The sequence below is a fragment of the Parasegetibacter sp. NRK P23 genome (genome assembly GCF_023721715.1).
In the GTDB taxonomy this organism is placed as follows: domain Bacteria; phylum Bacteroidota; class Bacteroidia; order Chitinophagales; family Chitinophagaceae; genus Parasegetibacter.
Genome location: NZ_JAMDLG010000001.1, coordinates 1700797 through 2162169, shown reverse-complemented (window position 1 = coordinate 2162169; position 461373 = coordinate 1700797). Strand labels below are relative to the sequence as shown.

General features: G+C 48.5%; 376 protein-coding genes, 5 tRNA genes and 1 other RNA gene (2 of these 382 cut by a window edge). 175 read left to right on the top strand and 207 right to left on the bottom strand.

The features are described from left to right. A protein-coding gene (locus M4J38_RS08780; RefSeq protein WP_251759179.1) for a YfhO family protein crosses the window boundary here: on the bottom strand, positions 1-701 show its 5' portion. 1846 nt of this gene lie to the left of the window's left edge; only the first 701 of its 2547 coding nucleotides appear in the window; it begins with the start codon at positions 699-701; its stop codon lies off the left edge, out of view. Positions 702-985: 284 nt separating this feature from the next. On the opposite strand from M4J38_RS08780, the gene M4J38_RS08775 reads away from it, so the two are divergent. Genes M4J38_RS08775 through M4J38_RS08765 form a run of 3 tightly spaced genes read left to right on the top strand, consistent with a single transcriptional unit; the run spans position 986 to position 6185 of the window. Further along, complete coding sequence (locus M4J38_RS08775; protein WP_251759178.1) at positions 986-5059, top strand: PKD domain-containing protein; 4074 nt, start codon at positions 986-988, stop codon at positions 5057-5059. A gap of 47 nt (positions 5060-5106) precedes the next feature. Then, positions 5107-5391, top strand: coding sequence for a hypothetical protein (locus tag M4J38_RS08770; protein WP_251759177.1), 285 nt, complete (start codon positions 5107-5109; stop codon positions 5389-5391). Beyond that, on the top strand, positions 5388-6185 hold the full coding sequence (locus M4J38_RS08765; protein WP_251759176.1) for a queuosine precursor transporter: 798 nt from the start codon (positions 5388-5390) through the stop codon (positions 6183-6185). Before M4J38_RS08770 ends, M4J38_RS08765 begins: the two co-directional genes overlap by 4 nt. A 3-nt stretch (positions 6186-6188) precedes the next feature. Here M4J38_RS08765 and M4J38_RS08760 read toward each other — a convergent pair whose 3' ends face one another. Further along, entirely contained in the window at positions 6189-6683 is a 495-nt protein-coding gene (locus M4J38_RS08760) for a GNAT family N-acetyltransferase (RefSeq protein WP_251759175.1), read from the bottom strand. A 79-nt stretch (positions 6684-6762) separates the two neighbouring features. On the opposite strand from M4J38_RS08760, the gene M4J38_RS08755 reads away from it, so the two are divergent. After that, complete coding sequence (locus M4J38_RS08755; protein WP_251759174.1) at positions 6763-9579, top strand: hypothetical protein; 2817 nt, start codon at positions 6763-6765, stop codon at positions 9577-9579. 1 nt (position 9580) lies between these two features. On the opposite strand, the gene M4J38_RS08750 is transcribed toward M4J38_RS08755, so the two are convergent. Together M4J38_RS08750 and M4J38_RS08745 are read right to left on the bottom strand one after the other, a co-directional pair. After that, positions 9581-10819, bottom strand: coding sequence for a DEAD/DEAH box helicase (locus tag M4J38_RS08750; protein WP_251759173.1), 1239 nt, complete (start codon positions 10817-10819; stop codon positions 9581-9583). A gap of 53 nt (positions 10820-10872) precedes the next feature. Further along, positions 10873-11328: a hypothetical protein gene (locus M4J38_RS08745; protein WP_251759172.1), complete on the bottom strand. Its 456-nt coding sequence runs from the start codon at positions 11326-11328 to the stop codon at positions 10873-10875. Positions 11329-11732: 404 nt separating this feature from the next. Here M4J38_RS08745 and M4J38_RS08740 point away from each other — a divergent pair, with 404 nt between their 5' ends. From M4J38_RS08740 to M4J38_RS08720, 5 genes are all read left to right on the top strand, one after another. Continuing rightward, positions 11733-12068: a 2Fe-2S iron-sulfur cluster-binding protein gene (locus tag M4J38_RS08740; protein ID WP_251759171.1), complete on the top strand. Its 336-nt coding sequence runs from the start codon at positions 11733-11735 to the stop codon at positions 12066-12068. Between the two features lie 42 nt (positions 12069-12110). Next, on the top strand, positions 12111-12350 hold the full coding sequence (iscX, locus tag M4J38_RS08735) for a Fe-S cluster assembly protein IscX (RefSeq protein WP_251759170.1): 240 nt from the start codon (positions 12111-12113) through the stop codon (positions 12348-12350). A 3-nt stretch (positions 12351-12353) separates the two neighbouring features. After that, positions 12354-12875 (top strand): HAD family hydrolase, encoded by a 522-nt coding sequence (locus M4J38_RS08730; protein ID WP_251759169.1) that lies wholly within the window; start codon positions 12354-12356, stop codon positions 12873-12875. Between the two features lie 99 nt (positions 12876-12974). Then, positions 12975-13919, top strand: a complete 945-nt coding sequence (locus tag M4J38_RS08725; protein ID WP_251759168.1) for a geranylgeranylglycerol-phosphate geranylgeranyltransferase — start codon at positions 12975-12977, stop codon at positions 13917-13919. Further along, positions 13912-14493: a nucleoside triphosphate pyrophosphatase gene (locus M4J38_RS08720; protein WP_251759167.1), complete on the top strand. Its 582-nt coding sequence runs from the start codon at positions 13912-13914 to the stop codon at positions 14491-14493. Before M4J38_RS08725 ends, M4J38_RS08720 begins: the two co-directional genes overlap by 8 nt. On the opposite strand, the gene ytxJ is transcribed toward M4J38_RS08720, so the two are convergent. After that, positions 14490-14819: a bacillithiol system redox-active protein YtxJ gene (gene ytxJ, locus M4J38_RS08715; RefSeq protein ID WP_251759166.1), complete on the bottom strand. Its 330-nt coding sequence runs from the start codon at positions 14817-14819 to the stop codon at positions 14490-14492. The genes M4J38_RS08720 and ytxJ overlap by 4 nt on opposite strands. Before the next feature lie 200 nt (positions 14820-15019). Here ytxJ and murC point away from each other — a divergent pair, with 200 nt between their 5' ends. Genes murC through M4J38_RS08690 form a run of 5 tightly spaced genes read left to right on the top strand, consistent with a single transcriptional unit; the run spans position 15020 to position 21826 of the window. Next, positions 15020-16387: a UDP-N-acetylmuramate--L-alanine ligase gene (gene murC / locus M4J38_RS08710; RefSeq protein WP_251759165.1), complete on the top strand. Its 1368-nt coding sequence runs from the start codon at positions 15020-15022 to the stop codon at positions 16385-16387. A gap of 12 nt (positions 16388-16399) precedes the next feature. Continuing rightward, a complete protein-coding gene (locus tag M4J38_RS08705; protein ID WP_251759164.1) occupies positions 16400-17170 on the top strand; it encodes a 3'-5' exonuclease in 771 nt (256 codons plus the stop codon). A 9-nt stretch (positions 17171-17179) separates the two neighbouring features. Then, positions 17180-17974, top strand: a complete 795-nt coding sequence (locus M4J38_RS08700) for a polyprenol monophosphomannose synthase (RefSeq protein WP_251759163.1) — start codon at positions 17180-17182, stop codon at positions 17972-17974. Continuing rightward, positions 17974-18846 carry a DMT family transporter gene (locus M4J38_RS08695; RefSeq protein WP_251759162.1) on the top strand — a complete coding sequence of 291 codons (873 nt, stop codon included), beginning with the start codon at positions 17974-17976 and terminating at the stop codon, positions 18844-18846. Before M4J38_RS08700 ends, M4J38_RS08695 begins: the two co-directional genes overlap by 1 nt. Positions 18847-18898: 52 nt before the next feature. Continuing rightward, entirely contained in the window at positions 18899-21826 is a 2928-nt protein-coding gene (locus tag M4J38_RS08690) for a S9 family peptidase (protein ID WP_251759161.1), read from the top strand. An 85-nt stretch (positions 21827-21911) separates the two neighbouring features. Here the strand turns inward: M4J38_RS08690 and M4J38_RS08685 are convergent, their stop codons facing one another. From M4J38_RS08685 to ppk1, 6 genes are all read right to left on the bottom strand, one after another. Then, positions 21912-23597 (bottom strand): S8 family peptidase, encoded by a 1686-nt coding sequence (locus tag M4J38_RS08685; RefSeq protein WP_251759160.1) that lies wholly within the window; start codon positions 23595-23597, stop codon positions 21912-21914. 82 nt (positions 23598-23679) lie between these two features. Next, entirely contained in the window at positions 23680-25176 is a 1497-nt protein-coding gene (locus M4J38_RS08680; RefSeq protein WP_251759159.1) for an OmpA family protein, read from the bottom strand. A 183-nt stretch (positions 25177-25359) separates the two neighbouring features. Then, the gene (locus tag M4J38_RS08675) at positions 25360-26883 is read right to left on the bottom strand and encodes an aldehyde dehydrogenase family protein (protein WP_251759158.1); all 1524 of its coding nucleotides are present in this window, start codon (positions 26881-26883) and stop codon (positions 25360-25362) included. 39 nt (positions 26884-26922) lie between these two features. After that, entirely contained in the window at positions 26923-27738 is an 816-nt protein-coding gene (gene panB / locus M4J38_RS08670; RefSeq protein WP_251759157.1) for a 3-methyl-2-oxobutanoate hydroxymethyltransferase, read from the bottom strand. A gap of 30 nt (positions 27739-27768) precedes the next feature. Next, positions 27769-28659, bottom strand: a complete 891-nt coding sequence (locus M4J38_RS08665; protein ID WP_251759156.1) for an exopolyphosphatase — start codon at positions 28657-28659, stop codon at positions 27769-27771. After that, complete coding sequence (gene ppk1, locus M4J38_RS08660) at positions 28640-30733, bottom strand: polyphosphate kinase 1 (RefSeq protein ID WP_251759155.1); 2094 nt, start codon at positions 30731-30733, stop codon at positions 28640-28642. The genes M4J38_RS08665 and ppk1 overlap by 20 nt, the downstream gene beginning before the upstream one ends. 87 nt (positions 30734-30820) lie before the next feature. Between ppk1 and dacB the strand changes: the two genes are divergently transcribed. Then, positions 30821-32206: a D-alanyl-D-alanine carboxypeptidase/D-alanyl-D-alanine-endopeptidase gene (gene dacB, locus M4J38_RS08655; RefSeq protein WP_251759154.1), complete on the top strand. Its 1386-nt coding sequence runs from the start codon at positions 30821-30823 to the stop codon at positions 32204-32206. 1 nt (position 32207) lies between these two features. Here the strand turns inward: dacB and M4J38_RS08650 are convergent, their stop codons facing one another. Together M4J38_RS08650 and M4J38_RS08645 are read right to left on the bottom strand one after the other, a co-directional pair. Further along, the gene (locus tag M4J38_RS08650; RefSeq protein WP_251759153.1) at positions 32208-32567 is read right to left on the bottom strand and encodes a tRNA-binding protein; all 360 of its coding nucleotides are present in this window, start codon (positions 32565-32567) and stop codon (positions 32208-32210) included. An 80-nt stretch (positions 32568-32647) separates the two neighbouring features. Next, complete coding sequence (locus tag M4J38_RS08645) at positions 32648-33718, bottom strand: serine hydrolase (RefSeq protein ID WP_251759152.1); 1071 nt, start codon at positions 33716-33718, stop codon at positions 32648-32650. A 164-nt stretch (positions 33719-33882) separates the two neighbouring features. Between M4J38_RS08645 and M4J38_RS08640 the strand changes: the two genes are divergently transcribed. Further along, on the top strand, positions 33883-35307 hold the full coding sequence (locus M4J38_RS08640) for a Gfo/Idh/MocA family protein (RefSeq protein WP_251759151.1): 1425 nt from the start codon (positions 33883-33885) through the stop codon (positions 35305-35307). Positions 35308-35756: 449 nt separating this feature from the next. Here M4J38_RS08640 and rocD read toward each other — a convergent pair whose 3' ends face one another. The 5 genes from rocD to M4J38_RS08615 form a co-directional block, all read right to left on the bottom strand. Then, complete coding sequence (gene rocD, locus M4J38_RS08635) at positions 35757-36980, bottom strand: ornithine--oxo-acid transaminase (RefSeq protein ID WP_251759150.1); 1224 nt, start codon at positions 36978-36980, stop codon at positions 35757-35759. 315 nt (positions 36981-37295) lie between these two features. Continuing rightward, complete coding sequence (gene ispE, locus M4J38_RS08630) at positions 37296-38114, bottom strand: 4-(cytidine 5'-diphospho)-2-C-methyl-D-erythritol kinase (protein WP_251759149.1); 819 nt, start codon at positions 38112-38114, stop codon at positions 37296-37298. 5 nt (positions 38115-38119) lie between these two features. Then, entirely contained in the window at positions 38120-38719 is a 600-nt protein-coding gene (locus tag M4J38_RS08625; RefSeq protein WP_251759148.1) for a bifunctional nuclease family protein, read from the bottom strand. A gap of 347 nt (positions 38720-39066) precedes the next feature. Further along, positions 39067-40026: an electron transfer flavoprotein subunit alpha/FixB family protein gene (locus tag M4J38_RS08620; protein ID WP_251759147.1), complete on the bottom strand. Its 960-nt coding sequence runs from the start codon at positions 40024-40026 to the stop codon at positions 39067-39069. Positions 40027-40078: 52 nt separating this feature from the next. Further along, entirely contained in the window at positions 40079-40822 is a 744-nt protein-coding gene (locus M4J38_RS08615) for an electron transfer flavoprotein subunit beta/FixA family protein (protein ID WP_251759146.1), read from the bottom strand. Positions 40823-40924: 102 nt separating this feature from the next. Here M4J38_RS08615 and M4J38_RS08610 point away from each other — a divergent pair, with 102 nt between their 5' ends. The 3 genes from M4J38_RS08610 to tilS all read left to right on the top strand — a co-directional run bounded on the left by M4J38_RS08610 (position 40925) and on the right by tilS (position 44425). Further along, positions 40925-41236, top strand: coding sequence for a tetratricopeptide repeat protein (locus tag M4J38_RS08610; RefSeq protein ID WP_251759145.1), 312 nt, complete (start codon positions 40925-40927; stop codon positions 41234-41236). 40 nt (positions 41237-41276) lie between these two features. After that, entirely contained in the window at positions 41277-42953 is a 1677-nt protein-coding gene (locus M4J38_RS08605; protein ID WP_251759144.1) for a glutamine--tRNA ligase/YqeY domain fusion protein, read from the top strand. A gap of 140 nt (positions 42954-43093) precedes the next feature. Further along, entirely contained in the window at positions 43094-44425 is a 1332-nt protein-coding gene (tilS, locus tag M4J38_RS08600; protein WP_251759143.1) for a tRNA lysidine(34) synthetase TilS, read from the top strand. A gap of 9 nt (positions 44426-44434) precedes the next feature. Here tilS and M4J38_RS08595 read toward each other — a convergent pair whose 3' ends face one another. Then, entirely contained in the window at positions 44435-47185 is a 2751-nt protein-coding gene (locus tag M4J38_RS08595) for a TonB-dependent receptor (RefSeq protein ID WP_251759142.1), read from the bottom strand. Between the two features lie 267 nt (positions 47186-47452). On the opposite strand from M4J38_RS08595, the gene M4J38_RS08590 reads away from it, so the two are divergent. Then, the gene (locus M4J38_RS08590; protein ID WP_251759141.1) at positions 47453-48835 is read left to right on the top strand and encodes an alpha-L-fucosidase; all 1383 of its coding nucleotides are present in this window, start codon (positions 47453-47455) and stop codon (positions 48833-48835) included. A gap of 62 nt (positions 48836-48897) precedes the next feature. After that, positions 48898-49296, top strand: coding sequence for a hypothetical protein (locus tag M4J38_RS08585; protein WP_251759140.1), 399 nt, complete (start codon positions 48898-48900; stop codon positions 49294-49296). Between the two features lie 77 nt (positions 49297-49373). Here M4J38_RS08585 and M4J38_RS08580 read toward each other — a convergent pair whose 3' ends face one another. Genes M4J38_RS08580 through topA form a run of 3 tightly spaced genes read right to left on the bottom strand, consistent with a single transcriptional unit; the run spans position 49374 to position 53464 of the window. Next, positions 49374-49985, bottom strand: coding sequence for a hypothetical protein (locus tag M4J38_RS08580; RefSeq protein ID WP_251759139.1), 612 nt, complete (start codon positions 49983-49985; stop codon positions 49374-49376). Further along, positions 49985-50857, bottom strand: a complete 873-nt coding sequence (locus M4J38_RS08575; RefSeq protein WP_251759138.1) for a transglutaminase-like domain-containing protein — start codon at positions 50855-50857, stop codon at positions 49985-49987. The genes M4J38_RS08580 and M4J38_RS08575 overlap by 1 nt, the downstream gene beginning before the upstream one ends. Positions 50858-50872: 15 nt before the next feature. After that, entirely contained in the window at positions 50873-53464 is a 2592-nt protein-coding gene (topA, locus tag M4J38_RS08570) for a type I DNA topoisomerase (RefSeq protein ID WP_251759137.1), read from the bottom strand. Positions 53465-53582: 118 nt separating this feature from the next. On the opposite strand from topA, the gene pxpB reads away from it, so the two are divergent. Genes pxpB through def form a run of 8 tightly spaced genes read left to right on the top strand, consistent with a single transcriptional unit; the run spans position 53583 to position 59704 of the window. Then, positions 53583-54308, top strand: coding sequence for a 5-oxoprolinase subunit PxpB (gene pxpB, locus M4J38_RS08565; protein WP_251759136.1), 726 nt, complete (start codon positions 53583-53585; stop codon positions 54306-54308). Beyond that, positions 54298-55293: a biotin-dependent carboxyltransferase family protein gene (locus M4J38_RS08560; RefSeq protein WP_251759135.1), complete on the top strand. Its 996-nt coding sequence runs from the start codon at positions 54298-54300 to the stop codon at positions 55291-55293. The genes pxpB and M4J38_RS08560 overlap by 11 nt, the downstream gene beginning before the upstream one ends. Next, on the top strand, positions 55284-56003 hold the full coding sequence (locus tag M4J38_RS08555) for a 5-oxoprolinase subunit PxpA (RefSeq protein ID WP_251759134.1): 720 nt from the start codon (positions 55284-55286) through the stop codon (positions 56001-56003). Before M4J38_RS08560 ends, M4J38_RS08555 begins: the two co-directional genes overlap by 10 nt. Positions 56004-56010: 7 nt before the next feature. Beyond that, entirely contained in the window at positions 56011-57183 is a 1173-nt protein-coding gene (locus tag M4J38_RS08550; RefSeq protein WP_251759133.1) for an NRAMP family divalent metal transporter, read from the top strand. Positions 57184-57201: 18 nt separating this feature from the next. Then, positions 57202-57738, top strand: coding sequence for an RNA methyltransferase (locus M4J38_RS08545; RefSeq protein WP_251759132.1), 537 nt, complete (start codon positions 57202-57204; stop codon positions 57736-57738). Further along, on the top strand, positions 57731-58657 hold the full coding sequence (locus tag M4J38_RS08540) for a UbiA-like polyprenyltransferase (RefSeq protein ID WP_251759131.1): 927 nt from the start codon (positions 57731-57733) through the stop codon (positions 58655-58657). The genes M4J38_RS08545 and M4J38_RS08540 overlap by 8 nt, the downstream gene beginning before the upstream one ends. Positions 58658-58666: 9 nt before the next feature. Next, entirely contained in the window at positions 58667-59077 is a 411-nt protein-coding gene (gene ruvX / locus M4J38_RS08535; RefSeq protein WP_251759130.1) for a Holliday junction resolvase RuvX, read from the top strand. Between the two features lie 48 nt (positions 59078-59125). After that, entirely contained in the window at positions 59126-59704 is a 579-nt protein-coding gene (def, locus tag M4J38_RS08530) for a peptide deformylase (protein ID WP_251759129.1), read from the top strand. A gap of 521 nt (positions 59705-60225) precedes the next feature. Here def and M4J38_RS08525 read toward each other — a convergent pair. Continuing rightward, on the bottom strand, positions 60226-61302 hold the full coding sequence (locus M4J38_RS08525) for an RluA family pseudouridine synthase (protein WP_251759128.1): 1077 nt from the start codon (positions 61300-61302) through the stop codon (positions 60226-60228). A 19-nt stretch (positions 61303-61321) separates the two neighbouring features. Between M4J38_RS08525 and lipB the strand changes: the two genes are divergently transcribed. Then, on the top strand, positions 61322-62053 hold the full coding sequence (gene lipB, locus M4J38_RS08520; RefSeq protein ID WP_251759127.1) for a lipoyl(octanoyl) transferase LipB: 732 nt from the start codon (positions 61322-61324) through the stop codon (positions 62051-62053). Here lipB and M4J38_RS08515 read toward each other — a convergent pair. Further along, positions 62050-62901, bottom strand: a complete 852-nt coding sequence (locus M4J38_RS08515) for a hypothetical protein (RefSeq protein ID WP_251759126.1) — start codon at positions 62899-62901, stop codon at positions 62050-62052. The genes lipB and M4J38_RS08515 overlap by 4 nt on opposite strands. Before the next feature lie 27 nt (positions 62902-62928). Next, entirely contained in the window at positions 62929-63846 is a 918-nt protein-coding gene (locus M4J38_RS08510; RefSeq protein WP_251759125.1) for a 1-aminocyclopropane-1-carboxylate deaminase/D-cysteine desulfhydrase, read from the bottom strand. 160 nt (positions 63847-64006) lie between these two features. On the opposite strand from M4J38_RS08510, the gene M4J38_RS08505 reads away from it, so the two are divergent. Next, the gene (locus M4J38_RS08505) at positions 64007-64906 is read left to right on the top strand and encodes a sugar phosphate nucleotidyltransferase (RefSeq protein ID WP_251759124.1); all 900 of its coding nucleotides are present in this window, start codon (positions 64007-64009) and stop codon (positions 64904-64906) included. Between the two features lie 74 nt (positions 64907-64980). Here the strand turns inward: M4J38_RS08505 and M4J38_RS08500 are convergent, their stop codons facing one another. Further along, a complete protein-coding gene (locus tag M4J38_RS08500; RefSeq protein ID WP_251759123.1) occupies positions 64981-66081 on the bottom strand; it encodes a S1C family serine protease in 1101 nt (366 codons plus the stop codon). Then, positions 66081-66647: an RNA polymerase sigma factor gene (locus tag M4J38_RS08495; RefSeq protein ID WP_251759122.1), complete on the bottom strand. Its 567-nt coding sequence runs from the start codon at positions 66645-66647 to the stop codon at positions 66081-66083. The genes M4J38_RS08500 and M4J38_RS08495 overlap by 1 nt, the downstream gene beginning before the upstream one ends. Before the next feature lie 135 nt (positions 66648-66782). On the opposite strand from M4J38_RS08495, the gene M4J38_RS08490 reads away from it, so the two are divergent. Further along, the gene (locus M4J38_RS08490) at positions 66783-66992 is read left to right on the top strand and encodes a hypothetical protein (protein ID WP_251759121.1); all 210 of its coding nucleotides are present in this window, start codon (positions 66783-66785) and stop codon (positions 66990-66992) included. 322 nt (positions 66993-67314) lie between these two features. On the opposite strand, the gene fbaA is transcribed toward M4J38_RS08490, so the two are convergent. The 4 genes from fbaA to M4J38_RS08470 all read right to left on the bottom strand — a co-directional run bounded on the left by fbaA (position 67315) and on the right by M4J38_RS08470 (position 73134). Further along, on the bottom strand, positions 67315-68382 hold the full coding sequence (fbaA, locus tag M4J38_RS08485; protein WP_251759120.1) for a class II fructose-bisphosphate aldolase: 1068 nt from the start codon (positions 68380-68382) through the stop codon (positions 67315-67317). A 102-nt stretch (positions 68383-68484) separates the two neighbouring features. Beyond that, on the bottom strand, positions 68485-69279 hold the full coding sequence (locus M4J38_RS08480; RefSeq protein WP_251759119.1) for a helical backbone metal receptor: 795 nt from the start codon (positions 69277-69279) through the stop codon (positions 68485-68487). A gap of 1262 nt (positions 69280-70541) precedes the next feature. Further along, positions 70542-71519: a PLP-dependent cysteine synthase family protein gene (locus tag M4J38_RS08475; RefSeq protein WP_251759118.1), complete on the bottom strand. Its 978-nt coding sequence runs from the start codon at positions 71517-71519 to the stop codon at positions 70542-70544. A 25-nt stretch (positions 71520-71544) separates the two neighbouring features. After that, entirely contained in the window at positions 71545-73134 is a 1590-nt protein-coding gene (locus tag M4J38_RS08470) for a S41 family peptidase (RefSeq protein WP_251759117.1), read from the bottom strand. A gap of 65 nt (positions 73135-73199) precedes the next feature. On the opposite strand from M4J38_RS08470, the gene M4J38_RS08465 reads away from it, so the two are divergent. The 11 genes from M4J38_RS08465 (at position 73200) to M4J38_RS08415 (ending at position 84201) form a co-directional block, all read left to right on the top strand. Then, entirely contained in the window at positions 73200-74042 is an 843-nt protein-coding gene (locus M4J38_RS08465; protein WP_251759116.1) for an N-acetylglucosamine kinase, read from the top strand. A gap of 8 nt (positions 74043-74050) precedes the next feature. Further along, entirely contained in the window at positions 74051-74614 is a 564-nt protein-coding gene (locus M4J38_RS08460; protein ID WP_251759115.1) for a hypothetical protein, read from the top strand. A gap of 263 nt (positions 74615-74877) precedes the next feature. After that, positions 74878-75717, top strand: coding sequence for a prephenate dehydratase (locus M4J38_RS08455; protein ID WP_251759114.1), 840 nt, complete (start codon positions 74878-74880; stop codon positions 75715-75717). A 24-nt stretch (positions 75718-75741) separates the two neighbouring features. After that, positions 75742-76902 (top strand): pyridoxal phosphate-dependent aminotransferase, encoded by a 1161-nt coding sequence (locus tag M4J38_RS08450; RefSeq protein ID WP_251759113.1) that lies wholly within the window; start codon positions 75742-75744, stop codon positions 76900-76902. Beyond that, positions 76899-77747, top strand: coding sequence for a prephenate dehydrogenase (locus tag M4J38_RS08445; protein ID WP_251759112.1), 849 nt, complete (start codon positions 76899-76901; stop codon positions 77745-77747). Before M4J38_RS08450 ends, M4J38_RS08445 begins: the two co-directional genes overlap by 4 nt. Positions 77748-77813: 66 nt before the next feature. Continuing rightward, positions 77814-79478 (top strand): DEAD/DEAH box helicase, encoded by a 1665-nt coding sequence (locus M4J38_RS08440; protein ID WP_251759111.1) that lies wholly within the window; start codon positions 77814-77816, stop codon positions 79476-79478. Between the two features lie 18 nt (positions 79479-79496). Next, entirely contained in the window at positions 79497-80582 is a 1086-nt protein-coding gene (locus tag M4J38_RS08435) for a chorismate mutase (protein ID WP_251759110.1), read from the top strand. Positions 80583-80588: 6 nt separating this feature from the next. Next, positions 80589-81608, top strand: coding sequence for a 3-dehydroquinate synthase (aroB, locus tag M4J38_RS08430; protein WP_251759109.1), 1020 nt, complete (start codon positions 80589-80591; stop codon positions 81606-81608). A 12-nt stretch (positions 81609-81620) separates the two neighbouring features. Then, on the top strand, positions 81621-82910 hold the full coding sequence (aroA, locus tag M4J38_RS08425) for a 3-phosphoshikimate 1-carboxyvinyltransferase (RefSeq protein ID WP_251759108.1): 1290 nt from the start codon (positions 81621-81623) through the stop codon (positions 82908-82910). Then, on the top strand, positions 82907-83902 hold the full coding sequence (locus tag M4J38_RS08420; protein ID WP_251759107.1) for a chorismate synthase: 996 nt from the start codon (positions 82907-82909) through the stop codon (positions 83900-83902). The genes aroA and M4J38_RS08420 overlap by 4 nt, the downstream gene beginning before the upstream one ends. Further along, complete coding sequence (locus M4J38_RS08415; protein WP_251759106.1) at positions 83902-84201, top strand: DUF952 domain-containing protein; 300 nt, start codon at positions 83902-83904, stop codon at positions 84199-84201. Before M4J38_RS08420 ends, M4J38_RS08415 begins: the two co-directional genes overlap by 1 nt. A gap of 3 nt (positions 84202-84204) precedes the next feature. On the opposite strand, the gene M4J38_RS08410 is transcribed toward M4J38_RS08415, so the two are convergent. After that, entirely contained in the window at positions 84205-84639 is a 435-nt protein-coding gene (locus tag M4J38_RS08410) for an STAS/SEC14 domain-containing protein (protein ID WP_251759105.1), read from the bottom strand. A gap of 99 nt (positions 84640-84738) precedes the next feature. Next, the gene (locus tag M4J38_RS08405; RefSeq protein ID WP_251759104.1) at positions 84739-85461 is read right to left on the bottom strand and encodes a M15 family metallopeptidase; all 723 of its coding nucleotides are present in this window, start codon (positions 85459-85461) and stop codon (positions 84739-84741) included. A gap of 57 nt (positions 85462-85518) precedes the next feature. On the opposite strand from M4J38_RS08405, the gene M4J38_RS08400 reads away from it, so the two are divergent. Both M4J38_RS08400 and M4J38_RS08395 read left to right on the top strand, forming a co-directional pair. After that, positions 85519-85932, top strand: coding sequence for a septal ring lytic transglycosylase RlpA family protein (locus tag M4J38_RS08400; protein WP_251759103.1), 414 nt, complete (start codon positions 85519-85521; stop codon positions 85930-85932). 76 nt (positions 85933-86008) lie between these two features. Next, positions 86009-87352, top strand: coding sequence for an OmpA family protein (locus M4J38_RS08395; protein ID WP_251759102.1), 1344 nt, complete (start codon positions 86009-86011; stop codon positions 87350-87352). Between the two features lie 249 nt (positions 87353-87601). Here M4J38_RS08395 and M4J38_RS08390 read toward each other — a convergent pair whose 3' ends face one another. From M4J38_RS08390 to M4J38_RS08375, 4 genes are all read right to left on the bottom strand, one after another. Beyond that, positions 87602-88552, bottom strand: coding sequence for a hypothetical protein (locus M4J38_RS08390; RefSeq protein WP_251759101.1), 951 nt, complete (start codon positions 88550-88552; stop codon positions 87602-87604). Positions 88553-88683: 131 nt separating this feature from the next. Next, positions 88684-89118 (bottom strand): SsrA-binding protein SmpB, encoded by a 435-nt coding sequence (smpB, locus tag M4J38_RS08385; protein ID WP_251759100.1) that lies wholly within the window; start codon positions 89116-89118, stop codon positions 88684-88686. Between the two features lie 5 nt (positions 89119-89123). Further along, on the bottom strand, positions 89124-90029 hold the full coding sequence (gene accD / locus M4J38_RS08380; RefSeq protein WP_251759099.1) for an acetyl-CoA carboxylase, carboxyltransferase subunit beta: 906 nt from the start codon (positions 90027-90029) through the stop codon (positions 89124-89126). 77 nt (positions 90030-90106) lie between these two features. After that, positions 90107-90739, bottom strand: a complete 633-nt coding sequence (locus M4J38_RS08375) for a deoxynucleoside kinase (RefSeq protein ID WP_251759098.1) — start codon at positions 90737-90739, stop codon at positions 90107-90109. A gap of 113 nt (positions 90740-90852) precedes the next feature. Here M4J38_RS08375 and M4J38_RS08370 point away from each other — a divergent pair, with 113 nt between their 5' ends. Continuing rightward, positions 90853-91509, top strand: coding sequence for a protein-L-isoaspartate(D-aspartate) O-methyltransferase (locus M4J38_RS08370; protein ID WP_251759097.1), 657 nt, complete (start codon positions 90853-90855; stop codon positions 91507-91509). A 1-nt stretch (position 91510) separates the two neighbouring features. On the opposite strand, the gene M4J38_RS08365 is transcribed toward M4J38_RS08370, so the two are convergent. The 3 genes from M4J38_RS08365 to M4J38_RS08355 all read right to left on the bottom strand — a co-directional run bounded on the left by M4J38_RS08365 (position 91511) and on the right by M4J38_RS08355 (position 95041). Next, positions 91511-94120 (bottom strand): TonB-dependent receptor domain-containing protein, encoded by a 2610-nt coding sequence (locus M4J38_RS08365; RefSeq protein ID WP_251759096.1) that lies wholly within the window; start codon positions 94118-94120, stop codon positions 91511-91513. A gap of 136 nt (positions 94121-94256) precedes the next feature. Beyond that, on the bottom strand, positions 94257-94847 hold the full coding sequence (locus M4J38_RS08360) for a DUF445 domain-containing protein (RefSeq protein WP_251759095.1): 591 nt from the start codon (positions 94845-94847) through the stop codon (positions 94257-94259). Positions 94848-94967: 120 nt separating this feature from the next. After that, a tRNA-His gene (locus M4J38_RS08355) sits at positions 94968-95041 on the bottom strand. Between the two features lie 135 nt (positions 95042-95176). Between M4J38_RS08355 and M4J38_RS08350 the strand changes: the two genes are divergently transcribed. After that, positions 95177-97285: a carboxy terminal-processing peptidase gene (locus tag M4J38_RS08350; RefSeq protein ID WP_251759094.1), complete on the top strand. Its 2109-nt coding sequence runs from the start codon at positions 95177-95179 to the stop codon at positions 97283-97285. A 157-nt stretch (positions 97286-97442) separates the two neighbouring features. Here M4J38_RS08350 and pyk read toward each other — a convergent pair whose 3' ends face one another. Both pyk and pfkA read right to left on the bottom strand, forming a co-directional pair. After that, positions 97443-98930: a pyruvate kinase gene (gene pyk, locus M4J38_RS08345; protein WP_251759093.1), complete on the bottom strand. Its 1488-nt coding sequence runs from the start codon at positions 98928-98930 to the stop codon at positions 97443-97445. Between the two features lie 90 nt (positions 98931-99020). Continuing rightward, a complete protein-coding gene (pfkA, locus tag M4J38_RS08340) occupies positions 99021-100001 on the bottom strand; it encodes a 6-phosphofructokinase (RefSeq protein ID WP_251759092.1) in 981 nt (326 codons plus the stop codon). 201 nt (positions 100002-100202) lie between these two features. On the opposite strand from pfkA, the gene M4J38_RS08335 reads away from it, so the two are divergent. Next, positions 100203-101075 (top strand): SDR family oxidoreductase, encoded by an 873-nt coding sequence (locus M4J38_RS08335; protein WP_251759091.1) that lies wholly within the window; start codon positions 100203-100205, stop codon positions 101073-101075. A gap of 14 nt (positions 101076-101089) precedes the next feature. Next, the gene (locus tag M4J38_RS08330) at positions 101090-102505 is read left to right on the top strand and encodes a phage tail sheath C-terminal domain-containing protein (protein ID WP_251759090.1); all 1416 of its coding nucleotides are present in this window, start codon (positions 101090-101092) and stop codon (positions 102503-102505) included. Between the two features lie 3 nt (positions 102506-102508). Here M4J38_RS08330 and M4J38_RS08325 read toward each other — a convergent pair whose 3' ends face one another. Then, positions 102509-103456 carry an arginase gene (locus M4J38_RS08325; protein ID WP_251759089.1) on the bottom strand — a complete coding sequence of 316 codons (948 nt, stop codon included), beginning with the start codon at positions 103454-103456 and terminating at the stop codon, positions 102509-102511. Between the two features lie 233 nt (positions 103457-103689). Between M4J38_RS08325 and smc the strand changes: the two genes are divergently transcribed. After that, the gene (gene smc, locus M4J38_RS08320; RefSeq protein WP_251759088.1) at positions 103690-107208 is read left to right on the top strand and encodes a chromosome segregation protein SMC; all 3519 of its coding nucleotides are present in this window, start codon (positions 103690-103692) and stop codon (positions 107206-107208) included. 240 nt (positions 107209-107448) lie between these two features. Here the strand turns inward: smc and M4J38_RS08315 are convergent, their stop codons facing one another. Further along, positions 107449-108480, bottom strand: a complete 1032-nt coding sequence (locus M4J38_RS08315; RefSeq protein ID WP_251759087.1) for a YCF48-related protein — start codon at positions 108478-108480, stop codon at positions 107449-107451. 58 nt (positions 108481-108538) lie between these two features. On the opposite strand from M4J38_RS08315, the gene M4J38_RS08310 reads away from it, so the two are divergent. Both M4J38_RS08310 and M4J38_RS08305 read left to right on the top strand, forming a co-directional pair. Beyond that, positions 108539-109273 carry a ThiF family adenylyltransferase gene (locus tag M4J38_RS08310; protein WP_251759086.1) on the top strand — a complete coding sequence of 245 codons (735 nt, stop codon included), beginning with the start codon at positions 108539-108541 and terminating at the stop codon, positions 109271-109273. A gap of 121 nt (positions 109274-109394) precedes the next feature. Further along, positions 109395-110639 carry a GAF domain-containing protein gene (locus tag M4J38_RS08305; protein WP_251759085.1) on the top strand — a complete coding sequence of 415 codons (1245 nt, stop codon included), beginning with the start codon at positions 109395-109397 and terminating at the stop codon, positions 110637-110639. A gap of 5 nt (positions 110640-110644) precedes the next feature. Here M4J38_RS08305 and M4J38_RS08300 read toward each other — a convergent pair whose 3' ends face one another. Continuing rightward, positions 110645-111550: a transglutaminase domain-containing protein gene (locus M4J38_RS08300; RefSeq protein ID WP_251759084.1), complete on the bottom strand. Its 906-nt coding sequence runs from the start codon at positions 111548-111550 to the stop codon at positions 110645-110647. Between the two features lie 46 nt (positions 111551-111596). Further along, positions 111597-111863, bottom strand: a complete 267-nt coding sequence (locus M4J38_RS08295; RefSeq protein ID WP_251759083.1) for a hypothetical protein — start codon at positions 111861-111863, stop codon at positions 111597-111599. A 436-nt stretch (positions 111864-112299) separates the two neighbouring features. On the opposite strand from M4J38_RS08295, the gene M4J38_RS08290 reads away from it, so the two are divergent. The 10 genes from M4J38_RS08290 to M4J38_RS19845 all read left to right on the top strand — a co-directional run bounded on the left by M4J38_RS08290 (position 112300) and on the right by M4J38_RS19845 (position 122669). Continuing rightward, positions 112300-114189 carry a DNA topoisomerase IV subunit B gene (locus M4J38_RS08290; protein WP_251759082.1) on the top strand — a complete coding sequence of 630 codons (1890 nt, stop codon included), beginning with the start codon at positions 112300-112302 and terminating at the stop codon, positions 114187-114189. Between the two features lie 10 nt (positions 114190-114199). Further along, a complete protein-coding gene (locus M4J38_RS08285) occupies positions 114200-115042 on the top strand; it encodes a DUF1835 domain-containing protein (protein WP_251759081.1) in 843 nt (280 codons plus the stop codon). A gap of 55 nt (positions 115043-115097) precedes the next feature. Then, entirely contained in the window at positions 115098-115487 is a 390-nt protein-coding gene (locus M4J38_RS08280; RefSeq protein WP_251759080.1) for a VOC family protein, read from the top strand. Between the two features lie 4 nt (positions 115488-115491). Beyond that, complete coding sequence (locus tag M4J38_RS08275; protein WP_251759079.1) at positions 115492-116982, top strand: AMP-binding protein; 1491 nt, start codon at positions 115492-115494, stop codon at positions 116980-116982. Continuing rightward, entirely contained in the window at positions 116979-117242 is a 264-nt protein-coding gene (locus M4J38_RS08270; RefSeq protein ID WP_251759078.1) for an acyl carrier protein, read from the top strand. The genes M4J38_RS08275 and M4J38_RS08270 overlap by 4 nt, the downstream gene beginning before the upstream one ends. Next, positions 117232-118623, top strand: coding sequence for an MBOAT family protein (locus tag M4J38_RS08265; RefSeq protein ID WP_251759077.1), 1392 nt, complete (start codon positions 117232-117234; stop codon positions 118621-118623). Before M4J38_RS08270 ends, M4J38_RS08265 begins: the two co-directional genes overlap by 11 nt. Position 118624: 1 nt before the next feature. After that, complete coding sequence (locus M4J38_RS08260; RefSeq protein WP_251759076.1) at positions 118625-119593, top strand: hypothetical protein; 969 nt, start codon at positions 118625-118627, stop codon at positions 119591-119593. Positions 119594-119600: 7 nt separating this feature from the next. After that, positions 119601-122120, top strand: a complete 2520-nt coding sequence (locus tag M4J38_RS08255) for a DNA gyrase/topoisomerase IV subunit A (RefSeq protein WP_251759075.1) — start codon at positions 119601-119603, stop codon at positions 122118-122120. A gap of 24 nt (positions 122121-122144) precedes the next feature. Continuing rightward, a tRNA-Pro gene (locus M4J38_RS08250) sits at positions 122145-122218 on the top strand. 346 nt (positions 122219-122564) lie between these two features. Further along, entirely contained in the window at positions 122565-122669 is a 105-nt protein-coding gene (locus M4J38_RS19845; RefSeq protein WP_374662250.1) for a phage integrase SAM-like domain-containing protein, read from the top strand. 108 nt (positions 122670-122777) lie between these two features. Here M4J38_RS19845 and M4J38_RS08245 read toward each other — a convergent pair whose 3' ends face one another. Together M4J38_RS08245 and M4J38_RS08240 are read right to left on the bottom strand one after the other, a co-directional pair. After that, the gene (locus tag M4J38_RS08245; RefSeq protein ID WP_251759074.1) at positions 122778-124139 is read right to left on the bottom strand and encodes an amidohydrolase family protein; all 1362 of its coding nucleotides are present in this window, start codon (positions 124137-124139) and stop codon (positions 122778-122780) included. Between the two features lie 404 nt (positions 124140-124543). Beyond that, positions 124544-124915, bottom strand: coding sequence for a DUF1801 domain-containing protein (locus M4J38_RS08240; protein ID WP_251759073.1), 372 nt, complete (start codon positions 124913-124915; stop codon positions 124544-124546). Between the two features lie 126 nt (positions 124916-125041). On the opposite strand from M4J38_RS08240, the gene M4J38_RS08235 reads away from it, so the two are divergent. Continuing rightward, entirely contained in the window at positions 125042-125278 is a 237-nt protein-coding gene (locus tag M4J38_RS08235; RefSeq protein ID WP_251759072.1) for a hypothetical protein, read from the top strand. A 698-nt stretch (positions 125279-125976) separates the two neighbouring features. Next, positions 125977-127959 (top strand): TlpA disulfide reductase family protein, encoded by a 1983-nt coding sequence (locus M4J38_RS08230; protein WP_251759071.1) that lies wholly within the window; start codon positions 125977-125979, stop codon positions 127957-127959. A 105-nt stretch (positions 127960-128064) separates the two neighbouring features. Here M4J38_RS08230 and M4J38_RS08225 read toward each other — a convergent pair whose 3' ends face one another. The 9 genes from M4J38_RS08225 to M4J38_RS08185 form a co-directional block, all read right to left on the bottom strand. Continuing rightward, the gene (locus M4J38_RS08225) at positions 128065-128421 is read right to left on the bottom strand and encodes a nuclear transport factor 2 family protein (protein ID WP_251759070.1); all 357 of its coding nucleotides are present in this window, start codon (positions 128419-128421) and stop codon (positions 128065-128067) included. A gap of 171 nt (positions 128422-128592) precedes the next feature. Beyond that, positions 128593-129387: a DUF3667 domain-containing protein gene (locus M4J38_RS08220; protein WP_251759069.1), complete on the bottom strand. Its 795-nt coding sequence runs from the start codon at positions 129385-129387 to the stop codon at positions 128593-128595. A gap of 252 nt (positions 129388-129639) precedes the next feature. After that, positions 129640-133956 carry a PAS domain S-box protein gene (locus M4J38_RS08215; protein ID WP_251759068.1) on the bottom strand — a complete coding sequence of 1439 codons (4317 nt, stop codon included), beginning with the start codon at positions 133954-133956 and terminating at the stop codon, positions 129640-129642. A gap of 65 nt (positions 133957-134021) precedes the next feature. Beyond that, positions 134022-135467, bottom strand: a complete 1446-nt coding sequence (locus tag M4J38_RS08210) for an SDR family oxidoreductase (RefSeq protein ID WP_251759067.1) — start codon at positions 135465-135467, stop codon at positions 134022-134024. Between the two features lie 64 nt (positions 135468-135531). Further along, positions 135532-136647, bottom strand: coding sequence for an FAD-binding domain-containing protein (locus M4J38_RS08205; RefSeq protein WP_251759066.1), 1116 nt, complete (start codon positions 136645-136647; stop codon positions 135532-135534). Between the two features lie 22 nt (positions 136648-136669). Beyond that, positions 136670-137278, bottom strand: a complete 609-nt coding sequence (locus M4J38_RS08200) for a flavin reductase family protein (RefSeq protein WP_251759065.1) — start codon at positions 137276-137278, stop codon at positions 136670-136672. Between the two features lie 44 nt (positions 137279-137322). Next, on the bottom strand, positions 137323-137604 hold the full coding sequence (locus tag M4J38_RS08195) for a TIGR03643 family protein (RefSeq protein ID WP_251759064.1): 282 nt from the start codon (positions 137602-137604) through the stop codon (positions 137323-137325). Positions 137605-137668: 64 nt separating this feature from the next. Then, positions 137669-138397, bottom strand: a complete 729-nt coding sequence (gene bla / locus M4J38_RS08190; RefSeq protein ID WP_251759063.1) for a BlaB/IND/MUS family subclass B1 metallo-beta-lactamase — start codon at positions 138395-138397, stop codon at positions 137669-137671. A gap of 98 nt (positions 138398-138495) precedes the next feature. Continuing rightward, on the bottom strand, positions 138496-139413 hold the full coding sequence (locus M4J38_RS08185) for a sterol desaturase family protein (RefSeq protein ID WP_251759062.1): 918 nt from the start codon (positions 139411-139413) through the stop codon (positions 138496-138498). Between the two features lie 197 nt (positions 139414-139610). Here M4J38_RS08185 and M4J38_RS08180 point away from each other — a divergent pair, with 197 nt between their 5' ends. The 4 genes from M4J38_RS08180 (at position 139611) to M4J38_RS08165 (ending at position 144666) form a co-directional block, all read left to right on the top strand. After that, on the top strand, positions 139611-139763 hold the full coding sequence (locus tag M4J38_RS08180) for a hypothetical protein (protein WP_251759061.1): 153 nt from the start codon (positions 139611-139613) through the stop codon (positions 139761-139763). 54 nt (positions 139764-139817) lie between these two features. Continuing rightward, on the top strand, positions 139818-140594 hold the full coding sequence (locus M4J38_RS08175) for an SDR family NAD(P)-dependent oxidoreductase (protein ID WP_251759060.1): 777 nt from the start codon (positions 139818-139820) through the stop codon (positions 140592-140594). Between the two features lie 83 nt (positions 140595-140677). After that, complete coding sequence (locus M4J38_RS08170; protein ID WP_251759059.1) at positions 140678-140857, top strand: hypothetical protein; 180 nt, start codon at positions 140678-140680, stop codon at positions 140855-140857. A 191-nt stretch (positions 140858-141048) separates the two neighbouring features. Then, positions 141049-144666: an alpha-L-rhamnosidase gene (locus M4J38_RS08165; protein ID WP_251759058.1), complete on the top strand. Its 3618-nt coding sequence runs from the start codon at positions 141049-141051 to the stop codon at positions 144664-144666. Positions 144667-144861: 195 nt separating this feature from the next. On the opposite strand, the gene M4J38_RS08160 is transcribed toward M4J38_RS08165, so the two are convergent. The 7 genes from M4J38_RS08160 to M4J38_RS08130 all read right to left on the bottom strand — a co-directional run bounded on the left by M4J38_RS08160 (position 144862) and on the right by M4J38_RS08130 (position 155521). Next, positions 144862-146304, bottom strand: coding sequence for a TlpA disulfide reductase family protein (locus M4J38_RS08160; protein WP_251759057.1), 1443 nt, complete (start codon positions 146302-146304; stop codon positions 144862-144864). 25 nt (positions 146305-146329) lie between these two features. Next, a complete protein-coding gene (locus M4J38_RS08155; RefSeq protein ID WP_251759056.1) occupies positions 146330-147823 on the bottom strand; it encodes a PKD-like family lipoprotein in 1494 nt (497 codons plus the stop codon). A 29-nt stretch (positions 147824-147852) separates the two neighbouring features. Next, on the bottom strand, positions 147853-148608 hold the full coding sequence (locus M4J38_RS08150; RefSeq protein WP_251759055.1) for a DUF4843 domain-containing protein: 756 nt from the start codon (positions 148606-148608) through the stop codon (positions 147853-147855). Between the two features lie 42 nt (positions 148609-148650). Then, positions 148651-150060 carry a RagB/SusD family nutrient uptake outer membrane protein gene (locus tag M4J38_RS08145; protein ID WP_251759054.1) on the bottom strand — a complete coding sequence of 470 codons (1410 nt, stop codon included), beginning with the start codon at positions 150058-150060 and terminating at the stop codon, positions 148651-148653. 19 nt (positions 150061-150079) lie between these two features. Beyond that, positions 150080-153436, bottom strand: a complete 3357-nt coding sequence (locus M4J38_RS08140) for a SusC/RagA family TonB-linked outer membrane protein (RefSeq protein WP_251759053.1) — start codon at positions 153434-153436, stop codon at positions 150080-150082. 257 nt (positions 153437-153693) lie between these two features. Further along, the gene (locus M4J38_RS08135; protein WP_251759052.1) at positions 153694-154893 is read right to left on the bottom strand and encodes a FecR family protein; all 1200 of its coding nucleotides are present in this window, start codon (positions 154891-154893) and stop codon (positions 153694-153696) included. A 52-nt stretch (positions 154894-154945) separates the two neighbouring features. After that, positions 154946-155521, bottom strand: a complete 576-nt coding sequence (locus M4J38_RS08130) for an RNA polymerase sigma factor (protein ID WP_251759051.1) — start codon at positions 155519-155521, stop codon at positions 154946-154948. A gap of 253 nt (positions 155522-155774) precedes the next feature. On the opposite strand from M4J38_RS08130, the gene M4J38_RS08125 reads away from it, so the two are divergent. Together M4J38_RS08125 and M4J38_RS08120 are read left to right on the top strand one after the other, a co-directional pair. Further along, the gene (locus tag M4J38_RS08125; RefSeq protein WP_251759050.1) at positions 155775-158837 is read left to right on the top strand and encodes a beta-L-arabinofuranosidase domain-containing protein; all 3063 of its coding nucleotides are present in this window, start codon (positions 155775-155777) and stop codon (positions 158835-158837) included. Positions 158838-159014: 177 nt separating this feature from the next. Continuing rightward, positions 159015-162854, top strand: a complete 3840-nt coding sequence (locus M4J38_RS08120; protein WP_251759049.1) for a TIM-barrel domain-containing protein — start codon at positions 159015-159017, stop codon at positions 162852-162854. A gap of 11 nt (positions 162855-162865) precedes the next feature. Here the strand turns inward: M4J38_RS08120 and M4J38_RS08115 are convergent, their stop codons facing one another. Both M4J38_RS08115 and M4J38_RS08110 read right to left on the bottom strand, forming a co-directional pair. Continuing rightward, positions 162866-163774, bottom strand: a complete 909-nt coding sequence (locus M4J38_RS08115) for an NAD(P)/FAD-dependent oxidoreductase (protein WP_251759048.1) — start codon at positions 163772-163774, stop codon at positions 162866-162868. A 176-nt stretch (positions 163775-163950) separates the two neighbouring features. Beyond that, on the bottom strand, positions 163951-164976 hold the full coding sequence (locus M4J38_RS08110; RefSeq protein ID WP_251759047.1) for a LacI family DNA-binding transcriptional regulator: 1026 nt from the start codon (positions 164974-164976) through the stop codon (positions 163951-163953). 261 nt (positions 164977-165237) lie between these two features. Between M4J38_RS08110 and M4J38_RS08105 the strand changes: the two genes are divergently transcribed. The 9 genes from M4J38_RS08105 to M4J38_RS08065 all read left to right on the top strand — a co-directional run bounded on the left by M4J38_RS08105 (position 165238) and on the right by M4J38_RS08065 (position 181501). Next, the gene (locus M4J38_RS08105) at positions 165238-166110 is read left to right on the top strand and encodes an inositol oxygenase (RefSeq protein ID WP_251759046.1); all 873 of its coding nucleotides are present in this window, start codon (positions 165238-165240) and stop codon (positions 166108-166110) included. A 61-nt stretch (positions 166111-166171) separates the two neighbouring features. Beyond that, a complete protein-coding gene (locus M4J38_RS08100) occupies positions 166172-169210 on the top strand; it encodes a SusC/RagA family TonB-linked outer membrane protein (RefSeq protein ID WP_251759045.1) in 3039 nt (1012 codons plus the stop codon). A 20-nt stretch (positions 169211-169230) separates the two neighbouring features. Then, complete coding sequence (locus M4J38_RS08095) at positions 169231-170910, top strand: RagB/SusD family nutrient uptake outer membrane protein (protein WP_251759044.1); 1680 nt, start codon at positions 169231-169233, stop codon at positions 170908-170910. 176 nt (positions 170911-171086) lie between these two features. After that, positions 171087-172307, top strand: coding sequence for an acyltransferase family protein (locus tag M4J38_RS08090; RefSeq protein ID WP_251759043.1), 1221 nt, complete (start codon positions 171087-171089; stop codon positions 172305-172307). Between the two features lie 40 nt (positions 172308-172347). Beyond that, positions 172348-173973, top strand: coding sequence for a sodium/solute symporter (locus M4J38_RS08085; RefSeq protein WP_251759042.1), 1626 nt, complete (start codon positions 172348-172350; stop codon positions 173971-173973). 12 nt (positions 173974-173985) lie between these two features. Further along, complete coding sequence (locus tag M4J38_RS08080) at positions 173986-176190, top strand: alpha-N-acetylglucosaminidase (protein WP_251759041.1); 2205 nt, start codon at positions 173986-173988, stop codon at positions 176188-176190. A gap of 19 nt (positions 176191-176209) precedes the next feature. Further along, complete coding sequence (locus M4J38_RS08075) at positions 176210-177793, top strand: glycoside hydrolase family 28 protein (RefSeq protein WP_251759040.1); 1584 nt, start codon at positions 176210-176212, stop codon at positions 177791-177793. Continuing rightward, on the top strand, positions 177786-180056 hold the full coding sequence (locus M4J38_RS08070) for a GH92 family glycosyl hydrolase (protein ID WP_251759039.1): 2271 nt from the start codon (positions 177786-177788) through the stop codon (positions 180054-180056). Before M4J38_RS08075 ends, M4J38_RS08070 begins: the two co-directional genes overlap by 8 nt. Before the next feature lie 11 nt (positions 180057-180067). After that, entirely contained in the window at positions 180068-181501 is a 1434-nt protein-coding gene (locus M4J38_RS08065) for a glycoside hydrolase family 28 protein (protein WP_251759038.1), read from the top strand. A 299-nt stretch (positions 181502-181800) separates the two neighbouring features. On the opposite strand, the gene M4J38_RS08060 is transcribed toward M4J38_RS08065, so the two are convergent. Beyond that, positions 181801-182172, bottom strand: coding sequence for a hypothetical protein (locus M4J38_RS08060; RefSeq protein ID WP_251759037.1), 372 nt, complete (start codon positions 182170-182172; stop codon positions 181801-181803). Between the two features lie 578 nt (positions 182173-182750). Here M4J38_RS08060 and M4J38_RS08055 point away from each other — a divergent pair. After that, complete coding sequence (locus M4J38_RS08055) at positions 182751-183125, top strand: response regulator (RefSeq protein ID WP_251759036.1); 375 nt, start codon at positions 182751-182753, stop codon at positions 183123-183125. A 37-nt stretch (positions 183126-183162) separates the two neighbouring features. Beyond that, positions 183163-185409, top strand: coding sequence for a PAS domain S-box protein (locus tag M4J38_RS08050; protein ID WP_251759035.1), 2247 nt, complete (start codon positions 183163-183165; stop codon positions 185407-185409). 74 nt (positions 185410-185483) lie between these two features. On the opposite strand, the gene M4J38_RS08045 is transcribed toward M4J38_RS08050, so the two are convergent. The 6 genes from M4J38_RS08045 to M4J38_RS08020 form a co-directional block, all read right to left on the bottom strand. Beyond that, the gene (locus M4J38_RS08045) at positions 185484-186470 is read right to left on the bottom strand and encodes a T9SS type A sorting domain-containing protein (protein WP_251759034.1); all 987 of its coding nucleotides are present in this window, start codon (positions 186468-186470) and stop codon (positions 185484-185486) included. Between the two features lie 7 nt (positions 186471-186477). After that, positions 186478-187584, bottom strand: a complete 1107-nt coding sequence (locus M4J38_RS08040) for a tail fiber domain-containing protein (protein WP_251759033.1) — start codon at positions 187582-187584, stop codon at positions 186478-186480. 317 nt (positions 187585-187901) lie between these two features. Next, a complete protein-coding gene (locus tag M4J38_RS08035) occupies positions 187902-188105 on the bottom strand; it encodes a hypothetical protein (RefSeq protein ID WP_251759032.1) in 204 nt (67 codons plus the stop codon). 76 nt (positions 188106-188181) lie between these two features. Continuing rightward, positions 188182-188541 (bottom strand): TfoX/Sxy family protein, encoded by a 360-nt coding sequence (locus tag M4J38_RS08030; protein ID WP_251759031.1) that lies wholly within the window; start codon positions 188539-188541, stop codon positions 188182-188184. A gap of 126 nt (positions 188542-188667) precedes the next feature. After that, positions 188668-190422: a T9SS type A sorting domain-containing protein gene (locus M4J38_RS08025; protein WP_251759030.1), complete on the bottom strand. Its 1755-nt coding sequence runs from the start codon at positions 190420-190422 to the stop codon at positions 188668-188670. A 598-nt stretch (positions 190423-191020) separates the two neighbouring features. Then, positions 191021-191347, bottom strand: a complete 327-nt coding sequence (locus M4J38_RS08020; RefSeq protein WP_251759029.1) for a hypothetical protein — start codon at positions 191345-191347, stop codon at positions 191021-191023. Positions 191348-191395: 48 nt separating this feature from the next. Between M4J38_RS08020 and M4J38_RS08015 the strand changes: the two genes are divergently transcribed. Next, positions 191396-194506: a TonB-dependent receptor gene (locus tag M4J38_RS08015; protein ID WP_251759028.1), complete on the top strand. Its 3111-nt coding sequence runs from the start codon at positions 191396-191398 to the stop codon at positions 194504-194506. Positions 194507-194517: 11 nt separating this feature from the next. Beyond that, entirely contained in the window at positions 194518-196491 is a 1974-nt protein-coding gene (locus tag M4J38_RS08010) for a RagB/SusD family nutrient uptake outer membrane protein (RefSeq protein ID WP_251759027.1), read from the top strand. A 143-nt stretch (positions 196492-196634) separates the two neighbouring features. Here the strand turns inward: M4J38_RS08010 and M4J38_RS08005 are convergent, their stop codons facing one another. The 4 genes from M4J38_RS08005 to M4J38_RS07990 are packed head-to-tail and all read right to left on the bottom strand — an operon-like array spanning position 196635 to position 203455. Then, complete coding sequence (locus M4J38_RS08005) at positions 196635-197795, bottom strand: cytochrome-c peroxidase (protein ID WP_251759026.1); 1161 nt, start codon at positions 197793-197795, stop codon at positions 196635-196637. A gap of 11 nt (positions 197796-197806) precedes the next feature. Next, the gene (locus M4J38_RS08000; protein ID WP_251759025.1) at positions 197807-199354 is read right to left on the bottom strand and encodes a DUF6850 family outer membrane beta-barrel protein; all 1548 of its coding nucleotides are present in this window, start codon (positions 199352-199354) and stop codon (positions 197807-197809) included. Position 199355: 1 nt separating this feature from the next. After that, entirely contained in the window at positions 199356-200681 is a 1326-nt protein-coding gene (locus M4J38_RS07995) for a DUF4876 domain-containing protein (protein ID WP_251759024.1), read from the bottom strand. A gap of 23 nt (positions 200682-200704) precedes the next feature. After that, positions 200705-203455: a TonB-dependent receptor plug domain-containing protein gene (locus M4J38_RS07990; protein WP_251759023.1), complete on the bottom strand. Its 2751-nt coding sequence runs from the start codon at positions 203453-203455 to the stop codon at positions 200705-200707. A 268-nt stretch (positions 203456-203723) separates the two neighbouring features. Here M4J38_RS07990 and M4J38_RS07985 point away from each other — a divergent pair, with 268 nt between their 5' ends. Together M4J38_RS07985 and M4J38_RS07980 are read left to right on the top strand one after the other, a co-directional pair. Beyond that, positions 203724-204524 (top strand): oligogalacturonate lyase family protein, encoded by an 801-nt coding sequence (locus tag M4J38_RS07985; RefSeq protein WP_251759022.1) that lies wholly within the window; start codon positions 203724-203726, stop codon positions 204522-204524. Next, entirely contained in the window at positions 204524-204973 is a 450-nt protein-coding gene (locus tag M4J38_RS07980; protein ID WP_251759021.1) for a hypothetical protein, read from the top strand. Before M4J38_RS07985 ends, M4J38_RS07980 begins: the two co-directional genes overlap by 1 nt. 6 nt (positions 204974-204979) lie before the next feature. Here M4J38_RS07980 and xseB read toward each other — a convergent pair whose 3' ends face one another. After that, positions 204980-205183 carry an exodeoxyribonuclease VII small subunit gene (gene xseB, locus M4J38_RS07975; RefSeq protein WP_251759020.1) on the bottom strand — a complete coding sequence of 68 codons (204 nt, stop codon included), beginning with the start codon at positions 205181-205183 and terminating at the stop codon, positions 204980-204982. Then, positions 205176-206513, bottom strand: coding sequence for an exodeoxyribonuclease VII large subunit (gene xseA, locus M4J38_RS07970; RefSeq protein ID WP_251759019.1), 1338 nt, complete (start codon positions 206511-206513; stop codon positions 205176-205178). The genes xseB and xseA overlap by 8 nt, the downstream gene beginning before the upstream one ends. A gap of 150 nt (positions 206514-206663) precedes the next feature. On the opposite strand from xseA, the gene M4J38_RS07965 reads away from it, so the two are divergent. After that, positions 206664-207956, top strand: coding sequence for a DUF2851 family protein (locus M4J38_RS07965; protein ID WP_251759018.1), 1293 nt, complete (start codon positions 206664-206666; stop codon positions 207954-207956). 1 nt (position 207957) lies between these two features. Here M4J38_RS07965 and M4J38_RS07960 read toward each other — a convergent pair whose 3' ends face one another. From M4J38_RS07960 to dnaE, 3 genes are all read right to left on the bottom strand, one after another. Further along, positions 207958-209250 carry a NupC/NupG family nucleoside CNT transporter gene (locus M4J38_RS07960; RefSeq protein ID WP_251759017.1) on the bottom strand — a complete coding sequence of 431 codons (1293 nt, stop codon included), beginning with the start codon at positions 209248-209250 and terminating at the stop codon, positions 207958-207960. 106 nt (positions 209251-209356) lie between these two features. Continuing rightward, on the bottom strand, positions 209357-209689 hold the full coding sequence (gene trxA / locus M4J38_RS07955; RefSeq protein ID WP_308217824.1) for a thioredoxin: 333 nt from the start codon (positions 209687-209689) through the stop codon (positions 209357-209359). Between the two features lie 76 nt (positions 209690-209765). After that, positions 209766-213410 carry a DNA polymerase III subunit alpha gene (dnaE, locus tag M4J38_RS07950; protein ID WP_251759015.1) on the bottom strand — a complete coding sequence of 1215 codons (3645 nt, stop codon included), beginning with the start codon at positions 213408-213410 and terminating at the stop codon, positions 209766-209768. Positions 213411-213893: 483 nt separating this feature from the next. Between dnaE and M4J38_RS07945 the strand changes: the two genes are divergently transcribed. From M4J38_RS07945 to M4J38_RS07935, 3 genes are all read left to right on the top strand, one after another. Further along, complete coding sequence (locus M4J38_RS07945; RefSeq protein WP_251759014.1) at positions 213894-214565, top strand: C40 family peptidase; 672 nt, start codon at positions 213894-213896, stop codon at positions 214563-214565. Positions 214566-214651: 86 nt separating this feature from the next. Continuing rightward, on the top strand, positions 214652-216070 hold the full coding sequence (locus M4J38_RS07940; protein WP_251759013.1) for a glycogen synthase: 1419 nt from the start codon (positions 214652-214654) through the stop codon (positions 216068-216070). 25 nt (positions 216071-216095) lie between these two features. After that, positions 216096-217373, top strand: coding sequence for a glucose-1-phosphate adenylyltransferase (locus tag M4J38_RS07935; protein ID WP_251759012.1), 1278 nt, complete (start codon positions 216096-216098; stop codon positions 217371-217373). 319 nt (positions 217374-217692) lie between these two features. On the opposite strand, the gene M4J38_RS07930 is transcribed toward M4J38_RS07935, so the two are convergent. Further along, a complete protein-coding gene (locus M4J38_RS07930; protein ID WP_251759011.1) occupies positions 217693-218190 on the bottom strand; it encodes a hypothetical protein in 498 nt (165 codons plus the stop codon). 89 nt (positions 218191-218279) lie between these two features. On the opposite strand from M4J38_RS07930, the gene rimO reads away from it, so the two are divergent. Together rimO and bshC are read left to right on the top strand one after the other, a co-directional pair. Further along, positions 218280-219596 carry a 30S ribosomal protein S12 methylthiotransferase RimO gene (gene rimO, locus M4J38_RS07925; RefSeq protein ID WP_251759010.1) on the top strand — a complete coding sequence of 439 codons (1317 nt, stop codon included), beginning with the start codon at positions 218280-218282 and terminating at the stop codon, positions 219594-219596. 29 nt (positions 219597-219625) lie between these two features. Continuing rightward, on the top strand, positions 219626-221230 hold the full coding sequence (gene bshC, locus M4J38_RS07920; RefSeq protein ID WP_251759009.1) for a bacillithiol biosynthesis cysteine-adding enzyme BshC: 1605 nt from the start codon (positions 219626-219628) through the stop codon (positions 221228-221230). Here the strand turns inward: bshC and recF are convergent. Then, positions 221225-222364 (bottom strand): DNA replication/repair protein RecF, encoded by a 1140-nt coding sequence (gene recF / locus M4J38_RS07915; RefSeq protein WP_251759008.1) that lies wholly within the window; start codon positions 222362-222364, stop codon positions 221225-221227. The genes bshC and recF overlap by 6 nt on opposite strands. A gap of 49 nt (positions 222365-222413) precedes the next feature. Here recF and pdhA point away from each other — a divergent pair, with 49 nt between their 5' ends. From pdhA to M4J38_RS07885, 6 genes are all read left to right on the top strand, one after another. Beyond that, positions 222414-223409 carry a pyruvate dehydrogenase (acetyl-transferring) E1 component subunit alpha gene (pdhA, locus tag M4J38_RS07910; RefSeq protein ID WP_251759007.1) on the top strand — a complete coding sequence of 332 codons (996 nt, stop codon included), beginning with the start codon at positions 222414-222416 and terminating at the stop codon, positions 223407-223409. A gap of 30 nt (positions 223410-223439) precedes the next feature. After that, on the top strand, positions 223440-224129 hold the full coding sequence (locus M4J38_RS07905; RefSeq protein ID WP_251759006.1) for a tetratricopeptide repeat protein: 690 nt from the start codon (positions 223440-223442) through the stop codon (positions 224127-224129). A 12-nt stretch (positions 224130-224141) separates the two neighbouring features. Beyond that, positions 224142-224642, top strand: coding sequence for a 6,7-dimethyl-8-ribityllumazine synthase (gene ribH / locus M4J38_RS07900; protein ID WP_251759005.1), 501 nt, complete (start codon positions 224142-224144; stop codon positions 224640-224642). Positions 224643-224699: 57 nt separating this feature from the next. Continuing rightward, on the top strand, positions 224700-225422 hold the full coding sequence (locus M4J38_RS07895) for a (Fe-S)-binding protein (protein ID WP_251759004.1): 723 nt from the start codon (positions 224700-224702) through the stop codon (positions 225420-225422). A gap of 26 nt (positions 225423-225448) precedes the next feature. Then, positions 225449-225862, top strand: a complete 414-nt coding sequence (locus M4J38_RS07890) for an EVE domain-containing protein (RefSeq protein ID WP_251759003.1) — start codon at positions 225449-225451, stop codon at positions 225860-225862. Positions 225863-225939: 77 nt separating this feature from the next. Beyond that, positions 225940-226632, top strand: coding sequence for a Sir2 family NAD-dependent protein deacetylase (locus tag M4J38_RS07885; protein WP_251759002.1), 693 nt, complete (start codon positions 225940-225942; stop codon positions 226630-226632). Positions 226633-226691: 59 nt separating this feature from the next. Here M4J38_RS07885 and M4J38_RS07880 read toward each other — a convergent pair whose 3' ends face one another. Together M4J38_RS07880 and M4J38_RS07875 are read right to left on the bottom strand one after the other, a co-directional pair. Next, complete coding sequence (locus M4J38_RS07880) at positions 226692-227006, bottom strand: carboxypeptidase regulatory-like domain-containing protein (RefSeq protein WP_251759001.1); 315 nt, start codon at positions 227004-227006, stop codon at positions 226692-226694. A gap of 231 nt (positions 227007-227237) precedes the next feature. Continuing rightward, positions 227238-228770, bottom strand: a complete 1533-nt coding sequence (locus tag M4J38_RS07875; protein ID WP_251759000.1) for a DUF4339 domain-containing protein — start codon at positions 228768-228770, stop codon at positions 227238-227240. A gap of 225 nt (positions 228771-228995) precedes the next feature. On the opposite strand from M4J38_RS07875, the gene gyrA reads away from it, so the two are divergent. Together gyrA and M4J38_RS07865 are read left to right on the top strand one after the other, a co-directional pair. After that, entirely contained in the window at positions 228996-231632 is a 2637-nt protein-coding gene (gene gyrA / locus M4J38_RS07870; protein ID WP_251758999.1) for a DNA gyrase subunit A, read from the top strand. A 30-nt stretch (positions 231633-231662) separates the two neighbouring features. Beyond that, a complete protein-coding gene (locus M4J38_RS07865; RefSeq protein WP_251758998.1) occupies positions 231663-232925 on the top strand; it encodes a hypothetical protein in 1263 nt (420 codons plus the stop codon). 478 nt (positions 232926-233403) lie between these two features. Here M4J38_RS07865 and M4J38_RS07860 read toward each other — a convergent pair whose 3' ends face one another. The 3 genes from M4J38_RS07860 to M4J38_RS07850 all read right to left on the bottom strand — a co-directional run bounded on the left by M4J38_RS07860 (position 233404) and on the right by M4J38_RS07850 (position 235061). Continuing rightward, positions 233404-234357, bottom strand: coding sequence for a glycoside hydrolase family 5 protein (locus M4J38_RS07860; RefSeq protein ID WP_251758997.1), 954 nt, complete (start codon positions 234355-234357; stop codon positions 233404-233406). A gap of 367 nt (positions 234358-234724) precedes the next feature. After that, positions 234725-234955 carry a DUF1348 family protein gene (locus tag M4J38_RS07855; protein ID WP_251758996.1) on the bottom strand — a complete coding sequence of 77 codons (231 nt, stop codon included), beginning with the start codon at positions 234953-234955 and terminating at the stop codon, positions 234725-234727. A 32-nt stretch (positions 234956-234987) separates the two neighbouring features. Then, positions 234988-235061 (bottom strand) — tRNA-Pro (locus tag M4J38_RS07850). Between the two features lie 113 nt (positions 235062-235174). Between M4J38_RS07850 and M4J38_RS07845 the strand changes: the two genes are divergently transcribed. From M4J38_RS07845 to ssrA, 5 genes are all read left to right on the top strand, one after another. Further along, complete coding sequence (locus tag M4J38_RS07845; RefSeq protein WP_251758995.1) at positions 235175-236437, top strand: dihydroorotase; 1263 nt, start codon at positions 235175-235177, stop codon at positions 236435-236437. A 21-nt stretch (positions 236438-236458) separates the two neighbouring features. Beyond that, positions 236459-236971, top strand: a complete 513-nt coding sequence (locus M4J38_RS07840; RefSeq protein ID WP_251758994.1) for a DUF4199 domain-containing protein — start codon at positions 236459-236461, stop codon at positions 236969-236971. A gap of 24 nt (positions 236972-236995) precedes the next feature. Further along, positions 236996-237934 (top strand): glycosyltransferase family 2 protein, encoded by a 939-nt coding sequence (locus M4J38_RS07835; protein WP_251758993.1) that lies wholly within the window; start codon positions 236996-236998, stop codon positions 237932-237934. An 18-nt stretch (positions 237935-237952) separates the two neighbouring features. Further along, positions 237953-239095 (top strand): glycosyltransferase, encoded by a 1143-nt coding sequence (locus tag M4J38_RS07830; protein ID WP_251758992.1) that lies wholly within the window; start codon positions 237953-237955, stop codon positions 239093-239095. Between the two features lie 63 nt (positions 239096-239158). Continuing rightward, positions 239159-239533, top strand: a transfer-messenger RNA (tmRNA) gene (ssrA, locus tag M4J38_RS07825). 102 nt (positions 239534-239635) lie between these two features. On the opposite strand, the gene M4J38_RS07820 is transcribed toward ssrA, so the two are convergent. Next, positions 239636-240034 (bottom strand): GreA/GreB family elongation factor, encoded by a 399-nt coding sequence (locus tag M4J38_RS07820; protein WP_251758991.1) that lies wholly within the window; start codon positions 240032-240034, stop codon positions 239636-239638. Positions 240035-240701: 667 nt separating this feature from the next. Between M4J38_RS07820 and M4J38_RS07815 the strand changes: the two genes are divergently transcribed. From M4J38_RS07815 to M4J38_RS07805, 3 genes are read left to right on the top strand one after another with little or no spacing between them, the layout of a single operon-like run. Continuing rightward, positions 240702-241808 (top strand): TlpA disulfide reductase family protein, encoded by a 1107-nt coding sequence (locus tag M4J38_RS07815; RefSeq protein WP_251758990.1) that lies wholly within the window; start codon positions 240702-240704, stop codon positions 241806-241808. Between the two features lie 2 nt (positions 241809-241810). Next, positions 241811-243445, top strand: coding sequence for a sensor histidine kinase (locus tag M4J38_RS07810; protein WP_251758989.1), 1635 nt, complete (start codon positions 241811-241813; stop codon positions 243443-243445). A 1-nt stretch (position 243446) separates the two neighbouring features. Then, positions 243447-244193, top strand: coding sequence for a LytTR family DNA-binding domain-containing protein (locus M4J38_RS07805; protein ID WP_251758988.1), 747 nt, complete (start codon positions 243447-243449; stop codon positions 244191-244193). 68 nt (positions 244194-244261) lie between these two features. Here the strand turns inward: M4J38_RS07805 and M4J38_RS07800 are convergent, their stop codons facing one another. The 3 genes from M4J38_RS07800 to M4J38_RS07790 form a co-directional block, all read right to left on the bottom strand. Continuing rightward, positions 244262-246370, bottom strand: a complete 2109-nt coding sequence (locus tag M4J38_RS07800) for a T9SS type A sorting domain-containing protein (protein WP_251758987.1) — start codon at positions 246368-246370, stop codon at positions 244262-244264. Between the two features lie 201 nt (positions 246371-246571). After that, positions 246572-247090 (bottom strand): hypothetical protein, encoded by a 519-nt coding sequence (locus tag M4J38_RS07795; protein ID WP_251758986.1) that lies wholly within the window; start codon positions 247088-247090, stop codon positions 246572-246574. Positions 247091-247292: 202 nt separating this feature from the next. Next, the gene (locus M4J38_RS07790) at positions 247293-247928 is read right to left on the bottom strand and encodes a DUF1801 domain-containing protein (RefSeq protein WP_251758985.1); all 636 of its coding nucleotides are present in this window, start codon (positions 247926-247928) and stop codon (positions 247293-247295) included. A 249-nt stretch (positions 247929-248177) separates the two neighbouring features. Here M4J38_RS07790 and M4J38_RS07785 point away from each other — a divergent pair, with 249 nt between their 5' ends. The 3 genes from M4J38_RS07785 to M4J38_RS07775 all read left to right on the top strand — a co-directional run bounded on the left by M4J38_RS07785 (position 248178) and on the right by M4J38_RS07775 (position 254842). After that, positions 248178-249545 carry a hypothetical protein gene (locus tag M4J38_RS07785; protein WP_251758984.1) on the top strand — a complete coding sequence of 456 codons (1368 nt, stop codon included), beginning with the start codon at positions 248178-248180 and terminating at the stop codon, positions 249543-249545. Between the two features lie 11 nt (positions 249546-249556). Further along, positions 249557-252154 (top strand): hypothetical protein, encoded by a 2598-nt coding sequence (locus M4J38_RS07780; protein WP_251758983.1) that lies wholly within the window; start codon positions 249557-249559, stop codon positions 252152-252154. 165 nt (positions 252155-252319) lie between these two features. Next, a complete protein-coding gene (locus M4J38_RS07775) occupies positions 252320-254842 on the top strand; it encodes a cation-translocating P-type ATPase (protein ID WP_251758982.1) in 2523 nt (840 codons plus the stop codon). 8 nt (positions 254843-254850) lie between these two features. Here the strand turns inward: M4J38_RS07775 and M4J38_RS07770 are convergent, their stop codons facing one another. The 4 genes from M4J38_RS07770 to M4J38_RS07755 all read right to left on the bottom strand — a co-directional run bounded on the left by M4J38_RS07770 (position 254851) and on the right by M4J38_RS07755 (position 258331). Then, on the bottom strand, positions 254851-256266 hold the full coding sequence (locus M4J38_RS07770; protein ID WP_251758981.1) for a TlpA disulfide reductase family protein: 1416 nt from the start codon (positions 256264-256266) through the stop codon (positions 254851-254853). Positions 256267-256335: 69 nt separating this feature from the next. Then, on the bottom strand, positions 256336-256608 hold the full coding sequence (locus M4J38_RS07765) for a hypothetical protein (protein ID WP_251758980.1): 273 nt from the start codon (positions 256606-256608) through the stop codon (positions 256336-256338). Between the two features lie 122 nt (positions 256609-256730). Next, positions 256731-257681 (bottom strand): aldo/keto reductase, encoded by a 951-nt coding sequence (locus tag M4J38_RS07760; protein ID WP_251758979.1) that lies wholly within the window; start codon positions 257679-257681, stop codon positions 256731-256733. 80 nt (positions 257682-257761) lie between these two features. After that, positions 257762-258331: a Crp/Fnr family transcriptional regulator gene (locus tag M4J38_RS07755; RefSeq protein ID WP_251758978.1), complete on the bottom strand. Its 570-nt coding sequence runs from the start codon at positions 258329-258331 to the stop codon at positions 257762-257764. A 235-nt stretch (positions 258332-258566) separates the two neighbouring features. Here M4J38_RS07755 and M4J38_RS07750 point away from each other — a divergent pair, with 235 nt between their 5' ends. From M4J38_RS07750 to M4J38_RS07730, 5 genes are all read left to right on the top strand, one after another. Then, entirely contained in the window at positions 258567-259910 is a 1344-nt protein-coding gene (locus tag M4J38_RS07750; protein WP_251758977.1) for a cytochrome ubiquinol oxidase subunit I, read from the top strand. Further along, positions 259907-260911: a cytochrome d ubiquinol oxidase subunit II gene (locus M4J38_RS07745; protein WP_251758976.1), complete on the top strand. Its 1005-nt coding sequence runs from the start codon at positions 259907-259909 to the stop codon at positions 260909-260911. The genes M4J38_RS07750 and M4J38_RS07745 overlap by 4 nt, the downstream gene beginning before the upstream one ends. A 54-nt stretch (positions 260912-260965) precedes the next feature. Next, complete coding sequence (locus M4J38_RS07740) at positions 260966-261544, top strand: Crp/Fnr family transcriptional regulator (protein WP_251758975.1); 579 nt, start codon at positions 260966-260968, stop codon at positions 261542-261544. A gap of 66 nt (positions 261545-261610) precedes the next feature. Then, on the top strand, positions 261611-262351 hold the full coding sequence (locus M4J38_RS07735) for a pirin family protein (RefSeq protein WP_251758974.1): 741 nt from the start codon (positions 261611-261613) through the stop codon (positions 262349-262351). 12 nt (positions 262352-262363) lie between these two features. Continuing rightward, positions 262364-262696 (top strand): Mth938-like domain-containing protein, encoded by a 333-nt coding sequence (locus M4J38_RS07730; RefSeq protein ID WP_251758973.1) that lies wholly within the window; start codon positions 262364-262366, stop codon positions 262694-262696. On the opposite strand, the gene M4J38_RS07725 is transcribed toward M4J38_RS07730, so the two are convergent. The 19 genes from M4J38_RS07725 to murQ all read right to left on the bottom strand — a co-directional run bounded on the left by M4J38_RS07725 (position 262680) and on the right by murQ (position 286876). After that, positions 262680-263684 (bottom strand): Gfo/Idh/MocA family protein, encoded by a 1005-nt coding sequence (locus M4J38_RS07725; protein ID WP_251758972.1) that lies wholly within the window; start codon positions 263682-263684, stop codon positions 262680-262682. The genes M4J38_RS07730 and M4J38_RS07725 overlap by 17 nt on opposite strands. Before the next feature lie 9 nt (positions 263685-263693). Further along, positions 263694-264815 (bottom strand): M20 family metallopeptidase, encoded by a 1122-nt coding sequence (locus tag M4J38_RS07720; RefSeq protein ID WP_251758971.1) that lies wholly within the window; start codon positions 264813-264815, stop codon positions 263694-263696. Next, on the bottom strand, positions 264815-267328 hold the full coding sequence (locus M4J38_RS07715; RefSeq protein ID WP_251758970.1) for a family 20 glycosylhydrolase: 2514 nt from the start codon (positions 267326-267328) through the stop codon (positions 264815-264817). Before M4J38_RS07715 ends, M4J38_RS07720 begins: the two co-directional genes overlap by 1 nt. A 7-nt stretch (positions 267329-267335) precedes the next feature. Further along, positions 267336-269303 (bottom strand): hypothetical protein, encoded by a 1968-nt coding sequence (locus M4J38_RS07710; RefSeq protein ID WP_251758969.1) that lies wholly within the window; start codon positions 269301-269303, stop codon positions 267336-267338. 7 nt (positions 269304-269310) lie between these two features. Next, complete coding sequence (locus M4J38_RS07705; RefSeq protein ID WP_251758968.1) at positions 269311-270375, bottom strand: dihydrodipicolinate synthase family protein; 1065 nt, start codon at positions 270373-270375, stop codon at positions 269311-269313. Positions 270376-270378: 3 nt separating this feature from the next. After that, positions 270379-271398 carry an NAD(P)-dependent oxidoreductase gene (locus tag M4J38_RS07700; RefSeq protein ID WP_251758967.1) on the bottom strand — a complete coding sequence of 340 codons (1020 nt, stop codon included), beginning with the start codon at positions 271396-271398 and terminating at the stop codon, positions 270379-270381. An 11-nt stretch (positions 271399-271409) separates the two neighbouring features. Further along, positions 271410-272615, bottom strand: coding sequence for an Nramp family divalent metal transporter (locus M4J38_RS07695; protein ID WP_251758966.1), 1206 nt, complete (start codon positions 272613-272615; stop codon positions 271410-271412). 3 nt (positions 272616-272618) lie between these two features. Further along, the gene (locus tag M4J38_RS07690; protein WP_251758965.1) at positions 272619-274130 is read right to left on the bottom strand and encodes a PQQ-dependent sugar dehydrogenase; all 1512 of its coding nucleotides are present in this window, start codon (positions 274128-274130) and stop codon (positions 272619-272621) included. Positions 274131-274160: 30 nt separating this feature from the next. Beyond that, positions 274161-275624, bottom strand: a complete 1464-nt coding sequence (locus M4J38_RS07685; RefSeq protein WP_251758964.1) for a BNR-4 repeat-containing protein — start codon at positions 275622-275624, stop codon at positions 274161-274163. Positions 275625-275630: 6 nt separating this feature from the next. Then, positions 275631-277100, bottom strand: coding sequence for a RagB/SusD family nutrient uptake outer membrane protein (locus tag M4J38_RS07680; RefSeq protein ID WP_251758963.1), 1470 nt, complete (start codon positions 277098-277100; stop codon positions 275631-275633). A gap of 17 nt (positions 277101-277117) precedes the next feature. Next, positions 277118-280507, bottom strand: coding sequence for a TonB-dependent receptor (locus tag M4J38_RS07675; RefSeq protein WP_251758962.1), 3390 nt, complete (start codon positions 280505-280507; stop codon positions 277118-277120). A gap of 256 nt (positions 280508-280763) precedes the next feature. Then, on the bottom strand, positions 280764-281921 hold the full coding sequence (locus tag M4J38_RS07670) for a FecR family protein (protein WP_251758961.1): 1158 nt from the start codon (positions 281919-281921) through the stop codon (positions 280764-280766). Between the two features lie 128 nt (positions 281922-282049). Beyond that, positions 282050-282640, bottom strand: coding sequence for an RNA polymerase sigma factor (locus M4J38_RS07665; RefSeq protein WP_251758960.1), 591 nt, complete (start codon positions 282638-282640; stop codon positions 282050-282052). A gap of 31 nt (positions 282641-282671) precedes the next feature. Beyond that, the gene (locus M4J38_RS07660; protein WP_251758959.1) at positions 282672-283913 is read right to left on the bottom strand and encodes a glycoside hydrolase family 88 protein; all 1242 of its coding nucleotides are present in this window, start codon (positions 283911-283913) and stop codon (positions 282672-282674) included. Between the two features lie 75 nt (positions 283914-283988). Beyond that, entirely contained in the window at positions 283989-284393 is a 405-nt protein-coding gene (locus tag M4J38_RS07655) for an OsmC family protein (RefSeq protein WP_251758958.1), read from the bottom strand. A gap of 6 nt (positions 284394-284399) precedes the next feature. Then, positions 284400-284831, bottom strand: coding sequence for a hypothetical protein (locus tag M4J38_RS07650; protein ID WP_251758957.1), 432 nt, complete (start codon positions 284829-284831; stop codon positions 284400-284402). Positions 284832-284870: 39 nt separating this feature from the next. Beyond that, positions 284871-285605 carry an EcsC family protein gene (locus M4J38_RS07645; RefSeq protein ID WP_251758956.1) on the bottom strand — a complete coding sequence of 245 codons (735 nt, stop codon included), beginning with the start codon at positions 285603-285605 and terminating at the stop codon, positions 284871-284873. Between the two features lie 93 nt (positions 285606-285698). Further along, complete coding sequence (locus M4J38_RS07640; protein WP_251758955.1) at positions 285699-285959, bottom strand: hypothetical protein; 261 nt, start codon at positions 285957-285959, stop codon at positions 285699-285701. Between the two features lie 86 nt (positions 285960-286045). Beyond that, positions 286046-286876, bottom strand: a complete 831-nt coding sequence (gene murQ, locus M4J38_RS07635; protein ID WP_251758954.1) for an N-acetylmuramic acid 6-phosphate etherase — start codon at positions 286874-286876, stop codon at positions 286046-286048. Between the two features lie 826 nt (positions 286877-287702). On the opposite strand from murQ, the gene nagB reads away from it, so the two are divergent. Next, positions 287703-289607, top strand: coding sequence for a glucosamine-6-phosphate deaminase (gene nagB, locus M4J38_RS07630; protein ID WP_251758953.1), 1905 nt, complete (start codon positions 287703-287705; stop codon positions 289605-289607). Positions 289608-289703: 96 nt separating this feature from the next. Here nagB and M4J38_RS07625 read toward each other — a convergent pair whose 3' ends face one another. After that, on the bottom strand, positions 289704-290069 hold the full coding sequence (locus M4J38_RS07625) for a DUF1304 domain-containing protein (protein WP_251758952.1): 366 nt from the start codon (positions 290067-290069) through the stop codon (positions 289704-289706). A 162-nt stretch (positions 290070-290231) separates the two neighbouring features. Between M4J38_RS07625 and M4J38_RS07620 the strand changes: the two genes are divergently transcribed. After that, positions 290232-290747, top strand: a complete 516-nt coding sequence (locus M4J38_RS07620) for a biopolymer transporter ExbD (RefSeq protein WP_251758951.1) — start codon at positions 290232-290234, stop codon at positions 290745-290747. Positions 290748-290837: 90 nt separating this feature from the next. Here the strand turns inward: M4J38_RS07620 and M4J38_RS07615 are convergent, their stop codons facing one another. From M4J38_RS07615 to M4J38_RS07595, 5 genes are all read right to left on the bottom strand, one after another. Beyond that, positions 290838-292565: a glycoside hydrolase family 43 protein gene (locus tag M4J38_RS07615; RefSeq protein ID WP_251758950.1), complete on the bottom strand. Its 1728-nt coding sequence runs from the start codon at positions 292563-292565 to the stop codon at positions 290838-290840. A 242-nt stretch (positions 292566-292807) separates the two neighbouring features. Then, positions 292808-296935 (bottom strand): hybrid sensor histidine kinase/response regulator transcription factor, encoded by a 4128-nt coding sequence (locus M4J38_RS07610; RefSeq protein ID WP_251758949.1) that lies wholly within the window; start codon positions 296933-296935, stop codon positions 292808-292810. A 248-nt stretch (positions 296936-297183) separates the two neighbouring features. Beyond that, a complete protein-coding gene (locus M4J38_RS07605; protein WP_251758948.1) occupies positions 297184-298557 on the bottom strand; it encodes a glycoside hydrolase family 43 protein in 1374 nt (457 codons plus the stop codon). Positions 298558-298596: 39 nt separating this feature from the next. Continuing rightward, a complete protein-coding gene (locus tag M4J38_RS07600) occupies positions 298597-301044 on the bottom strand; it encodes a TIM-barrel domain-containing protein (protein ID WP_251758947.1) in 2448 nt (815 codons plus the stop codon). Positions 301045-301356: 312 nt separating this feature from the next. Continuing rightward, positions 301357-303030: a hypothetical protein gene (locus M4J38_RS07595; protein WP_251758946.1), complete on the bottom strand. Its 1674-nt coding sequence runs from the start codon at positions 303028-303030 to the stop codon at positions 301357-301359. 398 nt (positions 303031-303428) lie between these two features. Here M4J38_RS07595 and M4J38_RS07590 point away from each other — a divergent pair, with 398 nt between their 5' ends. From M4J38_RS07590 to M4J38_RS07580, 3 genes are all read left to right on the top strand, one after another. Beyond that, a complete protein-coding gene (locus M4J38_RS07590) occupies positions 303429-304076 on the top strand; it encodes a hypothetical protein (RefSeq protein ID WP_251758945.1) in 648 nt (215 codons plus the stop codon). A gap of 100 nt (positions 304077-304176) precedes the next feature. Next, on the top strand, positions 304177-304425 hold the full coding sequence (locus M4J38_RS07585) for a hypothetical protein (RefSeq protein ID WP_251758944.1): 249 nt from the start codon (positions 304177-304179) through the stop codon (positions 304423-304425). Positions 304426-304679: 254 nt separating this feature from the next. After that, positions 304680-305174: a hypothetical protein gene (locus tag M4J38_RS07580; RefSeq protein ID WP_251758943.1), complete on the top strand. Its 495-nt coding sequence runs from the start codon at positions 304680-304682 to the stop codon at positions 305172-305174. 177 nt (positions 305175-305351) lie between these two features. Here M4J38_RS07580 and M4J38_RS07575 read toward each other — a convergent pair. Both M4J38_RS07575 and M4J38_RS07570 read right to left on the bottom strand, forming a co-directional pair. After that, a tRNA-Arg gene (locus M4J38_RS07575) sits at positions 305352-305428 on the bottom strand. Between the two features lie 123 nt (positions 305429-305551). Beyond that, positions 305552-306082 (bottom strand): YceI family protein, encoded by a 531-nt coding sequence (locus tag M4J38_RS07570; protein ID WP_251758942.1) that lies wholly within the window; start codon positions 306080-306082, stop codon positions 305552-305554. A 132-nt stretch (positions 306083-306214) separates the two neighbouring features. Between M4J38_RS07570 and M4J38_RS07565 the strand changes: the two genes are divergently transcribed. Both M4J38_RS07565 and M4J38_RS07560 read left to right on the top strand, forming a co-directional pair. After that, a complete protein-coding gene (locus tag M4J38_RS07565; RefSeq protein ID WP_251758941.1) occupies positions 306215-306688 on the top strand; it encodes a 23S rRNA (pseudouridine(1915)-N(3))-methyltransferase RlmH in 474 nt (157 codons plus the stop codon). A 43-nt stretch (positions 306689-306731) separates the two neighbouring features. After that, on the top strand, positions 306732-307364 hold the full coding sequence (locus tag M4J38_RS07560) for a rhomboid family intramembrane serine protease (protein ID WP_251758940.1): 633 nt from the start codon (positions 306732-306734) through the stop codon (positions 307362-307364). Positions 307365-307405: 41 nt separating this feature from the next. On the opposite strand, the gene M4J38_RS07555 is transcribed toward M4J38_RS07560, so the two are convergent. The 9 genes from M4J38_RS07555 to M4J38_RS07515 all read right to left on the bottom strand — a co-directional run bounded on the left by M4J38_RS07555 (position 307406) and on the right by M4J38_RS07515 (position 322079). Further along, positions 307406-309343: a beta-N-acetylhexosaminidase gene (locus M4J38_RS07555; protein WP_251758939.1), complete on the bottom strand. Its 1938-nt coding sequence runs from the start codon at positions 309341-309343 to the stop codon at positions 307406-307408. After that, positions 309340-310833: a sialate O-acetylesterase gene (locus M4J38_RS07550; protein WP_251758938.1), complete on the bottom strand. Its 1494-nt coding sequence runs from the start codon at positions 310831-310833 to the stop codon at positions 309340-309342. Before M4J38_RS07550 ends, M4J38_RS07555 begins: the two co-directional genes overlap by 4 nt. Continuing rightward, a complete protein-coding gene (locus M4J38_RS07545) occupies positions 310830-312056 on the bottom strand; it encodes an AGE family epimerase/isomerase (RefSeq protein ID WP_251758937.1) in 1227 nt (408 codons plus the stop codon). The genes M4J38_RS07550 and M4J38_RS07545 overlap by 4 nt, the downstream gene beginning before the upstream one ends. A gap of 77 nt (positions 312057-312133) precedes the next feature. Next, on the bottom strand, positions 312134-313669 hold the full coding sequence (locus tag M4J38_RS07540) for a sialidase family protein (RefSeq protein ID WP_251758936.1): 1536 nt from the start codon (positions 313667-313669) through the stop codon (positions 312134-312136). Positions 313670-313773: 104 nt separating this feature from the next. Next, positions 313774-314994 carry an MFS transporter gene (locus M4J38_RS07535; protein WP_251758935.1) on the bottom strand — a complete coding sequence of 407 codons (1221 nt, stop codon included), beginning with the start codon at positions 314992-314994 and terminating at the stop codon, positions 313774-313776. Beyond that, positions 314991-316133: a hypothetical protein gene (locus M4J38_RS07530; protein WP_251758934.1), complete on the bottom strand. Its 1143-nt coding sequence runs from the start codon at positions 316131-316133 to the stop codon at positions 314991-314993. The genes M4J38_RS07535 and M4J38_RS07530 overlap by 4 nt, the downstream gene beginning before the upstream one ends. A gap of 6 nt (positions 316134-316139) precedes the next feature. Further along, positions 316140-317081: a dihydrodipicolinate synthase family protein gene (locus M4J38_RS07525; protein WP_251758933.1), complete on the bottom strand. Its 942-nt coding sequence runs from the start codon at positions 317079-317081 to the stop codon at positions 316140-316142. A gap of 104 nt (positions 317082-317185) precedes the next feature. Then, positions 317186-318718 carry a RagB/SusD family nutrient uptake outer membrane protein gene (locus tag M4J38_RS07520; RefSeq protein WP_251758932.1) on the bottom strand — a complete coding sequence of 511 codons (1533 nt, stop codon included), beginning with the start codon at positions 318716-318718 and terminating at the stop codon, positions 317186-317188. Positions 318719-318749: 31 nt separating this feature from the next. Then, entirely contained in the window at positions 318750-322079 is a 3330-nt protein-coding gene (locus M4J38_RS07515) for a SusC/RagA family TonB-linked outer membrane protein (protein ID WP_251758931.1), read from the bottom strand. A 174-nt stretch (positions 322080-322253) separates the two neighbouring features. Between M4J38_RS07515 and M4J38_RS07510 the strand changes: the two genes are divergently transcribed. Beyond that, a complete protein-coding gene (locus M4J38_RS07510; protein WP_251758930.1) occupies positions 322254-322964 on the top strand; it encodes a FadR/GntR family transcriptional regulator in 711 nt (236 codons plus the stop codon). A gap of 6 nt (positions 322965-322970) precedes the next feature. On the opposite strand, the gene coaD is transcribed toward M4J38_RS07510, so the two are convergent. The 5 genes from coaD to prfB all read right to left on the bottom strand — a co-directional run bounded on the left by coaD (position 322971) and on the right by prfB (position 327799). Continuing rightward, a complete protein-coding gene (gene coaD, locus M4J38_RS07505; RefSeq protein WP_251758929.1) occupies positions 322971-323438 on the bottom strand; it encodes a pantetheine-phosphate adenylyltransferase in 468 nt (155 codons plus the stop codon). Between the two features lie 20 nt (positions 323439-323458). Next, positions 323459-324391: an aspartate carbamoyltransferase catalytic subunit gene (locus tag M4J38_RS07500; protein WP_251758928.1), complete on the bottom strand. Its 933-nt coding sequence runs from the start codon at positions 324389-324391 to the stop codon at positions 323459-323461. A gap of 48 nt (positions 324392-324439) precedes the next feature. Beyond that, positions 324440-324967: a bifunctional pyr operon transcriptional regulator/uracil phosphoribosyltransferase PyrR gene (gene pyrR, locus M4J38_RS07495; protein WP_251758927.1), complete on the bottom strand. Its 528-nt coding sequence runs from the start codon at positions 324965-324967 to the stop codon at positions 324440-324442. An 82-nt stretch (positions 324968-325049) separates the two neighbouring features. After that, positions 325050-326681, bottom strand: coding sequence for an L-glutamate gamma-semialdehyde dehydrogenase (gene pruA / locus M4J38_RS07490; protein ID WP_251758926.1), 1632 nt, complete (start codon positions 326679-326681; stop codon positions 325050-325052). A gap of 22 nt (positions 326682-326703) precedes the next feature. Further along, positions 326704-327799 (bottom strand): peptide chain release factor 2 gene (gene prfB / locus M4J38_RS07485; RefSeq protein ID WP_251758925.1). Its coding sequence is split into 2 segments (ribosomal slippage): positions 326704-327750 and positions 327752-327799, totalling 1095 coding nucleotides; the frame shifts between segments, so codons are not numbered across the junction. Between the two features lie 133 nt (positions 327800-327932). Between prfB and M4J38_RS07480 the strand changes: the two genes are divergently transcribed. From M4J38_RS07480 to M4J38_RS07470, 3 genes are all read left to right on the top strand, one after another. After that, positions 327933-328955 carry a low specificity L-threonine aldolase gene (locus tag M4J38_RS07480; protein WP_251758924.1) on the top strand — a complete coding sequence of 341 codons (1023 nt, stop codon included), beginning with the start codon at positions 327933-327935 and terminating at the stop codon, positions 328953-328955. A 648-nt stretch (positions 328956-329603) separates the two neighbouring features. Beyond that, positions 329604-331256 (top strand): glucose-6-phosphate isomerase, encoded by a 1653-nt coding sequence (gene pgi / locus M4J38_RS07475; RefSeq protein ID WP_251758923.1) that lies wholly within the window; start codon positions 329604-329606, stop codon positions 331254-331256. Between the two features lie 80 nt (positions 331257-331336). Next, complete coding sequence (locus M4J38_RS07470) at positions 331337-332533, top strand: MFS transporter (protein ID WP_251758922.1); 1197 nt, start codon at positions 331337-331339, stop codon at positions 332531-332533. Here the strand turns inward: M4J38_RS07470 and M4J38_RS07465 are convergent, their stop codons facing one another. Next, entirely contained in the window at positions 332534-333931 is a 1398-nt protein-coding gene (locus tag M4J38_RS07465) for an alpha-L-fucosidase (protein ID WP_251758921.1), read from the bottom strand. Between the two features lie 116 nt (positions 333932-334047). Between M4J38_RS07465 and M4J38_RS07460 the strand changes: the two genes are divergently transcribed. Next, complete coding sequence (locus M4J38_RS07460; RefSeq protein ID WP_251758920.1) at positions 334048-334944, top strand: AraC family transcriptional regulator; 897 nt, start codon at positions 334048-334050, stop codon at positions 334942-334944. Position 334945: 1 nt separating this feature from the next. Here the strand turns inward: M4J38_RS07460 and M4J38_RS07455 are convergent, their stop codons facing one another. The 6 genes from M4J38_RS07455 to hppD all read right to left on the bottom strand — a co-directional run bounded on the left by M4J38_RS07455 (position 334946) and on the right by hppD (position 344775). Further along, on the bottom strand, positions 334946-339262 hold the full coding sequence (locus M4J38_RS07455; protein ID WP_251758919.1) for a hypothetical protein: 4317 nt from the start codon (positions 339260-339262) through the stop codon (positions 334946-334948). A gap of 89 nt (positions 339263-339351) precedes the next feature. Beyond that, positions 339352-339795, bottom strand: coding sequence for a DUF3276 family protein (locus M4J38_RS07450; protein WP_251758918.1), 444 nt, complete (start codon positions 339793-339795; stop codon positions 339352-339354). 123 nt (positions 339796-339918) lie between these two features. Next, positions 339919-341754: an ABC transporter ATP-binding protein gene (locus tag M4J38_RS07445; protein WP_251758917.1), complete on the bottom strand. Its 1836-nt coding sequence runs from the start codon at positions 341752-341754 to the stop codon at positions 339919-339921. A gap of 50 nt (positions 341755-341804) precedes the next feature. Further along, complete coding sequence (locus M4J38_RS07440; protein WP_251758916.1) at positions 341805-342233, bottom strand: CBS domain-containing protein; 429 nt, start codon at positions 342231-342233, stop codon at positions 341805-341807. 67 nt (positions 342234-342300) lie between these two features. Beyond that, complete coding sequence (locus M4J38_RS07435; RefSeq protein ID WP_251758915.1) at positions 342301-343482, bottom strand: L,D-transpeptidase family protein; 1182 nt, start codon at positions 343480-343482, stop codon at positions 342301-342303. A gap of 162 nt (positions 343483-343644) precedes the next feature. Beyond that, entirely contained in the window at positions 343645-344775 is a 1131-nt protein-coding gene (gene hppD, locus M4J38_RS07430) for a 4-hydroxyphenylpyruvate dioxygenase (RefSeq protein ID WP_251758914.1), read from the bottom strand. A 330-nt stretch (positions 344776-345105) separates the two neighbouring features. Here hppD and M4J38_RS07425 point away from each other — a divergent pair, with 330 nt between their 5' ends. Genes M4J38_RS07425 through M4J38_RS07415 form a run of 3 tightly spaced genes read left to right on the top strand, consistent with a single transcriptional unit; the run spans position 345106 to position 347089 of the window. Continuing rightward, positions 345106-346233: a 5-(carboxyamino)imidazole ribonucleotide synthase gene (locus M4J38_RS07425; protein ID WP_251758913.1), complete on the top strand. Its 1128-nt coding sequence runs from the start codon at positions 345106-345108 to the stop codon at positions 346231-346233. 23 nt (positions 346234-346256) lie between these two features. Beyond that, positions 346257-346772 carry a 5-(carboxyamino)imidazole ribonucleotide mutase gene (purE, locus tag M4J38_RS07420; RefSeq protein WP_251758912.1) on the top strand — a complete coding sequence of 172 codons (516 nt, stop codon included), beginning with the start codon at positions 346257-346259 and terminating at the stop codon, positions 346770-346772. A gap of 35 nt (positions 346773-346807) precedes the next feature. Next, positions 346808-347089, top strand: coding sequence for a DUF721 domain-containing protein (locus M4J38_RS07415; RefSeq protein WP_251758911.1), 282 nt, complete (start codon positions 346808-346810; stop codon positions 347087-347089). On the opposite strand, the gene M4J38_RS07410 is transcribed toward M4J38_RS07415, so the two are convergent. The 4 genes from M4J38_RS07410 to M4J38_RS07395 form a co-directional block, all read right to left on the bottom strand. Next, positions 347086-347508 carry a cyclic nucleotide-binding/CBS domain-containing protein gene (locus M4J38_RS07410; protein ID WP_251758910.1) on the bottom strand — a complete coding sequence of 141 codons (423 nt, stop codon included), beginning with the start codon at positions 347506-347508 and terminating at the stop codon, positions 347086-347088. The two genes, M4J38_RS07415 and M4J38_RS07410, sit on opposite strands and share 4 nt — an antisense overlap. A gap of 127 nt (positions 347509-347635) precedes the next feature. After that, complete coding sequence (locus M4J38_RS07405; RefSeq protein ID WP_251758909.1) at positions 347636-348682, bottom strand: ABC transporter permease; 1047 nt, start codon at positions 348680-348682, stop codon at positions 347636-347638. An 8-nt stretch (positions 348683-348690) separates the two neighbouring features. Continuing rightward, positions 348691-349824 (bottom strand): BT_3928 family protein, encoded by a 1134-nt coding sequence (locus tag M4J38_RS07400; protein ID WP_251758908.1) that lies wholly within the window; start codon positions 349822-349824, stop codon positions 348691-348693. 13 nt (positions 349825-349837) lie between these two features. Then, a complete protein-coding gene (locus M4J38_RS07395; protein WP_251758907.1) occupies positions 349838-350401 on the bottom strand; it encodes a DUF1599 domain-containing protein in 564 nt (187 codons plus the stop codon). Between the two features lie 42 nt (positions 350402-350443). Between M4J38_RS07395 and folP the strand changes: the two genes are divergently transcribed. Then, a complete protein-coding gene (gene folP, locus M4J38_RS07390; protein ID WP_251758906.1) occupies positions 350444-351328 on the top strand; it encodes a dihydropteroate synthase in 885 nt (294 codons plus the stop codon). Between the two features lie 299 nt (positions 351329-351627). Here folP and M4J38_RS07385 read toward each other — a convergent pair whose 3' ends face one another. Both M4J38_RS07385 and M4J38_RS07380 read right to left on the bottom strand, forming a co-directional pair. Continuing rightward, on the bottom strand, positions 351628-352494 hold the full coding sequence (locus M4J38_RS07385; protein ID WP_251758905.1) for an FKBP-type peptidyl-prolyl cis-trans isomerase: 867 nt from the start codon (positions 352492-352494) through the stop codon (positions 351628-351630). A gap of 72 nt (positions 352495-352566) precedes the next feature. Continuing rightward, positions 352567-353574: a bifunctional oligoribonuclease/PAP phosphatase NrnA gene (locus tag M4J38_RS07380; protein WP_251758904.1), complete on the bottom strand. Its 1008-nt coding sequence runs from the start codon at positions 353572-353574 to the stop codon at positions 352567-352569. A gap of 63 nt (positions 353575-353637) precedes the next feature. On the opposite strand from M4J38_RS07380, the gene M4J38_RS07375 reads away from it, so the two are divergent. Then, positions 353638-354054 (top strand): nucleoside-diphosphate kinase, encoded by a 417-nt coding sequence (locus tag M4J38_RS07375; protein WP_251758903.1) that lies wholly within the window; start codon positions 353638-353640, stop codon positions 354052-354054. A 91-nt stretch (positions 354055-354145) separates the two neighbouring features. On the opposite strand, the gene M4J38_RS07370 is transcribed toward M4J38_RS07375, so the two are convergent. Further along, positions 354146-355027, bottom strand: a complete 882-nt coding sequence (locus tag M4J38_RS07370; RefSeq protein WP_251758902.1) for a TraB/GumN family protein — start codon at positions 355025-355027, stop codon at positions 354146-354148. 91 nt (positions 355028-355118) lie between these two features. Between M4J38_RS07370 and M4J38_RS07365 the strand changes: the two genes are divergently transcribed. The 3 genes from M4J38_RS07365 to M4J38_RS07355 are packed head-to-tail and all read left to right on the top strand — an operon-like array spanning position 355119 to position 360922. Next, positions 355119-357056, top strand: a complete 1938-nt coding sequence (locus tag M4J38_RS07365) for a DUF3857 domain-containing protein (protein WP_251758901.1) — start codon at positions 355119-355121, stop codon at positions 357054-357056. 1 nt (position 357057) lies between these two features. Next, positions 357058-358974, top strand: coding sequence for a transglutaminase-like domain-containing protein (locus tag M4J38_RS07360; RefSeq protein ID WP_251758900.1), 1917 nt, complete (start codon positions 357058-357060; stop codon positions 358972-358974). A 7-nt stretch (positions 358975-358981) separates the two neighbouring features. Then, positions 358982-360922, top strand: a complete 1941-nt coding sequence (locus M4J38_RS07355; RefSeq protein WP_251758899.1) for a DUF3857 domain-containing protein — start codon at positions 358982-358984, stop codon at positions 360920-360922. On the opposite strand, the gene eutC is transcribed toward M4J38_RS07355, so the two are convergent. The 4 genes from eutC to M4J38_RS07335 form a co-directional block, all read right to left on the bottom strand. Further along, positions 360919-361695, bottom strand: coding sequence for an ethanolamine ammonia-lyase subunit EutC (eutC, locus tag M4J38_RS07350; protein ID WP_251758898.1), 777 nt, complete (start codon positions 361693-361695; stop codon positions 360919-360921). The genes M4J38_RS07355 and eutC overlap by 4 nt on opposite strands. Positions 361696-361706: 11 nt before the next feature. Beyond that, complete coding sequence (locus tag M4J38_RS07345) at positions 361707-363083, bottom strand: ethanolamine ammonia-lyase subunit EutB (protein WP_251758897.1); 1377 nt, start codon at positions 363081-363083, stop codon at positions 361707-361709. Between the two features lies 1 nt (position 363084). After that, entirely contained in the window at positions 363085-364419 is a 1335-nt protein-coding gene (gene eat, locus M4J38_RS07340; RefSeq protein ID WP_251758896.1) for an ethanolamine permease, read from the bottom strand. Between the two features lie 80 nt (positions 364420-364499). Further along, on the bottom strand, positions 364500-365753 hold the full coding sequence (locus M4J38_RS07335; RefSeq protein ID WP_251758895.1) for a nucleoside recognition domain-containing protein: 1254 nt from the start codon (positions 365751-365753) through the stop codon (positions 364500-364502). Between the two features lie 137 nt (positions 365754-365890). Here M4J38_RS07335 and ychF point away from each other — a divergent pair, with 137 nt between their 5' ends. Continuing rightward, positions 365891-366988: a redox-regulated ATPase YchF gene (ychF, locus tag M4J38_RS07330; protein WP_251758894.1), complete on the top strand. Its 1098-nt coding sequence runs from the start codon at positions 365891-365893 to the stop codon at positions 366986-366988. A gap of 110 nt (positions 366989-367098) precedes the next feature. Here ychF and M4J38_RS07325 read toward each other — a convergent pair whose 3' ends face one another. Next, positions 367099-367608: a CAP domain-containing protein gene (locus M4J38_RS07325; RefSeq protein ID WP_251758893.1), complete on the bottom strand. Its 510-nt coding sequence runs from the start codon at positions 367606-367608 to the stop codon at positions 367099-367101. Between the two features lie 55 nt (positions 367609-367663). Then, positions 367664-368671 (bottom strand): class 1 fructose-bisphosphatase, encoded by a 1008-nt coding sequence (gene fbp, locus M4J38_RS07320; protein ID WP_251758892.1) that lies wholly within the window; start codon positions 368669-368671, stop codon positions 367664-367666. A 137-nt stretch (positions 368672-368808) separates the two neighbouring features. Between fbp and M4J38_RS07315 the strand changes: the two genes are divergently transcribed. Then, the gene (locus tag M4J38_RS07315) at positions 368809-370074 is read left to right on the top strand and encodes an aspartate kinase (RefSeq protein WP_251758891.1); all 1266 of its coding nucleotides are present in this window, start codon (positions 368809-368811) and stop codon (positions 370072-370074) included. A 9-nt stretch (positions 370075-370083) separates the two neighbouring features. Here the strand turns inward: M4J38_RS07315 and M4J38_RS07310 are convergent, their stop codons facing one another. Genes M4J38_RS07310 through M4J38_RS07295 form a run of 4 tightly spaced genes read right to left on the bottom strand, consistent with a single transcriptional unit; the run spans position 370084 to position 376977 of the window. Beyond that, a complete protein-coding gene (locus tag M4J38_RS07310) occupies positions 370084-371148 on the bottom strand; it encodes a family 43 glycosylhydrolase (RefSeq protein ID WP_251758890.1) in 1065 nt (354 codons plus the stop codon). 25 nt (positions 371149-371173) lie between these two features. Continuing rightward, entirely contained in the window at positions 371174-372295 is a 1122-nt protein-coding gene (locus tag M4J38_RS07305; RefSeq protein WP_251758889.1) for a cellulase family glycosylhydrolase, read from the bottom strand. 45 nt (positions 372296-372340) lie between these two features. Further along, a complete protein-coding gene (locus tag M4J38_RS07300) occupies positions 372341-373888 on the bottom strand; it encodes a RagB/SusD family nutrient uptake outer membrane protein (RefSeq protein WP_251758888.1) in 1548 nt (515 codons plus the stop codon). A 23-nt stretch (positions 373889-373911) separates the two neighbouring features. Beyond that, positions 373912-376977 (bottom strand): TonB-dependent receptor, encoded by a 3066-nt coding sequence (locus tag M4J38_RS07295; RefSeq protein ID WP_251758887.1) that lies wholly within the window; start codon positions 376975-376977, stop codon positions 373912-373914. A 286-nt stretch (positions 376978-377263) separates the two neighbouring features. On the opposite strand from M4J38_RS07295, the gene M4J38_RS07290 reads away from it, so the two are divergent. The 3 genes from M4J38_RS07290 (at position 377264) to M4J38_RS07280 (ending at position 381879) form a co-directional block, all read left to right on the top strand. Further along, positions 377264-380455 (top strand): two-component regulator propeller domain-containing protein, encoded by a 3192-nt coding sequence (locus M4J38_RS07290; RefSeq protein ID WP_251758886.1) that lies wholly within the window; start codon positions 377264-377266, stop codon positions 380453-380455. Next, the gene (locus tag M4J38_RS07285) at positions 380430-381194 is read left to right on the top strand and encodes a response regulator (RefSeq protein ID WP_251758885.1); all 765 of its coding nucleotides are present in this window, start codon (positions 380430-380432) and stop codon (positions 381192-381194) included. The genes M4J38_RS07290 and M4J38_RS07285 overlap by 26 nt, the downstream gene beginning before the upstream one ends. Positions 381195-381267: 73 nt before the next feature. Further along, positions 381268-381879: a peptidylprolyl isomerase gene (locus tag M4J38_RS07280; RefSeq protein WP_251758884.1), complete on the top strand. Its 612-nt coding sequence runs from the start codon at positions 381268-381270 to the stop codon at positions 381877-381879. 5 nt (positions 381880-381884) lie between these two features. Here the strand turns inward: M4J38_RS07280 and M4J38_RS07275 are convergent, their stop codons facing one another. Beyond that, on the bottom strand, positions 381885-383414 hold the full coding sequence (locus M4J38_RS07275) for a SulP family inorganic anion transporter (protein ID WP_251758883.1): 1530 nt from the start codon (positions 383412-383414) through the stop codon (positions 381885-381887). A gap of 163 nt (positions 383415-383577) precedes the next feature. Then, positions 383578-383979, bottom strand: a complete 402-nt coding sequence (locus M4J38_RS07270) for a hypothetical protein (protein WP_251758882.1) — start codon at positions 383977-383979, stop codon at positions 383578-383580. Positions 383980-384155: 176 nt separating this feature from the next. Here M4J38_RS07270 and M4J38_RS07265 point away from each other — a divergent pair, with 176 nt between their 5' ends. From M4J38_RS07265 to M4J38_RS07255, 3 genes are all read left to right on the top strand, one after another. After that, a complete protein-coding gene (locus M4J38_RS07265; RefSeq protein WP_251758881.1) occupies positions 384156-384497 on the top strand; it encodes a single-stranded DNA-binding protein in 342 nt (113 codons plus the stop codon). An 83-nt stretch (positions 384498-384580) separates the two neighbouring features. Continuing rightward, the gene (locus M4J38_RS07260) at positions 384581-385057 is read left to right on the top strand and encodes a GAF domain-containing protein (protein ID WP_251758880.1); all 477 of its coding nucleotides are present in this window, start codon (positions 384581-384583) and stop codon (positions 385055-385057) included. Between the two features lie 33 nt (positions 385058-385090). After that, on the top strand, positions 385091-385702 hold the full coding sequence (locus tag M4J38_RS07255; protein ID WP_251758879.1) for a DUF1080 domain-containing protein: 612 nt from the start codon (positions 385091-385093) through the stop codon (positions 385700-385702). An 81-nt stretch (positions 385703-385783) separates the two neighbouring features. Here M4J38_RS07255 and M4J38_RS07250 read toward each other — a convergent pair whose 3' ends face one another. From M4J38_RS07250 to M4J38_RS07215, 8 genes are all read right to left on the bottom strand, one after another. Continuing rightward, complete coding sequence (locus M4J38_RS07250) at positions 385784-387250, bottom strand: TolC family protein (RefSeq protein ID WP_251758878.1); 1467 nt, start codon at positions 387248-387250, stop codon at positions 385784-385786. 19 nt (positions 387251-387269) lie between these two features. Beyond that, positions 387270-388622 (bottom strand): ABC transporter permease, encoded by a 1353-nt coding sequence (locus M4J38_RS07245; RefSeq protein ID WP_251758877.1) that lies wholly within the window; start codon positions 388620-388622, stop codon positions 387270-387272. A gap of 17 nt (positions 388623-388639) precedes the next feature. Continuing rightward, positions 388640-390022: an efflux RND transporter periplasmic adaptor subunit gene (locus tag M4J38_RS07240; protein ID WP_251758876.1), complete on the bottom strand. Its 1383-nt coding sequence runs from the start codon at positions 390020-390022 to the stop codon at positions 388640-388642. A gap of 83 nt (positions 390023-390105) precedes the next feature. Then, positions 390106-391533: an L-serine ammonia-lyase gene (locus M4J38_RS07235; RefSeq protein WP_251758875.1), complete on the bottom strand. Its 1428-nt coding sequence runs from the start codon at positions 391531-391533 to the stop codon at positions 390106-390108. 82 nt (positions 391534-391615) lie between these two features. Then, on the bottom strand, positions 391616-392119 hold the full coding sequence (locus M4J38_RS07230; RefSeq protein ID WP_251758874.1) for an FKBP-type peptidyl-prolyl cis-trans isomerase: 504 nt from the start codon (positions 392117-392119) through the stop codon (positions 391616-391618). A gap of 63 nt (positions 392120-392182) precedes the next feature. After that, positions 392183-393634: a M28 family peptidase gene (locus tag M4J38_RS07225; protein ID WP_251758873.1), complete on the bottom strand. Its 1452-nt coding sequence runs from the start codon at positions 393632-393634 to the stop codon at positions 392183-392185. 31 nt (positions 393635-393665) lie between these two features. Further along, positions 393666-394151: a TlpA disulfide reductase family protein gene (locus tag M4J38_RS07220; RefSeq protein WP_251758872.1), complete on the bottom strand. Its 486-nt coding sequence runs from the start codon at positions 394149-394151 to the stop codon at positions 393666-393668. Positions 394152-394167: 16 nt separating this feature from the next. Then, the gene (locus M4J38_RS07215; protein WP_251758871.1) at positions 394168-394767 is read right to left on the bottom strand and encodes an RNA methyltransferase; all 600 of its coding nucleotides are present in this window, start codon (positions 394765-394767) and stop codon (positions 394168-394170) included. Positions 394768-394842: 75 nt separating this feature from the next. Here M4J38_RS07215 and M4J38_RS07210 point away from each other — a divergent pair, with 75 nt between their 5' ends. Further along, positions 394843-397875, top strand: a complete 3033-nt coding sequence (locus M4J38_RS07210) for an AsmA family protein (protein ID WP_251758870.1) — start codon at positions 394843-394845, stop codon at positions 397873-397875. Here M4J38_RS07210 and M4J38_RS07205 read toward each other — a convergent pair whose 3' ends face one another. Next, positions 397876-398796 (bottom strand): alpha/beta hydrolase, encoded by a 921-nt coding sequence (locus M4J38_RS07205; protein ID WP_251758869.1) that lies wholly within the window; start codon positions 398794-398796, stop codon positions 397876-397878. Positions 398797-398945: 149 nt separating this feature from the next. On the opposite strand from M4J38_RS07205, the gene M4J38_RS07200 reads away from it, so the two are divergent. Continuing rightward, the gene (locus M4J38_RS07200) at positions 398946-399791 is read left to right on the top strand and encodes a glucose 1-dehydrogenase (protein ID WP_251758868.1); all 846 of its coding nucleotides are present in this window, start codon (positions 398946-398948) and stop codon (positions 399789-399791) included. 43 nt (positions 399792-399834) lie between these two features. Further along, positions 399835-400059 (top strand): hypothetical protein, encoded by a 225-nt coding sequence (locus M4J38_RS07195; protein ID WP_251758867.1) that lies wholly within the window; start codon positions 399835-399837, stop codon positions 400057-400059. Between the two features lie 67 nt (positions 400060-400126). Here the strand turns inward: M4J38_RS07195 and M4J38_RS07190 are convergent, their stop codons facing one another. From M4J38_RS07190 to M4J38_RS07180, 3 genes are all read right to left on the bottom strand, one after another. After that, positions 400127-401674 (bottom strand): murein L,D-transpeptidase, encoded by a 1548-nt coding sequence (locus M4J38_RS07190; protein ID WP_251758866.1) that lies wholly within the window; start codon positions 401672-401674, stop codon positions 400127-400129. Positions 401675-401761: 87 nt separating this feature from the next. Then, positions 401762-401905 (bottom strand): hypothetical protein, encoded by a 144-nt coding sequence (locus tag M4J38_RS07185; protein WP_251758865.1) that lies wholly within the window; start codon positions 401903-401905, stop codon positions 401762-401764. Between the two features lie 102 nt (positions 401906-402007). After that, positions 402008-403402 (bottom strand): aminopeptidase P family protein, encoded by a 1395-nt coding sequence (locus M4J38_RS07180; RefSeq protein ID WP_251758864.1) that lies wholly within the window; start codon positions 403400-403402, stop codon positions 402008-402010. Positions 403403-403562: 160 nt separating this feature from the next. Here M4J38_RS07180 and M4J38_RS07175 point away from each other — a divergent pair, with 160 nt between their 5' ends. The 3 genes from M4J38_RS07175 to M4J38_RS07165 all read left to right on the top strand — a co-directional run bounded on the left by M4J38_RS07175 (position 403563) and on the right by M4J38_RS07165 (position 405993). After that, positions 403563-404543: a glycoside hydrolase family 43 protein gene (locus M4J38_RS07175; RefSeq protein WP_251758863.1), complete on the top strand. Its 981-nt coding sequence runs from the start codon at positions 403563-403565 to the stop codon at positions 404541-404543. A gap of 296 nt (positions 404544-404839) precedes the next feature. Continuing rightward, complete coding sequence (locus M4J38_RS07170) at positions 404840-405142, top strand: DUF4339 domain-containing protein (protein WP_251758862.1); 303 nt, start codon at positions 404840-404842, stop codon at positions 405140-405142. A gap of 41 nt (positions 405143-405183) precedes the next feature. Further along, positions 405184-405993, top strand: coding sequence for an MBL fold metallo-hydrolase (locus M4J38_RS07165; RefSeq protein WP_251758861.1), 810 nt, complete (start codon positions 405184-405186; stop codon positions 405991-405993). Positions 405994-406016: 23 nt separating this feature from the next. Here the strand turns inward: M4J38_RS07165 and M4J38_RS07160 are convergent, their stop codons facing one another. Further along, a complete protein-coding gene (locus M4J38_RS07160) occupies positions 406017-407228 on the bottom strand; it encodes a DUF6596 domain-containing protein (RefSeq protein WP_251758860.1) in 1212 nt (403 codons plus the stop codon). Then, the gene (locus M4J38_RS07155) at positions 407218-407574 is read right to left on the bottom strand and encodes a YciI family protein (protein WP_251758859.1); all 357 of its coding nucleotides are present in this window, start codon (positions 407572-407574) and stop codon (positions 407218-407220) included. Before M4J38_RS07155 ends, M4J38_RS07160 begins: the two co-directional genes overlap by 11 nt. Positions 407575-408093: 519 nt before the next feature. On the opposite strand from M4J38_RS07155, the gene proB reads away from it, so the two are divergent. The 3 genes from proB to M4J38_RS07140 all read left to right on the top strand — a co-directional run bounded on the left by proB (position 408094) and on the right by M4J38_RS07140 (position 410943). Then, entirely contained in the window at positions 408094-409179 is a 1086-nt protein-coding gene (proB, locus tag M4J38_RS07150; protein WP_251758858.1) for a glutamate 5-kinase, read from the top strand. A 9-nt stretch (positions 409180-409188) separates the two neighbouring features. Continuing rightward, on the top strand, positions 409189-410436 hold the full coding sequence (locus M4J38_RS07145) for a glutamate-5-semialdehyde dehydrogenase (RefSeq protein WP_251758857.1): 1248 nt from the start codon (positions 409189-409191) through the stop codon (positions 410434-410436). 84 nt (positions 410437-410520) lie between these two features. Beyond that, entirely contained in the window at positions 410521-410943 is a 423-nt protein-coding gene (locus M4J38_RS07140) for a hypothetical protein (RefSeq protein ID WP_251758856.1), read from the top strand. A 14-nt stretch (positions 410944-410957) separates the two neighbouring features. On the opposite strand, the gene M4J38_RS07135 is transcribed toward M4J38_RS07140, so the two are convergent. Both M4J38_RS07135 and M4J38_RS07130 read right to left on the bottom strand, forming a co-directional pair. Next, positions 410958-412016 carry a response regulator gene (locus M4J38_RS07135; RefSeq protein WP_251758855.1) on the bottom strand — a complete coding sequence of 353 codons (1059 nt, stop codon included), beginning with the start codon at positions 412014-412016 and terminating at the stop codon, positions 410958-410960. Next, on the bottom strand, positions 412013-413602 hold the full coding sequence (locus M4J38_RS07130) for a PAS domain-containing sensor histidine kinase (protein WP_251758854.1): 1590 nt from the start codon (positions 413600-413602) through the stop codon (positions 412013-412015). The genes M4J38_RS07135 and M4J38_RS07130 overlap by 4 nt, the downstream gene beginning before the upstream one ends. A 77-nt stretch (positions 413603-413679) precedes the next feature. Between M4J38_RS07130 and M4J38_RS07125 the strand changes: the two genes are divergently transcribed. Then, positions 413680-413886: a hypothetical protein gene (locus M4J38_RS07125; RefSeq protein WP_251758853.1), complete on the top strand. Its 207-nt coding sequence runs from the start codon at positions 413680-413682 to the stop codon at positions 413884-413886. 1 nt (position 413887) lies between these two features. On the opposite strand, the gene M4J38_RS07120 is transcribed toward M4J38_RS07125, so the two are convergent. Together M4J38_RS07120 and M4J38_RS07115 are read right to left on the bottom strand one after the other, a co-directional pair. Beyond that, positions 413888-414220 carry a DMT family protein gene (locus M4J38_RS07120; protein WP_251758852.1) on the bottom strand — a complete coding sequence of 111 codons (333 nt, stop codon included), beginning with the start codon at positions 414218-414220 and terminating at the stop codon, positions 413888-413890. Positions 414221-414251: 31 nt separating this feature from the next. Continuing rightward, positions 414252-415712, bottom strand: a complete 1461-nt coding sequence (locus M4J38_RS07115) for a gluconokinase (RefSeq protein WP_251758851.1) — start codon at positions 415710-415712, stop codon at positions 414252-414254. Positions 415713-415776: 64 nt separating this feature from the next. On the opposite strand from M4J38_RS07115, the gene M4J38_RS07110 reads away from it, so the two are divergent. After that, the gene (locus M4J38_RS07110) at positions 415777-416193 is read left to right on the top strand and encodes a secondary thiamine-phosphate synthase enzyme YjbQ (RefSeq protein ID WP_374662835.1); all 417 of its coding nucleotides are present in this window, start codon (positions 415777-415779) and stop codon (positions 416191-416193) included. A gap of 7 nt (positions 416194-416200) precedes the next feature. On the opposite strand, the gene M4J38_RS07105 is transcribed toward M4J38_RS07110, so the two are convergent. From M4J38_RS07105 to M4J38_RS07080, 6 genes are all read right to left on the bottom strand, one after another. After that, the gene (locus tag M4J38_RS07105) at positions 416201-417358 is read right to left on the bottom strand and encodes a glycoside hydrolase family 43 protein (protein WP_251758849.1); all 1158 of its coding nucleotides are present in this window, start codon (positions 417356-417358) and stop codon (positions 416201-416203) included. 126 nt (positions 417359-417484) lie between these two features. Further along, positions 417485-417880: a DUF1398 domain-containing protein gene (locus M4J38_RS07100; RefSeq protein ID WP_251758848.1), complete on the bottom strand. Its 396-nt coding sequence runs from the start codon at positions 417878-417880 to the stop codon at positions 417485-417487. 78 nt (positions 417881-417958) lie between these two features. Continuing rightward, positions 417959-418723 (bottom strand): helix-turn-helix domain-containing protein, encoded by a 765-nt coding sequence (locus M4J38_RS07095; RefSeq protein WP_251758847.1) that lies wholly within the window; start codon positions 418721-418723, stop codon positions 417959-417961. 106 nt (positions 418724-418829) lie between these two features. Next, positions 418830-419600: a DUF1080 domain-containing protein gene (locus M4J38_RS07090; RefSeq protein WP_251758846.1), complete on the bottom strand. Its 771-nt coding sequence runs from the start codon at positions 419598-419600 to the stop codon at positions 418830-418832. 10 nt (positions 419601-419610) lie between these two features. Continuing rightward, positions 419611-420990 carry a Gfo/Idh/MocA family protein gene (locus M4J38_RS07085; RefSeq protein ID WP_251758845.1) on the bottom strand — a complete coding sequence of 460 codons (1380 nt, stop codon included), beginning with the start codon at positions 420988-420990 and terminating at the stop codon, positions 419611-419613. A gap of 99 nt (positions 420991-421089) precedes the next feature. Next, entirely contained in the window at positions 421090-421902 is an 813-nt protein-coding gene (locus M4J38_RS07080; protein ID WP_251758844.1) for an endonuclease/exonuclease/phosphatase family protein, read from the bottom strand. A 426-nt stretch (positions 421903-422328) separates the two neighbouring features. On the opposite strand from M4J38_RS07080, the gene M4J38_RS07075 reads away from it, so the two are divergent. Beyond that, entirely contained in the window at positions 422329-422790 is a 462-nt protein-coding gene (locus M4J38_RS07075) for a low affinity iron permease family protein (RefSeq protein ID WP_251758843.1), read from the top strand. 107 nt (positions 422791-422897) lie between these two features. After that, complete coding sequence (locus tag M4J38_RS07070) at positions 422898-423107, top strand: hypothetical protein (protein WP_251758842.1); 210 nt, start codon at positions 422898-422900, stop codon at positions 423105-423107. Positions 423108-423351: 244 nt separating this feature from the next. Here M4J38_RS07070 and M4J38_RS07065 read toward each other — a convergent pair whose 3' ends face one another. Both M4J38_RS07065 and M4J38_RS07060 read right to left on the bottom strand, forming a co-directional pair. Beyond that, complete coding sequence (locus M4J38_RS07065) at positions 423352-423660, bottom strand: hypothetical protein (protein ID WP_251758841.1); 309 nt, start codon at positions 423658-423660, stop codon at positions 423352-423354. 198 nt (positions 423661-423858) lie between these two features. Beyond that, complete coding sequence (locus M4J38_RS07060; RefSeq protein ID WP_251758840.1) at positions 423859-425526, bottom strand: AraC family transcriptional regulator; 1668 nt, start codon at positions 425524-425526, stop codon at positions 423859-423861. A gap of 103 nt (positions 425527-425629) precedes the next feature. Here M4J38_RS07060 and M4J38_RS07055 point away from each other — a divergent pair, with 103 nt between their 5' ends. Further along, on the top strand, positions 425630-427471 hold the full coding sequence (locus M4J38_RS07055) for a UbiD family decarboxylase (RefSeq protein WP_251758839.1): 1842 nt from the start codon (positions 425630-425632) through the stop codon (positions 427469-427471). A gap of 8 nt (positions 427472-427479) precedes the next feature. Here M4J38_RS07055 and M4J38_RS07050 read toward each other — a convergent pair whose 3' ends face one another. Beyond that, entirely contained in the window at positions 427480-427905 is a 426-nt protein-coding gene (locus tag M4J38_RS07050) for a globin domain-containing protein (protein WP_251758838.1), read from the bottom strand. Positions 427906-428044: 139 nt separating this feature from the next. Between M4J38_RS07050 and M4J38_RS07045 the strand changes: the two genes are divergently transcribed. Further along, positions 428045-428551 carry a hypothetical protein gene (locus M4J38_RS07045; RefSeq protein ID WP_251758837.1) on the top strand — a complete coding sequence of 169 codons (507 nt, stop codon included), beginning with the start codon at positions 428045-428047 and terminating at the stop codon, positions 428549-428551. Between the two features lie 99 nt (positions 428552-428650). Beyond that, positions 428651-429403, top strand: a complete 753-nt coding sequence (locus tag M4J38_RS07040) for an SDR family NAD(P)-dependent oxidoreductase (RefSeq protein WP_251758836.1) — start codon at positions 428651-428653, stop codon at positions 429401-429403. Between the two features lie 126 nt (positions 429404-429529). On the opposite strand, the gene M4J38_RS07035 is transcribed toward M4J38_RS07040, so the two are convergent. From M4J38_RS07035 to M4J38_RS07025, 3 genes are all read right to left on the bottom strand, one after another. Further along, entirely contained in the window at positions 429530-430573 is a 1044-nt protein-coding gene (locus M4J38_RS07035) for a serine hydrolase (RefSeq protein ID WP_251758835.1), read from the bottom strand. 909 nt (positions 430574-431482) lie between these two features. Beyond that, positions 431483-431567 (bottom strand) — tRNA-Ser (locus M4J38_RS07030). Between the two features lie 43 nt (positions 431568-431610). Continuing rightward, positions 431611-433728 (bottom strand): endonuclease MutS2, encoded by a 2118-nt coding sequence (locus M4J38_RS07025; RefSeq protein ID WP_251758834.1) that lies wholly within the window; start codon positions 433726-433728, stop codon positions 431611-431613. Positions 433729-434033: 305 nt separating this feature from the next. Here M4J38_RS07025 and msrA point away from each other — a divergent pair, with 305 nt between their 5' ends. Then, entirely contained in the window at positions 434034-434600 is a 567-nt protein-coding gene (gene msrA / locus M4J38_RS07020) for a peptide-methionine (S)-S-oxide reductase MsrA (protein WP_251758833.1), read from the top strand. 1 nt (position 434601) lies between these two features. Here msrA and M4J38_RS07015 read toward each other — a convergent pair whose 3' ends face one another. Then, positions 434602-436185: an ABC transporter substrate-binding protein gene (locus M4J38_RS07015; protein ID WP_251758832.1), complete on the bottom strand. Its 1584-nt coding sequence runs from the start codon at positions 436183-436185 to the stop codon at positions 434602-434604. Between the two features lie 93 nt (positions 436186-436278). On the opposite strand from M4J38_RS07015, the gene M4J38_RS07010 reads away from it, so the two are divergent. Continuing rightward, positions 436279-437934 carry a M1 family metallopeptidase gene (locus M4J38_RS07010; RefSeq protein ID WP_251758831.1) on the top strand — a complete coding sequence of 552 codons (1656 nt, stop codon included), beginning with the start codon at positions 436279-436281 and terminating at the stop codon, positions 437932-437934. Positions 437935-437939: 5 nt separating this feature from the next. Continuing rightward, complete coding sequence (locus M4J38_RS07005) at positions 437940-439436, top strand: oligosaccharide flippase family protein (protein WP_251758830.1); 1497 nt, start codon at positions 437940-437942, stop codon at positions 439434-439436. Between the two features lie 11 nt (positions 439437-439447). On the opposite strand, the gene M4J38_RS07000 is transcribed toward M4J38_RS07005, so the two are convergent. The 6 genes from M4J38_RS07000 to M4J38_RS06980 form a co-directional block, all read right to left on the bottom strand. Beyond that, positions 439448-440632 (bottom strand): acetyl-CoA C-acyltransferase, encoded by a 1185-nt coding sequence (locus tag M4J38_RS07000; RefSeq protein ID WP_251758829.1) that lies wholly within the window; start codon positions 440630-440632, stop codon positions 439448-439450. Positions 440633-440706: 74 nt separating this feature from the next. Beyond that, a complete protein-coding gene (locus M4J38_RS19840; protein ID WP_374662168.1) occupies positions 440707-441009 on the bottom strand; it encodes a type II toxin-antitoxin system RelE/ParE family toxin in 303 nt (100 codons plus the stop codon). After that, positions 441006-441248, bottom strand: coding sequence for a hypothetical protein (locus M4J38_RS06995; RefSeq protein WP_251758828.1), 243 nt, complete (start codon positions 441246-441248; stop codon positions 441006-441008). Before M4J38_RS06995 ends, M4J38_RS19840 begins: the two co-directional genes overlap by 4 nt. A gap of 41 nt (positions 441249-441289) precedes the next feature. After that, positions 441290-442048: an ABC transporter ATP-binding protein gene (locus M4J38_RS06990; protein WP_251758827.1), complete on the bottom strand. Its 759-nt coding sequence runs from the start codon at positions 442046-442048 to the stop codon at positions 441290-441292. Positions 442049-442097: 49 nt separating this feature from the next. After that, entirely contained in the window at positions 442098-443159 is a 1062-nt protein-coding gene (locus M4J38_RS06985; protein WP_251758826.1) for a hypothetical protein, read from the bottom strand. Between the two features lie 41 nt (positions 443160-443200). After that, on the bottom strand, positions 443201-444238 hold the full coding sequence (locus M4J38_RS06980) for a hypothetical protein (protein WP_251758825.1): 1038 nt from the start codon (positions 444236-444238) through the stop codon (positions 443201-443203). A gap of 83 nt (positions 444239-444321) precedes the next feature. Here M4J38_RS06980 and M4J38_RS06975 point away from each other — a divergent pair, with 83 nt between their 5' ends. From M4J38_RS06975 to M4J38_RS06965, 3 genes are read left to right on the top strand one after another with little or no spacing between them, the layout of a single operon-like run. Then, the gene (locus M4J38_RS06975) at positions 444322-445101 is read left to right on the top strand and encodes a (Fe-S)-binding protein (protein WP_251758824.1); all 780 of its coding nucleotides are present in this window, start codon (positions 444322-444324) and stop codon (positions 445099-445101) included. A gap of 12 nt (positions 445102-445113) precedes the next feature. Beyond that, positions 445114-445632: a hypothetical protein gene (locus M4J38_RS06970; RefSeq protein WP_251758823.1), complete on the top strand. Its 519-nt coding sequence runs from the start codon at positions 445114-445116 to the stop codon at positions 445630-445632. Between the two features lie 25 nt (positions 445633-445657). Then, positions 445658-445861 (top strand): hypothetical protein, encoded by a 204-nt coding sequence (locus tag M4J38_RS06965; RefSeq protein WP_251758822.1) that lies wholly within the window; start codon positions 445658-445660, stop codon positions 445859-445861. Here M4J38_RS06965 and M4J38_RS06960 read toward each other — a convergent pair. Further along, on the bottom strand, positions 445827-448241 hold the full coding sequence (locus tag M4J38_RS06960; RefSeq protein WP_251758821.1) for an outer membrane beta-barrel protein: 2415 nt from the start codon (positions 448239-448241) through the stop codon (positions 445827-445829). The genes M4J38_RS06965 and M4J38_RS06960 overlap by 35 nt on opposite strands. A gap of 125 nt (positions 448242-448366) precedes the next feature. On the opposite strand from M4J38_RS06960, the gene miaB reads away from it, so the two are divergent. From miaB to M4J38_RS06920, 8 genes are all read left to right on the top strand, one after another. Next, positions 448367-449782: a tRNA (N6-isopentenyl adenosine(37)-C2)-methylthiotransferase MiaB gene (miaB, locus tag M4J38_RS06955; protein ID WP_251758820.1), complete on the top strand. Its 1416-nt coding sequence runs from the start codon at positions 448367-448369 to the stop codon at positions 449780-449782. 18 nt (positions 449783-449800) lie between these two features. Beyond that, positions 449801-451060 carry a sigma-54-dependent Fis family transcriptional regulator gene (locus M4J38_RS06950; protein WP_251758819.1) on the top strand — a complete coding sequence of 420 codons (1260 nt, stop codon included), beginning with the start codon at positions 449801-449803 and terminating at the stop codon, positions 451058-451060. Beyond that, entirely contained in the window at positions 451053-451559 is a 507-nt protein-coding gene (lptE, locus tag M4J38_RS06945; RefSeq protein ID WP_251758818.1) for an LPS assembly lipoprotein LptE, read from the top strand. The genes M4J38_RS06950 and lptE overlap by 8 nt, the downstream gene beginning before the upstream one ends. A gap of 18 nt (positions 451560-451577) precedes the next feature. After that, a complete protein-coding gene (locus tag M4J38_RS06940; protein ID WP_251758817.1) occupies positions 451578-452513 on the top strand; it encodes a hypothetical protein in 936 nt (311 codons plus the stop codon). Then, positions 452510-452875: a preprotein translocase subunit SecG gene (secG, locus tag M4J38_RS06935; RefSeq protein ID WP_251758816.1), complete on the top strand. Its 366-nt coding sequence runs from the start codon at positions 452510-452512 to the stop codon at positions 452873-452875. Before M4J38_RS06940 ends, secG begins: the two co-directional genes overlap by 4 nt. Positions 452876-452961: 86 nt before the next feature. Further along, positions 452962-454011 (top strand): endolytic transglycosylase MltG, encoded by a 1050-nt coding sequence (gene mltG / locus M4J38_RS06930; protein ID WP_251758815.1) that lies wholly within the window; start codon positions 452962-452964, stop codon positions 454009-454011. Between the two features lie 2 nt (positions 454012-454013). After that, positions 454014-454976, top strand: a complete 963-nt coding sequence (locus M4J38_RS06925) for a YihY/virulence factor BrkB family protein (protein WP_251758814.1) — start codon at positions 454014-454016, stop codon at positions 454974-454976. Between the two features lie 52 nt (positions 454977-455028). Next, positions 455029-455643 (top strand): thioredoxin family protein, encoded by a 615-nt coding sequence (locus tag M4J38_RS06920; RefSeq protein ID WP_251758813.1) that lies wholly within the window; start codon positions 455029-455031, stop codon positions 455641-455643. A gap of 10 nt (positions 455644-455653) precedes the next feature. On the opposite strand, the gene M4J38_RS06915 is transcribed toward M4J38_RS06920, so the two are convergent. Continuing rightward, positions 455654-455956 (bottom strand): hypothetical protein, encoded by a 303-nt coding sequence (locus M4J38_RS06915; protein WP_251758812.1) that lies wholly within the window; start codon positions 455954-455956, stop codon positions 455654-455656. Positions 455957-456031: 75 nt separating this feature from the next. Here M4J38_RS06915 and M4J38_RS06910 point away from each other — a divergent pair, with 75 nt between their 5' ends. Next, entirely contained in the window at positions 456032-456970 is a 939-nt protein-coding gene (locus M4J38_RS06910; RefSeq protein WP_251758811.1) for a hypothetical protein, read from the top strand. Here M4J38_RS06910 and M4J38_RS06905 read toward each other — a convergent pair. The 4 genes from M4J38_RS06905 to groES form a co-directional block, all read right to left on the bottom strand. Beyond that, the gene (locus tag M4J38_RS06905) at positions 456954-458054 is read right to left on the bottom strand and encodes a mechanosensitive ion channel family protein (RefSeq protein ID WP_251758810.1); all 1101 of its coding nucleotides are present in this window, start codon (positions 458052-458054) and stop codon (positions 456954-456956) included. The two genes, M4J38_RS06910 and M4J38_RS06905, sit on opposite strands and share 17 nt — an antisense overlap. Before the next feature lie 142 nt (positions 458055-458196). Then, positions 458197-458910 carry an SGNH/GDSL hydrolase family protein gene (locus tag M4J38_RS06900; protein ID WP_251758809.1) on the bottom strand — a complete coding sequence of 238 codons (714 nt, stop codon included), beginning with the start codon at positions 458908-458910 and terminating at the stop codon, positions 458197-458199. An 86-nt stretch (positions 458911-458996) separates the two neighbouring features. Further along, positions 458997-460631, bottom strand: a complete 1635-nt coding sequence (gene groL, locus M4J38_RS06895; protein ID WP_251758808.1) for a chaperonin GroEL — start codon at positions 460629-460631, stop codon at positions 458997-458999. 47 nt (positions 460632-460678) lie between these two features. Beyond that, positions 460679-460960, bottom strand: a complete 282-nt coding sequence (gene groES, locus M4J38_RS06890) for a co-chaperone GroES (RefSeq protein WP_251758807.1) — start codon at positions 460958-460960, stop codon at positions 460679-460681. A 362-nt stretch (positions 460961-461322) separates the two neighbouring features. Between groES and nusB the strand changes: the two genes are divergently transcribed. Continuing rightward, positions 461323-461373, top strand: the start of a protein-coding gene (gene nusB / locus M4J38_RS06885; protein WP_251758806.1) for a transcription antitermination factor NusB. 873 nt of this gene lie beyond the right edge of the window; only the first 51 of its 924 coding nucleotides appear in the window; it begins with the start codon at positions 461323-461325; its stop codon lies off the right edge, out of view.

The following is a 461373-nucleotide window of genomic DNA, read 5'->3' as shown; positions in this document are numbered from 1 at the left end:
ATCAGAGTGGAAGCCACCAGTATAATCAGGGGTTTTACTAGTGCTGCACCGGATTTTGCTTTTATAGACCGGATAATAAAAACCAGGCAGAGAATGCCCAATATAATTAGTGTATAATACACTATTTGAAGGTGCTGGGAAGCCACCATAAGCCCGAAAGCTATGATAGTGGTTATTGCTCCTGACCAGTATTTTTTATTGAAAAGTAATATGGCCCCGCCAATCACTGCCGGAGCGTAGGAGATGGCCAGCATTTTTGTGTTGTGCCCAACAGAAAGAATAATAGGATTGTAGGTGGAATATGCATAGGCAATTGAAGCCAAGACGGCTATGGTGGGCCTGATGCCTAACGACATGCACAAAATGTAAAAACAGACGCATGCCAGGAAAAAGTAGCCGGCAGGAACCGGAAGACCAAGCATCAGTATTTCTTGTATATAACCTATATGAAGTGCTGGTCCCTCCATCGCAAATGTATACGCCGGCATCCCTCCGAACATACTGTTGCTCCATAAAGGAAAATGCCCGTATTTTTCCTTGAATTCAAAAGACTGCTGCGCCATTCCTCTCCAACCCGCAGTATCATGCTGATCAAGTACCATTCCCTGCAAGGCTGGGATGCAAAACAAAACCGATACCAGCAGGAAAACCGCAATCGCTGCGAAATGCGGCACTACTTTCTTTTGAAAAAAAGCATTCATACGTTTAAAAATTATGCGTGGCAAAATAAGGTATTTTAGATGAAATGGGCCATAAATCAACAGAATATGCTTATCATTCAATGTTTTGAAATATATTTAAGTTCGATATAGTTTATATGTGTTATTGCCCTAAACCTTTCATTGCAAAACCTGTATTCCTTTTTTTTATTTTACTGCTCTCGGGTGTGCATGTTTTTGCTGTAGAAGATTCTATTAGAAGTAAGAATCAACAGCTTAAAGTTTCCGCTTCGGCGTCTTTGTCCTGCAACAATTGGTTTTATGGTATGAATCCTGGCGATGGTATTAAAGTCGGAGATATCGACGTTTCCGGTAATCAGATGACCGTGGAAGCTGTTTTTACCAGAACCGTGGCTTATACAGGCGGTTATTTATATGCGGGAAATATTGTTTCAAAGCATGATGATCCTTCCAATATTAATTATCTCTTACGTCCCAGTAGCGCTGAAATTACAACCAGCAATGGCTACTTTGCAACACCTCAGGTTTGTGATATTCAACTGAACCGAACGTACCATGTGGCCATGGTGTATGATGGAAGTACATTAAAGTTCTACAGGAACGGTTACCTGATGAGCGAGGTGGCAGCAACCGGGGACCTCTATCAAAATGATTTTATTACTACAATTGGTGAGAAAGCGTTCGGTTCGCCTCCGCTTGCTGAGAATCTTAAAGGCTATATCAATGAGGTCAGAATCTGGAGTGTTGCCAGAACACAACAGCAAATCAGGGATAATATGACCGGATCCCTCGCTAATCCCTCGGCTCAAGCTGGTCTGCGCAGCTATTATACGTTTGATAATCTGTTAAATAAACAGGGGAATACATTGTTTAATGGAACACTTTCAGGCGGAGCCGCCATTAGCAGGACAAATCCCGCATGTAATAATTTTGTGATTGATTCCTGTAATATAATTCCAACACCAACACTTGCCATTCCGGATTTCACAATTCCTTCCTCTGTATGTGCAAACGAACCGGTTACCATAACCAATAATTCCATTGGAGCATCTAAATATTACTGGAATTTCTGCGCTGCAAATCTATCCAGTATCCCTGCGGCTCAGAATCTTGGAAACCTTGGTGGTTACCTGCAAGGCCCGGTATTTATGGATTACGCGCTTGACAATGGTAATTATTATGGTTTTGTCGTTAATAATTTCCCGGGAGGACTTGTACGATTGGATTTTGGTAATAGTTTGTTGAATACTCCGGTAGCGGTGAATCTTGGTGACTTTGGAGGAGCTATTCCGAACAGCGCGGAAGGAATTCAAGTGGTGAAGAATGAAGGGAAGTGGTATGCGATTATAGTAGGGGGCACACAGGCTGCAGGTCAGTCACGCGTGGTGAAAATAAGTTTCGGAACAGCATTGAATAACGCCACGCCAACCGCTACAAACTGGGGGAATAGTTATGGCCTTTCCTTTCCGATTGACCTCCATTTGTTCCAGGATGGCAACAGATGGTATGGGTTTACGATTAATTCTGCAAACAATACCCTTACCCGTTTTGACTTTACAGAGAGTTTTGAAAATACACCAACTGGCTCCACCGTTCCACTTCCATCAGCGTTTGATTACCCAACGGGTATTTACACGATGTTCAGTAATGGAAATTGGTATTCTTTCATCACCAATGAATCCCCTTCAGCCGGAAGTCCAACCCTGATACGGCTTGATTTCGGAAGCTCACTTTTAAATGTTCCGGTTCCGGTGAATTTAGGAAATCCAGGAAATGCGCTTACCCGTCCACGGGACATTTCTGTGTTTAACTACTGCGGCAATGTTTCTGCTTTCGTTGTGAATGCCATCACCAATGAATTGGTAAGAATCGATTTTGGAGATAACCTGCTGAACGCTCCGTCCGGCACCAAAATCGGCAATATCGGAGGATTGAACTTTCCGCATAGCATTTCAAAAATTTTCCGTCAGGGTGGAGATGTGTATTGTTTCACCACCAACGTCAGCAACAACACCATCACCCGTTTCAAATTCGAAGGCTGCAACAACCCCGATCTCCCCGGCACTTCCGATATTACCCCGCAGAATCTCATCTACAATACTCCCGGCACCTACAACATCTCGCTCACCGTGGATGAGGGGCTCCCCACCCAGGCTTCCATCTGTAAACAAATTATCGTAAAACCCGAGGCCGCCCCTGAATTCTCCTTTATCCAGGATGTATGCGACCCTGCGCTCATCCATTTCAAAAACGAATCTTCCAATTACACCACACTTACCTGGGACTTCGGCAACGGCAGAACTGAAACCAATACCGATGCGCCGGATGTTACCTATAACCCCTTCGGAACGTACACCGTACAACTGAAAGCCGATTTACAGAACGGCTGCTCCAAAACGATTTCCAAAGAAGTGCCGGTAGTGCTCTTACGTGATTCACTCATCATTAACCGCGACTCCGTTTATTGCTTCGAAAAACCTGTTCAGCTCAACGCTTTGCCCGCGCTCTCTTACTGCTGGACGCCCGCAACCGGTTTGTCCGATCCCAACATCGCGAATCCTGTGATCAATACGCCGGTACCGCAAACCACTTATTACCTTAATGCGTTGATGCCGATCGGGAACCTGGTGAACAATCCCGGGTTTACGAACGGGAACAATAGCTTCACCTCCGATTATAATTTTAATCCCGGAAGCGGGGTGAATGAAGGGGTGTATACCGTTTCAGCAAATGTGCCTGCCTGGCATCCCAGCTTCGCGAATTGCGGCGATCACACGAACGGCACGGGCAATATGCTGCTGGTAAACGGTTCCGGAACCGCTAATGCGCGGGTATGGTCGCAAACTATTCCTATACAGCCGAATACCAACTATGCTTTTTCAGCCTGGATACAAACACTGGTGCCTTCCAATCCTGCGCAGTTGCAGTTTTCCATCAATGGTGTTCAGTTGGGCACTACCATCAGCGCCAATGCGGCCACCTGCCGGTGGGACCAGTTCTATGCGGTATGGAATTCCGGCAACAGCAGTTCCGCAGTTATTTCTATTGTGAACATCAACCTGAATACAGGTGGGAACGATTTTGCACTTGACGATATTTCTTTTGCGCCGTTACAGATGGTCCGGGATTCCGTGACCATCACCGTCCACGAAACCCCGGATGTGGATTTTAGTTTCAGTGTGCCCTATTGCAAGAGCCCGCAGTTCAAGGCCACAGCGCTCGCGGAACCCAGCCCGATCGGAACCTGGAAATGGGTATTCGATGATGGCACGGAAGGCATTTCATCTGCGGTAACGCACAGCTACGCTAAAGGTGGGGAATACGATGTAAAACTGATCGCCACCGATGGGAACGGCTGCATGGATTCCGTGGTGCACGTCGTGAAGTTGGATACCGCCACTGCTATGGTGAGTGATGGGGCTTTGGTGTGTAAGGGAAGTACGGTATCCTTTCAGGCATCAGGTGGCGTGTCGTACAGTTGGTGGCCCGCGGCCGCCCTCAGTGATGCTGGGTTGCCCGTTCAGCAGGCTGTGGTGGATACTTCCACGCGTTTCGTAGTAACCGTTACCGACGCGCTCTCCTGCACTGATACCGCTTCCGTACTGATGGCCGTGATTCCCAGGCCGGATTTCGTGCGCCCACCCAACCGTGATGTTTGTGCCGATAGCACCGTTACCATGCTGGGCGCGAACGATGATGCGTTTACTTACCAATGGTCGCCTGCATCAGCGTTCAATAACGCATCCCTGAAAGATCCAGTGGTGAAACCAATCGCTTCCACGCAGTATGAAGTGTTGATTACTGAAGGTACATGCGGCTACGATACCAGTTTTACGGTTGGCGTAAGGGTGAACCCGAACCCGACAGTAAAGGCTTCCAGTTCCAATGATATCAATTGCCTGAATACCACCACCTTTCTTTCGGCTGTAAGTGAGGCGGGAACACGGTTTGAATGGAGTCCCGCTTCAGCCGTGGATAACCCTGCCGGCGCCACGAGAGTAGTGGGATCGCTTACACAACCGGGTTATTTTACGGTGAAAAGCACCAACCAGTACGGCTGTTCTGCTTATGATAGTGTATTGGTGAACGTTACCACCGACGGGCCCACGGGTTTCCAGGTGCCCAACGCGTTCACCCCGAACGGCGACGGCATCAACGACTGTATTTCCCTGAACAGGTGGGGGAGCGTACAACTGCACGAGTTCTCCATTTATACACGCTGGGGGGAAAGGGTGTTTTCCTCCAACGATCCGCGACGTTGCTGGGACGGTACTTTTAAAGGAAAAGCGCTGCCGGTTGGGGCTTATGTATATTTTATCCGGGCCAAAGGCTTATGCGGTGATATTACGCGGAAAGGGCAGATCATGCTGGTGCGGTAACCCATACGGGAAACATTCAGTAGCTTCGTACACTTAACGTTTCGCGTATGCGCTGGATTTACTTCTTTTCCAGGGTGGTGTTCATCTGCAACCTGTTCTACCTGCTGGCCCTGTACATCAGGCTGGCGCCGCAGGTTCCCGAAGTATTCCTTACCTCAGGTATCATTATCATGGGCTCCGTAATGGCGCTGTACGGCACGGTATTGATTAATCTGTCTTACGGATGGCTGCTGCTCACGCGGAAAAAGTTGAAGCAATATGTTCCATTATGGCTGGCGCTGGTCAACTTTTTGTTTCTGCTCACCCAGATATTGTTAAGTTTGTTTTTATGATAAAAAATATCATTTCCCACAAACCCACCAAACTTTTCATCCTCCTTGCAGGAATTTTTATCGCCAATGCGCTCATCGCGGAATTTATTGGCGTGAAGATATTTTCACTGGAAGATTCACTGGGCGTACACCAGGCCCACCTGAACCTGTTCGGGATCGATTTTTCCTTCAACCTTACCGCAGGCGTATTGTTGTGGCCGGTGGTGTTTATCATGACCGATATCATCAACGAATACTACGGCCCTAAAGGGGTGAAGTTCCTTTCCTACCTGGCCGCCGGGCTTATAGCATATGCGTTCATCATGTTCTTTTTCGCGATCCGGCTTGCGCCGGCAGGGTGGTGGACGGGCAGTAAATCAACCGCGGGTGTACCTGATATGCAGGTCGCTTACCAGGCTGTTTTCGGACAGGGACTGTGGATCATTGTGGGTTCACTGATCGCCTTCCTGATCGGTCAGCTGATCGATGTATTGGTATTTCACCGCATCAAAAAATTTACCGGGGAAAAAAGCATCTGGCTCCGGGCCACCGGCTCCACGCTGATTTCTCAGCTGATCGACAGCTTCGTGGTATTGTATGTTGCTTTCGTACTGGGGCCATCCATCGATCCTTCTAACGGCGCGCCCTGGAGTACGGAACAATTGCTGGCCGTGGGCACCGGTAATTATATTTATAAGTTCGTGGTGGCGATTGCCCTCACACCTGTTATTTATGGTGTGCACGCCTGGATCGATAAGTATCTTGGTAATAGTCTTGCCGATGAAATGAAAAGCGCCGCGATGGGCAGGCAGTGATCGTTAAAGGTCGATGCCCATAATGTAATCATCCATAACATACCCGTTACCGATATCAATTATTTCTTCCCGAAGTACGCGGAACCCTGTTTTCAGGTAAAAATGATACGCTTTATTTTGTTTGTTCACATTCAGGTAAAGCAGTGTGGCTTTGTGCTTCCTTGACATTTCCACCACTTTTTCAAACAAGGCTTTCCCGATTCCTTTCCCCTGAATATTGTTCAGTACGTACAACTTGTGCAGTTTCACAGCTTGCTGAGCGGTAAAACCGAAGGAGGCGAAGCCGACAGGCATACCTTCTGACACCGCGATCAGGAAGCTGTGCCCGCTATCCATTTGGGTCGTGAGCGCATCTTTGCTGTACATCATTTCCAGCATGTAAGGCACCTGTCCTTCGGGTAGAATGGCGCCGTAAGTAAGTGGCCATACGGCGTTGGCGATGGCTTGAATGGCTGGAATGTCTTCGTGTATGGCAGCGCGTATCTGTATCATTGCCATGAAAATAAAAACTTTTGCGGAGCTGGGAAAAATCTGTTCAAATCTTAATTTCCGTACATTAGTGACCAATTCTTTTCCCATGCAGATGATCCTCCGGACCGGCCTTGTATGCCTGTTTTCCCTAAGTATGTTTGCTGTAATGGCGCAGCGCTTTGGCGGTAACCGTCCGGGTATAAAATGGAAGCAGATCCGGAACGATACCGCACGCATCATATTCCCGGCGGGCCTTGATGTTCAGGCAGCAGAAATAGCTTCACTCATCCGTTTGCTGGCAAAAGAAACAAGCGGAACCATTGGGGAGGAAGTGCGCCAGGTGCCCATCGTCCTGCAATATAGTCCGGTCGTTTCCAACGGATATGTAGGACTGGCTCCTTTTAGAAGCGAATTCTACATGAACCCTCCGGCCGGCAGTTACAGCCTCGGCACTTTGCCCTGGCACCTGCAACTGGCCGCGCATGAATACCGCCACGTGCAGCAATACAATAATTTTAATAAAGGGCTTTCCAAACTGGGCAGTATTGTGTTGGGAGAAGAAGGACAGGCGCTGATGAACGCCGCTTCCATACCTGACTGGTTCTTTGAAGGAGACGCTGTTTTTCAGGAAACCGCGGAATCCGGACAGGGCAGGGGGCGGATCCCTTATTTCTTCAATGAATTCAAAGTGTTGAAGGAATCTGGCGCATCGTTCAGTTATATGCAACTGCGCAACGGATCTTACCGTTACCTGTATCCGGGGCATTATGAACTGGGATATCTCCTGGTGGGATATGGCTATGAGAAATACGGCACTGATTTCTGGCGAAAAGTAACCGATGATGCCGCCCGTTTCAAAGGACTGTTTTATCCGCTTCAGAAAGCGGTGAAAAAACATGCGGGCATTCCGTATCAAAACTTTGTGCAGGATGCGTTGAAATATTACAATCAACAATTTGAAGAAAAGAACACCGGAACGAAAAGAGCGGGTTATGTTTCCAATTGGGCGAACCCGCATCCTGCTGAGAACGGGGTGCTATGGCACAAAAGCAGTTACAGGGATATCCCCGCGTTCTATCTGAAAACAAGCGAAGGTTCCAGAAAAATCATCTCCAGGCAAATAGGGACCGACGATTATTTTTCCGAAAGAAACGGTAAACTCGTGTACACCAGGTACGGCATTCATCCCCGCTGGACCTGGACCGAATACAGTGATGTGGTATTGCTGGACCTTTCTTCCAGGAAAGAAAAAAGAGTTACGAAACGCCAGCGGCTTTTCTCTCCCGACATCAATACGGCAGGTACCACGATAGCGGCCGTGGAAAACAATACCACCGGAAAAAGTACGCTCGTTCTCCTGGATACCACGGGCACCATCACCCGCAGGTTTGATTTCCCCCTTCATCTGTTAAAAAACGTGTCCGGAAACGGTGTATTCACCTACCCGAAATTTGATGGAGATACGGCGTTAGTCACCGTACTCCGTTTTCCAAATGGCACGAACGCGCTTGCTACCATGCAGCTTTCCTCCGGAAATTTCAGGTTGCTCACCTCACCTTCGTTCCAGGTACTTGGCATACCCAATGTAACGGAGCAATATATATATGGAAACGCGGGCCTGCGCTATGAAGACAGGCTCATCAGAATCGATAAGAATACCGGTGCCACAACTTTCTATACCGGCGTAACAAGGGCGTACGCGCCAGCCTTAGCAGGAGACTCCATTGTATTTGGAAAGTTTACCATTAATGGAACACTCCCGGGATCAGTAAAGCATACGGAGGAAAATTGGCAACCGGTGGAACCCGGGGAATGGAACACAACACCGCTCTATCTTCCCAAAACCTTAAAAGAAGTGGAGGATATTACCCGTGCCGCCCGGGACTCCTTCCAGGTATACCCTTACAAAAAAAGCCATCGTTTCATCAATATTCACAGCTGGCGGCCCTTCATCGAGGCTTCGGAACTAAGTTTTTCGGTGTATGGGCAAAACGTGCTTAACACCTTTCAGTCGGAGACCTACTACCGGTACAATATAAACGAAGGAAGCCATGCTGTTGGTGCCGCAGGCGTTTTTGGAGGATGGTTCCCTTATATCCGTGCGGGTATCGACTACAATATGGACCGCAATGCACTGGTAAGTGGGGGCCGCAGGTTGGCCTGGAACGAACTTACAGCCAATATTGGCGCACAGGTGCCCTTACAGTTCAACTCGGGCAGGTTCTACAGAACACTTTCAATGGCCACCAGTTTTAACAACCGCTCCATTCTTTTTAAAGGATTGGCAAAGGACACCCTGCAAAACCGGAAGTTCAATTTCCTGCGCGGTACCATTTCTTATTCCGCCCAGATTCAGCAGGCTACGCAACATATCTTTCCCAGGTTCGCCTATAGCCTATCCGCCGATTTTCAATCTATCGTCAACAATTATACGGGACGGCAATTGTTGCTTACCGCAGGTTTATACCTGCCCGGCTTACACAAAACGCATAACCTAGTATTGACGGGAGCCATTCATCGTCGCGACAGCGCCAACGACTACCGTTTCAGCAATCGTTTCCCGCATGCCCGCGGGTTTACTTCGGAGAATCTTTACAAAATGCAGAAAGCGGCGGTAAACTACCATTTTCCGCTGGCATACCCCGACTGGGGCTTCGGCAACATCGTTTACCTGATGCGCCTGCGCGCAAACCTATTTTACGATCATTCAAGGATCGCAGACAATTTCAGACTATCGAACAACCAGGTACGTTACCTCGAATTCGACCAGCGCTCCACAGGGGTGGAAATTTATTTCGACACGAAATGGTGGAACCAGTTGCCCGTGAGTTTCGGGTTGCGTTACAGCCGTTTACTGGATGATGATATTTTTGGCAGAAGTCCGAACCAGTACGAATTCATCGTTCCCGTGAACCTGTTCTAACTCAGCGTTTTTTCTTTTTCCGTTTTGCTTTTTCTTTGGATTCCTCAAATTCTTTGATGAGAAGTTTGTAGTTGTCGTTGGGGATTTCTTCTGAAAGTGAGATGGTGGAATCATAGTCTTTGGCATCAATCTCCATTACGGTGATCTCTTTGCCGATGTATTGCTGAATGGCTTCCAGCACAGGTTTTTCCTCGGTGCTGCAGAACGAAACAGCCTTTCCTTTCTGCACGCCGCGACCTGTCCGGCCCACGCGGTGCACATAGTTCTCGGGCACTTCGGGCAGGTCGTAATTCACCACATAATCCACATTGGGGATATCGATGCCGCGGGCGCTCACATCGGTGGCGATCAGTAATTTAGCTTCTCCTTTTTTGAATGCATCGAGCACCTGCATTCTGTCGCCCTGTTCCTTTCCGCCGTGCATGGTAATGGAAGCGATGCCAACCCGCTTCATGGCCTCAAACACCCTCTCTGCGCGTACCTTGGTCCTTACAAATACCAGGATTTTTGATTCAGGGAACTCCCGTACCAGTCTTTCCAGGAAGAAACGTTTATCGTCCATTTCCACGTAAGCCACGGAGTGGGTTACGTTTTTGGAAACGGGGTCCTGTGGCGAAACCTGGATCCGGATGGGGTTGGTAACGAGCGAATAAGCGATGTCCTTGATTTCTTTGTTGATGGTGGCGGAGAAGAAAAGCGTCTGGTGCTTCCTGGGAAGCAGGCGCTTTACATCCTGTATATCCTTAATAAAACCCAGGTCCAGCATGTGATCGGCTTCATCCAATACCAGTATTTCCACTTTCCGGAGGTCCAGTTTTTTCTGGTGCACCAGGTCGAACATTCTGCCGGGGGTGGCGATGAGCACGTCTATTCCTTCTTCGATCAGTTCTATCTGCGCTTCCTGTTCCACGCCGCCGTAAAGGCCTACAATATGGAGACCGGTATACTTTCCGATCATGTCAAAGGCTTCCGCGATCTGGATGGCGAGTTCGCGGGTGGGCACCATCACCAGGCTGCGTACCTGGTTGGGGGCGGGATCTTTGCCACGCAGCAGCATCTCCAGCATGGGGATAGCGAAAGCGGCCGTTTTGCCGGTACCAGTTTGCGCGATGGCCAGCACATCTTCTCCTTTCAGGATGGAGGGAATGGCCTTGAACTGGATATCTGTGGGCCGTCTGAAGCCGTTTTCGGCCAGACTTTGTTTGATGTCGGGGGAAATATTGTACTGTTCGAATTTCATAGCCTTCGCCTGGTTAAGCGTGCAAAGGTATGCTATTGGCCGGGCAAAGCAGGTTATTGCACTTTAATTTCCAGCGACGGGGCCAGAAAGCGTTTTCCTTCTTTGTTTTTGATGATGATCTTTTCAAACCAGAGGGTTTCGTCTTTCTTCAGTTTTTCTCTGATTGTATTGCGCCAGAGCTCGGGCAGTAAAGGGCCTTCGGCTTTGTGTTGCACGGTACGGAAGAGGACTTCTCTTTTACCGGTTTCGTCGTTGGTGAACTCGTCTTTTTGCCGGTAAGTGAATTCAAAACTTTCCACTTCGTATTTGTTTCCCTTGTTATCGCTCACCCGCAAGGCGGAATCGATCAGCGCTTTCAGGAAGGACGCGGGTGCCGTTGCGGAGCGGAAATTGCCCCAGGTGGTGGAGAAAACTGTTTTTTGTGCGGGTACGGTTGTCTTTTTCGTGCCGGTTTGGGCGGAAACGACCATCGGTAAAAAGGCGATGCTAACCAGAAAGAGATACTTCATCCGTTTGAAAGATTTAGAAAACTAACGCAAAAATACGGCCTGAAGTATGGTAACCGTGATAAAACGAGGCGATGCGCGGAAAAACACGGTACCCGGTGGCACAGCTATAGCGGTGCCACCGGGTACCGTGTTTTCACCATTTGAAGGCATCAGCCTGCCAAGCAGTTCCTCACATCTGCGAAAAAGAAAGCAGTGATCTCGTGAAACCCTCTCTTAAATCAGCAACGCTTCGCATTTACAAAGAATGAAGCATTGCTCCCTTGAAACCATCACCCCAATCACCAACTCCTTGCGTCTGCGAAGAATGAAGCAGCGCTCCTTTGCGCCTGCGAGGTTGGAAGCAGTGCGTGACCCCCTCCCGGTATTAATTTTTGCCGTAGCTTTGCCCCCAAAATGAAGCTGAGATGTACACGATAACTTTCAAGTTCGAGCAGAAAGGATTGGAGCCGGTCACATTGGAGAACATCGCCCCGGGCGACTCACTGTTGGAAATTGCACTCGATCACAATATAGAATTGCACCACAATTGCGGCGCCGTTTGCGCCTGCAGCACCTGCCATCTTTATGTGGAGAAAGGCGAGGAGTTCTTCCCGGAAATCACCGACAGGGAAGAAGATTTCATCGACAGGGCCATAAACCCACGCCTTAACTCCCGGTTGGGATGCCAGTGTATGCTGGAAAAAGGTTCGGGGGAAGTGGTGGTGACCCTGCCCGACCAAACTCAATTCCTCGGAGAATAACCGCTTCATTAACAACGTTTTTTACGCTATAAATTTCACTTTATGTCTCATTTTGAGCCGCCCATTCACTGGAACGACTACGAAGATATTGCCATGAAACTCTACGAACGTTTCGGCGACGAATTCGGAGAAGGAAGAATATACCGCATCCGTTTTACCGACCTGCTGGAATGGGTTTTACAGATACCCAATTTTGCCGGTACACGCGAACAAAGCAACGAAGGACACCTGGAAATGATCCAGAGCTCCTGGGTGTACGAATGGAGAGACAACCAAAAATAAATTATGAACCTGCTGGAGGTATTCGCCCGGATCCGTTGCTTCGTATTTGACGTGGATGGTGTGCTCACCGATGGCTCCCTTCTTGTACTGGAAGGTGGCCAGATGGCGCGGCGCATGAACATCAGGGACGGATACGCCCTGCAACTGGCCGTTAAGAAAGGCTACGATGTGGTGATTATTTCCGGTGGAATATCGGAACCCGTGCGGGAACGGCTGGGGAAACTCGGGATAACCGAAGTTTTCATGAACGTCAAGGACAAGAAAACATGCCTGGCCGACCTTGTTCTGAGAAAGGAATTGTCCTGGGAAAACGTGCTTTTTATGGGCGATGATATTCCTGACTACCTCCCCATGACCATGGTTGGGTTGCCCTGTTGTCCCGCGGATGCCGCGCCAGAAATCAAATCCATCTCCCGGTATGTGGCCAATACCATTGGTGGAAGCGGTTGCGCCAGGGAAGTGATTGAAAAAGTGCTGAAGCTGAATGGCGACTGGGAGATAGGATCGGATATCGCGGCGAAATGAAATTATAAATTTTGAATGTTGGATTTTGAATTGTTTCCAATGATATAACTTCATGCGGGTACTTTATTCATCATTCAAAAGTCATCCTCAACAGTCTAAATGAAGCTGATAGGTGCATTCCTCCGATTGGTCCGCTGGCCTAACCTGGTGTTCATTGCACTCACGCAACTCCTGTTTTATTATTGCCTGCAACTGCCTTCATTTAACGTTAACGGTGTGGTGTATCCGCACAAACTTTCCTGGCCGCTCTTCGCCTGTATCAGTCTGTCTTCCATACTGATCGCCGCCGCGGGCTATGTAATCAATGATTATTTCGACCTGAATATCGACCGGCTCAATAAACCCGATAAGCTGATCGTAGACAAACTCATTCGTAGAAGATGGGCCATTCTCTGGCACCTGGGCCTTTCCGCCGCCGGTGTATTGCTGGGTGTTTGGGTGGGACTGAAAACCGGCAATCACCTGATAGGCCCCGCCAACCTCATGTGTGTTGCGCTGCTTTGGGTGTATTCCACCAGTCTGAAAAAGAAAATGCTGATCGGCAACATCCTCATTTCATTGCTTACCGCATGGGTGGTGCTTGTAATCTGGTTCTGCGAAATCAGGATCGGGAAAACTTATCCCGGTTTCACCGCCGTTCAAACCAGGATATACAAATTCGGTGTACTGTACGCTTCTTTTGCGTTCATCATTTCATTGATCCGTGAAGTGGTGAAAGATATGGAAGATATGTATGGCGATGAGAAATACGGTTGCAGAACCATGCCCATCGTTTGGGGAATTAATGCGTCTAAGCTTTTTATAGTTACCTGGATGGTGGTACTTACGGCTGCCGTGCTCATCATACAGGTGTATGCGTTCCAGCTAAAATGGTGGTGGTCTTCCATCTATTCCATTCTTTTTATACTGGTGCCGTTGATCCTGCTGTTCCGTCCGCTGATGGCCGCTTCCCAACCCGAGCATTTCCATAAAATCAGCAGCAGGATCAAACTGGTGATGATGACGGGTATTTTATCAATGATCTTTTTTAGTATTTATGGCTGAGTTCAATATTTCTTCAACCGATAGACTGGTGCTGGCCTCTCAGTCGCCGCGCCGAAAGCAGTTGCTGGAATGGGCCGAAGTGCCCTTCGACATCGTGGTGGTGCCCACCGATGAAAGTTTTCCTCCGGAAATTTCCGTTGAAGAAGCGCCCGTACACATCGCGAGACAGAAAGCATTGGCGGTACGTGAAAAAGTAGGGAAAGAAAAAGTGATCCTGGCCGCGGATACCGTAGTGGTACTCGGCGAGGAAATTATCGGAAAGCCCGTGGATAAAGCCGATGCTATTTTTATTCTTGGGAAACTGGCAGGTAACACACATCGTGTGATCACCGGCGTTACGATCTTGCAGGAAGAAAAGGAAACCGCTTTCTACGACATCACCACCGTTCATTTTCATCCGCTCACGCCCGATCAGATTGAGTTTTATGTAGAAAAATACAAACCTTACGACAAAGCCGGTGCTTACGCGATCCAGGAATGGATAGGCGTGGTGGGCATTGCCCGTGTGGAGGGTGATTTCTATAATGTGATGGGCCTGCCTGTGAGCAGGGTAGTGCAATACCTGCGTTACTAATTGACCTGCTCGGCGATGAATTCCATCCGGATGCCGTTGTGGCTCTCGTCGTAAATACATTCACCGTCTTTGATCAGCAGTACCTGCGGCGATTCATGGAAAACATGGAACTGCTCCGCTATGGCGTTGGAAATATCGCGGTACCTGATCAGGTCAAGGTAATAGAAGGTGGTATTGGCCGGCTTTTCCCCTTTTTCCAGTCTTGCTTTCACCATGGTGCTGATGCTGCAACGGGTGCTGTGCTTAAAAATAACCTGGGGCGTATGTTTAGATTGCGCAATAATCTCTTCCAACTGCGCCGCGTCTTTCAATTCAATCCAACTCACTGTATCTTATTTTAATGTTCAACTCCTTAGTAACCACTGTAGCCTGAATTCACCTTGCAACCGGCTTTCCGGGAGGAAGTACAGGAAACCACGCCTGCCGCCAGGGCAAAAAGCAGGAAAATGGCCAAAATTTGTTTGTTCATATCTGAAGGCTTTATCTATAAACGTATTACCTTGCTGTTTCGTTTGCAAAGGTACACATGAATATCCACTTTATTTCCATCGGGGGCAGCGTCATGCACCAACTGGCCATCGCCCTGAAGCGTAAAGGATACCGGGTAACCGGTTCCGACGACGAAATTTTTGAGCCTTCCCGTACTAATCTTGAAAAAGAAAGCATACTTCCGGCTGCAATAGGCTGGGATCCGGAAAGGGTGACCCCCGACCTGGATGCGGTCATACTGGGTATGCATGCCCGTTTGGATAACCCCGAACTGGTTCGTGCGCAGGAACTTGGCTTGCCCGTGTATTCATTCCCCGAATATATTTTCCAGGAAAGCCGGTTCAAAAAACGTGTTGTGGTAGGTGGAAGTCATGGTAAAACCACCACCACTTCCATGATCATGCACGTGTTAAAAACAGCCGGGAAGGACTTCGATTACCTCGTGGGCGCAAGACTGGAAGGATTCGACCAGTCCGTAAAAGTGACCGAAGCCCCGCTGATCGTTTGTGAAGGAGACGAATATCCCGCCAGCGCCGTGGAAAAAAGGCCCAAATTCCATTTCCTTTTCCCCGAGATCGCCGTACTTACCGGGATTGCCTGGGACCATATTAACGTATTTCCCACCTTCGATTTTTACCTGGAACAGTTCAGGATATTCATCGGGATGATCGAAGAAGGTGGAACACTGATCTACAACGAAACCGATCCGGTGCTGAAAGAACTGGTGGAAAGCGCCGGAAGAACGGATATTACACTGAAGCCTTATGGGGTGCCCGCACACAGCATTGAGAAAGGGGGCACCATCCTGAAACTGGGCGGTAGAGATACTTCTCTCGAGGTTTTCGGTGCCCATAACCTGATGAACCTCAACGCGGCCTGGCTGGTGGTGGAAGAACTGGGGCTATCCCTGGAACAATTCCTGGTGGGGATAACCGGTTTTACGGGCGCGGCCAGAAGGCTGGAAAAAATAGGGGAGAAGGAAGGGCTGGTGGTATACAGGGATTTCGCGCACGCACCTTCCAAAGTAAAGGCCACGGTGCAGGCTGTAAGAGCGCAATTCCCGGAACGGCAGTTGCTGGCATTGTTCGAACTGCATACGTACAGCTCTTTGAATGCTGACTTTATGAAGGAGTATGCCGGTGCGCTGGATGGCGCGGATAAAGCCGTCGTGTTCTTTTCCGCCCATGCGCTGGAGATCAAAAAAATGCCGCCACTGGATCCCAATGTGGTGAAAGAAGGCTTCTCCCTGCCCGGACTGGAGGTGATTAACGACCCGCAGGTCCTCGAATCCTGGCTGAAAGCGCAAAATTTTGCCGATACGGTACTTTTATTCATGAGTTCGGGTAATTATGGTGGATTTAATATCCTTACCTTTGCGCAGCAAATAACAGCGCAATCCCAATAGCATACCAATAACATGTCACTGAAGCTTACCAGGCCCCTGGCTTTCATCGATCTTGAAACTACGGGTATCAATCTTAGTACGGACCGGATCGTGGAGATCGCTATCGTAAAGATCACCGTTGAAGGCGAAAAGCAGGTAAAACGGAAGCTCCTGAATCCGGAGATGCCCATCCCGAAAACTTCCAGTGATATCCATGGCATTACCGATGAAATGGTAAAAGATGCCCCTACCTTTAAACAGGTGGGCAACGAAATCAAGCAGTTCCTGGAGCATTGCGACCTCGGAGGATACAATTCCAACCGGTTCGACATTCCATTGCTGATGGAAGAAATGCTGCGCATTGGCCTGGAATTTGACATGAAAGGCAGAAGATTGGTGGATGTCCAAAAGATTTTCCACCTGATGGAACAACGCACACTCAGCGCGGCATACAAGTTCTATTGCAATAAAAACCTTGAAGGGGCGCACGGTGCTGAAGTGGATGCCACCGCAACCTGGGAAGTACTGGAAGCGCAGGTGCAAAGGTACCCGCAATTGGGAGATACTGTTGAATCCATTATCAAGTGCATCGGCGACGACCAGATCGTGGATTTCGCCCGCAGATTTGTGATGGAAAATGGCGTGGAAACATTTAACTTCGGAAAGTACAAAGGTAAACCCGTTGCTGATGTCCTCAAATCCGAACCCCAATACTACGATTGGATGATGAAAGGTGATTTCCCCCTTCACACCAAGCAGAAACTAACCGAGATCCTTAAAAGAACCCTGTTAAAGAAAGGATAAACATTGCCATTGGAAAAGCTAGTTGTCATACCTACCTTCAACGAGAAGGATAACATCGAAAATATTCTCCGGGCCGTTTTCGGATTGAACCAGGATTTTAATGTGCTGGTGATAGACGACAGTTCCCCGGATGGAACAGCTGATATTGTGCGCAGGCTTCAACAGGAGTTTCCCGGTAAACTTTTCCTGGAAGAAAGAAAAGGCAAACTCGGCCTGGGTACCGCATACATCCACGGTTTCAAATGGGCCGTGAACAAAGGCTACGAATACATCTTCGAGATGGATGCCGATTTCTCCCACAATCCAAAGGACCTCCAACGTTTGTACCTCGCCTGTAAAGAAGGTGGTGGACAGGTAGCCATCGGCTCCCGCTACGTGAAGGGTGGAGGTGTGGTGAACTGGCCCTGGGACAGGGTTTTCCTTTCCAGAGGCGGCTCCGTATATACGCAATTGATTACCTGGATGCCCATCAAGGACCCTACCGCCGGGTTCATGTGTTATAAAAGAGAGGTATTGGAAACCATCAACCTCGATGCGATCCGTTTTGTAGGATACGCGTTCCAGATAGAAATGAAGTTCGCCTCCTGGAAACTGGGCTTCCGTATCGTGGAAGTGCCGATCCAGTTCGAGGACAGGAAATTCGGGGTGTCCAAAATGAATAAGGGTATTGTGAAAGAAGGTATCCTTGGGGTGTTGAAACTCCGCTGGCATTCCATCTTCAAAAATTACCGCAAAAGGGTAAAAACGGATCCTGCTAAGTCTACCCGTAGCTTTTTCCAGGAAGAGGCCCTCGATAAAGCCTGATGAAAAAAGCATTCCTCCAGTTACACACTGCCATTTTACTCGCCGGAGTAACGGGTGTATTGGGGCGATTGATTCACCTGAACGAAGCCTGGCTGGTTTTTTACCGCCTATTGTTTACTGTGGCGATCTTATGGGGTTTGTATGCTTTTTCGAAAACGAAGACTCCTTTAAATGGGAGGGCGATACGTACAATGTTGGGCATTGGCGCCGTGGTGGGCCTGCATTGGGTGAGCTTCTATGGCAGCATCAAATACGCGAACGTATCGGTAGCGCTTGTCGCCTTTTCTTCCCTGGGCTTCTTCAGTGCAATTCTGGAACCCTTCCTTCTACGCAAACCACTCTCCTGGATCGAACTTGCGCTCGGATTGCTGGCCGTACTGGGCGTGGCGCTCATCTTTCATTTCGATACCCGTTACGAAAAAGGCATTTTGTTCGGGGGCGTTTCCGCCTTTCTCGGCGCACTCTTCACCGTGCTCAACAAAAAAGTAATGGAACGCCACGATGCCGAAACCGTTACCCGATGGGAAATGACGGGTGGCCTGCTCACGGTTACGCTCATCCTGCCATTCTACCTGCCACTATTCGGATTGGGACTGGAATGGCCCTCTTTCTCCGATATCGGCTGGCTGATCCTGCTCGCCTGGTGCTGCACCGTGTGGGCGTTCAAGCTTTCCCTTCGCGCACTTGAAAAGATTTCTCCTTTTACCGTAAACCTCAGTTATAACCTGGAACCACTTTACGGGATACTGCTCGCCTTTGCCCTTTTCCAGGAAAACAGGGAAGTACAGGGAAGTTTTTACCTCGGTTCCTCCCTCATTCTCCTGGCTATTGTATTGCAGATGGTGAAGGTGTTCGCTGAAAAAAAGCGTTGAGTTCAATCTCACGCATGTTTTATATTTGTTCTTCAACCATTACGTACAACACATGCGAAAAACTATGCTGCTGTTTGCTGGGCTATTCGCCCTTGCGAACTGCGTTTCCGCTCAGAAAAAGCCCCTGGATCATTCTGTTTATGATGGATGGCAAAGCATTGGGGAACGGAAAATATCACCCGATGGCAAATGGGTGGTCTATACCGTGAACCCGCAGGAAGGAGATGGGAAACTGGTGGTCCAATCCGCTAACGGCGTTTATGCCAAAACGATTGACCGCGGGTACAACGCTACCATTGTCGCGGATAATAAATTCCTGGTGTTCCGCGTGAAGCCCTTCTTCAAAGATACCCGGGAAGCAAGAATCAAGAAGAAAAGTCCTGCCGATATGCCGAAGGATACATTGGGCGTATTACTGCTGGGAACCGATTCCATTATTCGTTACACGAAATTCAAAACTTTCCGCACACCCGAAAAGAACAGCGCCTGGCTGGCCGTGCACCTGGATAAAGCGCCAGCCGATACTGCGGGAAGAAAGCGCAACGGCACTGCCGCTAACCCCGCGGTCGATAGCCTTAAAAAAGTGATCGATTCGCTTACCCTGATCATCAACACGCAGGCGGAATCCGGTAAAAAGAAGAAAAGGAACAGAGATGAAGACGCGTTGTTCTCCTTCGCGACGGATTCCACACTTCCCAATAAAAGAATTGAAGAAGGAACGGAGCTGCTGCTCCGCAACCTGTTCACGGGAGAAGAAAAAAAGTTCCCGTTTATCAACGAGTTTCTCTTCGATGAAAAAGGAACCGTCCTGGTAATGGAAGTAACACCCAACAAAAAAGACAGCACGAGTCAACTGCATATCAACTGGCTCGATCTGGCTTCCGGTCAGGCAAAAACGATCTTCTCCAAAGCGAACGACATCAAATCCTACGCTTTCGATAAAGCCGGTAATCAACTGGGTTTCATTGTAGAAAAAGACAGCAGCGCCAAAGCGCTCCAGAAGTTCTACCACTTGTACCATTACACGAAAGGTACCGACTCCGCTGTATTGAGAGCCAACAGGTTCACCACCGGCATTCCTTCAGGCTTCACCATCAGTGAGAACGCCAACATCAATTTCAGTGAGAACGGCCGCAGCATGTTTTTCGGTACCACACCCATCCGTGCGCCAAAAGACACCACACTGGTGGATTTTGAAACCGCCCGCCTCGATGTGTGGCACTATGCCGATGATTACCTTCAACCGCAGCAACTCAAACAAATGAACACGGAACTGAACCGCAGCTACATGGCCGTGCTCTCCAAAGATGCTTCCACTGTGCTGCAACTCGGCTCACCGGAACTCGAGAATGTTATGCTGGTAGATGAAGGAAACGCCCCTTTCGTACTCGCTTCCACCAACAAAGAAGGGCGCATCGCCGCGCAATGGACCGGCCGTTCCATCAGTAAGGCATACCTCGTTTCGCTTAAGGATGGCAGTAAGCAACTGGTGAAAGACAAGCACAAAGGCTTCTTCCAGGTTTCGCCCAAAGGAAAATTCGTGGTATGGTACAACCTGCCCGACAGGCAGTATTATGCTTATGAAACCGCAACCGGCACCACCAGGAACATTTCATCAAAAATCAGTTTCCCCCTCTATGATACCGAAGACGATCATCCCGATGATCCGCCATCTTTCGGGTTGGATGGCTGGTTCGAAGAAGATGCGGCCGTGCTCATCAACGACATGTATGATGTATGGAAAGTGGACCCCACCGGCAAAACCGCGCCGGTCGCCATTACCGGAGGAGTAGGTAGAAAAAACAAAACCATTCTTCGCGTGGTGAACTTCAACAGGGAAGAACGGTTCATTAAAAACAACGCATCGCTTATACTGGAAGCATTCAACCGCACCACCAAATATGGCGGCTTTTATAAACTGTCGCCGAACAGCAAAGCGCCCGAAGAACTGGTGATGGGGCCCTATTCGTTTTCAACACCGCTTAAAGCAGACAGCGCGGAGCAATACATCGTGAGCAGGATGAATATTAAGGAATCTCCCGACGTATTCAGCAGTACCAATCTCGCTTCTTTCACCAAACTAAGCGACCTGAATCCGCAGCAGCAGGATTACAACTGGCTCACCGTGGAACTGGTAAAATGGAAGATGTTTGATGGAAAGACCGCTGAAGGACTCTTGTACAAACCCGAAGATTTTGATCCGAAGAAAAAGTACCCGGTGATCTTCTATTTTTATGAGAAGAACGCCGACGGATTGTACACGTATAAAACGCCCGCGCCAAGTGCCTCTACCGTAAACATCGCTTATTTTGTAAGCAACGGATACATTGTTTTTGACCCGAATATTTATTACAAAACGGGCCAGCCGGGCGAAGATGCTTACAATTCCGTGGTGTCCGCCGCGCAATATCTTGCTACCATGCCGTGGGTGGACGCGAAGAAAATGGCCATTCAGGGACAAAGCTGGGGCGGCTACCAGGTGGCTTACCTGGTAACCCGTACCAATATGTTCGCGGCCGCAGGCGCAGGTGCCCCGGTTGCCAATATGACCAGCGCGTATGGTGGTATCCGTTGGGGAACCGGCCTCAACAGGCAGTTCCAGTATGAACGTACCCAAAGCCGTATCGGCGCCACCTTGTGGGAACGCCCCGATCTATACATTAAAAATTCCCCCCTGTTCACCGCTAACAAAGTGAACACGCCTTTACTAATCATGCACAACGATGAAGATGGCGCCGTTCCCTGGTACCAGGGCATCGAATACTTTACCGCCCTGCGCCGCCTCGGTAAAAAAGTGTGGATGCTGCAATACAACGGCGAAGACCACAACCTCGTGGAGCGCCGTAACAGAAAAGACCTTTCCGTTCGTCTCGGCCAGTTCTTCGACCATTACCTTAAAGGGAAACCCGCTCCCGTATGGATGACCAAAGGTGTGCCCGCCGTAGATAAAGGGAAAACCTGGGGTTTGGAAATAGAATGAGAGAGGGGTTGGCGTGAGGCCCAAAATAAAATAAGCCGTCTCAACACGAGACGGCTTATTCATTATAGCTATATACTACTTAAAACTATTGTTTCTTGCCCGACTTCATCGTAGACTTCGGCAGCGACTTGGATTTACCGTACATGCTATCCGCCAGTTTAATGGCTTCGTAAGCATTTACCAGTCCACCAGTGCGGCTCAGCTCAGAAAGTTCCACTTCACCACCTTTACCAGGTGTTTTCACCTTGATATCCGGTTGAACAGCAGATTTTTCGATGATCTCTTTTACCTGCTGACCCGTCAGTTGGGGATAGTATTGCAGAATAAGTGCGGCCACGCCAGCTACAACAGGCGATGCCATACTTGTACCCTGTGCGTTACCGTAAGTATTGCCGCCGGGAATAGTGGAATAAATTTTCACGCCGGGAGCAAACACATCTACCTGGTCTTTACCATAGTTGGAGAAACTGGCGGTGATGCCACCGGATTTGGGATCGCCACTGGCGCCTACCGTAATGAAGTTGGAAGCGCGGGACTTGGTTACATTGATGTTGGGGTTAGGGAAGTTGTCTTCCACATCCACGTTCTTCGCATCGTTACCAGCGGCGTGCACCAGGAGAACACCTTTTGATTCAGCGTAGCGAACGGCATCGTCTACCCAGAATTTCTCGGGCGAGAAACTTTTGCCGAAGCTCATGTTGATCACGCGTGCGCCATTGTCAACCGCGTAACGGATGGCTAGTGCGATGTCTTTATCATGTTCATCACCATCGGGAACGGCGCGGATGGTCATGATGCGTACGTTATCGGCCACACCATCAATACCTAGGTTGTTGCCTCTTTTTGCACCGATGATGCCTGAAACGTGCGTGCCGTGGAAGGGCGTATTGGCCATGATATCGTTGTTGCCGTAATAACGGTCGTTGAAATCAGCGTAATTGTCTTTTACGATCTCGCCGCGGTAATCGCGTGGCGCTTTGTTGCTGGCTTCAGCTTTCTTTTCTTCACCACTCAGGTAATTGCCGAACTCTTCCAGGAACTTATCGACGGTCATGTCCATCATATCGTTTCCTTTCATGATGCCGAGCAAGGTCTGACGTGCTTTCTTCGCTTCGTCGGTGGTGGCTTCGTATTTCTCGAGATCAGCGCCAGTGTATTGTTGTTTGCCCATGGCCGTTTTCATCACTTCGTCGCTTTTCTTGAAGTTGCTGTAAGCGTTCTTCAGGAAGGCTACCTGCATCTGGCTTTCTTTTCCGCTTCCTTCAATATTTCCGCGTACTTTCTGCCACATGGCGTATTCAGGATCAGATGCCCAGGCGCTGGTATCTTTTCCTTCCGTGCTGCCGAATTTCAGTTTGAGGTTATGGTAAACACGTGCGGCTTCGTAGGAATCTTCTTTTACGTTGCGGCCATCTTTTCCGCCGATGAAGTTCCAGCCATGCACATCGTCGATGTACCCGTTTCCGTCGTCATCTATTCCGTTACCCGGAATTTCTTTGGCGTTCTTCCAGAGAATGGGTTTCAGGTCTTCGTGCAAGGTATCGATACCGGAATCGATCACGGCTACGATCACTGTATTGCTCTTTCTTCCTTTGAGGAGTTCTTTGTAAGCTTTTTCGACGCCGATACCATAGTAGCCGTCGTTTTGTTTATCCAGCAGGTGCCAGCCCTGGGGAACGGTTTCCTTAGCGGCGGCGGTTTGTGCGTAGGTTCCAAATGAGGCAAGCAACATCATTCCGGTGAACCCGGCGTTTCTCAATAGTTTATTCATATTCACATGTATTAAATAGACCCGCAATTTATTGGTTTGGCGCTAATTTGCCTTGCCGCTGGTCAAGTATTTTGTTAAATGTTCAATAGCTGAGTTTAAAGACCACGCGCCTGTTCTTCGCCCTTCCGGCTTCGGTTTCATTGCCGGCCACGGGTTGGTCGGGGCCAAAACCGGTAGCGGTCACGTTTTCCGCCGGGGCTCCTTTGGAAATCAGGTAGTTGCGTATGGCGTCCGCACGTTGTTGCGAAACCAGTCTGTTCCTTTCGGCGCTGCCTTTATTGTCAGTATGTCCTTCAACGGACAGCTTGAGTTGCGCGTCGTTTGCGAGCATTGCCGCGATTTCATTCAGGGTTTTGTGGTATTTCGGATCAATGGTTGTTTTTCCGAAAGCGAATTGAATGGATGCGGCTATTTCAGCGGCTTTCTTCAATGTTTCTTCTTTTACCACGGGGCAACCCCTGTTTTCTTTTGTGCCGGGCTGATCCGGGCAGAGGTCCTCTTCATCATTCACGCCGTCATGGTCACGGTCCGGGATGGGACAACCTTTGAAGCGTGCCACACCAGGTACAGTGGGGCAGGCATCGTCCTCGTCGTTAATGCCATCTTTATCGGTATCAGGAACAGGGCATCCTTTGTATTTGATCAAACCTTTCACATCAGGGCAAAGGTCATCTTTGTCCGGAATACCATCTCCGTCGCGGTCGGGGCAGCCATTGGTTGCTTTACTTCCGGGTTCATCCGGACAGGCATCCTCTGCATCGGGTACGCCGTCGTTGTCCTTGTCGCCGGGTTTTTCAGGGGTAACCACGGGAGGCTTTTGCGAAATCGCTTCTTTTTGTCGGGCGATCCTTATCGAAAGTGATCCGCCTACGGTTTGGTGGTAGAAACTACCGGGAACGGTAGGTTGGTCAAATTCGGATAAGCCTCTTGTGAAGAAGCCGCTCAGCATTACTGGCCCAAAATCGAAGCCGGCAGAGCCTGAAACGCCAAAATAAGCAGATTTGAATTTCCCGGGATCAGTACCGGTTTCACCTTTGGTTTCTTCCGTTCTGATTTCGGTACGTCCAAAATCACCCTGACTTACGGGCGGTGTGTAATAGGATAATTCATCCACTGTTTTCGATGCATAGAATACGGAAATCATCGGGCCACCACTCAGAAAGAAATTTACTTTTTTGGAGAGGGGCAATTTATAAGCCAGTTGAACGGGGATATCGATATAATCGCTCTTATTCGTGGTTTGGCGGTAATAGAAGGGAGAGGCATTTGCACCGGTGGTATCGTATTCCTTCTGAAAAAGACTGCCCTTTCCACTGAAAAATATGCCGGGTTGAAGTGCCCAACGGGATGCGGGTTTGAAAGGAATATCCGCCTGAATGCCAATCCTGGCGCTGGTTCTGCCTTTCAGGAAAGGCTGAACATCGGTGCCATAACCGGCGGTTGTTCCGGATGATTCAACGCTCCCAACTTGCGGGCCACCTGTCAGGAAGAGCCTGACCTGGCTTTGTGCGGCATACTGGCAAAGCAGCAATACAGCCATGCACAAGAAAGAAGTTTTTTTCAAAGCCTGGTTCTTCATCACGGATATTTTGAGTTTGAAGGATATGGAACGATGTTGTATTTCAGTTGATTAAGTAAAAATCCACCCTTAAAAACGTGAGGGCGGGCCTTTTAGTATTTTAAGGGTGAATATCGTATGGTGTTTCAAGGGCTAAACCGTGTTTTCACCATACCCGGTGCCACCGCTATAGCGGTGCCACCGTTACAGGTCGAACCTGATGCCCTGCGCCAAAGGTAACTTCGTGGAATAATTGATGGTATTCGTTTGCCGGCGCATGTAGTTTTTCCAGGCATCGCTTCCGCTTTCCCTGCCGCCGCCGGTTTCTTTTTCACCGCCGAAGGCGCCGCCAATTTCCGCACCGGAGGTGCCGATGTTCACATTCGCGATACCGCAGTCGGATCCCGCCGCTGAAAGGAACAATTCGGCTTCCCGCAGGTTCAGGGTCATGATGGCCGATGACAGTCCTTGCGGAACGCCATTTTGCAAAGCGATCGCTTCTTCTGGCGTATTATATTTCAGTAAATATAAAATAGGCGCAAAGGTTTCCTGTTGCACTACTTCATAATGCGTTTCTGCTTCGGCTATGCATGGCCGTACATAACAGCCGCTTTCATAACCTTCTCCTTCCAGCAATCCGCCTTCCACTACAAAATGACCACCTTCAGCCTTACATTTTTCTATTGCCTGCATGTAATTGTGCACCGCATCTTTATCGATCAATGGCCCGACGTGTACTCCTTCTTTTAAGGGATCACCTATGACCAGCTGTGCATAGGCCTTAACGAGTTTTTCTTTGAAAGCGTCATACACACTGGAATGAATAATCAGTCTGCGGGTGGTGGTGCAACGTTGGCCGGCCGTACCCACGGCGCCAAAAACACAGCCTACCAGCGCAATGTCCAGGTCCGCGTCTTTCGAGATGATGATGGCGTTGTTGCCCCCCAGTTCCAATAATGTTTTGCCTAACCTTGCACCCACGGTGGATGCAACGGCCTTGCCCATCCTCGTGGAGCCGGTTGCGGAAACCAGTGCGATCCGGTGGTCGGCACTCAGCCATTCTCCGGTATCACGGGCGCCGGTTACCAGGCAGCTCACGCCTTCGGGCACGCCGTTCCGGGCGAATACTTCCTGCACAATATGCTGACATGCCACCGCGCAGAGCGGCGTTTTTTCAGATGGCTTCCATACGCATGTATTACCGCAAACCCAGGCCAGCATGCTATTCCAACTCCAAACCGCTACAGGGAAATTGAAGGCGGAAATAATGCCTACCACACCCAAAGGGTGCCATTGCTCATACATACGGTGCCCGGGACGCTCAGAGTGCATGGTGAGTCCGTACAACTGGCGGGAAAGTCCTACGGCAAAATCGCAGATATCAATCATCTCCTGCACTTCGCCCAATCCTTCCTGTAAACTTTTTCCCATTTCATAAGACACGAGTTTACCCAGGGCTTCCTTCTTCTCCCGCAGGGCATCACCCACCTGGCGCACAATCTCGCCTCTTTTCGGAGCCGGCCATAAACGCCACTCCAGGAATGCTTCCGATGCTTTGGCGACTACCTTATCATAAGACTCACGGTCGCAGGAAGCAACAGAGCCGATCCATTCGCCGTCAACGGGAGAGTAGGAGGCGATAATATCGCCCAGGGAAGTAAGCCATTCAGATCCGGTGGAAACGCCGGGATTCTGTTCGTCTATGCGTAGTTGGGAAAGAAAGTCCATGGGATGAAATTTTGAATGTTGAATGATGGATGCACCACCTCAATATTGTTCTTTTTCGTTTGGAAAATCACCTGATTTCACATCAGCGATATACTGTCCTACGGCTGTTTTCACCTGGCTGTACATATCCAGGTACTGGCGCAGGAAACGGGGCTTAAAACCCTGGTTAAGGCCCAGCATATCGTGCATTACCAGCACCTGTCCGTTGCAATGTGGTCCCGCGCCGATGCCTATCGTGGGAATATGCAGACTCTCTGTTACTTCTTTAGCCAATGCGGCAGGAATTTTTTCAAGCACCAGCGCGAAGCATCCTGCTTCCTGCAAAAGTAAGGCGTCTTCTTTCAGTTTCGCGGCTTCCGCTTCTTCTTTGGCACGGACGGTATAGGTGCCGAATTTATAGATAGATTGCGGCGTAAGGCCAAGATGCCCCATTACAGGAACACCCGCTGAAACGATTCTTTTAACGGAATCCACAATTTCCACACCACCTTCCAGTTTAATGGCGTGCGCGCCCGTTTCTTTCATGATGCGTATGGTGGAATTAAGTGCCTCTTTTGTGTTGCCCTGGTAAGCACCAAAGGGCAGGTCCACCACCACCAGGCAACGTTGTGCGCCCCTTACAACGGAGGCCGCGTGGTAAATCATCTGGTCGAGTGTAATGGGAAGCGTGGTTTCATGTCCCGCCATTACATTGGAAGCGGAATCGCCCACCAGGATCACGTCAATACCCGCCGCATCTATTACGGTGGCGAAGGAATAATCATAAGCCGTGAGCATGGAGATGTTTTCGCCCTGCTCCTTCATTTTCTGAAGGGTATGGGTGGTAACACGTTTCACTTCTTTGTTTACCGACATAATAGCTTGTTTAAGGACCTTCCGGCCCGGTTAAAATCTGTAACTGTACACCTGCCTGTACAAATGCTGGATCAATCCATCGGCAAGGCCGATTTTAGGAACGAAGATTTCATCCGCCCCGGCCCAACGCATCACGTTCAGGTAAATCTGGATGGCGGGTACGATCACATCGGCGCGGTCCTCGCGCAGTTTGTATAAACGTATCCTTTGTTCCAGGGAAACGCTGCTGAATTCCTTGTAATAATCTTTGAGTAGTTCCAGGGGAAGGGACTTGCCATCTTTCTTTTTAGAAAGAGAGAATACTTTGTTGATATTGCCCCCGGTTCCAATGGCCACCAGCTTACGGGTGCCTTTGGTTTTTGTTTTGATGTAATCTTTCATCTTGTCCCAGATATCATCTGTTACCTGGTTTTTAAGTAGCCGTATGGTGCCGATGTTGAAAGATTCCTTAAAGACGAGTTTATTGTCGGCGAAGTATGTGAGTTCTGTACTTCCGCCGCCTACATCTATGTATAGATAACCATCATCTTTAGATAGGTTCTCCGCGATATGGTTCTCGTAAATGAACGCGGCTTCGTCCTGCCCGGAGATAATCTTTATTTCGATCCCGGTTTCCAGTTTTACCCGTCGTATGATGTCCGGACCATTGTCCGCGTCCCGCATGGCGGAAGTGGCGCAGGCGATGTGGTGGCGCACATCATACACATCCAGCAGGTATTTGTAGGCTTTGATGGTGCGGATGATCATGTCGGTTTTCATGGGACCGATGTATCCTTTTTCGAACACATCAAATCCCAGCCGCAAAGGCACACGCACCAGGTTCAGCTTATTAAAGGAAACCTCTCCGGTATTATTTTCCGTAACCTCCGAAATCAGCAATCGGGCCGCGTTACTCCCTATATCAATGGCCGCCAGTCTCAATTTTTTTCTGTGTTTTTTGGTGCAGATAATGATAAATCTCTACCTGTGACCTCACCTTTTTTCTACCACCGGAGCGTACATAATCGTTGCTGAGCTCGTTATCCAGCCAGCGGGCCTTAACATTGTCGTTCAGCTGTATCTCCACGATTTTCTTCAGCACCTTCTTAATGTCTTCATCCAAAACCGGACATGTAGCTTCCACGCGGTGATCCAGGTTCCGGACCATCCAGTCCGCCGAAGATATGTAAACTTTTTCTTTACCGCCGTTGTGGAACACAAACAGCCGCGCGTGCTCCAGGTATTCATCCACGATGCTGACCGCCCTTACGGGCTCTTTGAACTTCTTGTTTTCCGAGAACATACAGAATATACCGCGCACCACCATCTGTATCTTCACGCCCGCTTTGGCGGCTTCTTCCAGCCTGGCCACAAGTTTCTCGTCTGAAAGCGAGTTCATTTTTAATGTGATGGCCGCCGGCTTTTTCGCTTCCGCCGCTTTGATCTCTTTTACGATCATTTTATCCAGTTGCGCCCGCAGGCCCGTAGGGCAGGGGATCAGGGTTTTGCAGGCTTTCAGGAATGGCAGGCCGGTCTTGGGCTTTTCGATGAACGTAAAGATCCTGTTGATATCGGCCATGATGTTCCGGTTGGACGTAAGCAGGCAGTAGTCACCATATACACGGGCCGTTTTTTCGTTGAGGTTGCCCGTGCTTACAAAACCATATTGTATGGTCCGGTTCTGTACCCGCTTTTTGATGATACAGAGTTTGGCATGCACTTTCATGTTCGGCAGGCCGATGAGTACGCGCACCCCTTCTTCTTCCAGTTTCTCCTTCCATTCCAGGTTGGCCTCTTCATCAAAGCGGGCGCGCAGTTCCAGCATCACCACCACTTTTTTACCGTTGCGCACCGCGTTGATCAGCGCGTTCACCACCTTTGAATTGCTGGCCAGCCGGTAGGCCGTGATTTTGATCTCCGTCACATGCTGGTCCATGGCCGCTTCACGGAGGAGATCGATCACCGAACTATAATCATGGTATGGGAACACGAGCATCACATCTTTTTTCAGGACCACATCGGTTACCCGGAGTTCTTTCTGAAGCAAAGGATGTTCAAAGCTGGGCCGCCGGGCGCTTTTTACGCTGAAAACCGAGTCGGGGAAGTCCATGAAATGCCTGAAATTGTGAATCCTTCCACCGGGAATGATGTTGTCGCGACGGGCGAGGTTCAGTTTGCGTACCAGGTATTCGAGCAATCCGGGGTTCATTTCACGGTCGTACACGAAACGCACAGGCTTTCCTTTCCTGCGGTTCTTCAGGCCTTTTTCAATCTTCTGGATGAAATTGGTGGCGATGTCATTGTCTATATCAATCTCGGCGTCTTTGGTTACTTTGAACACATGCGCTTCATACTGATCGTAGCCGAAGTAGGAAAATATTTTGGGCAGATTATGGCGGATGATGTCTTCCAGTAAAATAATATGGTGCTCGCCCTGTTTGGCCGGAAGCAGGAAGAAACGACCCATCACTTTGCTGGGCACTTCAATCAGCGCATACTTTTGTTGGTATGCCGATGAGGATGAAGACATCACCACACCGAGGTAGATGGATTTATCGCGGAGATAAGGCAATTCCGGCAACGACTCGATCATCAGCGGGATGATGTTGTTGCTGATGTCGTTCTCGAAGATATCTTCCACGAATTTCTTCTGTTCCTTGTTCAACTGCTTCTCCGTAACCAGGAATATCTTTTCTTTCTTGAGTTCTTTGATGATGCCTTCCCAGATGCGGTTGAATTCATTCTGCTGGTGCAGCACCGTTAACTGGATGTCTTCCAGGATTTGTTCGGGGTTAACTTCCAGGTGCATGTTATTTTTGGCGCCCACCTCGCCCATTCTGCGGAGCGTGGCCACCCTTACACGGAAGAATTCATCGAGGTTATTGGAAAAGATGCCCAGGAACCGGATACGTTCGCGCAGGGGCACACTGGGGTCGGCGGCCTCCTGTAATACACGTGCGTTGAAGGACAGCCAGCTGATGTCTCTTGGGATCGTCTTTCTTTTATTACTCACCATGAAAAACCGGTTTATTACAAATTACTGGAAATGAAGTGAAATATGTATGTTAAGTTTTACAACAGCATCATTTCTTACATTCGTACCATGAAATACTTTTTCATTTTATTGTGCCTGTTTCCGTCCCTGTTAATCGCTCAGTTCAACAATAATGCCGTGGAAAAAGCCTGGCGCGCGTTCAGGGACGATTCCCAGTTAAAACATGCTTCCGCGGCTTTTGAACTGGTGCAGCGCACCGATGGGAAACAGCTATTCGGCGTGAATGAAGACCTGCTGTTGTCGCCGGCCAGTACGCAAAAAGTATTTACGGCCGCTGCGGCGCTGGAGTTGCTGCAACCTTCTTTCCACTTTAATACACGGGTGCTGCTGAAAGGTATGGTTACAGCGGGCAGGCTGAAAGGCGATCTTATTGTAAAAGGCGGTGGCGACCCTACATTGGGAAGTTCCCGCTACGAAAAGGAGGATGCCGGGAAATTCCTTTCTTCCATTACAACCGCCTTGCGGCAGAAAGGTATCCATACCATCGAAGGCGATCTGGTATTGCTTTCCGACAATGAGCGCATCGTTCCCGATGGCTGGATATGGCAGGACCTGGGCAATTATTACGGCGCTGGTGCTTCCGGGTTTAACTGGCGCGAGAACCAGTATGATATGATACTGTCCTCCGGGGCAAACCCAGGTTCCGCCGTAAAACTCGTTCGTACGGAGCCTGAACTTTACCTTGAAACCATTGAACTGGCGGCTAAAGCCGGTGCGGTTGGGAGCGGAGATAACGCTTATATCTACTTCGAACCCGGCAAAGAAAAACTGACCGTGCGCGGCACCATACCACCAGGCAAAACAGCATTCTCCATCTCCGGGGCATTGCCTGATCCTTCCGCGCAATTTCTCTCGGAACTCGCCGGAACAATGATGGCCAATGGCATTGAAGTAACGGGGAAAAACAGGTGGAGCGCGGATGAAGAAGAGGCCCGTAACAGTTTGTTGTTGTTGGAGAAGCCCTCTCCGCCGCTTGAGGTCATTGTATATTGGTTCCTGAACAAAAGTGTGAACCTTTACGGAGAAGCGTTGCTGAAGGAAATCGCTTTCGTTCAGAAGGGTAGAAGGGACACTGAAACCGGTGCTGCACAATTGAAAGCATTCTGGGCTGCGAAAGGAATTTCGCCACTGATGCTGCAAATGCAGGATGGAAGCGGCCTTTCACCACAGAACGGCGTAACTGCCGCGGCGCTCAACAAAGTACTGGTGTACGCGGCGAAGCAAAGCTGGTTTGGCGCCTTTTACAAGGGACTTACCGTGAGTAACGGGTTGCACCTTAAAAGCGGCACCATCGGTGGCGTGAAATGTTATACCGGTTTCCTGGAAGGTAAAGATGGAAAGGAATATTGCTTTTCCATTATGGTGAACCGCTACAACGGAAGTACGGCGGCGCTGAACAAAAAGATATTCGCATTCCTGGAAGCCTGTAAATAAGCTAACCCACACGGCTGCCGTTGGGAACCCGCTGTTCCGGCTGAAGTAAAACCACTTCGTTGGCCGCATCGTAAATACCCATCACCAGGCATTCGCTAAAGAAATTGGCGATTTGTTTACGCGGGAAATTCACCACGGCCATCACCTGTTTTCCAACTAACGCTTCGGGTGCATAATGTGCCGTAATCTGTGCGGAAGATTGTTTGATGCCCAAAGGCCCGAAATCCACTTTGAGCTGGTAGGCTGGCTTCTTTGCTTTGGGAAACGGAACGGCTTCAATGATGGTGCCGATGCGCATCTCTATCTTTTCAAAATCGTTCCATTCGATGGGGGCTTTCAGTTGATCTGCGTTGGATTCCATGCTGTTGTTTTGCCGCTAAGGTAGTGTTTAACGGAAAATGATACATGCCAGCAACTGCGCTTACTTCCAGTAAGCCCATTTTATTGAATCACCGCGTTGATCTTTTGCCAAAGTTCATTGTCGAAACCTGACAAGGCGAAACTTGGATTTGCGGGATCCGAAGCATCTCCCATACGGACCACCACCATTTTTTTGGAAGGGACCACATAGATGCGCTGGTCGCCCGCACCCATAGCGGCATACATATCCATTGGAGCATTGGGCACGAGGGCGCCCGGGTAAACGGTTTGTCCGCCCGGAACCATAAAATTCGTTTTGCCGTTCAGCCACCACAAGTAGCCATAAGAAGGGTTGATGTTTTGGGAAGAGGTCACGCTAGCGGTAAAAAAGGTTTCGTTCAGCACCTGTTCGTTGCCCCATTTTCCTTTGTTCAGCGCCAGCAACCCGAACCGGGCCATACTGCGCGTATTGCTATGGTAGATGGTAAAGATTAATCCTTCGTTCCAGGAGCCATCCATGCCGATTTTATTCCTCAGTTTATTGTTGAAATAGGTTTCATACGCCTGGTTGCCCGCTTCGCCCACCACATCCATCAATTTTTGAAAAACATTATGGTAAGACCATCTTGTGCCGGCATCGGCAAGATAAGTGAGGTTGGGTTTGATCACGAGGTTGCTCTCATCGTTGATGCCGGAAGTCATGGTAAGCAGGTGCTTCAACGTGATCAGGTTTTCCTTGGCAAGGGGCTCACTGGTCCATCCGGTACCCAGGTAATCCGACACTTTGTTGTTGATGTTTACAAGTCCTTCCTGTTGGGCAATACCCACGGCGGCGGTAACCAGTGTTTTGCCCGCGCTGTTCCAGGCCGATGTGGCGGTGGCGTTGTGGCCATTGAAGTATTCTTCCAGCACGATCCTGCCGTTAACAAGGATCATGAACGATTTCGTGTTTTTAAGTTGCAGGTAATCTTTGAGCGGTTGTATGGCATTCTGGTTCCAGTTCAGCGCGGTCATTGAAGTGGTTTCCCAGGTACTGCCGTTATTAGGCGGGAAATACATGGTTTGCGGGGCTGAAGTATCGGGTGTTGTACTGTCTTTTTTGCAACTGATGAAAATTATAGCGCTTATCAAACAAGCGAAAAGGTACCTCATAAGTATGATTTGGGTGGTTAGACGGAATATTGCTCCAGAGGTTTAACGTATTCCCACCTGTCTCTATTTCAGTTTTCCTTCTTTTATTTCTGTTAACAATACGAAACGACAAATTTGCCAAACAAGCCTTAATTTGAGCAATCAATTCTCACAAATTTAACCCGATGAGCAAAAAAGACAATCTTAAAGCCACTGGCGCCGCTTCGCGGAGAGACTTCATTAGAAATGGTTCTCTCGCCGCGGCAGGATTTTTCATCGTTCCCCGGCACGTATTGGGCCGCGGTTACATCGCGCCCAGCGACAAGCTGAACATCGCCTCCATAGGGGTGGGCGGTAAAGGAACCAGCGATATCGCTGAATTCGCAAAAGGCGGTCGCGCCAATATCGTGGCGCTCTGCGATGTGGACGACAGGCAGGCCGTTACTTCCCGCACCAATTTCCCGCAGGCGAAGTATTACAAAGATTACCGCGAAATGCTGGAAAAGGAAAAGAAGAACATCGACGCCGTTTCCGTTTCCACCCCTGACCATACGCATTTTGCGCCCACTATGGCTGCCATGCAGCTCGGTAAACACGTGTATGTACAGAAGCCGCTTACCCATACCATCTGGGAAGCGCGCCAACTCACCGAGGCGGCGAAAAGGTACAAAGTAGTAACGCAAATGGGCAACCAGGGTGCCTCAGGAGAAGGCGTACGCCAATTACAGGAATGGTACGACAGTGGCATTATCGGGGAAGCGCATACCGTGCGCTGCTGGACCAACAGGCCCGTATGGCCACAAGGTTTTGGTAAGCCGAAGTCCGGCGCGGATGAAATTCCCAAAGAACTCGATTGGGACCTCTGGCTCGGCCCTATTCAATATGAGGAATACCACAAAGAGTTCGTGCCCTTTAACTGGCGCGGTTTCTGGAGCTTCGGTACCGGTGCGCTGGGCGATATGGGTTGCCATATTATCGACCCCGTGTTCAAAGTGTTGGGATTAGGTTATCCAAGTGAAGTGGAATGCAGTGTGGGTGATGTGTACGAAAAAATGTGGTCGCCTTCCTGGTATCCTGAAAGCTGTCCGATCTCTTCCTCCGTAAAAATGAAGTTCCCTACTAAAAACGGCAAGCACGTCAACCTGACCTGGATGGATGGCGGTATTCGTCCGGAACGTCCCGAAGAACTTGGTGCCGACGAGCAAATGGGTGACGACGGCGGTGGCGCGATCATTGAAGGAACCAAAGGTAAAATGATGTGCAGCACTTATGGCGCAAACGCTAAGTTACTGCCTACCTCGAAAAGTGAAGGACTCAGTTTCCCCCAGAAACTGGCTCGTGTACCCGAAGGGCACTACCAGCAATGGGTAAACGCCTGCATCGCCGGATACGGTAAGAACAAACTAAGTTCTCCCTTCGATTATGCCGGACCGCTTACGGAAACGATCCTGATGGGTAACCTCGCGCTCCGCAGCTGGACCTATAAAGATGCCAACAACAAATTCACCGGCAGGAAGAAGCTGCTTTGGGACGCGAAAAACATGAAGATCACCAACTTTGACCCCGCGAATGAATTCGTTACGAAGAAGTACAGGGATGGATGGTTGTAATTTTGAATGATGAATTTTGAATGATGGATGAGGGCGGAGTGTGCGGTTGTATTAGGGAATAATGTTAAGGAGCTGAAAAACTTCCCTGAACCCATTGTTCATTCACTAAATAAATAAGAGGGTGTATCGAGAATGCGATACACCCTCTTTTAATTCGGGTGCCCGATGGAGACAATTTTCGTTTATATTATTTTCAGAGGTTTCATTTAATTTCTGAGACAGTCTCTCTTTCTATTTGGTGATTAGTGGAACGATTTCCGTTTATACACTTCTACAGGCGCCTGCTAATTAACAAACCAAATATTTGTATTACTGAACGCACTTCAAAAAAAGCATCAGTAAGCCACCATATATTTTTCTCATTATAAGTAACAATACCTCGTTTTACCTAAACTTAATAACGACCGTGAACAAAAGTCCCTCTCTGCAGGAGAGGGGTTTGGGTGAGGCTACAAACTCTTCGCTATAATCCCCACGCATTCCATCAATTGTTCTTCCGTAATACAAAGCGGGGGGGCGAACCTGATTTTATCGCCATGAGTGGGTTTCGCCAGCAAACCATTCTCCATCATTTTCAGGCACATTTCCCAGGCCGCGTTCGGATCCGGATGTTCCACCACAACAGCATTCAACAGTCCTTTTCCGCGGATCGTTTTGATATGAGGATGATTCAGCGCCGCGATTTGTTTTCTGAAGAGAACGCCAAGAGCCGCTGCATTTTCCGCCATCTGCTCGTCTTTCAAAACGGCGAGCGCTTCCATGGCCACGGCACAGGCGAGGGGATTTCCACCGTAAGTGGAACCGTGTTCTCCCGGATGGATGTTCAGCATCACTTCATCGTCGGCAAGAACAGCGCTTACAGGCAATACGCCACCACTGAGCGCCTTGCCGAGAATGAGTATATCGGGACGAACATTTTCATGGTCGCAGGCGAGCATTTTTCCGGTGCGGCAAAGACCGGTCTGGATTTCATCGGCAATAAACAACACATTGTATTGATCGCACAATGCCCGGACACCTTTCAGGTAACCTTCATCCGGTACCACCACGCCGGCCTCGCCCTGGATGGGTTCCACCATGAAGGCGGCGACATTGTTATCCCGGAGTGCATTTTCCAGCGCGTTAAGGTCGTTGTAAGGAACCAGTTCAAAGCCGGGCATATAGGGGCCGAATCCTTTGTAACTGGATGGATCGGTGGAGGAAGAGATGGCAGCCATGGTTCTGCCCCAGAAATTATCTTCAGCGAAAATGATCTTCGCCTGGTTTTCAGGCACACCCTTTTTCGTATACGCCCATCGCCTGGCCAGTTTTATGGCGGTTTCCCCGCCTTCCACGCCGGTGTTCATGGGAAGCACTTTATCGTACCCGAAATACGCCGTAATGTAACGGGCGTATTCACCCAGTAAGTTGTTGTGGAAGGCCCGCGAAGTAAGTGTGAGTTTCCCCGCCTGTTCCGTTAAAGCACGGATGATCCGTGGGTGACAATGTCCCTGGTTTACCGCGGAATAACCACTGAGAAAGTCATAATATCTTTTTCCCGTTATATCCCACATGAAAACACCTTCACCTCTTTCCAGCACAACTGGTAAGGGATGGTAATTGTGTGCCCCGTATTTTTCTTCAAGTTCCAGATAGTAAGACGTTGATAATGAATTTATTGAACTTGTTTTCATGTATTTAATTTTAAGTGCTTCCGGATGAATGTGTAGATATCCACGACGGGATTGCTGGTTTGGTTGAACTGAAAACTCAAACTCGTTTAGAAGTGAAGTAAATAACCTTACTTCACACGCTTCAACAACGGTGCGTCAGTTTTAATGCTAAATAAAAAACAACTATTGCTTACGTGAAAGCTGAAAGCCGCATCGCTTTCAAAAGATAACCTTATATATGATGGAGGTTACCCAACGGGATGATCGAGGAAGTCAAGGTTCTGACCCAAAAAATCTGTTGTGAAGGATTGGAACATGGCCTTAAAGGTACAAAAATCAGCTCAACTTCATTTGCAGTACCAGGTAGTTTTCTGGCATCTTCAGTTCGGGGGCGGATTCAAACAGTCCAAACACGGTGGAGCCGGTTCCGCTCATGGCCGCATAAGTGGCACCTGCCTGGTAGAGCTGCGCTTTCACGGCCGCTATTTCAGGGAACTTTTCAAAAACGTGATCCTCAAAATCATTGTGGAGTTGATCTTTCCAGGTACGAACGGGTTGCGCGATAATTTCCTGTAAACGAACCGGAGCAGGGGATGGGGTGATGCCGGCAAAAGCAAGAGCCGTTGAAACATGGATCCGTGGATTCACCAATACCAATGTAAAGGAGGAAAGATCAATCTGGACGGGTGCCAACAACTCACCACGCCCTTCGGCATAAGAAGGAACGTTATCTATAAAAAACGGACAATCACTGCCCAGTTGAAGTGCATAGGCTTTGAGCTGATCAGCAGTAAGTCCGATCCGGAAAAGTTTATTCAGCAATGAAAGGGTGAATGCGCCATCGGCTGAACCGCCCCCGAGTCCGGCGCCCATTGGAATCACTTTGTGCAGGTGTATACGAAGAAATGGAATGGAAGGGTGGTGCTCCCTTATTAAACGCACGGCTTTGAGACACAGGTTACCTGTGGTATCGCCTTCTACGGGGAGCCCTGTAAGTGTAAAAACATCTTCAGTTCCGTCTTTAAGCGGCAGGATTTCCAGTGCATCTCTGATGGGGACGGGGAGAAACACCGTTTCCAGGTTGTGGTAGCCATCGGGCCTTTTACCAGTGATGTACAGGCCGAGGTTTATCTTTCCATTGGGGAAAACCACCATCTGAATTAAGCTTTCCGGCTGTTGATCTCGTTACGGATAGCGATGGCGCGGATATAATCTTCCTGCTCCACCACTTCGTTCAGAAGGGTATTCAGTTCTTCGAGCGAAAGCGCTTTGAGGTCATCATGGGTTACTTCTGAAGTAGTGCTGGCCGGAGCCTGCTGGGGAGAAGACTTCTTCTTTTTACCACCGTTATCTTCCATCAGGATCCCCGCGCTTTCGAGAATATGGTCGTAAGTAAATATGGGGCATCCGAAGCGAACGGCCAGGGCGAGCGCATCGGATGTGCGGGAATCAATCTCAACAGTATCGCGGTCGTTATGGCAAACCAGCCTGGAATAGAAAATGCCTTCCTGAAGGTCACTGATGACGATTTCCTGGAGTTCAACGCCGAAGGCGTTCATGAAATTCTTCATCAGGTCGTGGGTGAGGGGGCGGCTGGGTTGCATTTTCTCCAACGCCACCGCAATGGCCTGGGCCTCAAAACCACCGATTACAATAGGCAGCCTGCGCAAACCGTTCACTTCGCCCAATACCACCGCATACGAATGGGTTTGCGTAATACTGTGGGACAAGGCAACTATTTCCAGTTCTATTTTCTTCATACCAACGCTCGGAATTTGTTCAATTTGAAGCCCGAAAATAGTATTTTTTGAGAAGGAATAGTTTGTTTTGAAAGATAAGTTTTAAAGGTCGCGCCAGCGCATTAAATGGAATGAAATCCGTATTGGCTTGGAACGGGGCGGGAACGATTTCGAGGAAAAGCAAAGTGGGGACTCAAAAGTAAAATGATGGCTTTGAGCATCGCATAAGCGAAAATAGTCTCCATCAGGGAGCCTTATAAAGAGAGGGTGTATCGTATTTCTGATACACCCCCTTGCTGCCAAAAAACCTTTATAAATATAGCGTCAGTTGGAAAAGTTTTATTTCCGTGCCGTGCTCAGGCTTAAAATCAGGACTTCAGTTTCTTCACTTCTTCAATCAATTTCGGTACCACTTCAAAAGCATCGCCTACAATACCGTAATCGGCGGCTTTGAAGAATGGCGCTTCAGGGTCTTTATTGATCACGACGATCACCTTACTTCTGTTCACGCCGGCGAGGTGCTGAATGGCCCCTGAAATACCGATGGCAATGTACAGGTTAGGCGCGATGGCAAGGCCTGTCTGACCAACGTGTTCGTGGTGCGGACGCCAGTGCGTATCAGAAACTGGGCGGCTGCAGGCGGTGGCGGCGTCCAGTGCTTTGGCGAGGTCTTCTACCAGTCCCCAGTTTTCAGGGCCTTTCAAACCACGTCCACCACTCACCACTCTTTCTGCCTCACTCAGGGGGATTTCGCCGGAAACCTTATTGGTGGCGGTTACTTTCACTTTAGGAGCGGGAACATTCACCTGAAGGGCTTCTACCGTTGCGGAACCGCCGGTTTCTTTGATGGCGAAAGCGTTCGGGTTCAGTGAAACGATCTTCACAGGCGTATCCACCTGGATGCGCGCGAACGCTTTCCCGGAGAATACATTCTTTTTAACGATAAAAGGAGCAACTGATTCGGGAACAGCAACTGCACCTGCTACCAGTCCGGCTTTCAGCCGTGCAGACAATCTTGGCGCAACGGCTTTACCCGTTGTATTGTGCGATAGAATAACAATGGTCGCATTGGTTTTTTGCGCGGCTTCGGCCACCACCTGGGCATACACCTGTGCATCAACGTTATCCAGTGCGGCATCGCTGATGTGGTGGATCTTTGTAACCCCGTATTTGCCGAGCGCGGAAAGATCATCCTTTACTGTGCCCAACACCACGGCTTCAGCGGTGGTACCTGCCTGCGCGGCTACGGCTGCGCCGTAAGACAATGCTTCAAGAGCAGATTTTTTTACATGGCCATCGGCCTGATCGATGAATATTAATACCGACATAATAGTAAGCTGTAGTTAAATATGAAGTAATATGGACCGGGTAAGAAAGCGCTTATATAACGCGTGCTTCCTCGTGCAGCAGTTTCACCAGTTCGCCCACGTTATCGGGAGCGATCAGTTTTACGCCTGCTTTCGCGGGTGGAAGTTCAAATCCGGCAATGGAAGTGAGTGATTCGGTTGCTACGGGCTCCACCACTTTCAGGGGTTTGGAACGTGCCGCCATAATACCTCTCATATTGGGAATACGTGCTTCAGCCATACCTTTCTGGCAGCTGATCACGGCGGGAAGTGCTACTTCGTTGGTTTCTTCCCCGCCTTCAATTTCGCGGTTCACCGTAGCGACGGCGCCATTCAGTTCCAGTTTGGTGGCCAGGGAAATATAAGGCAGCTCAAGCAGTTCGGCTACCATGCCGCCAATGGAAGAGCCATTGTAGTCGATGGTTTCCTTGCCCGTAAATACGAGGTCGTAACCACCTTCCTTCGCGATGGCCGCGATCTGACTGGCGATGTTAAAGGAGTCTGTGTTGTCGGAATTAACGCGGATGGCTTCATCGCCGCCCAGCGCGAGCGCTTTGCGGATGATGGGTTCCGCATCGGCGCCCCCCACTGTTACGAGGTGCAACGCAATGGACGCGTCCTTTTCTTTCAGTTCAATGGCGCGCACCAGCGCGTACCACTCGTCATAAGGGTTGATGATGTACTGAACACCGTCGGATGCGAATTTCGTATTGTTGTCGGTGAAAGCTATTTTTGCCGTTGTGTCCGGCGTTTTACTGATACAAACTAAAATCTTCATTCCAGGTATTTTGTGTGTGAAAAAAGTTGCTTATGCAACTACCTTGTTACAAATGTAAAGATAGATTCAATTACCTGGTAATAAAAAAATGGATGTCATTTTATGGACAGGATTGTGAAATTGAAAGCATTTTTAGAACAGAATCCCACCGATTCGTTCCTGCAACACGCGCTTGCGCTGGAATACATTAAACTGGGCGATGAGTCCGCTGCGAAAGAATTGTTTGAAGCAATTCTCACGCGCGAACCCGGGTACATCGGCTCTTATTACCACCTCGGAAAATTGCTGGAAAGGACCGGCGCCACGGAAGCCGCCGTGCAGTGGTACGAAAAAGGAATGGAACAGGCCAAAGCCGCAGGCGATCAGCACGCGTACAACGAGCTGCAGGCGGCCTGGGAAGACCTCGTATATTAACATTCCCGTACATTTGCCACAACTTATAAAGTTTCCTTAGATGAGCGAAGAGAAAAAAACATTGAATTTCCTGGAAGAAATTATTGAAGAAGACATCCGTTCCGGTAAGCATGGCGGCCGCGTTCAAACCCGCTTTCCGCCGGAGCCCAACGGATACCTGCATATAGGCCACGCCAAAAGCATCTGCCTCAATTTCGGCATCGCGGCCAAATACGGAGGAAAAACCAACCTCCGTTTCGATGATACCAACCCGGTTACCGAAGACACCGAATATGTGGACAGTATCAAGGAAGATGTGAGATGGCTCGGTTTTGAATGGGAAAATGAATTGTACGCCTCCGATTATTTCGATCAGCTTTATGCGTTCGCCGTGGCCCTTATTCAGAAAGGACTCGCTTATGTGGACGACAGCACGCCCGAACAAATCGCCGCAGGTAAAGGAACACCCACTGAACCCGGTATACCCACGCCTTACCGCAGCAGAACAATAGAAGAGAACCTCGACCTGTTCACCCGCATGAAGAACGGGGAATTCGCCGACGGCGCCAAAGTGCTCCGCGCGAAGATCGACCTCGCTTCTCCCAACATGCACTTCAGGGATCCGATTATCTACCGCATCAAACACGCGCACCACCACCGTACCGGCGATAAATGGTGCGTTTACCCAATGTACGATTTCGCACACGGACAAAGCGACAGTATCGAAAATATTACGCACTCTATCTGTACGCTGGAATTTATTCCGCACCGTCCGCTCTACGACTGGTTCATTGAACAACTGGAAATATTTCCTTCCCGGCAGTTTGAATTCGCACGGCTTAACCTCACCTACACGGTAATGAGTAAGCGCAAACTGCTGCAACTGGTGAACGAAAAGCACGTTTCGGGCTGGAACGATCCCCGGATGCCCACGATATCCGGTTTCAGAAGGAGAGGCTATACCCCTTCCAGCATCCGTACTTTCTGCGATAAAATCGGTATTCAGAAAAGAGAGAACGTGATTGATATGAGTCTGCTCGAATTCTGCATCCGGGAAGAACTCAACAAAACCGCGCTCCGCAGGATGGCCGTACTGGATCCCATTAAAATGGTGATCACCAATTATCCCGAAGGGCAGGTAGAGGAACTGGAAGGAGAGAATAACCCGGAAGCGGAAAACGGCGGCGGCTCCCGTACCATTCCTTTCACCCGTGAGCTCTGGATCGAAAGAGAAGATTTTATGGAGCACCCTCCCAAGAAGTTCTTCCGCCTCGGACCAGGACTGATGGCCCGTTTGAAGCACGCTTACATCGTAAAATGTGAGGATTTCAAAAAGGATGAGGCAGGTAACATTACTGAAATTCACTGTACTTATATTCCCGAAAGTAAAAGCGGTGCCGATACCAGCGGCATCAACGTAAAGGGCACGATCCATTGGGTAAGCGTGCAACACGCGGCCAAAGCGGAAGTGCGTTTGTACGACCGCCTGTTCAAAGTGGAAAATCCCGCTTCAGAAGAGGGTGATTTCAAGGAGTACATCAATCCGGATAGTCTGCAAGTGGTAACGGACGCTTACATTGAACCCGCTTTGCTGGACGCTGATAACGGTCAAGCCTACCAGTTTATCCGGAAAGGCTATTTCTGCCTGGATACGGACAGTACGCCCGAAAAACTTGTGTTTAACCGTACCGTTACGCTGAAAGATGCGTGGGCAAAAGAAGTGAAGAAAGCACAATAGGGATTTTGGATGATGAATTTTGAATGATGGATGAGGAGTGATGGCTGTTTTGTGGTTTATGGGACCGCAAACGCAATGGCTTTTACGTTGCCCCTCCATTCATAATTCAACATCCAACATTCATCATTCAAAATTATTTCATGCTTTCAGCATTCAGACAATACATCAAGGAGAAAAAAATCATTCACCCCAACGAACGGCTGCTCGTTGCCGTTAGTGGAGGAGTGGATTCGGTATTGCTTGCCCGTTTTTGTGTGGAAGCCGGTTACCTGGTTACGCTTGCGCATTGTAATTTTCAATTGCGTGGCGAAGAAAGCAAACGCGATGAAGCATTTGTGCGCACTTTGGCTGATGAACTCGGGGTTCCATTGCTGGTGCGGCATTTTGACACCGTTCAACTTGCCGAAACAGCTGGAAAAGGTATCCAGGAACTGGCACGTGACCTGCGTTATGGCTGGTTCAACACGCTTATCGCGCAGGGAACAGAACAGGTGGCAGATATCATACTCACCGCGCACCATGCGGATGATAACATTGAAACGCTGCTGATGCAGTTCTTCCGGGGAACCGGGTTGAACGGACTTTGTGGCATGGAGCCACGGCAAAACAAACTTGTTCGTCCGTTACTTTTTGCCCGGAAATCCGAACTCCTCGAATACGCAAAGGCAAACAATATCAGTTATGTAGAAGATTCTTCCAACCTGTCTGATAAATATACGAGGAACTATTTTCGTCATGCGGTACTTCCTTTATTGAGAGAAGTATATCCGCAGGTGGAACAGAACTTACTGGAGAATATCCATCGCTTCAGGGATACGCATGAACTGTATTCAGCTTACATTGAAAAACTCCGGAAGAAACTTATTCAACCCAAAGGTATCCCGGTGTTGCTCCTGGCAAAGCAGCCGGGGTTGCACACCATTACGTATGAATTACTGAAACCTTATGGTTTTTCGGCGGCACAGGTGCCTGAGGTACTGCGTTTACTGGCTGCGCAATCGGGCAGGCAGGTGCAGTCTGCCAGTCACAGGATCATCCGGCACCGGAACTGGTTGGTGATTACTGAAGTTAAATTGCGCCCCGAAGGTATGGTTGTGGTGGAAGAAGGGGTGCGGCAGGTAGATTTTGCCGTGGGAACACTATCTATAGAAACCAGGAGCAAAGCTGATAACTGGCAACCGCAGCTGGAAGCAACTGTTGCGCAGTTGAATGAGAATGAAATCAGGTATCCCCTCATTGTTCGTCCCTGGAAAACCGGAGATTATTTTTACCCCTTGGGGATGAAGAAAAAAAAGAAGATCAGCCGGTTCCTTATTGATCTTAAAATGCCGGTGCATCAAAAGGAGCGGGTATATGTAGTGGAAACCGCGGGCCGTATTGCCTGGGTAATCGGTTACCGGATTGATGAGCGTTTTAAGATCAAAGAAAGCACCGTTTCGTTGCTGGAACTGAAGTTTTTCCCGCAGCCATAACCGGGTACATTACATTCTCATCCCTCGTCCGCCACCGAAACCACCACCACCGCCACGTGGCCCGCCACCTGGTCCGCCCGGACCTCTGCCACCACCACCGCCGCCGAACTTACCAAAACGGTAAGCGATGTTCAGCATGAAATAGCGGGTGAGTGTGTTCCTAACCTCGTCGAGGATGAATTCAGGGGTAACTGTCCGGTTGATGTTCTGGTTCTGGTTCAGCAGGTCAAATCCCTGGATGGAAATCTGCATTCTTCTTTTCATAAGGTGCTTCACCAGTTCTGCGTTCAGAAGGGAAACGGTTTGGTTGAACTGCGCGGTATTCCCCCTGTTTTCGCGAATATCGAAACCGGATTTCAGTTCGATGCCACCAGGCGCTTCAACGGAAATATCGAAGCTGTGGGTATTGGTATAGAAAACCGTATTAAGGTTTGATTGCAGTGAATATTTTACGCTGTTTCGGTTGAAACGTGTGCTGTAAGAGAATTCAAGCCATTCACCTACATCCGCGTTCAGTCTTCCGCCGATATTGTAATTGAAGTTGGTCAGTTTATTCTGCTTGTTTTCCACGAAGGATACGCCGTTATTATAGTTTGTGCCGAAGCTGAGTGAATAACGGAGTACTTTTTTGACGATGGGCATGCCGTAGCCCAGATTAGCCCCTGTTTGCCAAACACCGTTTACGTTTACTGGCGTTACGAAACGTTTACCGGTACTTCGGTCAACAACAGTATTGTTGATAATCTTATCGCGGGTGGTACTATAACTTCCTGCGAAATTGATGTTGATTTCTGAATTTCTGATCACTTCATCATACTTGTAATTGAAGTTGTTCGTGAATTCATTTTTCAGATCGGGATTCCCACTGAACTGGTACAATGGATCACTGGCATCGGGAACAGGTTGCAGTTGCTGAAGGGTGGGCTGGCGCACCTCTCCGTTATAAAACAGGTTTATATTACGACCTTTCTTATTGAAGAAGGTGATGCCGGCCGACGGCAGGAAATTGGTGAAATCCTGTTTTACGAGGGAGTCCTTCGTGATGTTGTTGTTTCGCTGAAGGATATCCTGCATATCTACGCCAAAATTGTAATTGTAGAATTTTCCTATGCCCACGAACTTCAATCCCGCACGTTGATTATTGCTTCTGTTTACGAACCTGTTGGTGAGCGAGTCGTTCAGCTGATCGTATTTGCCATTGTCCGCGTCAAATGTTTCACGGTCACTGTTGTTTACGCTCCAGTTGTAGCCATAGGTAAACTCAATAAGATTGGATTTGAAGATCGGCTCTGTATAAGAGAACGACAAATTGATGCGGTTGTTCCTGGAATCGTTGTTGGTAAGTTGGTCCCGCCGTTCTGTAAACGGATTTCCGTTCACATCAGTGCCTTCGTTGAAATAATTAACAATAGATTCATTGTTGCTGAAACCGTTATTGGAGGTCAGGCCGAAGGTCATGCTTCTTCTTTCTTTTTTGAAGCGGTGCATGATGTTCAGTTCTCCGGAGAAGTTCAGGGTATTGCCATTGCTGAAGTTATTCCGGTAACCCGCGCTGGAAGTATCGGTAAAACCGCGGAGAAGGTAAATGGCGTTGCGCTGTATATTGTTGTTATCACCGTAAGTGGCATTGATTTTTCCTCTTACTTCCGTCATGGAATCCGGTTTGTATTCCATATCGGCGTTCCAGTTGAAGCTTTTATTGTTTCTTTCCCCTCTTTGCCGTTCATCGTTAATGAGTACGGGGTTGGTTTGAACGTTTTGTCTTTTGATGTCGTTGGCGGTAATGGACTCATTGTTGCCGTAAGAAACCGACGAAGCGATGTCCAGTTTCTTATCATAATTGTTCCTGTAGTTAATACCCATTCTCTGGTTGGTATTTAGTCCGTTGCTGGCACGCTGGTCGTCCCCACGGCCACCTGCGTTGATGTTGCCCGCGGAGCCGAAAACGGAAATCTGCCTGTCGCCTTTGAAGCGGTTAAACGTAACGCGGCCATTGTAACGGTCATCAGTACCGTATCCGGCGTTTCCTCTCCCGAAATAGCCGAAGCGTTTGTCTTTTTTAATGGTGATGTTGATGATCTTTTCCCTTTGGCCATCGTCCACTTTGGTGAAACGTGCCTTGTCTGTTTTTTTATCTACCACCTGTATTTTATCGAGGATGTTCGCGGGCAGGTTTTGCGTGGCCATCTTGAAATCTCCGCCGAAGAAAGGTTTCCCATCCACATAAACCTGGGTAATCTGCTGACCGTTCGCCGTGATGTTGCCATCGCGGTCCACTTCAATCCCTGGAAGTTTTTTGAGCAAATCTTCCGCAAGGGCCTCTGGTTTTACCTTATAGGAATCGGCGTTGAATTCAATGGTATCTTCTTTCACCACCATCGGCGGCTTTTTGAAGCTCACCACTACTTCATCCAGGGTGGCCGCGGAGTTCATAAGGGTAACGGTATCAAGCAAAAGGGATTTTTTGTCCAGCACGAAGGGTACCTCTTTGTATTCATGGCCTATAAAGGTGAGGCTCAGAACATAAGCGCCATAATTGAGGTTGGCAATAGAAAATTCCCCTTTTTTATCAGTGATCTTATAGCCAACCGTGGAAGAGTCTTTCTGAAGAAGCACGTTAATGGTCGCGTTCTCAAGGGGTTTACCCGTTTCAGCGCTGATCACAACGCCGCGGATATCCCCCTTGGTTTGCGCGAAAAGTGAAGATTTGGCAAAGGTTACTAACACAACGATCAGTAAGGTGCTGATGCGTTTATTCATGAGCGATTGGGTATGTGGTGGTTAATGAGCCTGGTTGTTCCGTCAGGAACAGAGGTTAAGACGGCAATACATGATGAAACTTGCGTTCGTTTCCCGTGTTTTTAGTGCGGCTTGCGTTCAAATAGTGTTAAATAAATCTTAACAGTGGCGGAAATTTACGCAAAGGTTTGCGTGGCATGTCCGGCCAAAATACTTTATAATTCAGCCAATTCCGGCCAACGGCTGCCTGACGCAACCAGTACATTTGTAGGGATAAAACGATTTGCCATGATGCCTTCCATCGTTAAAAGAATGTTCGCTTCCCTTGTAGTGATTTGTCTGCTCAAAGGAACTTTCGCGCAGCAACGGCCTGCCTGGGCAAAAGAAACACCGGAACAGAAAGAAAAAAGAATGGCCTGGTGGACGAACGATAGATTCGGACTCTTTATTCACTGGGGACTTTATGCCATGCCGGCGCGCCACGAATGGGTACAACACTATGAAAAAATATCGCCAGAAAATTACCGCAAATATTTCTCCCTGTTCAATCCAGATATGTTCGATCCGAAAGAATGGGCGCGGCAGGCAAAATTAGCCGGTATGAAATATATGGTGATCACTACCAAGCACCACGAAGGTTTTTGCCTCTGGGATACAAAGTTCACGGAATACAAAATCACCAATACGCCTTATGGCAAAGACCTGATCAAACCTATGGTGGAAGCTTTTCGTGCGGAAGGGATCCGCATCGGCTTTTATTATTCTCTCATCGATTGGAATCATCCCCATTTCAGTCTGGATGGAAGTCACCCTCCCACGCCTGCAGATCCTGCGAAAAGGGCGGAAGAAAATACGAAGCGCGATATGAAGGTATACCAGCAATACATGAAGGACCAGCTCCGTGAGTTGCTGACGCAGTACGGAAAAATAGATGAACTGTTCCTGGACTTCTCCTACAACGGAAAAGGGCGGAACGAATGGGATTCGGAAAACCTCCTGAAACTGGTGCGCCAGCTCCAGCCGCAGATCATCGTAAACGACAGGCTGGACCTGAACGATACCGATTGGGGCTGGGATTATAAAACCCCGGAACAATTCATACCTTCTGAATGGGTAAAGGTGAATGGAAAGAAAGTACCCTGGGAAACCTGCCAGACTTTTTCCGGATCCTGGGGGTATCACCGAGATGAAAACACCTGGAAGTCCGTGAACCAACTCATCTTGATGTTGATCGAAACGGTGAGCAAGGGGGGCAACCTGTTGCTGAACGTCGGACCAACAGCAAGGGGCAATTTTGATGAACGTGCCACTGAAAGACTGGAAGGTATTGGAAAATGGATGCGTTACAACAACCGTTCGATCTATGGTTGCACGGAAGCGCCCGCCACTTTCAGCAAACCCCCAAACTGCCTGCTTACCTACAACGCCACCACCAAAAGACTCTATATCCATGTGTTGCAATGGCCCTTTAAATCGCTGCACCTGCCCGGGTATAAGGGTAAATTCCGTTATGCCCAGTTTCTGCACGATGGTTCAGAGATCAGGTTCAGCTCACCCGCTGCTTCAGGGAGCCATACCACGGAAACAGGTAATGCGGGGGATGTGGTGCTCCAACTGCCTGTTGTTAAACCAGGCGTAGAGGTTCCGGTGATTGAACTGATCCTGGAATAAATGCCGGGTAAAGAATAGTTTCCGAAGCGGGCGAATACCTTATTTTTGCGAAAATTTCCCGGATGAAGTATTCCACCCAAACAGGCCTTGTGGCATCGTTGCTGATGATCGTTTCCGTTTTTCTTCCATGGATTTATATCGAATCCAAGGACATCACGGTAACAGGTTTGCATGCGGAAGGCACCAATTTCGGCAGACCGGCTTACATGAACCTCGTTTTTACCGTGGCGGCGATCGCATTCTTCCTGATCCCGAAAGTTTGGGCAAAACGGTACAACTTCTTTTTCTGTGGCGCCAACCTGGCCTGGAGCATCCGCAACCTGCTGATCATGAATGTTTGTTACGCGGGCGAATGTCCCGAACTGAAACTGGGCATCATCCTTGCGCAGGTGGCATCAGCGGGTATGCTGATCGCATCCTTGTTCCCGGCTATGAAATTACCAGTAGAGAAAAAAGGGTAGGAGTATATTTTCGCAGCCTTTCATTTAAACAAATAGTTTGTATGAAAGGCTAACGATTTAAACTGTTCCATTTGATCTCATCCCGTAATCGCAAACAATATTTTCACGACTATATATATAACCGCACCATTGGCCAGCATCCGCAATGCACCGGGCCAGGGTTTCCTTCCTGTAATACCGAACTTCCATGCGCCCACAACAGGCAGCAGTGCGGCTGCCACGGCGTGCAATTGCCAGGCATGCTGAATCCATCCGGAAGCATGCAGCAATGGAAGGGAACAACAGGCGAGTAACGCGAATACAAATGTACGAAGGAGTATAGGTACGATGGAACGGTGTTTTAACGGTGTGGCCCCGATGTTTTCACGGATCATCTCGTTCCACTTTAGCTGATCCAGCTCATGGTCCTTCACGGCTTCGTGGAGGATGTTTTCCTCCATATCCAGTGCGCGCATGAGTTGTGTCTCACGTGCAGCCTCACTTTCCCGGATTTCTTTTTTCCAGGCCAGCCATGCGCCCGCGCTCATCAGCAGCGCCACGAAGCATGAAAGTATGATCCCGCCGGTTAAAAAATGAGGAGTAAAGTCTGTATGGGCACTGGCAAAGCAATACCAGGCATAAGAGAGCAGCAACGATTCGGGAATCGTTACCAGTGCATCGGTTTGCCAGCCGGAACTTTGAATGGTCATTACGGGTGAACGATATTGGCGAGTTGCAGCAACTCTTCTTTCTTATACAGATTCTTCTCGTCCTCGAAGCATTTGGCGAGTTCTTCCAGCAGGTGCTGGATCACCCTTTTGTTGCTGAAGGGCTTGAAGTAAGAAACAGTGGGCGGAACGGATATCCGTTTAAAATAGGTTTCTATATCCTGTTGCGTATATACATGCCCGTTCATGGGGTCGATGTAGAACTGAATTTTATCTTCAGGCTCCTGCCGCATTTCTTCAAAATCAAATTCTGAATCGAAATAGGCGAGAATAAACTGGCGGGGGATATTGATCACTTTAATGGACACCTCCAGCATTTCGCAAAGGATGAGATACAGTATTCCGTTGCCCACCGGGTTGCCTTTTTTGGCATCCAGTACCTTGTTGATGAGGAAATCGTTGGGTTGCTGATAGGACGTTTCCAGTCCTTTCAGGTTAAAATAATTGTACAGGATAGTGCCCAGTACATTGGCCTGTTCCAGTGAAGTGAGGTAGGTATTGAGTTCGAGCCATACGTTTCGGCGTAGTTTTTCCACTTCCTGCAATACCTGGCTCACAACAAGATCCGGGTACTGAAAACGCGCGACCAGTATGGCACCGGAAAGCAGGTCGGGTTCCTTCATGGATGCCCATTGTGTGAAATCGGCCAGGAGGTCCTTATAATGCAGCCGGTGGATCAGCAGTTCAATACGTAATTGTACCGCTTCCTGGGGGGTATTTTCCCAAAGGTGCTCCAGGTTCGGAATGATAGGTTTTCCATAGCCCACGATCCTGTTCGCCACCGTACTGAAAACTTCTTCATCGGGGTCGTCTATCAAATGAAAAAGGGCCGATATTTCTTTCGTTTCATTCATGCGCGCTGTAAACGTTTAGGCCTTCTTTTTGGGTGCGGCCTTTTTAGGAGCTGTTTTTTTCGCGGCTGCTTTCTTCGGGGCCGCTTTTTTGGCAGGGGCCTTTTTGGTAAAAGCATCCGGCAATTCAGCTTCAATCATCTTTTTAACTTCTTCCAGGCTGATCTCCGCGGCTTCTTCAGCGGTGTATTTCGTATTATCCGCTTTTCTACCCAATTTAAGCATCTTTTTACCGAAGCGTACAAAGGGGCCCCATCTTCCGTTCTCAATCGATATCTTCTCCGATGGCCACTGTTGTATGTACCTGTTCGCCTCTTTATCCAGTTTCTTTTCGATCAGTTCCCGGCAATCCGCCTGTGTAAGCTGGTCGAAATTGTATGCCCTGGGTATGTTGATGAAAAGATCGTTCCACTTGATGAATGGCCCGAACCTTCCCTTGCCTTTGGTAACGGGTTTGCCCTCGTACATGGCTATCGGGGCGTCCGCAAGTTCTTTTTCGCCGATCAGATGAATGGCGCGGTCAATGTCTACCGTCAGCGGGTCTTCTCCTTTTGGAAGGGAGATGTATTCCTCGCCCCATTTCACATACGGGCCGAACCTGCCTACATTCACTGAGACTTCTTTTTCCTTGTATTCCCCTAAGGTGAGCGGGAGTTTGAACAGGTCCATGGCTTCTTCCATGGAGATGGTTTCAATGCTCTGGTCCGTTTTCAGTTTGGCGAAGCGTGGTTTTTCTTCATCAGTGGCTTCCCCGATCTGTACCATGGGCCCATAACGTCCCATCCTGGCGATCACACGTTTGCCTGTTTCGGGTTCAATACCGAGTTCGCGTTCTCCTTTGGCACGTTCAGCGGTTTCAAGGGTTACCTCGATATCGCTGTGGAAGGGCCGGTAGAAGCTGTCGATCATTTTATTCCACTTCAGTTTGCCATCAGCGATCTCATCAAATTCTTCCTCGATTTTGGCCGTGAAGTTGTAGTCCATCACGTTTTTGAAATGTTGCTTCAGGAAATCGGTGACCACCATACCGAGGTCGGTGGGGAACAATTTTCCTTTTTCAGCACCGGTATTTTCAATGGAAACTTCCTTTTTAAGTTGGTTGCCCTTATCGAGGCGGATGATGTGCACTTCGCGTTTGATCCCGTCCTTATCGCGTTTCTCCACGTAATTGCGTTTCATGATCGTGGTGATCGTGGGCGCATAAGTGGAGGGGCGTCCAATGCCGAGTTCTTCCAGTTTTTTTACGAGTGATGCTTCCGTATAACGCGGAGCAGGGCGGGTGAATTTTTCAGTGGCCGTCATTTCCTCTAGGTCGAGCTGCTGGTTCACGGCCAGCGGTGGCAACATGCCTTCAGCGTCAGTATCCTCTTCTTCCTCATCTTTTCCTTCGGTATAAGCTTTGAGGAAACCATCGAACTTCAGCACTTCACCGGTGGCGGTAAGTTGCTCCCGGTTGGTGGAGATGTCAATTTTCGCGATGGTTTTTTCGAATTCCGCGTCACTCATTTGTGAGGCGATGGTTCTTTTCCAGATCAGGTCGTATAATCTTTTGGCGTCCGGATCATCTACGGTATGATTGCTCATGTAGGTGGGGCGGATGGCTTCGTGCGCTTCCTGCGCGCTTTCATTTTTATTCTTGTATTTCCTCGGCTGGTAATAATTGCCGCCATAGGAACGGTTGATCTCGTTCTTGATATCTTCCATGGCCGTATCGCTCAGGTTGATACTGTCCGTACGCATATAAGTGATGTTACCGCTTTCGTACAGTTTCTGCGCGAGCAACATCGTTCTGCTTACCCCATATCCCAGTTTCCTGGAGGCTTCCTGCTGAAGGGTGGAAGTGGTGAAAGGTGCAGCCGGCGTACGTTTGGCGGGCTTCACCTGGATGTCTGATACACGGTAATTCGCACCTTTACAGCTTTCGAGGAATTTTTCCGCGGTTTCAGGATTATTCAGTTTGGAAGGACCTTCGGCTTTGAAGGTTACTTTTTTACTGCTGATGTTGAGGGCGGAGAAGAAAGCTTCTATTTTATAACTGCTTTCGGGCAGGAAGTTATTGATCTCACGTTCCCTTTCCACGATGAGCCTTACGGCAACACTTTGCACCCTTCCGGCGCTGAGACTGCGTTGCATGCCTACTTTGCGCCAGAGTACGGGACTGAGTTCGAAGCCCACGAGCCTGTCGAGTACACGGCGGGCCTGTTGTGCATTCACCAGGTTAAGGTTGATGTGTCTTGGGTTGCTCACCGCTTTTTTAATGGCGGGTGCGGTAATTTCGTGGAAAACGATGCGTTTGGTAGTGGCCGGGTCGAGTCCCAGCACTTCCGCAAGGTGCCAGGATATACTTTCTCCTTCCCGGTCCTCATCCGATGCGAGCCAAACCTCATCGGCTTTTTTGGCAAGCTGACGCAGGTCGCGCACCACCTTTTCCTTTTCATCAGGAACGGTGTAACGGGGTTGATAATTATTGGCTATATCAATTCCCATATCATCTTTCTCCAAGTCGCGGATATGCCCGTAACAACTCTTCACCTCGAAATCTTTTCCCAGGATCTTCTCGATGGTTTTGGCTTTGGCCGGCGACTCCACGATCAGTAAATTCTTTGCCATATTCAATTATAATGATGAATTATGCCTCGCTTCGATGCAAGTTTAGTGTATAACGCCGAAAATAAAAAATTGCATCTGCTGCCGGGAGATTGTCTTAAATTCATGGCACCAACCCAATATGAGTAAAGAGTACGAAATATTTTCCCTTGGAGATCACAGCCTTACGCTCCAAACAGGGGATAAGATCAGCCTGCCGGTGAACGCGAAAATGGTGACCATGGCAGAGTGGTTGCGCCAGCAGCACATTACCGGACTGCAGGATGCTGTTCCATCTTACAATTCAGTTACTATTATATATGATGTGTACCCGATTCGTAAGTCAGGGGCGCAAGATGCGGCGGCGTTTATGCGGGAGCGGTTGGAAGATGCCTGGGAAAAAGCCATTCCTGCCCAGAGAACAGCATTGCCTGTAAACCGGCTCCCTGTTTGTTACGAAGAACCATATTGCCTGGATAAACAGGAAGTAATGCAGGCCACAGCGCTGCATTGGGAGGAAATCGTACAACTGCATTCGGAAAGAGTGTACCAGGTATTCCTGCTCGGCTTCCTGCCCGGCTTTCCCTATATGGGTGTGCTGCCCGACGTACTGAAAGTGGCCAGGAAAGAAACGCCGCGCCAGCAGGTGCCGGCGGGCAGCGTGGGGATAGCCGCGGGACAAACGGGTATTTATCCCGTCAGTTCTCCGGGTGGATGGTGCATACTGGGTTGTACGCCCGTTCCCATGTTCGATCCTTCCCTGGACCACCCCACTTATTTCGCCGCAGGCGACCAGGTGCAGTTTTACCCTATTTCAGCAGAGGAATTCAGGACGATAAAAGAAAAACACAGGCCCGATGAGCATTAAAGTGATCAGACAAGGCGTGCTGGATACGCTGCAGGATACCGGGAGGTACGGCTTTCAGCATTGGGGCATCAATCCCGGGGGCGCCGTGGACCGCTACGCGGCACGGGTAGTGAACCTGCTGGTAGGGAATCCCATGAATGAAACGGTGATCGAAATGCACTTTCCTTCCGGCCAGTTCCTTTTTGAGAAAGATGCGCTCATCGCCATTGGTGGCGCGGAATGGCAACCCTTCCTCAACGACCGCCCACTGCCAGTGTGGCAACCCGTTATCGTGCGGCGAAATACCATTCTTCAGTTCAGGGGCGGCGGCTCCGGCATGCGTGGTTATCTTGCGATCGCCGGCGGCATTGAAGCCGAAAGCTGGCTCGGCAGTACCGGAACGGGTTTGAGCATTGGCAAAGGAGGTTTCAGGGGCCGCAAGTTGCAAAACGGAGATGCGATCATTTTCAAAGAATGTGAAATCGACTGGCAAACCTGGGTACACGATGATCATCTGCTCCAAACCCTCCCCTGGAAGGCCAATGTGGCACCCGTGTACCACAACCCGAATACACTTTTCTTCACGCGGGGAAAAGAATGGGATACGTTAACCGAAACATCGCGCTATGCCGTATCCTCACAGGGTTTTATGGTAAAACCAGCATCCGATAGAATGGGGTACCAGTTACAGGGACCCGCACTGAAAAGAGTATACGAGGAAGAGTTGATTTCTTCCGCCGTTACTTCGGGCACCATCCAACTGCTGCCTTCGGGACAACTCATTATTCTCGCCGCCGATCATCAGACCACCGGAGGATACCCAAGGGTTGGACATATCATCAGCGCGCATCTTCCCAAACTTGCACAGCTTAAACCCGGACAGTTTGTTCGTTTCCATACCGCTGAACTGTCTGTGGCAGAAAAACTCTGTTATGCCATGGAGCAGGAACTGCACATCCTTCAGGCCGCGACAGACGCGCATCTTAAACAATACAAATGCAGGTAGACATCAATTGCGATATGGGCGAAGGAATGCCCAACGATGCCGCGCTCATGCCCTATATTCATTCCGCCAATATCGCCTGTGGCCGCCATGCCGGGAGCCTGGAGCTGATGGAACATACCATGCGGCTTTGCCACGCTTTCCAGGTAAACATCGGGGCGCATCCTGGTTTCGATGACAAGGAGCATTTTGGCAGAAAAGAAATGAGACTTGAAAGAAACGAACTGTACGAATTGTTTTACCGCCAGGTTAAAGAAGCTTTTGAAATGGCCGTGAAACTTGGTTTGAAACTGCACCACGTAAAACCGCACGGCGCGCTGTACAATATGGCCGCGGAGAACAGGGAAATGGCCGCAACGCTTGCTGAAGCAACCATGCAGGTTGATCCCGATCTTGTTTTCTATGGACTTAGCGGCAGTTGTATGATAGCTGCAGCGGAAGCTGTGGGATTAAGAACCGCCAATGAAGTATTCGCAGACAGGAATTATTCATCAAACGGGAAATTGCTGCCGAGGTCACACCCCAATGCGGTCATCAATGAGCCGGAGGCGGCGCTTATACATGCGCGTAGTATGATTTTCAGCAAAGAAATTCATACATCCGAAGGAACAATAATTTCGGTGGAAGCCGATACGCTTTGTCTCCATGGTGACCATCCCGCTGCGCTGGACATTGCTCGCGCTTTACATTCATCTCTAATAAATCCTTCCTGAAAAGGTTATGACAATAAAAAAAACAACGCCGTTCTGGGGTGCGGCATTTCTTATGGCCACTTCGGCCATTGGTCCGGGTTTCATTACCCAAACCACCCTTTTTACCAAAGAACTGCTCACCTCATTTGGGTTCGTGATACTTGTTTCGGTGCTGCTGGACATTGTGGCGCAACTGAACATCTGGCGCATCGTTACTGTGGCCGAACAAAAGGCGCCAGATATCGTGAACAGGGTTTTGCCCGGTATGGGCACTGTTTTATCGATACTGATCGTGGCCGGTGGACTGGTTTTCAACATCGGGAACTTCGCGGGAACGGGGATGGGATTAGAGGCGTTGGCCGGTATCCCTGTAAAAACTGGTGTACTCATCAGCGCTGTTATCGCCACCATAATATTTTCTTTGAAAGATGCCAGTAAAGCGCTGGACTGGTTCACCAAAATACTTGGCGTTACCATGATCGGTATGATGATTTTTGTACTAAGCGGCGTTTCCATTCCCGGAACCGCGGTTTTGAAAGGATTTGTATTGCCTGAACAAACGAGCGCCAGGGCCATTGTTACATTGGTGGGCGGAACCGTAGGCGGTTACATCAGTTTCGCCGGAGCGCACCGCTTATTGGAAGCGGGTGTGAAGGGTGTATCCGCTGTTCCGGAAGTAACCCGGAGCAGTGTAAGGGGCATCCTGCTCGCCACAGTAATGCGCTGTTTGTTGTACCTGGTGGCTTTGGGTGTGGTGCTGGCCGGTGCGAACCTGGAGGGCGGGGCCAATCCCGCTGCCATGGTATTCCAGTTTGCGATGGGGGATGCCGGCAGGATGATTTTCGGTTTTATCCTTTGGGCCGCGGCCATTACTTCTGTTGTGGGATGCGCTTATACCTCCATCAGTTTTCTCCGCTCTGTTCACCCGGTAATCGACAAGAGTTATCGTACTATAACATTGGTATTCATTTGGTTGTCTGCGCTTGCCTTTATTTTTATCGGAAACCCGGTTCAGGTATTGGTTTGGGCGGGCACCATGAACGGATTCATTCTTCCGGTAGCGGTGGCCCTGCTCTTAATTGGCGTGCACCAAGGTAAAGTGCTCCCGGCAAATTATAAGTATCCCAACTGGCTCCTGTACGCGGGCTGGACCCTGGTCGCCTTTCTCACCTGGATGATCATTCAGATTTTAGCGGGTTAAAGGCTTAACTTTGCGCCCATGCGAAAATTGAGTATGGATGAACTGGGGCGTAAAACCGTCCAGGAATTCCGTCTTTCCGAAAAAACACCGTTGGTATTGGTGCTCGACAATGTGCGGAGTATGCACAACGTGGGCAGCATATTCAGAACGGCCGATGCCTTCCTGCTGGAAAGTATCGTACTGTGCGGCTACACGCCGCAGCCACCGCACCGCGATATCCATAAAACCGCCTTGGGCGCCACGGAAACCGTGCAATGGCGTTATGCCGCTTCATTAAAAGAGGCAGTGGAAGAACTGATTAATAACGGCTATAAAGTTTGGGCGATAGAACAGGCGGAAGGCAGTAGGATGCTGAATGAATTTGAACCGGAAGCAGGAGAGAAGCTGGCCCTGATACTGGGCAATGAAGTGGAGGGCGTTCAGGCTTCCGTATTACCTTTGTGCGAAGGCTGTATTGAAGTGCCGCAGCTGGGTATGAAACATTCCCTCAATGTTTCGGTTACAGCGGGCATCGTGGCATGGGATCTTTTTTCAAAAATCAGGAGCAATGCGTAGTAAGGTCAACAGTTATTTATCCCTCATCAAATTTTCGCATACCATTTTCGCGTTGCCGTTTGCGATCATAGGTTTTTTTCTGGCAACGGCGGAGCCGGTAAAATTGTGGCTCGCCAATGTCTTCCATGCGGATGCAACGCATTCGTCCTGGCATTTTGAAGGCCCCAAACCTTTGTGGGTAACCTTCCTGCTCGTATTGCTCTGTATGGTGTTCGCCCGCAGCGCCGCCATGGCATTCAACCGCTGGCTCGATAAACATTTCGACGCGAAGAATCCCAGAACGGCCATCCGTGAGATTCCGGCGGGTATCATTTCGGCCAACAGCGCTTTGTTGTTCGTGATCCTGAATTGCATTGGGTTCGTGGTTACCACCTGGTTCATCAACCCGCTTTGTTTTTACCTGTCTTTTGTGGCTTTGTTCGTGATTCTGTTTTACAGTTATACCAAACGCTTCACACCTTTGTGCCACCTGGTGCTGGGGTTGGGGCTTTCCCTGGCGCCTATCGGGGCCTATCTTGCGGTAACCGGCGTCTTTCATATTGTACCTGTGTTGTTTTCATTGGTAGTGTTGTGCTGGGTAAGTGGATTCGATATTATCTATGCGTTGCAGGATGAGGAGTTCGACCGTTCCCAGGAACTGCATTCGATCCCGGTTTGGCTGGGCAGGAAGAACGCGCTCCGGTTCTCTGAACTATTGCATGTGGTGGCTGGAATTCTTGTTGTAAGCATTGGGTTCGTTGGCCATTTTCATCTCCTGTACTGGTTGGGGACAGCGTTGTTTACTGGTATGCTGGTTTACCAGCACTCCATTGTTAAACCGGATGATCTTTCCAGGGTGAACATCGCTTTTATGACCGCGAACGGCATTGCCAGCGTGGCTTTCGCCGTTTTTGTAGTGAGCGATATGCTTGTTTTTTAAACTGAAATTATGTCGAGGATACTCTCAATAGATTATGGCGGAAAAAGAACTGGCATCGCGGTTACCGACCCCCTGCGCATCATCGCGACCGGGCTCACCACCATTCCTTCCCAGGAACTGATCCCTTTCCTGAAAAAATATTTCCAGCAGGAGCAGGTGGGGCAGATCATTATCGGGGAACCGAAAAACTGGGACGATTCCGATACACATGCCACGCCACTAGTGGAAGCCGCGATTAAAAAGTTGCAGAAGGAATTCCCCCATATTCCCCTCGAAAGGGTGGATGAGCGCTACACGTCAAAGATGGCCGTCCAAACCATGATCGACAGTGGCCTGAAAAAAAAAGCCAGAAGGAACAAAGCCCTGGTGGACGAAATAGCCGCCACCATTCTGTTACAGGAGTATATGAACAGGATGTAACCGCTCCACTCTCCAAAAAATAGTACCTTTGCCCATTAAGATTAATCTATGATTTTACCGATCGTTGCTTACGGATTGCCGGTGTTGAGAAAAATTGCTGATGACATCACAAAAGATTATCCCGGACTTGAAAAACTGATCGCCGATATGTGGGAAACCATGTACGCCAGCAACGGCGTAGGTCTCGCCGCGCCCCAGATCAATAAGCCCATCCGCCTTTTCGTGGTGGACAGCGCCCAGATATTTGAAAGCCAGGAAGAAGATGAAAAAGGAGAATACCCGGACGAACCAGGTATCAGGGAAACCTTCATCAACGCGAAAATCACTACTTATGAAGGAGAAGAATGGGCCTACAGTGAAGGCTGCCTCAGCATCCCCAAAGTAAGGGAAGATGTGTACCGCCCCGCAACGATCACCATGGAATACCTCGACGTGAATTTTCAACCCCAGGTAAAAACGTTCAATGGCCTTACCGCACGTATCATCCAGCACGAATACGACCACATCGAAGGGAAACTGTTTATCGACTATCTGAAGCCCTTAAAAAGAAAATTGCTGAAAGGTAAGCTGGACGATATTTCTAAAGGGAAGATACGGGTGGATTACAGGATGGTGTTCCCTAAATAGGGTTCACACGACTTCTTCGTTCCTCGGAGCCACGCGATTGCTTTGTGCTGCGCACTGCGCAACGCAAAGGAGCGGAGACGCAAAGTCTTGTTTGTGTTTGGACAGATTATTTCGGATATATTTTTTCTCGCTACGACGCCACGGCGCAACGTTAGAGCGCTATTTAATTTCTTGTTGAGGTTGTTTAATAACAGCAGGTAATTAATTAAATATATTGGAAGAGCCACAGAAAAAAGTAAAGGTTCTTATAAAATAAATTGATTCTAAAAAATCAACCATTCCCAACTGAACAGTTCGTCGCGCCGTGGCGTCGTTGCGTGAAACAAAAAATTCAACAAGCAACACCTCAACCGCTCTTTGCGCCCTTGCTCCCTTGCAGTGCGCAGCACAAAGCAATCGCGTGATAAACTGCTACCGAAACTAAACCAGCTCAAATACAAACAAGGCTTTGCGTCTCCGCTCCCTTGCGTCTTTGCGAGAAACGAATCAATCATGTAACTGCGAGGAACGAAGCAGAAAAACTACTCCGGCAGATTCCCCGGCTTCACCTTCGCATACCCACGCCACTTCTCAATCACCCTTTCCATATCCTGCGGAATCTCGCTGTTGAACAGGATAAACTCCTTCGTGCCCGGATGCACAAAACCGAGTTCCTTCGCGTGCAACGCGTGCCGTGGGCATATTTCGAAGCAGTTGTCCACGAACTGTTTGTATTTACTGAACACTGTACCTTTCACGATCTTATCGCCGCCGTAAAAATCATCGTTGAAAAGCGGGTGCCCCAGGTGTTTCATGTGCACGCGGATCTGGTGGGTTCTTCCTGTTTCCAGTCTGCATTCTACCAGTGTTACGTAACCGAAGCGTTCCAGCACTTTGTAATGCGTGATGGCATCTTTACCATATTCACCTTCAGGATAGGCTTCAAATAATTTCCGGAAGCGCTGGTGACGGCCCACATGCGCGATGATGGTGCCTTCATCTTCCTGCACATCTCCCCAAACAAGGGCAATGTACCGGCGGTGTACGGTATGATCGAAGAATTGTTTGGCCAGTGAGCTCACTGCTTTGGAAGTTTTCGCCAATACCATCAGTCCGCTGGTGTTCTTGTCGATGCGGTGTACCAGGCCGAAGCGGGGCAGTGTTTCTTCGCTGATGGCTTTGTTCTGCTGCTGCAGGTACCAGGCTACGCCGTTGATGAGCGTGCCAGATCTGTTGCCGGAGCCGGGATGCACCACCAGTCCGGCGGGTTTATTGATGATAATGATATCCTCATCTTCATGGAAGATGTTGAGGGGCATCTCTTCCGGGATAATTTCTTCGCCAATGTGTTCGCGGTCGGAATAGACCACGATCTCCATGTTCGCCTTCACTTTAAAATTCGATTTCACCTGCTTACCATCTACCAGTACCCTGCCGGCTTCAATGGCCTGTTGCACTTTGTTGCGCGTGGCGCCTTCGATCCGGTTCATCAGGAACTTATCTATGCGGTAAGGCTCCTGTCCCTTATTGGTTACAATAGTCTGGCGTTCATACAGTTCTTCTGAACTTTCCTGCAAATCCTTATCATCATCCATCATCAGCGTGAATTTAGTGGGCATCCTTTAACTTTGCAATATTATGAAGGAAAGCCGACTTATTCACCTTACCGACCTGGGCAGAAAGGAATACAAGGAAACATGGGATCTTCAGGAGGCGATTTTGAAGGAAAACCTGGACGTTAAAGCGAGCGCCCGCGAGGAAGGTATTACGGACCCCAATCTCGTGCCAACAAAACACCAGGTTTTACTGGTGGAACACCCCCCGGTATATACGTTGGGAAAAAGCGGCCACATGGAACATGTGCTGATATCTGAGGAAGAGCAGCGGGAGAAAGGGATTTCTTTCTTCAAAATAAACAGGGGCGGGGACATCACTTTTCACGGACCCGGACAATTGGTGGGCTACCCCATACTCGATCTTGAAAAATTTTATACCGATATCGGAAAGTACCTCCGCAACCTGGAAGAAGTGGTGATTCGTGTAATGGCGGATTACGGCTTGAAAGGTGAACGCTCGCCTGGTGAAACCGGCGTTTGGCTGGATGCCTCCATTAAGGGGAAAGAACGTAAAATTTGCGCGATGGGCGTGCGTTGCAGCCGATGGATCACCATGCACGGTTTCGCCTTTAATGTGAATACCGACCTTTCTTACTTTAATTATATCGTGCCCTGCGGTATCCAGGATAAAGCGGTGACCTCTCTTCAAAAAGAACTGGGGCGCGAACTGGATATGGAAGAAGTGAAATCCAAATGGAAACACTACTTCAGCGAAGTGTTCGAAGTTGCTTACGCGGAGCAGGTGATGGCCTAGAAATCTTTCGGGATATACAACTTGTGCCGTTCCTTCAACTTATCGCCCTCAAACAATTCAAACCAGTACCAGCCCGATTTTATAAAGTTCGCCTTATCCAATGTGAGCGTTCCGGCTTTGATCTTTTCCAGTTCAAAAAGGAAATCGTTGGTGTCAAACTCGAAGAACCGCACTTTATAGGGTTGTTGCAGCGGCGGTAGGGAAAGCTGAACATTTCCGTCTTTTCCGGTGAATACGTACAGGGATGGCCTGTACACTTCTTTGGGCACGAACGGCCTGATCTGCAAGGTGTCTTTTGTGAGGAACAGTAACGTATCTTTTGTTCTGTACAATACGGAATCACGGAACCTTTTCAATTGGGAATCGTAGATCATCCCCGCCAGGGAATCCTTCACTTTAATGTACACCGGCTGACCGGTGGAAGGAGGGAGATTGGTAGCCCCCTGACCCGGAATCCGTCCTGTGGAAACATTACCCGTGGTAATATTGGATGGTTCCTGGGTTGAACTTGTATCCAGTACGGCCTTTTGGGGAGTAGAGAAAACATATTTCCCACTGTCCAGGAGGATATACAAACGATAATACATGCTGTCGTGCGGGGCGGAAACATCCATGAACCCGTTTTCCGGAAGGTTCGGATCGGGTAATGTAAGAATAGATTTATAAGGATTTTTTCCCGTAGGCGATCGTTGGATGGTCAACTGCCGCACGTTGGGGTACTGGTTGCGCCAACTGATCACGGGTTTGCCCTTTTCTCTTTTTTTAACGGAGAAGTCTGGTAAGGTATCCTGCCCGTAAGAAAGGGTTACACTGAAAACTAAAACGAGAATTGCCCAAAGCCTTTGCATGGGCACAAAGATAAGGTTTTGCTTCGCTCAGAAAAGTAGTGTGCCCGCCGGAAGGGAACGGTTGCCCTGTAAGCCGCCGCAATGAACGGCCAGTACCTTTGCCCCGTGTGGAAAACATCCTTTGTTAAATAAATCTGAAACGCCCGCCATGAGTTTCGCCGAGTACACGATATCTGTCGGAATAGAAGTTTCGCGGTAGAATTGGTTCATGAAATCAATCAGTTCAGGTGGAAATTTTCCATAGCCGCCAAAGCTATACCTGGTTTCCAGTTCAAAACGTACGGGTATATCTCTTGCCGGAACAAGGGCTTCCACCATTTCTCTGATGCCATCCGCTTTTTTAAATACGGAAAATCCTATGGCGGTCTGGTGCGCGGCACAGGCGGAAGCGATCCCGGCCAGCATGGTTCCGGTACCAATGGAGCAACAGATATGGGTGTAGGTATGGAAGGCTGGAACGGTATTTACAATGGTAGCGGCGCCATGAACGCCCGCGGCATCGGCGGCGCCTTCCGGAATGCGGTGGTAACCGGGGAATTGTTGCTGAAGGGAAGCTATGGCCACTAATTCATCTTTATGCGCATATTCCTCCCGGGAGAGAAAAAACAGCTGCATCCCATAATTTAGACAATCTTTCAACGTTTGAGAAAGCGCTGAAAAGGGGAGCTGCTCACCACGGACAATGCCGGCGGAAGGCAACTTCAACTGCCGGGCCGCATAGGCCACGGCAACGAGGTGATTGGACCAGGCGCCGCCATAGGTAACCAGTCCGGTGGCTTTTGCCGTAACCGCCAGGTGCAGGTGCTCTTTCAGTTTGAACCATTTGTTGCCGGAAATAACCGGGTGAAGTTCGTCCAATCGCAGTACATCCACACCTCCGGAAAAATTTTGCGCAATGGTTTGAACCGGGAGCTTTGAGGGGAAATGAAGGTATGGGAGCGACATATATGGAAAGTTTTTAAACGCTAAGTACGATATTTTTTTATTTTCGTTCCGCTTACTGCAAGGCCCTAGTTAATTTAACCAATCATAAAACGCATTGCCCATGCTATTTTATTACACAGCACAATAGCCGGGTAACGCAAACCAAAAGAAAAAACAGCAGATGAAACCAACCTTATTGATCCTGGCGGCAGGAATGGCCTCCAGGTATGGAAGTTTGAAACAGATAGCAGGTTTTGGTCCTTCAGGTGAAACCATTATGGATTACTCTATTTATGATGCCATCCGCGCCGGTTTCGGCAAAGTGGTGTTCATCATCCGCAAGGATTTCGCCCAGGATTTCAAAGATATATTCGAACCCCGTTTGAAGGGAAAGATCGAGATCGACTACGTTTTCCAGGAGATGTCCGCTCATATGGGCGACTTCCAGGTGCCCGAAGGGCGCACCAAACCATGGGGAACAGCCCATGCCGTATTGTGCGCCCGCGAAGTGGTGAAAGAACCTTTCGCCGTCATCAACGCGGATGATTTTTATGGCCGTGACGCATTCGAGAAAGCCTATAAGTTCCTTACGGAAGATTGCAGTCCTTCCAGGTATGCCATCATTGGCTATGAACTCGCCAATACACTTTCCGACCACGGAACAGTGAGCAGGGGCGTGGTAAAACTGGACGAAAAAGGCGATATGGCCGGCATCAATGAACGCACCAAGATCGCCCGCTTCGATGGAAAGATCAAATATGAAGACAATGGCGTGCAGTATGAAGTGCCCGAAGATTCTAAGGTTTCCATGAACTTCTGGTGTTTCGACGACGGCGTTTTTGGTGTATCTGAAAAAATGTTCCAGCAGTTCCTCGCCGGAAATATTGAGGACCCAAAATCAGAGTTCTTCATTCCCATCGTGGCCGATCAGTATGTAAAAGAGGGTATGGGTGTTGTAAATGTAATTCCCACCTCGGCACAGTGGTTCGGGGTTACTTATAAGGAAGACGCGCCGGTGGTGCAGCAGTCCATCAACGACCTGGTGGCTTCAGGAGAATATCCATCCAATCTCTGGGCCTGATAAGCCTGGTGCTTTATAAAAAAAGTCCCGGTTCATCTGATGAACCGGGACTTTTTTCTTTAATGCAGCGCTGATTAGTAACTCTTCACGATAAACACACATTCTTCCATCTTCCTGATCTGTTCTACTCTTGAAAGGTGTTTCACGTGTGATACCGTATTTACTTTTACTTTACCGTAATTGCTGTTCTCTTTCAACGCGTCCAGCGCATTGAAGATGTTCTTGGATTTCACCGCGAACACCACGCCTTCGGCCGTGGTTTGTTTGCCACTCACCACCCCGATCACTTCTCCGTGGTTATTGAACAACGGCGCACCAGAGTTACCCGGATTGGCAGCGATAGCTACCTGGTAAGAAATCGTATCTCCGTTGTAACCGGTTTTCGCACTTAAATAACCTTTATCATACACGATTTCCGGACGGGGGAAGCCCAATGTGAATACTTCTTCTCCGATATCCGCGGGTTTGTTGCGGAGACCGTAGGGCAGTGATTTCACGGGCGTAAAACGCTTATCGTCTATTTTGAGAATGGCCACGTCGGTCTTATCGTTCACATGTACCACGGCGGCTTTAAAGAATTCTCCTTTGGTATTTTCCACATACACCGAATCTGCCATCTTCACTACGTGCACATTGGTTACGAGGTAGCCAGATCCGTCTACGAGAAAGCCTGTACCATCCCTTTTGGAGGGGGCCATTTTGATGCCGGCTTCTTTTTCTTTCAATTCACTATCCAGCTTATCCACCTTCAACTTGGTGCGGTTGAGCTCTATCGAAAGTTGCTTTACCTCAGATTGCGGAATTTTGGCGGAAGGAGAGAAGAGGTTTACCAATCCACTCATGGCGATGGCCGTAATACCTGCGATGGTCGCGGCAACAGAGATGGTTTTATGGTTCCGGTGCCAGAATTGCACGAGCTTACCTTTAGCGGGAGCCTCGGCTTTTTTGAATGCGCCGGCTTCTTCCAGTTCATGGTGCACCTGGTGCAGGTTCGACCTGAAATGGCTGTGGTCAGCATATTCTTCCATTTCACGGAGGAAAAGCTGGTGTTCCACTACCAGTTGGTCCACATCCGGGGAATCCTGACGTAGTTTTTCGAACATGGCTTTCTCTTCACCGTTCATTTCGTTCCGGAGGTATCTTTCCACAGCATCCAAGAGTATCAGTTCATCCATCACACGTCATTTTTATATTGAGCGAAGAATATTTTCTTCAATCGGGTCAAACATTTGTACTTCTGGTTCTTCGCGTTATCGGCATTGGTATAACCAAAATGAGCGGCAATTTCCGCCATTGGTTGCTTTTCCATGTAATACGCTTTCAAAAGGCTCCGGCAAGGTTCTCCCAGGTGATCGAGCGAATTTTCCATGATCCGGAACGATTCCTGCTTTTTATCGTGCATTTCTGCGTCTTCTTCCACCGATATGGTTTCTTCCGCGTAAGCGATATCACCCGTGAAAGGTTTGATTTGCTGTAATCTTTTCAGCCACAATCTTTTAGCGACAGAATAGAGGTAGGTTCTTATCTGGCAATGCAATTCAAAAGAGCCTGAACGTACTTTTTCAAATAAAACCACCAGCGCCTCCTGGAATATGTCCCTCGCGTCGTCGGCACTTCCGTTGTTGTTGATTATCAATGTCTGGATCACATTGTAATGCGAACGGTAAATACTTTCAACGGCCTTTCTGTCGTTCTGCGCCAACCCTTCCAATAAATGTTGTTCGTTATGATCCGTTTTCACAAGTCTGTATTTAATACCTGAAAAGTAAAATAGTAACCCAAAAAATAAGTGAAAATTTTTTTTTGAAAAGCGGGTTACCTTTTGCCGTTCTGGGTATAAATGTCAAATTATTCGTTTAAACGTAAAAATCTAAAAATGAAAAAAGTATTTGCCGTTCTCGCCATCGCTGCTGCTTTCGCCGCTTGTAACAACGCCGCTGAAACTGCTGAAGCCGCTATCGACTCAACTGCTAACGCAGCAACTGATTCTATCTCTGCTGTAGCTGACAGCACTACCGCTGTTATCGATTCTACTGCTAACGCTGCTGTAGATTCTCTGAAAGCTGCTGCTGATTCTGCAAAATAAGTCAGACCGCACTACTATATGGTAATTGCCCCGAAAAACCGCCTACGGCTGGTTTAGTGGAAAGTTATCATGAAAGGCAAACCCTCCGCTATTGTGGAGGGTTTGTTGTTTTGTATACCTTTCAGCTTCAAAAAAAGAGGTTATCTCAAAAATTAATTGAAGCCTCTTAGCATTGCATGAACGGAAATTTTCTCCATCAGGGAGGGACCCGAATAAAAAAGGGTGTATCAAGTACGATACACCCTTCATTATTTAAAAAACGCAACACCTCAATTCAACTGAACATTGCCCCTCTCCCCTGGGAGAGGGGGCGGGGTGAGGCCTACGCGTTCCTATTGATGCAATTCAAATCTTCAAAAGCCACTTCCAGCCTTTTCACAAAAGATTCTTCCCCTTTCCTGAGCCATACACGTGGATCGTAATATTTCTTGTTGGGCTTCTCCGCACCTTCCGGGTTACCAAGTTGAGCCTGGAGGTAAGCTTCATTCTTCACATAATTGTTCTTCACACCTTCCCAGAAAGCCCATTGCATATCGGTATCGATGTTCATTTTGATGGCACCATAACCAATAGCTTCCCTGATCTGGTGCTGGGGAGAACCGGAACCACCGTGGAACACGAAGTAAACAGGCTTCTCCGCTGTTTTAAATTGCTCCTGGATATAATCCTGGCTGTTTTTCAGGATGATGGGGCGCAGCTCCACGTTTCCAGGGCTGTAAACACCGTGTACGTTACCGAAAGCGGCCGCCACACTGAACAGTTTACCTACTTTACTGAGTTCTTCATATGCGTAGGCAACGTGTTGCGGCTGCGTATAAAGTTTGTCGTTCTCAACGCCGCTGTTGTCCACGCCGTCTTCTTCGCCGCCTGTAACACCCAGTTCAATTTCAATGGCCATACCCAATGGGGCCATTCTTTTAAAATATTCAACGGATGTTTCAATATTTTCTTCGATGGATTCTTCGGAAAGGTCCAGCATGTGTGAGCTGAACAGGGGCTGCCCTTTTTCTTTATGGAAAGTTTCACCCGCATCAATCAACGCGCTGATCCAGGGCAACCATTTTTTAGCGGCATGGTCGGTATGCAATACTACGGGCACACCATAATATTTTGCTACAGTATGAATGTGCAACGCACCGGAAATAGCGCCATAAATATTGGCTTGCAGGTTATCGTTTGGCATTGCCTTACCGGCGATGAACTGAGCGCCACCATTGGAAAATTGAATGATCACGGGAGAGTTCACCTTTGCGGCCGTTTCCAGCGTGGCGTTGATGGAGTTGGTGCCGATGGTATTTACCGCGGGCAGTGCGAACTGATTGTCTTTAGCGTCGTTGTAAAGGGCCAGCAACTCTTCACCAAAGAGTACGCCCGGTTTGTACTTTTTCATCTATCTGAATTGGTTTGTGAAAAATGCGTTGCTGACCCATGCCAGCAGGCTTTTTCGATGAAAGCAGGCAATAAAATTATGCGCCGCTAAGATACACTAACTTTATTCTTTTCGGTTTATTATCGGAAGAATATCTGAACGAAAATAAGCGGGCGCATCCAGTAACCTACTCCCATACCAACTAAAATAGGTGCCATCCACGAGATGTACCGGGATATCGCCCAGGGTTTCTTTTAGCCACGTGATGTGTTCCGCCCTGAATGGGTAGGGCTCGGAAGAAAGCAGAATTACATCTGGCGACAGCGCGGCTATGGCTTCAGGCGTTGTAACGGGATATCTTTTTTCAGCACCGAAAACATTCCGGATACCAGCGATGCGCATCATATCGTGGATGAATGTGTCGTTGCCGATGGTCATCACCGGATCTTTCCAGATGAGATAGGCGCCTTTTAAGGGCTGAATGGCGGGGATTGTTTTAAAACGGGCCTGGATTGTTTCGATCATCTGAGTGGCAGCGGACATTGTGCCGGTAAACTGCCCGATGCTTTGGATGAGTTGTAGCGCGTCTTCAAGGCACGTAACATCGCTCACCCATACCGGGTATTGCTGCGCATACGCTTCAACTTCCGCCTGTATGTTTTCTTCTTTGGAAGCGATGATCAGATCGGGTGCAATGGCGTGGATACGTTCCGGTACCGTTTTTTTCGTACCACCCACCACCGTTTTTTCCCGGAGTAAATGATCGGGGAAAATACAGTAACGCGTAATGCCTGCAATGCGGTCTTCCAAACCGAGTGCATACAATAGTTCAGTGATCGAAGGAACGAGGGAAATAATTTTCTGAGGAGGAGCGGGAATCAAAACAGTTCTTCCCAATTGGTCGGTAGAGATTGCCATACAGGCTAAAGGTACATTTTCCTTCCCTTTTACCTCCAGCTAAAAATACATTTAGCTGGAGGGTATTGGATTTCATAAAGTTCTCTACAGGACAGATCTGGTTTTCCTTTCGGATGGATTTTGGACGGTTTTCATCAGGATCATCGGATCAGATGGACTTGGACATTTTGGACTTTCGGTTTTCATATTTAGCAGGTCTTTTTAAGGACCCGGATATTGGACAAAATAAGAAGCTGACTGATATTGGATTTTGTCGCTGGTTTTTCAAGGATCTGGAACTCTTTCAGGACGGTTTCTTAATCGGATAATTGGATTTAGTGATCTTGGTTTTTTTGGATATTGGATACCAATTGTTATCAATCAACTTCTGGATCAAAAGTATAAATGTGGTAAAACTTGCACAAGAGGAGATATGCTGGATTTTAACGTTTCAGAAAATACGGTAGGGGTAGTAAATTTACTACACCAGCATATTGTTTGATTATTAATGAATTGTGAACTGAAAGTGCAGAGGTCCGTAAAACTGAATTGTTAAACTGGGAAAGCGGATGCTATTTTCAAAAAGCGTGCCTGAAATGGGGGAGTTGTTTTAAAGTTACCGGGAAGGACTCCTTTCACTTTACCTCCTGCTGAATTGCGGTCAGCAGGAGGGTATTGGATTAATGGCTAAGATCTAATAGATAATGGATAATAGATTCTTCCAGGACGATTTTAATTCCGGCTTTTACGAAGGATGGATTGGATACAATAAGGTTTAAAACGGTTCAGGTTTCGTTCTAAGGATTGGATGCGGCTCTTCAGGAATTGGCGGCTATTTCAGGTGGATATTGGAAAAAAGGAAGAAGCTGATTGATATTGGATTTTGCTTCGGTTTTTTTGTAGGAATTGGAAATACTTTTTGGACGGTCTTCTTGGATTTCTTGGATATTGGTCGGTTTCTGTCAACCGGATATTGGATTTGAGCAACTCTATCAATCAACTTCTGATACAAAAGTACAATTACATCATTCCCTGCACAAGCGCATTATTGCCCTATTTATATTCTTCAGTATTTCCCCTGTATATCGGATATTCAACATTTTGAAACTGTTGAATTACGGTCTGAAACATCGTATAACTACTATTTTTTACTATGAATCATGTGGTAAACTAAGTAGAACCTCTTAAAAACAGGTGATCCCGCAACGGATTAAAGTTGAGATTAATCTGTTGCGGGATTTTCCGCATCCGTGTTTTAACGGATCAGCTGGCATATTTTTTTACTAAAGGAATCCTTTTTCTTTCATCCACGTATCGTTGTAGATTTTCCCCACATAACGGCTGCCGTGGTCGTGAAAGATCACAACCGGTAAACTATCCTTGTTCAGCAAGGTCGATAACTGCATCAGCCCCTGTAATGCCGTACCTGCGCTGTATCCTGCAAATATACCTTCTTCAAGTGCTATCCTTCTCGCCATTATGGCGCCTTCTTTATCGGTTACTTTTTCAAAGCGGTCCACCACGCTCATATCGTAGTTCTTCGGCACAAAGTCTTCACCGATGCCCTCTGATATATAGGGATGTACCTGGCTCATGTCAACTTCCCCGGTCTCAAAATAGTGCGCAAGCAGCGATCCATAGGGATCTATGGCCCAAACCTGGATTTCCGGGTTCATCTTTTTCAGGTACTGCGCGGTACCGGTAATGGTTCCACCCGTTCCTGTCGCCACAATGAGGTGCGTAACCTTTCCGTCGGTTTGTTCCCATATTTCAGGGCCGGTGGTTTCAAAATGTGCCTGGCGGTTGGCGAAGTTGTCGTATTGGTTACAGTGGAAAGAATTGGGGGTTTCTGCCGCGAGTTTGCGGGCCACGGAATAATAGGAGCGCGGGTCGTCCGGTTCCACATCGGTTGGACAAACAATCACTTCAGCGCCCACGGCCCGGAGGATATTCAGTTTTTCTTTGGATTGTTTGTCGGTAGTGGTGAAAATACATTTGTATCCCTTCACTACCGCGGCAAGCGCAAGGCCCATTCCGGTATTGCCGGAGGTGCATTCTATAATGGTGCCACCGGGTTTCAGTTTTCCTTCCTTTTCGGCCACTTCCACCATTTTCAGGGCCATCCGGTCCTTAATGGAATTGCCGGGATTAAAGTATTCCACCTTCGCCAGCACGGGGCAGGGAAGGGCTTTGGTAATACTGTTCAGCCTGATCAGCGGGGTGTTCCCGATGGTTTCTAAGATGTTGTTTTTGATGTCCATTGGCAAGTGTTTCCGTTCCGTGGAACTATTGGTGTAAAGTTTTCAAAGCCTGTTGTACTACCGGGTCCGTGGCGTTACTCAGTTCAAAATAGCCTTCGCTCCGCCAGATTTGCCTGGCAAGCAGGTTCCGTGTTCTCAGTTCCAGTTCGTTTTGCTGAACGGCATTCAGGGACGGTACCCGGATGGAATCTTTCTTTGCAAAATCAACCAGGAGCGGCAATAAGGCCTTGTTGTTAAGATAACCCGTCAGGTCCGACGGGCCTTTCAGCGCATCCAGTTCTTTTTTATTCGTGAGATAGTAATTGTACACAAAGTTGGAAATTGTGCCTTTTACATACAATTCACTCAACACCGGCGCATATAATGACGTGTCTATTGGAACCACTACATCCGGCGTAATGCCGCCACCGCCGTATAGTTTTTTACCGGATTTTGTATTGTATATTTTCCCGTTCACGGCGTAAGCGGTATCGGTACGCAGCACTTCACCATTGTGAAAACGTTCGCTTACCTCCTCCTGGTAAATTTTTACGCCTTTATCATAAGGTTTCTGAATACTTCTGCCTAGGGGCGTATAATACCTGGCAACAGTGATTCTTAATGCTGAACCATCGCCCAATTGGTATTGTTCCTGCACCAATCCTTTCCCAAAACTTCTTCTGCCCACGATGGTGGCGCGGTCCCAGTCCTGCAGTGCGCCAGCCAGCACTTCACTGGCTGAAGCGGAACTTTCATCCATCAGTAGCACCAGGTCGCCTTTTTCGAAAAGTCCCATCCTCCGGGCCCGGTAATCCTGGCGCGGTACTTTGTTGCCTTCCGTATAAACAATAAGTTTATTGTCGTCCAGGAATTCATCGGCCATATCAATCGCCTCATTCAGTAATCCGCCGCCGTTACCGCGGAGATCAAGGATGAGTTGCTTCATGCCCAGCGCCTGGAGTTTTTCCAGCGACTGCATGAACTCTTCGTACGTAGTCTCCGAAAACTTGCTGATACGGATGAACCCGGTTCCTGGTTCAATCATATAAGCCGCGTCCAGCGCGGGCAGTGGAATGCGGCCACGGGTTACGGTTGCTTTAATTTCTTTACCTCCCCTGATGATGCCCAGTACTACTTTACTATCACGGGGGCCACGGAGCAATACGCGGATATCTTCCGACTGAATATTTGGTTTGGTAAGTGGTTTACCGTCGGCACTGATGAGTTTATCGCCGGCCTGAAGGCCTGCTTTATCAGACGGACCGCCTTTCAGTACATTCATCACATTCACGGTATCGCTGAATACCTGGAACTCCACGCCTATACCATCAAAGTTGCCCATCAGGTCGGCGTTGGTGTTCTTCAGATCGGAAGCCGGAATAAAAACGGAATGGGGGTCAAGGTGCATCAGCATTTCACGGATGGCGTCATCACCCAGTGTATCGGTATTGATAGGGTCTACATATTTCAACCGGACCAGGTCGAGTACCTCCTGGAGCGGCGATTTCTTTTCCATTCTGAAAAAACTTCCTGCCGTATTGGTGTTCTCCCGCAACCTGTATCCCAGGTACATGCCCGCCACCATCACCAGTGCAAACAAAGCGGGCAACCATACCTGTAGTTTTCTATTGTTCATTTTCTGCGCTTTCGGTAACTTGACTTAATATTGGTGCGAATTTCACTATTTAATTTTATATAATCATGCCACCTGTAAAATTGATCGCCGATAGCGGGGCCACGAAAACAGAATGGTGTTTGCTGAAGAATGGCAGGAAAAAGACCGTGCTCACCGGCGGCATCAGTCCGTACCTGATGGATGTGGAAACAATCTCCGCGCTTTTGATGAAGGAACTGTGGCCTTCGGTGAAACAGGCGGAAGTGGAAGAAGTATATTATTATGGCACCGGTTGCGGTAATCCTGAAAATGTAAAAAAAGTTCAAAAGGCGCTGAAGCATGTTTTTAAAGGCGCAAAAACCATTGTTGATACAGATATGATGGCCGCCGCCCGCGCTTTGTGCGGCACCGAAAAAGGCATCGCCTGCATATTGGGAACGGGTTCCAATTCCTGTTACTTCAACGGGAAAAAGATCGTGAAGAACAACCCCGCCCTGGGCTTTATATTAGGAGATGAAGGGAGTGGCGCTTACCTGGGCAAAAAAGTGATTCAGTATTATCTGTATAAAACGTTCGACGCACAGTTGCACGAAGCGTTTGAACTGCGGTTCAATACATCGCACCACGAAATACTGGATCGTGTGTACAAGCAGCCTTTGCCCAATAAATACCTTGCATCCTTTACGGCTTTTCTCGCCGAGAACCGCGGGCATTACATGATTGAGAACATTATAGAAGACGGGCTGGGCGATTTCATATTCCAGCATCTGTACAAGTACAGGGAATCCTGGTTGTATCCCATTCACTTTGTTGGCGGCGTGGCGTATGGTTTTAAAGATGTTTTGAAGGAACTTTGTGATAGTTACGAGTTGGAACTGGGCCGGGTACTGCAGAAACCCATGGATGGCCTGGTTAAATTCCACCAGTAACCTTTACTATGCACGATATTGAACCTTTTTACAACTGGAGGCATTTGTACACCAGTGAAGATGATCCGCGGTCTCCCTTTTATGGCCGGGAATACAGTGAGTTTGAATTTTCTCAAACTGTTTACAACTATTATATCCATCCGCAATGGGATGAGTTCGGTGCGTATAATCTTTATATGAAGCTGTTGTTCGTGGATTACGAATCGGGCTTCGCGGTAATCGAACTGATCGGAGAATGGAACGATGCCGTGGAGAACGATGTGATGACGCTGAAGCGCGAAGTGACGGACAAACTGGAAACCGAAGGCATTTTTAAATTCATTCTGATTGCTGAGAATGTGCTCAACTTCCACAGCAGCGACAGTGAATATTATGAAGAATGGTACGAAGAAGTTTCAGAAGAAGAAGGCTGGGTGGTAATACTGAACATGCCCGAACAAACCCAATACGATTTTAAAAGGGCCCGCCTTACACGATATGTTGAATTGATGGAACAGCCCAACTGGCGTACGTTTCAGCCCAATTATCTTTTCTCGATCATCGATCAGCAAATCGGCAACAGGCTTATGTAAACAGAAAAACAAACAACCGTTTGTTTTTGTCTTTTTTCTGAAATTTCCAAAAAATATTTTGCGCCTTCGTATTAGTTCATAACTTTGGTGGTATAATAAAGCAACGATCAGCATGAACCTGAGCAAAGCGTTTACCGGATTTTATTTTTACTTCTACTTTTTTACAAGTGGACCGGGACCGCTTTATGTAAGGTGAATCGAATAAAAATACCAAACGTAAAAAGTCCCGGCCAACCGCCGGGACTTTTTGTTTTAATACCATTATGCAGAACAGAGTATCCATACAAGGTTATGAAGGAAGTTTCCACCAGGAAGCCGCTGAGAAATTCTACGGAAAACAAGTGGAAGTGATTCCCTGCGCCACTTTCAGGGAAGTGGTGCGGGTGGCCTCTTCCAAGAAAGAATCCGAAGGCGCGGTAATGGCGATTGAAAATTCTATCGCAGGGAGTATTCTTCCGAACTATAACCTGTTGCAGAAAAGTAGTCTGCGCATTGTAGGAGAAGTATACCTCCACATCCGCCAACACCTGATGGCCAACCCGGGGGTAACGTTGGAGGACATACGAGAAGTACATTCGCACCCCATGGCACTCCTCCAGTGCACCGATTACCTCGATAAACAAAACTGGAAACTTGTGGAAACGGAAGATACCGCGCTCAGCGCGAAACACATCCACCAACACCGTATGAAACACGCGGCTGCCATCGCCAGTAAACTCGCCGCGGAACTTTTTAACATGGAGATCATCGCACCCAATATTCATTCCATCAAAAACAATTATACCCGTTTCCTGATCCTGAAAAGAGAGAACGAAGCGGTTACCGACGAGGCTTCCAACAAATCATCGTTGTATTTCCATACCGATCATTCGCAGGGAAGCCTGGCGAAAGTGCTTACTAAAATCGCCGACCACGGCATCAACCTCAGTAAGCTTCAATCTTTCCCGATCGCTGGTTCCGAATGGAAATATTCCTTTCATGCCGATATGGAATTCGATTCCATGGACCAGTTCCACAAAACAATTGAAGCCATTAAGCCCATTACCAACGATCTTAAAGTGTACGGCGTTTACAAAAAAGGACAGAACCCTGCCACTTCATAATATTCAAGGCAAGCAAAACAAAACATGCAAACAGCGAACAGACTTAACGGCATCGGCGAATACTATTTCTCCGCCAAACTCAGGGAGATCGAGGAATTGAACAAGGCCGGCAAAGCCGTGATCAACCTCGGTATCGGCAGCCCCGATCTGCCCCCGCACCCCGAAGTGATCCGCGTACTCCAGGAAGCAGCGGCGCAGCCGGAAAACCACGCTTATCAGGGGTATAAAGGTATCCCGCAGCTCCGGAAAGCCATGGCCGACTGGTACCAACGCGCTTACGGTGTGGAACTGAATCCCGATACGGAAGTACTGCCGCTGATCGGATCGAAGGAAGGCATCATGCACATTTGCATGACCTACCTCAACGAAGGAGATATCGCGCTGATCCCGGATCCCGGTTATCCTACTTACGCCAGCGCTGTAAAACTGGCCGGAGGTATTCCGCTGACTTACGAGCTGAATGCTGAAAGCAACTGGCAGCCCGATTTTGAAGCCATCGAACAACAGCTTACACCGAAGGTGAAACTGATGTGGGTGAATTACCCGCACATGCCCACCGGACAATTGCCGGAAGCATCTTTCTTCGAAAAACTGATCGCTTTTGGGAAGAAGAAAAACATCCTGATCTGCCACGACAATCCGTATTCTTTTATCCTGAACGATCATCCCGTTAGTCTTTTATCATTGCCGGGCGCGAAAGATACCGTGCTGGAACTGAACTCGCTCAGTAAGAGCCACAATATGGCCGGCTGGCGTGTGGGCATTCTGGCGGGCAACGCGCAGCGCATCCAGGAAGTGCTCACGTTCAAAAGTAATATGGACAGTGGCATGTTCAAACCGCTGCAACTGGCCGCGGCAAAGGCTTTGAGTCTCGGGAAAGAGTGGCACGACACGCTGAACGCGCAATACAGGGAACGCCAGGTAAAAGTATTTCAACTGATGGATCAACTGGGTTGCACCTACGATCCGCATCAGGCAGGTATGTTCGTATGGGCAGCTATCCCGGCTGAATACGAAAGCGGCTTTGAATTAAGCGATAAGATATTGCACGAGGCGTCAGTTTTTATAACCCCGGGCGGCATTTTTGGAAAAGGCGGAAACCAATATATCCGCATCAGTTTGTGCAGTCCGGTAGAAAGGTTTGAACAGGCGCTGCGCCGCATCAAAGCAACAGAAAAGGTATGAACGCTACAATAATAGGCATTGGATTGATAGGCGGTTCCATGGCGCTGGCGCTGAAGGAGAAAGGATTGTGCGCGAAAGTAATCGGGGTAGACAATAATCCCTGGCACCAGGAAAAGGCGCTGGAACTGGGATTGGTAGATGAAGTGCTGCCGTTGGAAAAGGCCGTTCCGCAAAGCGACCTCGTTATCCTCGCGGTTCCCGTGAACGCTGCCGTAGGCTTGCTTCCGCAGGTACTGGACCTGGTAACCGGTCAGGTGGTGATGGATGTTGGTTCCACGAAACATTCCCTCATACAGGCGGTTGCGGCACACGATAAGCGTGGTCGTTATGTGGCCACGCATCCCATGTGGGGAACAGAATACAGCGGACCAGAAGCAGCGGTGAGTGGGGCTTTCAGCAAAAAGGCCACCGTAATCTGCAACAAAGCTGAAACGGATGTGGACGCCGTGGAAATGGTGGAGCAGCTATATGGCGCATTAGGCATGCACCTGGTGTATATGGAAGCCAACGCGCACGATACACATGTGGCTTATGTGAGCCATATTTCCCACATCACTTCATTCGCCCTCGCCAATACGGTGCTGGAGAAGGAGAGGGAAGAAGACGCCATCTTCGAACTCGCCAGCGGTGGTTTTGAAAGTACCGTGCGGCTCGCGAAAAGCAATCCGGACATGTGGGTGCCCATCTTCCAGCAGAACCGGGAGAATGTGCTGGATGTGCTGAACGAACATATTTCCCAACTCCGGAAATTCAAGGCATGTCTTGAAAAGGAAAACTGGGATTATTTGAAAGAATTGATAGAGGGAGCGAACGGCATCAGGAAGATTGTGGATAGAAAATTTTGAGGCGTATCCAAAATTCAAAATTCCCTATCCCCCTTAAAAAAGGTACCTTTGCGCAAATTTTAATATATGATCACATTTGAAGGGTTGGGGCTGGATGCAAGGCTCGTACAGGCTACGGACGCACTTGGATTCCAAAACCCGACACCCATCCAGGAGAAGGCTATTCCGGTTTTATTGAGCGGAACGAAGGACCTGGTTGGTTTGGCACAAACAGGAACGGGTAAAACGGCGGCATTCGGCCTCCCCCTGCTGCATCTGATAGATGCACAAAAAAAACATCCGCAGGCATTGGTGGTTTGCCCCACCAGGGAACTCTGCCTGCAGATCGTGAAGGAACTGGAGCTCTTTAAAAAATTCATGGCCGGCGTGCATGTGGCAGCCGTATATGGAGGAACCTCCATCGGACAACAAATCCGCGACCTGAAAAGAGGCGCGCACATTGTAGTGGCCACACCCGGTCGATTGATAGACCTGATTGAAAGGAAAGCGGTGAACCTGGAAGAAATTCAATACGTGATCCTGGATGAAGCGGATGAAATGCTGAACATGGGCTTCCAGGACGATATCGAATTCATCCTGAAAAACACCCCCAACCGGGAAAGTACCTGGTTGTTCAGCGCAACGATGCCGCCGGAAATACGCCGGGTAAGCAAGAAGTACATGAACAACCCCGTGGAAGTACAGGTAGGTAAAGTAAATACGGCTAATGTAAACATCGACCACCAGTATTTCGTAACGAATGCACAGCACCGTTATGAAACCCTGAAAAGGCTGATCGATTTCAACCCGGGTATCTATGGCATCATCTTCACCCGTACAAAGGCCGACGCGCAGGAAATCGCTGAACGCCTTACAAGAGAAGGATACGATATCGACGCGCTGCACGGTGACCTTACCCAGCAGCAACGCGATAAGGTGATGGGCCAGTTCAGGGATAAAAGCCTGCAACTGCTGATCGCCACCGATGTGGCCGCCAGGGGAATTGACGTGAAAGAAATTTCACACGTGATCAACTACGAATTGCCGGATGATATCGAAGTGTACACGCACCGCAGCGGCAGAACCGGAAGGGCAGGACACACCGGGGTTTGTATCTCGATCGTGCACTCCCGCGAAGTGGGCAAGATCAGACAGATCGAAAGGATCGTGCAGGCACAGTTCCATAAAATGGAAATCCCTACAGGAAAAGATGTATGCCGCAAGCAGTTCTTCTATTTCATGGACAAACTCCTGCAAACGGATATCAGTCATGGGGATTATGAAACATATGTTCCCATGCTGGAAGAGAAGTTCGCCGATGTATCTAAAGAAGATGTATTGAAGCGCGTGGCCGCCATGGAGTTCGACCGCTTCCTGAAATACTATGAGAATGCAGAAGACCTGAACGTGCGTGCACGTGAAAGAGATTTTGGTGGAAGAGAACGTATAGGAGACAGGTTCGACAGTGGTAGAAAAAGAGATACCCGTGGCCGGGAATTCGGTGGCAACGGTGATTACGCCCGCCTGTTCGTGAACCTGGGCACCAAAGACGGATTCTATAAAGCCAGTTTCCTCCAGTTCATCCTGGACATGAGCGACCTGAAAAAACAGGTGCTGGGAAGAATTGACATGAAAGAGATGAACAGTTGGGTGGAAGTGGAAAAATCGTTCAGTGAAAAAATGATCCGCGCCATCGACGGGAAAACCTATCGTGGCCGCCGCATCCGGATGAACGATGCCAACAGCCGATAAATTACAATTCACAAACATATGCAAGCAACAGCAACACAAGCGACCGACCTTACACAGTTACTCAAAAAACGCCCCCTGGTGATCTCAGGACCCTGCAGCGCCGAAACGGAAGAGCAGGTGCTGGAAACCGCCACCAGGCTGGCAGCCACCGGGAAAGTGGACATGCTCCGCGCCGGTATCTGGAAACCCCGCACCCGCCCCGGAAGTTTTGAAGGGATCGGTACCAAAGGGCTTCCCTGGCTGCAACAGGCCAAAAAACTTACCGGCCTCCCCACCACCGTGGAAGTGGCTACAGGTAAGCAGGTGGAAGACGCCCTCCACTTTGGCGTGGACGTACTGTGGGTAGGCGCCCGTACTACCGTGAACCCCTTCAGCGTGCAGGAAGTGGCCGATGCGCTCCGCGGCGCCAATGTGCCCGTGCTTATTAAAAACCCCATCAACCCGGACCTGGAACTCTGGACCGGCGCCGTGGAAAGAATAGCCAAAGCAGGCATCTCCACCATCGGCCTCATTCACCGCGGCTTCAGTGCTTACGGCAATACCGATTACCGCAATGCCCCCATGTGGCATATGGCCATCGAAATGAAACGCCGTAACCCCGAACTGATGATGGTTTGCGACCCCTCCCATATTTGCGGCAGAAGGGATATCCTGTTGGATGTTGCACAAAAAGCGATAGACCTTGACTTCGATGGCCTCATGATCGAAAGCCATATCGATCCAGATAACGCGTGGAGCGATGCCAAACAGCAAATCACGCCGGAGAAACTGGCTGAAATGCTCGGCGAAATCAAATGGCGCCACGAAACCACCACTGAAAAAGAATTCATCACCAACCTGGAAAAGCTCCGCGAGCAAATCAACCATATTGATGATGAACTGATGCAGTTGCTGGGACAAAGGATGAAAATCGCCGATAAAATCGGTACCTATAAAAAAGAAAACAACATCACCATTCTCCAAACCAATCGTTGGAACGAAATTCTGGAAAGGGCCGCTAATAAAGGCGAAAAACTTGGTCTGAGCCGCGAGTTCATCACCAAGTACTTCGATGCCGTTCACATGGAAAGCATCAACCGCCAGAACAAAATCATGAACGACTAGTTAAGGATGGAAAAAAAGACGATTCAATTTTCCCGCGCCACCACCAGTTTCTACTTCTCCGGAAGTTTTGCCGACCTGGAAAAACTGGCGCCGAAACACAACGCGATCCTGCTTACAGACGAAAACATTTTTGCCGCACACGGTAAAAAGTTCAAAGACTGGAACACGATTGTGCTGAAAGCCGGTGAACAATATAAGGTACAGGCTACGGTGGATTCCGTGATCGACCAGATGATCGCGATGAAAGCCGACCGTACCACTACATTGGTAGGAATAGGCGGTGGCGTGGTAACCGATATGGCCGGCTACATTGCAGGCATTTACATGCGGGGCATACGCTTCGGCTTTCTCCCCGCATCTATCCTCGCGATGGTGGACGCTTCCATTGGTGGAAAGAATGGCATTGACGTAGGCGTATACAAAAATATGGTGGGTATGATCCGGCAACCGGATTTCCTGCTGTACGATGTATCCCTGCTCAAAAGTCTGCCCAACGAAGAATGGGTGAATGGCATGGCGGAAGTGATCAAACACGCCGCCATCAAAGATGCGCCCATGTTCAGCATGCTGGAGGAAACCAGTTTGCCGGCCCTGAAAAAAGATCCGGCGCTGCTCTCAAAGCTCATCCGCCGTAACGCGTTGCTGAAAACTAAAGTGGTGCAGAAAGATGAATTTGAGAAAGGGGAGAGAAGGCTGCTGAACTTCGGTCACACCATTGGTCATGCTATCGAAAACATGTATGAACTGAAACACGGCCATGCCGTGGCGGTAGGCATGATGGCGGCGGCAGGCATATCGGAAAAACTGACAGGGTTCAAAGAATCGGATCGTCTTTCCAAACTGATCCGTAAATACAGGTTGCCGCACCAACTTGAATTTGATAAAAACAAAGCGCTGGAAATATTGGGGATGGATAAAAAACGGGAAAAGGATACCATGAATTTTGTGTTGCTGCAAAAAACCGGTAAAGCCGTTGTACATCCCATTCCTATGCCCGAATTAAAGGAAATTGTTCTGGCGCTGTAAAACATAGCTACGATGCAGGTTACCATACAACCGGGGGCACTCTCCGGAAACCTACGCGCTCCTGCTTCCAAAAGTTCCATGCAACGGGCATGCGCAGCCGCATTGCTTTGCAAAGGAACCACGGAGATACTGAATCCCGGCCATTCCAATGATGATATGGCCGCCATGGATACCATTACCAGACTTGGCGCTGAAATCGAAAAATCGGATGATAAGATTGTGGTGAAAAGCAAAGGCATTCAACCATTATCTGATACCATTTTTTGCGGGGAATCCGGGCTCGGTATCCGCATGTTCACGCCCCTGGTGGCATTAAGTGAACGCGCACTCCGTATTGATGGAACGGGCAGTTTGCGTACCCGCCCCATGAACTTCTTCGATGAGATTCTTCCTAAACTGAAAGTGAATATTCAGTCCCAGCAAGGGAAACTCCCCCTCGATATCCAGGGGCCTTTGCAACCGGCAGACATTACCGTTGACGGTTCCCTCAGTTCCCAATTCCTTACCGGGTTGCTGATGGCCTATTCCGCCGCAGGCGCTTCCGGCGTTTCTATTCACGTTAATGAACTGAAGAGCAGACCCTATATCGATCTAACGTTATCGGTGATGCGCAGTTTTGGCATGAAAGTGCCGGAGAACAGGAACTACGAAAGTTTTTATTTTGATACTACTACCGTTACTCCCGCTGCTACACGCAGCTATGAAGTGGAAGGCGACTGGAGCGGCGGCGCGTTCTTACTGGTTGCCGGCGCAATTGCAGGCAACATTACAGTGGGCGGGCTTGACATGAACTCCACGCAGGCCGACAAGGCCATTCTGCAGGCTTTGCAGGATAGCGGGGCAGGCATGTCTGTGCGCGATAAAGAAATAGAACTTCGCCCCTCATCGCTGAAGGCGTTCCAGTTCGATGCCACAGATTGTCCTGATCTTTTTCCTCCACTGGTTGCTTTGGCGGCCTGTTGTCAGGGAACCACGGTAATTACAGGTGTTTCACGCCTTGCGCACAAGGAAAGTGACCGCGGTATTACTTTGCAGGATGAATTTGGTAAGATGGGCATTAAGATCACGCTCCAGGATGACCTGATGTTGATTGAAGGCGGAACAGGACTGAAAGCCGCGAAGGTGCACAGCCGGCACGACCACCGCATCGCCATGGCCTGCGCTGTGGCCGCGTTGCGAGCAGATGGCCCCGTTTCCATTGATGAGGCGGAAGCCATCAATAAATCATACCCCGATTTTTATGAACATATTCAGCAATTGGGCGCTGATGTTACTACTCACGGAATAAAAGTACACGGATGAACCATTTCGGCTCTTTATTCAGCATAAATGTATTCGGCGAATCGCACGGCGAAAGTGTGGGCGTAACCATTGATGGATGTCCCGCGGGACTTCCTCTGGAAGTGGAAGACTTTCTTCCCGACCTGGAAAGAAGGAGAGGAGGCACCCAGAAGGGGACCACGCCCAGAAAGGAAGATGATCTTCCCGTATTCAAAAGTGGTGTATTCAATGGAAAAACAACCGGCGCGCCACTTACCATCATGTTCGCGAACAATAACACCCGCAGCACTGATTATGAAAAGCTGCGCGCTGTTCCCCGTCCCGGCCATGCCGATTGGGTAGCAACTGAAAAGTATGGAGGATATGAAGATTTCCGAGGCGGCGGACATTTCAGTGGCAGGCTTACCCTCACACAGGTGGCGGCGGGTGTGGTGGCCAAGAAACTGATGGCCGGAATGGAAGTAAAGGCGCATATCGTATCCATCGCCGGGGAAACCGACCTGGAGAAAGGACTGCAGAAAGGCATCGACGCGAAAGACTCGGTGGGCGGTGTGGTGGAATGCGTGGTTACCGGGATGCCCATCGGTATCGGCGAGCCATTTTGGGATTCCGTGGAGTCCGTACTCAGTCACGCGGTATTTGCGATTCCCGCCATACGTGGTGTGGAATTCGGAACTGGTTTCGCGGCAGCGGATATGTTCGGTTCCGATCACAACGATTCGATAGAAGATGCTACCGGCAAAACCACCACCAACCATGCCGGCGGTATTGTAGGCGGCATCAGCAACGGGAACGACCTCGTGTTCCGCGTGGCGGTAAAGCCTACTTCTTCCACGCCCAAAGAACAATTCACTTTCAACCGCGAAACCGGAAAGCAGGAACTTTTCGCTGTTCGTGGCCGGCACGACCTGTGTATCGCACTCCGTGTGCCGGTGGTACTGGAATCGGTTACGGCGATCGTATTGTGTGACCTGATGATGCAACAACAACTGATACCTAGAATCTGGAAATAATGGCTACAATTTATCACATCACCTCCAAAAAGGAGTGGAAGGAAGCAGAAAAAAAAGGCTCTTATGAAGCGGCTTCCCTGGCGGCTGAAAACTTTATTCACTGCTGCGAATTACAACAAATGAGAAGCGTGCTGAAACGCTATTTTGATGGAAAAAAAGGACTGGTGGCGCTTCTGCTGGAAACGGAAAAGCTGAAACATCCTTTGAAATATGAGGCTTCGCCCTCGGTAAATGAAACCTTTCCGCATATTTACGGCCCCATCAACATAGATGCCGTGGAAGAAGTAATTGATCTTTAAAAACTAAAGAGGTCCTGTGAGCCAAAGCAGGGCCTCTTCCTCTTCTTCAAAATACCTCAGTTCCTTCATTACATTTCTCTCGATATCATCCGGAATCAGTTGTTCGATACTGAGTTGTACTAAAAAATCATCTCCACTGATAATCGCCGTTCTCAACACTTCCATCTCTTTCATCTGCTCTTTCATGTAATCCTGCAACCAGGTCCTAAGCTCCGGGTTGATCACAAAGTGGAAGTTGCGCGTATCCTCGAGTATAAAAGCCGGATTTTTTTCTTTCAGCAGTTGAGCGTGTTCCCGCATTACCTGACGGTAGTTTCCCGCATCCATATGCTTGGTATAGGTGGTATAATTGTGCCTGATAAGATTAACCGCCTTGAAATAAATGATTTCATGCCACTGGTTTTTGAGGAGCACCTCATGTTGTAAGGGGTTAAACACAATATTGATTTTGTATATCGGACTAGGGTTAACAAGTAGGGTAAGGTATAGGGAAACCGCACCAAATATAATACTTTCCGATTAGGCCGGAATTTCTTTTTATCGAAGTGCTTTAAATGGAATATTAAGCAATGGAAAATGTCCGGTATTGGGGAAAGAGTAATGCCACCACTCGGTACTCAGGGCCTTGAAACCGTATTTTTCCATCACATCCAGCAGTGTTTTTCTGTTTTTCAGCACGGTTGCGGAAAGTGCGGTGAAAGAATGGTGGGCTTTTTCGGAGAAATCATCAAAATCCGTGGGCATTTCAAGCGCTGTTCCTGTTTGAAGATCATACAGGGTACAGTCGATGGAGATGCCCCTGTTGTGGCCACTGCCTTTTGTTGGATTGGCGGCGTAGCGTTCATCACGCACTTCCTGCCATATTTCTTCCGTTGTACTATAAGGCCTGTATGCGTCCCAGACCAGTAACCCCAATCCTTTTTCTTTCAATTCATATACCACTTTGCGTAAAGCGTTGGCCGCAGGCGATATAAGATAAGCGGCGGCGCCCTCCTTATAAAGTATTTTGCCCATGAAATTATTGGTGCCCGCATAACGCAGCTCCGTTTTCAATGCCGGAAGCTGCGCGATGGGAAAAAGTCCGGGAACCTTTCCTGAACGCACCAGTTGCCTGTAAAGTTTAATGTCGCTCACCACTTCCAATCCATACTTGTTGAGTGGAATCTTTTTCGTTTGCGCGCAACTGTGAACAAAACAGGCGAAGCAACAAATTAGCAACAGGTTGTATTTTCGCGAAACTGGTCTTATATTGTTTATCATTAGCAACTTTTTGGGCGGCCAGGTCGTCCGGTAAGCGTAAAAATAGCTTTTTCCATTATGCCTCTGAAACTGCCGGCCATATTGTTTTTTCTCTGCTTTTCCTGCTTTGCCAGGGCCGGCGGGCTGTGCAGCACCGATACACTGCCATTTGGAAAGAAGGGAACCGTTCAAACCGGAACGGCCAGTTGGTATTCTGATAAATTCAATGGGAGAAAAACGGCCAACGGAGAGATTTTCAGCCAGTCCAAATTCACCGCCGCACACAATAAGTTACCCTTTGGCACCTGGGTAAAGGTCACCAACCTCCGAAACAAAAAATGGGTGTATGTAAAGGTCAACGACCGCCTGCATTACCGCAACAAACGCGTAATTGACCTCAGCAGGGTGGCCGCGGCTAAACTCGGTATGCTCAGTTCAGGGCTGGCGCGGGTAAAAGTGGAAGTGATGGGAAAGAAAAAACCGGCCGATTAATGGTAATGGATAATTTATTTTATTTTCACCTCCACCTCCTTAAATTTGTTCAGTACTATTAACTAAAACTCTAATTATGAAGAAGTTCGCCGCATCAGCGCTGCTCCTTTCCGTTGCGTTCGGAGATGTGATGGCGCAAACGCCAGTGAAACCCGATTACACCAAAAGACCAGCACTTGGTGTGCATTTTATCATGCAGGATTTTCCTTCGGCAACTTATTTACGCGCCAACTCACTCAGCGCCGCCATCAACGATAAAAAATTCGCGAAGCTTTCTGAAATGTCCCCCGGACTTGCCATCAGCTATTGGAAGGGAGTGACCAATCACTTAGATTTCGCGGCCAATCTTTCCGGAAGTTTTCTCAAATATCCTTTCAAGAACAGGCCTGCAGGCACACAGGAAAAGTTCCTGATGGAAATTGATGCCACCGCCAACGCGAAAATGCTTCCTGATAATTACTGGGTATCGCCTTACCTTACAGCCGGTGTCGGTATTTCTTCTTACAGCGGCTACTGGGGCACGTACATTCCTTTGGGAACGGGGATCCAGGTAAACCTTTTCGATGAAACATTCATCCAACTTCAATCGCAATACCGGTTAGGCATATCCGATAATACCAATTACCATTTTTACTGGGGCGTAGGGTTCCTTGGTAATATCGGGAAGAAAAAAGAAGCGCCAAAAGTTGAACCGGTGGTAATCCCAACAGCTCCGCTGGATACGGACGGAGACGGTATTCCGGATACGGAAGATGCCTGCCCCAATGAATCTGGTCCTGCCAGCCTGAAAGGATGCCCCGATAAAGATGGCGACGGCATTGCCGATAAAGAGGATAAATGTCCGGATGTAAAAGGACTGGCTGCTTTCCAGGGCTGTCCCCCTCCTGATAAAGATGGGGATGGTATCATAGACAGTGAAGATAAATGTCCCGATGTTGCCGGTGTGGCCCGTTTCAAAGGATGTCCTATCCCCGATACCGATGGAGATGGCCTGAACGATGAAGTGGACCACTGCCCCATGGAGGCAGGCCCCGCTTCCAACAACGGATGCCCTGAAGTAAAGCAGGAAATCATTGAAAAAGTGAATATGGCCGCATCACAGATTTTCTTCGCTTCCGGAAGCGCTAAGTTTACCGCCAACTCCTACAAATACATGAATGAAGTGGTGAAAGTGCTGAAAGAAGATGAAACACTTGAACTTGATATTGAAGGGCATACCGATAACACCGGTTCAGCCGCTATCAATACCAGGCTCTCGCAAAGCAGAGCGGATGCGGTGAAGAAATACCTCATGAGCAAAGGCATCGATGCCGCAAGGCTTACCAGTAAAGGATTTGGCCCTGATCAACCGGTGGCGGATAATAATACGGCCGCTGGTAAAGCGAAGAACAGGCGGGTGGAAATGAAGGTGCGTAAGTAAGGGCATCATTTCTCGCAACGACGCAGCGGCGCAACGCCTTAATTATTTGCTGCATGGGGAGCGCCGGTATCTCCTACGATTTAAAAAATTACTTTATATGCCTTTATAATACAAATGGGTGGGTCAGTTTAATGACCCACCCATTTGTATTATAAAGGTATTTATTGAAAAGATTAGCGCTACGCCGTTATAAAGTTTAGAGATGCTAAAAACAAACTAGGCGTAGGGTCGCCGCGTCGTTGCGAGAAATTACTTCTTCTTCCGCCTTATCCGCAACACCGAATTCTGACTCAGCGAACTCGACATAAACACCTCGTAATTCCGCACCCCATCTGAAACCACCATCAACGCAGTATTTGGCGGATACTTCCCTAGATTCTCCGCGAACATACTGATCTCATTCACCTCTTTCGTGGTATCCAACGCCACGTAAACCGTGAGCGCCTTCGCGGTAAGTGATTGCTTCATGATCACCGGCGTATTGTTGAAAAAAACGGAAACACTGTCGCCGTCCACTTCTCCGTTATCATAGAGGCTCACGCGGATAGAGTCACTTTCAACATAAATATTATCGGCAATAATACTTCTGCGTTTATCAAAAAGTTCCTTCAACGAGTTCTCTGTGGGAACAGGCATCGAAGTCACCACTTTAATGGAATCTTTTTTAATGGGATTGGACGAGATAACAACGTCTTCCACTTGAGGGCGCCAAACTTTGGTGGTGGAAAAGCCCGCTTTAAATGTACTGTCGTGACTATAATCCGTTGGATCTAAGGTGAAGCTGACGAAGAGGTCTCCACAGGTGTTCTTGTATTCTTCCAGGCTGAAGAAATGTCCTTTCAAACTTTTTCCCACCTGAGAACTGTTGAGCACCAGGCTCAGGTTCATGAAGCAATCGATGGTGAAACTGGCGGTGGAACGGAAATACATCATCGGGATGTTCCTGATCACCATTTCCCTTGTTTTGCTATCGTACTTTCCGCGCACAAACATGCTCTGGTACTGGTCGCGAAAGTAGTAACCGAGTACGCCTTCCACTTCATCGCCTTTCTGGCGTATCTGCAATTCAGTTAAATAGTTATTACTGCCATCACTACCCAGGCGCACCGAAGCTTTTCCATACCAACTGCCGGTTACGGTTTGAGCGAAAGAAATAGTATAAAGGAAGGAGAATAAAGTTAAAAGGGTGATTTTGTGCATACGGGAAAGTTATGAATTGTAGGGGAATGCGCAAAAAAGGGGCCAGAGAAGCATGTTAAATGATGAATTAGAATTTTGAACGTGGATTCAGGCAAAGCTGCAAACCATCATTCAAAATATATCATCCAAAATTATTTATACCTCCTTAATTCGCGTTCCGTGTCCCGTTCTTTAATGGATTCCCGTTTGTCGTGGAGTTTCTTTCCTTTACCCAAACCTATTTCGATTTTCACAAACCCTTTCTCGTTAAAGAAAACCCTGAGGGGCACAACGGTATACCCTTTCTCTTTGAGTTTACTTTCGATTTTCCGGAGTTCCTTTTTATTGAGGAGCAGTTTCCGGTCGCGAAGGGGATCGTGGTTATTGTAGGTGCCGAAGGCATAAGGAGAGATGTGGAAGCTCTTCAGGAACAATTCGCCTTTATGGATAATACAGAACGAGTCGTTGAAGCTGGCTTTTCCCGCCCGCAACGATTTCACTTCCGTGCCCGTAAGTACCATGCCCGCTGTGTAAGTATCGTCGATGAAGAATTCAAAGCGAGCCGATTTGTTCCTGATGTCTGCCACTGGTTCTATTTAAAATGCCGGATCATCTGCGCCAGCTTCTGCCTCATTTCTTTTCTGTCTACAATAAAATCGAGGAACCCGTGTTCCAGGAGGAATTCACTGCGTTGGAATCCGGGTGGAAGGTCCTTTTTGATGGTTTCTTTAATTACCCTGGGACCCGCGAAGCCGATGAGCGCCCCTGGTTCCGCAATGTTGATATCGCCCAGCATCCCAAAGGAAGCGGAGATACCGCCGAAAGTGGGATCGGTGAGCAAGGAGATATAAGGAAGTCCTGCATCGGAAAGCTGTGAAAGTTTTCCGGAGGTCTTGGCCAGTTGCATCAGGGAGAAGGCGCTTTCCATCATCCTGGCGCCGCCTGATTTGGAAATCACCATATAAGGCATTTTGTGCTGGATGGCGTAATCCACCGCACGGGCGAATTTTTCTCCCATTACGGAACCCAGTGAGCCGCCGATGAATTCGAAATCCATACAGGCGATCACAATATCTTCGCCCTCCATTTTACCGGTGGCCACGCGCATGGAGTCTTTCAGGTCGGTTTTGGCCCAGATGTCCTCCAGCCTTTTCTTATAAGGCTTCAGGTCCACGAAACCGAGCTTGTCTTTTGAAAGGATGTTGCCGAATAATTCAGTGTATTCGCCATTATCGAACAGGAAATCATAGTATTCCGTACTGCCCACCCGGTGGTGGTGGTTGCATTTGGGGCATACATATACATTCTCTTTCAATTCGTTGGCCGTACATATATAATTACATTCGGGGCATTTGCTCCAAAGCCCTTCGGGGGTCTCTTTTTTTTCTGAAGTAGAAGTAAGAATGCCCTTTTTGATCCTTTTAAACCAGCTCGCTTTTTGGTCGGGCTGCCCGGCATCTCCGGCCAGACTGGATTCAAAATCGTCTTCGTGTGTCATGCTCAGTTTTTTCAGTTACTTCGGCGATTCAAAAATTTTATTCAAAACAGGGGGCAAGATAGGGAATTTTGTGAAAATCAGGGCAATGTAAAATAATGCTGCCCGTGATCCAGGTCCTTTTCCAGTGCGTCCAGCACCACCTGGAGGTGTTTTTCGTTGCCCAGGAAATCTGCATTGCTGCAGTCGATGAATATCGTTTTGATGTTGTGTTGCTTGATATAATGCGTGTACGTTTCCTGTAAGCTGAACAGGTATTCGTCCTGGATACCCTGTTCGTAGGGCCTGTTCCTTTTCCGGATGTTCTCTTTCAGTTTTTTGACCGGGGCATGCAGGTAAATCAGTAAATCGGGTTGAATGATCTGCTGGTGGATGATCTCGAACAGCTTCTGGTAAAGCCGGTATTCTTCTTCCGGGAGGTTCACCTTCGCGAACAACAGGCATTTGGTGAACAGGTAATCCGATATGGTAATGGTATTGAACAGATCCTTGCTGTGCACCATTTCCTTCAGTTGCTTGTACCGTTCCGCCATAAAGAACAACTCAAGGGGAAAGGCATATTGCTGTGGATTCTCATAGAACCTCGGCAGGAAAGGGTTGTCCGCGAATTCCTCTAATACCAGGCGGGCCTGAAACTTTTTTGCGAGCAGGTGGGAAAGCGTGGTTTTCCCTGCTCCTATATTGCCTTCGATGGTAACAAAATTGTATTTCATGCGCGTAGTTGGCAAATATAAGGCGGGTGAAAGTACTCCCTCAAACTTTTTCTACCTTTGCGCTGCACATTCTTCCTAAAGCGAACAGCACTGCTTCTAATTCAGCAACATAGATGAAACCAACACTCGACGATTACAGACACAAGGGTATGCGGAAAAAACTGATGGATCAGATCCGCGAAAAAGGCATTACAGACGAAAACGTGTTGGAGGCGATGAACAATATCCCCCGTCACTTCTTTTTGGAATCGGCTTTTCTTGAAGTAGCTTATGAAGACAAAGCCTTTCCCATTTCCGTGGGACAAACCATTTCACAACCTTACACGGTGGCGTACCAGTCGCAATTGCTGAACGTGAAACCCATGGACAAGGTGCTGGAAATTGGTACCGGCAGCGCTTACCAGGCCTGTGTACTGGCCGAAATGGGTGCGCGTGTGTATACGATAGAAAGGCAAAAGCAATTGTTTTATGAGATCAGGACTTTCGCCTATCCCAAAAAATACCGCTGGCTTAAGTTTTTTTACGGCGATGGCTTCGAAGGGCTTCCTACCTATGCGCCTTTCGACAAAGTGATTATCACCGCGGCTGCGCCGGAAATACCACAGAAGCTGATCGATCAACTGGCCGTGGGCGGACAAATGGTGATTCCCCTAAACGAAGGTGAGGCACAACGTATGCTGCGCCTCACCAAACAAGCCGATGGCTCCATTATCAAAGAAACGTTCGACCGCTTCTCTTTTGTTCCCATGTTAACCGGGAAGGAAGTTTAAATTACATCTGCACATCCTGCATACCATCCATGCCACCTCTGTTGTTCTTACGCTTGAACAGGCTCGCGTCGAATTTCCCGAAGCGGTAGCTGAAGTTCAGGCGTACGAACTGTGGGTCGCGTCGGCGGTTCGTATTCTGCTCAAATGAGCTGGAAACTGAATATGCGTCGTACAAGCGCGTTCTCAGGATATCTGAGAAAGTAAGTGTTACGGAAGCCGCGTTGTTCTTCAGGAAATCTTTCTTGAACGCGATGTCCAGTCCATAGTTGGGACGAATATAACCTTGTGTGGTGGAAGCCTGTGGCCCCATCCATCCGCCACCGCCACCACGTCCGCCGGTATTTACGGGGATCGCCGTCTTCGATTGGTATTCGCCTGTAAGTTGAATACTGTAATTGGAAGGCAACTTGAAGTTGGTGTTCAACTTCGCGTAGTAAGAGAATTGTTCGTTCCGCAATCCCTTTTCAATATTACTACCGTCGATGATGGAATTGTACAGGTTGAGGTTGGAGGTTACTTCCAGCCATTTGGTGAATGCGTTGCGGGAAGTAAGTTCCATGCCATAAGAATAACTTTCACTCGCGTTCTGGTAAGAGTTGATGATCACTGAATCGCCCACCAGGTCGGAGTACTCCGTGAACTGGTAGCGGGAGAGCAGGTCAGTGGTATTCTTATAGTACACCGATCCGAGTAAATTATGGCTGCGGCTGAATGTTTTCTGGTAAGAAAGTTCCATAGAATGCGTGAACTCCGGTTTCAGCGCGGGGTTGCCACGGCTGATGTTGAGCGAATCCACATAATCAGTGAAAGGAATCAGTTGGAAGAAACTGGGCCTGTTTACACGACGGGTATAGTTCAGTTGAATATCCTGCGTTTCAGAAAGTTTGTAGGTAAAGAAGGCACTTGGGAACAAGCTGATCGGGTACTTCGTATTGAACTCCTGGTTCTGGTCAATCAACAGACCGGTATAGTCGGAGCTTTCTGCCCTTAAGCCAATCTGGTAACCGAGTTTCCTGTATTGGTTGGAGAAGCTGGCGTAAGCGGCATACACTTTATCGTTGAACTCGTACTGGTTGCTGGCGGCCGCCTGCAATTCGTAGTTGCCCGTAGACTGGTTGAAAATATAGTTGTTGTTCACTGAAGTAAAATCGCGGATGGCGATACGGGCGCCCATTTCCAGTTTCATTTTATCGGAGAAAGGGTTCACGAAATCGGTCTGCGCCGTAAAGAACCCGTTTTCCCCTTCGCCCATCTGGCGCTGCATGGCATCTGGTTTGGTGCCGAAGGGCTGCATGTTCAGGTTATAGAACTTCGTGATGAAATCGCCGTTGTTGTCGTTTTTGCTTCTGTTGTAGTTCAGGTCGGCAGTAATTTCTTTGCCGGGTTTGGCGAAAAGGTGTTTGTATGCCAGCGATGAACCAAGGTTGTTGAAGGTGCGGTCGGAGAGGCCGTTCCGCTGACCTATATAATCAAAATCCTGCCCTGCGAGGAAGCGGTTGGTGGTGGTTTGTACGTCAGAAGATTTAAAACTGCCGCGCATCAGCGATTGCGTGTAGGTAAGTGTGTTCCTGTTGTCCAGGAAATAATCAATACCGAAGCGGCCCATGGCGAAGGTGCCTTTGTTTTCGGAATCGTTCGTTTGATCGATTCTTTTATTCCCCTTGGCGGTGTATTCCATTCGATCCGTTGTTCCTTCGCTGATGGACTTACGCTGGTTGATGTTGCCGCTGGCGAACACGTTTACTTTTCCCTGGCGCACGTTGATGTCCGCACCTCCGTTCAACCGGCCGCGTTTGTCGACACCCGCACGTACACTTCCGTTGTAACCGATACGGCGGTTTTTCTTCATCACAATATTAATGATACCGGCCATACCGCCGGATGCGTCATACTTTGCTGAGGGGTTGGTGATGAGTTCTATGCTCTGGATCGCGTCGGCGGGAATCTGGTCGATGGTCAGCGTGGAAGGCCTTCCGTCTACAAATATCTGGGGGGCCGTGTTGCGCATTGTCACGTTACCATCAATGTCCACGGCTACGGAAGGCACGGTACGCAATACATCTTCCGCGGTTCCCCCGGTACTCATGAGGTTCTTTTCCACATTGAATACTTTCCGGTCAATCGCCATTTCCAGGGTGGGTTTGGAGGCTGTTACGGTAACGCCTTCCAGCACTTTGGCTTCAGACTCCAGTTTGATATTGCCAAGGTCCTTATCCAGTGCGCCCATCATTTGCTGGGCGTTACCACCGGGTTTAAATTCGAAAGCCACTTTCTGATCCACTGTTTTATAACCGATGGCGGTTACCACCAACTTGTAATTGCCCATGGGAGAGAGGTTCTCCAGGCTGAAATCACCATTGGCCCTGGTAAGCTGACCGCCCACCACAACATCTTTTCTTGATTTTGAAACGGAATCAAAACGGTTTTGTAAAAGCTGCACGGATGCGGCGTCAACAGGTTTTCCTGTAGTGGCATCCACAATCTTACCATAAAAACGACCAATATTCATCTGGGCGTTTCCGGCGCCGGGGCGCATGCCTGCGGGAGGTTGAGCGGTAACAATTGATTGAAAAGCAGTGATTAGTGCGAAAAGCAGTACGATCCTTCTCATGTGTTTGTGTTAAGTGGGCGCAAATATCTGATAATCCAACCATCCATAGCCCATAATTTGGATGAATGGTGAATAAGACGCCGCACAAAGAAAAATCTTGCGAAACTGGCAGAAAGACTAAGAAAAAAGCGCTGAATCAGAGGAATGTGAGGCCCAGTTGGATCAATCCGATGATGAAACCCAGCACCGCCCCGATCACTTCGATGAAGACGAATTCTTTCGACATGATCTGCATCAATATGGCTTCCAGCTTATCGGTGGAGAAAGCGGCGATCTTGCGGGTCACGATCTGTTCCAGGTCGAGGTCGGTTTTCACCTGGTGCATGTAATCTTCCATCAGGGCGGGGAACAGCGCCTCCAGTTCTTCCATCAGGATGGACTTCATCTGGTTCAGCGTGCTTTCTCCCACAAATGCCCGAACAATGGGCATCTTTTCGCCCAACTTCACCTGGAGGAAATGGTCGATGTGCTTTTCAACCAGGGGCATTACTTTGTGTACGTTCTCCGGACGGGCTATCTTCTGTTTAATATCATCAAAAGAAAGCAACTCCCTGCTCACCAGTTTCCCCAGTTTTTCCGCGAACTGTTGTTGTCGTTTCGGAAAAACACCCTGGATGGTCATCCCCATGAACCGGACAGGCACCCGGGGATGGAACAATAATTTAATAGCGATCTTATTGGTGATCCAGCCGGTGAACGCCGCGATAATGGGAAGTAAGTAGATCATGTCAAACCTGGGTTACAATTTCTTTATAAATGCAATAACCGTGATGGGAAAAATGCGCAACAAGCGATTGTTTAAAAACAAAGAGCCGTAATACTTGTAATATTACAGCTCTCTTTCCGGGGAGGACGATGGGTTTCGAACCCACGGCCTTCAGTGCCACAAACTGACGCTCTAACCAACTGAGCTACGCCCTCCGTAAACAGGCTGCAAAAATAGTAAATATTCAAAATCAACAAAATAAATTTCAAAAGATTATTAAGCAAAGCATTAACAAGAAACCCTTTATTAATTCGTTATTTTTGACAGGCATGAATAAATTAGTACAAACTATGTTTAGCAAAAAGAGTTTACCGGTGGTTGCACTGCTGTTGGTGTGTGGCCTTTTCCTGGCTTACCGTTCCCTTGGCACACACGGAGCACCGCCCACCAAATATGAAAGGATATTGAGAAACCTGGGCGAGATGTTATCACAGGGACATTACAGTCCTAAAAATATCAACGACGATTTTTCAAAAGTCATCTTTAAAAAATACCTGGAGGACCTGGACCGCGATAAGAACATCTTCCTCGCATCCGATATCCAGGAACTGAAGAAATACGAGACGAAGATTGACGATGAAATCAATGGTGGCGCGTTGCAGTTCTTTCCCGCCATCAGCGCCGTTTACCAGAAAAGAATGATGGAAGTGTCCGGCATCTATGAAGGACTGCTGGCCAAACCTTTTGATTTCTCCACCAACGAAACCATCGCGCTGGATCCGGAAAAGAATAACTATGCGGCTACACCCGCTGAAAGAACAGATGCCTGGCGCAAAAAACTGAAATACCTCACGCTTGAGCGATACGCAGACCTGCTGGACCTGCGCGAGAAAAACAAAGGTACCGAAGGCTTTAAGGTAAAAACCGATGCCGAACTGGAAACAGAGGCCCGCGAAAAAGTGAAGAAGACCATCCACGACATGTTCGACAGGCTGAAAAATAAATTCACGGAAGAAGAACGTTTTAACCTGCTGGTGAATACCATCTCTTCTACCATGGACCCACACACGAACTTTTTCCCGCCTGTTGATAAAAGGTATTTTGATGAACAAATGAGTGGCCGTTTCTTCGGTATCGGCGCCCAGTTGCAGGAAACGCCGGAAGGTACCATCAAAATCATCAGCATTGTGGCTGGGAGCCCGGCCTGGAAATCCGGTGAACTGGAAGAAGGCGACATCATCATGAAAGTAGGACAGGGCAGCCAGGAACCGGTTGACCTGTCTGGTTTTGATATTACGGATGCCGTGAAAGTGATCCGTGGCGCGAAAGGCACCGAAGTGAAACTTACCGTGAAGAAAAAAGAAGGCAGTCTGAAAGTGGTGAGCCTGGTACGTGACGAAATTGTGCAGGACGAAGGCTTCGCCCGCAGCCTCGTTGTAAAAGAAGGCGATAAAAGAATAGGCTATATTTTCCTCAAAGATTTCTATGCCGATTTTGAAAGAGCCGATGGCGCGAAAAGCGCGGTAGACGTAGGGAAAGAGATTGTGAAACTGAAAGAAGCCAATGTAGATGGCATCGTAATGGACCTCCGCAACAATGGTGGCGGCTCCCTGTATGATGTGATCCAGATCGTGGGTTACTTTATCCCCGATGGTCCTGTCGTGCAGGTAAAAGACCGTGACGGCAAACCAAAAGTACTCCCTGATCGAGATAAATCCGTTCTGTACGATGGACCGCTGGCTGTAATGGTGAATGAATACAGTGCTTCCGCTTCTGAAATATTCGCCGCGGCGATACAGGATTATAAGCGCGGTGTAATCATCGGCAGTACGTCCACCTATGGTAAAGGAACCGTTCAACGCAATATAGGACTGGATTTCAGTTCCGGTATGCTCAATCCCAACAGTGACCTCGGTTCTGTAAAACTCACATTGCAGAAATTCTACCGCATCAACGGTGGTTCTACCCAACTCCGTGGCGTAGCTTCCGATATCGTTATTCCTGATGTATTGGAAACCGCTAAAGTGCGTGAAAAAGACAATCCGGATGCATTGCCCTGGGATGAAATTGCCAAAGCCGATTACACGACCTGGAAACAACCTGTAGATGTCGCCGCGTTAAAGGCCAAAAGTGAAGCGCGCGTAAAAGCACATACCGCTTTTGAAACCATCCGTAAAAACGGGGAATGGCTCGGCGCGAAAAACGATGAGAAAACAGCTTCGCTGAACCTCACCCAATACAGGGCGCAACAAAAAATGATCCGCGAGAAAGTGAAGGAAATTGAAGGTGTGAACAAACTAAAAACACCACTTGAACTGGAAGCCCACGCTTCTGTGATGGAAGCCCTTTCCGCCGACAAAAACAAACTCGAAAACTACAAAAAGTGGATGAAGTTGCTAAGTGAAGACATTTACCTTGAAGAAGCCGTGCAAGTGATGAACGATATGGTGAAGAAGTAATACCGCAACGGCTTTCAACAAAAAATCCCCTGGTAAACTACCAGGGGATTTTTTATTTATGCACTATAAAGTTACATCTCAACAGAGCCCATCATCTCGAATAAAGCAACACAAACCTGTGTTGCCCCTCTCCCAAGGGAGAGGGGTTGGGGTGAGGCTACAACTTCGTAATCTTCAACACGTTTGTCGGCAAATGCATCTTCACCGGCGTACTACCTGTATTAATCACCACATCACCTGTTTTCAGGAAGCCGCGTTCCTTCAAAATCTCGATCTGGTCGGAGATGATATCATCCAGACTTTCTTCTTCATCATAATAGAAGGCACGTACACCCCAGCTCAAACTGAGTTGGTTCACCAATGTACGTTCTTTTGTAAAGATGTACAATGGTGATTTAGGACGATAGCTGGAGAGCATGAAACCCGTATAACCAGACTGCGTCATCCCAATCAACGCATCAGCATGAACATCTTTGGCGATTTTACAACCGTTGTAGCAGATGGCGTCGCTGAGGAAAGAAGGGGAGTGGGGCTGCGGTGCCAGGTCGTCTTCCCTGTTGTAGTTGTATTCTGTGGCTTCCACTTCCATGATGATCTTCTTCATGGTGCTTACCACAAGTGCCGGGTGTTGACCTGTAGCGGTTTCACCGGATAGCATCACCGCGTCGGCGCCTTCCAGCACGGCGTTGGCCACGTCGGTGATTTCACTCCTGTTGGGCTTCACGCGGTCGATCATGCTTTCCATCATCTGGGTGGCCACGATCACGGGCTTGGCGCGGTGGATACATTTGCGGATCAGGTCTTTCTGGATCATGGGCACCTTTTCAACGGGTACTTCCACACCCAGGTCGCCGCGGGCGATCATGATGGCATCTGATTCGATGATGATGTCGCGGATATTTCTAAGCGCTTCTGGCTTTTCGATTTTGGCGATCACTTTGGCCTTGCTTTTCGCTTCCGTGAGCCTGGTCTTCAGGCTGGTGATGTCTTTCACATCGCGAACAAAGGAAAGTGCGATCCAGTCTACATTTTGTGTAAGGATAAATTCGAGGTCCTCCAGGTCTTTGGTCGTGAGAGCGGGCAGTGAAACTTTTGTATCGGGAAGGTTGATGCCTTTTTTAGAAGAAAGGATACCGCCCAGCGTTACTTCCACTTTCACATCGTTGGTAGGAGTGATTTCAACTACTTTCACTTCGATCTTACCATCATCAATGAGGATGATGTTACCGATCTTCACATCCTGGTGGAGGTTAGGGTAGGACACATAGATTTTTTCCATGGTGCCTACACATTTTTCGAAAGTAAAAGTGAGTACATCACCGGCTTTCACTTCCATGGCACCGCCCTGGATTTCGCCCACGCGGAGTTTCGGCCCTTGCAGGTCGGCCAGGATGGCGATGGTGTAAGGTTCGGTTTTATTGATGTTGCGGATATGCTCAATGATCTTTGCTTTGTCTTCATGTGAACCATGAGAGAAGTTAAGGCGAAATACATTCACGCCTGCCCTCACCAGTTCAAGGAGTTTTTCGTAGGTATCGCAGGCCGGGCCCACTGTTGCCACGATTTTGGTGCGGTGGATGGTGTGCTCTTTTCCTGCTTCGCGGTCCATCTGCTTGTGCAGGTACTTTTCTACGTGTTTTGACATGTTCTGTGTTTGTTTGAGTTGTTGCGTACGATAATCAATCTTGCATGAAAAAGGGGCAGGCGACACATCAGCCGGCTGCCCCGTAGTATTTTAGGATGCCAATATTTTTACAATCTTCATCCAGTCGTCCCCGATCTTTTGTTTGGCTTTCACGGCCTTGTCGAGTGGGGTGTAGCTCATTTTGTTGTTAACGATCCCCACCATCACGTTGTGCCTTCCTTCCATCAGGCACTCTACTGCGGAGTAGCCCATTCTGCTCGCGATAAGCCTGTCGAGGCAGCTGGGTGCGCCACCACGCTGGATGTGTCCGAGGATACAAACACGCGTATCGGCGTTCAGTTTTTCCTTCACGAGTTTGGCCACTTCTTCGGCGCCGCCGAAGCCATCACCTTCAGCCACTACCACCAGGTTCACCAGTTTCTGCCTTTTTTCTTTTTCCTGGAGGGAAGAAATAAGGTGGTCGATATCCGTTTTCTTTTCAGGAATCAGGATATGCTCCGCGCCTGTGGCGATACCGCTGTGCAGGGCGATATAACCTGCGTCGCGTCCCATTACTTCGATGATGAAGAGGCGGTCGTGTGCATCCGCGGTATCACGGATTTTATCGATGGCCTCCACTGCCGTGTTTACAGCAGTATCGAAACCGATCGTAAAATCGGTTCCGGCGATATCCTTATCAATGGTACCGGGAAGTCCGATACAGGGGATGTCAAATTCATTGGAGAACTTCTGGGCGCCTTTAAAAGAACCGTCACCACCAATTACCACCAATCCGTTAATGCCGTGCTTTTTGAGGTTTTCGTAGGCTTTTTTTCGCCCTTCGTGTTCCAGGAATTCTTTGCAGCGGGCGGTCTTCAGGATGGTTCCGCCCCTTTGTATGATGTTCGCCACGCTTTTGGAGTGCATGGGAAAAATATCATTTTCAATTAAACCGGCATATCCTCTCATGATCCCGAATACTTCCATTCCATGATACAGTCCGGTACGCACTACGGCCCTTACCGCGGCGTTCATGCCTGGTGAATCGCCACCGGAGGTCATTACGCCAATTTTGGTCACTTTCTTTTCCATGTCAATAATTCTCGGGTTTAATTCAACGAATTCTAATGATTACTGGGATTCTTTAAAAAATATCTCATCAGAATTCAGCGAAGCCCCAAAAATAAGGAAATGAATTGAATCAAACGATTTCTTAGGCGAACCTGTACTTGATCTTTTTGTAAACAGCCCGGGCCGATAATATTCAGTAAAATTGTAATTGAATCGGAAAACATGCAAAGAAAAGTTTTGATTACCGGCGCGAACGGGCTTTTAGGGCAATACCTGTTGCAGCAATTCAGTGCGGAGGATTTTGACGTGGTGGCCACAGGAAAAGGCGCCGCAAGGATGCGTCCTGCCAGCTGGACCTACGTTCCGCTCGATATAACGGATGCTATTGCCGTTACAGATCTGGTGCTGAAAGAAAGGCCGGACATTATTATACACGCCGCCGCTATTACGCAGGTGGACCAGGCGGAAATAAACCCGATTGAATGCTGGAACGTAAATGTAACCGCCACACGCTTCCTGCTGGACGCCGCAAAAGCCGTAAATGCTTATTTCCTGTATGTTTCTACCGATTTTGTATTCAGCGGCAACGATGGACCTTATGATGAAACAGCATTGCCTGATCCCGTAAATTATTACGGCAGCAGTAAACTGGCTGCGGAGAAAGCCGTAATGGATTATCCAGGTGAATGGTGCATTGTAAGAACGGTGCTCGTACTCGGAAACGCGATCGAGGGCACACGGAGTACGCTCGCATCGTGGGTACTGAATGCGCTAAAAACGCATCAACCCATCAAAGTCGTGTCCGACCAGCTCAGAACACCCACTTTGGTGCATGATCTGGCAAGGGGAATCCTGCTCGCCGCACAACAAAAAGCACAGGGTATTTTCCATATTTCCGGTAAAGATGCAGCCTCGCCTTATGAAATAGCCGTTTTTATCGCGAAGCGGCATCACCTTGATCAAATCCTTATTACGCCTGTTACGGAAAAGGAGTTCACACAACCCGCAAAGCGCCCGCGGGAAACAATTTTCGTAATAGAAAAAGCGAAGCGCGAACTGGGGTATGCCCCACAAAGTTTATGGGATTTTCTCTAAAATAAACTGCTGTTATGCCACCCGATTACAAAACGCCAGGTGTGTATATTGAAGAAACACCCTACTTCCCGCCGGGTATAAACGCCGTACCCACAGCGGTTCCCGCTTATGTAGGTTATACTATGAAAGCCGTTGACAGGGACGGCGCCGATCTTACAGGCATCCCCACACGAATCAGCTCGCTGGTTGAATTTGAAACGATGTTTGGCAGCGCGGCTCCCGAAATGAACCTTCAGCTCACAGTTACAACACGACCCCGGCAAATGATACGAGGGGCAGGTGAAGTGCATGTAAGTTTTAACGGGAAGCCGAACAATCACCTGCTGTATTACGCGCTGCAATTGTATTTCATGAATGGAGGAGGCGCATGTTATGTGGTTTCCGCCGGTAGTTTCAGCACGGGCAATGAGCCGATTGAACTGGATAATATGCTTTTGGCCCTTCATGCACTGGAAAGTGTGGATGCGCCAGCTTTGATTCTTTTCCCCGAAGCGCAGCGGATGGAAGAAGCAGCGCACTACGCGCTCATCGATCAGGCACTGGCGCTGTGCGCCAGGTTACGCGACCGTTTTTGTATTGTTGACCTGCATGAAACAGGCGAGGGGGCTGCTTCAGATGCACCGTCAATTGCCAGAAACTTCCGGGAAGGAATCGGGGCGGTATCGCTCAAATTCGGCGCAGCCTATTTCCCCAATCTGATCACCTCGGTGCAATACATTTACGACGAAACGAGCGTGATGGTCACTATTTCGCAGAAAGGGAAAACGCATCGTCAGCCAATGCATGCATTCCGGGAAAAGGATCCTGTTCTCTACAAAAAAATGAAATTGGCGCTTGCGCGGTTCCCTCTAGTGTTGCCCCCATCGGCCGCCGTTGCCGGTGCTTACGCCGCAACCGATGCCCATCGTGGCGTTTGGAAAGCGCCGGCCAATGTGGCGTTAAAAGGTGTAACCGGGCTTACCATGCAGTTGAGCGCTGACATGCGCGACCTGTTTAATGTTGATGCAGACGAAGGAAAATCCATCAATTGTATCAGCGCATTCACCGGAAAAGGTATATTGGTATGGGGTGCGAGAACACTGGCCGGGAACGACAATGAATGGCGCTATATTCCGGTTGTGCGTTTGTGCATGATGGTGGAAGAAAGTTGTACCAAAGCATTACAGCAATTCGTATTTGAACCGAATGATGCCAATACCTGGTTGAAAGTGAAAGGTATGGTCGAAAATTTTCTTTCTGGTCTATGGAGACAAGGCGCCTTGATGGGCGCAAAACCAGAACAGGCTTATTTTGTGCAATGCGGCCTGCACCAAACCATGACCGCGCAGGACATCCTGGAAGGGAAAATGATTATCCAAATTGGCCTTGCAGCAGTGCGACCCGCGGAATTTATAATTTTCCGGATTACCAGCACGATGCAGCCTTCCTGAACGTCAGTTCACCATCAGCACATTCACACTGCGTTGCAGAATGTTGAACGCGATTTCCGCCATCAGGTTTTCCCTGTCCAATGTCGGATTCACTTCCGTTACTTCAAAGCAACATATCTTCCGGTTCTGCATAAATTTCGATACCAGGTCTTCGGCTTCGCGCTCGCGCAACCCATTGCCAACCGGTGTTCCCGTTCCGCGGGAGATGGATGCGTCTAAACAATCCACATCAAAGCTCACATAAATATCCGTGCAGGAACTGAGGTAACGCAGTACAGAACGGACAATACTTTCCGGCCCTTTTCTCCGCACTTCATTGGTGGTGATCACCTTGATGCCGTGTTTTTCAATCAGGTATTTTTCTTCCTTTTCATAGTCGCGCAGGGAAATGAATACCAGGTCTTCCGGCATTACCTTTGGATGAATCTTGCCAAAACGTTTCAGTTTGTTCCAGGCATCGGCTGTGGTATCGTCCAGCTTGTTGTGTTTGCAGTCTTCATTGTCCTCATCCAACGCAACGGCCAATGGCATGCCATGCAGGTTCCCGGAAGGTGTTGTATAAGGTGTGTGCAGATCGGCATGGGCATCGATCCAGATCACCCCGAGTTTAGACTTGGGCTTCGCAATGCGGATACCCGCCATCGTGGCCCCGGCAATGCTGTGATCGCCACTGAGGACCACCGGGAAAAAATTATTGGAAATGGTTTCGCTTACGGCTTTACTCACCCTTTCGTACATGGTGAGCAGCCCGTTGATGCGTTTCGCGTACGGACTTTCAATAGGTTCAAATAATAATTTATTTTCATGCGGAATCTTTTCCGAAGGAAAATGCACGAAAAAATTACTCATGAAATCCAATGCGGCGATCTTAATGGCATCCACCCCCAGGCTCGCTCCTCTGGTACCGGCTCCGATTTCGGAGGGCACTTCTATCAGTTTGATGTTCTTCATAAAACTTAGTTAGCAACCGTGCGGCTAAGGTAGGTATTCCCCCGGAGATAAACACAATGTGTTCAGTACCATGTCATATTTAACTTTCAGTTCATTCGTGTCCGGGGTTTATCCACATTTGTTTAGTTGAAATGTGAACAATCCGTGCATAACTATGGAATAACTAGCGGGATAGGGCATAGGGGGTACCCGTTCTAAAAATTATATTTGCCATCCTGAAAAACTGAAGTACTGTGCGATTAAAGAGTTTAGAAATCAAGGGATTCAAAAGTTTTGCCGATAAGACCGTCGTGAATTTCGACCAGAACATCACCGGTATTGTTGGACCGAATGGCTGCGGAAAGAGCAATATTGTTGACTCCATCCGTTGGGTGATCGGTGAACACAAGATCAGCAACCTCCGCTCCGAGAACCTGGAAAGCCTGGTGTTCAACGGTTCTAGAACCCGTTCGGCGAGCGGATTGGCTGAAGTGTCGCTCACCTTTGAAAATACCAAGAACCTGCTGCCCACCGAATTCAATACGGTAACCATCAGCCGGAAATTCTATAAGAGCGGGGAAAGTGAATACAGATTGAATGATGTTTCCTGTCGTCTGAAAGACATCCACAACCTGTTCATGGATACCGGTGTTTCCACCGATTCCTACGCGATCATCGAACTGGGTATGGTGGACGACATCATTAAAGATAAAGACAACAGCCGCCGCAGAATGCTGGAGCAGGCCGCGGGCATTTCCATTTACAAAACGAGGAAGAAAGAAGCCAAACAAAAACTGGATGCCACGGAACAGGACCTGAACCGGATCGAGGACCTGCTTTTTGAGATCAACAACCAGTTGAAATCGCTGGAGAACCAGGCGAAGAAAGCCGAAAAGTTCTATGAAATCAAAAAGGAATACAAGGAAGTAAGCATAGAACTCGCGAAGGCCGCACTCGAAGGATTCAACATCACTTACAGGGAACTCAACCAGCAACAGGACGAGGAAACCGATAAGAAGACGAAGCTGGAAGCAGAGATAGCGCTGGAAGAAGCGGCCGTGGAACAGGAAAAAGTTGGGTTCATTGAAAAAGAGCGCGCGCTTCAATCGATGCAGCACGAATTCAACGACCTGCTTCAAACCCTGCGCACCAAAGAGAACGAAAAGAACCTCGCTTCTCAAAAACTGCATTACCTGCGTGAAAGGGAAACTTCGCTCAAAGAATTCCTCGAAAAAGCCGACGGACAATTAAAAGGACTGGAAGAATCCATCGAATTCACCGGCCAGCAGATCGAAGAAGGAGAGGGCGTACTGGAAACCCTTCAGTTCAACCTCGACGATATGCGCGATGCGGTTGACGCGAAGCGCCGATCCTTCGATGAAAAACGTGTGGCCATTGATGATATCCGCAAGGCAAGCCAGCAAATCCAGCGCAACCAGTTTGAGGCGGAGAAAAAAGTCGCCGTTGCCGATACTTCCATCCAGAACCTGCAACGTTCTATTCAACTGCTGACGGAAGAAAATGCACAACGTGCCGAACAGGTGAAAACCCTGGAAGTGGAAAAGCAGGAAAAGGAAAAGGAACTGGCGGAAAAAAAGACCAGTCTGGCTGATCTGCAGCAACAACACGAAAACACCAAAGAACAGATACTGCAAACGCAGGGTGAACTGGAAGAACTCCGCAACCAGCTTGCGGAAGAGAACAGGAAACTGGATGCCCGCAAGAATGAACACGCGCTCCTGAAAAGTCTGATCGACTCCATGGAAGGCTATCCGGAATCCGTAAAGTTCCTGCACAAGAATCCGAACTGGAACCATACCGCGCCTATTTTACAGGACATCATTTATGTGAAGGAAGAATTCCGCGCCGCAGTAGAGAACGTGCTGGAACCTTACCTTAATTATTATATCGTGGAGAACCTGGAAGAAGGACTCACCGCGGTGCACCTGCTCGACAACAATAAAAAAGGAAAAGCCAACTTTTTCCTTCTCGATCAGGTGAAGGAAGCCGGTGCCGGCGCTGAACAACCGGAAGGCACCATTCCCGCGCTCCAGGTAATTGAAGTGGAGGACAAATACAAACCGCTCGCACAACACCTGCTGGGCAATGTGTTTATTGCACAGGACGAGGCCGCATTGCAGTTGAACGGTGGAAAAGTGATCCTGGAAAAAACCGGTAAATACGTAAAAGGACAATATACCCTTACCGGGGGAAGCGTGGGACTGTTTGAAGGAAAGAAGATCGGTCGCGCCAAAAACCTGGAAAAACTACAGGAGCAGATTGACGCACAGCAGATAGTGGTAGATAACCTGAAAGCCACCATTCAATCGAAGCACAACCAGGTGATCGCTTTCAATGAACAATTGAAAGAGCAGGCCATCAAACAAACACAGGAAGAGATCAGCCGGCTCACCAACCAGGTGTTCGCCCTGCAAAACAAAATTGAAAACCTGTCTGCCCAGCAACAAAGCAGCACGCAGCGTTTGCAGGAGCAGGAAGCCAATATAGCGCGCACCAACCAGGAAGTGGAACACGTGCGCGAGGCGCTGTTGCGCCTTACCGATGAGTGGGAGCAGGTGAATGAAAAAATGATTGCCCTGGAAGCCGACTATACAGCGGCGGAACAGGCATACAACCAGGCCAGCGCTCAGTTCAATGATTATAACCTACAGGTAACGCGCCAGCAGAGCAAGGTGAACGCGCTGAAACAGGAACTGGTGTTCAAACGCAACCAGATCGCCGACCTGAAAAGCCAGATTGAACAGAATGCCGCCCAACAGGCATCCACAGCCGAAAATATCCAGGAGTCCGCCGAGTTGTTTGAGAACGCCTCACAGGCGCTCCTCGAACTGATGCAGCGCAAGGAAACCGAAGAGAAAAAACTGAACGAAGCCGACCAGGCTTATTATAACCTGCGCAATGTGCTGAACGAAAAAGAAACAGCGCTGCGCCAGAAGCAGAAGGTGAAAGATCAGATGGAGCATGCCATGAGCGAAATCAAAGATCGGCTCAACGAACTCAAGCTTCAGCTTGCATCTATGAAAGAACGCCTCAGCGTGGAATTTCGCGTGAACCTTGATGATATCATCGACCAGGACAGAACCGGCAATGTGCCGCTGGAAGACCTTCAGGCCAGTGCCGAAAGGATGAAAAAACGCCTGGAGAATATGGGCGAAGTGAACCCCACCGCCATTGAAGCGTTCCAGGAAATGAAAAAGCGCTACGAATTCATTCTCGAACAAAAGAATGACCTTGTTACCGCAAAAGAATCATTGCTCCAAACCATCCAGGAAGTGGAAGCCACGGCCAACCAGAAGTTTCTCGATACTTTCAATCAGGTAAAAGAAAACTTTATCAAGGTATTCAAAGCGCTGTTCACCGAAGAGGACCAATGTGATATGATTCTCGAAAACCCGGAGAACCTGGCCGAAACAGGTATAGACATCATCGCCAAGCCAAAAGGTAAACGTCCGAGTACCATCACCCAATTGAGTGGCGGGGAAAAAACACTCACGGCAACGGCTATGCTATTCGCCATCTACCTGATCAAACCCGCGCCATTCTGTATCCTGGATGAAGTGGATGCCCCGCTGGACGATGCGAACGTGGGCAAATTCACCAATATGATCCGCAAATTCAGCGAAACCAGCCAGTTCATCATTGTAACCCACAACAAGATGACCATGAGCGCAGTAGATGTGATTTACGGCGTTACTATGCAGGAACCCGGGGTAAGCAAACTCGTTCCGGTGGACTTCAGGGGGCTGAATTAAACTTTTCGTGTTTTACCCGGTTCCGGGTATAGAAAATACTAAATCTGCGAATTATCTTCGTGGCACAATTTGAGGTTGTAATTCTTGTTTTCGAACAAGGTGTCGGTCCGAAAGGCCGACATTTTTTTTTGGAAGAATTTCACGCGAAGACGCAAAGGAACAAAGACGCAAGGAGTGGTTGAAGTGCGGCCTGTTGAGTTTTTGTTTCTCGCAACGACGCCACGGCGCAACGTCAGAGCATTATTTATTCCCCACCCGCAACACCCCAACCTTACCATTCCCCGCGAGAAACACCGCTTTCCCATTCTTAGCCTTCAAACACACATGATACCCTTCTCTGGAAACCAGTGCAAAATGCTTTCCCCCATCAACAGAAACATCCACGCCCGAAGTGCCACAGGCAATAATCTTTTTCTCCCCAAAATATTCCACACAGGACCGGTATCCATGGGGCGGTGTAACTGGCGTTTGCCAGGTTTTACCGAGATCAGTGGTATATACACAGTTCCCTGTGGTTACGGTATCCCGCGTAAAGTCCCCACCAACAATAATCAGTTCCGTGCTTTTCTTTCTTTTTTTTGGTGTTTTCACCGCTACGGAATTAGCGCCGGATGTTTGCGTGCCTTTCATGATGGGCAAGGGAATTCTTTGGTCGCGAATGTACAAATGTGCGGCTAATCCGCCGGTCACAATTACAGCCTCATCCAGATCGAGGGGGCGTACATTGGTGCCGCTGGACGCGAACATGGCCTCGCCGCTATCGGCTACGGGACGGTGTTCTAACGGAATATCCTTCCAGGTTTTTCCCCCGTCGAAACTGCGGGTAACAAACAGTTTTCCGTTGATCGGATCACCCACGGCGATACCGGAATGGATGTTCCAGAAGACCATCGCATCCATGAACATGGCCGTGTCGCGGTTCTCATACACCAGTTTCCAGGTGCCGCCGCCGTTGTGCGTCCGGAGAATGTAACCCGGGCTTCCAATGCCCATAATAACGGCGTTTTGCGCGTCGAACGCTTCAATATCCCTGAATTCCACTTTCTCATAACCTTCCACGGTGTACCAATTCCAGGTGGTGCCGCCATCAACGGAACGTCCTACTGTACCACGGGAACCGCTTACCCATACCGTGTTGTCATCTACAACGCTAAGGCCGCGGAAACTTACGCCTTTCTTCGTAACCAGTGTATCTACCTTGTAAACAGGTTGCTGGGCAGATGCACAAATAGGGAAAAACAACAGCAGCAGATAAAAAATTTTGGAATTCATGCGGTGGTTTTCAAATTTGCAGGAAAATTAAGCAAACACGATTAAACGAAGCACACAAATGATCCCTTATTGGTTAAGCAGGACTGAATTATTGCTGGGAGCGGAAACCGTGGGCCACATGATGGAACACCATGTATTGGTGGTGGGCCTCGGTGGCGTGGGTGGCATATGCGCGGAAATGATCGCAAGGGGAGGCGTGAACAGGATGACGATCGTGGATGCCGACGTGGTGGAACTATCCAACTGTAACCGCCAGATACCAGCCCTGCATTCCAATGAAGGAAGAAAAAAAGCAGAGGTAATGGCAGAACGATTGAAAGACATCAATCCAAACATACAACTCCGTGTTTTGCCCATGTTTCTTGACGCTGAAAAAACGGAAGAACTCTTCAGGCATAACCATTATGATTATGCGGTGGATTGCATTGATACCTTATCGGCCAAGGTTGCGTTTCTGAAGACCTGCCTTGCGCACCAGGTACCCGTGGTGTCTGCTCTTGGTGCCGGGGGGAAAGTGGATCCCTCACAGGTACAGGTAGCCGATATCAGCAAGACTCACCAATGCAAGCTGGCCCAGGCGGTCAGGAAAAAACTGCATGAATCCGGTATTTACACCGGGTTCAAAGCTGTTTTTTCACCGGAACAGGTGGATCAGTCAAGAGTGATCGTCTCTGAAAAAGCCTTCCCCAAGAAATCACTTATCGGTACCATATCTTACATGCCGGCGATCTTCGGGTGTGTATGTGCCAGCGTGGTACTAAGAGACATCATGAAACCTTCCGGGACAAAGTGACTTCCACAAACAGGTGATGGAATAATAAGTAAGGCTACCTAAATACTTAACCCTGCCCCGGCTTACAGGTAATTACTTACTCTTGCGATAATGTCTTGTTAACAACCGGATAACGAATGCTTTGCGGGATATCTTTGTCCCGATCATTAAAGCCATGATCTCCGTACAAATGATAGCGCCGCCTAAACCATTTAATGAAAAAGAGCGACTGCGGGAACTGAACAGGTTCAATATACTCGACTCAGCCCCTGAACCCGAATTCGACGAACTCGTTGAACTCGCTTCCCGCATTTGTAAGGCGCCCATCTCCATGATCTCTCTGGTGGATGAGAACAGGCAATGGTTCAAATCGAAGATTGGATTCAGTGCAGATCAAACAGACAGGGATATATCCTTCTGTGGTCACGCCATTTTGAACAATGATGTAATGGTGGTGTCCGACACGGCTTCAGATCAGCGGTTTTCCGATAATCCCTTTTTGACCGAAACGCCACCCATCAGGTTTTATGCCGGTGCCCCGATCGTATCAAACGGGCATACACTGGGGACCATCTGCATCCTGGATGTAATTCCACGCAATATTTCAGAAGAAGAAATCAGAACACTAAAAATCCTTGCAGGTCAGGTAAAGAAACTGCTTGAATTGCGATTGTCGAATCAGTCATTGAAGCTTCAATTGCAGGTAGACCATGTACAAAAGGAATCCCTTCAGGCCATTGCGAGAACAAATAACCTGCTCATTTCGGTGGTGCGTGATAAGGTTGGCAAGACCATTGAAGGACTTCAGCAAAAATTGGAAAATTTTGAAACCAGAGAATTGACCAGGGATGCCATTTTTTCACTTTTCGGAGAAGTTGGAACTCAACTGTCTGGAGCTTCCGCGCTTATCAGGAACCTTGCGGATTGGAATGAATCTCAGGCTGGCGTATCCCTCACTGATTCGGCCATACCCCTCAAAGTGATGATTCAGCAGGTAAAAGATAAGCTGGAGAAGGAGTTTCCTCAGGTTACTAAGCACTTTAAAATGCACCTGCCCGGAGACATTAATATAGGTCAGCACCGCACCAAACTGGAGTTCATCCTGCGCCAGTTGTTGTTCCAGGTGTTAAATACCTGTAAAGATGCCAATATTCACCTGTCCGCCACTTCCGATAATGATTTCGTACTGCTGGTGATCAACGTAAACGATGAATATGCCGCAACGCTATTGTCCAGCCAGCTTCAACGTGAAAAGAAAACAGGTATTGAAGAAGAGTTGCTGGAACTTTTCTTTGTAGAAGAAATGATTCTTCGGTTAGGAGGAAAATTATCCATCGATAAAATTGATGGTATGGGAACGATGATTTCTTTTACTTTCAGGAATTAACCGGATCAGAAGTCAATAACGGCGTACGCAAGGTCGTTCAAGTAGGGGCCACCGGGGTGGTGCGCCGTATAATCAAGATTCATCCAGTACTCTCCGTTGAACTCCCGGTAATGCAACCCCTTCGATATCTGATCTGCGAACAGGTGTAATACAGCCTGTTTCATTTTTTCAAATTCTGCTTTATCCCCGCAATACAATTCAGGATAAACGTGCCCCTGCGTAACGATCATACGGGTTTTAGCGCCAATGGAACGCATGGCCGAAACCATCAGGATGGTATGGTCATCGCAATCTCCTCCCATTCCGTTGAGAATGGTTTCTCTCGGGCCGGCGAAATATTCATCACGCTGGGCATCTGAAACATACTTGAAGTTTTCGTTGACCACTTTGAACAATGAAAGCCATCGTACCACCGGGCCATATTTGGGATGGTATTCATCAAAATTTTCTACCGATGCTTTCACGGCATAGTTCCTTACGAGCGAATCCTTATAATCCACTTTAACCTGAAGGTCCTTCACGAGCACCTGCGTAGCTGTTTCAAACAATGCCGGCCTTATGGAAAGATCTCTTTCCTTGAGATTTTTATGCCGCCAGTTATTGGATACAATATTCTTGTAGTCATGAACAACATTTCCAAAAGAATAGCCGTCCGTAAATTCATTCCAGGTGAGCATACCAGCCAGTACGATAAATCCTGGGATAATGAGTGGCTTGAACAACCAGGAGATCAGTCTGATAATCAATGCTGAGATCAGAACAGACAACACCAGGTCCGCATTCCATTTCCCGATCATAACCGGAGGAATATACCGGTTGATAACGGGGGCCAGGGGAATGATCGTAAGCACGGCAACGACATGAATAAAAATATCGCGGACGACCGGGTATTTTTCTTTGGGTTGATCCATTAATTCATTTACGGAAAAAATTGTACCAAAAAACGCCAACACATTGTTATTCTTCCTCACCCGTATTGAACGCATCCTCACTGTTCACGAAAAGTGATTCCCAGGCCTTCACATTTTTATCATCCAATAATTCTATAATGTCGAATATGGTATCCGACTTACGTTTCCAGGAAGAACTTTCCGTATCTCCATGGTAGGTAATAAACATACAATGATCCGTTTTCAGATTTACCTGAATCATACTCACCGCCGCATCCTGTTTCTCCTGTATCAGGTAGTAACAGCCTTTTTCCAATAGTTCAAAATTGTACATACACCGCTTATTTAGCTGTTTAGAAAAATATCTTCCTCAGAATAAAATGGGTTAATAAGCTGCAATTTCAGCGGAAGTAAGCCGCTGTGCCGGTGGGTTGGTAAGACTTCAAAATTAGCCATTTTTTTTACGCGGCAAAATACCCTCCGGTAAGATTTAAGCTGAAGAACTAGAAATTAAACTGGATAAAATAATCTTAATGAATTAAAAATCAATTAATCATGTGGTTTTTCACAACTTAAATTTAATACAAGAAGATTTTAACGGAGTGTTTCTTACAGTGAAAACACTGATTCATTTCCGTGAAAAAACCTAGCCAGGACTGCTAAAAATGTTAGTATCTTCGTTGCCGTTTGCAGGAAGGAGAGGATAATTTTTCCCGTAAATGCTTAATAATTACGAATTTGTAGCGCATTCAAAAAAGGTGAACCAGTATATGGCAGAAAAAAACACATCGAATTACACGGAAGATTCCATTAAAAGTCTGGACTGGCGCGAACACATTCGTTTGCGACCTGGAATGTATATCGGGAAACTTGGCGATGGCTCCAGTCCGGATGATGGCATCTATGTACTTGTAAAGGAGGTGATCGATAACTGTATAGACGAGCATATGATGGGCTTCGGAAAGCAGGTGGAGATCACGATTGAAAACAAGACAGTTACCATACGCGACTATGGAAGAGGGATTCCGCTGGGGAAACTGGTGGATGTGGTAAGTAAGATCAATACCGGTGCGAAATATGACAGTAAGGCTTTCCAGAAAAGTGTGGGATTGAATGGTGTGGGTACCAAAGCGGTGAATGCCCTCAGCAATTACTTTATGGTGCAGAGTTTCAGGGATGGAAAAACGAGGGTCGCCGAATTTGAGAAAGGCGTGCTCATTAAAGAACACAAGGAGACTTCTACTAAAGAGGAGAACGGAACACTGGTTAGTTTTATCCCCGACGATACCATTTTCAGGCATTTTCATTTTATCCATGAATACCTGGACAAACAGATTTGGAACTATTGCTTTCTGAATGCCGGACTGGTACTGAGTTTCAACGGTAAAAAGTATGTGAGCCGGAACGGTTTGCTCGATTTGCTTACCAGAAATACAAACCCGGATGAACTACGGTATCCGATCATTCACCTGAAAGGGGAAGATATTGAAGTGGCCATTACCCACAACAATGATTACGGAGAAGACATTTATTCCTTTGTGAACGGCCAGTTTACCACCCAGGGCGGCACGCATCAACAGGCTTTCAGGGAATCGTTCGTAAAAACGGTGCGGGAATTCTTTAAAAAGGATTACGAGCCATCCGATATCAGGGGAAGTATTTGTGCGGCCGTGGCGGTACGGGTGCAGGAACCTGTTTTTGAGTCGCAGACCAAAACAAAACTGGGTTCGCTCAATGTGGCCGAAGGCGGGCAGAGCATGAAGAATTTTGTGGGAGAATTCCTTGCTAAACACCTGGATGATTATCTCCATAAAAATCCAACTGTTGCGGAAGCCTTGAAAAAAAGGATCGAACAGAGTGAGCGGGAAAGAAAAGAACTGAGCGGTATCCGTAAACTGGCGAACGAAAGGGCCAAAAAGGCAAACCTGCACAATAAAAAACTGCGGGATTGCAGGTACCACCTCAACGATGAGGCTCCCGCGAAGAATAAAGAAGAGTTTGAACAAAAGAAACTGGAGAGTACCATCTTTATTACCGAAGGAGACTCGGCGAGTGGCTCCATTACAAAAGCCCGGAACGTAGAACTTCAGGCCGTTTTCAGCTTACGCGGAAAACCGCTGAATTGTTTCGGACTTACCAAGAAAGTAGTTTATGAAAACGAAGAGTTCAACCTGCTCCAGCATGCCCTGAACATTGAGGCCGGGATTGATGAACTTCGGTATAATAATATTGTGATCGCGACTGATGCCGACGTGGATGGTATGCACATCAGGTTATTGCTGATGACCTTCTTCCTGCAATTTTTCCCGGATCTTGTTAAAAACGGACATGTTTATATCCTGGAAACACCATTGTTCAGGGTCAGGAACAAACAGGAAACCATTTACTGTTATGATGAAACCGAAAAACAGGCCGCTGTAAAGAAACTTGGTGGCAAGCCAGAGATTACGAGGTTCAAAGGCTTGGGTGAAATCTCTCCCGACGAGTTCGGCAGGTTCATTGGAGAAGATATCCGTCTTCAACCGGTAATGGTGATGCCGGAAACGCATATCACACAGCTTCTGGAATACTTTATGGGGAAAAACACCCCGCAACGACAGGAGTTCATTATTGACAACCTGCGGATTGAACTGGATATTGTTAACGAAACCCTGAATTAAGCGGATTGAAATGATTCATATTGTATTTAATGAAGCGGATGTTGCCATCCTGGAGAAAGCGATCGAGATCAATGATGACCTGGAAGGAAAAGTAGTGCTGATAAAAGACGATTACGCCGTTGGCCCCTTACTACAGGGATACCTGGGAGAAGGTCGGACGCTGCGCAATGAATGGTGGAAGACATTACTGGCCGGCACGGAATATGAAGGAAAAGCGGAGTCGGGAGAAGTGGATGATTTCAAAACCGTAGCCGAGTTATCCGGCACAATGAGCCGGGATGAAACAGAAAAGATTTGGATATGGATGGCGCAGAACCAGCATGATGTGTGCGGGTATTATTGGTTGCTCCATTTTCTGAAGCCATTCCAGGGACGGGTATTTGTTTTGTACCTGAATAACCTTCCCTTCATCAACGAAAAAGGAGGCATATTCTATCCTTCATGGATCAGCGAAATCCCTGTTTCGGAATTCAGGAAAGCGAAAAAACTAGCCCGGGTGATCACGCCCAGCGAATTGGAAGTGGATCCGGATGAATGGAAGAAGTTGATGGACGAAAACGGTATGGTACGCATATTGGAAGGAGGGAAGAAAATCGCCACAAAGGACGAAGACTTTTACGACAAGGATATCCTTTCTAATTGTACGACAGATTGGCAAAAAGCACAACGGGTGATCAACAATACGTTGCACAGGATGAAAATCAAAACGGGAGATGTTTTTCTTGGATGGAGGCTGAAAGAACTTGTTGGAAGCGGTAAACTTGAAGTGAACGGTGATATCAGCAAAACATGGAAGGAGTTTGAAGTGAAATTGCCGGGAAGCGCAGGAAGCGGTAATGAAATTGAAGCGTAGGGTAGCCTGAAGATTTAACCCACTTTATCCAGAACCTGATAAATGAACCTATTGAATGAAACTCCTGGGTATCCACCACGTTGCCATCCTGACGGACGACTACGAAAAAAGTAAAAAGTTTTACACCGAAGTACTCGGCTTTCAGGTGATGGCTGAAACATACAGGGAAAACAGGAACTCCTGGAAACTGGACCTGGCTTTGGATGGCGGGTATATGATTGAACTGTTTTCTTTCCCGGATTTCCGGGAGAGGGCCTCGTTCCCGGAAGCCAAAGGACTGAGACATCTTGCGTTCTCAGTTGCGGACGTGGAGCAGGCGAGGACTTTTCTGTTGGATAAAGGAGTGGAAAAAGTAGAGGAAATAAGAATCGATGAATTGACGGGTAAGACGTTTCTGTTCTTTTATGACCCGAATGGGCAACCGTTGGAATTATATGAAACCTGACCTCATGATGCATAAGGAAGCGGACGGGCAAAGAAGCTGGTTACACCGGTATTTGGGTTGGGTCGCCACCAGGCCCGATGCTATTGCTTTCCAAACATATGATGGCGGTGTTTCTTACCGCGGTTTCCATGAACGTGTACTCCGTTACGCCCGGGAGTTCTCCTTGTTACAGAAAGGTACAATAGGGGTAATGGCAACAGGCTCCGTCGAAATGAACGCGTGTATCCTGGCCTCCTTTCTCACGGGAAAAACAATTGTTCCGTTGCATCCTGAGTGGCCGTTGGACAGAAAGGTTTTTGCTTTGCAAGAAAGTAAGGCGGAATTACTTGTATCTCCGGATAATATCCCCTTTCCAAAGGAAATCAGCGCTCTGGAGCTGAGAATTATTTGTTCCGAAGCGTTAACACATGAAGGCGGGCAGTTTGAATTTTCTTTTTTTGAAGCTTCATCTTCAGAAATACCGGCGTATATTCTGTTTACATCAGGAAGTACAGGCAAACCTAAAGGCGTTCCGGTACCGTTCCGTTGTTTGAATGCCTTTAAAGCGTATTACCTGGATGATCAGCGGTATGGTTTTTCGTCCTCCGACAGGCTCCTACAGGTCTATGACGCAACGTTTGACGTGTTCTATTTTCCTTTCTTAATCGCGTTGGAAACCGGAGCCACCTGTTGTCTGTTGCCGCAGAAAAAACAAATCAGGTCATTACTAATCCTGGAAGCGTTGCTTCATTATAATATTACAGTGCTGAGCATGGTTCCCACGGTCCTTCAGGTTGTAAAGGGACTTATTAAGGGAATGTCGTTCCCGGCGCTCAGACTGAGCTTTTTTTCCGGCGATATATTGTACCGTTCGCTGGCGGAAATATGGGAAAAAGCCTGCTCCAACGCGGTAATTTATAATTGCTACGGTCCAACCGAAACAACGATCGTTTGCACTACATTTTGTTGGAACGAAGAGAAGGCAAATACAGATCATCCGATCGTTCCTATGGGCGCGCCGTTTCCAGGTACAACCGTGGCGGTGATGATGGAGGAGGCACCTTGTGGAGCCGGTGAAACAGGTGAATTGTACATTTCGGGAAGTCAGGTTTTTAACGGGTACCTCGGTCAGGAAAGCAGTTGCGTGGTGGACGGGTGGTTTCCATCGGGTGATCTTGTGCACCAGGATGAACGGGGATTCCTCCATTTTCATGGGAGAAAAGACTTCCAGGTGAAGATTGGCGGCTATCGCGTAGAAACGGAAGAAGTGGCCGTTAGAATAAGTGAATTGTTGCAGCAAGAAGTAGTGGTGGTGGCCCAGAGGGACCACGAGCACAATAATATTCTCGTGGCATTTGTAAGAAGTAAAGTGCCCATAGATACAACTTCGCTCGCAAGTCGTTTAAGGGATTTGCTTCCCGGCTATATGATCCCTGGGAAATACAGATTCGTGGAAGAATGGCCGTATAACAACAATGGAAAAATTGATCGCCAAAAACTAATTGCATTGGGATGAAATCAATATCGAAAGAAGCTATTTTAGACAAGGTGAGCGAGGTATTAAAGAAATTACTTGACCAGCCCGGGTTGTCAGTAACCACAGAGACTACTGCCGACCAGGTGGAAGGATGGGATTCGCTCACACACATGTCCATCATCAGCGAAGTAGAACGGGTGTTTAATATCGAATTCAGGTTCAATGAAATCATGAAGATGGAAAAAGTAGGAGACATGGTGGACATTATTGCTGAAAAAACCGCCGGGAATGCCGTTTAATTCACTGCTATACCTGTTTTTTTTAGCGGTTACAGCACTGGTGTTTGCACGCCTGAAGTCCGGTAAGGCGCAGCAAATATGGCTTTTGCTGGCAGGATGCTTATTTGTGGGGTACTTCAGTTGGGCTTCCCTAACAGCGATACTGCTGATTACAGCGGGAAACTATATCCTGATGAAGCGGTACAACGGCTTACCGTCTCAGCGTTCGAAAAATATACTTTTTTGTAGTATGCTTTTTGTGAACGGCTTTTTGCTGCTTGGCTATAAATTTTTGCAGGAGTTCCTCGGTTGGAACGAATGGTTGTTGCTTGGAATGGGCTTTTATATCCTTCAGCACGCGGGAAACTGGATCGCGCTTCATTTTGCCGGATACGACTCTTCCCGGCAAAGCAATAGTTATTTCCTTTCAGTACTTTTCTTTCCTAAAATACCTTCTGGACCATTGTTGTCGGCAAAGGATGTAGCGCTCTTTCAACCCGGAGAAAAATACATTACAAGGGGAAAAGATGTGGTTTACGCGGTGAACAGGATCACTCTTGGGTTGGTAAAGAAGATGGTTATTGCCGACAGGTTACTGCCCTTTGTGCAGGAAATTTTTGATAAGCATACCGCGTTGTCTGTGTTTGATATATATCTTGGATCGATATTGTTCACGGTTCAGTTGTATGCTGATTTCTCCGGCTATATCGATATCGCGTTGGGTTCGGCAAGGTTGTTCGGCATCTCGCTTCCTGAAAATTTCCAGTTGCCATTGCGTGCGCAATCCGTTACCGATTTTTGGCGGAAATGGCACATCACGCTGGTTGCCTGGTTGCGCAACAATGTTTTTCAACCGGTTTCCTTTGCTTACCGGAAATCAACTTACGGCCTGCTTATGGCGATCGGTGTTACGTTCCTGGTGAGCGCTTTCTGGCATGGATTGGCGATCACATTTTTTATATGGGCCCTGCTCCATTTTATATACCTGACGTTGGAAAAGAAATCGGGAGCCGCTGGGAAGAAAGGAAAAAACTTTTTCGGGAAACTGATCCGTGCTGTTATTGTATTGAACCTGGTGTCGGTGGCGCACTTTTTCTTCCGGGCAGGAAACTGGAATGGGCTCACTACACTCCTCCAACAGCTTGCTGAACTTCCACCCCTGCTTCCTGAAGGGGCAACATTCAAAACATGGCTCATCAATGGGGGAAGGTATATTGAAGATACGCTCAATGTTCGGTTGGGAATGCTGCTTGCGGCCGCATGGATTATTTTTGAACCAAGGATCAACAAATCCGCGAAAAGTGAAGAACTGAATATCGCTTATTCAGCGCTTATGTTTTTTCTCCTGCTTTCCATTGGCATATTCGATGCCGGGGAGCGGTTCATTTATATGCAGTTCTGATATGAGTACAGGAAGAAAAATAGTATGTATACTGGTTACGCTTTCAGTTCTGCTGATGTTGTATTCCTTTTTTATGCGGGAAGGAATTATTCATAACCGGAATTACAAGCCGGGTTATATCCTTTCCAACCGAATTGACGCCGATATTGTTTACCTGGGCGCCTGTGAACCGGAGTGGGGCATATTACCCGATACCGTAAAACAATACGCAGGGTTTACCAATTTCATACTAGGCCAGTTCGGTGCTGATTACGCGGAAAATTTTCTGACCATGCGGTCTTATTTAACCCGTCAGAAAAATCCCAGGCTGGTTGTGATATATGCGACGCCTGAATCATTTGATGAATCCATCGCCAACGGATTCAATAGTTACAGGTTCGCGCATCTCGTTCCGGATGATACCATAAGGAGCGTTGTCAGGGATTTTGATCCGGCTTATGCGCAATGGAGCCATCTTCCTTTTATGCGCTATGCCTGGTATTCGAGCCATACGTTTTTTAAAGGTGTCTTAGGGTGGGGAGATAGGATTACCGGGAAAAAGTTTACGCCCGATAACGCAGGGAGCGCGGTTTTCCCTATTCCTTTTGAACCAGGTAAAGATGCCGTTATCATACATGGTGCACCGGCAAAGGATTTTCAATGGAGCAACAGAAGGGCAAAGTATTTTTCGCAATTGATCAGTTTTCTACAAAAACAACATATTCCGGTACTGCTGTACGAATCGCCCCTTTGGGAAAAAGGCGACAGCCTTCGGCATAACCGGAATGAAATTTTGGCGAAAATTGATTCTATAGCAGCGGTTTATCAGGTTCCTTTCAAAAAATTCGAAAACAAAGCGATCAGTTCAGATAGTACCAATTTCTTTACCATCACCAACCTGAGCAACAAAGCCACGGGATGGTTCAGCAAAGAACTGGGCGTTTATATGAGGGACAGTTTACAGTATCTTTACCCCGACGAATTCAAATAACAAGTGTATGAGCAAGGAAAATTACGACGCACAGGAAAAGAATGAAAAAGAAACCGGAGTCCAGAGCCAGTACAAAACCTGGTTCCTGGATTACGCCTCTTATGTTATTCTTGAACGGGCCGTTCCGGCGATTGAGGACGGACTGAAGCCCGTTCAACGCAGGATACTCCACGCCATGAAGGAAATGGATGACGGACGCTACAATAAAGTGGCCAACATCATCGGCCAAAGTATGCAGTACCACCCGCACGGGGATGCGTCGATCGGGGATGCCCTTGTGAATATGGGACAAAAAGATTTGCTGATTGATACCCAGGGCAACTGGGGGGATGTGCGTACAGGAGATGATGCGGCAGCCGCAAGGTATATTGAGGCACGCCTGAGTAAATTCGCGCTGGATGTGGTTTTCAACAATAAAACCACGGAATGGCAACTGAGTTACGATGGCCGGAAGAACGAACCGGTAACTCTACCGGTGAAGTTTCCATTATTGCTCGCCCAGGGAGCGGATGGCATTGCCGTGGGGTTGTCGACAAAAATCCTGCCCCACAACTTCTGTGAAATCATTGAAGCCGCCATCAAACACCTCCGGGGTAAAAAATTTGATTTGTATCCTGATTTTCTTACCGGTGGGATGGTTGATGTAACAAATTACAACGACGGCAAACGCGGTGGAAAAGTACGCGTGCGCGCCAACATCGAAGAGCTGGATAAAAAAACGCTGATCATCCGCAATGTGCCCTTCGGCGTAACCACTTCCTCCCTCATTGATTCTATCCTGAAAGCAAACGACCAGGGTAAAATCAAGATCAAAAAAGTGACCGATAATACCGCCGCCGATGTGGAAATTATGGTGGACCTCGCACCGGGGATTTCTCCTGACATTACCATTGACGCGCTGTACGCCTTTACCGATTGCGAAGTGAGCATCTCGCCCAATGCCTGCGTGATCGTGGACAATAAACCCAGGTTCCTCGGTGCCCACGACCTGCTCACGCATTCCGCCGATCAAACCAAAGACCTGCTGAAAAAAGAACTGGAGATCAAACTGGGTGAACTGCAGGAGAAATGGCATTATACCTCGCTGGAGAAAATATTCTTCGAAGAGAAAATCTATAAGGAACTCGAAAAGAAACACGAGACCTGGGATAAAGTGATCGAAGCCATCAACAAAGCATTTGACCCCTTTAAAAAGAAACTGAAGAGGGCCATCTCCAGGGAAGATATCGTTAAGCTCACCGAAAAGCCCGTTCGAAGGATTTACCGGCTCGATATCGATGAACTCAACGAACAGATCAAAGGACTGGAAGCTGATATCAAACAGGTGGAACATGACCTGGAACACCTGACCGACTTTACCATCGCCTACTTCGAGAACCTCCTCAAAAAATATGGTAAAGGACGCGAGCGGAAAACGGAAATCAAACTTTTTGAAGCCATCCAGGCCAAACAGGTGGCTATCGCCAACACCAAACTGTATGTGAACCGTGCCGATGGATTCATTGGTTCCGGGTTGAAAAAAGATGAATTCATCACCGATTGCTCCGACCTCGATGATATCATCGCCTTCACCAAATCTGGAAAAATGAAAGTGGTGAAAATGGCCGATAAGGTCTTCATCGGGAAAGACATCATCCACATCGCCGTGTTCCAGAAGAACGATGAACGTACCACCTACAATATGATTTACGCGGATGGAAAAAGCGGCATCAGCTACGGAAAAAGGTTCAACGTAACCGGCGTTACACGAGATAAGGAATATGATCTCACAAAAGGCGATCCCAAATCAAAAGTGTTGTACTTCTCCGTGAACCCCAATGGTGAAGCGGAAGTGGTGAAGGTATTGTTAAGTCCCAATTGCAGCGCCCGCATCAAAGAACTTGACTTTTACTTTGAAACACTTGAAATCAAGGGCAGGTCGGTATTGGGAAATCAGGTCACCAAATATCCCATCAAAAGTGTGAAGTTCAAAGAAGCCGGTAAATCCACGCTCAGCGCCCGGAAACTCTGGTTCGACGATCAGTTCGGCAGGCTGAATACCGAGGAGAAAGGAAACTATCTCGGCAGTTTCGATCCGGAAGATAAAATACTGGTGGTATACAACGACGGTACCTACGAGATTACTGACCAGGAACTGACGCAGCGCTTCGACGCGGATAAGGTAATGCTGATCCAGCAATTCAACAATTCGCGCATACTCACGGCAATCTATTATGATGCCGCGAAACTTCAGTTCAATATCAAAAGGTTTAAAATTGAGACCGGCACCATGAAAACAAGGTTCCTGTTCATCAAGGAAGGGGAGGGGAACTACCTCGCTTCCATCACCACCGATGAACAGCCGGTACTGCTGCTGAAAACGGGTAAAAAATCAGCCCCTGATATCCAGAAAATCAAGATCGCGGATTTCGTGGAAGTGATGGGCTGGAAAGCCGTGGGCAACAAACTCGTGGACAAAAAAGCCGTCGATTTTGAATGGGAAAAAAAGGCCGGTAAGGACGACGGGCAGCCTGAATTATTTGAATAATTTATTAAATTCGCCATCCTGAAGCGGGATGTAGCGCAGCCCGGTAGCGCGCTTCGTTCGGGACGAAGAGGCCGCTGGTTCGAATCCAGTCATCCCGACAGCATTCAGCTCAAAGGATTGCAAAAGGCTCGTGAAACGCAATGTTCACGGGCCTTTTGTCTTTTCAGGAGGTCAATTGATATCAAAAGGTTTCAATGTTTTTGGCGCACATTAGGTGAATCGTTTGGTGAATTATCTTAGCGATTCACCAAAACCTGGTAACAAGCTGTAAAACAAGGTATTGAGCTGTCAAAGTATGTATGGATTGAGTGAATTTCCATTCACTTTTCGTGCGATGTGAAGTGAATCGTGAGCGAGGATTAATAACACGTCAATTTCTGGATTTGACTTTTTTGTAAGAACTGCACCGCTGAAGGTTTACGATCGTTGCACAAATATCGACCGATGAAGTACATGGAAAGCCTAAAGAAAATGGTGAACTGGGCAGTAAAAAACGGATGGTTGGAGAAAAGTTCATTCGACGCTTTCAAGCTCCAGAGTAAAGACTGAACCTCCTGTTTATGTGTCCATCTTGAAACATTAGCGCTACTGGAAGTCTATCTTCACGCTGACTTACCCCGAAAAAATGGGCGCATATTATACGCTTAAAAATCTCCCTTATTTCTTTAAAACCATACCATCCTTAATGATGATCTTCTCAGAGAGAAAGTTCTTTTCGTTGTCGAATGGGCTTTTATCCCAGATGAGCAGGTTGGCTCTTTTCCCTTTTTCAATTGAACCGCATTGTTTGTCTAATCCTAAAGCCGTAGCTCCGTTTATGGTAGAAATCTGCAGGATATCCCGTATTGAGAAGCCATATTCAGCCAAAAGAAGTTGTTCGGAAACAATTGCTTTTCCTCCATTGGGCCAATCTGTTCCAATCCTTAGCTTTATTCCCTTATCAAATAACTGCTTCATGTAGCCCATAAACAGTCTGAAGTTTTCTTTACACCGTTCCAGCTGCAATAACGACAACGAGGTGTCAACATTAGCAGTGAAATAGGTCCATCCGAAGGGCTCGGCCATCAGGTGAATCGATGTAGAGAAAGTGGCTTTATGTTTTGAAAGATTTTCAATCAAAGAATCAAGCACCGCCGGGTTTCTGTCGTGCATGAAACGGAACATTTCCAATCGCTCCAACTGGCCATTTTTTGCCGCGCCAGGCGCATAGTGTTTCTGCATTTCCAACCTAAAATCTTTATCGTGCTTTTGAACATGAAAAACGCTGTTCACTAAAGTCAAGATATGCTCATAGTTTGCTAAACCAATATCTAACGCTGAATCAATAAACATGACATTCTGATCCATGTGCCCGTAGACATGCATCCCCAAACTATCAGCAGTATGAAATGCTGCTTCGAATTCTGGTCTTCTGAGTTTCCAGTAAAGTTTGATATGCCTTATACCTAAGTTATAATATTCTATGACTTTCTGTCTTGCCGCATCAGGAGTATTTACGACAACGTGATTAATGTAAGGCTTTCGTCCCCCATCGGAAACCAATGCGCCGCCAACTGTATAAATATCGAGGGCGCTTTTTCGCTGATCGGCTCCCCATTTCAGTATAGGCGGTAACCAGGTTTCCGGCTGTCCCATTATCATTGCTGTTGTGACGCCGTAAGGCAGGTAGGTCTCAGATATCCGATTCCTGTACTCCTCTAAAGAGTCCTTGGGGAGATATTCCGGCAGCGGACCATAGGTCCGGAAGACATCAGTCGCATGGATGTGCGTGTCGATAAAACCTAGGGTAAGAAGCTTCCCTTCGGCATTTATGATTTTTGCTCCATCATAATGTTTCTGACGACCTGTTACTTTTGTAATGATTCCATCTTTAATGCAAATCGTTCTGTTTAATGAAACTGTACCTTTTCGCGAGTCAAAAACATTTGCATTCCTGATGACAATATCATACGCCCCTTTCTGTCCGAAGACAGTAAGTGCGTTCAGGGAAAGTAAGGCCAGGGCTATAAGTTTTATCATTGAATGTTCTATTTGATATATAAGACAACGGGTGGTTTCCTTGAAAGACAATAGTCTGTAATCGCTTTGTTTGCAAGTAAATTTATGCTAAAACTGAATTTTTCAAGTGCAGTCTATCCAAGACTATTTTCAAGCTGTATTTCCTTTCTTAAAACTTGTCTTGATTAGCATAATGAAGTCAGTAGTTGCTAAATCGCAGTAACTCTATTGCTCTTGGGTGGTGAAATACTTGCCGGAGTTGAAGAAAATGTATTCGAAGAAAGGGTGTTCGATGGAGATAACGAGTGTGCATCCTGGTTTTAGTGCCCGGTGAAACTCGCGGATGGTAAAGTTCCAGTCCTAAATATGGGGGTTGCTGGCAGTGGTACAATTTGGAAACGCTGTCGCCAAAAGATCATCGTTGATCACTCCCTGAGTTTAATTATACCAGTCTTGTATAGGTCCAACGCTTTTTGAAAGATTTCCTCAATTGTCTTTATGGGTAAATCTTTATTTGGATTGATTCGTAAAATCTTCATTCTCGAACGGCTGCCTTTTTCCAACGCAGGGTGCTCAAGATACTTACCTTCTACCATGAGTATATATGGTTCGTCCGTTTTTTTATCCGTCCACAAATAGCAAAACATTTTTTTCTTATAGCAGAAGCAGGGCATCCCCCATTTCCGCGTTTCAGTAATGTTTGGCGCCAGAGTAAGAATAATTTCCCGTAATGCAAGCAGGCAACTCTTATTTGGCTCTTCTTTGCTCAGGTAAAAATTGTGAAGTTCTTCCAGCACTTGTTTAATTATTCAATATTTTGGAACTGAATATTTCAGAAAAGTATAAAGAGTTGCTGAAATATCAAAAAACGCGTTGAAAGCATAATACTTTGTCTGCTTGAAAATCTCCAATAAGAAGGTTAAATGAAAAGACTACTGAAAGTTTCATTTGTTTTGATGTTGATTGGTTTGCCTGTTCTTCTTTACCAGCAATCCAGACGGTTTTACTGCCTCAAGGAGGGGAGATGCGTAACAGTATGGAAGCGCATTGGGGGTGTTTGTTATATTGTGCGATTTTCAGATGTTAATGCCGGCGTGGAGTTGATGAGCATTAATATTAAAGAAGGTTATGCCGAAGACTGGTTTGGCAAAAAATTATAAATAACTTATATGGCGCATTAGTATGTTCCGTTTTTTGTTAGATATATCTTATAGGTTTGTTATTGGATTTAAAAAACATAACAACAAGAGGTTGATTCGCCGCGCCTTGAATGGGGTGCTTATGCTAACGTTTTTATTTTTAGCCGCTGTTTATACTGCTTTCTATTTATTGATGGTCAGGGCTGGAATATTGGCTTTTTCGATAAGGATATATTGGACGCCTTATTTTGCCGCCATAATTTCCGCCTGGTTATTTGTGCGGTTCCATATCAGTCAGGGCATAAGCGCACTGTTAAGGAGGGCGGCCGTTCGAAAGGCTTCGGGATTCAGGGATATCTTGTACTTTGCTCTCATTTGGTTGGGGGCTATGTTACTCTTGTTTGCGACTCAATATTTCCTGAGACCACGTTGAGCAGTTGGTTCAATGTTTTTTTCTTCAAACTCTTTTAATCATTCTTACCAGAATTGCGGCGCGTGGCGTATCCGGTCAGGACTGGCTGATGCAGAAATGCTAAAATTCAGTAGAATCATGGGAATACAAATAATGATTCATATATTGATACCCGTTACTAATTTCACCTTATCCTTATATGAATCAGATGTTCAGTATATTAACCAGGAATTGCCCCTTTAAAACGAAGTACTCCAAAATCAGAACTTGCCAACTCATTGCATCGCTGGTTATCTCTACACTTTCTATGCAAGCTTCTGCGCTTGCTGGTAGCGGGAAGCAGCCTTCTGCAAAACTGGAAGGCAACTGGTTTCTTCTATCGAATACTACTGAATGGAAATTGGGTTTATATAGCAAGGTTGGGTATTTCGATGGGGAATTCGGGGTGTTCAAGGTTACGGAAGAAAAGCAGCAAACACTTACATTAAATTTTCATGTCAACAGTAAGGTATATGCGCTCGCGGTTACCTTCACAAACGATTCAACCATTACAGTAGTTACGCAGGGGCGTAAACTGGTACTTACCAACCGGCGTACGCCACATTCATCTGCCGTTGCTGAACTCTGGGATAACCTGAAAACACGGGCGGATGATACAGTACGGTTAGCCGGGTATATTGATAGAAAGGTAAGGGGCAGTCAGCAACAGATGGAGGTGGTTTTTGCCAACTCCCTTTTGGGTAAAACAACAACCAAAGTGGCGCGCATTAGCGCTGATGGAACATTTGCCGTCAGTTTTCCTGTTACCATACCGGATACCGAAGCGTTTATCAGGTACAATTCAAGATTTGAACACTTTGTAGTAGGCCCCGGCGATACGGTTACCATTAGTATTTGGGCAACTGGTGAGAAAGCAGAACAGGATGGCGGAACAGTAGCGTTTGGCGGCACGCTGGGACCTTTGAATAACGAGTTCAACGCGGCCTATAAACATCTGCACAGTGTTGATGATGATACACTGCATAAGCGCATGGTTACAACTGCAAATCAGGAGGAATACAGGGGGTACGTGCTGGACAGAAAGAAGATGGAAGACGCGGTCCTTTCAGCCTATGCACAAAAATACACCATGAGCCGTCCGGTGAACGCCATTCTTTCAAGAATGACGCATTACAAAGTGCCAAACGAGTTGCTGAGGTACGGCGTACTGCGGAACCCTCGTAACCCTGAACCGATTGTGCCGGAAACCCTTCAGTTGATTTATTCCTTTGCCACCAACGATTCAGTGGCCTATTTAGGCGGTTACCAGTACCGCGGATTTATCCACGAAATTACCAGTTTGCTGGTGCGTCCTTTTTTTGCAGCGCCCCATCTCAGGGACAGTATCTGGACGGCAGATTTTTCCTTCACCGACGCGCTGCATTACTTTAAAAAATACGACCGCTCTTTATCGGATTCGGATATCTTGATGTTGGATGCGGTGGCGGATTGGGCGCCGTATGTAAAGAAAACACCAGGCGGATTTTCGGTGAATTTACCATTGAATGATACCCTTGCTCAGCAGCAGTTGGAACAAAGGGTTGCTTATATGCAAAAGCTAAGGAATTTTAGTACCTACTTGCTATTCTACTGCTTTTCGCTCGAGTTTGATTACAGGTTCAAAGAGATCGCTGCTTTGTATCCCAAAAGCTATTTCAGAGACTGCCTTATAGGGCATTTTTTGAGTGGCCAGGTTTTCCTTACGAACGTGTTGTTTCTTGATGACCAATTACTGGCTTATCTCCGATCCCTTGTTTACGATCCTGAAAATTTTATGGTTATTGAAAGGGAAAGCAAACTGCACGAAAAGGAATTACGCTCTGATTTGGTTGAAGACCTTTTGGCGGCTCCGCCGGATGAAAACACTGTTCTGAACAGAATCGCCAGGCGGCACAAGGGGAAGGTGGTGTATGTTGATCTGTGGGCTACATGGTGCGCACCTTGTATCAATCAGTTTCCCCATACCATGGCGTTACGGCGGGAATTGCAGGGCAGGGACATTGTTTTCGCTTATTTGTGTGCAGATTCTACGCCAGAGGAATGGAAGGCAGTAAGAAAAAAATACCAGTTAGAAGGCGATCATTATCTGCTTACCCGTGATGAGGTACTCCGTTTGATGGAAAGATATAACTTCAATGGATACCCGCGCTATATGATTATTAACAGGAACGGTGGGCTGGAATCCGCCAACGCACCCCGACCAGAAATGAAAGATGGGCTGATTAACCAATTTGAAAGCCTTCTGGATTAAATTGGCTGCCCGAACCTTAGACAAGTTAATTCTTACGCAATCAAATTTATGCTTGCTTGAAAAATGAATATCGTGTTTGCCGACTTGCCTGGCCGGTCTTTAGGGTTAAATATGCTTGTTATCTCTAATTACAAAAGCTTTCAATTCAGCTATTTTTCCATCACGAAATTTTAATACATCGCACGCTAAATAGTCAATCATCTCACCGTTTTCGTCTTTCAGACTAATGCTTCCCATTTGTGTAACATAATCACCTTCTTCTATCATCAGTTCCATATTGAATTTTGGAGGGGTTGCATATGCTTCTGCCATATATTGCCTAACCGCTTCCTTTCCCCTCAATGTCATATCTCCGACAAATATCCATGCTGTGTCTTCGGTGCAGTGCATTAAAAAACCTTCGTTGTCGCCTTCTTTTAAAGATGCGTTTGCCTTTTCTAAAATCGCTTTGTTGTTTTTCATTGCTCCGTGCTTTTATTTAGGAAAACGATGCTGTATTTTAATACGGGCTCCAGCGCCTTTGAATGGCTGACAGATAAAAGCACCTGTGTCCGATTAGCGTAGATACTGTGCTTAAGGTGTGCTATCCTGTTTAATCCTGGAGTAAAAAAGCAATGGTTTCAGAAGCACTGCTTATTTCGGTTTAATATATTCCAGCGCCTCAGGACCTCTTGATAAAGAGAGGATAACGCCAATAATTCCCGCCAATATAACGACCACTAAATAGAAAGCGATCGTTAAGCCCAATGTACCCAATACCCTTAGTATAATTGATTTTAAGGGCTTTTCCCTGTAAAACGCTCTGAAGAACCAAAACAGGATCGGCGGAACCATCAAAATGGAGAGCTGGGTCATCTTAAAGAAAACACCGGGAGCATCCTTGAAAAAGAACATGATCGGGTAAACCAAAATAATACTCGCCAGGGTGTAAAATGATAAGATGTAAGCGTTCATGACCACATGCTCATAGTAATTATGCCCCCACTTCCTGAACGCGATTTTTGTAATCAGGGCGAACATTGGAATGTAAAGCAGCATGAGTATTGAACTGTAACTCGACATGAACGTCATCATATCCGCCATCAATTTGGAATTCATGTGTTGTTGCGCGAAATAGGTACTCAACACTTCTTTGAAGTTCAAGACTTTGAAAGAAACAAAAGCGGAGATACCACTCAATACAAAAACCATCAGGATGGGCTTGTAGTGATTTACCCTGTTGCCCTCTATAAATTCCCGGGCTGTTTTACCCGGGTTTTTCAGCGTACTTTTTACAGAATAAAGTAATCCTTTGTTGGTATGGAAAATGGTGTACTGCAGTTCGTCCCAGATGTATTTCCTGTCAATTCTTTTGTATTTTTTCTGCCCGCATTTGCCACAAAAATTTTCCGTTACCTGGCTGGCACAGTTTAGACAAGTTTCCGCCATTTTAGTTGGTATTACTGGATTTGAATTCTTTTTTTACAACCAGGTAGTTTTTCGTGTTCATCCAACAGCGCGGGAAAAACAGGAACTGTTTACCAAATTCCAGAGCGGTTAATTCCGACATTTCTTTTGTGTGCATTTGTTTAAGGACTTTATTCTTTTTTGTCTGAGTTTTAAAAGTAAAATTTTTTTAGCTATTCCCGAAGAACCATGCGTTATTCCGGTTTTTTGGGGGATAATGACAGATACAAAGCCTCAATGTTGCTGTATCATTTTTAAAACAAGCTTGATTTCTTTAATGGTTGCTGCGCAGAGATCTGTTATGTTTTCCGGTTTTTGCGCTCCCATGCGCTCTAAATCACCCGCCAGTTGCGCGAGGTGGTTCATGCCGGTGGAGGACGCCGTTCCGTAAAGTTTATGCCCGATTTCCTTCGCGCTTTCAACGTTGGGGTAAGCTGCTAAATGTTCAATGGCGCGTAAAGATTTTTCCAACTCACGTTTTGCCGCATCCAGTGTTTCCGCCAGCGCAACCGGGTCGTCCCCGATGTAAGAATGGAGCATTTGAGGGTCAAAATGCTGTTCAGCGGAAGGAGTATCCGCGGTTTCAATTTCCGGGCCCTCCTGGTGGTACAACCATTTGTTGACCACACTGGCGATGGTATCGGCGATAATGGGTTTTACCAGGAAATCGTTCATGCCTGCGGCCAGACATTTTTCTTTTTCCCCTTTAACGTTACCGGCCGTTAGTGCGATGATGGGTACGAGGTTGCCATATTCCAGGTTCCGGATCTGCGCGGTGGCATCATACCCGTTCATCACGGGCATCTGCACATCCATAAGTATAAGATCAGGTAATTTGTTCCTGCAGATGGCCACGGCCTGCGCCCCATCAGTAGCTTCCAGAATGGTGGCTGAAGGCGCGATGCCGCGTATAATTGTTCTGGCCAGAAGCATGTTCACGGAATTGTCTTCCGCAATCAGAATGGCGCCGCTTACGCCGGTGTGTGCCATTTCTTTTTCAGGTGCCGCTGCCTGGGTGTTTTCGTTTGTCCGTAACCGGGAAAGCATACCGTAGAGGTCTTGTAGTTTAATGGGCTTAATCAACTTTTTTCTGATGTCCAGCTCTTTGCACCATTGGTGGATACTTTCATCGTCTGAAGAGCTGTGCAACAAGGTGATGGGGAGTTCATCGAATGTGGGGAAGAAACTTTCTCTGATTTTACGCACTGTTTCCAGGCCATCCATATAAGGCATGTGGTAATCCATGAGTATTACGTCGAACTGTTGTCCTTTGGCGAGCAGTTGGAGCGCTTCAAATCCATTGGAGGCCTCGGTTACTTTCATTTGTTTGAGCGCGAGCATCCGGGAAACGATCAGGCGGTTGTGTTCGTTGTCGTCCACCACCAATACATTCCTGATGTTTTCGATGCCTGTCCATTCAATGGATTCGCCCTGTTCGGCCCTGAAAAGGATGTCGAAGAAGAACGTGCTTCCCTTTCCGGGTTTGCTTTCCAGTTGCAGTCTGCTGTTCATCAGCGCAAGCAACTTGTTGGCGATGGTGAGGCCGAGTCCTGTTCCGCCATATCTTTTGGTGGTGGAACTGTCTTCCTGGGTGAACGCGTCGAATATTTTGTGCTGTCTGTCGGGTTTGATGCCTATCCCGGTGTCCCGGACGGCGAAGCGGATGGTACGTTCGTTGTTGTTGCCACCCATGTCCATGATCTTCAGTTCTATTTCTCCTTTTTCCGTGAATTTGGCCGCGTTGCTGAGCAGGTTCACCAGTACCTGTTTCAGGCGGATGGCATCGGCGTAAATGAACCTTGGCAGATCGGTTCCGATGTTGAGGAGCATTTCAAGGCCTTTGTACTGCACCTGGTAGGTGATGATGTCGCTGGCCTGGCCGCACAGTTCGTAGAGATCGCATTTTTCGATGTCCAGTTCAAGGCGGCCGGCTTCTATCTTGGAGAAATCGAGGATATCGTTGATGGTACTGAGGAGCGCGTTACCCGATTGGTTGATGATGGAAACATATTGCCGCTGGGTTTCACTGAGCGGGGTTTTTAACACCAGGTCGGTGAAGCCGATCACCCCATTGAGCGGCGTTCTGATTTCGTGGCTCATGTTGGCCAGGAATTCTGATTTGGCTACGTTCGCCTGTTCCGCCTGCTCTTTGGCAAGCTTGAGTTCTTCCCGCTGTTTGACCATGGCGGTGATGTTCTGGGTGAACAGCATCATACCGCCCACTTTGCCATCATGGGTGTACCAGGGACGCATTTCCCAGGTTACATACTGGTCCTCGGTGTCAGCTTTCAGCCGGTACACATCTTCTTCTTTTCTTTCCACCGCCCCTGCCAATATCCTTTGGTGCCTGTCTTTCCGGTCTTGTGAGAGGTCCGGGAAAACTTCATAGTAAGACATCCCCACTACTTCTTTTCCAGCCAGGTGATAATCTTCCTTCCACCTTTTACTTACCGCGATAAGTGTCATGTTTTCATCCACCATGGCCACTGCCGCCGGGGTATGTTCCACAAAGGAGGCGAGCCGGCTTTTTTCGTTGATCAGCGCATTTTGAATGATCCTCTTATCCGTGATGTCGATGGCCACGCCGAGGTAACCGGTGATCTCACCGTCATGGTCGCGGATAGCGGTAGCCACAAGAGACACGGTTCTTCTTTCACCATTTTTCCTGATATAGGTCCAATCCCTGTTTTCAGATCCCTGGTCCTTGGCAACAGTAACAAAAACGCTCAGGCCTTCCACCGGCTGCCCCAGTTTTTCGGTGAGTTCGCGGCCGCGCTGCAGCACTTCAGCAGGATCGTGGAAGATAGCGGGAGTGTGGATGCCTACCATTTCTTCACTGGTGTACCCGAGCATGTTTTCGGCTCCGGTGTTGAACACGGTGATCAGTCCGTTCGGATCGGTGGCGATGATGCTTACTTCTGAAGCGGCGTTCAACAAATCGTTGAGTTGTTTTTGAGAACGGCGTATTTCCAGGTCAGCACGTTTCGCGGAATCGATATCCTGGAAGGTACCGTACAGCCTTTTGCAAACGCCCTGTTCCATTTCCACCCGTCCCATCGCCCTTACCCAGATGTCTTTCCCTTTCGCGTCGGTCAGTTGCAGCTCCATATCCCAGGGTGTTCCGTCCCGCATGGCCTTCACCACCGCGGCGGAAATGCGCGTCCTGCTTTCCCCTTCTTTATAAAAATTGATGGCGGTGCTAAGATCGGGTTCATAGTCATCCGGAACGGCGTGGATTTCTTTTGTGACCTTAGACCAGATCGGTTTCTGTTGTACCAGGTCAATTTCCCATCCACCCACACGGGCCACTTCACTGGTTTGTTCCAGCATCAGCCGGGTTACGCGCAGGCTTTCTTCCAAAGCGGCCCGCTCAGTGATGTCCACCGCATTGCCTATAACATATGGCGCTGCACCGTGGCCCCATTCCAGTATATTATTGAACAGCCATATTTTGGGAGTGCCGTTTTTGTGCAGGGTGATCATCTGGCCACTGGCGTATCCTGATCGTTTTATTTCCTCCAGGTAGGCGTGAACGTTAGGGTGCCTTTCCGCCGGGATAATATCGAATAGGGTATATGGCAGGATTTCTTCAGGCGTATAACCCAGGATGCGGGCGCCAGCTGTATTGACGGAAAGAAAACGGCCTTCCAGGTCGTGTGTACACATCAACCCCTGGGAGTTTTCGAAAAATGCGCGCAATTTTCCTTCGCTTTCAGCCAGTTTCGCTGCCCTTTCTTTTTCCTGGGTAATGTCTCTCGCAATGGCGAACAGGTAGCCGGTTTCCGGCTCGGGAGTGGCCACCCACTGCAGCCAGCGGTATTCCCCGTCTTCACGCCGGAACCGGTGCTGAAAATTCACCGTGGGTTCTCCGGCCGCCAGTTTAACGAGCTCCGCCTGTGTAGCGTTCAGGTCGTTCGGGTGTACGAGTTCAAAAAAAGAGGTGTTCAGCAAAGTCCTTTCATCCCAGCCCAATATCACCGTAAACGCGGGGTTCACTCTTTTAAAGAAACCATCGGTTCCGGCAATGCACAACAGGTCGTTGGAAAGGCGGAACAACATTTCGAAGTGCCTGAATTCTTCTTTCTGCCGACGTTCCACAATCAGGTCCATTACTTCTTCCGCCAGGAGTTTCAACGCTTCTTTCTGATCGGGCCGCAGGTGACCGGGTTCAGGCCCCAATACACATAAGGTGCCCAGCGCATAACCGTTCGGATCAATAAGGGGCTGACCCGCGTAGAACCTGATGCCAGGTTCATTCAACACCATCTCATTGCTGCTGAAGCGGTCATCCGTACGCGCGTCCGGCACCTCCATGATATGGTGGTCGAGGATGGCGTACTGGCAAAAAGCCACTTCCCGCGACGTTTCTTTCACATCAAGTCCGGTACCCGATTTAATCCATTGCCGTTTTTCATCTATCAATGATACCAAGGAAATGGGCGTACCACAGACCAGTGCCGCCAGCCGGGTGATGCGGTCGAAAGACGCTTCCGGAAGCGTATCCAGTATTTTGTATCCGCGTAAGGCCCGGACGCGTTCGGCTTCATGCATAGTTGGCTTATATTGATTCGCACTGTTCAAGCGCTACGAATATAAAAATTTATAGCTGCCGAAAATCAGGCTTCCTCCGGTTCCTGTTTTACCAGTTCGCGGATCATCCCATTAAAAATGAAGTAGTGAAAAGGGAGTACACTGTACCAGTATAACCTGCCGAGCAAACCCTTCGGCCTGAACGTGGCGGTTTGGAACAGGTAGTATCTTTTTTCTTTTTCCATGATCTGAAACTCCAGCCAGGCTTCTCCCGGGAGTTTCATTTCTGCATACAGCAGCAGCCTGCGATTGATTTTATCGGCAATGATAACGCGCCAGAAATCGAGCGCATCGCCCCGCTCAATCTGTAATGCGCTGGTGCGTCCCCGGCGCAGTCCTACGCCACCAAAAGCTTTGTCGATGAAACCACGCAGCTTCCAGAGGCTGTTGCCGTAATACCAGCCCTGTTCGCCGCCGATGCGCCATATCTTACCCAGCACTTGGTCGGGGTCGCCGCTGATCTCGCGGTGGCGGGTATCTTTAAAACACCCGAAAACCGGCACCTCAATGTTGTTGATGATGACGGGGCTTGTATTAAAGGCGCTGAACGCATCCTTCCAACTGCTGATCACCTCGTTTTGTTCAATCTTCTGAAACGCCATTTCCACTGCCTGTTTGTAAGAAAGCAACGCAATACCCAGGCGCTCCGCCAGGTTATTGGGGCGGCAGGTTACATCTACCTTCATGCTGTTCACGAGGTTCACGGCAAGCGGGTAGGAGGTGGAGGTGACGAAATAGAGCCAGTAGCTGGAGAGGCGCGGTGTCATTACCGGCAACGTGAAAATATGGCGCTTCAGTCCGCGCACTTCGGCGAATTGCTCCAGCATTTGCTTGTACGTGAGTATTTCCGGGCCACCGATATCGTAATCTTTGTTGAATGATTCGCTGTCCATGATTACGCCGGTGAGGAAGGCGATCGCGTTCCGGATGGCCAGGGGCTGGCATTTCGTGCGGAGCCATTTTGGGGTAATCATCACCGGTAACTTCTCCACCAGGTCGCGGATGATTTCGAAGGAGGAGCTGCCGGAACCTACAATAATACCGGCACGCAATACGGTTACCGGGATCCGGCCCGAACGCAGGATGTTTTCTACCGCGAAACGGGAAGAAAGGTGCTTCGACAACTGATCCGCGTTTACGATGCCGCTCAGGTAAATCACCTGTTTGCATTGCGTGCCTTCCACAAGTTCCAAGAAAGCCTTGGCCGCGCGTTGTTCGGCCGCCTCAAAATCAGCGCCTTCCCGCATGGAATGCACTAGGTAGAAAGCCACATCAATATCGGCAGGGAATTTCAGGGGGGAAATATCACCGGAAAAATCCACTTCCAGCACCTGAATTTCGCCGCCGTTATAACCGGCTTCGAACCTTTGCCTGCTGCGCACGCAACAGGTAAGGCGGTACTGCTGTTCCAGCAATACGGGGATGAGTCTTTGCCCGATGTAGCCATTGGAGCCGGTAACAAGAATGTGCATACGACCTGTTTACTTAGTGTATAACCGTTCAGTGCCGGAAATGTTAGGCTGTGCGGCCATGATTTTAAGCCCCGGCCCGTTTGCTATACCCGTATTCTTTTTTATCGCACTTGTTCCAGAAGCTGAAAAAGGAGGGGAAATAACCGGTGGTTTTGGGGAATAGCCAGTCTCGGGGATGCACCGTGCCGTTGTAATGCCGGGTGGTGGGGTGTTCTTTGTACTGAAATCCCCTTACATTGCCCATCTTGCCTAAGGCGTTAAATTCCCCGCTGAATACCTTGATGCCTTCAATATTTTTCGCCAGTTCCAATATAAATTCCATGGTTTTCGCGCTTACCGGGTAGCGCTCGAAAAAAGACGGTTCCAGCAATAATATCCGGTTGGCGGGTTCCGCTGTTCCCCAGGCGGGATCGAGGTTGTAAAAGTTATAGATATAGGTGGGAAGTTCATGGTTGAGTAGTACGCCCGGCGTTTCGGGCAGTACGGTGGGCGGAAGCTGAAAATCTTCCGCAGCAGGTATATCTATGGACAGGTGATTCAATTCCTCATAAGAAACATCCAGTAGTGTACCGTTTTGCATGGTACCGCAGTATTTATTAATGTTTTCCTGGTTGGCGAAATATTTTTTAGCACTGAAACTTCCGGCCACCCATTGCCAGCTCAGTGTATTGCTGGCGTGGTCGGCATCCAGCAGGTGGTAATACATCCAGCGGGCGGGCGTTTGCCAATGGCTGCCCGCGATATTGCAGGCAAGGGATGACACGTACATGCGCAGGTGGTTGTGCATATAGCCTGTTTCATACAATGCCTTTATGCCCTCGTCAAGGGCTGCGATCCCGGTGTTGGCCATTGTAATCATAAGCGGCATTCCATGGTTCCGCACAGCGGGTTGAGGTTGTCTGATATCGGTATCAATGTTGTCACCAAGTGCTATCCATACCTGCTGGAAGTAATCGCGCCAGGCAAGTTCTTTCAGCAGTATTTCAATTTCAGGAAAGCTACATCCGCGGGCGAGTAGTTTTTCGGCCACCAGCTTCGTGGAAATGACCCCACGGGAAATATAGGGCGATAACCGCGTTACTTTTCCGGAAAGATAATTCCTTGTTTTCCCGTAGGCCACCGGATCAATGGCGTCGAGGATTTTCAATATGTCGGTATAGTTGGTGGGGAAGTGGTCCATTGCTACGACAATCGTTTTTTGTTTAAGGCTTTGCATATGCCAGCCGGGCGATCCTGTTGGTGGTGTGGTAGCTGTCCAGCCCGCTGGTGGTGATGGTGCCCGCTTTTTCCAAGTCAATGAATCCGTCTTCTCCCACCACTTCATCGGGAACCAAGATGTGGATGATTTTACCGATGAGCAGGAACGTACCGTTCAATGTTATATCCATGCGCTGCACCAGTTCGCAGGCGAAACGGATCCGGCTTTCCTTTACGAAGGGCGCGTTAACGCCTGGTTCAAATTCTGGCGTCAGGCCCACCGCGTCAAATTCGCTTTGCCCGTGTTCATATTTCGCACTGGTTTGGTGCGCTTGTTGCACGAAATCTTCAGTGATGTGATTAATGGTATAATGCCTGGAATGCATAATGTTCCCAAGTGTATTTTCCGCTTCCGGGTTGGGCCGCACAATAATGCCGCACAACGCCGGATCGGCGCCGAGGTGAAACAGACTGCTGAAAACGGCCAGGTTATTATTGCCCCTGGCGCTTCGGGAACCAATAAGCGCGACACTTTTAAAGCCGCCCAGGGAGTTGATGAAATTGGCCCTGAACCTTCTTTCAAGCGCGATAAGTTCGTTGGAGGAAATGATCATTGTAGGTGAGGATGGTATGAATGAAGCGGAATGCCTTAGATACTTTATCTTTTTGAAATCTTATTTCCGGTGATTGTTCTTTGCATCGCCGATTTAAAGCGGGTAACTGATCCTGGCCTTTTGTGGAGGTGTTTGATGCTTATACCCTGGTGCACGCGTTTTCTCCACCGTTCAAAGGAACTGCGTTTCAATTCTTTCCGCATAAGCGCCACTACTTCCTTTTCCGGTAGTCCGAACTGGTGGTGAATGGCTTCAAATGGCGTTCTGTCTTCCCAGGCCATTTCTATGATCCTGTCTTTTTCTTCGATGGTAAGTTCAAGGTGCATAAAGTATCCCGGTTAAGCGGTTGAAATGCTTGCTGGATATTTAACCGGAAAGGGGACTTTTTGTTCACTGCTTTAATGCCTCTGCCATCTTCAGGGTATGTTCCAGCGCTTTTACATTGGTCCAATCGCCATGTCCCACAATCACGTACCTGGGTTGGCGGCATTTTTTCTGAACGTTCTTTATCGTGGTGGCATATTCTTTTCTATTGGCATCGCCGAGGTAGCCCAGGTCTTCATCTTCCACACTTTTTATCAGGCAGGCACCGTACAATATCTTTTGTTTTCCGAACCAGATGACAATATTGTCCGGCGTATGTCCCTCACCGGGATAATAGGTTTCGAAAGCATAGCTTCCGATGTTGAAAACGGTATCTTTTTTCAACAGGAATTCCGCTCTTTTGTGGCCGTATTTTCTACTGAGTTTATCTGTTTGTACGGTGGTATAGGTTTTAATGCCCTTTTTTTGATAGAATTCCAGTCCCCCGGAACGGTCATCGTGGAAATGGGTCGCAATACAATGCGTTACGTTTTTGCCGTGTTTACTCAGGATACTGTCCAGCAGCGGCTGAAACTGCGTAGTATCCCAGGGTGTATCGAACAGCACCACGCCTGCGGAGGTAACGAGGTACATGCCATTGGCCGGTACTTTTTCACCCTTATAGAGGTTGTAGGTGGTATAAATATGGAAGCTATCCGTAAGGCGCGTAATCTGGAGGCCGTTGCCGGTGGTTTGTGCCGTAACGTTAGCACTTATACTAACCAATGCAACTATGAGCAGAAGAATTTTATTCATTTTTAGAAAGATTGCCCCGAAGTTACCAATACGGCGCATTATGAAAAAGCCGCTGGCCTATTTGCGTTTAAATATCAGATCACGTTCTGAATACTTTATTAAACAACTTTCTCTTCTTTTTTAGCGGCCGCAACAGCGATGGGATTGCCAAACAGGTAGAAGAACCTCATTTTCCAGGAGCCCGCTTTTTTCACATCTTTCCAGATATCGGCGAATTCATGGAAATTAATATGGATGGGATTGGCCTTGTTTACGATATTGTGTGTTACGCCATATTCCACCTTTTCTTCCTCCCGCTGGTAAGTGCCGAAGAGCCTGTCCCAGATAATGAACGTGGGCGCATAATTCTTATTGATATATTTATCTTGCGATCCATGGTGCACGCGGTGGTTGGATGGTGTGGCGAATATGTATTCAATAACGGGATGCAGGCGCCCGATGTACTCGGTATGCACCCAGAACTGGAACAGGGTAGCCACCTGGTTCACCACGAAAAAAATGATGGGGTGAAAACCTGCCATGGCAACGGGGATGAAGAAAATCAGCTTCAGGTGCTGTACCCAGCTCAGCCTGAACGATACGGTAAGGTTATAGTGCTCTCCACTGTGGTGCACGATATGTGTGGCCCACCAGAACCGCTGTTCGTGGGAAATGCGGTGCGCCCAGTAGCTGCAGAAATCGTAGAAGACATAGCAGGGGAGAAAACTCCACCAACTGAATTGCATTCTCCAGGGCACCAGGTTGTACGCCCACACCACCAGCCACAACAGCCCCACCTTCAGCATCAGCGAAATCAGCACGTTGCCGATGCCCACCAATATGGAACCGAGGCTTTCTTTTTTATGGTAAAGCCCTTTCTTCCGGATATAGGAGAAATACCATTCGATTAAGACGAATAAAAACATCACCGGGGCTGCCCAGACAATGATTTCGGGCGCTTGTTTACTCAACGCGTCTAAATTAGATAAGTCAATTTCAGGGGCTCCAAAGAAACCTGCGTCCGGTCTTTTGTCCATACTGATCAAACATTTTTTATGCTACTATTTATTGGCTGCTTTCCGCTTTGCCATTCCGGTAATCGATGGTTACAACAACTATACCGGATATAGGTCTGCGAAAGTTGAAAATAATATATTTAGCGCACATTAACTGATTGTAAACTCTTACCGTTGCTATTGTATACCAATGCCGGAAGTAACAACTTTGCGGTTAAATGGACTTGTTTATGCTACTTTCACCCGATGAACCACTGATGATACTTGCCGAAATGCTGCAAGTTGAGGAGACGGCCACACCTGTTAAAGAGGTTTGCCACGACTACCACGAGCGTGGTTTTGATGTTTCTGATGAGTTAAGGCAGAAATAGTCGTAGAACAATACCGTGTGTTGGTACGGTTTTTTCACCGCCGTATCCAAAATTATGCAGGTACTTCAACACAAAACCGCCCTTATTACCGGCTCCGATTCCGGCATCGGCCGCGCCATCGCACTTGAATTCGCCCGCAACGGCGCGAAAGTTATCTTCACCTACCATTCCGACAACGAAGGCGCGGAAGCCGCGGCAGAAGAAGCCACTGCGGCCGGTGCTGAAACCCTGGTATTAAAGTTGGACGTGAGCGATGAAACATCGGTACAGCAGGCATTCGATCTTATTCAGGAAAAATTCGGCGGACTAGATATACTCGTGAACAATGCAGGGGTGAATGGTTCCGGCATCCCCGTGGCGGAGATGGATACCGAAGTGTTTGATAAAACCATCAGAACAAATCTATACGGTACTTTCTTTTGTTCGCGCGCATTCGTACGTCAACGCCTGGCTGCCGGTAAACCGGGAAAGATCATCAACATATCTTCGGTGCACGAATCCATCGCTTCCCCCGGAAATTCCGATTACAACGCCTCAAAAGCCGGTATCCGGAACTTCTCCCGCTGCCTTGCGCTGGAAGTGGCGGATAAAGGCATCCAGGTAAACAACATCGCGCCAGGCATGATACTCACCCCCATGAACCAGGAAGCCATGGACGATGCTTCCGTTCGAAAGGAAAAAGAGCAGCATATTCCAATGAAGCGTGCCGGTAAGCCGGAAGAAATCGCCAAATTAGCGCTGTTCCTAGCCAGCAGCGACAGTGATTATTCCACCGGTTCCACTTTTTACATGGATGGCGGACTCACGAAAAATCTTGGACAGGGCGCCTGAATACATCTACGGGTAAATGTTTCCGCAATGGATGTATAGCATGGGCTGGCACGGTTTTGTTGCTTATATGCTAAACTACGCATATGACAGACAAGAAAAACAAAGAACAAGACGAATCCGCCTTCAAGCCAGATCCCGAAACATTGCACACCACGGATCCTCAGGAGAAGATGAAAGGGCCACTTTCATCCCTTGCCAATGAGGTAAGAGAGGAAATGGAGGATACGGGAGAGGAGAAGGAAGATGAGGAAGAAAAGAAATAGGATAGGCCTATTTAAGTGTGAGGGTTATTTCGCTTCACATCCTTTAAAATCAAAGTTTAAAACCATGCGTCATAAACATATCAGTTTGTGGCGCTTTTTTATTTAGTGTACTTTGCCGGTTGTTTTAGCGGAAGAATATCGCTTATTTTGTAAAGGTGTATACTTTACAGTTATAATATAGCTTCCTTTACATGAGATATTTTTCCTATTCCCCGAAAGCCCTTACTTTTTTACTTACAATAACAGTTTCCTTAGCAAGCATTGAATCCAAAGCAACGGACAACCGTCTTCTTAATAGTGAACAGCGCTACGATTCATCCCGCTATTCCATCAAAATAGAAGACCTCAAAACAGAATATACAGCAACACCGTTGGGGGTAGATGTTGCAGCCCCCCGGTTCAGCTGGCGGATGTCAACGAATGAAAGAGGGGCACGGCAAACCGCTTACCGGCTTGTAGTATTAGATGAAGAGGGCATAGAAGTATGGAACACGGGAAAAATGAAAAGCGGTCATTCGCTTGGTATAAGGTACGATGGCGCCGCGTTAAGCCCCCGCACCCGTTACCGCTGGAAGTTAACGGTATGGGACCAAAAGCAGCACCCGCATAGCGCGGAATCCTGGTTCGAAACCGGGTTGATGGAGCAGGAAAAGGTTTATTCCGCCTGGAACAACGCAAAATGGATCGGCCTAAGCGATGAGCAACAAGTACTGCACGCGCAATACCTCCCAGTATTCAGGCTGGAGTTTTCAATTCAGCTGGATAAAAATACCAACAGCACCAAAGCCGGATTTCTGTATGGCGCCAACGATGCCCGGCTCATGGATAAAAATAAAAATCATCAGGGCCTCAGCAATCCCAAAGACAGTTCATATGTAATGGTGGAACTGGATATCGCTCCTTTGCTCAAAGATGCTCTTGCGCTTGTGAAGATTTACAGAGTGGGTTATAGCAAAAAGGATCAAAAAGAAAAGCCGTTGTTCTCGTTTCAGGTTCCCGAAAAATTATTGAACAGGCAGAACTTATATCAGGTGCACCATTTTCATGTATCGTCTGTATTGGGTGATACGGAATTGTTTCTGAATGGAACGGCATCCGCTAATCGTTTGGGCAGGGTTAACCTGAACCCGCTGGGTGGTGGCGGTGATTTTATCGCTTTCCCGGTATTGGCGGATGTCGGGTTGTATGTTCCGGCAGGTCAGTCTGCTTACTTTTCAGATATTGCGGTTAGGCATTACCGCGGACCTTCCAACAAATTTTTTGCTGATGATCCTTCGAAAGAGCAGGAAAGGCTATTTCAGTCTGAAGACAAAGTATTCAGTGTAAAGGACAATGCATATAAAGTGCATGCTGGGGTGGCTGACTTCTTCCTCAGTTCTGACCCCAGCCGCCATTCAGCGCCGATGCTGCGCACTACTTTCGGCGTGAAATCAACTCCGGTAAAGAAAGCCAGACTTTACATCAGCGCACGCGGTATCTACGATGTACACCTGAACGGCAAACGGGTGGACGAAGCATACCTGAATCCCGGATTAACGCAGTACAATAAAATTCAGCATTACCAGGTATTTGACGTTACGGAAAATTTACAAGCCGGGAAGAACGCGCTGGGCGCAGTATTGAGTGAAGGCTGGTGGAGCGGCGCCACTACTTATATGGGCGCATTCTGGAACTTTTTCGGCGACAGGCAATCTCTGCTCGCGCAACTGATCATCACTTACGCGGATGGTACGGAAGAAGTGGTGAAAACTGATCCGGGAAGCTGGCGCGGTTTCAGCGATGGCCCCATGGTGTATGGCAGCCTTTTCCAGGGCGAAGTATATGATGCGCGAAAGGAAGCGCTTATAGAAAATTGGTCAAACCCTGGTTATGATGACAGCCGTTGGAAAATGGCGGTGGAAGTACCCCTTGCGGGCAACACCAGCAACGATGCCATTAACCTGGCGCACAACATGCCCATGGTCAATGATTACATTGCGTTTCGCCTTGAATCCGCACCGGGACTGGCTGTCAAAAAAGTGCGCACACTGAGCGCCGTAGCTATGGAAGAAGTGCGTCCCGGTGTGTATGTTTATGACCTCAGCCAGAATATAGCCGGTGTGCCGCGGATCACCCTCAGCGGTATGTCGCCAGGAACGAAGGTGACACTACGTTTCGCGGAAGTAAAATATCCTTCGCTCCCGGAGTACAAAAACAATACGGGCATGATCATGCTCGAAAATATCCGTGCCGCCATGGCGCAGGATATTTATATTTCCAAAGGCGGTGTTGAAACAATTAATCCACGGTTTACTTACCATGGCTTCCGGTACATTGAAATTACCGGTATACCCCGCGCTTTACCATTGAACGCGGTCCAGGGCGATGTGTTAAGTTCTATCCATACCATCGCTTCCGGTTTTGAAACTTCAGATACCCTGGTCAACAGGTTATGGAAAAATATTGAATGGTCGGCCTTGGGCAATTTTATTTCCATTCCCACCGATTGTCCGCAGCGGAACGAAAGGCTGGGCTGGAGCGGTGATATTTCAGTGTTTTCACGTACCGCCACTTACCTCGCTGATATCCCGGCATTCTTACGGAACCACATGCGGGCCATGCGTGAAGTGCAAAACGAACAGGGACGGTTCCCGGATGTGGCCCCACTTGGAGGCGGTTTTGGCGGCGTGCTCTGGGGCAGCGCGGGGATAACCGTAGCCTGGGAAAGCTACCGGCAGTACGGAGATATGGATTTGCTGCGCGATCATTATGCCGCCATGAAAGCATACATCGTTTACCTGGAATCTCAGATTGACCCGGTTACAAAAGTGTTGTGTGAAAAGGAAAGAAACAACTGGGGCAGCCTTGGCGACTGGCTCAGTCCCGAATACGACCGCACGGAAAAATCATTGCTTTGGGAAGCTTATTTTATTTATGACCTTGAGGTAGTGGAAAAAATCGCGGCCATCTTAGGAAAGAAAGAAGACGCAACGTTCTTCAACAGGCGGCATATGGAACGCAAAGATTTTTTCAACAAAACCTATATCGATTCCACTACCGGCACCACGCATTTTCGTGGTAAACCCGTGGATACGCAGGCATCCTATGCGCTGCCGCTGTCTTTCAACATCTTCAATGAATCGAACCGGCCTCTCGCCATCAGCAGTTTTGCCCGGTCGGTTGCCAGGGAGAATAAAGCAGGTGACGGAACAATATGTCCGCCCTATTCGCTGATGACGGGATTTATCGGGACCGCATGGCTGAACCACGCACTTTCAGAAAGTAAGAAAAACGACCTCGCTTACCGGTTACTCCTTCAGGAACAATACCCATCGTGGTTGTACCCGGTTGCGCAGGGCGCGACTACCATCTGGGAAAGACTGAATGCCTATACGCATACTCATGGATTCGGCGGAAACAATACGATGAACTCCTTCAACCACTATTCATTCGGGGCAGTTGGCGCCTGGCTTTGTGAGTATGCGCTCGGCATTCAAAGGGATGACACTGTTCCCGGGTTTAAACAGTTTACACTGGCGCCCGAACCCGACCCAACCGGGAAACTCACTTACGCGAAAGGACATTACGATAGTTATTATGGCAGGATTGAAAGTGGTTGGACGATGAAAGAAAACAGTTGCACTTATACTATAACCGTTCCGCCAAACACAATGGCCAAACTCTGTATCAATGCTGCTTCAGCGGATAAAATACGTTTGGATGGAAAAATATTACGAAACAATAAACTTGTTGTTTTTACCGGAAAAGAGCAGGGGAAATGTTGTTTTAGTGTGCAACCCGGGCGTTATGTGTTTGAGGTGGTGCAATAAAGCCCAAAGGGAAAACATGCACATGGGGGCTTAAGTTTATCTGCGCTATAAGCCCTGCGAACAAAGGCTGGAAAAGGAGTAAGAGGAGACGTTTTCTTGATGGTAATATTTGAGCATGCACATTTCAATGGCATCAGTTCCCGAAATGTACATGCTCAAAACTGCTATAAATGCGCTATGAAACACCTGTGGTATTTATTCCGCGCCTTCCTGTTGTTGCTTTGTTATTTCAATTAATGCGGAGAGTTCTTCCACTGCCGCGTCGGCTCCGCCATCAAAGCCCACCACCCGGAAACGGATCCTGCCGTTGCCATCTATTACCAGTTTGGTGGGAATCCCTTTTATGCCGTATTGCTTCGCGATATTGTCCAGTTCTGTATCAAACAGCACATGGAAGGGGTAATTGTTTTTGTGGATGAATGCCATTACAGCGGGCTTAGGATCTTTCACCCTTTCCAAACAATCCACGAAAAAGAAATGAACGCTGGTATCTGAACGGAATTTTTCAACGGCTATTTTCATGGCCGGAAAGGATTCTTTACAGGGGCCGCACCAGGTGGCCCAAAAGTCGAGCACTACAATCTTTCCTTTCATATCCGCCAGGGAAACCGTTTTTCCGTCCTGGTCTTTCAGTGCGAACCGCGGCGCTTCTTCGTTGATCATTTTTTCGGAAAGTCCGTTCCTTACATGCTGTACCATTTCTTCCTTCAATGCTGACCTGTACGCCTGAAAGCCTTCAAGTGATCCTTTTTCATCCAGGTAAGCGTCCTGAAGCGCCTGATTAAGTTGTGCATCAGACTGCCCTTGTTTTACCAGTGCGGCCAGCAGGGGCAACGCTTCCTTTCCTTTCCCGTTGGCCACCAGTATCATACCGTGCTCACGTTGTAATGAAGCCTTCTTATTGCCGGGAGCATTGTATACTTCGGTACTTACCGCCAGTGCTTCGGGGTATTTACCCAATTTGTACAACATGAAAGCATACCGTTGCAGGTACGTATTGAGTTGGTTGCGGTACATTTCGAGGGCGGCGGCCCGGCGCAACCGTGGTACTCCTTTGTTTAGCAGCGCCGTGGTAACGGCTGTATCGCCATTATTCAAGGCTGTTTCCGCCGTCTCTATTTCCGTGCGTCCAAGCAGGAGACTATCACTGATTTTTTCAAACCATCTTGCCATCTGCTTATAGTTGCGTTCTGCCGCAAAAGCCGCGCCTATTCTTGCGCTGGCGTCATCTTCGGATTGGGTATCTTCCTGTTTTTGCGGGAAATCCCTTTTCCATTTCCTGTAGGCTGTTTCCATCTCCACGGCGTTTTGTTTTTTATTGTAAACATTGGAGAGGGCCATTCCGCGGGCCGCCTCTCCTTTGGGGAACTTTTTAACCGCCACGTTCAAAAGAGAATCGCTCAGGGGCGCGAACCCCAATACAAACGCTATCTGTGTGGCTTTCATGAGCTGATGCTCTTTTCCCTTTGCTGCAAGTATCATCACTTGCACCCTGGCCTTTTGCAGGCTTTCATCGGTTCCTTCCATGGCCAGTTCTATGCACCGTTGAATCAGCAGACTGTCTTCTTTTGTTTCCTGGCTATACGCTATTGAAGCAAAAGCCAGGGCGAGGATGGTAAAGTATGTTCTTATCTTCATTTCCATTTTTATAGATTATGATGGCTTAACGTTCGCGGAAGGATACACTGGTAACTTTTCCAAAACCTGTCCAGGAATTGGCAAGCGTAATCTGTTCATTCACCGGTAGTATATTGTACAGTTCAATGGTCCCGTTCTTTCCTTCTTCCTGTGCGGGGTTGTAGGAGCCCACGGTAAGCAGGCGCGACCATTCGGCATATTTGGGCACCCTGGAGCTGTTGTAGAAACGCTGGAAAGAAAGATGCGAGATCACCGAATTTCCTTTGTCGGCCATCAGGAAACTTTGTTTCAGGGAGAGGTCATATTCATACAGTTTGCCGCCCGCGCTGTAGAAAAGATACCCGAACTGGGGGCTTACCGCGAATTGTGTAGCGGAGGCGATATCCGTAGCGTTGAGGGGTTCAAAATAGGTAACCTCGGCTCCCGGTACAAAACGGAGCAGGTAATATTGCTGCACACCCGGATCCTTCAGAATGGCATAGGCGCTTCCTGATCCATCGTACTCCATGTGTACGAGGTCTTTACCGGTAGGATAGTTTAATCCCGGCGCCATGTCGTTTAAACTGACTGCACTGAAAAAACCGCTGGTAAATGTGCGTTTATCCATATTAAAGACAACCATATTCAGGCCTCCGATGATTACCTGTGGATGGGCCTTGAACGGTTTTGCGGCGCCAGGGTAAATATTGCAGGCGGCGTAAGGGAAATTCGGCGCGTCTGAAAGCCTTGTGTACACTTCGTTACCGGAAACAAGTGTCATACCGGGGAATAATCCGAAAATCACTTCTCCACCCATTCTTGTGGCTTTAAAATTCGCCGGGATATTGCCCGTCATTTCATAGCGAATATTGTCCAGCGGGCCATAGGCGAAAGTTTCGGGATTCACCCAGCTGGTGCCTGTTTCGGTAAGAATATATATCCGGTAGGAATTGGGTTTTACGTCGAAGAACGCGTTTTTGTCCATGCAGAACACCTGCAGTGGTTTTCCCTGCTGGGGAAAAGTAGAACCTGCGTAAGCCAATACATCCGGGATTACTTTGAAGGTATTGGTGGCACGGGTATACGGAATCATGTCCAACCGCGCATGTCCGTTCACGTCAGAAAGCACCATATAACCTTCAAATATACTCGTTGATACGAGCAGGGGCGCCCTTTTCTGGAACCGAACCCCTGTTACTTCATCGATTACCCTGAAAAGCAGCGTATAGCTTCCGGGCGCCATTGTCATCTTCACGCTCAGGTTCTTTTCTGTGGAGATCACCGAGTCGTATACGGGAAAATCTATCGACCATTCATATTTGTAAGGACGGCTGGTGCCATCAGTATCCTGTGTTCCTATTATTTGTGGAGATACAGTAAGCACCTGGCCCAGGTCTACGGAATAGCCCTGAACAGTATCCAGGTTTCGGATCGTTAGTTCGTTGATGGCCTGGTAGTCGTAATTGCCTTTGTCTTTGTAGCAGCCCGCGATGCTCCAGCAAAGCGCGGCGAAAAGCAGGTATTTATAAATTGGTTGCATAAAAATCTGTTGGTGTAATGAATAGCTGTTTACTGGAAATGGAATCCCATTTTCATGGGGGTAATGCCATCGGCTTCAAAAATGGTGTTGCCCTGTAATTCCTGGTCGGTAAGGTATCTGCTCATCAATGACCCATAATAGATCACGTCGGTCGTAATGGCCGTTGTCAAAGGAACTGTCCAGAGGTCAAGCGGCATCTGGAACAGTTCGTTCATCAGCTTCATCTTCTTTACGCTGAAGTCGCCCAGGTAATATTGGTAATCGCTCCAGTTCGGTCCGGCTTCTAGTATATCTGTGGTAACGATCATGAACCTGAGCAGTTGCGTGGTGTCTCGCGAATTACCAATGCCGATGGGTATATTCGTTTTGAAACTTGCATTAGGCTTCAGGCGGAAATACAGTGTTTTCCGGCCAGATGCGAGATCAGGCGTCCGGTGCAGGCGGATCTTCAGGGTGTCGCGTACCTTTCCTGCATGGACGATAGTGGTAAAAGCATCGTAATGCACGCCTTCCTTCGCGGTGGAGGAAGGATCGATTTCCAGTTCGAATGTCCTGTCATTTTCATTGGGCAATCCGGTAACAGCCAGGGGAATACCGATGGTGGCTTCCTGTACGTTTACATCGCTGTAGGCAAAGGAATAGATAAGGCTGTCGGAAGGGATTTCCAATGGGCCGACTTTATAATTAAAATAGATATTGTCGTCGGTATCGTACGTGAGCAGTGGCTCTTTTTTACAGCCCAGGGCCATCGTGAGCACCATACCGAGGTAGAATAGTTTTTTCATCCTGATTATTTTATTGCAGCTCCGCTGCGGTTTTCGGATTGGTTATCGGGTAGAGGTTTCCGACAGGGGAAGCGGAACGATATAAGTGGGCGTTACGGATCCAGAACTGTTCGCGCCCGGGATGGTGGCCTGCCCGATGCGTTTATAGTAAAAGAACAACTGCCCTTCTCCAAAAAACTCCTTGCGGTACTCTTTGGTGATTTCCGTTCTGAGCACAGCGTTGGATGCCAGTGCTGGTAAGCCGCGTTTGTTCCGCACCAGGTTCAGGTAGCCGACCGCGCTTGCGGGATCGTTCGTTGTTTCAGCCAGGATATAATACAGTTCAGTTTTCCTGATCAGTGGCTGCAGGAAGCGCCAGGGACTGGTCGTGGACACGGCATCCGCGTATTTGAAAAAAGTGACGTATGGTTTGGTGGTCGAAAACCAGGTTGTCGTATAGCGGTAGTCATTCTCATTGGCTTCAAATGCCGTGCGCAATATGCTGGCTTCTGCTGTAAGCACAGAGGATACATCTATACCCGGATTGAAGAACTGGTTATAGTTCGTGTACATGTTAGGGTTGTAGATGGAAAGAAGGAGCTCCGGAGAGAATACGCGATCGGGATCGGTGGCCCCGCGTATCGCGTTGAAATCGGTCCAGGGGAACCATTTTTCTCCTTCGCTGATCACTGCCAGGGCTGCATTGTATGCGTCCTCTTTTCTTCCGCCCCACAGGTAAGCCCTGGCCTGTAACGCCTTCACCGCATAGAAATTCATCCTTTGGTTCCTGAAACCGTTGAAGAAACTGTTGTTGCGGACAACGCCCGATTGGCGGATGGAATCTTCAGAAAGTAACAGTTCCGCTTTTTCAAGGTCGTCCAGCACTTTTTGAAGGGCCTCAGCGGTAGTGAGGATGGGTTGCGATTTCCCGTCACCGTTAGTGTAGTAGGGGATAGCCGGTTGGGCGTTCCCCTGGCTGTAGCCGGGTCCGAACAAGCGGAGCATATCGAAGTGAAGCATGGCTCTTGCCGCCAGCGCCTCTCCCTGCATCAGTTTCGCTTCCGCCTCCGGAAAACGTTTCGCGGCCATGGCTTTATCAATGTTTCCGAGGAACACATTTGTGGCCAGGATGGTGCCGTATGCTTTTTTCCAGATGCCATCAAATACGGGCAAGGCCTGGGGCGCCGTGTACTGGTACCCCTGGAAATACGCGTAATTGTTGAGTGCGCTTGATCTTGTCCGGTAGCGTTGCGCCATCAACTCCACATAGGTTTGGGTGAGCGCCGCGCCGTAAAGGTCGTTGTGCGCCATATCTATGTATAGGCCGTTCAGCGCCTGCTGTGCAGCCATGGCGTTGGCGAATACCTGTTCTTCGGTATAGGCGCCTTCAGGCTGTATCTGGAGGTATTTCTTGCAGCCGGTACCCGCTATGCTACCTGCCAGAAGAAACGCTATGATGTATTTTGTGTACATGGTAAAGTCGGTTTTGGTGTTAGAAAGAAAGATTGACACTAAGGCCCGCCGTACGTGCGTAAGGATACTCTATGCCCCGTTCCGAACGTATTTTCTCGAGCCTGAAGATGTCGTTCAGGTAACCGGTAACGGTAATCATCTGCAGCCTGAGTTGCTTTACCCAGGGCGCTGCCGAGCGCCAGCTCATGTTGATGCTTTCTCCCACGAGGTGTGAATCTTTCTGGATGAAGCGTGAGGAGAGGTTACTGGACCTGCTGCTGATGGCTGTGAACTGCGTCAGGTCGCCCGGTTGTTTCCACCGGTCGTACAATGCCCTGCGGTCCACGTTTCTGCGTTCCAGTATGCCGATATTCTCGACCTTTGAATACAGGGCGTTGTTGAATACGTATCCCCCCATCCTGTAACGCATTACCGCGCCAAAGGTGAACTCCTTATAGGTAAATGAAGTGTTGATGCCGCCTTCTATTGTGGGACGGGAATTGCCGACTTTCACAATATCGTCCGTACTGTAGGTAAAAGTGAGCGTGCCATCTTTTTTAAGGAACAGTTCCTGTCCGCTCGCGGGATCCACGCCTTTAGATACTACGGCCCAGAGGTCTTGCGGGCTGTAACCATCCAGGTAGCGCTGTAGTCCTTTGTTGGAGGTTTGGCTTTCGTTCAGTTTTGCAAGACTATTACCCAATCCCTGGAATTCACTGAAGTAATTGCTGCCCATTACACCCACCGACCAGATGATGCGTTTGGCGACATTGTTCACCGGGAGCACCCGGACGTTAAAGTTTAATCCCTTCGTGTGGAGTTCGCCTATGTTCATCACGAAGTTCGATCCGGTACCCGTGGAAGCCGGAAGGGTGCCTTCAGCGGAAATCACCAGCGGGTCGGTCCTTTTATCGAAGTATTCCAGGTAGCCGCTCACGCGGTTATCCCAGATGCTGAAATCAAGTCCGTAACTTAACTGGAGTGTTTTCTGCCAGTCGAGTGATGGGTTACCCAGCGAGGAGAGTGTAATGCCCTGCCCGAAGTTGTTGTTGCTGCCGGTCTGGTAATTATAAATAGAAATGGAACTGAATTGCCCGAGGTTTTCATTGCCTGTGAAACCGGCGTTTGCACGCAGTTTCAACAGGTTGATGAACCTGCTGCCGCGCAGTTGTTTTTCCTCGTTCAGGTTCCAGCCCAGGCCGCCGGAAAGGAAGGGTTTGAAGGTATGATTGGTGCCGAAAACGCTGGCGCCGTCAATGCGGTATACCGCGTCAATCAGGAAGCGCCTGTCCCAGGCGTAGTTCATGCTTGCGAGTACGCCTGCGCTGCGTGTCCTGGTATTGCCGGCCGTTGGTGCGCTGGAAGGTGCGTAGCTGTAAGCGTAAAGTGGGTTCCCATCAGTACCGTAAGGAAATCCTACCGCGGATAATCCTATAAGTGTTCCATTTAAGGAACGGAGATCGCCACGCACACTGGCGCTCACCCTGCTTTTGCCGATCGTTTCACCGTAAGACAACATCAGGTTAGAGCTGTAAGAGTTGTTTTCGTTCCTTGTATTCGTGTAACTGCCTTTCTGCCTTAACTCTACGTTGTCGAACTGAGAATGATCCGGTGGTATAAAGCGTACCGCGGTGGATCCGCCGCTCATCACCTGAAGTCCTGCCTGTATGCGCAAGGTTCTGGAAAGCGTATATACGGCGCTCAGGTTGTTGAAAAAGGTGAAATCTTTCTTTTCATTGATGCCGCCTAATGAAGCGTTGTAAAGCGGGTTAACAATGGAAGGATCAAAAACGGGGTCCAGGTATTTGGGAATGCTGCCATCCTCATTTCTTTTGCGGTAATAAGGAATCGCGTTTGCGTAGGTGGAGAAGCTGCCATAAGGAGATTCTGTTCCTTTCGCTCCGGATAAGGAAAGCAGGTTGTTGATGTTGAGGTTGCCTTTTCTGTAGGTGATTCCGATGTTGCCGCCCCAGGTTTCCCTGCCTGAGCCTTTCATTACCCCCAGTTGATTGCCGTAGGATGCGGCCAGGTTAAAAATAAGTTCGTTGCTGCCGCCAGTCATCTGAAGCGAATGGCGCTGAGATACGCCGGTTCTTACAGGTTCGCTGATCCAGTAGGTGTTCACCCCGCGTTTTACTTCCGCCAGACGGGCATTGTAACGCAATTCGTTGTTCCACTGAAAGTTGCCGCCCTGTGCGTAAAGGGCTCCCTGCAGGAATTCATATTCCAGTTTCTCCGCGCCATTCATGAGGTTGAAACTGCTGAGGTCAGGCATTTCAATCGTAAGGTCGCTGATATAGTTCAGTTGCAGTTTCCCCCCAACAGGGCGTTTTGTTTCCACTACAATCACGCCGTTGGCGGCCTTGGAGCCATACAGGGCGGTAGAGGCCGCATCTTTCAGGATGGTGATGCTGGCCACCCTGTTCATGTCAAGATCAGAGATGGCCTGTATGGTAGCCTCGAAGCCATCGAGTATGAACAGTGGTTGGTTGGGGTCGTTGCGGAACTGGTCGTTTAAGGAGTTGATGTTAACGCTGGTTTGTCCGCGAATCTCAAAATTAGCTGTGGCGTTGGGGTTAGAGCCCTGTAAATTGTTCTCGATTTTGATGAACGCGGGATCCAGGCTGCGCAAACTTTCGAGGATGTTGCGGTTGCCGATTGTTTTGAGTTGTTCCCCGGTATACACGGCCGCGGCGCCGGTAAAACTGTTCTTGTCTCTTTTGGATATCCCTGTATTGATCACTACTTCGTCCAGTACGGGTTTGGCCGGCTCCAGGTAAATATCTATGGCGCCGCTGGTATTTTTTATGATGTAACCAGCGCCCTGTGTGAGTTTTTCTGCTGTGCGCAATTTCGCGATAACCGAAAGACTCACTTCCATTTTCGCATAGCCAACACTGGTGATCACCAGGGTGGCGTTTTCAGGAACGTCTTCCAGTTGAAAGAAACCGCTTGAATCGGAGGAAGCGCCACCGGCATGTTGTTTTACGGTAACCGAGGCTGCCTGAATGCCTTCCTTGGTTTCAGCGTTCAATACCCTTCCGGAGATGGTGATGTTGTATACAATTTCATGTTGGGTGGAATCCGGCTCGGAGGACATCACCTGCTTTTCAGACAGTACGATGGTTTTGTTTACCAGTTTGTACGTGAACGGCTGGGAGCGGGTCACCATTTCAAGGAACGTGGCCAACGGCATGTTTTGCACGTTAATGTTCATTTGCCTGGATCTTTTCAGGAAGTCTGAAGTTCCCCAAACGTTGTACCCTGTTTGTTTTTCCACGGCGGCAAGTATCTGCCGCACCGTCATGTGCCTGCCCGAGAGCGTGATCGATTGCGAGGCGCTCACGGCCGAGAAGTGCAGACAAATCAGTAAGAGGATGAAACCGGACAATCTCATAATTCGCAGCGTTTGATTCAGCCGGTGACTTCGGGCGTTTGCCGCACGGGAAGTCCGGCCACAATTAGCAGTTTTTTGCATAAATTGCAGTGTTTGGTTGAAACGTTAGTCTAATTACGACCTGCCAAACTTTTAAGCCGGAAGTGTGTCCAAGCCCTTCCGGTTTTTTTGTACAGGCCTTTTCTTGTTGGGTTCTGGTTAGGCTGTTTACGGTTATCTTCTCATGCTGACTAATGGATTGAGGGGTTAATTAATAGTTATCTGCTGATCAGCAGTGTTTGATTTTCCATTTTACAATTTAGTCCGAATCCTTTCAGGGCCTCCAGAACAGCCGACAGGGGCGTGTTTCTTTCTATCTTCCCGAAAAACTGCATCACCGGCGGGGTGCCTTCATATACCACCTGGATATTGTACCACCGTTCCAGTTGCCGCATGGTTTCCTGCAATCCCATCCCTTCAAAATTGAACATCCCGTTTTTCCAGGCGATTACTTTTTCAGTATCCACAGGCAGAACGGACAGTGGTTTGCCCGAAGGAATATGCGGTGCGATGGCCTGTTCGCCGGGTTCAAGCATTGCCGGCTGATTGTCGCCTTTACCTGTTGACGCTTCGCGCACCGCTACACTACCTTCCAGAAGTGTCGTCCGTACAGCATCTTCATTGGTGTATGCGTTTATATTGAACCGGGTGCCCAGCACTTCAACAACCGCGCTGTTGTTGACTTGTACGAGGAATGGCCTGGTTTTATCATGGCTCACTTCCAGATAAACTTCACCGGAAACTTCCACCCTGCGTTCATTACCTGAAAAAGCGGTCGGGTACCGAATGGCGCTTTGCGCGTTCAACCACGCTTTTGTACCATCAGGAAGGATGAGCTGGAACTGCCTGGCCGCGGGGGTTGTGATGGTGTTCCATTGCGCCGGGCCATCCTGCGCTTCATAAAGCAGTGTTCCATTTACGACCCTCGCCGCTATACCGCCCTGGAGTTGAATGGTACCATTGGCAATCGTGTCCAGCAATACCTGAGTTCCATCGGCTAACGTGAGGATAGCGCCATTAGAACCGGGTAAAATATCATTTTTTACGATGGTTTCCTTTACCGTAGCATTGCCGGCTGTATGCAGCTTATGGTAAATTCCGAATCCCACAGCGAGCAACAACAAGGCGGCGGCCCACCAGTTTCGCCAGGGCATTAGTTTTTTTACCGGAGCAATCGTTTCTGTATTGCCCGGGTATTTTTCCAGAATGGTTTCCACCATTTTCCGGTGCCTCTCCTCAAAAGGAGGAGGAGACTGCATTGTATTGTCCCAGTTTTCCTTCAGGAGAGGGTTGTATTGTCCGCTTTCCAGGCCGCTTTCCTTCAGCAGGGAAAACAATTCTTCCATCTCCTGTTCTGAAGCAGACCGGTCCATCCATTTACCATAAAGTTGTGCTATCCTGGGATTTTCGTGTTCCATGTGCTTATAGACAACACCGGTTTAAAAAAGGGGGATAAGCGGTGTTGGTTTTTTAGAAAATTCTTAAAATGAAGATTGCGGCGGCGAGTTCTATATGTTCCAGTACATATTTTGTGATTCCTGCATTGGCCAGTTGAAGGTTTGTTTTTACGGTTTCTCGTGACACGCCTAACTCCGTTGCTATTTCCGTGTATTTTTTCCCTTCCCTACGGCTCAGCAGCCAGGTTTTCCGTTGACGTTCAGGGAGTTGTTCAATGGCCTTGTCAATTACCGTGAGGAGTGTTTCCATTGATTCGGCTGGGTGAGCGTCCGTATGCAGAGTATGCCATTCCAGGTGCCTTTTCCTGTCGCGGATTTTTTGTTTGAGAAGATTGATAACGTGGTGCCTGGCGATCGTGAACAGGTATGCGGAAATGTTTTTTACTTCTTCAAGACTCTCCCTCGTCAGCCAGATTTTGGTGAATATGTCCTGAAGAATATCATCGGCCAGATCTTTGTCGCCGGAATGGTTGTAAATGAAAGCGTGCACCGGACCGGAATAATGAACGAAAAAATCAGTGAAAGCTTTTTCATCGCCTTTCGCGATCAGCGATAGCCATTCCTGTTGAATATGTGATTGTTCAGACACTAATTTTTAAGTTGTTTGCAAACTCCTGAAACTCAATAGGAGCCTTAAGCTGTTGTTGCAAAAGTAATGTTATTCCGCCTGAAGTACAGTTGTGGCCTTTTGAGGGCTTCAATCTGTTAATATCGTAAGATGGTTAGCTAAAATAGACTTATCGCCCAAGGCGGTTTCTTCCTAGTTTAGTTCATTCAAAAAAGAAGTGTTTAACACTGGCCTGCCATAGCGCTGAAAGGGCCGTTTCTGAAAACGATCAAATATGAAATTGTACAAAGTTTTTTTACCGGTCATTTTGTTTTGCACCTTGCTGCTGTCTTCCACGTTCTCGACATATGCGCAAAACGGAGATCAGATACTCGATGGCATCGGTGAAACCGGTATGGTGGCGCGTTATGTATTTAATGGTGACGTAAAAGACTGGTCGCGGAACAACCTGCACGGAAAAATTTCCGGCGCCCAGGTGAAATTTGTGAACGATGCCAGATTTGGTAAGGTGCTGTCGCTGGAAGGAGAAAACAGTTTCATTACACTTCCCGGCGAAGCGTTGACCGATCTTGAATCGCTGAGTATTTCGGGATGGATCAACCTTCGTTCCAAACAACCGGGACAGCGCTTCTTCGATTTCGGGAAAAACGCCTCCGGAAGATTTTTTACGGCTCCCGCCGGAATGGGCACACAAGATGGATTACAGTCGCTTATCACTTCAGGAAAAGAAGGAAGCAAGCCAATGATCGCCCCGGCCATAGAACAAAACAAATGGGTGCACCTCGCCATAGTGATTGATGTGCCTTCCCGATCGTTGATTACTTATGTGAACAGTAAGCAGGTAGGGGAGCTGAAAAATATTCCGGCTGAACTCACCGCAGTATTCGGACAACAATCAGGAGAAAAAGAATTGTACATCGGCAAATCACTTTCGCCCGGCGATCCCAACCTGAACGCCCTGATCCATGATTTCAGAATCTACCGTGTTCCGCTCAGCGCAAGGCAGGTGGCAGGTATTTACGCCAACGCGCAGCGCGGCATAAATGAAGGTTCGGTGAACACCACCGGTAAACGCGAAGATGATCTGCCTAAGTTTTCCGCCACCGACGCGCAATTGTACACCGGTTACCTTACAAGCGTAAATGAGGTAAAAGTGGAAACCGAAGTGGGCAGTCTTCCCAAACTGCCGGGCTATATCAAAGGAACCTACAAAAACGGCATCAATGGACCGGATGTGCGGGTAATATGGCCCTCGCCAACCGACAACAGCGCCGTAATTGCACCCGGCACTTATACGGTTACCGGACGTATTGCCGGAACCACACTTCAGCCTAAGGCGATCGTTACCGTGAAAAAATCATCCCGCGTTACAGCGCCCGCGCCAAAGCTGGAGGCTTTTGAACTGAGCCGCGTAACCTTACAAGCCGATGCGCACGGGCACAATACCAAGTTCATCGAAAACCGCGACAAGTTTATCCGCACCCTGGCACAAACAGATCCCAATTCCTTCCTTTATATGTTCCGACATGCCTTTGGTCAGCCACAACCCGAAGGCGCAAAACCACTGGGTGTATGGGACAGCAAGGATACCAAGCTACGCGGACATGCAACCGGCCACTATCTTACCGCCATCGCACAGGCCTACGCCGGTACTGGATATGACAAAACGTTGCAGGCGAATTTCTCCGGGAAAATGGAGTATATGGTGAACACGCTGTACACTTTATCTAAATTATCAGGTAACCCGAAAGAAGCCAACGGCGCTTATGTTGCCGATCCGTTGGCCGTTCCCGTTGGCCCTGGAAAATCAACCTATGATTCAGACCTCAGCGACGAAGGTATCCGCAACGATTACTGGAACTGGGGCAAAGGATTCATCAGCGCTTATCCGCCCGATCAGTTCATTATGTTAGAAAAGGGGGCCAAATACGGCGGACAGAAAACACAGATATGGGCGCCTTATTATACGTTACACAAAATACTGGCGGGCCTGATGGATGTGTATGCGGTAAGCGGCAACAAGAAAGCCCTGGAAATAGCTACGGGCATGGGCGATTGGGTGCACACCCGCCTGAGTAAACTGCCCACCGATACGTTGATCAAAATGTGGAACACCTATATCGCGGGTGAATTCGGGGGAATGAACGAGTCGATGGCCCGTTTGTACCAGCTCACCGGGAAAAAAGATTACCTGAAAACCGCGCAGTTGTTCGATAATATAAGGTTGTTTTTCGGAGATGCAACGCATACGCACGGCCTCGCGAAGAATGTGGATATTTTCCGCGGATTGCACGCGAACCAGCATATTCCGCAGATTGTGGGCAGCATCGAGACGTATCGCGCCTCTAATAATCCTGAATATTACAGGGTCGCGGATAACTTCTGGCACCGGGTGGTGAACGAATACATGTACAGTATTGGTGGTGTGGCCGGGGCAAGAAATCCGGCGAACGCGGAATGTTTTATCGCCCAACCGGGAACTTTGTATGAAAACGGATTTTCTTCCGGTGGTCAGAATGAAACCTGTGGCACTTATAATATGCTGAAACTGACCGGCGATCTCTTCCAGTTCGACCAGCGCGGGGAACTGATGGATTATTACGAACGCGCGTTGTATAATCATATCCTGTCTTCCGTGGCTGAACACAACGCCGCTAATACTTACCATGTATCGCTTCGTCCCGGCGTGACCAAACAATTCAGCAACGCTCAGATGAATGGCTTCACCTGCTGCAATGGCACTGCTCTTGAAAGCAGTACAAAATTGCAGAACACGATCTACTTCCAGAGCAAGGATCATAAAGCGCTTTACGTGAACCTCTATGTGCCGTCAACGCTGGATTGGAAAGAAAGAAACATACGCGTGGAACAGTCTACCAGCTTCCCCAAAGAAGACCAGACCCGCCTAACCATTAAGGGAAGCGGAAAATTTGACGTGCACGTGCGCGTACCGGGATGGGCCACCAAAGGGTTCTTTGTAAAGATCAACGGTAAGGAACAACCGCTGTCCGCAAAACCGGGCAGCTACCTGAAGATCAGCCGCAACTGGAAAGATGGTGATGTGATTGAACTGAAGATGCCCTTCCAGTTCCACCTCAATCCTGTTATGGACCAGCAGAACATCGCCAGTTTATTCTATGGACCGGTTTTACTTGCCGCGCAGGAACCTGAAGCCAGGAAAGAATGGCGCACGGTTACCCTGGATGCGGAAGACATCAGCAGGTCGATCAAAGGTGATCCGCAACAACTGGAGTTCACGATAGACGGCGTGGTGTTCAAACCCTTCTATGAAACTTATGGCCGCCATTCGGTATACCTGGATGTGAAATTGAAATAGAAACTTCTCAGCATAAAAAAACAGGCAAACGTTTGTATCCTCCGAATCAAACGTTTGCGTTGTTTTAGGCAGGTTCTTAAACACCTGAAGACCCTGATACGCCTGCATTATTTGCTTAACTTGTCTCCTTAAATCCATCCGGAATCACGCCGGAAGTAAAGCAAATTCTTCAGTAGTATGAAAAGAACGGGCAGGTATCCGGCAGCAGGAATCATCACAATTTTGCTCCTGGTTGCATTTCAGATTATTTCTACGCCAATGGTGGCGCAGAAAGCAATAGCGTCGGCGCAACAAGTGCTTTCGGTAAAAAAGATCAATCCCACCACTGTTGAATTATTACTCTCCGGCAACAAGCGCATGACGCTTGATTTTTATGGCGGGAATATTTTCCGGCTGTTTCTGGATAGTTCGGATGGATATATCCGGAATCCCGAAGCGAAGCCCCCCGCACAGATGCTGGTGGACAATCCGCGGAAAGAAGTGAAGGCGTTGAATTTATCCGATGGTGCCGACAAAATAACCATCTCCACGAATCTGATCAAAATTGAGATCGACAAACAAACCACGGCCCTGAAACTGATCAACGGGCAAACGAAAAAAGTAGTGCTGGAAACGGCTGCTCCGGTTCTTTTCGATAAAGAAAATGTCACCCTCACCCTGAAAGAAGGCGCGGAGGAATATTTCTATGGTGGCGGTGTACAGAACGGACGGTTCTCCCACAAAGGAAAAGTGATCGCCATCGAGAACCAGAACAGCTGGACAGATGGCGGCGTGGCTTCTCCCACACCCTTTTACTGGTCCACCAACGGTTATGGCATCATGTGGCATACCTTTAAAAAGGGACGTTATGATTTTGGCGCTAAGGAAAAAGGTGTTGTTACCTTATCACACGAAACCGATTACCTTGATGCGTTTTTTATGGTCAGCAATGGCGCTGTTGCCATACTGAACGATTTCTATCAACTCACGGGAAACCCGGTGCTGCTGCCGAAGTTCGCGTTTTACCAGGGGCACCTTAACGCATACAACCGCGATTACTGGAAAGAAGATTCCACCGGAATTCTGTTTGAAGATGGCAAGCGCTACCGCGAAAGCCAGAAAGACAATGGCGGCATCAAAGAATCGCTCAACGGCGAAAAAAACAATTATCCCTTTTCCGCCCGTGCCGTAATCGACCGCTACAAAAAACACGATATGCCCCTGGGGTGGATTCTCCCTAACGATGGTTACGGCGCGGGTTACGGGCAAACCAGTACACTCGACAGTAATATCCTGAACCTTAAAAATCTCGGAGACTACGCACGGAAAAATGGTGTGGAAATAGGATTGTGGACACAGTCCGATCTGCATCCGAAACCCGGGGTGGGGGCGCTGCTGCAACGGGATATCATCAAAGAAACCCGCGACGCTGGCGTGCGGGTATTAAAAACCGATGTGGCCTGGGTGGGCGCCGGATACTCCTTCGGGCTGAACGGTGTTGCCGATGTGGCGAATATCATGTCGTATTACGGAAATGCTCGTCCCTTCATCATTTCCCTCGATGGCTGGGCTGGCACACAACGCTATGCGGGCATCTGGTCGGGCGACCAAACGGGGGGCGTATGGGAATACATCCGTTTTCATATTCCAACTTATCTCGGTTCCGGCTTATCGGGACAACCAAACATTACCTCAGATATGGATGGTATTTTCGGCGGAAAAAATCCCGTGGTGAACATGCGCGATTTCCAATGGAAAACATTCACCCCCATGCAACTCAACATGGACGGCTGGGGATCGAATGAGAAATACCCGCATGCCCTGGGAGAACCAGCCACTTCCATCAACCGGCATTACCTGAAACTGAAAGCGGAACTGATGCCTTACGCGTACAGCATAGCGCACGAGGCCGTAAAAGGCATGCCCATGGTACGCGCCATGTTCCTGGAATACCCGAATGCCTATACGAAGGGCACAGCTACGCAATACCAGTTCATGTATGGCCCCGATTTCCTGGTGGCGCCTATTTACAAAGAAACCCGTGCAGATAAGGAAGGAAACGATATCCGCAACGGTATCTATCTGCCGGAAGGCACCTGGATCGACTACTTCACCGGCGAGCAGTACGAAGGCAACCGGGTATTGAATACGTTCGATGCACCCATCTGGAAACTCCCGGTATTCGTGCGCAAAGGTGCTATCATCCCGGTTACGGAAGCTCATAATAATGTGGCGGAGATCAGTAATAATACTCGGAAGTATGAACTGTACCCATCGGGGAAAACTACTTTCCTGGCGTATGACGATGATGGTACAACGGAAGCCTGGCGGGCCGGAGCAAGCGCCACCACAAGAATCGAATCAGTAGTGGACAATAAGAACAACGTAACCGTTACGGTTCATCCTACCCAAGGTGGATTTGAAGGTTTCGTTCCACAGAAAACAACAGCATTCGTGATCAACCTTACCCAACAACCTAAAAAGGTTACCGCAAGTATCGGTAAAAAGAACGTTGTATTGACTGCAGCTCGTTCCATGGAAGAATTGCAACGGAAAGAGAATGTGTATTTCTACAACGCATCGCCGGAACTCAACAGGTTTGCAACATCCGGAAGCGCGTTCGCAAAAATCAGTATCATCAAAAACCCGCAGTTGCTGGTAAAGCTCGCCGCCACCGATGTTACAAAGAACGCTGTTGAACTGACGATTGAAGGATTCAGTTTTGAACCCACTGATAGATTACGGGTTACAAGCGGAAAGTTATCCGCACCCCAAACCGCGCAGGTAAGAGAAGAGCAGCGCGGCGCGTATACGCTTACCCCAAGCTGGAGTATTGTACCCAATGCGGATTATTACGAAATTGATTTCGGAGGAATGCTGTATTCAACGATCAGGGATACCAGCCTTTTGTTTGAAGGACTTGCTCCCGAAACAGATTATCAGTTCAAACTCAGGGCCGTAAACAAAAACGGGTATTCTGAATGGAAAACATTCAGCGCCGCCACCCGGCAAAATCCTTTGGAATACGCCATTCAGTCGATTACCGCGCGTTCCACAGCTGAGGACCAGGGCGGCTCGGATATAGGAAAACTGTTTGATTTTGATGAAGGGAACATGTGGCACACCAAATGGGGTGCTAAGTCGGTGCCTTTTGAATTTGTGATGGACCTGAAAGCCATCTATACACTTGATAAATTCCATTACCTCCCGCGCAGCGGAAGGGGGAACGGAATACTGCTAAGCGGAAAGATCGCTTACAGTACCGACAACATCAACTGGACCGAAGCCGGAGACTTCCAGTGGCGGGCCAACGATTCCGTAAAAATATTCGGCTTCCCCAACCAGCCTTCCGCCAGGTATATCCGTATGGCGGTAACAGAAGGTGTAGGCGGATTTGGATCGGGCAGGGAACTGTATGTATTCAAAGTACCCGGAACGGAAAGCTATTTACCCGGGGACATCAACAACGATCACGTGATCGACCGCAACGACCTTACCGCTTACCTCAATTACACCGGTCTCCGCAAAGGTGATGGCGATTTTGACGGCTACATCAGCAACGGGGATGTGAACAGGAATGACCTGATTGACGCTTACGATATATCCGTCGTGGCCACGCAACTGGAAGCCGGTGAAAACGGTAATGAACAAACGAAACTGAATGGCCGTATTACACTCAGCACTTCAAAAAAAGAATACAAGCAGGGAGAAACCATTCAGGTGAAGGTTATGGGAGCCGATCTGAAAGCCGTGAACGCATTCGGTTTTTCGCTTCCCTATGATCCGCAGGAACTGGAATACACGGGCATACAGGCTTTACAGGTGAATGGTATGGAAAATTTCACTTACGACCGGCTGCATACGAATGGTGCACGCAGCCTTTATCCCACCTTTGTTCATGTGGGGGATAAAAGTCCGCTTACCGGGACTTCCGAGCTGTTCATCATCACTTTCAAAGCGAAGCGGAAAATCAGGCCCGATTTCAAACCAACTGATGGATTACTGGTAAACAAAAAACTGGAAACAGTGCGTTTTTAGCATTTGAGACGTTAAAAAGCGGCCATCGTTAATTCGTTGTTTACCATAGCGCCCGCCATATTGCCACCAGCCACGGCGTTGGCTACGGAGCGCATCATGGAGGTGTTGTCGCCGCAGGCGAAAACATGCTCCACACTGGTTTGCTGGTGGTGGTTGATTTCAATGTAGCCGTATTCGTTCAGTTTACAACCGAGCATTTCGGGTATACGGCAGTGTTGCTCAAATGCCGGCCGGGAATACATGGCTTTGAGTGGAAACGCCGTGCCGTCTTTGAACAGAACGGCGTTGAGGTAACCCGAGCTATGTTTCAGCGCACTGATTTCTTTTTCAACAATAGCAATATTGTGTTTGTGGAGTTTTTCAAGTTGATCAGGTGTGAACGTTGCCGCGCCATTGGTAAGTATTGTCAGATCATTCGTCCAGTTGCGGATCAGTTGTGCATAATGTAAGGCGGCATCACCATTAGACAGAATGCCTGTTTTTTCATGGCGTACTTCGTACCCATGGCAATAGGGGCAATGGATCACGGATATACCCCAGCATTCGGGGAATCCTTCCAGTTCGGGCATATTGTCTTTTACCCCGGTGGCAAAAATTAGTTTTTGCGCAAAGAAAGTCTCACCTTTATCGGTACTGATTTCAAACCCATGTGCAGTTTTTTTACCACTGATAGCGGTACCGTGAAAAAACTGCACAGTTGTGTACTGCTGCACCTGCAGGCGTGCTTTAGCCGCGATGGCGGCTGGTTCCTCACCGTCCTGAGTAATGAAATTATGGGAATGCGGGGTTTGCCTGTTGCAGGGTAGGCCGCTATCGATGACCAGTACCTTCCTGAGGGAGCGGCCAAGTGCCATGGCAGCGGAAAGTCCGGCATAGCTGCCACCAACGATGATTACTTCGAATTGATTTTCCTTTGCCATGTGCGATGTTTGGTGTACAAAAATACAATATTTTATCAAATTGCATCATTGTTGCAAAATAAAGCGCATACGCAATTGGATAAGATGTCATTGCACACGCGTTCAACTGTCCCTTGCAAAAATGTTTCCAGGTGTAGCTTACCTATTATCGTTCCATATGCGGTTCAGTATTTGTATCACCTTGCAGCCACGCTGCTGGATTCCCTGACCATCAGTGTTGATTCAAGCACGATCCTTTCGTTGGCCGGTTGGCGTTTCTTCTTGTCCAGTCTTTTGAAAAGCTGTGTAGCCGCAGCGGCGCCCATTTCGAACGCGGGTTGCGCGATGGTGGTAAGGGTAGGACTTAATATGAGCGAAGCCTGAAGGTTGGTAAAACTCAGTAGTTTGATGTCATCGGGTATGGATAGCCCCAGTTTTTTACAGGCGAGGTAAACGGGGGTGGTGAGTTTTTCCACGGAAGCGATGAGTCCGTTGGGATGGTATTTTCTTTTCAGCAGATTTTCTATCGTTCTGCAATTCTGGTCCAGGTTACTGCCGCACAATACGATATCGGAATCCCTGAATCTGATGTTGTTTTCTTCCAGTCCTTTCCGGTATCCGTCCATTCTTTTTTTGCTGATGTGCACGGCGGGGGATGTGCAGAGGTAGGCGATCCTGTTGCAACCCTGCTCAGCAAGGTGTTGCGCGGCCTTCAGCCCACACTCATAATCGTTCGTGGTGATGCAGGATGTTTCCACATCTTCACAAACCCTGTCGAAGAAAATAACGGGCACACCTGTATCAATGATTTCCTGCACATGGTGGCCGGAACTGGTTTCTTCACTAACGGAGATGAGTATCCCATCTACACGACCGCTTTTGAATTCGGCCAGGATAGCCTTTTCTCTTTCAAAACTTTCATGCGTAAGGTAGATAAGTACGTGATACCCTTTGTTGATCGCCACCGATTCGATGCCGTTGATGGCCTGGGAGAAAAAGCTGTCGGCCACTTCAGGCAGTACCACCGCGATGGTTTTGCTGACCCTTCCACGCAGGCTGCTGGCATAGGGGTTTGGACTGTAATTGAGTTCTTTCGCCAGTTCCATCACCCTGATTTTGGTCGCGATACCAATCTCATAGCTGTCCTTTAGCGCACGGGAAACTGTGGCGATAGATACACCAAGTCGTTCGGCGATATCTTTCAAAGTTGCGGGGTGATTCATGTGTTAAATTGATGTATCTCGTTGATTTTGAATAAATGTACGAAAACGTTTACGTAAATAAACTGGATGGGTTTGATTTTTCTTCTGAAAAAAAATTCCACTTTAGCCTTCGAATTAAGCGATTGCCACCAATAAAAAACAACTGCCCGCTATGATATGGATGATTCTTTCTCCCAGGTTCGAGGATAGGAAACCAACCGCCGTTTCCTGAATTTTCAACACCAGTATTTCTTTTCCATCTTTTCAGCATAAACAAACATCATGGACAATAAAATTGAGGCCACCCCTTTAAAAAACCTGGATGAATGGGAAGACGATGTGCTCCGTCGTTACCCTGATCCCGAAAGTATCGCCACAGCGAAGAAAACGGATGAGTACCGCAACTATGACGCACCCGTGCGTGACACAGTGAAGGAGTTTTACCGCCTGAACCATACTTACCAGACCTACGATTTTGTGCAGGAGAAAAGAAGCGACTTCCTGAAGTTCGACAAAAAAGAGATGACGATTTGGGACGCGTTCGACTTCCTAAACCAACTGGTGGACGATTCTGATCCCGACACAGACCTCGATCAGTTGCAGCACCTGCTCCAGGCTTCCGAAGCCATCCGTAAAGACGGGCATCCCGACTGGATGGTACTTACCGGACTGATGCACGATATGGGTAAGGTGCTTTGCCTGTTCGGTGAACCACAATGGGCCGTGGTAGGCGATACCTTCCCTGTTGGTTGCGGCTATTCCGATAAAGTAGTGTACCCTGAATTTTTCAAACACAATCCCGATTATAATCACGAAATTTACAGTACTAAATACGGTGTATATGAGCCCGGTTGCGGCCTCCGGAACGTACACATGTCGTGGGGACACGATGAATACGTTTACCAGATGCTGAAGGACCACCTGCCCGAGCAGGGCCTCTACATGCTCCGTTACCATTCTTTCTATGCCTGGCACAGGGAAGGCGCTTATGAGCACCTCCTGGATGACCACGACCGGCAGATGCTGAAATGGGTACAACTTTTTAACCCCTACGACCTATACTCAAAAAGTCCCGAGCCACCTGACTGGAAAAAACTGAAAGGATATTATGAGGACCTGGTGGGCAAATACCTTCCATCCACCTTGAAATTCTGATACACTTTCCGTTTGCGTTTTCTCACTTAAAACCAATAAAACAAACTAAAATTGATTGCTTATGCTTAGGCTCCTGACGATGCTGTGCGCATCTAAAAAAGCGTCGGTTCCATTTATTTTCCTGCTCACCCCGTTCTTATTATTCGCCCAGGCCACCAAAAAAGGAAAGGTGGTAGACGATAAGGGCCAGGGTGTGCCAGGCATCACCATTTCGGTGAAAGGAACCGGAAGTTCCACCGCCTCAAAAGAGGATGGAACTTTCACCATTGCCGCAAAAACCGGTGATGTACTCGTATTCAGCGGTATCTCTTACGAAACAAAAGAAGTACCTGTAACCAGCCAGGAAACATACAATGTAACCATCACCACAGCAGCCGCCACCCTAGGCGACCTGGTGGTGATCGGTTATGGTAAAGGGTCCAAAAAAACACTCACCAGCGCCATTACCACGGTTCGTCCCGAAGACATGAACCGCGGCGCTATCGCGGATGTAGGCCAGTTGCTGCAAGGTAAGGTGCCCGGTCTGAACATTACGGCCAGTGGTGACCCCAACCGTCCCGCAGCGGTAATTTTGCGTGGCGCATCTACCATTAACAGTCCTGGCGGACCCTTTTATGTGATCGACGGTGTGCCCGGTGCGGACATCTCTATTGTGGCACCTGACGATATTGCTACCATTGATGTACTGAAGGATGCCGCGGCTACCGCCATCTATGGTAACAGGGCCGCGAATGGTGTGATCATGATTACTACGAAAAGAGGTAAAAAAGGCGCTGTGCAAACCGTATACAATGGTTATGTGGGACTGGAAAAAGTGAGCAGCCGCCTCGACCTGATGGATGCCGCGCAACACCGTGCTTTCCTCGCCGCCAACAACAGCGCTTACAACCCCATTGATGACCAGGGCGCTGACACCGACTGGCAGAAAGCCATTCAAAGAAACGGTGCCGTGGCCCATAACCACAACATTTCCTTCAGCGGCGGTGGTGAACACAGCACGTACAGCGCTAGCCTGAACTACCTCGACAAAGAAGGTATTCTGCTGAAAAGCCGGCTCCGCCGGATGATTGCCAGGTTAAGCGTGGAGCAATACGCGTTGAAGGATAAAGTGAAGTTTAGCCTGAATGTGGCCAACTCTAGAAGCACCGGTAACTACACACCGTTGCAGAACGTAGCATTGTTGCAGGCTGCCAAGCACCTGCCCGTGAACAACGTTAAAAACCCTGATGGTACCTATTTTGAAAACCTGACAATCCCCGGTTACTTCAACCCAGTGGCGATCATTGATAACGCCCAGGACGATACCAAATACAATGCGCTTACGGCAAACTTCAGCACTGAAGTGAAGTTGCCTTTTGGCTTTACATACAACACCAGCGTGTCGTACCAAACCACCAATGCGCTGAACGGTCAGTATTACGGCAGCTATTACGGCCGTTATCCTACATCAGGATTTTACAACAACCCTGATCCGGGTATCGGTATTGCCCATGTGCTGATTGGCTCTCTCTTTGGCGTGAACGGATCCGCGTTCAGAAGTTCTTATGAGAATTCCTTTACCACCCTGGAATCTTTCCTGAACTGGAACAGGAAATTCGGCGACCATAACATCAATGCGGTGATCGGTTATGCTTACCAGCAGAACGTGAACGGAGATGGTTTCCGTTCTTCTTCCACCAATTTCCTGAACGATTTTGTCGGATACCAGAACCTCGCGCTCGGTAACCCCTATGCTATTTCAAACTACAGGATAGACGCGGGACCTACCGGCGTGTACAGCAAAACAAGATTGATCTCCGACTTCGGACGTTTGAACTACGATTACCAGGGTAAGTATATTCTTCAGGCGTCGCTTCGTCGTGACGGAAGCTCTGTCTTCGGTGCCAACAACCGCTGGGGTTATTTCCCATCCGGCTCTATCGCATGGCGCGTTGTTAACGAGAACTTTATGCAGAACCAGCAGTTGTTCGATGACCTTAAATTCCGCGTGAGCTATGGCGTTACAGGTAACTCCGCGGGTATCGGCGCTTACAACAGCCAGTTGATCTACGGTTTAAGAGGCACTTATTACAATGGCGGTGTATTCGATAATGCCATCGTTCCCGCGCAGGCCAATAACCCCGACCTGAAATGGGAAGAACTGTCCACTTTCAACGCGGGTATCGATTTCTCGATTATCAACAGAAGAGTGACAGGTTCCCTGGACTGGTACAAAAAGCAGACGACCAATATGTTGTTTGGTGTTAATGCTTCCGCATCAATTGTGCCTGGTGGATACATCATCGTGAATGGCGGTAAACTGGAAAACCAGGGTGTTGAATTTTCGCTCACCGCTGCTGTTGTGGAGCAAAAGGATTTTAAATGGACCTCTATCCTGAATTTGGCGCACAACAAAAATAATATCGTCAACCTCGATAATATTTATACCAATGCGGACTCCCTCAGGTATACCTCTCCAGAAGGTGCCGGTCAGTCAGGCTCTACCCTTCAGATTCTGAAAACGGGTTATCCTATAGGACAGTTCTTTACGCTGAACTATGCCGGAAAAGATGAGAATGGTATTTCCCAGTTCTATAAAAAAGATGGCAGCAAAACCTCCGGTACGCAGATGCCACTTACTGATGATTACATCTATGCCGGCAATGCGCAGCCCAAACTGCTGATCGGCTGGAACAACAATCTTTCGTATAAGAACTTCGACCTGAACTTCTTTTTCCGTTCCGCACTTGGTCAGAAAATATTCAATGCTACAAGAGCTGATCTCTCTTATGTAACAGCGGCATCAGTAAACAACCTGCTGGTGAGTGCAAATGAAGACAAAAGCGTTGACAACAGGAATTCATTTTACTCCAACAGGTACATTGAAAGCGGCAATTACGTGCGCCTGGATAACGCGACGCTTGCCTATACTTTCCGCAAGCCGGTGGAGGGCGTAAACAGCCTGAGGGTTTATGTTACAGGAAACAACCTGCTGACCATTACAAACTACTCCGGCATTGATCCTGAGATCAATCAGGGAGGCATCGCTCCGGGAATTGATTACAACAACTTTTTCCCCAGAACAAGAACTATCCTCTTTGGTGTTAACGTAGCATTCTGATAACTCAACAATTACAAGCAATGAAAAATATTATCCGAAACATAACGATGGTGACCGCCATAGCGGGTTTAGCCTCCTGTCATAAGCTGGATGTGGAAGCCACAACGGAGCTTACTTCTGAAACTTTCCCCAAAACAGAAGCGCATTTCAACGCGTTGATGGGGACTGTATATACCACTTTCAGAAACGACTTCACCACCAACCACTTCTTCATTAACAGCCATTCTACCGATGAGGCCGTACTGCCCTTTTACGGTACCGACTGGGTGGACGGTAACCGCTATGAACAACTGCACCGCCATACCTGGAACAAAGACCATGGACATATAGACTATGAATGGTATTACCTGACCAACCTGATCGGGAACACCAACCAGGTATTGTACCTGCTGAAAGACGCGGAGGAAGGAGCCATTAAAAATACCAGTATCGCGGAGATGCGCACCATGCGTTCACTTTTCTACTTCTACATGATGGACGCCTTTGGTGGTGTGCCGCTCGATACATTGTACGGCGATATTGAATTGAAGGAAAGAGCTACCCGTGCGCAGGTATTCAACTATGTGGAAAGTGAGCTGAAAGCTTCCATCCCATTTCTCAAAACAACATCAGGTGTTGCTACTTACGGCAAACCCACCCGCTACATGGCCTATGCATTGCTGGCGAAAATGTACCTGAATGCGGAAGTGTACACCGGTACGGCACGCTACAATGAATGTATTGCCGCCTGCGACAGTGTTATGGGCGCCGGAGGAGGAACGCAATATGCGCTGGAGGCCCGCTCTTCCTACTTTAATATGTTTAGTCCCACAAACGGACCCAACTTTAAAGAGTTCATTTTCGCCATTCCTTTCGATCCATCCACTTCTAACGGTTACCTGCTGCATGCCCGTTACGACCTGAACCGTAACCTGGGTATGAAATACAGGTATTCAGGTTCCACACCCGGTACAAATGTTGATCCTATCGTGAACCAGACTACCGGTAATGGGCTCATAAACAACAGGCCTAGCGGCCCGCGTTGCACCACGGATGAGTACTATGCACATTTTAATGACCCGAACGATATCCGCAACAATCAGTGGCTCACCGGCCCGCAGTATTGGGGAACCGGCAGTCCGATTATGGTGAAAACCACCAACCTGGGTTACAATCAATTCTACACCGGTGGCGATCCCGGGGGAAGCTATACTTATCATCTCACACTTACGCCGTTGGGAAGCGGAACAAGATTCGGCGCAACGTCCTATGATCTTGGTAAGGATGAAATCGCATGGAACACCGGCTACCGTAACATCAAGTTCCAGGCCGATCCGAACTCTACCACGAGGAACCAAAACAATGACCACCCTGTATTCCGGTTGTCTGATATTGTGCTGATGAAGGCTGAAGCCATCCTCCGTGGCGGTACACCTACCAACGGACACACAGCGCTTTCCCTGGTGAATATGCTGCGCGCAGTACGTACCACTTCTGCTCCGCTCGCATCGGTAAACCTTGAATTTCTGTATTCAGAACGTTGCCGCGAACTGTCATGGGAACTCTGGCACAGGAACGACATGATCCGTTTCGGCAAGTTTGAAAACACCTGGGGATTGAGTAAAACCAACAATGAAACTTACCGCAGGTTGTTCCCTATACCAACAGGAGCGATTGTTAAAAACCCCAAACTTGCACAAAACCCTGGTTATCCGCAATAGTTTTTCATTATAGCAATCGTTGAGTGGCTCCCGGGGCTCGTTCCCCGGGAGTTTTTATTAGCAGTCCTCAACAACGTGTACCCCTCTTAAAACAACATCATTAAGTATTTAGCCAAACCAGTTGATGCAATTGTGCGGAGGTATACTTAATATCGCATTCAGGAAATTACGTGCACATGGATCGCGTTCAAAACACTACTATTTCGGCAACTCCGCCCACCGGCCGGCTCCGTTCACTGGACGCGCTCCGGGGATTCGATATGTTCTGGATCGTTTCAGGTGAATTCATTTTTCACGGCATCGCCTCGGTAATCAAACAACGGCATGGGCTTGTACAGGACACTTCCAACTGGCAAATTCAAACAACGGAAGCGCTTTCCTTTACCGAAAAAATATTCGTGGGCATCAGCAACCAATTGCACCATACGGTATGGAACGGCTTCACCTTCTACGACCTGATTTTCCCCCTTTTTATTTTCATCGCGGGTGTTAGTATGCCATATTCCATGGGCAAGCAACTGGAGAAAGCCGGTCACGACAAAGCCGCCGTTCGCCGGAAGATCATCCGTTCCTTACTCAAACGCACCATCATCCTTTTGCTGCTCGGCATGGTAGCCAATGGCGCGCTCCAATTGAAAGGCTATGAGCATACACGCTTCGCGAGTGTGTTGGGCAGGATCGCCATCAGTTGTTTCTTCGCCGCGCTGATTACGTTGTATTGCTCCCTGAAAGGACAAATACTTTGGTTCGCCGGGCTGCTATTGGGCTATTGGGCCATGCTGTCGTGGATACCTGTTCCCGGCTTCGGCGCCGGGGTATTAACGCCGGAAGGCAACTTCGCCGCGTACATCGACCGGCAGCTGCTGCCCGGAAAACTGCACCGCAAAGTATATGACCCGGAAGGATTGCTTTCCAATATACCCGCCATCGCCTCCGCGCTGTTGGGCGTATTCGCCGGAACTTTTTTGAAAAACAGCACATTTGTTCCCCCCCGTAAGGCAGGAGCATTGGCCGTTACAGGCGTGGTGCTGGTCGTTGCAGGCTATGCATGGGGCCTTTTCTTTCCCATCAATAAAAACATGTGGACCAGTTCCTTCACCTTATATGCGGGCGGCTGGAGCATGTTGCTGTTCGCGCTTTTTTATTACATCATAGATGTGGCTGGAATTTCAGGATGGGCCGCGCCTTTTACCTGGATGGGTATGAATTCCATCCTGATTTATATGGCGGCGCATGGACTCATCAATTTTGAATCCACTTCAACAGTACTTTTTGGCGGCATCATCAGTAAGTTCCCACCGGAATGGTACACGGCTTTGTTGTGGACCGGTGTGGCCGTTCTGCAATTTGCTGGGATGTATTTTTTGTACAAAAAGAAGTTATTCGTGAAATTGTAATGTTGCGGCGTATTCAAAACCTATAACACCATTCATTTACATGCATACACTTCAAACAGCGGATTATATCGTTTTCCTGATTTACTTCATCGGGGTGTCGGCGTATGGTTATTATATTTTCCACCGGAAAAGAACTTCAGACAGCTCCAAGGATTATTTCCTGGCGGAAGGCGCGCTTACCTGGTGGGCCATCGGCGCTTCGCTGATCGCGTCCAATATTTCCGCGGAACATTTCATTGGCATGAGCGGTTCCGGTTTCGCCATCGGCCTGGCCATTTCCACCTACGAATGGATGTCGGCGGCTACGCTTATTATTGTGGCGGTATTCCTGATCCCGATGTACCTGAAGAACCGCATTTACACCATGCCGCAGTTCCTGTTGCAGCGGTACAGCCAGAAGGTGAGTGTGATTATGGCGGTTTTCTGGTTACTGGTATATGTTTTCGTCAACCTCACCTCCATCATTTACCTCGGGGCGTTGGCCATTTCTTCCGTATCGCCGGTAAGTTTTGGCGCGGCGGTGGTTTTCCTGAGTGTATTCTCGATTGTGGTTACCCTGGGCGGGATGAAAGTGATCGGTTACACCGATGTGGTACAGGTACTGGTGCTGATTACCGGCGGATTGATTACTACCTACCTTGCGCTTTCTTTGCTGGCCGACCGCTTCGGTTACGATGGCGATATCCTGATGGCACTGGGTGTATTGCGCAGAGAAGCGCCGGAACATTTCCACATGATCCTCGACAAATCAAGTCCACATTACAAAGAACTCCCGGGCTTATCCGTGCTGATCGGTGGCATGCTCATCAATAACCTGGCTTATTGGGGCTGTAACCAGTACATCGTGCAAAGAACACTGGGCGCCGACCTGAAAACCGCGCGGAACGGAATACTCTTCGCCGCCTTTCTGAAATTATTGGTGCCGTTGATCGCGGTATTGCCGGGCATCGCCATGTATGTGCTGCACAAAAACGGGATGTTCCAGCAGGAGATGAGCGACGCGGCCGGGAACATCAAACCCGACCATGCTTATCCCACGTTGATGAACCTGCTGCCCGCGGGATTAAAAGGCATGGCCTTCGCCGCATTGGTGGCCGCTGTGGTGGCATCCCTGGCGGGAAAGGCGAACAGCATTTCCACGATCTTCTCCCTCGATATCTACAAAAAATATTTCAACGCGGAAGCTTCGGAGAAAAAACTCGTTCGTACCGGGAGGTGGGCTGTGATCGTTTGTATGCTCATCGCCGCCTTGGTGGCGCCATCGCTCCGTTCACTCGACCAGGCCTACCAGTTCATCCAGGAGTATGTGGGCTTCTTTTCGCCCGGTGTATTGGCCATCTTCTTATTGGGCATGTTCTGGAAACGTACCACGGCTGCCGCCGCACTCGTGGGTGCAGTGATTACGATACCCGTTTCCACCATACTCAAATTTCTGCCCTCATGGACCAATGGCGCATTTCCCGATTATCCCTTCCTGGACCGGATGACGATCACTTTTTTTATAGTAGTAGCCGTTATGTTGGTCATGAGCCTGGTGAAACCGCAAAGCGCGCACCAAAGTTCCATTGAAATGGATACGAAACTGTTCCGGGTTTCCCCGGCCTTCCTTATTGGCTCCATCATTATCTGCGGCATACTGGCCGCCTTATATACCGTGTTCTGGTAAAATGAACTTATTATGAAGTGTACATTGAATGTTTTTTTGAGCTTCCTGTTGCTGCTGACTACCGCTCACTCTTATGCGCAGCTGAACAAGGGCACCGCCCTGGCACTGGTGCAACGTACCGTGCCGAAACACGCGGCGCAGTTCATTGTGGAGGAAATAAAGGCTGATCCCGGGAAAGATGCTTTTGAAATTGAAAGTCGCGGGAATAAAATTGTTCTGCGTGGCAACAACGCGGGTTCCGTTTCTTCCGCGTTGTACTATTACCTCACTAATTTCTGCCATGCGCAAATTACATGGAACGGCTCTAATCTTAATTTGCCCGCCGTTCTTCCTTCCGTAAAAGAAAAGATACACAAATCATCTCCTTACCAATACCGGTATTACCTCAACTATTGCACGTTCAATTACAGCATGAGCTGGTGGGACTGGGCAAGATGGGAAAAAGAAATAGACTGGATGGCGCTGCACGGCATCAATATGCCCCTCGCCATTACAGGAGAAGAGTATACCTGGTACGTGGTGTACAAAGAGATGGGTTTTACCGATGAGGAACTGAAGGATTTCTTCTGCGGACCTTCTTACTTCGCCTGGTTCTGGATGGGCAACCTGGATGGCTGGGGCGGCCCGTTGCCATTGAGCTGGATGAAAGATAAATTTGAATTGCAGAAAAAGATATTGAAGCGGGAACGGGAACTCGGCATGAAGCCGGTTTTGCCCGCGTTTACGGGACACGTACCCAAAGCGTTCCGGGAAAAATTCCCGCAGGCCAAACTGAAAGCCACCAACTGGACCAATGGCTTTGAAGATACCTATATCCTGGATGCCAATGATCCGATGTTCGCGGAAATCGGGAAGAAGTTTTTGCTGAAGCAGACTGAACTGTTGGGTACCGATCACTTGTATTCCGCCGATACTTTCAATGAGAACGAACCACCCAGTGATGAACCGGAGTTCCTCTCCGCCCTGAGCGCCAAAGTGTACGAAGGTATGCGCGCCGCTGATCCCGAAGCCGTATGGGTAATGCAGGGCTGGTTGTTTTACAGCGACCGTAAATTCTGGAAGGACCCGCAAACCAAAGCCCTGCTGGAAGCTGTACCCAACGATAAGATGATCATCCTTGACCTGGCCACGGAAATAGAACCGGTATGGAAACGCACCGAAGCGTTTTACGGCAAACCCTGGATATGGAACATGCTGCACAACTTCGGCGGCAATACCAATTTGTTCGGAAGGATGGAGACGGTGGCCACAGAACCCGCGAAAGCATTGCAACACCCCGCCAGTGGCAAACTGCAGGGGATAGGACTCACGATGGAAGGCATTGAACAGAACCCCGTGATGTACGAACTGATGATGGAGCATACCTGGCGCAGCGATGCCGTGCAACTGGAGGAATGGCTGCCGAAATATGTGCGCAACCGCTATGGCGTAAAGAACACAAATGCTGAAAAAGCCTGGGAAATACTCAAAACCACAGCATACACCGTGCACCCGGAACTGTACAAGCGGGATGGCGCGGAATCCATTATCCAGGCCAGGCCAACTTTGGATTCCATGACCCGTTGGGCCAATACCAGACTGAATTACAAAGCCACCGACCTTTTACCCGCCTGGGATGAACTGGTGAAAGCCGCACCCGCCTGCAAAAAAAGCAGCGGCTTCCAATACGATCTGGTGGACCTTACCCGGCAGGTACTGGCGGATCTCGCACTCCCGTTACAACAACAGATCGCCGCCGCCTGGAAGAACAAAGACAAAGCCGCGTTCCAACTGCACACAAAAAACTTTCTCGCACTCATGGCGGACATGGACAAACTACTCGCCACCCGCAAGGAATTCATGCTCGGCCCCTGGGTTGCCGCTGCAAGGGCGCATGGAAAAACTGAAAAGGAAAAATCGTTGTATGAATTCAACGCGAAGGACCTGATCACCCTTTGGGGCGATGAGAACTGTCCGCTGAACGAATACGCGTGCCGGCAATGGAGCGGTCTCATCAACGACTTCTACCAACCGCGCTGGAAACAATTTTTCGCGCACCTGCTTTCCCGTTGGACATCAACTGATCCAGCTATGGATACCTTTACAGCCTCCATTAAAAAATGGGAATGGAACTGGGTGAACCAGCGCAAAGATTATCCCGTGACCGTTCAGGGTGATCCTGTTGCCGTAGCAGTTGAGATGCACGGAAAATACAGGAAAAAGACAGGCGCATGGTAAACCTGAAACAATCACTTGAATGAACCTGCTTCTACGATATTTTTCAGTGCTGTTGTGTGCTATGCTGGTGCGGCATGCTGAAGCGCAGGAGTTTAATATCCTGCACTATGGCGCGAAAGGAGACGGTACGTCTGTTAATACTTCCGCTATTCAGAAAGCAATTGATCTGGCAGGAGAAAGCGGTGGGAAAGTAATTGTTCCCGCAGGCACCTTTGTTACCGGAACGCTGGTGTTGCGGTCTAAGGTGCAACTGGTATTGGAAGAAGGGGGCGTTCTGCAAGGCAGTCCATTGCGCAAAGACTACGGTACCACGGAGCACCTCGCCTTATTGTATGCGAAGAACATAACGCAGTTCAGTCTTTCAGGAAAAGGCACCATTGATGGAAAGGGCAGGGAACTGGTGCAAGACATTTACCGGCAACTAAAAGCGGGAACCATTACTGATCCCGATTGGAAAACAAAGCGTCCGAATGAAAAAAGCAGGGTGAGCCTTTTTTATTTTGAAGCATGCGCGGGCATCTCCGTGCGCGACCTTACGCTGAAAGACGCCAGCACCTGGGTGACGCACTATGAAAATTGTCGTGACATCACAATTGATAACATCAACCTGGAAAGTGTCGCTTATTGGAACAACGATGGCATTGATCTCGTGGATTGCAGGAACGTGCGCATTACAAATTCCCGGATCAACAGTGCCGACGACGGTATATGTCTTAAATCAACTGATCCGGCCCGTTATTGCGACAGTATTTATGTGGCAGACTGCTTCATCCGCTCCAGCGCCAATGCTTTTAAACTGGGTACGTCTTCCGTTGGCGGTTTCAAAAATATTACTGTACGCAACATAAAAGTGAAAGACACTTATCGTTGTGCCATCGCCCTGGAAACGGTGGATGGCGGCTTTCTGGAGAATATAAACATCAGAGGCGTAGAAGGTACCAATACAGGTGGCGCGATTTTCATTAAACTGGGACACCGGAACAAAAACGAACGTTATTCTACGGTACGCAATATTCACATCAGCGATGTACGGGTAGAAGTACCCGCCGGGAAACCGGACCTGGGGTTTGAAACCGAGGGCCCTTTGCTGCGGTATCCGCCGAGAATAAAACCTTCTCCCGAAAAAATCAGCAGCGTTTCCCCCTGGAACTATTCTTACCCCGATTCCTCGGCCATCGTTTACCGGCACAATGTATTTCCTTCTTCCATTTCCGGCCTTCCGGGCCACAACGTGGAAAATGTATCGCTGGAAAATATCACCATCCGCTACGCCGGGGGCGGAGATACATCCGTTAACTTTATGCCCGTAGATTCCCTGCACATCATAACGGAGGCGGCTTCTGCTTACCCGGAGTTTTCCATGTTCGGGGAATTGCCCGCCTGGGGGATGTATATCCGCCATGTAAAGGGATTGTCGATGAAAAACATTCAGCTTATCAATCATAAAGAAGATTACAGAGTCCCGGTGGTGGTGTATGAATCCGCGCAACTGGTATTGGATAACATCACCATGGAAGCACCCGTTCCGCTAAAGCGGATCGTGGTTGAAAAAACTTCCGGTGTAAAAAAGAAAAAGCTGAGGTACAAAGCAACCTATGAATAATAAAACGCTTTATATAATTGTCTTTTTGTGCAACGGCGCCTTCAGTATGGCGCAGCCCAAACTGCCTTACGTACAGCCCTTGTGCGGTACGGCTCCGTCCACTACCGTTGCAGCGTTAAAACACAGTGAGGAAGGCAGCAAGGAAATGAACGCCAACACCATTCCTGCGGTTACCTTACCTTTCGCAATGACACAATGGACGCCACAAACCAGAACAGGCGAAACAAAATGTATTGCGCCCTATTATTACAAAGATTCCCTGTTCAGTGGTTTCCGCGGTACCCATTGGATCAGCGGTTCCTGCATGCAGGATTATGGCAGCTTTACGGTAATGCCCGTCGTGGGTAAGCTAAAGACAAAAACAGCGGATTATGCGGTTCCGTTTGCGCACGCCAATGAAACCGCCACGGCAACCTATTATAAACTGGTAACCCCAGATTTCACCGCGGAAATATCGCCCACCTTACGCGGTGCGGTTATGCGGTTCACCATCTTGCGTGATGACAGTTTATACCTGCTGATTAAACCCAACAGCGATGAAGCTTTGGGCACCATGAAAGCCGATGCCGGCACCCGTTCTGTTTCAGGCGAAAACCCCGTGCACCGTATTTACCAGGGATGGGGACAGGAAGCCGGTTTCAGCGGATGGTTCTATGCGCAGACGGATCGTCCGTTTCAAAAAACGGGCAGCTTCAGCGAAGCGGGGATTCATTCCACCACCACCATACGCCACCAAAAAGAGGGCGGTATATTTATCGGATTCCGCCTGCGGAAAGGAGAAACGATTACGCTAAGGGCCGGAACTTCCTTCACCGGTAATCCGGGCGCCATCGCCAATATGTATGCTGAAATAGGTAACCGAACGCTGGAAACTGTGCGCAAAACCGCGGAGCAGCTATGGGAGAAAATTTTGTCAAAGATCACGGTGGAGACCAATAACGAACAACAGAAAAGAATTTTTTATACCGCGTTGTACCATTCCATGCAGCACCCGCGCCTGTACAGCGATGTAAACGGAAATTACCCGCGCTTCGCCGGAGGAAAGCCGGTGCAGAACGCGGGGAGGACAGGGTATTACGATGATTTTTCGATGTGGGATATTTACCGTGCACAGTTGCCATTGGTGGAAATACTGGATACCTCCCGCACCAACGCGTTTGTGCGTTCCCTCATTGCGAAGGGAAAACAGGGCGGATGGCTGCCGATATTTCCCTGCTGGAACAGTTATACCGCCGCCATGATCGGCGACCATGTTACCGTGGCCATCGCTTCGGCATACAACAAGGGTATCCGGAACTATAATATCCATGATGCTTATGCGTTGATGCGGAAGAACGCGTTTGAATCTCCCGGAGATATTTCGGTTTACAGGAACGGCATAGGGCGCCGCGCACTGCATTCGTACCTGAGTTATGGGTTCATTCCCGTGGAAGATAGTGTTCCGGACGCGTTTCATAAAAAAGAACAGGTGAGCCGTACCCTGGAATATGCTTACGACGACCATGCCCTGGCTACCCTTGCAGCGGCGCTTGGTAAGGCAGCCGACCATAAACTATTGTCGGCACGTGCCCTCAATTACAGGAACGTGTTCGATGCATCGGTAGGGTTGATGCGGGGCAAACACGGCAACGGCAACTGGGTTTCACCATTCCATGCGGATAAACGTGAATTCTATATTACAGAAGGAACGCCGAGACAATACACTTTCTACGTGCCGCACGATGTACCTGGATTAAGCGAACTGATGGGTGGTACCAAAGCATTTGAACGGGCCCTGGACAGCCTTTTCGGGAAAGATGAATACTGGCACGGCAACGAACCCGGTCACCAGATTCCCTTCCTGTACAACTTTACCGATGCACCTTATAAAACACAGGAAAAAGTAAACACGATATTGAAGGAAGAATACACGGATGGCCCCGGCGGACTGAGTGGCAACGATGATGCCGGGCAAATGAGCGCCTGGTACGTATTCGCCGCCATTGGTTTTTACCCGGTTGACCCGGTTTCCGGTAACTACCAGTTGTGTTCCCCCCTGTTTGATAAGATCAGCCTGGAAACAGGCTCCGGAAAACGGTTCAACATTAACGTGCATAAAAAAACTTCCAAAGATTTATTCATTCAGAAAGTTGAATGGGACGGTAAACAATATGCGCAGCGACACATCAGTTACAAGATGCTTTCCGGTGGCGGACAACTGGACATCTGGCTGGGCGCGACTCCCGGACAATGGAATAACGATGAAACGCATAAGGCGAAATAAACTTTGATACCATGAAAAAAATATTTGTAGCGTTGGTATGTATGATGGCATTTGCGGTGAACGCGCAAACCATCTTCAATGTAAAAGATTTCGGGGCGAAAGGCGACGGGAAAACCGATGATGCCATGGCCATTCAGAAAGCAATAGACGCTTGTTCAAATGCGGGCGGAGGAAGGGTGTTGTTTCCCGCGCCGGGAACGTATTTATCGGGGCCGTTCAACCTGAAATCCAATATCGATTTTCATTTACCCGGAAACGTACTGCTCCTGGCGCATCCGGATGAAAAGAAATATACGAAAAGCGCGTTCAGAACCAATCCCGGGGAAGGGACCATCTGGATCGGGGGAGAAAACATCGAAAACCTGACCCTGAGCGGCACGGGAGAAATCAACGGGAACGGTATCTCCTTCATGGGCGCGGAACTCGAAGATTCCTACGTGTTGAAGCCCTTCAATATAGTAGATCCAAGGCCCCACGTACTTACAATAGTTGGCGGCAAAAATATCCGCATCCGGGACCTGAAGATCGGCAACTCCGCTTACTGGACCGTTCACCTGATCGGTTGCGATGATGTGGTAATATCAGGCATCACGCTGCTGAACAGCCTGAAAGTGCGCAACAGCGACGGTATCGATCTTGACCATAGTAAGAATGTGCGCATCAGCGATTGTTACATTGAAAGCGGCGACGATTGCATTTGTCTGAAAAACAGACGGGAATACGAGGAGTTCGGGGTATGCGAAAACATTGTGGTGTCCAATTGCACCATGACCTCCCGCAGTTGCGCCATTAAAATCGGTTCCGAAAATATGGACACCATCCGCCAGGTGCTGTTCAACAACTGCATCATCAAAAAGAGCAACAGGGGAGTGGGTATCCAGAACAGGGATGAAGGTGTGGTAACCGACGTGATTTTCTCCAACATGATCATTGAAGGACAACTTTTCAGCGATGTGTGGTGGGGCAAGGCTGAACCCATTTATGTTACGGCTTTCCGCCGCGCGAAAATCGACCATAAAGATGCGAACTGGCGTTTCCCGAAAGGTGCCACAGAAGGAAGAGTGGGAGAAGTGAAGAACATTTATTTCAGCAACATCAAGTGCATCAGCGAGAACGGTATCTTTGTGAGCGCTGAATCCGCCGATAAAATCTCCAACATCGTATTCGATCATGTGGACGTGTTTATCGATAAAACCACGGCCTTACCCGGCGGCATCTACGACCGCAGGCCGGCACAGGTAGAAGGATTCGTTACGGGAAGCACCTCCGGCTTCTATTTTGAAAACGCCACCGGCATTAAAGTACGGAACAGTCATGTGGAATGGGGAAAAAATAAGCCCGCGTATTTCAACCAGGTAGTGGAAAGCAAAAACACTCCTTTACTTCAATTAAAGAATGTAACAGGGGAAGCCGCTTTTCCTTCTAAAAAGAAAAAATCAAAGTAAAGTAGTTACTGCTAAAAACCTGCTTTTCGCCCCGGAACCAATATTGTAACCCATTAATCCAATGCTGGTTTATCCTGATGATTGAATGCGTGAAGGAGCCGCACCGAAAAAAAATGTAAAAAGTACCTAATACCGCCATTCAATATCCATCCCAATCGCCAATCCTTCCTCCATATTAATACCCAAAACAATTCGTTTTCCCCTAATATAATCCTCCCCAAATCTATCGCCCCTCTCCCCGGAGAGGGGTAGGGGGTGAGGCTTCTGTTTTACAATATTATATTGTTTGGTCAATATGTTTACGGCCGGTAATATGCTATGGTGATGTGGAGGAAGTTCGTCCGTTTAAAATTTCTGTCGCGTTTAAAAGAGAAGGGAACGGCGCCTGAATTTTTCACATCCTGCCAGGGCGCGCAGAAAACTTCCATACCTTCCAGCGTTTTATTCTTATCAAAATATTCCACGGTTACTTTGTATTTAAGATTTGAGAATCCCTTCAGCGGCGCGATGGACAACTGGTATTCGTCGGAAAGCTCGTGCCTGTAGGTAATGGCAAGCGATTTCCGTTTCCCATCGGCAAACGCCTGGAACTCTTCCGCCGTTGGCTTTTTAACCTGCGCAACAACGGAAAAGCCTGAAAAAATAAAGAGCAGGATGAGGAATGATTTCATGAGCTGAATTGAATGAATGGAACCAGGTATTGTTTTAACGGCAGAAAGATACGGCGATCAGCAGAAAAACGGCGGATAACCCTATTTATCTGTTTTTCCTGTGTCAGGGTGGTTGTTTTTTAAAATTATGTCTGATAAAGTATTCCTGTTGCCGGAATTTATTGTAAAAACCTTTGGAATTAACGAGCAGTTAACCGGTGGTTGAATTAACTTCCATTCAGCTTACAACTGAAGATCGCAACGGAGAAAATCGTTTTATTTCAAATGCCAATCAATATGGGAGATAATAGTTTTTATGAAATTTCAGGGCTGCGCAAATGGTTGCAGCAATTAGGTTTTCAACTGGCCGAACTCTTTTTTCCGGAGCTGAGGAAAGGAAGTTTCTGAACCACTCCTCTGGTATGAAATTTTTAATCCCATTACAACTTTCCTGATGTTTTCCCTAAGCGTTTACTAGTATTTTCCCCGATAATAATTACCCGCGTACGCAATAATAGGCATAAGAAATACATTTTTGTTCCGGTTAAGTAATTGATTAGAAACCCCAACCGGCTTTAGCCGGCCTAACCCTAAGTCACATGGATATCCGTATTTTATTTGCGGAAGATGATCCGCTGAACAGACTTGTATTTAATGCAATTCTTAAAAACCAGTCCTGCCTTATTACCTGGGTGGAAAACGGCCTTCAGGCGATAGAAGTTTTCAAAGAAAGTAATTTTGACCTTGTTGTACTGGACATCCGGATGCCCGGCAAAAATGGCTATGAAGTAACGCAGTTCATCAGAAAGGAGCGCCATTCGATGATTCCTGTCCTCGCCCTCACGGCTGATCAGTCGGTGAGTGAAAAGCGGAGATGCCTGGAAGCAGGCATGAACGGTTATCTTTCCAAACCGGTTTCGAAGGAGGCGCTTTTGGAAGAGATCCGGCGTTTGACAGCGCTTCAGACCAGATAGGTCTTATCATTTCCCACCCTTCTTTTAACCTTCCTTAATGAAAAATAGTACCCCTTTCAGCAGTACGCTTGTGAGCTTGAATACATTGCTGCCGCAGCCTGAAATATCCGGCCCGCTTCCTTATGAAGCACTTTTCTTACAACACCCCTATCCATTGTGGATCGTGGAGAAAAAAACCGGAAGGTTCCTGGAGGTGAACGAGGCAGCCATTACGCACTATGGTTATTCAAGGGAAGAATTCCTTGAAATGACGGTTGATCAGATCAGGCCCCTGGAAGATGTGGAAAAGCTGAAAAAGGTGGCTGGCGTGCCATCCGGTGGCTCCATCGTGCACAAGGGGGTATGGCGCCATTACAAGAAGGGACAGGTACTGATAGATGTGGAAATCACGTCGCATACTGTTTACGCGGAAGGCAGGGAACTGATTATTGTAGCCGCCGCCGACATTACCGATGCGCTGAAATGGAGAAAGGAACTGGAAAACGCCATCAGTATTTACCAGACTGTATCTAAGGCCACAAGCGATACCATCTGGAACTGGAACCTTCAAACAGGTAAAGTGGAATGGAACCAGGCGCTGAAAGGATTATTCGGGTATGAACGCAGCCAGGAAACAAACGAGATCGCCTGGAAGATGCAGTGTGTTCACCCCGATGACAGGGCAAGGATTGAAGCAAGTATTCAACATCACCTCGCAGGAGATGAGAAAAAATGGAACGAAACTTACCGGTTCCTTTGCAGGGACGGGAGTTACAGGTATATTCAGGACCGAGGCTTTGTGGTGCGGGATAAAGCAGGGAAGCCCGAAAGAATGATCGGCTCGATGCAAGACATTACGCGGCAAAAGCAGGAAGAGCAGCATCTCAGGTTACTGGAATCCGTCATCACCACTTCCACGGATGCTATTCTCATCACCGCAGCGGAAGATATTGATAGTCCGGGACCAAAGATCACGTATGTGAACAAGGCTTTTTCAGACATGACGGGCTACACGGCCGCCGAAGTGATTGGCCGGTCTCCGAGGCTGTTGCAAGGTATACGCACCAGTCGCGAAGAATTGTCGCGACTTAAAAACGCGTTGATCAATAAAGTTCCTTTCGAAGGCGAATTACTCAACTACAGGAAAGACGGCAGCATATTCTGGAACCAGGTTTCCATTGTTCCGGTTATGGACGAACAAGGAATCTGTACCCATTTCATTTCGATCCAGCGTGATGCAACGGAGAAGAAACGCAAGGAGGAAGAAGTACTAAGGATCAAACAGAACACGGAGGCGATGATTAATAGTATAGATGGATTCGTGTGGTCGGTTTCGCCGGAGTTTAAACTGATTTCCGCCAACCAGGCGTTCAAAACATATTTTGGACATGTATTGGGGCATACGCCTGATGAAGGAGAATCGGTACTCTACGAACAGTTAGGTGCGGAACGCATCCAGCGGTGGCGTGCCCATTACCAACAGGCATTTGAAGGTAAAACGGCAACCATTACCGAAACAGAACCCTCGCCGGATGGCCGCTCGGTACACCATGCGCTGGTGACCCTTAACCCGATCTATAACCAGGAAGGAACCGTAATTGGGGCCGCCTGTTATTCCAAAGATGTGACCCAGCTCCGTTTGATGCAGGAAAAGCACAGCCGGGAACTTGTCCGGAAAGAGCAGCAAATGACCAAGGCCATCATCCGTACGCAGGAGAAGGAGCGGGCCTTTATCAGCCGGGAGTTACATGATAACGTGAACCAGATTCTCGCCACCGCGAAAATTACCCTCGACCTTGTGAGCGGCACGGATGAGGCGCAGCAAATGTGGGTGGGCAAATCCAAAACTTATATCGATATGGCCATCAATGAAATCCGGGGACTTTCCCACCAACTGGCCCCGGTAGACATCATGCGGCCGGGATTTGGCAATTCTGTGCATGACCTGCTGCAGCAATTCAATGCCGACGGCAGGTATGACATATTCTTCGACAGTGCGCAATTCAGGGAAACACCAGCCATTCAAAAAGAACTCGCCATTAACCTGTACCGGATTTTACAGGAACAACTCAATAATATTGAAAAGTATGCCAACGCTTCGCGCATCGATGTTGTATTGATCCGCAACGCAAGAAAAATCTACCTGGAGGTAAGGGATGATGGAGCGGGCGCGGATATGGCCAGCATAAGCGGGGGCATCGGCCTGAGGAACATGGAATACAGGACCGCCTTGTTCCACGGGCAGTTGAAGGTGGACACTGCCCCCGGGAAAGGATTCAGGTTGAAGGTGGAGGTTGCTTGCTGAAGAGGTGGGGATAATAATAAGTCCTGAAGGGTAACCATTAAATTACCGCTTCAGGACTTATTCATAAAACAAACTTACTGAACAACAATCGGAAGCCGTAAGCTGACGCCTGTTGATGTAAATACGCTTACGGTGTAAATGCCATGTATTAAAGAAGTAAGTTCATACCTGGTTTGCGGTGTGCTCCAGGTTTTCACTAATCTTCCATTACTATCGTGGATCGTTACCGCGGTGATTTTAGCTATATCAATTCCTGAGATGGCGAAGAAGCCGTTCGCAGGATTGGGATATAGGGTAATGCTTTCAGGTTGGTTTGTTCCATTCACAGCAACAACTGGTGAAAGCGTGAAGCGTCCATCCTTATCTGTTTGTCTGATTCTGTAGTACAGTCTGGCTGCATGGTTCACAAAATCAGCATGTTCATACCTGCTGGCGAGCGGAAGGTTTTTTGCCTTTATGCCTGTGGCTGCCAATACCCAATTCCTGGAATCAATGCTTCGCTCCACATCAAAATGACTCACATTATATTCCTGGAAGGTTTCCCATGTTACGCGGATGGTTTCAGCTGTCCGGAGCGCGCTTATTTTTCCCCACTGAAGTGGTAATGGTGCGCCAATTGAAAGCATCATCTCCTGCAAGGGAATATTGGAAAGGCCCGATGCCAAAAGGTAATTGTCGGTTGTGTTGATTGTGGGCGTTCCTGCATTCACCCAGGCTGAACCGTTATAAACAGTGAGCTGAAGTTGTGATTCATCCAGCCCGTTCAAATCAGCATCTGAATAATCAAATCTTATTTCCCCACTGAATATGGCGTTTGCGTTTCCGAAATTATAGACACCCGGCATATAAGCGGCGGGAAAAGAATTGGAAACGGTTTCGTTCCTTTGAATATTCATGCCGCTTGTCTGAAAACCCGATGAAGGGGTCAGCGTTAAGCCGGGTGCTCCGAAACTGGTGCCGCTATTAATGGTGAGTACGGCATCGGGTGATACATAGATTTGCTGTGCCGTTGCAGCAAAGCAAGTTCCCGCCATAACCACCATGACAAATAGTTTTCTCATAGGTAGATTATTTTTTGGTCGGGAAAAAATGGAAACGTTTATTGAACAGTACACCGCCAACCAATAATACTAACGCGAGCATGGTAAGATAAACAGGGAAGCCGGCCGTGTTGTTGTTGAGCCTTGATTCAATATCTTCCAGTCTTTTGCGCAGGTCTTTGTTTTCATCCTGTAGTTTTTTTATGGCTTCAGCTTGTCCGATGGAGCGTTCATCCAAGGCCTGAACGGCCGCAAGTGCTATGCCATCGGCATCAACGGTTCCAATGGTTTTATCATCTCCGCCAAGGCCAAAAGCGGCGTGAAAATCCTGTGCGGTAGGGCCTATGTGACGGATATTGTCCGGCTCCACTTTATAGCTCCATTTCTGGATATCTAGCCCACGCAATTTTTGCAACACTTCTTCTCCGGATACAGGTTCAAACAAATGTTTACGGTTCACATCCGATGTGTTCTGCCAAACCCCCGCGGTAGTGAGCATGGCACCTGTTGAAGTGGAGATCACCGCGTTTGACTGTCCCCAGTTACTAACAGATGCACCGGATTGAATTGTAACACCTGTACTAAGGTTTGAGCTGGTGAATAGCCTGAAGCCACCGCTCACCCTCCAGGTAGCTGAGTGGTTTACGCCCGCGCGCACGGTATCAACAGAAGATCGATCCGCAAATACGAAACTTCCCTGACGTGCATTCGTATGGGAATGATAGCCTAGCGCCACGGAAGCTGCGCCACTGGCTGTATTCTGATCGCCCATAGTGAACGCGGCGAACCCCGAAGCCAGGCAAAGCCTCCCAAGTGCTACTGAGTTTGTCCCCAATGCTATATTACCTTCTCCCAAACCGATGGAAAAGTCACCAATACTTGCGTTATCCCATTGTGTGCCACTGGCATAGCCAGCACGGAAAGCCGCTTTTTCAGGATACCATAATAAACGTGTGCCTGCACCTTCCGCCACGATACTGCCGCCAGTGCCGGTATATTCGCCGCCGAGCAGGAACCCGCCACTCTTATAAAGGCTCATTCTGTGGTTCAGGCTGTTGTCCTTTACCGCCATCAATGTATCTGGTGTTTGTGCCTGACTCATCAAAGGTGCAAGAATGGTGAAGGCTGCTAACAAGTTTGTGCGTGTACGATGCTTTTTTCGGATAAATGTAATGCTGTTCATTGGAATTGAGTTTAGTTCATACGATATAGAGAAGAATACGAATATCACACCTAAGATATTGTCTTATAGAACACTAAAAAATATTCTTTTTATGTAATAATATTAAGCGGAGTCAAAATAAAAACAGGCTTTAACTTAATTTAAGTGTTTCCTATTAGTAGGATAGTATGAAGAAGGTATTCTGTTGAAGATTGGACCTATTTAAAACTCCTAAGGACATCCTTTACTTATGAAGTAATGGTACAGTTAGTGGGGAAGTTAATATTCCGCTAGGGCTGCTTATTATTTCCCTGCTCCCTTTTATTTTTTTTCAACATCAAAAAAATCGCGACAACAAAAGTGATCAGGTAAACGGCATCCAGTGCGGGTTTTTTAAACGTAAAAGTGCTGAAGTCTGTATCACTGATTAAGGCGATGCCTATGGGAAATGCTATAAGCGCGAATACTATGTTGAAGCCGATATTGTTTTTCATGAAGTAGGTGGTTCTGTCGCTGGCAAAATAAATACATTTTTAAATCTGCATTTATATTTATTACAACATGCCGTTGCTACGATTGCTTTTTAGTTTTTTTCTTTGATGCCTTTGCCTGCTCATTGAATGCCAGGCAAAGGTTAATCCAGTATTCAAAATCTTTTTTGTTTTTAAACCCGGAGGGCTCCACATAACAGTATCCTTTGTATGGTTTTCCTTTCATGATCATGGGCCGGTATCCTTTACGCGCCGCTACTTCCTGTAAAAGTGAGGGATCGAAACGGCACATTAAATTTTCACCGCTTACATTCACGCACATCTTTCCATTGACCATAAACGCCAGTCCCCGAAACATTTCTTTTTCTTCGATGTCATATTTTTCAAACTGCGACAAATATGTTCTCACCTGTTCTGCAAGTTGTGTGTTATAAGACATATTTCCGTTTATGCTGATGAAGATTGTAATAGGTAAGATAAAGAAAAGAAACAAAAAGTGCCGGCCCAATTAAGAACCCGGCACCTTATATTAATAACCTTGATGAAACCGTTTACGGCATTTATTTTACTGCCGGATGAACCGCACCGTCTGGCCATCGCCCAGGCGAACATGGTACATGCCCGCGGGTAAAGCAGAAACTGAAATAGTATTTACTACTTTCAGCAAAACGCCTCCGGATACCATTTGCCCGTTCAAACCATAAATCTGGTACGATGCACCGGGTGTAGTGTTTTCTATGGTAATGCTGTTTCCGGGAACAGGGTTAGGAGACAATCTGACATCGCTTACCCCGTTGTTGCGCAATACGCGCGTACCGGCCACGGTTAACTTGCCATCGAGGTCATGCTGTAGCAGGCGGTAATGTACGATCGGGGCGGTTCCGATGGGATCACTGAAGGAATAGCGGTTAACCAGGTTGCTATTGCCTGCTCCATTCACAGTGCCTATGCGGGTGAAGTTGCGTGCGTCGGTGCTTTTTTCTATGGAGAAGTGGCTGTTCTGCGTTTCCGCTGAGGTTTCCCATTCCAGTTGAGCGGTTCCGTTCCGGAGGTACGCCGTAAAACTGCGCATAGTAACGGGCAGGGTGCCACTGTTGGAGAAATTCTGGAAAACACCCACCACATCGTTGTCGCCGTCAGGATAATATTCTATCCAACCATCTCCATAGTCTTCCACGTAAACACTTTTATAATAAGAGATCAGGTAGCTGAAGCCGGATACTTTTCCCGGAGCCACAAGTGTGGAAGGGGAGTTGAACCAGCGCCCGTCGTCGATTTGTTCCTGCTGTACGCCGCTGTTGTTAAACCGGAGAAAGGATACGCTGTAATCGAGATCGCTGGGGTCGGATGGATAGCGTTTGGTAGAGATGGGTACATAGTAACCTTCCTGTCCCGCGGTATGATTGAGAAAAACGCTTGAAATGTTGTAGTCGGATGGTTGTGATACAGCCGTTCCGTTGGCGGTACCATCCGCGTTGTAAAACCTTCTCCAGTAAGTGCCATAAGTGGTTCCGTAAAATATGGCGTAGGTACCATCCAAGAGGCCCACCGGGTTTAGGGGATAAAAATCCGGCCCCGAGTTGTGTATAGTAAAATGCGTATTGCCGTCAACCGGAATATTTGTTCCGCTGGCGTTGTACAATTGTCCGCGGAGTGCGCCACCCGATAGGAAATAAACGACCATGAAATTGCCGTTGGTGCCGGCTGCAACACGTCCTGTACGAACATTGGCGCCTGAAAGCACGATGTCGCTGCCTTCAGGCGTCCCTTCCGCGGAAATTATTCTAAAGGCGTAAGTGCTGTTGTCTGTACGCTGGAACAAAGCTACAATCTTTCCGTTGGAAAGTTTGGTCAGCGAAAAAAAGCGGGTAAGCTGGTTGCCGGGATCGGTGGAGTTCACTACACCACTGGAAACCAGCGTACCGTCTGGCGCTATTACAATATAACGTGCATTGTCATATGTTTTTGTATCGGTGGAGCCGGCGTAATAAACTATAAATAAATTGCCATTATCGAGTGATATCACATCATACTGTGTTTGGCTGTGGTTGGAGGTGGGCCATGTAAAATAGTCTGAGAACTGCGAAGAGCGGACCACGGCGCCATTTTCATCCAGGGTAACAAGACTGCTGTTCCCGGTGGTATAGTTTCTGGCGATGTAAGCCAGGTTGGTACTGTTGGGAAAGGAATACAAGGTATATCCGGAGATCGGGATACTTGCACTGGTGTTGTCGTGAACGAAATGTTTGGTGGTTTGGCTGAATAAGGCGGAACAATACAAGAAGAGTGCAGTAAGCAGCAATGCTGGTTTAAGCGTCATGGGTTTATAAGATTTAGATAATAATTTTTCTACAGGATTGGTGAAAACGCGGTTGCTAAATTAATAGTTCTCTTATTCGTTAGTAAGTGTTAAAAAGAATAAGAATGCACAATAAATATTAACTCTTATTTAAAAATATCTTTTACACGTATTTAAGGCGAATACTTCAAACCCCTTTACAGCAAAGCATTTCATGAATTTGTAATGTGGAAATAAAGATGTTGATAATTGTCAAAAAATACCCGAATTCAATTTTCGCATATGCATTGAATGGAAAAAGAATGTTATGAGACAGAAATTGAACTCGCCGCATGATTACGTGATTTAGCTCCATATTTTATGCGGGCGTTACATAACCCGAATACCTTTCAACATATTTGTGTGCCGGATTGCCAAACAATAATTTAATAAGGATGCAAGGCGAAGAACTGCCAGACAATATCCGCACTTCTTATTATTGTTCATTCTACTGCTGGAATTTAATAAGTGTTGATATCAGGTAATCTTATGCAATCGGTTACCTTTTATCATTATTGATACTATTTTATCTACCATCGGAAATTAAACATCTGAAATAATCAGTATTTACCTGCGGTAGTTAATTGAAGAATAACTGAATCGGCGTTTTTTTCCAAGTGTTCAATAATTTTATGCAATCGGTTGCTATTTTCGATTTTTTGCCTATTTTCGTTTCCGGCAAGCTGTAACAAGCTTGCGAACGATTGAATTTTAAATAAACAATGCTGTATGGAACGTACGATTGCTCTTTCCCGCGCGCCATCATTTTTGTTATCGGTTCAGCGCCTTTATTACTTCTTCTTAAAGTTCTAATTAGTAAAACTCCTCTTTTAACCTTATCAAATCCCCGGAAATGAAACTTTGTAACTGTTCTTAAATCATTTGAAATTATGGTCAATGCTTGCACACGTATCAATTTTCAATCTTTAAACATGTTTCAACCAAAACGATGAATATGAAAAAAAATGAAACCCGGAAAAAGTATCATCAACTCAAGCTTTTACGGGAAAAAACAATTGCTTTTACTTTATTACTTGGGCTCCTTTTATTTACCGGAACGGCGGTATTCGCTCAGAATACTGTTCGCGGAAAGGTGACGAACCCAGACGGGGAGCCAATAATTGGCGCTTCCGTGATTGTAAAGGGTACATCGGTGGGCACAAACACCGGGGAAGACGGCAGCTTTTCCATCACGGCCGCCAAAGGAGCGGTGTTGGTGATTTCCAGCATTAATTATACCGTAAAGGAAGTTACCGTAGGAGATGAAACTACCATCAATATTCAACTTGCAAGATCAGAAAGTGACCTTGGAGAAGTAGTTGTTGTAGGGTATGGCACACAAAGGAAGGAAGCGGTGACCGGCTCCGTTGCCTCCATAGGTGGCGAAAAATTAAGAGAAGTGCCCGCACCTAACATTTCACAGGCTTTGCAAGGCCGCCTGGCCGGAGTGGAGATATCTCAAACATCCACCAGACCAGGTGCCACAATGCAGATCCGTATACGCGGAACACGTTCACTTACCGCAGACAACAATCCATTAATTGTACTGGATGGTATTCCATTTTTGGGCTCACTGGCCGATATCAACCCCAATGATATCAAAAGTTTAGACGTACTGAAAGATGCTTCCGCCACAGCAATCTATGGTTCACGCGGCGCCAATGGTGTGATATTGATTACAACAGATAAAGGCGCGAAGAACCGTGGTGCACGCATCAACTACAGCAGCTATGTGGGCACGCAGGAAGTGTTCGCCAAATACCCAATGATGGACGGCCCAAAATTAGCCAAGCTACGCGCTGATGCTGGCAATCTGTATCAAAATGGTCCGGATGAAGCGAATGACATCAATACCGACTGGCAGGATTTATTCTACCAAACTGGCATCGTAACGGACCACAACATCAGCCTTTCGGGGGGGACCACAACGGGCAATTACAATTTTGGTGGCGGGTATTACCTTAACCAGGGCGTGATCCCAACACAGCAATACAAAAGATACACATTGAGAGGCGCCCTGGACCAGGAAGTGGGCAAACACTTTAAGTTTGGATTAACCACCAACAGCAATTATAATGTTAGTGAGGGTAATCAGGTGGGACTTTATAGTACATTAAGTATGTCTCCGCTAAGTACTCCATTTAATGCCGATGGTACCACCAAAAGAAGTATCCGCATGATCGCTGATAATCAGTTCGTATATACCAAAGATGTGATTGAGAGTTTACGTGACAGTAGCCAGTGGTTAGATGAAACACGCGGGGTCGCTTCTTACAACGCATTGTACGGAGAAGTAAAAGCCCCTTTTTTAACGGGCCTTAAATACAGGGCAAATCTCGGACTTGATTTTATTCAAATTAATAATGGTAACTATACTGGTCCTGGAGTTGGCGATGCACTTAACCCGACCACCGCATCTGCTGCATCAGTAGACAACAGGACCACTTACCACTGGACCCTGGAAAACCTGCTGAGCTTTGACCGCACATTCGGAGGAAAGCATACAATAAATGCTGTGGCGCTCTATTCCGTGGAACAATTTAGAAATACCCGTTCCAATATGGCCGCAAGGGATATTCTCGCAAATGAATTTCAGTTTTACAACCTGGGACAAGCAGCGGGCCAAATTACCGTCAACCCGGATAACCAGAATTATACATTGTGGGGGCTGAAGTCTGCCATGGGAAGGGTGATGTACTCCTATGATAATAGGTATATGATCTCCGCCACGCTTCGTTCAGATGGTTCTTCCAGGCTGGCGCCAGGAAATAAATGGTACACTTATCCCGCCGTATCTGTGGGCTGGAATATTACCAATGAATCATTTATGCAGAATATAAGTGCTATTACAAACCTCAAACTTCGCGCGGGATTTGGTAAAACTTCCAATCAGGCCGTGGATCCCTATTCAACGCTGGGCAGGTTAACAACCCGGCCTTATAATTTTGGCCCTACAAATTATAGTACAGGACTCTTCGTTTCACGGCTGCCTACCGCTGAGCTTGGCTGGGAGTTTTCCAAAACATGGAACGTTGGCATTGACTTTTCCCTCCTCAGAAACAGGCTCTCGGGTACTGTAGAATACTATGTTACCAATACCGAGGATGTTTTGCTTGATCTCGACCTTCCGCCAACGAGTGGCGTACCGCTTGTCGCCAGTAATATCGGCACCACTCAAAACAAAGGCTTTGAATTGGCGCTAAACGGAACCATTATTGATAACTTGAATGGCTGGAGCTGGGATATGGGGGCCAACTTTTACGTAAACAACAATAAACTTACTTCTCTGGCCTCAGGCTTACAAAGAAATGAAGGCAACTGGTGGTTCGTAGGCTACAACATCAACGCGATCTTTGATTATGAAAAAACAGGCCTGTGGCAAAAAGATGATCCTTACCTGAGTATACTTGAGCCGGGAGGAAACGTAGGGATGATTAAAGTGAAGTACACCGGTGATTACGATGCCAATGGTGCACCGGTACGCGCAATCGGACCAGCCGACAGGCAGGTATTGAATGTTGACCCGGATTTCCAGGGTGGCTTTAATACCCGTGTATCTTACAAAGGGTTCGACCTTGGCATCGTGGGCATCTTCCGAAGCGGTGGTATTCTCTTCAGTACATTACATGGTTCCAACGGTTACCTTAACCTGCTTACGGGAAGAAGGAATAATATTGACATAGATTATTGGAGTGAGAGCAATACAGGTGCCAAATACCCGAAACCCGGCGGAATCATCGCCGGTGATAACCCCAAGTATGGCAGTACATTGAGTTATTTCGATGGCTCTTTCCTGAAGATCAGGACCATGACATTGGGTTATGATTTCAACCAAAGCCTGCTCAAAAATGCCGGTGCCAGGTTGCGCATGTATTTCACAGCTCAGAATCCATTTGTAATGTTCTCTCCGTTCCACAAAGAGTCCGGGCTGGATCCGGAAACCAATTCTTTGGGTAATGAGAATGCCGCGGTTAACCTCAGCCAAAACTTGAGGCGCATCCTCACCGTAGGGTTCAATACCCCTTCCACACGCAACTATATTCTGGGTGTTAACCTGACATTTTAAATCATTAGATTATGAAACATTTGTTGATAAAATCATCCATCATAGCTGCCACCGTTGCATTAGCCGGGTGCAGTAAAATACTAGACGAGCAGCCGCGCAGTTTTTATACGCCAGATTTTTTCAGAACAGAGAAAGGTGTTTTAGGCGGTATTACCTCGCAATATGCCCATCTTCGTTTTATTTATGGTCAGCCATATTTTTATAATACACTGGAAACCGGTACCGACGAATATACTTACGCTTCCAGCGCCGATGCCAACTTCCGGGATGCAGACCTGAGCGGTGTCGGAAACCTCAACTCCGCCAGTAGCAGGTCCGATGCTATTTGGGAGGTAACCTTCTCCAACATCAACACAGCAAGTGGTATCATTGAGAATGCTGCAGTAGTAGGCACCATTTCAGCGGCACTGATCGCAGAGGCGAGATTTTTTAGGGCATTTGATTATTTCCTCTTGGTACAAACGTTCGGAGGTGTGCCATTGGATCTCGGTGCGGGTGAACTGAAGTTTAACACTTCCGCCTCCAGGAAATCTGTAAGGAATACAGTGCCCGAAGTATATACCAAAGCTATTTTTCCTGACCTGATACAGGCGATCAATGATCTCCCTGATGGTCCACGCGTAACGGGCGGCGTTACAAAAACAGCGGCCCGGTTGTACCTGGCAAAAGCTTATCTTACTTATGGCTGGTGGCTGCAGAATCCCAATAATATACCTACGTATCCACAAACGGCGAGAACAGATCCCGATGGCAAAGACGCACAATGGTATTTCCAAAATGCATACAATGTAGCGGTTGCGGGTATCGATAATCCCGGTCCTTTCGGTTTGGAAACCAGTTTCTATGACCTTCACCGCGGAGGAAACGACCGCAACAAGGAGATGATTCTCTATGCTGATCATACCCAGGAAAATGAATTTTACAATGGCGCCTGTTTGGCCTGTTTCGATGGTGAAGCAGGAAACGGTAGAAACTCAGCGTCCTGGATGGTGACCTGGAACTATACCGTAATCAGAAGCGCGCCCAACGCGGATGGTACAGGTGCCGGTATCAGCTCTGTTCAGCGGGAAGCAGCACAAGGACTGGGCCGTCCATACACCCGCATGGCCCCTACGATTGGTGCGCTCACTACTACTTTCGCCGACAAAACACTGGATTCCCGTTATGATGGCACTTTCGCCACCGTATACCGGGGCAACTGGCCAAAGGGTGGTACAGCCAACACGGTGCTGTACAATGCTAACGACCTGCCGGTAACACCCGGACAGCCCGTACTGAGTTTCCTGGATGATGAAACACTAGCGCCTCAAATCACTTACCCAACAGGCCCATCTTTCCCGGGCAAATCATCCAATGGAGTAGGGGCAGGCGTGATACCCGGTCGTCCGGATTTTGTGATTACACCACGTGCAATCAGCCGCATCGTATTCCCCAATCTCTGGAAACTGGGCGTTTACAGAACGGACAACGGTTCAGGACTCGGACAACCGAATGCTACCAGCACCCGTCCGTTCAAAATCGCTAAATTCTCCGAATTTTATTTTATCGCGGCTGAAGCTGCCGTAAAAGGCGCTACCACGGTTTCAGGTAAAAGTGCAAGAGAGCTCATCAATGTGATCCGCGCACGTGCCGGAAAGTGGACCTTCTCTAATAAGAACAACGCCGCTTTCGTAGCGGATAACAGTGCGGCGATGACGGCAGCCACTCCGGGTACCATCGACATTGACTACATTCTGGCGGAACGTTCCCGCGAATACTTCGGTGAAGGACACCGCTGGTTCGACCTTGTACGTACTCAGAAATGGAATGAAGTGGCGGGCTCTTATGAAATCGCCGCCGCTACTTACGGCAGCCATACGCCGCAATTGGTGAGGCGTACCATCGAACCCAAACATTACCTGCGCCCCATTCCTATTTTCCAACTGGACAGATTGGACATGACGCCTGAAGAAAAAGCCGCTTACCAGAATCCCGGATACCAATAAGCCTACATTCATACGCAAGCAACACAAGGGACCGCCGTTTTTGGTGGTCCTTTGTTGTTTGTAACGGACAGGATTAATTCAAATCCTCAGACTTAGGATTTTAGCACTTTTCTAATCAGATACTTTCAACGTGATGGTTCATATTATTCATTCCCATAAACCGGTCTTGGCATTCTCCAGGATGTATTGCTGCTGATGGCCTGTAAAAACGCGGCCAGGGCTTTTTTCTCTTCCGCTGAGAGCCCCAGCGGTTTCAGGAGCACTGATGTGGTAGGAAACAGCGAATCTTTTAATTGTTCGTTTCTGGGTTTGGGTCTTGCGCCACCTGCATTATAGAGGTTAATAATCCCGTCTATATCATCGAAAAGGCCATTGTGCATCCATGGACGGGTAAGCATTACGTCGCGCAAGGAAGGGGTCCTGAATTTTCCCACATCTTCTTTTCTTTTGGTCACAGCATACCTTCCGAAGTCCTCAAATTTTCTGCCATAATAACTGAGCCCGATGTTGTGGAATTGCTGATCGGTAAACAGTGGACCATTGTGGCAATTCATACAGCCGGCCTTAGTTCTGAAAATATGAAGACCATAAACCTGTTCATCGCTCATGGTTTTGAATTTCCCTTCCAGGAAAAGATCGAAGGGGGCCTTTCTGCTGGTGATACTCTTTTCAAAAGTGGCGATGGCCTTTGTGATCTGGTCCAGGTGAATCTGTTCGGTACTGAAAACTTCTTTGAATTTTTTCCTGTAAAGTGGGATCGCCGCCAGTTCTTCTTCCAGTTGTCCGGGCAGTTCATGCATCTCCACGTCATTGCTGATCGGAGCTACCGCTTGTTGTTCTAAAGAAGGTGATCTGCCGTCCCAAAAAAAATCACGCAGGTGACCAATGTTGAAAAGGGAGGGCACATTCCGGCTTCCTGCAACATGGTCGTGACCGATACCAGTGGTGCGGCCATTCGTCCAACCCAGTTCAGGCTCATGACAAGTGGCGCAGGATATCTGGTTTGAACCGGATAAACGCGGGTCAAAAAAAAGGAATTTCCCCAGTTCTACCATGGGCCGGAGGGAACTGTCGCCAGCAATAACGGATTCAGGTAATGGTCCCAGTTCCACCCATTGTACAGAAGAATCTGTAACCGGGCGTGGCCATTTGTCAACCGGTGCCTGGTACCATTTCCGGAGGGAATCTGAAAAAGATTTCCATGCGATCCGTTTATCGTCGGGTGTAGGGGGCGTTGTAAATGCCCGGCCAACTGCCAGGGCCGCCGTTATCGCGAGTATGATCCTGAAATTTCTGCCTTTCATGAATGCGCAAGTTAAAAAAGAAATTGTAGTCTGGCCCCTGCATGTAAACGCCTGCCGGATGGAACGAACGGATCGGCTTTGTTTAATGGGGTGTCATATCCGTTCAACGCATTATCACAATTCGCGAACAGCGAACAGCGCATATATTTTCCCGGTAGTAACTGGTGAATATAGGTAACCGCGGTACCGGTTTTAAACTGATCCGTTTGCGCGTACTGTGCGTTGGGATAAGCCACGGCCTGGGTGAAGAGGTTGATTTGTGACGGGGGAGCATTGAGGTAACTCAATGTATTTACCCGTGCGCCAAAAGTTCCATAGACTTCCCATCCATTTTTTTCCCTGACCGGGAACCGTTTAGATGCCGAAAAATCAACGGTTACGGCTGCGTCCATCGCGTCGTGCTGTGTATTGCCGTCCTGCCACTGTTGTTGCGAAAATCCTGTCTGGCCCTGGAATAACCATCCTGAAACGTATCCTGATTTATGTTGAAACCTTACACCGAATGCCGCCTGTTTGCGGCTGTACCTGTAATTGAATCCATTCAGCAATACTTTATTAAAATCCTCCCCGGTCTTCATATCCCATAGCAGAAATGCCATCAGGCCACGTTTTATCCATCTGTGGTTTCCCTGGAACGCATTCAGCGTGTACATGCCGAGTTCATCGAATATTACGCCTGAGGCGCCGGTTGTTTCCCTGAAACTGCTGTCGGTCTGGCGACTGTAACGCACCTGGTGGAACATGGTTCCTCCAGCCATGGGCATGCTGAGTTGAATACCGGTGCGCCATAGCTTCACGCGTTGTTCCATGCGAAGTGCGGCCCGGTAACGGTAGAAGCCATACCCCAGGAAATCATACACGATGTAATCCACTGCCGCGGGCGTGTTGTTATCGTCATCATTACTATAGGTTACTCCCTGTTCAGCAGACCCGTATCCGTAGGAGGCATCCAGGTGTATTTTAAACGCATTGCGTTTGTACCCTACACCTGCGGAAAAGTCTACCTGGTGGTTGTTCATTTGGGGTCTGGGATCATTGCTCCTGGCGCCCGCTCCTGCCTTATACCGGACGCCGCCTCCGGCCATCCAGTTCTGATGCAGTGGCAGCATGAGGTTTCCGCCGATCTGGTATTGTTCATCATCCCAGTTACCGGCCTTTCTGGATGCGTAATAATAGGGATTGCCTTCTGCGGTTAAGGGTTCACGTGGAGCCAGACTCCATGATACACTGTCGTGCAGGTGTCGGGCATAACCAAAATACCCGCTCAGCAAAAGTTTGTTCAGGGGTTGCCAGCCATAGGTTTCCACAGTGATGTCTCGCTGCGTTCTGGCCACCTGACTTTTCCTCAGGCCGCCGCTTTTATAGTCATATAGCAGGGTAACCACATTCATGCTGTCGCTTGGAAGCATCCACGCGCCGCCCTGCACGGTAACTGCATTTTTATACCAATCGTTTAAAGTGCCGGTGGCATCAAAAGAAAGTTTACCGCTTTGCGTGAAAGCGGTAAACGGAAATGCCAGTACCAGGAATAGAGAAATATTGTGGAATCTGCTGTACATGTTAATCTTTGAAACCGCGGGGTTGTGCAAGTTCGAAATAGTCGAAGTCTTCAGTTGAGTTGTTGGTATCTTTCAAAAATCTCCTGCCGTTTACCTGGCGGCTTGTTTTACGGATCAGGCTTTGAGAGGAATACTGTCCATCCGGAACAAAGGCGAACCCGGCGTCAATTCCGGCCCATAGCTTTTTAGGAAAACGGCTGGAGGCCACCGCGTGCTGCACCTCCACTGCATCAATCAGGTTTGTTACGGGTAACTGGTACACCAGTTTGGCGCTGGCGGAAGGAGCGGCACCATCCATACGTGGCACGGCATAACCGGGCAGGTCTTCGATCCTTCCATTGTAGTGGAAAATCGCGAATGCGTCGCGACCCGGGTTGTCCAGAATCATATCCTGAAAGCCATAGTCCTGTATAACGATCATATTGGGTATGGCGGGAACATCAATATCAGAATTCAACCTGCCTGTACCATAGTAAGCTTCAAAGTCTGCGCCACTCAGGTCGATAGTAAGGTCCGGACGCTGTGGTGTAATGGCGGTACCATCTACGCCGGTGTAAGGAGATTTGTGGTTAAGCGCGTTTTGAGCGATGATGATGGAAGTTCCGGGTTGTATGGGGTACTGTTTTCCTGTGCCGGGAATTCTGAAAATCGTTTTACAATAAACATAATCAGTATTCGCGTTGATGTTGGCCGGCATTCCGTAAGCACGCTGCCAGTCGTATTGTCCATCCGGCCTGAATGCGCCGGTGCTGTTGGGCGACGCGCTCCTGTATCCTTCCAGTTGTGTGATGTAAAGGCTGTCTGCATAAATCACTTCCGTGGAGTTGTTGAATATTTCAATGAACTGATCCCTGAAACTTGCTGCTGTTGTAGTATTGGAGCCGGCATAATAAATCTGTTTTATCAACAGGTCGCCGGTTTTCCCTGTATTAAGGGCCAGCGTAAGCACATTGGATAAATTGGCGTTGATGACCTGCCGGGTGGCAGTGGCGCTGAACACCACCGTATCTTTTTCAACATAGCCTGAAAGCGCCAGGAATTTTTCGGGGGAAAAACTGATTTGGGCGGTAGCGTCATAAAATCCGGCCGGGATGTCTTCAAACAGAATGGCTGTTTCCGCCCCTGCGGTTTTTTCATATTGTTGTCCGGTTTCAGTGTTCCGGATAGACACTTTTACTTCTTCCAGCGGCAGGTAATCGTAGGTGGTGGCATAGGATATGTTCACCGTAACATCGGAAGGCGGAATGAACGGCAATTCTTTTTTGTTGCAGGAAACGATCATGGCCACTTGCGTGATGGCCACCAGTAGGTATAGCATCTTTTTCATTCTGTATATTTTTTGCGTTTTTGTCAGAGTTCAAAACTGATATCCGCCCCGAATGCCGGTGCCTCGTTGTATATAATTTTCGTCCCGGAAGGATTGGTATAGGTCGGACGGATATTCAAAAAGTTATTGGCATACATAGAGAACCTGTATTTCTTCCCGATGGCTTTAGAAATCCTGAGGTGGAAGTTTCCGTAAACGATGGGTTGGCGTGAATCTGTGGGGTCCAGCGGGTTCTGGCGCAGCAGGAGGTAGGCGTCGCTTCCCCGGTCTTTGGCATCCAGGTAAACTTTTTCAAATGTATTTGAAATGTACCCAATGGGAAGGCCATCATACGCGTACCTGTCGGTACCGTTCAGCCAGAAGGTCTGAAAGCGCCAGTTAACCAACAATCCGATGGCGGAAATATGGTGTGCGGTACTCAATGTTGTTACAAACTGCTGCGTTCTGTAACGGGTACTTTGGTGAATGCCTATAATAGCTTCCAGCCGCATATCAAGCGGATCGGGCACAAGATAATTCTCTCCCGGATTGTAATAATATGAATTGGTATAGGCACCCGATAGGTCGAATGAAGTCTGGATAGAAGGTATCTTCCTGAGGCCTATTGAAAACTCCAAACCTTTTGTCTGGCTGAACAGCAGGTTCCTCATGGTATTGTACCGCAGCACGAACAGTTCGTCGCTCCCGTTAGGCCCATAGGAGGGTTTTTGTCCCGGCTGGGTTCCTGTTACCACCAGTTGTGGTAGATACAAAGGGTAAAGTACCGGTGTTGCGTTGAACCCTTTTTTGTTGGTTTTCAGGTATGCAGACAAAGTATAATGAAAAAGCCCCGACCGGCCTGAAACGCCTGTTTCCAACGTATGGCTTATGGCTGGCTGTAGCCGTCCTGCCGTTTGCATAGTGGTGGTGATCACTTCCGTATGTCCTACATATACGCTCTCCTCGGGCTTATTGGGTACATAGTAGCTCAAGCGGGGAATATCGTAGTACACCGGTCCGGGGTAAAGATGCGCCAGACCGGGCGCCTTTGTGCTGATGCCATAGGCAAAGTTGAACTGCAAACCGGGCGATACATCCAGGGCTGCATTCATCCTGGGATTAACAGAAACATTGCTTCCCATTAATTGCATCCGCATGCCGAAATTGTTACGGAATATGGCATTGCCGATATGAACCTTCATCTGATCCTGTATATACAGGCCTCCCTGGGCGAGATTGATTTCGTTTGCAAAATAATAGGGGCGTTCTGAAAGAAATGATTGCGGCTTAAAGCGCGGGCGCAGGGGATCGAACAAACGCCCCCTGCCGAAATTGTCATCATAAGAAGCGTCTGCTCCCATTGAAAACTGGTGAACAACAGCTTTCCCAACCGGTCTGCTGTTGAGTTCTATCCTCATGCCGGAGGAGAAGGGAACACCATGAATTTCACGGAGCGCGATGTAATTTGGCGGAATAAAACTGCCTTCAAACGTACCTGTCTGGTCGGCAGCCGACAATCCAAACACACCATAGTTCAGGTAATACTGGTCCTTGCTGTGTTGTACGCCTATCGACGCGTTAACGTTGAACTGTATGCTTTCCAGCCATTTCTCCCGGAGGTGAAAACTAATTCTGTTGGATAACCTTGTGCCATAATTTTTGAATGAAGTGAACCTGAAATTGTTCTCATCCGGATTCGTTTTGGCATTATCGAGGTTACTGTAAAGATCAAGACTGAAGGTATTCTTTATAGCAGCATTCAGGTTTTTCGTCCAGATGATTCCTCCCGAAATACGGTTATACGATTTCAGTTTATCTCTTTTATCTGCAACACTATTGATGTAATCAAAGCTGGCGGAAAGCAGGCCGCGGTTCTTTTTAAGTTTGAATCCTTTACCAACAGACATGTTCGTGATGCCGTTCTGCATTCTAACGGAGCCGCGGTAAGGTGCCAGTCCGGCCTGTCTTTCAATCAATATGGCACCATCCGTAACATCGCCGTATTTAACCGGTGCCACACCTGCGATCACTTCTATCTTTTCAATATTGGAGGCCGGGATCTGGCGGATATCAAAACCACCACCTGCGTAATCGCCGGAACTGTAGCCAGAGGCGCTGAACGTCCGGAATGCGCCCCATTTGCCAACGTCATCCGTTTGCATGTTGGCGTTATTTGAAATGCGCGCGTCATCTACAATGATCCCCACGCCAAAAGCATTGTTCTGTCCAATGCCTGCAAGCGTACTTGCGCCGCGCAGCGTAATGGCCCTTGCGCCCTGAAGGTTGGTGTTGGTTATGGATTTCCCCGGGAGGAGTTGCAGAATATCATCCAGGCTGTAAGCTTGTATCTGATCAATGGCGGCCCTGTTAATAAGAAAAGAGGAGTTGGATTGCGCCCTTGTACGGATTCCATTTACTTCCACTTCTTTCAACCGGAGGCTCTGAGGTTGAAGCAGTATGGTGCGTGCATTGATTCCATTCGGGTGAATCTCCTTTGACGCATACCCGGCGTAAGAAACAAGCAATGTTGTGTTAGAGGTATTCAGCGTCAGCTCACCTTTGTCGCTGGCCATCCACCGCATCTGAAGATCAGTTGTTTGAACGGTCGCAAATGCAAGCGGCTGATTCGTAACACTATCCCTGATGGTCAATTTGACCGGCACTGCTTGCGCAGTTCCCCCTAACGCAGCCCCAAGTATCAGCACGATAAGGAATACCTGTTGTGCGCGTAAACGCCATGTACCACTTGTTTGGTTTGTAAAAGATTGAAATTCAGGATTTGTCGCCACAGCCATCAGAGCTCGTTGTTGAGGTTGCGAAATTCCATTTCTTAAATGGATAAAGTTTACGATATCGGGAAATCGATTTTCGAGAAGGGGAATTAATTTTCAATTATTCATAGCTGTGAGGTAAGAATATTGAAACTTTTCAGCGCATATTCAGGCCTAGAACGTAAGATGGTTGCAAAAGCATTTATATTTTCCCGGCTTCCCCAGGTGGCAGGATTGTACAGGACAATCAACCGCCATAAAAATCCTTACTTCAATATCTAACGATTGGCAAATGAAATCAGTCATCCTGCTATCTTCCGTGTTGGCATTCAGCACAACCGAATTGTATGCACAACCAGTTATGGAAACCGGCGGACAAAAAATGCCGGACGAATGGATCGATAAATCCACCGGACATAAAGTGATCAAACTCACCAGGAGGGAAGGAAACAACATGAGTTTCTACTTCCACAACAACCCCTTCATCGGGAACAAAATGATCTTCTACGGCACGGATTACCTGCATACCGCCAAAAATGATTCCGTGAAACAGGAAACCGGCAATATCCCCGCCGCCAATAAGCAATTGTATAGTGTCGATCTTCAAACGAAAAAAATAGAACAACTCAGTTTTCTTCCCCATCCCATGAACGGGGAAATTGTAGCGAAGAAATCAAATAAAGTGTATTACCAGTTAAACGACAGCGTTTTCGCAACGGATGTTACCACTAAAGCGACCAAACTGGTATTCAGGTTTCCCGCTGATTTCAAAGGCAATATCACGACCATCAACAGCAACGAAACCCTGCTGGGCGGCGCCTGGAGCAGTCCGAAGGAAAGGGATATCTTCAAAGCCAATCCCAACAAATCAAGTTATTTTAACCTCATCTACGAGGCCCGGGAACCGCGAACACTTTTTACCATTGATGTAAACACGGGTTCCCTTAAAAAGATATTCACCGACAGCGCCTGGCTTAACCATGTTCAGTTTTCCCCTACAGATCCGGATTTGCTGATGTTCTGCCACGAAGGACCCTGGCACAAAGTGACCGGATCTGGACCATCAATGTGCACACAAAAGATACGATGCTGATGCACCGCCGTACAATGGACATGGAGATTGCCGGACACGAATGGTTCGCGCCCGATGGCAAAACCATCTGGTTCGATTTACAACAGCCAAGAAGCGTCACCTTCTTTGTAGCCGGCGCCGATGTTAAAACAGGTAAGGAGAAAAAATACAGGCTCGAAAGAAATGAATGGAGCATTCACTTTAATATTTCGCCGGACCAGCAATTATTCGCCGGAGATGGCGGCGACCCCGGGCAGGTGGCCAAAGCGCCAGACGGTGAGTGGATATACCTCTTCAGGCCGGAAGGGGATAGGCTGATATCTCAGAAAATGGTGAACATGAAGCACCACAATTACAAGTTGGAACCCAATGTGCACTTTAGTTCCGATGGTAAATGGATCATCTTCAGGGCTAATTTCGAGGGCCATACAAATGTTTATGCCGTGGAAATCAGTAAGCCTGGTGATTAGCATAACTTATTCGGAAGTGTCCAGTTCTTTTAATACTTCCTGCACATCCAATTCGGTTTGCGTAAGTTTTAGCTTACAAATGGAGATCAGTTGCGCGGCTCTTTTCACTTTCACCGAAAGTACATCCACACTTACCTCACCTTTTTCCAGTTCTGTTACAATTTCCTGTAGTTCCCGGAACGCGGCCGTATAATCAGGTTGCTCACTCATTGATTTTATTTTCAACATGGGAAGTTACAGAACTTTCTATTGTACCGTTGTACAAATGGGTAACCAGTTTGCTGCCGGGCTCCAACTTTCCCGCATCAGCAACAACACGTCCTTCAAACAAAGTAATGCTGTAACCGCGTTTTAAAGTTTGTTCCGGACTCAACAAGCGAATATTGTTTTCCAGATGTTTGAGTGCAGTTGAATTGAACTCCAGTAATTTGAATGGAATACGCTCCAACTGTTCACGGTTGCGGGTCAGTTTCTCCCTTTCTTTTTCCAGGACGCGATTGGCGTACCACACCAAAGAAGTCTGCTGTAAACGAACAGATGCTGCATGGGCAGCCGTCGCCTTGCGTACCGCCGCATGCAACCATTTTGAAGTATTGTCCAGCGCGAGTTTCTTTTCTTTAAGCAATGCGGGCAGTGTTTGACCGAGGTATTTTTCTGCCGCGAGAACCGGTGCTTCAAAAGCGTTCACCTGCCTGATCAGCACTTCTCCCAACTGGGTTGGCGTAATGCAATTCGTATGGGCCACCATCTCCGCCACGGTTTCGTTGGTGGAATGCCCGATTCCTGTAAGCACCGGCAGCGGGAAACGGGCGATGGCGGCGGAAAGCGCATGGTCGTTGTAGCACGACAGTCCCACATCACCTCCTCCGCCTCGTACAATGGCTACCGCGTCAAAATGATGCCGTACTTTATGAATACGCTTTAACTGGTTGATGATGCCGGATACGGCACCCGCACCCTGCAACAAAGAAGGGAACAGCAGCGTGCCGAACCTGTACCCGTATTGGTTTTCATTCAGCACGCGCATGAAATCCGCGTATCCTTTACTGGTGCTGTCTGAAATAATGGCGATACGGTTGGGAACAGGCGCCAGCAGATGTCGCCTGTTTTGATCGAACAGGCCCTCCGCTTTTAACAAACGGATGCTGTTTTGTTTTTCTGCTTCGAGGTCTCCCAGTGTATAAGCGGGATCCATATCAAGAATGCGCAAGGCAAGGCCGTATACCGGATCGAAACTGATCTTTGCGAGGAGCAATACTTTGATACCTTCTTTTAACGGCTCATGAATGGTGGAAAGAAACAGGCGGTTGATGCGCTGGTAGTCGTCGCGCCAGAGGTTTGACCTGATCTGCGCGATCACTTTACCATTTGATTTTTCCACCAGTTCCGGATAGCAATGTCCTGATTGCTGGTAGAAATTCAGCTTGTTCATTTCGGCCCTGATCCACCAGGTTCCGGGAAACTTATCTTCCAGCGTTTGCTTCACGATGCGGAGCGTATCATGCAGCGAAAGAATCGTTTTTTCGGAAGTGTTGTTCATTGAATGAAAGTAGGAAGAATACCGTGATCTGATCTTCTATTTATCCGTTTTTTCCGGAATTTCTACCCCGTGAAAACAGCATTGCATTCCGGTGTTTTCACCTTTGTATGACAATAGGGCCCATGCTAATTTTGGAAAAAGAAGTGAAGTATGGTATCGGAGCGGCTGTTGCAATATATATGGGAAAGCGCCAGTTTTGATGTGCGGGATCTGCGAACGATCCAGGGACAGGCGTTACAGGTGATACAAAGGGGAAGCTGGAACAGGAACCAGGGGCCTGACTTTCTGCTGGCTACGATACGGATCGATGGAACGATACTGGTCGGAAATATTGAAATGCACCTGAAAAGTTCAGACTGGTTCAGGCATGCGCACGAGCGGGATGCACAATACAAAAACGTGATCTTGCATGTGGTGTGGGAGCATGATGATAAAGCGCCCGATATTCCCGTGCTGGAAATGAAAGAAAGGGTCGCCTCCATATTGCTGGGACATTACGAAAAGCTGATGCGTCAGCCGGAAACGATTGCCTGTGCCCGTATGCTGCATAAAGTAAACCCCGAAGTATGGCGGGAATGGAAGGAAAAGTTATTGCACCGCAGAATGATGAGCAAGGCAAACCTGGTATGTATGATGTTACAGCAAAACAACAGCGATTGGGAAGAAGTGAACTGGTGGATGCTGGCCAGGGCCTTCGGACTGCCCGTAAACAGGGATGCTTTTGAAAATGTGTCGCGCTCCATTCCACTGAAAGTACTGATCAGGGAATCGTTTCATCCATTACGGGGAGAAGCCTTGTTGATGGGGCAGGCAGGAATGCTGGAAGGGAATTTCTGTGATGAATACCCACGTGCTTTACAGAAAGAGTTCAGGTTCCTCGAAAAAAAGTACAGGCTCAAACGGCCCGCGCTTCAGATGAAACTGCTAAGAATGAGACCCGCGGCCTTTCCAGGCATCAGGCTTTCACAACTGGCTGCGCTTGTACCGTTGCGGCAACGGCTGCTGCCCAGGTTCTGTGCGGCTGAAACCCTTGAGCAACTGAAGAAGATACTGGAATGTTCCGCCTCCCTTTATTGGGAAACCCATTATCGATTTGATGAAGCCTCCGGTGCCTGTGCAAAGAAAATGGGCGCACAGCTCTTCGAGTCGCTCGTATTGAATGCCGTAGCGCCTATGGTATTCGCTTATGGCGTCGTGCACCGGAAAAAAGAATTATTGGAAAGGGTGGGGAAGTGGCTTTGGGCACTGCAACCGGAAACCAACAACAGGATTACCGCATGGAACAAACTAGGTGTTGGCGCCAGTAACGCGGCCGACACACAGGCTTTGCTGGAATTGACCAACGAGTATTGCGCACCACGGAAATGCCTGGAATGCGGCATAGCCCAATCATTGCTCCTTATGGAAGAAGATACCTGGGGAGAAGAGGAGCCGCCGCCTTAAATCAGAACAGCGCGCCGGCGATACAGCCACACATCAAACAGGCAATGGTACCACCAATAAGTGCTTTAACGCCCAGTTCCGTAAGGTTCTTGCGTTGGTTGGGCGCCAGTTGGCTGATGCCCCCGATCTGTATTCCGATAGAAGCAAAGTTCGCGAAACCGCAAAGTGCATAGGTGGTAATGAGTATGGATTTGGGATCTGAAATGGCACCGGAACCTTTCATCTCTCCGAATGAGATGTAGGCCACAAATTCGTTGAAGATGGTTTTCTCGCCCAGCAGTTGCCCGACCTGGATCATTTCGGCACTGTTCACGCCAATCATCCACGCAACGGGGGAGAAGATGTAGCCGAGCAGCATTTGCAGGGAAAGGGAATCGTACCGGCCGTTGGTAAAACGGGCGATATCGTCGTTGATGCTGAACCAATGTCCTACGGAACCCAGTACCCAGTTGCAGAGGTACATGAGGGCGGTAAATACGATGAGCATAGCGCCTACGTTCACCGCCAGTTTAAGACCATCGGTCGTACCAAGGGAAATAGCGTCCAGGAAATTGTCGCCGATCTTTTCTTTGGGGACTTTTAATTCGCGGATCACATTACCGGTCTGAGGAAAAAGAAGTTTAGAGACAACGATGGCGGCAGGTGCGCTCATGATCGACTGGCTGAGCATGTGCAACGCGAAGTACTTTTGCTGATCGATGTCGTTGCCACCCAGAAAACCTACATAAGCCGCGAGTACGCTGCCCGCTGTGTTGGCCATGCCACCCACCATAATACAGAGTATCTCGGAACGGTTCATTTTATCGAGGAAGGGGCGGATCATCAACGGCGCTTCGGTCTGACCCAGGAATATGTTCGCAGCGGTAGATACACTCTCCGGCCCGGAGATACCCAGTTTTTTCAGGAGCCACGCGAATACGTACACGATTTTTTGCAGCACACCGAGATAGTACAACATGGCGGAGAGCGCGGCGAAAAAGATGATATTCGGCAATACCTGTACCGCGAACACGTAAGCCCAGTTCCCGGTAGGATCCGCCAGTTTGCCGAAGATGAACTCGGTGCCTTTGTGGCCAATGTTAATCAGTTCAACAAACTTATCCGATATCCATCCGAAGAATAGTTTAATGAAGTTCACCTTTAATACGCCCAGCGCGAAACATATTTGCGCCACCACGCCAATGCCTATGAGTCTCCAATTGATGGCCCTACGGTTGTTACTCAGGAGGTAACAGATAAAAAGAAGGAAGAACATGCCAATGGCACCGCGGCCCAGATTTTCCCAATGCAGCATCCGGTGTGTTTATTTCTGTTAGTAGGTAATAATCGGGGCAATATAGGGAAATATGGGCATAAAAAAAGCCATCCCGGAGGATGGCCCTGTATAGAAAGGAATTGTATTACAGGTGTGCGTTGATCTTCTCAACGAAACGGGCTTTCGGCTGTGCGCCTACCAGTTTGTCTACTACTTCACCACCTTTGATGAAAAGGATGGCGGGGATGCTGGTGATGCCGTATTTGGTGCTCAGTGCCATGTTGTTGTCAACATTCACTTTACCTACGTTTACTTTACCGTCATACTCCTTGCTCAGTTCTTCGATAACGGGTCCGATGGCACGGCAGGGGCCACACCATTCAGCCCAGAAGTCAACTACTGTCAGTTTATCGTTTTCCAGCACCTGGGTCTGGAAGTTCGTGTCGGTGAATTCTAAAGCCATAATGATTGATTTTATTTTGTTAGCTAATTTTATTTTTGATATAAGGCTGCAAATTTACACCCATTTGGCGAATTTGCCAGTTCTGTCAGTTTTACTGTGAATTCGTTAACACACGTACGTCAATTTCAGGATGCTCCTGTAAAAAGACGGCCATTTCGTCATTCATTTCAAAGCCGGTTTCACTTGTTAAAAGACTCACCCTTTTCTGTGCCGCATGGTCCAGGATATTGAACCTTATGCCGGTTTTGCCGGGGTAGGTCCTGAAGTTGTTTTCCAGGAATTCAATCAGTTCTGTGGAGACGCTTTTAGGAGACATGTCCAGGATAAGTTGTTTGGTCATGGTTTTCTTCAGCGTTTCCAGCAGGGTGATCTGCGACAATTTGAATTCAAAATTATCTTCCTGGTTGAACCTGTTCTTGAACGCTCCTACGATATGCAAAACCGTGCCCGGCGTGAAATAATCCTTGTACCGCACGTAATCTTCACCAAACAGCGCGATGTCCATTTTACCACTGTAATCTTCCACGTTGAATATGCCGAATTGTTTGCCCGTTTTGGTGAGCCGGTGTTGCGCATCTGTTACCAGGCCTGCCAGACGGAAACTCCTGTTCCTGTTGGTTTGCGTGAGGATGTTGTCCTTGTATTCATTGTATTCCGCGACGGGAGTTATGCCGAAATGGGTCATTTCAAAACGATAGTTGTCGAGCGGATGGCCACTGATAAAGATGCCTGTTACCTGCTTCTCATTGTCGAGTAATTCGATAAGACTCCATTCGGGACAAGGAAGTATTTTCGGTACCGCGATCTCAGGCATTTCCATGGCGCCGAACAGGCTGTTGCCCGTGTGTTGCTGGTTGCCCTGGTAAACGTTGCCGTATTTGATGATCTTTTCCAATCCATTGGTATTGTCTCCTGCCGGGGTATGAAAATACTGGGCACGGTGGAACTCCGGGAAACAATCGAACGCACCCGAATAAGCCAGGCATTCCATTGATTTTTTATTGACCGCGCGTTGGTTTACCCGGCGCACCAGGTCGAAGATGTTTTCATAAGGACCACCTTTCTTCCGCTCTTCAATAATACTTTCTATTGCCGCTTCACCCACTCCTTTTAATCCACCCAGCCCAAAGCGGATTTCCCCTTTTTTGTTCACGGCGAACCCTTTCTGGGATTCGTTGATATCCGGTCCAAGTACTTTCAACCCCATGCGCTTACACTCTTCCATGAAGAAGGTGATCTTTTCAATGCTTCCGGCGTTGTTCAATACCGAAGCCATGTATTCGCTGGGGTAATGCGCCTTTAAGTATGCCGTTTGATAGGCTACGAACGCATAGCAGGTAGAGTGTGATTTATTGAAGGCGTATTGTGCGAAGGCCTCCCAGTCGGTCCATATTTTATCCAGTATCTTTTCGTCGTGACCTTTTTCGGAAGCGCCTTTTACAAACTGGGCCTTCATTTTATCCAGTACCGCTTTCTGCTTTTTACCCATCGCTTTCCGCAGCACATCCGCATCTCCCTTCGAGAAGCCGGCCAGGCTCTGGCTCAGCAGCATCACCTGTTCCTGGTAAACGGTAATGCCGTATGTTTCGGCCAGGTATTCCTCCATTTCGGGGAGGTCATATACAATCTCCTCCGTGCCATGTTTCCGGGCGATAAAGTTGGGTATGTATGCGAGCGGCCCCGGACGGTACAGGGCGTTCATGGCGATCAGGTCAGCAAACTGGTCGGGCTTCAGTTCACGGAGGTACTTCTGCATGCCGGGACTTTCAAACTGGAACGTACCGTTTGTTTCGGCTTTCTGGTACAGTTCAAAAGTCTTCTGGTCATCAAGGGGAATTTCATCAATGGAAATGTCCACATCATAATTCTCCTTGATCATGCGCAGGGCGCCCTTAATGATGGTCAGCGTTTTCAGCCCGAGGAAGTCCATTTTGATAACGCCGGCGTCTTCGATGATACTGCCTTCAATCTGGGTTACCAGCAGGTCAGAGTCTTTTGCGGTGCTCACCGGGATAATATTCATCAGGTCTTCCGGGGCGATGATGATGCCCGCCGCGTGGATACCGGTGCTTCTTACTGAACCTTCCAGCCTTTCCGCTTCTTTCAATACCCTGGCCTGAATATCGTCTCCATGATAGATGCTCCGGAGTTTGCGTACGTTCTCCAGGTCCTCCGGACCAAGTCCTTCTTTCGCTTCCAGCGATTTTTCGCCATCTTTGGCCGTAAGCGGGGCCTGTAAAACCCGACCCAGTTCTATGCCCGGTTTATCGGGCACCAGTTTGGCCAGCATGTTTGAGTCGGAGAGGGGCAGGTCGAGTACCCGCGCCACGTCTTTGATACTCATTTTGGCGGCCATCGTACCATAGGTGATGATCTGCGCCACCTGGTTCTTTCCATATTTATCTACCACATATTCGATTACCCGCTGGCGGCCTTCGTCGTCGAAGTCCGTATCAATATCGGGCATGCTCTTCCTGTCGGGGTTGAGGAACCTTTCGAAAAGGAGATTGTATTTGATGGGGTCGATATTGGTGATGCCTATGCAATAAGCTACGGCGCTTCCAGCCGCGGAACCACGTCCGGGGCCAATGAATACGCCCATATCGCGCCCTGCCTTGATAAAATCACTAACAATCAGGAAGTAACCGGCGAACCCCATCGTTTTGATGGTGAACAGTTCAAAATCCAGTCGTTCCGTAATATCCGGGGTCAGTTCTGAATAACGTTGCCGCGCGCCTTCATAAGTAAGGTAATGCAGGTATTCCCATTGGTTGAGGTTGTTGTCCTCGTGGACCTGGAACTCCTTCGGAATAGGGAACGCGGGCAGCAGGATGTCCTTTTTCAGGTTCAGCAATTCCACTCTTTCTACCACCATTTCGGTATTGCTGATAGATTGTGGGATATCGCTGAAAAGGGTCGCCATCTCCTCCGGACTCTTGAAATAGAATTGGTCGTTCGGGAATTTAAACCTCCGGTTTTTGATCTGTGTTTCATCGTTCACGAAATCATCGAACCCAGGGGTTGACTGCTTTTCACCGGTATTGATGCACAACAGGATATCGTGGGCGTTGTAATCATCACGGTCCGTATAGTGGGAATCATTCGTGGCGATTACCGGAACATCATACTTTTTGGAGAAACGCATGAGCGTTTCGTTGATCACTTCCTGTTCTTTGATGTTGTGGCGTTGCAATTCTATAAAAAAGTCTTCGCCAAAAAGATCCAGCCACCATTTGAATTCTTTCTCTGCGGCTTCTTCACCATCGTGAAGAATGGTTTGCGGCACGTAAGCGCCGATGCAGCAGGTAGTGGCGATCAGTCCTTCATGGTATTTTTCGATCAGGGATTTATCGATCCGGGGATATTTGCTGTACAGTCCTTCCGTATAACCCAGTGAAGTTAACTTGATGAGGTTGGCGTAACCTTTGGCATTCTTGGCCAGCAGCACCTGGTGGTAACGTTCATCACGTACTTCTTTGGTGAACTGCTTGCGGAAACGATCCTCTACCACATAAAACTCACAGCCAACAATGGGCTTTACTTTTAGCGAACCGTCTTCATTTTTATGTTTATAAGCCTCGCTCACGAATTCGAAGGCCCCGAACATGTTTCCGTGGTCGGTGATGGCCAGCGCCGGCATATTGTGTTTGATCGCTTTTTTATAGAGCGCCTGGATGGATGCAGCGCCATCCAACAAAGAAAACTGAGTATGTACGTGTAAATGTGAGAATTTCATTCGAACCTGTTTTGCCGCCCGGTTACTTCCGTTAATATGATCTTTCCAGGAAATTCCGGGCGAACTGCAAATAAACAATAAACCAGAGAGTTAACACGAACTGAACGGCCTAAAGTTACGCACATGTGTTGTTTCACTGCATTGATATTAGCTATATGCAGATAGAGCATTAAATCGGGTGAAATCAGGGTTTTTCTAATCGCTGACCCCGTTTTTTGCCCACTTAAATACCGTTAAAATCTTTTTTGCCTTTGGGGAATGTACTTTATCCGGCTTATGCTGTCCAAAGCCAGAACGGTCAACTGTTTCACCCTTGAAACAAGTCTCGGTTACCCGAGTTGACCCGGTGCCACCGATATCATTTTCCCCGGCTGCTGACCGTGTTCCGACCCAGTGTATCCCCGTTAAAACACCGTATCAGGCCCGCTTTCCCTATATTTGCATGGTTCTTGCTAACCGAATGTGAATTTTAAAATCAGTCTTTTGAAATACCTGAGCATATTTCTTGCCGCCGGCATTGCATTGACAGGATGCGGAACCGCCCGTGTTGCAAAAGGAACCAGTCCGAAAACAGCCGCAACGGGCCATTCACCTAAATTCCTCGATATTACCATCGAGCAGGAATCCACCACGAACAATCAGAAATTAACGGCATATAAAGCGGAAAAAACCAACATCCGTAAAAATACAGGAGTAGCCGATATCGAAAGCAGTAATTCCCTCCAGTTTAAATACGGTATCCTGATGGATGTGCCGGTGGAGGAACTGGCCAATCACGCCGCGCTTCCCTTCATTGAAGAATGGTATGGAACACCTTACAGGATGGGCGGCACCACAAAATCTGGTATCGACTGTTCCGCTTTCACGGTATTCTTCGCGTCTTCCGTCTACGGGCTATCCTTACCCCGCACCAGCAGGGAACAGCACGATGCCACACTGCCGGTAAAACGGGACGAGCTTACGGAAGGTGACCTGGTCTTCTTTTCCGCAAGGAGAAAGGGAACCATTGCGCACGTGGGCGTGTACCTGCGGAACAACAAATTCGTTCACGCCTCCACTTCCAGTGGCGTCATGATTTCCGATCTGGACGAGGCCTACTGGAAATCCCATTACATTGGCGCAGGAAGAATGAATGGATTGAATGCCAGTAAATAAGATATCATTTTTATTGCTTTTTTTTCGGTAAATAGAAATAGCTTCCTTAAATTGATGGCGTGAACTGAACGTCAACAATTTTAAGGATGGAAATCATACATGTTAGTGCAGAATGTTATCCTGTGGCCAAAGCCGGGGGACTGGGAGATGTGGTGGGCGCCCTGCCAAAATACCTCAATGCCGCAGGGCATATCGCAAAAGTGGTGATGCCGATGTACCGCACGAAATTTCTTTATGAGAATGAATGGGAACTGGTACATGAAGGCGGCGCTTATATGGGGAATAATTCCTTCCATTATAGTGTTATCAAAGAAAAAAACAATAAACTCGGCTTCGATTTATACCTGATCGATGTGAACGGACTCCTCGACAGGGAACGCATCTACGGTTATTATGATGACACCGAAAGGTTTCTTTCCTTCCAGATCGCTTTCTGCGACTGGTTATCAAGATGGAACCACCGTCCGGATGTGGTGCATGTGCACGACCACCATACCGCACTGATTCCTTTCATGCTGCAACATTGTTACGCGTACCGTCATCTTGCAGCCATTCCAACCGTACTTACGATTCACAACGCGCAATACCAGGGCTGGTTTGGCTGGGACAAACAACACCTTATTCCGCCTTATGATTCCTGGAAATGGGGTATGCTGGACTGGAACAATACCGTCAACCCCCTGGCCTGCGGTATCAAATGCGCCAGTCGCGTTACTACGGTAAGCTGGAGCTACCTGGAAGAATTACAGGGTGCCGCGAACGGCCTGGAATCTTTGCTCCGCGCAGAAAGGGGGAAAAGCGTTGGCATACTGAATGGTATTGATGATAAGATATGGGATCCCGCAACGGATACTTATTTGCAGGACCATTACAATATTTCGGGTATGGCTAAGGGTAAGCTGGGCAATAAAAAAACGCTTTGCGAAGTGTTTGGACTGAACCCTCAGAAGCCTTTGTTTGTATTTATCGGTAGACTGGTGGGAGAGAAGGCCGCCGATCTGCTGCCTGGAGCCATCGAAGACGCATTTTATTATATAGGGAGAAATATGAACATCCTGGTGCTGGGTAGTGGGGAACCCTGGGTGGAAAGCAGGCTGCTGGAATTGAAAGAGAAGTACGCCGGGGATTACAATGTATTTATAGGTTACAATGAGACCCTGAGCCACCAGATGTATGCCGGAGCCGACTTTCTTCTAATGCCCAGCAGAGTTGAACCCTGCGGATTAAACCAGATGTATGCCATGCGCTACGGCACCATTCCGCTGGTGCGCGATACCGGCGGGCTCCGGGATACCGTGATCGATATCGGCGACCACCAGGGCTATGGCATCCGGTTCCGCGAAGCCACTGTTGGGGAATTGACGCACGCCATGTACCGGGCACTGGATTTGTATAAAAACAAAGAGCAACTGGGAAATGTAAGAGCATATATGATGAAACTCGATTTCAGTTGGGACAAAAGCGCAGAACAATATTGTAACGTATATCAATCCATAATAAGCTGAGCCATTCAGCATCAAATACCATAGTATGAGTAAATCTGTCCTGGCTGTAATCCTGGGCGGCGGCGCCGGAACCCGCCTTTATCCCCTTACAGCAACGCGAAGCAAGCCAGCCGTCCCCATCGCAGGTAAATACCGTCTGGTGGACATTCCCATTTCCAATTGTATGAACTCGGGCATTACCCGCATGTTCGTGCTTACCCAGTTCAATTCCGCCTCCCTCAATAAACACATTAAGAATACTTACCATTTCAGTATTTTCAGCAGCGCTTTCGTGGATATTCTTGCCGCTGAACAAACGCCCGATAACCCTTCCTGGTACCAGGGTACGGCTGATGCGGTACGGAAATCGTTGCGCCACCTCCAGCAACATGAAGCCGATTATATCCTCATCCTTTCCGGTGACCAGCTTTACCAGATGGATTTCAATGAAATGTTGGAGAACCACATCAACAATAACGCGGACATCTCCATCGCCACCATCCCGGTAGCCAAAAGAGAAGCCTCCGATTTCGGGATCCTCAAAACAGACAGCGATAACTGGATCACTTCATTCATCGAAAAGCCGAAAGGCGAAGAGCTCCTCGCGCAGTGGACCAGCGATACCGGTGAAAAAATGAAGTTGCAGGGCAGAAATTACCTCGCCTCCATGGGTATCTACATCTTCAACAAGAAGCTGCTCGTGGAAATGCTTACCGATACATTTAAGGATGATACGGATTTCGGCAAGGAAATTCTGCCCAAATCCCTCGAAAAACACGCCGTGATCAGCTACCAGTATGAAGGCTACTGGACCGATATCGGGAACATTTATTCCTTCTTTGAAGCCAACCTTGGCCTTACACAGGACCTTCCCGAATTCAATCTTTTCGATAATTCCCGCGCCATTTATACTCGCGCCAGGATGCTGCCACCCTCTAAAATAAGTGGTACTACCCTCGAAAAAACGATCATCGCCGAAGGCTGTATCATCAACGCCTCACGTTTGGAGCACTGTCTGGCCGGTATCCGTTCCCGCATTGGGTATGGTACCACTGTGGTAAGCAGTTATATCATGGGGAACGATTATTATCAAACCCTTGAGGAAATTGAACACTCTAATAAAAACGGCATCCCGTTAATGGGGATCGGCAACCGCTGTTTCATCAAGAACGCGCTGGTAGATAAGAACTGCAGAATCGGAGACGATGTACGCATTAATGGCGGGCCACACCTCGCTGATGCAGATCACTCGCTCTATACGATAAAAGATGGGATTATTGTTATTAAGAAAGGGGCGGTGATCCCTAATGGGTTTGTGATTTAGGTTCTCGCTGGGAAAATTTTCTCGCAAAGACCGCAAAGGAGCAAGGACGCAAAGAGCTGTTCATTTGCTGTCAGCATAGAATAAAGAGAGGGTGTATCCTACTTTCGATACACCCTCTCTTTATATTTTAGTCCTTAATGATCGCAATTTAGGTTCCCGCTATGCTCAAACCCCGTAAACGTTTCTTCTTTGTGTTGCAAGTAAAAAACAAAACTAAGAAACAAAATCATCCGCAGGAAAACATTCAACCAACCAATTAAAGCCTTGCGTCCTTGCTCCTTTGCGGTCCTTGCGTGAAATAAAGCGATCGCGTGAAACACTAAAACGTATACCTCACCGCAAAACCACCCCATCCGCCATCAAACCCGGAATGATCCGTTCCAAAGGAAAAACTGGGTTGCCAGTCTATACTCAGGTTGATCGGAGCGCCATTTATTTTATAATCCAGGCCGAGAACGCCATCCACACCAAAATAAGCGCCGCCGTCACGTGGACCATCATAATAATACCTGCGCCCGCGGTCGTTCCAGAACCCGATGTGCGCACCTGGTCCTACATACCATTTTAAACCTGGTGCCCCGTTGATGTCTCCATGGATTTCATACAATCCTGTAATTCTGGCACCATATCGCCAAAAACTGGCCAGGCCTTCCACGGCCCTGTTATCACCCACAAAATGTTTAATGGAAAGCGCTCCGGGATAGAATTTCACCCCTAAAGCCGTCTGGTAACTTGAACCCATACTGCCACTCTGTGCCTGTGCGGCGGAAATACCCATGCCCAGCAAAAAAGCCGCGGCTACAAATAACTTTTTCATCGGTTTAACATTTAGTTCAGAAAATGCATTGCCAAAATTAGTGCCAGAAATGATCCGTACACATCTTTTGTTACCTTTGCACACTTATTATGAAGACAAAAACGCTGCGGAAAGACAAGGTAAACATCATTACACTCGGCTGTTCAAAGAATATGGTGGACAGTGAGGTGCTGAGCGGTCAGTTGATGGCCAACGAAATTGATGTGGTGCACGAAAACAAAAAAAAGGACCACAATATAGTTATCGTGAACACCTGTGGGTTCATCGATAAGGCGAAAGAAGAATCCATCAATACCATCCTTGACCAGGTGGAGCTGAAAAGGAAGGGCAAACTGGATAAAGTATATGTTACCGGTTGCCTCAGCGAACGTTACAAACAAAACCTGGAAACGGAAATTCCGGAGGTGGATGCGTTTTTCGGTACCATGGAACTCCCGTTGGTGCTGAAGCAGTTTGAAGCGGATTATAAGGCGGAACTGGTGGGCGAACGGTTGTTGAGTACACCGAAACATTACGCCTATTTAAAAATATCTGAAGGTTGCAATAGAACCTGTTCTTTCTGCGCCATCCCCCTGATGCGCGGCCAACACGTGAGCAAACCCATCGAACAACTGGTGGAAGAAGCGAAAGGACTGGTGCGGAAAGGCGTTAAAGAAGTGATGCTGATCGCACAGGAACTGACTTATTATGGCCTGGACATCTATAAAAAACGTGACCTTCCCCGCCTGATGCACGCCCTCGCCGATGTGGAAGGGCTGGAATGGATCCGCCTGCATTATGCTTACCCGCACAAATTTCCGCTGGAGATACTGGATGTGATGAAGGAACGCCCGAACATCTGCAATTACCTGGATATGCCGCTGCAACACGCCAGCGACAATATGCTGAAGGCGATGAAAAGACAGATCACCCAACGGGATATGGAAGAACTGATCGATCAGATCCGAACAAAAATTCCTGATATCTGTTTACGTACCACGCTCATCACAGGGTTCCCCGGTGAAACCAGACAGGATGTGGAAGATGTGAAGTCGTTCCTCGAAAAGCACCGTTTTGAAAGAGTGGGTATCTTCACTTATTCGCATGAAGAAGGGACTTCCGCTTACGAACTGGAGGATACCCTTTCTTCAGAAGAAAAAGAAGCCCGTGCCCAGGAAATCATGGAAGTACAGCAGGAAATTTCTTACGAGAAGAACCAGGAAAAATTGGGAAAAACCTTCAAAGTGATCGTCGATAAAAAAGAAGCCGGCAGGTATATCGGAAGAACGGAATTTGACAGTGTGGAAGTAGACAATGAGGTGATCATTCAAAGCGCAAAACCCCTGAAGCCAGGCGAATTCGTGCAGGTGAAGATCAGTAAAGCCTACGATTACGACCTCGAAGGCGAAGTGGTAACCACAGCATAAATGTATCACCCGTAACAGCAACTACCGCAATGGAATGTAAAAGGCAGGAACTGGAACTTAAGGAAACAGGCTTTTTTTCAGAGATCGTTACAAACTATGCGGAAGGCAACGAAAAGTTGCGTCCATATTTTGCCCATACACCAGATAAGGAAGGACTGGAGGCGGCCATCAGGGAGCGCCTGCAGTTTAAGCAGGAGCGCGCGTTACTGGCAGATGCGCTGCAGGATCAATACAAAGCTGTTCCTGCTTCTGATGCGGTCAATAAAAATATAGCATTGCTTCGCGAACAAGGAACGTTCACCATTACCACCGCGCACCAACCCAATATTTTTACCGGATATCTATACTTCGTTTATAAAATATTACATACCGTTAAGCTTGCCGCTGCGGCGAAAGCCTGGTTCCCACAGTATAATTTCGTACCCGTTTATTACATGGGCAGCGAAGATGCTGACCTCGATGAACTGGGAAAAATCTTCGTTGATGGCGATAAGCTGGTTTGGAACACTACTCAAACGGGTGCCGTGGGTAGAATGCAGCCCAAGGGCCTTGAACCATTGATCGATCAGTTGAACGGAAGGTTATCAGTGTTCCCGCACGGAAAGGAATTGATTGCGCTGTTGAAACGATGTTACCTCGAATCCGATTCCATTCAAACGGCCACATTTAAATTGGTGCATGCGCTTTTCCAGCAATATGGCGTGGTGGTTTTCATCCCCGATAATGCGGTTTTCAAAAAGCAAATGATCCCCGTTTTCAAAGAGGACCTGCTGCAACAAAAGGCTTCCGGCCTTGTGGGTGAAACCATTGAAAAACTGGAGCAGGATGGTTTTAAGGTGCAGGCGCAGCCACGGGAAATCAACCTTTTTTTTCTTGATCACCAGTTGCGTGAACGTATTGTGAAGGAAGAAAACAATACCTGGCACGTATTGAATACGAACATCTACTGGAACGAAGCGCAACTGCTCGAAACGCTGGAAGCACAGCCGGAAAAATTCAGTCCGAACGTCATTCTCCGCGGACTGATGCAGGAAACCATTCTTCCGAACATCGCCTTTATCGGCGGAGGTGGGGAGCTTGCTTACTGGCTGGAATATAAATCATTGTTTGAAGCTTTCGGGGTGCCGTTCCCTGTATTGCTGCTCCGGAATTCATTTCTTGTAGTACCTCAACAGGTACACGATAAGATGCGGAAGTGCGGTATTGAAATGGAAACAATGTTCCGTCCTTCGCATGAAGTGCTGGCGGAAAAAGCCATCCGTGAGGCAGAAGGGAAACTGAGCATTGAAACGGAAATGCAAGCCGTGACAGCCCTGTACAAACAGGTGGGAGCAACAGCTTCCGCCGTGGATGCCACACTGGCGCAACACGTCGCCGCCCTTCAAACGAAAGCATTGGAAAAACTGGATGGTTTACAGAAAAAAATCATTCGTGCGGAGAAGCGCAAACACGATGAATTCGCACGGCAATATGAAGCCGTGAAATCAAAACTTTTTCCGAACGGCAACCTCCAGGAAAGAACCGATAATGTATTGCCTTACTTCGCTGAATACGGCCCGGATTTTATTGAAGCGGTGTACAACGCGTCTCCGGCATTCTGTGAGCGGTTCGTGATTCTTTATCTTCCCTCATAACTGGATGATGGCGTAATGCACATCCAATACGCTCAGGGTATTTTCGAGCCGTTCCCGGTGGGTATCCGTAATGAATACCTGTCCATCCTGTAATACACAAACTTTTTTCAGCAGGTTCTGCATTCTTTGCTGGTCCAGTTTTTCAAAAACATCGTCCAGCAGCAGGAGGGGAGGGAACCCTTTTTGTTCGCGCAATACTTCGCAGGCCGCGAGTTTGAGGGCGAAGAGCAGGCTTTTCCGCTGTCCCTGCGAAGCTACCTGCTTGAACGACTGCTCACCCAGGGTGAATACGAGTTCGTCGCGGTGGATGCCGGAACTGGTGCGTTGCAGCAACACATCGCGTTGCAGGTTTTTCCGCAATATCGTTTCCATGCTATCCTGCTGCAGCGGACTGGTGTAGGCAATTCCTATGGTTTCCTTATGTCCCGAAATTTCGTTGTACAACCGGTTCACCCTTGGGGCGAAATCTTCAAAGAACAATTTTCTTTCCGCGAACAAGTAGTTGGCGGGCGCGGCCAGTTGGTGGTCGTATACTTCCAGTAGTCCGTTGTCGGGCATTTTCTGTTCGCCCATCTGTTTCAGGTGGCTGTTGCGTTGTTGGACCAGTTTGTTGTACAGCATCAGTTGCCGGAGGTATTCAGGATTCAATTGGGAAAGCAGGCTATCGGTAAACTTCCTTCTTTCCTCGCTCCCCCCGGTAATCAGTTCCACATCATCCGGGGCGATCATGATGGCGGGGAACCGGCCGATGTGTTCGGAGACGCGTGTGTACACATCGGCATCCACGGCCACTTCTTTTTTGCCCGTTTCGCGCAGTACCACCGATACTTTTCCCGCATCTTCCGCCATTGCGTAATCCGCTTCTATCCGAAAGCCCTGGCAACCATGTTGTACGCTGGCACCATCGGTCTTGGAAAAGTAACTCCGGGTAAAACTCAGGAAGTACAGGGCATCGAGCAGGTTGGTTTTTCCTGAACCGTTCGGACCGCAAATACCCGTTATACGCGCGGGAAAACGGTATTCGCCCGAAGCATGGTTCTTGAATTGTAACAATCGGATGGAATGAATGGTCATCGAACCGCAAAAGTAAGCAATTGCCGCGGCCAAAGTTGCCGTGTAAAAATGCGTTCCCATTGAACTTTAAACTTTCCCCCTTATATTTGCCCCTCAAATTTTTAGCAACGTGGCAACAAAGTTTTCAAAAGAGACCTATCTGTACTGGTACGAGTTAATGCTGCTGATCAGGAACTTCGAACTGAAAGCAGAGGAAATGTATAAGATGCAAGGAAAAATTCGCGGTTTCTTCCACGCCTACATTGGCCAGGAAGCTATTGCGGCCGGTTGCATGACCGCCACACAAGCCGGGGATCCGTTCGTGACGGGTTACCGCGACCACGGTCTGGCGCTCGCTAAAGGTGTATCCGCCAATTCCTGCATGGCTGAACTGTATGGCAAAGCCACAGGTTGCGCCAAAGGAAAAGGTGGCAGCATGCACTTCTTCAGCAAAGAACACAAATTCTTCGGTGGCCACGGTATCGTGGGCGCTCAGATCGGAACCGGTGCCGGTCTCGCTTTCGCGGAACAATACCTGGGTACCGACAATGTTTCCCTCGCTTTCTTTGGTGACGGCGCCGCCCGCCAGGGTATGCTGCACGAGGTGTTTAACCTTGCCATGCTGTGGAAACTCCCCACCATCTTCATCTGCGAAAACAACCACTATGCAATGGGTACCTCCGTTGCACGTACGTCTAATGTAGTGGACATCTATAAACTGGCCGACGCATACGATATGCCCGCCGATTCCATCGACGGGATGAGTCCGGAAGCCGTTCACGAAGCCGTGGCCCGTGCCGTAAAACGCGCCCGTGCAGGTGAAGGACCAACCCTGCTCGAGATCAAAACCTACCGTTATAAAGGTCACTCCATCTCCGATCCCCAGAAATACAGGACCAAAGATGAAGTGGAAGAATACAAGCAGAAAGATCCCATCGAAGCAGTATTGAAAACCATTATGGACAACAAGTTCGCCACAATGGAAGAGATCAACGCCATCAACGATCGCGTGAACGCACAGGTGGAAGAATCGGTGAAATTCGCGGAAGAATCTCCCTGGCCCGCCGATGATGAACTGCTGAAAGATGTTTACGTTCAGGAAGATTATCCTTTCATCACCGACTAATTCAACCCCACAAATTTCAATTCAGAACTCATGAGTGAACAGACTACTCCCGTTGCTCCAAATACACCACCCGTAACACCCGACGCGGAAGCACGGGCCATCGGTTTCTGGGAGAAGAACAGCAAAAAGATCATGATCGCGGGCCTAGCCGTGATCGTGGTAATAGGCGGATATTTCGGTTACAAAAACCTGGTACAGATTCCTAAAGAAGAGAAAGCCGCGGAAGCCATGTTCAAAGCGGAAGATTATTTCCGTCAGGACTCCCTGGCCAAAGCATTGAACGGAGACGGCATCAACCTCGGTTTCCTGAAAGTAATCGACAAACACAGCGGTACCGACGCAGCCAATCTGGCGCATTATTATGCCGGAGCCTGCTACCTCGGGCTGGGTGATTTCACCAACGCCGCCAAATACCTCAAAGATTTCAGTACTTCTTCCGATGTGATGAAGTCCCGCGCACTCGGTTTGCTTGGAGACGCTACCGCGGAACTTGGTAAAAAAGAAGAGGCTGTAGATTATTATAAAAAAGCAGGTGCCGCTTTCGCTGAAGACGAGTACTTCTCTTCCGAATACCTTTTCCGCGCAGGTTACCTGCTGGAATCACTCGGGAAGAACAAAGAAGCCGCAGAGCAATACAAAAAGATCAAGGAAAAATACCCCAACACACAACGTGGTTACGATATCGACAAATACCTCGCGCGTTTGGGTGAGCTCAACTAATCCATACAATTGATGGCAACCGTTAGCAACAGCAACTTATTGCATATCCCCGCAGGCATCCCTTTAGAGGATGCCTGTATTGTTATCGTCCGCACCGAATGGAACGCGGCCATAGTGGATGAACTTGAAAAAGGATGCAGGAAAGTATTGGAGGAACAGGGAACTGGTTCTATCGTTACGATCAATGTTCCCGGGGCCTTCGAAATCCCTTTCGCCATCCGCGCCTATTGGGATGCGCACAAATACCGGGATACCCGTCCAAAAGCGTTTATCGCGCTGGGAACGGTGATCCGTGGTGATACGCCGCATTTCGATTATGTATGCAAAGCTGTTACCGATGGGGTGGTGCAGCTTAACCTCACGCTGCCGGCGCCTTCCATCTTCGGAATTCTTACCGTAGACAACCAGGAGCAGGCGGAAGAAAGGATCGGTGGAAAGCACGGCCATAAAGGAGAAGAAGCCGCCATTACGGCGATCAAAATGATCGCCTTGCAGAAAAGTTTTGCGCGCTGAAAAGCGCATTGATGCCATATATGCCCTCTACACGGGGCGTCAACCAATTACCAAACGATGAACGTTCAATTATTTGTTCCCTGCTTCGTGGACCAGCTTTTCCCACAAACCGCCTTCAATATGGCCAAAGTGCTGGAAAAAGCAGGTTGTAACGTATTGTACAACGAAAACCAGACCTGCTGCGGACAACCCGCTTTTAATGCGGGTTTCTGGGATGAATCGCGCACGGTCTGTACCAAATTCATCAAAGATTTCTCCGGGGCTGATTATGTGGTGGCACCAAGCGCTTCCTGTATAGGCTTTGTGAGGAACTATTATTCCAAGCTGTTCGATAATTCCTCCCTCCACAACGATGTAAAGGACCTTCAGAAAAAATGCTTTGAGTTTTCTGAATTCATGACCAATGTACTGGGCATCACGAATGTGGGTGCAAAGTTGGAGGGAAGGGCCACTTACCATGATTCCTGCGCCGGATTGAGGGAATGTAAGATCAAGGAAGGGCCACGTTCATTGCTCGCCAATGTGAACGGTCTTGAACTGGTGGAAATGAACGACAATGAAACCTGCTGTGGATTTGGCGGCACTTTCGCTGTGAAATTTGAACCCATCTCCATTGCCATGGGGGAACAGAAAGTAACCAATGCAAAAGCGACCGGCGCGGATTACATCATTTCTACCGATATGTCCTGTCTGATGCACATCGATGGCGTACTTCGCAAAAAAGAGATGGACATTAAGGCGATGCACCTGGCCGATGTATTGGCAAGTGGTTGGGAATAGATTTATCATTCAAAATCAGGCATTTCATGAACTACTGGCTCATCAAATCAGAACCATTCAAATATTCCTGGGATCAACTCGTAAAGGATAAAAAAACTTTCTGGGACGGCGTGCGCAACTATGCCGCGCGCAACAACCTCAAAGCGATGAAAAAAGGTGACCTGGCCTTTTTCTACCACAGCAACGAAGGTGTGGAAGTGGTGGGCATCGCCAAAGTGGTAAAGGAATTCTACCAGGATCCGACCACCGATGATCCGAACTGGGTGGTGGTTGAATTCGCGCCGCATAAAAAACTGAAGAACCCTGTTCCGCTCTCCGTGATCAAAGCGGACCCGCGTTTAAAAGATATGGCGCTTGTACGGCTCGGCAGGTTGTCCGTGCAACCGGTTACAGAAAAAGAGTGGGAAATTGTTTGTGATTTAGCCGGGGAAAATACCTAAATTGCCTTCTCCAAAACCAACTGTACATGGGGCGTTACTGTTTGTAGCGCCTTTTTCTTTAGGTAAAACCAATGCTTATGAGTAAGAAAAAGCTTGTTGTGCTGAGCGGTGCGGGGATCAGTGCGGAAAGTGGGTTGAAGACCTTCCGCGACAGTGACGGACTCTGGAACGGCTATGATGTAACGGAAGTAGCGACGCCCGGCGCCTGGAAAAAAAACGCGGCCCTGGTACTCGATTTCTATAACATGCGCAGAAAAGAAGTGGCAGCCGCCCAACCCAATGCTGCCCACAAAGGACTCGCAGCCCTGGAAAAAGATTTCGACGTTACCATTATCACCCAAAACATCGATGACCTCCACGAAAGGGGAGGGTCTACCAATGTACTGCACCTGCACGGGCAGATCTTCGAAATGCGGAGTGAAAAGGATCCTTCCATGATTTTTCCCATAACGGGCGATATGTTGCCCGGGGCCACCGCGCCTGATGGCGCGTTGTTGCGACCAAATATTGTTTGGTTCGAAGAAGAAGTGCCGATGATTGTGCCGGCCGCGAATATCAGTGCGGACGCGGATATTTTCGTGGTGGTGGGTACTTCGCTGGCCGTATATCCTGCTGCCGGATTATTGCAATACCCGGCGATGAATACGCCGAAATTTATTTTGGATAAGAACATTCCTTTCACGGGAAACATGCGGAACATGACGCCTATTGAAGGGCCTGCTTCCGAGGGCATCTCCACATTAACGGCATTGCTTCAGTCCTACAAATAAAAAAAAGAGGCCGTCTCTTTCCGAGATGGCCTCTTTTCACTTAACCATGGGTGTTATTACTATTGTTCCAGTGTAATTTCACCAAGGTCTGTGGCTTGTCCGTCTGTAACGGAAACACCTTCTTTCACCACATCTTTATAGGGATCTTTCGCGTCAACGATCACTGTGTGCTCACCAGGTTTTACCGCGAGTGTAAATGCACCTTCAGCAATGGCGGCTTTCACTGTGTCTGTGCCCTGAATGGCCCATACTTCCGTTGCCTGATCTGCCGGTGCTACTTTACCTGTGATAGAACCTCCCTGGATGTTTGTGAAGGCGTACATTCCTGTTGCTGCGAATACTACTGCAGCCATTCCGATGATTGTCTTTTTCATAAGTCAACGTTTAATATATAAATAATAATAGTTTACAAGTTCCTGGCAAAAGCATTCCACCTTCGTGTATTTGTGAACGTTACACGATCAGTTGCTTTGCACTAAGTTCGGTTTGGAGTTTGATGGCTTGTAGCGCTAGGTTTCTTGTGGCTACACTGTACTATTTTCAATCACTATGCCAAAAAAGCCCTTACGGGCTTTTTGAAGATTAAGATTCAATTAAAAGGATTTTTACTGCTGCACCATAGAGATACCGCTGCCGGCGGTGACCAGGCTTACGGTACAGTTCAACTTAACACCGCGGTTGCTGTCTGGCGCCTTCAGTGTATATTGCTCACCTGGGAGTAAGTGATCGAGCGAAAGCTTCTTCGTTTGCAATACTTCGCCATTGGCCTTTATATATTGCACTTCCACGATCACCAGGTCAATCTTGTTGCCGCTGTTGTTCTTCACAGGTATCTTAATGTCGTACATTCCACCCAATGTACCTTTGGTAAACGCCGCGTCTCCAAGCGCGACGGCCGCCGTTTTTACAACGGGCTTCTGTGGCGTTACTTCTGTTGTTGCCACAGGTGTGTTTTCATTCCGTGCAGACTTTGACCTTACACCATTTTCGGTTGTGGCGGGTAGTTCTTCGTATTTCCAGGTCTTCTTTTCTTTTTTATCTATAGCCACTTCAGTTTTCGCATAGTCATCTTTGTTATTGGTTGCTGAACCATTGCTTCTTCCGGAGACCGGTGGAAGCGCTGTAGCCTGAACTTTGTTTTCTGAAGTATTATCCGGAGCCGGTTTTTGTTGCGTGGTCACAATGGGAGTAGGGGAAGGTTGTGGCTCTTTTTTTTCTTCTACAGTTGGAACAACCATTTGTTGTTGCTGCACCACTTCATCTGATGGAACTTCTTCTTGTTGAACGGGCGCAGGAACAACAGGTGTTTGTTGCACCACAGCAGGTGGTTTATTTTCCGTATTATTCAGCAGAATGGCGGCAAGGGCAGCAGCAATCACAACAAGCAACATTGCGGCTACAAATGCAGGTTTCTGCAAAAGCTGCTGTATAGAAGATTTTTTGATAGAAGGGGGAAGAGAGGAGGATTTGTGTGTAACGATTTCTTCCTCCGGTAAAGCAATCTCCTTCCGGTATAAATCTGATCGGTCGGGGTAAAGCTCGTTAATGCTCTTTTTAGGGGAAGGAGGTGTGGTTGTAGTTGAAGTGTTCACTGGGTTATTCAGTACGCTTCCTCTTTTTGAATCAACAGGCTTTTCAAATGACTTTGTTCCGGCCTCCGGAAGGAACTTTTCGTGCCCGGAAGGAATGGGGCGGGATTCCTGTTCTGCCTTCAAACGCGCTGTCGTTTCCTGGATTGCTTTAGACGGAAGCGTCTTCTCTGAATGGGGTGCATTATTTGCTGCTCTTTCACTGGAAAACGCAGCCGGTGGATTGGCCCCTGCCGGAACATGCACATAAATCCTCCGAACGGTTTTTGGCGGTTCCGGCTCCTGCTTTTGAACGGATTCCGCCACTATTGGCGCACTGGGGACGCCTTCGTTTTTTTCTTCCTGCTTTTTGTAGAACCTGTCAAACGGCTGTTCTTCCACCAAAGGCGCGTACGCACTGAGTTCGGGAATCTCACCCGGGTAACGCCAGGCGGCGCTTTTGCCTTCGGCCCAAACCAGGTCGTATGGCTTTAATCCTTTGGAAATCAATTCCTCCAGTGAAAAAGGACCATGTTGGCGGTTGTCGCGGAGCAGCAGATAAGTAGGCATACAAACAGGGTTTTGATTATCAACGCTAATGCAGTGCCGCAGTTTGTGAAAGAATCGTTATTTATCGGTACGGGCTCCTGTTAAAAAACGGGTAAAACGGGTGGAAAAATACCCTAAAAAAACACCCCTTAAACGCTGGTTTTCAGGGGGGGAAGAAGTAGATTTGCCACCGCCTCCGGTGTATGCCGGAACAGCGTTAAAACGAACAAGATTACCTGAAATATTATGGAAGAAAACAATTTGCCGCAGGAGACCCAGGACAATAACCGGATCATAGAGATCAATATTGAGGAACAGATGAAAACGGCCTATATCGACTATTCCATGTCGGTGATCGTTGGCCGGGCCTTACCCGATGTAAGAGATGGGTTCAAACCTGTACACCGCCGTATTTTGTTCGCGATGAACGAACTGGGGGTGAATTCCAACAAACCACACAAGAAATCCGCCCGTATCGTAGGGGAAGTGCTGGGTAAGTACCACCCACACGGTGATAGTTCCGTGTACGATGCGATGGTAAGGATGGCGCAAGACTGGAACATGCGTTACACGATGGTAGACGGTCAGGGCAACTTTGGCAGCCAGGATGGCGATGAGCCCGCGGCCATGCGTTATACGGAAGTAAGGCTGAAAAAGATCGGTGAAAGTATGCTTGACGATATCGAAAAGGATACCGTTGACTTTCAACTGAATTTCGATGATTCCCTCCAGGAGCCCACGGTACTGCCTACCAGAATTCCCCAACTCCTGGTGAACGGTTCCAGCGGTATCGCCGTTGGTATGGCCACCAACATTCTTCCCCATAACCTCACTGAAGTAATCGAAGGTTGCGTGGCGTATATTGATAACCGTGAAATTACCGCGGAAGAACTCTGCAAATACGTAAAAGCGCCCGATTTCCCGACAGGTGGTATCATCTGGGGCATGGAAGGCGTGAAGCAGGGGCTGCTTACCGGAAGGGGCAGGGTAGTGCTGCGCGGAAAACTGCATGTGGAAACCAAACCCTCGGGCAGAGAGCAGATCATCATTACTGAAGTGCCTTACCAGGTAAACCGCGATTCGCTTTGCGACCGCGTGGGTCAACTGGTGACCGATAAAACCATTGAGGGCATCGCCCACATCAACAACGAATCCAACCAGAAAGAAGGTACCCGTATCGTGATCGACCTGAAGCGCGACGCGGTAGCCAATATTGTGATCAACCAGTTGTACAAGTTCACGGAGCTGCAAACCTCTTACGGTATCAACAACGTGGCGCTGGTGAAAGGACGTCCCAAAATCCTGAACATCCGCGACATGATCTCTGAGTTTATTGAATTCAGGCATGAAGTGGTAGTGAGAAGGGCTGAATACGAACTGAAAGAGGCCCGCAAAAAAGCGCATATCTTACAGGGTTACCTCATCGCATTGGATCACCTGGACGAAGTGATCGCGATGATCCGGAACTCTCCGTCACCAGATGTGGCCCGCGATAACCTCGTGAATGCCGGATGGGGACTGGATGAGATCCAGGCCAAAGCGATTCTGGAATTGCGTTTGCAACGTCTTACCGGCATGGAAAGAGATAAAATCCGCGAGGAGTTCGACCAGTTGCTGAAGATCATCGCCGGACTGGAGGAACTGCTCGGTAACGAAGGACTACGTTTCGATCTCATCAAAAAAGAACTGGAAGAAGTAAAAGAGAAATTCGGTGATGAACGTAAAACCGAAATCACTTACCTCGCGGATGAAATGAACATTCTTGATTTCATCGCGGAAGAAGATGTGGTGATCACCATTTCTCACCTCGGTTACATCAAACGTACTTCGGCAACGGAATACCGCCAGCAGAAAAGAGGCGGCCGTGGCGCAATTGGCGGCCGTACCAGGGAAGAAGATTATATCGAACACCTGTTCGTGGCCTCTACGCACCATACGTTGCTGTTCTTCACGGAAAAGGGCCGTTGTTTCTGGTTGAAAGTATATGAGATTCCGGAAGGAGAGAAAAACAGCAAGGGCCGTGCGATCCAGAACCTGATGCAGTTGCCCCCGGATGATAAGGTGCGTGCCATCATCGATATCGCTAAATTACAGGATAAAGAATTCGTCAACAGCCATTACATCGTGCTGTGTACCAAAAAGGGCGTAATTAAAAAGACCTTGCTGGAAGAATTCAGCCGCCCGCGCCAGAACGGCGTGAACGCCATCACGGTGGTGGAAGGCGACCAACTCCTGGAAGCAAGACTCACCAACGGTTCCATGGAAATCATGATGGCCGTGAAGAGTGGACGTGCCATCCGTTTCCCAGAGGAAAAAGTTCGTCCGACAGGCCGTGGCGCCATCGGTGTTTCCGGTATTGAAGTGGACGATGAAAACGATGAGGTGATTGGCATGGTATGTGTTTCTAAGGAAGATAAAACCCGTACCATACTGGTAGTGAGCGAGAAAGGATTCGGGAAAAGAACACCGCTCACCGATGAAAGTGGCGAAGATGTTTACCGCATCACGAACCGCGGTGGTAAAGGGGTAAAAACGATGAGCGTGACAGATAAAACGGGTAGCCTGGTGGGTATTCTTGATGTTACCGAAAAACAGGACCTGATGATCACTTGTAAGAGTGGCATCACCATCCGTACCGCGGTAGCTGACATCAGGGAAGCAGGACGCGCCACACAGGGCGTGAAGCTGATCCGCCTGGATGAATCCGACGCTATCGCCGCAATTACCGCCATCGATGAGATTGAAGAAGCGGAGCTGGTTGAAGACGAAGTAAGCACGGATGCCGCGGAAGTAAGTTCAGAAACACCAACCGCTGAACCGAATGCGGGAGAAGAAAACAGCGGAGATACAACGGAACAGGAAGAAAATTCATCTAACGACTAAACTACATACAGAGAAATCAAAATTATAAACATGAAAAAAATTTTGCTCGCTTCCATGATTGCTGTCGTAGGTTTCAGCGCCAGCGCACAAAACCTTGATAAGGTGAAAACGCTGCTGAAATCGAACAAATTCGAAGAAGCAAAAACCGAGATCGACAAGATCGCGGAAACCGAGAAGTTTGCCAAGAACCCCGATGTATGGTACAACAAAGCAAAAGTGTACGCCGCGATCGCGGATAACGAAGCGGAAGCCGCCAAAGTACCGGGCGCGCGTGCAACAGCTTTCGAAGCGTTGAAAAAGTACGTGGATATGGATACCAAGCAACACATCAGCATGCAGCTTGACCAGTTTCAACCGCTGATGTCCATCTACCAGGGATTCTTTAAAACCGGCGCGGCAAGTTTCAATGCCAAGGATTATGAAAAATCTTATGGCGATTTTCTGCTGGCCGGCGAAGTAAGCGACCTGATGCAGAAAAAAGGCTGGTCAAACGTACCGCTTGATACCACCGTAATTCTTTATACAGCGGTATCGGCCCAGAACGCCAAAAAAGAACCGGAAGCTGCTAAATACTATACCATCCTTGCCAACGCCAAAGTGAACGGAGATGGTATGGAGGATTGCTACAAGTGGCTGGCCGATTATTACATGCGCAATGAAAAAATCGATTCCGCCACGAAATATCTTTCACTTGGCCGTGAGATTTTCCCCAAAGATTCCTGGTGGACCAGCATGGAATTGGATATGCTGCGCGAAAAAGGCGAGAAGCCTGCATTGTTTGCTAAATATGAACAAGCCATCCAGGAATCTCCTGATAAGCTGGAGTTCCCTTACAATTACGCGCTTGAATTGTATGAATACGCTTACAATGCTGATCCCGCCAAACGCCCGGCCAACTCTGAAGAGCTGATCGGCAAAGTGGAAACCAACCTTACCAAGGCGTTGACGCTGCAACCGGATCACCACCAGGCGTTGTTGGTATTAGGACAGGTTAAGTACAACAAGGGAGTTGATATCCAGAATCAGGCCGCGGCACTTAAAGGAACAAAGCCTGAGGATGTGAAAAAAAGAGGTGAACTGAAAGCGGAGGCCATTAAGAAGTACGACGAATCCATTCCTTACCTGGAGAAGATTGTAGAAAAATTCGACAAGGAAGGTAAACTTAAAATGGAAGAAAGGCAGTCGCTGAAAAATGCGCTGGATATTCTGATCATTGTGTACGATCAGAAAGGGATGAAAGACAAGATGAAGGTGTACGAAGAGAAATATAACAATGTAGATAAGGTTCATTAATTACATTCCGATAGATTGAAAGAGTCCGTTCCGTAAGGGGCGGACTTTTTTATTTGGGATAATAGGGATGAAATGATCCGACAATTGAATAAGAAGGTTGTAGAATTGGGTTTAAGAAATGAAAAGCTCTTCAATTTCTTATTTAACATAATATAAATTATAGGAAAAAATGGTTAAAAAGAAATACGTAACTGCATGAATTCCATTCATATAAAGAAAAATCGCATCGAGCAAAACATGAAAGTTCTTATGCTCGGCAACGGGAAAAGAATCGTGTTCAAAAGTAAACGGGACGCAAACGCCTACATCGCGGACACAAACCGATTTCTTACCAAATGCCTTGTAACACTGAATCTTGCGTATGCTGATCTGTTCCGGGAATACCGGATCGTATGGTTTACCGTCACCAATTTTGGCCGTAGCCCGGCTTCAAATGCCAGGAACGAAGTGCAAACGGTGCGTGATCATTTGCACGATCTTAAGGATTCCTATTGTATTCCCGTAAATACCCTCTCGCCCTTACACCCGACTCCTTCAAATCTTCCTCCTTCCATCCTCCGGTAGATGCCGCGCTTTTCTTCAATACCGAACAGGTTTCGTCCTTGTCGGCAACCGACCAGGTTACCCAACTGATTTTTCTTTCTTCTGCCCAATCAATCCACCGTTTCCATTCTTCGTGGTTTAATGGGCCATCTCCGGTTGCTTCCATTCCCGCGGATTCGGAGATGAAAATAGGAATTCCTTTCTGGTACGCGGCAGCCGTACGGTCGCGCAGGAACTGTTTGTGTGTGGCGGCGTAATAATGAACCGTGTACATGATGTTGGTGGCATGCTTAATCGGATCTTCGGCTACCAGGTGTATATCCTGGTCCCAATGCGGGCTGCCTACTAATATTATATTGTCCGGATCAATCGCGCGTATGGTGGCGATCAGCGCTTCGGAATAGGCTTTCACTTCGCTCCAGGATTCCTCATCGGGCTCATTGAAAATCTCATAAATGATGTTGGGGTGCTTTCCATATTTGGTGGCGATATGCGTAAAGAATTTTTCAGCTTCTTTCTGGTTAATGTTATGACTGTGCCAGTCAACGATCACATAAATACCAGCATCGATTGCGCCTTCAATCACAGCTTCGATTTTCCTGGTGGAACCTTTTGGATCATCGATATACGCGCCTTCCGGTTCAATTCCCATCGCGGCCCGTACCACGTTGCAGCGCCAATCTTTAGCCAGCCACGCAACGCACTCTTTGTTGTAGAACTTGGGCCACCAGTTGTGCCAGCCAAAGCTCATGCCGCGTAATACCACAGGTTTGTTGCTGGCATCGGTCAATTGTGTACCAGTCACTTTCAGATGACCGTGATCTTTTACAGGCTGCGCTTTTACAGAAACAACCGCGATCGCGAAAATAAGGATCAGGAATTTAGGCATTGGTATTGATCGTTAGTGATTATTTATCGGTAGATTTCATGGGTATACTTATGGAACAAGCAGCGGACACTTAATATTTTGCCGGGCTTTGGATTCTATCTTCTAATATAACTAAAACAATCAAATCAGGATCAGCAAAAATATGGTTGTATGGGCCGCTCTAACAGGAAAGCGGGTTGAAACACTGTTCTGCGTTTCCCATTCGTTTACGGAGATGGTGACGACACCTGGAGGAATTGCCTAAACATGTAGTTGCCGCTATACCTTTATAGATAAAGGTATTAGCACTAAAAACGTTTGTTTCATAATCAGGGGGTGTATCCCCCTTTTTTTACGGTGTAAAGGCAAAGGATGTATCTATCCAAGTTCATAAATACCTGTCAGCCTCTTTTATTTCGAGGTCATTAATGCTTGCATACCGCTTTTTCATTAAACCATTTTCATCGAATTCCCAATTTTCGTTACCATAGGCTCTAAACCATTGGCCTTCTTTGTTTCTGTATTCATATTCAAACCTATGTGCATCAAAAACATTGCAATCTTTTGATATCAATTGACCTCCTGAAAAGCCAAAAGGCCCGTGAAACTTACATTTCACGAGCCTTTTGTAATCCTTTGATCTAAATTCTGTCGGGACGACTGGATTCGAACCAGCGACCTCTTGCACCCCATGCAAGCGCGCTACCGGGCTGCGCTACGTCCCGTTTTTACGGGGTTTCCGAATAGAAATTATTCCCAAACGGGTTGCAAATGTAAGAACTAATTTCAATTTCCAAAAATCAATTTAACAAATGTATCTTTACGCAATTATTTCATCATGAAGGTTTTAATAAGGCAGGCGCTCATTGCGGATCCGCAATCGCCCTTTTACAACAGCACATCAGATATTCTTATTGAAAACGGAAAAGTATCCGCCATCGGCACCGGTATTTCCGCCGGAGACGCGCAGGTGATCGAAGCCGAAGGACTGGTACTGAGTCCGGGATGGCTCGATGTGTTTTCGCATTTCAACGATCCGGGACTGGAATATAAAGAGACCCTGGAAACAGGTGCCGAAGCCGCGGCAAAAGGCGGGTACACCGATGTGATGGTGATCCCGAATACCAATCCCGTGGTCCACAATAAAACAGCGGTGGAATACCTCGTGCGCAAGAGCGCGCAGTTGCCCGTAAGGCTGCACCCCATCGGCGCCATCTCCAAAAACGCGGAAGGCAAAGACCTTGCCGAAATGTACGATATGCACAACAGTGGAGCCGTCGCTTTTTCAGATGGCGTAAAGCCCGTACAGCAGGCAGGCATCATGCTCAAAGCGCTGCAATACGTAAAAGCTTTTGACGGCGTGGTGATCCAGGTTCCTGATGATACCAGCGTTGGGGCCAATGGTCTTATGAACGAGGGCATCGTCTCCACCCGGCTGGGATTGCCCGGGAAACCCATTATCGCCGAAGAACTGATGGTGGCCCGTGACATTAAACTCGCCCGCTATACCGGTTCCAAACTGCATTTTACTGCTGTTACCTCCGCAAAATCCCTGGAATACATTCAACGGGCGAAAAGCGCCGGCCTGCCCGTAACCTGCTCGGTTACCCCTTACCACCTGTATTTCTGTGACGAGGACATGGTAGAGTATGATTCGAACCTTAAAGTGAATCCTCCCCTCCGCACCGCCGCCGACCGCGACGCCTTGCGCGAAGCCGTGAGAAACGGGCTGGTAGACTGCATCGCATCTCACCACCTGCCACAGGATGAGGACCATAAAGTACTGGAATTTGAATATGCCCAGCCCGGTATGCTCGGACTTCAAACCGCTTATGCCGTGGTGCAAACGGTATTGCCCGATCTGCCCGCGGACCAGGTGGCAAGACTGTTCTCAATTAATCCAAGGGGAATTTTCGGTTTTCAACCTATCGTGGTGGAAGAAGGTGCCCCGGCTCGCTTCACGCTGTTCGCCAAACAGCCATGGACACTGGAAGAACACGAGATCGCCTCGCTGTCGAAAAACACGCCTTTCACCAATGTTCCCCTTGAAGGTAAAGTGTTTGGGATTATCAATGGTAACCAAGTATATTTGAATTCCTAATTAACCATCAAACCAATACACATGGAAAAGAAACCGGTTTCACACATCTCCGCTGGGCTGCTCATCGCAGGTATCGGCATCCTGCTGTTCATCGTTTATTATTTTATGGGGCTTTCCTATAAAAAAGGCATTATCAGTTGGTTGCCGGCCATTTTAACCATTGCACTTTACATCATATTTGTGATCAACAAAAGCAAGGCAACCGGCGGAAATGAAACATTCGGAAGTCTTTTCGGATATGGATTTAAATCCGCGGCCATCGCCACCTTGATCACGGTAGCCTTCGTTGCTGTTTTCCTCTATATTTTTCCTGACTACAAACAGGGATTGCTCGATAATATGAGCGCGGAATTCGATAAGAATCCATCTATCAATGAAGAACAGCGGGATATGATTATGGGCAACGTTGATAAATATTTTATGGTTTCCGCCATCGGCGGAGGAATTTTCTCTAACCTGCTGATTGGTGTAATCGGTTCATTGCTGGGTGCGGCATTCGCGAAAAAGAATCCCAAACCCACGCCTTTCCAATAATTCACCTTTCATCCAATCCTTCGAATGGACCTCTCCGTTGTTGTACCGCTGTTTAATGAAGAAGAATCGTTGCCGGAACTCTGCGCGTGGATCGATCGTGTATGTATAGCGAATGCATATAGTTACGAGGTCATTCTTGTGGACGATGGCAGTAAAGATGATTCCTGGCAGGTGATTGAACAACTTTCCGGAGAGAACCCATTCATAAAAGGTATTCGTTTCCAAAGAAACTACGGGAAATCCGCCGCGCTGAATGAAGGCTTTAAAGCAGCTTCCGGACAGGTAGTGATTACCATGGACGCCGATTTACAGGACAGTCCCGACGAAATCCCCGAACTCCGGCGCATGATCCTGGAAGATGGTTTCGACCTGGTGAGCGGCTGGAAAAAGAAAAGGTTCGATCCCATCACCAAAACCATCCCCACCAAACTGTTCAATGCCGCTACCCGAAAGGCTTCCGGCATCAAACTGAACGACTTCAACTGTGGCCTGAAAGCTTATAAAAAGAAGGTCGTAAAAAGCATTGAAGTATACGGAGAAATGCACCGCTACATTCCGGTGATCGCGAAATGGGCGGGCTTCAGGAAGATCGGGGAAAAGGTAGTGGAGCACCGCGCCCGTAAGTACGGCACCACCAAATTTGGTTGGGAAAGGTTCATCAACGGGTTCCTCGACCTCGCCTCTATTATGTTCGTGGGCAGGTTCGGAAAGCGCCCGATGCATTTTTTCGGATCGCTGGGTACCCTGTTCGTGCTGATCGGCTTCCTGATGAGTTTGTACCTGATCGTATGCAAATTCGTGGTAACGGATTTCTCCTTAACTAACCGGCCCGCGTTCTTCCTTGCGATCGCCTCCATGATCATCGGTACACAGTTGTTTGTGACGGGTTTCCTCGCGGAACTCATCGCACGCAATTCACCCGAACGGAATTCGTACCTCGTGGAAAAGAAACTTAAATTATAGCGCATAAGTAGCCCCGTTATGGCCGGAAACATCCGAACAGTATGCATCATAGGCCCGGCGCACCCGCTTCGCGGCGGCATCGCGCATTTTAACGACCGGCTCGCGAAGGCTTTCCTGGACGAAGGCTACGAAGTGAAGATTTATTCTTTCTCGCTTCAATACCCCTCTTTCCTGTTCCCCGGAAAAACACAGTTCACCGATGCGCCTGCGCCGGAAGGATTCGCTATTCATTCCGTCATCAATTCCATTCACCCATTAACATGGTTCCGAACCGGCAACACGATCAGGAGAGAAAAACCGGACCTTGTGGTGGTGCGTTACTGGCTGCCGTTCATGGGCCCCTCGCTGGGCACTATACTCCGGAGGATCAGAAAGAACAAGCATTCCAGGATCGTATGCCTGGCCGATAATATTGTTCCGCACGAAAAAAGGGCGGGCGATGCCCTGTTTACAAAGTATTTCGTAAAGCCCTGCCACGCATTTGTGACGATGAGCAAACAGGTGCTGCATGACCTTAAACTTTTCGCCGCAAACAAACCTGCTTTGTTGGGAGAACATCCATTGTATGATGATTTCGGCGAAGCAGTTCCGAAGGAGGAAGCACGCGCCCGTATTGGTCTTCCGCAAAATGAACCGCTCCTGCTTTTCTTTGGTTTCATCCGTAAATACAAAGGCCTCGACCTTTTGCTGCGCGCCCTGAAAATATTAAAGGAGAAAGGGAAAACCTACAAACTCGTTATTGCGGGTGAATTTTACGGGGATGAGCAGGAATACCAGTTGCTGATTGACGAACTCGGCATCCGCGACCAGCTTATCCTCCGCACTTCGTTCATTCCCGACGATGAAGTACGGTATTATATCTGCGCCGCCGATTTCCTGGTACAGCCTTACCGACATGCCACCCAAAGCGGGGTAACTCCCCTCGCCTACCATTTTAACAAACCCATGCTGGTCACCAATGTTGGCGGCTTGCCGGAACTGGTGCCGGATGGCAAAACAGGCATCGTTACCGCCCCTGATGCAGAAGCGATAGCTGAAGGTATAGCACGTTTTTTCACCATTCCAACCGAGTTGTTTTTACGGGGAATAGAAGCGGAAAAAAAACGTTTTACCTGGGATGTACTGGTAAATACGCTGGTCAAAGCGGCTTTGCCCCATTAGCCCATATAATATCAACAGCATTTTAACACATAATTTCCTACCTTTGCTTTCGCAATAAAAACCGGGGCTGACTGGTTTTGACAGCATAGATCTTTGAGAGTGTAAGCATGTCGTGCGTTGGATAATTAGCACGTAAATCTGAATATTCAAACAATAAATGGCAATACACAGTATGCCATGGCTGCCTAATCAGAGATTAAGCATCCATTAGGGCCGCGTTGAGCAGGTTTGTCTGTTACCAAGCTCCGCCGCCGACTCAAAAACAAACACAGATTGCTGCAACCGAAGGCTGTGCCGGTTGCTTAAGACCATCCAGCTAAGGAGGAGATTGGTTCGTCCGGTTCCTGTTTCTTCCCGACAAATAATGCCGGAATAAGCATGTAGAAAGCTTTTGGAGAATATGTTTGGACCAGGGTTCGAATCCCTGCAGCTCCACGATAAGGGGAATGGTGCGCCACTCCCCTTTTTTGTTTCATCCCCTTCCAATTGGGTAACGATCCGGTAAATCACTGGAAACGCTTTTAAAGCGCCGCACCGCTATCATTCCCCGTTTACCACATCCAGAATAGTATATGTTTTTTTGCCCGAAGGAACCTGCCAGCTCACCTGCTGTCCTTTTTTGTAGCCTATAAGCGCGGTTCCTATCGGAGACATTACAGATACCTTTCCTCCTTTGATGTTCGCTTTCTCAGGCGTAACCAGTACAAATTGCATCACCTGGTTTGTTTCTTCGGTTTTAACTTCCACCCTGGAGTTGATGCGAATTACATCGTGCGGTAGTACAGACTTCTCTACCAGGCAGGCTTTCTTAAGTTCTGCCTTCAGCGTTACCGCATTTTTATAATCGAAGGCTGTTTTGCCCTTAGCACCGTTCAGGTAGGCTGTTAAAAGCTGATAATCTTCTTTACTCAGTAGCAGCTTTTCGTCTTCCGAAAACATATAGATATGATTTAGATTGAAAGAATAAAATTGAAAAATGAGTACGGAGGCTAAGCAATTCCCGGGTTATTTGTAATTATCCGGGAAGCCTTTCTTGCGAAGGGCTTTCTTTTTACCGATCGTGCAATAAATGCAAATACCAGCATTGGTATTGTAATAAAGAGCGCCCATTTTACAGAAGAGTCCGTCACATACCATGCCCTGATGAGCACAACATTAAGAATTGTCAGCAACGTGATAACCATACCATTCACCGACACTGTTTGTAACTGTGCCATATGCAAATGCTTTAATGAATAAATAGAATACTATGATACGCTTCCCGGGATGCGGGAGAAGAAAGACACGCCTAAAACAGAAGGCTAGCCACGAGGTACGTTGCGAAAGGCTTTCAGGCTGGAAAAATAGAATAGATTGTTACAAAAAGGCATGAACTCCTGAAAGGACGAGGGGCGGCCTTCCAAAATCCGGGAATAACCGGATACAGGCTGAGGGAAAGTGCTTGTATGGAAAAACGCCTTGTTCATTCCCATAAATGTAAGGAAAAATATCCTGGTTTCCAGCGCTTATTTGTTAAGGTGTCAATGTCAAATTCAACCTGAATCCTTCCATCCTCAAGAACACTGCCTCTTATGTAAATCCAATCTATCATATTTGCTCAAAAAAAATGGCTAAATACCTTATACCTATCCTGTCAATTTTAATTCACTTTACTGTAAACGCCCAGGAAGGCTTTCGCCTTACCGGATCTGTACATGATTCCCTTAACGGGAAATTCATTCACTTTTATGGCATTGATTATTCGGGTTCGAATAAGCCTGTCCGTGATTCCGTGAAAATCGTGAACGGTATTTTTGAATATACCGGATCATTAACAACACCGGCGCTGTTAACATCCGTTTATATAAAGGAAATCCCGATGTTTTTTGGTCAGATTTTTCTTGAAAACAAACACATACAACTTAAGGTAACGCCAGGAAAGCCATACCGTTTCGAAACTACAAACAATCCGGTTACCGCACAATACATACAATGGCGGGCTGCCACATCAGATCCGTTTATAAAGATGTATCCTTTGATGAACAGCATTGACAGTCTTCGGAATGCAGGCGCCGATACATCACTTATTGCTGAACAGGAAAAAACGCTCCACAACTTTCAACAATTAAAGCGGCAGGCCGAAATAGAATTTGTAAATACTAACCCTGATGTTTACCTGTCACTTTACTGGCTCAGCTATTCACTTTTTCACAGCATGCAACAACAGCCTGCGCAACTTCAATCGCTTTATGAAAATCTATCTCCTGCACTAAAAGCGTTGCCCGAGGCTAAAGAATTTGAACACAAACTTGCGACCCTCCAGCAGATTAAGCCAGGCAATCCTGCGCCTTTGTTCAGCGCCCCTTCCCCGGAAGGAAAGAGCACCAGCCTCGAACAGTTCCGGGGTAAATATGTACTGCTCGATTTCTGGGCCTCCTGGTGCGGGCCATGCCTGGAAAAAATACCGGAACTGAAACGTATCCATAAAGAATACGGCGCCAAACTTGACATCCTGGGCATCTCCCTTGACCAGGATAAAGAAAAATGGATAACCGCCATTAAAAAGTACCAGTTAAACTGGCACCACGTTTCTGAACTGAAATACTGGAGCGGGAACATCTCTAAGTCTTACAACATCTCAGCCATACCCGCTACCATGCTGATAGGGCCTGACGGAAATATACTGGCAATTAATCCTGATCTTGGTAAAGATCTTTCCAAATATGTAAAGTAAATATGAAAAGAATCTTCTGTTTCCTGCTGCTTATAAATATGTTTTGCCATGCGGCTGAAGCGCAGGTTTATACGGCAAAAAAACAATCCATCCACTTCAGAGTAGCCAATGTTCACCTCACCATAACCAATGCATTTATTACTGTTCCCGGTAAACTTTATAGCCCGAAAAATATCAGCTACCCTGCTATTTCAGAAAAAATGGAAGTGTATGATGAACAGACAGCCGTAAGCCTGCTCTTTACCGACAGTACAGTAGCAAGAACATTCGCGGGTTCTGTTTTCGTAGATTCCGCTTTATCAGGGAAAAAAATATTCAGCCCTGATGCCATAAGTGTACGGGTACTGTTCAATGGAAAAGTTTACCAGGATTGGACTCCTGTAAGCCGATTACCATCTTTTGCTGATCCGGAAACTTTCTCCGTGCAAGATTCTTCAAAAAAAGGGAAAAGTTTCCGCCTGCCCACCCCTCTTTTAAAAGACGGGCAGCAGATTGAACTGGAGTTTCGCGAGAAAAACAGTAAGCCATTTTTAAAAACCAGGTTAACGAAGCTGCCATGGGACACCCAGCCATTTCTGATGGCCTACAAAACAGACAGCATGAATGGCGACAACCTGCTCACACTGCGGCAACAACTGGAAAACATCCACCACCTATATTCAGAAACCGCTTATTTTGGCTGGCCTGGCAGCGGAATGAAAGGCGTGCATACAGTTCCAGCAGATACAAAGCTGACTTTATACTTCAGGAAACGTTCAGACGCGGGCTTATGGCCATTCGAATATAAAATCAATAAGGAGAAAACCTGGCGAAAAAGCAAGGAGATCATAGCTCTTGGTCCAATGGAAGCGGGTTCAAACTATACCTTATCTGTGCGGTTCCCAGGAAATGACTCCAGCATCTCACAATATTATTTCAGTGTTAAGCCCCCATGGTACGGCACATGGTGGTTCCGAAGCCTGTTGTTGTTGCTGTTTGCTGCAACCGCCCTACTGGTATTGTTCAGGCTCCGGTACCTGCGGGCAAAAAGGAAAATAAAACATTATCAACTTGAAAGTAAACTGCTTTACGCCCAGTTGAACCCGCATTTCCTTTTCAATGCACTGGGTTCCATACAAGGACTCATCAATGACCGGCAAATTGAAAAGGCCAACCATTACCTCACAGGATTCTCGGGTTTGTTGCGGGGCACCATCCGGATGGGAACTGAAGAAATGATCCCGCTGGCCACGGAAATAAAAACACTTGACCATTACATTCAACTGGAAAAGCTTCGGCATGAATTTCAATATGAATCAACCATCAACCTGGAGGTCGCGCATGAAGACATCGCCATTCCACCACTGCTGATACAGCCGGCTGTTGAAAATGCCATAAAACACGGTGTTTCAATCCTGGGCGATAAGGGACGTTTATCCATCAGCATACAACAGGAACAAAAAGGCCTGGTCATTAGCATTTCGGATAACGGTACAGGCTTTGACCCCAATATCAGTGCAGCCGGAGAAGGATTGAAACTCACGAGAGCACGCATTGAGCTCTTCAACCGTTCTCATCCGTCCCAAAAAATACAAATGCGGATAACATCGGGAGAAACAGGTACAATGGTTATATTCCGTTTTCAAAACAGGCTTTGAAATGATGAACGCGGTTATTATTGATGACGAACCCCTCAACATCACCAACCTGCAAAGGCTGCTGGAACAATATTGCCCGGAAGTTAAGATCATAAATACGGCCACCAGCGCCGACAAAGGCGCTGAAGCAATTTTGGAACATGCGCCTGACCTTGTTTTTCTTGACATTCAAATGCCTGGAAAGAGCGGCTTTGATATGCTGGGCGCACTGCCGCACAATGATTTCGCCCTGATCTTTGTTACAGCCTTCGACCAGTTTGGGATTCAGGCCATCAAGTGTTCGGCTATCGATTACCTGCTGAAACCAATTGAAGTGGAAGCCCTGCAAGCAGCCGTGACAAAAGTGAAAACACGCATAGCCGACAAACGTAAAAACTTACTGTTGGACAACCTGCTGCACACCATACAGCACCGCTTCTCTCCCAATGAACACCGGCTCGCGCTACCGTCGCTCAAAGAAACACGCTTTGTTTACACCAGGGATATCGTCCGTTGTGAAAGCAACAACAGCTATACCAGTTTTTACCTTCTGGGCGGAGAAAAGATCACCGTCACAAATCCTATTCATGAATACGAGGAGCTACTGCTGCCCTACGGTTTTATCCGAACCCACCAGTCGCACCTGGTAAACGGAAAATTCGTTAAAAGCATGACCAGGGGAGCAGAGGCGTTAATACTGTTGGAGGACGGTACACAAGTACCGGTTTCAAGGCTGAAAAAAGAATTGGTGAGGAAGATGCTTACATGAGCCATTATAAAAAATCCCCGACCATCGCCTTTCAGCAACCGGCCGGGGTTGAACATCACCTCAAATACTTATTGCTTCACAATCGTAATACGCTCTTCCTTATGCCCCTGCTTCACTTTTAAATGATACACGCCCGCAGCCAGGTGTTGTACCGGAATATATCCATTACCACTAAACTGTTTTGTGCCCACCAACATCCCCTGCGCATTATAAATTTGTACCGATGTTTGTCCATCTACCGAATTGCCCTGGATAAAAACAGCATGTTGAGCGGGATTGGGGAACACTTTAAAATGAATGCTTTTTTTAGTTTCCACCGTTGTTACGGGAGAATAAGCAAAGCTTCCATCCTGGTCGTATTGTTTGATGCGGTAATAGTTCATTCCTGCGTTGGGCCGCTGGTCAACAAACTCGTATTTACTAACCGAATTACTGTACCCGCGGGCTTTTTGCGTGGCTATGGCACTCCAGTTTATTCCGTTCATACTGCGTTCTACCACATATTCCTTCGTGTTGTATTCAGAAGCCGTTTCCCAGCGCACCTTTATAAAATCACCCACCGGTGTGGCGGATAATTTCCAGCCTGTTACGGGCAGTGTTGCACCTGCCGTGGCCACCGTGAACGGAGAAAAACTTCCTGTATAGCCGGTATAGCTCAAACTGTTGCTTCCTGCCGAAGTGGTTCCCGTTTGCTCTTCCCACTGCGTGCCATTGTAATGATAGAGCGCCGGTGTGCCCAATACGCCTGATATTTCACCCGGGTTCCAGTTAAAAACAAAGTTCACGCCCGCACCTGCGTTCGCGTTCAGTTTTGAAATATCCCAGGTGCGTTGCACATGCGGTTGAAGAATGGTTCCGCCGGAGCTGCCTTCTCCCAGCACCGCATCAGAAACCGTTACAGAAAAAAAGTCAGTTGCACCGGAATTGTTCGTGATCTGTACCGGGTTGTAAGCGCTGTTGCCTATGGGAAAATTTACGGAAGCGCCATTAAGCAAGTTCATTCCTAACTTACCGGTACCGTTGGTCTGAATATAATTCGAAGCATCTGCTCCGGATATTGTACCGATAGTACTTAACCCGAACGTTCCCAATTCAATATTCCGTCCTGCTCCGTTGAACAGCACATGCCCCACAGTCCAGTTTTGTCCGAGTGTAAGGTTGCGCGATGCGGCGGCATTCATCACCACATCCATACCTTCCAGCGGCACAAAATTATTTACCCAGTTAGTTGTTGTGGAGAAGGTGTTGCTGCTGTTGCCGGTCCATTCCGGACACTGTGCTGTATGTGGCTGCCAGCTCAGGAAAGGATAGCCCCCATTTGCAGAGGGATTCATACCCCAGTAATCGTTGTTGCCGTTTAACCTTTCGCAGGCCATATCCCAGGAGGCGAGGAAGAAAGTATTCATCAGTTGCAACTGCGCTGTAGTAGCGCCTGTGCCTGCGGCAGATGTGGAACGGGTAGAAGTGGTGGTGTTCCAGAAGCAATTGTTGACCACGCCCGAACTTACGGCAGTGAACCCACCGAACTGCCCAACTGAACCATTCACGGATACTGTGGAATAACAGTTGGAAACGGAGCCGGTATTACCGGTGACTCTTCCCGCAAACCCTCCGGTTCCCCTGGCAGTGTTGCTGGTAGCAACCGGGCCGGTTGTAGTACCAAGCGCATAACAATTGCTTACTGTGTAATATCCGTTGATCAATCCTGCGAAACCACCAATATCGCCATTGTTGGAAGTGGTAGCCGTAGACAAAGAAACCGTTCCGGTGGCATAACAACTTCCTGCAACTGCTGCGGGAGCCGCAAAAGATTCAATCACACCAAAAGCGCCACCAATGAATCTTGTATCTGTGGTTACATTGCTGCTTACGTTCGCAGAAGAATAAGAATTTCGTATCTGAGATCCCGTTAGCAAGTACCCTACCAGACCGCCAACCCTTTGTCTACCCCCCACGGTGCCGGAACTCACCAACTCATTCAGGCCGGTATAAATTGTGCACCCTGCCACGCCGCCTACTGCGCCGGAAGCCGTGGCATTCGTGGGATCAGCCGCGATGGTGGAATTTAATACCTCTAAATGGATCAAATTAGTTCTTGTACCTGCATCGCCCGCTGCCATGCCCACAATACCACCAACCCGGTCGCGACCGGTAATGGTGGCGGCAGATAAAGTCATGTGGTTGAGGGTGCCTCCAAAAACATATTTGAACAGTCCCACAGAATCTGCTGTAACACGGTTGATATAAAGGTTATTTATCGCGTAAGTATTGCCGTTGTAATGACCGGTAAAAGGTGTGGCAGCATTTCCGATAGGAAGAAAACCATTGCCACTGTTGTAACAGGCTAAACTGGTGGCCGCGGCGCTGAAAGAAGCCGTTTACTCAAATACCTTATCCCAGGAAGTACTGTTGTTGCTGATCCAGATCAGTTCATTCAGATTTGAAATAAAATAGGGTGAACCCACTGTTCCCGATCCGGAAGGTGTTGTACCCGAGGGTTGCAGCACGAAAACGGTCACTGTAGCGGAATAATCGGTGGTCATGCCATCCACAACTTCGGCACGGTAATAACGGGTTTGTGTAAGCGTCCCCATTTGCACACCCGTGAGTGTGGCGCTGGTTGCGCCGGATATATTACTCCAGGAACTATTGTCTGAGGAAACCTGCCACTGGATGCTCCCGGAACTGCCGGTAAGAATAATATTGGAAGGCGTATTTCCCGAGCATATATTCTGGTCGGCTGAAACGGTACCCGGAGGCAATACAACCGCGGGATTATCTGAATGTTTCCATGCTGCGGTACAAGGAGATGTTGCATCACCTGAAACAGCAAAAGCAGGATAAGAACTTAGCGAAACGAAAATTGTGCAAAGGCTTAGCGCAGTTTTAAGGTTCATACGTATTGGATTTGGGGGAAGATTCACTTTTCTGTCAGTGAGTTTGGGCAAAACTATTCTAAGCCTCCCTTATTCGGAATAAGTAAAAACCATTAACGGAGTGTTTTTTGACAAATGTCAATTAATCAAAAAACATCATCTGGGGAAAGTTTTGATGGAATGTATACATCGGATGTGCATTTACGTTAGATAAGCTGATGTGCTACTTCGCAAACGTCTTTCCGGCTTCCTGCAGCATTTTTCTCAAAAGCGGTAACGACGCCTTACCCATGCCATGGAGGGCCAGTACTTCTTGTTCTGTATGAGCCGCAAGCTGTTTTACAGTAGTGATGCCGGCGTTTTCCAGCGCCCTTCTCGCGGGTGCGGCAAGTTCCGCCCCAAAACCGGCTAAGGGCTTTTTCATTTTTTCGCATTCCGGACAAACGGGACAATCACTGCTTTTGTAGTATTGGTGCCCGTTCTTGCAAATTCGCAACGATTTCTTTCTGAATTTCTCTTCATTCTCTTTAACGCGGAAACGCACCATTTCTGTAATCAGTTGAACAGGCAGAGGTTTATTCAGGGGAAACTGAACAGCACCTTTGGAGGTAGTATACGGTTTCAACTTATCTTCAAACTTCGTGATGGCGGAAGGCGAAGGATAAAACCCCAGGTGATTTTTTGCCAGGGCGAAATGCACCAGGTTGCCATGCAGTTGAAAAGTAGGCATTGCATAACTGATGATTTCCGTGGCGGAAGGAGCGGCTTTCGCGATGATGGACCGCATTTGCTGCAACAAGTGTTTCTGCTTCTGAGTATATCGCTCGAAATATTGATCTATCGTTTTAACTGTTTCCATAAAAGTTGATTCCCCCTAAGATACCCCAGACTGATTGCTCTCCAAAGGGGGCTTTCCGTAATTTATATGGGTAATTCACGACAAAAAAAAGAATCATAATAATATTATATTATCAGAAAAAATCATATTTTACAGAAGCGTTAATCTCCCCCTAGCTGAATGCTGTTTTTGGTTTAAAGCTCACTAGTGTGCACGGAAGGGCCTTTTAAACAGGCCCCCGCCCCATTTTTTAAACCAAATCAGCCTTCCATGAAAATTCTATTCACAGGATTCATCTTCATCCTGCTCACCACATTCACTTACAGCCAACCAGGTCCGCAACAGCAAATTTGCCAGATCGTTTCAAGGGGAAACGTTGAGGTACCATATGTACAATCCGGTAATGGTGGTCCTGCTTCCGTTCAAAAAGAAATAACTGTAAAACTACGGTACAAGAAGACACGCTCCACTGCAGCAACCCCAGATCTCTGGTTAAAGATTGGCGTGTTTTCAAAAACGGCGGCCCCGGCAAGCGATCCAACCATCGGGATGACCCCATTCACTATCCCTGCTTCCAGTTTTGAGACATATTACAAGGATACCTTGGTGAAAGTCGTAGTAACGCTTCGTGCGGTGAACGCATATACACCGGAGTTCTTCATGCTTGGGTTGCAGGATTCGGCAGGGGTAAACAAAGATATTTCTGAAAGCGGTCTCCTGCATGTTTCAATCGCGAAAGATAAGAACAAAGAATTCATAAAAAAAGATGCCGGGTTCACTTACCTGAATGCCTTTAACTTCGATTTCAACAACCAATCAAATTCCGGCTATGTAGGACACCTTAACGTATACGCGCCCAATATTGAACCGCTTTTTCAAAGTAGTTTCTGGCGGAAATTTGGCATGAACCTCGGCATAATGAAGATCAATTATTCCATTGGTGGCGACAGTTTAAACAGTAGTTACGCTTATACAGACACCACAAAGGTTAACCCACTTGATCCGGTGGTACCCGGAACACCATTCTACCGGCAGTACAACAAACTTCAAACCGTATCCAACAACGTTAGCGTAAGCTTTTATTTCCAACCCACGATCGCCCTGGTTGAAAACGAGCACCTCGATGTTCTTTTTCACCTGCATTCAGAATTTTTCGTAGACTCCTGGACCACAAAGAATACGTTGGAAAACATACAGCAGGTGGAAGATATCATAACACAGGATAACCTTTCCTTAGTCAGCGCACGCATCAGGGACGACAACCCTTTCAAAGCCTCCCTGAACGAAACGGTTGTTACTGAAAACAAAGTAACCAGGCTCAGTTTTTACTATGGTGCGGGCGTTACCTTAACCGCACAACTCTGGGATGGAGGCGAGCTCTTCGTTCAACCCACATTCGGAAAAGCCACGCGGTACGCGGTGCCGGTATCGGCGAATAACAATGCGCCAGGCGATGGAAGAGACAAAACGCTCACTTTTCACCTGACCAACTTCGAACTGCGGGAAAAAATCACCTCCAACCTACAGTTGATCGCCGGCGTAATTGTAAGGGGCAGGTTCGGTGCCGACCCAACCTACGCGAATTACTTTGGAATGAATATAGGCTTGTCCGGACTTAAAAAAGTAGTCACCAATTAAAACCTTTAACCATGAACATCATAAACAGAATTCTGGGCTATTTAGGCGGTGTTTTACTCTACATCTTTTTATTCCTTAAAGACGAATACCTCAAGCTGAGGTTTGTGGGAAAAGGCATACCCCGGCACGAAAAAATAACCGATATCGTAGAAGTATTCAGGCCAACCATTTTTTTCTTCCTGTTCAATTTACTGGCCCTGCTCTTTTTCCTGCTGCTCCCACAAGGGAAAGACGTGATACTGATTGTCGCGGAAGACCTCAGGAGCTTCCGTCCCGGCCCCATGTTTTCCCTGTTCGCGGGACTGGTGGTATGGAGCGTAGTGGCGGAATTCGGCGTGCGCTACAAACTCTATATCACAGACAATTCAGCGTTCGCCCTCACGTCCGAAAGGGTGGAATACCGGAAGCAATTGCAGGCATTTTTCAGCATCTCGTATCTTATCCTGCCTTTCATCATCATCCTCATCAGCTTCAGCTTTGTATTCTTTACCACTACCCGTTTTGATGAAATAAAAAAATTCGAAATAAACTGGCCGTTCATCGTCATTTTTGTGATCACGATCCTGCTCACGCAATTCCTGGTGAGGTTTTATCTCGACAGGAAATGGATCATCGGAAGGTTTCAGAAAACGTACCCTGAACTGGCAAAATTTTTCAAATTAAACCATATTGAGGACCAGTGGAGTAAAAAGCTTTTCGGTATTTACAATGATTATGTATTCCTTGTGAGGAAAGAGAATGTTTACATTGATCGAGACTGGGACAATGTAAGAACCTCCTACGAAAAATTCATTGCCAGCATTAAACCTTTCATGAACGGCAAGAGACCTCCAGATGAGAATGGCAATCAGTTCCCTCAAGACTTTGTAGTGAAATCGGAAATTCCTCCACAAGGTTTTAACAAAGGAGATATTGAATTTAAAAAATCAGAGTTTACTTATGTTTTGTCGGAGGAACTTACGGATGACGAAAGAAAACATCCGGATAGCATATTGGTGCTCAACAAAAAACCTTTTCAGCAGGAAAACAAATTATACTTTAAGAGAAAGGAAAACGAAAACGGCTATTACAGATGGGTTTTTAAGCTGAATCCCGCTTTTTACAAAACGCTTCACAAACAGGTAGGCGTTATCGCGTTGGGTTCCCTTGTTACCATCATACTGATTTCATTCGGATTTATTCTTTCCCCGGAATGGATCGGCTCACCCGGGCTGGTTTGTTTATCGTTCGCCTGCTGGCAGGGAATTTACGCGGGGCTTCTTTTCCTGGATGCGCGCTACAAGCGTAATGTGCCCATTTCTTTCCGGTGGCTGCTTGTGGCCTGGGTACTGATCGTTTCGTACATCAACATAGACCATCCGGTGCGTACCACAGGTTCTTATGAAACCAGCCGGACACCGATGCTTTCTCATTTTCAGCAATGGGCCGATAACCATTCGAACAGCAAAAAAACAGCCACAGTTTCCACCTCCCCTTATTACGACACCGCTCATCCAAAAGGAAGAACGCCGGTTATCTTCATCACCGCGGAAGGAGGCGCACTCCGCACAGGCGCTTTCACCGCGATGTTAATGGCTGCCCTGCAAGACGCATTCCCAGATTTCAAAAATCACATTTACGCCTACTCATCCGTTTCCGGCGGCACTGTTGGCGTTGGCTTTTTTCATTCCATCGCTTACCTCGATACTGCTTCAAGACCGATCAACTTCAGGGAGGTGACCAGGAAATTTTTTCTGAAGGACCAGCTTTCTCCGGTGTTGTCCAAGTTTTTCTTCGCCGACCTGCTGAATAACCTGTGGCCTGTTCAATTCGAGCGGTTCGACAGGGCGGTGGCGCTGGAAAAAGCCTGGGAAAATTCTTATGAATCCATCTTCTCCAAAACAAATACCTTAAACCCATTCGGCAGGGTTTTTCTATCGCCTGAAAACGCGGCGCCCACCACTCCCGCCTGGTTCATCAACACCACGGAGGTGGAAAGTGGCCTTCAATGTTACCTGAGCAATGTTGTTCCCGTTACAAAGGGAGACGCTTTCCTCCTCAACGATGAAAGAGATATATTCTCCAAAAAGTTGCCCCGGAACATCAATTACAGCACCGCCATGAGTTTGAGCGCGAGGTTCCCCCTCGTTTCTCCTTCGGCGGCGGTAGCGCTAAACGACAAAAGGGTATTTCATTATGTCGACGGAGGATACGCTGAGAATACCGGCTCTAAGACCATGCTCGAAATACTCACACTGCTGAAGGACGGTTTAAAGAATAAAGGTTTCATCCCCTACCTGCTGCACCTGAGGTTCGGCGAAGACGGCAATTTTCAATCCACCAGCTTCCTCAATGAAATCAATTCCATCGCGCAGGGAATGTACAATGTTCGCAGTGGATACTCCCGCATTTACAGCGAATCGCTCCGGAAAATGGTGGAAGATACTCTTAAGGGTTGTTTTATCAATATTCCGCTTCCCGTAAACGCAGCGGATGTACCGATGAGCTGGGTACTTTCCGACAGAAGTATGGCTAATCTCGAAAAAGTTATTGATCAAATACTGGCAAAAGGTGAAAACGGAGCCCCGGGCAAACATCCGATGCATAAATTATTTCTGTTTGAAAAATAAAGTAACATCTGCGATTCCCGGGAAGTTGGCTACACGAGGTTTTTGCCATTAGGTTGCCATTTGGCGCGTTGAACCCGGGCGGAAGGATGCAGGAGGTTGAATAAAGCGTAGTTTGGTTCTATCCGGCTTAAAACCATACCTTTAAAATCCATTCAATCCCCCATTATGCCGGAAACCATCAATCCAACCATTACAGGGCTTTCCAGCCAGGCTGTAGAAATGATAAGGGCACGGCATGGCTCCAATAAAATCGTACACAAAAAAAGGCCGGCCTTCATTTCGCTGTTGCTTGACCTGGCGGGTGAACCCATGATCCTGTTGCTCCTCGCCGCGGCATCGCTTTATTTCATCAGCGGCATGCGGCAGGAAGCTTATTTTATGGCAGGCTCCATCCTGTTTGTCGCGGGCATCTCTATTTACCAGAACAGGCGCAGCGGCAACGCGCTGAAAAAACTGAACGCGCTCACCGCCCCGAACAGCACCGTGATCAGAGATGGACAAGAAATCAGTATTCACACGGATGACATCGTTCCGGGTGATATGGTGGTGGTATTGGAAGGAGAACTGATTCCGGCGGACGGTATCATCGTATTATCGAATGATTTTTCGGTGAACGAATCCATGCTCACCGGAGAAGCCATGGTGGTATCGAAATCTTCAGATCCTGCTCAGCACCAGGTGTACCGCGGTACCATCGCCACGGGAGGAAGAGCGGTATTCGAAGCCATCGCTACCGGGAACGCCACACGCATGGGCGCCATCGGCAAACAACTACAGGAGATAGCGCAGGTGAAATCGCCGCTTGAAATACAGATCGCGCACTTCGTGAAAGGCATGGTGATCGCCGGAGCGGCTGTTTTCCTGCTCGTATGGGCCATACACTTTTTACAAACGCGCAACTTATTGGATAGTCTGTTACAGGCCCTCACCCTGGCGATGAGCATTTTGCCGGAGGAAATACCCGTCGCCTTTGCCAGCTTTATGGCGCTGGGCGCATGGCGGCTGATGAAAATGGGTGTGATCGTAAAAGAAACGAAAACGGTGGAAACTCTGGGCAGCGCTACCGTAATCTGCGTAGACAAAACCGGCACCATCACTGAGAACAGGATGGATCTGGCGCAGGTTTTCACAGTAAACAACCTTCAATCCGATCCTCTTTCCGAAGAAGGAAAAACATTGATAGAAACGGCTATGTGGGCCAGCGAACCCGTTCCGTTCGATCCCATGGAAATAGCCCTGCACCATGCTTTTGGCGAAAATGCCATGAAAGAACGCTTCAGCATGGTGCACGAATATCCCCTCTCCGGGAAACCGCCCATGATGACCCATGTTTTTGAAGATACGAATGGGCAAAGAATCATCGCCGCCAAAGGCGCCGTGGAGGCTCTACTGGCCATCACCACACTAAGTGAAGAAAAACGCGCTGCTGTTGTGGAGAAAGCCAAAGCATTTTCAGCGGAAGGGTTACGGGTACTTGCGGTCGCGAAATCGGATTGGAAAGGCAGCACTTTTCCCGAACAGCAGCAGGAGCTCCCTTTTGAACTGCTCGGACTGGTCGCTTTCTACGATCCGCCCAAAGCCAATATCGCCGAGGTACTGAAAGGTTTTTACAACGCAGGTATTGAGGTGAAAATCATTACGGGCGACAATGCCATTACCACCACCGCCATCGCGAACCAGATCGGATTGCGCATCAAAGGCGCTACCGTAAACGGCGATGAACTGATGCAATGGAGCGATGCGCAACTGGACAGGGAAGTAACCAACCGCCAGCTTTTCACCCGCATGTTCCCCGAAGCCAAACTCCGGATCATCAAAGCGCTGAAGCGCAACCAGGAAGTGGTGGCCATGACTGGCGATGGCGTAAACGATGGTCCTGCGCTTAAAGCGGCGCATATTGGCATCGCTATGGGTAAAAAAGGAACTGAGGTCGCGAAAGAAGCCGCATCGCTGGTTTTGGTGAACGACAACCTTGGCAATATGCTGGATGCCGTGGCCACAGGCAGAAGAATTTACATGAACCTCAAAAAAGCCATCCGTTATATTATCTCCATTCATATCCCCATCATCCTGACGGTATTTATTCCATTATCACTGGGTTGGCTGTATCCCAACATCTTCACGCCGGTACATGTTATTTTCTTTGAACTGATTATGGGCCCCACCTGTTCCATCGTATTTGAAAATGAACCCGCCGAGCCTAATGCCATGCAGCGGCCGCCACATAAAATCAGCACTTCATTCTTTAATATAAAAGAATTGTCTACGAGTATTGTCCAGGGTTTGATGATTACATTGGGTATCCTGCTGGTGTACCAGGCCGGCGTGCGTTCCTACGCGGGAGAAGGGGTTACCAGGGCGATGGTGTTTACAACGCTGATTACCGCGAATGTAATGCTGACGCTGGTGAACAGGTCTTTTTACTATTCGGTATTTACCACGCTTCGTTATAAGAACAGCCTGATGTTACCAGCTATTGGTGTAGCGGTATTGTTGTGGGGCATTATCATGTTCATTCCTTCTTTTGCAGCCTTTTTCAGGTTTGTTCCACCTTCCGGCTGGCAATTGTGGCTGAGTGTGGGAACGGGAATATTTTCCGTGCTTTGGTATGAGGTGGTGAAATGGCGGAAAAGAAAGGCGCCGGATAAGACAAGTATCACTCCCGGGGTACTATCTGAAAAAAAATGACTAATCTCTTAATCAATAATTTTCCTTAATGCGGCAACGAACTTCGATTCAGATGGCCTGTAAAAGTCAGCGGCCACGATCTTTCCATCCGCGAGAATTAAAATCCTTGGTATAGAATTTATTTTTAGCTTATTAATTATTACTGATTTTTTAGGCTGAATTAAACGGTAGTTGTTCACGCCCAAATACCTGCTATGTGATCGCGACATAATATCCCAATCAGTTTCATCTTCATCTATATTCAGCGTTATAAAACTTACTGGATCTTTTTCAAATACCCGTTTTAAGCTATCCATAAAGGGAAACTCAGCAATACAGGGCGCGCACCAACTTGCCCAGAAATCCACCACAACTACTTTCTTTAAAGAACTTATTACCTGATCCCAGCTTTTATTCCCTTCTGCCCCATAACTTGAAAGTTTGTCTTCAATCATCAATTTCCTGCCCTCCATCCGGTTTTCAAAAAACGTTTGAACGTGTGTGGCATATTTGATACCGTAATCACTTTTGTACTTTTCAACTATCTGCAAAAATCCGGCACTTTGATTTTCCCTGGAAGACCTAATCACCGAGGCAAGCAGCGCCGGCTTAAAAGTATGAATCCGCAATGAATTGGCTGTATGGTAATAATTGACAAAATTTGCCTCCAAACCCAGTTCACGCATTTTAATCCTGGCAGCGTCCTGCAGTAATCTCCCCAAACGGAAGGACCAAAACTTTCCATCCGAATCCGCCAACTTTTCTATCAAGGGAATATTTTGGCTGGCGAATTTTGCCGCAACTTTATTATCTGATGCATAATTAAATATTCTCAACCAATAATATACATCACAGTTAAACAGGAGCCTTTCGTAAAAAACAGCATCTACCCTATTCTTACTGTAAAGCTGATGAATCCGTTCTTTTTCAGCATGGTATAAATGGTCTGTGGCAGACTTAAACGAAGGCCAGTCTTTCGTGTTGAATAATGGGGGAAAATAGAGGACATCATAAAACGGAAGGCTGAAATCAGGAAGTAAATTATGTGGTGCGTTCTTTTTTGTATCAATATACGGGAATGGATCAAATGATAACTGAATCGTATCCCCGGGCAATGCTAAAATATTGCATCCTATGCTTTCCCGCTTTCCATGCTCCCCCATTTTTAATATGGTGAAACTGAACGCGGTTGGTCCATCTAATACCAGTTGTTTTATGAGCAAAGTATCCTCATTACCCGGGTTGGAAAGAATAAGTTCTTTTATGTCAAAAAATGAATCGCTGAATGATAATCTTATTATTTCCCTTCCTTTCAATTGAGCCTTGAACACCGTTGTGTCTGTTTGCAAAACACGCTCATCGTTATTATGAAGCTTGGTTCTTCCATTCGCGTAGCAACAGGCGCAAACCAATATGAAAAATACCGGAAATATTTTTTTAGTCATTTATATCGTTTTCAGCAGACTGCCGTATGATGGCATACTAATGAACCAGTCAACCAGTCTCCACCAATACTAAGGACAAGAAGGATAACATACGTCAGGAGCATCAAAAGCGCCAGGTATACTGATGATTCCCGAAACATCGATCGGACGTTCAATGCAGATACAGATGATGCGGTCCACCATCTGCAACATGTCCACAATTTCATATACTTTTTCCGTCAGCCCACTGTACCAGTACGCATGAAGTGTTGGAATGTAGTTGATGGATTCAATAAGCCCGTAACTGGTGGTATTGAACGGGAGCGGCTGATGAGTACCTGATACAAAAAGGTCCACTTTCATAACAAATAAGATAAGGTTAAAGAATAAGACCAGATTTTGGGCCCAGTCTGCTGTTGACTACTAAATATATAGCTTGTTCGGGAATTTTCCGGTTTTTTATAAAAAGTGTTTAGCTATTCATTTTATTCCACTATGTTCCGCTTTGGCGCAGGGTAGCGTTCGCCTACAATTTTCATTGTCGCCAATTTGGTATTTATTTTACTCAATTCGTCATTTGTCAATGAAATGTTTGTAGCGCCTATATTTTCTTGTAAGCGAGACATTTTCGAAGTGCCCGGAATTGGAACAATAAATGGTTTTTGGGCCAGCAACCAACTTAACGCGACTTGCGCTGGTGTAACGTTTTTATCTTTTGCAATGGAAGCAACGAAATCAACCAATGGCTGATTGGCGGCTCTGTTTTCTTCGCTGAAACGAGGGAATCCCCTACTCAATTCAGCTTCTTTTAACGAGCCTGTTAAAAAACCTTTACCCAACGGACTGAAAGAAACCAACCCAATGCCCAGTTCTTCCAATGTTGGAAGGATTTCATTTTCTGGTTCGCGCCAAAACATGGAGTATTCGCTTTGCAAAGCGGTTACGGACAAAATAGCGTGCGCCTTGCGAATGGTTGCCGCATTGGCTTCCGACAAACCAAAGTATTTTACTTTTCCTTGTTGTATAAGGTCCTTTACTGCTCCTGCAACGTCTTCAATCGGAACATTAGGGTCGGGTCTGTGTTGGTAAAACAAATCAATCACATCGGTTCTTAATCTCTTTAAAGATGCTTCCGCAACGGATTTTATATTTTCCGGCCGGCTGTCTAAACCAAATTGAATACTTCCATTTTTGAAACCGAACTTTGTTGCAATTACAACTTTCTTACGTAAAGGGTGCAATGCTTCGCCCACCAACAATTCGTTTTCACCATAGGCTTGCGCTGTATCAAAAAGTGTAACGCCTTGTTCAACTGCTGAACGGATTAATTTTATGCTTTCTTCTTTTGTTGGCGCGTTGGGAAAACTCAAACCCATTGCGCCAAAACCCAGCGCGGCTACTTCTAATCCACTGTTACCTAATTTCCTTGTGTCCATTTTTATTGATTTAAAAATTTGATACCGCAAAGGTTATCCAATAAAAAATGAAAGCACTTGCCAAATGGCAATAATCGATTTTAGCGGATATTTTTTCTTATTCTGCTCAAGGATGATGCGGTCATCCCCAAATACGAAGCGATGTATACGAGCGGAATACGGTTAGCCAGTGTTGGGAATTTTTCAATGAAATCAAGGTAGCGTGCCGTTGCATCCTGCGACACCAAATCGCTTCTTCTTTTAATTTTTTCGGTGTGGTGTTTGGCAATTATTTTTTGAACAATATTATCCCATCCAATAATAGTTTCTGAAATATCTATCCAGTCCCGCTTTGAGAAAACAACCATTTTGCAATCCGTGATGGCTTGCAGATACTCTGATGGTGTATAAAATTCTTCAACAGTATTGCCCGATAAAATCAAGTGTTTGTCGTCAATAAAGTAGCGTGTAATTTCTTCGCCTTTATTGTTATAGTAATAAACACGGAGCACACCCTCGGTAAGAAAGCCGATTTGTTTCACTGTTTTTCCGGCTTCCCAATAAAATTCGTCTTTGCGAAGTGTTATTTCTGTCGCGCGGCTTTTTATCAGTTCAATTTGTTGGTTATTCAAATTGCCAAATTGTAAGATGTATGCGATAAATGTGTCCATTTGGCTAAATTAGAAATTATTGGCTGGCAGGCATTTGCCATTTGGCAAAAAGTGCTGGTTGTATGCTCCGCATTGGCACAACCTACTACCTTTACGCCACGTCCGCTAATTAACCCCCTACCTCCGCTAAATACTCCCACATTTATCCCCACGGCACGGCTTACCTTTGAGCCGCTGCCATCATCTCCGGATGTTTTCCCGGTAGCATGATGGCGCCTGTTAAAACGCTCCCGTCATGAACGATTTTATCGCGGCCCGCTCGCAGATGGCCCTGTCGCTGGGCTTCCACATTATATTTTCCTGTATCGGTATGGTGATGCCGTTTTTTATGGCGGTATCCCACCTGTATTACCTGAGAACGGGAAAACCGGTGTATAAGAACCTGACCAAAGCCTGGAGCAAGGGTGTGGCCATCTTCTTCGCGACGGGTGCCGTTTCCGGAACGGTATTGTCGTTTGAATTGGGCTTATTGTGGCCTGAATTCATGAAACATGCCGGCCCCATTTTCGGGATGCCGTTTTCGCTGGAAGGAACGGCTTTCTTTATTGAGGCCATTGCCCTGGGCTTTTTTCTGTACGGCTGGAACCGCTTCAACAAATGGTTTCACTGGGCCACGGGGGTATTGGTGGGCGTGAGCGGACTGGTTTCGGGTATCCTGGTGGTGGCGGCGAATGCGTGGATGAACAGTCCTGCAGGATTTGATTATGTGAATGGCCAATACCTCAACATCGATCCTATCGCCGCGATGTTCAACGATGCCTGGTTCTCGCAGGCCCTGCACATGTCGCTGGCGGCTTTCGCCGCGACCGGGTTCGCTGTGGCGGGTATTCACGCGCTGATGATTCTGCGCAAAAGGAACGTGGAATTTCACAGCAAAGCCTTCCGCATCGCGGCCATCTTCGGAACAGTGGCGGCCATACTACAACCTTTGAGCGGCGATATTTCGGCGAAAGATGTGGCCAAAAGACAACCCATCAAGCTCGCGGCCATGGAAGCGCATTTTCAAACCGAAAAGAAAGCGGCCTTCGTGATCGGCGGGATACCGGATGAAAAGAACAAAAAAGTGAACCATGCCGTCAAAATCCCCGGGGTATTAAGTTTTCTCGCGCATGGGGATTTTAACGCGGAAGTAAAAGGACTGGACGCTTTCCCGGAAGACCAACATCCGCCCGTAGCCATTACCCACTACGCATTCCAGGTGATGATCGGACTTGGGATGCTGATGATGGGTCTTGCGTTGCTCTATTTCTTTGCGCTCTGGAAAAAGAAGAACTGGCTGTTCAGCCGGTGGCTCCTGCGGCTCTTCGTGATCGCCACCCCTATGGGCTTTATCGCCGTGGAAGCGGGCTGGACGGTTACCGAAGTGGGGCGGCAACCCTGGATCATCTACGGCATCATGCGTACCTCCGAAGCCGTTACCCCCATGCCGGGTATCGTTTATTCCTTCTATATCTTCACCGCCATGTACCTTTCCCTCTCCCTGATCGTGATCTATATGTTGTACCGGCAGATCAGGATGGTGGGAACATTATACGATGTGCCTGAAAAAGATACCGAACCTCAAAACGCACCCGCATGATATACGTTGTGATCACCTTTTTGTGGGCATCCATTCTTTTGTACCTGCTGATGGGCGGCGCCGATTTTGGCGCGGGCATACTCGAACTGTTTACATCGCGGAAGAACCGCAGGAAAACCAGGAAAACACTCTACCAGGCGATAGGCCCCATCTGGGAGGCCAACCACATGTGGCTCATCATCGCGATCGTGATCCTGTTCGTAGGCTTCCCGGGCATCTACGCTACCATGTCGGTTTACCTCCACATCCCGCTAACGGTGATGCTTATCGGCATTATCGCCCGGGGAACGGCTTTTACTTTCCGTCACTACGACGCGGTCGTGGATGAAATGCAGTATGTGTACAATAAGATATTCGTGTATTCCAGTTTCATCACGCCGCTTTTCCTGGGCATCATCGCCGCCAGCGCTGTATCAGGACAGATCAATACCAACGCCACCTCCTTCGCCGACGCTTATATTTTCAGTTGGCTGAACCTGTTCTCGGTAGCCGTGGGCTTTTTCACCGCCTCCATCTGCGCTTACCTGGCCGCCATCTACCTGATCGGGGAAACCAAGCTGGTACCCGATGAACGGCAAAGGTTCATTGTAAAGGCACGCAGTGCCAATATCGCCGCATTGGTGAGTGGCGCATTGGTGTTCATTGCGGCCGAAATTGAAAACGTGCCCGTAAAGAACTGGGTATTCGGTAACCTGCCTGGCATACTGGCCATCGCATTGGCTACCGCTTCACTGATCCTGATGTGGTACCTCATTAACAAAGGCAGAAGCGTGGTGATCCGCGTGCTCGCCGGTTTCCAGGTAGCCATGATCCTTTTCGCCACCACCTATATTCACTACCCGAATATTGTGGTGCTCGACAATGGGTATCTATCCCTTATCGAGCACCAGGGCCATGAGAAAACGATCCGGGCATTGGGATGGGCCCTGCTGCTCGGGAGTATCTTCATTCTTCCAGCCCTGTTCTACCTGATCTATTCTTTCAAAAGAAAGAAAGTCTAAACAACGGTTTTCCTTCGATTGCCATTACTTTTATGGTCAGAAAAAGATCGAACCATGTTCAGCGCCATCAATGAAAATATTTCGAAGTATGTTTCCTTTACGCCCGAAGAGATCGCCGTTTTCAACGATGCGCTCCAATTGAAAACCGTGCCCAAAAAAACCTTTCTCCTTCAGGAAGGTGAAATCTGCCGTTTCGAAGCGTTCATCAACAAAGGCTGTATCCGAACGTATTATCTTGATGAGAAAGGCGCTGAAGTGACCCTTCAGTTCGCCATCGAACATTGGTGGGTAAGCGACATCGCCAGTTTTCATGAACAAAAACCTTCCCGCATGTTCATTGAAACACTGGAAGATTGCGAACTGCTTACCCTGAACCCCGAATCGAAGGAGTTGCTGCTGCGGAAAGCACCCTGCTTCGAAAGAATGTTCAGGCTCCTGGTGCAGCGCAACTTATCCCGGTTGCAGGAACGGATTTTCCATACCATTTCCCTGAACGCCACGGAGAAATACCTCGATTTCCTCGAACATTATCCAGGGATCCCCAACCGGGTTGCCCAGCACTATATCGCTTCCTACCTCGGTTTCTCCCCGGAATTCCTCAGTAAAGTGCGCACAAAACTCGCGAAGAAATGATTTCTTGAACTAGTTCAATGGACAGGTGTTGTGTAAGGGTGAAATTTGCCTTATAAATTGAAAATTATGACAACCACTAACACAACAACAAACGCCATCGTTCACAAAGCCAATACCCGCGGACATGCCAACCACGGCTGGCTGGAGAGCTACCATACTTTCAGTTTCGCCGGTTATTATAATCCTGAACGCGTGCATTTCGGTGTGTTGCGGGTGCTGAACGACGACCGCGTGGATGCCGCCATGGGATTCGGCAAACACCCCCACGATAACATGGAAATCATTTCCATTCCCCTGGAAGGTGACCTGGAGCACAAAGACAGCATGGGCAACAGCACCGTGATCAAAAACGGAGACATACAGGTGATGAGCGCCGGTACAGGCATATTCCACAGTGAATACAACAAGAACCCCGACCAGCCGGTGAAGTTCCTGCAAATATGGGTGTTCCCCAATAAAAAGAATGTGCAGCCGCGTTACGACCAGGTTACCCTGAACGTGAACGACCGCCACAATAAGTTGCAACAGGTACTTTCCCCAAATCCCGAAGATGAAGGGGTATGGATCCACCAGGATGCCTGGTTCCACATGGGCCGTTTCGATAAAGGCATAGATACTACCTACGCGATTAAAAAAGCAGGAAACGGCGTGTACGCCTTCATCCTGAAAGGTGACTTCACCATCAACGGGCACGAATTGAATCAACGGGACGGAATCGGTATCTGGGATGTGGACCAGTTGGACATCAAAGCGAATTCCCAGGACGCGGAGATCCTGCTGATGGAGGTTCCCATGGATGTGGCTTAAGTAAATACAACTATGGAAAACCTGACTATTCTTTACCTGGGTATGCACCCTGAAATAAGGGAAACCGTTGTAAGGGTCATTAACGGGAACGGGCGCTGGCGCGGAATCGGAGCCGGAAGTACTGAAGAGGCCATGCGCCTGTTCCTTTTTGAAAAAGTAGATGTGCTGTTGTTGGGTTGCGGGATCGATCCGGAAACAGAAGCCCGTCTCCGTAAGGATATGCTGGAACTGGCACCATCACTTATCATCATCCAGCACTATGGCGGCGGAAGCGGCTTATTGCTGGCGGAGATTTCGATGGCGGTGGAGAAGCACCATCCCAAAACGCTTAACCCTTCGCTTTAGCGTACACTTCTTTCAACGATACCGATTTCCCGTTTCTTTTTTTACTGAGGTCGGCAGCCGACATGAACGCGTACAGCTCCAATGTTTCCGCGGAAGCAACCGGGGCTATGCCCGTTTCAAAAAAATGAACGATCCGTTGTAACAACCGTTCATAACCGGTGAATTTCCCCAGGTGGAGCACGCCTTTTTCTCCATGCACAGTGCCCCCGAACTCCTGCGCTCCGGTACGCGTTCCCCTGAACACCCCTATCCTACCATCTTCCCAGGTGCCGGTAACGATATCCGTTCCGCTGTTGAAGATGCGTTTTACCGACCGACACCCCGTTCCCATGATGGCGAACAACATTTCCACCCCGTGGATACCATACCAGTAAAGATCAGGATGAGTAGGCTCTATTATGGCCGGACTGAATACATCAGTTCCCGTCACCTTACCTATTGCATCGGAATACACCTGATCCATCCCGTCAATAAAACGTAGGGAGGAAGAAGAAAACAACGGCACCTGGTGTTGTTCCGCTAATTTGTATATAGCCGCCACACTTTTAAAATCCGCGGCAACGGGCTTATCGATGAACAAAGGTTTTCCGGCTTCTATTACCAGTCTGGCCTGTTCGGGATGCAAGCGGCCATCATTCGTTTCCAACAAAACACCATCCACTTCCGCCAATAATTCAGGGATGGACGCCGCGATCTTTACATCCAGTGCTTCCACTTCTTTTGTATATCCTTCAATACGGGAGAAACTGCTTTGAATGGTCCGGCTGCCGAATGGATAAGCGGAAACAATTTTATACCCGTTATACAAAGACGCGGCGCCTGCACCATTCAAAGCTTTGGTGAAGGCAACACTATGGGAGGTATCCAACCCGATAATGCCCAGTTTTTTCCCGGATGAATTTTCCGGAAAAACACTTTTTAGCGCTGGAGCGATACACCAGCCTGCACCTGCAATGGCCATATTGGAAAGGAACATTCGTCGTTGCATGGCCTTCATTTAATGGGTGATCAGGTGCAGTATAATTTCAGCCGCTTTTTCTACCTGGGCAATTGGAACGAATTCGTCTGCCGTATGTGCTTTACTGATAGAGCCGGGGCCGAACACCACACAGGGAATCCCCGCATTGTGGATAACAGACGCGTCGGTGGCGTAATGCGCCGCCTGCATTTCAGGTGTGACATTATTGGCAAGAATAGCCTTTTGCAACAACATACATACCAGCGCATCCGTATTGTTGTAAACACCCAAAGCCTCCATGTATGGCGCTTCTACAATCGCACCGGTGCCTTCCAGGAAAGGAAGCAATGAGTCGCGAATGGTCTGGTAATTCATGCCAGGCAACAAACGGTGGTCCACTTCAATTACGCATTCGGCAGGAACGGTGTTCACGGTTTGTCCGCCGTAGATGCGACCCACATTAATGGTGGCCGCGCCAAGGACAGGATGTTTATGCTGTGCCAGTTGGGTAGCGTACTTTTCAATGGCCTCCAACACAGGTGCTATCTTGTAAATCGCGTTCTCTCCCATCCAGGGCATGGAAGCATGGCAACTCACGCCTTCCGTACGGATGAAAAAACGACACACTCCCTTGTGCGCGTGGATCATATTCAGTTCCGTTGGTTCGCCCACAATGGCGAAGTCGGCTTTTAATCCATTGGACACCGCTTCCCTTGCACCGGAAAAAGCATATTCCTCATCGTGCACAAAAAGCAGGGAGACATTGCGCGTGAGCGAAAGTTTCTTTTCCACCACCGCTCCAATCGCGTACAGATAGGTAGCGAGGGAAGCCTTGGTATCACAAGCCCCTCTGCCGTAAAGGAGTCCATCTTTTATAACAGGTTCAAAAGGAGGAACAGTCATGTTTTCGTGGGAAACGGTATCCATGTGCGCCTGCAGCAACACGGTTTCTGCTTTCCCGGCATCTAGCTGAACGAGCAGGTTGGGATGTGCCGGATCGGTTTCCTGCCATTGGCAGCGCAGTCCCAGTGCCCTGCAATATTGCTCAATGTATAAGGCGATGTTCCGTTCAGAATACATGGCACCAGACAATCCTTTGCCCATCGGATTGACGGAAGGAATCGCCACAAGATCGCTCAGGAGTTTTATTACTTTGTGCATCATTCCATATTTACCTGGGTGGTAAGACTGGCTTTCGTCCCCGAAAAAACTTTCAGTTTTACCGTGTTTTTCACCGGGATCGGTTCGGTATAAAGCGGGCTTTTTAACGTGGGCTCCTTTCCATCTGTTGTAAAACGGATGTCCATACCCGGTATTTGTGTATTCACTTTCAGCATGCCATTTTCCATGATTGCACCCGGCGCGGGTACACGGAAATGGTAGCCGTTATTGTACCAGTGCAGCCGGGGGATTTCACGGGTACCGATCGTGTGTAAAAAACGACCCCAATCATTTTTATAGAGGGTCATTGCTTTCGTACTGTCTTGCTCCGTTTCCCATTTCCCGGCACTCCAGGCACGTTGCGCGAACCCGAGCAGTTTGGGAAGCAGCATGTATTCCAGTTGCTCCGGGCCTCGGATCATTTCGCTCCAGATGAGGCATTGAATGCCAACTATGTTTTGCTTCCCAAATTCCGTGAGCCTGTCCTTTCCAACAAAAACAGTTTTATCCAAAGGCGCGCCGTTCAGGTTCTCCTTTGCGGATTTATAGTAGTCGTATGGCGCGAACCCAAACGACTTATCAATATCCGTATAACCGCCCCAATACAATCCGGGTTCGTTCACCGATTTCTGGTAAGCCAGGTCGAAATAGAAATTGGTTACCGGGGCGAGCACTACTTTATACCCGGCATTCGCGAGCCGGTAAGCGAGGTCCTCTGAACCCCAGCCCCATACATTGTTCCAAACGTAGGCATGAAAATTTTCGTTCACGAAACCGGGGTTGGGAATAAACTTAGAAGCGCCATCCAACCTGGTTTTACGGAGGGCGATCTCTTCCCAGCCGGAAAGGTAAAGCCCTTTCTTTTGGAGCATGGCATTTACTTTCCCGAAATAATAATACCAAAGGTCGTCCACTGTTCGCAGCGCAGTTTCTTTCTTCATTAATGCCGTGACAGCCGGAGACTTCTCCCAAACACCAGCAGGCACTTCATCGCCCCCGAAATGAATGGTGGAAAGCGGTGCGCCCGCTTCTTTGTACATGGCTATGATTTCATCAGCAACTTTTTCGAGGAACCTGTACGTGGAAGGAAGCGCCACATTCATCACGTTATCGCTCCAGCCCTGCACGGATGTATATACAGAAAGGTCTGCGGTGTCGCGCAACAGGTATTCCACCGCGGCAGCGGGTTTTCCCTGCGCCATCAGTTTGCGGTAACGCGCATCCATCGATTTAACGGCGGCCCGTGCGTGACCCGGGGTTTCCACTTCTGGAATAACGCGGATATGCCTTTCGGTCGCGAACTTCAGGATATCCAGAAAATCCTGGCGGGAATAAAAACCCGTTCCGTACGCATCATTGGTATCCGGTCCCGACCCGAACGAAGGTTGCAACCAATGTTGGCTGCTGGTAGTATGGCCGCGCACCGCACCGGTTTCCGTGAGTTCGGGAAGCCCGGGAATTTCCAGTCTCCACCCCTCGTCATCGTTCAGGTGAAAATGCAGGGTATTGAGTTTGTAAAAAGAAATAAGTTCCAGTATGCGCAGCACTTCTTCTTTAGACTGAAAGTTACGGGCCACATCCAGCATAAAAGACCGGTATCCGAAACGGGGCGCGTCTTCCACCGATACCGCCGGTATTTTCACCGATGTTACGGGCTTCTTCCACACCTCCACGGGCATCAGTGATTTCAACGATTGTATGCCGTAGAAAATACCTGCTCCATCGGCTGCTTTTACCACGATGCCCTGTTCAGTTACGTTTAATTCGTAGGCTTCCGCCGCCAGTTCCTGCTTTCTTTCCAAAGCAATGACTTGCTGAACAACAGGTTTCTTTTTACCGGCCAACGTTATTTTCCTGAGTTCCTGATCCAGGTAAGCCGCTTCGCGTGAAAACGCAGGATCAGCTTTTACGGCAGTGGCCGCATTCAGTTCAAAAAATCCCGTTCCTTCCCGGTACACCAGGGGTTCAGGAAATATCTTTGGAACGTCCGCGGGCGCTGCGGTTGCCCAGGCTTCAATTTTCAGATAAATAGCTTCCGGTGTGAGGTGGTTTTCGTAAGTAAGCATTTGCGGGTTAGCGTTCACCGAAAATTTTGTAATGGGCCATCCTTTTTCAGGTGCAGCATCCATTACCAGGTAAAATCCTTGCGGGGCATCGCTCTTACTGAATGCGCGCCCTGCACCCTCGTATTGAATGGTATAACTTCCACCCGGTTGCAATACGGGGAATCCGGACTGGGGCGTAAGCCGGTGCAATCCGCCGCTCAGCAATTCCACCTTAACCGCACCCGCGGCCACAGCAGTCACATCACGGATTGAATTAAAGTACAGTTTCCAGCCGGTGTTCGCAACAGGTGTTTTACCGCTATTACGGATGGTAAGCGCCGCCAGGAAAGCGCCGCGGCCCTGATATTGATTGGTAACCAATTCCCATTTCAGTTCCAGATTATTTTGGGCCATCAACCGCATCGAAGCGAACACTACCATCAGTAATACGACAATTCGATTCCTCATAAAAATATCAATTGAGTTTTTCAACAGAAGGGTCGTAACGGATCAGTTCCGTTCCCCTTCTGAAATAGATGATACCGGTCCTGTCCATCGCCATCAGACTGGCATTGTCGTCAAGATACGTTACTTCCATGGAAACAGGATCGATGCGGAAAAGCTGGTTGTTTCCTGTACCATACACCATGCCGTTGGGATGCACCGACAGGAATACACTGCGCCACACATGGCTTCTTACCGCGGGTACGTCGAACAATTTTTTGGTGGCGGTTACTTGTTTGGCAACCGGATCAAACAGAAACAGTGTTCCATCGGCCACGCCCCATATTTTTCCACCCGGCCCGTTGAGCAATCCGGTAATGGCCATCGCACCTTGAACCGGCACGTATTCAAAGGTTTTCTTTTGTTGCTTTACGTCCCATCCGAACAGCTTAGCCTCCGGCTCCGAGGGTTTTACGCCCAATCCTCCTGAAACAGAGGTAGCGCCCAGTACATTGTTTCCATCTTTGACAAGGCTTACAATCGAATGTTTCGGGACCACTTCTCCGAAGGAGATCAGGGTATCCTTCGCCACATCATATTCCACGAGATGACCGCCCAGCATACCATATTCAGGTACCATACCAAAGATCATTTTCTGCTGCGCCTCCAGGCTCAACACCGCGAAGGAACGGCTCTGGTCGTGGATCTGACCAAGGAAACGGGGATTGTCTTTTTGCTTATCCCAGGCTTGTCGGGTATCGTACACATAAAACCTTCCTTTGGGGTAGATGCCGAAATAAATTTTGTTGCCCTGAATGGCCATGCCCTCCGTCTGGTCCAGGCCTCCGAGTTCAGTCGTTTTACCGGTAACAGGATCAAAGGTAGCGTGTCCTCCGGCGAGGTAGCCACCCATCCACACTTTATGATCCGGGCCCAACATGATCGCGTTGATGGGAATAGGTTGGCGGGGTATCTTCAGTTTCTGGGTGGAAAGCTTACCATTCCTTTTGTTGTAGCTGACGAAATCGGCCATGGCGGTAAGGATGTAAAGCTCATCGTTTTCCGTCCAGTACATGGCGTTGGCCGAACCACCCGTTGCGCCGATCTGCGTGGGGGTGAACTTTTTTTTGTGAAGTTCGGCCTGCCACAACTGTTCTTTGGCCGTGTAAAAAACACGGTTACCACGGGTTTCAGGGGCCACGGTCTTCAGGTCCATTTCCATGATCTCCTGCTCAAATTTCCCCGTCTTCAGGTTGTACACCAGCACCGAACTGCCGCGGGTGAGTAAACACAATAAGCGGTCACCCCCTTTTTTCCCGGTAACAATTTCGAGCCCGTACACGAATTCTTTATCACTGTATTTTTCCGGAAGTAATTCTTTCTTCGCGCCTGTTACCGGGTCAAGTTCCACCAGGTGCGCATGAGAGCCAACACCAGCGTATAGCTTGTTTGTTTTGGGATAATAGGCCAGGCTCCTTACATAGTTCTCTCCTTCCGTTAATGGCCCCTTTCCTACATCTGTAAAACCTTTCCCGGGTTTAAAACTGAACACCCTGCAACCGGGATAGGTAGCGCCGAATACTTCTCCGTCTTTTCCCGCGGTGAGGTTCCAAACATAGGTTTCACCGGGTAATACAAGTCCCAGGTTCTCCACGGTTTTTGTACCGGGTTTATGCCGGAACAGGAATCCGCTCGCGCCTGGTACATAGAGCCAGCCATCGGAAGAGAAAGTCATATCCCAGGCACCGTCCGATTTGGGCAGTGGTTCGTCCAGGATCAGTTCCTTTGTGGTGGCATCGTAGCCGAGCAAATGCGCGGGTTCTCCCCTTACAACCGTGTACAGCAGCAATTTCCCGGAGGCATCTTTCACGAACAGGCTGCCCTGTATCATACCCGCGGTGATTTGCGGACCGAGATTGGTGAACCCTTCTTTCTCCTGTTGGGCAGCCACACGAAATGCGGTCAACACTAAAAGCAGCAGGATCGTTAAACGGCGCATATTCATCTTATTTAGTTTGTTGCAGGAATGACTGTACAAAATCGTCATCGTTCAGGTTGGGATACATTTCATAAACGCGGGAAATCTCTTCCATTTGTCCGGGAGACAGTTCCTCGTGCGGGTTCAGGCACCATCTTCCTTCAAGTAATCCCTGGCGACGGAGTACTTCGTGAATGCCCGGTATACAGCCATGGAAAGCATTGGCCGGATCGAACAACGCGGCATTCACATCGGTGATGGCGATGCCTTTCGAAAGCAAGGCGTTGAGGTCACCACCATTGCCGGAACGGTATTGTTTGATCTCGTTCAGCAGTTCCACCGCTTTGGTGGTCCATACGGCCCAATGCCCGAGCAGACCGCCTGCAAATGATTTTTCCACCACTTCCTCTCCTACCGGGAAGCGGTAAGTGGTAAGCAGGTCGGCCACAATATTATCATCGTTGCCCGTGTACATGGCAATTTCATCCCTCCGGGAGGAAGCGCACACCGCACGCATCACGTCAAGTGTTTGGTAACGGTTGAATGAAGCTACTTTAATGGCGTCCACATTGTCGATTTCCGCGAAGGCGCGCCAGAAATCGTAACTGAATATCCGGCCACCAACGGAGGGCTGCAGGTAGAAACCGAATACCGGGATGATCTTCGCGACCGCTTTTACGCGTTGAAGAATTTCTTCTTCTGAAAGTCCCTGTAATCCACCCATACTCAGTAACCCCATGTCATAGCCATAAGAAACGGCGATGGCGGCTTCATTGAGCGCCTGCCCCGTGGGCCCGCAGATACCGGCGATTTTCAGGAAGGGGCGCGACAAATTCGCGGTCTCCACTTCCTCCGATGCCCATTTCAGCACCGTTTCATACAGGTTTACTTTCGGATCACGTATTTCGAATTGTGTGGAATGCACGCCTACTGCCATTCCACCCGCACCGCTGGCGATATAATATTTGCTCAGCAAACGCTGTCTTTGTTCGTCTATCCTCCTGCTTTCGTTCAGCGCGAGCGGGTGCGCCGGGATCACCGTTCCTTCCTGCAAAAATTCCTTCAATGCGGGCCTTAATGTATGTTGTGCCATAATTTAAAACTTTCCGTTTCTTTCCTGGAAATGGGTGGCTTTTCCAAATGTTTCTTTGTCCGCCATCACCCATTGGGCGGTTACTTCTAAAATTTCCCGGATGGTGACGCGGGGATAGCCGAATAGCTTATGCGCTTCCGAAGCATTGCTCAATAATGCAGAAGGTTGTACTTCGTTCACGAAGAGTGGTTCTTTGTTCATCAGCAGTCCGAACTGTTCCGCGATCCATTTTACGGAGAGCGTTTCCGGTCCGGTTACGTTGAGCACTTTCGCCGGGGATGTGCAATGCAACAGGCTGCGGAGCGCTATTTCATTGGCATCGCCCTGCCATATCACGTTTACGTTTCCGGTACGCAGGTCAATTTCTTTGCCGGTATACACCGATTTTGCAAGTTCCAGTAGTACCCCGTACCTGAAATCAACCGCATAGTTGAGCCGGTAAATCAGTGTAGGGGTATGGTTCTTTTCAGCAAAATAACTGAAGATGCGCTCCCTTCCCAGGCAGGATTGCCCGTATTCTCCCAATGGAAACGGCGTTGATTCTTCTGATAATCCGCCGGAGGTAACCGGAACAAACGGATATACGTTACCGGTAGAGAACGCCACGATGTTCGAGTGTTTGTATTTTTCCGCCACTCTTCCCGGCAGGTACGCGTTCATGGCCCAGGTAAATGCTTCTTTACCGGTGGTGCCGAATTTGTTCCCGGCGAGGTAGAGTACGTTTTTCACATCGGGCAGGGCGGCGAGTTCGGCCTCGTTCAGGAGATCGGCCGCAATGGTTGCTATGCCTTCTTTTTCCAGTTCTTCTCTCAGTGTTCCATCGGAGAACCGGGAAACGCCAATGATCTTTTTGGATGAACCGGTAAGTGATGCCGCCTGCTTCGCGAGGCGCGCCATACTGGGGCCCATTTTGCCGCCCACGCCCAATAATATGATGTCTCCTTCAATTTTGGAAAAATCCTTCAGCAAAGCATCGGAAGGATGGAGCATTTGTTTTTCCAGCAGATCAAAATCCTGTATCATAAGTGTGTGTATTATTTGATGAACAGATCGTACGCGTTGCTGAGCGCCAACGCCACAATAAGCAGCAGTCCCAGCGCGCCGATGATTTTTACGGGGTTTTTATTCACTAAGGCACCCATGCGTTTTGCATCGTTGGCCACCGCGTACAAGGCGATACCGATAAACGGCACGAGGAATATGGTGACGCTTTGGGCGAACACGATCAGCTCCAGGGGCAGTTTCCCGAAGATGATGGCCACCGTGGCGCCGATCACCATTACAAGCGCGATACAAACCTTTACCGTTCCTGAACCCAGGTTGCTGCCCTTCCCCAACGCGTCGCTTAAAAGTGCGCCGCCCACCGTAGCATTCCCGACGAGGGAGGAAAAAGAAGCGCCGAACAATCCCGTAAGGAACAACGCTGAAGCGTATTTGCCGAAGAGCGGTTCCAGCGCACGTGCCATTTCAGAGGCGCTCGCCACTTTGATGTGCTGGGGATACAATACAGCGGCGGCACAAATCAGCACCACGGCACTCATAATACCCAATATCAGTATACCCATGGTAGTGGTATCGCGGTAATTACCGGGTTTTCCACCTGAAGCTTTTACCCTTTCCTGCACGAGGTAAGATTGGTAGAAGGCTCCGACGATAGAGAAACAAGATGCCATGAAGGCGATCACCAGCGGCAGTGATCCGGCAGGCAGCACGGGTTTAACCGAGGTTACAATGGCGGCGATATCGGGCTTCGTAAAAAATAGTGTGGTGATGAAAGCGAACAACATCAGGGCCACCAGGGCGATCATCAGCTTTTCCAGCATCTTGTAGAAAGAACCGAAAAACAGGAGGCCGATGCCCACTAAATTAAACACCACCACCCAGGTGGCGGCCTTTGTACCCGTGGCCTCGGCGACGGATATCCCCACCCCGATGGAGTTACCGGCCTGGAAAGAAGTGGTGACCAGGAACACGCCCACCCCGATTACAATGGCTACGGGCTTTCCCCATTTTTCGCGGATGGCCGATAGCAGCGATTTATCCAATGCCGTGCCCACCCTGGCGCCCATGGCCGCGAACACGCCCATAAAAAAGATGGCCAGCACAACGATCCAAAGCAGGGAGTAGCCATACTCCGCCCCCAGTTTGGAGGTAATGGTCATTTTACTGGGGCCGAAAACAAGCGCGGCGGTGATGATACCGGGCCCCAATGTACGCAGCCAGCGGGTGAATGATGTCATGGTTTAGTTTTTGGTTCGTTGTTTGGTGATCTCTTCCGGGGTGATGCTTTTTTCATCGTTGCCCCAGGACGTTCTGATGTAGTTCAATACAGCCGCGATCTCTTCATCTTTCATAAAATGGAAGGAAGGCATTTGTAGTTTTCCATCGGTTCCGTTCAGCAGTATTTTTATCAGCGCATTGCTCCCACCTTTTACTTTGGGAGAGCCTGCCAGCGCGGGGAAAGTTCCCGGAACACCTGTGCCATCTTCTTTGTGGCAGGAAGCGCAGTATTGGTTGTACAGCGCGGCACCGTTTCCGGCCCCTGCCTGGGAAGCGGGCACATCTTCTTTTAATAAGGTTGTAGTGATTTTCCCGACTTTACTGATCTTCAGGATGCGGTCGTCTTTTGCTGTGGGAAATCCCTTTGAAGGGTTCCAGTCGCGGTTGCTGGTGGCGATGTACACCTCTCCAGCCGGTGAAACGCATACGTCCCGGAGCCTTCCGTATTTTCCGGTGAGGAATATTTTTTCTCCCGCGATGGCGGTACCTTCAGCATTTAGTTTTAATACCCGCAAACTTTGGGCTTTGAGGGTGGTGAGCAGTAAACTATTGTGCCATTCGGGTATTTGTCTGGCCGCGTAAAAATCAAGCCCGGCGGGCGCTATGGTGGGCGTCCATGCCTTCAACGGAGGAATGGTATGGTGCTTTTCCTGGAAGGCCGCTTCGGCGGGTGTTTCATGGTATCCTTCTATTTTCGGCCAGCCGTAGTTTGCGAGTGGTTGGATCAGGTTCACTTCATCATCGGAGGCTTCGCCATGTTCGGAGGTGTATAGATGTTGTTTGGAAGAGAAGACGAGCCCCTGCATGTTGCGGAAACCCCAGGCCCACACGTAACTGCCTTTGATGGGGTTGTCGGCAGGAACGGAGCCATCGGTTTCCAGCCGGAGTATTTTTCCGTTGGGAGAAGTGGTGTCCTGCGCGTTGTTGTATTGGTGCGCATCACCGGTGGCCCAGTAGATTTTTCCGTCGGCGCCGATGCGCATCCTGGAGCCGTGGTGCGAACTGGTGCCGGGAATTTCCATCAACACCAGCGGATCCACAAGGGTATCCTCCTTAAAAGTATAGCGGACCAGTTTTGAAAAAGAAAGCGAGTCGCGGCGGAAAGTGTAATCCACAAATACCCAGGGATGATTTTCCCAATCGGGGTGCAGTTCCATTCCAAGCAATCCCGCAGTGCGTTCCCGCCATACGTCGGGTATGGATAAGAGTTGTTTCCGTTGGCCGGTTTCGGGGGATATCCTGCTGATGGTACCGGCCTGCTCCGCCACCCAGATGTTGCCGTCGGCGCCGAAAGCGATGTCCCAGGGCACGTCCAGTCCGGTGGCGATGGTGGTCACGCCGAGGATGGTGGAATCGAGTTGAATATTGGCCTCTGGCTTTGGCGCTGCTTCTGTTGTTTTCTCCGCTTTGTCGTTGCCGCAGGAAAACAACAGCAAGCAAATCCCGCCCAGCATATATGCCGTTAATTTTTTCATCCTTATTTCACTGTTTTGTGTGGGCTACCGCTATTTTTTCAGGCTTAGTTTTTCAGGTTTGGCATGGTCGGTTTGCATGGTGCGCGGCAGCCGGAATACTTCGCCCTTTCTATTCGAAAAATACAGGTCCGATTCAGAGGTTTGCCGCCCGTGCCCATCGGCCCAGAAAGCATAGAAATCATCGTGTACGTTCACGGGTTTTCTGGGGTAACAATGGTTACGGGTACTGTTGTACGTGAGTTGTTTCCGTTGCCAGGTTCTTCCTTTGTTCCTGCTTTCCCACATTACTATTTCTCCTCCGGTATTGTAGCGTTGGGGACCATCCGCTGTTGGGCCAATGATGGTCCAGTTTCCCTTCGCGTCAATGTAAAGCGAACCCATATCGTAATTGTTGTCGGAACTGGTTACGGGTAATATCTCCCAGTCCTTCCCGGTAAACCTGGCGGTATGCCATTGTTGCGGTCCGGATTGCGGTCCGGCCTCATATCCTTTGCTGGTGATGTAAAGGATAACAGGATTTCCTTTTTTATCGAAAGCGATGTCGTTGATGTAAACGTTCAGTCCTTCTTTGCTGTAATCTTTCACCAAAGCGGGATTCTCAATATCTTTTAAGGGAAGCGCCAGCGCTGTGCCATTGGCATTGCGCCAGGTGTTTCCAAAATCGTTTGTGGCGATATAATACAAATTCGTTCTGTAATTCAGTCCGTTCTCTCCCTGTTTTACCGGGTGGTAATTAAAACTGGTGGCGATCTTGTTTTTCCATTGACCGCTGGTTTGGTAATGTCCTTCTTCAATGGTGGCGATATCTTTCCATTCCCCGTATTGAACACCATCCTTACTGGTGATAAAACTGATGGTGCGCCGCGGTTTGCGTGGCTGTCCGGGAATCACCTGGCGGTCGTAATGGGTGAACAATTGCAGAAAGCCGTTGCCTTTGCTGTACCAGGCCTGGAGGTAGGAGAAATTATCGAAAGGAATTGTTTTCCCTTGTTCCTTCCTGGTGGGTGTGACGCGTTCAAATGAACTGATATCATAAGGTTTCACGCTGCGGTGCATATACGACGGGCTTTCCGTTCCATGTGAGGTTGAGAAAAGCCAGATATAACCCTGCGCGTCAATATTCAGCACCGGATTATCGTGCGCGTCGTTGGTATTTTTGTCCATTACCACTACAGGGCGCGGGACCATTCCGGTGGTATGGTCGTAATAGGAGACGGTATGCAATAAGGTTTTTCCCGCTTTATCGGTACCGCCGTAGCAGAAGAATGTTTTGTTCACTTCCGGCGCGTACACTGAAAACGGGTAATGGTTGGCGGGATAAGTGGCGAGCCCGCCGCTGTACTTGAATACATATTCATCGTTACTGGGCTGGTTGGCGTACCATATGCCCCTGTAACCATCATCCACCTTATTGAGTGTGATCACAGTATCTTTCATGTTACCCGTTGGTTGAACGGGTAACATGAAGATGGCTGCTGCAAGTAATTGTATCATAAACTACTAATCGTAATCAGGATTCTGATAGATTTTTTCCGGGTTGATATCGATCTGTGACTGGGGGATGGGGAAGATCAGCATGTGTGGCTTGATATCTGAACCATGCGCGGTCATCACATCCAGGGCACGACCTGTTCGTACCAGGTCGAACCAGCGGTGTCCTTCAAAAGCGAGTTCCACTCTTCTTTCCTGTTCTACGGCGAGCCGGAATTCCGCCTGGCTGGCCACACGAAGGGCCACGTTGGTGTTGTTGCTGGTTTTGGGTTGAAGTCCGGCACGGGTCCTGATCTGGTTCAGGTAATCGAAAGCGGGTCCATCAGCCACATAACCGATTTCGTTCAAGGCTTCGGCATACATCAGCAATACATCGGCATAACGGAGTACCGGCCAGTTGTTATCGGCATCGTTCGCCTGGAACGGTACATCCAGGTATTTTTTGGTGTATTTGGCGGCTACGAAGTTACCGTTGCTGGTGTAACCACTGGCCATGGAAATATTTTTACGCAGATCGCCCGCTTCATACGCATTTTCCATATCCTGGGTGGGAATATTAAAGCCAAGTCCGGCACCTACAATGGAAACGATGACTCCTGAACCTCGGGGCGCGAACTGGTTAGTAAAAGGACTTCCTTCAGAAGGGGTCATTCCTTTTTTAAACTGTACATCGAAAATAGATTCGCGGTGGTTCTCGTTGGTCACCTTAAACACATCGGCATAGTTGGGCAGGATCATGTACATGTTCTGCGGCACCAGGTCAATCACTTCTTTCAGTTTCTGCGCAGCCAGCGGGAATTGTTTGGTGGTGAGGTACACTTTGCCCAACAAAGCTTTTGCCGCGCCTGAAGTGGCCCTTCCGATGTCGACGCCGGTATAACGGATGGAAAGTACATTTTCCGCATCTTTCAGATCAGCAATAATCTGCGCATACACATTCGCTGTAGTCTCTCTTCCGTATTCGTAGCCTTCTTCCGGGCTGCGGATTTCTTTTGTAACGAGGGGAATATCGCCGAAGGTACGCACCAGGTTAAAGTACATGAGCGCCCGGAGAAACTTCACTTCTCCTTTGTAGCGGTCCTTCAGGGTCTGGTCCATGGTAACGGCGTCGATCCTGTCCAGGACGATGTTACATTGCTGGATGCCGCGGTAGGTATCGCCCCACATACTGGCCAGGAGCGTGTTGTTAGACTGGTTGCTGAAGACATCGATCTCCACTACATTCAGACCTGTTTGCACGTCTTCAATCCAGGAGTTATCGGAGCGTACGTCGCCGATTTCGTGGATGGCCGAATAATATTGCCCGGTATATTGCAGTGCGCCGTAAGCCGCGTTCACCGCCACGGCCATATCCGCCGCTGTTTTATAGAAGTTCACGGTATTGTTCTGCGAAATGGGCGCACGGTCGATGAAATCTTTACTGCATCCCGCCAAAGCCGCGGAGAGCAGTAAGGAAGAATATATGATAGTACGTTTCATGTTAATCCTTTTTAAGTTTAGAAGCCGAGGTTGAATCCGAAAGTGAAGGTGCGTGCCACGGGATAACCGCCGTAATCCACACCCGGCGCGGTAGCGCTGGAGCCTACGTTGCTGATTTCCGGATTGTACCCGATGTAATCGGTTTTGGTAAAGGCGTTCTGCACACTGCCGTAGAAGCGGATGCTTTTGGCACCGATCTTCGACACCAGTTTTTCGCTGAAGGTGTAGCCAAGCGCGATGTTGCGTATTCTCCAGAAAGAACCATCCTCGATGAATACGGAAGAAATGTTGGCGCTGGCGTTGCTGCTGGTGTAACGCGCGAGGTCCCTGTTCAGGCGTGGTGTTTTGCCATCGCCGGGATCGGCTTCGGAGCGCCAGGCATTCTCGTAGGAAGCGGCGAGGGAGTTACCCGTACCGGCGTAGTTGGAATAGAAACGGCGGCCGAGGTTCATGATTTCAAAGCCCTGTACGCCCTGCACCATTACGCTCAGGTCAAAATTGTTGTAAGAGAAGCTGTTGGTAAGCCCCCAGGTGAAATCGGGAAGCGAGCTGCCTAACACGGTTCTGTCTGCGGTAGAAAGTTCTCCATCACCATTCACGTCTCTGAAACGAAGGTGTCCTGGTTTGGAATCGGCGAAACTGGGGTTATCGTCAATTTCTTTCTGGTTCTGGAAAACGCCGATCACATCGTAGCCGAAGAATGCGCCCAGTTCACCGCCAATCTGGGTGATATGGCTGTTGTTGATCTGGAAGCTGGCATACACAGGCGCACCGCCGGGGCCAAGTTCCAGTACTTCATTTTTGTTAAAGGAGATATTGAAATCGGTACTCCATTTAAAGGCGTTCACCAGGTTTTTGGTATTCAAGGTGAACTCAAGACCATGGTTCCTGATCTTACCAATGTTCTGCGTGGCGTTGGGGAAACCTGTTACCAGCGGCGTTTGCACATCCAGCAGCAGGTCGGAAGTTCTTTTGTCGTAATAATCCACCGCGAGTGCAATACGGTTATCGAAAACACCAATTTCCACGCCAGCATCGAACTGGTTGTTGCGTTCCCAACCGAGGTTGGCGTTGGCGAACGTGCTGGGGCGCACACCGTTCACGATAGCGCCTGAACCGGAACCGAAGATGTAGTTCTGTCCTGTCATCAGACCGATATGTTCGTAGTTACCGATGAAGTTATTACCGGTAGCACCGTAGCTTGTGCGCAGTTTCAGTTCGCTCAGCCAGGCGATGTTCTGCATGAAATCTTCCTGCGAAATGCGCCATCCCAGCGAAACGGAGGGGAACACGCCCCATTTGTTATCGGCTCCAAAGCGGGAAGATCCGTCTCGTCTGATGGTAGCCGTGAGCAGGTACTTGTTATCGTAACTATAGTTGGCACGTGCCAGGTAGGAAAGCAACGTCCACTGCTGGATATCCGAGCTTCCGCCGTTCACCACGCCCGCGTTGATGGTTTGTACGAGGTCGTTGGGGAAATTGGTAGCGGAAACCGTGTTGCTCTGGAACTCTTCCTGCTGTGCGGTATAACCCACCACTGCGTTTACGGCGTGCGCGCCGAATCTTTTGTTGTAGTTCAGGGTCAGTTCCGTTAACCAGTTCACATTCTCCGTAGAAGTAGCCGTAGCGGAAGGAATTTGTGGCGGCGCCGCGCCATCCCTGCCGATCACAGAGGGAATAAAGGTGCGGTTCCTGCTGGAAGCGAGATCCACGCCTACCATGGTTTTAAACTTCAGGTCTTTGTACAATTCGATTTCCGCGAAGCTGGTACCCAGTAAACGGAAGCGGTTGAATTTGTTGACTTTTTCCAGGGCTACTTTCACAGGGTTCTCCACGCTGCTGAAGCCATTACCCAATGCGCGTGCGGTAGTGTATGTACCATCGGGATTGTAAACAGGGAGATGCGGGGGTATCAGCAATGCGGAAAGAATAACGGCGCCCGTGGTCCAGTGGCCCTCGGCGTCACTTACATTGCTGGTGGTATACGAGGGCGTGATATTGGCGCCTACGCGGATTCTCTTCGAGATATCCGATTCAAGGTTAAGTTTGAAAGAATACCTTTTGAAATCGGAACCGATCACCACACCATCCTGATCCAGGTAGCCGGCGGAGAGGTAGTACTTCGTTTTTTCGTTGCCCCCGGAGAAGCTCAGCTGGTAGTTGCGCATGGGCGCGGAGCGGAAGATTTCATCCTGCCAGTCGGTGCCCTTGCCCATCGTGGATGGATCGGCCGTAAAAGCGGGAATATTGTACAGTGCGCTATTCCGTACGCTGTTGGGATCGCTTGCGGAACCGCCACGGTCGATCCATCCGTTGTTGCGGGTTTCGTTGATGTACTTGCCGAAACCTTCGGCGTCCAGCAGTTCAATTTTTTTGGCCACTTCCTGGATACCGGTATAGGCGTCAAAGTTGATTCTTGACACTCCGGATTTTCCGGATTTGGTGGTAATGATCACCACCCCGTTTGAACCTCTTGAACCATAAATCGCGGTAGCGGAAGCGTCTTTCAGTATCTGGATGGATTCAATGTCGTTGGGACTGATGGTATTGAGCGGATTGTTCAACTGGTTGTAATCGTTGGTAACGGGAAATCCGTCGATCACGTACAGCGGTTCGTTGCCCGCGGTTACGGAACCGGCGCCGCGTACCCTTACGGAAACGCCGCCGCCCGGGGAACCGGAAGCCTGCGACACCTGTACACCCGCGGCCAGACCGGCCATGGCGGCGTCAATGGTAGTCACCACCTGGTCCTTCAGTTTCTGGGAGGAGATGGTAGCGATGGAACCGGTCACATCTTTACGTTGTTGCGTTCCGTAACCAACCACCACAACGGCTTTCAGGTTACTGTCTTCTTCTTTCAGTACCACCACGATATCGGACGCGGAAGCGGCGGTGAACTCCTTTTGCACATAACCGGTGTAGGAAACAACGATTACCGCGTCATCAGGAACACCGGTGAGGGAGAAAACGCCGTCGGCGTCGGAAACGGTCATTTTATTAGCGCCTTTCACACGGATGGTAGCGCCCGGGAGGGGTTCATTTTTTTCGTTGAGCACCTTTCCTTTTACATCGGCCAGCGGGGCCAGTTCAGGTTTGGGGGCAACAGGGGTCTCCACTTTTTTGTTCACAACAATCGTTTTGTTGTCGATGGTATACGTGAAAGGCTGGTTGCGGAAAGCTTCTTCCAGCGCCTGTTTCAAGGGCGTATTCTTCAGGTCTAAAGTAACGGACTTCGCCTTCCGGAGATCGTTGTAGCGGTAAAAAAAGAAATGACCGCTCTGGTTCCCGATAATGGAAAGCGCCTTCTCGAGCGACATATTCTTAGCAGAAAGATTGATGTTCTGCGAAAAACTTTTTGCGCTGAGCTGAAGGCAGCCAATAAACAAAAGAATTGCAGTGAGTTTCATGGAAAGAACCGTTTGCTTGGGTAAACGCCCGGAAACAGCAGGGCGCCTGCCATTAGAAATTAATAGCATACATTTGTACAGTTTGGATTAATGACTGAATTTCCTCGACAGATTTACAGGAACCGATCCAGACGGTCCGTACGGACTCAAACCGGTTGTGTTGGTAGCACTTCCGGTTTTTTTTTGGAAAGGTTCACCTGGCTCAAGTAGGTGTTGTATTCATTTCGGCAGTGGTTTGGTTTGGTTAAAAATGGGGTTATTTACCCACGATTATCTTTCTACCCTCAATATGACATTTTACATTGTTCAGTTCCAGGATACGCAACACTTCCTGTACGTTTTCACTCCTGTTCAGTTTTCCCACGAACACATCATCCGTTATTCGTCCCCGGTATTCCACTTCCACATCGTACCACCTGGCCACCTGGTGCATGATGGTTTCAAGACTCACCTTGTTGAAGATGAAGAGCCCGTTCTTCCAGGCCACCACTTCTTCCACATTAGCCTCCGCTACCGAAATGCCCGCTTTGCCCGGCACCAGTAAAGACTGCTGACCCGGTACCAGTATTTTTTGTTCTGAAGCAACCGCGGCGCTCACTTTCACGCTTCCTTCCAGCAAAGTGGTTTTTACGTCATGCTCTTCCTTGTAGGTATTGATGTTGAAATGGGTGCCCAGCACTTCAACGGTTTGAGCCGCAGACTGCACGCGGAAAGGCATTTTTTTATTGGTGGCCACTTCAAAATAAGCTTCTCCTTCCAGTTCAACTTTTCTTTCATTTCCCGTGAATGTGGTGGGGAAACGAAGCACTGTCGCGGCGTTCAGCCATACTTTGGTACCATCGGGCAAAGTAAGTTTGTACTGTCCTCCGCGCGGTGTGTTGATGGTATTGAACACAGTTGCCGCGCCTGTTGCGGGGCGTGAATTCAGGTCGTACGCCAGTTCTCCGTCTGCATTCTTTTTTACGATGGCATTGCCTTGTGTGGCCAGTACACCATTCCCGGCATCATCCAGCAACACAGTGGAGCCATCCGAGAGTGTCAGTATCGCTTTGTTGCCACCCGGTACAATGGGTTCCACCTGGGTACGGGCCATTTCCTCGCGTGTCTGCTCTTCCTGCCGCTGGAAGAAAAAATAACCGCCAATGCCCGCCAACAGGATAAGCGCCGCCGCCACCATCCACCTGGAAAAGTTCATCCTGCGCACCGGCGTTGTTTCCACCGCGTCCATTTCCCTGCGAATGCCTTCCCTGATGTCCTGTTTCAATTGTATTTTTTCTTCACGGCTCAGCCCTTGCAAACCATCGCCGGCAGGTTCATGCAGCAGGTAATAGGCATGCAGGAAAGCGATTTCCTCTTCGGAAGCCATCCCGTTCCTGTACCTGGAAAGTATATCTGAAAATGTTTGCCGGTCCATACGTATGCAATAAGGTGTACCTGTATAGACCGCCGGAATGCGAAAACTCCCACGCGAAGAAGTAGATTTTTTAAAAAATTCTGATGAAAGATAATGGAGCATCCGAATAACCATGAAGCGGAACGGAGCTATGGCCGGTGGTGCAATAGGAAAACAAGCGCCAAGAGAAGGGATTCCCGCAAATGAATGATGCTTTTTCCCAACTGGTTCTGAACGGTTTTGCGGGAAATATTGAGCTGTTCGGCGATCTGCGCCGTGGTCATATCCTGCTGGTAGCGCATCCTGAATATCTCCTGCTGTGAAGGGGTGAGGGTTTTGATGAGCGCCTCGTACACTTTCATGAATTCCTTGCGGAGGATGGCGCCATCGGCAGCATTGGAGGCCACATCGGGCAAACTCATCAGTTCGGGGATGGGCGTGTACCTTTTTTCTTTCTCCATCCGCTTGAACACGTTGTTTCTGACGGCGGTGAAAAGATAGGCCGGGAGGTGCTCGATCTGTAGCTCTTCCCGCCGGAGCCATAGTTGGAGAAAGATGTCCTGGGTAATGTCCTTTGCGAAACCGGCATCCTGTAGTCGCTTGTATGCAGCCCCATACACCTGCTCCCAATACCTTTCGTACAAGGCATCAAAAGCGGTGCGGCTCCCTTCTTTTAACTGCGCGAGCAGCCATTTATCTTCGGCCATTCCGGTATCCATCGGCAAATCTCCTCTCCTCAAATGTAGAGTTTTTTCACCAATGGAAAATCCGCTACTTCTGTTTGAGTTTTTTATAACGCAGCATCGCTTCTATAAAATAGTAATCCGCATAGATCAGCGGCACATCCACTTCCCGATCGCTGGGAAGGTTGCCCACACTGTGTTTCAGCAGGAAGAACGGGTTCGCGCCCTCCTTGTTCAGGTAGGTGGAGGAACTCAGGGAAAGCATGATTTTTTGAGCGGCGTCAAGGTATTTTTTGCTTTGTTCGGCATTGACGTACCCTGCCAGTTCGAATAAAGCGGAGCAGGTAATGGCCGCAGCGGAAGCATCGCGTGGAACGGGAACATATTTTTTGGGGTCAAACTGCCAATCGGGAACGAAGCCTGGCTGTCCCGCGTTAAAGTCCCAGAAAGGAACTTTGTCTGCCGGAAGATTGGGATGGTCCAGGAAGAAATCCGCCATATTACAGGCCGTGCGCAGGAAACGCGGATCCTTTGTTTCGCGGTAGCAGGTGGTAAAGCCATAGATACCCCATGCCTGTCCGCGCGCCCAGGTGGAATTGTCTGAAAACCCCTGAAGTGTCTGCCGGTGTAACACATTGCCGGTTACCGGATCGTAGTTCACCACATGGTAAGAGCTGTTATCGGGGCGTAAGTGGTTTTTCATTGTGGTTTCGGCGTGCCGCACCGCAATATGGCTGAAAGCAGTATCGCCCGTGGTTTTCGCGGCATAGAACAACAGTTCGAGGTTCATCATGTTGTCCATGATCACGGGATAATTCCATTGGTGCTTCTCCCCTTTCGATTTCCGGGGGTTCCACGATTGAATACTACCCACGACAGGAGCATATCTTTTGCAGAGTGACTTTGCTGATTGTACCAGGATGGCACGGTAAGCGGTATTGTTGTTGAAGCGTAAAGCATTGCCATAGCTGCAATACATCATAAAACCGATGTCGTGGTGCGCGGTATTGAACTGGTTGCTTTCCAGCGATTCGGTCCAGGTGGTGGCGGCTGTTTTCCATTTTTGCTCTCCCGTGAACTCGTACATGTACCAGAGAATGCCGGGCCAGAAACCGCCGGTCCATTCTTCGATCGGGTAATAAGCCAGCGTGCCGTCTTTGTTGATGGAATGCGGGTATTTTGTAAGATCGGTAGCGGTTTGGAGGAGCGTGGTGTACCTTTTAGCCGCGACGCTGAAATTGTCTTTTAACGGATCCTTTTTTTGAATGAGTGCCATGGCCAGGATGGTACAGCACAAAATGGAAATCGCGATGAATATATTTTTCTTCATAATGGTCCTTTGATGTATTCATCCATATAGACCATTCAGCAAGCATAAATCCCACGCGGGTGTATTTTTTTTTCTTCAGAAAGCGACCGTATTCACTTTTATTTCCCCTGTAAGCACTTTCTGAACGGGGCATTTTTCAGCGATATCCAGTAAGCGCGCCTTTTGTTCGGGAGAAAGAATCCCCTTCAGGTGAACTTCTTTATCGATCAGCATTCCTTGGAACACATCGTTTCTTTTCAGGGTCACTTTCACTTCCACCCCTTCCAGCGGCCATTGTTTCCGGTCCGCGTACATACGGAGGGTGCTGGTGGTACAAGTGGCGAGGGATGCGGCCAGTAAGGAAAAAGGATTCATGCCTTTGTCGGCCCCGCCAAGTTCCATTGGTTCATCCGCCAGTAATTCATGACCGGCCGAAACCACATTGGAAGTATATTTCTCCATACCTATTACGGCAACTGCCTGTTCAACAATCTTTTCCATGGTGCGTTATTTCCAACCTTTTGTATGATAAAACTGAATACCCGATTCGAGGGCCTCCGAAACAGCTTTCATGAGTTCCGGGTCATCTTTTTTGATGTAAAAACAGGTCTTTCCTTTTAAACATTTCAGCAGAACGGGTGCGAGTGCTTCATTCAGTTCCGGGGCAATGTACAGCGGGAAAAAATAAAAGCCCACATAGCCTTTTTTGATGACGGCGGAGGCGAACATAACATCCGGATATTGCCTGTTCAGCATTTCAACAGGTTTATCGTAATACACGGTATAGTTACCGGGTTCATCCTGCCTTGCGGAGAAATTCCCTTTGGCATGGCGCTGCAACAATTTTTTCAGGCTGTTGAATACCGACTGAAACTCATCCTCCGAAGTTGAGGCATCAACAGGTTTAACAGTGACGGCCTTTTTGGTTGTTTTTGCCATATTTCAAATGTACGGCATAGAACAATGTACCGCATACCATCAGGCCGGTAATCTTTTCATTTCCATCCAGCGCATCCGGTAGGCGTTCATGGCCGTTTCTCCCAACTGGTTCAGCAGCCGGTAATTCACCACTACACCAACCACCGCACCGATGCCGGGGATGAGTTGCGCCAGTTTCGCGAGGTCTATATAATCGCGGTATTCCTGTTGGAAACTGAGCCAGTCGAATTGCTGGATGTCTTCCGGGATGAATTTACTTTTCTCCTCCCAGTCGGACATTTGTTCAAACACTTTTTTCCGGTGTTGCTGGCTGGAGAAAGCCAGTTGAAAGATATGAAGGATGAACAGCCTTTCTTTGAACTCCTTCACATCGAACCCGTATTCGGAAGCGATGTCGAACAACATTTTTAGTTTGATGCCCAGTAACAAAGGAAAATCCGCCAACCCCATCAATATTCCTCCGGCTCCTGTGATTCCGCCTTCCGTGGCAGCGGTTTTCTTATACACGTCTATCCTTGCTTTCACCGCCGATTCGGCTACTTCGAGCGTGCGGTACACTTCTTTTTTGGAGGTGGTATATTCCGCTCCGAACAATACCCCGCGCACCATTTGTTTGACCACGGCGGTAATGCCCGCGTGTACTTTATCGGGAATATAACTATTGAGTTTCGTCTGTAACTTCTTCGACAGTTTATTCACCAGCGAAGGCCTTTTGGTCATTTTCCGCTGCCATCGTTTCAGTTCGTCCATGGCAAGTGCTTCGTATGCATTCATAGCTGAAAGTTAAGTTGCTTTAGCGGCTCACCGGCAATAGATTTTCCTACCGGGAACTCCGGTGAAAAAAGCAAAAGGCATACCGTGAAAAAACTAGTGGAAAACGGGGGTTTTCTGGGAGAGGGAACGGGCTTTTTCCAGGCCTTCGAGCGTCATACGGTAGGCATAGGTGCCCAGATTTTTACATTCGGCCAGGCCTTCGTTCACCAATTCGTGCAGGTGTTGTTCTACAATATCCCATCCCAGCAACTGCCGGACGATGATCTCACGCGGACTGCACCAGTAAGTATGGGGTCTTGAATCGTGCTTTACGATCTCGTAGATGGTTTGGAGTGTCTGGTAGTGCGGGAGCATGTTATAAATCTACTTCAAAAGAAATTTCGATGTGTATTTCAATGGGCATAGTTATGCACATCGTACCCACAGCGGATGGGATTAACCTATTCATGTGTTGCGCGGATCGCTTCCATGGATCGTTTAACGGATTTGTATTTCAGCAGCAGTGTTTTGGCCCTTTCATAATCGGTGATTCCTGTTTTTTCCATGAGCATTTTTACGCCACGGTCCACCAGTTTTTCATTGGTCAGCTGCATGTTCACCATTTTGTTGTCCTCTACCCTTCCGAGCTGGATCATCAGCGTGGTGGAGATCATGTTTAACACCAGTTTCTGTGCCGTGCCACTTTTCATCCTGGTACTGCCGGTCACGAATTCGGGGCCCACTACAATTTCCATGGGAAACTCCGCGATTTCCGATACCGGAGAACCGGGGTTACAGGCGATGCTTCCCGTCAGGATATTTCTTTTCCGGCATTCCTCCAGCGCACCCAATACGTAAGGAGTGGCACCGCTTGCGGCAATACCCAGCACCACATCGTCTTCGGTAATATTCCTTTCCTGCAGGTCTTTCCATCCTTGCAACCTGTCGTCTTCCGCATATTCCACGGCACTAAGGATGGCTTTGTTCCCGCCTGCGATCACCCCGTTCACCAGCTCTGGTGGCACCCCGTAGGTGGGCGGACATTCACTGGCGTCCACCACGCCTAACCTGCCGCTGGTTCCCGCGCCAATATAGAAAAGTCTGCCTCCGGTGAGCATTTTATCGGCAGCGGCCTGGATAAACGCGTCGATCTGCGGCAATGCCTTTTCCACGGCGTAGGGTACGGTTTTGTCTTCATTGTTGATGTGCGTTAGAATCTCGGTTACACTCATCTGCTCCAGGTGTCTGTAAGGGGATGCCTGTTCTGTTACCCTGGTAAATTCCTTTTTCATCTCAGTGCTGTTTATATTGCTATTGTATTCTTAGAACGCAGGATCGTCGGGCGTATTGGGATTGGCTGACTCCGTATACTTGAAACAAAATTTGTTGATGCTCAATGCTGCAGTTTTTTTTTGCGTTTTGGAATCGAATTAAAAGGTCTCCGGATAATTAACCATGCGTTGACGACTCTGAAACACTTCGTTTCGAATATAATAAAAAAGGAGCAAAAACGCACAATCGTGCATTATTATTTGCTCAAAACTACTATTTTATGGAACAAAAGCGCAATTTCATGCAAACATAGGTGTGAAAAAATTTCTTGATCTAAGTCTATAAAGTGTTGAATGCAGGAAAAAATAGCACTGCGAAACTCCGAACTTCGCTCCTCAATAGGGTTTTTGTAGCAGACGATGGTATAACTTGAAGGGCAGAATAATACGGCCGCATTACAAGAAAATAAAACTTACGTCCTTATACGTGTTTGATTTAAAACATTTTTTTTGCCTGCGGGACTATCTAACGTTCCTATATAGCCGCACTTATTACCTTCTTCGTTCTCAAATCAGCGGAATCATGCATCTACATCTTATTATAAACAAGCTTTTTGATGAACAACAAAAGCGATATTCTACAATTGCAAATCCAAAGCCCTGTCTGCATTGCTTTTTGCGCAACCGATCGCATTGGTTTCTTCTCTATTAAATATTTATTGCGCAAACGTTTTCCCTGCTCATTTTTGCTATTTTTTGCCGATTGATGCCTGATTAATTAGGTGTTTACCGAAAATTGATTATAATTTCGTGACTCCATTTCAGATCCTCTAATTAAACAACCAACATGAGCATGGTAGATTCTTTTGAGAAGATCCCGGTGGCGATCCACGCTACACCGAAGGATGGTTCTCGTGCAGTGGCCGCTGCTATAGCCGCACTGATCAGAGAAAAACAAAGCAAAGGCGAAAAATGTGTTTTAGGACTGGCAACGGGTTCCACCCCCATTTCCATGTACGCTGAACTGGTTCGGCTCCACCGCGAAGAAGGCCTGAGTTTTCAAAACGTGGTCACTTTTAACCTTGATGAATACTATCCGATCGACAATGATGCCTGGCAGAGCTACAACAGGTTCATGCACCGCAACCTTTTCGATCATGTGGACATAAATCCCGCCAACATCAACATTCCCAACGGAGAGATCGCGAAGGAAGATGTAAAAAAACATTGCGCGGAATACGAGGAACGCATCGACCGTGCCGGCGGTATCGACCTCCAGGTGCTGGGCATCGGCAACAACGGCCATATCGGCTTCAACGAACCCGGTTCCGCCATCTATTCCAAAACACGACTCATCACCCTCGATAATTCCACCAGGATCGCCAACTCCCACGAGTTCCGCAACATATCTGAAGTACCGCGCCTCGCCATCACCATGGGCATCAGCACCATCATGAAAGCGCGTAAGGTAATCCTGATGGCCTGGGGCATGAAAGCCGCCATCGTGCAGAAAGCCGTGGAAGGACCGGTTACCGACCAGATTCCCGCCTCGCTGCTCCAGGACCATAACGATTGCCAGTTCGTACTCGACGAAGTGGCGGCCGCTGAACTTACCCGCAATAAATCGCCCTGGCTTACCGGAGACTGTGAATGGACCCCTAAGATGATCCGCAAAGCGGTGGTGAACATGTCGCTGAAAACTGGCAAACCCGTGCTCAGCCTTACTACAAGTGATTACAACGACAATGGATTAAGCGACCTCCTCGTGGAAAAGGGAGACGCCTACGAAATCAACCTCCAGGTATACTACATGCTCCGCGACTCCATCACCGGATGGCCCGGCGGAAAACCCAATGCCGTGATCCCCGCGCACCCGGAACGCTCAACGCCCTATCCCAAAAAATGCCTGATCTTCTCCCCCCATCCCGATGACGACATCATCTCCATGGGCGGCACCTTCATGCGTTTGCACGACCAGGGGCACGAAGTACATGTGGCTTACCAGACCTCCGGAAATATCGCCGTTACCGATGAGTTCGTGACCCGTTTTATCGACTTCGCCGTTGGCTTCGAAGAAATCTCGGGCAGCGACAATACAAAATCGAAAAGCATCCTAGCCGAGGCCCAGCAATTCATCGCGGGGAAAAAGAAGAACGATATGGATACCCCCATGATCCGTTCCATCAAAGGACTGATCCGCCGCGGAGAAGCCGCCGCCACCTGCCGTTACGTTGGCCTGAAGGAAGGACAATGGCATTTTATGAACCTGCCCTTCTACGAAACCGGCGCCATCCAGAAAAATCCCATGGGCGAGGAAGATATCCGCATCACCATGGAACTCCTTAGAAAGATAAAACCCCACCAGGTATATTGCGCGGGCGACCTGGCCGATCCGCACGGTACACACAAGGTATGCCTCGATATTATTTTTGAATCGATGCGCCGCCTGAAAGAAGCGGGTGAAACCTGGATCAACGACTGCTGGGTTTGGCTGTACAAAGGCGCCTGGCAGGAATGGGATATTTCCGAAATAGAAATGGCCATCCCAATGAGTCCCGACCAGGTGATGAAAAAACGCTTCGGCATTTTTATACATCAATCGCAGAAAGATATGGTTCCTTTCCAGGGTTCTGATTCCAGGGAATTCTGGCAGCGTGCCGAAGACAGGAACAGCAATACCGCTAACCTGTATGCGCAGTTAGGGTTAACGCAGTATGCGGCGATGGAAGCATTTGTGCGGTGGCACTATTAGTGTTTAAGATGTGGTAAAGAGACTGCCAACGTAAAAAATAATCACCAATAATCTCAGGCCATCTCGTGTTAAACGGGATGGCCTTTTTGTATATACTCACCACCAAATCAACACCGCCCCCAACGCCAGCACCGCAGGCAAAGCCTGTTTAAAAAATATTGACCTTGATGCCGTGGCCGCGCCATACACACCCGCCACTATTACGCACATAAGAAAAAAGACCGCTACATTTCTTGCCCATTCTTCCGAACCGATACACAAACTCCATATCAGGCCAGCAGCCAGGAACCCGTTGTAAAGCCCCTGGTTGGCGGCCAGCGCCTTTGTGGGTTCAAACAAATGCTCCGGGAAAGAACGGAATGTTTTTTTACCCTTGGTGGTCCATGCAAACATTTCGATCCAAAGGATATATAGGTGTTCAAGGGCCACCAATGCTACGAGAACAGACGCGACTATTTTCATGGGAAACATTTATCCGGGCAATGTAAGAAAATTTCGTTTAAGCGGCGGCCAGCCGGATACTTTGCCCGTACCAGCATTCAAGAATGCTGTTCCTGTTTATGGAATACCTGGCCCACATCATCTTACATCAAATCTCGTTTCGTTTCACTTTAAACTTTTTTTATGGCAGAAATAACAGCGCCCTCCGAGCACTCCCGTGCACGATCCGGCCCATACAAAATGAAAAAGAAGCCATCCCGCGTTGACCTTACCGCCATGGTAGACGTGTGTTTCCTGCTCATCATGTTCTTCATTTTCACGACACAACTGGAAGAGCTGAAAGCGATGGATTTGTATGTCCCAAAGGACACGTTAAAAGATTCCACCAAATCCCCTGAATCCGGCACACTTACCTTATTACTGGGAAAAGAAGGCAGTATTCATTTCTATGAAGGCATTTTTGATGCCGCGCGGCCCGATCTACTTAAAACCGCTCAGGCTTCGGGTATCCGCGAATACATCATCCGGAAAAAAAGGAATACAGACCCTGAAAAATTAATGATCATCATCAAACCAACCAACGAAGCCACTTATAAGCAAACCGTAGACATATTGGATGAAATGACCATCAACGATATTAAGAGATATGCGCTTACTGATATCAGTGAAATGGAAGCAACAGCGCTGGCCAAACGATAAGCGCTATTACATAAAATGGCGCACCGGATGATGCGCCATTTTTCAAACAATGATATGTAAAGCGTATGCGCTGTTACAGCTGAACGCAGGCTATTGTGGCTGAATATCGTTCCCCGTTGTGGCATACAATCCAATCAGTGAGCCGGTGAAGCCGCCTGCCACATTCGTGGAAAGCACATCGCCTGACACCGTTCCGCCAAGGTTCTGGAAATTGGTACCGTCGGTAGAATAGTTGAACCTGTATTCATCGTGGTTGGCCACAACCTGCAAACGAACGGGTTTGCCGGTATCAATTTTTACGCTGGCCACCACCGTGGTTTCACCTTTGTTAGTTTTAGCGAGCACCAGGAAATCTTCGGTGCCCTTGCGGGTAATGCCGAATACATAATTGAACCTTTCACTCTGGTAACAAACCAGTCCGGCCATATCAGTCGCGGACCGTGGCGCGTATTTAAGGGTGAACGCCGCTTCAAAAGCATTGTGTTGCTGGCGGTGAAAAAGTGTGGAGGTTACTTTGTTCGATTTGATGTTCCTTTCAGAAGGCTTGATGATCAGACCGTCCTTCGTTTTTGCGATGAATTCTTCGCGGGGACCTCTCACGCCGATCCATCTGAAATCGAGGGTATCTTTGGAGAAATCTTCGTTGAAAGTAAAGTTGCCGTTCTGGAAATAACCGCCCTGCTCCCATTTCCTTTCTGTGCCTTTCGGCACTTTCAGTTTGGGACGCATGGGGATGAGTCCGTTCTCAAAAACGGGGAATTCACCGGACCAGTCTACGGGCAGCATAAATGTTTCTCTGCCCGCGTTAACCCTGTCCTGGTTGTTGGGACGAATGCCGAGGAAAACACCGTAGTATTTTCCGTCGGGACCTTCCACCAGGTCGGCGTGTCCGGCCCAGTCTACTTTGTCTTTCCTGTCTTTAGGGAAATGTCGCTGCGTAAGGATAGGGTTACTTGGCGCTGGTTTGAAGGGGCCCGTTGGGCTGTCGCTCACGAAGATCACTTCACTGTGCCAGCCGCCGGTACCGCCTTCGGCGCACATAAGGTAATATTTACCGTTCTTCTTGTACAGGTGCGGGCCTTCGATCCAGATGGGTTTTTGGGTGATGTCCACGCCCCCATCCACGATAATCTTATCTGTGCCGGGAATTACCTGGTCGTTCTGAAGGTCGTATTCCCAGATTTTGATCACGCGGTGGCCATTGTACAGTGTTTTACCTCTGTCCGGGGCATCGTTGTGTGTGATATAGGCCTTTCCGTTGTCGTCAAAAAAGATGGAAGGATCGATGCCGTCGAAGTTCAGTTTCTTCGGATCGCTCCATCCTTTTAAAGGATCTTTTGTTTTCACCACCATGTTTCCGATGCCGGAAGCAATTTGTGTGGTGATCATATAAAACGTTTCGTTGCCGGGATTGTATTTGATATCCGGGGCGTAAATACCCGCGGAGATGCCCGCACTGTCCACTTTCAGTTGGGAACGGCGGTCCAGCACATGGCCGATCTGTTTCCAGTTCACAAGGTCGTTGGAATGAAAAATAGGCACCCCGGGAAACATGGAGAAAGAAGAGTTGACCAGGTAATAGTCGTTCCCCTTCTTCGTGATGCTGGGGTCAGGGTAACAGCCTTGCAGAATCGGGTTATAGAACTCATCTGCCTTTAAGGGATTATCAGTATAAATGGCATCGTTCCCTTTGTAGCTGAAAGCGGAAAAAACCGGGTCGGTTACCACTTTGCTCTTTTTTTTCTGCGCTTGCGCGATCAGGCCAAAAGGAAAGCAGGCCAGAAGGATCAACAGTACATTCTTTTGTCTGAAATTCATGATACTCGTTCTTATATTTAGCATGTTAAAATGAACAGGAATAAATGAAGGCCGGTACCCGTAAAGTGCGGATAGCAATAAATTGCGGTGGAGCAGGAAAAACAGGCGCTGGCATAAGCAATGGTTTATTTCTCCCACCCCCGTTTGAACGTGTGGGATCAATGCCAAATCTATGCTGCGAGGCAGGAACGAAAGGGAACGAATGACTAATTTATGAGTAAAAATGTCAAATCACAGCGCATTTAACCGGTTGTTCCCCGTTTTTGAGTCGCATATTCCGTGGGCGACATGTTGAATTTCAGTTTAAATGCCCGGGCAAAATAGTTGGGACTGGTGAACCCGACCGAATAAGCAATATCGGCGATCCGCATATCGCTGTGCTCCAGCAGTTCCACCGCTTTCTGTAGTTTAACGGAGCGGATGAACTCCACCGGTGTTTCCCCGGTCATATCAAGTATTTTATTGTAAAGTGTGGCCCGGCTCATAAACAGGTGCTTGCTGAGTTGCTCCACCGAGAGGTTCTCGTTGTACATGTTCTTTTCGATGTAAGCCCTGATTTTGAGGAGGAGCTTCTCGTTTTCCGACTGAACGGCGGTTTCGGGCACATCCAGCTTGAGCCGCTTGCTGTACGTTTTTTTCAATTGTTCATTCAGGGCCACGAGGTTACGTATTTTAAGTTTCAGCACTTCGCCGCTGAAAGGCTTGGAGAGATAGTCGCTGGCCCCTGTTTTTAACCCCATCAGCTGGTGGGTATCGCCGGTAAGCGCCGTCAGCAGGATCACCGGGATATGTGCGGTGCGCTTATCGGACTTGATCTTGTTGCTGAGGTCGATACCATTCATGTGGGGCATACTGATATCGCTGATGATCACATTCGGGTGGCCCGAAAGCGCTTTCTGCCATCCTTCCCTGCCATCGGCCGCTTCGATGATCCTGTATTCATCTTCCAGGTGACCGCGAAGGTAAGCCCTGAAATCATCATCATCTTCTACCAGGAGGATCGTCATGCGTTCGCCCGCATCGTCTGAAACTAGTTCGGCCGGCTCCAGTGTTTTTTCCATTGAGTCGGCGGTGTTTTCGCGCGCTACCGCAACTTCGGGTACCATTACTTCCTTCAACGGGAAGATGAGGGTAAAGCTGGTGCCCTTCCCTTTCATACTCTGTACCTGGATATTGCCCTCGTGCATCCTTACATATTCCTTCACGATCGAGAGGCCGATGCCGCTGCCCTGGTTCATGATCTCCGGCGGTGTTTCAGCCTGGAAAAAACGGTCGAATATACGACTTGATTCTTCGGCCGACATGCCTATACCGGTATCTGAAATCTCAATGAATACTTCTTCTCCCGGACGTTCTCCCTGCTTTACATGCACCGTTATTGTTCCGCCCCTGGGGGTGAACTTGAACGCGTTGCTCAGGAGATTAAACAGGATGCGTTCCATTTTATCCTTGTCGAACTGTGTGTAGTAAGATTCTATTGCGGTGGTAAGCAGGAAGCCAATACCTTTTCTATTGGCGAGGTCCCTGAAAGATTCGCTGATTTCCTGCACAAAGTCGACGATATTACCCGGCTCCGGGTTCAGGTGCGATTCTTTGTCTTCCAGCCGGCGGAAATCCAGCAAATGGTTCACCAGGTTGAGCAGCCGCCTGGAATTCCGTTTTACCATGGTAAGCTGGCCTATCTTTTTGGCATTGGTTTCGCCTTCCAGCAACGACTGCACCGGCCCTGAGATCAGGGAAATCGGCGTTCGGAATTCATGGCTGAGGTTGGTGAGAAATTTTATCCTGGCCTGGTCAAAATCCCGCTGGCGCTCCGCTTCCCGGCGTTCCGCCTCTATCAGTTGTTTGATCTGCTGTTTCTCCTGTTCAGCGGCAAATTTCAGTTTCAGTTTACTGATGCCCCTTCGCCTTGCGCCCAATATCAAAGCTGCGGCCAATAGAACATAGCAAACATAAGCGAGGTTGGTGCGCCAGAAAGGTGGCTTAACAAAGAGCTTAACGGATGCCGTTTGGGTGGTCCAGCCTTCGTTGGTGTTCACCGCTTTTACCTGGAACTCGTATTCTCCGGGATCAAGGTTGGTAAATACCGCGCTGTTGGTTCTGCCCGCTCTGCTCCATTTTTTATCAAAGCCCTTCAGGTAGTACCAGTAGTCGCATTCATCGGGGTTCGTAAAATCGAGCGCGGCGAATTCTATTTCCAGGTTCTGCTTGTAATTAACCTGTATCCTTTCTGCTTCGCCAATATGATCGTTGATGATGGACTTTTTTTCAGTGGTTGGCTTAACCGCCTGGTTATCCACTTTTAGTCCGGTAAACGTCACCGGCGGAACATTAGCGTTGTGCCTGAGTTTATCGGGGAAGAAATGGTTGAACCCTTCCACGCCCCCGAAGTACAGTTCGCCTGTAGACGCGATGATACCCGCCCCCCTGTTGAAGGAACTTCTTTGTAAACCGTTCCTGAAGGTGTAATTGCGAACGATATTACGATCAGGGTCCAGCGAACTGAGTCCCTTATTCGTACCGATCCACAACTTGCCGGAACCATCTTCCAGTATCTTGTTGATGGCCGCGTTAGAGAGTTGCTGGTTCGTGTTCATATTGGTGAGCTTACCGTTTCTTTTGTCGAAAACAAACAAACCGTTACCGTAGGTGCCGAGCCAAATCTTTCCATTCCTTCCAGGCAGTATAGAGAAAGCTTCTTCGAGTAAAAAGCCCGTATTCAAACTGTTGTACAACTTCAGGCTCCGGTCATTTGGGTTATACACATCAACACCCCTTCCATGGGTGGCTAGCCAGATGTTACCCTGCTCATCTTCCTGGATATCCCTTACATAAGCTCTGGCGGGTGGTTTTGTTCCCGTAGGTCCTCCGAGGTAATTGCTGAATCCCTGAAAAACGCCCTTTTCAGGTAAAAATAACATGACCTCATTCCCGTTAGGCCCCACCCATATATTTCCTTTCCTGTCTTTCTTCAGGCAAAATATCTCATCGCAGTTAAGGCCAGAGAAGCCATCTTTCGTGTGGTAATTGCGTATGCTTCCGGTCTGGATGTTTAATACGTATATTCCATTGCCATAAGTGCCGATCCAAAGCTCGTCGCCCGCCCTTTCCAGCGCCAACACCGTTACGATCTTACCGGAGAGTTTCACCTGATCGAACAATCCCGTTTTCGGGTGATAGACGCTAAGGCCACCAACATCGGCGCCAACGTAGATATCACCGTTCTTTCCTTCCGCAAAAGAAGTGACATTGGGCGCGCGAAGTCCATACGGATCGAAGGGATTCCCGTGTACCAGGTGAAAAAAAGGAAGATTGGTATCGTATTTCGCCACCCCGTTCTGGTAACTTCCCACCCAGTATAATCCTTTCTTGTCGATGTATAAACTGCGGAGCGATTGTCCTTTCAGGCTGAATGCATTCCGGGGATTGTGCGGTATCCGCTGCGCCAGGCCGGTTTCAGGGTCCATGATCACCAACCCTTTTTCACTACCCACCCAGAGTTTGCCGGTGGGGGCGACGGCCAGACAGATCACCCGGTCGCTTAACAGTGTGCGCTCATTCCCCTCCACACTTCTGTATGTTTTAAAAGTTGAATCCTGCGGTTGAAATACATTTAATCCACCCCCTCCCGTCCCGATCCAGATGTTTCCCGAAGCATCTTCCACGATCGCCTTCATATTGTTGTCGCTGATCGAGCGCGGATCCTTACTGTTCATGAAAACATCAAATTTTCCCGTGGCTGGTTTGTAGAGGTGCAGGCCACCATTGGTACCCACCCATAGCCTTCCCTTTCTGTCCTTCAATATGCTGGAAACGATTCCGGACTTCAGACTTCCAGGTTTTCCATCGGCAATAAAATGCTGCAATTCCCCTTTTTTATGGTTGTACCGCAAAAGGCCCATATAACAGCCCACCCAGATGTTTCCCGATTGGTCGGCATAGAGGGCGCGTACTGCATTTCCCTGCGTGATGTGCGTATTCAGGAAAAGGTTCCTTTTCCGGTCGTAGAGCGAAAGAGATTTACTGGTACCTATCCATAAGTTCCCATCGCCGTCTTCGCACAAGGCTGATATTTTGTTGGAAGAAATACTATTGGTATCGGAAGTGTTGTGGTGGTAAACTACAAACTTGCTGCCATCGAACTTATTCAGGCCATCGTCCGTGCCGAACCACATATAACCAGTGTGGTCCTTTAAAATAGCGTTTACACTATTGGAGGAAAGTCCGTCACGGTTATCGAAATTGACGAAATTGTATTCACTGAGCTGCCCAATCGATGTTTGGAAAGAAAAGAGTGTTATTAAGGCAAACAGGCACCGGAGCAAGGCTCTTGCGCTGCAAAAACGCAGTGTAATGGTAAATTTATTCATCTGGCAATACATCTCAATGATTAAACGGAAAGCTACCAGATAAGGAGCAGCATGGTTAACTTAGCGATCATCTGAAACAGCAACCGGGAACAAGCCTTAACGTATTCTCCCTGCAATATAAAAAATAAATGTAGTGTTGACACGTATTTTTTGGATGCCTGCTCTTTTGAAATGTATTGCCAGATAATGGGCCTATTTCCTTTTAAAGTCCCGCGCCGATCAATTCCGGCTAAATGGAAGCGTTGATTTTATTTACTGAACTGCCACCAGTCGAAATGGAAAAGATCTTTGTTTCCTTTAAAAACGAAGTAGAGGTCGTGCACCCCTTTTATTGGCTTCACAGGCGTTTTTATCGTTTTCCAAATATCGCCTTCCCCTGAGGTTGTAACATGCACCGTTCCGATCAAAGCGCCTTTCAGGCTATCCGCACGCACTTCGATGGTTCCTCCGTAAAGTGCCGCCACGGCCACTTCAAGCGATTTTGCACCCGTTCCAAAATCAGCTCCCTGCACCTTGGTATAGTCGCCATTGTGAATGGCGCTCACAAAAATCCGTTCTGCTACCTTCTTCCCTTTATCCCAGGATGTGTTCCTTTCCCATTCCGTTTCTTTGTTTGTTTTTACCCCTTCGCTGTAAGCGATCGTTTCCGCCTGTACTCTTTTGTAGGGATCGAGGGTGCCTACTCTTTTTACACCGGCGGTAGTCCAGAAAGGCAGCTTCTGAATGGTTCCATCTGGGTTATAAGTGAGTTCCGCTACACAAACCGACCGGCGCTCATAGTGTTTGCCCATGGTTTGTTTCAAGATATTGTAATTAAAGCCAAAAACATAAGGTTTCCCTTTAAACTCTATGATACCGGGGTGGTTGCCATTGGACCTTTTGTCGCTATCCATGATCATTCCTTTGTGTTCCCAGGGGCCTGTTGGGGAGTTTCCCATCGCGTAACCAATTCCTTCCGGGCAACAGGTGGAAGCATATGCCATATAATATTTTCCGTTGCGCTTCCATGCCCAGGGCCCTTCCTGGTAATGAAACGGATCGGGTTGCCCCTTCTTCTTCGCCATGGAACTGTCTTTCACCAGGGTTCCGCTCACCGAGATCATGTCTTCGTTCAGTTTAATGTACCAGAGGTTAGGGTTTCCCCAATACATATAGGCCTGGCCATCGTCATCAATCAACACCGTGGGATCAATATCCTCCGGCGTATTCTTCACAAGCGGTTTCCCGATAGGATCCGTGAAGGGGCCGTAAGGGCTATCGGCCACCAGCACGCCGATACCAATGCCATTCGGTACCGTGCAATACAGGTAGAATTTCCCGTTGCGTTCCACGCATTGCGCGGCCCAGGCGCCGTTGTCCGTGTTCACCCATTTAAAATTTTTCAGGGATGCCACCGCTCCGTGTTCGGTCCAGTTCACCATATCCGTTGACGTGTACAGCAACCAGTCATACATCTTGAAACCGAAAGCATCGTCCTCATCGTGACCGGTGTAAAGATATACGGTATCCTTATGTACAAGTGGCGCGGGGTCGGCCGTAAACTTGGTTTGAATGATCGGATTCTGTGCCTTCAGGTTTGCGGTGAAGGCCAATGCCAATAATGCCGGAATATATTTTCGCATATAATTTCTTTTGAGGGTTACGCTATTTTTTTGAGCAAATCATTTCATCGAAACCACGATCTTTTTACCCGTATAGGTTACAGATTTCTGTTTGCCATCAGGCAGTACAATATTGAACGTCCTGGCTTCTATCATTCCATCGTACTTCCCTTTCCTGGCATCAATAGTTAGTGTTTGTGACTTATCGTTCCATTGAAAAGGAATTTCAGTATATACGCCCTTCTCGTAATTATAGTTATCGAATTCATCCTCGTATAAGGTGAAGGCACCGTTGGCACCCGGAAAAACTTTGATGGTAAGCGCATCCCATTTCTTTTCTTCCGCGTACTGCACATCCGGCCCCACAGGAATGATTCCGCCTGCCTTCACATATAATGGTATGGTAGCGATAGTGGTTGTTTTTTCAATTTCCTGTCCACCGGCATGTCGCTGATTCGTCCAGAAATCGTACCACTGCGCACCTTGCGGCAGGTACACTTTAACGGATTTAGGCTGCGTAAAATCTGTTGTTTTTCCCTCTTCCTTATTGTTATCCGTATTTTGGTTCCAGCCGCTGTTTTCGTTCGTTCTCACTATTTTTTCCGGCGTGTACTGTGGGTCCACCACCGGCGCTACCAGGATAGATTGCCCGAACATGTATTCGTGTTTCATATCCCATACTTTTTTATCCGCCGCGAAATCCATCACCAACGCGCGCATAAAACTGGACTGATTTTTAGTAACAGCCCATGAAGTAGAATAGATGTAAGGCAACAGGCTGTACCGAAGGCGGATAAAGGAGGCGATGGCATCATATACCGGTTCTCCCTGCTGGCCAAACTGGTAAATTTCCCTGGGCACATCGGTGCCGTGCGAACGCATCATTGGGGTGAATGCTGCATATTGCAACCAACGCACATAGAGTTCCTGAAACTGTTTGTTCTGCGCGCCGGAACCGCCGTTAAATCTTGTATTGTAAGCGCCCGCGAAAAAACCACCGATATCGGAGTTAAAATTCGGGTTTCCGGTAAGCGTAAAATTCAATCCTGCCGGAACCTGGTTCCGGAGCGATTCCCAGGAGGAATTCACATCTCCGGACCACACGCTGGATCCATACCGTTGTTGTCCGGCGAAACCGGATCTGGTGAGAATGAATACACGTTTATCATCCGTTACTTTCCGTTGATTGGTATATACCCCGCCCACCGTTACCAGCGGGAATGCGTTGCGCACTTTTCTGAAAGATCCTAAATATGTTTTTGTATCCATATCTTCAGGTTTCTGGCTCAGGTGATCTGGTTCGCTGGAGTCCATCCACCAGGCATCCACGCCCAGACTGAATACGCCCTGGTTCAGGTATTTCCAGTAAATATCGCGCGCTTCCGGATGATACGCATCGTATACGCGTACACCAGATGGATAAGTAAGATCAGGTGGCCAGATTTCACGACCTGATTCGGGCCATGTTTTGAAATTGAACAACATGCCTTTTTTGTCCAGTTCACGGTAGGGTTTGGTCATGGGTCCGAAAGATGCCCAGATCGACACCGAAAGGTGCGCGTTCAGGCCATGGATATCGTGCACCATTTTTTTCGCGTCGGGGAAATCGGGACTGATAAAATCCATCGCGTTCCATTGGTAGTTATTGCCCCAGTATTGCCAGTCCTGGATGATGCCGTCCAGCGGCACCTTCAGTTCACGGTATTTCTTTACCACGCCAACGGTTTCCTGCTGGGTTTTGTACCTTTCTTTGCTTTGCCAGAAACCATAGGTCCAGAGCGGGAACATCGGTACCTGGCCCGTAAGGTCCCGCATACCGGCCACTACGCCATCGGCGTTTTTCCCGTAGATAAAGTAATAGTCGATCCCGTCTCCTACTTCGGAATCGAAGGAGGTTCCTGCATTATTGTCGGTGAATTTCGTAGGTGAGTAGTTGTCCCAGTAAATCCCATAACCTTTCACCGACTGGAAAAAAGTGACGAAATCCCAGGTGTTGTTCTGTATCATCATCACTTCCTGGTTGCGTTGCGACATTTTACCATTCTGGAGAATACCAAGGCCATAGATGGCTTCGTCGGGCTCCAGCGAAAAGGTTTGTTTTACGGAATAAGTTTGGGTGCCGATGTCCTTGAATGGCTTGAAGGCAGCACCTGCGGCCTTTTCAGCCATCAGCACGGTGTTTTGAGGGGTGGTAAAGCGAATGGCGCCATCAGCGGTATTCAACACAATTACCAAACCAGCGGTTTTTACAGCGATCTCATTTTTCTTTTCCGCAACAGTAAACTGGTTTTCGAGCGGCTTCTTCACCACTGCCAGACTTTGTTTCGAGAAACCGGTTCCCACCGGCCATTTTTTGATGCGGGCCAAACCCGGACCATAGCATTCGATTTCAATGTTCAGATCCTGCACGACGGTTTTGATACCGGTCGTTGTTTTTTGAAAGGACTGACCAAAGCAGTTGGCCGTAACTGTGGAAGCTACGATCAGGAGCATGTGGATACGCTTCATTGCGGTAAATGGTTTATTCAATTAGTTGTGGCTGTTACGCAAATGTCTGCGGCGAAGGTGCAAGCACTCGTTATGAAAGGGACGCTCAGTAAACAGTAACACCGTTACAGGCAAGACAAATATGGCAAAACCAGCAATACAATTTTATTTCAATCACAGCGATTGAATAACAAATGTAATTTTTACACTAATAAAATAAAAATTATATTTTCAGTGTGGGGAAATATGTTCAGATACCGGAAATACAGATCAATATTCCACGTGATTGTTTAAATGAGGCAGTGAAGGCGGATTTTGAATAGGTGAACGGTACTACCATTCCTCCCCTTCTTCTTCGTACTCCTCTTCATCTCCACCGTTTTGTACCCATAGTTTCAAATTCTTTTCATGCAGCTTACTTGCTGATTCAATACTTTTGAAGTTAAGGGGGTCGTACATCAGTGTTTTGAGGTATGCGAGTAATTTATCGTCTAGAAAAGTAAGATGGGTAGAGAAAACCTGCGTATTCAGGTATTGCCCCAAAAAATAATCTCTGAAATATCCCTTTGGATATTCAGCCGCGATGCGCTTTAACTTATAGTCGAACGCAAGACCATAAAAATAAAAGTCATAATAATCGCTGACTCCGTCTAACTGTTGCAGGAACCCGAACATATGCTGCCACCTGGCAAGTGCCGTGCTATCCGCTACCGGCACATCTATAATAAACCCGTTATTTTTTAATTTTGAAAATGGTGCCAGGGCGGCAATAGAATCAAGCATAAGCAAATCCTGTTCAGTCAGGGAATGATGGTGCCGTTTTATAAGACTCATAAAATCGGCCAATGAAAAGTTTGCAGCGTTTGCGCTATCTATCCTGTGGCTGTCGCCTATGATTTCATCCGGAAATAAATTATTCATCTCATTGATAAAACCCTTGTGGTGATACCCGCCTGCATACCCGGCTGAATCATTGGCCATCCATAATGGGAGGAGCTTCAACGTCTCCGGATGGAGCGGCTCAGGATGCTGTGGGTTATGATACATCCTGTACCTCAGTAACCCATTGCGCATTTGATAATGCGTCTTCTTTTCCATGACATCCCGGACGGCGGCACTAAGCGCGTATTTTTTCTTATAGGCCGTTATCGCAGAATCGGCGGTGTATTTCATCCCCAGCACATATTCCCGGTACGCCTCCTGTGTTGTATTTTTGAGCATGTGATTTTGAAGCGTTTGGTCTTCAAGGCCGGTAAGGTATTTGTACAGGGTATTCAACTCATTGTTGAGGGCGCCCGAAGTGCCGCCAAAAGCTATCTCGTTCAGGGAACTTTCTGCCGGCTCCCCTTCCGGCAAAAGACAAACAGTGATTGTATCCCCGGGACAGGCCAGAAAACGTTCAAACCTGGAATTAAAACGGATGAACGCCTCGGTATCCGGAAGTACGATGGGAATATTGATGTTAAACAAACCTTCCGCACTGATCCTGGCTGTTTCCGTAATCATTTTACCTAAAACCGGGTCGGTAAACACAATATGCAGTTCGCGCAAACCATTCCTGGCAGGTTCACTGATATACCCTTTTAGCCGAACGGTATCATCTGTGCGCTTCCATCGTTTATCCCAGAACGCGGTAGCCGCGGACGATTGCCGTTTGCGCTGGTTGGTAAGCGTCCAGGTCCGGCCCTCAGCGTTTACAGCAATGGTGGAGTCGTCCTGTACATGAATCAGGAGCGTGGTTTCCTTCTTATCAGTCCGGAGTTTTATTGTAAAAGCATTTTTCTTTTCCTCTATGATGGAGTATTCCCCGAAGCCGCCGTTGAAGTAGCCCAGCTTTTCATAGAAGCCAAGCACCCATTGGTTGGTGTTGGATGACAGGAACCAGTTCCCCTTCAGCCCCTGCATCGGTGCGCTCCTATTTTGCGCGTGCGCATACAAGCCAGCCAACAAGGCCATAAAGAGCATACCTAGTTGGGTGGAGCGCCGCACCAGTTTGAGTAGTTTCATGGTATATATTTTAGGGTTGCCGCTAATTTTGTTGTTTACGACAGGCCCGGTTTCGTACTGTAATTAAGGAGGAGAAACGAAAAAGAAGGAATCATGGTAAGAGCAACAGCGAAGCGGGCTTGTATACTTCGGGCCGGAGTGTTGGCTTGTGCAACTGTGTAAGCAATGCTAAGCATTCATGCGATGGCTGAACTTTCATATTCAAAGGCTTAAATAGTAACTAGCGTATGTGAACGAATATAGATAAATAAAAGATCAAATCTGTTCATCTTAAAAGATAAAGGTCATTTTTACAATTCTTTAGGAGTATGGGGTAGCCTGCATTTTTAGTTGCTATATTAGCGTGCGGGATACCATCTTAAAACCAAACCTGCACTCGGTCAATTTTAAGCCAGTATATGAAAATCGTCTTCCGATTCATTGTGTGCATAATTACAGTATTTTCCTTCAGCCCTTCCTTTGCCTATACGGAAATGCAACAAACGGACCCAGGTGGAACCATCATCTTTTACGACGATTTTGAAGACAACAAAAACAACTGGACCATTGGCAACAACAAAAATGCAACGACTTCAATGCGTGCCGGCTGCTATTACCTTACCGCTTCGGGACATGCCTATGGAGAAGCGCAGGAGATAAAAATTGATACCCGCAAAAACTTCCAGATAGAAACAAGGATAAAAATACTAAGTGGCGGCTCCGAACATAAGCACTACTACAATATGCTTTTCTGGGGCCGGGAAGCGAATACCGGCTACTACTTTACCTTCGCCAAAGATGGATTCGCTTCAGTAGAGGTGTGCAGCGGCAAAAACCAGCCAAGCTGTATAGTGAAGGACGGCTCTTTCCGGCGATCTAATCTTGATCCAAACGATTTTAATGTGTACATGATCAGAAAAACCGGGAATATCTATACTTTCCATATCAACGGAACGGTTTGCTATACGATGCCGTTTACACCATTCTTTGGCAACCTGGCAGGATTTGGGGCCGGAAGAAATGTTAGCCTTGCAATAGACTATTTCAAGGTTTCCTATTTAGATTGATACCTCAATTGGTATAATTATTTCTGAATCTGTTTAAAGGGAAAAAAATACTTTTACAACCTTTAGCATAGCCTCACGGCACTCAAAATAACAGCAACGCATGCAAACTAAAAAACCGTCTGAATTAACGGCGGAGGAGTTAACCGCGGAAGAAAAGAAGCGAAAAGGAATTTACATCGTATTCTCAATGCTTATTGGCGTAATGACCGGCGTTTCAATCTATGGCTCTGTGAAAAACGGGTTTAGTTTTTTTACCGTAATGCCTATCATTTTTTTCCCGCTTTTCTTATTGAACCTGAAGCAATACAAGGAGGTAAAAAAAGAAATCAAATCCAGAAACATCAACTAACCTGGCGGTTACACGCCTGAACTGGCTCCACCAGGTAACAGAGAATTTTTTTGCCACCGCAGACAAAAAAAGGATCAACAGAAAATATATTGGGTATGAACTTCAATACGCAGTACTTCATACCAATTAGAGGCTAATTTATTCTGTAAAAAGCATCCTGAAAAATCCCGGCAAAACCGCCACGTGTCCCGGCCCGGCTATGACGCAGTAGAATCATGGTGTCGAAGTAGTAAATTGCATGAAAGATTTTAGCTATGAGATCGCTTATCGTTTTACTGCTTCTGATTGGCGTTTATCCGGCAAAAGCCCAACAACTCTTTCCCGACCGCTGCATTGGAGTGTGGAATGGGATGATGCACATCTATAGTAAGGGCATAAAAAAAGACAGTGTGATGGTGGTTTTTGAAGTACATAAACAAAATGACACTACTTGGGGCTGGAAAACAAAATATGTCTCCGAAAAATCACCTATGGTGAAAGACTATACTTTACGCCAAAGTAACAATCAATATGAATTTATAACTGACGAAGGACAGAATATCCAACTCCAGGAATATGTGTATGGTAATAAAATGTACAGTCAGTTTGAAACAGGGAATATCCTTCTTACTTCAAGCTACGAACTTGTAAATCCAGGGGAACTCCTATTTGAAGTAACAGCCGCAAGCAGATCACCGCAAAATGAAACCAGTGAACTTCAAAATTACACAGTTGTTTCGCTGCAGCGAGTATTGTTAATCAAACAATAGAATTTCTTTTGAAAACGCAGAAAATGGTATACGTTTTTGTACTCTATAACAAGTCAGTTGCATTGGTCCGCGGAATCGGGCAACCAATCGGGTGGAAAGGCTATAAAAATGGCCATCCATCAGGTGAGCATTATCTACACAAAAAAAGGCTACAATAACTTGTAACCTTTTTCTCTTTGGTGACTCCGTCAGGATTCAAACCTGAAACCTTCTGATCCGTAGTCAGATGCTCTATTCAATTGAGCTACGGAGCCATTCCCGTAATTGGGATTGCAAAAATAGGATTTAATTTATAATAACAAAATTTTTCAGGCGTTTAAACAAGAAAAAAACCGGAAAAATTTTTTCCGGTTCCTTCAAAATCAAACGTTTAAAACCTAAGCTCCTTTCGCAACTTGTATACTGGCCACCAGTTTCACCTCTTCACCTACCAACATGCCGCCCGCCTCTGTAACGGCGTTCCAGGTCAGACCGAAGTCCTTCCTGTTGATCTTTCCTTTCAGTTCGAAACCCGCCTTCACGTTGCCCCAGGGGTCTTTCTGCGTGCCACCGTATTCTACTTCAAATGTCACGGGATGTGTTACGCCTTTGATGGTGAGATCGCCTTTAAGTTCATACTCCTCATCGTCTTTTTTAGTAAAGCCGGTAGAAACAAAACTGAGTACGGGAAATTGCTCCGCATCAAAGAAATCTCCGCTGCGGAGGTGGTTGTCCCTGTCTTCGCTGCGGGTATCGATGCTTTTAACCTGTGCTTCGAAGTTTACGGAGGCGCCGGAAAAATCATCGTTTTCAGCGGTAACGGTTCCGGAGAACTCGTTGAAAGTACCGGTAACGGTGCTGATCATAAGGTGTTTCACTTTGAACTGAAGTTCGCTGTGCGCTGCGTCGATGTTCCATGTAGTTGCCATAATTGTAATTTTTTTAAGTTGTAGATGTAATAATCAATGTTGCAACATCAAAATTAAGAGATATTTTGAAACTGCCAAATATGTTTTGAAACAATTAACAGTTTATTGCGGGGGTTTCAGGACATTTGCGGCATGAAGATTCAGTTTTGGTCGATAGGAAAAACCGATGAATCCTACGTAAAAGAAGGCGTCCGTGATTTTACGGAGCGCATCTCCCGTTATTATCCCGTAAGCTGGCGCATTATCCCGCCTGCCAAACAAACGGCCTCTACCCCGGAAGATGCAGTGAAAAAAACGGAAGGCGCAACTATATTGGGACTACTCACCAAGGACGATTACCTGGTATTGCTGGATGAACGTGGAAAAAGCCCGGACTCGGTGGAGTTTTCAAAGTTTATCGCACAACGCGCCAACGAAAGTACCCGTCAACTCGTTTTCCTGATTGGTGGGGCTTTTGGGGTTGACGAAGCGGTGAAACAAAGGGCGCAGTATGTATGGTCCCTTTCCAAATTGGTTTTTCCACACCAACTGGTCAGGCTTATACTGGCGGAACAGGTGTACCGCGCCTGCACCATTCAACGCAACGAAAAGTACCACCATGTGTGATTGCTCTAAAATCTTCTATATTTGAAGTCCTCAAAATAATTTCATGACCATCACCATAGTAATCATCATCTTAACGGCCATTATTTCTATCTCCGCTTTCAGCAATGCCAAAGTGATTGATGACCTGATTTTTTACCCTCCCGCCATCACACAACGCAAACAATGGTATAGGTTCATTACCTGTGGGTTTATACATGCAGACTGGGCGCACCTTATTTTTAATATGCTGTCGTTGTATTTCTTCGGACAGGCGGTGGAATATTATTACAAGGCTTATGATCTGATGGGCAAAACCGCCTATATTCTCTTGTACGTCTCCGCCCTTGTGGTTTCGCTGCTTCCCACTTATTTTAAGCACCGCGATAATTATTATTACAGGAGTCTGGGCGCTTCGGGGGCCGTTTCAGCCGTTGTTACCGCAGCCGCTCTTTTCACCCCCTGGAGCACCGTAGCAATATTCGGGATCATTAAGCTGCCTTATATTCTCTACGTTGTGCTGTTCATCGGCATCAGCGCGTACATGTCGAAAAGAGGACAGGACAACATCAACCACGATGCACACCTCTGGGGGGCGATATACGGGCTGGTATTCACAGTATTGCTGATACTTGCTTTCCGTCCAGGGTTGATAGAACCTTTACTGGAGAACCTGATGTCTCCGCGCTTCGGGAGGTAATTGAAGGTGATGGCTTCATTCCCCCGCTTTTATTCCCGTTTCTAAAGCGGGGCGAACGTAAACATCCATTTCACAGGATTCTGCCAGTCCTTTCCCTTGAAACTTCCTGCCGGCGCTTTCACCAGTACCGTATTCCAGCCTTTTTTTACCGGTACTTTAGTTGGTGCACGGTATTCATAGCCTTCATCTTCCAAAGGTAGCTCGCTGTGGCCGCGCTGGCCGCCACGTTTCCAGGAAGGTGCAGGAATAAGACGGCCGTTTACCCATATCCTGCTTTTTTTGTGGTCCCATTCACCCTGAGGTGGCATATCCGTTGCGGGAGAGCGGGAAAGGTTATTGAAACCGATCCAGCAATCCATTGTGCCGGCATTTTCACTCCAGAACTTCGTGGTGGCGTACCAGGTAGTACTGTCTTCCGCGGCGGGCAGTGCACCGCTGATCAATGGGGCCCACCAGTGCCTCAGGACGATGGTGGCACCGGTCTGCACTAAGTCCGAACTTATTGTATCCGGATTAAAGCCCGTTGATTCAGGGGAAAATACTTTTGCAAGGTCCCCGTTATTCAAAAAAGGTCCAAGCAGCTTCCATTCCAAATGGGATTGCCGTACATAAGGAAATGGCAGCTGTGCATAATAACGCAGTTTGTGGTGAAGCAATCTTTCTTCAAATGCAGCAAAGGCTTTTGCTTCAGGGGAGCCAGCCACTCCAATATTGGCCTTCCATCCTTCGCTTCCCCCACCCCGCCAGGAACGTTCGGCGAAAGCGAGCATGCCCGGATAGACGGGATTCATGGTAAGGATATCCATTTCGTCTCGTACGGCCCTGTCGTGCCACATACAAATGGTGCCGCCCAGCAGCAGCGTATCGCCCGCCGCCTTATCAGCGATGCGGCGGTGAAAAATGGTGGCCACGGCTTCCAATGGGTCCATGTGGTTCAGGTAGAGATGCCTCGAATCAATGAACTGCCATTGCTCGGTATTGCTGCGGTGCGCGTTATCGTCCATCCACAACTGCCGGATGGTGCTTCCTGAAAAATTGCCGCCCGGCTGCCATCCGATCACGCGCTTTCCGAAACCTTCTATGAACGCAGTTATTTCCGGGATAAAGCGTTTGTTCGTGATCTTTACTTCATCCGCGCCAATATGCATATAATCCACTTCATAAGTGGTGAGGAATTCCTCCAGTATGTTCTTAACAATGGCCATACCGCTATCAGTCTGCATGTCAGTTCCCATGGCACGGCGGAAGGCGGCGCTGTGTCCGGGCATATCTATCTCGGGTACAAAACGGATATGGCGTTCTTTGCAATAAGCGATCAGTTCCTTTATTTCCGCCTCGCTGTAAAACTTCCCTTTGTTGCGCAGCATGTGAGCGGCATCGGTTAGCTGCGGATATTTTTTTATGGCTATCCGCCAGGCGATGTCTTCCGTAGCATGGAAATGAAAAACATTCAATTTATTGGCGGCCATTACATCGATCTGTTGTTTCAGGGCTGGCATCGACATGTAATTCCTTCCCACATCAATCATATATCCACGCCAGGAAAAAGCAGGCCAGTCGGTAATGGAACAGAAAGCTATTTTTCCATTGAACAGCAGTTGTTTCAAGGTTTGTATGCCGTTGAATATGCCGTGCGGCGTATTGGCTGTAAGTTGAATTCCTGAAGCTGTTACTTTGAGTTGATAGGCCTCGTTGAGCTGCCTGGGGGCATTTACTTTTCCGATAGAAATTGTTAAGGATAATCCCTGTACATTTTTATCCGTAATGTTCATTTTTACCCCAGCCTGCTGAAAATATTGTTGCAACTGAAGAGCCTCTGGAAGAAGCGATGCATCTTTTACTACAATATTCCTGCATTGCACCAGGGACAATGTCCTATTTCCTACATCAAACTGTTGTGGCAGGGGAATCAGGGAAACTTTTTGCGCGTAAGTTGAAATGGCGAGGAATAAGCAAAAGCAGCAAAAAACAGGTCTCATTTTACTTTCAGTTTAAAGGTGGATGCAGGAAGGTTGACGTCATTTACCAGATTTCCACAGCTAAAAGAATTCCATCCATAATAAATATAAACGGGTCTTTCAGGGGCTGCAACAACGACGCGTTTGTTCCGGATGAATGCTTCCGATGGTAGCTGGCCATCGGTGGAAAAGCCTTTCAACACAGCGCCATCTGAAGGGTGTAGTCCTTTTGCATACCGGAACGATATGCTGATAAATCCGTTCCTGTACTTCGCACGCAAGGCCAAAGGCCCCGATGGTGTAACGTTTTTCTTATAGTGATGGCGGAGCGCCCATGCGGCCAGTCGTTCCCCCACCACTTTCTTATTGGTCGGATGCACATCATTGCGCGCACCGGCATCGCTGCTTACGGCCATCCCACTGTTCGGGAGCAGCCGGAGTATTTTTCTTTGCTCGTCCCTGAACCATGGCCACAGTTGTCCTTTATAGTGTACCGTATCTATCGACGACAGTTGCACAAAATAATAAGGCAAACGTTTCTTCCATTTCCTCCGCAGTTCCTGTACCATCAACCTATTCAGTGCGGCATACTCCTTCACCCGTTCTGTTTCCTGCGCATTGCTTTCGCCCTGGTAGTTGATGATGCCCGATACCGCCATTGGAAGTATGAGTTCAATGCCCGCCTGGTAGGCGAAGCCGGGTTTGTAAGCATGAAACTTCCCGTTTTCATCTGAAGGAACATGTTTTAGGGCGCCAACATTTTGCTTCCCCCTTTCACGCACCCAAACCGGCAAGGCCGCATTCTCCATCCAATCGCCGTTTACTTTAGAAGTGAACTCCCCGCTATTCCGAAGCGCTTCCGGGGCAATAAATGTTTCCAGCGGCGCTCCTCCGATGGACAAGTTGATGAGTCCCACCGGAACGCCAGTTTCAGCGCCAATCTTTCTTCCGAAATACCACGCAACGGCGCTCATCGTCCGGAAAGAACTGCTGTCGCTTTCCTGCCAGTTCCCGCTGTAAAAAGATTCTTTGTGCAGCAATTGAACAACCGAATCAGAGAAGGAAGCCGCGAAAATATTTTTTCCCGCGTAAGTCGGGTTATAAAAACGCAGCATTGGCTGATCGCTGTCTTTAACCGTTTCCCTGTAATGCAGTTCCCGGTACATGGGCCATTCCATATTGCTCTGCCCGATGCACAGCCACACATCACCCATCAGCAGGTTATTGAGTTCAATGGCTGCCATGCCGCTCCTGATGTGCATCCGCTGCCCGTTTGTATCAGCCGGACGTGGACGAAAATGAACGATCCATCCAGAATCGGCACCTGCGATGGTTTTTCTGGTATCCTTTCCGAACTGAACAAATACGGTGTCCCCGGGAATTGCCTTTCCCCAAACCGCGATGGGTGCGTTTCTTTGAAGCACCATATTGCCGGAGAATATGGGTGGTAATTTTAATTGCGCCGTCACCGTAACCGGCAGGATCAGCATTACTAAAACAAGTATTTTCATTGAGGTTGAAAGCATTGACCTGGTTGCGTATTGTGTTGTAACTCCTTCAGGTGTTCCTGCAATATCCTGCTGCAATACCATTCCTGCCGCGGCAGGTGAAACGGCCCCTTGAATAAGTTGCCTTTCGCAGGCTGGGCAACGGTGCCGTCTCTATGCAGGTAGCCGTACCATTCCCCCTGTTCGCGGTCATGGAAATGCCGGTAGGCATAATCGTGTATCTGCCTGTGCCATTGCGCGTACTTTTCGTTGCCCGTTATCAGGTAAGCCAGCAGTGTGGCGATGATGGTTTCATTCTGGGGCCACCAGAATTTCATATCCTGCCAGTATTCCTGCACGGGCTTATTGTACACATCTCTGTAATACAGGATTCCGCCGTATTGTGGATCCCAGCCGCGTTCCCACATATAATCGAGCATCCGGCATCCGAGGGCTGTCAGTCTTTTATCGTTGTTGCGGTATTTTGCTTCGTGGAGGATGAACCATGCGCCTTCAATGGCGTGTCCCGGGTTAAGGGTTCGCCCATCAATGTGGTCGATGATGCTGCCATCGGGGGCCACCTGTTCCATCACGCAACGGATATCATCTTTCACGAAATAAGTTTCAATTTCAGTGATCCACTGGTCGATGAGTGCATCACAGCGTTCATCTCCAACCATCTCGCGCAGTTGCTGTGCCGTATTGATCATGATCATGGGTATCCCTATGCCGCGGGCCGGCCTGGTTGAAGTAAATTTAGGCGGCAGTTTCTTTTCACCGTTCGCGTATTGAATGCATTTACTGAAAACAGTCCTTGCTTTGTCAGCGGCATCCTCGTCGCCGGTGGCTTTGGCGTAAGCGGCCATAGCGATCACATAGAAGGTTTCAGAAAAAAAATAGCGCCGTTTACGGATAGGTTTACCATCTCTTGTAACGTGGAAGAACATTTGTCCGTCGCTGTCGAAACAGTGTTCATGCAGAAAATTATACCCGAGCGCGGCACCATCGAGCCATTCTTTTTTTTGTTCCACGGTATTGTATAAAGTGGAAAGCAGCCAGGTGGCGCGGCCCTGTATCCAGACGGCTTTATCATCGTCGATGAGCGATCCGTCCCTGTCACGCATCAGCAGGTAACCTCCATGTTCCAGGTCGTAGGAACGCGGGAACCAGAAAGGAACGGTATCGTGGAGCAATTGGTGCGCATAGAATTTTTCGAGTGCCACCAGCTCTTCTGTTGAGTATGCCATTCTAAATGTTTTGAAATGCCTTACCCTGCTCCAATTCAGCAGGAACAGGACAAATCGTTTTTAGGTGTTTTTATTCCTTAGCGTTTATTCTTCCCCGTGGTTGGCCGGAGGATGTCTTTCACAGGAATGCGCATAAAATAAAGGGCGCCTGTTCCCTCGTACAATAAGCCCAGGGTATCGTCATCTATTTTGGAGAGTACGGAATACCCCCAGCTGCCCCTGGTATCCAGGAGCAATTCGTGTTGGGGTTTCCAGGTTTCACCGAGGTCAAGGCTTGCTTTAATGGTGGTATTGATTCTTGCACGGTCGGAATTGACATTACTGAAGAACACCACGTCTTTCATTTTCCCATCCAGGTTCACTTTTACTTTGATAATACTGGCCTGGCAAACGGGGTCGGACAAAGCCTGGAAGGAAGTGGGGTGTTCGGTCCAGGTGCTGCCCATATCGGTGGTGGTGGCAACGCTTCTGAAACGGCCCCTGTTGTCGCGCATGTTCAGCATCAAGGTGCCCGGCGTTGTTTCAATCACCTGCGCTTCGGTGGTATTACTTTTGGCGCCGGTACCGCTTTTCCAGGACAGCCCATGATCGGTGCTGTAGATGATGGCGGAATGCGGGATGCCTACTGAGGACGGGGTTGTTGTTTCGTCCCAGTATTGTGAGGGAAATACCAGTGTGCCGTTCTGCATGGCGATGCCGTTGCCGGGTCCGTTAAAGTACAGGTGCCACGAAGGGTGCTTTACCTGCTTCGTGATGCTTTCCGGTGCGCTCCATGTTTTACCGTCATCACTGCTGTGCACCAGCACGAACTGACCGGTGGTGTCGGGTGAAAGGCCTGGTTTCGAGCCTGCGATGGACCGGTTTCCCTTGCTCCACAACGCAGCTACCCATAACTTTTTTGTAACGGGATCGAATAGGATACAGGGATCTCCAATACCATTGTTTTCATGGGGTGCGCCCATATCCATGATAATTTTCATTGGCTCCCAGGTTTGTCCGCCATCGGTACTGCGGCTCATCCCCACATCAATATTTCCGGGAAGGTCGCCACTGTTTTTGTACCGTACATCATACACGGCAATGAGGGTGCCTTTGTCGGAAGTAATCATGCCGGGAATACGGTAAGAATGAACGTTATCATCACCGGCCAGGCGTACCGCTTCCGCCACACGGTGGGTATTGGAGGAGGGAATAAGCGCGGTACTTTTTTGCGCTTCAATCAGCTGCTTTTCGTTTTTATCCGCCAGGAAATGTACAGCTCCTGCAATGAATGACGCGCCTACCTGAGCAGTTTCTTTCAATGAAGCGGACACCACCAGGTTGGTGATGCCGGGCTGAAAGGTATACTGAAAGGGCAATGAAGTGAGGTGTGAAATTTTTTCGGATGCGGAAAGCTGCCTGGATGATCTGTTAATGGTGGTCTCCGTTCCGGTATGATACAATTCGATCTTTGCGATCGATTGCACAGCCGTCTCATCAAAACGAAGTTGTAATTCCCGGTACGTGATGGTTCTTCCCGCAGGAACATAAATACGGAGTTGGATCAGCATATTCCGGTCCACTCTTTTAACAGCAGGGATCACGGGTGAAACGGCTGTTATTTTAATTCCCATTTCCTTTTTTTGCTGCGCATGAGCGGCAGGAAAGAAGCCGGACAGGAACAAGCATAAAAAACAAGCGCTTAACTTTTTCATATCATCAATTTGCGTAGAACAGATCAGGATAGTTCCCTTGATTTTGGTTTCAGAAAGAAGAGTTGCACCAACAATGCGAGCAGTACGATGCCTGCGAGCAGGGAGAAATCTCTTCCCAGGTTGCCGGCGTCGGTGGATCGTCCCAGCCAGTCGGTTACAAAGGCGCCGGCGAATACGCCGGCCATATTCATTAACCCGTAAGCCGTGGCGCGGTATTTCGCGGGCACGAACTGGCAGAGGATGGGCATGTTGTTCGCGTCGAACATACCGAAGCCAAAACCAAAACAGAAAGCCGCGCCCACCACACTGAAGAGGGAATGGCCGAAGCCCACGAACAATAGTGATGGAATGGTAAGTCCTAATCCAATGGCGCTGGTGTATATCCTTCCCCGGATATTTTTCTGCACCCAGCGGTCGGATAGAATTCCTCCGAAGATCACGCCAATGAAGGAAGATGCGGCGATGGTAATGGTGGAAAGCGGTCCTGCTTCAGCCATTTCAATGCCCAGACTTTCAGAGAACAAGGTAGGCAGCCAGTTTTTTACCCCCCAACCTGGTAAGCTCGGCATGGCAAAATAGAACAGGATGATCCAGAAGGAAATATTCGTGAACAACAACATCAGTCCCTTCCCGATCCCTGGTGCAGCCATCCTTTCCGTGTGCGCTCCCGGTAGTTTCTTTTCCTTTAAAAAAAGTACCAGCACCAGGGCGTACACCATGCCGATGATGCCAAAACTCTGAAAAGCCGTTTTCCAGGAGTAAGCCGTGGCGATGGTGGCGCCGAAACCGCCCAGGGCCTGGCCCACGTACAGCCCGGTCATGTGAATGCCCACGGCCAGCGACCTGGTTTTATCGGTATGATAATCCGCTATCAACGACAATCCTGCCGGAATATACAAAGCTTCACTCACCCCCATAATGGCGCGGAGCCAGTACAGTTGAGAGAAAGTTTGCGCGTATCCCATGGCAAGCGTAACGGCGCTCCACACGAATAAGCTGGTGATGATGAGCCATTTCCTGTTCACCCGGTCGGCTATAATACCCGCCACCGGGCTCATGAATCCGTAAATCCACAGGAAGATCGCCATGAGTCTTCCAAAGTTGGTGGCCGTTTGTAATTCAGCTATATCCAGCATCATGGATGGTTTCATGGTGCTCAGCATCTGGCGGTCCATGTAATTGAGTAATGCCACCACCCAAAGCAGTCCTACCACTATCCAGGGATATGTTTTGGATGGATTCATTTACGCAGGGGTTTAGCTGAAAGAATAAATGGAGAACGTACACCGGCTTTTATTTCACCACTCGGAAGAAAAAAATACCCGTTCCATGTAAGGGCCGTGGTGGTTACAGGGGCTGGAAAAGGAATAAATCCGGCAGTATCCCACTTATCAGTAACAAGATCATATACAAGTACCTCATTGCTGAAGCCGGGATGCCGGTTTTGGAGGACCGCTTTCTCTTCGGTCATCCGCGCTTTTTCATTTTCATCTTTGCTGTTGGCGATGGCGTTGATCAGGGTTTCAGTTTTGTGGAACGTTATGCCTTTATCACCCCCGAAAATGAAGATTTTATCGTGGTGAACGATGCCTGTTCCGGCGCTCAGCGCATAGGGCAGGTTCGCTTTTTCTTTCCATGCCCGGGTATTGGTGTCGAATGCAGCTACTTTGCTGTAGAAAACGCTGGTGTCGTTGGGACGCTTCATTCTTCCGCCAATAAGGTAAACATTCGCGTTATGCTTTAGCAATATGCTGTGTGATACCGGTGCCGGAAGCACGGGCATCACCTGCCATCCTGCATCCGTATTGTCGAGATCAAGCAACAGGAACTGATCGCTTACCCCATTGGCCGTTTCGCCACCTGCAAGATAAACGCTGCTCCCGATCGCAATGGCTGACGCATTGGTTACAGCAACGGGAAGATCAGGCAATGGCATATAGCCGACGCCATGCTCTTTCTCTTGTAAGGTGACCAGGAAAACTTTTTTGCTGATGCCCTGCTCATTTTCTCCACCGGCGTATACGATACCTTTTGCGGTAACGCAGTTGGCGGCATAAGCCACTGGCTGCGGCAAGATGCCGGAATAATCCAACAACAGTTTTCCTGCCTTCCACCTGTACACGTATGCCTGTTGGTGGTACCGCTTCTTTCCTCCGTTCCAGGGCATGCTGTCCGGAAAATTCGCGCCACCCGCCACCAGGAACCTGTTCTGGTGAACACCGGTTACGGGCCCGGCGAATCCCGGCGATACCTGCCCGGAATTGTCAGGAGGAAGTTCAGCCGCAATGCGCCATTGCAGCATCTGCTTCCTTACTTTTTGTGCATGTATGGCCGCGGAAAAAATCATAAGTGGTAACAGAAGTATGATGGCTATTTTATTCATGGTAATTTATACGTGCACCCCTGGTGAAAGATGAGCGGCGAAATTCCGGAAACCCAGTTGTTCCACCTCTGTTTTAAATGCGGTATAAGCTTCAGCAGACATATTCCGGACCGGTAAACGGAAGCTGCCGCAATCGATGCCGAGTAGTTTCATATAAGCTTTACCGGTGGCGATGCCGCCGTATTTTCCCAGCAGTGTGATCATATCGATGGAAGTCTGTTGTAACCTGTTCGCTGTTTTCAGGTCCCCGTTGCGGAACGCGTCCATCAGTTGGTAGTACAGCGGGGCGGCATAATTGAAGGTGCTTCCAACTGCGGCCTTTGTACCTAAGGCGAGCGCGGAGAGCATGTTTTCATCTCTTCCCCAGAGCATATCATATTTCCCGTTGGCGAAGTTCATGCAGGAAAGAAAATCCATAAAATCTTCATGGGTATACTTAATGCCCGCGAAATTGGGAAGGTTTTCGTCCACAGCTTTCAACAGATCGATCATCGGAAAGTTCACACCGGTGAGCACCGGAATGTGGTAATAATAGAATGGCAGGTCAGGAACAGCGTTCGCCACTTCCCTGCAACAAGCGGCCAGCAGTTGTACCGAAGCCGGTTTGAAGTAGAAGGGCGCTGTAAAAGAAACGGCATCCATGCCGGCTTCCCTTGCGTGAAGGGCGAGTTCGATGCAATCCGCAAGGCAGGTACCGCCCAACAAAGGCATTGCTGTAAAATCAGGATCATTTTTGGTGTGGATGGCCCATGCTTCCACCACCAGTTTTTTCTCTTTCAATGATAAGGAAACGCCTTCGCCTGTGGACCCGCAAATGAACGCACCTTTCACGCCGTTCGCTTTCAGCATTTCATAGTAAATGGGAATTAAGGAAAGTTTGAGTGAGCCATCATCGTGCATGGGCGTAAATGGCGCCGCAATCAATCCTTCCAGGTGCTTTCTGTTCATACACTTCGTTGTTAAGTATAAATTAGGGATAATTTTTTAGAACCGGGAGCACGAAAACTCCCGGTGTTTACTGCTTACGAGTACCCTTTCCTGTGAAAAATTTATCAGGGCCTTGGGTAGCCTGTTGTCTGGTCCAGCAAGGGGTCCGCGTTCAACATCGCCTGCGAAAGCGGGAGTAAGAATTTAGCCGCCGTGGTGGGTGAAAAATAATTGGGGTCCAGCGCCGCGTAAACATAGCTATCCCCTGCCCTCCTCAAAGCCCACCAGCGTTTGCCTTCTGCGATAAACTCCCGCAGATACTCTTCCAGAATGGCATTCATATGCTCAGTAATGTTGCCGTTGGTGTATGGCGTTGCCGCGCTGCCATAAGCTCTTTGCCTGATGGCGTTTATTTCTGCGGAAGGGTCTTCGCCCAGTTTTGCTTTGGCTTCCGCCAGCAGCAACAGTACATCCGCATAACGGTAAACGGGATAATCGTTGTTGTAAATTTGTGTGGTGCCCGAGGTTGTGCCAATGTATTTGGTCAGGAAAATACCCCTGGTACCAAACGGAGCGGCAGTTGAATATATTACGCGGAAGGTATTGGCAATACGCTGGTCGGCGGTTCCGGAACTCAGCCGGTTGATCATGGCCTGGTTCATCCCTACCCTGTTGGCGCCGCCTACATAAGGATAAACGGAAGACACCGTAGGTGTGGCCGCCTGTGCGAACGATAAAGTATTCGCCTGGATCGCATTCACCAGGAAGCTGCCGAAAACACCAAGTTGTGCCTGTTGCAGTTCATAGTTCACCGCGAAGATCATCTCCTTGTTGTTCACTTTTTTGGTGGGATCGAAGATGTCGGCGTAATTGGTTTGCAGTCCCAGTGTGGCCCCTTCAAGGTTCTTCACTTCCTGCAAAGCTGTTTTCGCCACGTTAAAATCGGCATTGCCGCCGCCGTGGTGTGTACCCGACCATAGGAAAACATCACCTTTCAGGATCAAAGTTGCCACCCTGCTCCAATACACACGTTTCCCCGCGGGAAGGGTATTTGCGGTACCGAACAGCCGCAGCGATTCTTCAATATCGGCTTTCACCTGCAACAGGATACTGTCGGCAGAAGTACGGCGTTTGTAAGTCTCCGCCGCATTGCTGATGCTTTCCACCGGTTCAGTATTCAGGGGAACGGCGCCCCAGGTTCTCAGCATGGTATAATACACATAAGCGCGCAGTCCATATACTTCTGCAAGCGCCTTTGATTTTTCATCCTCCGGCAAAGGCGTTTGCGGATACAGTTTGATGACGTTGTTGAAATTGTAGATCAGGTTGTAGAAACCTGCCCAGTTGGCAAACGGCACGTTGAGGTGACTGATGTTGTGCCGGTACAGGTTCTGGAAACCTCCTTCCACGGATTCCGTGAAAAGCCCGTCCACCCATATATCGGAGCGCATTTCCCCCAACTGGAAGAAGGTTCCGGTGAACCCCCTGAACTGCCCGTATATGCCATGATATAATGTGCGTGCAGCGTTCGGGTCTTTGAGCGCCTGCTCTTTGCTTACGGCATCCTGCGGCACTACTTCATCCAGTTGTTTTGTACAGGACGACGCGGAGAGCAATGTGGTGAAAACGGCGATCGTTAATAATGTATGCTGTTTCATCTTTCTTTTGTTTGGAATGATCAGATCTGTGTTAGAGGGTTATCCTTGCGCCGATGGTGAGTCGTCTGGGCAAAGGATATTTGCCCTGGTCTATTCCACCCACCTCGGGAAAGTTGCCACTGTAGCCGCTCATGTAAAAGAGGTTGCTGCCGGTTACGTTCACGCTTACGCCTTTGATGGCACCACCCAGCTTTTCAAGAAGCGTATTGGTGAGTGCATAGCTCAATGTAAGTTCGCGCAACATTACATAGTCGCCTTTTTCCCACATATTGGCCGGGGGATTATTTCCGGAAGCATCGGTGGCGTAGTTGCGTCCCTGGTTGGCCCAGTAATAGCGGGGCAAAGTACCGTTGGTATTAACAGGCGACCATGTGTTCAATACTTCGGAAGTGGAATTTTGCGATCCCTGCACCTGGCTGAGCCCGCGCAGTATTTCATTATTGAGTATGACGAAACCGAAGGCATAATCAAAGCCCGCATACAGGCGGATATTTTTAAAAGCGCTGCTGATGTTGAATCCGCCGATGTGCTGTGGCGTGGTTCTGCCCACATACGTGAACTGCCTGCTATCGATGGTATCGTTCGCGTATACCTGGTGCCATTGCGCGTCGCCAAGTTGTTTGATTCTTTTATTGGCGTAAGGAAGGAATGCGTTGTACACGTTCGCATCGGTGCCCAGTTTGGAAAGATCGGTATAGATGCCGTCCCATTTCGGCGCCCAGACTTCATCTAATCCGATTCTTTGTCCTTCCGACATTCCACCCACGTACAATTGTTGCCCCGGGTTTTTAGGATCCCATACAAAGAAACCGTTGGACCTGTTCCCCGGAAGACTGTTGAACGGAAGTTTTTTGGCGAAACTTTTCACATGGAAATAGTTCGCGCCCAGTTCCAGGCTGAAGCCATCCGCTGTTTGCGGTGCGATCACTCTTGCATTCAGTGCCAGTTCCACACCTTTGTTCTGCAGTTGCCCGAGGTTGGTGGTATAACTACCGAAGCCTGTCTGGGAGGAAATATTCAGTCCTGCGAGTTTGTCGAATACATTGCGGATAAAATAATCGGCGGTAAGCGTGATCCGGTCGTTCAGGAAACCGAGATCGGCGCCGAAGTTCAGACTGTTGGTACGTTCCCACCTGAGGTCGGAATTGATGTAGGAAGCGGCGTAAGTGCCTCCGAGGCCATTGTAAGTACCCGCATTGTTGTATACCTGTGCGGTGGCGTACAGTCCAAGGGAGCTCACGTTCCCGTTCACGCCGTAGCTTACCCGTGGTTTGATGGTGCTGATGTAGTCCGACAAAACACTGCCCGCGTAGAAATCTTCGTTGTGCAGGTTCCAACCGGCCGATATACCGGGGAAGGCGCCGAAATAATTTGCTTTGTTGAGCCTGCTGGAGCCATCAATACGAATCACACCTTCCAGGAGGTATTTGTTCCTGAAAATATAGTTCACCCTTCCGATGCCGGAAGATATTCTTTCCCATGCGTTAAAATTGGAAGAAGCGCCCGCGGGATTGGTGATGGTTGTTCCCTGCACACCGGGTGGCGTAGATGCCGTGAGCCAGGGAATAAGGTCTGTTGGCGCACCCTGCGCAAACCCCGACTGCACATAACTTTTGTAGTCATAAAACTCACCGCCAGCCATCGCTGTTAAGGAATGATCGTTGAATTTTTTATTGAACTGAAGAAAAGCATTGGTGGTGTATTGTTCGATCCTGCTGTTGTTGAAACTCGCTGCGCGGTTGGTATTGAACGCGCCGCCATTGCCCTGTTGAAATGCTTTGGTGAAGAAATTATTATTCGTGTACTGGTAGTAACCGGAACCGCTGGCCAGCAACTTCAGGAACGGCAGTATGGTATATTCTATGTTGATACCCCCCAGGAAACGTTGCTGGTTGGTGCTGTTCACAGCAATATCTTTCCAGTACAAGGGATTACCCAGAGTAGCATCGTTGGGGCCGGGTAACATTACGCCGGAAGTATCATTCTTATAACGTACCGTGGGCGCCACGCCTATAAAACGTTGCATCAGTCCGCCAGCAGCACCGCCTTCAGGGTCTGTGTAAGGCAGGGCCTGCTCCACCGCATAAGCCGCGATGTTGGAGGTTACTTTCAGGTTCTTCCCTATATTCAATCCACCGTTGAAGTTCATGTTCATTCTTTTCAACCAGGAGCCTACAATGATACCGTTGTCTTTCACCGTACCAAGCGATAAAGCATAGGAACCCTGTTCATTCGCGCCGGAGAAGTTCACATTGTGTTCCACGGTATTCACCTGCTGAAGGATCATGCGCTCCCTTTCCTGGACACTGAGGTCGGTGAACAGGATACTGTCCATTATGGCGGTGTTGAATGGATTGGGATCTACGAGCAACTTCCAGCCTGGTGTATTCAGTAAATGCCTGTTCTGGTTGTTCAGCAATTGCGTGGTATAAAGTCCTTCAGCCGATCTCCACCCATTACTTAACGCCCAGCCCCATGCGCCGAGGATCTGGTTGCGGTCAGTATTCATGGCATTCGTGTTGTTGTCCAGTGAATCGCCACGAAACCTTGACTGGATACCAAGACGGTTCATGCGTATATAATCCGAAGCGTTGAGGTATTCCGATGAATTGGGCCGGATATAATTGGCCGTATGGCTGAAAGCATAAACCACCTGCGCTTTTCCCCGCTTTCCTTTTTTAGTGGCGACCAATACCACCCCGTTTGCCGCACGTGCGCCGTAAATGGCGGTAGATGCCGCATCTTTGAGTAGATCGATACTGGCGATATCGTTGATATCGAGACCATATAACGAAGGAACAATCACACCATCCACGATAAACAAAGGAGTGCCCCCTCCGCCGAATTCGGTTCCTCCCCGGAATGAAATTGAAGGTGTGGTTCCTGGCTGGCCGGTACGCTGCTGTACCCGTAAACCCGGGGCATTGCCCTGTAATACGGTGGCCACATTCGTGGTAGGCGTGTGCTCAAACGCTTTCTGGTTCACGGTGGAAACGGCGCCGGTTAATTGCCGCCGCGACTGCGTACCATACCCCACCACCACCACTTCATCCATTTTTGAAACGGATGCTTCCAAAAGAATGGTACTTGTTGCGTCCGACCCCGCCACTACTTCCTGAGAAAGAAAACCCACAGATGAAAAGACCAGCACATCCAGGGGAGCCGCTTCAATCGTAAAGCGACCTTCAGCACTGGTTTGGGTGGCGGCGCTTTTGCCTTTTACCCGCACCGTAACACCCTGCACCGGGGTGTTCCCTTCTTTCGAGAGCACCAGCCCGGAAATTCTGACCGACTGGGCCAACACCGGTAAAGTGAAAAGCATAAGCACCGATGCCCAGACGAATAACTTAAATGATCTCATACAGCATGATTTGATTAAATTTGTATTATGTATGACATAATAAAGTTAACAACAAATTGGATTTTCTGCCAAATATTTTTCGCCTTATTTAACAACTGCTTTATAATCAACAATTCCGACAACTTCTAAATGCCCATCATTTTGTATTTTTGCCATTATTAAGTTCTACATAATATGAGCAAGACCTTATTAAACGGCCACTTTAAAAGCATTGAAACCAGCAGTCTGGTAGACAAAGTGGAAGCCAACCTGGTGGAACTCCTGCAGCAGCAGAAGCTGAAAGTGGGCGACAGCATTCCTAAAGAAATGGAACTGGCCGAAGCGCTTGGGGTGAGCCGCACCGTTGTACGGGAAGCCTTGCTGCGCTTACGTTTGATGGGACTGATAGCATCGAAGAAGAAGAAAGGCGCGGTGATTACGAGTCCGGATATTTTCGGTATCCTTGGCAAAAGTATGCACCCGCATATTCTTGCGCCCGAAACATTAAAGGAAGTATTCGAGATACGGCTCGTCCTGGAAATAGGCATGGCCGATTTCCTTTTTCACCGCATTACCAAAGCCGATATCGAGGAATTAAAACAGATTGTACAGAATGAACCGCCCGCCGCACAGGACCATCTTTTTAATGTGCAACACGAAATCGCGTTCCATGGCAAGTTGTATGAGATCACCGGTAATGAAACGATGAAGAAATTCCAGAAGATGCTGTTGCCTGTCTTCGATTATGTACACAACAGTGGTTTGTTGAAAAAGCAGCCATTACTGAAAACATTCGTATCGCATAAGGAGTTGGTGGAGTTGCTGGAAAATGGCACGCCGGAGCTTTTCAGGAACGGCATGCGGAATCATTTGGAGAATCATTTTGTAAGGATATTTGAACCCTGACAATTTCTACAAACTCTTCACCACAATCTCCGGCAGAAACGCCGAAGCATCTCCCCCATTCCTCAATATATCGCGCACAATGGTAGAAGCAATGGAAGTGTATTTGGGCTCGCAGGTCAGGAAGATGGTCTCAATTGCGGGATCCATGGCACGGTTCGCATCCGCGATGGTTTTTTCGTATTCGAAATCGGCTACATAACGGATGCCGCGCAAGATATACTGTGCTCCTATGGATTCACAGAAATGAACGGTAAGTCCTGAATAGGAAGCCGCCTCCACTTTGGGTTCATCCGCGAAAATCTCTTTGATCCACAACAACCTTTGTTCATCGGAGAACATCGGGGTTTTGTTGGTATTCGTTCCGATGCCCACCACGATTTTATCGAAGAGGTGCAGGGAACGGCGGATCACATCCACATGTCCCAGGGTGATGGGATCAAATGTTCCTGGGAAGAGGCAGATTCTTTGTTTCATATAGCAAGGGGTTTCAATCGTTATGATTCCGGGAGTTTTCCGGAGAGCAGGTACAGCACCGCCATCCTTACGGCCACGCCGTTCTCCACCTGCTGGAGGATGATGGATTGATCGCTGTCGGCCGCATCTGTGGAGAGTTCCACGCCACGGTTGATGGGCCCGGGGTGCATGATGGTTATTTTTTTGGAAAGACTGTCCAGCATTTTTTTGTTGATGCCGTAGGTAAGGCTGTATTCACGCAGCGAAGAGAACAGTACCTGATTCTGCCTTTCCAGTTGTATGCGCAATACGTTGGCCACATCGCACCATTCCAGCGCTTTTCTCACATCATATTCCACGCGTACATTGAATGCTTCCTTCATATAGGTTGGGATCAGTGTGGGCGGACCTGCCACCGTTACTTCGGCACCCATTTTCTGTAAGAGGTAAATATTGGAGAGCGCTACGCGCGAGTGCATGATGTCTCCTATAATGGCGATCTTCCTGCCTTCCAGTCCGCCGGTGGCCTCTTTGATGGAAAACGCATCCAGTAAAGCCTGTGTGGGGTGTTCGTTGATGCCGTCGCCGGCGTTCACGATGGCCGCGGGAATATGTTTGGCGAGGAAGTGCGGTGCTCCGCTGGCGCTGTGGCGCATCACCACCATATCCACTTTCATGGAGAGGATGTTGTTCACCGTATCGCGCAGTGTTTCTCCTTTGGAAACGGAGGAGCCGCTGGCGGTAAAGTTAATGGTATCGGCGCTGAGTCGTTTTTCAGCAAGTTCGAAAGATATCCTGGTTCGGGTGGAGTTCTCGTAGAATAAATTAACTATCGTTACGTCCCGGAGGGCCGGCACTTTCTTAATGGGTCGTTGTAATACTTCTTTAAATTCTTCTGCCGTTGTGAGGATCTTTTCAATATCGCTGCGGGTAAGATCCTTTATCCCTAATAGGTGTTTAGTTGATAGCTGCATGGTAAGCCGCAAAATTACAGGTTAAAGGGAAATAAGCCAAGAAATCTGCTATTCGTCGAGTAGTACTACTTCTTCGCTGCCGTCCCGTTCGTTCCACAGCACTTTTACTTTCTGGGTAATGATGCTGTCGATAGAGCGGCCGGTAAAATCGGGCTGAATGGGCAACTGCCTGCTGAAACGGCGGTCTATCAGCACACAAAGCGCGATGCGGGCCGGTCGGCCATAATCGAGCAGGGCATCCATGGCGGACCGGATGGTTCTTCCCGTGTACAGTACATCATCCACCAGGATCACTGTTTTGTCTTCGATGGAAAAAGGAATCTCCGTTTTATTGGGGATATGCAGTTCTTTCCTGAAATCATCGCGGTAGAAAGTGATGTCCAGTTTACCATAAGCTACTTTTTCCACCCCTTTCATCGCTTTCAGTTGCTGCACGATCCTGTCGGAGAAGAATACACCTCTGGGCTGCATGCCGATGATGACGGTATCCGTGAGGGCGGGGTGGTTCTCCAATATCTGGTGGCTGAGCCTCTGAATGGTTAAACCGAGCTGTTGTGAATTGATGATCTGCTTCATAAACGCGGTAAAGTTAAAAATTTTAAGGTTCGGAAAAGCAAGTGCCTTCCGAACCTTAAAACCAATGTAATTCCTGTTTGAATTAGTCTTCGGCCAGGAATGGGTATTTGTAATCCGTTGGCGGATTGAACGTTTCCTTGATGGTTCTGGCACTGAGCCAGCGGTACAGGTTCAGCATGCTGCCGGCCTTATCGTTGGTGCCGGATGCGCGTGCGCCGCCGAAAGGCTGCTGTCCTACTACCGCTCCGGTGGGTTTATCGTTGATGTAGAAGTTCCCAGCCGCGTTGCGAAGCCTTGAGGTCGCAAGGGCCACCGCTGCCCTGTCGGTCGCGATGATGGAACCGGTCAGCGCGTAAGGTGAAGTAGCGTCCACCAGGTCGAGTGCACGTTCAAACTGATCGGCATCGTACACATAAATGGTGAGCACGGGCCCGAAGAGTTCTTCGCACATGGTCACGTACCTAGGATCGGTGGTTTCGATAACGGTAGGTTCAATGAAATAACCGACGGACTTATCACAGTTACCACCTACGAGTATCTTCGCTTTCCGGTCTTTCTTCGCGTTGTCGATGTATTTCTTCAGTTTATCGAAACTTTTCTGGTCAATCACCGCGTTGATGAAGTTGGAGAAGTCTTCTGTGGAGCCCATTTTCATGGAGTTCACCTGGTCGATGAGTTTCTTCTTCACCTGCTCCGCGATATTGGAAGGAATATAAGCGCGGGAAGCCGCGGAACATTTTTGTCCCTGGAATTCAAACGCGCCACGGGCCAGTGCCGTAGCCACTACCGCGGGATCAGCGGAGGAATGCGCGATGACGAAATCCTTTCCGCCGGTTTCCCCTACAATGCGGGGATAGGTTTTGTACTTGGAAATATTTTCTCCGATAGTGGCCCACATCTGGTTGAAAACGCCTGTGGAGCCGGTGAAATGCAAACCAGCGAAATCGGGGTGTGTAAAGCAAACTTTTCCAAGTGTGGGTCCATCCACATAAATCAGGTTGATTACGCCATCGGGCAAACCTGCTTCCTGGAGGATGCGCATGAACATCTGGGCGGAATACACCTGTGTGTTGGCGGGTTTCCATACCACGGTATTGCCGCAAAGCGCTGCGGACGTGGGGAGATTACCACCAATCGCCGTGAAGTTGAAAGGGGTAATCGCCAGTACGAATCCTTCCAGCGGACGGTATTCGAGCCTGTTGTGCATACCCGGCGCGCTGATGGGTTGCTGCGCGTATATTTCGCGGAGGAAATGCACGTTGAAGCGGAGGAAGTCGATCAGTTCACACGCAGCGTCTATCTCGGCCTGGTAGGCGTTTTTGCTTTGCCCCAGCATGGTGGTACCGTTCATGTGGAAACGGTATTTGGTAGCAATGAGGTCGGCCGCTTTCAGGAAGATGCCGGCGCGTTCTTCCAAAGGCATATCGGCCCAGGCTTGTTTGGCCTTCAATGCAGCGTCTATCGCCTGTTTGATGTGTTTTTCCTCGCCCAGGTGGAAATGCCCGAGGAGGTGTGCTTTTTCGTGCGGGGGGTGAATAGCTACTTTATTACCTGTTCTCACCGATTTCCCGCCGATGTACATGGGGATATCGATGGGCTTCTTCTTCAGTTCCGCGAGTGTTTTCTGTAGAGCGGCCCTTTCGGGTGTTCCTGGGGCGTAAGACAGTACCGGTTCGTTTACCGGCATGGGATAGTTGAAATTTCCAAAGTGCATGGTCAATTGGATTATGGTGTTTTTAGGTAGTTTCTGTTTCTTTTGCGCTCATGAGCCAGGCTTTGATGAAGCCGTCCAGTTCGCCGTCCATCACGGGGCCCACGTTGCCTACTTCGTAATCGGTTCTGTGGTCCTTGATCATTTTATAGGGATGGAACACGTAAGAACGTATTTGTGACCCCCATTCAATTTTCTGTTTGGTGCTGTTGGTAGCATTCTTCATTTCTTCCCGTTTGCGGAGTTCTTCCTCATACAAACGGCTCTTCAACATCTTGAGGGCTTTCTCACGGTTGGCGCCCTGGGTACGATCCTGCTGGCATTCCACAATAATTCCCGAGGGAATATGTTTCAAACGCACCGCCGTTTCCACTTTGTTTACGTTTTGTCCACCCTTACCACCACTGCGGTAGAATTCCCACTCAAGGTCGGCCGGACTCACTTCAATTTCAATGGAATCATCCACTAACGGGTAGGCGAATACGCTTGCGAAAGACGTGTGCCTGCGGGCGTTGGAATCGAAGGGTGAAATACGCACCAGGCGGTGCACGCCACTCTCTCCTTTCAGGAATCCGTAAGAGAACGGTCCGTCGAACTGCAATGTCGCCGATTTGATACCGGCGCCGTCGCCCCATTGCACATCCAGTTCACTCACGGTCCAGCCCTGCTTTTCGCCGTACATACGGTACATGCGCATCAGCATCTCGGCCCAGTCCTGGCTCTCTGTTCCACCTGCGCCGCTGTTGATTTCCAGCACGGCGGGCATTTCATCTTCAGGCTGGTTCAGCGTGCTCTTGAATTCCGCTTCCTCAATACTTTTAAGGGCTTTCTCATACGCCTGCTTCACATCTTCTTCGGTCCCCTCGCCATCTTTCCAGAATTCAAACAAGACGGCGAAATCTTCCACATCCGTGTGCACCTGTTCATAAAGCTGCACCCAGAATTCATCCAGTTTGATCTGTTTTACAATGGCGGTGGCGCGCTTGTTGTCATCCCAGAAACCGGGAGATAAGGTCAGTTGCTTATCCTGCGCTATTTTTTCCTGACGGTTAGCGACGTCAAAGAAACCTCCTCAGAACCAGGAGGCGGTCCCTCATATCTTTTAAATGCTCTTGTGTCATAGTTTGCGAAGGTAAGGCGATTTTATATTTGAAACGCCTATTTTGAACGAAAGCGGCTATTGGATAGAAGATTCACGTTTCTTTGTATATGAATGCATTACGCAATCGTTTCACCAATTAAAATTTTCAAAGGATGACAATAGACCTCCGCTCCGATACCTTTACCCAACCCACCCCGGGAATGCTGAAGGCCATGATGAACGCCCCCACCGGCGATGATGTTTTCGGCGAGGATCCTACAGTGAACGAACTGGAACGCTGCATGGCCACCCTGTTTGGTATGGAAGCGGCTTTGTATTGCCCCACCGGAACGATGAGCAACCAGGTCGCCATAAAAGTGCATACCCAGCCCGGCGACGAAGTGATCTGCGAACAAAACGCCCACATTTATATTTACGAAGGTGGCGGCATTGCCCTCAATTCCGGCGCGCAGGTGCGGGCCCTCCCGGGAAAAAACGGCCTTATTTCAGCCGATGCCGTGGAAGCCGCCATCAACCCCGACGATGTACACAAGGCACGCACTTCCCTGGTGGCACTGGAGAACACCTCCAACAGGGGCGGCGGTTCCTGTTATGAATGGGACACTATTGAGGCTATCTCAAAGGTTTGCCGGCTGCATGGCCTTAGCTTTCACCTCGATGGCGCACGGCTTTTTAACGCATTGGTAAAAACCGGGCAAACACCGGAACTATACGGAAAGGTTTTCAAAAGCATTTCCGTTTGCCTGAACAAAGGGCTCGGTTGCCCCATCGGAAGTGTATTACTCGGCGATGCCGCCTTCATTAAAAAGGCAAGGCGTATCCGGAAAGTATTCGGTGGAGGGATGCGCCAGGCCGGTTATATGGCTGCGGCAGGCCTGTATGCGCTGGAACATCATATTGAAAGATTGGCGGAAGATCATGTTCACGCACGCAGACTGGCAGAGGCATGGAAATCGAAGTCGTTTGTGAAAGAATTTGAGATGCCGGAAACTAATATATTGATTTTCAGTTTAGAAGATAATTTATCGCCAAGTAAAATTGTAGAGATACTTTATGAAAAAGGTATCCGCTGCATGGCTATTTCCCCTACGCAAATCAGGATGGTAACACACCTGGATGTTTCTGCTGAGATGGTGGATTATTGCTGTGGGGTGATTGAGGGGCTTTCGGTATAAGCATACTTCTTGTAAAAAGAGTTATTTTCACGCAAAGGCGCAACGAAGCAAGGACGCAAGGCGTTGTTTGTGTTTTAAGTGCTTAATTTGGAATTCTCTTGTGGCAATTTATTTCTCTCAAAGGCGTAAAATTAGAGCACTACTGAATTCCCTGTAGGTTTGTGGGGAGAAGGAGTTTTTTGATAGAGAGATTATACTAATGGCTGCAAATTGGGGTTGAATAAGTTACCTATTGTATTGAGATCATTATACCACCACTCCTATACAATAGCAACGTTGCCTGCGAGGAACGAAGCAGGAAGCTGTGCGCCTTTGTAAGCAATTAAATACCATTCGCGCCTCTGCAAAAAATCCTCCCAAACAGCCTATCAACAGCTCCTTGCGTCCCTTGCCCCTTTGCGGCGCGAACTGCACAGCAGTAAGCGCTTGCGCGAAAAAAGGAAAGCGGTCCGAAAACCGCCAACCGCATCTAGGCATCTGTATGTTTAATGGTAATGATCTCTATTGAAGGCCACGAAAATACCATGCTCCTTTCAACCAAACAATGCCCATTTGTGGGTATATATCACCTGGTCACGGCAACGAACATGTTTTTACCGGAAGGATTTATTCCCCTCAGTTCGTACATTTGAGCAAACAAAACATTACATGCTACCATCTACCAACCCCACCCAAACGAAGGCATGGGCCGCTTTGGGCGCACATTTCCAGGCGATAAAGCATATTCATCTCCGTGACCTTTTTAAGGAAGATGAGGCTAGGTTCGAAAAATACCACCTCACCGATGGGGACATCCTGTTCGATTATTCCAAGAACCGCATCAACAACGAAACGCTTACGCTCCTGCTGCAACTGGCCAGCGAGGCCGGCGTTAAAGACGCGATCACGGCCATGTTTGGTGGCGATAGCATTAATGTAACGGAAGGTAGGGCCGTTTTGCATACCGCCCTGCGCAATTTTTCAGGCAACCCGGTATTAGTGGAAGGGGAAGATGTGATGCCCGCCGTACAAAAGGTACTGGCGCAAATGAAAGCTTTCTGCGCTAAAATTCATTCTGGCGAATGGAAGGGCTTTTCAGGAAAGAAGATCAGATACATTGTGAACATAGGCATCGGCGGAAGTGATCTTGGTCCGCTGATGGTAACCGAAGCGTTGCGTCCCTATAAAGTAGATGGTATCGAAAGTTACTTCGTCTCCAATGTAGATGGCACGCATATCGCGGAAACATTAAAAAAAGTAACGCCCGAAGAAACCCTGTTCCTCGTGGCCTCCAAAACTTTTACCACCCAGGAAACCATGACCAACGCCAATACGGCAAGGGAATGGCTGCTCGCCGCCGCCAAAGATGAATCGGCTATCGCGAAGCATTTCGCGGCGCTGAGCACAAACGGAAAAGCCGTGGCCGCCTTTGGGATCGATACTGCGAATATGTTCGAATTCTGGGACTGGGTAGGTGGACGGTACTCCCTCTGGAGCGCTATCGGTCTTTCTATCGCCCTCACCATCGGCTATGAACATTTCGAAGAATTGCTGAAAGGCGCGGAGGCAAGCGATAAACACTTCAGGGAAACGCCATTCGAAAAGAACATTCCCGTGATTATGGCGCTGGTGGGTTTGTGGTACACGAACTTCTTCGGCAGCCAGACAGAAGCCATTCTTCCCTACGACCAGTATATGCACCGCTTCTCCGCTTATTTCCAGCAGGGGAACATGGAGAGCAACGGGAAATATGTGGACAGGAACGGTAACGCTGTAACTTATGCAACCGGCCCGGTGATCTGGGGAGAACCCGGCACCAACGGGCAACATGCTTTTTACCAGCTGATCCACCAGGGAACGCTACTGATACCATGTGACTTCATCGCTCCGGCCATCAGTCATAATCCTATCAGCGACCATCACCCGAAATTGCTGTCGAATTTCTTCGCGCAAACCGAAGCGCTGATGAACGGGAAAACGCCGGAAGAAGCAAGGGCCGAACTCGTGAAAGCCGGACTGCCGGAAGAAGCCATCGCCAAACTGCTGCCCTTTAAAGTGTTCGAAGGCAACCGGCCCACGAATTCCTTCCTGGTCAAAAAAATCACGCCGTTCACGCTGGGACAACTGATCGCCTATTATGAACATAAGATATTCGTGCAAGGCGTGATCTGGAACATCTACAGCTTCGACCAGTGGGGCGTGGAACTCGGCAAACAGCTTGCGAACAAGATACTCCCCCAATTGCTGGACGATGCAGCGGTTTCGGGACACGACGCATCAACGAACGGACTCATCAACGCGTTCAAACAAATGAAAAAATAAGGTGACGGGTTTTAGGTTTCAAGTTTTAGATGAGGAAAACCTAACCTAAAACTTGGAACCTGGAATCTAAAACCGGTTTCGTGTTCAAACAATTCTTTCAGCTCTACCTCGATTCCTACCGGGGGCTCTCCCGCCCTTCCTGGATGCTGGCGCTTATCATGCTCATCAACCGGAGCGGCGCCATGGTAATTCCGTTCCTCGGTATCTACATGACGCAACACCTGCATTTCAGTTTGAAAGAAACAGGAACGGTGCTCAGTTGTTTCGGATTAGGTGCGGTACTGGGTTCATTACTGGGCGGATGGCTTACCGACAGGATCGGGAACTTCATTGTGCAGGTAAGTAGTCTGTTCCTTTCCGTACCCGTATTCTGCCTGCTGCCACAGCTACAAACCCCGGGCACCCTCGCTGTTGGTGTGTTTGTATTGAGTGTGGTTACGGAGACATTTCGTCCGGCCAACTCCGTATCGCTGGTTTCTTACGCCAAACCGGAGAACATTACCCGGGCCTTCTCGCTGAACAGGATGGCCATCAATCTCGGCTTTTCGATTGGACCCGCCGTTGGCGGATTCCTGGCTTCTATTTCTTATAATTGGTTGTTTTATGGGAATGCCGTCACAGCGGGTGCGGCCGGCATCGTATTCTTTTTCTACTTCCGTGCCCTGAAGTCAAGAGAAAGGGCCGTAAAAAAGGAAGAAGTTTCCGCGCTACCTGAAAAATCACCCTGGAAAGACACGCCGTTCCTGCTTTTCAGCCTGCTTTGCAGCGTGTATGCGATTATCTTTTTCCAGATACTCAATACCATGCCCGTTTTCTACAGGGAATCTCATGGACTTACGGAGCAGGAAATCGGGCTACTCCTGGCTTTCAACGGGATGGTGGTGTTTCTGCTGGAAATGATCCTGGTGCATGTGGCCGAAAAAAGCATGAGCACCATGCGCGTAATCGTTTATGGCACACTGTTGTGCGCCTTCTCCTTTTTTATGTTGCTGGTGCCGGGCTTATGGGCACTCTATTTCGGCATGTTCCTGTTGAGCGTATCGGAAATTCTGGCTATGCCGTTCATGAGTACGGTTACCATGCAACGCGCCACGCCGCGAAAACAGGGTGCATACATGGGATTGAACGCGATGGCTTTTTCTATCGCGCACATCGCTTCTCCCCTCCTGTCTACGGGAATGGCGGCTGAGGCGGGCTACGAAGCGCTATGGATCACAACGGGAGTCGCGTCCATAGCGCTTGCGGCCGGTTTCTGGCTGGTGATGCGGAAGTGGTAATTAACGGCGTTCGTTGTACACCCCGAATTCATTGATGGAAGGCGATCTGCCAAAACCATCGATCAGGATACGGACTTTTTCGCCCCATACCTGGTTGAAACGGTGCACTTTGATGCGTCCTTCAACAGGTGTTACCGGGATGCTTTTCCAGGCGCCGTCCACGAAATATTCAATACGGTAGCTTTTGATGTTGGGCCTGTTCTCCATCACCATAATGGTGTTAAAAGGCTGCGCGCCATCCAGCTCTACCTCGTACCAGGGTTTCTTAACGGAGGGATTGGAATTCCATGCGGTACCGAAATCATCATCGTTGGCGAAATCCATGATGGCGTAGTCGTTGCTCCAACTGGAGTTGGCCGGACGGTGCTTCGCGAGGTTGGTGGAAATCACGGGCGCATCATATTCCGGAAGAACAGGAAAGGAAGCCGGTTTCTTGTACAGCTTTCCGATTTCTTTCAGAGCAGCAAGGGCATTCTCATCGAAGAGGCCATCCCTGTTGGGGGCCACGTTCAGAATAAAATTGCAGTAGGCCTGGTTGAAAGGAATGGCGTTCTTGTTCACCATATCATCCGCAGACTTTACAGGCGTGGTGGGGAAAGACTCCTTCCAGAACCAGTTGCGTTGCAGGGGCAAACAGGAAAGCGCGGGCAATTTGTTGTTCTCTTTTGAAATGTGTTGTCCCGCCCCTTGTTCGTAAGATTTGATGTCTGTATAGAATAATAATTCGGATGGATATTTCGCGGCGTTCAGGTCCATCACCAGGCAATTGGGCTGCAGCGATTTGATGAGGTGATAGATTTCTTCAAAAGGGATATCATCGTAGGAGATCCTTGACCAGGGCGCATCCCAGCCGTCGATCACGAGGGCGGTGATCTCTCCGTAATTGGTGAGCAGTTCCGTGATCTGGTCCTTTACCATCTTGATGTGTTCTTTTGTGATCTGGTTAGGACGCAGTTTATGGTGCGTATCCAGGATAGAATAATACAACATCACTTTCAGGCCGTGTTTACGGAATGCCTGCACGTATTCTTTCACCACATCGCGTTTAAGCGGGCTGCTCATTACACTGTAGGAAGTGGTTTTGGTATCCCATATCGGGAAACCGCTGTGGTGTTTGGTGGTAAGGCAGCCATAACTCATATTGGCTGATTTCGCGGCGATGGCCCATTGTTCCGCATCCAGTTTTTTAGGGTTGAAGATGGCGGGGGATGCATCGGGATCAGCCCAGTCATCGTCCATGTAAGTGGGGATGCCATAATGGATGAACATGCCGAAGCCGAGATTCACGAAATCCTGCTGCAGCTTCCGGAGTGGCGTTTGTGCCGAAAGTGTGGGCTGGCAAATGATTCCCGCGGAAAGCATCAGGACAAAAAAGCGAAGGGTGTTTTTGATACGCATAACTATTGGTTCATTCTTTAGGAGAATACGCCAAAATTAACCGTAATGGCAGGCGCAGTAAATGGGGAATTGTTTTATTTTGATGGACAATTCAATGTTCTTTCTATCTTTAATCCATGGCAAGATCCATTAAGAGAAGGGATGGCTTTGAAGGAGAGCAAATGCTGGTAATACCAGACGCGTTGCTGAAAAACACCACGGAAAAGAATACGGTACTCGCGCAGTTGTACATCACGCACCTGGGGTATTTCCCCAAAGCTGATGGACATTACAGGGAAAGAAGGAAGGGCTGCCCCGATAATATATTCTTCTATTGTATCCAGGGGAAAGGACATTATATTGTTGGCGACCAGCAGTTTGAAGCGGGCCCAAACGAGTATTTTATTATCCCCGCGACAACGGATTATATCCGTTACTGGGCCGATGAACACGATCCGTGGAGCATTTACTGGGTGCATTTCAGCGGTAATGATATGGACGCGTTCAACCGCTCCATGAACATTACGGCAGGCGACGGGCCGTTACCCATTCCTTTCAACGCCAAAGGCATCCAGTTGTGGAACGAAATGTACCAGGGATTGGAAATGGGGTACAGTACGGAAAATATCTGCAATGCGAATTTCTGTTTGTACCATTTCCTGGCCAGCTTTCTCTTTCACGATAAGCACCTTACGGCGCAACCCACTACCAAAAAAGACATCGTGAACGATACCGTGCTTTACATGCGGGAACAGTTGCACCAGATGCTCACCGTTGAGCAACTGGCGGCCCTCCACCGGTTGTCCGTGCCCCATTTCTCAAGTGTATTCCGGAAAGGTACCGGCATGGCGCCCATCGAATACTTCATCCACATGAAAATGCAGCGTGCCTGCCAGTTGCTGTTCGGCACCACCCGCAAGATCAAAGAAGTGGCCAAGGACCTGGGTTATGATGATCCCTATTACTTCTCACGCATCTTCAAAAAATACATCGGCATCGCGCCCGAAGTTTTCCGGATGAACGGTGGCGCCTGATTTACCGGATCATTTTAAACGAATGCCTTTCGTTGCCCGATTCCAGGATCACCACATAAGAGCCGTGTCCCCATTGCTTCAGCGGTAACCACAATTGCTGTGTGGCAAGTTGCGGGAAACGCCACTGCTCCACCACCCTTCCGGCCAGGTCAACCACCCTCACATGCACCGGTTGCGATAAGTTCCTGCCGATATTTAGTCCGAGCCTGTTTTTCACCGGGTTTTCAATCAGCGAGAAGTTCGTGTTTAACGGTTCATTTCTAAGTAGAATCGTTTCGCTGTATTGCTCCGCTCCGCCTGCATCCTGCTGACGCAACCTGTAATAGTTCAGGGCGCGGGCCGGTTGCGGATCTTTGAATTCATACAACAATACATTGCTGCTGAGCATACTTCCGGGCACGAACCCAATGGTGGCAAATGATTGGTTGTTGTAGGACCTTTCAATATAGAATCCTTTGTTGTGTTGTTCCGAAGCCGTTTTCCAGATGAGCCAGCTGTAACCATATTTGATCGCCCCCGTAAAGGAAGTAATGGTAACGGGAAGTGCTGCGCCGGGGATGCCTGCGCCAATGCCCGAGAAGCCGGTACTGAACGAATAGCTGAGCGCATGGTGCGTACCTAATGTGGTCCTCGTGGGCACCACCACTTCTACATCTCCGGGTCCTCCGGGATTTGAAGGCGTGATGGCTGAAACAGCACCACTAGTTTTAATTAAGGAAATATTGCTCCACAATTGCCCGGTAGCCAGTTCCCAACCTTGTTTTTCAGCTTCCGTGAAGTAAACGGTGATCTCCACATTGCCCGCCGGGTCATTACTTGCAGGAAGGATGCGAATGGTTTTATCTGCCAGGTAATCTGAAGTATTGTTGTTCCAGAATGCCGCACTTCCGGTACCGGCGCGGTCAACGATAATCTGCGTACAACCATAATCGTGGGTACCGAGGTTCTTCAGCTTCGCGAGCAATTGTCCGGAAGAAGTGTAATAATAGGCTTCGCCCATCGGGCCAAGGTATTCGGTGGCGGAAAGCGACAAGGTCCCCGCCAATGGCGTTTGTCCTAATGTTTGGGTGAATTCGATAGAGGGGCGGTAAGTACTCAATGATGCCGCGTTCAAACTACAGGCCTGTCCAGTGCCTGCAGTAACAAACGCTGTGGGGAAATCGCCCGGAACAGCGGGGTATTGCTCCACGTAAATCGCATCATCCCCAATAGCGGCAGTATTGGTATAACATATTTCTACAAGAATATTATCCACGCCATTCCAGGTAAAAGGACTGGAAAAAGCGAAATTATTCATGCCTGCGGAAGTGGTATAGTCTGCGGAGAACACTGTTTGCAGGGAATTGGGAAGAAATCCGTAGTTCATGGCGCTGCTATGGGTATGTCCGAGCCTGATGGTAAAATCTTCGAACGCGCCGGTGGAAGCCTTGGTGAACACGAACATACCGAGGTTGTTCAGCGGGCCGGCGGTAAGTCCGTCGGCGCGGAGTTCAGCGGCGTAAACAATGTATTGGAAACGCCCGCGTGTAGCCGAACCAATAAATGGTCCCAGGATAGAACCCTGTGCCGTTGGTGAACCAGTACTGTACACCAGTGACGTGCCGGCCGTGGGCAGCACGTCGTTTTCGTTGATGGTAAATGTAAACTGGTTATTGCTGCCGGCAGTAGCATTGGTGGTGCCCGAAACAGTCAGATCAAGTACAATGGATTCCGGGGTTTCCACTGCTCTATCATCATATATCCTGATGTAAAAGGTTTTCGACTCCGTGGCCGCATCGGCAAAAACCAGTGTATTGGAAGGAGACGAAAAATCTCCGGTGGTGGAAATATCGAAGTCAAGGTATCGGGTAGCCGTTGAAGCAACGTTTACGGAGATTGTTGCGGTAGCCGCTCCCACGGGAGCAGTATTGATGGTAAGGGGAACACTATAATCTTTATAGTTCCTGCACCCGTTGATGCTGGCCGGTGATTCCTGGTGTTGGAGTGTCGTTTGGGAGAAGTTGATGGCAGCGCCACCACCAATGTTGGGAACAGCCGTGGTAAATAATCCCCGCCCGTGTGTGGCGGCGGCCAGCGTGCGCGTGGCCGGACTGTATTTCAGCATATCCACCCTTACATTGGCCAGACCGGTATTGGTGGGGTTCCATTCGGTGGATGCGCCGTTGAGGTTATCGGTACTCCATATACCAAGCTCCGTGGCCAGTAGCGCCCAGTCGCTGTTGCGGGGGTCGAACATGGCGTAACGCACGGGCATATCGGGCAGGTCGCCTTCCACAGCGGTCCAGGTGGGAGAACCACTCAATGCGTCGTTTGTTTCAAACACACTGGATACGCCATAAGAACTATGGGTTACCAGCATATGGTTTTCATTGGCCGGATCAATGGCGATACTGGAGACAGGGCTAGCGTTTGCAGTCTTAATGGTCGTTCCTGCATGTGCACTTCCTGCATTGGCGCCATCCACATATAAAACAGTGCCATTTGGCAGCCCGAAATAAACTCTGTTGGCGGTTTGGAGAGAAACTCCGATATAGGTTGGTCTTGCGGTACCAAAACCAGTAACGGTAACCCAGGTGGTATCGGGAACGGGGTTGCCTGTGGCTACATTGTCCCAGCGCAGATAAGTGCCATTGGAATTGGCGGAATAAAGGATGTTGGCGGTATTATCGTAATCGGCGGCATTGATAAAGTTTCCGCTGTTGTTCAGTGCTCTGCCGGAGAAACTCACCCCGCCATTCGTGGAGATATAGTAATTGTTGTACACATAAGAGGTGATCTGGATATTGGGATCATCTTGATCTATAAAGCACAGGGCGCCGTCTCCGCCCGATACTTCTCTTGTCCTGTTGGTCCCGGTGGAAGTATATTGTTGTGAACCATTGTCCTGGGATCCTGCGAGAAAATAGTTGGCATCTGTGGGATGCACCGCGGCGCTGTAATACTGTGTGATGTTGTAGCCGTAGTTCCGGGAGCTGAAACTTGCACCGCCGTCGGTGGTCATGAATACACCGCCATCGCAGCCTACCAGTACCTGCTGACTGTTTCCGGGACGGGCCACGAAAGCGTGTATATCTGCATGAACATAGGCCCCGGAACTACATCCGTTGGCCCATTGTGTGATTTGAGACCAGTTCGTTCCTCCGTCAGTTGTTTTGAATACATCAACGGTGCCGAGGTAAAAACTATTTTTATCAGCGGGGTCTACCATTCCGATCAGGTCGTACCAGGCCTGGCCGCGGGCGATGTCAGCCCTGTTCGTTCCCGCATCGCACCAAACCGGCATGTTAAGTGTGTTCCAGGTGGGCGTAGCATTGGTAGCATTAGTGGTGCGCATTGTTTTCCGGTAAATGCCCCCGCTGTTGGAAGCAACGGCTGCATACACGTATTCGGGGTCAGAAGGCGCACAGGCCAGGTCTATACGGGCTTCATTAACGGCAGCGGTATAAATTCTTTCCCAGGTATCGCCATTGTCAACGGATCTGAATATACCATCTCTTGAACTGTTGATACCAAGTGACGCATAAACGTACCCGTTAGCAGCTACTTCGATATCTGCCGCATCGTTGATGGTAGCGCTGGCAATCCCGTTCCCCAATACTTTTGTAAAGGAGGTTCCGTTATTGGTTGATTGATATACGCCTGATCTTGTAGCGGCGAGCAAGGTGCCGTTCGCCAACACTACCAGTTTTTGTGTCCAGTAAAAATTAGAATTATTGGTAGCAGAAAGCTGGCTCCAGGAAATGCCGCCATCCGTAGATTTCCATATTCCCAATCCGCGAACGGCGTCAAAGTTGGTCCAGCCCTCGCCGGTGCCGAAGTATATGATATCCGGATCGGAAGGGTCCTGTGCTATGCTGCTGATGGCCATATTCTCGAACAGGTCGTTTACCTGCTGCCATACGGGTGTGGTGGCGGTAATATCGTTGGTGTACCATAGTCCCCCGGCCACACCTCCGGCCCATACTTTTTTATACCCATTGGGCTGATCATTGAGGTCGAACAGCAATGCTCTTGTGCGGCCGCCGATATTGTCCGGACCTCTCTCTTCCCAGGCCAGTCCGGCAACGGAACGCTCCAATCCCATCCGAAGCAGTTTTTCATCCCGGAACCTTGCCGCCTCCAGTAATTTCTGGCGCGGCACCTCCCCTGTTCTGGGGTTACGGGTCATCAGGTATTCCTGTTCAAAAACTTTTCCCATGCCATCGTATTTGGCGAAAGGCCGGTATTTGCGTTTAACAGGATCAGTGATATGGGGAATGAGCGCGATGGCGATAACAATCAGCGAAAAGAAGGAAAGGGCGGGTAGTGCTTTACGCATACGAGTTTCGGTTTTAAAAGGATGGGCCTTTAAAAATAGAAAAAGCCCTCCGGATTTGGAGGGCTTTTTCTAAGAAACTTTATATTTTTTTACCATTTATCTACGTCTTCAGTGGAGGAAGGAACAGGCACTTCCTCTTCTTCTACAGCCTCAGTAACCGGAACCGCTGCTACTACCGGAGCGGCGGCTTCTACTGTAGCGTGCACAGGCGCTGCGGCTTCGTAACCATCTTCTCCATCTTCGTTATCGTGGTTGTAAGCGTCGAAATCGAAATCGGGCATCAGATCGGTCTTCACATAATCCACGGCTTCAGTAAGCGCTTTCAGGAACTTGTTGAAATCTTCTTTGTAGAGGAAGATTTTGTGCCTGTCATAACCGTTATCGTCAAAACGTTTACGGCTTTCAGTGATAGTCAGGTAATAATCATTGCTACGGGTTGCTCTCACGTCGAAGAAGTAAGTCCTTCTTTTACCAGCCCTGATGCGCTTGCTGTAAACGCTCTCCATTCTTTTGTCGTTGTTTTCGTACGCCACAGTTGTAGGTTTTTTAAAACAGTTTAAAGATAACGATTCATGAATTAGTTCTTACAAATATAAATATGTTTTCGGATTGACAAAATTTAACTAAACCGCAATTTGATTTAAAAAATGCAGCATTTAAGGGGCTTCTGAAGGCATTTCCTCTTGTTGTTTGCGGAACAGAGACGCATAATATCCATCCGCGCGTACCAGTTCGGCATGGGTTCCGGCCTCTGTAATACGTCCTTCTTCCAGCACCACGATCTTATCAAACTCAAGCAGGGTAAAGATCCTGTGGGTGATAATAATGGCGGTTTTATCCGTAAGGTAAGCATTCAGGTTGGACAGTATCTCTTTTTCGGTGCGGGCATCTACCGCACTCAGACAATCATCAAACACCACCAGCGACGGCTCTTTGATCAGCGCCCGGGCGATGGATATACGCTGTTTCTGCCCGCCACTCAGTGTTACGCCCCTTTCCCCTACCATGGTTTCATATTGCTGGGGGAACTCCATAATCTCCTTGTGGATACAGGCTTTCCGCGCGGCCTCCTGCACCATGTCCATATCCGCTTCTCTCCTGCCGAAACGGATATTGTTGGCCACCGTTTCTGAAAAAAGAAACACATCCTGCGGTACATAACTCAGTGACGACCGCAGGTAAGCAAGGTCGATCTGCTGAATGGGTGTTCCATCCAGTTTCAGACTACCCTCATTGGCGTCGAACATCCGCAGGATCAGCTGTGCGAGGGTAGTTTTACCGCTGCCGGTTTTGCCGATCACGGCGATCTTCTCCCCCGGTTTAATTTCCAGGTTGATGTTTTTCAGGGCCTGAATGCCGGTATGCTGATAGGTGAATGAAAGGTTCTCCAATTGCACATGTCCTTTCAATGTGGGTTTCAGGGCATACTCCGGTTGTGTAATGCCTGGCTTCGTATCAAGGAACTCATTCAGCCTTTTCTGCGAAGCGACCGCGCGTTGTACCATACTGGCCACCCAGCCGATGGCACTTACGGGAAACGTGAGCATGGTGATGTAGATCACAAATTCCGCGATTACCCCATAACTCATACCCGGCTGGTCGTTGATCACATAAATGCCGCCCATGAGTATGGTGAAAAGGGTACTCAATCCGATCAGCAGGGCCATGGAAGGGAAATAAATGGCTTCCACTTTCGCCAGGCCAACGGCACCCTTCCGGTACGCTTCGGCGTTATCAGAGAAAAAACGGTACATGGCGGTTTCCTGTACGAATGACTTGATGACCCTGATGCCCGAATAGGATTCCTGCGCGTTCGTGGTCATATCACTTAGTAATGCCTGTATCCGCTCGCTCTTTTTGTTGATGATGTTGTTCACATAATAAATGGTGATGGCCAGCAATGGCAGCGGGGCCAGCACATACAGGGTCAGCTGTACATTGGTGCGCAGCATGAAGAACACGCTGAACCCGATGGTGGCGATGAGGTTGATGAGGTACATCACGGCAGGGCCGGTGAACATGCGTACCCGGCTCACGTCTTCGGCCATCCTGTTCATCAGGTCGCCGGTGCTGTGTGTCTTGAAGAAATGCGCATCCAGTTGCTGGTAATGCCGGTACACCTCGTTCTTCTGATCGTATTCGATGTGTCGGCTCATCACGATGATGCTTTGCCGCATGAAGAACATAAAAAGTCCTTTCAGCAGCGCCGTCACCAGGATGGTGGTACCCGCGATCGCGATGATCTTCGAAAAACTGAATCCCCCGCTTTCCATCCAGCCGATGAGCCAGCGAACGAGCCGGTCGTAGGTACGGGAGGCATCATGCGCCAGAACCTGCCCCCGGAGGGTCTTGTCCACCACATCAATAATATATCCCGTGATCTGGGGGGCCAGGATGCCAAAATAGTTGGAGAGAATGATAAAGAAAATACCGGCAGACAACCTAAGCCGGTATTTCCAGAAATATTTCCTTAACGCTTTCAGTTGCTTCATCGCAACAAAAATAGGAATATTTCAAAGGGAGTTGACCAATTCGTTCAGGATCAGGAATGAATATAACTTTCCAGTTGCGCGATGGTCTCTTTCTGCGCCAGTATGGTTTCCGTTACCACATCATTAATTGATACAATTCCACACAGTTTATCTCCTTCAAAAACAGGCAGATAGCGGATGTTGTTCTCACTCATGATGTGCATGCAGGTGTCAATGGAATTTTCGGGGGTGATCCGTGGCAGGCCCGTAGACATGATTTCTTCCACAGTGGTATCCTGCGAAGATTTACCGCGGATGATCACTTTGCGGGCGTAATCCCTTTCGGTTACGATACCCAGGTATTCATTGTCTTCTACAACTACCAGTGAACCGATGTTTTTTTCGTTCATCAACTGGAGGGCGTGGATCACTTTTTCCTGGGGGTGAACCGTGAGTACATGGGCGCCTTTTCTCGCCAGGATGTGGGCTACTTTCTTCATGATGGTGCAATTTGGATGGATTATAAGTTACAACCATTTTAAGAAAAAGCCAAATTTCGGAGCGGGGCTATTTTTTTTCGATCACCACCGTTTGTTTGAGTTTCATGGGCACTTTAATGTCCTGGCGGATAGCGGGTTCCCAATTGGGAAGGGTCTCAAAACGGTCGAGTATGCCATCGTTCAGTTCAGGATTTCCACCCCGTACGATCACCGGGTTGATAAGTTTACCCTCCTCGGTTACGATGAATTCTACCAATACATACGCGGTGTGCTGTTTTTCATCCAGCAGTTTGCCCAGATCGCCGCTCATTTTGGTGAGAAAGTTCTGGAAGGCGGGATTTCCACCGGGGAAAACCGGCAGTTTATTTACGGAAGCGGGAATTTTCGTTTCATCAAAAGCAATGTGCTTCCTGGTTTTTGGGATGTATTTTTTAGGCTGTGGCTTCTCAGGCACTTTAATGTCATCCGGCTTCACGCTGGTAATGTATTCGCCATTATCGCCCACTGCAATCACCGGCAGCTTCTTGTGTTTTTCAAAATAGAAATACACTTCCCTGAGTTTCTCAACGAAAGGATTGTATTCGTTGAAGGTCTGGAGGTATTTATTGAGGTAGGTTTTGCTGTTCTCATTGGTGAACCTGATCGGGAAGATGTGTACGGGAATAAAATCCTGTCCCTCACTTTTAGCAAAGGCCGCGAGGATGTACAATTCTTCGATCTGGTTGTCCATGATGGGGATACAGCCGGTAGTAACGCAGGAGCCGTGAATGTAGATATCGCCGCCCGGGTGGTAGGTATCGCTCAGTATCCGGTCAGACGCATTCGGGTAGTTCAGTCCCAGCGAGAGGTGGTAGGAACTTCTCGGGTTGAACTCATTGATGTAATAAAACCCTTCGGGTACCTGGTAATCGCCCTGCATTCTTTTCGGTCCCATACTTCCGGAAAGGGCGCATACTTTATAGGTCTTGAATAATTTAAAGGACTCGTTCATGGCGTAGCGCACCCATACTTCCAACTGACTGTCGTACTTAAAGGAACGAAGGTACATTTGCGCCGCCGGCCATTTGAGTCCCTGAGCGGCGAACTGTTTCATCAGCGTATCCTGTTTCCTTTTCATCACATCCGTGATCTTGGGGAAGGACTTCTGGTAGTCGATGAAGGTGGCGCTCTGCGCTGACTGCGCATTTCCCTGATTAAGAGAGAAGAATAATATCGTGAAAAATGTAATTCTTTTTATTGCACTGCTCATATCTTGAAAAACGCTGTGGGTCTTTGAATAGTATGTTTTCTGCTGGTGCAAAGATAGGGTTTTAACATTTCAGGATGGAGAGGTAACCCTTCACATTCCGATAACAAAAAGCCCGCGCTCTTTCGAGGGCGGGCCAGGTTAAAAACGGCAGGGCAAATATTATCAGAGATTGCCTCTCAGGGCCTGTTCTCTTTCAATGGATTCAAACAATGCTTTAAAGTTTCCGGCGCCGAAACTCTGCGCGCCCTTGCGCTGGATGATTTCGAAGAATAAAGTGGGCCTGTCTTCCACGGGCTTGGTGAATATCTGAAGCAGGTAACCTTCTTCGTCGCGGTCCACCAGTATCCCCAGGCTTTGCAGCAGGCGCACTTCTTCGTCAATGTCACCCACCCTGTCGTGCATCATATCGTAATAGGCATTGGGCGGTGCGCTGAGAAATTCCACGCCACGCGCTTTCAGTTCGGTAACGGTTTTTACGATATCCTTTGTGGCCACGGCTATGTGCTGCACGCCCTCGCCTTCATAGTATTCCAGGTATTCTTCGATCTGCGATTTCTTTTTACCTTCCGCGGGTTCGTTGATAGGGAATTTGGAGTAGCCGTTCCCGTTGCTCATCACTTTACTCATGAGGGCGGAATATTCCGTGTTGATCTGTTTGTCGTCGAAGGAAAGGATGTTCACGAAGCCCATCACTTCCTCGTACCATTTCACGGTGGGCAGCATCCTGTTCCAGCCCACGTTGCCCACACAATGGTCCACGTACAAAAGACCTGCATCCGCAGGATTGTAATCGCTTTTCCACGCTTTATAGCCGGGCATAAACGCGCCATGGTAGTTTTTCCTTTCAACAAACATGTGGATCGTTTCGCCATAGGTATAAATGCCCGACATGCGCAGTTCTCCATGTTCATCGGTAAGTGTTACGGGTTCAAGGTAAGGTTTGCCGCCTCTTTTGGTGGTTTCTTCAAAAGCGCTGTAAGCGTCTTCCACCCAGAGGGCCAGTACTTTTACGCCGTCGCCGTGCTTTTTCACGTGTTCGGAAACGGGATGGTCGGAATGAAGCGCGGTGGTAAGCACCAGCCTGATTTTTCCCTGCTGAAGCACATAAGAAGCCCGGTCGCGCACCCCAGTTTCGGGGCCAGCATAAGCCAGCGACTGAAAGCCAAAAGCCGTTTTATAATAATGCGCCGCCTGTTTGGCGTTGCCCACATAAAATTCTATATAATCGGTACCGTTGATGGGCAGGAAATCCTGCGCTTTCGCGATCTTTTCCGCAAACGTTAAAGTTGACATACGATGATGTTTTAGAATAATTTTGAATGTTAGCTGCTTAATCTGGGAGGAGGGCTGTTGAAGTGAAGGATTGACGGGAGCATTTCCATCATCCTGAATGCTGAAATTCATTCAACATTCAAAATTCAACATCCAAAATTAATCACGAGTCCATCGCCAACGAAACCATCAGCAGGCAGAAGTGCACCCGCTCATCGGAAAATGTCTTATGTGGATAATCCGGTTTCATCTGCCCAAAGGTATAGATTTTAAGATTTGAAACCTGAATTTTGGACGTACTCCCCGAACTTCCTGCCTAAAACCAATATCTTCGCGGTTCAAGTTAAGAACATGATCAAAGCGGGAATTTTAGGTGGCGGACAATTGGGCAGGATGTTGTTGCAGCAGGCGGCCAATTACCACGTGGAAACTTATGTATTGGAGAACGACGAGACCTGCCCGGCGGCGCATTTGTGCCACCACTTCGTGAAAGGGGATATCCGGGATTACGATACAGTGTACCAGTTCGGCAAAAAAGTGGATGTACTCACCATCGAAATCGAATCGGTGAACCTGGAGGCGCTGGAGCAACTCGAAAAAGAAGGTGTAAAGGTGTACCCGAAACCTGCCGCGCTCCGCATCATCAAGAATAAGATCATTCAAAAAGAATTTTATAAAGAACAGGAGATTCCCACTTCCCCGTTTGTAATCCTTCAAAACAAGGCCGCGCTCCGCGAACAGGCCGCTTTCCTGCCGGCAGTGCAGAAACTGGGCGAAGGTGGCTACGATGGGAAAGGCGTTGAGCTGATGCACACCACAGCCGATTTTGAGAAAGGTTTCGACGCGCCTTCGGTGCTGGAGAAAATGGTGAACCTTGAAAAAGAGATCGCGGTGATGGTGGCGGTTAGTCCTTCGGGCGAAACCGCGCTCTTCCCTCCCGTTGAAATGGTGTTCGATCCCCGCCTCAACTTGCTGGATTTTCAACTGAGTCCCGCGCATTTGCAGGAGAAAACGTTTTGGAAAGCGGAGGCCATCGCGCTGAAGCTGGTGAAGGCCCTGCAATCACCGGGCCTGTTCGCCGTTGAACTGTTCGTGGATAAAAACGGGGAAGTACTGGTGAACGAAACCGCGCCACGGGTGCACAACAGCGGCCACCATACCATCGAAGCGCACATCACCTCACAGTATGATATGCTCTGGCGCATCCTGCTGGCGTTGCCTTTGGGAAATACCGACGCGTTGCTGCCATCCGCACTCGTGAACCTGATCGGGGAAGAAGGCCATTCCGGCCCTGTTTATTATGAAGGACTGGAAGAAGTCCTGAAAATGGATAAGGTGTACGTGCACCTATACGGGAAGAAGCAAACCAAGCCCGGGCGTAAAATGGGCCACGTCACCATCCTCGGGAACGATCGAATCGATCTCGTGCACAAAGCCACCCGCGTGAAACAGGCGCTCAAAGTGAAAACAGCAGAATAAGCATCAAAGCAATAGCATTTTTTATGACTCCAGAAGTTGGTATTATCATGGGCAGCGATAGCGATCTGCCGGTTATGCAGGCCGCGGCCGATATGCTCACCCAATTTGGTATCGGTTACGAAATCACGGTGGTTTCGGCGCACAGAACACCGCTCCGTATGGTAAAATACGCCCAGGGCGCGAGAGACAGAGGTATTAAAGTAATCATCGCCGGAGCCGGTGGCGCTGCGCATTTGCCCGGCATGGTGGCTTCACTCACGCCACTACCTGTTATCGGTGTTCCGGTAAAATCTTCTAACTCTATTGACGGCTGGGATTCCCTGCTTTCCATCCTCCAGATGCCCAATGGTATTCCAGTCGCAACGGTGGCCCTCAACGCTTCAAAGAACGCCGGAATACTGGCAGCTTCCATGATTGGCGCCTTCCAACCGGCCATTGGCGATAAGGTAGCGCGCTACAAGCAGGAGCTGGAAGAAGAAGTGTTGAAAAAAGTGGATAACCTGAAGGAAAAAGGCCTGCCCAACGGGTTCGATCTTTAAGCGAATTGCAGTAACTTACTTTACAACTTCAGGTTATGGGAGAATATTCCTTGGGAGAAGCCATGCAGGAGTTTCTCAACAAAAGTAAACTCAAATACGGCGTTCAATCCGCACGCATAGAAGATGTGTGGGGCAACATCATGGGCAAGACCGTTGCCAAATACACGGATAAAATTCAGATCGTCCAGCATACGCTTTTTGTACATACCACAGTGGCTCCGCTAAAGCAGGAACTGCATTACCAGAAAGAGAAGATCATAGAAAGGGTGAACGAGGCGCTGGGTGAAAAAGTGATCCGGGATGTGGTGATCCGTTAGGCCACCTGTTCCGTTCTCCGGTCGAAAATATCGTGGTCCAGCAACGCTTCGCGGATGATGTCATCCATGGTGATGATACCCACAAAATTCATTTCCTCAAAAACGGGCAGATAATGCACATGAAACTGTTGCATCAGTTGCATACATTTTTCCACAGAATCCTGCATGCTTACGATAGGGAGGTTTGAATTCATGATGTCCCTGGCATAAAGGGTGCGTTCATGCTGGTTGCGCATCACCACCTTGCGGGTATAATCTGCTTCTGTAATGATGCCGAGGTACATTTCCGCGGCTTTCACCACCACAAAATCACTGTTTGCGCAGCCCATGTGGTGGATGGCTTTCAATACCGGCGTATCAGGGGTGATCACATTAAAATCGGGACCTTTTCTGGATAAAAGTTGTGAGGCGGTTTTCATGCTGATGGCATTTGAATAGTGAATGCAATATTGGTTCCACGGGCGGGTTGGAGCGCATCAGTTTTAATGGGAAAGCATTTAAAGTTCCTGAAATAAACCGGGATTTGCAAGTAACCGGGATTAGATTTTAATGAATTTTCACGCGGGGGTCCGTAATCCTGTACAGCAGGTCGGCGAACACGTTCATGAGGGTAAAAAAGAAAGCGGTGAGCAGCACCGAGCCCATCAATACGGGGAAGTCCAGTTTTTCCAGCGCTTCCACGGTGATGCGCCCCACTCCTCTCCAGCCGAAGATATATTCCACGAAAAACGCGCCGGCGAGTAATTCCGCGAACCACCCGGTAATGGCGGTGATCACGGGGTTGAGCGCATTTGGAAGGGCATGGCGGAAAAGTATCCTGCCGCTGGAAAGTCCTTTCGCCCTGGCCGTCCGGATATAATCCTGGGAAAGCACATCGAGCATGGAACTGCGCGTCAATTGGGTAATGATGGCCAATGGGCGGATGCCCAGTGTTATTGCCGGCAGGATGAGGTTTTTCCATTGGATGAACTTCCCGTGAACCGGATCTATGCCATACAGGCTGCCGGTCATAGAGAGCCCGGTAAAGTTGTGCCATACGAACCCGAAAAGAAAAGCGATGATGATGCCCGTAAAGAAAGAGGGTGCGGAAATTCCGGTGATGCTTCCAAACTGGATCAGGTAGTCGGGCCAACGGTACTTTTTTACCGCGGCCAGCATCCCCAATGCTATACCGAATACTGTGGCGAAAAGTATTGCAGCGAAACTCAGCACCAGTGTGCCCGGTAATGCTTCCAGCAGCAGATCGGCTACCGGGCGCCGCGATTGATAGGAACGGCGGAGATAAGGTTGCTTCAGTGCCAGCTTTGTTTCCCCACCGATAAAAACTCCTTTCAGCCCTTTTTCTGCAATGCCTTCCTTTGTATGCAAAGCGATGGGCGATACATCATTGAGGTAAAAAAGAAACTGCTTCCATTTGGGCTGATCGAGGTATAGTTCCTTGCGTATATTGGCCTGCGTTTTAGGATCGGCGCTTTGTCCCACCACAAGTCTGGCGGGATCGCCCAATCCCTGGAACAGCACAAACACCAATACCATCACCCCCAGCATCACCAGGGCGGCATAAAGCAGTTTGCGGAGCAGGAAACGGGCCATGTTCTAAATTACTGGATTCCTTCCAGTTTCTGAATGGCTTTAATGGCCTTATCGAGGTCGGCTTTCCCCCATTTCCCTATGATGTTCCCCTGGTTCAGGATGTACAAAGCGGGGTTGGTACGTGCCGCCGTTTTAATGGCTACCGCATCACACTTCAGGATAACGGGTGCGTTCACCCCGGCTTTGGTAAGTTCCCGCTGCATTCCGGTGGCATCGGCCGTAACCAGTAATACGGGAATATTGCGGAGCGCGGCCGCGGTTTGAACTTCCCTGAAACGATTGGCCCAGGCGCTTACCGGCGTACTGACATCTTTCGCGAAGAAAAGCACGGTAAAGCCCGGTTGCTCCATGATGGCCGCGGTGGTATCGTTGCCGCTGAGCGTATTAAGCGAGAAATCTTTAATGGGCGGCTCGGCGTTTCCTTTGCGCACCACTTTATCGTAACGGCGCACGAACTGGTAAACGGATTCGTCAAAATCTTCGGGGAACGCGTCGGCGGAAAATTCCACTTCTTTGCCTCCTTTATTGTACACAAAGTTGATCACGATACTATCGGGGATCGAACCGGCTGGCGCCTTCATTTTTTCCGGGATGTTATTCCCCACTTTGTATGGAAGACAATCCAGTACAGGCTGGTGTTGCAATACATACCACTGGATGCCGAAGCTGAATACAGTGGTCACCAGCAGGATCAATACGTTCTTTCCTGTGCCCAGTGCGGGCTTAATTTTGTTTCGGTACAGGAATATGATACCGATCAGCACGGTCAGGATCACGTCTTTCCAGAAGGATTGGTTGGCGGTGAGCGGAATACAATCTCCGAAACAACCGCAGGTTTTTATTTTACCGGAGAAAAGCGCATAGGCGGTAAGGAAAGTAAAGAAGATGATGAGGAGCAGGAGCAGCCAACTGAACAGGCGCATCTTCCACCCCACAATCACGGCCACCCCGGCAATGATCTCGAAGGCGATCATCAGTACCGAAAGGGCCAGCGTATAATCGTTGAAGCCATGCATGCCCCACACTTCAAAGAATTCCTGCATTTTATAACTGAGTCCGAGCGGATCATTGGCTTTGATGAGTCCTGAAAAAATGAATAAGATTCCAACGAACCACCTGATAAGGGTTAGCAATAACTTCATAGTACGATCATTTTTATGCGTTCCGGTGTTTTCCTTCTTCTATCAGTATTAGGGCGAAGAGCGCGTAATTTACGATATCCTGGTAATTGGCGTCGATCCCTTCACTGATGAGCGTTTTCCCATCGTTGGCGAGTATCTGGCGGATGCGCAGCAGTTTCACCAGTATCAGGTCGGCCAGACTCTCCTGGCTCATTTCGCGCCAGGCTTCCCCGTAATCATGGTTCTTTTTTTCCATCAGTTCACGGATGGCCAGCGCTTTTGCTTCGTACAGTTCCTGTGCTTTTTCATAAGGAAGTTCATCCACCACACCGGCGCCAATATCCAGTTGTATCAAACCGATAATGCCATAGTTCACGATCCCGATGAATTCACCTTTAATATCGTCGCCGATCAACTGCGTTTTATTCTCCTGGATGGTACGTATCCGCTGCACTTTTATGTACAGTTGATCCGCTACCGAAATGGTGCGCAGCACGCGCCAGGAAGTGCCATAGTCTTTTGTTTTCTTCAGAAAGATATCTTTGCATCGGCCGAGGGCGGCATTGTATTGTTCTAACGTATTTGGAATATTGTTCATAAAAGGCTTGTATACAGCCTTCAAAAGTAAAGAATCAGGCGCATGTTACGCATCAATTACAGGGGAAAGTTATTTATAGCGGAAAAGCCGGTAGTCATGGGCATCATCAATGTTACGCCCGATTCATTTTATGCCGGAAGCAGAACCGGTTTGAATGAACTGGTGGCAAAAGCAGGACGGATGCTGGAAGAAGGCGCAGCCATGCTTGACATCGGCGGACAAAGTACGCGTCCCGGCAGCAGCACCATTAGCGCGGAAGAAGAAATACAAAGAGTGGTACCCGCCATCCAAACCCTGTATACGCATTTCCCTGATGCGCTGCTTTCCATTGATACCTATTACGCTTCCGTAGCGAAAGCCGCATTCGAAGCAGGTGCCGGCATCATCAATGATATCAGCGCCGGTTTAATGGATGAAGCCATGCTTCCCACCGTGGCGGCGCTGGGTGCCCCGTATATCGCAATGCACATGAAAGGGACGCCCGCCACTATGCAACAACAGCCCGAATACAACAACATTGGGCAGGAAGTCCTGGATTATTTTATTGAAAGAATACATGCGTGCAGGAGCGCAGGTATCAAAGATATTATACTGGATCCCGGATTTGGTTTCGGAAAAACAACGGCACACAACTTCGAACTGCTCCGAAAGATGGAACTGCTGCATATACCCGGACTTCCTTTACTGGCTGGCGTTTCCAGAAAAGGAATGATCTGGCGTACACTGGGTATTACCGCAGAAGAAGCGCTGAATGGCACCACGGTGCTCCATACGGTCGCATTGATGAAAGGTGCCGCAATATTGCGTGTGCACGATGTGAAGGAAGCGGTGGAGTGTGTGAGATTGGTGGGGGACATAAAGCCTCACCCCACCCCCTCTCCCTGGGGAGAGGGGCAAGCACAGCATGTTATGTTGGGTGGGCAATAAGGTACTTCCTCCTCATGCTGTAAAGTATAATTGAGTTAAACTAAAAGTTGGATTTCGAACAAGGTAGTAACCCAATTCAAAATCCAACTCTATAATTTAATCCCAAACATTATATGATGTTAGGCGGCTTATAAGGGCGCTATATCTCCTATTAACGGAAAGCATCTTCGTGTTAAACTAAAAGTTGGATTTCGAACAAGGTAGTGACCCAATTCAAAATCCAACTCCATAATTTAATCCCAAACATCATATGATGTTCCCGCCCCTCTCCCCAGGGAGAGGGGTTGGGGTGAGGCCCCTTACTTGATATCCACTACTTCCACATCAAAAATGAGGTGGTCATAGCCTTTACCACCGGGCATTGGCCTGCGGCCGTAACCCATCATGGAAGGGATGTATATTTTCGCTTTAGCGCCTTTGCTCAGCAGTTTCACACCCTGCTCGAAGCCGGGGATCATTTGTTGCTGACCAACGGTGAAGGTAAGCGGCTGTTTGGTGGGGTTCATCGCGGTATCGCGGTTGCTGTCGAATTTGGTGCCGTCCAGCAAAGTACCGGTGTACATTACGGAAACGGTTTTGCCGGTATCGGCCACCGCGCCGGTTCCCTGCTGCTGGATTTCCACGAATACGCCTTTCCCGGCGGGTTGCGCGTTGATCTTTTTAGAGGCCATGAACTGTTGCAGCACTTTCACTTCCCCTTCTTTAAAGGCTTCCGCTTCTTTTTCGCGGTCGGCTTCTACAGCGGCTTCATCTTTAAATACATCCAGCACGCGGAGGGTAAGCAACAGGTGGTCACCTTTCTTCATGAACGGAGGAAGCTGGCCCATACCTTTTTTCTCCAGTGTATCGGTGATTTGTGCCACCACGAGGCTATCGCCCTTGCGGAGCATGGTGAACACTTCCAGGGGACTGTATTCAGGTCCTACGCTGTCTACACGGATGTACTCAGGCAAGGAAGTGAAAGAACTCATCAGCACTGTATCCCGCACTTTTTGCTGGAAATGCACTTTCAGGAACTCCCCTTTTTTCACCACCGGGTTCTTTTCGTCGGAGATGATTTTGTACATCAGTCCGCTCTTGGTTTTGTCGTAAGAGGTCTTGCCCTTACAGGATTCGGCGGCGGCAAGTATCGTAAGCGCTGCCCCGAAAAGAAATAATTGTTTCATTACACGTTGTTTTTGAGCGCCATTGTTTTTCAGGCCTTAAGGAGGAGGCGCGTTCCATCCGGGGCTATAAACTTAAGTGAGTTGATGTTCAAATTCTTTGAGTACGTTCCTGAATTTCTGGGCGGTAACGTCAAGCGCATCGCTGCTTCTTCCGCCTGCGGCGTTGAAATGCCCACCACCTTCAAAATGAAGTCTTGCAAAGGTGTTCACATCAAAATCACCTTTACTTCTGAAACTCCATTTTCTTTCTTCATCACGGTCTATCACCAGTCCGGCGAATTTGATGCCCTGGATACTGAGGGGGTAGTTGACCAAGCCTTCGGTATCCCCGGTTTTGATGTTGAAGCGCAGGAGATCACCCTTTGTAATGGAGATCAGCGCCGCGTTGTACTCATAAAATACTTCCATCCTGTTGGACAGTACATGCCCGATAAAGCGGAGCCTGTTCTCCAGGAAATTATCGTAGAGTGCCTCATGAATTTCGGTGTGGTTCAGTCCTAGGTCCTTCAGGTGCGCCACCATGCGGTGCACGGAAGCCTTAGTGGCCTTGAAACGGAAGGATCCGGTATCGCCGATCACGCCGGAATACAGGCAGGAAGCCATATCAAGGGTGATCTTATCGCTCCATCCGCCTTCCACGATAAAGTCGTAGATCATTTCACAGGTGGAACTTTTTCCCGTATCGCTGATACCGTATTGAAAGGCGGCGGTATCGGGTTGCTGGTGGTGGTCCACCAAAACTTTGGTGGCATTCAGTTCACGGAGCAGGGGCGCCAGGTTCTTGGTGCGGTCGAAATGATTGTAGTCGAGGCAGAACACCCATTCCGCTTCTTTCAGCGCCATGGTGGCTTTTTCCCGGTTCGCTTCAAAATCGATCACTTCGCCGGCACCGGGCATCCATTTCAGGAAATCGGCCCAGTTGGTGGGAGAAACAACGGTAACGGTATGCCCCAACTGCCGCAGCAGGTGGCACAATGCCAGTGAGGACCCCATGGCATCGGGATCCGGCTTCTGGTGGGTGGTAACCGCTATCTTAGCAGGGGTTGCCAGTAATGGATAAACTTCTGTAATTGCTTTCATTTCAAACGGAGGCGAAGGTAGGGAATTTTATATATCTTTGCCCCCCAAATTGATACCAGGAATATGAGCAACAGAACGTTTACCATGATCAAGCCGGATGCCATGTCCAAAGGACATGCAGGCGCCATTCTCGACCGAATCATCAAAGAAGGCTACCGCATCGTGGCATTGAAACAAATTAAATTATCTGCCGAAAAAGCAGGTGAATTCTACGCCGTACACAAGGAAAGGCCTTTCTACGGTGAGCTGGTGGAATTCATGAGCAGTGGCGTAATTATAGCCGCTATCCTTGAGAAGGAGAACGCAGTGGCCGCTTTCCGTGAACTGATCGGCGCCACCAACCCCGCACAGGCGGCTGAAGGTACCATCCGTAAGCAGTTCGCCGCATCCATCGGCGAAAACGCTATCCACGGAAGCGACAGCGATGAGAACGCCGCCATTGAAGGCGCTTTCTTCTTCAGCGGACTGGAGCAGTTTTAAGGAATTTTGAATTTTAAATGTTGGATTTTGAATCGGTGGCTGAATGAATTTAGCTTCCCGGTTTGGAATCCAATATTTTTTTAGCCTAACCCTACTTCATCGCCTCCACCTTATAGCCTTCCTTCCGCAACAGTTCCACCACCCCCTTATCTCCCACCAAATGCCCGGCGCCAACCGCAAATAATGTGGGCTTATCTTTTATAATCGCTGGTATTTTCGACACCCAGTTTCTGTTTCTTTCATACAACAAAAGATCAGAATAAGCCGCGATGGTAGGATCCGATTCCAGGAGCATCTTCTCCAGTTTCACCATATCCTGTTTACGGTAAACCTCCAGCATATCGTTAACCATCTTCTTATTCGACTCAAGGCTATCAATGGATTTCACCAGTTCTTTAGCCTGTAATTCATAAGGAATACTATCAAATATGCTGCCCTGGAAAGCCGCCGTTTCCAGCCCGTAAATCTCTTTACCATTGGTCTTTACCTTTTTCATAATCAGCGCCTCCATGCCTTCGGTGGCGCCACAATCCATCAGTTGCTGGAATATGATCGAGGAGATCAGCATAGGTTTGTAGCCTTCCATCATCGCGAAAGGAATCGGTGTTTTAGCGGTGGCAAAGAACTTTTTCACCTTATCATATTCCTCCGGTGTAAGCAGGTCCTTCAGTTTTTTTCCTCCCTTCATCTGCAGTATTTTAAACATACCCATCATCTCACCCATATCGTCCATGTCCAGCTCCATATAGGTCTGGTTGGTATTATTGATCGCGCTTTCCAGCGTTGGGGACAATATCAGGTCGTCCGGACAAACAATATGCATCGTCCCGAAAAGATAAGATGGAGCGGAAAGTCCTTTCCCGGATATTTTCCACAACAGGGTTCCGCTGCCGGACTTCTCCTGTGCCTGCACTGAAAAATCTACTAAAAACAAACTCGCAAGTAAGAGGAAGAATGAATAAATAATTTTCATTATATATGAATTGTGGCTGAAATTTATGTTTCAAATTTACATGATAGATTATATCTTGTGGTAACTTTTACCTTACACACCTTAAACCATTATGAAACCGTTAAGCCTTTTTCTCCTGCTATGCCTGGCTTCCTGTGCCCTGTACGCTCAGAAAAAAGACCTCCCCAGTTTTGGAAAAGTTTCCGAAGAAGAGTTGAAAATGACCGCGTGTCCTTTTGAAAAGGACGCCGAAGCGATGTACCTCTACGATGCGGCCTGGGTGCGCTACATACCGTCGTCGGAAATCCCGTTTGTAACGGAAAGCGAGTATGTGGTACGTATCAAGATTTTCAATGAGAAAGGATTCGATTACGCCACGGTGAAGATTCCATTTTACGATGAGCGGAAATATGAACAGATCGACCGTTTGAGCGCTTACACTTATAACCTGGGCAGCGATGGCAAAGTGGTGCGCACGGAAGTGGATAAGAAACTGTTCTTCCGTGAAAAAACCAATAACTCGGTTACCACGATCACTTTCACCTTCCCCGAGCTTAAAGCCGGGAGCGTGGTGGAATACCGGTATAAACGTATCAGAAAAAGTTATTCCACCATTGATCCATGGTATTTTCAGACCAGGCTTCCTGTAGGGCTCAGCTATTACAACCTGGTGATTCCTGAATATTTCAATTTCACCAAACAGATGCGATCCAGGTTGCCCATGGAAAGAAAAGAGGAAAAAGTACGGGACAATTACGAGAACACTTACACGATGCGTGACATCCCTTCGCTGCGCTCGGAGCCGTATATGGCCGCACCCAAAGATTATCTTCAGCGGGTAGAGTTCCAGCTGGCCAGCATCCAGGTGCCCATGCAGCCCATCATCCCGGTATTGTCTACCTGGGAAAAACTGAGTTCAGAACTCATGGCCGATGAAAACTTCGGTGTACAATTGAGGAAGAACATCAGGGTACCTCAGGAAATAGCCGAACAACTGAAAAACATCAAAAGCAATACGGAAAAACTCAGGATACTACACGATTATGTGCGCAATAACTTTGAATGGAACGGCATCGAAGACATCTATACCGACGGGGTTAAAAATGTAATGGCCAAAAAAACAGGCACCAACGCCGACCTGAACCTGTTGCTCCTGAATCTCCTGCGCGACCAGAACCTTGAAGCCTACCCCATCCTGGTAAGTACCCGGGATCATGGTAAGGTGTTCCGCGCTTACCCCTTCGTGAGCCAGTTCAACAAAGTGATCCTGCTCTGCAAGGGAGATAACGATTATTACGTGGTGAACGCCGCCGACAAATACAACCCGCTGCACCTGATCCCGTACGATGTAATGGGAACTGATGCTTTTATTGTAGACAATAAAGCTTCCGGCTTTGTTCCATTGTGGAACCCCGACCAGAAGAAAACCTCAATTATTTATTTTAATGGAGAAGTGAAAGGTGATAGTCTAACAGGCGCCGCCACCATCAACAGCAACGGATACGCGAGAAATACTATCGTGAAAAAATACAAAGAATCCGTTTCATCCGCCGCCGCGGTGTACGCTTCCAATGGTGATTATAAAGTGGGCATAGATAGCTTTGAAGTGGAAAACCTGAAAGCGGATACGCTGCCACTTACCCAGAAATTCAAATACAAACTGCCGCTGAACAAGTCGGGAGATTACAATTTCTTCACCGTGAACCTGTTCACCGGAATGGAAAAGAACCCTTTCACCTCGGAAAGACGCTTCACGGATGTGGACTTCGGTTTCAATCAAAGCTATGTAGTATCCGGCACCATACGCCTACCGGCTGACGCGGCCATAGAGGAACTTCCCAAGAACATCAGCATGATCATGCCGGATACCTCGATCGTGTTCCGGAGAATATTCCAGGTAACTGAAAACGTGGTGCAGTTCAGGATCAATATCGAATTCCGAAGCCCGGTTTATGCCGTGGAAGAATATGAAAATTTTAAAGAGTTCTACAAACAGTTGTTTACCCTCCTTACAGAACAGGTGGTTTTCAGAAGAAAAGAAAACAGTTGATATGAAAGTGCTGATGAACACAGGCATTGCATTGGTGATAGGATTATGCTGCGCACTGCCCGCAATGGCCCAACCCACAAACCTTGCCGTTTCTGCTATACCGGATAGTTTGGTAAAAGACGCGGACGCGGTTATCCGGTACAACTATATGGAATTTGAAGTGCATTCCGCCTCTAAAGCCGTGGAAAAAACCAGAACCATTATTACTGTGCTGAATGAGCGGGCCGCGCGTTACCTTGTTTTCGGGACTTATACGGACAAATTTCAGGAAATGGGGGATGTGGAAATTAAAGTATATGACAAGAATGGTATACTGCTCAGCAAAGCGGGTAAAAAGCAATTGACGATGGAATCCATTGGCGATGGCTTAATAGATGACAGTAAGGCCTATTACTACAAGGTGCCCGCTAATTTTTATCCCATCACCGTTGAAATGGTTTCGGAAACGCGGCTTAAAGGCGCATTGCATTATCCGTATAATGTGATACAAAGAAGCCAGACCGCGGTAGAGCAATTTATTTTCATTGCTAAAACTCCACCTGGGTTAGACCTGCGCTATAAATTGTGGAATACCACTCTTCAACCTAAAATCACATCCGCTAACGGCGCTAAAGTGTACGAATGGCAAACTGGTGGATTGAAAGCTTTAAGAACTGAACCCAAAGCGAGAAATACTTTCGACCAATACCCCTGGATACAAATTGCACCTTCAAAATTTGAAATGGACGGCTATACAGGAGACATGAATTCCTGGGAAGGACTAGGCAAATGGTACCTGCAACTCTTCGAGAAAACGGGAAATCTTTCCGAAGAGCGGAAATCTTATTTCCGTAACATGGTAAAGGATGAACCCACACCCGCAGCCAAAGCGAAAAAGATATACGATTACCTTCAGCAAAATTTCAGGTACGTAAGCATTCAACTCGGCATTGGTGGATGGCGGCCCCTGCCCGCTTCGTTCACCGACACCAAAAAGTACGGGGATTGCAAGGGGCTATCCAACTACATGCAGGCTATCCTCGCAGCTGTGGGTATAGAAAGCTATCAGACACTCATTAACCGAGGGAATGATAAGCCAAACCTGGATCCCGCATTTTCAGTGAACTCCTTTAACCACGAAATACTATGCATTCCTTCCATTAACGATACCACCTGGGTGGAATGCACCAGCAATACACTTGATTTCGGGAAACTGGACGCTTCAACTGAAAACAGACCGGCATTGCTGATCACCCCATCAGGAGGCGTGCTGGTGAAAACACCGAAAGCCAAATCATCTGATCACCGACTCAGTATTTATACCGCTATTGAATTGTCGGAAGCAGATAAAAGCGGGAAGGTAAGCACAAAAATGAATGGTACTGGAGAATTCAAATACCTGATGGTGGAGGGCCTGCAACACCGCAACACCGACCAGCAAAAAAGAATATTGCAGGCTTATTTCTCCCTCAAACAACCCACAATTTACGAAAATGCCACTGTAGCCAACCCGCGCAAGGAAAATGTACTGTTCTCTCTGAATACTTCCTACGATCAGGTTTGCGAATTTGGTACCGGTGCCAAACTGTTCTTCAACAGGCACCTCCACAAACAATGGGTAGACGATATGCCTTCCGCTGAAAAACGTGAAAACGACGTATACCTCGATCATCCGTTCCAAAGGAACGATACCACGATCTTTCAACTGCCCAAAGGCTACTCGGTGGAATCACTTCCCGCCAAAGTATCGTATTCCTTTCCACTCGGAAAGTACAGTTCTGAAATGAGTTATCAACCCGAGAAAGGAACGGTAACAAGCATTACCACCATGGATCTTAATTACCATATCATTCCCGCCGCCCAATACCCGGAAGCAAAGGCTTTCTTCAGCCAGGTGATGAAGGACCAGGGGCAGAAATGGATTCTCAAAAAAGACTGATTGCCGTATGAAAAGGTATATAACATCAATATTGCTGGGCATACTCAGTTGCTGTTCCGTAAAAGTGATGGCACAATGGGAAGACGCCCCCACGATGGGTGTTTTCACCCGCGAGGAACTCAGCATGACCGATTGCGCGTTTGAAAAGAACGCCCCGGCCGTCATATTACTCGACCGCGCCAGGAGTTATCCCGGCACTAACAATGAATTGGTGACCGACCGTGTTGTACGCATCAAAATACTGAACGACGCTGGTCTCGATTATGCAAATATCAAAATCCGTTATTATGCGGAATCTGATTTCGAACATATCTCCGGCATTGATGGCGTGGTGCTTACTCCTGTCGAAGGTGGCGGTGGCATGGATAAATTCACGCTCGATAAAAAAAACATCTACCGCAGTAAAATCAACGCAAAGATCGGAGAAGTGACTTTCGCGATGCCCGGCGTAAAAAAAGGTTCAGTGATCGAATACCGCTATATATCCACCATGAAACATTATGGCGGACTCGACGACTGGCATTTTCAATCCTTTCTCCCCACCCTGCGCAGCACTTACCACCTAACACTCATCAACAATTCAGAGTTCGCTTACCGGGTGCAGAAAAGTGAGGAACTGAACATGATCCTGAAGCCGGAACCCAATAAAGGCACGATTTATTTTGAAATGAACAATGTGGCGGGTTTGAAAAATGAGCCATATATGGATTCCCGCCAGGATTTTATCCAGAAGGTCAGTTTTCAACTTGCCGCATACGGCAGTTATATGGGCCGCTCAAAGTACATGAACTCCTGGGATGAGGTGTCCCGGGAACTGCTGAACCACAATTCCTTTGGCGCGCAACTCAATAAGAACCTCGATGGCGCGAAAGCGATCATTACCGCAGCCGCGCTGAACAGGACGAAAGAAGAACAGCTCTCCGCCCTTTTCAACCATGTGAGGAACCATTTTCAATGGAACGGTTTCTATGGGATGTATGCTGGAGGAAACGGGGTTAAATCGGCCTGGAACAGCAAAACCGGTAGTTGTGGAGATATTAATCTTTCCCTGGTCAACCTTCTCGCAGAAGCTGGTTTTGAAGTGAAACCCATTCTCGTGGCGGAACGCGGCTACAAAAAAGTGAACACCTCCTACCCTTTCCTGGACCAGTTCAACAAAGTGGCCGCTTACGTTACCTTAAACAACAGAACCTATTTACTGGATGCTACCGATGGCGCCACGCCTTTCGGGATGCTGCCGGAGAGTTTATTGAATACCACGGCATTTGTGGTGGACCGTAAAAAAGGAACGCTGGTTACCCTGCAACGGCCGGGGGAAGGCTACGTAAACATTTATAATATTACCGCAAGCCTGCAACCTGATATGGTGGCCAGCGGTAAAGGTTACGTGGTGAGCAAGGGATACAGCGCGCTCAACCGTATGGCCGCACGGGTGCCTGGTGAAGAAAATTTTATCAGGAAGGTGCTGGTGAAAGCCTATACCACCCTGAAAGTAGACTCTCTCTCGCTGGAAGAAAAGGTGAAGCCCGATACTGTTCAGCTGACACAACGCTTCCGGTTCGCCACGCCACTGGAGCATTCCGGGGAATATTTCCTGCTGAACCCTATGCCGCTTTCGGGTCTGGATAAAAACCCGTTTACCGACGAAAAACGCTTCTCCGATATCAACTTCGGCGCCACACAGGTATTCAGTTTCAATTACCATCTCACGCTGAACGATGCCGTTACCATTGAATCACTTCCCAGGAATTTAAGATTGAAACTGCCCGGCAATGAACTTGAATTCACCAGGCGCGTGTTGCGGGAAGGAAACATCATTTCCATCAACTTCAGGTTCGAAATACAACTGCCCTATTATTCCTACCAGGATTATGATATGGTGAAAAGTTTTTACAAACAGATGTACGAATACCTCGACGAGCAGATCGTGCTGAAGAAGAAAGGTTAAAGCAAACGCTCATCCGAAGCATCTGGCAGCAGGCCATAATTATCTTTCAGCGCAACGCCTGATATCTTTCGTTCAAAAGCTTCCCGGATCAGGTAAAACAACTTCGCGGCCGCAAGTTGGGAAGAGATGCCCTCCGGGCGGATATTGGAGATGCAGTTCCGGGAATCATCGGTGAGTCCGGGTCGTGGCTCAAAAGTGAGGTAGGCCCCCATACTGTCTGAAGCGCTTAGTCCGGGGCGTTCTCCGATCAGTATTACAGACAACCTGGCTTTCAGATGAAACGCGATGTGATCGGCAAGCGCCACCCTCGCCTGTGTAGCCACACAAACCGGCGCCAGGGTTTTGCCCGCCGCTTCCAGCAGCGGAAGCAACTCATCCAGCAGGGGCAACGCATACAGATGGATGGCCCGGGCAGACAATCCATCGGCTATAACAATACATACATCGCAGGGAAAAGCTTGTTCCTGTAAGCTTGTAATGGAATACGCATCAGGCACTCGCCCAAGATCGGGCCGTTGCAGGTAAGTAATACGGTCGGCGGCTTTGCTGGCCACTTCTATAACTGAAAGTTTTCTTTCTTTCAACCCTTCTTTGATATGACTTGTATCCAATGGCGCGTGTACGGCATCTCTTGCATGCGCATGGGCAAGTTTGAACCGCAACATCGCATTGGTGGGTAAGCCGGAACCCGTTCGCCCCAATGCAATGCGCGCGGCGGTAAACTGTTTCAGCGCTTCCCATGGGTCTTTGCCTGGTGTATTTATCAGTTCCATATTGATCCTTTTCAGAAAAGGTATTGCAGCAGGTGTTGCAGCGTTTCTTTGTTCCCGGTATTACCATCCGCATGCATAATGCCTCTTTCTTTCAACCATTGTTCAAACTCCGGGGCGGGTTTCAATCCCAGCACTTCCCGCAGGTAAAGCGCATCGTGGAAAGAAGTGGATTGGTAATTCAACATGATATCATCTGAACCGGGCACGCCCATGATAAAGTTGCAGCCGGCCACACCGAGTAAGGTGAGCAGGTTATCCATATCGTCCTGGTCGGCTTCCGCGTGGTTCGTGTAGCAGATGTCCATCCCCATCGGAAGGCCGAGCAGCTTCCCGCAGAAATGATCTTCCAGTGCGGCACGTGTGATCTGCTTACCATCAAACAAATATTCCGGTCCAATAAATCCCACTACGGAGTTCACGAGCAATGGATCGAAAGCACGGGCCACGGCATAAGCGCGGGCCTCACAGGTTTGCTGGTCCATTCCATGGTGCGCATTGGCCGATAAAGCGCTCCCCTGGCCGGTTTCAAAATACATTACATTATTGCCCACGGTTCCCCGTTTCAGCGATAAAGTAGCCTGGTGCGCTTCCCGGAGCAACGATAAAGAAATGCCGAAGGCTGAATTGGTGCGTTCCGTACCACCGATAGACTGAAAACAAAGATCAACCGGCGCGCCTTTTTCCATGAGTTTCAGCGTGGTGGTAACATGTGTCAGCACACAGGATTGTGTAGGAATATTGAACTGGTGAATCACGTTATTGAGCAGGTGCAGCAAGGTGTTCACGCCTGCCGGACTATCAGTCGCGGGGTTGATGCCAATCACCGCATCACCGTTTCCATACAACAACCCATCTACCATACTGGCCGCGATCCCCCGCGGATCATCGGTAGGATGATTGGGCTGTAACCGGGTGGAGAAACGCCCCTTAAGGCCGATGGTATTGCGGAATTTCGTGACCACTTCGCATTTCCGTGCCACAGCAATCAGGTCCTGGTTGCGCATGATCTTGCTGACCGCGGCGGCCATTTCAGGCGTTATGCCCGGGGCGAGCTTGTGCAACACTTCCGAAGTGGCTTCCGGTCCAAGTAACCAGTTGCGGAAATCGCCTACTGTAAGGTGCGCCAACGGTGCAAAGGCTGCGGTATTGTGCGTATCGATAATCAGTCTTGTGATTTCATCCTCTTCGTAAGGAACAGGTGTTTCGTTCAGAAATTGCTTCAGTGGTAATTCCGCGAGTGTAAGCTGCGCGGCCACGCGTTCTTCATAAGAACCGGCGCATACGCCCGCCAACGCATCGCCGCTCCGGAAAGGAGAAGCCTTCGCCAGCAACATTTTCAGGTCGCTGAACACATATACGGTTTGCCCTATCGTTTGCCGGTACTTCATACTATATACTAGGCGCTGGTCTATTCAACAATTCATCGGTTACCGCCCGTTTTCCCTTCAACAAAAATAATCCTCCCGCCAATACCAATCCTCCGAAGAAAATACCACTGAGCAACAGGTTATAATACACAAGCGCGATCATGCAAACAACCGATAGCACCAGCGCGATCGCCGGAAATAACGGATAAAAAGGCGCGATGAACGGACGCTCCAACCCCGGCTCTTTTTTACGGAGTATAAACAGGCTGATCATACTCATGATGTACATCACCAAAGCGCCCAGCACCGCGAGGATGATCACCTGGCTGGTGGTGCCCGTAAAGATCGCTACAAAACTCACCACTCCTCCTGCGGCAATGGCCCAATGGGGCGTTTTGAAACGGGTATTTACAGCCGAGAGTTTTTCAGGAAGAAAACCACTCCGCGCCATGGCGAACACCTGCCGCGACGAAGCGAGGATCGTCCCATGAAGCGATGCGATCAATCCGAAGAGGCCGATACTCGCGAATAATTTAGTAAAGCTGTTGTCTTTTCCAAGTACCATCCCAATGGCTTCCGGCAATGGGTAGTCGATATTACTGAGTGCGCGCCAGTTGCCCACGCCGCCTGTGAGGATCATTACACCGAGAGCGAGGAACGCGAGTGTGGCCAATGCGGAGATGTATCCTTTGGGGATATTGCGCGCCGGGTTCTTCACTTCTTCCGCCACCATGGCCACTCCTTCGATGGCAAGGTAGAACCACACCGCGAAAGGAAGCGCCGCGAATACACCCGACCAACCGAAAGGCATGGGATCGGTCATGAAATTATCCATTTTGAAATGCGGGGCCACAATTCCCATGAATATGAGCAGTTCGATGACCGCGAGGGCCGTGATGAAAACGGAAAAAACCGCCGATTCCTTCACGCCCGAGGCATTGAGTAACATGAACACCACGTTGAAGGCAAGCGCTGAAGGAATAACTCCAACAGAAGGATATAAAAAATGCAGGTAACTGCCCAAGGCAAAAGCAATCGCCGGCGTGGCCAGCAGAAAGTCGACCAGCGTAGCATAACCCGCTACCAATCCGCCCATTGGCCCCATAGCTCTGTACGCGTAAGCAAAAGCGCCGCCCGCATGTGGAATGGCGGCTGTTAACTCGGTATAACTGAAAATAAAAGTAACATACATCACCGTTACCAGTAAGCTGGCGATCAGAAAGCCGATAGTGCCGGAAACGCCCCAGCCATAGTTCCAGCCGAAATATTCTCCGGAGATGACGAGGCCCACGGCGATGGCCCAGAGATGAATGGGTTTTAAGGTACGCTTTAACGTTGCTGCAGTTTGGTGCTCCATGTTTCAATGGTGTGAATGAGTAAACTGCGCAGTTACAGACAATTGGCGTTTGAAGTTAGATAATGAAAATTAAACCGCCGCTAAAATTTATACGTGGCATAGGCGATGATGATGGCCGCAATGATGCCCACCAGGTCTGCGATAAGTCCGCAGGTGAGCGCATAGCGCGTTTTGCGGATGTTCACGCTACCGAAATATACCGCAAGTATATAAAAGGTTGTTTCCGTTGAACCCTGCATAATGGAAGCCAGGTAACCCTGGAACGAATCCACACCATGTGTTTTCATCACATCTACCATTAGCCCCCGGGCGCCGCCGCCGCTCAGCGATTTCATGATACCCACGGGCACCACGGGCACAAAACTGGTATCGAATCCCATGGCGGCCACGGCAAAGGCGATTCCCTGTTCAATATAGTCCATGCAACCCGTTGTGCGGAACGCGCTGATGGCCACCAATATGGCAATAAGGTATGGAATAATTGTAACGGCCGTCTGGAATCCCTCCTTCGCGCCTTCAATGAAAGCTTCGTACACGTTGATCCTCTTCACCATGCCCATCACCAGGAAAGAAATGATGATGGAAAAAATAATCAGGCTTCCCAGTAACCCGATGTATTGGGCCATCACTTCGGGAGAATACTGCCGCAGCCAGAAGAAAAGCGCGGCCATAATGCCGGAAAAACCCAACACAAATACCAGTACGGGCAATTTAAAAAGATTGATGCGCTGGTAAGCGGCCACGGCCACCATACCCGAAATGAAGGAAACGAAGGTGCCCATGAGCGTGGGTAAAAAGATATCTGTGGCATTGAAACCGACCAGTCCCTGCTCTATGGCCATACTCTGCCGGATGGCGATCACAGAAGTGGGGATCAGCGTGATGCCCGCGGTATTCAACACCAGGAACATGATCTGCGCGTTACTCGCGGTTTCTTTCTCCGGATTGATCTCCTGTAACTCCTTCATCGCCTTCAAGCCCAGCGGCGTAGCCGCATTGTCGAGCCCCAGCATGTTCGCGGAGAAGTTCATCATAATCGAACCATTCGCGGAATGGCCCGACGGAATGGAGGGGAACAGTTTCCGGAAGAATGGCGCCACGGCCCTGGAAAAAACCTGTATCATACCCGCCCGCTCTCCTATTTTCATGATCCCCAGCCATAGGGTCATCATGCCCACCAGTCCGATGGAAATATCGAAGCCCGTTTTGGCTGAATCGAATATGCCTGAAACTACTTTGGAGAAAATTTCAACATCTCCGAAAAAGATCAGCTTAATGAGAGCAACCAGGAACGCGATCAGAAAAAAAGCCAGCCAAACATAATTGAGCGCCATGCGGAATGGATTAGTCGGAATAATTCGTGGAAAATAGGAAATTTATGCGATCCCTGAAAACATGGTGATGCCCATGGTTAGAAAGCGGGCCGATCCACCGTGGAAATCCCTATCTTTGCGGCCGAAAAATCTCCAAAATGGCTTTACAAGCAGGTATTGTAGGATTACCCAACGTAGGAAAATCCACTCTTTTCAACGCAGTGAGCAACAGTGCAAAGGCGCAGGCGAGCAATTATCGTTTCTGTACCATCGATCCCAATGTGGGACTCGTGGATGTTCCAGATCCCAGGCTGAACAAACTGGCAGAACTGGTGAACCCCAACAGGGTGGTGCCCACACAGATCGAGATCGTGGACATCGCCGGACTGGTGCGCGGCGCCAGCAAGGGGGAAGGTCTGGGCAACAAGTTCCTAGGCAATATCCGTGAAGTGGATGCCATCGTGCACGTGATCCGCTGCTTCGAAGACGAGAACATCCTCCGTGAAGAAGGCGCCATCAATCCCGTTAGCGATAAAGAAATCATCGATACCGAACTGCAGCTGAAGGACCTGGAAAGCGTGGAGAAAAAACTGCAACGCACCGAAAAAATGGCCAAAACAGATCCCAAGGCCAAAGTGGAAATGGAGATCCTGAAACGCTGTAAAGATCACCTGGAAAAAGGACAAAGTATACGCACACTCGCCCTCGACAAGGAAGAACGCGTAGCCATCGCCGACCTGTTCCTGCTCACCGAAAAACTGGTGCTCTACGTCGCCAACGTGGAAGAAGCCAGTATGCACACCGGCAACAAATATTCAGAAATGCTGAAGGCAGCCGTGGCCTCGGAAAACGCGGAAGTAATCGTGATGTGCAACAACATCGAGGCACAGATCGCGGAAATCGAAAACCCCGAAGACAAGGCGATGTTCATGGAAGAATACAACATGACCGAACCCGCCCTCGATAAAATGATCCACTCGGTATACAAACTCCTGAAACTGCAGACTTATTTCACCGCAGGCGTTCAGGAAGTACGCGCCTGGACCATCCAGGAAGGTTGGAAAGCGCCACAGGCCGCCAGTGTGATCCACACCGATTTCGAAAAAGGTTTCATCAAAGCCGAAGTGATCGCTTACGACGATTTTGTGAAGTACGGTTCCGAAGCGGCCTGCCGCGATAATGGAAAATTACGGATTGAAGGAAAAGAGTATATCGTGAAAGATGGCGACATCATGCACTTCCGCTTTAACGTGTAACGAATCATAAAAAACGTTGCGTCTGCGAGGTATGAAGCAGGCGTCGTTGCGAGACATTTTATCCAAATTACTTTTCTCGCAACGACGCTACGGCGCAACGCCTTTACCTATTATTTCAGGCCGAAAATCTGCGTGAAATACAATTCCCCGCTTTTGCTCCGGGCAATGCCCACGCCCATCAGGTTGTATTTTCCTTCAATGTTCTTTTTGTGCCCCGGACTTTTCAGCCAGCCTTTCACTACTTCTTCGGCGGAAAGGTTCCCAAAAGCCACATTTTCCGCCCATCCTTTCAGCATACCTTCCGAAGACGCGATCTTTTTCACCCTGGCCTCAAAGCCGTTGTGGCCGAATGCGGTCTTCTTTTTCGCCATATTCGCACTGTGTTGTTCCGCGGCTTTCGCCATAGCGCTGTTCCATTGCAGCGGCGGCAGGTTTTTCTTTTTCCGGTGCTTGTTCACGAGTTCAAGAATTTCCGATTCCATATCAGCCGGATCATTATCATCATCAGAAACCAATTGAACCGTAAGCACAGGATGCCGTTCCGCCGCCAGGGCGGTTCTTTCCTGTATCAACAATGTGAGCAGTAAACATGAGCCGAACAATGCCGATCTGAAACGCATAATAGCTTTTAAGAAAGGAAATTCAATTTCTGTACCATTTTCTGTTAGAGAAATCTTATTCCAGGCAGGATTCCAGTTCCTCCATCATGCCTTTGCTGCCGGCGAAGAAAGGCGTACGCTGGTGGAGTTCCGTGGGTTTCACCTCCAGGATACGTTCTTCCCCGTTAGAAGCTTTTCCCCCCGCTTTTTCGAGGATAAAACCAAACGGGTTGCATTCGTACAAAAGACGGAGTTTACCATTGGGTTTTTCACCGGTTCCGGGGTACATGAAAATACCGCCCTTAATGAGGTTCCGGTGCAGATCGGCCACCATACTTCCGATGTAGCGCTGTGTATAAGGACCTCCTGCTTCTTTGGTTTTCTGCTGGCAGCGGTTGATGTAGTTTCTTACTTTCTCCGCATACTGGAAGAAAATCCCGTGGTTCACGGAGTAAAACTTACCGAATTCGGGTGTTTTAATGTCGGGATGACTCAGGCAGAATTCACCGATGGAAGGATCAAGGGTGAACCCGTTCACCCCGCGTTTTGTGGCATATACCATCATCGTGGAAGAACCATAGATAATATACCCCGCGGCCACCTGGAACTTTCCGGGCTGCAGGAAGTCTTCCATCGTTACCGGCTGACCTTTTGGGGTAACCCTTCTGAAAACGCTGAAAATAGTGCCGATTGAAACGTTTACATCAATATTACTGCTCCCGTCGAGGGGATCCATCAATACCACATAACTGGCATTTTTGCTCAGTTCATCATCAAAAACAATAATATCATCGTTCTCTTCGCTGCCCACGCCGGCGCAGCTGATGCCGTGGCGCAGCACACCCACGAACTGGTTGTTGGCGAAGATGTCCAGTTTTTTCACATCTTCTCCCTGAACATTAATGGAACCATAATCACCGAGGATGTCCACCAGTCCGGCTTTGTTTACTTCAACATTCACTCTTTTGGCGGCAAGACCGATATCGCGGAGGAGTCCGCTCAAAGCGCCGGTGGCTGTAGGGAAATTACGGAGCTCCTGGATCGTGAACTCGTCCAGGGTCATTACTTTGCGGTAGTTACTCATAAGTGCAGCAATTTGTGCGGACAAACGTACATAAAAATTATAATCTTTACCGGGCCGGTTTTCAGGAAACTCCGCACACGTTCCCGGAACGGCGAGCCTACAAATTTCATAATTTGCGGCCTCAATCAATTTGAGTTATGCGGGTATTCAAGTTCGGCGGCGCAAGTGTAAGTACGGTGGAAAGGATCAGGCAGGTGGGAGAAATTGTACGTGAGCAAAGCGGTTCACCACTGCTGATCGTTGTTTCCGCCATGGGCAAAACAACGAATGCGTTGGAAAAAGTAGCGGAAGCGTTTTATGCGGGAAAGAAAGAAGAGGCGCTTCAATTGTTTGAAGCCGTCAAACAAAGCCATCTCACGATGGCGAAGTACCTGCTTGTAAAAGAATCCATCGCCGCCGACCAGGAGCTGCTGAACTTCTTCACAGAAGTGGAATGGTTGCTCCACGACAAACCCGTGCGTGAATATGATTATTATTACGACCAGATCGTTTGTACCGGAGAACTGCTCTCCACCTGCATTGTGAGCCATTATTTCAGAGAAGAGGGCATCCCCAATACCTGGTTCGATGTACGGGACATCCTGCGTACGGATGAACATTTCCGCGAAGCGAATATCGATTTCGATTTTACCGCGCAACAAACGGAAACACGCATCAAACCAGCGCTTTCCGGCAACGGCATCGTGCTCACACAGGGATTTATCGGCGCCACACAAGACAATGAAAGCACCACCCTGGGCAGAGAAGGAAGTGATTATACCGCCGCCGTGTTCGCCAATTTACTGGATGCTGAAAGTGTGACAATCTGGAAAGATGTGGAAGGGGTGATGAACGCCGATCCCAAACAATTTCCCGATGCAACCGTGATGCCGGAACTGAATTACCGCGAAGTGATTGAAATGGCCTACTACGGAGCGCAGGTGATTCACCCCAAAACCATCAAACCCATCGAAAACAAAGGCATTCCGCTGTATGTAAAAAGTTTTATTGATCCATCTTTACCGGGAACGTGTATCCGTAAACAAGCCGTGAGCGGTCTGCCTCCCGTTATCGTGCTCAAAAAGAACCAGGTGTTGCTGCACCTGAAATCAAAAGATTTTTCCTTTGTGGGCGAAAAACCGGTAGCCGAGTTTTACCTGCTGGCGGGAAAAATGCAGCTAAGGCCCAACCTCACACAGAACGGCGCCATTACTTTCCTTTGTTGTATGGACGATTATGGAGAGAAACTGGATCAACTGGCACATGAAGCCGGAGCATGGTTCGATGTGATCGTGGAAAAAGAACTTTCCCTGCTCACCATCCGCCATTACGATGAACCCACCGTTACGCGAATGATTGCAAGGAAAGACATATTACTGAAGCAGGAAACCCGCGAAACCATCCAGGTGCTCGGCAGGTTCTGACCCTAAAACTTACTGTTCTCCGGAAGGCTTCTCTAAGGCGACCCCGGTTTTTACAGGTCTTCCGAAATCGGGAGTGCCATCGGCTTTCCATTGAAAGCGCTGTATCCTGACATTCCTTTTATCGGAGCAACCGGCGCCACTGGTGGAATTCGCGTGGTAGATGATCCAGTCTTCCTGACCATCGGGGGAAGTGAAAAAAGCGTTGTGCCCCGGGCCATAGGCGTTTCCTTCGGGATTCTTGGTGAATACGGGCTGCTGTCCTTTTGTCCAATCCTCCACTTTCAACGGATCGCCGCCCTCTTTCAGCGCCATGATGCCCAGCGCGTAATCATCGGTCCAGCAGCCGCTGGCGGAATATACCATAAACACTTTTCCCTGTTTGTTTTTTATAATCTGTGGCCCTTCATTTACGGGACCTCCGTTTACTTCCCAGGGCAGCACAGGTTGCGTAAGCATGGTGGTGGGGCCTTCCAATGTCCAGGGATTACTCATTTTCGCGATATAGATGTTCTGGTTCTGCACGGCCTGGTTGGGGCGACCGCTCCAGAGGAAATAATTTGTGCCGTTGTATTCCAGCACACTGCCATCAATGGCCCAGAAATCGGCATCGGCCGCGAATATCTTTCCTTTGTCCACCCATGTTCCGGAGAGCGGATCTGTACTGCTGTTTTCAAGTACCCATGTACGTTGTGTAACATCAGGGCCCGATCCGGCGGTGTAATAGATGTACCATTTGTTGTTCAGAAAATGAATTTCCGGCGCCCACACGTTAGCGGCGTTAGGGCCACCTGCCGTGGGCGTGTACACCGTAGTACCTGGCACTGAACCCAGCGCCGAAATATTTTTTGCTTTCCATATGCCCACCCTGTTGCCCAGGGTATGCGTGTAGTAATAGAACCCGTTCCGTTGAATCACCCAGGGATCGGCACCACTCAGGAGCGGATTCATAAATGTATTCGTTTGTGGCGGCGGTTCGGGCGTACCCGGGCCGTTGTTCTTCTTTTTGCAGAACAGGCTGAGCGCAGCGGCAACAATAGCCAGACTCACCACTATGGTCCTTTTATTTTTCAGCATGGTTTCAAATTTAACTTACGATCCCCTATTTGCCCGTAGTATTTTTGATGGCCTGAATCTCTGATGCTTTGTAAGGCGTGCCATTTTCCCTGAACACGTCGTGGAACCAGAGCTCCGGCTCACCGGTATATTTCTTCTGCCAGCTATCCCAGGGGAAGATGGTCTGGGATTTGCCGCTTACCAGTCCCCAGTTGAACGCGGCCACTTTGTATTTCTTCACGATGGGCAGCGTGCCTTCAAAGGTGCTTCCGTTTCCCCTCGACATATACTCCGTGCACAACAAAGGCCTTCCGTAACGCTGGAGCCATTGCACCCGTTGTTCGAAATCGGCAGGATGATCGTAGTTGTGGAAGGAAATAACATCCGACTGCTCGATCATCAGCTTTTCAATGGGGCGCAAACTGTCGTGGCTGGCCCAGTTGCCCGCCCAGATTCCTGCGGTAATGGGTTGCGTCGGGTCCTGCGCACGCACCCAGGTGAATGCCTTCTCGAGCAGGTTGTGCACCAGTTCCACTTTATTGTACGGCTCAAAGCGACCATAGCTGCTGTTGTTGGTATTGTCCGGCTCGTTCCACACATCCCATCCCACAATGCGGTTGTCGTTACGGAAATGGCGTACAATATCGGTTACATATTGCTGTAAGCGCGGGTATTGCCGCGGATCTTTCAGCGCATCGGCGCCGGGACTCTGTACCCATCCTGAATTGTGGAGGAAGGGAGCGGGTTCGTGCTGTTTGCCGGGGTGCGGGAACGGGTCCCAGCAGGAATCGAACAATACGAGCAACGGCCTGATCTTGTACCTGGCGGCAATTTTCAGAAAAATATCGATCCTTTTTTTGAAACCCTGCGGGTCTTGTTTGTACGCGATATCGTGGAGAAAAACGCGCATTGTATTCATCCCGATATCGGCGGCCCATTTCAGTTCCCGGGCAATGGTGGCGGTGTCAAATGTTTCGGCCTGCCACATTTCCAGTTCATTAATGGCGGTACTTGGTACAAAGTTGGCACCCACCAGCAAAGGCTGGGCGGCGTACCAGGCGTTGGCTTTCTCTTTTGTCCAGATGGCGCGGCCTTTCACCGGCGACTGCGCCATGGAGCAGGTGGATATCAGCAATAAAAAACATACAATGGATGTCAGCGATCGCATGGGTCTTGTTTTAGATAAAGAAAGAAATGACGGATTGAAAAAAGTTTACCAGTTATCGTTCTGTTTCAGGTTCGGATTGATGTCTATTTCCGTTTGCGGGATGGGCATGTATTTGTTCCTGCCGATCACAAAATTGTTGAACTCTGGATCGCGGGCTTTCAGCTCCGCGAGTTTGGTGGCATCGTCAAAGAATCCCCACCTGGCGAGGTCATTCCAGCGGGTACATTCTCCCGTTAGTTCGGTAATTCTTTCGTGCATGAGCTGACGGAGGAACTGCTCTTTGTTCATACCGGGCATGGTTACACTCAGTCGCTGCAATCCCGCACGCTGGCGCACACGGTCAACATGGGCGTACGCTTCGGCGGTGCGGTTCACTTCGTTGAGCGCTTCCGCGTACATCAGCAGTACATCTGCGAAACGGATCACACGGAAATTCACGGGGCTGTTGAATATTTCAAATTCGTTGATGCGGAAATAATCGTCCAGGTATTTACGGTACCACACCCTGTTCCGGGTATTGGCGTCATAGTTTTTTGAGGTGAAGGTGCCGCCATAAACAATGCTGAAATCAGGGCCGCGCACATCGGTGGAATCGTACAATGCGGTAATGGCGAGGCGTGGGTCTCTTTGTCCGCCGGTCGTATTTTCTTTCAGAAATTCATGTACCACCCACCTGTTCATGTTCGCGTCGTTGAAACCGTGGCCCGGAGGGCCGAAGAATGGGGCGCGACTGGTACCCACATTGGACGTGGGGCCATCTTCCCCGCTGTTTTCAGCCCGCATTTTGAACTGGATTTCAAATACCGATTCAATATTGTTTTCGGTAGTATGGCGGAAGTTATCCGCGTAATTGGCCGTAAGGTCGTACAAACTGCGGCCATCGCCTTCCACCAGCCAGCGTAAAGCGTCAACTGCTGGTTGGTATTCTTTCTGTTGCAGGTGTACTCTTCCCAGGAGCGCATACGCGGCACCTTTAGTGGCCCGGCCAATATTATCGTTGTTGTAAGATGGCGGCAAAGCGGCAGCGGCTTCGGTGAGGTCTTTTTCAATCTGTGCCCATACCTGTTCCTGCGGTGCCTGGAAAGGTTTGTCGGAAGGTTGAGATGGTTCAAGTATCAGCGGAATATTTCCCCAGATGGTCACCAGGTTATAGTAATACAGGGCACGGAGAAATTTCGCTTCCCCGAGGTACCTGTTTTTGAGGTTTTCATCCATGGTAATGGAAGGAACCCTTGCCAGCACCTGGTTGGCGCGGTAAACGCCTCTCCAGTGGTGCCACCAGGTGTCGTAGTTTACCTCAAAGCTGTATTGGGTGATGTTGTGCGCACCGATGCTGCGGAGTTCGTTCCAGGGACTGGTGGAATAGCCATCATCGGAACGCACATCCATGTAAAACGGCATCCATCTCGAAAAAGGTGCGCCGTTGCGGTAGAAATTGCCGTACACCGCATTCACCCCAAGCAGTGCGTCTGTTCCCGTTTGCCAGAAATTAGATTCATCCGGAACATTCGGGTTGGGAATATCCAGTTCCATGGATTTTTTGCAGGAAGCAAAGGTGAAGAGCAGTATGGAATAAAGAATGATTTTTTTCATTGCTGAAGATTGAAAGTGAAAGATCAGAAACCGAAATTGATGCCTGCGGAAAGGATGCGCATGGCGGGATATTGTCCGTTGTCCAGCCCTCTTTCAAAAATGTTCACACCGGTAATATCGGGATCCAGTCCTTTGTATTTGGTGAAGGTGAGCAGGTTTTGTCCGCTCACGAATACCCTTGCGGAACTGAAACCTGCTTTTGAAAGCGTGGTCCTGGGAATATTGTATCCGATCTCAACATTGCGGAGCCGCAGGTAGGAACCATCTTCCAGCCAGCGATCGGTTTGGGGCAATACATTGAACTGGATACCCTGATCGGGAGCGCCCATGGCCGCACGTGGCATATCCGTATTCGGGTTTTGCGCGGTCCAGGGATTGGCCCCTTTCCTGAAGTTGGTATTCTGGTCCATGCGGTCCACATTGTAGCGTGGCCTGTTGTACAGTTGGTTGCCCACAACAGCGTACCACTGCATGCTGAAGCTGAAGTTTTTCCAGGAAGCATTCAGCACAGCGCCGGTTTCAAAATCAGCCCATGGGGTACCTGCATATACACGGTCCTTATCGGTGTTCAGTTCACCATCGCCATCTGTATCTACGTAACGCACGTCGCCGGGACGGGCCCAGGGTTGCAGCAATTCACCGTTTTTATTGGTGTGCGCATCTATTTCAGCCTGGTTCTGGAAGAGACCATCAGTTTGAAGCACGTACCATTCTCCGATAGAGCGGCCCAATTGTGTGCGGGCATCGCCCAGTTGTGTGTATTTGGTGGTGGTATCGCCAAAACTGGTGACTTTGTTGCGGATAAGGGTGAAGTTAAGCGTGGCATCCCATTTAAAGGCACGCTGCGGATCGCTTTTGTAAGTAATGCCCAGTTCAAATCCTTTGTTGCGGATGGAAGCGGCATTCACAGGGGGATTGCCACCCGCGTTACCTGTTGTTAAACTGATGGGAAGATCCACCAATACATCATTCGTACTGGCGATAAAGTATTCGGCGGTAAAGAGCAGGCGGTTGTTCAGCAGCGCGCCGTCTATACCAAAGTTGGTGGTCTTTTTCGTTTCCCAACGCAACCCTGCATTCGCGAGTTGTGTATTGATGGCGCCAAGTTGTTCGGCTTCATTTGTTCCGAATACCGCGCGTGGAAATGGATTGATGGAACCGAAATACTGCCAGGGACGAAGGAATTCACTGTTCCCAAGCGATCCGTAAGAAGCACGAAGTTTCAGGTCATTGATCCAGTCCACGTTAAAGAAGGATTCCCTGCTGATGCGCCAGGCCACTGATGCTGAAGGGAAGTTTCCCCAGCGGTGATCCGGTCCGAACAACGAACTTCCGTCGCGGCGAAAAGTAAGACTGGCCAGGTATTTTTCCTCGAAGCTGTAGTTGAGCCGACCGAGAAAACTCACCAGGTTCCACTTATCTGCTCTGCTGGTGGTGATGGCGTTCTGCCCCTGGTTCAGGTTGGTGAAAGTATAGTTGCCGTTGGCATCGGGTTCGAAACCTGATTTTTGTCCGGTGAGTATTTCGTAAGTATTCGTCTGATTGGTGAAACCGCCCACTGCACTGATGCGGTGCGCACCGAAACTTTGGTCATAATTCAGCGTATGCTCAAACAAAAAGGAACGGAAATTCGCGCGGTTCTCGTCTGCAGTGGCAATGGGAGAAGGCGTGCCCTGGCGTATGGTGCCGGGGCGGCGGAATCCTTTGAAACGGTCGAAACTGGTTTCTGCGCCCGCATTGAATTTATAAGACAGCCCGTTGAGTAGCCTGAGTTCCGCGAAAGCATTGCCCCTTATTTTGAAATTGTATTGATTGGTCTGCAGCAGGCTCTGCAATGCAGGAACATTCGCGGCAAGCGTATTTACGTAAGCGTTGTTCACTCCTATCCCCCAGCCTTCGGGATTGGTGGCGGAGGCGAATCGGGATGCGTCTTTAACAGGGATCACGGGAATCATGGTGATCATGTCCACAAAAGGATTGGTGAAGATATCTCCTGCTACGGGATCATCCTGCGTATAAGAGAGCAACATGTTCTGGCCAAAGCTGAAGCGGCCTTTCCTGCCGCTGGTGTTCACCCTTAAACTGGCGCGTTCAAATTCGTTCCCAATCACGGCGCCTTTATTCTTAAAATAACTTCCTGATACGTAATAGTTGGCGGAATTGCTTCCACCGGAGAGCGCCATACTGTAATCCTGGATATTTCCGGTACGCATAAAGGCATCCTGCCAGTTTGTATTAATGGAAGGATCGAAATCATTGGTGAGGATGGTTGGCACCGGAAGTCCGCCATTGGCATACAACTGTGTGGCCAGTGTGCGGTATTCTCCCGCATCCATCATATCCCATTTTTTATGGATCTGCTGCATACCGGTTTTTACGGAGCCGGTTACTACCATGGGGCCTTCTTTTCCTTTTTTGGTGGTGATGATGATCACGCCATTAGCGGCACGGCTTCCATAGATCGCAGCGGCGGAAGCATCTTTCAGAATCTGGATGGATTCAATATCGTTGGGGTTGAAGTCCGGCGTGGCATCGCTGTACATGCCATCAATTATATAAAGCGGGTTGTTGTTGGCGAAGGTACCTGCACCCCTGATGTCTATCTTAGCCATGGCGCCTGGAGAACCGCTGTTGCGCACGGTAACGCCTGTGGCAAGTCCCTGGATGGATTCCGCTACGGAAGAAGCCACGTTTCTGTTGGCCTGCGCTGGATTCACCACGCCAACGGCTCCGGTGAGGTCCTTGCGGCGCACCGACTGGTAGCCTATTACCACCACATCATTGAGCGTAGCATCGGCAGGTTCCAATATAATGTTGAGGGTGGTACCATTCACGGTCACCTCTTTTTCATTATACCCCACGCTGGAAACCACCAATACGCTTCCGGATGAGGCTTCTATGGAAAAAAGACCATTTGCCGTTGCGGCAACGGAGCGTTGTGTTCCCTTAACAGTAATGGTACCGCCGGGAATCGCTTCCCCGGAGGCAGTTCTGAGTGTACCGTTCACGACCTGTTGTGCGTACACCACCTGCGAAACGGGAAGAAAAATAGCGGCAAAGAGCAGAAACCTGAGCAATCGTTTTGTCATACTCATTGTTAGCAGTTTAGTTTTTGATAAAAGTTGCTGATCGCCGGAACTGATCCGCCGGAAGAATGATCCGGATAAGAAGTAGTTGAAGTACATAGCAATTCGGCAATCGTTTGATGTGGTGAAATTCCTGCTTAAATAAATAGCATCGCTTTAAAAATGTTTCATAATTGTTTTATTCCGTCTCATTTTTCAGCAGAAGCGGTTTTCAGGCATTGTTTCATCCTTTCACCGCCTGTTACCTTTCGTTTTATAATGTAACTTCCCGTTCCAATGCCTGCCGTTTATGATGAAGCAACTATTCTCCCTGATATTGATGGCCGCGGCTTTTTTGCGCCCGGTGGTGGCGCAGCCGCATTATTTCAGGCATTACCAGGTAGAACAGGGCCTCTCCAACAATACCGTTTTCTGTATGGCCCAAGACAAGGGCGGCTTTATTTGGATGGGAACAAAAGAGGGGCTGAACAGATTCGATGGTTATGGTTTCAAAGTATTCAGAAATGATCCGGATGACAGTCTGAGTATTGGGGATGATTTCATCAGGAGCATGTTTATCGACACTACAGATTCCCTTTACGCCGGAACACGGAACGGCGTATACAAGTACCTTCCGGCTACCGAACAGTTCAGGCACGTTTACAAAAGTGGCACGGAAGTGAAAGACATGTGCAAGGACCGTTCAGGAAACCTGTGGATGGTGGCGGGGCGTTCACTGATCCGGTTTCATGAACAAACAGTGCAAACAAAATTGTATTCCGGCAAAACAGTTGAATCACCTACGGCAGTTTGTATAGATACACAGGGAATAGTATGGGTGGGCACCGCACAAGGGCTGCTCCTGCAATACCTTCCGGAGAAGGACACCTTTCTTTCTTACAACCTCTTTCCTGGAAAAACTTATGCGTACCCTAAATGGATCGAGAAAATCTACGCCGGTTCCGGGCCCTTTATCATGGTAGGCACCTCCAATTATGGGGTGAAACAATTCCACTCTATTCAGCGTACGCACAAGGATGTGTTAACCTATAACGCCGAAGGCAATGAAATATTCGCCCGCGATTTTCTGCAAACGGCACAGGACGAATATTGGGTGGCAACAGAATCCGGCCTATTCCTGCTCAATACGGTATCAGGGAAAACCACACAGTTACGCAAACAATACGGCAACCCGTTTTCCCTGCCAGACAATGCCGTTTATACTTTGCTGAAAGACAAAGAAGGTGGTATCTGGGCCGGCACGTATTTCGGCGGTGCGGCCTACTACGCCAAACCCTATGCGCTTTTTGAGAAATTTTTCCCTCTGCCCGAAGCGGGGGCTATCCACGGCAACGCGGTACGTGAAATTTGTGAGGACCGCTTCGGCAACATCTGGATCGGCACTGAAGATGCCGGTCTGAACCGCTTCGATCCACGAAAAGGAACGTTTACCAGTTATCACTTAACGGGTTCTGATGTCGGCATCTCCTACCCCAATATCCATGGTTTGCTTGCGCGCAAAAATGAGCTTTGGGTGGGCACCTTTGAACATGGTTTGGATATCATGGATATCTACTCCGGGAAAGTGATCCGCCATTTTCCCGAAGGGAAAGAAGGGGAACAACTGAAAAGCAGTTTTATCGTGGTGATCCATGAAACCCGGTCGGGAGAAATATTCATCGGTACCCGGCAGGGTTTGTACCGCTTCCTGGAATCCGGTCAGCAATTTGAGGCGGTAAAGCAGGTCGCGGAGAACGCGTTTATTCATTCCATCACGGAAGACAAGCATGGCGTATTATGGATAGGCACTTTAGGAAACGGACTTTTCCGCTACGATCCGGTGAACAACGAAACTATTAACTACCTGCATCATGCGAAGCAGAAAAAGAGTTTACCCGGTAATTCGGTTACCACAGGCTTTCAGGCCAGCGATGGCACGTTGTGGTTTGGAACAGAAGGCGGCGGACTTTGCCGTTTCAATGAAAAAGATCAAAGTTTCACCACCATCACCACCAAAGAAGGATTACCGGGCAATACGATATTCCGGATACTGGAAGATGAACGCAGGAACCTCTGGATCACAACCTCCAACGGATTGGTACGTTTTCAACCCGGAACCGGGGCCATTCAGGTGTACACCACCTTCAACGGCCTGCTCAGTAACCAGTTCAACTACAATTCCGGGTACCGCGACGCTTCCGGACAAATTTACCTCGGCACGGCTAAAGGTCTGATCCGTTTCCGCCCCGCATCGTTCACCAACAATCAGTATTTTCCGCCGGTTCACATCACCGGGTTGTACATCAACAACAAAGAGCCCTCTTCCAACCTTGTTGCCCTGCCGCTGCAAAAAGCCAATGTACATACTTCCGAAGTTGTGCTTTCTTACGATGAATCATCGTTCAGCATCGATTTCGCAGCACCGGCTTTCACGGCCCCGGAAATGACGGGTTACAAATACATTCTGGAAGGACTCGATAAAGACTGGACCTACCTGAAAAGCAACCGTAAAGTGTATTTCACCAACCTCCGGCCAGGAAGGTATGTGTTTAAAGTACAGGCCGCCAACAGCGAAGGACTATGGGGAAAAGATACCGCCACGCTTCAGATACTGATTCAACCACCCTGGTGGGAAAGTAACTGGGCATTCACCGCCTATTTTCTTATCGCCGCACTCATCGTTTACCTGCTTTTCAGGAACTACCAGCAACGGATGCACGAAAAAACAGAACGTAAGATCGAATTGATGGAACACGAAAAGGAGAAAGAACTGTACCAGACGAAAATAAATTTCTTTACCGATGTGGCCCATGAAATACGTACCCCGCTTACCTTGATCCGCGCTCCCATGGAAAAAATCATGAAGAAAGCCGGGGAGAGTATTGAATGGGGGCAACAACTGAAGATCATGCAACGGAATACGGACCGGCTGCTCGAACTGACCGGTCAGTTGCTCGATTTCCGTCGCGTGGAAACCAATGCTTTCCGGCTAGATTTCGTGGAAACCAATATTGGCGCACTATTGAAAGATATGTGTACCGTATTCAGACCACTGGCGGAACAAAAAAAGATCAGCTTCAATCTGCATGTTCCGCCCCACCCCGTAATGGCGCTGGCGGATACGGATTCACTACAGAAAATGATCAGCAACCTGCTTTCCAACGCATTCAATTATGGCAAAAAGAAAGTAGAGGTGGTATTACGTGTTACAGAAACGCGTTTCAGCATAACCGTCAGCAACGATGGCCCGGTGATTCCATTGGAAATGAAAGAAAAAATATTCGAACCGTTCTACCGTATCCACCACCACAGCCACCGGCCCGGAAGCGGCATCGGCCTTGCACTTTCGAGGTCGCTCGCGGGACTCCATCACGGAACGCTTGAACTGGATACTTCCATCGCGGAATTGAATGTTTTCACACTTTCCATTCCACTACAACCTGAACAAATAAACGAAACTGCTCAACAAGAAAACGATGAAACCCGTACTACTGATTATTGACGACAACGAAGATATCCTGGACTTCCTTTCAGATGACCTCGGCGAAAAATACACGATCCGCACCGCTGTTAACGGGAAAGACGCACTCGAAATACTTTCCGCAGAAAGTGTTCAACTTGTGATCAGCGACGTGATGATGCCGGAAATGGACGGCTTCACCTTGTGCAGGGAGATCAAGTCAAACGTGGAAACCAGTCATGTGCCCGTGATCCTTCTTACGGCGAAGAACACCCTTCAATCTAAAATGGATGGGTTGGAAATGGGCGCGGACGCTTATATCGAAAAGCCCTTTTCGCCGGAATTCCTGCACCTTCAAATCGCCAACCTCCTCATCAACCGCAACAAGATCAAGGAGTATTTCTCCAATTCCCCGGTTACGCATATCCGCTCCATGGCGCATACGAAGGCCGATGAACAATTCCTGGAACTGGTGCATGAAATTGTGCTGCAACACCTGTCAGATACGGAACTCGACGTAGAGCACCTGGCCCGTTACATGAACATGAGCCGGCCAACTTTGTACCGGAAACTGAAAGATATTTCCGACCTCACTCCGAACGAACTCATCAACATCACCCGCTTGAAAAAAGCAGCCGCTTTGCTGGCGGAAGGCCAACTTTCGGTGAACCAGGTAGCGGAAATGGTGGGGTACAATTCCCACAGCCACCTGTCGCGGAATTTCCAGAAGCAGTTCGGGCTGTTGCCTTCAGAATTTGTGAAACGAAAAGAAACCAGTTAAAAGTCCGGTCTGCTCAAGAATGCATGTGTTAAACACGGCTGCACGTTAGCAAAAAGGCGGTAAATTCGCAGGTATGAATTTCCGATCTCTCCTCACATACCTGTTCCTTCCCGCAATACTCCTGTCCGGCTGTGCCGAACAGGAACCACAAAAGCATTACGACCATCCCGTGGTGATCGTGCAAACGAAGTTTGGTGACATCAAAATGGAACTTTACCCGGAAAAAGCACCCGCCACCGTTGCCGGATTCCTTACCAATGTGGACTCGGGCTACTATAAAAATTGTGCTTTCTACCGTGTGCTGCGCGACGACAACCAGATCTCCGGTGCGTTGCACGCTCAACTCATCCAGGGCGGAATATGGGTTACCAATTACAAGTTAAAGGCTAAGATGAAGCCCATTCCGCATGAATCAACCAAGGAATCCGGCTTGCTGCACAAGCGGGGCACTGTTTCCCTCGCGCGCGCTGAACCGGGAACCGCCACCTCCGAATTTTTTATCTGCCTCGAAGATGAACCCGGTTTTGATTTCGGCGGCGAGAACAATGCTGACGGTTTAGGATATGCGCCTTTCGGGAAAGTACTGGAAGGCATGGACGTGGTAAAAAAAATCCATGAGCAGCCGGAATATAAGCAACGTTTCAGGCCATTGGTAACGATTGTGGATGTTAAACGGGCGAAGTAAGCGGTTTATTCATTCCCCACTACGCTGTATGCAGGATCCTCCAGTACATTCACTTCAATCACATCGGCAGCGTTTTTTAACAGTTGCCTGCAATCAGGGCTCAAATGCAGCAGGTGCAATTTTTTACCGGCGCTCCGGTATTTTTCCGTGAGCTTGTTTAATGCGTCTATGGCGCTCATGTCTACCACCCTGCTCTCTTTAAAGTCTATGATCACTTCGCCCGGATCAGCCTGCACATCAAATTTCTCCGTAAACCTTGTTACGGACCCGAAGAACAGGGGGCCATATATTTCATAGTGCTTCGCCCCGTTTTCATCCAGGTATTTCCGGGCACGGATTCTTTTCGCGCTTTCCCAGGCGAATACCAACGCGGAAATGACCACACCGATCAGGACTGCTAAGGCCAGATTGTGCAACCAAACCGTAATCGCGGCAACCAGCACCCCTACAATGATATCAGATTTGGGCATCTTGTTGATGATGCGTAAGCTTATCCATTCAAACGTGCCGATGGATACCATCACCATTACGCCTACTAATGCGGCCATCGGCACTTTCTCAATCACCGGCGCACCGAAAAGTATGATCAGCAATATTGTAAGTGCCGCCACAATTCCCGATAAACGCGCCCTTGACCCCGCGGAAAGGTTTACAAATGTTTGCGCGATCATGGCGCAACCACCCATGCCCGTAAAGAGCCCGTTCAATACATTGGCACTGCCCTGTGCCACACATTCTTTATTGCCACGGCCCCTGGTTCCGGTAATTTCATCCACCACATTCAGCGTCAGCAAACTTTCGATGAGTCCAACACCGGCCATAACCAGCGCATACGGGAAAATCACCTTCAGCATTTCAAGATTAAACGGCACTTCAGGAAGATGGAAAGGAGGAAATCCTCCGCTGATGGATGCGATGTCTTTAACTGTTTTCGTATCAATGCCAAACCCAGCGACAATCGCGAACACTACCGCGATGGCAACCAGCGAGGCGGGTACCGCTTTGGTGATTTTAGGAAAAAAAATCACGATCAGTACAGTGAGCAATACCAGCGAAAGCATTACATACAGCGTTGTTCCACTTAGCCAGGAACCGGTTCCGGGCATCCGAAACTGCTGCAACTGAGACATGAAAATGATCACCGCCAGTCCATTCACAAATCCATACATCACCGGCTGCGGAACAAGTTTGATGAATTTCCCGAGTTTAAAAACGCCAACCAGAATTTGTAATAGTCCCGCCAGCAGCACCGCGGCGAAAACATATTCCAACCCGTGACTTTGCATCAACGCGATCAGCACCACCACTGTTGCACCTGCACCACCCGACACCATTCCCGGACGACCACCCAGTACAGCGGTTACCAACCCCATGATGAATGCGGCATACAAGCCAGTAAGCGGCGAAAACCCGGCAAGAATCGCGAAAGAAAGAGATTCAGGGATCATCGTCATAGCAACGGTCAGGCCCGCGAGTATTTCGGTTTTGTAGTTTACTTTTTGTGAAAAGTCGAATAAGTTAAACAATGCAGCCATGAAAGAAAATTTGAAGGCAACCAGAATGAAGAATGAACACAAAGCATATTTGAGCAAAAGCCTTGACTTTACGCCCGGGTGTGATATTATTATATCAGGGTGGAGTAACTTTCAAGAAGGAGGTATTCATCATTTCGGAGCGAAAGTAAGAAAAAACAGACAATTACTTTTCATTGAGTAATGGTTTCGAATTAAGCTGAAAAGCCGCGTAAATGGGGCGCAGCCGCCGCACCAGCACCATTTCCTTCGCTTTCATTTCATAGCTGGTATCATAGCATCCGCATCGGAAACCGCCCGTTTCTTTAGGTACCTGGTGGGTAAAATAATAAAAGCTGAAGCCACGGGCCAGCAATTCCTCTTTGGTAACCAGCACTTCTTCATAGTCCTTCAGCAGTTGGTCCAGAATGGACCTGTTCTTTTTCAGCAGGTGGTTCACGATCCGTATATCAGGCGTAGTGCAGGCCTTCTGGCTGTTGTTGTAATTATTTCTGCAGTTTTCATCACAATATTTTTTGTCGCTCCGGCCCCTGATCTTTTCGCCGCACTGGATACATTTTCTTTCCATCACATCAGTTGTTGGTGAACAATGGCGCAAAGCTAGCAGCTGTGTTTCAGCCTTTAAACCGTGTTTTAACGCTTATATCATGTTATAAACACTTATCGTTCGACTGCTCAATAACGGAAGGTGCAATTTTGTATTGAAAACGGCCGTGAATATTCAGAAATCAAAAATCGTGTAACATGAATGCTTTAAAAAACAAAGTGCAATTGATCGGTCACCTCGGTGCGGCACCGGACATCAGGGAAATGGATACGGGGAAAAAACTGGCAAAAATGAATATTGCTACCAATGAAACGTACAAGAACAGCCAGGGTGAAAAAGTAACGGAAACGCAATGGCACCAGGTAATCGCCTGGGGGAAACTTGCGGAAATCGCGGAAAAGCTGTTGGATAAAGGTACCGAAGTGGCCGTGGAAGGTAAACTGCAATCCAGGACCTATACCGACAAGGAAGGTGTACGCCGCTATGTAACCGAAGTGTGCGCGCAGGAACTCCTGGTGCTGGAGGGTAAAAAAGTGTAGTGGTGGTAGTAGGTCCGGGAGGCCAAAGCTCCGGTGGAGGCCTCCCTTTTCAATCCTTTCGGTATCTTTGCAAAAAAAGGAAAATGGCTGAAGACCTGTTGGTAGAACAAGGAACCAAGGAAGAACAATATAAGTCACTGGTGCCGCAACTGAAGGCGCTGGTGGAAGGTGAACCCGACCTGATCGCTAACCTCGCGAATATTTCAGGCGGATTGAAAGAGCAGTTCAGGTGGTGGTGGGTAGGTTTTTACCTGGTAAAAGAAAGCGAATTGGTGCTCGGGCCCTTCCAGGGACCAATCGCCTGTACCCGTATTAAAAAAGGGAAAGGCGTATGTGGTACCAGTTGGGAAAGAGCCGAAACACTGATCGTTCCTGATGTGGACGCATTCCCGGGGCATATCGCCTGCAGCAGCCTTTCCAAATCGGAAATTGTTGTACCCGTGGTGAGGAACGGCGAAGTGGTGGCCGTACTGGATGTTGACAGTGAACACCTGGATCATTTTGATGAAACGGATAAGAAATTCCTGGAAGAAATCGTCGCGTTTATTCCCGGATGGTAGTTTGCTCTATCTTCGTAATCATAAATCAACCAGATGAAAAAACTGTTGCTTGCAATCGGCTTCCTGACCTTTATAGGCGTTTCGGTAAACGCGCAAAAAAGAAAATCCATCTTCAATGGGAAAAACCTTTCCGGCTGGACGGTACACGGTACTGAAAAATGGTATGTAGATAAAGGTGAACTGGTTTGTGAGAGCGGGCCGGATAAGCAATATGGCTACCTGTCCACCCAAAAGAAGTACAAAAACTTCATCCTTGAACTCGATTTTAAACAGGAAGACAATGGCAATTCCGGCGTATTTTTCCGTTCATCCATTGAAGGGGTGAAAATTCAGGGATGGCAGGTGGAAGTAGCGCCTCCGGGGCTGCATTCAGGGGGCATCTATGAGTCTTATGGCAGAGGATGGCTCATTAAACCGGATGCGGAAAAAGAGGCCGCGCTGAAGCCCGGAGAATGGAACACCATGAAAATACAGGTGATCGGAGATGAAGTGACCACCTGGCTGAATGGTACCCAGATGGTGTTTCTGAAGGACGAAAAAATAGGCGCCGCGAATGGATTTCTCGCTTTGCAGATCCATGATGGTGGTGGCATAAAAGTGCGGTGGAAAAACATCCGAATCCAGGAAATCAAGGATAAAAAATAGACAGAAAAAGAAAGCGTACCAGCTAAAGCGGGGCATTGGGCATTGCCTTAGCTGATACGCCTCTTAAGGTTTAATGGTTGGTTACTTGCGGCTAACCCCGGCCGTTATTTTTTGTTCTTTTTCAAAATCGAATAAGGTAATTCTCCGGAGGGTATAATATGCTACCCAGTATTCCTGGAGTATCCTGGTGTAATCAATCAGGGCTTTGTCTTTGGCATCTTGCGCCAATCCCAGGTCGGTAATACTGATCTTGCCGAGCAGGTACCTGTTTTTGGCCACATCATATCTTTTCTGGGCGATGGTGTCACTTTTGGCTGCGATCACAATACCGGTCTGCAATTGAATGAACCTGTTCACGACATTCTCCACTTCAATGTCAAAATCCTTCTGCTGGTATTGTTGCTCGGCGCGCACCGCTTCCAGGTTTTTTCGGGCCGCCTCTTCCTGGTGTTTGTTCTTTCCGAATCCGAAGAGTGGAATACTGTACCCGATGTTCACCTGCTGCGCGTTCAGCGGATCCTGGTAGGCGTTGGATAAAGAGGTGGCGGTTTGGTTGAGTCCATAGCTCAGGAAAATATCGCCGCTGGCGAACCGGTTGCTCTGACTTCTTTTAACGTCGGCTTTCGCCTGGTTTTCCAGCAGGCTCAATCCGATGAGGTCACTGCGGTTGGCGCGGGCCTCTCTTATGGCGATGGTTTTATCCACCGCAAGTATGGGCGCGTCTTTTACGGGAGTTAGTTTGAAGGTTACAGGAGCGGTGATGTTGAGCAGGTTCCGGAGCCGTTTGGTATTAACTTCCACACGCACCTGGCTTTGGGTGACGGCGTTCTTCGCGTTCATTAATTGCAGTTCCACCTGGAGGAGTTCGTTCTCCGCGATCTTTCCTACGTTGAACCTGCCCTGGGATATTTTAAAAAGCGTATCGTTGATGGCTTCGTTGCTGCGGGCGTTCTCATATTCCATGCTGGCCACATAGAGATCGAAGTAGGTTTGTGTGATGCGCACACTGAGGTCTTCATTGTCCTCTACCAGTCCCTTTTCGGCCTGTTTGATGCGGAGTTTTTCCTGCTCAAAATTCCATTTAACGGAATTGAATAATGTGAGGGGCTGGCGCACACCTATGGCGAAAGGTGTGGTCTGGAACTGCTTTTGGAAAAACGGCTGCTTGTTGGTGAACTGGCTCAGGTTGGAAGTCACGAAGGCGGTCCCACCAGTCCAGAAGATATTCTGTTCCACCGTCAGGTTCGTGCTGATATTGGAGCGGCGGAAAGACTGCACCTTATACGAACCATCGGGCTGCACCACATTATCCAGGCGACTGTCGTAAGAAGGGAGCACGCCACTGAGGGACACCTGGGGTTTTAAACCGGCCATGAACGCGTTATAACGGTGCTGAACGGATTCATATGCCGCGTTGATTTTTTTGGAGAGCATGCTTTGGGATTTTCCCATGTTGATCGCTTCTTCCAGCGACAAGGGCATGTTATCCTGTGCGGAAACCTGAACGCTTGTGAAAAAAAGCGCGGCCGCAAGGGTGAATGACTTCATGTATAAGGGTTTATGTGTGTTATTCGCTTTTTAAACTGACAACCGGGTTGTTGGCGGCCGCCTTCCGGGCCGGGAACCAACCGAAAAGTAGTCCGGTAAGTGCTGAAATGGAAAAAGAAAGCATGATGGAGAAAAGGCTCACTGAAGTTTCAATATCCGTCACTTTCTCGATCGCGATGCTGATGCCCACGCCCAGCAGCACACCAATAAGGCCACCGGTAACGCATAAGCTGATAGCCTCACTCAGGAATTGAAGCACCACATCCTTTTTGGTGGCGCCGATGGCGAGCCGAAGTCCTATCTCCCTGGTTCTTTCCAGTACGGAGGCCAGCATGATGTTCATGATGCCGATGCCCCCGACGATCAATGAGATAGAGGCGATAATGGCCAGTACGATATTAAAAAGTTGTTTTGTTTTTTGTTCCTGCTTCAACAGCAATTCCGGTACAATGATCTCCACATCTTTGCTGCCGCCGTGCCGCCTGTTCAGCATCCTGGTCATCAGCTCAACGGTGGGTTGTACCATGCCGGTCTCAGCAACATGTATGACCATTTTGTCCAGTTGGTGGTAGTTGCCTCTTGCCCCGGAATTCCGGTACATTTGCATCTTATATGGCGTTAGACGGGAACGGTCCTGTATGCGCATAAGCATGGTGGGTAGCGGGGTGAATATCTGCTCATTCACATCACGGATCGAGAACCGGGCAGACTCTTTTCCAATGGTTGCACCCTGCTCCAACACACCGACAATTTTTAACCACTCGCGCCCACATTTGATGGACTGGCCGATAGGGTTAATGCCCGGGAAATATTTCTTTTCAATGTTCCAGCCAATGATGCATACCGGAATGGCTTCAGCCAGGTGTTGTTCCGTAAAAAGTTTGCCCTTGGCCAGTTTGGTATTGGTGGATTCAAAGAAATGATTGGTAACACCGGTTAGTTTTCCCTTACCGGAAATACCCTGGTAAAGAATATTGACATCCATTTCTGATTCGGCGCTGATATACGAAATGGAAGGTATCTGGAGGAGGTTTTCAACATCCGCGAGTCGTAAACCGGAAGAAACATTCCTTTTAGGGGCCATGTTCTTTTCAACGGCTTTTTCCTCTCCGGATTCATCCGACTGTTCCGCTGCTGGCTCCTGACGTCCTGAACCGGGAATCACTGCTTTCACAACGATATTATTGGAGCCAACCTGTTTGATCTGCTGAAGTATCTCCCTTTCTGCCCCCTTCCCGATGGCCAGCATGGCGATCACTGACGCCACACCGAATATGATGCCGAGAGAGGTGAGCAAGGCGCGCACTCTGTTGGTCAACAACGCGGACAGACCGATCCGGAAGTTGAACCACAACCGCTGTAAGTAATTCATGGCTATAGGTTAAAGGGTTATTCAGATTCAATGATCACCATGCCTGAACTCGCCGGCGCACTTTGCTTCGCTTCTTTGGCAGCCATCTCTTTCATTTGTTTGACCAGACTGCTATCTAGCGTGATCAATTGAGCTGGCTTTTTGGTTTGCTTCGCATCTATGCCTTTAAAGGCCAGTCCCGAAGTATCGGAAGGGAGAGAAAGAAAAATTGTTTCGCCACCAGCAAGCCCGTTACTGATGATGGCCGCGGTTTCATTGGAACTATGCACCACCACTTGTTGTTTTTGAAGTACACCGTCTTTACGGAGGTACACGAAGCTTTTTGCGCTTTCAGAAAAAATACTTTCTAGAGGCACCTGTACCACATCTTTGTATTGCTCGGTAAGTATCTTACAGGAGACGGTCATGGCCGGACGAAGTTCATCGTCTTTCGTGGTTACATCTATGAGTACCTCGAATACTTTGGCGTCGCTGTTGGGCCGCTCTTCCCCGATATTGGCGACGGATTTCACCACGCCTTCCAACTTCTTATCGGGAGAAGCATCGAGGGCGATACTCACTTTCTGCCCCACACGAACACGTTGCACGTCCACTTCGTTTACGTAGGTGAACACTTCCATTTGTGTGAGGTCGGGCAGGGTGGCCACTGTGGGGCTCCAGAGGTCGATCTGGGAGCCGACGGCTTTTTTCTGGCCGTTCCAGTTCTTTTCGTAGATCACCATTCCCCCTTTGGGCGCGGTGATGTTCAGTTGTTGCATCAGGCGCATGAGCCGCTCGTTCCGGTTCATGAGTTGCGCCATATCGCTTCCGTAGATCTGGAGTTTGGTCTGGGCCTGTATTTGCTTTGTTTTGTAGTTTTCTTTTTTCTGCTTAAGGGTTCTTTCTGTTTTCTCATAATCCAGTTGCACCCTGTTAATTTCAGCGGGGGCTTCAAACCTGCTTTGCTCTTTTTCAAGCACCTTTTGTTTCAGGTCGTATTCGAGGTTCTGGATTTCATCGCGGAGGCCCCTCATTTCAAGCATGGTATCCAGGGTAGCCTGCTTGATCTGTGCGTTCATTTTTTCGATCTCGATCCGCTGCTGGTTCATTTTATCCATGAGGGAGCTGTTGTCCAGGCTGGCAACAAATTCACCTTCCTTTACGGTGCTTCCTTCGGCGACCATGTCGGAGATTTTGATCTGGTAAACCCCCACCTGTTGCAGTTCGGGCGGCGCCATGATCCGTGTATTGCTTTTGCTTCGAAGTTCTCCGGAAGTGGTGATCATCACTTCAAAATCACCTTTCTTTACCTGGTGTACCAGTTCGGCGGATGTTTCTTTTTTGCTGAAGAAGAGGAAATAGGAAAGGATGGCAACTGCAATAAGGAGCAGTACCACGAGTAAGGGTTTGTTTCTTTTCATGACTGGGCTAATGGTTAAACGCCCACAATTTATATGCTATATGTATGCGCCGCTGTTAGAGCATTGTTAATCCGGATCAACACTCAGCATTCACTAAGCGAGAGCGGAATGTTCACAGCAAGTCCGCCGTCGGCGGTCTCCTTGTATTTGCTGCTCATGTCAAGTGCGGTTTCCCACATGGTTTTAACCACTGCGTCGAGGGATACTTTGGCAAAATCCGGAGAACTTTGTAAAGCCAGTTGAGAAGCGGTGATGGCTTTAATGGCGCCCATCGTATTTCTTTCTATGCAGGGTACCTGCACCAACCCGGCAATGGGGTCACAGGTGAGGCCGAGGTGGTGTTCCATCGCTATTTCAGCGGCCATCATGGCCTGGCGTTGTGTTGCGCCCATGCTTTCCGTTAAACCGGCCGCGGCCATCGCGGATGAAACGCCGATTTCGGCCTGACAGCCACCCATAGCCGCAGATATGGTGGCTCCTTTCTTGAAGATGCTGCCGATTTCGGAAGCGGTCAGCAAAAAATGGATGATCTTTTCCTTCGTATACCCATCACAGAAAGCCACATAGTATTGCAATACGGCTGGAATAACGCCTGCCGCTCCATTGGTAGGTGCCGTTACTACTCTTCCGAATGAGGCATTTTCTTCATTTACGGCTAATGCAAAACAACTTACCCAGTCGAGGATGTATTTAAAGTCGGTGCCGCCGGCGCGGATCGCCAACAGCCAACTGTCGTAGTCGGAATAGGTTCTTCCGGCCAACAGTTTCCTGTTCAGTTCCGCAGCCCTTCGCTTCACTTTCAATCCACCGGGCAAAACCCCTTCTGTATGACATCCCTTGTAAATGCAGTCGCGCATCGTTTCCCATATATGCCATACGCCCGCACTCGTCTCCTGCTCGCTCCGCCAACTCAGTTCATTCTCCGCCACTATTTCATGGATGCTCATGCCCGTTTTCATGCACCAGTGCATGAGGTCAGCGGATTTTTCTATCGGGAAAGGCAATTGAACAGATGCGCTACCGCCCTTTGGGGCATTTTCCTGCACCACAAAACCACCGCCTATCGAGTAATAGGTTTCGGCAATGTTTGTGCCCCCCTGCATCTCAGCCAGGAAAGTCACCGCGTTGGGATGGAACGGAAGTGATTCCTGGAACAGAAATACAATATCCGTTGAAGGAACAAAATGGATCAGCCGCTGCCCCGCAAAGTTCAATTCCTCTTTAGCAGCAATATCATGAATGCGGTCCTGCAATTTCGTAGTATCGAATGTTACCGGATCCTCATTGCACAAGCCCAGTTGCACCGCGATATCCGTACCGTGCCCTTTCCCGGTTTTCGCGAGTGAGCCATATAAAAGCACCTGTACTTTTTCCAGATTTTCCAACCCGTGTTCAGTGGCGATTTTATGCGCGAACATGGCCGCGGCCCTCCAGGGACCAAGTGTATGAGAACTGGATGGCCCTACGCCAATTTTGAACATATCGAATACGGAGATGGATTCCTGTGACAAAGCGCTTAATTTTTACAAATGTATATGAAAAAACCCCGGAACGGATTCCGGGGTTTACGTAAGGATCAAATCTATGTACGAATCAATTAAAGTCTACCAGTTCTACTTCAAATATCAGGATCGAATTGCCGGGAATGACCACTTGTTGTGTTTGCTGATCTTTTACATCCGCGCTTCCATAGCCGAGTGCTGGTGGAACGTAAATAGTAATATTGCCATTTCTTCCGATCAGGGGGATGGCTTTTTTCCAGGCTTCTATTAAACCACCAAGTTGAAATCCAACACCCGACACGTTGCTATCAAAGGTAGCCCCATTTACCAGTTTGCCTGAATACCTGACAAATACACTTCCACAAATATCCTTTGGTTTTTCTGTTGAACCAGAATCGGTGATATTGTAGTAAAGGCCACTGCAATGTTTGGTCGCAATAATGTTATTTGTGTCTAGATAAGTTTCCAATGCCAGCACCTGCGCATCAGGAGCTTTGCCTGCACAAGGATCATAATTACAGGCCTGATCATCTGTTTTCAGGCATCCCGTAAACACAATGGAAAGAATGGACATTCCCAATATAAACTGCTTCATGCTGCTAATCTGTTTGTACCTTGATTGAATTTGAGCTTTAACCGTTGCACGAAGTAAGTAAATTTATTCCTTCCACCGCCAGTCGCCCGCTATTTTAAGCGGTTCTTTCAACCCAGCCTGCTCCAGGAACGTTTTTATGGCGGCATCATCGAGTTTTGTAGCTGGAATTTCCGTAGTATTCGCCATGGCCCAGATCATCATCGCGGAGAACCGAACCTGGTCCTTCATCCATTCCGGTTTAATCAAGGAGATATCATCACAACTTGCATGGTAGCACCTGTAAATGGACGAGGGCATATTGTTCACCGAAGAAGCGGTAGGAATGCCTTCCAGCATAAAAGGCTGATGGTCGCTGTGTAAGCCAGCCCCCTCACCTATCCTGTTCTGAAAAACGGTATCTGTTTTACGGATTTGTTCACCTACGACTTTAAAAAAAGATAGCGCCTCCTTTCGTCCACCGATATTAAATCCGATGGTGGCACCCGACATATCAAAATTGAATACATATTTAATATTCCCAAGCGTATTGCTCTTTTTTGCGTCCTCAACATAAAATTTCGATCCGAGAAGCCCTTGTTCTTCTCCCATAAACAACACAAATTCGATAGTTCTGTCAAAAGACAGGTTCAATGCTTTAAAAGTCCTGGCGATATCGATGATCTCATATGCGCCAAGTCCGTTATCTGTCGCGCCTGTTGCAAGGTCCCAGCTATCCAGGTGCGCGGCCACCACGATTTTTTCGTTGGGGTATTTTTTGCCGGGGATGGAAGCGATCACGTTCCTGGCTTCGATGGTACCGCTGAAATTGCGCATGGAAACGGAAGCACGTAGCGCACCCGATGCCAGTTGCCGTTTCAGGCGCATCCCATCTTCGTATGTAATGTTTACGGCCGGGATAGGGTTCACTTTTCCAGTAACCGACGCAGTTCCCGTAAGCAGGATACCGCCTTCCACGCCGTTAAACAGGATTACACCAGCGGCCCCGTACCGGATCGCCAGCGCTGTTTTTTCCGAACGGTGGAGGTTTTTAGTACCTGTGGCCGTTCCGGGAAGTAAGCCCAGCGCGGCGAAAACGATTTTTCCTTTTGCTTTTTCAGGAGCCGACAAATAATCCGCTTCCAGTCCGTTTCCCATATCCACCATTTCGTGGGTGATGTCCACTTTTTCAGGAGAATGGCCCAATGCCACGGCCTTCACTTCTTCCTGGCGGCCATCGGGCCCAATAATATGCAGGTGAATGGACTCACGGCTCCAGCTCTCGGCTTTGAACGGCTGGAAAGTGGTGGTGAGACCATAAGTTTTAAGTAAACGAAAAGCGTCTTCTTCCGCCTTTTTTCCGTTGGTGGAACCTGTTAAACGATGGCCGATTGTTGCCGTGGATTTTTTCAGGTTCTGGTAGGCTTCAGAACGCTGTTGTACTTCTTTATTAATGGAATTGAATACGGCAGTCTGGTCCTGCGCCTGCACATTCCATGCAATGAGCAGCACTGCCGCGAGTATTACCGGTTTTCTCATAAAGCGATTTGCTGTAAAAATAGTGGAAGCGTTAATTCAAACCAATTGCATCTTTCAGCCGCGCCTCAAAGAAAGGCGCTTTCATCTGGGTCTCAAAAAACTTGCGGTGCTTCGTTTTGTTGTTGAGAAAAAGGGTGGCCGGGATGGCGCCTGACCAGGAGGGATCGATTTTGGGACAGAACACATCGGCATTCGTTTCATCGAGCCACACGATCTCCGCGTTGAAATGATGTTTCTGCGCAAAAGCCTGGATTTTGGCCGGATAGAAAAACGGCAGGTCCAGGCTAACCAGTAGCAGTTTCACCTTCTGTCCTTTGTATTTCTCCGCGATCTCCTGGAACCAGGGTATTTCTTCCACGCAAGGTTTACAGAATGTGGCCCAGAAATTAACGACCACGGGTGTTTCACTTTGTTCGAGGTAACGCTCCAGGTCCGCGATTTTCCAGCGGCGAATCTCCTGGGCGGAGGCCATTATTACCAACAATAAACCGATCAGTACCAGTGAAAATCTTTTCATTTCAATCTTTTTTCGATCACACTTCAGGAGAGGGCCAGTTGATGCTCCAGTGTTCCATTTGCGCATCGATGGCTTCGGGAGACAACTTCGGATGGTCATAATGTCCCGCATTTGTCTTTTGCCGCAACGCTTCATAAAGGGTCACCGCACAGGCCACAGAAATATTCAGCGACTGGATCACCCCCATTTGCGGAATCACGAAATTGCCATCGGCCAATCCCCGGAGCTTTTCAGTTACACCTTTTCTTTCGTTGCCAAAAACAAGCGCCAGCGGCTCCCTGAAATCGATCTCGTACAAACCTACGGAATCGGTCCCCAAATGGGTTGTTAAAATGCGCCCATAGCGCGCACGAATGGCTGCCACACAGGCTTCCGGATCGGAGAACTGGTGCACCTTCACCCACTTCCAGGCAGAAGAGGAACTTCTGAAGCCCCAACGTTTATGGGCATCGGCCAGCGTGTTGAGCACATAAATTTCTGGTATACCTATTGCATCGCAGGTACGCATCACCGCTGAAATGTTGTGCGGGTCGGTAATATTTTCCAGCAACACTGTAATGTCCGGCTGCCTTTTTTGCAATACAGTGAGCAGTTTATCGTGTCTTTCAGGCGTCATATCAATAAATTCACGGCCCGAAATTATAAAAACACCAGATTTGTACCTTATTTCGTATCAATTAACCCATGACCTATGGCAAAGAAAATATTGAAGATATCCGGCATCACGTTGTTAGTACTCCTTTTACTTGCTTTTATCCTGCCCTTCTTTTTTAAAGATAAAATCGTGGCGCTGGTTAAAACAGAAGTGAACAAGAACCTGAACGCGAAAGTTGATTTTAAGGATGCTTCCCTTTCTTTTTTCAGGCATTTCCCCCGTGTTTCGCTTGCGCTGGAAGACTTGTACATCGCCGGGGTGGATCATTTTAAAGGCGATACGCTGTTGCAGGTGAAAGAACTTGATGTGGCCGTGAACCTGTGGAGCGTGATCGGCGGAGACCAGATCAAGGTGCATGCGGTAAACCTGGAATCCCCCACGATCCACGCCATTGTGGACAAGGAAGGGCGCGCCAACTGGGACATCGCTTTGCCGGATACTTCGACTTCGGTCTCAACGGATACAGCCGCCTTTAACATTGCCCTGAAACAGTACGCCATCACGAACGGCAATATCCGTTACGATGATGTTCCCGGGAACATGTATGCGCAGATCACCCGGCTTGACCACAGCGGCAGCGGCGATTTTACCCAGGACCTCTTCACGCTTCAAACCAAAACATCCGCCGAAAAAGTGGATTTCAGCTATGGCGGTGTTCCTTACCTGAACGCGGTTAAAACGATTTTGAATACCGATATCGGCATCAATACCAATGAAAGCATCTATACTTTTGATACGGATGATGTTCAACTTAATGAGCTCAAATTGAATACGAAGGGTTCGTTTCAACTGGTGAACGACAGCTCCTATAAAATGGACATCAGTTTCAAAACACCAGACAACACGTTTAAAAGCATACTGTCCCTGATACCGGCAGTATATTCCACAGAATTTGATAAAATACAAACAAAAGGAACCGCCGCGTTTGAAGGTATGGTGAAAGGTATGTATACCCCCACACAACTGCCTGCCTTCAACGTTGCGTTACAGGTAAAGGACGGCTTTTTCCAGTACCCCGATCTTCCAAAGCCTGTACAGAATATCCAGGTGGATGCAAAGTTGAGCAATCCTGATGGCGTAACCGACCATACCGCTATTGAAGTAAGCCGCGGCCATATTGAAATGGACAATGAGCCGTTCGATTTCAAATTCATCTTCCGCAACCCTGAAACCATCAAATACATTGATGCCGTTGCGAAGGGAAGACTCGATCTCTCCAAACTCACCCAGTTGGTAAAACTGGAAAAGGGTACACAACTCGGGGGCATTATTCACGCGGATGTTTTCGCGAAAGGCAATATGTCGGCAATCGAAAACCAATCTGGTCCGTTCACGGCCGGCGGCTTCCTGGATGTGCAATCGTTGAATTACGCGTCTCCCGCTATCCCCCAACCCGTGAAGAACGGCAATATGCGCATCAACATCACCAACGAAGGTGGCGTGGCCGATCAAACCAATATTTCTATACCGGCCGGTCACATTGAGTTTGGCGCCAACCCGGTGGATTTCACGCTGAATCTCCTGAAGCCGGTCACCGATATTATTTTTTCCGGGAGCGCAAAAGGTAAATTCGACCTGAACACAGTGCAGCAACTGGTTACGCTGGAACCCGGCACTTCGCTCAGTGGAATGGTGGAGGGCGATGTAACATTCGCCGGCAGCAATAAACTGGTGGAAGAAGAAAAGTACGACCAGATCAAGCTGAATGGTACCGTAGCCGTGAATAACCTGAAATATGCCGATAAAGACTACCCCGAAGGTGTTGCCATTTCCAGGACAAGCGCCACGATGAACAATGATGTGATTACACTGAATGAACTGCGCGGCAATTTCAAAAAGACCAATTTTTCCGCCATAGGCACACTGAACAACGCTATTGGTTATGCGATGAACGATGAAACGCTTTCCGGCAAACTGAATGTGAAAGCCGATAAAATGAACCTGAACGACTGGATGGGAACGGATACCGCCACAGCCGAAGCTTCCGCATCATCGGATCCATTCCTGGTTCCCGGGAAGATCAACTTCAACCTTACCGCCGCCGCGGATGAAGTGGTGTACGATAAAGTGACTTACAAAAACGTTCACGGTAACCTTCAACTGGCGAATGAAACGGTTACCTTGCAACAACTGCAAACCGAAGCGCTGGATGGCACCATCGCTTTTAACGGCACTTATTCGACGCTGCGCAACAAACAACAGCCCGATATCAGTATCTCCTACGATGTAAAGAACGTGGACGTACAAAAAGCGTTCTTCGCGTTCAATACCGTTCAGCAACTGATGCCGATCGGCCGGTTCCTGGGTGGAAAACTAAGTTCACAACTCAGTATGAACGGAAAACTGGGCGGGGATATGATGCCGTTGCTGAATAGTCTTACCGGTGAAGGAACCCTGTTCCTGATCGATGGTTTCCTGAAAAAGTTCCAGCCTTTGGAGAAACTGGCCAGTTCGCTGAATGTGAGTGAACTGAAAGAAATCAGCCTGAAGGATGTGAAAAATTATTTTGAATTCGACCACGGCAAAGTGCTCGTGAAGCCGTTCACCGTAAAAGTGAATGACATTGAAATGGAGATTGGCGGCACACATGGTTTTGACCAATCCATCAATTATCTTGTAAACCTGAAAGTACCCAGGTCCAAACTGGGAAGCCAGGGCAATAACCTGCTGAACGGCCTGGTTACACAGGCCAACAATAAAGGCATACCCGTTAAACTTGGTGAAACGGTGAACTTCAATGTTGTGATGACCGGCAGCATGACCAATCCCAACCTGAAATACGACCTGAAAGAAGTGGCGGGTGATGTGAAAACGCAGCTGCAGGAACAGGCGAAGGAGTTTGTACAAACCAAAGTGGACAGCGCCAAAGCCGCTCTGAAAGATACCGCTCAGGCCATCAAAAAGGAACTCCTGAAATCCGCCGAGGAAGAACTCAGGAAAAAGCTCCTCGGCAATAAAGACACGGCTGCTTCCATTACCCCTGCACCGAACCCCGTAAAGAAAGCAGAAGAAACATTGAAGGGAATTAAAGGTTTACTTAAGAAGAAAGATACTACCTCTAAAAACTGATCATTTCACGATAGGTTTCAGCCAATTTTCCAACGCGGTCAGCCATTGCTGGTAAGTATTGTCGTTTTTGCGCATTCCCCATCCATGGCCACCGGTAGGAAGTTCTAATAGTTCGGTCCGTATTTTCAGGCGCTGCAGAGCATCACGGTAAAGGCGGCTGTTCTCAATTGGAACGGCTTTATCGTCCAGGCTGTGCGCCAGGAATGCCGGTGGTGTTTTTTTATCGATTTGTTTCCAGGTGGTGAATTGTTGTTCAAGGACGGGATCGGGCTGGTTCCCGAGCAACTGGTTCCTTGAACCAGCGTGTGTGACGGCAGTTTCCATGGAAATAACAGGATAAATTAAAATGCTGAAATCGGGTCTTGCCGTAAACTTTTTAAGCGGATCATTTTTTAACGGCGTTTCTTTATACAATACGGAAAGGCTTGCCGCCAGGTGTCCGCCTGCTGAAAACCCGGCTACGCCTACTCTTTTCGGATCTACATTCCACTGCCTAGCTTTTGACCGCACCAGCCGCATTGCCTGTTGCACATCTTCCAGCGGAATAAAACTGTGCTTATTCGGAAGCCTGTATTTCAATACGAAGGCGGCTATGCCCCGGTCGTTCAACCACTTTGCAAACTCGTGTCCTTCATGGTCGATGGCGAGAATGCTGTATCCGCCGCCGGGGCAGATCACTACTGCCGGGATATTCTTTTTCGAGACATCACCGGCAGGAAGGTAAACATATAAAGTTGGAGTGGTTACGTTCCTGACCCTGCCATTTTCCTTCAGCTCGGGTTCGGCAATTCCATTGGAATCAGGTACGCCCTGCGGCCAAAGCGGGATTTCCAGCCCTTGCTGGGCCTGGCTATTTGTATTACAAGCAACAGACATCATCAGGAAGGATAACTTTAAAAAAACAGATCGTAACGTTTTCATCCGCAAGCATTTTAGCGCAAACAATTTACGAATTCATCTTTTACCGGCTTTAAATCTTTCCTTGCCCAGGGCTTTTGGGCACAGAATTACCTCCCGATGGCATATTTTTTTAAGCGGTTCTCCTATTGTTCACCAATAAATACGTGTATATGCCAACAACAAAAGAATTTATCGAAAAGGATACGGATAAGGAGCAGGACATGAATATTCAGCCCGAATACGAGCGGGCATACGATCTTCAAACTCAGAAACTCCTGGATAAAGTGGCCATTATTACCGGGGGAGATAGTGGTATTGGCCGCGCGGTAGCGGTGCATTTTGCACGACATGGCGCGGATGTGGTCATATGTTACCATGAAAATGAGGAGGATGCGGAAACCACCCGTAAACTTGTGGAAGAAAAAGGGCGCAAAGCGCTGCTTTTTGCCGGAGACATCGGCGATGAAGCGGTTTGTAAAGATATCGTTGAAAAAACAATAGCCGTTTTCGGCAAAATAGATATCCTGGTCAACAACGCCGCAGAACAGCACCCCAAAGATGATATTCGTGAAATCTCAGCTGAGCAACTCACAAAGACTTTCACCACGAACATCTTCTCCATGTTCTACCTCACGAAAGCGTGTGTACCCCATTTCAAACCAGGCTGCAACATCATCAATACCACTTCCGTAACGGCGTATAAAGGGAATCCAAAACTTATAGATTACTCCTCCACTAAAGGGGCCATTGTATCTTTTACCCGGGCTCTGGCCGCTTCCCTCGCCGATAAAGGCATCCGTGTCAACGGCGTGGCGCCTGGTCCTATCTGGACACCGCTCATCCCTTCCACATTCGATGCGGAACATGTAAAGAAATTTGGACAGGATACCCCGATGGGAAGAGCAGGACAACCGGCCGAAGTAGCCCCCGCCTTTGTATTCCTGGCCTCTGAAGACGCCAGCTACATATCCGGGCAGGTGATACACCCCAACGGAGGCTATGTGCTCAACGGCTAAAGGCACGGTATTTTAATTTCATTAGCAAACAAACTCAGATATCATGAAAAAGTTAATCATCGCAGCCTTTTCAGCAACAGTATTCCTCGTCACCGCCTGCGGCAACGCCAGAGACAACGCGGATAACACCGACAGCACAACGGCAACGCCCGGCATGAATGATCCGGCCAACTCCACGTATGACACCAATACAATGGACAGCGCCAATCAAATGCGCATGGATAGCTTGCGCTCCGATACTATGCGTACAGACACTACCACACGTTAACAACTATTCACTTAATAAAAAAGCTCCGGAACATTCCGGAGTTTTTTTATTTTACAACTTATGCAGCTTATAAGAATAGATGCCTGGCGCTTTCCGCGTCGTGTCCGTAAATATCGTTGCGGAAGTTGAGCATTCCTTTTTCATCCACCCATGCGGTATAATAAGCTATCTGCACCTGCACAGGACGTTTCATTTTAATGTATTTCTCTTCGCCGCTGTTCATTGCGGTATTGATCTTTTGATCGTCCCACTCATTCATTCCTTCCAAACAGAAACGCGCCATTTTCGCAGGATCGGCCAAACGGATGCAGCCGTGGCTGTAAGCCCTGTCTTCTTTGTTGAAAAGATGTTTTTCCGGGCTATCGTGGAAATAAATATTGAACGCGTTGGGGAACAGGAACTTCACTTTGCCCAGCGCATTACCTTCACCAGGCAACTGCCGGATCACCGGAAGTCCATTTTCCTCACCCGTAATTTCCATATTCTTTTCCTTCAAGTAGTCCTTGTTCTTTTCCATGGCAGGCAGCAGTTCGTTTTTAACGATACTCCGCGGCACGTTCCAGTAAGGACTGAATACCACATTATTTAACGTACTCGCAAAAAGAAGGGTGCCATTCGCTTCTTTACCTACCACCACATTCATCGTGAAGGCGGTATCTTTTTCATTCCAGGCGTGCAACCTGAATTCAGGGATATTAACCAACACTGATCTTCCCTTGGCATGCTCAGGCATCCAACGCGTTCTTTCAAGGTTAATCAATAATGTTTCCAGTCTTTTTTCAGCAGGAATATTCATTTCCTTTAACTGTTCATCATTGATTTTCCCGGTAGGATTAAACCCGTGATTGGTTTGAAAATGCATGATCGCCTGTTGCAATGCTGTATTCATTTCAGCTGAAGAGTCCTTACCCGTATATTCTCCTGAAACGGCAAGGCGCTTCTTGATACCTGGTATATCGTTCACGGCGGCTACATTTTTCCATCCGCCTTTCGCAACGATATCCGAATATCTCCTGATCTGTTCGGCAAGTTTTGAAAAAGCCGCTGTAGGCATTTCTTTTTCATCACTTACAGATACGGCGATTTCCTGAACAGGCATTCTTTTGCGTGGCACAAAGGTTTCCAGTACTTTGTTTCTTTCCTCTTCAGTTTTAAAAACATGATCCGTGTACTGAACGAAGCGCCAGGTAAGCATGAGTTCAGTCTTGAGGTGGGTAGCTGGTCTTAATGCAGTCTCCGTGGTGAGGGCATCCAGTTGTTTGTCCAGTTTTTTCCTGGCAGTGCTGCTGTCGTTTCCGAAGTCGTACATACTCTTAAACAACAACGCCTGTTCGGTAAGGCCATCATTTCCAATCCATGCGAACTGGAAATTACGGTTGTTGTAAAAACTCCTCATTCCGTCGGCCAGTGAGTCGTTCAACGCCTGTTCGGCGATGAAGCTTTCAAGTTTTGCACTGTCCAGAAAGTGCGGATTACTTGCATTGTTTCGGGTAATGCTGGTGTCTCTTACAGCGACCTTTCTTCCGGATGCGGATGTCTTATCATCACTGTTGTTACAACCTGAACTACTGATGATCAGAAGGATCAGGGCTATGCCTGCGGTAATTTTCTTCATATCCCACACTTTTCAAATCCCGTGCCGCAGGTATTTCAGTTAACGGCATACTTAGTCGTGGTCGTGGCTCCAAGCGTGCCCCCCAAATTATTCATACCCACTAATGAACACATACCCCATGGACAGGAGGAACGTCACAATAAGCACACCTACCGTAACCACTTTTCCCAAACTAAAATGATCGCGCCCGGCAATCATTTTTTTCTTGCTATTTTCCGGTATTGTTTTCATTGTTTCAGGTTTTGTTCATAGCATTTGTTAAAAAAATATGCCAAAACCTAACCTGCTTGAAACCAAATATTTAAAAGAATGCAGCTTGCATCCCCGCAACATTTATTCCCGGATCGCCTCAACTTCAGCTATCGTTTTCGGGCAATATTTCCCCAATCTTTTGGATCCATTGGAAGTGATCAGGTAATTGTCTTCTATCCTTATACCTGTAAAATCCCTGTATTCATTCACAACATTGTAGTTGATAAACACTTCCAGTTTGTTTTCCGCTTTCCATCGGTCGATGAGTTCAGGAATGCAATAAACACCGGGTTCAACCGTAAGCACAAATCCTTCTTCCAGTGGTTTTCCCAACCTTAACGATTTCCAGCCGAAAGCGGTGCTCTTCTTCAAACTATCATTGTAACCAACGTATTGCTCGCCGAGGTCTTCCATATCATGCACATCCAGGCCCATCATATGCCCCAGCCCGCATTGAAAGAACAAGGTGTGCGCCCCTGCGGCCACGGCTTCCGCCGGATCACCCTTCATCAGTCCGATGGCAACCAGCCCCTCTACCAGTTTTTCACACGCTTTGTTGTGCACATCAAGAAACGGAATGCCCGGTTTAAGAAGCGCCGCGGCATGTTCCAGCGCATCTAAAACAGCCTGGTATACCTCCCGTTGCCTGGAAGAGAATAATTTACCCGCCGGAAACGTCCTGGTAAGATCACCGGCATAGTGCATGGCGTTTTCGGCGCCAGCATCCACCAGCACCATATTGCCGGGCTTCAGCGTATTGCCGTAATAATGGTTATGCAGTGTTTGTCCTTCAACCGTAAGGATGATCGGATAAGCCAACCTGCTTCCATGGGCAAAAGCCGTCTCCTGCACTTTCGCGGCCACTTCATATTCCTTCATTCCTGTTCCGGCGTAACGCATCGCGGTAAGGTGCATTTCGGCGCTGATGGTAACGGCTTCTTCTATCTCTTTTATTTCTTCCGCAGATTTGATGCTTCGTTGTTGTACCACCGCCCTGATCAATTCCTCCGAAACAATACCATCCACTTCCTTAGCGGTTAAATTCAGCCACTCCGCCAGCCTTAACCGGTTGGCGAACCTGTATGGCGGCAGTATATGCACCTTCTGCCCTTTCTTCAGCGCCTGCTGAATATATGCACCCGCCTCTTTCGCGGGAGCAGTACGCTTCACGCCCACCGCTTCCGCCATTTCTCCCACACTGGGAAGCGGTCCTGTCCAGATGATATCATCTATCCCGGCATCATTTCCGAAAATCACTTCTTCCCCCGTTTCCGTATCAATGATGGCGTTAAGCCCTGCCACGTCAAGTCCGAAATAATACAAAAAGCTACTGTCTTGCCTGAACGGATACCAGTTATCCCTGTAATTCATCCCCGTTTCTTCATTCCCGCACAATACGATCAGTCCTTTAACCGCTTTCGCCAACGCGCTCCTCCTGTTCTGGTAAATCTCTTTCGCAAACAATTTGAAATGCATACATTTTCGATTGAGCCGTAAAGTTAGGAAGCCCGATCCGGCACAACAACCCGTATTTTAACTGATGGTGGGAAGAAAAACACCTATTGAAGCCCGCCATTAACACTCTGATTGAAATGTTTACGAATACCTTGCGCTAACTTGCCGCAAACTCCTACAGATGAAAGGCATACTCTTCTGCTCCTTAATACTGCTTGCCACACAGGGCTCCATTCAGGCACAGTCCACGGATACCATCCGTGCCGGCAATCCCGTTTTCAAAGGCTGGTACGCTGATCCCGAAGGCATGATTTTCGGCCGCAAATACTGGATTTATCCCACTTATTCCGATGCTTACGAAAAGCAGGTTCACTTTGATGCTTTTTCCTCCGACGATCTCACCAATTGGACAAAACACCCCGCCATCCTGGATACGGCTGCCGTAAAATGGGCGAAAAAAGCCATGTGGGCACCCGCAATGGTGAAAAAGGGCAAAAAGTACTACTTCTTCTTTAGCGCCAACGACGTGCACCCGGGAGAAGTAGGTGGCATTGGAATAGCTGTGGGCAAAAGTCCGAAGGGGCCATTCAAAGACTATCTCGGGAAACCACTCATCAACGAAGTAGTGAACGGCGCCCAACCTATTGACCAATTCGTATTCCAGGACAAGGACGGTGCATACTATATTATTTACGGTGGCTGGGGCCACTGTAACATTGCCAGGTTAACACCCGATTTCAAAGGATTCATCCCCTGGCCCGACGGCAGCACGTTCCGGGAAATCACACCCAAAGGCTATGTGGAAGGACCGGTGATGTTTATACGTAATCAGAAGTATTATTTTATGTGGTCGGAAGGTGGCTGGACCGGGCCAGACTATAGAGTAGCTTACGCAATAGCGGATTCCCCTTTCGGGCCTTTCCAACGCATCGGCACCGTATTGCAACAGGATCCCGCCGTTGCCAGAGGCGCAGGGCACCATTCGGTGATCAATGTGCCGGGAACAAACAAATGGTATATCGTTTACCACCGGAGGCCGCTGGAAGAAACACATGCCAACCACCGGGTTACCTGCATAGAAGAAATGAAGTTCAATGAAGACGGCACAATTGAGCCGGTGAAGATCAGTTTTGAAGGCGTTCTGCCCATGAAAATCAAATAAAAAAAGATCGGGGCCGCGGTAAAACTGGTTACGTGTGTTACCGCGGTGGTCCCGATTTGGTGGACGGTCAGGGAGAAAAATTTCAGGGGGCGAAAACAGGGGTATTTCGTTGTACGAAGATGCCGCTAATTATTTGCAAGCACTACTTTTAACGGGTTGTTAACTACCGCTTAACCCTACCCTAAGTTTTTACACTTATCCCCTTACGACCAATCCGTATTTACATTTGTTTGGGCACCAACACAATAATAATGCTCCATAAGAGTTTATATCTACCGGAATGATGAATCACTCTTATGAAGACCTATTTTCTACATGATGGAAATATTGAATCAGGCCCCTACGCCCGGGAGGAATTGAAAGGTAAACTGGAACGGCATACGCTGATCTGGAAACCAGGCCTCAAAAACTGGACTCCCGCCAACCAACTGGATGAACTCAAAGAAATGGTTGCCGCCGATACATTTGGTTGTGCTGAAACCGTCAATAAAGCTCCTGAATCGTCGTTGCACCCACCTCTAAACGGCACTTTCCGTGTGGCCGTATTTGTACTGTTCCTGCTCATCACACTCTGTTACGTTGTGAAGGCTAGTGTATAAAATCCGTTCCGGAATAGCCGGAATTGAATTTTCTTTGCAGTATGAGTCTTTCCATTACTTCCCTCAACTCCGGCAGCAACGGAAATTGTTATTATATCGGCAATGAACAAGATGCTATTCTTGTAGATGCCGGTATTTCCTGCAGGGAAACGGAAAGAAGGATGAACAGGCTGGGGTTGAATATGAACCGGATTAGGGCCGTTTTTATTTCACACGAACATTCCGACCATATCCGGGGGCTCGAAATGCTCGTGAAAAAATATGGTTTCCCGGTTTACATCACGAAGGGCACGCTTTCCGGAAGTGCGCTTAAACTGGAAGCCAGTTCCATAAGGCATTTCAGCGCCAACCAACCTGTTACGATCGGCCAGCTCCGGGTGATCCCGTTCCCGAAACTGCACGATGCGGCAGAACCACACAGTTTCTGCATTCAATGCAATGGAATAGTGGTGGGCGTATTCACCGATATCGGGTTTCCCTGTGCCAATGTAATCCACCATTTCCGACAATGCCACGCCGTGTTCCTCGAAACCAATTATGATGAGGAGATGCTGGAAAATGGCCGTTATCCTTACCACCTGAAGCGCAGGATAAAGGGCGGCAACGGACATTTGTCCAACAAACAGGCGCTGGAACTTTTTACAAAGGAAAGACCGACTTTTATGAGCCATGTTTTTCTCTCCCACCTCAGCAGGGACAACAACGACCCGGAACAGGCATTGCAACTGTTCAAACAACATGCGGGCGCTACCGAAATCGTACTGGCGTCAAGATTTGAGGAAACGCCGCTGTTTCATATCGGCAATGTATCCATCCCCTCCAAACCCATTCAGTTACCACTGTTTCTCTAAAGCGGAAAACCCTTTAAAATGCATTATAAATGGATAAGCGCATGCTCAAGCAGGTGTGCTTTCCTTATATGCTGGTTCATTTTACCAAGTACTGTCCTGAACAAATTATCGGCTGTTGAAGGGTTGGTTTCTTGAAGGATGTTCGCTTTCACCAATGAAAAATAGATGTGCTCATCGGGTAGTTTTTTTTCAATGGTGGAAAGGATTGTCAGCGCCTTTTCAATTTCACCTATCTTACTCAGGCAAAAGCAATAGTTAAGTGTTACAATAGGTGAGCCGGAAATGGTCAACATCATTTCATAGAGCCTTACAATTCCGGCCCAGTCATGTGGGGTGAAATAAGGCACAGACATATACCTGCTTATAATAATTGCTTCCAGGTAAAACCGGTCCAGTTTTTCTGGTTTTTTGAGGTAGTGAAATCCCAGGTTCACCAGGTCGACGTTCCACTTTGCGCGGTCCTGGTGAAAGAAAGGGACAAGTTTACCCTGCTCCACTTTAGCGGGAATTCTCGCGGTATGAAAACAGCACAGCGCCAGCAAATTACTGGTGGATACATATTGGTATTGAGTGAACAGCAGTTTCGTTAAAGCAATCGCCTCCAGGCATACATCTTCGTTCACAATACTTTCCGTTTTTTCACTGAAAGAATCAAAGCCGATATTAAAAACGGCATACAATATTTCTTCCGTGATTGCAATAGCTTTCTGGTTGACTATTTTGGTGTTCAGATCTACGGAATTACCATTGAATGCAAGCTGAATGCTCTTTTTTGTGCGGTTGGTACTTTTGTAAATCGCTTCCTGACCCAATAAAGTACTGTCGCTGATTTCAATAATGCTTAACCCGAATATATTTTTCAGCACAAAAATGATCCTGGCCTGGTTAGAAAGCGTATTCAGTCCGGCTACAAAGAGGATGGTCTGAAGCCTCAGGTCCGTCTCAGGGACGATGGAGAAGGTATCTTCAGGCTGTTTTCCGGAAAGCGTGCACTTTGCTTTCTGTTTTTTAACCTGGTTCAATACATCGTTCCGGGCCACTATGTAAAGCCAGTTTTCGGGATTGTCCGGTGCATTTACCTGATGAATTTTCAGAAATTTCAGCAACGCATTTTGAATCGCATCTTCAATTTCGGAAACATACATGGTACCAAACAACTGCAACAATCCTGAAAACAGCTTTCCATACAGCGCCCTGTAATTCAGTTCTTGCCGATCAGACTTTTCATAACCCATAGTCCTCCATTTCCATGATCGGGCGGATTTCGGTGGTTCCGCCAAAGAGGTGGGTCGGGCAAGACTTGGCCAGTTCTACCGCCGTTTGCAGATCATCTGCCTGTAGTAAATAGTATCCGCCGATAATTTCTTTCGATTCCAGGTAGGGGCCATCTTTAATGACGCAATCTTTCCCTGCAATCAAAACACCTTTTTCACTCAACCCATCGCCTGAAATAAAATGTCCCGCTTCAGCCAGTTTGTTCGCCCAGGTAAAATGCGCATTGGCAATTTCCTGCATTTCCTTTGGAGACAATGCGTTTAGTTTCGTGAGATCTTCGTGCAGTAACAATAAGAATTTTTTCATTGAAAATATTTTATATAAGGTAAAGACATTCAGGCACCTCGATTTTGGACATATCCTGGAATTTTTTTTGTAAAATTTATCCTTTTTTGGGCTTTCCTATCCTGCAAAAACAAACCGCCGAAAACCTTTTCAGATCATCGGCGGTAGCGTTCAATCCGGCACATGAGCCCGGAAGTTCAGGGTTTGTCCACTTAACAGTCGGTTTAAAGTTCAGGGAAGAACGAAGGAACTACCCTATCGTTCAGATCATCAATTTAGAAATTGCCCCCTTATTGTGGCATTTTTTCGCCACAATTTTTTACACGAACGGAATTATTTGATATATGTCAATAGTTTTTTGCAATATTTAACATTTAATTGCATTTATCTGCCGGTTTTGAAGTTTGAACATTGGCGTTTCGCCATTAAACTAAACATTCGAGCAGGAAATGCCTGCCAAGCACCTTGCGTTTATAATCCATTCATTTTATAGGGTTTTATCCTAATTTTGGCCCGCCCGCCAGGAAATTTGAAACCAACATGATGAAACCCGGTTACAGGAAGATTGTAGTTAAGATAGGCTCTAACGTGCTTGCAGGTAAGGATGGATTTATGGACCTGCCGCGCATTGAGCACCTTAGCGCCCAGCTTGCGCAATTAAAGGCACGTGGGCTTGAAGTGATCCTGGTTTCCTCCGGCGCTGTGGCATCCGGGAGAAGTATGATTTCCGTTCCGGAGAAAAAAGATGCCATTTCCGCCCGTCAGTTGCTGGCTTCGGTTGGCCAGGTAAAACTGATCAATACCTATTCCCGTTTTTTTGAAACACATGATATCGTTTGCGCGCAGGTGCTGGTTACGAGGGAAGATTTCCGTGACCGGAAGCATTACCTGAACATGAAGAACTGTTTCGAGGTATTGCTGCAGCACAAGGTGATTCCCATTGTGAACGAGAACGATGTGGTGTCCGTTACGGAACTGATGTTTACCGATAACGATGAACTCGCGGGATTGGTGGCTACAATGCTGAACGCGGACGCGCTGATCATTCTTTCCAATGTGGATGGCGTCTACAACGGGGATCCTAAGATGCCGGGCACCGAAGTAATCCGGGAAATCAAAGTAACGGATACCAACTTCGCCAGCTTCGTTTCCCCGGGAAAATCTCAGTTTGGTCGCGGCGGAATGATCACCAAAACAGCGATGGCGCAAAAAGTGGCCCGCCTGGGCATACCGGTACACATCGCGAATGGCACCACAGAAAATGTACTGCAAAAGATCATGGACAACGCTATCGTACATACGCAGTTCATTCCTGCAAGAACCGCTTCCGGCGCCAAGAAATGGATCGCCACTTCCGGGAACGCGGCCACAGGCGCCGTCAGGATAAATGAAGGCGCACGCCAGGCCCTGGTTTCAGGAACACAGGCGGCCAGCTTACTGCCTGTGGGCATCATAGCCATAGAAGAAACTTTTCAGAAAGGCGACATCATCCGGCTGATCGATGAGCACGATCAACTGATCGGCTGGGGCATCGCCCAGTATGGCGCCGAGAAGGCCAGGGAACGTATGGGAGAACGCAACCAGAAGCCACTGGTGCATTACGATTATTTTTACGCCGCCGTTTAACGAATCATTATGGACCACAATGCCAATTTTATAAAAGCACGCCAGGCCGCAAGAAAACTAGTGGTGCTGGAGGAAGCAAAGATCAACGCTGTATTAACCGCCCTCGCCACCCTGCTTATCCAAAAAACGGAACTGATCGTCAGCGCCAATGAAAAGGACTTGTCCAGGATGGATAAAGCAGCACCGAATTATGACCGCCTTTTGTTGAATGAAGCCCGTATTGAGGCTATAGCGGCTGATCTTCAAAACGTAGCCGCGCTCCCCTCCCCGCTCAACAAAGTACGCGCAGAAAGAACGCAGCCCAATGGTTTGCAGTTGAAAAAACTAAGCGTTCCCCTCGGTGTGGTGGGCGTAATTTATGAAGCACGCCCAAATGTAACGATAGACGTGTTTTCCCTCTGTTTCAAAACAGGAAACGTTTGCATTCTGAAAGGCGGAAGTGATGCCTCTTTTTCCAATGAAGTACTCATGGCGCTGATCCATGAAACACTGGATGAACACGGCATCGACCGTTCCGCGGCGCTACTGCTGCCGCCCGACCGCAGCGCGGCCACCGCTTTGATGGAAGCCGCCGGGTATGTGGACGTACTGATTCCACGCGGCAGCCAGGGCCTCATCAACCATGTGCGTTCACACAGTAAAGTACCGGTGATCGAAACAGGCGCCGGTATTGTACATACCTACTTCGATGCAACGGGTGATATCGAAAAAGGAAAAGCCATTATTGCCAACGCCAAAACCAGAAGGGTAAGTGTTTGTAACGCCCTTGACTGTCTGTTGGTGCATGAAAACAGGCTGGCAGAACTTCCTTCCCTACTGGCACCTCTTGCTGAAAAGAACGTACGCCTTTTCGCGGACGAAGCGGCTTTTGAAGCATTGAAAGATCATTATCCGGCACAACTACTGTCTCCGGCGGAACCGACTCATTTCGGAACGGAATTTCTCTCTTTACAGATGGCGGTGAAAATCGTTACCGGCCTGGACGAAGCGCTGGACCATATTGCAGCCCTCAGCTCCAAACACAGTGAGGCCATCATTTCAGAAGACAGGATCAACCAAGAGCGGTTCCAACAGGAAGTGGACGCCGCCGCCGTATATGTGAACGCATCCACCGCATTCACCGATGGCGCACAATTCGGTCTGGGCGCGGAAATAGGCATCAGCACCCAAAAACTGCACGCCCGCGGGCCCATGGGACTGGAAGAACTCACCAGCTATAAGTGGCTGGTCAAAGGAGATGGCCAGACCCGTCCCTGATGGGTGATAGAGATCATCACCCGGCGTGACCACCATCATTGAATCCCCCTGCATTTCTTGTTTTCTTTGTTTAAAATGAAGAAAATGCAGGAGCTTTCCATTTCAGGCAGCAATACCGTTCAGGAAGTACAACACGCTTTCCAGGAAGTATATCCTTACCTGAAAATCGAGTTCTATTTCCCATTCCAGGCGAAGGCTACCTCATACAGAAAAGAAGAACAATTAAGCGGGAACACGGTACTGGAGCGGTATATGCGTTACAGGACGGCAGCCGTAATTGATATCAGCGCCTACCGCACCGTTGCTGAACTGGAAGACGACTTCGCCCAGCTGGTGGGATTGCGGGTGCAGGTTTTCAGAAAAAGCGGTAATCTTTGGATCATCACATCCCTCACCGACGACTGGAGCCTTGGCAAACAGAACAACGAAGGAGAATCGTTCAGTAAACCTGGTATACCCAAACCTTTAGAAGAACGGGTGGAAGACGCCCGGTTCGACAACGAATAAACCAAGCTTTAAACTTAGTTTGCCATCGACTTGAGCTTAGACACGTTCAGCAATTTTATTTTCCCCTCCGCTATATCAATTAATTTCTCCGCCCGGAAATCACTTAGCGTACGCACCAGTGATTCTGTGGCGGAGCCAATGTATTGGGATAGGTTCTCCCTGGAAATATCCAGGAATCCCGCTTCTTCATTGCCGGGAGAGAATTTATGGGCCAGGTCGAGCAGACCGCTGGCCACTTTACGACGCAGGGAACTGTAAGCCATATCCAGCAGTTTGCGTTCGTTCTCGTGAATATGGCTGGTGAGCAGACGGATGAACCGTCTGGCGATCTCCCGGTCGTTTTCTACGAGCGCGATAAAATCCGTGCGCGGGATCAACATCAGTTCAGCATCTTCCAGCACCTGGGCGTTCTCCGTGTACACCCCATCTTCCAGTATGGCGTGGTAACCGAAAAATTCACCATCTGAAAACACGCCGGTGATCAGTTCCTTCCCGCCATCGTGCACCTTGTACAACTTCACTTTCCCGGATACCACAAAGTACAGAAACCCCGGACGACGACCCTCCGAAAAAACGAGGTGTTTCTTCTTCAACGATACGATCTCTCTTTCGGAAGAGGTGAGCGCCACTTTCCCGGATTTCCCGGCTTCTTCCATAAAACTGTTCACCCCTTCGAGGTTGTTGGCGAAAGTCTTCCTGAAAGCGTCTGTTTTCCGGAGCCGGGTTTCAACGGCTTTCAGGAGTTCGCTGCCCTCAAAGGGTTTGGTGAGGTAATCGTCGGCGCCCAGTTCCATACCTTTTCTGACATCAGTTTTTTCAGATTTCGCGCTGAGGAAGATAAACGGTATACCGGCGGTGTTCTCGTGCTTCGCGAGCAGGTGCAACACGCCATACCCGTCAAGCACGGGCATCATAATATCACAGATGATGAGATCGGGCGGATCCTGCAACGCTTTCTCCACACCCAGCTTACCGTTTTCGGCAGTGGCCACTTCGTAGCGTGCGAGCTCAAGTATCTCCGCGGTATTCTCGCGTACATCATCGTGGTCCTCTATGATCAGGATTTTTTTCATCCGTTCAGGTTTGAATGTTCATGGGATGGAGGCGGCAGGATAAAACGGAATTCGCTCCCTTCCCCGAGTTTACTGGTAAATCCGATGTTACCGTTCAGCAGGTCGGCGTACCGCTGAACTATATGCAATCCGAGCCCGGTTCCCTGAATGTTACCGGCGTTCCTGGCGCGGAAGAAACGTTCAAAAAGATGCACCTGATCCTCTTCGGAAATACCCATTCCTTTATCGGCTACGCTCAGACTAAAATACCCTGCATCATTTTTCAACCGGATATTGATTTCCTGGTTTTCACCGGAAAATTTGATGGCGTTTGATACCAGGTTGATGAAGATGTTTTTCAACAGGGCGGTGTCTACCCAAACATCGCCAGCCCCCTCCGATTCAACGTGCAGGGTCTGCCCTTTTTTGGTGAGCGGCTGCATATCTTCTATCCAGTGCATGGTTTCAGCGACCAGATCGGATAATGACCTCAATTCAGGATTGGGTTTCACGACACCTTCTTCCAGCTTACCCAACGAAAGAAAATCTTCCAGAATTCCTTTCATACCGCTAACGGATTCGCGTATCCGCTGAATATGTTTCCATCTTTTTTCTTCCTGTTCCGGCTGCAGGTTGTATTGTTCCAGCAGGTAGGCGGAGGAAAGAATGGCGCTGAGTGGTGTACGGAACTCGTGGGAAGCCATGGTGACGAAACGCGATTTCAGGTCGCTCAGTTCTTTTTCTTTTTCCAGCGCCTCGCTCAGTTCCATTTTTGATTCTTCCAGCGCGGCCAGTGTTTCCTGCAGCATTCTGGTGCGCCCCTCCACCCTGCTTTCCAGGGCGTGGTTCATTTCAGAAATCTGGCGGGTGGTTTCTTCCAGGGCCTGTTTCTGCGCCAGCACAATAGCTTCGTTTTTCTTCCGCACGGTGATGTCGATCACATAAGCGATCACGTAAGTTTCTTTTCCGGAGGTATAGTGGCTCAGACTCACTTCTACAGGAAACTCCTCCCCATTCTTTTTTCGGGCATGCAGATCACGTCCGGCCCCCATCGTCCTGGGAGCCGGATGCTCATGGAATTTTTCGCGGTAGCCCACATGTTTTTCACGGAACCTTCCAGGCAACAGCAGTTCCACATTCTTCCCCCTCAATTCATCCTTCGTATAACCAAAATAACCTTGCGCGCACTGGTTGAAATCCAGTATCTGCCCTTTCTGGTTAGTGATCACCATCCCTATGGTTGAATACTGGAAGAGCGATTCCAGTTCCCTTAAACTCTTTTCAGTAGTGATCTTTTCTTTCTGATTGGCCAGCACGATGAGTATGGAGAGCAATACGCCAAGCACCAGGAAAAGTTCCATACCCGAGATGTTCAGCCTTTCAAAATCATGTTGCTTCAGGTTGAAGAAAAACAAAGCCGCGATGGCGATGCTGCCAATGGCAACGGTATGCTTCATGCGCGATGGAAATGCGGACAATAAAACCGCGATCATAGCCCCCATGGCCAGCAGGCCCTTCTGTGGAAAAAAAGCCTGCAACGCAATACCTAAAGCCAGTACAATGTAGGCGCCGGTAAGCTGAAATTTCTTATGGATGAGAATCTGCATAGATATGGTGCGTGAAATTACAAAATATCCACCTGGTGATGGAATGTTATTTGCACCATCCACAGAAAACAAAAGCTATGGAATTAAATGCCACTGTAAGAAAACTGGACAACGGCTATGTGCTGGAAGCATTCGGAGCATCAACCGCTATAGAAACTTCTGTAGCCGTAGTGTCTACGCTCGGGGAAAAACTGAACGACGTATTAAAGGAAATGGAAGCGGGTGATGCCGGCACCATTCAGATCGTGTTCGTTCCCATAACGGATACCGCCCGCATACTGTGAATTACTTCTTGAACATAAAATAGACCGCGCCCAGCAGCAAAAGGAAACTCACGAGGTAGCGCCAGTGGAAAGGCTCTTTCAGGTAGCCGATGGCGAATACGGTGAATATCACCAGTGTAATTACTTCCTGGGTCATTTTAAGCTGAAACCCGTTCATGCCATGTTCGGAACCAATCCTGTTGGCGGGCACCATCAGGCAATATTCAAAAAAGGCGATGCCCCAACTGATGAGGATAACTTTCCACAACGACAATTCCTTGAATTTAAGGTGGCCATACCAGGCAAAGGTCATGAACACGTTGGAGGCGGTCAGTAAAAGAATGGTCCTTAACATAGCGTGTAGCGCGTTTGAATACAGGGCAAAGCTATGGAATTAAGGCGTCATCCATTTCAGGACGCAGCAACTTGTACAGCCGCTCAAACCGGGCGAATATTTTCTGGTAAACATCAAACCTGGACGCATCGGGCAAATATGTTTTGCCTGGTGCTTCCTGCTGTTCCCATTCCAGTTTCAGTGCCGTGGCGCCAAGTATTACGGCTCCTTTTGCTGAGGCTTCCGGCCCATCGGCGGTAATTACAGGTATACCGAAAACATCGGCCAACAACTGCACCCATGGGGCCGATTGTGTAAATCCGCCGGAGGCGAGAATTTGTTTTACATTCCGGTGTTCCATGAATATCTTTCCTATGCTGTACATCGCGAATACCACACCTTCCATGGCAGCCCTTACAAGATGCGCCTGCGTATGCGTGATGCGCAATCCAAAAAACACGCCTTGCGCCCGAGAATTCCAATATGGCGCACGTTCACCCATCAGATAAGGCAGCAGCAGCAACCCGTTGCAGCCGGGTGGAAGTTGAGCAGCTTCTGACAGCAAGGCATCCATTGAAGTGTCCGTTCTTAAAATATCTTCTTTCAGCCATTGCAATACCACGGCCCCATTGTTGTTCGCGCCACCCGCAATATAACGTTCGCCTTCCAGGTGGTAGCAGAACGTACGCATCAACGGATCACTCCAGGGCGTATGCGTCACCATTCTCACAGCGCCACTGGTACCGATGGTCACCGCCATTTCGTTTGGCCCGGTAGCCCCGGAACCCAGGTTGGAAAGGGCGCCATCGCTGCCCCCGATGATGAAAGGAACTGTTTCGGGAAATGTAAATCCGGCAAGAATATTCTTATAGAAGAACGGCTTTGTAACGGGCGCCACGGCCGACAACCTGCTTTTGTTCATTCCTGCGTATTGCAATAACGCTTCGCTCCATTGCAGGGTGGAAGTTTCCAGTAAACCCGTTGCGGAAGCGATAGATGTATCCACTTCGAAGGTGCCGAACAATTTATAGAAGATGTATTCCTTGATGCCGATGAACTTGTAGGCTTTTTTAAAAAGAGCCGGTTCGTTTTCACGGAGCCAGATCAGCTTGCACAATGGCGACATGGCATGAACGGGCACACCTGATAATTGGTATAATCTTTCAGCATCGCCCTGTGCATGGATACGGCGGGCAATATCCTGCGCGCGGTTGTCGGCCCAGGTAATGCTGTTGGTGAGCGCGGTTCCGGATTCATCCACCGCGATCACGCTGTGCATGGCAGCACTAAAGGAGACAAATGCCGGCACCATTGTATTGTTGCGGTTAACCAGCGTATTAAGTGTATGCAGCACAGCGGTCAGGATATCGTCCGGTCGTTGCTCGCTGTATCCTTCATTGGGATGCAGCATATCATAATTCGCTGCGCAACTGTCGAGAACGATCCCCTTTTCATCAAACGCTACTGTTTTAGTAGCGGTAGTTCCGATATCCACGCCTATATAATATTTCATCTGCCAGGTCTGTTTGGCGCACAAGCTAAAGAAATAGGATGAATGCTACCTTTGGTGCATGAAAATATTCCAGCAGTCGGTGCAACTGGCGCCCAGGAAAAGGGGCTTCCACCTTATTACACGGGAAATACTGCAGACCATTCCGGAGCTGCAAACGGTAAAGGCGGGCATGTGCCAGGTATTCATCCAGCACACTTCAGCCTCCCTTACCATCAACGAAAATGCCGATCCCACCGTTCGTGTTGATTTTGAAACCTGGTTCAATAAAGCGGTACCGGAGGACGACCCCGATTACATCCATACCGATGAAGGACCGGATGATATGCCTGCGCACCTGAAAGCGGCGTTGCTCGGCAGTTCGGTGCATATTCCCGTAGCCAACGGGAAACTGGCGCTGGGCACCTGGCAGGGCATTTATTTATGTGAGCACCGCAACCATGGGGGCTACCGCAAACTCGTGGTAACGGTATGGGGTAGCTGATAAATTTCTATTTGCCTGTAGCTGTTTTGGGTGCTGTTTTTTCATTGAAGAAATCAAGGGTCCAGTTGTCCATCCATTTCAGCACGGGTTTTTCCTGTTCGAATTGCACGGGCAGCCAGATGTACCTGCCATCTATGGGGTTCCTTGGCGTCCAGCGGTCGGCCATAAAAATGAACGCGTCTTTTTTACCGGCCACGGGGAAGATATAGGTACTTTGGGAATGGAACGTAAGGTGCGCATCGTCACCAATGCAGGGGTTTCCAAGTGATTTCCACGGTCCCCAGATCGTGTTAGCCACGGCGGAACGGGCCGCGTTCGGATCCCAACCGGTACAGCCGGACGTGATCAGGAAATATTTACCATCCTTTTTCAGCAGTGCGGGCGCTTCGTTGTGGCCACCGGGGAAAATCCGGGTCCATTTGCCCGTAACGTTCGTATAATCGGGCGTGAGTTCCGAAATGTTGAGGGTATAATTTTCTTCTGCCGAACCAATGAGATACGCTTTCCCATCATCATCCTGGAAGATGGTCATATCTCGTGACATCTGACCACCTTTGTGGTCACGGCGCAGGAAGAACCCGTTTTCCGCCAGTTCATTTCCCGGGCGGTTCGCGATGGACGCATCACCACCCGCGACTTCCGTTGTATCGGATGCGGAGGCATTCAATGGCCATTTCCCGGCATTCGGGCGGAAAGAATGCAGGTATTTATAAGGGCCGGTTACTTTATCACTTACCGCAACCGCCGCCCTTGCCGCTTCATACCCTTTCCCTTTCAGCTCCAGGTGGAACCACATCACGTATTTACCGGTTTTCTTATTGTACACTACTTTGGGCCTTTCAATCACACATCCTTTGGCTACTTCACTGTTTGCATTCACCGTATCCACCTGGAAGGCGATGCCCTCATCTTTCCAATTGTAAAGGTCTTTGGAAGAATAACAATGTACGCCCACCTGCGCGGCGTTGCCGCCCCTGCCGGATATTTTATGTTCCCCGAACCAGTAGTAAGTTCCTTTCTGGTAAAGCATGCCGCCACCATGGGCGTTCACGTGTACACCATTGTTATCGGGCCATTGTTCGCCGGAACGAAGGGATGTATGCTGGGCAATTGCAGCGGAAGAAAAAATAATGGTTGAAAGTAAGGTTAACTTAAAAGATATCATCTCAGGTGATTTAAAATTGAACAGCTGGTTGATCTGTGCAATTTAGCCTGACATGGTTTAAAAAACGGGGGTATTTTCATATAAAAGCGGGGCAAAACGTTAAATCTGTCTGATAAAGTGATTCAACTAACTAAGTTCGGGAATCTGCTCCTCTACTATTTTCTCTCCGGACTTATCATAATAAATACAGGTCATTTTTTCCATGGACACCATCCATCTTTCTATACCGCAATCAGCGCACATCCTGATAAAACTGAGGTAGTCGGTTTTCCCCTGCTGGTGCGCAAGCAGTTCAGCCTTAAATTCAGCAACTTTGGGTAGCGTAGCAATGGGCAAAGGTGCATACTTCGCAGGTACAGTAACCCTGTGGCCATCCGAACCGTGGTAATCGATATGCCCATCTGAAACATACGCCTCGTAATGGGTCACCCCCATTTTTCTGATTTCATGGATATATGCGGGGAAGTCCGCTCCCGATTTTACTTTGCTGTGCGCCGCTTTAATTTGTTCCGTTGTAAACATGGTGCTTGATTTTGTTATTGAATTGAACAATACAAAGGTGCGGTGGCGACAGTACCTGGAATTGTAAAAAATCGTTTTTTACTGAATACGTCTGAATTGATCCGGCGTTGCTCCCGTAAACTGCTTAAAGTTTTTAATGAGATGGGCATGGTCGAAGAAATTGTTTTCGTAGCAGATGTCGGAAAGTGACCGGGTATTATTCAATTGATCGAGCACGGTATTAAAGCGCACGATAGAAGCGAATTTCTTTGGCGTGGTGCCCACGATTTTCCTGAACCGTTTTTCAAATGGACTTTGGCTGATGAACAGTTGCCGGTGCAGCTCATTGATCCGAATGGCTCCCTTACTGTTATAAATCAGTTTAACCGCCTCAACTACCAGTTTATCCACCTGAATATCTTTGAGTTGCTTCAGAAAGAAACGTTCCACGATGGCAATGCGTTGCTGATCAGAAATGGCCTGCGCAAGTTTTTCTTCTGCTTCAATTACACTGTGCTGATCAAAAATTTCTTCCAGCGCGATACTTAAACCAAAAAGCTCGTTGGCCGGATGTGCGGCAAAATGTGCAAGGCCCGTTTCGGTAAAATAAACGAGTACAGTGCCGGTTGCCGCTGAATTCCTGAAAACCTTGAACTGATCGGCCAAGCCGGTAATGCCTGAGCCCGACAATTCAGTGTTACCGGTATCATAAACGGCGGACAGCCTGCCTTTGTATTGAAACCCGATTACCAGGCCTGTAGAGGGAAAAACCTTGTATTCATTTTCTACTTCTTGTTCAGAGACTACATAATATTTGATGTAGTCCTTTAATCTTTCAGTTGGAAAATGTTTTTCGAATTTCATGCTGATGAAGTATTATAAAAATACAGCTTCGCCGGGAGCAAAAAAAATGCGGCCGGAACCCATGATAACAGGCTCCGGCCGCAGGAAACAGTTTGCAATACAGTATTTACAACGCTTTTATTTTCACGTTTTTGAACCATGCTTCGCTGCCATGGTCCTGTAGGGCGATATGGCCCTTTTTGTTCTTACCATAATTGGGGGTATCCTTCCATTTGCCGGTGGCTTTGTTCTTTTTCCATTCGTCGGTCCACATTTCGTATTCCACCACTTTCTTTCCGTTCAGCCAGTGTTCCACTTTCCCTTTGTTCACTACGATCTTAGTATTGTTCCACTGCCCGATGGGATTTGTTTTCGCTTCTGGCGCAGGATTCATCGCGTAGTTGGCGCCAGTTTTCTGCCAGTCTTCCAGTTTCTGCGGAAAACCGATATCGTCAATCATCTGGTATTCGGGGCCTGTTTGGTAAGCCGCCTGTTCTTCTTCCGTTACCAGGTACATCAATCCGCTGTTCCCTTCTGGCGCCAGTTTCCAGTCGATAGACAATTCAAAATTCTCATACTGATCGGTAGTAAGAATATCTGCGCGGAGATCGCTTTTATCCGTGCTGCTGCCTTTGCAGTACAGCGCACCGTCTTTTACCGACCAGGCGTTGGAAGGCTTGTTCTGGTAACTGCGCCATCCGGTCATGGAAGTACCATCGAAAAGTAGTTTCCAGCCTTCCTTTTTTTCTTTTGCTGAAAGCGTATTGTCTTTTTGCTGGTCAACTGAATCGGCGTTTACCTCTATGGCGGTGGAGTCGTTCGTGTTTGCTTCTATTGCTGCTGAACCACAGGCCAGCACAGCGGCCAATCCTGATGCCGTAAGCATATTTCTGATCATGAATATAGATTTATTTGTTGATGACTTTCAAAGCGTTCGGGTCCCAGTGGATGATCTTGTTCTCGAAGTAACTATCGTTGCAAAGCAATGCGGGCGCGGCTGCACGGTAACCGAAAAGTGCATCTTCGGACACTTTTCCTTTTGTACGCATGGCCTGGAACATGTTGTAGAAATGGTCGAAATGCGCGCCTTTGTAGCCTTTATCCGCAACGTATTCCAGTTTGTCCGGCCCCAGCATATCTTTTCTTTCGTATACATATTTCTTTCCGGTATCGCCCTGCATTTTACTGGCCAGCAGCGGATCTTCCACATCGGCTTTGTTGCGGTAGAGCGTTACTTTATCCCATTCCACCGTCATGGAGCCTTCGCTGCCCACCATGCGGAGGTAGTTGGTGCCGCCGGTACCATCTACGAAGTTCACGCGCAGTGAGAGGTTAAACGCGGGATGCGCCTGTGTTTCCGGGTAATCGAACATGCCCAGCATCACATCGGGTACTTCCCGCCCATCTTTCCAGAACCGGAGACCGCCGGTGGCCATCACTTTATTAGGGCCAACGGAGTTGGTCACAAAATGCAGGGAGCTGAAAAGATGCACGAACAGGTCGCCTGAAACGCCGGTGCCGTAATCGCGGTAGTTTCTCCAGCGGAAGAAACGTGTGGCATCGAAGCTACGTTTGGTGGTATTGGCAACAAACGCGTCCCATCCTACAGTTTTCGGAGATGCGTCTGCGGGAATCGGGTATTGCCATGCGCCTGTTGGCGACATCCTGGCCCAGAAACCTTCCGCATAATTGAGTTTACCGATGGCGCCGTCTTTCAGTAGTTCCCGCGCTTTCTCATTGCCGAGCGAACTCATGCCCTGACTGCCCACTTCAAATACCACATTGTTCTTTTTCTGGGCTTCAATTACTGCAGGCCCTTCCTCCACACTATGCACCATCGGCTTTTCACAATAAACGGCTTTTCCTTTGTTCATGGCCGCCACGGAAATATCCTTGTGCCAGTGGTCCGGTGTAGCGATGATCACGGCGTCAACGTCCTTTCTTTCCAATACTTCACGGTAATCGCGGGTGGTGAAGATATCGGCGCCGAAACGTTTTTTAGCATCCGCTAGGTGCCCGTCGTACAGGTCGCAGGCCCCGATGATTTTCACGCCGGGAACAGAAGCGGCGGTCATTGCGTCGGAAGTGCCCATTCCTCCGGCGCCGATCAGCACTACCTGGATCTGGTCGTTGGCTTCATAGTTTATTTTTGGCGCCTGCATTACGCGCAGGTTGCGCTCCCGGTCGGCAGCCGTAACTATGGCCGGCGTAAGTGTTGCGCCTACCAGACCTTTCCCCATTTTGGTCAGAAACGACCGCCTGCTTTTTTCGTTGTTGTTCGTTGACATGATCGGTTTTGGTTATAAATCAAGAGTGTTGAACGTTTGTAATTTAAGGAAATCGAATTGAACGGCGTTGCTCAAACGTTTGCGTAAGCTCAATCAAGTTCATTTCATTTTTAGTTCGGCATATACCGGGAGGTGATCGGAAGCGTATTGCTCATTGATCACTTTATGCAGAAGCACATCAAATTTTTTGGGTGTGAACGCAATGTAATCAATGGTGCTGGTGGGATTGATCACCGGAATGGTAAAGCCGCAATTGGCAACACAAGTTCTACTGAACCGGCTATCCAGCGCCTTAATCACCGCGCTGGATGGCTCGGCGTTGAAATCACCGGCGATTACAACCGGCAAAGTTTCATCCTTAGTGAGTTCCAGTATTTTATTCACCTGCAGTATACGGCTGTTTTCTTCCTCCTGCGCGTCCAGGTGTGTGCAGGCGAGGCGGATATATTTCCCAGCCGCGGTCTTTACACGAACAGTGGCGAGTACCCGCGCTTCTCCCCCGGTGTTGGGCAGTGGAAAAGCTTTTCCTTCATCCATAGGGAGTTTGGAAAGAATGGCCACGCCGTATTCACCACCATCATAGTCAATCGCTTTTCCAAAGTAAGCCTTCATACCTGTTCTGGCGGCAAGGTCCTCAGCCTGGTGCAATTGCACGCCCGACCTACCTGTATGAACATCCACTTCCTGCAACGCCACCACATCAGGTTTTTCCCTGTTGATGACGCCGGCAATGGCGGCCATATCAATAACGCCGGGCTTCGACGGCGGGTTGGCATGGTGAATATTGTAACAAAGTATTTTAAGATCGGCCCCGGTTACAGTTCCGGTAGTTGTATTTCCGCCGGAAGGCACGGTGGTTTTCCTGGAACAGGCCAGGAGTAAAAAACATGCTGCAAAGCGTATAAATCTCATGAAGTAACATTTTTACAAAAACAGGCTTCTTCGGTTGCGACCGTGAAGGAATTTGGAAGACCAGGTGTTTTTCGGCCAGCCAAACCCGTTATAAAACTAGCGAATCATTTTAGTTCGCTCCTCCAATATTTTAACCTGTTTGGTTTCGTATTGTGGAAACTGCAACAGCGCAATCCGGCAGCAATGTATCCGGGCAGCTTCAGATTCTCGTTCTTACGTTGATTCTTTGAATAGAAGTTTGGGGCAAACGGTGACAGATCACTTAATAACCCGAAGTATCCTGTTAGCGGAACGGATACCAGTCGGCTTCCGTAATTTCGTACCCTGAATGCATCTTTGAAATTTGCCGCCAAAAATATAGGAGCATTACAGGGCGGCCACGTTAAGTTTTGGTCAACTACAGTAAATTAAAGAAAATAAAACAGCATGAAAGCAAAAAGAAAAGGGCAGCGTAAGCTGTTCGATAAGGTGGCGGCCAAGGTAACTAAGGCGGCCGGAAGCCCGGCGGCATCCGTAAGCGCCATACTGATCGTTGTAGTTTGGGCCTTGTGCGGACCGGTATTCGATTATTCAGAAACCTGGCAACTGGTGATCAACACAGGCACCACCATCATTACCTTCCTGATGGTATTCGTGATCCAGCAATCGCAGAACAAGGATACGGCGGCCCTCCACATGAAGCTGAACGAACTCATCGCCAGCAGTCCGCAGGCCAGTAACCGGCTGGTAGATCTGGAGGAACTCACGGAAGCGGAAATTGAAGCGGTCAGGAAGTATTACAGAAAGATTGCCCTGCTGGCTGAAAAGGAGGCCGATATCCACCAATCTCATTCCCTGGATGAGGCATGCGATAACCATTTGAGGAAAGTTAAAAGCAACCGGAAATAAATGTGGAAAAATTGATCCGTTTATGTGGATGAATGGAGCAATTAACGTAAATTCACACATCTAACGATGCTGGCATATTTTTTTTAACCAGATTAAAAAAGAGTCCTATGCAGCATCCATTGTTAAAGCAAAAAACGTCTTCTCCCATTCTTACTGTTGAAAATCCGAGGGATTATGTGCCCATGCACGCAATTATTACTTCGGAGGAAAAGTCATCCAAAAAGATGGTTACGAACAGTAATGAAGGAAAAGATGCCCAATCCGGGATGATATGGGATGCGCCCATTTTTACCGGTCGCGATGGAGAGATTTGGTAATTGAAGTGCCACCTCTTTTCCGGGCGGGAGCCGGAAGCAGTGAAAATTGCTTCCGGCTTTTTTTATTTCTTTTTAATATTTATTTATTTCCTCGCTACGACGCTACGGCGCAACGGGATGCTGATTTAATTTTTGCTAAGGAAATGCTGGCAGGTTGTGTTGATTTCATTAGATGCTCTGCGCCCTGGAGGCTGGGAAGAACGAAGCAGTACGCCGTTGCGCCGTTGTGTCGTTGCGTGAAAAACTACTCTTTCAAAAACCTACGGCTCTTAATGCCACCTTTTCGCTGCATCACCGCAAGGTTATAGATTCCTGCTGGCAAGGCCGATACATCCATTTTGCAAAGAAGTTCTTCTTCGCACTCCTGCTCCAACAGGATATCGCCCTGAGAATTGTACACATAAACTCTTTCTATTATACCATACCTTTCGGCATCTACCTCCAGCATGTCTTTCACGATAAGCTGCGGATGGTTATCAGAAAGGTACACATCATCTGAAGGGATGGAAGAACTACGGTTGAAATAACTTAACCAGTTGGTGCCGTTGTACATGATCGGGAAGGGTAAAGCCTTGGGAGGCGGTTTCGAATTGGGGTGTATCCGGGGTAAATGGATGCCCTTCAAAACTAAGTGCCCTATCCTTTTTTCTTTAAACGGGGTTCTCTCAATTCCTGAATTTGAACTCTCAAAACAGGGAAAATAGCCATATAAAACTATAAATTCCGTGTTTTGAAATGGTTATGGATGAATTTACACCTCCTGATGCTGTACGCCCTCCCGGCACATTTCATAAAAACTGGAAGGCGTTAACCCGGTCAGGTCTTTAAACTGGCGGTAAAAAGTGGACGGGTTGCTGAACCCGCAGTCGGCCGCGATCTGTTTTAAAGTAAGTTCCTGGCCTGAAAGCATCAGCCTTTTGGCTTCATTGATCCGGTAGTCGTTGAGGAAGCCGGAGAAGTTTTTCCCACTCAGGGAGTTGATGGCCTGCGAGATGTATTTGTCGTTGCTGCCAAGCGCGGCACTCAGGTCGGCGATGGTGAGGTTGGGGCGACGGAACAATTTTTCTTCGGCCATTCTTTCTTCGATACGGGCGAAAAGTTCCGCGTGCTGACTTCTGCCCTCCTTTTCCTGCTGTCCGGTTGCCACAGTTTCGACTATCACCCTGGGCTGCCTGGTTTGGGCCACATTACTCAGGTAAAGCGAACGCATCAGCTTTTTGGAGCGTACATATAATATAGTAATGAACACCAGCGCTCCGCAGATAAGCAAGATCGCGCCCCCCATCAGCAGCAGCTGGTTCCTGCGTTGCCGCAGTTTTTCAGACTGGGCCAGGATCTGCGCCTCTTTTTTCTCCAGTTCGTAGAGGTTCTTCAATTCGTCGTAGCGTGCAAGCGCCCCAGCTTCCGCTTCTTTCTCCAGGAAATCCTGGAATTGGGCCGCCCATTTTCTATACTGCTGGTAGTTGCCTTGCTGAGCGTAGAGATCGGTCATGAGCCAGTACAATCGTTCATAATTATCCCTGGTTTGCGCGGAATCACTCATCAGGAAGGCCATTTTGAAGTTCTTTTCTGCTTCGGGATAGTTTTTCAGGGCCAGGTAATTTTCGCCCATGTTCATAAAAATGGTTCCTTCAAAACCAATCATACCTAATTCCCTTGCCATACGGAGCGCTTTCTCCTGCGTGGCGATAGCAAGATCGTATTGCTTTTTATCCGAATACCTTACGCCAAGATTATTGGTTAATACGGTTTCGCCATATACATCACCAATAGCCTGGTACAGTTGCAGGCTTAACACGTTGTACTTATAGGCTGAATCGTAACTGCCCTGTTCAGCATAAAAAACAGAGAGGTTCTGGAAACACAATGCAATATTGAGCGTGTCCTTTTTACCAGTGAAATAGGCCAATGCACGCCGGGTAGTGGCATCCGCTTCCTTGTAATTCTTTACCCTTCCTGCCAGCAACCCGATATTGATCCATGTTTCAGCGATGCCGGTGCTGTCTTTCCGCTGTTCCGCAAGCTTTAGCGACTCCTGGTAAGCAGACAACGCCTGTGGGAGAAGATTCAGTTTATCCGAAGATGCGCCGATATTGTTCCAGCAGGATTCGGCCAGTTTCAGGTCTTTTTGCAGGAAGTCAGACTTCAACGCCTTTTGGAAGTAGTCTACTGATATATAATAGTGTCCCAGGTAGTAATTAATGGTGCCCAACAAATAGTGGCCCCTGGCCAGGCTGGAATCCACGTTCTTTTCCCTGGACTGCCGGAGAAATTCCAAAGCCAGCTTTTCGGCCTCTACGGCCTGGTTGGGCAATAGTTTTTTAGCGGAATCGTACAGGGTTTTATCCTGGGTGAAAGCGGGAGAAAAAAACAGGGTAAATGCAAAAGCCAGCAAACACGCGGCACACAGCTTCATCATAAACGGAAGGTTTTCGGGAACACAATATTAGCCAATGCGGCGAAGCCGTTCAAAACTATTTCTCCCCGTATGTGTTCTATCTTTGCCCCACAAAACATTAGTCATGGCGTACCGATCAATGGAGGAGTGTCTGCTCGACCTGGAAAGGAACAATCAACTGGTTAGGATAAAAGAAGAAGTGGATCCGCATCTTGAAATGGCGGCTATCCATCTGCGTGTATATGAAGCCGGCGGCCCCGCCCTCTTGTTCGAACGCGTAAAAGGCAGCAGGTTCCGGGCGGCCTCTAATATTTTCGGTACCCTGGAACGGAGCCGGTTCATTTTCAGGGATACCCTTGCGGGTGTTCAGCAACTGATCGCACTGAAGAACGACCCCATGCAGGCGTTGAAAAAGCCTTTCAGTAACCTCGGAGCCGGTTTGGCAGCCTTCCGGGCGCTTCCACTGAAGAACCCCATCTCCAAACCTGTATTGCACGAGGAAATCAATATATCCGATATTCCACAAATTCAGCACTGGCCCATGGATGGCGGCGCTTTCGTGACCCTTCCGCAAGTGTATACCGAAGATCCTGACCAGCCCGGTATCATGAAATCCAACCTGGGCATGTACCGGATACAGCTTTCAGGGAACGACTACGCGCCTGACCGGGAAATCGGTTTGCACTACCAGTTGCACCGTGGCATAGGCGTTCACCAAACGAAAGCCAATAAAAAAGGAATGCCGCTGAAGGTGAGTGTATTCGCCGGAGGTCCTCCCTCCCACACCGTTTCGGCCGTGATGCCCCTGCCCGAAGGGATCAGTGAAATGACTTTTGCCGGCGTGCTCGGCGGAAGAAGGTTCCGTTATACTTACCAGGACGGGTTCTGCATCAGTACCGATGCCGATTTCGTGATCACCGGAGCAGTTTATCCCGGAGAAAACAAACCTGAAGGTCCTTTTGGCGACCACCTGGGGTATTATAGTCTGAAACATTCTTTTCCCCTGATGCGCGTGCACAAGGTATTCGCCCGTAAAAACGCCATCTGGCCCTTTACCGTAGTGGGAAGACCACCGCAGGAAGATACCAGCTTCGGCCAGCTGATCCACGAGATCACCGGAGACGCTATTCCCAGCGAAATTCCGGGCGTAAAAGAAGTACACGCCGTGGATGCAGCTGGCGTGCATCCTTTGTTGCTCGCCGTTGGCTCGGAAAGATATACGCCTTACATGCCCGCCAAACAACCGGCGGAATTGCTGACCATCGCCAACCATATTCTCGGAACGGGACAACTTAGCCTGGCTAAATTCCTGTTCATCACCGCCGATGAAGCGAACAAGGTGACCACGCACAATATAGCGGAATACTTCTCTTTTCTACTAAAGAGGATCAACCTGGAAAGGGATGTACATTTTCATACCCATACCACCATTGATACCCTGGATTACTCGGGAACAGGGTTGAATACCGGCAGCAAAGTGGTTTTCGCCGCTTACGGAGACCCGGTGCGCTCCCTTTGTACAGAAGTGCCGCGACCGCTGAAAGAAGGACGTGGATTTGCGGATGTTCAACTCATCATGCCCGGCGTGGTGGCCATTCAAACTAAAGCTTATGCAACCCCCAATGAAACTGAAAGCGAATTGAAAGAGATGAATGCGCAGTTGTCTGCACAACTGGAGGAGCTCCGGGATCTTCCGCTGATCGTTTGGTGCGACGATGCTGCTTTTACCGCCGCCAGTCTCCGGAATTTCCTTTGGGTAACCTTCACACGGAGCAACCCTTCCCATGACATCCATGGTATCGCTTCTTTTACCGAAAACAAACACTGGGGCTGCAAAGGACCACTGGTAATTGACGCGCGCATCAAGCCGCACCATGCGCCGGTACTGGAAACGGACGCTTCTGTTGAAAAGAAGATTGACAGGTTGTTTGCGAAAGGAGGTTCATTGTACGGAAAACTCCATTAAGCAGGAGCTTATTCCATTTTTGGATTTCCCGCACTGATCATGGCCTGTGCAAGGATGGTGTAACAGGTGAGCCAGGCATCTTTCACCGCTTCGTTCCAATCGGTGCGGAGTCCCTGCTCCAATGTCCACAACAACGCTTCCCCTACCGCATCATAGTGTTCGGGGCGAACGCCGTACCCGGTATGTCTTTCCGCCATAGCTCCAATTGCCGTGCCCAACGCTTCAATATCTTCCAGGCCCGCTACGATTGTATTCAGCATCTGAATCAGTTTTTCATACTGGTCCGTCATCTTCTTCGGGAACATGGGCCGGAGCTGCGGATAGTCAAAAAAGAGTTTGCTGTAAAAAACATCTCCCACCAACTTCGGGTCAATGTTCCTGAATAAAAACCAGGTGCTTTTCACCAATTTGATCTGCTGGCTGCTCATCGTCATAACTCATGTATTGTGTATAACCAACCGGGTATTTTCTCATGCGTTGCCCCGATAATTTACAGATTTTAGCTGAATTCTTTTTGCGTCACTCCGTAAAATTGTGGAAATTCACAGACCATTTTCACCTTAAACCTTCAATATGAACCAGCGCAACTTCACCCGTTTCCAACTGCTTTTTCTACTTTTCCCTGCCCTGCTTTTCCTCGCCTGCAACATGGAAAGTTCAGGCTTTTCAAAAAACGCCAATACCGGCATGCTCACCACTTACAAAAACCTGGAAGTGAGCGGTACAAAAATTTTCATGAATGAAGAGGAAATCAACCATGTGGATATTCCGCTGGGCGAAAGCTTTATCATCCGCAACGAAAATGTAAAAGGGCTAAAAGAGAAAGACGGCAAAGTAAGTGTAGGTTGTTCATTGCTCATCCAGGATAAAAATGGGAAAACCCTGCTTTCGGAACCGGACCTGTTTAAAGGGCAGGACCTGTTCGACAAAGAGCAAACCAATTTTCTCTCCTGCACCGTGAATACCGGTTCGCCCATGCAATGGGAAGAAACATACGATGTAACCGTGGTGTTCACGGATAAATACGGAAATGGCGCGATAGAAAACAAAGTGAAGATCAGAATGATTGATGTACCATAGGCATTGAAGAAACGTTTCATGAACAATTCGTTTCCCAGTCAACCTTTGTGCCCTGAACCGTGTTAGGAAAGTAATATTCATTCACTAAAATCTGACACAATGGAATTACTGAAAGGAAAAGTCGCGATTGTAACGGGAGCAGGATCAGGTATAGGGAAAGCCGTGGCGCTGGCGTATGCCAAAGAAGGCGCATCGGTAGTGGTTTCCGATATCAATGAACAGGGCGGAGCGGAAACGGTAAAAGAGATACAGGACCTGGATGGGAAAGCCATATTTTTTAAGGCCGACGCCGCTTCAGAAGAAGGCAATAAGGCTTTGGTAGACAAAGCCCTGGAAGTATATGGAAAGCTGGATATCGCCTGCAACAACGCTGGTATCGGCGGAGCGGCCGCGCCTTCCGGAGACTATACGGCAGCCGACTGGGAGAAAGTGGTGAGCCTGAACCTCAACGGTGTTTTTTATGGCTGCAAATACCAACTCCTGGCGATGGAAAAGAATGGCGGCGGCGCTATCGTAAACATCGCCTCCATACACGGAACCGTAGCCGCGCCTTACTCTCCGGCATATACGGCTACCAAACACGCGGTGGTAGGGCTTACAAAAAATATCGGCGCTGAATATGCGCAGAAGAACATCCGTTGTAACGCCGTAGGTCCGGCTTATATTGAAACGCCGTTGCTCACCAACCACCTGAACAAGGAACAACTTGAAGCGATCGTGGCCAAACACCCCATCGGGAGATTGGGCCGCCCGGAAGAAGTGGCGGAACTGGTGTTGTTCCTGAGTTCCGGTAAGGCGTCTTTTATGACCGGGGCATATTATCTTGTGGATGGGGGCTACACGGCCATTTAATTAGTTATGCGTTAAAGCGAATTAAGCGTTCATTCCATTTTACCACAGCTCTAATGGATTCAAAAAAAATGGGCAGACAAATACAACTTGTCTGCCCATTTTGGTGAAGATAAACACCTGGTGTAATTACCTCATCTCAATATCAAATATTTTCTCTCCATCATTACCTAAATAGTGCTTTACTATTTTTTCGTAAAGCCCAGCCCCAGTATCCGAATTGGTAAATATCAAAAGCCCTCTTTGTGTTTTCGGCAAAAGAAATACAATTGTACGAACCCCCTCATCGGAGCCACCATGCGATAAAGCATATCCGCCATCGCCCAGATCATAAATTTCGAATCCCAAACCAAAGTGTTTTCCCTTAGAACTGGCAACCTGATTTGTTGTCATTTCATGAAACACCTCTTTTGTAAGCCCTTCGCTGTGCAGTACACTTAATAAGAAATTTCCATAATCCTCAATGGTCGTCAATAAGTCATCCGCTGCGCTGGCGGTTTTTCCTTTCACTGTTTTGTAAGCATTCCCATTGCGGTCGTAGCCAATAGCAAATCTTGATGTATCAACACTTTTATCCCAGACAAACTTAGTATCATTCATTTTTAACGGGCGAAAAATAAGCTCATCTGCCAATTGCGTTAACGACTTTTGAAACTTCTTTTCCAACGCTTTCTTCAGGTATTCAAATCCCTCTCCGGAATATTGGTATCCGGTACCCGGATCAAATTGGAACCCCAGTTTCTTATCCTCATTCATCCAACGCCAATTGGGAAAACCAGTTTGATGGCTGAGCACGATTCTTGTGGTCAGCTTCTTACTTCTCGGGTCATTTGCAATATCCGGATCGATCCAATATTTATACAGCGGCTCGTCCAGGTTCAATTTACCAGAACTGACCAACTTCAGCGCCACAATTGCGGTTACCGGTTTGGTAAGGGATGCCACGTTGAAGATGGTGTTGTACGGCGCGGCAATACCTTTAGTGATCTCCCCAAACACTTTCACCTGCTTTAGTTTACCATCTTCAATAACACCAATGCCAAGAGCCGGCACATGATTTTGTTTCAGCCATGCTTCAATATTGGAATTGTTGTCAAATAATGTAGTATCTGCCTGAGTAAAGGCTGAAAAAAAAGACAGGCTGAAAAGGACTGTTGTCAGGAACTTTTTCATGTGATTATTAAACTTGGTAGCAGAAAAATATAAATAGTTTTCGGTAGCGCAGAAACTTCTGAGTTGGTTTTTATTTTTCCGGCTTCAGGTAAAATTTCAACTGCTGTTGTGTCACTCACTGCACCGTTCATGGCTTTATTCAGCTTTTTTTCGCCAACTTCCACCCGCTATCCCGGCCGGGAATTAATACACATCAGGTGGAAGATAGGCCTAACCTGTGAACTTCTCTACCCTCAACCTGGTATTGCAGGTGGATTATTGAAAGTGTATTAAATATATCAATGCTAGTAAACTAAAAGAAATAAAAATAGCGGTGAAATACATAAGAATATATAGGCAACTATAAACACCACCTTTATACGACGAACTTTACGCGACTCGTTTCCCCACTCCAGTTCATATTTGGGGAATTTATCTTTATAGTAAAAATGATTTATTACTAAATTTATTATTATGAAAAATAAATACACACCTTTCCATTCTTTAAATGAATAAAATGGCGTGTGCATATACCTGCTGTATAGTTTCAGGCCTAACATAGCTGAACCACCAATCAGAATAGACTGGGGAAGTGTTACAATGCCTGCAGACCGAAATGTGTCATTCCCATCCCATCTCTTATAATAATCATGCATTCTGTAAAAAAATAAGACGTAGTTAAGCTGAACATACACTTAATAGTTTTACCCCATGCTTTCATACAATATGCTAATTAGTAGACTGCAGATCGCATTCCTGTGGTGAATTTACGTTCGTGATTCTTGCGTATTGGTAATAATGGCGTGAATGCTGCATGGAATAAGACGGTGTAAAAGGAAGTAAAATAAGCATGGCTAAAAAGAAAAAGCCTGAAATCACTTGATTTGCAGGCTTCATTCATTTAAGTTAATCTAATCTGACAAACTTTAGCGGAGAGAGAGGGATTCGAACCCCCGGAGGTGTAACCCTCAACGGTTTTCAAGACCGCCGCAATCGACCACTCTGCCATCTCTCCGGGTGCGAAATTAGGGTAACCGATAGATATCTTCCAAAATTTTTCAGGTATTTATTTCTTCCTGAGGACGGTCACGCACCGCTATAAGTGATTCAACATCAACGGTGATGGGCAATACACCAACCTGGAGCACCGCTTTTTTACCACGGATTTCCTTTACAACGCCAACCTGGTGCCCCTTCTTCATACGGGCTTTTACACCCACAACAATGGGCTGCTCCGTTAAATCCTCGTAACGCGCATCCAGCCGCTTGCGCACTTTTTCGCTTTTGTGGTTGTCCTGTTGTTTGAACAGCAGGGCGTGCAGTTGTTTGAGTACCTCGTTTTTGTCTTCGGCCTTTTTCCAGTCCAAAACGATGTGGCGGAGCTTGCGCTCCATGTCTTTGAGGTAAGCGATCCGGTCCTCGGTGATGCGGTTCTGTTGTTTGAGGAGTTCCACCTGCTGACGGTGCTTCTCTTTATCCAACACTTGTTCCATCTGCTTTTTAAGGCGTTCGTTCTCTTTCAGCAATTGGTTCAGTTGTTTTTCCTTTTCTTCTACCTGGCGCAGGTCCTGTTCGGTACGGTTCAGCAATTTATCGAGGCGGAAATGCTCTTCATCCACCATTTTCCGGGCACGGTTGATGAGCGCGGGATGAAGTCCGATGCGCTGCGCGATGGAGAAGGTGTAAGACGATCCTGGTTTTCCGATGATGAGGCGGTATAAGGGAAGCAGGTTCTCTTCGTCGAAGGCCATGGCACCGTTGATGATGCCGGGCACCTTATTAGCCATCACCTTCAGGTTGAGGTAGTGGGTGGTAACAATGCCCATCGCGTGTTTCCTGGCCAGTTCTTCCATAATCACTTCAGCGAAGGCGCCACCCAGGTTGGGATCACTGCCGCTTCCGAGTTCATCGATGAAAAAAAGTGTTCTTCCGTTGGCCGTTTCTATGAAATGCTTCATGTGGCGGAGGTGCGAACTGTAGGTACTCAGTTCAAATTCCAGGCTCTGGGTATCACCGATATGGATCATCAACTGACGGAAGATGCCGAAAGTGGAGGTTTCACGCACCGGTACCAGCAACCCGCTTTGCAACATGATCTGAAGCAGGCCAACGGTTTTCATGGCCACCGTTTTACCGCCGGCATTCGGACCGGAAATTACCAGTATCCTTTCTTTTTCGTCCAGCTTCAGGGTAACGGGAACGGTATCTTTACCGGATTTTTTATTGTAGATAAATAAAAGCGGATGGTAGGCCCGTTCAATATCGATCACCGACTTATCAGAGAGTTGGGGAAAAACACCGTTCATATCCAGCGCAAGCCTGGCTTTGGCACGGATGTAATCGTATTCGCCGATAAGGTCATGATAGGTCTTCAAAAGATCCGCGAATACCGCGACACGTTGTGTAAGTTGCCGGAGGATACGGTTCACTTCCCGGCTCTCTTCATTTTCCAGGCTGAAAATCTCGTTGTTGAGCGAAATGGTTTCTTCGGGTTCAATGAAAGCCGTTCTGCGTGTATCTGACTCTCCGTGCAGGATGCCTTTGATCATTCTTTTCTGCTCCGCGAACACAGCCACTACCCTTCTGCCATTCAGGAAAGCCTCTTCAATATCGGCCAGGTAGCCCTGCTTGTTCAATTTGGAAATAATCCTTTCGAAAACCCTGCGGAGATCATTTCTTTTCCGGTACAGGTTGAGCCGGATATCAGCCAGTTCAGGTGATGCATTGTCTTTTACCTGGCCATGTTCATCTAGTATCTCATCAATCAGTTTGATGATGGCCTTCTCGTAATGCGTTCCTTCCAGCAGCTTCGCCATGGCCCAGTACTCCTGCCTTCTTTCCGTATCAAACCAGCGGAAAATCTGCTCCATGCTATCGGCCAGTTTACGGATATGCATGAACTGATCGCCCACCAATACGGCCCCGGGAATAGAAAGCAGTTTCAGGTCCTTACGGATGTTCTGCGTGAAATCATTGGGGAAATACAATCCCCTGGCCAGGATGAGGCGGTACTCATCGGTCTGTTTCAGTTCAGGTTCAATAAAGCGGCGATGGGTGTGGATCCTGAGTTCATCGGCCCTTGTTTTTCCGTACTCTGTTTTACAATACTGGTGCACAAGCGATCTGATCTTGTCGAATTCCAACTGCACGGCTGCCGATTCCGGGAAAAGTTTCATCTGTAGGTCTGTTGTGGCGCAAAAATACTGATTTTAGAACGGGTGAAAAACGGTGCATAAGTGTAATTGTGTATATTCGTTGCCTGTTAAACCTTTTGTAAAAACTGCTTTTATAGTTTAATTTAACTAACCGCCGCTACCAATAGGACTAACTTTGCACGGATATTGGTGCTACCTGTTTGGTAAATGTGAAGATTATGAGGTATTATCAGAACGCAGGTCTTTGGACCGTACTTATTGTATTTTCGGGACTCGCCGCCTGGCTGGTCCCATCCTGTGCACAGAGAGAAAACGCATACAAAACAATGACGACATCATTCAATCCTGAAGGCGCCGTGAATACGGATACCGCAACTTTTGGCACCGGCTGCTTCTGGTGTACCGAAGCGGTTTTTGAACAATTGGAAGGCGTTTTGAAAGTTACTTCCGGTTATTCCGGCGGGCACGTTAAAAATCCTACGTACGAGCAGGTTTGTGAAAAGAATACCGGTCATGCGGAAGTGGTGCAACTGGTGTACGATCCCGCAGTGATCAGTTTTGATGAACTGCTCGAAGTATTCTGGCAAACGCATGATCCTACTACTTTGAACCGCCAGGGCAACGATGTGGGGCCGCAGTACCGTTCCGCGATTTTTTATAAAGATGAGGAACAGAAACTTAAGGCGGAGCATTACAAGAAAGAACTCGATAAAGCCGGGGCTTTCAACGCGCCCATCGTAACCGAAATTTCTCCGCTGATTAATTTTTACGCCGCGGAACAATACCACCAGGATTATTATACCAACAATGGTTCACAGCCCTATTGCAACTTTGTGATCCGCCCGAAAATGGAGAAGTTTCAGAAAGCCTTTAAGGAGAAACTGAAAAGATAAGCTACTGATCAAGGGTACACCTTCTTAATTCCAGCAGGTTAAGCGCATTGGGCCGAAAGCCTTTTACGCCATGCTGAACAAGGTGCAATACCATATCGTACCACAAAGGCACCACGGGCGCTTCTTCCACGATGATGCGGTCCATTTCCCGGTACAGTTCATAACGCAGAGAATCGTTGTTCTCCCCTACAGCTTTCTCAAAAAGCGCGTCATACCTGCTGTTCCGGAACCGTGTATAGTTGGGCGGCGCTGGATTTTTTCCATAGAAAACAGACAGGTAATTCTCCGCATCCGGATAATCAGCAATCCAGCTGCCGCGAAAAAACGGTGCCCTCCCATTAGCGGTCATTTCCAGCAACAGGCTTTTCTGAACGGTTTCCACCTGAACGGGAATACCGGCCTCCCCCAGTTCAGTGGCAATGAACGCCGCCAGGTCGGTATAGATCGGGATGGTGAGCAGTTTAATGGCAGGCATTTGTTTTCCGTTTCCATACCCGGCTTCTTCTAAAAGTTTCCTGGCCATTCTGGGATCATAGGAATATCCTTTCACCAGTCTGGCATCAAAAGAAGGCAATCCCATTGGTACAAAACCGGCATGGGCAGCGGTCCCGATGGAGTTGCGCAGGTAGAGCATCATTTTTTCCCGGTCGAAAGCATAGTTGATGGCCTGCCGTACTTTCTTTTGGCGGAGCGGGTTATTCCCGGTTGCCGTATCCTGAAAAATACCGAGGTATTCTATGTTTAAATACGGGTGCTTATGCATTGTTATTTTTCCCTCCCACGCTTTGCGCAATGTGCCTGCTTTGGTAAGCACTTCATCTTTGAAAGAGGATTCAATGTCGTTGATGAAATGCAAGCGCTGCTGGCGGAACTCCAGGAACTCCGCGGCTTTGTTGTCGAGGAAAGAAACCTGGATGCCGTCCAGGTATGGGAGTTGTACGCCCGCTTCATCTTTTTCAAAGTACCGTGGATGCTTTCTAAGTACGAGCGCCTGCCCTTCTTCCCAGAATCCGAAGGAAAAAGGACCGGTTCCCACGGGATTCCTTCTGAAATCGCGGCCATAATGTTGAACGATCTCTTTTGGAACAACAGAACAATATTGCATGCTCAGTATACCCAGCATGGGGCGGAACGGTTGCAGCAGTTTCAGTTGAAAAGTTGTATCGTTTATGGCGGTGAAGGGGTGTATGGTATCTATCTTATTGTTGAATATCCAGGCTCCGCTGCTCGCGGTGGCTGGATCCACAATTCTTTGCAGTGAAAAAACCACATCATCCGCCGTCATTTTCCGGCCCTTTCCCCCGGGAAAAACAGGGTGGTCGTGAAAGAAGACATCGTTGCGGAGCGAGAAGGTGTAGGTTCTGCCATCCGGTGAAATTTCCCATCGTGTAGCGAGCGATGGTTGCAACTGAAGCGTGCTATCCACTTCCACCAGGGTGTTGAACAACTGGTGCACGGCCCACATAATGCTCTGGTTCTTGGCAAAAGCGGGATCAAGCGATGCGATACCGGAGGTTTCATTGTACCGGAAATAGCCCTTGCCGCCTATACTTTTATTCCCGCAATTCAAACAAAAAATGGCCAAAAAGCTGGTGATAACCAATATATAGTATGCAGATGTTGTACTTTTAGCCCCGGTTGATAGCATCTTCCGTTTTTTTTCAAAAGAAAATCTTTTATGCGATTTCTCAAACAAAGTTTCTTTTTTCTGCTCACGTTGCTGCCCGCCTGCCTTTTCGCGCAGGTTTTTTCAAAAGCCGAATTCACCAGACAGGATACTTTACGCGGCTCCCTTACACCGGAACGCATATGGTGGGATGTGGTGCATTATGATATTGCTGTACAACCCGATTTCGACAAACGCACCATTTCAGGAACAAACACCATCACTTTCAAACCGGTTTCCACGCCAACAAAAATGCAGATCGACCTCCAGGAACCGATGCAAATCGATAAAGTGGAACACAACGGAACAGCGGTTTCTTTTACCCGTAACGGCAACGTTTTTTACCTGGATTTACCTGCCGTTCTTCCACTGAAAAGTCTGCAGAAAATCACGATTCATTTCAGCGGTACTCCCAAAGCGGCGAAGAACGCGCCCTGGGATGGCGGCTGGATCTGGAAAAAAGACGGCAATGGTAACCCCTGGGTATCCGTTGCCTGTCAGGGGCTGGGCGCCAGTGTATGGTACCCGAACAAAGATCACCAGTCGGATGAGGTGGACAGCGCCGCGCTTACCATTGTAACGCCTTCCAACCTTAAAGGGGTGGGCAATGGGAGATTGAGAAGTGTTGAAAAAGATGCAAATGAAAACATGCGCTACCGCTGGGCCGTTACCAACCCTATCAACAACTACAATATCGTTCCCTATATCGGCACTTACACCAGTTTCGGCGAAACGCTTCAGGGCGAGAAAGGTCCGCTGGACTGCACTTACTGGGTACTCGAAGAACACCTCGACAAAGCCAAAAAGCAATTCACGCAGGTGGCCCCCATGATGAAATGCTTCGAACACTGGTTCGGCCCCTATCCTTTTTATGAAGACGGTTACAAACTCGTAGACGCTCCGCACCTCGGCATGGAACACCAGAGCGCCGTGGCCTATGGCAATGATTTTGAGAACGGGTACAAGGGGCGCGATCTATCAGGATCAGGCTGGGGCCTGAAGTTCGACTTTATCATCATCCACGAAACCGGTCATGAATGGTTCGGCAACAACATCACCGCGAAAGACATCGCCGATATGTGGATTCACGAAAGTTTCACCAACTATTCTGAAACGATCTACCTTAATTGTTTATACGGCGACAGCGCCGCGAACGCTTACGTGCAGGGCATCAGGAAAAACATCGCGAACGATATTCCCATCATAGGCGTGTACAACGTGAACCGGGAAGGCTCCGGCGATATGTATTACAAAGGCGCGAACATGCTCCACATGATCCGGCAGATGGTGGGCAACGATGAAAAATTCCGGCTGATGTTGCGGAAAATGAACCAGGTCTATTACCATCAAACCGTTACCACAGCGGAAGTAGAAGATTTTTTGTCGAAAGAAACCGGACTTCGGTTGCAGAAAGTTTTCGACCAATACCTTCGCACCACAAAGATTCCCAAACTGGAGATCAACCAGCAAATGAAACGGAACAAACTGTTACTCTCCTACCGGTGGACAGATTGTGTTCCGGGTTTCGACATGAGAACACGCATCAAAGACGCCTCCGGTAACTGGGTATGGATTACTCCCACTGAAAAATGGCAGAAACTCAAAACAGGATACACCGATATGGTGGACGTTAAAACTCTGAAGGATCCTAACTTTTATATCCGGTAACATACATGGGGAATATCCGTAAACAGAGTTTGTATTCTTCCGCGGTTATCATCACGGGTTTCGTGGTGGGCGCCATCAATATGTGGTTCTTCACCTCCAACAATTATTTTACCGCTGAAGAGTTTGGGCTTACCAGGGCGTTTTTCGACATCGCGCAGAACTTCATGGCCTTTGCCAGCCTGGGCTTGCCGGCCGTGATGTACAAATTCTTCCCTTATTACCAGGACAACCTGGAGAAAAAAGACAATGACCTGCTCGCCATCGCGATGATCGGGGGAACAATCGGTTTCATCCTGCTCATGGTGGCAGGCATTTTATTTGAACCATTGGTGATCCGGAAGTTTCAGTACAGGTCGGCCCTGCTGGTGGAATACTATTACTGGATTTTCCCGTTCACTTATTTCTACCTGTTCTATTTCCTGCTGGAAAGCTACAGTTGGCTGCACAGGAAAACCGTTCTTCCCAACTTCCTCAAAGAAGCCGGGGTAAGGCTGCTGACCACCGTTATCATTCTATTGAAAATCGCGGGAATCATCGATTTCGATACATTCATCAAGTTATTCTCGTTCACCTATGGCGGCATCTTTATCACCATCATCATCTATCTTATACGGGAAGATCATTTCCACCTTAACTTCAGCATCAGCCGCGTTACGAAGAAGTTCTACCGGAAGATGCTGACGCTTTTTTCCCTTACTTATCTTTCGCAGATCATCAATACCCTGGCCGTTACATTCGACTCCATTCTGCTCGCCAGTATGAACGGGCTCGCGGTGACCGCGGCATACAACCTGGCCACTTACGCCATCAACCTGGCCATGATTCCCCAGCGCGCGCTGGCGCCTATTACAATATCACATTTGTCGCAGGCCTGGAAAGACAAAAACATCCCGGAGATCAGCAGGATTTACAGCAGGTCATCCATCAACCTGTTGGCCGGAGGCATATTCATCGTGGTGAACATCTGGCTGGGCATGGAGAACGCGATGCAGTTCCTCGGCATGAACGAAGAGTATTTTTCGATACTGGCGATCTTATTTGTGCTTGGTCTTTCCAAACTCGTGGAACTGGGCACCGGGGTTAATAATTATATTATCGGCACCTCCTTATTCTGGCGATTTGAATTTTATTCGGGCATTATTCTCCTTGCGCTCACCATTCCGTTGAACTATTTCCTGATACGGGCTTATGGCCTCAACGGTGCGGTAATTTCAGAACTTATACGCGTATCCGTTTACAATATGATCCGCATGTACTTTCTCTGGTACAAGTTTAAACTCCAGCCTTTCAACAGCAAAACACTCGTGTTATTACTTACCAGCGCGGGCTGTTACCTGTTGCCCCTATTGCTTTTCAGGAACATCGACGGCGTTGCCGGTCTCCTGCTCAAATGCGGCAGTTTTTCTATTTTGTTCTGCGTAACCGTATATTTTACGAAGGTTTCCCCAGACGTAGATCAGTTAATAGCCGTAGGAAAGAAAAGATTGGGCATTGGAAAGTGATCGCCTTGTATTTACAACGCCTCTATCACCATGGCGCTTGCGCCTCCGCCACCGTTGCAAATACCTGCGGCACCATATCGTGCATTGTTTTGCTTCAGCACATGCAGCAGAGTAACAATGATGCGTGCGCCTGAACAACCCAGGGGATGGCCCAGACTCACCGCACCGCCGTGCACGTTCACTTTGGAAGGATCAATATTCAGGCGCTTTGTATTTTCTATGCCCACTACAGCAAAAGCTTCGTTCAGTTCCCAGTAGGCGATGTCTTCCATGGTAAGTCCGGCTTTTGCCACTGCTTTCGGTACAGCAAGGGAAGGCGTGGTGGTAAACCATTCAGGCGCCTGTTCAGCATCGGCATAGGAAACGATTTTACCGATAGGTTTAAGTCCTAATGCCTCAGCTTTTTCTTTTGATACCAGCACCAGCGCCGCGGCGCCATCATTCATGGTAGAAGCATTTGCAGCAGTTACCGTACCATCTTTTTTAAAAGCAGGACGCAGTGTGGGTATCTTATCAAATTTAACATTGAAGGGCTCTTCGTCTTTATTGAACAGCAGCGGATCACCGGCACGCTGTGGAATGGGAACAGGAACGATTTCTTCGTTGAAGGCGCCATTTTCCCAGGCTTTCTGGCTGCGTTGGTAACTGCTTACCGCAAACGCATCCTGCGCTTCACGGGAAATAGCACATTCGCTTGCGCACAGTTCCGCGGCCATCCCCATGGCCTGCCCGTCGTACACATCAGTGAGTCCATCTTTCGCAAGCCCGTCGGCCAGTTGTACATGTCCGTATTTGTTGCCCCAGCGCATGTTTGGGGAGTAGAAGGGCACATTACTCATACTTTCCATTCCCCCTGCAATTACCACATCAGCGTCGCCCAACATAATACTTTGAGCCGCCTGCGCGATAGACTTCATACCGCTTGCGCATACTTTGTTCACTGTAGTGCAATTCACTTCATTGGGAAGTCCGGCAAATTTAGCGGCCTGGCGCGCGGGAGCCTGTCCGAGGTTGGCTTGCAACACACAACCCATCAACACATCCTCCACCAGTTCCGGGGCGATGCCGGCTTTCTCCAAGGCTCCTTTAATAGCGATGGCACCCAGTTGTGTGGCGGAAAAATCTTTTAAAGAACCGCCGAAACTGCCCATAGGTGTACGAACGGCCGACAGAATATATACTTCCCTTTTTTGCATACAGTAGAAATTGAAATGAGTGGACGAAGATAAGGAAAACTAACGAGTGTTAGGTTTATGCGCATTTAGTTAACTCAATAATTTAACGGGCGCATTTTTGTATGTCTGATCCGGAGTACCCATATTTCATTTTCAACAATTACGTAAGTAATGCGATATGAATGAATTTCATAAGCCCTAAATGTTCCATCATTATCGTATTTGTATTTATCGGGAGGATACTTTTCAGGGTATTGCTGAAGTTGTTTGATAGAATCTAAGATAGTATCTCTGATTTTTTCCGCATACAGCTCCGAGTAAGGTCTGATAAAGTTGTAAATTTCTCGCAGCGATTCCGTGGCCTCCTTTTCAATTACAACCTTTCTCAAACTACTCACCAGCCTTTCATTTCATTTTCAAGTTCTTCAAGCGTAATAAAAGCACCATTCTTAATTCTGGCCACAGCAGCGGACAGTTCTTTATTGTAATCCTCCGCAGATAAGGTGCCCTCATCAAGAACTGATTTCTTGTTTAGTTTTACGAATTCCATGACCAAATCCAGAATAGATTTTTTCTGGTCTTCTTCAAGTTGATTAAAATACCTCAACAATTCCAAATCAAAAGCAGACACTGGCATATTATTCAATTTACACCAAATTTAATACTTTATTTCCAACCTTACTCCTCCCGCAACGTCTTCCCGGTAAGGTCGATAAACACATCTTCCAGGTTGGCTTTCTTCACTTCTTTAGGACGTTCAAATCCTCTTGAAACGAGTTCATCGATGAGTTGATCGGGTGAGGCAATGGCTATAATTTTTCCAGCGTCCACGATGGCCACACGGTCACAAAGTATTTCGGCTTCGTCCATGTAATGCGTGGTGATGATCACAGTGGTGCCGGTATTTCGGATGTCTCGGATCAGGTCCCATAAATTTCTCCTGGCCTGCGGATCCAGCCCTGTGGTGGGTTCATCGAGGAAGATGATCGAGGGTTTGTTGATGAGTGTTGTAGCTATGGAGAACCGTTGTTTTTGTCCGCCGCTGAGTTCCTTGAACTTCGCTTTCGCTTTATCGCGGAGCTGAACTTTATCCAGCAATGCCAGTGGTTCCACTGGCTGATTGTACAGGCCTGCAAACAGTTCTATCAGTTCTACCAGGTTCAGGTGCGGGTAGTAGCCGCTGCTCTGCAACTGAACGCCGATCAGTTTTTTGATGGCGTTGGGATTGTCATCCAGGTCTATCCCTTTCACCCAGACCTTGCCCGACGTTTTATCCCGCAGTGTTTCGATAATTTCTAGAGTGGTGGATTTGCCCGCGCCGTTCGGGCCCAGCAGGCCGAAGATTTCCCCCTCCATCACTTCAAAGCTGAGGTTGCTGACAGCCGTAAAATCACCGTACTTCTTTGTGAGTTCCTGAACGCGGATGATGGGTTGCATAGAATTATAAATATTGAAGCGAAGATAGTTTTTTGAATAGAAAGAACGGTTAGCCCATCTCCTCAAGTAGTTTACTGATGCGTTTGTCTTCCCTGAACATGGCCATTCCTTCGGAGAAACGCATGTAGGGAATGCCTTTTTTATGATTGGCGCGGCTGATCTTCCACAACAGTATCCAGTGGCGGATAATTTCCTTCCAGGCAAAGAAAATAGAATGTTCCGGATCATACATATGGGTGGGTTCGCTCCCCGCGCCGTTCAGTTCTATAATGGAAAATGCCTCTCCCTTCGCCAGCTTTTCCCAGCTTTCGAAACGCACGTCCATTCTCCCATAATAAAACCCGTTGATGCGGTTACAAATGCGATTAAATGTGTCCGTTAGTTGCGCATCTGCACGGAAACTGTGGTCGGTGAACTTAGCGCCGCGCGCGTGATTGCCGTATGGTACCAGTTCAAGTTTTTCTCCGTTGGCGGGAATATATTTCAACTGATCCCCGAGTTGCCGGGCCAGCACGGGCAGCTGGAGGATATGCCTGGGATCCTGTTGTAGTAAGGATTCCACATTGTCTTTTCCGTTCCCCTTCACCGTAAGAAATTCTTTGAACACGATTCCCGAAATGTATCCATTTTCCGCACCGGGCATCCGGTAATAAAATATCCCTGCTTCCAGTTCGTAAGGAATGAAGTCCTGCACAAGAAAGTCGAGTGTGGCCCCGGAAGCGTAGGCCACCAGTTCCTCCGCGGAATCTATTTTTTTCACGCCTCTGCCCCTTCCGCCGATATCCGGTTTGGCAATAAGGGGAAAATCAATGCCAGATGCTTTTACCTGATTAACCACCTCTTCTCCGGTTGTTCCTTTTGGGAAGAAAAGGGTCTCGGGATAATATTCAGGCGGCATAATATCGTAAATTTTCTTTTTGGATTCATTCAGAAAACCGCCGTTTTCAATGGTTGGATTGGAAGCGGAGAAAAAGAAAAAGCTCCGGGCACGAACGCCAAGCAAAACAAAGATCAGGTAGATTGGACCATATACCGTGTTAAAGCTCCAGTACTCCCAGTTAAAAAAACGGATGAACCGCGGGTGATTGCGCATTCTTTGCCACCAACTCATGCAAGGATTTTAAGATGAGGGTTGAAAATACAACAATCAGGTCAATCAAATTTTTCAAGTTGGGAAAAGTGGCGGGCGCTCTGGCGCAGGAAGCGCCATCCTTTCAGGAATCCCCAATAAGGGGTGCCGTTTCGGTGGTTGTACCGGCTGATCTCGAACAACACCTTCCAGTGTTTCAGTATCTCGCGGTAGGCCTGTCCCAATGTAAAACCCGCATCATAAATATGGTTGGGCTCGGCCCCTGCCCCGTTGAATTCGAGGATGGAAAAGCCTTTGCCCTGCTTCAGCGCTTCCACCGAATGGCATTTTATATCGTAGCGGCCATAAAAGAACTGGCCGGAAAAATTACTGAGGTCATCAAACACCTTCGTGAGCCTTTCGTCTATTTCGTGGGAAAGGTTGATGAAACGCGCGCCGCGGTTGTGGTTGCCCGCATACGAAAGATAGAAATGCTGTCCGGCCGGCAATACACGGTCAAGCCTGTGTTCGTGGCGTTGTTTCATCTCTTCCAGCCGCAGGCGTGCACGCGGATGCGCCAGGATCAGTTCCCACAGTGTAGATTGCCCGTTACCGTGCACTTCCAGCAGTTCTTTCTGGATAAAACCCGTGATCACCCCGTTTTTTTCTCCCGGGAAACGGTAGTAAAAAGCGCTGAGTTCTATGGGCATTTCGATCAGGTCCTGAACGATGTATTCCACTGGAATCCGCTGGTGGTATTTCTCCAGTTGTTCTTCGTGTTCTATTTTCCGGAAAAGAACCCCTTTCATACCCACATCAGGTTTCACCACGAAGGGGTAAGAAAAACCCGCATCGCTGATCTGTTTTTTCACCTGCTCAAATGGGATTCCCGGCTCAATGTAGATGGTTTTGGGATACAGGTCCTTTGGCAGTTGCTCGTACATCTCCTTTTTGCTTTCGCCCTGAAAACCGCCGAAAGTAAGCGTGGGATTGGAAGAACTGAAGAACCAGAACGATCTGCTGCGCAGGCAATACCAGACCCATATAAAGCTGAGTGGGAAATAAAGGACTTTGAATGGCAGGCGTTCCCAGTGCAGCCATCGGGTAAAGAGTAGTTTCACGCGCGTTCGTTGGTTTGAGGGCGCAAAAATACATTTTTGTAGTTTCACACGCATCATGTAGGTTTGAAGGCAAATTTCATAGGATGGAGATACCCGTAATGATGGACCTGTTTGCCCGTGGAGAAAGCCCTGAAGTGCTGTTCTGGGTGGGATGCGCAGGAAGTTTCGACCAAAGGGCGCAAAGAATCACAAAGGCTTTCGTAACGATCCTGCACAAACTTGACATCAAATACGCCATTCTCGGGAAAGAAGAAATGTGCACGGGCGACCCCGCCCGCCGTGCCGGAAACGAGTTCATGTTCCAAATGATGGCCTATCAGAACATCCAGGTACTGAACGGCTACGGCATCAAAAAAATCGTGACCGCCTGTCCCCATTGCTTTAATACGATTAAAAATGAGTACCCCGAACTGGGCGGTACCTATGAAGTGATCCACCACGCCACTTACCTCCAGGAACTGATCAACCAGGGCCGCATCAAAATGAAGGAAGACGGCATGTTCAAAGGAAAGAAAATCACCTACCACGATAGTTGCTACCTCGGCCGCGCCAATAATATTTACGAAGCGCCACGCGAAGTGCTCGCCGCGCTGGACGCGGAACTGGTGGAAATGAAACGCTGCCGCTCCAAAGGCTTATGCTGTGGCGCCGGTGGCGCCCAGATGTTCAAAGAAGAAGAAAACGGCACCATCCGCGTAAACCTCGACCGTTCCAAAGAAGCCGTGGGAACAGGCGCCCAGGTGATCGCCGCCGCCTGCCCTTTCTGCAATACCATGCTTACAGATGGTGTTAAAAATGAAGAAAAAGAGGAAGAAGTTGCCGTGCTCGACATCGCCGAACTGGTGGAGAAAAGCATGATTTAGTATCTTTGCCCCATGAATTTTGAGTTTAAACACCTTTTGCCCGAGGGTTTTTCACCCAACTCCCGGGTGTGGATATACCAGTCCTCCAGATTATTTCTGATCAGCGAAGCATTGCTCATCGAAGAAATGCTCCAGAACTTCGTGGCCCAATGGAACGCGCATGGACATCCCGTTAAGGGCTACGCCAATATGTTCTTCGGCCAGTTCATCGTGCTGATGGCAGACGAAACTTCCATAGCCGTAAGCGGTTGCAGCACCGATAGCTCAGTGCGGCTTATCAAGGAGATCGAACAAAAATTCGGCGTCTCCATGTTCGACCGGCAAAACCTGGCTTTCGCTATTGAAGGAAAAGTGCAGTTGCTGCCGATGGCACAAATTCCCTGGGGTATCGAAAAAGGATTCATTAAAGAAGATACTTTGTACTTCAACAACCTTGCGGCCACAAAAGAACAACTGGAAAACAACTGGCTGGTACCGGCAGGAAAAAGCTGGTTGGGGAGCAGGTATTTTAACGGTAAGCTTACCACATAATAAAGAAATGGGTAGTTTCGAATATATGCGACAAACCACCTTCATAACAGACGGTAACGGAAATAAAATTTCTGCAGTCCTTCCAATGAAAGCATACAAGCAGCTCATGGAAGAATTGCAGGAATTAGAGGATATCCGCGCATACGAGAAAGCAAAACATAAAAAAGAAAAACCCATTCCTCTTAAAGATGCTATCAACTCCCCTTCACTTTCTTCACCGCGTCATTAATTTGTTTTTGAGAAACCTGTTTGGGTGCGGGCGTTAAATTATAAGCCAGCCCGATGCGCAGGTTCTGCGTACGGCTGTAGCGTTCACTCGTAACCGTGAACTTCTCGTTATAAGTGACCGATTTGAATTGCTGCTGCCTGAACGGATCCACCACCATCATGGAAATGGTCATTCTTTTGTTCAGGAGTTTTTGTTGTAAGCCGAGTTGCATGGAAAGATTCGCCCGGGAACGGCCCTGCGGATCGGCAAAGGAATGGTAACGTGAACTCCCTTCCACCAGGAACAGCGGATTAAAGGTATAGGTCCAGTTCATAGAGGCGTTCAGTGATCCGCCATTCCGGTAACGGATGGAAGAGCGCGCATCGTTGAGGTATTCGCTGAAAAGGTAATGAATGCTGGTGTTCAGCCTGAATTTCCTTGAAAAAGTGTACCCGCCCCACAAACCAGCTTCGTACTCTTTCCTGCCTGCCAGGTTCTCAAACGTGATCTGTGTTTTTTCTCCCGGAATAGCCGTCCGCATCTGCTGAATGATGTCTTCTACTTTGTTGTAGCCCAGCGAAAAGTTCACATAAGACTTCCCTTTGTATTTACCCAGCGTAAGATCATAGTTGTGCGCGAGCGCCGGTGCCAGGAAAGGATTGCCAAACCGGATGTTATAAGGATCGGTGTATTCATCCACGGTAGGATTGAGTTCACGGATGCCGGGTCTGCGAACGGTTTTCCGGTAGGAAAGTGTGGCCGTACGGTTACCGCTCCACTCCTTCCGGAGCGTGGCCTGCGGCAAAAGATTGCCATAACGGTTGGTGGTAGGCGGCGTATTGCCGGTAAAAAACCGGAACCGCATAGCAGTTTGCTCGAAAGTCGTCCCACCGTTCACCTGCCATTTTTTATTGAGTCTGAAAATAACGGAACCTCTGTAACCGAGCACTTGTTGAAGAAAAACAAAATCGTTGCCCATGTGCGGGATCGGAACCTGCGCGCCGTTGTCACGATTGGTGTAAGATACGTCCAGTTTGTTGTTGTTTCTGCTGTTCAGGAAGGTGAAGCCGGTGGAAAACGTGAGTGGTTTCCAGCCTGAAGGATGTGTATAATCGGCCCGGATGTTCAGGCTGCGGCTCCCGTTATTGGTGAGTTGTTGCTGAATACTATCCGGGGCGATGGTCGTTTCATCTTTGGGAGAAAGGAAGCGCTGGGTGGCGATGCGTGTATTGTCGTACAAACCACCATTGATTCCCGCGATCAGCTTTAATTGCTGCGCAGGGTTCTTGCCTTTGAAAATGTACGAAGCGGTGGCGCCGGGTGTCACATTTCTGCCCAATGTACCGTTGGCGCGGGTATTCAGGCGATACACCTCATCGAAGCGGTTTACGTTCCGGTAGGCGGTTAAACTGAGGTTATCCAGGTCGGCATATTGCCCCTGCGCCACCAGGTTGAAACGGTGGCTTGGGTTGATCTCATAATCTCCGGATAGCCTGAAATGGGGCCGCCACTGGCTGTTATCGAAACGTCCGTTTGTAAGCAACTGACTGGTGGAATCCGTATAGAAGTTCTCGCGCCTCGACTGGCTGCTGCCGGGTGTTTGTGTAAGGGAATTACCGGCAATGAAGTCCACGGCCCATTTCTTATCGCGGTAGGAAAAGTTCCCGTTCAGGTTAATTTCTCCGCGTGTGCCGTAAAATGAATTGAGTCTTCCGGTAAAACCAATCTTTCCTTTTTTGGTTACGATATTGATCACCCCACCTTCTTCACTGGCGTATTGTGGCGGCGGGTTCATCATCATTTCAATTTTTTCAATGGCTGAACCCGGAAGCGATTCCAAGAGATCCGCAAGTTGCTGTGCATTCAGTCCGGTGGGTTTATCATCAATCAGAATACGGGGTTCTTTGCCTTTCAGTAAAAGTTTCCCATCCGGATCGCTGGCCATCATGGGCATGTTTTTCAGCAGTTCGCCAGCGCTGGAACTATTGGCTGCGGGGGAAGCGGAAACATTCATGGTGAGCACACCGTCTTTATCTTCAAACAATGGTTTTTCCGCCACCACCACTACTTCCTCCATTTGCGGGGAAATCGTTTCCATGGTAAAATCTGGTAACCCTGGCGCTCCCGGTGCTATCTCATTCAATACCAAATCAAGAAAACCGGTGCCTGTTATGCTGAGCGTGTATTTTTTTAGCGGAATGCTTTCAAAGGAAAATTTCCCCTGAGCATCTGTACTTGTATTAAAGACAACGGTGGTATCGTCATTTGCCTTGAGAGATACCGATAATCCTTCCAACACCGTTCCACTGGTATCTTTTACCATACCTGCTAACCGGGCACGCAACTGCGCTTCCGAATGGAAACACAAGCAGCATAGCAGTAAAACAAAGTAATAACGCATGAGTGGTGCAGGTTACAAGGGGGAAACAGGATACAAGTTAATCGATTTGACTGAAAATAGCGCATTCTGCCAGTTTGTCACCATTGTTTCATTCCCTATCTTTGCCCCCTAAACAGATTTTTCAGATGTTGGAGGCAAAGATCCAGGACGAGAGCAGGCAGGGAGAAGCGTTCGCTCCGTTCGCAGCTGATCCTAATACTTACGCGAAGAAATTTTACATAGAGAGTTATGGCTGTGCCATGAATTTCAGTGACAGCGAAATCGTGGCATCTATTCTTCAGGAAAAAGGCTTTGGCGCCACCCGCAATTCGGAAGAGGCGGACCTTATCCTGGTGAACACCTGTTCCATCCGCGAAAAAGCGGAACAGACCGTCCGCAAACGCCTTACCGAGTTTCGTAAATTAAAGGATGCACGTCCGGGAACATTGGTGGGCGTGCTGGGCTGTATGGCTGAAAGACTGAAATCGAAACTGCTGGAAGAAGAAAAACTCGTGGATATGGTGGTAGGGCCCGACGCTTACCGCACATTGCCAGGTCTCATAGAAGAAGCGGAATCTGGTCAGAAAGCCGTGAACGTATTGCTGAGCCGGGAAGAAACTTATGCCGATATCGCTCCTGTTCGCCTGGATAGCAACGGCATTACCGCCTTCGTAAGCATCATGCGCGGTTGCAACAACATGTGTTCCTTCTGCGTGGTGCCTTTTACCCGCGGCCGCGAACGCAGCAGAGATGCACAATCCATAGTTGCAGAATGCCGTGAACTTTTCGAAAAAGGTTACAAAGAAGTAACCCTGCTGGGACAGAACGTAGACAGCTATTACTTCACGCCTGAAGGTAAAAACGAAAAGCCCATTACTTTCGCTGAATTGCTCGAGATGGTCGCGCTCGTTTCACCGGAGTTACGGGTACGCTTCAGTACCTCCCACCCGAAAGACATTACAGATGATGTGCTGCATACCATGGCGAAATACGAAAACATCTGCAAGTGTATTCACCTGCCCGTTCAAAGCGGTTCGTCCCGTATCCTTCAATTGATGAACAGGACCTATACCCGTGAATGGTACATCGCGAAGGTGAACCGCATCCGCGAGATCATGCCCGATTGCAGCATTACTTCCGATGTGATTACCGGTTTCTGTTCTGAAACAGAAGACGACCACCTGGAGACCATCTCCATCATGGAGTATTCAAAATACGATATCAGTTACATGTACTTTTACAGTGTGCGTCCGGGAACCCTCGCCCACCGCCGGTACGAAGACGATGTACCCCTGGAAGTGAAGAAACGCAGGCTCGCCGAAGTGGTGGAAGTACAGAACAGGCTCTCGAAAGAAAGCTACAGGAACGATATCGGGAAAACCTTCAAAGTACTAATAGAAGGCAATTCCAAAAGAAGTGAACACGATTGGGCGGGAAGAAATTCACAAAACAAAGTGGTGGTGTTCCCTAAAGGAAACCATGCTTATCAGAAAGGCGACTACGTCATGGTAAAAGTGAAGGATGCCACACAGGCCACTTTACTGGGAGACATTGTTGCCTGATAAAACGGAAATATACCAATGGATTTACAAAGCATAAAGAACAGATTCGGCATCATCGGGAACTCGCCGGCCCTCAATTACGCGCTGCAGGTGGCCGCCCAGGTAGCCAACACAGACCTTACCGTATTGATTGTGGGGGAAAGCGGTGTGGGTAAGGAAGTCTTCTCGCAGATCATTCACGCGCTCTCGGCCAGGAAGCACAACCCTTTTATAGCCGTGAACTGTGGGGCCATCCCCGAAGGCACCATTGATTCAGAACTTTTCGGCCACGAGAAAGGTTCCTTCACGGGAGCGGTGGACGCCCGGAAAGGTTATTTTGAAACCGTGAACGGCGGTACGATTTTCCTGGATGAGATCGGCGAAATGCCGTTGGGCACGCAGGCAAGGTTGCTCCGTGTTCTGGAAACAGGAGAATTCATCCGGGTCGGTTCTTCCAAAGTGCAGAAAACCGATGTGCGCGTGATCGCCGCCACCAACCGCGAATTGCTGGAAGGTACAAGGCAGGGGAAATTCCGGGAGGACCTTTATTACCGGTTAAGCACCGTGCCCATCAGGGTACCTTCCCTCCGCGACCGTAAGGAAGATGTGATGCTCCTGTTCAGAAAATTCGCGGTGGACTTCGCGGAACGTTACAAAACCTCCCCCGTTCAACTGGATGAGGAAGCGAGAAATATGTTAATTAACTATCCCTGGCGTGGAAATGTGCGGGAACTGAAGAATATTGCGGAGCAGATATCGGTACTGGCGCAGGATAAGCATGTAGGTGCGCAGGAACTGAGCAGGTTCCTGCCCGATGGCACGCACCACACCAACATGCCGGTACTGGCCGGGAATCAGCATCAGGGCTTTAGTGGAAACGATTTTTCCAACGAAAGAGAAATCCTTTACAAGCTGTTCTTCGATATGAAGAAAGATGTAACGGAACTTAAAAAGATGTTCCTTGAGATTTTGCAGAACCCACAGGTGGCCGCGCAACATCCCGGCATCATCAACGAGCTGAAAGAGTTGAAAACAACGGAAATGTTCCAGCCCCCGGCGCTGGTGCAACCCGTACAGCAAATGCCCGCCACGGCACAACCGGTAATCCTGCACAACGAACATGATATTCACCACCATGAAGAAGTGGAGGAATCGCTCAATATCATGGACAAAGAAAAAGAACTGATCGTGCGCGCATTGAAAAAACACAAAGGAAAACGGAAAGACGCAGCCACAGACCTGGGCATCAGCGAAAGAACACTTTACAGAAAACTCAAAGAGTACGATATCAATGAATAGAATAGCTGTTTTTACACGTTTCCTCACCCTGATCGGCATACTGTGGCTCCTGCCCGGGTGCTACACTTTCAAGGATGTTTCCATTCCGCCTGAGATTAAAACGGTGAAGGTGAATTATCTTGAAAACAAAGCCAGGTACATCAATCCTACTTTATCGCCGCAACTGACGGACAGGCTGCGCCAGAAGATCGTGAACCAGACCAGACTGATCCAGACGAATAACGACGATGCGCATTACGTGATCTCCGGGCAGATCACCGGTTACGATGTAATCACCACAGGTGTTTCCCAGCAACAGGCTTCGGTGAACAGGCTGAACGTTACGTTTCACCTGGAACTTCGGGATAACGTGAACAACAAGGATACGGAAAGCGATATCAGCCGTAGCTTCGACTTCTCCGCTAACCTTTCCCTTTCCCAGGCCGAGGCCCAGTTGAGAGAGGATATTCTCAAAAACCTGACCGACGAAATTTTCAATAAAATCTTCTCTAACTGGTAAGTTTCTGTAAGTTTGATTATGATGCAAACCGCCGTTGATGAAATGGTCTATCGACTGCTGCGCAAAAAATCGCTGGCGGAAACCAGCGTGCAGCAATTGGAGGACCTGGTGAAGGATTATCCTTATTTCCCGCTCACACGCTTTCTGCTCGCGCGCAAGGCGCTCGAAAATAACCTTCCGCAGGTTGAAGAACGGCAGAAAATGGCAGCCGTTTACATGCCCGATGTCCATTGGCTGCAATATGTTTTGCACGATGGTCTTTCGTATAACGATGCGGTGGTAGCTGAGGAAGCCGAAGAAGATGTATTCGGGGAAAACGACCCAACTGATGCTTCCCCGGAGGAGCCGGTAGTGGCAGAAATTCCCGCCGTGCAAGCCGTATCTGATCCGCCGCCTTCCACCTGGGCCGAAGCAGCTATTCATGATGAACCGGAAGAGCCGGCTTTAGAAGAAGAAGAAGAACTGGTTGATCCACGACTGCAGCAGGAAGTTCCATTGCCAACAGATGAAGGACTGGACCAAACGATCGCTGCACTCAAAGCAGGTCCTGCTAAAACCACTGTTCCGGAAGATACCGCGATACCTGTTGATCCTTATCACAGCATCGACTATTTCGCGTCCCAGGGCATACAACTGAAGAACGACGACCTGAATAAGGACCAGATGGGAAGGCAACTGAAGAAATTCACAGAGTGGCTCAAAACCATGAAACGCATTCCCGCCTCGGAAAGCACCGCCGATATTGACGATGCCACGAACCAGAACATCCAGAACATCGCCGCCCATTCCATAGCCGGTACCGAAATCACCACGGAAGCCATGGCCGATGTGCTGGTGAAACAAAAAAGATACGACCGGGCCATTGAAATGTACCGCAAATTAAGTTTGCAGAATCCCGCCAAATCCACTTATTTTGCGTCTCTTATTGAAGATTTAAACAAATTATTGTCATGAACCTGCTTTTTCTGATACTGATCATCATTGCTTCCGTGGCGCTCGCATTCTTTGTACTGGTACAAAACCCCAAAGGTGGCGGACTGGCCGGTAACATCGCCGGTTTCAGCAACCAGTTCATGGGCGTTAAACAAACCACCGACGTATTGGAAAAAGGTACCTGGATCTTCGCCGTTGTGGTAGGATTGCTTTGCATCCTCTCCGCACTGTTCATTAATTCAGGTTCTAAAGGCGGCAGCAATGTACTGGACAAACTGAATACCAACCCGGTAAATACCACCACCCCGGTAACACCCGCTCCTGCCAATACAAACCCGGCCGGAACCACCACCCTTCCCGGTGCAGATTCCACTAAAAAGTAATTATTTCTTTTTGAAATAGAAGAACCCTGTCGCACAGACAGGGTTTTTTGTTTAATTTGTTCCCGCACAAAAAGAAAAACCATCGGATGAAAAAAGCCTTCCTTGTTACGCTTGTTGTAATGCTTGCCGGAGCGGCCATTGCGGCCTATTTCTTCAATGCCCGCACCACTTCCTTTGAAGGCAAAAAGAAATTCGTGTACATCCCTACCGGAACAAACAGTAAAGAAGCAGTGCTTGATGTCTTAAAGAAAGATTCAGTACTGCGTCAGCCCTGGCTCTTCAACCTGTTCGCCGACCGGCTCGATTACTGGAAACAGATCAAACCAGGCAAATACGAGGTACCCGCGGGGATGAATACTTTTCAACTGGTACGGAAACTGCGTTCGGGCCAGCAAACACCCGTTAACCTGGTGATCAATAAAATACGCACCGGTAAACAACTGGCGCAAATGGTGGGCAATAAATTCGAATGTGATTCCGCCGCTTTCCTGGAAACCATGTACTCCAGAGAATTTCTTTCAGCACATGGACTAGATTCAGCAACCGCGATCAGTCTTGTGATACCCGATACCTACACGTATTACTGGAACAGTGATCCGGCCACCATCTTCTCCAAACTCGTTAAAAGACACAAGGACTTCTGGAATGAAGAACGAAAAGCAAAGGCCGCAGCCAAAGGCTTAACGCCCACCCAGGTATATACCGTCGCCTCCATTGTGGAAGAAGAAACGAACAACCGCGCTGAAAAAGGAAACGTGGCCAGCGTTTACCTCAACCGCATAAAAATCGGGATGCCGCTGCAGGCCGATCCTACCGTAAAGTTCGCGTTACAGGACTTCACACTGAAGCGTATCTACCAGAAACACCTTACCGTATCTTCCCCGTACAATACTTACAGGGTGAAAGGGTTGCCTCCGGGCCCCATTTGCACCCCTTCTTCCATTACCATTGATGAAGTGCTGAACGCACCTGAAACAAAATACATTTACTTCGTGGCCAGCAGTCAGTTCAACGGCACGCACGTATTCGCGGCCGATTACCCCACACATCTGAAATACGCGAAAGAATACCAGAAAGCACTCGACAGCCTGTTCCTGAAACGCCAGCAAAAAGCAGATACCAGCTTAGGAAAATAAGCATGACCAAACTGGAGAGGATTATATGGAACCTTGCCCCGTTGCGCTTCATCCGGGAGAAAAGCAAACACATCCATGTGCCCGGCTTCCAGGGGCTGCCACTTTACGATGTGTCGCGGTTCTTCTTCAAACAGGTAAAAAAAGTTGGGTTGAATGAACGTGCCGCCGCTATTTCCTTCAACTTCCTCATGGCCATCCCGGCCTCCTGCATCTTCCTATTCACACTGGTGCCCTATCTGCCGGTATCGAAGCAATTCACGGAAGAACTACTGGTACTGGCAAGAGACATTACGCCTAACTATAATACCTATACGCTGGTAAGGGACTTCATCAACGACTTCCTGAACACCCCCCGGAGCGGCCTCCTCTCCTTCGGTTTCCTGCTGGCTGTTTTCTATGCCAGCAACGCCATGATCGGGATCATGCGCTCCTTCGACCGCTCGCTGATCCCGGTTAGAAAGCGGAACTTCTTTTCCTACCGCTGGATGGCCATCAAACTGACCGCGTTGTTTATTCTGCTGGTAATAGCCACCATCGTGGTGCTGATTACCCAGGGAAAGATCCTCGAATACATCCTGCAATATTTCAAACAGGATACATTTGCGGTGCGCTTTCTCATCAAGCTGATCCGCTGGGTCGTGATCATGGCGCTGTTTTTTTACAGCATCGCGTTTATTTATAAATACGGTCCTTCCGTGCACAAGCGCTGGAAGCTGATATCTCCCGGAACCGTGCTGGCCACTTTCCTGATCATCGCCACCACTTACCTGTTCTCCTTCTGGGTCAACAACTTCAACAATTTCAATAAGATATACGGTTCCATTGGTACCATCATCATCCTGATGCTGTTTATCTTCATCAACTCATTGATCCTGCTGATCGGGTTCGAATTGAACGTCAGCCTTACCTATCTGCGCCAGCAATCTGAAGAAAGAGTTAAAAATGAAAAGCCGGTTGCGGGATGATCGGTATTTTTTCCTGAAATTTAGGTATTGGTTCACTTTAAATAGATTAGCTATGAAAAGTCTTTTCCGCATAACAATGCTTGCGTTGGTAGTAATAGCGGCGGCAAGTTTTCGTGTAACCCTTGATCCGCTTCCCATAGGTGCCAAGGCGCCCCTTCCTGATTACAGGATGAAAAACCTTCAGCAGAAGCGTGTTTCCATGAACGATTTAATGGGAAAGAAAGGCCTGCTCGTGATGTTCACCTGCAATACCTGCCCTTATGTAATTAAGAATCAGGAGCGCACGAAAGCGATCGCTGCTCATGCCAAAGCTAATAACATCGGTATCTTACTGGTGAACTCCAATGAAGCCAGTCGCAGTTCCGACGACTCCTTTGAAGCGATGAAAGCGTATGCCGCCGAACAGGGCTACGACTGGAATTATGTGCTGGATGAAGGCTCCAAACTGGCCGACGCCTTTGGCGCTTCGCGTACCCCCGAGTGTTACCTTTTCGACAAGGAATCCAAACTGGTTTACCACGGCGCCATCGATGATTCGCCTGCCGATCCGGAAAACATCAAACGGGAACACCTGAAAACGGCCATCGATGAGCTGGTGAAAGGAACACCGGTTTCCGTTACCAACAGTCGTTCCGTAGGTTGTGGTATCAAACGCGTGAAAGGCTGACAATACTGAATTATCCGCGGTTCTTCAACTCATGGTAGCGTTGCTCTAATTGTTCCCAGCGTTGTCTTTTGTAGAAGATGGCCACGAATACAGCGATGATGAGCACCGCCACGATGAGGACATTAGGGTTGAACTGTGTATTGCCCACCATATTGGCGCGCTTGTACCAACCGGAAAGGTAATTGAGGATGATGGGCAAACCGAAGATCAGTCCAAGCGGAAGCCCGAACATCAATTGCCTGGTCCACTTCTTTTCTTTATCGCGGTTCTTCTCCCAGTATTCCAGGAAAGTCTTTTCTTCTTCGGTCAACATAGCGGCTGTTTGGGGCAAAGGTACGACTATGTGTTTTCTCATAAAATACGTACATTGTGTGAAAACCAATAGATTTTGAAACTACCGTTACTCCTGGCCCAATACCTATACCAGTACAAGCAACTTTCGTTACCGGGCATCGGCACCTTCCAGTTTGAAGGACAGGTTCCGGAAGAAAAATCCCCCGCCTCAGGCACCGTACAGTTCGCACCCGGCGGCACAAAATCCTTTGAACCTGAACTCATCGATTTCGTAAAATCTCATACCGGTAAGATGCGTACCCTTGCCGAAGCTGATCTGGACTCCTACCTCATCGATATCAAAGAATTCATCAACATCGGTAAACCCTGCTTCCTGGAAGGCATAGGCACCCTCACCAAAAACAGGGACGGCAGCTACGATTTTGTGCAGGGTACTCCTGTTCACACCAAAATCGAAGAAGTGAAGACCACGCTGGTTGAAAAACCGGTGGCCGTACACGAAAAAGAATACTACAGCGAAACGGCTTCCCGCAGCACCATGCGCACACTTTTTTTGGGTATAGCCATATTTGCGGGTATTGGTCTGATTGGTTGGGGCGGTTATTTCTTTTACAAACAGTATGAGGCGCAAAACCTTTCTGGCAAAGCGCCTGAAGACTCTTTATTATCTGCTGCTCCAGATAACGCGGATTCATCGGTTATAACTGAACCCGATTCCACCAGCATTTCCAACAATTCATTACAAGATACTTCCACTACCGGACTGAATATGCCCGCGCCCGAGGTTGCTCCTCCCGTCACAACGGCACCATCCCCCGGACAATGGAAATTTGTGATCCGCACAGCGCCGCGCCCGGCGGCCGAAAAAAGGTACCAGCAATTAAAAAGTTATGGTATCCCCGTACAAATCCAGGCCGTGGATTCCACCACTTCCATCGTGTATCTTAGTCTGGCCGTACCCGTTACAGATACGGCCAGGGTGAAAGATTCTTTACGGATATATTATGCTTCTCCCGTCAGGATAATAAGGTAGCGGAAGATTTCTTCGCATCATCTTTCCCGTTTCCGCCCATATTCTCCATGAAAAGCGTTTGTGTGGGGAATGCGAAGGAAATGCCTTTGGTGTTGAAGGTTTCGAATATCTCAGTAAGAACAGCCTGGTGAATATCCATGTAAATGTTGTAATCAGGACTTTCGATAAAATATACGGTTTCGATGTCCAGACTGAAATTACCGAAGTTCATAAAATGAGAACGGTCGAACGTAGCGTTCTCCTGTTTTACAATGATCTCTTTGATGATGCCCGGCGCTTCTTTTAAAAGTGCCGTGTCGGTATTATACACGATCCCAATCTTGAACAATACCCTTCTGCGCGCCATTTTTTTGTAGTTGTGAATGCGCGAATTGGTAAGATCGGTATTGGAGAAAACCAACTGTTCTCCTGAAAGGGTTTTGATCCGGGTGGTTTTTACCCCCACATGCTCCACGATACCGTTCTTATCATCCACGACCACGAAATCGCCTAATTCAAACGGCCGGTCGAAGAAGATTACAAAATAGCTGAACAGGTCGGCCAGGATGGCCTGCGAAGCCAGGGCGATGGCCACACCGCCGATTCCCAGACCTGTGATCACCGCTGTAATGTCGAACCCGAGGTTATCAAGCAGGAATACGATTCCCAATGCCCACACCACAATATTCACCACAATCATGATGCCTTTCACCTGCGTTTGCTTCTCTTCCCATTTGTCCTGCCTGCGCATGTAGCCGGTGAGAATATGGCTCAATACTGTTGTGATCAGTTTAATCGCGAAATACGTCATGACCACAGATAATGCGATCCTTGCCACCTGGCTGGTTCTTGCGCTTAAGGTCAGGTAATGTAAAGCAGCGTACACCGCGGCCACATTCACGATCGGGAGGATGGACTTCTCCACGATCTGTATCAGAATATCGTCAATATTACTCGTGGTATTGGCCGAGAATTTTTTCAGCCGCGAAAGAATGATTGACCTGAAAATCCTGATGGCGATGATGATGCCGATAAAAATACCCAGTGCGATCAGATAATCCTGGATACTGTTGCCCCAGTACTCCCTTTGAAGAATTGATTCCATGCTATCGATTTAAAAGTGAACGATCAATTTCCGGTGAGTGGTAGTGCAAATCAGGTTCCAAAGGTAGGAAGAAATTTTTGGGGAGGATCGGGCACCGTTAAAATACGGGTACCCGGTGCCGCCGCTATAGCGGTGGCACCGCTTAGGGGCGTAAGGCGTTTTTCACTACCGGGACCAGCATTTTGGCCCACTGGGTATAGGCTTTTCCGGAGAAGTGCAGGCTGTCGGATGCAATAAGGGAAGGATCAGAGGCCGCAGTTCTTGAGGCGGTGGTAACGTCTACGTAAGCGATGCCGGCCTGTTGTGTTATTTTTTTGTTGATCGCGTTGAACTGGTCTATTTCGCGGCTGATGCGCTCTGTATCGGCCCCTCTTGCAAAAGGTGTAACAGCATAGTCGGGGATGGAGAGTACAATCACCCTTTGTGGCCGGTTGCCGGCAAACTGCACTGCTTTGGAGAGTAGTTGTGAGAACCCGTTCGTGTATTCCTCCTGTGACCGGCCCTGGTATTGGTTGTTAACGCCGATCAGGAGGGTAACCAGGTCATATTGCGGGGAGGTTGGTTTATCCTGGAGTGCGTACCACAAATCTGCCGTGGTCCAACCGGTCCTGGCAATGATTTCGGGGGATGCGAAGCGGATGTTTTCCTCCGCAAGCAGTTTTACGGCCTGAACGGGATACCTTTCAGCGGGCAGCACGGATTCACCTATGGTGTAGGAATCGCCGAGGGCCAGCCACCGCAATGTGGTGTCCGTTTGTGGTAAAGGCGCGGACGTTTCATTTTTTCTGCAATGCGCCATGGAAAACGACAATGCGCCGAGTAAGCAACTCCATTTCAGGATGGCCGGTATTTTCATACCTTATATACGGATGAAAGGGCTGCCTGGTTCAATAAAAAACCCCGCTCTTGTGGAGCGGGGTCTCTTTTTTAAGACTATTCAGCTTAGTAGCCCATGTCCATTCCGGGAGCGCCGGGATGAGCGTGTGCTTCTTCTTTCTTGGGTTTATCGGCGATTACGCACTCAGTAGTGAGGAGCATACCGGCGATAGAAGCGGCGTTCTCAAGGGCAACACGGCTTACTTTGGTAGGATCGATCACCCCTGCTTTGAACAGGTTTTCGAAGTTCTCGGTGCGGGCATTGAAGCCGAAATCACCTTTACCTTCTTTGATGCGTTGTACCACGATAGAACCGTCGATACCTGCGTTAGCGGTCAGCGTGCGGATGGGTTCTTCCAGTGCACGGCGAACGATGGCCATACCGGTTTGTTCGTCGGCGATCTGGCCTTTCACTTTCGCTTCCAGGCTTTCAATGGCGCGGATGAACGCGACACCACCACCGGGAACGATACCTTCTTCTACTGCGGCGCGGGTAGCGTGCAGGGCGTCGTCAACACGGTCTTTTTTCTCTTTCATTTCCACTTCTGTAGCGGCACCTACGTACAGTACGGCAACACCGCCAGCCAGTTTGGCCAGACGCTCCTGGAGTTTCTCACGATCGTAATCGGAAGTTGTGTTCTCCACCTGTGCTTTGATCTGGTTTACGCGGGCAGTGATATCGGCTTTTTTACCTTTACCGCCTACGATAGTGGTATTGTCTTTATCGATGGTAACAGAAGCAGCCTGACCAAGGGAAGAAAGGTCGGCCCCTTCCAGTTTGTGGCCCAGTTCTTCGCTGATAACGGTACCTGCGGTCAGGATCGCGATATCAGTCAGCATTTCTTTTCTGCGGTCACCGAAGCCAGGTGCTTTAACAGCGGCCACTTTCAGGGTGCCACGCAGTTTGTTCACCACCAGGGTAGCCAGTGCTTCACCTTCGAGGTCTTCTGCGATGATGAGCAGCGGACGGCCACTTTGAGCTACTTTCTCCAGGATATGGAGGATGTCTTTCATGGCGCTGATCTTCTTGTCGTAGATCAGGATATATGGGTTCTGCAGTTCAGCTTCCATTTTCTCGCTGTTGGTCACGAAGTAGGGAGAAATGTAGCCACGGTCGAACTGCATACCTTCCACTACTTCCACAGTAGTATCGGTACCTTTAGCTTCTTCTACGGTAATCACCCCTTCTTTACCTACACGGGCGAAAGCTTCGGCGATGAGTTTACCGATGGTTTCGTCGTTGTTGGCGGAGATGCTGGCCACCTGCTGGATTTTTTTGGAATCGTTGCCTACGGTCTGGCTTTGTCCTTTCAGGTTTTCCACCACCAAGCTCACGGCTTTGTCGATACCGCGTTTCAGGTCCATAGGGTTAGCGCCTGCGGCCACCATTTTCAATCCTTCGGAGATGATGGATTGTGCGAGAACGGTAGCTGTTGTGGTACCGTCTCCGGCGATGTCAGCAGTTTTGGAAGCCACTTCTTTCACCATCTGGGCACCCATGTTCTCGATGGGATCTTCCAGTTCAATTTCTTTTGCAACACTCACACCATCTTTAGTAATGGAGGGGGCGCCGAATTTCTTTTCGATTACCACGTTACGGCCTTTTGGACCGAGGGTAACTTTCACTGCGTTGGCAAGCGTGTCAACGCCTTTCTTCATCCTATTGCGGGCTTCGATATCGAAGAACAATTGTTTAGCCATGTTATTGTAGAATTAAAATGATTCAGAAAAAAAATGAGGGAATTTGATTAAACGATCGCGAGGATATCGCTCTCACGCATGATGAGGTAATCCAATCCTTCGATGCTGATTTCCGTTCCGGCATATTTGCCATACAGAACGGTATCGCCCGCTTTCACAGTAACGGGTTCATCTTTTTTACCGGGACCTGCGGCTACCACGGTACCTCTCTGGGGTTTTTCCTTGGCGGTGTCGGGGATAATGATTCCGCCGGATGATTTTTCTTCAGCAGGGGCTGGTTTTACGATCACCCTGTCGTGCAAAGGAGTAACACTTAACTTCTTAGCCATAGTAGTATGGTTTTTTTGTAGTTTATGAATACAGTGCCTGTACGGCGCATAACGGATAACTAATTCTGTACCAAAGCCAATCTTCCGGTATTTTTTTCAGGTTTGGCAGGAACAAAGGGTGGGAAAGGCTGGCGGCAATGTCAATTTTTCAGCGAAGCTATCATTGTTAGGCTTTATAAAAAAATCCAATGACAAATTTGTCACGTATATAAAACCATTCGGCCTGCGCCTTTACCCGGAACCACAGCTTATTTGCTCCGTACCCTGTTTTTTCCCTCTGCATAAGCGCCCAGCCGGGCAGAAATGCTTTGAAAGTATGCCGCAATGTCCTAATTTTGCCCGCCTAAATCAGTTCTTAATACATGATCAGCAGAAGAAACATCAGGGTGAAAGTGATGCAGAGTTTGTACACG

Bases quoted from the DNA above. Each gene is read 5' to 3' on its own strand.
- M4J38_RS07620 (WP_251758951.1), top strand. From the start codon at position 290,232: ATGGCAGAAATAACAGCGCCCTCCGAGCACTCCCGTGCACGATCCGGC.
- M4J38_RS07370 (WP_251758902.1), bottom strand. From the start codon at position 355,027: ATGAAAATTATTTATTCATTCTTCCTCTTACTTGCGAGTTTGTTTTTA.
- M4J38_RS07315 (WP_251758891.1), top strand. From the start codon at position 368,809: ATGCGGGTATTCAAGTTCGGCGGCGCAAGTGTAAGTACGGTGGAAAGG.
- M4J38_RS08705 (WP_251759164.1), top strand. From the start codon at position 16,400: ATGTCACTGAAGCTTACCAGGCCCCTGGCTTTCATCGATCTTGAAACT.
- dnaE (WP_251759015.1), bottom strand. From the start codon at position 213,410: ATGAAATTCTCACATTTACACGTACATACTCAGTTTTCTTTGTTGGAT.
- M4J38_RS07375 (WP_251758903.1), top strand. From the start codon at position 353,638: ATGAGCAACAGAACGTTTACCATGATCAAGCCGGATGCCATGTCCAAA.
- M4J38_RS07250 (WP_251758878.1), bottom strand. From the start codon at position 387,250: ATGAAGTCATTCACCCTTGCGGCCGCGCTTTTTTTCACAAGCGTTCAG.
- M4J38_RS08215 (WP_251759068.1), bottom strand. From the start codon at position 133,956: ATGCATGAAGCCGAACGCGTCCGGGCCTTACGCGGATACAAAATACTG.
- M4J38_RS07385 (WP_251758905.1), bottom strand. From the start codon at position 352,494: ATGAAACAATTATTTCTTTTCGGGGCAGCGCTTACGATACTTGCCGCC.
- M4J38_RS07300 (WP_251758888.1), bottom strand. From the start codon at position 373,888: ATGAAAAAAATCATTCTTTATTCCATACTGCTCTTCACCTTTGCTTCC.
- M4J38_RS08545 (WP_251759132.1), top strand. From the start codon at position 57,202: ATGCGAAAATTGAGTATGGATGAACTGGGGCGTAAAACCGTCCAGGAA.
- M4J38_RS07115 (WP_251758851.1), bottom strand. From the start codon at position 415,712: ATGAAATATTATATAGGCGTGGATATCGGAACTACCGCTACTAAAACA.
- bshC (WP_251759009.1), top strand. From the start codon at position 219,626: ATGGAATGTAAAAGGCAGGAACTGGAACTTAAGGAAACAGGCTTTTTT.
- M4J38_RS07440 (WP_251758916.1), bottom strand. From the start codon at position 342,233: ATGAAGAAAGTAGCCCACATCCTGGCGAGAAAAGGCGCCCATGTACTC.
- msrA (WP_251758833.1), top strand. From the start codon at position 434,034: ATGACGACATCATTCAATCCTGAAGGCGCCGTGAATACGGATACCGCA.
- M4J38_RS08590 (WP_251759141.1), top strand. From the start codon at position 47,453: ATGATGCCTTCCATCGTTAAAAGAATGTTCGCTTCCCTTGTAGTGATT.
- M4J38_RS07195 (WP_251758867.1), top strand. From the start codon at position 399,835: ATGAAAAAGTTAATCATCGCAGCCTTTTCAGCAACAGTATTCCTCGTC.
- M4J38_RS06900 (WP_251758809.1), bottom strand. From the start codon at position 458,910: ATGAAAATACCGGCCATCCTGAAATGGAGTTGCTTACTCGGCGCATTG.
- M4J38_RS08420 (WP_251759107.1), top strand. From the start codon at position 82,907: ATGAACCATTTCGGCTCTTTATTCAGCATAAATGTATTCGGCGAATCG.
- M4J38_RS08125 (WP_251759050.1), top strand. From the start codon at position 155,775: ATGAAATTGTACAAAGTTTTTTTACCGGTCATTTTGTTTTGCACCTTG.
- M4J38_RS08720 (WP_251759167.1), top strand. From the start codon at position 13,912: ATGGCTGAGTTCAATATTTCTTCAACCGATAGACTGGTGCTGGCCTCT.
- M4J38_RS07860 (WP_251758997.1), bottom strand. From the start codon at position 234,357: ATGCCTAAATTCCTGATCCTTATTTTCGCGATCGCGGTTGTTTCTGTA.
- M4J38_RS07965 (WP_251759018.1), top strand. From the start codon at position 206,664: ATGGTATCGGAGCGGCTGTTGCAATATATATGGGAAAGCGCCAGTTTT.
- M4J38_RS08460 (WP_251759115.1), top strand. From the start codon at position 74,051: ATGCACGATATTGAACCTTTTTACAACTGGAGGCATTTGTACACCAGT.
- M4J38_RS08745 (WP_251759172.1), bottom strand. From the start codon at position 11,328: ATGAAGTATCTCTTTCTGGTTAGCATCGCCTTTTTACCGATGGTCGTT.
- M4J38_RS07695 (WP_251758966.1), bottom strand. From the start codon at position 272,615: ATGACATCATTCACCCGCTGGCTGCGTACATTGGGGCCCGGTATCATC.
- M4J38_RS08285 (WP_251759081.1), top strand. From the start codon at position 114,200: ATGATTCATATTGTATTTAATGAAGCGGATGTTGCCATCCTGGAGAAA.
- def (WP_251759129.1), top strand. From the start codon at position 59,126: ATGATTTTACCGATCGTTGCTTACGGATTGCCGGTGTTGAGAAAAATT.
- M4J38_RS07240 (WP_251758876.1), bottom strand. From the start codon at position 390,022: ATGAAAAGAAACAAACCCTTACTCGTGGTACTGCTCCTTATTGCAGTT.
- M4J38_RS07200 (WP_251758868.1), top strand. From the start codon at position 398,946: ATGCCAACAACAAAAGAATTTATCGAAAAGGATACGGATAAGGAGCAG.
- M4J38_RS08760 (WP_251759175.1), bottom strand. From the start codon at position 6,683: ATGGCAATGATACAGATACGCGCTGCCATACACGAAGACATTCCAGCC.
- M4J38_RS08070 (WP_251759039.1), top strand. From the start codon at position 177,786: ATGAATAATAAAACGCTTTATATAATTGTCTTTTTGTGCAACGGCGCC.
- M4J38_RS07035 (WP_251758835.1), bottom strand. From the start codon at position 430,573: ATGAAAAAGTTCCTGACAACAGTCCTTTTCAGCCTGTCTTTTTTTTCA.
- M4J38_RS07415 (WP_251758911.1), top strand. From the start codon at position 346,808: ATGGGAGAATATTCCTTGGGAGAAGCCATGCAGGAGTTTCTCAACAAA.
- M4J38_RS07985 (WP_251759022.1), top strand. From the start codon at position 203,724: ATGAAATCAGTCATCCTGCTATCTTCCGTGTTGGCATTCAGCACAACC.
- M4J38_RS07275 (WP_251758883.1), bottom strand. From the start codon at position 383,414: ATGGCTGCATTGTTTAACTTATTCGACTTTTCACAAAAAGTAAACTAC.
- M4J38_RS07815 (WP_251758990.1), top strand. From the start codon at position 240,702: ATGGCTAAATACCTTATACCTATCCTGTCAATTTTAATTCACTTTACT.
- M4J38_RS07585 (WP_251758944.1), top strand. From the start codon at position 304,177: ATGCAAACTAAAAAACCGTCTGAATTAACGGCGGAGGAGTTAACCGCG.
- M4J38_RS08465 (WP_251759116.1), top strand. From the start codon at position 73,200: ATGCCACCTGTAAAATTGATCGCCGATAGCGGGGCCACGAAAACAGAA.
- M4J38_RS08025 (WP_251759030.1), bottom strand. From the start codon at position 190,422: ATGACGCTTAAACCAGCATTGCTGCTTACTGCACTCTTCTTGTATTGT.
- M4J38_RS08540 (WP_251759131.1), top strand. From the start codon at position 57,731: ATGCGTAGTAAGGTCAACAGTTATTTATCCCTCATCAAATTTTCGCAT.
- proB (WP_251758858.1), top strand. From the start codon at position 408,094: ATGATGAAACCCGGTTACAGGAAGATTGTAGTTAAGATAGGCTCTAAC.
- M4J38_RS07820 (WP_251758991.1), bottom strand. From the start codon at position 240,034: ATGTTTTCGGAAGACGAAAAGCTGCTACTGAGTAAAGAAGATTATCAG.
- topA (WP_251759137.1), bottom strand. From the start codon at position 53,464: ATGGCAAAGAATTTACTGATCGTGGAGTCGCCGGCCAAAGCCAAAACC.
- M4J38_RS07135 (WP_251758855.1), bottom strand. From the start codon at position 412,016: ATGAAAAAAATCCTGATCATAGAGGACCACGATGATGTACGCGAGAAT.
- M4J38_RS07565 (WP_251758941.1), top strand. From the start codon at position 306,215: ATGAAGATTCAGTTTTGGTCGATAGGAAAAACCGATGAATCCTACGTA.
- M4J38_RS07220 (WP_251758872.1), bottom strand. From the start codon at position 394,151: ATGAAAAGATTTTCACTGGTACTGATCGGTTTATTGTTGGTAATAATG.
- M4J38_RS08695 (WP_251759162.1), top strand. From the start codon at position 17,974: ATGAAAAAAGCATTCCTCCAGTTACACACTGCCATTTTACTCGCCGGA.
- eutC (WP_251758898.1), bottom strand. From the start codon at position 361,695: ATGGAACTGATAAATACACCAGGCAAAGACCCATGGGAAGCGCTGAAA.
- eat (WP_251758896.1), bottom strand. From the start codon at position 364,419: ATGGAGCACCAAACTGCAGCAACGTTAAAGCGTACCTTAAAACCCATT.
- M4J38_RS08290 (WP_251759082.1), top strand. From the start codon at position 112,300: ATGGCAGAAAAAAACACATCGAATTACACGGAAGATTCCATTAAAAGT.
- pfkA (WP_251759092.1), bottom strand. From the start codon at position 100,001: ATGGAAAAGAAAGTGACCAAAATTGGCGTAATGACCTCCGGTGGCGAT.
- M4J38_RS07570 (WP_251758942.1), bottom strand. From the start codon at position 306,082: ATGGCAACTACATGGAACATCGACGCAGCGCACAGCGAACTTCAGTTC.
- M4J38_RS08650 (WP_251759153.1), bottom strand. From the start codon at position 32,567: ATGGAATCCAACGCAGATCAACTGAAAGCCCCCATCGAATGGAACGAT.
- M4J38_RS07000 (WP_251758829.1), bottom strand. From the start codon at position 440,632: ATGCAAAAAAGGGAAGTATATATTCTGTCGGCCGTTCGTACACCTATG.
- M4J38_RS07175 (WP_251758863.1), top strand. From the start codon at position 403,563: ATGAAAGGCATACTCTTCTGCTCCTTAATACTGCTTGCCACACAGGGC.
- M4J38_RS07060 (WP_251758840.1), bottom strand. From the start codon at position 425,526: ATGATGAAGCTGTGTGCCGCGTGTTTGCTGGCTTTTGCATTTACCCTG.
- M4J38_RS08080 (WP_251759041.1), top strand. From the start codon at position 173,986: ATGAAGTGTACATTGAATGTTTTTTTGAGCTTCCTGTTGCTGCTGACT.
- M4J38_RS07605 (WP_251758948.1), bottom strand. From the start codon at position 298,557: ATGCGAAAATATATTCCGGCATTATTGGCATTGGCCTTCACCGCAAAC.
- M4J38_RS08390 (WP_251759101.1), bottom strand. From the start codon at position 88,552: ATGCACAAAATCACCCTTTTAACTTTATTCTCCTTCCTTTATACTATT.
- M4J38_RS07735 (WP_251758974.1), top strand. From the start codon at position 261,611: ATGACAACCACTAACACAACAACAAACGCCATCGTTCACAAAGCCAAT.
- M4J38_RS07890 (WP_251759003.1), top strand. From the start codon at position 225,449: ATGAACTACTGGCTCATCAAATCAGAACCATTCAAATATTCCTGGGAT.
- M4J38_RS07685 (WP_251758964.1), bottom strand. From the start codon at position 275,624: ATGATACAATTACTTGCAGCAGCCATCTTCATGTTACCCGTTCAACCA.
- M4J38_RS06915 (WP_251758812.1), bottom strand. From the start codon at position 455,956: ATGTTGACCGAAGAAGAAAAGACTTTCCTGGAATACTGGGAGAAGAAC.
- M4J38_RS07580 (WP_251758943.1), top strand. From the start codon at position 304,680: ATGAGATCGCTTATCGTTTTACTGCTTCTGATTGGCGTTTATCCGGCA.
- M4J38_RS08060 (WP_251759037.1), bottom strand. From the start codon at position 182,172: ATGAAATCATTCCTCATCCTGCTCTTTATTTTTTCAGGCTTTTCCGTT.
- folP (WP_251758906.1), top strand. From the start codon at position 350,444: ATGTTACGCATCAATTACAGGGGAAAGTTATTTATAGCGGAAAAGCCG.
- M4J38_RS06965 (WP_251758822.1), top strand. From the start codon at position 445,658: ATGCGACAAACCACCTTCATAACAGACGGTAACGGAAATAAAATTTCT.
- M4J38_RS07260 (WP_251758880.1), top strand. From the start codon at position 384,581: ATGGCTGAAGACCTGTTGGTAGAACAAGGAACCAAGGAAGAACAATAT.
- M4J38_RS08415 (WP_251759106.1), top strand. From the start codon at position 83,902: ATGGCTACAATTTATCACATCACCTCCAAAAAGGAGTGGAAGGAAGCA.
- M4J38_RS08350 (WP_251759094.1), top strand. From the start codon at position 95,177: ATGTTTAGCAAAAAGAGTTTACCGGTGGTTGCACTGCTGTTGGTGTGT.
- M4J38_RS07205 (WP_251758869.1), bottom strand. From the start codon at position 398,796: ATGAAAACGTTACGATCTGTTTTTTTAAAGTTATCCTTCCTGATGATG.
- M4J38_RS08470 (WP_251759117.1), bottom strand. From the start codon at position 73,134: ATGAACAATAGAAAACTACAGGTATGGTTGCCCGCTTTGTTTGCACTG.
- M4J38_RS07360 (WP_251758900.1), top strand. From the start codon at position 357,058: ATGAAAGTGCTGATGAACACAGGCATTGCATTGGTGATAGGATTATGC.
- M4J38_RS07305 (WP_251758889.1), bottom strand. From the start codon at position 372,295: ATGCGATCGCTGACATCCATTGTATGTTTTTTATTGCTGATATCCACC.
- M4J38_RS07650 (WP_251758957.1), bottom strand. From the start codon at position 284,831: ATGGCAAAAACAACCAAAAAGGCCGTCACTGTTAAACCTGTTGATGCC.
- M4J38_RS08295 (WP_251759083.1), bottom strand. From the start codon at position 111,863: ATGTACAATTTTGAACTATTGGAAAAAGGCTGTTACTACCTGATACAG.
- M4J38_RS07310 (WP_251758890.1), bottom strand. From the start codon at position 371,148: ATGCTGAAAAATAAAAGGACCATAGTGGTGAGTCTGGCTATTGTTGCC.
- M4J38_RS07085 (WP_251758845.1), bottom strand. From the start codon at position 420,990: ATGTCAACGAACAACAACGAAAAAAGCAGGCGGTCGTTTCTGACCAAA.
- M4J38_RS07050 (WP_251758838.1), bottom strand. From the start codon at position 427,905: ATGACGATGAGCAGCCAGCAGATCAAATTGGTGAAAAGCACCTGGTTT.
- M4J38_RS07210 (WP_251758870.1), top strand. From the start codon at position 394,843: ATGGCAAAGAAAATATTGAAGATATCCGGCATCACGTTGTTAGTACTC.
- M4J38_RS07775 (WP_251758982.1), top strand. From the start codon at position 252,320: ATGCCGGAAACCATCAATCCAACCATTACAGGGCTTTCCAGCCAGGCT.
- M4J38_RS08550 (WP_251759133.1), top strand. From the start codon at position 56,011: ATGACAATAAAAAAAACAACGCCGTTCTGGGGTGCGGCATTTCTTATG.
- M4J38_RS07715 (WP_251758970.1), bottom strand. From the start codon at position 267,328: ATGAGGAATCGAATTGTCGTATTACTGATGGTAGTGTTCGCTTCGATG.
- lipB (WP_251759127.1), top strand. From the start codon at position 61,322: ATGAAGGAAAGCCGACTTATTCACCTTACCGACCTGGGCAGAAAGGAA.
- M4J38_RS07090 (WP_251758846.1), bottom strand. From the start codon at position 419,600: ATGATCAGAAATATGCTTACGGCATCAGGATTGGCCGCTGTGCTGGCC.
- pxpB (WP_251759136.1), top strand. From the start codon at position 53,583: ATGAGTAAAGAGTACGAAATATTTTCCCTTGGAGATCACAGCCTTACG.
- M4J38_RS07595 (WP_251758946.1), bottom strand. From the start codon at position 303,030: ATGAAACTACTCAAACTGGTGCGGCGCTCCACCCAACTAGGTATGCTC.
- M4J38_RS07700 (WP_251758967.1), bottom strand. From the start codon at position 271,398: ATGATACAGGATTTTGATCTGCTGGAAAAACAAATGCTCCATCCTTCC.
- mltG (WP_251758815.1), top strand. From the start codon at position 452,962: ATGAAAAAAGCCTTCCTTGTTACGCTTGTTGTAATGCTTGCCGGAGCG.
- groES (WP_251758807.1), bottom strand. From the start codon at position 460,960: ATGGCTAAGAAGTTAAGTGTTACTCCTTTGCACGACAGGGTGATCGTA.
- M4J38_RS08260 (WP_251759076.1), top strand. From the start codon at position 118,625: ATGAGTACAGGAAGAAAAATAGTATGTATACTGGTTACGCTTTCAGTT.
- bla (WP_251759063.1), bottom strand. From the start codon at position 138,397: ATGAATAAAATTCTTCTGCTCATAGTTGCATTGGTTAGTATAAGTGCT.
- M4J38_RS08505 (WP_251759124.1), top strand. From the start codon at position 64,007: ATGAAACCAACCTTATTGATCCTGGCGGCAGGAATGGCCTCCAGGTAT.
- M4J38_RS08200 (WP_251759065.1), bottom strand. From the start codon at position 137,278: ATGATCATTTCCTCCAACGAACTTATCGCGCTTGAAAGAAGGTTCAGG.
- purE (WP_251758912.1), top strand. From the start codon at position 346,257: ATGACTCCAGAAGTTGGTATTATCATGGGCAGCGATAGCGATCTGCCG.
- M4J38_RS08270 (WP_251759078.1), top strand. From the start codon at position 116,979: ATGAAATCAATATCGAAAGAAGCTATTTTAGACAAGGTGAGCGAGGTA.
- M4J38_RS08515 (WP_251759126.1), bottom strand. From the start codon at position 62,901: ATGCAAAGGCTTTGGGCAATTCTCGTTTTAGTTTTCAGTGTAACCCTT.
- M4J38_RS07545 (WP_251758937.1), bottom strand. From the start codon at position 312,056: ATGGCATACTCAACAGAAGAGCTGGTGGCACTCGAAAAATTCTATGCG.
- M4J38_RS07155 (WP_251758859.1), bottom strand. From the start codon at position 407,574: ATGAAAAAATTCTTATTGTTACTGCACGAAGATCTCACGAAACTAAAC.
- M4J38_RS08090 (WP_251759043.1), top strand. From the start codon at position 171,087: ATGGATCGCGTTCAAAACACTACTATTTCGGCAACTCCGCCCACCGGC.
- M4J38_RS07365 (WP_251758901.1), top strand. From the start codon at position 355,119: ATGAAACCGTTAAGCCTTTTTCTCCTGCTATGCCTGGCTTCCTGTGCC.
- M4J38_RS07230 (WP_251758874.1), bottom strand. From the start codon at position 392,119: ATGAAGCAGTTTATATTGGGAATGTCCATTCTTTCCATTGTGTTTACG.
- M4J38_RS07690 (WP_251758965.1), bottom strand. From the start codon at position 274,130: ATGAAAAAATTAACGGCATATATGCTGGGCGGGATTTGCTTGCTGTTG.
- M4J38_RS07335 (WP_251758895.1), bottom strand. From the start codon at position 365,753: ATGGCGCTCAATTATGTTTGGCTGGCTTTTTTTCTGATCGCGTTCCTG.
- M4J38_RS07615 (WP_251758950.1), bottom strand. From the start codon at position 292,565: ATGAATTTCAGACAAAAGAATGTACTGTTGATCCTTCTGGCCTGCTTT.
- M4J38_RS07355 (WP_251758899.1), top strand. From the start codon at position 358,982: ATGAAAAGGTATATAACATCAATATTGCTGGGCATACTCAGTTGCTGT.
- M4J38_RS07590 (WP_251758945.1), top strand. From the start codon at position 303,429: ATGAAAATCGTCTTCCGATTCATTGTGTGCATAATTACAGTATTTTCC.
- M4J38_RS07640 (WP_251758955.1), bottom strand. From the start codon at position 285,959: ATGCTCCCGCACTACCAGACACTCCAAACCATCTACGAGATCGTAAAG.
- M4J38_RS07795 (WP_251758986.1), bottom strand. From the start codon at position 247,090: ATGAACCTTAAAACTGCGCTAAGCCTTTGCACAATTTTCGTTTCGCTA.
- M4J38_RS07530 (WP_251758934.1), bottom strand. From the start codon at position 316,133: ATGAATAAAATAGCCATCATACTTCTGTTACCACTTATGATTTTTTCC.
- M4J38_RS08610 (WP_251759145.1), top strand. From the start codon at position 40,925: ATGGACAGGATTGTGAAATTGAAAGCATTTTTAGAACAGAATCCCACC.
- M4J38_RS07285 (WP_251758885.1), top strand. From the start codon at position 380,430: ATGAAACCCGTACTACTGATTATTGACGACAACGAAGATATCCTGGAC.
- M4J38_RS07400 (WP_251758908.1), bottom strand. From the start codon at position 349,824: ATGAAGTTATTGCTAACCCTTATCAGGTGGTTCGTTGGAATCTTATTC.
- M4J38_RS07540 (WP_251758936.1), bottom strand. From the start codon at position 313,669: ATGGGAATTAAAATAACAGCCGTTTCACCCGTGATCCCTGCTGTTAAA.
- M4J38_RS07295 (WP_251758887.1), bottom strand. From the start codon at position 376,977: ATGACAAAACGATTGCTCAGGTTTCTGCTCTTTGCCGCTATTTTTCTT.
- M4J38_RS07425 (WP_251758913.1), top strand. From the start codon at position 345,106: ATGATCAAAGCGGGAATTTTAGGTGGCGGACAATTGGGCAGGATGTTG.
- pruA (WP_251758926.1), bottom strand. From the start codon at position 326,681: ATGCACTTTGGAAATTTCAACTATCCCATGCCGGTAAACGAACCGGTA.
- M4J38_RS08450 (WP_251759113.1), top strand. From the start codon at position 75,742: ATGCAAACAGCGAACAGACTTAACGGCATCGGCGAATACTATTTCTCC.
- M4J38_RS08210 (WP_251759067.1), bottom strand. From the start codon at position 135,467: ATGCACATTCTTGTTACCGGCTCCAATGGCTACATCGGGCAAAGACTC.
- M4J38_RS06920 (WP_251758813.1), top strand. From the start codon at position 455,029: ATGAAAAGTCTTTTCCGCATAACAATGCTTGCGTTGGTAGTAATAGCG.
- coaD (WP_251758929.1), bottom strand. From the start codon at position 323,438: ATGAAACAAAGAATCTGCCTCTTCCCAGGAACATTTGATCCCATCACC.
- M4J38_RS08525 (WP_251759128.1), bottom strand. From the start codon at position 61,302: ATGCCCACTAAATTCACGCTGATGATGGATGATGATAAGGATTTGCAG.
- M4J38_RS08375 (WP_251759098.1), bottom strand. From the start codon at position 90,739: ATGAAATACAATTTTGTTACCATCGAAGGCAATATAGGAGCAGGGAAA.
- M4J38_RS07865 (WP_251758998.1), top strand. From the start codon at position 231,663: ATGAAAAAAATTTTGCTCGCTTCCATGATTGCTGTCGTAGGTTTCAGC.
- xseB (WP_251759020.1), bottom strand. From the start codon at position 205,183: ATGAGTGAGCAACCTGATTATACGGCCGCGTTCCGGGAACTACAGGAA.
- M4J38_RS08245 (WP_251759074.1), bottom strand. From the start codon at position 124,139: ATGATAAAACTTATAGCCCTGGCCTTACTTTCCCTGAACGCACTTACT.
- M4J38_RS08035 (WP_251759032.1), bottom strand. From the start codon at position 188,105: ATGAAAAACAATATCGGCTTCAACATAGTATTCGCGCTTATAGCATTT.
- M4J38_RS08135 (WP_251759052.1), bottom strand. From the start codon at position 154,893: ATGGAACACGAAAATCCCAGGATAGCACAACTTTATGGTAAATGGATG.
- M4J38_RS07905 (WP_251759006.1), top strand. From the start codon at position 223,440: ATGAGTGAACAGACTACTCCCGTTGCTCCAAATACACCACCCGTAACA.
- M4J38_RS08480 (WP_251759119.1), bottom strand. From the start codon at position 69,279: ATGGCAATCTCTACCGACCAATTGGGAAGAACTGTTTTGATTCCCGCT.
- M4J38_RS07670 (WP_251758961.1), bottom strand. From the start codon at position 281,921: ATGGACCGGCAAACATTTTCAGATATACTTTCCAGGTACAGGAACGGG.
- M4J38_RS07745 (WP_251758976.1), top strand. From the start codon at position 259,907: ATGATATACGTTGTGATCACCTTTTTGTGGGCATCCATTCTTTTGTAC.
- M4J38_RS07280 (WP_251758884.1), top strand. From the start codon at position 381,268: ATGAATTTCCGATCTCTCCTCACATACCTGTTCCTTCCCGCAATACTC.
- M4J38_RS07460 (WP_251758920.1), top strand. From the start codon at position 334,048: ATGGCAAGATCCATTAAGAGAAGGGATGGCTTTGAAGGAGAGCAAATG.
- M4J38_RS06950 (WP_251758819.1), top strand. From the start codon at position 449,801: ATGGATTTACAAAGCATAAAGAACAGATTCGGCATCATCGGGAACTCG.
- M4J38_RS08010 (WP_251759027.1), top strand. From the start codon at position 194,518: ATGAAACATTTGTTGATAAAATCATCCATCATAGCTGCCACCGTTGCA.
- M4J38_RS08220 (WP_251759069.1), bottom strand. From the start codon at position 129,387: ATGGCGGAAACTTGTCTAAACTGTGCCAGCCAGGTAACGGAAAATTTT.
- M4J38_RS07145 (WP_251758857.1), top strand. From the start codon at position 409,189: ATGGACCACAATGCCAATTTTATAAAAGCACGCCAGGCCGCAAGAAAA.
- M4J38_RS08050 (WP_251759035.1), top strand. From the start codon at position 183,163: ATGAAAAATAGTACCCCTTTCAGCAGTACGCTTGTGAGCTTGAATACA.
- M4J38_RS08115 (WP_251759048.1), bottom strand. From the start codon at position 163,774: ATGGCAAAGGAAAATCAATTCGAAGTAATCATCGTTGGTGGCAGCTAT.
- M4J38_RS07710 (WP_251758969.1), bottom strand. From the start codon at position 269,303: ATGCGCCGTTTAACGATCCTGCTGCTTTTAGTGTTGACCGCATTTCGT.
- M4J38_RS08690 (WP_251759161.1), top strand. From the start codon at position 18,899: ATGCGAAAAACTATGCTGCTGTTTGCTGGGCTATTCGCCCTTGCGAAC.
- M4J38_RS07345 (WP_251758897.1), bottom strand. From the start codon at position 363,083: ATGAAGTACCGGCAAACGATAGGGCAAACCGTATATGTGTTCAGCGAC.
- M4J38_RS08585 (WP_251759140.1), top strand. From the start codon at position 48,898: ATGAAGTATTCCACCCAAACAGGCCTTGTGGCATCGTTGCTGATGATC.
- M4J38_RS07215 (WP_251758871.1), bottom strand. From the start codon at position 394,767: ATGACGCCTGAAAGACACGATAAACTGCTCACTGTATTGCAAAAAAGG.
- M4J38_RS08045 (WP_251759034.1), bottom strand. From the start codon at position 186,470: ATGAGAAAACTATTTGTCATGGTGGTTATGGCGGGAACTTGCTTTGCT.
- M4J38_RS08640 (WP_251759151.1), top strand. From the start codon at position 33,883: ATGAGCAAAAAAGACAATCTTAAAGCCACTGGCGCCGCTTCGCGGAGA.
- M4J38_RS07675 (WP_251758962.1), bottom strand. From the start codon at position 280,507: ATGAAACTCACTGCAATTCTTTTGTTTATTGGCTGCCTTCAGCTCAGC.
- tilS (WP_251759143.1), top strand. From the start codon at position 43,094: ATGCTTTCAGCATTCAGACAATACATCAAGGAGAAAAAAATCATTCAC.
- M4J38_RS08150 (WP_251759055.1), bottom strand. From the start codon at position 148,608: ATGAAAAAACTATTCTACCTCGGTATGGTGCTCACGATGGCCCTGGGC.
- M4J38_RS07725 (WP_251758972.1), bottom strand. From the start codon at position 263,684: ATGCAACGACGAATGTTCCTTTCCAATATGGCCATTGCAGGTGCAGGC.
- M4J38_RS07995 (WP_251759024.1), bottom strand. From the start codon at position 200,681: ATGAAAAAGATGCTATACCTACTGGTGGCCATCACGCAAGTGGCCATG.
- M4J38_RS07625 (WP_251758952.1), bottom strand. From the start codon at position 290,069: ATGAAAATAGTCGCGTCTGTTCTCGTAGCATTGGTGGCCCTTGAACAC.
- rocD (WP_251759150.1), bottom strand. From the start codon at position 36,980: ATGAAAACAAGTTCAATAAATTCATTATCAACGTCTTACTATCTGGAA.
- M4J38_RS08740 (WP_251759171.1), top strand. From the start codon at position 11,733: ATGTACACGATAACTTTCAAGTTCGAGCAGAAAGGATTGGAGCCGGTC.
- M4J38_RS08750 (WP_251759173.1), bottom strand. From the start codon at position 10,819: ATGAAATTCGAACAGTACAATATTTCCCCCGACATCAAACAAAGTCTG.
- secG (WP_251758816.1), top strand. From the start codon at position 452,510: ATGAACCTGCTTTTTCTGATACTGATCATCATTGCTTCCGTGGCGCTC.
- M4J38_RS07465 (WP_251758921.1), bottom strand. From the start codon at position 333,931: ATGCGTATCAAAAACACCCTTCGCTTTTTTGTCCTGATGCTTTCCGCG.
- M4J38_RS08625 (WP_251759148.1), bottom strand. From the start codon at position 38,719: ATGAAGAAAATAGAACTGGAAATAGTTGCCTTGTCCCACAGTATTACG.
- M4J38_RS06995 (WP_251758828.1), bottom strand. From the start codon at position 441,248: ATGCCAGTGTCTGCTTTTGATTTGGAATTGTTGAGGTATTTTAATCAA.
- M4J38_RS08685 (WP_251759160.1), bottom strand. From the start codon at position 23,597: ATGAATAAACTATTGAGAAACGCCGGGTTCACCGGAATGATGTTGCTT.
- M4J38_RS08620 (WP_251759147.1), bottom strand. From the start codon at position 40,026: ATGTCGGTATTAATATTCATCGATCAGGCCGATGGCCATGTAAAAAAA.
- aroB (WP_251759109.1), top strand. From the start codon at position 80,589: ATGGAAAAAAAGACGATTCAATTTTCCCGCGCCACCACCAGTTTCTAC.
- M4J38_RS07960 (WP_251759017.1), bottom strand. From the start codon at position 209,250: ATGCTGCATTGGGAAAATCTGGGCCGCGGTGCCATTGGCATGTTCTTC.
- ppk1 (WP_251759155.1), bottom strand. From the start codon at position 30,733: ATGGTGAGTAATAAAAGAAAGACGATCCCAAGAGACATCAGCTGGCTG.
- M4J38_RS07480 (WP_251758924.1), top strand. From the start codon at position 327,933: ATGACAATAGACCTCCGCTCCGATACCTTTACCCAACCCACCCCGGGA.
- ispE (WP_251759149.1), bottom strand. From the start codon at position 38,114: ATGGTGGTTTTCCCCAATGGAAAGATAAACCTCGGCCTGTACATCACT.
- M4J38_RS07980 (WP_251759021.1), top strand. From the start codon at position 204,524: ATGCACCGCCGTACAATGGACATGGAGATTGCCGGACACGAATGGTTC.
- M4J38_RS08765 (WP_251759176.1), top strand. From the start codon at position 5,388: ATGATAAAAAATATCATTTCCCACAAACCCACCAAACTTTTCATCCTC.
- M4J38_RS07140 (WP_251758856.1), top strand. From the start codon at position 410,521: ATGCAGGAGCTTTCCATTTCAGGCAGCAATACCGTTCAGGAAGTACAA.
- M4J38_RS07875 (WP_251759000.1), bottom strand. From the start codon at position 228,770: ATGCCTACTTATCTGCTGCTCCGCGACAACCGCCAACATGGTCCTTTT.
- M4J38_RS08675 (WP_251759158.1), bottom strand. From the start codon at position 26,883: ATGGACTTTCTTTCCCAACTACGCATAGACGAACAGAATCCCGGCGTT.
- M4J38_RS07645 (WP_251758956.1), bottom strand. From the start codon at position 285,605: ATGAATGCATACGAAGCACTTGCCATGGACGAACTGAAACGATGGCAG.
- M4J38_RS07405 (WP_251758909.1), bottom strand. From the start codon at position 348,682: ATGGCCCGTTTCCTGCTCCGCAAACTGCTTTATGCCGCCCTGGTGATG.
- M4J38_RS07040 (WP_251758836.1), top strand. From the start codon at position 428,651: ATGGAATTACTGAAAGGAAAAGTCGCGATTGTAACGGGAGCAGGATCA.
- gyrA (WP_251758999.1), top strand. From the start codon at position 228,996: ATGGAAGAAAACAATTTGCCGCAGGAGACCCAGGACAATAACCGGATC.
- M4J38_RS07835 (WP_251758993.1), top strand. From the start codon at position 236,996: ATGGACCTCTCCGTTGTTGTACCGCTGTTTAATGAAGAAGAATCGTTG.
- M4J38_RS07070 (WP_251758842.1), top strand. From the start codon at position 422,898: ATGCAGCATCCATTGTTAAAGCAAAAAACGTCTTCTCCCATTCTTACT.
- M4J38_RS08445 (WP_251759112.1), top strand. From the start codon at position 76,899: ATGAACGCTACAATAATAGGCATTGGATTGATAGGCGGTTCCATGGCG.
- M4J38_RS08325 (WP_251759089.1), bottom strand. From the start codon at position 103,456: ATGAAGAACATCAAACTGATAGAAGTGCCCTCCGAAATCGGAGCCGGT.
- M4J38_RS07810 (WP_251758989.1), top strand. From the start codon at position 241,811: ATGAAAAGAATCTTCTGTTTCCTGCTGCTTATAAATATGTTTTGCCAT.
- M4J38_RS07525 (WP_251758933.1), bottom strand. From the start codon at position 317,081: ATGAACAGAAAGCACCTGGAAGGATTGATTGCGGCGCCATTTACGCCC.
- M4J38_RS08265 (WP_251759077.1), top strand. From the start codon at position 117,232: ATGCCGTTTAATTCACTGCTATACCTGTTTTTTTTAGCGGTTACAGCA.
- M4J38_RS07940 (WP_251759013.1), top strand. From the start codon at position 214,652: ATGGAAATCATACATGTTAGTGCAGAATGTTATCCTGTGGCCAAAGCC.
- M4J38_RS07765 (WP_251758980.1), bottom strand. From the start codon at position 256,608: ATGAAAGTGGACCTTTTTGTATCAGGTACTCATCAGCCGCTCCCGTTC.
- M4J38_RS08105 (WP_251759046.1), top strand. From the start codon at position 165,238: ATGGACAATAAAATTGAGGCCACCCCTTTAAAAAACCTGGATGAATGG.
- miaB (WP_251758820.1), top strand. From the start codon at position 448,367: ATGTTGGAGGCAAAGATCCAGGACGAGAGCAGGCAGGGAGAAGCGTTC.
- M4J38_RS08300 (WP_251759084.1), bottom strand. From the start codon at position 111,550: ATGGATCAACCCAAAGAAAAATACCCGGTCGTCCGCGATATTTTTATT.
- hppD (WP_251758914.1), bottom strand. From the start codon at position 344,775: ATGTCAACTTTAACGTTTGCGGAAAAGATCGCGAAAGCGCAGGATTTC.
- nagB (WP_251758953.1), top strand. From the start codon at position 287,703: ATGAGCATGGTAGATTCTTTTGAGAAGATCCCGGTGGCGATCCACGCT.
- M4J38_RS07730 (WP_251758973.1), top strand. From the start codon at position 262,364: ATGGAAAACCTGACTATTCTTTACCTGGGTATGCACCCTGAAATAAGG.
- M4J38_RS07025 (WP_251758834.1), bottom strand. From the start codon at position 433,728: ATGAAACTTTTCCCGGAATCGGCAGCCGTGCAGTTGGAATTCGACAAG.
- M4J38_RS07080 (WP_251758844.1), bottom strand. From the start codon at position 421,902: ATGAGATTTATACGCTTTGCAGCATGTTTTTTACTCCTGGCCTGTTCC.
- M4J38_RS08555 (WP_251759134.1), top strand. From the start codon at position 55,284: ATGCAGGTAGACATCAATTGCGATATGGGCGAAGGAATGCCCAACGAT.
- xseA (WP_251759019.1), bottom strand. From the start codon at position 206,513: ATGAACAACACTTCCGAAAAAACGATTCTTTCGCTGCATGATACGCTC.
- M4J38_RS07170 (WP_251758862.1), top strand. From the start codon at position 404,840: ATGAAGACCTATTTTCTACATGATGGAAATATTGAATCAGGCCCCTAC.
- M4J38_RS07755 (WP_251758978.1), bottom strand. From the start codon at position 258,331: ATGGACACATTTATCGCATACATCTTACAATTTGGCAATTTGAATAAC.
- M4J38_RS08110 (WP_251759047.1), bottom strand. From the start codon at position 164,976: ATGAATCACCCCGCAACTTTGAAAGATATCGCCGAACGACTTGGTGTA.
- M4J38_RS07045 (WP_251758837.1), top strand. From the start codon at position 428,045: ATGAACCAGCGCAACTTCACCCGTTTCCAACTGCTTTTTCTACTTTTC.
- M4J38_RS07520 (WP_251758932.1), bottom strand. From the start codon at position 318,718: ATGAAACAGCATACATTATTAACGATCGCCGTTTTCACCACATTGCTC.
- M4J38_RS07065 (WP_251758841.1), bottom strand. From the start codon at position 423,660: ATGTACAACGGCACCAACTGGTTAAGTTATTTCAACCGTAGTTCTTCC.
- aroA (WP_251759108.1), top strand. From the start codon at position 81,621: ATGCAGGTTACCATACAACCGGGGGCACTCTCCGGAAACCTACGCGCT.
- M4J38_RS07780 (WP_251758983.1), top strand. From the start codon at position 249,557: ATGAACATCATAAACAGAATTCTGGGCTATTTAGGCGGTGTTTTACTC.
- M4J38_RS07005 (WP_251758830.1), top strand. From the start codon at position 437,940: ATGGGGAATATCCGTAAACAGAGTTTGTATTCTTCCGCGGTTATCATC.
- M4J38_RS07705 (WP_251758968.1), bottom strand. From the start codon at position 270,375: ATGGCACAACATACATTAAGGCCCGCATTGAAGGAATTTTTGCAGGAA.
- murQ (WP_251758954.1), bottom strand. From the start codon at position 286,876: ATGAAAAAGGAATTTACCAGGGTAACAGAACAGGCATCCCCTTACAGA.
- M4J38_RS08490 (WP_251759121.1), top strand. From the start codon at position 66,783: ATGAAAAAAGTATTTGCCGTTCTCGCCATCGCTGCTGCTTTCGCCGCT.
- M4J38_RS07165 (WP_251758861.1), top strand. From the start codon at position 405,184: ATGAGTCTTTCCATTACTTCCCTCAACTCCGGCAGCAACGGAAATTGT.
- M4J38_RS06905 (WP_251758810.1), bottom strand. From the start codon at position 458,054: ATGGAATCAATTCTTCAAAGGGAGTACTGGGGCAACAGTATCCAGGAT.
- M4J38_RS07805 (WP_251758988.1), top strand. From the start codon at position 243,447: ATGATGAACGCGGTTATTATTGATGACGAACCCCTCAACATCACCAAC.
- M4J38_RS07445 (WP_251758917.1), bottom strand. From the start codon at position 341,754: ATGAAGCAACTGAAAGCGTTAAGGAAATATTTCTGGAAATACCGGCTT.
- dacB (WP_251759154.1), top strand. From the start codon at position 30,821: ATGAAATACTTTTTCATTTTATTGTGCCTGTTTCCGTCCCTGTTAATC.
- M4J38_RS08155 (WP_251759056.1), bottom strand. From the start codon at position 147,823: ATGCAACCAATTTATAAATACCTGCTTTTCGCCGCGCTTTGCTGGAGC.
- M4J38_RS08000 (WP_251759025.1), bottom strand. From the start codon at position 199,354: ATGTACAGCAGATTCCACAATATTTCTCTATTCCTGGTACTGGCATTT.
- M4J38_RS08065 (WP_251759038.1), top strand. From the start codon at position 180,068: ATGAAAAAAATATTTGTAGCGTTGGTATGTATGATGGCATTTGCGGTG.
- M4J38_RS07160 (WP_251758860.1), bottom strand. From the start codon at position 407,228: ATGGGTTATGAAAAGTCTGATCGGCAAGAACTGAATTACAGGGCGCTG.
- M4J38_RS07225 (WP_251758873.1), bottom strand. From the start codon at position 393,634: ATGAGAAAACCGGTAATACTCGCGGCAGTGCTGCTCATTGCATGGAAT.
- M4J38_RS08170 (WP_251759059.1), top strand. From the start codon at position 140,678: ATGACAGACAAGAAAAACAAAGAACAAGACGAATCCGCCTTCAAGCCA.
- M4J38_RS06975 (WP_251758824.1), top strand. From the start codon at position 444,322: ATGGAGATACCCGTAATGATGGACCTGTTTGCCCGTGGAGAAAGCCCT.
- M4J38_RS07660 (WP_251758959.1), bottom strand. From the start codon at position 283,913: ATGAAGAAAAATATATTCATCGCGATTTCCATTTTGTGCTGTACCATC.
- M4J38_RS07555 (WP_251758939.1), bottom strand. From the start codon at position 309,343: ATGAGACCTGTTTTTTGCTGCTTTTGCTTATTCCTCGCCATTTCAACT.
- M4J38_RS07610 (WP_251758949.1), bottom strand. From the start codon at position 296,935: ATGAATAAATTTACCATTACACTGCGTTTTTGCAGCGCAAGAGCCTTG.
- M4J38_RS08095 (WP_251759044.1), top strand. From the start codon at position 169,231: ATGAAAAATATTATCCGAAACATAACGATGGTGACCGCCATAGCGGGT.
- pyk (WP_251759093.1), bottom strand. From the start codon at position 98,930: ATGTCAAAACACGTAGAAAAGTACCTGCACAAGCAGATGGACCGCGAA.
- ribH (WP_251759005.1), top strand. From the start codon at position 224,142: ATGGCAACCGTTAGCAACAGCAACTTATTGCATATCCCCGCAGGCATC.
- M4J38_RS08055 (WP_251759036.1), top strand. From the start codon at position 182,751: ATGGATATCCGTATTTTATTTGCGGAAGATGATCCGCTGAACAGACTT.
- M4J38_RS08360 (WP_251759095.1), bottom strand. From the start codon at position 94,847: ATGATCTACTTACTTCCCATTATCGCGGCGTTCACCGGCTGGATCACC.
- M4J38_RS08255 (WP_251759075.1), top strand. From the start codon at position 119,601: ATGAGCAAGGAAAATTACGACGCACAGGAAAAGAATGAAAAAGAAACC.
- M4J38_RS07435 (WP_251758915.1), bottom strand. From the start codon at position 343,482: ATGAGCAGTGCAATAAAAAGAATTACATTTTTCACGATATTATTCTTC.
- fbp (WP_251758892.1), bottom strand. From the start codon at position 368,671: ATGAGTAACTACCGCAAAGTAATGACCCTGGACGAGTTCACGATCCAG.
- M4J38_RS08235 (WP_251759072.1), top strand. From the start codon at position 125,042: ATGAAAAGACTACTGAAAGTTTCATTTGTTTTGATGTTGATTGGTTTG.
- M4J38_RS07740 (WP_251758975.1), top strand. From the start codon at position 260,966: ATGTTCAGCGCCATCAATGAAAATATTTCGAAGTATGTTTCCTTTACG.
- M4J38_RS08075 (WP_251759040.1), top strand. From the start codon at position 176,210: ATGAACCTGCTTCTACGATATTTTTCAGTGCTGTTGTGTGCTATGCTG.
- M4J38_RS07600 (WP_251758947.1), bottom strand. From the start codon at position 301,044: ATGAAGCGTATCCACATGCTCCTGATCGTAGCTTCCACAGTTACGGCC.
- M4J38_RS07785 (WP_251758984.1), top strand. From the start codon at position 248,178: ATGAAAATTCTATTCACAGGATTCATCTTCATCCTGCTCACCACATTC.
- M4J38_RS07180 (WP_251758864.1), bottom strand. From the start codon at position 403,402: ATGCATTTCAAATTGTTTGCGAAAGAGATTTACCAGAACAGGAGGAGC.
- M4J38_RS08580 (WP_251759139.1), bottom strand. From the start codon at position 49,985: ATGACCATTCAAAGTTCCGGCTGGCAAACCGATGCACTGGTAACGATT.
- M4J38_RS08140 (WP_251759053.1), bottom strand. From the start codon at position 153,436: ATGAGATTGTCCGGTTTCATCCTCTTACTGATTTGTCTGCACTTCTCG.
- M4J38_RS07655 (WP_251758958.1), bottom strand. From the start codon at position 284,393: ATGGAAAAGATTGTTGAACAGGCAGTTGCCGTAATAGGTATGGAGAAA.
- M4J38_RS08775 (WP_251759178.1), top strand. From the start codon at position 986: ATGAATCCTGGCGATGGTATTAAAGTCGGAGATATCGACGTTTCCGGT.
- M4J38_RS06940 (WP_251758817.1), top strand. From the start codon at position 451,578: ATGATGCAAACCGCCGTTGATGAAATGGTCTATCGACTGCTGCGCAAA.
- M4J38_RS07130 (WP_251758854.1), bottom strand. From the start codon at position 413,602: ATGCAGATTCTCATCCATAAGAAATTTCAGCTTACCGGCGCCTACATT.
- M4J38_RS07840 (WP_251758994.1), top strand. From the start codon at position 236,459: ATGGAAAAGAAACCGGTTTCACACATCTCCGCTGGGCTGCTCATCGCA.
- M4J38_RS07990 (WP_251759023.1), bottom strand. From the start codon at position 203,455: ATGGCTGTGGCGACAAATCCTGAATTTCAATCTTTTACAAACCAAACA.
- M4J38_RS08225 (WP_251759070.1), bottom strand. From the start codon at position 128,421: ATGAAAAACAACAAAGCGATTTTAGAAAAGGCAAACGCATCTTTAAAA.
- M4J38_RS07935 (WP_251759012.1), top strand. From the start codon at position 216,096: ATGAGTAAATCTGTCCTGGCTGTAATCCTGGGCGGCGGCGCCGGAACC.
- groL (WP_251758808.1), bottom strand. From the start codon at position 460,631: ATGGCTAAACAATTGTTCTTCGATATCGAAGCCCGCAATAGGATGAAG.
- M4J38_RS08755 (WP_251759174.1), top strand. From the start codon at position 6,763: ATGCAGATGATCCTCCGGACCGGCCTTGTATGCCTGTTTTCCCTAAGT.
- M4J38_RS19845 (WP_374662250.1), top strand. From the start codon at position 122,565: ATGAAGTACATGGAAAGCCTAAAGAAAATGGTGAACTGGGCAGTAAAA.
- M4J38_RS08595 (WP_251759142.1), bottom strand. From the start codon at position 47,185: ATGAATAAACGCATCAGCACCTTACTGATCGTTGTGTTAGTAACCTTT.
- M4J38_RS07895 (WP_251759004.1), top strand. From the start codon at position 224,700: ATGAACGTTCAATTATTTGTTCCCTGCTTCGTGGACCAGCTTTTCCCA.
- M4J38_RS07500 (WP_251758928.1), bottom strand. From the start codon at position 324,391: ATGCAGCTATCAACTAAACACCTATTAGGGATAAAGGATCTTACCCGC.
- M4J38_RS08575 (WP_251759138.1), bottom strand. From the start codon at position 50,857: ATGAATGAAACGAAAGAAATATCGGCCCTTTTTCATTTGATAGACGAC.
- M4J38_RS07845 (WP_251758995.1), top strand. From the start codon at position 235,175: ATGAAGGTTTTAATAAGGCAGGCGCTCATTGCGGATCCGCAATCGCCC.
- M4J38_RS08645 (WP_251759152.1), bottom strand. From the start codon at position 33,718: ATGAGGTACCTTTTCGCTTGTTTGATAAGCGCTATAATTTTCATCAGT.
- M4J38_RS07550 (WP_251758938.1), bottom strand. From the start codon at position 310,833: ATGAAAATACTTGTTTTAGTAATGCTGATCCTGCCGGTTACGGTGACG.
- M4J38_RS08315 (WP_251759087.1), bottom strand. From the start codon at position 108,480: ATGAATTCCAAAATTTTTTATCTGCTGCTGTTGTTTTTCCCTATTTGT.
- M4J38_RS07395 (WP_251758907.1), bottom strand. From the start codon at position 350,401: ATGAACAATATTCCAAATACGTTAGAACAATACAATGCCGCCCTCGGC.
- M4J38_RS08730 (WP_251759169.1), top strand. From the start codon at position 12,354: ATGAACCTGCTGGAGGTATTCGCCCGGATCCGTTGCTTCGTATTTGAC.
- M4J38_RS07255 (WP_251758879.1), top strand. From the start codon at position 385,091: ATGAAAAAACTGTTGCTTGCAATCGGCTTCCTGACCTTTATAGGCGTT.
- M4J38_RS08205 (WP_251759066.1), bottom strand. From the start codon at position 136,647: ATGGACCACTTCCCCACCAACTATACCGACATATTGAAAATCCTCGAC.
- M4J38_RS07125 (WP_251758853.1), top strand. From the start codon at position 413,680: ATGGAATTAAATGCCACTGTAAGAAAACTGGACAACGGCTATGTGCTG.
- M4J38_RS08370 (WP_251759097.1), top strand. From the start codon at position 90,853: ATGAAACCAACACTCGACGATTACAGACACAAGGGTATGCGGAAAAAA.
- M4J38_RS08435 (WP_251759110.1), top strand. From the start codon at position 79,497: ATGCAAGCAACAGCAACACAAGCGACCGACCTTACACAGTTACTCAAA.
- M4J38_RS08120 (WP_251759049.1), top strand. From the start codon at position 159,015: ATGAAAAGAACGGGCAGGTATCCGGCAGCAGGAATCATCACAATTTTG.
- M4J38_RS08560 (WP_251759135.1), top strand. From the start codon at position 54,298: ATGAGCATTAAAGTGATCAGACAAGGCGTGCTGGATACGCTGCAGGAT.
- M4J38_RS07185 (WP_251758865.1), bottom strand. From the start codon at position 401,905: ATGAAAACAATACCGGAAAATAGCAAGAAAAAAATGATTGCCGGGCGC.
- M4J38_RS08275 (WP_251759079.1), top strand. From the start codon at position 115,492: ATGATGCATAAGGAAGCGGACGGGCAAAGAAGCTGGTTACACCGGTAT.
- M4J38_RS08310 (WP_251759086.1), top strand. From the start codon at position 108,539: ATGATCCCTTATTGGTTAAGCAGGACTGAATTATTGCTGGGAGCGGAA.
- M4J38_RS08405 (WP_251759104.1), bottom strand. From the start codon at position 85,461: ATGATAAACAATATAAGACCAGTTTCGCGAAAATACAACCTGTTGCTA.
- M4J38_RS08195 (WP_251759064.1), bottom strand. From the start codon at position 137,604: ATGCACCTTGAACTTACCATCGAAGAAAAAGACAGGATCATAGAAATG.
- M4J38_RS06925 (WP_251758814.1), top strand. From the start codon at position 454,014: ATGACCAAACTGGAGAGGATTATATGGAACCTTGCCCCGTTGCGCTTC.
- M4J38_RS07055 (WP_251758839.1), top strand. From the start codon at position 425,630: ATGGCGTACCGATCAATGGAGGAGTGTCTGCTCGACCTGGAAAGGAAC.
- M4J38_RS07535 (WP_251758935.1), bottom strand. From the start codon at position 314,994: ATGAATCCATCCAAAACATATCCCTGGATAGTGGTAGGACTGCTTTGG.
- panB (WP_251759157.1), bottom strand. From the start codon at position 27,738: ATGTCGGTAAACAAAGAAGTGAAACGTGTTACCACCCATACCCTTCAG.
- pyrR (WP_251758927.1), bottom strand. From the start codon at position 324,967: ATGAAGCAGATCATCAATTCACAACAGCTCGGTTTAACCATTCAGAGG.
- M4J38_RS08440 (WP_251759111.1), top strand. From the start codon at position 77,814: ATGATCACATTTGAAGGGTTGGGGCTGGATGCAAGGCTCGTACAGGCT.
- M4J38_RS07830 (WP_251758992.1), top strand. From the start codon at position 237,953: ATGGCCGGAAACATCCGAACAGTATGCATCATAGGCCCGGCGCACCCG.
- M4J38_RS08165 (WP_251759058.1), top strand. From the start codon at position 141,049: ATGAGATATTTTTCCTATTCCCCGAAAGCCCTTACTTTTTTACTTACA.
- M4J38_RS07800 (WP_251758987.1), bottom strand. From the start codon at position 246,370: ATGACTTTATCTGCCGCCACCATTACCGGTCGCGACCGGGTTGGTGGT.
- M4J38_RS07290 (WP_251758886.1), top strand. From the start codon at position 377,264: ATGATGAAGCAACTATTCTCCCTGATATTGATGGCCGCGGCTTTTTTG.
- M4J38_RS07105 (WP_251758849.1), bottom strand. From the start codon at position 417,358: ATGATATCTTTTAAGTTAACCTTACTTTCAACCATTATTTTTTCTTCC.
- M4J38_RS08500 (WP_251759123.1), bottom strand. From the start codon at position 66,081: ATGGATGAACTGATACTCTTGGATGCTGTGGAAAGATACCTCCGGAAC.
- M4J38_RS08230 (WP_251759071.1), top strand. From the start codon at position 125,977: ATGCAAGCTTCTGCGCTTGCTGGTAGCGGGAAGCAGCCTTCTGCAAAA.
- fbaA (WP_251759120.1), bottom strand. From the start codon at position 68,382: ATGAAAAAGTACAAACCGGGCGTACTCTTTGGTGAAGAGTTGCTGGCC.
- M4J38_RS08725 (WP_251759168.1), top strand. From the start codon at position 12,975: ATGAAGCTGATAGGTGCATTCCTCCGATTGGTCCGCTGGCCTAACCTG.
- rimO (WP_251759010.1), top strand. From the start codon at position 218,280: ATGAAGACAAAAACGCTGCGGAAAGACAAGGTAAACATCATTACACTC.
- M4J38_RS08005 (WP_251759026.1), bottom strand. From the start codon at position 197,795: ATGAAAGGCAGAAATTTCAGGATCATACTCGCGATAACGGCGGCCCTG.
- M4J38_RS07120 (WP_251758852.1), bottom strand. From the start codon at position 414,220: ATGTTAAGGACCATTCTTTTACTGACCGCCTCCAACGTGTTCATGACC.
- accD (WP_251759099.1), bottom strand. From the start codon at position 90,029: ATGACACACGAAGACGATTTTGAATCCAGTCTGGCCGGAGATGCCGGG.
- M4J38_RS08335 (WP_251759091.1), top strand. From the start codon at position 100,203: ATGCAAAGAAAAGTTTTGATTACCGGCGCGAACGGGCTTTTAGGGCAA.
- M4J38_RS07760 (WP_251758979.1), bottom strand. From the start codon at position 257,681: ATGGACACAAGGAAATTAGGTAACAGTGGATTAGAAGTAGCCGCGCTG.
- M4J38_RS08175 (WP_251759060.1), top strand. From the start codon at position 139,818: ATGCAGGTACTTCAACACAAAACCGCCCTTATTACCGGCTCCGATTCC.
- M4J38_RS07560 (WP_251758940.1), top strand. From the start codon at position 306,732: ATGACCATCACCATAGTAATCATCATCTTAACGGCCATTATTTCTATC.
- lptE (WP_251758818.1), top strand. From the start codon at position 451,053: ATGAATAGAATAGCTGTTTTTACACGTTTCCTCACCCTGATCGGCATA.
- M4J38_RS08365 (WP_251759096.1), bottom strand. From the start codon at position 94,120: ATGAGAAGGATCGTACTGCTTTTCGCACTAATCACTGCTTTTCAATCA.
- M4J38_RS07880 (WP_251759001.1), bottom strand. From the start codon at position 227,006: ATGAAAAAGACAATCATCGGAATGGCTGCAGTAGTATTCGCAGCAACA.
- M4J38_RS08100 (WP_251759045.1), top strand. From the start codon at position 166,172: ATGCTTAGGCTCCTGACGATGCTGTGCGCATCTAAAAAAGCGTCGGTT.
- M4J38_RS07770 (WP_251758981.1), bottom strand. From the start codon at position 256,266: ATGACTAAAAAAATATTTCCGGTATTTTTCATATTGGTTTGCGCCTGT.
- M4J38_RS08455 (WP_251759114.1), top strand. From the start codon at position 74,878: ATGCAGAACAGAGTATCCATACAAGGTTATGAAGGAAGTTTCCACCAG.
- M4J38_RS08280 (WP_251759080.1), top strand. From the start codon at position 115,098: ATGAAACTCCTGGGTATCCACCACGTTGCCATCCTGACGGACGACTAC.
- M4J38_RS06985 (WP_251758826.1), bottom strand. From the start codon at position 443,159: ATGAGTTGGTGGCAAAGAATGCGCAATCACCCGCGGTTCATCCGTTTT.
- M4J38_RS08615 (WP_251759146.1), bottom strand. From the start codon at position 40,822: ATGAAGATTTTAGTTTGTATCAGTAAAACGCCGGACACAACGGCAAAA.
- M4J38_RS07410 (WP_251758910.1), bottom strand. From the start codon at position 347,508: ATGAAAACCGCCTCACAACTTTTATCCAGAAAAGGTCCCGATTTTAAT.
- M4J38_RS07265 (WP_251758881.1), top strand. From the start codon at position 384,156: ATGAATGCTTTAAAAAACAAAGTGCAATTGATCGGTCACCTCGGTGCG.
- M4J38_RS07075 (WP_251758843.1), top strand. From the start codon at position 422,329: ATGAAAGCAAAAAGAAAAGGGCAGCGTAAGCTGTTCGATAAGGTGGCG.
- ychF (WP_251758894.1), top strand. From the start codon at position 365,891: ATGGCTTTACAAGCAGGTATTGTAGGATTACCCAACGTAGGAAAATCC.
- M4J38_RS06990 (WP_251758827.1), bottom strand. From the start codon at position 442,048: ATGCAACCCATCATCCGCGTTCAGGAACTCACAAAGAAGTACGGTGAT.
- M4J38_RS07510 (WP_251758930.1), top strand. From the start codon at position 322,254: ATGAGCAAGACCTTATTAAACGGCCACTTTAAAAGCATTGAAACCAGC.
- M4J38_RS08015 (WP_251759028.1), top strand. From the start codon at position 191,396: ATGAAAAAAAATGAAACCCGGAAAAAGTATCATCAACTCAAGCTTTTA.
- M4J38_RS08605 (WP_251759144.1), top strand. From the start codon at position 41,277: ATGAGCGAAGAGAAAAAAACATTGAATTTCCTGGAAGAAATTATTGAA.
- M4J38_RS08085 (WP_251759042.1), top strand. From the start codon at position 172,348: ATGCATACACTTCAAACAGCGGATTATATCGTTTTCCTGATTTACTTC.
- ruvX (WP_251759130.1), top strand. From the start codon at position 58,667: ATGTCGAGGATACTCTCAATAGATTATGGCGGAAAAAGAACTGGCATC.
- M4J38_RS08770 (WP_251759177.1), top strand. From the start codon at position 5,107: ATGCGCTGGATTTACTTCTTTTCCAGGGTGGTGTTCATCTGCAACCTG.
- M4J38_RS08680 (WP_251759159.1), bottom strand. From the start codon at position 25,176: ATGAAGAACCAGGCTTTGAAAAAAACTTCTTTCTTGTGCATGGCTGTA.
- M4J38_RS08395 (WP_251759102.1), top strand. From the start codon at position 86,009: ATGAAGAAGTTCGCCGCATCAGCGCTGCTCCTTTCCGTTGCGTTCGGA.
- M4J38_RS08030 (WP_251759031.1), bottom strand. From the start codon at position 188,541: ATGTCTTATAACACACAACTTGCAGAACAGGTGAGAACATATTTGTCG.
- M4J38_RS06960 (WP_251758821.1), bottom strand. From the start codon at position 448,241: ATGCGTTATTACTTTGTTTTACTGCTATGCTGCTTGTGTTTCCATTCG.
- iscX (WP_251759170.1), top strand. From the start codon at position 12,111: ATGTCTCATTTTGAGCCGCCCATTCACTGGAACGACTACGAAGATATT.
- M4J38_RS07245 (WP_251758877.1), bottom strand. From the start codon at position 388,622: ATGAATTACTTACAGCGGTTGTGGTTCAACTTCCGGATCGGTCTGTCC.
- M4J38_RS07750 (WP_251758977.1), top strand. From the start codon at position 258,567: ATGAACGATTTTATCGCGGCCCGCTCGCAGATGGCCCTGTCGCTGGGC.
- M4J38_RS08330 (WP_251759090.1), top strand. From the start codon at position 101,090: ATGCCACCCGATTACAAAACGCCAGGTGTGTATATTGAAGAAACACCC.
- M4J38_RS07885 (WP_251759002.1), top strand. From the start codon at position 225,940: ATGAGTAAGAAAAAGCTTGTTGTGCTGAGCGGTGCGGGGATCAGTGCG.
- murC (WP_251759165.1), top strand. From the start codon at position 15,020: ATGAATATCCACTTTATTTCCATCGGGGGCAGCGTCATGCACCAACTG.
- M4J38_RS08475 (WP_251759118.1), bottom strand. From the start codon at position 71,519: ATGGACATCAAAAACAACATCTTAGAAACCATCGGGAACACCCCGCTG.
- M4J38_RS07190 (WP_251758866.1), bottom strand. From the start codon at position 401,674: ATGAAGAAAATTACCGCAGGCATAGCCCTGATCCTTCTGATCATCAGT.
- M4J38_RS07790 (WP_251758985.1), bottom strand. From the start codon at position 247,928: ATGGAAACAGTTAAAACGATAGATCAATATTTCGAGCGATATACTCAG.
- M4J38_RS08510 (WP_251759125.1), bottom strand. From the start codon at position 63,846: ATGTCGCTCCCATACCTTCATTTCCCCTCAAAGCTCCCGGTTCAAACC.
- M4J38_RS07380 (WP_251758904.1), bottom strand. From the start codon at position 353,574: ATGAAAGCAATTACAGAAGTTTATCCATTACTGGCAACCCCTGCTAAG.
- M4J38_RS08185 (WP_251759062.1), bottom strand. From the start codon at position 139,413: ATGGACAAAAGACCGGACGCAGGTTTCTTTGGAGCCCCTGAAATTGAC.
- M4J38_RS07270 (WP_251758882.1), bottom strand. From the start codon at position 383,979: ATGGAAAGAAAATGTATCCAGTGCGGCGAAAAGATCAGGGGCCGGAGC.
- M4J38_RS07680 (WP_251758963.1), bottom strand. From the start codon at position 277,100: ATGAAACGTACTATCATATATTCTTCCTTACTGCTCTCCGCGGCTTTG.
- M4J38_RS07095 (WP_251758847.1), bottom strand. From the start codon at position 418,723: ATGAAATTCGAAAAACATTTTCCAACTGAAAGATTAAAGGACTACATC.
- M4J38_RS07325 (WP_251758893.1), bottom strand. From the start codon at position 367,608: ATGCGTTTCAGATCGGCATTGTTCGGCTCATGTTTACTGCTCACATTG.
- M4J38_RS07455 (WP_251758919.1), bottom strand. From the start codon at position 339,262: ATGCGTAAAGCACTACCCGCCCTTTCCTTCTTTTCGCTGATTGTTATC.
- M4J38_RS07100 (WP_251758848.1), bottom strand. From the start codon at position 417,880: ATGTTTACAACGGAACAAATTAAAGCGGCGCACAGCAAAGTAAAATCG.
- M4J38_RS07720 (WP_251758971.1), bottom strand. From the start codon at position 264,815: ATGCACAAAGTAATAAAACTCCTGAGCGATCTTGTGGCGATTCCTTCC.
- M4J38_RS08400 (WP_251759103.1), top strand. From the start codon at position 85,519: ATGCCTCTGAAACTGCCGGCCATATTGTTTTTTCTCTGCTTTTCCTGC.
- M4J38_RS07930 (WP_251759011.1), bottom strand. From the start codon at position 218,190: ATGAAAAAGTTATTTGTAGCCGCGGCTTTTTTGCTGGGCATGGGTATT.
- recF (WP_251759008.1), bottom strand. From the start codon at position 222,364: ATGGGAACGCATTTTTACACGGCAACTTTGGCCGCGGCAATTGCTTAC.
- pgi (WP_251758923.1), top strand. From the start codon at position 329,604: ATGCTACCATCTACCAACCCCACCCAAACGAAGGCATGGGCCGCTTTG.
- M4J38_RS06970 (WP_251758823.1), top strand. From the start codon at position 445,114: ATGAATTTTGAGTTTAAACACCTTTTGCCCGAGGGTTTTTCACCCAAC.
- M4J38_RS08180 (WP_251759061.1), top strand. From the start codon at position 139,611: ATGGACTTGTTTATGCTACTTTCACCCGATGAACCACTGATGATACTT.
- M4J38_RS08160 (WP_251759057.1), bottom strand. From the start codon at position 146,304: ATGAAGATAAGAACATACTTTACCATCCTCGCCCTGGCTTTTGCTTCA.
- M4J38_RS07010 (WP_251758831.1), top strand. From the start codon at position 436,279: ATGCGATTTCTCAAACAAAGTTTCTTTTTTCTGCTCACGTTGCTGCCC.
- M4J38_RS08145 (WP_251759054.1), bottom strand. From the start codon at position 150,060: ATGTACACAAAATACATCATAGCGTTTCTTCTGGCAGGTAGCATAGCG.
- M4J38_RS07515 (WP_251758931.1), bottom strand. From the start codon at position 322,079: ATGAGATCATTTAAGTTATTCGTCTGGGCATCGGTGCTTATGCTTTTC.